Source organism: Epilithonimonas zeae, assembly GCF_023278365.1.
Taxonomy (GTDB): domain Bacteria; phylum Bacteroidota; class Bacteroidia; order Flavobacteriales; family Weeksellaceae; genus Epilithonimonas; species Epilithonimonas zeae_A.
The window spans coordinates 749,727-1,211,099 of sequence record NZ_CP075338.1; the positions used below are offsets into that span (position 1 = coordinate 749,727).

Sequence of the window (461,373 nt, forward strand, 5' to 3'; positions counted from 1 at the left end):
CCCATGCTGTTAAGCAACATAGAGAAAATTAAAAAGCTCAACATTAGTGGAAATTTTATTGGTTTTTTATTAACATTCATTTAATCGACCTTAACTTAAACTTAACAATTGGTAGTGTTTTTGGGGATTCCAAATATAACAATTATAATGATATTACTGATGATAATCATCGTTAAATTATCGATAAACAGTAGCTTTTTGAAAAAAATAAAAAATAATTTTGTTATATCGAAAAAAAAGATACTTTTATTGTCTCAGTTTGAGATTAACAAAAATTAATTAAAATATGAACTTAAAGTATTCAAAATGTCTTGGGTTAGCCGCTGTACTTTACTTCACAGCCAACTACTCAGCTCAACAACGGGTAAGTGACACTGCTTCTAAAGAAAAAACGATAGAAGAAGTTGTCGTTATCGGTTATGGGACTCAAAAGAAAAGCAATGTGACCGGTGCGATTGCTAGTATTAAAGCTTCTGATATTGAAAACATTCCAGCAGGAAAACCAGAACAAGTGTTACAAGGTAGGGCTGCAGGTGTTAATGTTGTTTCGAATTCTGGCCAACCAGGTGCATCATCATCTATTAAGGTAAGAGGTATTACCAGTTATAATTCTAACAATGATCCACTTTGGGTTGTAGATGGAATTGTGGTAGACGGAATTGGCTGGCTTTCTCAAAGTGATATCGAAAGTATAGAAGTTTTGAAAGATGGAGCTTCTTCAGCAATTTATGGTGTTTCTGCTGCCAGAGGTGTAATATTAGTGACTACAAAAAAGGGAAAAGCAGGAAGACTCAACTTATCATATAATGGATTTTTTGGAGTAAGTAATGCTGCACGAAAATTAGACTTGCTTAATGCTACACAATATGCAACGGTAATCAATGAAGGATTCGCTAATGATGGTAGTCCTATTAGATTTTCTAATCCATCATCATTTGGTTTAGGAACAGATTGGCAGGATATTATTTTCAGTTCTGCTGATAGACAAAATCATGAAATCAGTGTTCAGGGTGGAAACGAAAAATCAACTTTCTTTGGTTCATTCGGTTACTATGATCAATCGGGTATTGTTATGAGAGATATATCTTATTACAAAAGATTAACCGCAAGATTAAACTCCACGCACAAAGTAACCAGTTGGTTAACTTTAGGTCAGACCTTTGCCTACACCAATCAAAAAAATCAAGGTATTAATGCTAATGGTGAGTTTGGAGGGCCTTTAAGCTCCGCAGTAAATCTTGATCCAATTACTCAAGCTGTAGTTACAGATATGTCAACCGTAAATTCAGCACTGTATTCGAATCCTAATATTGTACGTGATCCTAATGGTAACCCTTATGGTATATCTCCGTACGTTAATCAGGAAATGTCCAATCCGTTAGCTTTCAAATATACACAACTTGGTCAGCAGAACTGGTCAGATGACTTTATTGCAAGTGTTTTTGGTGAAGTTAAATTTTTGGATAATTTGACTTTAAGGTCATCTTTAAATGGGAAAAAAGCATATTGGGGCAACCAAGGTTTCACACCATTATTCTATCTAAATCCGAATTATAGCAATCTTGTTAATAATAGTTTAAGCAGAACTACGCAGACAAAATTTGAGTGGAGTATGGAAAATACTTTAACCTATCTATTCAAATTTGGCGATCATCATTTTAATGCGTTAATAGGAACTGGATATTATGATTATAATATAGGCGGTGGCCAAACCGTTACTTATACTAATTTACCAGTCAGTAATTATCAAGATGCTTCTTTTAATTTCTTCACACCTATAGAAAACAAAAATGTTAATGCTTGGGATAATGTAGAATGGAATAAGGCATCATATTTTGGACGATTGATTTATGATTATCAAAACAAATATTTATTTACAGGGACATTCAGATATGATGGTTCATCTCTTTTTGGAGGAAACAAACATTGGGGTAAATTCCCATCATTTTCTGTTGGATGGAATGTTGACAAAGAAAATTTTTGGCCAGAAAATAATGTAGTAACATCACTTAAACTACGTGGTGGTTATGGAAATCTGGGCAATGACGGTATGGACGCATTTAAGTTTGCGCTTTATTATATCCCAGGGGCAAACTATACAGATGGTAATGGTAATATTATGCCAGGTTATTATCCGAACGCTTTAGCAAATCCTAATCTAAAATGGGAAAGTACTAGGCAGACTAATATTGCAGCGGATATGAAATTATTCAGAGATTTTTCTTTGACAGTCGATGTGTATAATAAAACATCTTATGATATTTTGCGACCAGTGCAAATACCTGGATATGTTGGAGTAACAGGCGTATCTTTCGCTAATGCTGGAGATATGGAAAACAAAGGGATTGAGGTAGAGCTTGGATACAAAAAAACAATAAATGATTTCACAATATCGTTTAACAGTAATTTTGCTTATAATGAGAACAAAATTCTTTCATTGACATCTGGTCAAAAATTTGAAGATAGAGCAGGCTTCCAATCAATGGGGCCTATCCAAAGAATAGTTCCTGGAGAATCTTATAACAGTTTTTATGGTTTCCAGACATTAGGTGTTTTCCAAAATCAAGCTCAGATTGATGCTTATGTTAACGGAAGCGGTCAAAAGTATCAATCTAATGCAAAACCAGGAGATTTTATATGGGCAGATTCTAATGGAGATGGCGTAATTAATGATGAAGATAAAGTCAACTTAGGGAATTCAATTCCAAAATTCAATTTTGGAGCAACATTGAATTTAAATTACAAAAACTGGGATTTGATGGTTTTTGGTCAAGGTGCAGCAGGACACAAAGTATTTCAAGGTTTGAGAAGACTAGATATTCTTGATGCTAACTATCAAACCAAAATTCTTGACAGATGGACTGGTGAAGGTTCTACAAATGATAATCCAAGATTAACAAGAGCCGATCTCAATAAAAATTACTCAAGACTTTCAGATTGGTACTTGCAAAAAGGAGATTACTTTAGAATTAAACTAATATCAATTGGTTATACATTACCTCAATCTGTTTCTGAAAACTTTGGTGCTAGTAAAGTAAGATTCTATGTTACCGGAGAAAATGTTTTCACTTTTACAAAATATACAGGTTATGATCCAGAGATTGCTGCCGGTGATTCTTATGGTATTGATAGAGCATTTTATCCACAGGCTAGAACTTTTATGTTTGGTGCTAATATAACTTTCTAAAAAAATAACAATGAAAAATAAAATATTAAAAATAAGTTTTGCGGCAATCTTTTTAGTAAGTATGCCAAATCTAGTAGTTTCTTGTACGGACGACGATTTAGAAGAAAAAGAATATAAAGGAGCTTTCGCAAACTTTTTCCGCAATGAGCAGGAATGTTTCTTTGCTCTTGTAGGCACCTATGATCCGCTAAGAAAATATGCTGGCGGCTTCGAAAATATGGTGACCTTTTATAATGCCGCATCTGATGACTTCTATGCAGGTGGAGGAAGTGCAACAGATGGTGCTGGAATTCAAGGAGCTTCCAACTGGCAAATTAACCAGACTACAATGCCCGTAAGTTATTGGAGAGATTATTACCAGGGAATTGCAAGAGCTAATGAAGTCATCAAAAGAGTTCCAGATGCAAATATGAGTGACGCAATAAAAAGCCGTTTTATTGCAGAAGCTAAAACTCTTCGTGCCATTTATTACTTTGATTTATTAAGAGTTTTTGGAAATATCCCATTGATATTAAATACATTTACTGTAACTGATGACTTTTATAATGTGCCACAAGTTGCACCAGCTGAAATCTATGCTCAAATAGAAAAAGATCTAACCGATGCGACTCCAAATCTGCCAATGACAGTTGGAGGTGCTGAAAGAGGAAGATTAACACAAGGTGCAGCTAAAGCATTATTAGGTAAAGTATATCTGTATGAAAAGAAAAATACACAAGCAGCAGCTCTATTGGCGGAAGTCAACGGAACACCAGGTAGCACTAGCCAATACGGATACAAACTGGTAGATAACTACAATAGTCTGTGGATTACTGACAACAAGTTTACAACAGAATCTGTATTAGAAGTAACTCATTCCAACAAAGGTAATTCCGATTGGAGCTTCTGGGGAGCAGGAAATGATGAGGGTAATTCAATCAATATTATGACTGCTCCAAGAGCCTACACAAGAAAAACTGATGATGCACCAGATGTTGTAGGTGGATGGGCATTTAATACTGTGACTACAGACCTTTATAACTTTATGCAAGGTGATCCAAGGATGTCTGCAACAATTCTCAATATGGCTATGCTTACAGCGGAAAACAAAGCAAGTTATTCTCCAGCATATATGGACACCGGTTATTTCTTGAATAAATATATGCCAACAAGAGATGAAGTCACAGATCTTCCTGGAGCTACTGAACTTAACTATAGACAAAATTATATTCTTATCAGGTTAGCAGACACATATTTAATGGAAGCCGAAGCTTTAGGAGGAACAGGAAGTAGGGCTCAAGCATTATTGGATGCTGTAAGAGCGAGAGTTGGTTTGACATCTGTTCCTGTAAGTTTACAGGCAATAAAAGACGAAAGAAGAAAAGAGTTAGCTGGAGAAGGTCATAGATTTTTTGACTTAGTAAGATGGGGAGAAGCGGCAAGCAAACTTTCCAGTAGAGGATTCGTTGCTGGTAAAAATGAAATTATGCCAATACCTCTGACTGAACTTACAGGTACAGCATTAAAACAAAACCCACATTATAATAATTAATTATGAAAAATTATATAAAACATACATTATTAGGATTAACAGCATTGGCAGTTTCTTGTGCACCTGATAGAGTAGATGGTGACGGAAACGGTTTAGTTCCAACCAACTCTGATGCTTCATTTACAGTAACAAAAACTTCTGAGAATCATTACAGATTAACAGCTTCTAATAATAATTATATCTCATCAAAATGGGACTTAGGAGATGGAGGCGGATTTGGAGTTGGTCCTAATATTTATGACGTTTTCATCCCAGATGAAGGAACTTATAATGTTCAACATCAGATTATTGGTCAAGGAGGTGTCGTAGGCGGAACAGCTAGTCAAACAATCACTGTTGACAAAGCCGACCCTGCTGCAGGCAATATGATTCAAGGCGGAAAGTTTGCAGATGCAACAGATGTTGCCAAATGGACATTAGCATTCCCTAATCCGTCCAACTCTGCTTTATGGGTTTGGGATCTTGCAAACAAGAAAGCAACATTCACAGCAAATGGATGGGATAGAAATGTAATGTATCAGGCTGTAGAAGTTGTAGAAGGCCGCAAATACAAAGCAGACGCTATTGTTAGCTCCAAAGGCGTTTCTGATTCTTGGTTTGAGATTTACGTAGGTTATACAAAACCGACCGCTAATACAGATTATACAGGAGACGGTAACGATTCAACTTGGTTGAGAGGAATCAATACTTGGGCTGGAAGTGGAACTTCTGCATTCTCAGGTAAAATTTCAATTGTTGGTTCAAAAAATTCCAATAATCCTGACGGTGTTTTTACGGCTACCAAAACGGGTATTGCATACTTTGCCATCAGATCAGGTGGTAATGATATGAAAGACGGAATTTCTATTACGAATATAGAGTTCCGCGGCGTTAACTAATTTTTTCTAATCATATTCTTAGGTGAAAGAGGTTCTCAAAAACCTCTTTCATTTTTTATATTAATCAAATATTTTTCTAAGCTTCTCTTATGAAAGAGAGCTGTATTGGGAATAATCATTTCAATACAATTCTCTTGTTATAAAATATTTAAAACAATTTAATAAAATGTATAATAATAAGATTTTTCCGAATAAATTACTGTTCTGCGGATTGACAGTTTTTTCATTACTTTTTTGTCAAAGCAATAGTGTAGAAGATTCTTCAAATCCTCCGACTGATGGTGGAGATAATGGTAATTATGCTTCAGCAAATGTCTGGCTTACAAAAGCAGACGAAACAGTAAAACTTCAAAAACAAAGTGATATTTTCTTCAATAACGCAACCAATAACTATCAAACTCTTGATGTTGATGCTTCGCAAAAATATCAGACAATTGATGGTTTTGGATATACGTTGACTGGTGGAAGTGTTGAAGTTATTAATCAATTATCAGCTTCAAAAAAAGAGGAATTATTACAGGAATTCTTCTCTAATAAAGATAATTCTATTGGCGTAAGTTATATAAGATTAAGTATTGGCGCATCGGATTTGAACAGCAGCGTTTTTTCTTATGATGATATGCCTGCAGGACAAACAGATATGTCTTTAGCTAATTTTTCTTTATCAAAAGACCAGGCTCTTATTGATATGCTAAAGAAAATATTAACCATCAATCCCAACATCAAAATTATGGCAGCGCCTTGGTCACCACCAGTTTGGATGAAGGATAACGGAAGTTCAATAGGAGGTAGTTTGAAACCAGAATATTATGGCGTTTATGCGCAGTATTTTGTGAAATATATTCAGGGAATGAAAGCGCAGGGAATCACTGTCGATGCAATTACACCACAAAATGAACCTTTGCATCCCGGGAATAATCCAAGTCTGTTGATGACTGCTCCTCAACAAGCAACTTTTATCAAAAATAATTTAGGACCGGCATTTCAGGCAGCCAATATCAAAACAAAGATTGTTCTTTATGATCACAACTGCGATAAGCCAGATTATCCATTGGAAATTTTAGCTGATGCAGATGCGGCGAAATATGTGGATGGTTCAGCTTTTCATTTGTATGCTGGAAATATCTCAGTTTTGAGTAATGTTCATTTGGCTCAACCAACTAAAAATCTTTATTTTACGGAGCAATGGACAGGTTCTACATCGTCTTTTTCAGATGATTTGATGTGGCATTCTAAGAATGTGATTATCGGTTCTATGAGAAACTGGAGCAAAATCGCATTGGAATGGAATCTTGCCAATGACCCACAGTTCAATCCACATACAGATGGCGGTTGTACACAATGTAAAGGTGCAATTACCGTGAACTCAAGCGAAAATTTGACTAAGAATGTGGCATATTATATCATTGCACACGCTTCGAAATTTGTTCCTCAGAATTCTCAAAGAATTGCTTCTACGCAACCAGGAAATCTAAGCTCTGTTGCTTTTACAAGACCTGATGGAAAAACAACTTTAATTGTTCTGAATGAAGGAAATGCAACGGAGAATTTCAACATCAAAATGAATGGCAAATCTGCAGCCACTTCTTTACCGGCAAGAGCTGTAGCCACTTATGTATTCTAAAATTAATTTTATGATGAATTCCAAAACATTTAAAATAGTATCAGCATTCATATTAATTTCTGTATTGAATATTTCCTGTTCGACTCAAAAAAGCTCGGATAAAGGAAAACTTGTTTTTCAGGATGAATTCAGTTATAAAGGATTACCGGATTCATCAAAATGGGAATTCGAAGTGGGGGGCGATGGTTTTGGGAATAATGAACTTCAGTATTATACTAAGGACAGAACAGAAAATGCAAGGGTAGAAAACGGGAATCTCATTATCGAAGCCAAAAAAGAAAAATGGGAGAAAAACGATTATACATCGGCAAAACTAATTACCAAAAATACATTTCCATTCCAATATGGAACGATTGAAGTACGAGCAAAATTACCCAAAGGTAAAGGAACTTGGCCTGCAATCTGGATGCTGAGCCAGAATATAAAAGAATGGCCGGATGATGGTGAAATCGATATTATGGAACACGTGGGGTATAACGAAGGTTTTGTTCACGGTTCTGTTCATACAAAAAAATACAATCATATCATCAATACTCAAAAAACGGATACAATTATCATCAAAGATGTGGCAGAAAATTTCCACGTTTACAGAGCTGATTGGTCACCGGATAAAATCGAAATGTTTGTAGATGATAAAAAATATTTTACATATATCAAAACTGAAAACGATTACGAAGCTTGGCCCTTTGACCAACCATTTTATTTGATTCTAAATCAGGCAGTAGGAGGGAATTGGGGTGGAAAAGAAGGTGTAGATTCTACCATTTATCCTCAGAAATTCTGGATAGATTATGTTAGAATTTATAAAAAATAACTGATGTTGATATTGACATCAAATTTCTAAAAGTAAAAATGAAAAAGACAATTATAGTATTTGTTGCATTATCTTTTGCAGCAAGTATTAATGCCCAGAATTACTGGAAAAAAGGAATGAAAGAGGGGAGAGTGATTATCACTTCTCAAAAAACAAATGAGAAATTTGCTAAAAAAGCGAATGCCAAGTTTGTAGATTTTCCTCAGCCAAAAGAAACAGATGTCTGCGTTTTTGTAGACCCAGATTTCAAATATCAAAAATTAATTGGAATTGGTGGTGCGATTACAGATGCATCAGCAGAAGTTTTTGCAAGAATCCCGAAAGAGAAACAGAAGGAATTTATCGAAGCTTATTACGGAAAATCGGGGATTGGTTATAATATCGTTCGAACCAATATGAATTCCTGTGATTTCTCCAGCGACAGTTATACTTACATTAATGATAATGATGAATCCTTAAAATCATTCGATGTAAAGCACGATGAACAATACAAAATTCCATTAATTAAAGAAGCTCAGAAAGCCATTATTCCAAAAGATTTCAGATTTTATTTCAGTCCGTGGAGTCCGCCAGCTTGGATGAAATCTAACAATAATATGCTGAAAGGTGGAAGATTATTGGACAAATATTATCAGGTTTGGGCGAATTATTATATTAAATTCATCCAGGAATACGAGAAAAGAAATATTCCGGTTTGGGGATTGACAATCCAGAATGAACCAATGGCCGTTCAGACTTGGGAGTCTTGTATTTATACCGCAGATAAAGAAGCAAAATTCCTAAAAGAAAACCTTGGTCCAACATTATGGAAGAATAATTATAAAGACAAAAAAGTCATTATTTGGGATCATAACAGAGACTTGATGTATCAGCGAACTACAACAACTTTGCAAGATCCTGAAACTTCAAAATATGCTTCCGGTATCGGTTACCATTGGTACGAAACGTGGAATAACAAATCTCAACTATTTGATAATCTTGCTGAAACGCACAGAGCTTTTCCGGATAAATTTTTGATTTTCACAGAAGGTTGCAAAGAACAATTTGATTTTTCTAAGATTTATGATGTTAGTTTAGGTGAATTGTATGGTCGAAATATGATTAATGATTTCAATAAAGGAACTTCTGCGTGGACCGATTGGAACATTCTTCTAGATGAAAAAGGCGGACCAAATCACGTGGGAAATTTCTGTTTTGCACCAATTATCTATGATACAAATAAGCAAGAACTTCATTATACTTATGAGTATTACTACATCGGTCATATTTCAAAATATGTAAAGCCAAATGCTCAGCGTGTTGGAACTTCCACCAATAAAGATTTCCTGTTATCTACAAGCTTTTTGAACGAGAGTGGGGAACTTGTAGTAGTGGTGATGAACGAAGGAGATAAGGATACAGATTTCAATCTTTGGATAGAAGGAAAATCTTCCAAACTCTCTGCACCAGCACATTCTATACAGACTATAATTTTATAGTAATATATTATTTTCTAGGAACAGCAGCTTTTTAAGGCTGCTGTTTTTATTTTAATTTGTCCGCAATCATCTTGCAATCGGCCGGGGCAAATCTTTGACCTTTTGTAAAGTTGATAGCTTTTGGAGATTCATATACTGATCTTGAAGAATTAGATTCTGCATATTTTCCGATGCCTTCTAACAAAACGCCACTGTCTTGTAAGAAATAAATTTCACGTTCGCTAGTAGTGCCTTCGGAAGCAAATTTATAATTGACTTTCAATGTATCACCAGAAACTTTTCCTGTGATATCACCAGAATTCGAGTCTTTTTCGAAGTTTTTATATTTCAATTTACCCGAGACATTACCATCAATTATTTTATAGGATAAAAACACAGAATCCTTCGCTAAGACATTCATATAACAATAATCTACATTTTCAGCTTCAGCAATTTGATTTCTAAGGTTTCTGTCAATTGCTAAAGTATCGGGCTTTCTATTTTCAACATTTTTTTGTGTGGCATCATTTTTCTCACAAGAATTTAGAATAACTAAACCAGACAACATTAAAATAATTTGTTTCATAACAGTTTGTTTAAAACTAAGTTTAGAAAATACTATACCAAAATAATAGAAGAAAAACACGTAATAAAACTGTTTATAGCATAATTATAAAATATCCTATAATTTATATTATGTTAAATTGGATATTATAACATACTGATTATCAGATCATATCATTTGAGCATAACTTAAAAAAATATCCAAAATTCTTACAACTTTGGATATTATTATTTTGTGTGAGATTATTCTCAGCAATTAGAATTTTAAAAATAAGTCCGTTGCAGAATCATTCAAAATCTGGCCTGTGTGAAATTATATTCGATTAAAAATTTTATAACAGATTCTCAGCGATTAGAATTTAAAAATTATTCAATCCTAAAATCAACTAAAGAATCTAATTTCGGAAACTTCTTTACAGATACAAATCGTTTATCCGTGCAGTCGATTTCTGTCCAGCCTTTTTTATGATTCAGATCACCAACTTCAACCACGTATGGTTGGTAAGTCAGTTTTTGATTATCATCCAAAATTTCTCTGTATTGAACAGCAATATCCAAAATACACTCAAAATCTGTATTCAATTTTACATTTCTATAAATAAGGTCAAAATGCGTTTCCTTATTTTGAGGAATATCAAAGTAAGTTTCATAACTCAACGTATCACCTTTAAGTACCGAGATTGCCTTTAACGCAAAGTATAAAGCCTGGGTATAATATTCTCGGGTTTTGCGACGATCCAAATCATTTTCATAAAAACCACCTTCGAACAAAATCGCAGGAATGCCAGATTTCATAAAATTATCACCACTGGATGTCGGATAAAATTCGTCCGTATATTTTGCAATTCTGTTAGGCAAAATCTGTTTCATCTGCATATAAATGGCCGCAATCACAGCCATACTTTTTTTCCTGTTTTCGGTAACATCTCTTTCAACATTTTCAGATGGCGATAAAAAGGATAAAGTCGCCGGATGAATTCCGTCTGTAGTGAAAATCGTTCTTTGGTCGTGAAGGTTTAACAGATAACTGTAGTTTCCATTTAGTACGATAGATTTCAAAACACGGATTTCATTACTCGAGTTGCGGATAAAATCTCTGTTGATATCAATATCGTAGGCATTTCTTCTTGTCCAAGCTTCGGAGCCATCGGGATTTAACATGAAAATGAAATCCAACTGAATTAATGTAAAAAGCTTGTCTTTCAACTCAGGATTCTTATCAAATATGGATAACAAATCCAGCATTGCCAATGTCGCTGTAGATTCGTTGCCATGCATTTGTGACCAAGCTGCAACTTTCAAATTTCCGTTTCCTAGAGATAACATATAGATTGGTTTCCCCAAACTGGATTTTCCTATCTCTTTTACATAATCGCTGTAATTGTCCTGTAAGTAAGAAAATAATTTTTCAGGGAAAATATAGCGATCTGGGAAGTTAGCATTTTGGGAGTAAGGAAAACTAAAATTCATTTTTTTCTTTGATTTGATTCGTCACAAAAATAACATTTAATCCGAAATAAACTAATTTACATTTGTAATATATTTAAACATAACCAAATGTCACTTTGTCTGTTTATTATTTTGTGGAATACATTATTGTTATATAAAATTTATATATTATTTAATATCAGTTATTTATGTGTTTTAAGTAAAGTTATTTTTTAAATTTACTTTAATACTAAATTCTTTTATATAGTTTGATTTGTTCAACAAAATGCTAAACATATTTTGGTTAATTATTTAGGTTATATTACAAATGTATAAATAATTATTAATCAATAAATTCTCCATTTCTACTCGCTTTCATCCGTAGTTATTAATTTTAATATACTTTTATCTTATTTTATCTACTAAGTGGAATATTATGTTAAATAGATTAGCATAAAAACTAGTTGCAATGAGCCTCTTCCCTGCTCTACTCTTTGGTTCCGTGATAGAAAATGAATTTTTAATTAATTCAAATTTTATCGATTCACTTTCTTTATCAACTTATATTTTGATGACAAATAGCGAGAATTTGGATTTGAAAAAAATCAGATAATATTCAGACTTAGTGTTTATTAACAATAAGACATCTACACATATCTTTATAGTTATAAGCTATTAGTTTGACTAATTATTAACACGTAATTGAGAAAGTATTTAATCTATTATAAATAACCTTTATAAATATTGAAATGGAAAGAACCATAATCAGAATATGAAAATTGCAATTGAGATAAACCAATAATATTTATAAAATAACAATTATCACTATTTCAATAATATTTGTTGTTAATAACTTCAATTTTAAGAAATATGGAATTAGTATGAATTTTTATATTGAAGTAAATATTTGAATATATTAATATTACATAGATTATCTCAACCTAAATTTATTAAATTAAATATAACATTCATTTATATCAACAAACTTTGGTGTTAGTATCTAATGATTTTCAACAAAAGGTTTTCCACAATTGCCAATACCAAATACTTTTAAACAACTTTATAAACAATTAAAACTATAAATAACTGTAATTAAATAGGTTATATCAAAAATAATTAGTTTACAAAAGTAAATTGATGTCATTTACAAACGTAACCGTTTTTAAATTAAAATAGATTACATTTGTAAAATGAATTTCAATGATAGATTTACAAAAGTTATAGAATACTCTGAACTAACTCCTGCCGAATTTGCAGAAGAAATTGGTGTGCAACGTTCGAGTATTTCACACATCATTTCTGGAAGGAACAAACCTTCTCTTGATTTCATTACCAAGATAAAATCTAAATTCCCAGATCTTGAATGGGATTGGCTGATTAACGGAAATGGCGAAATGCTTATTAACAAAGAAGAAATTCCAGTTACAATTCCTACAAGTGAACCGGAAGAAAAAAAGCCGGCAAAAAAAACTTTGCCAGATTTATTCTCATTAATTAGTGATGAACAATTTGGACAAGAAGAAATTGATAAGAAACCCGAAAATCAAATTTCACGAGAATCTAATATTTCTGTACCAATTGTAGAAAAAAATAAAATATCCGATTCTCAGCGATTAGAGAATTTTGATAAAAAACAAGAAAATTCGTCAAAAAAAATTAGACGAATTGTATTTTTCTTCGAAGATGGAACTTTTGAAACTTATGAGAATTAAGTATTATGTTAAATAGAGAATTTACAAATTCTAAATCTATAATATTCTAAATAGCATAAGCCGCTTTATTTTCAAAAACATTCATTCCGGTCATGCGATCTTGTTTATAAATAATCTCGACTGAAAAACATGAGATCTCGTACAGTACAAATTTCAATTCATTAATAGTACGTTGCTCTTTGATATGACCTTCTTTTTTAGCCATCTCAATTTGCTGATAATCCGGAAGATTTTTAAAATCGTAGAAAGATATTGTCATAACATTTTTTATTTAATAGTTCTTACGTTTGACTATACAATTTGTTTACCAAAATCTATTTATAATTTTAAATTTAGCATGAGAGTTAAAAAATCTTGATAATATCACAATTAATTTAGCATTAATTTCGTACTCCATATGAATCATGATTTTAAATGTAAAATTTGATTTGATGAATGTAAAATTTTAACTTGCAATATTATTGATAGCTTTGAAAAAAATACTATAAATAGCTACAGTAATTTCTGTCATGAAGTTTAAACTTATCTTTTTATTTTTTTTGATTTCGAATTTCTTTTGTTCTCAAAGTTCTAATGAACTTCTGAAAATACTGACCAAAGAAATCAGTCAGAAGAAAAGGTACAGTGATAAAAAAGAAGCAGCTATTGAAGATTTAAAGAGAAACAAATCGCAGAATCCAAATCAGGAATATAGTAATAATGAAAATATTTACAGATTGTACAAGCAATATCAGATTGATTCTGCCGTGCATTATGTAAAGAAAAATATGGTGATTTCGGAACAGCTTAACAATCCGAAAATGATAGCTGAATCGAGTCTTCAACTGGCACATCTCTACTCGACTTTAGGGAAATACAAAGAGTCTGAAAATCTTTTGAAAAGTATTAATAAAAACACTTTAGACAACGATACCAAAGCCAATTATTACGATACTTACAGCAAATTTTATGAACACTATACCACCAATATTAATGATGTCAACGGTATAAAAAATATTGAACTGTACCGTGACTCACTTTTGATGGTGCTTCCCAAATCTACTGTTCAATATAAAATTAATCTTTCACAAAAATATATTCACGAAGGAAACCTCGATAACGCTGAAAAACTTCTGCATAATCTGATTAATGAAGCCAAGAAAAAAAATCTCGATTATGCGATGTCGGCTTATCTTTTGGGGGATGTTTACAAACTGAAAAATAAGAAGGACGACGAGCTGAAATATTATCTTATATCAGCGATTACCGACACCCAAAATGCGATTAAAGACAATGCTTCTTACCAAAATTTAGCAATGATCTTTTATCATAATGGAGACATTGATAAAGCCTATCTTTTTACAAAGTCTGCGATTGAGGACGCTATTTTTTGTAATGTAAAATTCAGGACTCTGAATATTTCTGAAATGTATTCCATCATCAATAAAGCCTATGTTGATAAAGAAACGAAATCAAAAAGTCAGCTGGAATTATATTTAATTTTCATCAGTTTGCTTTCTGCGATTCTTGCCGGATTGATTATTTACATTTACCGTCAGATGAAAAAGGTTACCCGCATCAAAGAGCAGCTTTCAAAAACGACGGAACAACTCGAACTATCCAATTCTGAAATTACAAAAACCAACGAAAAACTACAGCTTCTCAATCAGCAATTATCAGAATCAAACCAAATTAAAGAAGAATATATCGCCTATTTTTTTGATACTTGCTCGGCTTACATTAATAAACTGGAAGATTACCGAAAAAATTTAAATAAAAAAGCCAAAGACAATCAGCTTGATGAACTGTTCAAAACCTTACGTTCAAATACTTTGATTGAAAATGAGCTGGAGGAATTGTACCGAAATTTCGACCAGATTTTCCTGAATCTTTATCCAAGCTTCGTCACCGATTTTAATTCTTTATTAATTCCTGAAGAAAAAATTGTCTTGAAAAAAGGCGAACTTCTGAACACCGAACTGAGGATTTTTGCCCTCATCAGATTAGGAATTACCGACAGCGTAAAAATTGCAGCCTTCCTTAGATATTCTTTAAGCACGATTTACAATTACAGAACCAAGACCAGAAATAAGGCCGCTGAGTCCAGAGATTTGTTCGAAAACAGGGTGGCAAACATCGGGGAAATCGCTTCAAAATAACTCGATTTTTTATATTTCCGCTACATTTTTTGTCTTATTTAAAATTATAAATAATTAATTTTCAGATACTTAATTTTAAAAACCACTACTTTTTAGCTTTCCGATCCAAATCCGCTTCTATTAAATTTTAGTTTTGCCTTAAACGGTTCAATTAACATTTAATTTAAATTATTTTAATAATGAAAAGGATGGTTATCGCAGCTTGTATGGCGGCAAGTATTTCTCAAATCGATGCGCAGACAGTTGCTCAATATGAAAAGGTAAAAATGGATAAATTCATCACGGAACTGATGAGCAAAATGACGGTTGAGGAAAAAATCGGTCAGCTCAATTTTCCGGGCGGTGGAGATGTCACGACAGGTCAGGCAAAAAACAGCAACATCGCAGATAAAGTAAGAAAGGGAAATGTTGGAGCAATCCTAAATCTTAAAGGTGTCGAAAAAATTAAAGAAATCCAGAAAGTTGCGGTTGAAGAAAGCCGCCTGAAAATTCCTCTGTTTTTTGCGTTGGATGTAATTCACGGTTACGAAACAGGATTTCCAATTCCATTGGGTTTAGCTGCAACGTGGAATCCAAAGATGATTGAACAATCAGCAAGAATTGCTGCGAAAGAAGTGAGCGCAGATGGAATCAGTCTAACTTTCAGTCCGATGGTTGATGTTTCGAGAGATCCACGTTGGGGAAGAGTTTCTGAAGGAAATGGTGAAGACCCGTATTTGGGCGGTGAGATTGCAAAAGCTTTGGTAAAAGGTTATCAGGGAGACAATACCTATAAAACCAATTCCCAGATTATGGCGAATGTGAAACATTACGCTTTATATGGAGCGAGTGAAGCCGGAAGAGATTACAACACGGTGGATATGAGCCGCCAAAGAATGTTCAACGAATATATGTATCCTTACAAAGCCGCTGTAGATGCGGGAGTTGGAAGTGTGATGACTTCATTCAATGATATCGACGGACTGCCTGCTTCTGCCAACAAATGGCTTTTGGATGATGTCCTGAGAAAACAGTGGGGATTTACAGGCTTCATTATGACCGATTACACGGGAGTGAGCGAAATGGTTGACCACGGAATTGGCGATCTGCAAACCGTTTCTGCAAGAGCTTTAAAAGCCGGAGTTGATTTGGATATGGTTAGTGAAAGTTATTTGGCTACTCTGAAAAAGTCTCTTGACGAAGGAAAAATAACGGTTGCCGATATCGATAAATCTTGCCGTTACATTTTGGAAGCTAAATATAAAATGGGCTTGTTCAAAGACCCATATAAATATATTGATGTAAAAAGACCTGCGAAGGATATTTACACCAAAGAAAACAGAGAATTCGCCAGAAAAATTGCGGCTGAAAGTTTTGTTTTGCTTAAAAACGAGAATGTTTTACCATTAAAAAAGCAAGGAACCATCGGAGTTGTTGGTCCATTAGCCAATACAAGGTCGAATATGCCCGGAACCTGGAGCGTTTCTGTTGATTTGAAAAAACCGTCGACTTTGGTAGAGGGAATTCAGTCTGTTGCAGGAAAAAATGCAAAAGTTCTTTATGCAAAAGGAAGTCATTTGACCGCTGACCCAGAACTGGAGAAAAGAGCAACAATGTTCGAGCGTGGATTAGGTAGAGAAAACGAAAAACGCAGCGATGAAGAAATGATTAAGGAAGCGCTTGAAGTGGCTTCAAAATCGGATGTGATTGTGGCTGCTTTAGGAGAATCTTCGGAATTCAGTGGAGAATCGAGCAGCAGAACAGACCTAAATATTCCGGATGTTCAGCAGAAATTATTGGCGGAATTATTAAAAACCGGAAAACCTGTTGTTTTGGTTGTTTTTAACGGAAGACCTTTAACCTTAAACTGGGAACAGAAAAACGTTCCAGCCATTCTGAATGTTTGGTTTGGAGGTTCTGAAGCTGGTCCTGCGATTGCAGATGTTTTATTTGGAGATGTAAATCCAAGTGGAAAATTACCGATGACTTTCCCGCAAAATGTTGGTCAAATTCCGATTTATTACAATCATAAAAATACAGGAAGGCCTTTGGCAGAAGGAAAATGGTTTGAAAAATTCAGGTCAAATTATATTGATGTGAGCAATGACCCACTTTACCCTTTCGGATATGGTTTGAGTTACACCAAGTTTGACTACGGAAATATTAAATTAAGCTCAAACCAGTTAAACCAAAACGGACAAATCTCAGCAAGTGTAGAGGTTACCAATAAAGGTTCTCTGGAAGGTCAGGAAGTTGTGCAATTGTACATTCGTGATATCGTAGGAAGTATTACCCGTCCCGTAAAAGAACTGAAAGGTTTTGAGAAAATTTCTTTAAAACCAGGCGAAACGAAAACTGTTACTTTCAAAATCACTCCTGAACTATTGAAATTCTACAATTATGATTTGGAGTATGTTGTCGAACCGGGAGATTTTGATCTGATGATCGGAACCAACAGTAAGGATGTGAAAACTGTTAAGTTTAGTTTGAAATAATTATTAGTAGCAATCTGTAGTGATACATTTTGGATACTTCTATTTATAATTAATTTTTGTTAAAAGTAAAGAGAGTCAGATTCTGGCTCTCTTTATTGATTTTTATAAATTGAAATAAAAAAGCCTCTTTTAAAGAGGCTTTTGTGGTCCCACCTGGACTACTTTACGATGAACGTAAAATCCTTTTATTCAGTAATTTACTTCAAAATAAAAATTAAAAGTAGACAGTATGGTATACACTTTTTACCATGTTATTACTTTATATTTTTTTCGATTAACAAATTTAGTTATTTTGTATCAAAAAATGAAATGAAAAACATTATTGAAAATTTTACGTTCGCTAAATTATTTTATGATGCATTTACGTTAAAGATGCCTTTGCACAATTTCCCTGCCAGCTTACAGAACTTAATAAGTTTAGATATATTGGATTTAGTTTCATGTGATAGAGATGTAATGATTAATAATTGTCAGATATGGAAAGATGAAGCATTTCGTAACATTGAAAGGATTGGAAAATTAGGAAGTACAAAAACTGAAAAAAAGTTATTAATTCTTGAATCTAATACAATGCAAGATTCGACCTTTGTCAAAGCTTTAAAATTGTTTAATGAAAGAAATTTTTATATTCTTTCCAGTTTCATAAAAAATATTCCATACGAAAACAATCATTTACTTATAAAAACTCAGATGTTATTGTCTGCATATATAGGAATCAATCTCACCCTTCCGCAAGAGAAATGCAATAATAATTATGTTATTAATTCCGAAGACCAATTGGAATTGAATCCAAATAGTAATACTCTAATAATCCAAGAAAAATATTTGCAATCATTTATTGATTCTCTTAGCATTTATGCTTTTGATATTGAATCAAAAAATAAGTTAAAATCACTTCTGACAAGGCAAGCGATTCATACAGATATTAAATTTTCCTGCCCCGCTAACTCCGTTATAAATTTTTTTAAGCGGATGATTGATATAGAAGTTATCGTAAGTAATAAGGAAGTTGCGGGAAAATTTATCCAAACACATTTTTTATTTGGCAAAAAGGATAATTTTAAGCACACTTCAAATAATAATATAATTAATTATCTTAAAAGATCAAGTTCTCCTGCTGTCTTATCACCAATAGTTCTCATTGAAAAATGTTAAAAGTTGCTAATTTTTATTACACTATAATTACATAAAGCTGTAGTGTATTTTCCGTGTAGTGCCAATACTGCGAAATTTGCAGTATAAAATCAAAAAATATGGAAAAAATAGAATTATTTACTTTAGATGAAGTTGCTTCTATGTTAAAGAAGAAACGCACTACAATCTACAATTATAGAAAGAGCGGTAAGTTGAAGGCATTTGGTATGTCTGGTAAAAGTCCGTTATTTAGGTTTAAAGATATTGAAAATTTTATAACTAACTCTTTAAAGTTTAATTAATATGATTGACAATATCGACTATAAACTTAATTGCAAAGATTGTGCACTGGAATATATTACGCAAACAGGTGGTTATATTCAATCAAATTGGGTTTTACCAGATGGAAGTATTAAGATTTATCCTATAAAGAAAAAAGATAAAAATGTCGAGATCAAGGTGACAGAGAATAAAGCAATGATTTCGAATAGTTTACATAAGTATTTTAATATATACAGATATGGACAATACGGTGAACACAATTACAATGACTTTAACTTTTTTGATGTTCAAGAATCTCTTGATTTATTACAAAATAGCTTTTTGAATTTAGATTTGAATGATGGTATGATTTCAAGTTTAGAATTTGGATTTAATTTGATTACAGAAAAACCACCCAAATATTACCTTGATTATAATTTCTTGCTATATAAACATAAAGCTCCTGTGATTAATAAAGGAACTAATTCTATGAACTACAAAAAGTTTGAGCATTGCAATATAGCTTTTAAAGTTTATGATAAGAAAACGCAATATAGTTTGTCACAGAATGTATTAAGGATTGAAATCGTTTTTAAATCTAGAGAATTGCAAAAATTAGGTATTAGCTATCTTTCTGACTTAAGAAAAAGAGAAAGTTTTATCATTTTGTTTGATAATTTTATGAGACACTTTGAAGGCTTCACTATTGTCGATAATAGATATGAAAATCAAGATTTTGAAAAAAAATTTATAGATGATCTTGGAAATCGATTAGAACCATCATATTGGAAAATTCATCGGGGGAAAACTAATATCAATCGTTTAAAAAATAGGTTGAGGGATATTATTGTCGAAAACAAGCTAAATAATACAGAATTATATTTTGAGAAATTGATTAAAGATAAATTTCAAGAACTATTTTATTGCGAGAATTTGCATATTAATGTATGCTAGTGATTGATTTTCACTGATTGTATATATTTGAAAACAAATCATTATTAACTGTTTTTTTTTCGTAAAGTTGTATTTTTGAAAAAAAGCTAATAATGACAGATAACTATTTGATAATAATTATTTGTACCATAATTCTCTTAATTGAAGTTTATAATGAAACTTTTTTACAGAATTATGGTACTTTTATAGAAAGACTAAAATATTTTTTTAGCCTTAAAATGTTTTTCAAAACAATAAAGATTACATTTTTTTTATTTTTTATTCTTTTGATATATAAGTATTCTTTTGGTGGAAAATTAATAAACTATGATTTCATCCGAGAAAATATATTTACGATAAAATTTGAATTATTAAAGTATTATTTTACTCCAGTATCTTTTTATGCTTTATGGTTGATCCTAACAAATTCAAGAAAAATATTAGTAGAATTTTCTAACGATGAGTTTAATTACAGCCGAGCCAATCAGTTCCTTTCATTTTCTGCTTTCATTCTATACCGACTTATAACATTTATATTAATTTATATACTTTTTGCAATAACATTTAGATATTTGATAATACTTGATGAAAGCTTTAGTGCAAATAAATTGTCACTTTTAGATTGGATAAATAATTCATCCAAAAATGATATTAATTATAATAGTGGCGTTTATTTATCATTAGTAATTACAACATTTATATTCTTTATTTTTAATAACGCTTTTATCAAAATTAATAGTCCATTCTATAATTTTAAATCCAGTGAATTATCTTTTTTTTCCTATTTTTTTGTATCAATAATTTTAAGTATTGGTATTTTCTTTGGCTTCTTCTCAATTTTTAATGCTTACCACAATATAAGAATTACATCTTTAAAAGAATGGTTTAGTAACGAAAATATTCTAGGAATTTTGCCCTTACGAATTGCATCAGTTGTAATATTAGTCAACTTGTTTGGTTATGTGTACAAAGAAATATTAGAAAGCAGAATTAAGCCTTTCTTGATTCTTGCTTTGTTTCCAGTTAGAAATATTGAAAGTTATAATTTAAACTTAAAAATAGAAAAAAGAGAAACATTATACTTTTCTCAAATAAGTTTTTATATATTAAATATCGCAATAGCTGAATATTTTGTTATAATAGAATTTAAAAATCTATATGTAAGTATCTTAAATTTTGCAATATTATTTATCCAAGATGATTTTAAAATTATTAATGATTATTCTAACGGACTGCAAAATGTACTACTTAAACATTTAAGAAAAATATATCTCTTTAATACAATTATGTTCTGTAGTGCTTTTATTGTATTGTTGCTTACAAATGAATATGAAGTTTTTTCAGGATACGTCATACTATCAGTTTTATTAGCACTACTCTATGGATATAATTACTCCCTTGTAAATCGCCATGATTATATTTATGATTAACAATACTATCAAACAAAAATTTAATTGCTGGATAAATTTATATTAACTTGTATCTCGGCAATCCAATCTCTTTTTCCTGCGGATATGGTTTTCTTTGGGTCATACTTACATCTTCTCTTATTCTATTATAAGCCTCAAATGATTTGTCTTTATCGAGTGTATATCTTGGATCAGGAATGAATGGCATTTTCTGCATTTTCAGAATCGTGATAGTTGGAAAATGAAAATCAACCTCGACAATTCCTAAAAGTAAATAACATCCACCTCCCTGAAATGGATACTTACTAAGATTATCAGGAAAATGAGCTGTATCAAAATACTCTCCTTCATTATCAATCCAAGTCCCAAAGAACATAGCTCCTCTTTTAGTAGGTACGTGTTTTCTTGAAATAAGATAAGCCAGCATTTTGACTTCTTTTTTGTGATGTTTGGTTAAGTCCTTTGCCATCACGCTTCCTCTGTATTTTGTTTGCAAAAGATCAAATGGACTTACAGAAACAGGAAATCCTAAAATTTCTATTTCATCAAATGCATCCTCATAGGGATGACGCACAACTTCTGGTAATTTGTATTCTTTTTTAGGCTCATCAAGCAAAGTCAAATGTTTATAATTTTGTTTTTCGCCTGCGAGCAAAAATCTGGCTTCTATCAAAAGTTCGTGTTTTGGTTTTCCTGTAAATCTAAAAGCTCCGATGAATATCAAAGTTTGCAGCGTTTCAAGTCCAATAGAAACTCTTTTAACGAAGTTTTCTAATGATTCATAATCTCCATTAGCATTTCTTTCTTCAGGGATTAAAGTTGCTGTTTTGCTATCTAAACTTTCGATGTGCATAAATCCCATATATACATCTCTGCCATAAACTGTGGTTTTATACTCACCCTTGTTTACACAAGGATTTAGAATGTTAGCACCTGACATTCTGGCTTCGTGAATATAGACCTCCGTCCTGTAAAAACCACCACCATTATTAATAGCAGATACCATAAACTCAATGGGATAATTAACTTTTAAATATAAGCTTTGATAACTCTCTACAGCGTAAGATGCTGAATGTGCTTTACAAAATGAATATCCTGCAAAGGATTCAATCTGGCGATACACTTCTTTTGATAACTGTTCGGAATGTCCAAGCTTTTTACAGGATTCAAAAAAATGATCCTTAACTTTCTGTAAAGCTGATAGTGAGCGACCTTTGCCACTCATAGCACGCCTCAAGACATCACCATCCGACGCCGCTAATCCTCCAAAATGAAGAGCAATCTTTATAACATCTTCCTGATACACCATAATACCATAAGTCTCACCTAGTTCTTTTTTAAAAACCTCGTGGAAATATTCGAACTTGTCAGGATTATTGTGTCTGAAAATATATTCACGCATCATACCACTTTGTGCCACACCTGGTCTTATGATAGATGATGCTGCAACCAACACCTTATAATTATCACATTTTAACCTTCTCAACAATCCACGCATCGCAGGGCTTTCTATGTAAAAACAACCTATTGTTTTACCTCTGCTCAAATACTCATTACACTTTGATTCATTTTTTGAAATTGACGTATCTCTAATGTCAATCGTAACACCTCTTTTTTCTTCTATAAGCTTAACTGCATCATTGATTGTACCTAATCCTCTTTGTGACAAAATATCAAATTTCTCAAAGCCAATTTCTTCTGCTACGTGCATATCAAATTGAATAATTGGAAATCCTTTAGGTGGCATTTCCAGAGCTGTGTAATTGGTAATTGGTTCTTCTGAAATAATGATTCCACAAGCGTGCATACTTCTTTGATTTGGAAACTTTTCTAATAGTTTTCCATACTTATGAACCATAGCCGAAACCGAATTTATATCGTGAGCTTCTATAGGCTTTGTTGCCAGTTCATCCAGTTCTTCTTTTGGCAGACCAAATACTTTACCTACCTCCCTGAATATTGACTTATATTTAAACTCAACATTAGTCCCACAAAAGGCAACGTGATCTTTCCCATATTTATCAAAAATATACTGCAAAATAGTATCTCTATCCTGCCAACTCCAATCCAAATCAAAATCAGGTGGAGTTTTGCGATTCAGATTAAGGAACCTTTCAAAATATAAGTCAAGTTCTAAAGGACAAATATCAGTAATCCCTAGACAATAAGCTATAATACTGTTTGCTCCGCTTCCTCTACCTACGTGCATAAATCCCATTCTGTTACTATACTTAACAATATCCCAAGTAATAAGGAAATAGCCTGAAAAATTAAGCATATCAATTACCTTTAACTCTTTTTCCACTCGTTGAATGGCTGATCGGTGACAATCAGGATAACGCCTCTTTAAACCTTCATAAGAAAGCTTAGCTAAAAGTTCAAAATCACTTTTTTTGCTACCTGTAAAAAACTTTTTATTTTTCGGTGTTGAGTAGTCAAATTCAAAATGGCATTGTTCCAAAATCCATTCTGTATTCTTTATGATCTTTGGATATGCCTTGAATTTATTTAATAAATCCTCTGGCTGAACAAATACTTCTGAATCTTTACAATAATCAGTTGATTTTAACTTTGAGCCTAATATATTAAGATCAATGGCTCTTAAAATCTTATGCAGATTATAATCCGTTTTGGTTTTAACTGTAACAGGCTGTAAAATGACCATTTTCGGAATATATACTTTCAATTCCGATTTTACCAAAAGATTTAGCTCTTCAGGTTTGATTCCTATATATTCATTACGGTGTAGTTTTTCAGGAAAATCGTTAAGTGGGTATATAACTGTAACATTTGAAAATGATGGATGATATTTTGGAAGTTCTTTACCATCGCAATTATGTTCTGTTAAAAGTTTGTTGATTTCGCCAATCCCTTTATTCCCTTTAGCAAGACAGATATAAAATAGTTCGTTTTCTTTTCTGATTTCTACACCAATAACCGATTTTATATTGGATGCTTTACAAAGTTTGTGAAATTCATAAATGCCTGTAATCGTATTGATGTCTGTTAAGGCCAATATCCTAACATTCAATTCAACAGCCTGCTGAACCAATTCCTGTACGGATATAGTCCCATAACGTAAACTATTGTATGAGTGACAATTTAAAAACATAATTAACTCTTATAATAAGCCAGATGCTCTGCCTACACTTGTATTTCCAAACCTCAATTTCAGTTTATCCATTGTTTGATAGAGGCTGATTAATTCTTCGGTGTCTTCAAACAAATTCATCTGATGACAGCCGTGTACCAATCCTGTGAACTTAACACCAATTAATCGAATTCTCATTCTTCGGGAATACAGTTTGTCGAATAAATCTAAAACATACTTTAACAATGTATGGTCAGCAGATGTGTAAGGTATTCTGCATTGTTTGGTTTCAGTATCAAAATTGGAATATCTTATTTTAACAACTACAACTGATGTAAGCCATTTTTCACTTCTGAGTTGAAATGCCAATTGTTCAACCATTCCTGATAATATACTTTTGATTCCCTGAATATCAATAGTGTCCTGAGAAAAGGTGTTTTCTGATGATATGGACTTTCTTTCGGAATAAGGTATAACAGGTGTCTCATCAATGCCATTGGCTTTCTTCCAAAGTTCAGTACCATTTTTTCCAATTAATTGATGCAACACATCAACAGGTGTTTCAGATAAAGTTTGAATTGTTCGCACGCCAAGCCTTGAAAGCAATTGAAATGTCACATTCCCTACCATAGGAATCTTTTTGATAGACAATGGATTTAGAAAAGGTTTAATATTCTGTGGAGGGATTTCCAATCTTCCTGTAGGTTTGGATTCACCAGTTCCAATCTTAGAAACGGTTTTGTTAGTGGATAATGCAAAACTAATGGGTAGACCTGTATCTTTTGTAACAGCACCTGCAATTTCATTTGTCCATTTATAGCAACCAAAAAATTTATCCATTCCTGAGAGATCAATATAAAATTCATCAACACTTGCTTTTTCCAATAAAGGTACTTTTTCCTGAATGATTTCTGTAACCGTATGCGACATATTGGAATAATATTCCATATCGCCTTTTATAACTTTCGCATCAGGACATAATCTTAGTGCCATTTTAATAGGCATTGCACTTCTGACACCAAAATATCTTGATTCATAGGAACAGGAAGCCACAACTCCCCTATCACCACCACCAATAATGACAGGAATACCATTCAAACTGGAATTTTTCAGTCTCTCACAAGAGACAAAAAACGTATCCAGATCCATATGAACAATTGATTTTTCCACGCTTCAAAATTATTACGTTTTGTAGCTTAATTTTGTATATTTGTTGCTATAAATTATAGCAATGTCAATTTTATCAGAAAACATCAGGTATTTAAGAGGTAAGCTGAATATGTCACAACAGAAAGTTGCGGATGATTTATCAATTACCAGAGGGAGGTATGGTAAGTACGAAGACGGGGCGACAGAGCCTCCGCTTGATATTTTGCTTAAAATCTCCAAATATTACAAAGTCAGTATCGATTTGTTATTAACTGTCAATGTCAGTAAATACTCCATCAATGAGATTATGGAACTTCCCGACAATAGGATTGTTTTACCCATAAGGGTTGATAATGACGGCAACGATCAAATTGAGATTATCCCACAAAAGACTTCAATGGGCTATTTAAATGGCTATAGTGACCCTGAATACATAGAAAGTCTTGATACAATTTCATTACCATTTCTAAAAGGCGGTAAATTCAGAGCCTTTCCTGCTGAAGGTGATTCTATGCCGCCCTATAAAGATGGAACTTACATCGTAGGAAAGTATGTCGAAAATCTTTCTGATTTGAAAACAGACAGAACTTATGTTTTCATAACAACTAATGATGGTATCAGCTATAAAAGATTTCAGTTCCACGAAGCAGATGGCATTTGGGTCAAAGCAGATAACAGTTTTTATGAGCCATATAAAATTCCATTAGCAGAAATCAAAGAAATTTGGGAATTTGCCTGTAGTATTAATACCAAAGAATTAACGAACACTTCAAAAGACAAAAATTCGGAGATTTTAGAAATGTTTTTGGAATTAAAAAACGAAATAAGACTATTAAAAAAGCTACATTAACTTTAAATATTGCGTAATTCTTAATTAAAAAATTCTAATCTAACACAATTTGAAATATGCAAAAAATTGACATTGAGATTTTCCAAGCAATTATTGAAAACACTAATTTTAAAACAATTAAGCTTACTAACAAACAAGTGCATCTTGAAGATAGCATTGATATTGAAATGTATGATAGATCATTCTATTTTGAAAATTGCATATTTACTGGAGGAAGAATTAATTTTAGAAATTACGAAGAAGGAGATAATCATTCTCAGTCTATACAATTTATAAATTGTACAATCTCAAATGATTTATTCATTAAAGATTGCAAATTATACAAAATAGAGTTTAGTAATGTTAATATAAATTCAAACCATTTTCACATATCAACTTTAGATGTAGAGTATCTAAGTATTTCAGGAAGCCCAGAGAAATACAATAATATTAATTCATTAATACTTCATAATTTAAATATTCACACACAAATTGCTGATTTGGATTTTAGATTAAATAATATTAATAGTTTTCATGTTAATAACTGTATTTTTATAACTATACAAATTAATTCTAATAATATTAAAAGATTACATTTCGATAAACTTGTAAATAAAAATTATTTTCAGTTTTGGAAAAATAATTTAATGGAATATTCAACTATAAAAAAGTCAGTTTTAAATGAATTTATAGGCAAAAGTTCAATATATGGACAAGAGTTAAAATTTGAACAAACAAGCTTTAATGAAGTTTGTAGATTGGATAAAGTTCCATCTAAGTCACAAAGTTCAATTAATTTTATAGAATGTATATTTGAAAAAAGTGTCTTTTTTGATGAAAGCACCTTTTATCAGATAGCTACCGAAGGAGTATTTTTCAAAGATATAGTTTCTTTCAACTCAACAACAGTTCACAAAATCAAATTTAAAAGTGTTCATTTTGACAAAATTGCATTTTTTAATGGTTTCAAAATAATTTCCCTAAAGTTAGTTGATATTGGAACAATCAGAATTATTAAAAATCAATTATACAAAACAGAAAATAAAGTAGATTTTCTTAAGTACAATGTTCTTGAACAAAATATTTTATTAAATGATAAAAATATAAGTTTTAATGATAGAGCTATACTCACATTAAATAAAATTTCTAATAATTTTGGAAGTAATTGGATACAAGGAATATTATTTACAATGTTAGTTAGTTTTTTGGGATTTTTTTTATTACTACTTATAAATAATTTTTCACAAAATAATAGTTATGAATTTGTTATTAGTTTGGACAACAATGTACCTTCAGCATCTTTTCAAGAAATACTTGGTGAATGGCTTAAATTTACTTTTTCGCTAGATGTACGAATCTATAAAAATTATGAATCGAATGGTTTTTTGTTGCTAACATTCTTTTTATTCAAGATCATTGTCGGATACGGAATTTATCAAACAATTGCAGCTTTTCGGAAACATAGTAAATAAACATAAAATGAAAATAATAGATTTTGACAAACAAATAAATGCAAATCCATATTTGCTAAATATTTATAATAATATTCCTAAAATTGATTTTCAGAAAAAATATGATTGGGCTCTCCATTCAGAAAATATCATTAGGGAATTTCCACATTCACAATATTGTAATTTTGATTTAAAATGGCTAGAAATTGTACAACGAATTGATAATGTTAATGATTTAATTAAAGAACTTTTTTCAGATTTCATATTACTAAATTTAGTGATTGATCCTGACCCTTTACAAGATGGAATGAGGAAAACCCCACTTCACTACAAACAGAAGTTTTTGACGGAACAAATATTTTATTGGATTAGAAAAACTGTTGATGAACTAATTTCATTAATATTTGTATTAGAATTTTTGAAGCAAAATGGAAATAATTATCCAGAAAAAATAAATACTGATTGTATAGGAAAGCTAATTCAAACTAATGATTTCATACCTGATATAAAGTCTAAACATCTTAATTTCTTGGTACTAATAAATGATATTTCAAATGCTTACAAACATTCTTTTCACAATTCAGAAACATACTCATTAATAGGAATAAATGATCCACTGGCTCATGCATATGGATTTAAATTAAATAATGTTAATAAAGAAGTATTATTTACCGCTCATAAAATTGAAGATATTATTAATTCACTTAATATACTAATATGTGATATGATTGACTACATTAAAAAAATATAGAAACGTCTATAAAGTTGGCAGCATTCAAATAGTTGTATTTTTTAATATTGACATTAACATACCTTGAAAACTAATTTTCAATAGCTTTGTAAATCGCAAATATCTATTCAATTATAAAATTTCTATTAGTATTTTTACTTTAAACTATCTAAATACAATTTCGAATTTATATACAATTGTGTTTCGTTAGCCATTCGCCTTCCTTGATTAACATCATTTTTATCACTTCTCAGTTCTTTTATATTTAACATTGTATTATCCATCAATTTAACAATAGAACTTTTTAAACTTTTCATTGTTGGATTAATTTGGGATTTTTTAAAAGCATTAAAAATTATTCTATTTTCAAAATCTTTATTGTCAATTTTTAAATTAATTACTTCATTAGAATTTAGTAGTATTTTAGTTTCAATTGTTCCTAAAATAATATAACCGAATTCATGTGCCTTTTCTCCTTTCGGCAGAAACCTATCTTCAATGATAATTAACATACCATTTTCTTTTAAAACACTTTTTATAAGAAGTAATAATTCTATCCATTCGTTTGGGTTAATCTCATGGAGCACATTGCACAGCACCACAATATCATAGTTGTCTTTAGGAATTTCTGAATCGAGGTAATATAATTTATTAAGAGTAGGAACTTGTAATAATAGAACCTCATTTTCTTTATCGGGTTCATATGCTGAATAGATTATCTTTTTTGCAGTATCTCCATCTTCAGATATAGTATATCCAATTCTACCCTTGCCAGCCCCAAAGTCCAACAATTCTACTGTAGTATTTTTTTGAACGAAATCTTTAAATAATATAAACTGGGGATCATTTGTATTATTTGAAAAAACAACATCTGGATTTTTGAAACACTGAACCATAAAATTTCCGTATGCCCACTCCGAAATTGAGTTTATAAAAGATGTTAGTTCCATTACATGGTCTTCTAAACCCATAAGTTCGTTAAAAGAATTACCAGGTGTAGTTCTCGAAGGTGGAATTATAGAATCATTTTTCACCATTAAAATTTCATCAAAATCTAAATGTGATAATATATGAACTGAATGTGTTGCAATCCATAGCTGTCCAGATTTGCTTATGATGTTTTTTAACGCACCTATTAATTTAACTTGTGCTTCAGGATGTAAATGTTTTTCAGGCTCATCAATTATAATGATACAATCTCTAATGTTAGCTTTAGAGTTTGTCTCTAAGAAAAAAAATAATATCGCATAAGCAAATAGCATTTTTTGTCCTGGGCTTAATAAATCTATATTAAAAGGTTCCTCATTCAAATGCAATATACTATTAATAACATTGCCCTGAGTAACTTGACTATATGTAAATTCTTTTCCTAAAAATTGCTTGACATATTTTTTAAAACATTGGAAAAGCTGAAATGATTTATTTATTTTAATACTTTCTTCAATAATAGAAGGGTTAGTCTTATTTTTTAAATACAAATTAAATTCCTCACCAATAATTTCAGTTGAAATTCTTTTAAAATATTCAATTGTTGAAAGATTATTAAATAAGGAAAATTCATTGATAATTACATTCCTATTTTCATCAAGAAAATCAATATTAATAATATCTTCAAATGTCAACTTACCACTTATGTTATCCTTAATAATCTTTAAATCATCATTATCAACAACCTTTATATAAGCTGTACTAAATCTTTTAAAATTCTCTCTAAATGCTGAAAAACCTAAAAAAGATGGGTGTTTTTCAATGTTTTCAGTATCAGTTGTCTGATTAAATTGAATCCTTAGAGACTCTACATTTTTTTTTTGTCTTCCAATAATTTGTGTTGGTATATTAGTTATAAAATCATTGTAGTATTTATCTGCAGTTATTTCATTTGCATACTTTTCAACTAATTTTAGGATTCGTGATTTTCCAGCACCATTTTTTCCTACCAAAGCTACAGTTGACCCTAGCGGTTTCTTTGTTAAATCTATTTCTTTTAAATTAACTTTTTTAGTTTCTGACTTTTCAATTTTTATTTTAGAAATTCTCATAGGTTATAGTAAAGATTATAATTCAAATGTAATAATTTATCTAAATTTTTCATCTTTGTTTTAGAAAATTTCTATTTTTGTACTTAAAGAAATATCGAAATAATAAAGCGTTAGCTTTTATTCTGTTATAGGGAATCTGGTAAATTCAAAATGTAACACGGAATAAACAGTTGATGCTCACGCTTATGGCGTGGGCTATTCTTGTTTGTGTTACAGGGCTTACCAGAGCCTCCTATTGGCAAATTAAGTTATAGTTCCACGCTTTCTGCATTTTATAATCCTCACTCTGGAACTAGTGAGCATTAAAATTCAAAGTCATGAAATTTTTTTTTACAATTTCAGTATTTATTTTTACTGGACTCTTTAATTCTCTAAATGCACAGTATAGAAAACCAAGACAAGGCTGGATTGAGCCAACTAATCAGGAATTTACGATGAAGATTCTTGCCGAGAAAGAGGCTAGATACAAAGAAAATGTTAGTCAAGTTGTAGCTCTAAACAAAGAAATAAACCTCCTTATTCGCATTCAATCTAAAAATGGTTTATCTGAATCTCAACTATCTTACATCAAGTCATATCAGAATGCTATAATTAAGATAAATAATTCCAATTATGATTACGGAAATTCCAATGTAACTCAATCTGTGCTAAATTATCTCCAACAATTTTATGATGAAATATATTCTTGGTAATGTAAAAAAACATAAGATGAAAAAATATATATTTTCCTTAGCGTTGGCAATATCTATAAATGGCTATTGTCAGGAATTTAATTGCACAGACATTACCAGATTTAAGCTATACAATATTTATCAACAAAATGAAGGAATTTTCAGGGTTAAAAAAGATAACATTGATTATATCTCAAATATTATTAGTAGGACAAAAATCGAAACATTGAGACAAATTTGTATTAACAATTGGAATAATTATAATAACTACGGAATCCAATATATGTTTGAAAGATATATCAGAAATTATGGTTACATAGACAAGAATTATTATATAGAAAATATTCAATATCTAGAAATTTTAAGCTATTTAAAATTTTCAATACAAAAGAGATTAAATTGAATTTTACATAAGTTACTTAAAACTACCCATACAAAAACCAAATTGTTTGATTGAATTAATCCTACCAAGACATAAATAATATCTAACACATAAATAATAACCAAAAATCATGAGAAAACAATTTACAAACAAGATATTACTAATGCTTTTTGCATTAATAACAATTTCGTGCGAAAATAATGACACTTCAAATTCAACCTCAGTAAATATTACGGGAAAATGGATTTTAGCTTCTTATAGAATCTCAAACTTTGAAAATACTGGAACTACAGTTGATGATTGGGAATCCACAATTCCCAGACCAACATTTGAATTTAAAAACAACAATAGTGTTGTAGATAACCTAATTAATGGTAAGTTACGTGAAATGACATACGAAATAAAAGGTAATAGTATTTTATTTCAAAAATCAATAGCTTACGAAACACACAATTCTTTTACATATAAAATTACTGGGTCAAGATTGGAACTGAAGAGAGAAGACAGACATACATTACAAAATGGAAATTTATTTGTAGAATCAACAGAAGTAATTTTAATAAAGCAATAAAACTATCACCTCGATAATATCGAATCGTTGCAATTATGCGACGATTTTTTTTATTTTTTTGGAAACTCATTAAAATATATGAATACACTAACTATATGATTTGTTCCCCCTACCATAAGATGGTATTTTGCTGATTCCCCCTGCCCAACTGCCACAAGGATAATTTTCACCATGCATCGCTTAACTTCCTAGCTGTATCTTCACTCGCATACTTCACATACCCTTGGAAAACACTAAAGTCTTCGTGACCTGTAATCTGCATAATTTCAAGTGGGTCTAGCCCCTTCTTCAAACATTCTATTATAAAAAATCTTCTACCATAATGAAATGTGATCCATTGATACAACGGTTTTTTGATAGCTTCTATATCACCCTTATAATTTTTCTGGTTAATTAGTGTTACCTTATTTACCTCAGCTTTTATTAGAATCTTTGTAAGGTGCTTATTGATAGTTTGATTAGTAAAACTTTTGCCAACCCCATAAAGATTATGAAATTCTTTAATGTACAATATAGCCCTATCTGACATAGGTATAATTTCAGGTGTATTTTTCTTTATATTTCTAAAATGATATTTCCCGTCAATTATTTGTTCATAATTAATCAATGAAACGTCTGAATATCGAAGACCTGTTAAACAGCTGATACAGAACAATCTTCGACTTATGTCCAAATTAATATCATTGGACAAATCAACATTTAATACTTTATCGAAATCTTCCTCCCTAAAATCTACAAATTGACCCTTCTCATGCTCCCTTGTTAACATCTCAAAAATTCTATTTTTATGATAATGTCTATCATAGGTAAATTTTAAGAAAGCTTTCATATTCTTGATCTGCTTTGATCTTGTATTAGACTTCTGCTTACAATCTATTTTTAAATAGTTAATAAAACCATCAAAGAAACTTAAATCCAAATCATCAAATGATAAATCGCTTCTTTGCGTAGTACTTGAAAAGGATTTAAGATGATTTCTAAGCGTAGTGTATGCTTTTATTGTACCTTCTTTAAAGCTGCTTCTTTTTAATTCTATGAATTTTTCAAGAGTTTTATCAACTGTAAGATCATTTTCAGAGTTTTCAAATTTGCCTGTTAGAAAAGATTTTATCTCTCTAAAAAATCTCTCACTATTGGATTTATCAAATTCTACAAAATTTTTTGTATACAATGAAAGTATTTTAGACTCAATTGTATTAAGTATCTTATTTAAATTAAATGAATTTGCCATACTTGGCTTTGCTCGCATATTGTTTCTATTCCAGTGCTTACAACCAATTTTTTGTTGTGTGGAATATTTGGCTCTCTTTCCATTGAGACTGATAGCAACCAAAATCAGTGATTCTGAAGCTTTTGGTTCTTTTAAATAGAAATTAATTTTCATAATAGTACTATTTGGTGACACTTTATTTTACTGCGTGGACACTTATAGGGACATAATGTTATGAATATAACTGAACAAACCTAAAATTAAATATACAAAAAAATCCTTGCATTACTAATGAATACAAGGATTTTATGTTCAGCTATGTTTAGTCAATTTTAACTAAGTTTAGCTTTATGTGGTCCCACCTGGGCTCGAACCAGGGACCACCTGATTATGAGTCAGGTGCTCTAACCAACTGAGCTATAGGACCTCGAAATTTGGTTAAATTTTGTGTGTGCAAAAATAACAAAATTTCTTTATCTACCAAACCTTTTAAGGTTTTTCTTGACACAATTCTACCAATACTCCATTAGTTGATTTAGGATGTAAAAAGACAACTAATTTATTATCAGCACCTTCTTTGGGTTCTTCTGAGATGAAAATAAATCCTTCTTTTTTTAGTCTCTCAATCTCATTATGGATATTTTCTACTCCAAATGCAATATGATGGATTCCTTCTCCTTTTTTCTCTAGAAATTTTGTTATTGGACTTTCTGGATTTGTAGCTTCCAAAAGTTCGATTTTACTTTCTCCAAGTTCGTAGAATGATGTTGTCACACCCTCTCTTTCTACCGATTCCTGTTTGTAATTTGGTTTTCCTAAAAGTCGGGCAAACAGATCATCAGAATCTGATAGAGATTTGACTGCGATACCGAGATGTTCTATTTTCATTTTGTGATTTTATTTTAGAAAAGGAAAGATATGGATAAAGTTCAATTGTTGACAAAATTGGTTTGGATGACAAAATCCATAGCCCCGATTGCAACGACATCCTTTTTTGTTTTTGTTCCTCAGTTCGATTGAATGACAAATCTTCTAAAAACAAAAAAGATATAGTGGAAAGCGGGATTAAGCTCCTTAAAAAAAATTGTCAAATCGAAAAAACTTTGGTTACACCAGTTCTTCGATTTGACAAAATGTTATTTTATTAAGAATTGAATCCTTCGATAATCTTGGAAAAATCTTCGATTTTAAGTGCTGCACCGCCAATCAAACCGCCATCAACATCTGGCTGAGAGAAGATTTCTTTAGCGTTGTCCGGCTTCACACTTCCTCCGTAAAGGATAGAAACTTCGTCAGCAACTTCTTTTCCGTATTTGTCAGCAATCAGACTTCTGATGTAAGCGTGAACTTCCTGTGCCTGCTCTGCAGTCGCTGTTTCGCCGGTTCCGATAGCCCAAACTGGTTCGTAAGCAATGACTACTTTTTTGATTTCCTCAGCGGAAAGTGTGAAAAGAGCAGTTTCTGTTTGGTTTTTTACAACTTCGAAATGCCTTCCTGCTTTTCTTTCTTCTAATTTTTCGCCATTGCAATAGATTGGCGTCAAACCTTTGTCCAAAAGTGCTTTTACTTTTCTGTTGGCATGGCTGTCGGTTTCTCCGTGGAAAGTTCTTCTCTCAGAATGCGAAACCAGACTTCCGTCTGCATCAACAGAAGTCAACATATCAACAGAAATTTCGCCCGTGTAAGCGCCACTTGCATACTCAGAAACGTCCTGAGCAAAAACGCCTACTTCCCCATTTTTGAAAACTTCTTTCGCAGTTGTAAGATACAAAGCTGGTGGAGCAATGTAAACCTCACAGTTGGTCGTGTTATTTTTTTTGTATTCCAAGAGCTGAGCCATCAATTCTTGCGCTTCAGCATAAGATTTGTTCATTTTCCAGTTTCCTGCAACAATGTTCTTTCTCATTATATTTTTAATTTAAGTTCCAAATGTTTTTTAATAATGTGTAGAATTGATGTTCTTCATCACTTACTTCATTATCAGCTTTAATCAGTGATTTTGCAAACTGAATAAAGTCTTTTCTTTCCGCTTCTGTAGAATCGTCTTCAAAACATTTTGCGTGAAATTCAAAATGGTCTTTCCACTGGTCGGAAGTGAGTTGTGCAATGATTTCCAATTCGTCATCCAAATTGAGACGGAACGGAAATTCTTCCGCCATATATTCCTGAACTTTAAGACCTTCTTCCGGTTTGATAATGCCATCCACAGCGGACAAAATCATTAATAAATGATAGCCTGCGATAGGTTTATTTGATTTTCTCATTATATAATTTAATCTTGATTTAAATAATCTTTTGCTCCTAATTTTTCCACTATTTTTCCTTTTTCCAAAATCAATATAAAAGGATTACTTCTCGCGATGGTTTTGATTGCGATTTCGTCCATTAGATAATTTGGGATTTGTTTATAGAAATTAGGCTGTGTGCTGATTCCGTAGACTTTTGCTTTTTCAGTCAAAGCTTTAGTTTCTGTTTTTTTAACCAACTCGGAATCTGCTTCTTTTGGTTTGTAGGTAAACACTAAAACAATTCTTGGTTCCTTCAGGATTTCGTCTGTAATTGGATTTCCATTGGCATCTTCGACTTTGAATTTCGAAATCTCAGACTCGTAACCTTTTTTAGCGATTTCAGAAGTTGTTTTTCCGTCTTCGATTTGCCAGCTGGTATCTTTCCAATATTCTTTGTTGATGTATTCGTCCTGATCTACTTTTTTAACCTCGTTGGTTTTAGAATTTTTAAGTGAATAAAAAGTCTTATATTCAGAAGGATTTTGTGCTATCTTTTGTTTCTCATCCGCTAAATCAGTTCCAATAGAATAAGCTCTGAAATCTATCATCGGCTCGTGAGCAATTCCTCTGTACATCACGAAAATCATGATCAAAACAAAAACACCTAGCAATGGTAATTTTCCAAATCTTACCTTTTCATCTTCTTCTCTTTTTCTATAAAGAAAAGCTAATACGATTAATAAAACCAAAAGTGTAATATCTTTCCAGAATGATTGCCAAGGCGTGAATTTCAGTGCATCTCCGAAACATCCACAATCTGTTACAACATTATAATAAGCTGAATAAAACGTAAGAAAACCAAAGAAAACGCAAAGTCCGATCAGTGCATAAAGCGTTTCTTTAAGCTTGATTTTCATCAATAACATAAATCCTAAAACCAACTCCAGAACAACAACAATGATTGAAAATGCCAAAGCATATTTTTCCAAAAACGGTAAATTGAAAACAATTGGAGAGAAATACTCTTCCAGCTTGAAAGAGAATCCTTTTAAGTCAACTGCTTTTACAAATCCGGAAGCGATGAATATAAGTGCAACAATGTAGCGTAAAACTGCTTTCATAATTTTTTTCGGTATTAATTTTTAAATTTAATCAGACAAAAAACTGCATAATTCAGCATATCAAAATAGTTGGCATCCAAACCTTCGGAAACCAAAGTCTTTCCTTGATTATCTTCTATCTGCTTAGTTCGCAAAACTTTTTGATAAATCAAATCTGTAATGGACGAAATTCTCATATCTCTCCAAGCTTCGCCATAATCGTGATTTTTGCGTTCCATCAATTCTTTTGCTTTTTGAGCGTAAGAATCATAAAGATTAATGATTTCTTCTGGATTAGCATTTAGTTCATCAGAAAAACCTTTCTCCAACTGAATCAATCCAATAATAGAATAATTGATAATCGCAATGAATTCGTCTTCCTCGCTTTCATCCACCATTTTCACATCCGTCATTTGCAACGTTCTGATTCTGCTTACTTTGATGTAGATTTGGTCTGTAATAGAACTTGGACGAAGGACGCGCCAAGCGGTTCCATAATCTTTCATTTTCTTTTGAAAAAGGTCTCTGCAAGCCTTGATAACGTCGTCAAACTGGGCGGATGTATTGTGCATAAATCTGTCTAATTGGTCAAAGATACAAATTTAGTTGTTTTTAATTTTTGATTGCCAACCAGAAAAATTATCTATTTTTATGATTCTAAAATTTTTTTTATGCGATTTGCCGTTTCTTTTTTTCTGATATCTTCTGTTTTTATCAATGCTCAACAGAAATTGGAACTGACAATAGAAATGGCCAATAAGCTTGCATCCATGCCTTTGAAATGCATCGATCAAGAATATCCGAATAAGACTGCACACGTCATCAATGCTGAAAAAGATGCGATTTTGACGCCAAAACAATTGCATCCTAGTTTTTATGGTTGTTTTGATTGGCACAGTTCTGTCCATGGACATTGGATGTTGATAAGATTATTGAGAACAATGCAGGATTTGGAAAATAAAGATAAAATTATTTCTATTCTTGATGACTCTTTTTCACCTGAAAAAATCAAAGAAGAAGCGTCTTATTTTACCAAATATCAGGTGGCGCAGAATTTCGAGAGAACTTATGGCTGGGCTTGGATTTTGAAATTGGACGAAGAATTAGCAAGATGGAATCATCCAAAAGCCAAAGTCTGGCATCAAAATTTAAAACCTTTGACAGATGAAATTCTAAGACTTTGGAAAGCCTATTTACCCAAACAAACCTACCCCAACAGAACTGGTGTTCATCCGAATACCGCATTTGCAATGAGTTTTGCAATCGATTGGGCAAGAGAAGTTGGAGATCAATCATTCGAGAAAGAATTATCTGAAAAAGCTAAAATTTTCTACTTAAATAACACTAAAACGCCAGCTTATCTGGAACCTGATGGAAGTGATTTCTTTTCACCAAGTCTGGAAATTGCAGAGTTGATGAGCAGAATTTTGCCTCAAAAGGAATTTGAAAAATGGCTTAATCAGTTTTATGAAAAAAGAAGTTTGGAAAATATTGAACAAATTCCTATTATAAGTGATGTTAATGACTATCAAACAGTTCATCTTGTGGGACTATCATTTTCGAAGGCTTGGGCAATGAAAAACATTATCAATGCCTTACCAGAAAAGAATTCCATCAGAAAGCAATTTGAGATGACTCGGGAAAAATTTATTGAAAACTCATTACCAATTATTTTTAAAGGCAATTATGGTGGTGACCATTGGTTAGCGAGTTTTGCGGTTTACGCAATGACGAATTAAAAATATAATTAATTTTTAAACCACATAAACACATAGAAATTTATAGATATGTAATTTAAAAAAGATAAGTAGAATTAAAACTATTTTATCTTAGATTCAAGTAATAACCATGTTTCTATGTGGTTTAAATAAAGTATCAATATTTCAAATTTTAAAATGGAATTTTCTATTACCAATTCTAATCAATCAAGATTTTTCTCAATTAATTGTAACGGCAGATTAATTGATTTGTCAAAACCAAAACTAATGGGGATTTTGAATCTGACTCCAGATTCTTTTTCTGATGGTGGAAAATTCAACAACGAAAAATCAGCATTACAACAAGTCGAAATTTTACTGAAAAATGGAGCAGCAATTATCGACATTGGCGCACAATCAACACGTCCCAATGCGGAATTTTTGAAGGCTAATGAAGAAATCAGAAGAATCGGAAATATCATTTCAATAATCAAAAAAGAGTTTCCGGAAAGTTTAATTTCTCTAGATACATTTTATTCTGATGTGGTAAAATTTGGATATGATGAAGGAATTGATATTGTAAATGATATTTCTGCAGGACAATTTGATTCTGAGCTTTTGGATACAGTTGCAAAAACTGGTTTACCTTATATATTGATGCATATTAATCCGACTTATGATTCGATGCACGATAAAATCATATTCGATGATATTATTTTATCAATCAATCGATTTTTCTCAGAAAAGGTAAATCTTTTAAGACAAAAAGGAATCAAAGATATTATTCTTGATCCCGGTTTTGGCTTCGGTAAAACTGTTGAAGACCAATATCAAATGATTAATGAATTTGAATATATTGGATTTGGAAAATTGCCAATTCTTGCTGGGATTTCAAAGAAATCATTCATCTATAAACCGCTGGGAAAACAACCGAACGAAGTTGAAAAGGAAACATTAGATTTACATCATAAGTTATTAGGAAAAGGAGCAAATATTATTCGGCTTCATAGACCTGAAAATCTGTAACTCAGAATATAAATTAAATCATTTTCTGAAAATCCTTAAATATTTGTTTAGAAATTTTTATTATATTATTATCTTTCCTGTTAAAAAATATTTAACAAATTAAAAAAAAGCTACCAATGGAAGCTGATAATTAATCTATTTATCCAAAATTAGCTTACTCTTGATCAACTAAAACTAAATATTTGGAAATTTATTAGATAGTTTTTAACTAACCTTTTTGCATAAAATCGAATGCTCATACTAAAGTCATAACATAAAAACCAATGCTTCATGTAAATAAGCATTGGTTTTCATTTACTAAAGTTCTCTAATATCTAGTACGATTAGCTACCTTATAATAGACAAGACATTTTAAACTAGAATAATCACCACACATAGTTGTATCAAAATCAAAATAAATACCAATTGGCTTCATAGCCGGGTTCATGCTTACGTACTCATCTATTGAAGAAAGAATCTTATATAATGCATAAGAACTTCCTACAGGAGAAACATTATTCCCAGGATATAATTCTTGAGCGTCATAATTTTCCGAACGATATATATTGAGATTGGACATAGAATCATACTGTAAAACACTGCTATCACCTAAAACCTGACTAGCTACATAAAACTTTTTAAAATTATCTAATCCATTATAATATTTTGTATTTAAATAATCTGTACAGCTTTTAATAATAGCTGCAAAAAACCAAGGACGGGGATTAGCAGATGGTGTCAAGCTATAATAGGTTTCAAAATTTATTGTAGGATAATTACTAGGATTACCATAATTAACTAAAGATGAAGTTGGGGTAGGAACAATACATAGAGGATCAGTAGAATTTTTTGCAAATGCATTTGTTGGTTTTTCATCAATAATCATATTTTCTCTCTCGCTACTGCAAGAAAAAGTGATAAATAAATAAAGTAAAAAAGTTAATTTCTTCATGATAAATTTGTTTTTATTATATAATGAGGCAAATATAAAAAATATTAATTAATTAATATTTTTTTTGATTAAAACTTGTCTATTTAAAATTAATTTAACTAAATTTGATAAAATTAAAAAATATTACATTATGAAAAAAACTCTATTTTCTTTATTTGCAACGGTAGCATTATTTTCTACCAATGTGGTAAAAGCCCAAACGGTAATCTTTGAAGATAGCTTTGAATCTTATACTGATTTTGCTATTGCAAATGTTGGCAGTTGGACTCTAACTGATGTTGATCTTAAAACTACTTATGGTTTTCAGGGTGTTACGTTTCCAAATTCCGGTGTAGCAAAATCTTTTCAAGTATTTAATTCTACAGCTACAACTCCCGTATTAACACCATCTGCTACTTCTAATTGGACGGCTAGAACAGGCAGTAAGGCAATGGTTAGTTTTGGAGCAGATTCTTCACCTTGGTCCAATGACTGGTTGATTTCACCACAGGTACAATTATTAACTGGACAAGGAGCGTCATTAAGTTTTTGGGGTAAAGGTTGTGATGCTACTTATGGAGCAGAAAAATTTAAAGTTTTGATTTCAACTACAGGAACCGCTGTTTCTGATTTTACTGCAATTTCGGCACTTACAACTACTCCATCAGATGCTGCTTGGCATGAATACACATATAATTTAAATGCATATGCAGGGCAACAAATCTATGTAGCAATCCAATGTACTTCTGATGACCAATTTGGATTTGCGGTTGATGATTTTAAAATCGTTAGTGCAGCACTACCAACAACAGCACCTAGTTGTTCAACATTAACATCTCCTGCTAATGGAGCAACAAATCTTACTTATCTATCACAAACATTATCGTGGTCTGCTCCAACAACAGGGACTGCTGATTCTTATGATGTATATTTGGATAAGAATTCTGACCCAACTACATTGGTTGGTAATATAGCCGGAACTAGCTATACTGCTACTAACCTTGACGGCTCTTCAACTTATTATTGGAAAGTAGTTCCTAAAAATACTATAGGATCTGCAACCGGATGTACAGTTTATTCATTTACAACTATGGCACCAACCTATTGTACTGCAGGTGCGACATCTACAAGCTGGGAAAAAATCAGCAATGTAACATTTGCCAATATCAATAACAACTCAACAGCTACTGCAGGTTATGAGGATTTTACTGCGGTTACAGGTAATGTAGAGGCAGGGTCAACTTACACCTTTACAGCATCATTCACTGGAACTTCTTATGACGCAGATCAAGTAACTGTTTGGATAGATTTGAATAATGATAAGGACTTCAATGATGTTGGAGAACAAGTTTTAGTAACTCCAATAAAAAAATCTCCTTGGACAGGTTCTATCACTATTCCCGCAAGTGCTACTATTGGCACAACTCGTATGAGAGTTAGATTGAACGATACAAGTTCTTCTACTTCTAATACTACTCCTTGTGGAACTGCAACATTTGGACAAGTAGAAGATTATACATTAAACATTGGACAATTAGCTGTTAATGACGTTTCTAAAAACGGTATCAAAGCTTATCCAAACCCAGTAAAAGATATCTTCACTATTGAAGCTCAAGGAAAAATCAAATCTGTTAAAGTATTTGATGTAACTGGTAAGCAATTATTAACTAAAGATTTAAATGAAGCGACATCTAAAATTGATTTCACTAAATTTAATTCTGGAGTTTATGTTGTAACAACTACGATGGAAGATGGCTCTACTTCTTCTACAAAAGTGATCAAGAAATAATTAATTTTTCTATAATCAATTTAATCCCGCTAATATTTAGCGGGATTTTTTATATTAATTAGTTGTAGTTTAGAAAAAAGTTGTACTTTTGCAACTCGAATTTTTAATTAAAATTAATTAACATTATGAACAATTACGAAACTGTTTTCATTTTAACTCCCGTTCTATCTGATGCTCAGGTGGAGGAAGCAGTGAAAAAATTTGAAGATCTATTGACTTCAAACAATTGCGAAATCGTTGCCAAAGAAAATTGGGGACTTAAAAAATTGGCTTATCCAATCCAATTGAAAAAGAATGGGTTTTATACTCTAATCGAATTCAAAGGGGAAGGAACTGTAGTTGCTGATCTAGAAACTGCTTACAAACGTGATGAGAGAGTTATCCGTTATTTAACGACTAAACTTGACAAACACGCTGTAGAATATGCAGTAACAAGAAGAAGCAAAGTAAAATCTGCTAAAGCTTAATTATTAATCTTTAAAATTTAAAACAATGGCAATAGACGATATGGCAAAACAAGCCTCTGCTGGAGGTGAATCAGAAGTGAAGTTTCTTACTCCACTTGATATCAATACAAAATCTGAAAAGAAATATTGTAGATTCAAAAAATTTGGAATTAAGCACGTAGATTATAAAGATGCAGATTTCCTTTTACAATTCGTAAACGAGCAAGGTAAAATTTTACCTAGAAGATACACAGGAACTTCTCTTAAATATCAAAGAAAAGTATCTGCGGCTATCAAAAGAGCAAGACATTTAGCTCTTATGCCTTACGTAGCGGATCTTTTGAAATAAGACAAAATTAATAAAAGAAGTAGGCTCGCCTGCTTCTTTTGTTGCTGAATAATAATTTAATTCTAACTGTTTTAGATATTAGATATTAGATCTCAGATATTAGATTTTCTAACTTCTTATTTCTAACCTCTAACTTCTAGAATCTAAACAAGACAACAACAATGGAAATTATCCTAAAACAAGACGTAGAGAACTTAGGACTTGAGTTCGATACAGTAAATGTAAAACCAGGTTACGCTCGTAACTTTTTATTACCTCAAGGTTTTGCTCTTTTGGCAACTCCTAAAAACAAAGCGGCTTTAGAAGCTACTTTGGAAGCTAGAAAAGAAGAAGAAGCTAAATTGATCGCTACTGCTAACGCTGTTGTAGACCAATTGAAGAAAACTTCTGTTACTATTCCTGCAAAAGTAGGTGCTGGTGATAAATTATTTGGTTCTATCAACAATGCTGATCTTGCTGCTGCATTAGAAAAAGCAGGTGTAAGCGTTGATAAAAAATACATCAAAATCCCTGGAAATACAATTAAGAGAACAGGTAAATTCTCTGCAGTTGTAAGACTTCATAGAAATGTAGAATACAGCTATGAGTTTGATATCGTTTCTGATGCTCCAGTAGAAGCTCCAAAACCAAAGGCTGCTCCTGCTAAGGTAGAAGAAACTCCTGCTGAAGAAGCTTAATTGAATTAATTTTCAAAACATAAAAAACCATTCTAAAATTTAGAATGGTTTTTCTTTTTAATTATGATTTCTTGGATTTCCAACTATTAAAGAAATCTTTTACTTTCTCAAGACTATAACCACTTCCCTCTTCTAAAATCGAACTATCTTGAGTATGAATCAGTTTACCATTTTCATCTAAGACCATAAAAACAGGATAACCATATTTTGCACCAGGATTATCATACTTAGAAAATATTTTTTCGTTTTTATTTTCAGGTGACCAGTTCAAATGATAATAAACATAATTATCATCAACAATTTGCTTTAATTCCGGTGTTTGCTGTACATAATTATTGAATCTTAAACACCAGATACACCAGTTACCTCCTGCTTGTATAATGACATTCTTATGTTCTTTTTTAGCTAATTTCACAGCATTCTGGATGTCTGCTTCAGCATTAGCTTCAGGATGATATGGTTTAGGTAGTTTTGCTTTTTCTTCAGCCGCAGCTTTCTTTTTAACATCTATTTGCTCTTGAGTTAAAGGAGACTCTTTTGTTTGCGCATTGGAAAGAGAAAATAAAAGTAAACCTCCAACAAACAACAAACTCTTAACAGATTTTCTCATTATTATTGATAATTGATTTTAATTAAACATCAAAGTTAAGCAAAAATTCAGCCATTTTTCAGTATATTTGCCAATATTCATTATCCATTGAATCAATTTTTATTCAGCATATTATTACTAATTTCCAGATTACCACTCAGAATATTATATTTCTTTTCAGATATAATGTTCTTTCTCAATTATTATATCATAGGCTATAGAAAAGCAGTTGTTTTAGAAAATTTACGAAACTCTTTTCCCGAAAAGACGGAGAAAGAGATAAAAGAAATTTCTAAAAAATTCTTTTCTAATTTTTGCGATTATCTTGCAGAAATGCTAAAGGCTTTCACAATTAGTCATACAGAGTCACGTGTTAGAATGCAACATTTGAATCAAGATCTTTTCCATGAAGCAAAAGCCGAAGGTAAAAACGTCATCCTTCTTTCTGGTCACGTTTTCAACTGGGAATGGTTTAATGCGCTGGCAACACTTGTTCCTCAAAAAAATTGCCATCCAGTTTACAGAAAAATGAGCAGCAGTTTTTGGGAAGAGAAAATTAAAATGATTAGAAATCGATTTAATAATAAATCTTTAGAAGCCAACGAAGTTATTAAGCATATTTTCCGAACACCCAATAATGGAGAATCAATCTATATGTTTGTTGCAGACCAGACGCCACACGTTTTGCATGTAAATTACGGATTGAAATTTCTGAATCAAAAAACACCGGCTTTCATCGGTTATGATAAATTATCTACAAGAATGGATATGGCTTTCATTTATTGTGAAATGAAGAAAGTAAAACGTGGGTTTTATCAGGTTAATTACCATAGAATTTACCCAGATGGCGAAAAATTTGTGGAACACGAGGTGGTGAAAAAATTCCACGGCTTGTTGGAGAATACGATTCGAAAAAGACCGGATAATTGGCTTTGGTCACACAGAAGATGGAAATATAAAGATGCTATAAAAAACTACCAAGAATAATGACTGTAGCTATCGCAATCCTCAATTGGAACGGTAAAAGCTGGCTCGAAAAATTCTTACCATCTGTAATAGAACATTCTCAGGAAGCCGAAATTTATGTTATAGACAATGCTTCTACAGACGATTCTATTCAATTTTTGACGTCTAATTTTCCATCAATAAAAATCATACAAAATCAATCTAATTCTGGTTTTGCAAAAGGTTACAACGAAGGTTTAAAATCCATTAAAGCTGACATTTACTGCTTACTGAATTCCGATGTAGAAGTTACAGAAAATTGGATTTCTCCTATCACAAAATTATTTTTTGAAGACCAAAATATCGCAGCCATTCAACCAAAGATTCTGGATTATAATCAAAAGAACAAATTCGAATTTGCAGGTGCTGGTGGTGGTTTGATAGACAATTTAGGTTATCCTTATTGCAGAGGAAGAGTTTTTGATGACATCGAAACTGATAACGGACAATACGACGATGAAACCGAAATTTTCTGGGCTTCCGGCTGTTCATTATTTATCCGTTCAGAAGATTTTTGGAATATGAATGGTTTTGACGAAAGATTCTTCGCCCATCAGGAAGAGATTGACCTTTGCTGGAGACTGAAAAATGCTGGAAGAAAAATCTATTACACTGGAAAATCTATAGTTTACCACGTTGGTGGCGGAACATTAAACAAACAAAATCATAGAAAGACCTTCCTTAATTTTAGGAATAATTTGACAATGCTCGTTAAGAACCTCCCAGTTTACCAATTAGCTCCCGTAATATTTGCAAGATTAGTTCTTGATGGTTTTGCAGGATTATATTTTGGATATAAAAATGGATGGTCTCATCTTGGAGCAATCTTGAAAGCCCATTTTGGATTTTATGCAGCGATTCCTCAATCTTTAAAACTGAGACAAACACATCAAGTGAAAAATTACTATCAATCAAAATGGTTGATATTTAAACATTTTTTAGGTTCTAAAAATAATTAATTGATGGATTTCATTGCTTTAGATTTTGAAACGGCAACGCACGAGAAAAACTCAGTCTGCGAGTTGGGAATTTGCATTGTGGAAAATGGGCAAATCAAAGAAACCAAATCTTGGCTCATAAAACCACCTTCGTTTCCCTATTTCAATCATCACAATGTTGCTGTTCACGGCATTACACCTCAAGATGTGCAGCACGCTCCCACTTTTGCAGACGTTTGGTATGAGATAGAAAATCTAATGTATGGTAATCTGATTATCGCTCACAATGCTGCTTTCGATGCTAATGTTTTGCGAGGATGCCTGGACCATTACGGTTTTTTCAAACCAAATATGAACTATTTGTGCAGTATTGGAGTTGCAAAAAAAGCTTGGAAAGATTTGAAAAGTTACGGACTCAAAAGTTTGGCAGAATATCATCAAATCAATTTTAATCATCACCGCGCAGATGCCGATGCAGAAGTATGTGCGAAGATTTCTCTATTAAGTTTTGAGAGGCTCTTCATTACAAGAAACGATGAAGTTCGTGATGTTTTTAACAAGAAAATTAAGTTTCTTTAAAATATTAATTTGGGCAGCTTAATCCGCCTTCCACTCCCAAACCTAACGAAGTGGTTCGACGAAGTCAATCTTTCACTCCACTGCGTTGCGTAAAAAGGATTTCCGTTCAAGTCGGGCTGCTGCAATTCTATGTTCAGAAAGACATTTTGATTCGAAAATCAATTACTTAAAACCTCGGAAACCAAATTAAATTTTGGAATTTCAACTGCGAAATTTTCTTTACTATCACTTTCAAATTGGTAAGAACCTTCCATATTCCCCACCCCAGATTTTAGAATCACATTGGAAAAATAGGTAAAGGTTTCGCCTGACACCAGAACTGGAGTCAAACCAATAACGCCAGCGCCTTCAACCTCAGTAAAACCAAAGCCTAGGTCATAAATCATCCATTTTCTCCTAAGAAGCTTCACTGTTTCAGTTCCAAGATTTTGAATTTCAATATGATACTTGAAAACAAAACGGTTTTCAGAAGGATAACTGTTGAAATTATCATATTCTGCAGTAACGCTGACTTTTATTTCTGACGTAATTTTTGACACCATTTTTTATGAATTTAAAGGTAAAATACAAATATCTAGCCGAATATTGGATTAAAAAATCACAATTAAGTTAAATCGAATTCAATATTAATTAGATTTTATTCAATCGGTTAATTTTCTTAATTTTGTGTAATCTAAAAAAGTAAAAAGAAAGAAATGAATTCCTACAAAAATCCATTGGAAGAGCGCTATTCCAGTGAAGAAATGTTGTTTAATTTTTCGCATAACAACAAGTTCCAGAACTGGAGAAAGCTTTGGATTGCCCTTGCTGAAATCGAAAAAGACCTTGGCCTTGAAATCACAGACGAGCAAATCGCTGAATTAAAAGCCAATGCCGAAAACATCGATTATGAAAAAGCTGCCGAATATGAAAAAAAATTCAGACACGATGTAATGGCTCACGTTCACGCTTATGGTGATGTAGCGCCTTCTGCAAAAGGTATTATTCACTTGGGAGCAACTTCGGCATTTGTAGGAGATAATACAGATTTAATTCAGATTCGTGACGGACTTTTAATTCTAAAGAAAAAGTTGGTGAATGTGATGAAAAATTTATCTGATTTTGCGATTCAGTATAAAGATTTACCGACTTTAGGTTTCACTCACTTCCAACCGGCTCAGTTAACGACTGTTGGAAAAAGAGCGACACTTTGGTTACAGAGTTTAGTTCTTGACATCGAAGAGCTTGATTTCTTCCTGGAAACATTAAGATTCAGAGGAGTAAAAGGAACAACAGGAACTGCAGCAAGTTTCTTAGAACTTTTCAATGGAGATTATTCTAAAGTAAAACACTTAGATAAGGAATTATCAAAAAGATTCGGTTTCGAAAAAGTTTTTGGAGTTTCCGGACAGACTTATGACAGAAAAATTGATGCTAAAGTGGTAGCTTTATTAGGAAATATTGCTCAGTCTGCACATAAATTCACAAACGATTTACGTCTTCTTCAAAATCTGAAAGAAGTTGAAGAACCATTCGAGAAAAACCAAATCGGTTCATCGGCAATGGCTTACAAGCGTAATCCAATGAGAAGCGAAAGAATCGGAGCGTTGGCAAAATATGTGATGTCTTTAACGACAAGTTCTGCGATGGTCGCTTCAACACAATGGTTTGAAAGAACTTTGGACGATTCTGCAAACAAGAGGTTAACAATTCCTCAGGCGTTTTTAGCGGTTGATGCAATTCTATTGATCTGGAACAACATTATGAACGGAATCGTAGTGTATCCGAACAGAATCAACAAGCATATTATGGAAGAACTGCCGTTTATGGCGACGGAATACATCATTATGGAAGAGGTAAAAGCTGGTGGAGACCGTCAGGAAATCCACGAAGTGATTAGAGTTCATTCTATGGAAGCTTCCAAAAAAGTGAAAGAAGAAGGAAAAGAAAATGACTTGATCGAAAGAATTTTAAATGACGATTCTTTAAAACTAGATAAATCAAAATTAAAAGAGGTTCTTGATCCTAAAAACTTTATCGGCTTTGCACCGATTCAGACGGAAGAATTCATTGCCAATGAAGTCCAGCCGATTATTGAGGCAAACAAAGATCTGATAGGATTAGAGGCTGATCTTAAAGTATAAATATTGTGCAGTCTTTTCGGGCTGCATATTTTTTTAAAATTATACCTAAATTATTTATGACCAGAACGATTATTTCAGTTTTATTGATTTTAACCTGTCTCTTTTCAAAGGCTCAGGACAGAATTAATTTTACTGAAAAATTCAAAAAAGAGAATCAGGGAAAGTATAAAATTGAAATCAATGAGGCAAAGGAATTGATTCATATAATGCTGGCAATTACCAAATCCGGATTGGAAAATGATGATATGATTCAGCAGGAAGGTGTTTATTATAAAGATGTCATCTCACATTTTAAACCTTTTAAAGATGAAAAGATCATCAAAACTTTCGACTCTTTGCTGGTTGCTTCACCCTACAATTATATTTTTTTAACGGGAAATGGTATTTCCTATGATTTTAAAGGTGAGAAGCTCGTTAAAAATGAAATATTTGTCTTCCCGGCAACTGGTGTTTCAGGTATTAAAATCACTGAAAACCCAATTACGACTTACAAAAAAGAAATTGAAGATTTTGCGATAAAGTCTAAGTTTAGAGAATTTTACAAAAAACAGAAGCCGTACTATTCTCAAATTATTTCCGATTATGATAGAAAAGCTAATCTGGGCAAACAGTGGAAATGGCTGGAGAAAAATTTTAAAACCAAAATCAACAGCTACATCATCTTCTGTTCACCACTCATCAACAGTCTGAACTACACCGGAGATTTTGACAACAATAATTTTAAGCTGATCTATATGGTTTTGCCACCACTCGATAACTTTGAAAAACTTTCGGAGATTCAAAATGAGCTGTTCAATACAAGAGTAATGCTTACTGAGATTGACCACAATTATGTAAAAGCACCAAGTATCGCAAACAAAGAAGCTATTGATCAGTATTTTAAAGACAGGAAGATATGGACAGACGAAAATACAGAAGGCATTTTTGCCTATCCAAATCCGGTAAAAGTATTCGATGAATATATGACATATGGCGTTTTTGTTTTGTTCTGTGAAGATAATTATGATCAGAAAAATTTCCTTGAAACTAAGCAAAGCATCATTGCGCTGATGAAAGAAAGAGGTTTTCCGAAAATGCAGGAATTTACAGACAAGCTGCTGAAAGTTCGTGCAGAAAACCGTGATAAAAAAATTGACGATTGGTATCCCGAATTTTTAAAACAATTCGCTGAATAAAAAATAAATCTAATAAAATCCTGAACTTCGGTTCCTGAATCTAATAAAAAAATGAACAAAAGAATTTTCGTAGAAAAAAGAGGAATTTTCGATGTTGAAAGCCCAAAAATTTTTGATGAAGTAAAAGCGGTGGTTCCGTCGATCCAAAGCGTAAAAGTATACAACGTTTACGATATTTTTGGATTAAACGATGGTGAATTTGAAAAAGTGGTCAACAGTACTTTCGTGGATCCGGTTACTGATATTCTAATCGAGGAAAATCCTGCACAGGGAATTCATTTCGCCTTAGAATTTTTGCCAGGTCAATACGATCAGCGTGCAGATTCTGCTCAACAGTGTATCGCTTTACTGACTGGAAATGAGAAGTCTAAGGTAAGAAGCGGTAAATTAATCGAATTTGAAGGGGCTTCTGAATCTGATTTGGTGAAAATCAAAGATCTGCTTATTAATAAAGTGGAATCTCAGGAAAAAGATTTGTCAATTTTAGACATTCCTGCGGAAGAAACGCCATCAAAAGTTATTGTTCACGAAAACTTCATCAATTTTGATGATGCTCAGCTTGAAGAATTCTTTAATAAGCACGGTTTTGCGTTAGGTTTGGATGATTTGAAATTCATTCAGGAATATTTTAAATCGGAACAAAGAAATCCTACGGAAACGGAACTAAAAGTTTTAGACACGTATTGGAGTGACCACTGTCGTCACACGACTTTTGAAACGGAATTATCAAATATTGAATTTGAAGGACAGTTCAAACATACATTGGAAACGATTTTCAATGATTATATCGAAAAAAGAAAATTCTTAGGACGCGAATTGAAACCAATCTCTTTAATGGATCTGGCGACAGTTTGCGGAAGATATTTCCATAAAACAGGCAATTTGGAGAACTTGGTGGTTTCTGACGAAATCAACGCCTGTACAATCCAAATCGAAGCTGAATACGACGGTAAAAAAGAACCTTGGTATTTGTTATTCAAAAATGAAACACATAATCACCCGACGGAAATTGAGCCTTTTGGTGGGGCTTCAACGTGTTTGGGTGGTGCAATCAGAGATCCTTTGTCCGGACGTTCTTTCGTTTTCCAGGCGATGAGATTAACGGGTGCTGCGGATGTTCTGGAGCCTGTTGACCAAACTTTACCGGGGAAATTACCCCAAAAAACAATTACAAAACAGGCTGCAAACGGATATTCTTCTTATGGTAACCAAATCGGTTTGGCGACTACAATGGTTTCTGAAATCTATGATGAAGGCTACAAAGCAAAAAGAATGGAAGTTGGTTTCGTTGCCGGAGCGGTTCCTGTGGATTGGGTAAGACGTGAAAAGCCTGCAAATGGTGATTCTATCATCATTTTAGGAGGAGCAACCGGTCGTGACGGTGTTGGAGGAGCAAGCGGAAGTTCAAAAGAGCAGGACGAAACTTCTATCCATACGATGAGTTCTGAAGTTCAGAAAGGAAATGCGGTTGAAGAACGTAAAATCCAGAGATTATTCAGAAATCCTGAAGTAACGAGACTGATTAAAAAATCGAATGACTTCGGAGCTGGTGGTGTTTCTGTAGCGATTGGTGAAATTGCTGATTCTTTGGAAGTTAATCTGGATGTTTTACCTTTAAAATATGAAGGTTTGAACGGAACGGAACTGGCTATTTCCGAATCTCAGGAAAGAATGGCAGTTGTGGTTGAACCAAAAGATAAAGAAAAATTCATCAAGTTCTGTGAAGCTGAAAATATTGTAGCTGTTGAAGTGGCAAAAGTGACAGATTCTGGAAGAATGCAGATGTTCTGGAAAGGCGATAAAATTGTTGACCTTTCAAGAGAATTCTTAGATACGAACGGTTGTTCAAAAAGTCAGGAAGTTAAAATTACGCACCTGAATGAAGTAAAAGAAGAAACTCCGTCATTCAATGAGGAAAACTTTTTGAAAATTTTAGGAGATAAAAATGTTGCTTCTCAAAAAGGATTGCTGGAAATGTTCGATTCTTCTATCGGTGCGACTACGGTTGCGATGCCTTTAGGTGGAAAATACCAGCAGACTTTGATGGAAGGAAGTGTTCAGACATTACCGATCATCGGAGCAAAAGATATCGAAACAGTTTCTTTGGCAAGTTGGGGCTTTGATGCTGAAATTTCTAAACAGAACTCTTTGTTGGGAGCTTCTTATGCTGTCGTTGAAAGTGTTGCAAAAATCGTTGCGATGGGTGGCGATTATAAAAATATCAGATTCAGTTTCCAGGAATATTTTGAGAAATTAGGTCAGAACCCTGAAAAGTGGGGTAAACCTTTAGCTTCTTTGCTAGGAGCCTATGATGCTCAAATTAATTTTGGTTTAGCAGCGATTGGAGGTAAAGATTCAATGAGTGGAACGTATCAGGATCTGAATGTTCCGCCAACGTTGATTTCTTTCGCTTGTGCGAACGGAGAAAAGAAAAACATTATCTCTCCTGAATTTAAGAAGGCAGGAAATAAAGTGTATTTCTTCAATCATATCGCTCAGGAAAATGGACTTCCGAACTATGATGTTTTAAAAACTGTTTATGAATTTATTTTTGAAAACATAAAAGCTGGAAAAATCGTTTCAGTAAAAACGGTGAAAGAAGGAGGAGTTGCTGTTGCTTTAGCAAAAATGAGCTTTGGAAACAGATTAGGTGCTGAAATTAAAGTTGCTGAAAATTCTTTATTAGCGAAAAATATCGGAAGCTTAATCATCGAATCTAAGGAAGAATTGAGCTCTGTAAATCTTCAATTAATAGGAAAAGTTGTTGCAGACGAAGTTTTAACGATCAACAATCAACCAACAACCATTAACAAACTTTTGGCTGCAAACACAAATACATTTGAGAATCTTTTCCCAACGATTGAAAAAGAAAAAATCACGGTTGTAATTGATGAAAAATTAAACTCGATCAACCCAAGAAATATTATCATCAAAAAACACGGAATCGCTCAGCCGAAAGTATTTGCACCGGTTTTCCCGGGAACAAACTGTGAATATGATACACTGAACGCTTTCGCAAAAGAAGGAGCTGTTACAAGCAGCCTGCCTTTAATCAATATCAATCACCAGTTATTGGATGAAAGTATTGATGCTTGGGTAGAAGAAATTAAAACTTCTCAGATTTTGGCTTTCTCAGGAGGTTTTTCAGCAGGTGACGAGCCGGATGGTTCTGCAAAATTCATCGTTAACGTTTTGAAAAACGAAAAAATGAGAAATGCAGTTCACGAATTACTAGATAGAGACGGAATGATCATCGGGATCTGTAACGGTTTCCAGGCATTGGTGAAATCAGGATTGTTACCTTACGGAAGAATCAAAGATCTGGATGAAAATTCTCCGACTTTGGCTCACAACGCCATCAGAAGACACATTTCTCAGATGGTAAACGTAAGAGTTGTGAATGACGAATCGCCTTGGTTAAAAGGAATGAAAGATCAGGTGTTCACGATTCCGATTTCTCACGGGGAAGGTCGTTTTATGGCTTCGGAAGCGGAAATTCAAAAGCTGTATGAAAACGGACAGATTGCAACCCAATATTTAGATTTAGAAGGAAATATCGCTCACGGAATGCCGTTCAATCCAAATAACTCATTGTTCGGAATTGAAGGAATTACGAGTCCGGATGGAAAAATATTCGGTAGAATGGGACACCCTGAACGTTTTGCAGAAGGTTTAATGAAAAATATTCCGACTGCGAATTATCATAATATCTTCAAAAATGGAGTGGAGTATTTTAAGTAAGCTTTAAGTTTAGTTACTCAAATAACAATAAAAGGAAAATGACTGTCATTATTGGCAGTCATTTTTTTTGACAAATTGCAACATTTTTTCAATTCCCGCATCTTAATGATAGCAAGACCATCACAAACTATTATATGAAACTTAAATTATTATTAAGCTTATTTGCATTCAGTTCTATTGCAATATTTTCACAATCTTATAAAATAATCTACGATTTTAAATGGAAAACCGAAGAACATTCAAAAGATTATAACTCTGAGTTAACCGTTCTTTTAAAAAATGATGAGAAATCTTATTTCGAATCATTGGCAAAATTTAAGTATGATTCAATAAAAACAAAACTGGTAAAGCAGGGAAGCAGAAGTTTTCCGGCACCCAAACAGCAATGGAAACTACAGACTTTAATTTTTAAAGATTTAAAATCTCAAACAACAATTACTGAAGAAAACTTTTTCGATAAAGTTTATTTGACAACCTATCGTTGTAAACCCACCTGGAAAATCCTTCAGGAAAAAAGCAAGGTGCTTAATTATAATGTACAAAAAGCTGAGGCTGATTTTGGGGGAAGAAAATGGTTTGCCTGGTTTACCAATGAGATACCTATCAGTGACGGACCTTATAAATTTTACGGATTGCCCGGACTGATCCTGAAAATATCTGATTCGGAAGAGAATTTTATTTTCGAAATCAAAGGACTTACCAAAGAACAATATAATATTGAAGGACGCAATGCTTACGATTCCAAAGTCAACCTCACGCCTAAAAAATGGGACGTATTTTGGAAGAAATATCGCGAAGACCCATCGATGATTTTTGCTAATCTCAATTCTCCGAATAACACTTTTACTTATGTTTATAACGGCTTAAGTGTAGACAGTAAAGAAGCTAAAGAGATTTACAACAAGACCGAAAAAGAAAAAATCGATATTTTTAAAATTCCTATTGAAACCAAATCGTGTGAACATTAATTAAAAAATCAGAAAAAATATAAAAAACTGCAACATTTGGAATTGGTTTGCGTCTATTATATAGAACCATAAAAAAACGAATAACCTTTTGAAGACAAAAACAGAAAATATCAGTGACAAAGAATTGTTGGAGCGATGCAGTTCCGGAGACAATTCGGGGTATTCTCTACTCTATCATCGTTATTCTAAGGCTGTTTTCAATTCCATTTATCGTATCGTCAATGACAGAGAAGATGCGGAAGATATTCTTCAGGAGGTTTTTTTGAAAGCATTTTCTGAAATCAAATCTCTGAAAAATGTAGAAAGTTTCGGAGGTTGGATTAAGCGAATCGCCATCAATCAATCGCTCAATTATCTTCGGAAAAACAAAATCTATTTTACTGAAATTGAAGATGATAAAATATTGGACATAGAAGATGACGAGTTGGAAGCCAAGTTGGCTATGGAATCTCGTGTAAAAGAGCTTCAAAATATTATTGCAGGATTTCCTTTGCAGACCAGAACAATTATTAACCTTTATCTGTTCGAGGAAATGCCACAGGAAGAAATAGCAAAAGTTTTAAATATTCCGCACGGAACAGTAAGAAGTTATTACCATCGTGCCAAAAAGAAAATTTTTGAGAAATTAAATCCAAAACACTACAATGAAAGATTCGCTTAAAAAATATATTAATGACCATCGAGATGAATTCGACACTCTCGAAGTTCCTGATCAAATGTTTGATAAAATAATGTCCAAATTGGATAGTCCCACTCCATCTGTTGCAAAAACAGGTAAGATATTTTCTTTGAAAAATTGGGCTATTGCAGCTTCTGTTACAATCATATTAAGCTTAGGAATCTTTAACTTCTGGCAAGAAAAAGAAATCGATAAAACTGCTCTTGCAATAAAACAAACTCCTGAAAAAGAAGATGACATTCTAGATAATATTTCAATTCCTGAAAACAAATCAGAAATATCAAAAAAACAGACGGAATTAAAACAAAACACTACAAAAGTTCTTGCAAATAACAAATCTAATTATCCAAAAAAATCGATAAAAAACCAAGACTTTGTTTCGGATCATCGTATTGAAGATAAAAATTATTTTGATAAAACAAACGCAATAGAACTGATGGATAATCAATTTTCTGCCAGTTCCAGATTGCAAGGGATTGCTTTGATAAAAAATTTACCAGATTATGATGCAAAATTAATCGATTTGCTTTCCGAAAAAGCGATCTCAGACGAAAATACGAATGTAAGATTGGCAGCAGTTTCGGCTTTGGAAGCACAACAAAAAAATCCTGTCATAAAAGATAAAATTCAACAAATTTTTGTTCAACAAAATGACCCGATGGTTCAGAAAGAATTGATTTCTTTTTTGGCTGAAAAACAGCCATCAGAGTTGGATTCTGAAGTTCATACAAAACTTTTAGCACTCGTTAAAGATCCAACAACAGTAGATTTTGTGAAAGACGAAGCCTATTCTGTAATAATGAAATTTTAAAAGCTTTTAAATAAATAAACCCAATAAATTATTAACAAATTAAACATTATGAAAAAGATATATTTAATCATATTTGCTTTGATGACAATTTCCTTCCAAGCGCAGGAAAATACAAACCAAGCAAATACAACAAAAGAAAATTCGAAGACATATAAAGTCAATAAAAATAAAGGAAAACTACTCATTAATCTGGGAAAAGTAACAGTTGAAGGTTACAAAGGCAATGAAATCATTTTCTCTTTGGAAGGTAAAATGCCCATAGAAGACAAACGTGCAGAAGGCCTGCAGGTAGTGAATGCTTTAGGACTTACAGACAACACCGGACTAGGAATCAATGTTTCTGAAAAAGACGGCATTTTGGAAGTAAATCCCTTGAAAAAGATTTCGTCGCCATCGATTAAAATATTAGTTCCGGAGAATGTGATTGTTTCGTTTAAACATCAATCTCAATATGGAGAAAATATTGTTTTTAGAAATATGCAAAATGAGATTGAAATCGCGTCTACTTACAATAATATCCAGTTAGAAAATATTACAGGGCCTGCAACGGTGAAATCTATCTATGGAAATGTGGAAGCGGTTTTCAGCCAAAATGTAAAAGGTCCTTTATCCATTATTTCGGTTCACGGGCATACAGATGTCAGCCTTCCAAAATCTGTAAAAGCCAACCTAAAAGCAACAACTTCTTATGGCGAAATCTACATTTCCCCAGATTTTAAAATTGAGCAAGAGAAGAAAACAGAGGACGACTTGATTAAGTATGGCAATGATCTTATCGGGAAAGTGAATGGCGGTGGAACCGATATAGAAGTTCGTTCAGATTACAGTAAAATTTATTTGAGAGCGAAATGAAAAGGCTAATCATTTTTGTAATGGTTTACGTTTTCGGAATCATTACTGCACAAACAACGATTAACAGAAGTTTTGCTACGACTAAAAATCAAAATATCTCCTTGAAATTCGATTATCCTCAATTGATTAAAATCAGCACTTGGGACAAAGATGAAATTCAGATTTTGGGAACTGTCAATATCAATGATAATGAAAACAATGATGCTTTTCAAATCAAAGAATCGAAGGAAGGAAATGCTCTTGTTATCGAAGGAAACGTTTCTGAAATGGATAAAATACCGCATCGGATAACAGTTCACAAGGGAAATGAGAAATTAACTTTTAAATCCAAAGAAGATTATCAACAATATTCTAAAGCCAACGGAGTAACTTTCAACACGATGTCCAAAGGAGTTGATATCAATATTGAATTGGAAATCAAAGTTCCGAAATCTCTCAAAACCCAGATAGAAGCAAAATACGGTTTGGTAGAAGTTAAAAACTTCGGTGGAGAAATCAATGTTAATGCGCCTTATGGCGGTATTGATGCTACGATTGCAGAAAGAAATACAGGAAAGCTTTCGGCAGAAACATATTTTGGGCAAATCTATTCTAATTTGGATGCTAAATTTGGCGGAAAAGATTCGGATGATTTTCATACCTTAGTGAGTACAACGTTGGGAAACGGACCACAATACAGTCTTGAATCCAAATACGGAAATATCTATCTAAGGAAATAATTAAATGAAAAACGAAATCAATAATAAAAAAATGACTGTCATCAATGGCAGTCATTTTTCGAATATGGAAGGTTTCTACGAGGAAGTTTCCCAGCTTTTTATGAAAGATGAAGATTGGAAAGTCGGGACATTGGACGGTTTTGATGATGTTTTATATGGATTTCGCGGCGAAATTATCTGGAAAAATTCCCAAAAGTCGAGAGAAGATTTAGGCTTTGATTCAACCAAAGAATTCTACGAAAATAAAATTCAAATCGGAAAACCTTTCAACGTAGAATTAATTCAGCAAAAACTGGATGAATTGATCGATGGAAAAGGGCAAACTTTATTCGAAATTTTAATTGAAATTATTAGGTCGCATCAAAACATCAATCTGACATTAGCATAAAAGACAGCAAAATAACTATCAAATTAGTAACTATTTTCATTTAGCACAATCTTTGAATTATTCCGAAAAATTCAAGTTTATGAGTGCGGTTAATGTAAAAACGATATTGCTTAAAATATTAAAATGGTTGGGAATTACCATCGCTTCTATCCTATTTTTAATGTTCATCATCCCGATTTTATTTCCGGGAACTATTTCCCAACAGGTTAAGATTTTTGCGAACAAGCATCTAGCCGGAGAATTGGATTATAAGAAAACGCATCTTACTTTTTTCCGTCACTTCCCTTCTCTCACGGTTTCCGTAGACGATTTTATCCTGAAAGGCTCGAAACCATTTGAGCAAGATACATTGCTAGCAGCAAAAGATGTTTCTGTAGGAATCAATCTGAAGAATCTGATTTTTGATAGAGAAGTTAAAATCGATGAAATCTACGTCAATGATGCAACAGCCAATGTTTTTGTCAATTCTAAAGGTGAAGCCAACTATAACGTTTACATTTCCAAACCATCTGAGAAACCAAGAGATACAACCGGAGCCGGAGCTTCTGTCAAATTAGATTTAATCAAACTGAAAAACTGGAATATCAAATATAATGACCACGCAGCCAACGTTTTGGTCAACGCTAAAGGACTTAATTATACAGGAAAAGGTGGATTGAGCGAAGATATTTTTGATTTGGAAACCGATTTGGATATTGATAAAGTTGATTTTGCTCTGAACAGAATCTGGTATGCACAGCAGAAAACATTGCACGCAGATTTGATTACGAGAATCAACACCAATGCGTTAACTTTTGTATTGAGAAAAAATGAGCTCAGAATCAATGAACTTCCTTTAAAATTCACAGGTTTTGTGAGTATTTTGAAGGATGGATATAATCTTAATATAAATGCGGCTTCTGAGAAAACGACGATTCGGGATATGATTTCGGTTTTGCCTCCTCAATATCTGGATTGGGCAAAAGACACAAAAATTGAGGGAAACAGCGATTTGTTTTTCAGTTTGAAAGGTCGATTCAGTGAGCCAAAAAATTTGAAGCCAGATTTGAAGGCAAGTTTGAAAGTCAATAATGGTTTCGTTTCCAATAGCAACGCACCGGTTCCGATGAATAATCTTAATATGGATTTGAATGTCGATTTACCTTCGTTGGATACCGAAAAACTACTACTCGATTTGAGAACTTTGAGTTTTGATTTAGGCAAAAACAACAGCTTCCGGGCAGTCGTGAAAACGCAGGGATTGAACGAAATGAAAGTTAATGCCAACATCAAAGGTGCGGTTGATTTGGCAACTCTGGATGCAGCTTTGGGATTGAAAGATATTGAACTGAAAGGTCTTATGAATACGGATATTCAGTCGAATGGAATTTTCAGTTTGGATAAAAAATTATTTCCAAAAACGAAAGGTTATTTTAACCTGAAAAATGGCTGGCTGAAAACGAAATATTATCCAAATCCAATTCAGAACATCAATATTTTAGCGAATATCCATAACACCGACGGAACTTTCAAAAGTCTGGGTGTGAAGCTCGACCCTTTTAAATTTGATTTTGAAGGCAATCCGGTTTTCGTGAATGCAAATTTGCAGGATTTCGAAGATTTATTATACAAAGTCAGAGCAAAAGGAACATTGAATGTTGGCAGAATCTACAAAGTTTTCAAAAAAGAAGGTTTGGACATCAGCGGATTGATTATGGCAGATTTATCACTCAACGGACGACAAAGTTATGCGACAACCGGACAATACAGCAAGCTTGATAACAGAGGAAATCTCATCTTAAAAAATATAAAAGCTACAACCGAATATCTTCCGAAATCATTCTATATCAAAGAAGGTAATTTCGAATTTGAGAATGAGAAAATGTGGTTCAGAAAATTCTATGGTAACTACGGAAAATCCGACTATTCGCTCAATGGATATTTATTGAATACCATCAATTATTTCATTGAAAGAAAAGGAACCTTACACGGTAGATTCCATCTTAAATCCAATTATATTTTGGTGGATGAATTTATGGCGCTGAAAGAAGGTGATAATACAGACAAATCCCTTGCAGTAACCTATGCGAAGGAAGAGCACCCAAAAAGTAGTGGTGTTGTAATTGTCCCGACCAATCTAGACGTTTCTTTGGAAGCTAATGCCAAAAAAGTTGAGTTCAAAGGACTTGGATTGAACAACCTTGCAGGCTTGGCTTCGGTAACGAAAGGCGAAATTTATCTTAAAAATACAACATTTGATATCATCGGAAGCCGAATGGGAATCGATGCAAGATACCAGAATGAATCTCCCATTACTGCCAATTATGACGTAGCCTTGAAAGTCGATAATTTTGATGTTCAAAGGGCTTACAAAGAAATTGATATGGTGCGTGAAATGGCGACTGCTGCGAAAGATGTGAAAGGAATTGTATCTCTGGATTACAAACTGAAAGGCGATTTTGATGGCAATATGAAACCTATCTATCCATCATTGGAAGGTGGTGGAAATGTCAACTTAAAAGATGTAGAAGTCAAAAACCTAAAAATGCTTTCGGTAGTCGGAGACAATATTGGCGCCAATGCTTTTGATAATCCTGATATGAAAGGTGTGGATATCAAGACGAGCATCAACAATAATCTGATTCACGTGGAGCCGTTTACCTTTAAAGTTTCTGTTCTGAGACCGACGATTAGCGGAACTACAAGTTTCAATGGTCTATTGGATTTCAGAGTTAGAGTTGGTTTACCGCCAGGCGGATGGATTGGTTTCCCGATTGTTGTAACCGGAACACACGAGAAACCGAAAATCAAAATCTTCAGCAAAACCGGACAAGGGATTGTAGAAGCTTTATATAATACCAAATCTAACAAGGTTATCCGTGAAGAAAAACGAGCCGAGAAAAAATCCCGAGCACAACAACGAAAAGAAAAACACGCTCAGGAAAAGAAAGCCGAAAACGCAGAAAAGCAGATTGACAAAGATTTGAAGAAGAAATAAAAGGAAAGCTCCAATTGATTTGGAGCTTTTGTTTTAAATAAAAATATAATTATCTATTTAATAACTATTCTTTTTCAACTTTTGTTCTAAAATAACCATTCCCATAAACAAGTATTTTTTTTGGTGCAAAATCATTGTTCTCTATTACAAAATCGATTTTTCCATAGATACTATCTCCGACATTATAAAATCTTTTATCAAAAGTTAAATCTTGTTTTAAAATTCTGTATTGCGGTTGTCTATTGTTATCAGGCACCACATCAGTAAATGAATATGGCTCTAGGTTAAATCTTCCATATAAATAATCAATTTCATATCCTCCACCACTAAATCCTGAACTATATCCTATACTGACTTTTATTTTCCCATCCCTTTTTACAGCTCTGCAATTATTAAACCCGGCAAGTTTTAATTCTTCTGCAGTTTTAGGCTTCTTACCTGCATAAAATAATACTGTGGAACTCTTCTTCCTTGATATTGAGTCATAAATCTCTGTTCCATTTATAATTTCTTTTTGCAAATCCATTACTCGAAATATTTTTTCGTTTTTAATATTGGAATCAATTTTCGCAGGTATCAATTTTGAGTAAGTGTTGAAGTGAAAATATAAACCAAAACCTATAATAAATAGGATTATAAAAAATATGAGCCATTTTAATATTTTCATTTGCATAATGTTATTGTCATTAATAAGTAGTTTAAGTTGAATCTATAAAATCACTTTACTAATAAAAATAATAATATTTTCAACATCAATCTAAAAAAATAAAACTCATTTCATTATAAAACCACCCTCAACCGCTTCCGAAGCGGCAAAAGCAGGTTACTCAAGTGGTCGCAACTGGTTCAGAACCACCTGTAGCCACTTCAATAACTGGTTGCAGGCGGTTACCCAAGTAGTCTCGGGCGGTTGAGAACCACCCAAAGGTGGTTAGGTAAGTGGGTGTGACCAGTTGTACAACCAGTCTCAGGTACTTCGAGACCGGTTGCAACCATTTCACAACCGGGCAAAGGGTGGTTCGGAACCAGGGGTACCCCCCTCCTGAACCACCCCCTACAGAATATTGACTTTATCAAAATGATGAGTATTGATGAGCATTGCAGAGATTTTCCTTGAATTTTCTAATTTGAAAATGCAAGTAATCAAAAAATGAATTATTTGTTAACAAAATTTTTTGGTAATTCAGGAAAAGCTTTATTTTTAGGCAAAACAAAAATAATGTCATATTACCCGTTAACAAGCATACCAGATTACTATTCAATAGACGCTCTTTTGACCGAAGAACACAAGCTTATCCGCGATTCTGTAAGAAGCTGGGTGGAGAGTTTTGTAATGCCACAGATAGATGAAGCGGCACAAAATCATACGGATATCCCCGGATTGATGAAAGAATTGGGAAATATCGGTGCGCTTGGTCCATACATTCCGGAAGAATATGGCGGTCCGGGACTTGACCAAATCTCTTATGGACTCATAATGCAGGAATTGGAAAGAGGTGATTCGGCGGTTCGTTCTGCGGCTTCTGTTCAGTCTTCTTTAGTAATGTTTCCTATTTTCGAATACGGTTCAGAGAAGCAAAAAAGAAAATACCTCCCGAAGTTGGCTTCCGGTGATTTGATTGGATGTTTTGGTTTGACAGAGCCTAACCACGGCTCCGACCCTTCTTCTATGGAATCCAAATTCACAGACCAAGGCGACCACTACCTTTTAAATGGTGCCAAGATGTGGATTACCAACTCTCCTGTTGCAGACATCGCTGTAGTGTGGGCAAAAGGCGAAGACGGAAAAGTAAGAGGAATGATTCTTGAAAGAGGAATGGAGGGCTTTACTACACCAACTACTCATAACAAATGGAGTCTTAGAGCATCAAAAACCGGAGAACTGGTTTTCAATAATGTGAGAGTTCCTAAGGAAAATCTACTTCCTAATATTGAAGGTTTGAAAGGACCTTTATCTTGTCTTAACTCAGCGAGATACGGCATTTCTTGGGGTGTCATTGGTGCTGCGATTGACTGTTATTGTACCGCTGTTCAATATACGAAGGAGAGAAAACAATTCGGGAAACCGATTGCTTCTTTCCAGCTTCAGCAAAAGAAATTAGCGGAATTTTTAACTGAAATTACCAAAGCGCAATTGCTTTGCCTACAGTTAGGAAATCTAAAAAATGCGCATAAAGCATCGCCAGCACAAATCTCTATGGCGAAAAGAAATAATGTAAAAATGGCGATTGATATTGCCAGAGAATCCCGTCAAATGTTGGGCGGAATGGGAATAATGGGAGAATTCCCGATTATGCGCCACGCTGCGAACCTGGAATCGGTTATTACTTACGAAGGAACGCACGACATTCATCTTTTGATTACAGGGATGGATATTACCGGCATCAATGCCTTTGGATAAGACCAAATCAATCTTATATATTTTTAACAAAACCTGCGGAATATTTTCGCAGGTTTTTTCGTTCAGATGTAAACTACAAAAGCCACAAAAGATTTATTGTTTGTATTTGTGATTTAAAAAAACTTAATATGAAAAAATACTTCGTCATTCTATTCTTCGTTTCCATCACTATTTTTGGACAAAATTTTCAAACCAAACTCTCCAATGCTGCTATTAATCTGACTAAAGACAAAGTCGTTTATGACCCTACTTATTTTAATATTAAATACCCGAATGGCGATGTTCCTGCAGGGAAAGGTGTTTGTACAGATGTTGTCATCAGAGCTTACAGAGAATTGGGAATCGATTTGCAGAAGGAAGTTCACGAAGATATGGCAAAGAATTTCTCCAAATATCCAAAGAAATGGGGATTGAAAAGACCTGATACCAATATCGATCACAGGCGTGTTCCGAATCTGATGGTTTTCTTTTCGAGATTTGGGAAAGTAAAGCCTATTACAAATGATGCAAAAGATTATGTTCCGGGCGATATTGTAACCTGGGATTTACCTAAAAATCTGACACATATCGGAATTGTTGTCAATAAAAAATCAGCCGATGGCAAACGATATTTAATTTCTCATAATATCGGAGCTGGGCAGGTTTTACAGGATTGTCTTTTTGATTGGACGATTACGGGGCATTATCAATATTCTAAGTAGAAGATATTGAACCACAAAAGTCACAAAAGACATTACTATTATGGATATTAAAAAAGAACAAAAAAGAGTTTATAACCGCTACTTATTTTATCTTTTTGTTAATCTAAAAAACTTTTGTGACTTTTGTGGTTTATAAATATTTATAATGAAAAGGATTTCCCAATTTTTATTTCTAGTTTTTTGTCTAATATTTCAAGCTCAAAACCTTAAAATCATTCAGAAACCGATTGATTATTCCAAAGAAAGAATGAAGCTGAGTCTGGATTATATGAAAGACCATCACAATTTAATCCAGAAAACCCCGAATATCATACCGAAAATCATTGTTCTGCATTACACGGCTGGTGGAACGATTGAGTCGAATTTCAGATACTTCAGCAATTTATATCTAGAGAATCAACGAGCAACGCTTAAGAAACAAAGTTCTCTCAATGTTTCTGCTCATTTTCTGGTTGACAGAGACGGAACGGTTTATCAATTGGTTGACCCGGAATTGTTTGCAAGACATACGATTGGATTGAATTATTGCGCCATCGGTATAGAAAATATCGGAAGTAAATCTCAACCTTTGACCGATAAGCAAGTTGAAGCCAATACAGAATTAGTCAAATATCTTGCAAAAAAATATCCGATTGAATATCTCATCGGGCATTCGGAATATGGTGTTTTTAGGAATTCTAAACTTTGGAAAGAAACGGATTCTAAATATTTTACAGGGAAAGAAGACCCGGGTTCTGATTTTATGAAAAAAGTAAGAGCAAAAGTAACTGATTTGAAACTGAAAAGCCAACCTTAATTAATTTTAGTCTCGCTGATTAAGCAAATTTAGCAGATTCATTTTATCCGCTAAATCAATAGAATCTGCGAGAAATTATTTAACTACCAACTCACCTTCTCTTTTTCCTCAAATGGAATTTCAGGATTCAGAATTTCAAAAATTAGGTTTCTGATAGAATCTTCCACTTCAGAATCTTCGATGTCAATAAAGTTAAGTTTTTGTGGACCATTATTGACTTCTGCAAAAGACCAGATTGCCGTTTCGATATTATCAGGATTGATGTTCAAAACATTTTTGATACAATATTTATAAATCGAAAGCTGCAAAGCCTGCTTGTAATCGTCTCGGAAAAATAATTCCGGCAGTTTTTCTTCTTTGTTTTTACCAAGATTAATTGTTAAATTTTTCGGTTTTGCCGTTTTATAATCAATCACTCTTGTAATTCCGTCCAATCTATCGATTCTGTCGATAAACCCATAAAAACTGATCTTGTCAGTTCTAATTTCATCAAGGTAAAAATCACAGTTGATTTCTTTCTCCAAATCCAGAATCTCCAAAGCAGAACCATTTTTCACCAACTCCAAATCATATTCTACAATATTGCGCACTACCCTTTTAGCAATTTCTTTGTGGATATAATTCATTCCGCGATTATAGAATTCCGGCTGGTGTTTCAGCTTCTCAATCGCAAAGTCAATCGCTGAATCTGTTTGTTGAAGTAAACTTTCTAAATCATTAACTAATAATAATTTATTCTTTATTGGTTCGTGCAAAAATTGCAAAGCATAATGAACTAGGTTTCCATAATTTCTTTGGGATAATTCCTCTTCAATTTCGTTGGTTTCTCTGGTTTTGAGAAGATTATTAAGATAGAAATCAATCGGATTATAAAGATAAGTCACAAGATGCGAAGGCGAAACTCGGTTTTTCCATTCGTTCAGAAGTCGCATTACTTCGTCGTTTTTATCGATTTTCATCAGCTCCTGAGCAATTGGTTCCGAGGAATTTTCGATAATAATATGTTCGATATTGTGCGGACTTTCCATTTCCAATTGGGTGATAAAACGACTTTTTTCGCCTGTATTAACACCAGAACTCAATGCATTATAAAGCAAATGCACATTTTCCGAATTCTGAATCAATCGGTAAAAGTGATAAGCATAAATACTGTCATTTTCAAGAAAAGTATTTAAACCAAAATTCTTGCGAACATCAAATGGAATGTAGGTATTTTGTGTATTTCCTAATGGTAATTTTCCTTCGTTGACGGATAACAATATTATATTCTTGAAGTTCAAAAGACGCGTCTCCAAAAGTCCCATAATCTGGAATCCAGCCAACGGTTCTCCCACAAAATCAATACTTTCTGAATTAACCAATTGATTAATGAGAACTTCCAAAGTTTCTATTTTAACATCAATCTGATAAGGTAATAATTGATTTTTGATGATTTTGAAAACATTCTCAAACAACGCAATATTCTCATACTGAATATCATCCAATTCTTTGAATTTGAGCTCGTAACAGAACTTAATCAACAGATCTAAAAACGTTTGATAGTTTTCCGGTTTTTGTAAAAGCTGAAAATAACTGAGATTTCCAAGTAATTCCTGTAACAAAGTTTTAGAAATATAAACGATGTTTCTTTCTTCTATTGCGAAGATAAAATTTCGGATAATTTCAGAATCTTTTTCGTCATTTGGTAATTCTTCCAAGATTGGTAAAACATCGGCGTAATAATAACTAGATGATTTTTTTTCCTGCTGTTTCTGAAGATAAAACAGTTTCTTCATAGCATTACTGAAAGATAGATTCTTCAACGGAAATCCCATCGTAATATTCACGCTTTCAATAGCATTTAAACTGTCTAAAACGGCTGGCAAAAGATTTTCATCCAATAGGACCAAAGCTGTTTCTGATAATTCGTTTTTTGGAATTTTTTTTAGGATTTCAGGAAGGAATTTGGCTTGGACAATATTTCCCGAAACTTCGTAGGTTTTGATTTTTTTTGGTTGTGAAAATTGATTTTCAATCCATTTGAAATTTCTACTGTCATTAAATTCTTTCCACTTCAAAGTTTCTCTCAAAAACTTTCCGGATTCCTGTCTTTCGTCATCAATATAATATTGATCGGCTTGAAAATAAGTTTCGGCTTTGTTCCATTGCAAAAGCCGTCTTATCAATTGCTCTTCCACTCTTGACAACGCATTGAATCCACAAAAAAGAAATTGCCGATTGGTTTGTTTGGCAAAATTTTCAATTCCGGAAAAAGCATCTTGATATAACATTCCGGAAGTAGCGAGATTTTCTTTTTTCAATTCTGATTTCAGAAGTGGCAGAAACTCGTTCATTTTTCGCCAGAAATTAAGGTTTCGTTTTCTTGGATTGTCATCTTCGCCGAGATTTTCTCCCCAGTTTTTGATGCGTTCTTCGTCCAGCATCCAAAGCAGAATTTTCTGGTCGTCGTCAGAAAACTTCATCATATCATCCCAATCTTTCTGCAAAGTCGGAAACCATTTCAGAAACCCTGAAAAATCTTCGGAAGCATCAATTTTATTATAAATACGAAATGCGAATAGCCAAAGCGCAATGCCTTTGATTTCTACATTTTCTGATAATTCTGCGATGAGTTCGTCTATAGTGACAAAGTTGGGTAATAGCCCTTGGTAATGCTTTTCTTTCAGAATTCTTTTGATGAAAACCATTGGTCTTTTTCCGGGAAGAACAATATCGAGCTCGGAAATGTCCTGATGGTTTTCTAATAATTCTGAAATAATCTTCTGAAGAAACTGCATTTTATATAATTGATGAATTATAATTGATAAAAGCTAATTGATGATGGATTGAAAATAATCATACAAATCTTATAAAAAAGCCTTTAAAAACTTAAAGGCTCAATTTAATTCTTTTTTTGTTGACTTGAAGTATATTTTAAACGCAAAGTCCGCAAAGATTTTTTTGAAATTTTAAAAATATTTTTAAGTTCGCAAAGACGCTTTGCTCATCAAAGAATGATAAATTTGTTGTTAATTTCTTTTTGATTTCAAAACTTTATTTGGGTGACAAATGCCTTAGCCCCGATTGCAACGGCATCCTTTTTTGTTATTGCGATGGTTGAATGGTTCAACAGATTGCTTCACTTCGTTCGCAATGACAAAAAAGATATAGTGGAAAGCGGGATTAAGCTCTTGAAATAATTACTCTACAACCACTTTTTTCTCAAAGAATGTGTTGGCTCCGGCTGTGTCTTTTCCAGTCCAGAATTTGAACGTGTAAGTTCCTGTTTTTACAGGTTTGAAGTTGATTCGACTGCCATCTACATAGGTTCCGTCGCCACAAACGTCATTGGTTTTGTAAGCAAAATTGGCGATTGTGCGGACAGAATCGTTGGTATAATTGTAATCATAACTGTAAATGCCTTCACATGTTTTTTTGAATGTAGAATATGCGAGAATCTCCTGCGTAACACCTAACGACATTGTGTCCATCGGGATTTTCACACTGTCTATTTTGGTTGGGAAAACCTCTTCAATCTGGCTGTAATCATCATTGTCCTTACAGGAAACTGCCAATGCTGAAAATCCTATTAAAGCTGATAAAATAAATACTTTCTTCATAATCGTTTCTTATTTTAGTTATTGAAATTGCCTTTTGAGAGATAAACTACTTTTTTTGTATCAAAAAACTCGCCATCGAAATAATTTTTCAAACTAAAAATTTCGCATTTCAATCCTGCCAATTCTTCTGCTAAGTCGCCACCTTTTAAGTAAAGAACACCGTTGTGTTTTGGATTGAATTGGTCTTTTTCAAATTTCCCTCTCAGCCAAGTCAGGAAAACCGGCATTTGAGTCACTGCTCTGCTGACTACGAAATGGAATTTTTCTTTCAATTGCTCCGCTCTCATATGATGAGCTGTTACGTTTTTCAGACCAAGACTTTCCGCCACCCCTTTTACCACGGTAATTTTTTTTCCGATACTATCTACTAAAGTGAATTGAACATTCGGGAAAAGAATTGCCAGCGGAATTCCTGGAAAACCGCCGCCGGTTCCGATATCCAAAACCTTAGTTCCATCTGCAAACTCCATCACTTTCGCAATTCCTAAAGAATGTAGAATATGCTTCTCATAGAGACTGTCTGTGTCTTTTCTGGAAATGACGTTGATTTTCTCATTCCAATCTTTGTACAAAACTTCTAGTTCTGCAAATTGATTTTTTTGTTCGTTGGTAATATTCGGGAAATATTGTAAAATTAATTCTAAAGACATAAGGCGAAATTATGAAAAGATTTGTTAATATTAATTATAAATAAAAAAACCATCAAAAATTAATCTGATGGTTCTTAAATTTCAAAGTTTTAAGTGTTTATTTTAAAACTTTTTTGGTCATCGTTGTATTTCTAGAATTCACTTTTATAATGTACATCCCTTCTGGAAGGTTTGTCTTATTAATTAAAACTTCTTTCTTTGCATTTTTTGTGTTATATAATAATCTTCCAACAGAATCATAAAGACTTACTTCGTCTATATTATCATCCGACTTCACGATAAAATTCTGAGTATCTTTTGAAATGATGATTCCTTTTTTGGCTGTATTATCTGTTCCTAATGTTTCCAAAGATTTGTAAACCACTTCAAATCTATCTTCGTATTGTCCAGCATTGGTATTGAAAACGTATCCGTTATCTGTAATGTTGATGACTTTATTCAGATATTTATCTTTCAAATAAACCGCTTGATTTGTGTTGAAAATCCCATCTCTGTCTGTTAATGAAATCGTATAATTTCCAGATACAGAGGCTTTGAAACCTAATTTTGCAACATCTTCTGTATTGAAATTAGAATCCTTTGCCTGGATTGCTAACTTGTGGCTGTCTAATACACTCCAGAAAGAATCGTTTCCGATTGCTAAAAGATCTGCATCATAATCGCTATCAAAACCATTGGTTGCATTATTGATATATCCAATCAAAATCTCGTTGTTAATATCTGTTGGCGATTTGAACTCTAACCAAAATCTGTTTTTCTGAACAGCTGTTTTATTGTAGTAATTGGCAATATCAGAATTTCTCATCGAATTTTTGAATACCAAAGGTTGGTTTTTACCAGCTGGCTTTGCTTGAATGATAAATCCTTGACCTACAGAAATATTACCATTTGGTTTTCCGTTATTCGATCCATAATATGTTGCGGATGTTCCTCCAACTACTGTAGCAATCGCATAATTGTTACCACTGTAATTACTGCTTTGTTGAGAGATGATTTGTCCATCATTGTTGGTCCAGAAATATCCGATACCATAAATCTTAGAGCTATTTTCTGCAAAGAACTCATCAAAACTAATATTAGAAGGATAAGGATTTCCAACCATATTGTAACCGTGTTGTGCATTGGTATATTTCAAATTATAAGTTGCTACATCTCCGTTTTGAGGCGTTCCTACAAACTCGAATTTAGAAGTTGGAGAAGTTACCGTTACAGTTTCCGGGAAACTGTTTTTTCCTCTAATCGCATATCCTCTTGCTGGCTGAAATACAGATGAAGAATTCAGTGTAATATCGTTAGCAATAGTTGTTACGAAATAGTCATTAGCTTCATTATAAACATAAAATCTGTTCCAAGGTGTTCCAGTTCCTGTTGTTGAAGCTTGGTTGTAACCATCTGAAAACTGGTAAAGATTCTGACCAATTACAGGTGTTGACCAATAATTATATCCCATTTTTGGAATAATCGCTGATTTTTTAACAGTTACATTTCCTACATTTGAAGCATTACCTACTTGTAAAAGATTAGCATCGTGCTCTACAGTGAATGAGTTAGTTGCAGTATTATTATTTGCAATCTGACCATTAACTGTGATAAATCCTCCTGTTTTAACCGTCAATGTTCCTCCAGCGTTGATTGTTAAATTTTGACTTTCAAAGTTTCCGTAAACTGTTGTATCATAATTGGTATCAATAATAGCATTTTTGGTTGCTGTTGGTACACCGTTACTCCAATGCGGGTTGGAGGCGTTTTGCCAGATTGTATCGTTAGATGCAAATATATAATTGTAGTATATACCTCCAATCTCAGGACCTGAACCACCAGGAAGATATTGGAAAACATACTGCATATAACTTGTATTATAGAAATATAATCTGATATACAGTTTCTCGTTAGGTCCAACTTTCAATCCATCAGCAAAATTAGAAGTATTCAAAGTATATGCATTTGTAACTGTGCCAGTTTTAAGCACTGAATAATCAGAAAAATCCGCACTCTTAGAATATCTCAATTCATAAGTAGCACCATTTGTACCTTTAGCAACATAGCTGAATGTTTTTGGTTCAATTGTTTTATTCGGACTCACATTATCCAAAATAAACTGTGCGTATCTATTTGTATTGATCGTTGTAGAATTACCATTACTTTCCAGATAATAAGCCTTAGGGTTGGTTTCTCCTCCAACGGCTACTGTCATTCCGCCAGTTGTCGTCATTGTTGTAGAATTGATGAAAGACTGAAAAGCAGTAGCTGTAAAGTTATTCTGATCCCAACGGATAAGTGGCGAAGTTGTATTCACATTGTTATTAATACTTACTGTTGCCGTGTTGGAAACACCATACTCGTTGGTAATGTAGTATGAGAAAGAATCTGCTCCAACATAATCCTTTGAAGGAATATAATTGATGCTTTTATCCGCATTAAGTGACGTTGTACCGTGTGACGGCTGTGTATATATTAACGTATTGATTTTATTACTATAATCGTCATTAATTAATACATTGATATCGATATCATTATTTACAATGTTAGTTACAGAATCGTCATAAGCAATAGGAGCAGTTGAACTGAATTCCACATTTCCGATAAATGCAGGGCCAACATTGTCTCCGTTTTTCAACAGAATCTGGAAAGCATTCCAAGTATTATAAACGTAAACTCTCAGATATAAAACCTGTCCGTCTGTTGCAATTGGTTTTGAGAAATTTTTTAAAGATATTTCTTTTAGAGTATTTGTAACAGTAGTTTCCGGCAATACATTGAAAGCTGTCGTAAAGCTGCTGTTAAGAGAATAATCAATTTTGATTTTTGCATCTCCACCTTGTGTTAAACAAAGGAAATTAAACTCAGAAAGATTCAGCTTATATCCATTTTTTGGACTGATTGTAAACTGAATATACTTTGATTTATCAATAGTTTCAACATTTTTGTCTGGCCAACCATTGGTCTGAAAAGCATTGTATCCACTCAAACTGATATTTTGAACATAGGATTGAGTCACCGTAGAAGTCATATTACCAACAACAACCTGCGAATTATAAACGCTTGGCGTATAGTTAGAATTATTCCATCTGGTTAAAGCTTTATCAACATTGTTGGCAACTGTAAGACTAACGGTAGCTTCATTGGATAAACCAGTCGTATTGCTGATTTTATATTTGAAAGTATCTGTTCCTGTATAACCTGTTGTTGGTTTATAAGTTACATTGGTAGTTCCATTCACAGTTATTGTCCCGTGTGCTGGCTGTTGCGTTATTGTAATTCCATTAATAGTTGTAGTAGAAACATCATTACTTAAAATATCCAGTACCGCTTCATTATTTTTATAAGCAGTATAGCTGTCGTTATTAGCTGTTGGAACCGTTGGAGTATCTACAGAAACAGTTCCTGTAAAATTAGGTCCGGCTCCTGTTCCTCCGTTTGGAGTGTAAGATAAATGGAAATTATTGTAAGTATCGTAAATGTAAAAACGTACATAAAGTGTCTTCCCGGAAGCCAACAAAAGATTATTAAAACTCTGTGATATAGTCTGCCAGCTACCTCCATTTACACTTCGTGACAACAGAGTTTGTGAATTAGAAAAATCTGAATTCGTAGAATATCTGATTTCAAATTTTGATGTTCCACCTTGATTTCTGAATGTGAGGTTTAAATTTCCTAAATTAATTTTATAATTATTGCTTGGATTTATAGTAAATTGAATATATTTACTAGTATCAATTGTACTGGATGAAGGTAATCCTGATATCAAGAAAAATGTCTCACTCCAAGAAGTTGGAGCTACGGATACCCCTCCAGCAGTTGTTATATTTTGTGCAATAACATTGCTTCCGGTTGTTGGCGTAAGATCATTTTTAGTCCATCTTACTAGTTCCGTTTGTGCAAAAAAGAAATTCGCAAAGAGTAGTACAAAGAATAAAGTGTAGTGTTTTTTCATCGTTCTTAAGTGGTTTTTAGAGCGTGCAAAATTAAATTACAGATTCGAAATAAATATTAACATATGGTAAAAAATTTTCAAGTCGGATTTTAGGTGATTTAATTAAATTCCATGCTAAAAATGACAATTTCTTTCATAGTTATCTACAATCCTCATTTGTGTGTTTACTAAACTGATTGCAATATTATTGATAATAATACAGAATCTAAATTTTTTAGCGCTAAACCCTTATGAATAAAGTAAAAACTATCCCTTGGGATAGTCTTTGTATGGGCAATGTAGTAGGTGTTTTTACCTAGATGTAGGGGTAATGTAGTAGGTAGAAAATTAATTATTTCTCAACTTCTGGAAGAAATCCTTGCGATCTTTGATATCCAAAATGGTGTAAATATTTTTAGTATGATACTTTACAGTATTTTCACTTATAAATAATTTTTCTGCGATTTCTTTATTTGATAAGCCATCCGCGAGATGGATTAAAAGTTCTTTTTGACGATCTGTTAATTCATCCGAACTTAAGAAAAAATACCTTTTTGAGTCCTCTAGATTTTCTGAATTTTGAGAATAAGAATCGAGTTCCTGTTTCATTTGTTCCAACTCATCTCTCATCATCAATTTATCTCTTTTGATCTTTCTATTCTTTTTATAAAAATAGATTACAGCCAGAATAGCAATTAAAATGATAATACTCAAAATAACGGTTCTTTTCCAGATATCAGATTGCTCTTTTATGAGTTGCTCTTTTTCTGTATAAGCTTTATCAATAATATGCATCTCAGAAATCTTGACTTCCTGATTCTCTAGTCTCCGGAGTGAATCAAGTTCCGAGCCAATCAGGTACGCTTTTCCAAAAAGATTATTTTCTTTATAGATCTTTTCCATTTCGGAAGCAGTGAAGATTTTGTATTTCAATATATTACAGCTATCCGAAGTTTGCATGCTGACATCATAAATTTCTTCTGCTTTGGCAATGTTTTTTTTCTTGCTGTACAGATTCATCAGTTTTGCATAAACAATAGGAAGATTGCAAGAGTTGGCAGCCTGCATAATTTTCAGCGCATCATAATATTTTTTCTCCGCTTCGTTATATTGTTTTTTGATCAGGAAAAGATAACCTTCCTGCATTAGGATATAAGAATTATCTTCAGGATAAGAATTGAGGTATTTTTTAGCTGCAATTCTCTTCATCACTTCCTCAGACTTATCATATTGATTATTATCAAAATACACAAAAGCATACTCGTAATCAAGCTTCATGCGTAAAAGATTATCTTCCGGTAGTTGTTGGGCAATTACACTCGACTTGTTAAGATAGTCTATGCACATCATATAATCGTTGACACTTCGGTAGGTTGTTGCCATAAGAAACAAGATATTAGCCTGTTCTTCGTTTGTAAGGTCTCCTGACAATAGAATATCAGAAAGCTTTTTTTGTGAAAGCTGATGTTTTCCTTCTCTATTATTCTTAATGATTTCTTCCTCAATGGAATTGAGGTTGAGGTTTTTAGCAGAGAAAAATATAGAGAATAGTATAAAAAAGCCTAAGAAATACCTTGTAAAATTAAAATTCATCAATGTCTTGTGTGTATTAATCAACCGTTTTTAGTCTCATTCGAAACTACAAACAATCTTTTAAAGATAATTGCAAAAATAATTAATTATATCTATTTTTTCTCAAAAAATATTTTATTTTTTACTCATTTATATATTTGTTTTAAATATCAAAAAATTATTCTAATCTGAAACTTATAAAATGATAAAATTCATGAATTAAAGCCTCAATTTTTTACCAAACCATTCAGCTTATAGATTTAAATCAATTATATTTGTCTCTAAATCTAATTTATAAAATAGTTTCATGAGTAAAATTTCGGATAGACTGAATAGACTGAGTTATTCTCAGACTTTCGTGATGAGCAACAAAGCACGCGATATGAAGGCGGCAGGAATTGATGTAATAAGTTTGACTTTGGGAGAGCCAGACTTTGATGTTCCTCAAAAAATTAAACAAGCAGCCTTTAATGCTATTAATGAAAATTATAGTCACTACTCACCTGTTCCGGGATTTTTAGAACTGAGACAAGCTATTTCTGCAAAGCTTAAAAGAGATAATAATCTTGACTATAAGCCTTCTCAAATTTGCGTTGCAAATGGAGCAAAGCAGTCTATCATCAATGTTTTATCGGCAATTGTGAATGATGGCGATGAAGTTATCCTTCCTGCTCCATATTGGGTAAGTTATGACGAGATGGTAAAATTGGTTGGCGGAACTTCGGTATTTATTGAAACTTCTATTGATACTGAATTCAAAATTACAGCTGAGCAATTAGAAAAAGCGATAACTCCTAAAACCAAAGCTTTGCTTTACAGCTCACCTTGTAATCCATCGGGAAGTTTCTATGCAAGAAAAGAATTGGAAGCAATTGCTAATGTTGTAGCCAAATATCCGCATGTGACAATCATTTCTGACGAGATTTATGAATTTATCAATTATGAAGGAGAGCACGTTTCTATTGCTAGTTTCCCTCAGGTTTATGAGCAAACAGCCGTAATCAATGGGATGAGTAAAGCTTTTGCTATGACGGGATGGAGAATTGGATATTCTGCTTGTCCAGAGTGGTTGGCAAGTGCTTGTGACAAAGTTCAAGGTCAAATGACAAGTGGCGCTAATACAGTTGCACAGAGAGCCTCTATCACTGCTTTACAAATGGATCCGTCGGAGTTGCAATATATGATTTCGGAATTCCATAAAAGACGTGATTTAGTTTTTGATTTGATGAAAGATATCAAAGGTTTCAAATGTAATCTTCCAAAAAGTGCATTCTACTTTTTCCCAGACATCTCTTATTTCATCGGAAAGAATCTGAACGGGACTGAGATTAAGGATTCAGATGATTTCGCAATGTTCTTATTAGAAAATGCACACGTTGGTTGCGTGGGTGGTGTAAGCTTCGGAAGTCCTGAATGTATCAGGTTCTCTTATGCAGCATCAGAAGCAGAATTGAGAGAAGCAATGAGAAGAATTAAAGATTGTGTAGAACAGTTTTAGAATACCTCAAAGACATTAATAATATTAAACATCGCTTTCTCAAGTGGTGTTTTTTTATTTAAAAATTTATATATTTTCTGATTTTACTCATTCAAAAAGTTAATTAATTGTTTGAAATTTATACTAGATTGTAAATTAAATGAATTTTCTTACTTATCATAAGTAAGTTTAAATATTAATATCCATAGATAACACTGTTAGTTTTGACTCTTTTAGTTCAATAGATTTTATAAATCGAAAATAAATTTATCATTCACACAATCTTTGTAATTTTGCACTATCAAATTTTAACAACAATTTAAACTTAAATATTATGTCATTAGTAGGTAAATTATTCCCAAATGTTGCGATTGATGCAATGAGCGAAATGGGTGACGATCTTAAGATCAATGTTTTTGAAGAAGCTTTAAACAATCAGCAAAAAGTTATTTTGTTCTGGTATCCAAAAGATTTCACTTTTGTTTGCCCTACAGAATTGCACGCGTTTCAGGAAGCTTTACCAGAATTTCAAAAAAGAAATACAATTGTAATTGGTGCTTCTTGTGACACAAACGAGGTTCACTTCGCTTGGTTGAACACGCCAAAAGACAATGGTGGAATCGAAGGTGTAACTTATCCAATCCTTGCTGATACGCACAGACAATTGGCAAACATCCTTGGGATTGTAGATCAGGATTTGGATTACGATGAAGAAGGAAACGAGGTTTACACAGGTTCTAACGTAACTTACAGAGCAACTTATTTGATTGATGAGACTGGAAAAGTTTTCCATGAGTCTGTAAACGATATGCCTCTTGGAAGAAACGTGAAAGAATATCTTCGTCTAATTGATGCTTATGCTCACGTTCAAAAGCACGGAGAAGTTTGTCCTGCAAACTGGGAAGAAGGTAAAGAAGCGATGAACGCTAACAGAACTGGCGTAGCAGAATACTTCAGTAAAAACTAATTGGTAGTCATAATCGATTATCATTTATAATTAATCATTAATAATTGTAGAAATGTACATAGAACTTACTGGAGACACATTACAGCAAATCATTCAGGAGAATGACAAAGTAATGGTTCAATACGGCGCAACTTGGTGTGGGAACTGCAGAATTATGAAACCAAAGTTCAAAAAACTGGCTGCAGAAAACGAAGATATCCCTTTTTATTATGTGGATGCAGAAAAGTTACCTGAAAGTAGAAAATTAGCAACAGTTGATAATCTACCGACTTTTGCAGCGTTTGAAGGTGGTACTTTGAAAAATCAGGTTCAGACCAATCAGGCTGAAAGTCTTAACAATCTTTTCAGCGAATTAAAAGATTAAAAATTAAGGCATCTCTTAATCTTTAAATCTTATAGTTTCTAAATTTATTAAAATGAAATTACCAATCATAAGACAGTTTTATCAGAATCAAACACCGGAAAATCTGGAAGCGACTTTGGAAGTTTTAGAAAGCTTCTGTGAGTTCCGAAATGTTTCTGAAGAAGATATGAATGTTGCCGGCGAACTCATTACGAACATTTGCGGCGCTCTAGAAGTACACGCCAATGTCAATAACGGAATGAGCGAAAAGGACGCATTGAATTCATTTGCTCAAAAAGTTATGGGTTCTATCGACAAATAAAAGTTAACTTTTATATAATCAAAAAGGCTTTAGAAATTTCTAAGGCCTTTTTCGTTATTTTTGGAAAACCTAATAATCTCTTTGATGAAAGCCTTAACTTATTTATTAATTGCTTTTTTTATCTTATTAAATTGTTCAGATGACTCAATAAAAACTATGGATTTTGGAGATTTTCAAATTCAAACACCTAGACACTGGAAAGAACTAAAATCAGATGCTTGTGATAGCAATGCTGGAATTATTGTAACGAAAAATAAAGATTCTATTCATTTTGATTATGGAATGTATTCAAATTCACTCGACGAAAATCCCATTATTATTAATCGGACAATGCTGAAAGAAATACTTTTACAAGACTCAAAAATAGATACAACAGAACTTATAATTGTCGAAAATATTGAAAAGGTAAATAGAGAAGATTACTTGAAAAGTAAAATTTCTTACAAAAATATTGATGGTTACAACGCTAAAATCTTAATTCCTAAAAAAATTGGAAATGGAATGACTGGTATTTATATTGATAAAATTAAAACTGAATTGCACGGAGAAGTAAAATTCAATTTTATGGGAGAAAATTTATCTAAACAAAGTCAAACAGAACTTTTGACAGCAATAAATACTTTAAAATTCACAAAATAAAATTTCAAAAATCAGTTCTTAAGAATCATCAAGCTCCTCTTATGATTTTGGAAACCATAATGTTCGTAAAGTTTTTTAGCTTTCTCATTATGATTCTCTATTTCCAATAAGACAATTTTGAAATTATTTTCAACAGAAAAATCCTTCACGAACTCCAGAGCCTTTTTGCCCAATGATTTCCCTTGAAATTCCGGTTTTACAAATAATTCATCCAAGAAAAGAATTTCGCCACCAAATTCAAAACTGAAATACTTAGCCAAAATAATATAACCTGCAATTTCGCCTTCAAAAACAACTTTAAAACAATTGCCGTAATTATCATTATTAATGAATTTTACGAAATTATCAGTCGTTAATTTTTCAGCAAAAGAATATAAATCAATCGCATAAAAATCCTTCATCATTTCGCATAATTCAGGGATATCAGAGATGTTTGCTTTTAAAATTTTGTGATTCATCATTTTTTCTTTTTATTTTCTCTCCATAGCCAAGGCGCAATTGGAACGTTATCTTTCCAGAGTCCTACTCTATTTTTTCGAGCTTCGTTTTCCAGTTTTGCATAAGAAGAATCTTTGGAATATTTTTTATAATGCCAAGCCATTCCTTGTTTTAGCATTTGCTTATTCACATTTTGATTTTTATCATTAATGACAACTGCAATTAATCGTTTATATCGGTCGTATTTTTCTGCCTGAACTGTTACAATTCTTCCAAAGCAAAGATTGGATAATGCTTGTTTCGCTTGATTTCCAAATGGCTGAGTTCCTCTTTTCTCCGGCGAATCTATGTGTGCGAGACGAATTTTAATGGGACTTTTATTATAAAGAACTTCCATTGTATCGCCATCAGAGATCCCAATAACTTTTGCTGAAAATGTTTTATGACTAAGGTTATCCTTTAATTGACTTTGTCCAAAGCTTAAAATCGAAAATAGAACTAATACTAAGAATTTATCCAAATCAAATCTCAAATTTCTTTTTAGCCAACTCTTTTCTCACGCGGCTCAAACTTTCCGGCGTAATTCCAAGGTAAGAAGCTACCATCCATTGTGGTGCACGGAGCATAAGATTCGGGTATTTTTTCAGGAAATCCAGATAACGTTCTTCCGCAGTTGTGCTGATCAGAGCATTCACTCTATTCTGAAGATTCTTGATATGGTTAAACATCAATCGTTGATTTTTTTCGGCAACATCAGGATAGATTTTTGAAAGATTCTCAAAGAAACCTTCTCTTGTCACAACAACCGTACTGTCCTCGATGGCTTCTATATAAAATCTAGATTTTTCATTCAGCAACTGGCTGGTTGTATCAGAAATAATCCAGTTTTCCGGTGCAAATTGTATCACGTGTTCTTTTCCTGACTTATCTATAGAATACATTCTCAATAAACCTTTTTCTACAAAAAATGTACAGTCAGAAATCTCACCTTCTCTCAGGATGATTTCGTTTTTCTTAACTTCTTTGATCTCATAAAAAGATGAACATAGTTCCAAGCTTCCAATGGGAACGCCTAGTATTTGAGAAAGATGATTGCGGAAATTCTGATACTCCATTTGTGTTGATTGTGTTTAATGGAAAAATTAATAATTAAACTGTATCCAAATCGATATTTTGATGAGATGCGTTGTGTGTTGCTCTTCCGTTTTCCAGAACGATAAGCTGTGGACTCTGGTGGACAATATCAAAGCGGGATTCAATTTCATTTGATAAGTTTCTGTGCGCTAACAAATCCAAAAAATAAAAGGCATAATTTTTATCCGAGTTTTGCATTTGCTTTTCAAAATTTTTCAACACAGTTTTACTGATAAAACAACGTGTCGAATGTTTGAAAATCAATACTTTTTGCTGAGAAGATTTCTCAACTGCCAGGTCTAAATCCTTTTCGGATTCAATTTTTTTCCAAAGACTTTTGGTCTGGTCCTGCTCTTCTTTTTTACCAAATATTTGATCTAAAAATCCCATAAAATCGATTTGAGTAAAATTATGATTTTCCTATCGAAATAGAAAATATTTTTTTATTAATGATGATGAAACAAATGTCCGCCTAAAGCCAAAACAATTCCGCAAATGACCAGAATAATCTTTTGCCAGTCCATCTTGTGATTCTTATTGCTTTCAAAAATAATAACGGACGAAATATGAAGGAAGATTCCGCCAACAACGGCCAAGAAATAAACTTTCAGATTTTCATCAAAGTACTTCCCTAAAAGCATTCCCAGAGGTGAAGCCAAAGCAAAAACGAGAACTATCAGCCAGAATTTGGTTGAGAAATTTTTGCTGTGAGCCAAGAAACTTCCCAAAACAAAAGAAATCGGGATATTATGAAAAAGAATTCCTAATAAGTAAGGAGAAAGCGTCTCTTTTTCGTGTGATAAAGGAATCCCTTCTATAAAAGCGTGAACAAACAGTCCGATAATCAAAGCAACAGGAATGATAGAATTTTCATCGGAATGATGATGAAGATGGCCGTGTTCAAAACCTTTGGTCAAACTTTCCAACAACATCTGAATCAAAACACCGAGTATGACGAAAATCCCGATATTGTGGTCTTCTGAATGATAAACTTCCGGAAAAACTTCATTCAAGCAAATTGTTATCAAGAATCCTGCACTTAGAATGAGAAGATTTTTGGCGAATTGTTGCTTGCTCCCGAAATATTTTCCGAGAAAAACACCAATCAGAACACTTAAAATTAATAGAATAATTATCATAAACTAATATATGAAATGGGGCTGGATGCAGGATGCTAGAAGTCATCCATCATCCATCATCTAACCTCTAAAGTTTTCTAAATAAGTTAATACATCTCTGCGAACTCTTTTCATCAAAATCATTAAGCTGATAATCGCCCCAGCGTTGGATTAATTCGAAACCAAATTCATCCGCAAACTTCAGAATTTTCTCTGGAGAAGTCAGTTTTACACGTTCAAAAAAATGATGCTTTTTGCCATCCGCTTCAAAATCAATTTCCTTCATAATATATTCGCCTTCAATATGTTTCTTGATATTGAAGATAATATTTTCTCTTTCGATTGAAGAGCTCGGGGTAATGACTTTCTTTACATATTCTGCATTCAGAAAATCTAAAACGAAAAAGCCCCCATCCTTCAAAACATCGGAAACAGATTGGAAAACACTTCTGTCCTCTTCTTCTGTTTCAAAATAGCCAAAACTTGTAAACAGATTGAAAACCGCATCTACAGGCTCACTTTCTATTTTATTTCGCATATCGTGAACCTGAAACTTCAAAGTCTCTGTCTCGAATTGCTTATCAAAACGGATACTTTGTTCAGATAAATCCAATCCTAAAACATCGTAACCCAATTTGTTTAGATAAACAGAATGCCTGCCTTTTCCGCAAGCCAGATCAATTATTTTTGAGTTTTTCTCAAGTTTCACATAATCCGTTAAAAGATTCAGAAAATCTTCTGCTTCTTTATAATCGTGATTTTTGTAAAGAATATGATAATATGGTGTATCAAACCATTCTTCGAACCATTGCATCTTGCAAAAATAGTGAAATTTTGGTTGGATGATGGAAGTTTTATGATGGAAGTTAACATCGTATTGAAAATCATCCAGCTTCCTTCTTCTAACATCGAGCAAAAAACTCTACTTTTGCAAAATGGATATAAATAATCTAAAGATACAGGTCAAAACTTTTTTTGGTCTGGAACAAATCTTAGCGGAAGAGATTAAAAAATTGGGAGGTAAAAATGTGGAGGTTAAAAACCGTGCGGTAACTTGTGAAGGCGACCTTGGTTTCCTTTACAAACTCAATTATTCTTGCAGAACAGCTCTTAAAATTTTAGTTCCGATAATGGAATTCAAAGCTTTTAATGAGACCAAATATTACGATAAATTATACAAGTTTGATTGGGATCAGTTCTTGGAACCAAACCAGACTTTTGCCATTGATGCAACTGTAAACTCAGAAAGATTCAGTCATTCGCAGTTTATGACTTTGAAAATGAAAGACGCCATTGTAGATTATTTTCAAGAGAAACATAAAGTAAGACCAAATATTAGTAAAGACAATCCGGATATCAAATTCCATCTTCATATTGACAGAGAATTGGTTTCGATTTCTCTAGACAGTTCAGGAGATCCGCTTTTCAAACGTGGCTATAGAAAAGAACAAACAGTTGCGCCAATCAATGAAGTTTTGGCTAGCGGAATGTTACAACTTGCAGGCTGGGACGGAAAAGGTAATTTCCTAGACCCAATGTGTGGTTCAGGAACATTGTTGATAGAAGCAGCGATGATTGCAATGGATTTGCCGGCGCAGACTTTCAGAAGAAATTTTGCTTTCCAGAATTGGAAAAATTATGATTCAGAATTATTCAAAACCATCAAAGAGGTTCGACTGAATCGGGTGAAGGAATTCACTGGAAAAATTGTTGGTTACGATATCGATTATAGCGCTTTGGATGCAGCAAGAGCTAATATAGAATCTGCCGAGATGGAAGATCTAATTACCGTTAGAAATAAAAATTTCTTCGATTCTGAGAAAGATATGTTCCCATTGTTGATGGTTTTCAATCCGCCTTATGACGAGAGAATTTCTATTAACGATGATGATTTTTATAAGAAAATCGGTGACACTTTCAAACAACATTATCCAAATACTTTGGCTTGGCTGATTTCTGCAGATTTAGACGCACCCAAGAAAATTGGTTTGAGACCTTCAAGAAAAATCAAATTATTCAACGGAAAACTGGAAACAAGATTTTTGCAATATGAAATGTATGATGGGTCTAAGAAAATAAATAAATTTAAAAATTAAATTTTTCTATCCAATCCTATTATTAATCTTACTAAAGCTACTTGTGAATAAAAATATCCTAAATTTATCATCGCTTTTTTCTCCTCATTGTAAAAAACATTGTCAGATTTATTTTTTAAAATTCCTTTTACTGCTAACTTATCTATTTTGATAATTGCTGTCAAATGCTTATCAATTAAATCTCTAAGTTCATTAACACTTTTAATTTTATAACTGGCTAACTCAATTAATAATGAAGAAATATCCTGCCTAGAATATTTATTATTTGGGAAAAACTCGTCTAATATTTTTCCTAGTATGTCAATATTAAGATTTTCGTCGTCTTTGATTTCAGATTTAATGTACAATTCTCTATCAAATAATAACCTTTCAAATTCCAAATCTACAATTTCAAGCAAAGCAGAAATCCTATTTATAGATCTTTTTAATTGTTTTGGAATGTCATTTTCTTTCTTATATTGAAAGAAGTTTGATGCTTCTGCCCAATTATGTTGTGACAGTGTTCTCAATTGTATTTCGAAATTTTTACTTAATAAATTATTGTGTAGTAAATTAATATAATCATCCTTTAATTTACATACAATATGTGTTGACGAATACCCAAACTCCATTTCTTTAAGTTTTTCACTTGTGTTATATATTTTGATAACAACATAATTTTTATTGATAAGTTCTATTATTTTATCTGTATCTCTTTTAAAAAGAGTTACTATTCTTAATCCTGAAATATCTTGAAGCTCTGTAACACTTTTTTTAATATTGAATCTACCACTTGAAACTTTTTCATAGATTGAATCAAAAGTTTTTATTCGAAAATGAATAGGAATAGCAATTTCTATTTTAGCACTTTTAATAATTTCGTTTAACTCTGTTTCTAATTCTATACATAAATCAGAATATATAGGTACTAAAAGTTTATATTCTTTTTCTAAATCTTCTATATTTGCTTTTTTACTCATATTTGCAATTGTATATATAAAAATAAAAAATAAATTGAGTCCAACAATCTCCATCATCATCGCCATTTTCAACAGAAAAGACGAATTATTCGAACTTTTGAATTCTCTTTCTCATCAGACAGATAAAAACTTCGAAGTTATAATTGTAGATGATGGTTCCAAAATAGCGCTTCTACCTACGGTTGAATTATTTCAAGAACAATTGGATATCCAGTTTTTCAGAAAAGAGAATTCTGGTCCAGGACTTTCAAGAAATTACGGCGCAAAGCGCGCCAAAAATGATTGGCTGGTTTTTGTAGATTCGGACGTGATTGTAGAAACGGATTACATCGAAAACATTAAGAAAAATCTTATAGAAAATCCTTGCGATGCTTTTGGTGGCGCAGATAAAGCGCACAGAGGTTTCAATCTGATGCAGAAAGCCATTTCTTATTCTATGACCTCGGTTTTCACAACTGGCGGAATCCGTGGCAGCAAAAAAGCAGTAACGAAATTTCAGCCAAGAAGTTTCAATATGGGCGTGAATAAAGAGAAATTCTTGAGCATCGGTGGGTTTTCTGAAATGAGAATCGGCGAAGATCCGGATCTATCGATGACGTTTTGGGAAAATGGCTACACGACTTTGTTCTATGATAATATTGGTGTTTATCACAAACGCAGAACCGACTTTGGTAAATTCTCCAAGCAAGTGTATCAATTCGGTTGTGCAAGACCAATTCTGAATCAAAGACATCCAAATTATGTGAAACCTACGTTTTGGTTTCCGAGCATTTTTCTGTTGGGTTATTTGGTTGGAGTTATTCATTATTTTGTTTGGGGAAATGGATTGATTCTCGCTTTGTACGGGCTTTACACATTTCTTGTTTTTTTTCATGCGTTGATGGTTACTAAAAATATAAGTATTGCTGGAATGGCGATAATTTCTACTTATATCCAAATGTTTTCTTATGGTTACGGTTTCTTAAAATCCTGGTTTCTTCTTAATATTATGAAACAAACTCCGAAAGAGGCTTTTCCTAAACATTTTCATTAATTTAATTAACATTTAATTATCAGTTATAAAACCTTTGCTTGGAATATTTTTTGTAAATTTTTATAGAAATTAAATTTATAAAACTATGTCAAAAAATATCGCCGATCAATTTGTAGAGATCCTAGTAAAAACGGGAGTTAAACGCATATATGCTGTCACTGGTGACAGCCTTAATTTTTTAAATGATGCCATAAAACGTGAAGGCTCCATCAAATGGATTCACGTACGACATGAGGAAGTTGGTGCATTCGCTGCAGCTGCTGAAGCTGAATTGGAAGGTCTTGCAGTTTGCGCAGGAAGTTCTGGTCCGGGTCACGTTCATCTAATCAACGGACTTTATGAAGCTAACAGAGCAAATGTTCCGGTTCTGGCAATTGCTTCAACTTGTGAGAGTTCAGAGTTTGGAACTTCTTATTTTCAGGAAACCAATACGATTAAATTGTTTGATGATTGTTCTGTTTATAACCAAATTGCGACAACACCCGAACAAGCGCCGAGAATGTTGCAAGCAGCTTTGCAACATGCGATTTCTAAAAAAGGTGTGGCTGTTTTAGGAATGCCTGGTAATCTTTTCGAAGAAGATTCTGTGAAAAATATCAGTTCAGATTTAGTCTTCAAAACCAATCCAAGAATTATTCCTTCAGAGGAAGAAATTAGCTGGATTGCGGAGCATTTGAATTCAAGGAAAAAAGTGGCAATCTATTGTGGAATCGGAGCTTCTGAAGCTCATTCCGAAGTTATTGCTTTGGCAGAAAAACTGAAAGCACCAATCGGATATTCTTTCCGAGGAAAAATGGGAATTCAGTACAATAATCTTTACGAAGTTGGAATGACCGGACTTTTGGGTTTGCCTTCAGCTTTCAAAGCAATGCACGAAGCTGATATTATTTTATTGCTCGGAACCGATTTTCCTTATGTAAAATTTATGCCTGTTGATAAAATAATTATTCAGATAGATGACAAGCCGGAACGTTTGGGAAGACGAGCACAATTGACGAGAGGTTTTGCCGGAAAGATTAAAGATTCATTAATCAGTCTTTTGCCTTTAATTAAAATTAATGATGACAGAAAATTCCTTGATAAGCAACTAGAATTTTATCAGACTGTAAAAAACAATCTTAGATCCTACGTTGAAGACAAAGGAAAAGAAAGCCACATTTCTCCGGAATTTGTTGCCGAAACTTTGAATATTAAAGCAAATAATGATACGATATTTACCGTAGATACTGGAATGTGCTGCGTTTGGGGTGCAAGATATTTGCAAGCGACAGGCGAGCGAAAACTTTTGGGATCTTTCAGTCACGGGACAATGGCGAATGCAATGCCAATGGCTATCGGAGCGCAATTATCCAATCCGGATAAACAAGTAATCGCACTGTGCGGAGACGGCGGACTTTCTATGTTGTTGGGCGATATTGCAACGATCAAACAATATAATTTACCAATCAAAATCATTGTTTTCAATAACCGCTTCTTGGGAATGGTAAAATTGGAAATGGAAGTAAACGGAATTCCGGACAACGAGACGGATATGATCAATCCAGATTTCGGACTGTTAGCTCAGTCTTTTGGAATCAAAGGTATCAATGTGACAGATCCGGAAAAAGTGGAAGAAGCGATTGATGATGCTTTGCAAACAAACGGTCCAGTTTTGGTCAATATTTTCACAGATCCAAATGCGTTGGCAATGCCACCAAAAGTTGGTTGGGATCAAATGAAAGGAATGGGAATCGCAATGACGAGAATGATGTTGGACGGTAATTTCAAAGAAGTGGCGGACACGATCTCCAGCAATTACAGACACATTAAAGAAATTTTATAAATCTTAGCCCAATTCTATAATTGGGGTTTTTATTGATTTTAAAGCAAAAAAGCTTCACATAATGTGAAGCTTTTAGAAAATAATATATATAACCTTAGTTAAAAAAAACTATTTTAGAGAAATCATTCTACTGAAACTGTCGCCGTCTTTTTCAACGTTGATTATATAAGTTTCAGGGTTTGCAGGGTTTAGATCAAAAGTCAAATCAATCAATCCGTCTTTAGCAACATTATTTTTTGCGTAATAGGTGTTGTTTGCTGTATCGTAGATAGAAACTTTTACATCACCTACCACATTTGCCATTTTCAATTTTACAACGTTTTTGTTAATGGTATATTCTGGTTTTGAAATCGCAGAAATTGGAGATTTTTCCAAAGAAACCTGGTCACCATTGACTACGATTTTGTATTTTTCAATTTTAGCATCAGATTCTGCAACCAAGAAATAAGTTCCGGAAGCCATTCCGTTCATATTGTAAGATTTCTCAACGTTTTCACTTTTCAAAGTTTCAGAGAAAATCTCATTTCTGTCGCTGTTGTAAACATATAGTGAAACGTTCTTTGCGTTAGAAACCTCAAAATGTAAAGTTTTTTGAGTAACCTCTCCTATTGATACAGAAAAATCTTTATCCTTAGCCATCGCACTTGTAGAAACAAAAATACTTGCTACAAGAAAACCAAATTTTAATATACTTTTCATATTACTATCTTTTTAATTGTTTTACTATGCAAATGTATAATGGATAAACATCAAATAATACAATACAATTTTCATTTATATGTCCTATATTAACATTAACTAAATGTTAATTAATAAAATAAGGTAATTTAAAACATATTAAATAAATTTGCATTGTGAAATCATCGTGATTTGAAAACGATAAAAATCAGTAGAAAAAACAGCGATTTGAAAAACAATAAAATCTACATATGAAACATAATAGTCCCACTTTTGAAGCGGTAAGTCCCGGTATTGGAAGTAGTTTTACTTGTCTGAAGTTTAATCGGAATGAAAATATCAAATCACACATTTGGCATTATCATCCTGAGATCGAACTGATTTTCGTTTGTGGCGGTTCTGGTAAAAGACAGATTGGAAGCAATATTTCTTACTTTTCAGACGGCGATTTGATTCTGATTGGCAGTAACCTTCCGCATTGTGGGATGACCAATGAAAATACCAATAATGATTATGAAGTTGTGATTCAGTTTCCTGTGGATTTTCTGGGCTCGGAATTTTGGCAGGCTAAGGAAATGAATAAAATTGCTGCGCTTTTGGAAGCTGCGAAAAGTGGAATTGTTTTCGGTGATGAAGTTAAAAATGCTTTGAAGACAAAAATGGAAGCTTTGACAGAAGCCACCTCTTTGACCAAATTGATGATACTAATTGAAATTCTGGACGAACTTTCTCACACGCAAGATTACAAAATCCTTAATGCTTCAAAATATTATCTGCAGACTCAAAAAGAGGATAATGACAGAATCAATGTGATTTTCAATTATGTAAAAGACCATTTTAAGGAGCAAATCACTTTGGAAACCGTAGCGGAATTATCCAATATGACAGTTCCTTCTTTTTGCCGATATTTTAAGAAAATTACAAATAAAACCTTCACACAATTCGTGAATGAATATCGCATTACGCATTCTCTAAAACTCTTGGCAGAGCAACCAATGAGTATTACCGAGGTTTGTTTTGATAGTGGATTTAATAATTTCAGTTACTTCAACAAAACTTTTAAAGAACATACGCAGAAAAGTCCGTCGCAGTATAGGAAAGAGTTTAGTAATATTTTGGCTTAAGTTTTTTAATCTTTCTATAAAGTTTAAAAACATATTTCTGCATAAATTTTTCCGTTAGTTGATTATTATAGCCCATTCCATTCTTCATATCCTCAACGGAAATAGCTAAACAACCTCTTATATTCATGTAATAATTTGTAGAAGAGATTTTATTATTTATAATATAATATTCGGAATGCTTTTTCAAGTCATTTAAATATGGATGTTGCTCTTCAATTTTAACAAAAAATAAATCGTTGTTTTTAAAGTAGTATTTGATTTCAAAATGTGTATTTCGATTTTTTAATATATTTTGAGTAATTATTCTCTTATCAAATTTTAAAACCTTTACACTAATACTATCGTGCATTATTATTGAAGTTGAATCAACATTTGAATTACTAATACTATCAATAACATAAACTTCTTCCTTAACTTTTCTTTGATTCTTATCAATTTTTATTTGCGAAAAACAAATGAATGAAACCAAGAAAAGAATTAATGAAAATATTCGGGAAATTTTATTTGTCATAATTCTAATAAATAACACTAAAATACTTCTTCATCTCCTCCATCGTCCCCAAACTAATTCTCGTCCACTTCCCCTTTTCCTCATACGTCTTACCACCGAGAATTTTCGCTTCTTTCAAATTTTTAAAATAATCACCTTTATAATTTTCCAAAGAAAAATAAATAAAATTCGCAGAAGACGGAATGGTTTTAATTCCTCTTTTATTAAATTCTGAAACTGTAAAATCTTTCACTTTCTGATTGTTGACTAAAACTTTGGATATAAATTCTTGGTCTTCCATTGCTGCAATTGCGCCGGTCATTGTCGTAACACTGATTTCTGCACCACTCCAGCTTTGAAGTTTTTTCAGATTTTTAATGGTTTCTGGATGTCCAATCGCATAACCCAATCTCGCACCAGCAAATCCATAAAGTTTGGAAAATGTTCGGGTAATTATCAGATTCGGAAAAGTATCAACCAAATCTGCTAAGGATTTCTGATTTGTAAACTCAATATAAGCTTCATCCACCAATATTGTCATATGCTTGGTAAAGTTTTTATAAATCGTACAATTTCTTCTCTTAAAAGTAAATCTCCAGTGGGATTATTAGGATTGCAGATATAAACCAATCTCGTGCTTTTTCTAATCAAATCTTTCATAGCATCGAGATTAATCCTTTTCTTTTCATCCAAAGGAACAACTGTTTTTGACATTCCGAGAAACTCCGCAATAGGCTCGAAGATGGTGAATGATGGATTCGGGATAATGAAATGTCCGTTCTCTTGAGAAACAAATTTAGTAATCAATTCCAGAAGAAAAGATGAACCTGCAGAAACCAAAATATTCTCTTTTTTAAGTTGGTTTTTCTCTGCTAATTTATCACACAAAACATCCACCAATTTAAAATCATACATCGAAGAAAGACTAAGACTTTTCGGCATCGCTTCCAAAGCTTTTGGTGAAGTTCCAAATGGATTTTCGTTAAAGCAAAGCCGAATGGTTTGGTTGTTATTTTTTAATTCATTGAAATTCGGAGTTTCTTTTGCTAAAAATTCTAATGGCGAAAGTGTTAAAGCAGCACTTCCAAAAAAAGCAGTTTTCAGCCAATCTCTTCTGTTGATAGACATAGTCAAGTTTTATTTATTAAAATTAAAATATTATTTGGAATCAAATTTATTTCATCGGAAAAAAATAAAATTCTAACCGATAAAATTTCACTTTCATCGATTTTGATTTGAATTCGTTTCTGTCGATTCTACTTTTGAATCAGAAATTAAAACTATTACAATGTCTCTATTCACACCACTTATTTGGCTTTTAATAATGTTGCCAATTTTCATTCTCGCTTTCTTCAAATCTAAAAAAGGAAACTTGAAATTCCTTTTATTATTCATCACCATATTTTTAGCTGACACTTATTTGCAGATACTCAGCAAGCAATTAATTCCTGATTTTTTGGGATTAAAATTCGCCTGGATTGGGAAGTTTTTAAGTTTGGTTTTGTCTTTATCAGTTATTTATTTCGTGAGTAAAGATGACAGAAAAGCAATTGGATTTACGACATTTTCCAATTCTAAAAGTCAAGTTAAATACGGAATTTTAGTTTTTCTTGGATTTTTGACATTTGATTTTATCTTCAAATTTATTTTGTTTCCAAAAGGTGGAGAATTTGACTTAGAAACTTTCGTTTTTCAGGCAACAATGCCGGGTTTGACAGAAGAAATATTATTCCGTGGAATTTACCTTTGGATTTTTGATAAGGTCTTTTTGCCGAATTGGAATTACAAAGGAATCACTTTTGGTTGGTCATTTGTGATTGTGACTTTGCTTTTCGGAGTGGCTCACGGCGTTGTTTTGACTTCGGATTATCAATTTAAATTTGATATTATTACAATCGTTTATCTGACTTTGATTTCGTCTTTCAGTGTAGGAATTCTAAGAAAATTCTCTGGTAATCTTATTTATTCTGTTGTTGGTCACAATGTGATTAATGTCATGAATGCTATCATCAGAATACTGTAAAAATACATTAAACACAAAGGCACAATAAAATTAATCATTCAAAAAAGTTAAGGCACAATGATAAACATTAACGAAGTTAATAAACCTTGTGCCTTAAAATATAAAGCATCAAAGATTATGAATCTTAGTGTCTTTGTGAAATTTCATTATTAATAAAAAAACAATATTATGTCTCTCATTTTCAAAAAAAACATTTCTGTTAATCATCTCGTTATTTTGCACTTATTGCTTTTCTCAGGAAAAAATCAACGTTCTGCTGTTAGGAACTTACCATTTCAACAATCCAGGAAATGATGCAATTAAAGGTATAGAAAGGAATATTTTGACAGCTGACAATCAAAAAGGTCTTGACCAAATCACAAGTTCAATTATTTCTAAATTTAAACCAGACCAGATTTTTGTAGAAAGTAATTTTAATAAAAAAGAAGACTTAAATAATAAATACCAATTATATCTGAAAAATCAGTACAATCAATTTACTGATACCATCAAAAAGCCAAGATTGAAGCGGTTTTACATAGAAGGCGAAACTTTTCAATTGGCTTTCAGATTAGCTAAAAGAGCTAGTATTAGACAGATTTTTCCAATTGATAGTCTTATCGAAATGAGATTTGACATTCTTCAAAAAGAATTGAATTCTAATCCTGTAACGAAAAGTATTTTAGAAAAAAATGCAGCTAAAATGGCTCAATCGAGCGACAAATGTATGTCCAAAGATTTATTAAAAGACGTCTTTCTTGTTTGAATCAAAAAACCCAACTAGCTGAGAATAAAGGTTTTTACATTTCTATCGCTAACAAAGTCAATCCTGATGGCAAATATTTTGGTTCAAATCTCGTTGCGGATTTTTACAAAAGGAATCTAATTATGTATTCCAATATTCAAAATCAGATAGAGCTAAAAACAAAGAATATTTTTATTTTGGTTGGAACTGGTCACGCTGCCATCTTCAGAGAGTTTTTTGAAAATGATGAAAATTTTAATCTGATTGAAGTTGATGAGATTTTGTAGAATAATCTCACTCCCATTATAAATTCTAATCTCAAAAGCTTATTTTTGAAATGCCTTTTTACATTAGCAGAATGCAGACAGAACCGACGATAGCAGAACTTCAACCCAATCAAAACATCTTGATAGAATTCGAAAAATTCTATAACAAAAGTCCGAAAATAATTTTCCATTTTTTGATGTGGTTTGTATTTTCAGCATTGTTATTTCTTAATTATTATATCGAACTCAAACTGTCTGTCTTTGAAGGTTTAATTTTAACATTAAGAAATGCGGTCAACAATATGGTTGTTTTCTATATTTTCTTCTATTTATTAGTTCCGAAAATATTCCTATTAAAGAGAAAAACATCCATTATTTTATTAATTCTGAGCATTCCTATTTTGGTTTATATCTGGATGATTGTCAATCATTTTATGTATGTGTTTTATTATCATTTAGGCTACGAAATCAACGTTCCGGTTTATAAAGACATCATTAAAAAAAATGGCTCTATAAGTTTGATAGAAGCAATTCCTTTCAAGGCTGTTATTGGAAATGCAGTTCTTGTGATTTTTACGATGTTGCCTTTTTTCTTCGTTAAGATTTTGTTGGAAATCATAAAAATATATAACAGAACCACAGAATTGCAACAGCAAAAACTGGAAGTCGAAATCCAGAATATCAACATCGAAAAAGACTTTCTGAAATCACAGTTGAATCCGCATTTTCTTTTCAATACTTTGAATAATCTTTATGGTCTAAGTGTCAAAAAAGATGATCTTGCACCGGAGGTGATCTTGAATCTTTCCGATATAATGAGCTATACACTTTACGAATCTAATGCTGAAAAAGTAGCTTTGGAAAAGGAAATTGATTTCATCAAAAATTATTTTGAATTGGAAAAAATGCGTTATCCAAAAGATAAAAACATTCTGTTGGAAATCTCGGGAGAGGATGAAATTTCCGGACTTTATATTGCGCCTTTGATGACTTTTACATTTATAGAAAATGCTTTCAAATACGGCTTAAAAAGTTCTCAAAATCAATTCATCAAACAAGAAATTGAAATCAAAAACAATACATTTTATTTTATTTTGGAAAATGATATTGATAAGACCGAAATCAAAAAAGAGTTTGGAGGAATTGGATTGGAGAATATCAAAAAGAGACTACAACTACTCTATCCCAATCAACATATTCTGAATATCAAAACTTTGGAAAACAGCTTCAGAGTCGAACTAAAAATTAACTTGTAACGATGGAAAAATTACGTTGTGTCGTACTCGATGACGAACCGATTGGAAGAGAAATCATTGAGAATTTTGTCAAGGAAATTCCGTTTTTGGAATTGACAGATTCTTTTGGAGATTCTGTGGAAGCGCTAATGTTTTTGGAAAACAATTCGGTGGATATTGTTTTCAGCGATATTCAGATGCCAAAGATCAACGGTTTGGATCTAGTAAAAACATTGGAAAATCCGCCGGTTATTATATTTATCACGGCTCACAGAGATTTTGCTTTGGATGGATTCGAAACCGGAGCGACAGATTATCTTGTAAAACCTGTGAGATTTGACCGATTTTTAAAAGCGGTGAATAAAGCAAAAGATTATATCAATCTGAAACGAAATTCAACAGTTCATCAGGTGAATGATGACCGAATTTTCATCAAAGCGGATGGAAAACTCACAAAAATTCTTCTGGACGAAATCCTGTATGTAGAAGCGCAAGGCGATTATTTGAAAATCGTTATTAATAATGAATCATACACGACTTTAGCAACGTTAAAATCTATGGATGAAGTTCTGACTTTGCCCAAATTTTTCCGAGTTCAAAGGTCTTTCATCGTCAATCTGGAAGCTATCAGAAGTTTAAACGGAAATATGGTTGAATTAACGAATGGAAAGAGCATTTCAATTGCTTTGAACAAGAAAGAGGAATTGTATCAGGTTTTGGGGATTAGATGATTTTCGCTAGTCAAATATGGTTTTCCGTAAGTTAATCATAATCAAGGATATTATTTTTAAAAATAATTTAAAATCTATGAAAAAAATAATATTTGTCATTATTCTCTTTTTGATTTCTTGTGATGGAAATGACCAAAAGGAAATCGAATGGACAAAAAATGGAACTCTGCATCAAGCTAAAATTTCAGACTGGAAGAATTCAACAGAAGAAAATAAGTTAGCAACCTGCGCTGATTTTGTTGCGAGTTTGAAAAAAGTTGAACATCAAAAATATAAAACAGTGTCTGAAATGAAAAATGACGCTATCAATATGCAAGCTTGTATCGAAGAGGCTATTAATGGTGGTGATTATGCTGATGATTTTAAAGTAAGTGAAGTTGCAGTATTATGTCATATAATGATGAAATCAACTAATTAACTTTTTCATAATGTCACAAAAAAAATTACTCCTAAGTGTTATAATTGCAATATTTATAAGTTTTTTAATGTTTACATTTTGGTTACGACCAGCTTTAACAGAGAATTCGGTTGGAATAAGTGAAGCATATATTATTTCAAAAGATTTTGTAAAAGAAAATCTTAAATCTCCTACAACTTCATATTTTTCTTCAGAATATTCTTATAATCAAATTAATGAGAAAGAATTCGAAATAAGATCAGAAGTTGATTCTGAAAATTCATTTGGAGCAAAATTACGCTCTATTTGGATTGTCAAATTAAGATATACCGATGGCGAATGGACAGATAGAAATAATTGGATATTAGAAAATATTGAGATTTATTATATGAAAATACTTTTTTCAATTTAACTTTACTCAAAAATAATCGTCTTGTTCCCATCAATAAAAACCTTATCGTCAAAGACCAATTTCAGGGCATTTGCTAAAACAATTCGTTCAACGTCTTTTCCCATTTTCGCAAGGTCTCTTGCTGTTTTGGAATGACTGACTTTAATAATATCCTGATAAATAATTGGACCTTCATCCAAATCATTGGTCACGAAATGAGCCGTTGCGCCAATAATTTTCACACCTCTTTTGAAAGCCTGTTTGTAAGGATTGGCGCCAATGAACGCTGGCAAAAATGAATGATGAATATTGATGATTTTCCCTTCCAGATTCTGAATAAAATTAGGCGAAAGAATCCGCATAAACTTAACCAAAACCAAATAATCGAATTGATAATTTTTCAGTGTTTCTTTAATTTTATTTTCGTGTTCTTCTCTCGTGATATTTTCTGCAGGAATATAGATAAATGGAATATCGAATTTTTCTGTCAGTTCTTGTAAAGTTTCATAATTCCCAATGACCGCTAAGATATTAAAATTCAAATCTTTGAACTGATTTCTAATCAGCAAATCTGCAAGACAATGATGTTCTTTGGTAACGAGAATCACAACATCTTTTTTCCGTCCATCCACGCAATCCACTTTAGAATCGGGAGGCAACATCGCCAAAACTTCTTTGGCAATCTGTTCCCTGTCACAATCACCTTCGAAAGTCGTGCGCATAAAAAAACGTCCGTTATCTTCATCCACAAATTCATCATTTTTCGTGATATTGAACTCATTTTTAAAGAGCAATTCAGATATTTTATAGACTAAGCCTTTTTCGTCTGTGCAATTGATTCTAAGAATAGTTTCCATCGGTGTTTTTGAGTTTTTTTAATTAGCAGAAATTGCTTTGTATGGACTTAATTTTCCTAATTTCCCAACAGATCTTACTACAACTGTCGTCAGTTTTTTTCCATTTGAAAATGATAAAACTGTTTTATTAATGAGTTCCGGAGACAAGATTTCAGTTTGCCAATTGTCGCCATATTTCAGATAAATCACATAAGACAAAGCTTCGGGCTGTTTGTTCCAGCTAATCACAAAATTATTGGATTCTTTTTTGAGATTCACATGAAGTTCTGATAAAGGTTCTGAAGCCAACCAATTTGTTTCGGGAATGAGAACTTTATCTTTATAAGAGTTGTTTTTCAACTCCTGTTGCATCTCGTAACTTTTACTAATTCCTGCAATGCTGTAGTGGACTTCTCCTGTATTATTTTTAATAATCTGTCTTGTCACCTCTATTTCGCGGGCGATTTCTGTTGCTTTATTTGGAGATTTTACAGCAACGGTGTTAAGACCTGGCCAAAGATGACGACCTTTTGTATTCTCATCACTCCACCATTGTAAAAGAAGCGGAAAACTTTGTCCCGGCGAATCGACAGGCCAATACAACTGAGGCGTAAAATAATCTACCCAACCTTGGTTCAGCCATAATTTGGCATCTGCATACAATTCATCATACTGAGAAGAACCTTTGATTCCAGTGGGATAACCGGGTTTCCAAATTCCAAATGGACTGATTCCGAACTTCACATCATTTTTTTGAGCTTTAATTTCGTCATATACTCTTTTCACAAATTTGTTGACATTTCCTCTTCGCCAATCTGCTCTGGAAAGCGTTCCGCCAGATTGCTGATAGACGGACCAAGTTTTGTAATCAGGGAAATCTTTTCCGCCATTATATTCGGCATACGGATAGAAATAATCATCCAAATGAATTCCATCAACATCATATCTCGAAATAATATCTTTAATCACTTTTGAAGCCTGATCTTGCGTTCTGTCATCAGCCGGATCAAACCAATACATTCCGTTTTTTAGCTTCACAACATTATCAGGCGATTTTCTGACCATCGATTCTGAGGAGATTGCGCCACCATTGGAATGATGTGCACGGAATGGATTCAGCCAAGCGTGAAATTCTAAACCACGTTTATGACATTCTTCAATCCAAAATTCCAAAGGATCATACTCAGGATAAGGTGCTAAACCAATTTGTCCAGTCAAAAAATGCGACCAAGGTTCGTGAGTACTTTTATACAAAGCATCCGCCGAAGGACGAACTTGTAAAATTACCGCATTGAAATTGAGATCAACCAACATATCCAACATTTGTATCGCTTCTTGTTTTTGCTGATCTACGGACAGATCATTTCTAGATGGCCAATTGATATTCGCAACCGATGCAATCCAAACAGCTCTGAACTCTCTTTTGATTTCAGGTAATTTGATATTATTCAATTGAACAACTGGTTTGGGCGGAAGCTTAATTTCAGTTTTTGTAATTGGTTTTTTAACACCAGATTTAGTTGGTGATTTTTTAGTCTTTGTTGCACAAGAAACTACAAAGATTGCCAATAAAAGTATTTGGAAAAATGATAATCTGAAACGCATAGTTTGCAAAACTAAAGGATAAATTTAGAATAACAAAAAAAGCATCCAATAATGGATGCAGTTCTGTATACTTTTATAATAAAATCATATTCTTCTGATTAAATCTCGAGCACCGTGATGAATCATCAAAATATGAATTTCATCCTGCGAAACAATCTTATAGATAATTCTGTAATTTCCTTCAATAATCTCTCTTACACTTTTATCATTGCTTTCACTTACAAGTTTTCCAATAAAAATATTTGATTTTATAACTTCAGTTTTTGTTTGAATTTTTACAATTTGTAATTGAGCATATCTTTTAGAATCGTGAGAAATATAATCATAAATTTCCTTTAAATCTAATTTCGCAGATATTAACCATTTAATGCGAACCATTGCTGAATCTCGTTTTTGAGTTGGTCCTCATCAATCGTTTCATTTTTGTCAGACTCTTGTAACCTCTCTTCCAATTTCTCAATAAAAATTAATCGCTCAATAACTTCCTCAATGCTGATTTCATCTGGAAAATCGTCAATATGTTTTTTTAGTTTTTCTTTGGTGATCGTCATCTTTGTATGAATTTATTAAGCTAAGTTAATCAATTTAAAAAGAACAAAAAAGCCTTCAAAATATGAAGGCTTTTAAATTTATGAAGATTAAGCTTTTGCTTGTCTTTCCAATCTTTTTCTATCTTCTTCAGAAAGGATTTTCTTTCTCATACGGATGAAGTTAGGCGTAACCTCGATTGCTTCATCAGCTTGGATATATTCCATACATTCTTCTAGAGAGAACAAGATTTTTGGTGCAACACCAGTATCTTTATCTTTTCCGGCTGCACGCATATTATTCAACTGTTTAGCTTCTACAATATTTACAACCAAATCACCAGGTTTGTTTTGCTCACCGATAATCATTCCAGTGTAGATTTCTTCACCTGGATCAACGAAGAACTTACCTCTATCTTGAAGTTTGTTGATAGAATATTCTGTAGCTGGACCAGTTCCTTTACTTACTAATACACCATTGTTTCTTCCAGGAATAGCACCTTTGAAAGGCTTATATTCTGTGAAACGGTGCGCCATAATAGCTTCACCAGCAGTTGCAGTCAACATTTGAGAACGCAATCCGATTAGACCTCTTGAAGGAATCTCGAATTCCATATGTTGCATTTCACCTTTAGTTTCCATAATGTGAAGGTCACCTTTTCTCTGAGTTGCTAAGTCGATAACTCTAGAAGCAAATTCCTCAGGAACGTCAACAACCAAAGATTCATAAGGCTCCAATTTTTGACCATTTTCATCTTCTTTCAAGATAACTTGTGGCTGACCAATTGTCATCTCATAACCTTCTCTTCTCATGGTTTCAATCAAAACTGATAAGTGAAGAATACCTCTACCAAAAACCAGGAAAGTGTTCGCATCGTCAGTTTGTTGAACTCTCAATGCCAAGTTTTTCTCTAATTCCTTAGTTAATCTTTCTTTAAGGTGGTTTGAAGTTACATATTTACCATCCTTACCAAAGAAAGGTGAGTTGTTGATAGAGAACGTCATATTCAATGTCGGTTCATCAATTGCTGTTCTTTCCAATGGCTCAGGATTTTCCAAGTCAACGAAAGAATCTCCAATTTGGAACGCATCGAAACCTACTACAGCACAGATATCTCCTGCTTGTACTTCAGTTACTTTTTTCTTTCCAAGACCTTCGAAAACGTAAAGTTCTTTTACTTTTCCTTTCACAATTTTTCCATCTGCCTGAGCAAGACCAATCCATTGAGATTCTTTTACCTCACCTCTTGTTACTTTTCCAATTGCAATTCTTCCTAAGAAAGAAGAGAAATCTAATGAAGTAATCTGCATCTGAAGGTTACCTTCAGTTACTTTTGGTTCTGGAACATATTGTAAAATCCCGTCTAATAATGGGAAAATATTATCTGTTTCTTCTAATGAAGTGTTGAACCAACCTTGTTTAGATGAACCATAGAATGTTGGGAAATCCAACTGCTCTTCAGTAGCATCAAGGTTGAAGAACAAGTCAAAAACTTGGTCGTGAACTTCGTCCGGACGACAGTTTGGTTTGTCAACTTTGTTGATTACAACCAAAGGTCTAAGACCAAGTTCCAAAGCCTTTTGAAGTACAAATCTTGTCTGTGGCATTGGTCCTTCGAACGCATCCACCAACAAAATAACTCCGTCAGCCATTTTCAAAACTCTTTCTACCTCACCACCAAAATCGGCGTGACCAGGTGTATCGATTACATTGATTTTAACGTCTTTGTAATTTACAGAGATGTTTTTTGAAAGAATGGTAATCCCTCTTTCTCTTTCCAAATCGTTATTATCCATAATCAACTCACCGCTCTCCTGATTCTCTCTGAAGATGTTGGTTGCGTGAATAATCTTATCAACCAAAGTCGTTTTTCCGTGGTCAACGTGTGCGATAATCGCTATATTTCTAATGTTTTGCATATCCATTTTTTACGCGTGCAAATGTAGTGAAATTTTATGGGAAGATGAACTCTGATTCAATTATTTTTAAAAATAAGGCTAAATAATTAACATCTAATTAAAGCTTTGTTAATCAGCAGATTAATTAAAGGCTTTTCAGAATTTCTTTTCCATCAACGGATTGTGTGAAAATCAGATAATGATTTCCGCCGTCATTCAGCTTGTATTTTTTCTTGATTTCTTCCGGTTTTAGAGGATAATTTTTGGAAATAATATTGTACTTCTCTCCTTTTTTCAAATCTTTAGCCTCGGTTTTTTCTATTTCTAAAACTCTTCCAGGGAAATTTTCGATTTTGTTTTCTGAAGTATAAAAATGTGTATTTGGATGCAGTTTTTTCAATCCGAATTGTTCTGAAATAATATTAAATGCGCCAGCTTTTAAAATTGAATTGTTTGGAATATAGAGGAAATTCAAACTTCCTGAGAATTCTGACTTTGCCAATTTTTCGTCATTGAAATTGAAAGAAAATCCTGGTTCATCAGATTCGAGATTGATACATTTAATAGTTGTCGGCTGTTGGCTGTCAGTTAATGGATTATTTTCTATAGTTAAAAGGAGTTCTTTCACTTCATTTTTAACCGCAATAATTTGAATTTCAGTAATATTTTTTAATTCTGAAATGAGATAAGAAATATCAATCAAAGGTGATAATTTGACAATAATTTTGTCTCCAATCGAATGTAATTTTTCTTCTATTTCTAATAGATTTGGTGATAGATCTTCAAGTAAAAATTTCTTTTTGTTTTGCTGGTCTCTTCTCGCTGGGTCAAGATAAACGACGTCAAACTTAGTAGAATTGTCAGTATGAGGCTCTCGAAGACTTTCTAAAAACACTTCCAAATTTTCATTAATGAAATGGGCTTTTCGATTTAATACTTTCCAATTATTTTCAACGATTGAAATCAATTCTGGATTTTGTTCGATTAATGTTACTTCATCAAAATTCTTAGACAAAAAATAGGCATCAATCCCGAAACCACAAGTTAAATCAAGAAAAGATTTTCCTTTAAGATTTTGAGCTTTATATTTTGCAGTTGATTGAGATGAAGCTTGTTCCAGATTGAGATTTGGAGGGAAAATAATTCCTTCCTTTAATAAAAATGGAAACTTCTTCTCAGCTATTTTTTTGCCTTTAACTTGTTGCACAATTTCTTGAATCGTAACATCAGAAAATGGCGATTTTTTCAATAATAATTTATTTAAATCAGAATTGAGATTTTGATTGATATAATTTTGAATATCAGAAGAAATTAATTTTGAAAAATCCATTGATTATTATTTAAACCGACTTCATATTGTCGCCATCTCTAAAATTCAGTCTTCTGAAAACTAGACCTGAAAGTATCGTGAGAAACCCTACCACCAAAAATGTGTAACGAAACGCCGTGTGAACCTGATTTTTAACTAAAGTCGTGTCGCCTTCAAACAATTTTAAAACAATCAAACCAAATGCAATCCCAAATCCAACCGCAAACTGTTGATTAACAGAAACCAGAGAATTGCCACTGCTATTTTGGTAAGGTCGCAGATCAGCAATAGAAATCGTATTCATCGACGTAAATTGAATCGAATTAAAAAATCCTAAAATCAACAAAATCGGAACAAACCAATAAATTGAACTGTGGACACTCGGAATCGCCAGACAGCAAATCAAAATTCCGATTGTAAACGTATTGACCATCAAAGTTTTGCGGTAGCCAAATCTATCCAAAATCCCAATGACAAAAGATTTTCCGAACATTGCTGTAAGAGCCATCGGTGCAATAATCCAACCAGAAGTGAGCGCCGATTTTCCATAAGCAATCTGAATCATTAACGGAACTAAAAGCGGAATGGAACTAATGCCTAGTCTTGTTGCCAGATTTCCTAAAATCCCAACCCTGAATGTTCGGACTTTAAAAAGATTCAATGGAAAAATAGGGTTATTGTCTGTTTTCGCGTGTTTGTAATAGAAGTAAAGCATCAGAAAACCCAGAAAAAATATCATCAAAACAGGTGTAATATTTTGAGCATTTCCCAATAATTCCAACGCACTTGAAAGTAGTAAGGAAGCCAAAGCAAAAATCAGAAATCCCTTTAAATCAAAATCGATGACGGGCGATTTATAATTCGGCATATATTTTAAACTAAGAATAATTCCCAGAGCTCCTATTGGAATATTAATCAAAAAGATCCAGTGCCAACTGAGATAATCTACCATATACCCACCTACGACAGGCCCCATTACCGGTCCAATCAATGCTGGAATGATGGCGAAATTCATTGCTTTCAAAAGTTCATTTTTATTGAAAGCCCGAATCAATGCTAATTTCCCAACCGGCGTCATCAAGCTACCACCAACTCCTTGAATCACTCTGGAAATTACCAATTCGGTAAGATTTTGTGACAACGAGCAAAATAATGAACCTAGCGAGAAAACAAATAAAGAAAGAATGAATATTTTTTTAGTTCCGAATTTATCCGCCAAAAATCCGCTCACTGGCATAAACAAAGCTAAAGTCAGAACGTAACTAATGATAGCATTTTGCATATCCAAAGGCGATTCCTGCAAATCTCGGGCAATGGAGGGTAATGATGTATTTAGAATTGTAGAATCCAGCATCTGCATAAAAATCGCGGTTCCTAAAATCAAGGGAAGAAATTTTTTAACAGAATCGGTAGTTATATTTTCGTTCATAATTATCAAATAAAAAAATCCGCGTAATGCGGACCTAATCTATACCAAAGGTTCTTGTTGACTTAAACAGTGGAAACTTCCCAATCCCCAAATAATATCGGTAGAATCGATTCCCACGACTTCTCTATCAGGAAAACATTTTTGGATGATTTCTAAAGCCAATCCATCTTTATCGCATCTGTAAGTTGGCACAATCACTGATTTGTTAGCGATGTAAAAATTGGCGTAAGAAGCTGGTAATCTTTGTCCGTCACAATACACTGGGTCTGGCATTGGAAGCTTGATGATATTAAGTTTTTCGCCGTTTAGCAAAGTCATTTCTTCTAGTTGGCGAAGGTTTGTTTGAAGAATTTCATAATTATCATCTTCAGGATTATCTTCAATCACTGTTAGAACTGTATTTTCATTTACGAATCTGATGGTGTCATCAACGTGACCATCTGTATCGTCACCTACAATTCCGTCATCTACCCAAAGAACTTGCTTTTGTCCGTAATATTTTTTCAGAAACTCTTCTACTTCTTCCTGCGAAAGATGTGGATTTCTGTTTTCATTAAGCAGACAAGATTTTGAAGTCAAAACTGTTCCGGCACCGTTGAATTCAACAGAACCACCTTCCATAATAATTCCAGGATACAAAACAGGCAATCCTTTTTCTTCAGCAATTTTTGTCGGAATCACATCATCTAATTCGAATGGCGGATATTTTCCTCCCCACGCATTGAAGCCCCAATCAACAATGATTTTCTTTGGTTCTTCTCCGTTCTTATTTACTAAAAAAGCAGGTCCGTGATCTCTGCACCAGGCATCATTGGTTTCGTGAAAGTAGAATTCAACTTTAGAAATATCCGCTCCGGCTTTGGAAATATGCTCCATTGCAAAAGCCTGCATCTCTTGGTCTTTGACATTAATGCACACAAATTCACCTTTGGTTAATTCAGCAATGAATTGTGCATAAGCAGGGTAAATCAAATCGATTCTTTCTGGCCAGGATTCTTCTTTATGCGGCCAAGACAACCAAGTTGCTTCGTGTTCTTCCCATTCTGCGGGGAAAGTGTATCCATTTTCTAACGGATTAAAATCTTTATCTATAACCATTAATCCTCGTCAATAAAACGTTTTGTAATCGGCGAATAAGTTTCAATTCTTCTATCTCTAAGGAATGGCCAGTGCTTTCTCATATAATCGGTCTGGGCAAGATCAACTTCTGTTACCACAACTTCTTCTTTATCGTGAGAACCAAGATATAAAAGCTTTCCTTGAGCATTGGTCACAAAACTTCCGCCCCAGAATTTCATTGCACCATCTTGCTCAAATCCTACTCTATTGACAGAAACTACCGGAACGCCATTTGCAACTGCATGAGAACGCTGAATTGTCTGCCAGGCATTGTATTGATCTTGATTGGTTTCTTCATCCTGGTCGGTTGCCCAGCCAATTGCTGTTGGGTAGAACATAATATCTGCGCCCATCAACGCAGTGATTCTTGAAGCTTCCGGATACCATTGATCCCAACAAATCAGTACACCAATTCTTCCGAATTTTGTATCAAAATTTTTATAACCTAAATCGCCTGGTGTGAAATAGAATTTTTCATAAAAAGCAGGATCATCCGGAATATGCATTTTACGATATTTACCAAGATAAGTTCCGTCAGCATCAATAACAGCCGTTGTATTATGATAAAGACCTTGTGCTCTTTTTTCGAATAATGAAGCGATGATTACAACGCCCAATTCTTTAGCAACAGGAGACAATGCATCTGTTGAAGGACCAGGAATTGGTTCCGCCAATTCGAAATTATCATAGTCTTCTACATCACAAAAATACAATGATGTAAAAAGTTCCTGTAAACAAACAATTTGAGCTCCTTTAGCAGCAGCATCTTTTATCTTTTCAATGGCTTTGTTCAGGTTTGACTGCTTATCAGCAACGCAAGACATCTGAACTGTTCCGATTTTAACCTTTGACATTATTTTAAAAATTTTTACAAAAATACTAAGATTCTAGGGAATCAAAAATTCAACCAAAAGATTTAGGGTAATATTTCTAAAAATTAATTTCCTCATCTATAATTTCTATGCTTTAAAACTGTTAATTCCTTGGGAAACTTTACCTTTGTATCAAATAAAAATGGTACAGAACTATGATGAATTATCACACCAGAAAGTGGATCAAACCAGAAGACCTAAACCCAAACCATTCTCTTTTCGGAGGAAGACTGTTGCAATGGATTGATGAAGAAGCAGCACTTTATGCGATTATCCAGCTAGAAAATTCGAGGGCAGTAACAAAATATATTTCTGAGATCAATTTTGTGAGTTCGGCAAAACAAGGCGACATTATTGAGATTGGAATTGAAGCAGTGGAATTTGGTAGAACCTCTTTGACACTAAGATGTGAAGTTCGAAATAAAATGACACATCAAAAAATTATTACGATTGACAAATTGGTTTTTGTAGCTCTTGGCGAAGATGGATTGCCAAAACCGCACGGAAAAACAAAAATCGAATATGTTGAGGATCGACTTTATGTTAAAAATACGAATCCAGAATTATAATAGAATCTAAACCAGATTCTATTTTTTTAGTCCGATATTTCAGCAAGGTTAAATTATCTCTTCCAAAAATTTTAATTAAATTCGTGAAATTTTAAAAATTTAAAATGAAAAAAATTCTCTTATCAGCTTTTGCATTGTCAACAGTAATGACATTTGCTCAGCAATACGGAGGGATGTGGATTCCGACAGAAGTTAATGAAAAAGAAATGAAAGAACTTGGAATGAAAATCTCTGCCAAAGATATTTTCAATCCGGAAAAAGCAAGCATCAAAGATGCCGTAGTTCAGTTTGATGGTGGTTGTACTGCGGAAATCATTTCGGGAAAAGGATTGTTATTGACTAATCATCATTGCGGTTATGATAATATCCAGTCTCACTCAACCGTAGAAAATGACCTTTTGACCAATGGATTCTGGGCAAAAGATATGAATGGAGAATTACCAAATCCTGGAGTGACTGTAGATTTCATTACTGATATCAAAGAAGTGACAAAAGACATTCTTGCAGGAACTAACGGTCTAACTGTAAAAGATCTTGATGCGAAAATCAAACAAAATACAGACGCTTATATTGCTTCTCAAAAACCAGAGAGCTATCAGAAAATATCCGTAAGGTCTATGTATTATGGTAATAAATATTATGCTTATGTCATAGAAACTTACAAAGATATCCGTTTGGTTGGCGCACCGCCTTCAGCGATTGGAAAATACGGTTCTGATACAGACAACTGGGTTTGGCCAAGACATACGGGAGATTTCTCTATGTTTAGAATCTACGCCGATAAGAACAACAAACCTGCAGAATATTCCAAAGATAATATTCCCTATACACCGAAACATTTCTTACCAATTTCTATCAAGGATAAGAAAGAGGATGATTTCACTTTTGTTTTCGGATTCCCAGGAAGAACAACGGAATATCTTCCTGCTGTAGCAGTTGAAAAAATTATGACGGAAATTGATCCGGCGATGATTTCTGTGCGTGATGTCACTCTTAAAACGCTTGATGAAAAAATGAGAGTGGACAACGCTACAAGAATAAAATACGCATCTAAGTATGCAAGAATCTCCAACGCCTGGAAAAAATGGCAAGGTGAAATCGAAGGTCTTAAAAAGTCTAATGCTGTTGGAAAAAAACAGCAATATGAGCAATCTCTGATTTCTAAAAATCCGGCAATCAAAACAACAATTGACGGACTTAACAAACTTTATAATGAGCAAGCACCTTACGCCTTGAACAGAGCTTACTACAGTGAGTTGCCAAGAAATGCTGAAACTTTGGCTCTAGGAAGTTTATTTGGGAGTTATGTAGAAGCTGTAGAAAATGGAACTTCTTCTCAGAAATCTTTAGATAATCTGAAATCGAGATTGTCTGAAATTTATAAAGATTATGAGAGCAGTCTTGATGCAAAAGTAACTGCAAAAGTGATTGCACTTTATGCCAACAAAACACCTCAGCAGTTTTTACCAGCTGGTTTTGAAAATTATAAAGATGTGAATCAAAACATTACAACCATAGAAAATTGGGCGAAAAACTCTGTCGTGATGGGAAGCGGAAAAGTGAATGGCGCAACAGTTTATTCTGATATTAATAAAGTTTTTGCAGATCAGAATGCTTTGGTTCAAGCGCTTAAAAATGATCCAATTGTTCAGCTTTACGCATCTATCAAAGGAACTTATGTAAAAACAACGCACGATAAAGTGACGTCTTATCAAACTGAAATCGATGCTTTGCAAAAACAGTTTATGGCTCAGCAAATGGAAACAGATAAAGACAGAAAATTCTTTCCAGATGCCAATTCTACTTTGCGTGTAACTTATGGAAAAGTGAAAGGTTCTAATCCACGAGATGCTGTTACTTATGGTTATCAAACACATCTTTCTGGTGTGATGGAAAAATATATTCCTGGAGATTATGAATTTGATTTGCCTAAAAAACTAATCAATCTTTACAACACCAAAGATTACGGAATCTATAAAGATAAATCAGGCGATGTTCCGGTTAACTTTACAGCAACCAATCACACCACTGGTGGAAACTCCGGAAGTCCGGCTTTGGATGCTTACGGAAATCTAATTGGCCTTAACTTCGATAGACAATGGGAAGGCACGATGAGTGACATCAATTATGATCCTAAATTGTGTAGAAATATAATGGTGGATACAAAATATATCTTGTTTGTGATTGATAAATATGCTGATGCAAAATGGTTAATCAACGAGATGAAAGTTGTGAAGTAATTAAATATTAAATTAAATAGAGCTTTGCCAAAGATGATTATCTTTGGCAAAGTTTTTTTCCAATGAGCTTCAAAACCAAATTTTTCCGAATTGTCAACCCAATAACAAAGATATTCTCCTTTGAAAAATTTTTTGGTTCATTACCTTTTGATAATTTGATTTTGGTTTATCATTTGGTTTCTGATGAAGATGTAAAACATGTCAAACATCTTTTTCCTTACCGCTCTGTCAGACAGTTTGAAAAAGATCTCGATTTTCTGTCAAACCATTTTGAATTCGTTAATTGGGAAGATTATCTCAATCAAAAGAAAACTTCGAAGCCAAAACTTCTATTGACTTTTGACGATGGTTACAGCGAGTTTTATGACATCATCTCTCCTATTCTTCTCCGAAAAGGAATTTTCGCTATTAATTTTATCAATCCAAAGTTTATTGATAACAAAGAATTGATGTGGCGGAACAAAGCCAGTTTGATTGTTTCGGAAATTATTGAGAATGGAACTTTTCAAGAAAAGATGCACAAATTAACCGGAGATGAATTAAACGAAATTGTTTCTTCAATCTTAAGTATCAATTTTGAAAATCAAAATCAGTTGGATGAAATTGCCAATCATTTAGAAATCAATTTTGAAAACTATCTCCAAAACAATCCAGTCTATCTAACTACGAAACAATTAATCAAACTAAAAAAAGATGGTTTTGGAATTGCCTCTCACGGTTGGGATCACCCGCTTTATAATCAACTTTCTCTAGAACAACAAATCGATAATACACAGAAATCCTTAGATTATATGATAGATAATCAATTTCTGAATGATTCTTTTGCTTTTCCTTTTACAGATCATTTGGTGACAGAGCAATTTTTTGATTTGATTTTTAAACAAAATTCTGATTTAAAATACACCTTTGGAGCGGCAGGGTTAAAATTAGACTCTTATTCTAAAAATATCCAGAGAATTCCGATCGAAACCAAAAATTATTCAGCCGAAGAAATTCTAAAAAACGAAATTATCTATTATCAAATATTGAAAATGCTTGGCAAAAACACGATTAAAAGAAGCTGAAATTATGCTTTGAACAAAGTGTTTGCTATATTTGTTTAAAATTAATGATCGGTGATAAATATTGTTGGATTAAACAAAGCACAGTTAAAAGGATTTACGCAAACTATACAATTCAAAAATTTTGAATTTGCTCCCATTTCTGAACTTAGAGAATCTTCTCACATCCACAATCCCCGCGCTACAGATAAAGATATCTTATTATTTTTAGCTTTTGATGACGATCAACTTGCAGGTTATTTAGGTATTCTTCCTGATGATGTCAATGATAAAAATGGTGAAAAAATCCATTTTGGATGGCTATCCACATTATTCGTTAGCGAAAAACACAGAGGCAAACAGATCGCTCAGAAGTTACTTTACTCTGCTGAAGAAGTTTATGATAAAAATCTAATGATTACCGAGTTTACACCAAGTGCAGAAAGGCTTTACCGTAAAATCGGATTGTTTGAAGATTTGACTTCCAAAAATGCTGTGCGATATTATTACAAATCCAACCTAGCTGAACTTTTACCTACGAAGAAACCCTTTTTTGATAAGAATAAAATCTGGTTAAAACGATTTGATAACCTGATTAATATTTTCATTCCTTATCTCAGCGCTGGGAAAAACAATCTTTATAAAATCACAAAAACGATTGATAAAAGCTTAAATCAATTTCTCATCAATCAAAAGAAAAATCCAATTGCTAGAAACGCAGAAGATTTCCAATGGATTTTAGATTACCCTTGGCTTTCTCAGGAAACGGAGCAATCTAATTACCTTTTTTCTTCATATTCCAAGGATTATGAGATGTTTTGGGTCTCGGTATATCAGAATCAGGAGATTGTTGCGGCGATGCTTTGTTCAGTAAGAAACGGAAATTTGAAAGTGCTTTATTATTTTGGAAATGTAGAATTTGTAGCAGGAATTCTTCCAAAAATCATCAAGAAATATAAAATCAAAATGATGACAATTTACGATGATAAGCTTAACAGTATGATCCAGAAAAATAAAACGCCAAAATCTATTTATAAGCGACCACTAAAAAGAGATTATCTTACTCATAAAGATTTCAAAGAGAAACTCGGAAAAGATTTTAAATTCAACTTTACTGATGGTGACGGCGATTTTTCTTTTACTTAAATAGATCAATGAACATTGATTTGCAATATTTAAATGATTTAATTTTAAAAGGATTAAATCTTCAGCTTTCGGAAATCACTCCAGATCTGGAATGTGAAGAATATTCTGGTTTCAATTTTAAAATTAATCAAACTAAGTTTAAATTCCGAAAGTCAAAACTGACACCTAAGAAGATTGGTCAATTTGTAACCTTTTGGAAAAGAAATTTAGATGGAAAAACGGTTCCTTTTGACGTTTATGATGATTTTGACTTTTACATTATTTCGATTGAAGAAAGTGAAAACTCTGGCTTTTTCATGTTTCCAAAAATTATTCTAGAAAAAGAAAATTTAATTTCCAGCGGAGAAAAAGCTGGAAAAAGAGGTTTCAGAATCTATGCAGATTGGCATTTTCCGAATAATAAACAAGCTGAAAAAACAAAACTCTGGCAAACCAAATACTTCATCAATTATTCTGATTCTGATGATTCTATTTTAAATGAATTTAGAAAAATTACAAAGCTCTAATACTTTACTTTTCACAATCACAATCTTGTCTCCTATGACGCTTCAATTCATTATCCCAAAACGGATATAGCTTGATTGCGATATAAAAATTGGCTGCGTGAAGATGTTTTTGCTTTAATAATAAAGGAAAAGTATTCTCACTTCCAAGAATCAAAGGTCCAATCCTAAAGTATCCACCAAATTGAAGACTTTTATACTCCGACAAAGTTGTAGAAACTCCGTAACCGATAGCAGCTTTCTGTACAGAATAATTGGCATTAAGAATATTGTTTCGTTTGACAGAGTTCTCAAAAAGAGGAACTCTCTGAATCCAATTGAAATTAACAAAATGATTTTCTTTTATTCTTTGACTATAATTTAAGTTAATACTTGTCGGTAAACCAATTTTAAAACCATTACCAACAAAAGATTTGTTTTCGTCACCATAAGCTTCTTTGCTTAATAGTTTTAAATATTGTTCGGGACTTTCAAATTCCTGATCCTCCAGATTGGGATTATTCTGCAACCAAATGGTATTTCCATTAACAAAACTATGATTTAATCCATGTTTGAAATTGACATAACCTAAATCCAAAATATTAAAAGAAAATTTAGTTTGATACTCATCTTCTCTGGGATTTTTATCAATCATTGTAATTCCCAAATCCAAACCCAAACCAGAACCATTTTGCTTATAATCATAGCGTTTTGTTTCTGAATTATAATTGGTAATGTAATTGACAGAAACATTATAATCAGAAGCATAGATGTTCATCAAATCCGGATTATCCCATATCGCAGGCTCTGTTGCAGTTAGTTTTATATTCTGATGACTGATGATATTAGCAGCGTCTAATCCCATTTCGTATTTCAAATTAAGACCAAAAATCCATTGTTTGTCAGAAGTTGGAAAAATTGTTGTTGCCGCATTAAATCCGATTTCATTCCAATTCATAGCAATTGAAGAGAATGGTTCCATTTCGTAAAACTCAGGTTGTTTGATCATTTCGTTACCAAATCGAAGATAGTTGTCCAAATCCAGAACTGAAGCTTGTGATCTCAGTCGGCTGAATAATCCCAGCACATATTTTTTGTCTTTGATATCAGCTGTCATAGAAAATGATGGTCCCATAATATCAGTATTGAACATCAGGCTGGCATTCTCTTTATTATAAAAATCAAAGACACTTGGTTGAGTTTCTCCGGTAATTCCGCGATTTGGGTTGGCTAATTGTATTGGCGTTCCTGCTAAACCTAAAAGACTTTGTTTAGAAATGTAAGCGTAATCGTTCTGAAGAAAAAGATCTGCAGAAACCAAATTTACATCCCAAGGATTTGGATTGAGAAAAGGCTGTGTTGGCGAAAAAATAGCAGAATTAATGCCGCTGTAACTATCATTGGTAAAAGTAAAATTATTCTGGGCTGTAATTTTTACAATACAGAACACAATCAACCCCAAACAAAATAATTTCAACATTTTACAAACCAGTTAATTATAAACTATTTTTTAAAGAAAATATTGTTGAGTAAGAAAATTGTTAAACATAGGATTAATAATGAGTGTTTAATCCGAAAACCAATATGGAAATTGTACTAATTATGATAAAATATGAAATCCTTGCAATCGATTAAACCACTGATATTCAATACTAATATTTTGTAAAATCAAATGTCTCATATTTGTCACCCTCTGTTTTATTGTACAATTCATAATAAAATTTAGATTTATACAACTAATCTGATTGTATTATGAAAAAATTTAAACTTTTAATTATTGGAGCATTTATGATTACAGTAAAAATAAGTGCACAAAGTGAACCATTTGTGGGACAAATTATGTTTGTACCCTACAATTTTGCACCAATCGGCTGGCATGATTGCGATGGATCTGTGGTAAGTATTGCAGAATATTCTACATTATTTCAGTTAATTGGAACAACTTATGGTGGAAACGGGCAGACAACTTTCGCTTTACCAGATATGAGAGGCAGGGTTATTATAGATGATGGAAATGGAGCTGGTCTTAGTCCATATGTACTTGGACAAAAGGGAGGTACAGAAACTGTAACATTAACAGTTAATCAAATGCCATTTCACACTCATAATGTTGTAGGATCTAATTTAAACGGAAATTCTAGTTCGCCAACCAATGCGGTACCTGCTAATACAAGAATATTAGACCCGGAATATTCTAATGCTACCTCCGATACAACTATGAAAGTCAATACTGTATCAAACAACGGCGGATCTCAACCACATAACAATATGATGCCTACTACAGCAATGAAATGTGTCATCGCTACGGAAGGTATTTTTCCATCACAAAACTAAATACTATGAAAACAAGCAAACTATTTTTTTTGATGTTTATGATCGTAATAAACTCAAAACTCTCCGCGCAAGATGGAACACAATACGTTGGGCAAATCGCCTGGGTATCATTTACTTTTGTACCAAATGGCTGGGCAGAGTGCAATGGTGCATTGCTTCCCATACAGCAAAACACAGCTCTCTTTGCCTTATTAGGAACACAATACGGCGGTAATGGAACAACCAATTTTGCACTCCCCGATTTACGAGGACGAACGCTAATTGGCTCTGGAAACGGACCTGGTCTAACACCGCAATCTAATGGAGAAATGACTGGAGAAAGCCAAACAACTCTTAATATTCTTAATCTACCTTCACATAATCATTCTGTAAAAGCTGTGAAAGCTGTTGGTAACAAAAACACGCCAGGAGGCAATCTACCTGCAAACACGGGAGATGAGGATCAAGAATATTCTACTGCTATTTCAGATACTACTTTTAATACTCAAGCTATACAAGCTAGCGGATCTGGTCAGGCTCATAATAATATGCAGCCTTATGGTACTTTAAAATGTATTATTGCTTTAAACGGTGTATTTCCTCCACATCCTTAATTTTAATATTTATATTATGAAAAATAAAAATTTAATTATACTAGGTTTGATATTATTATCAACAAAAAGTTTTGCTCAGTCTACCCCATTTCTTGGGCAGATAGCTTATGTTACTTTTGGCTACGCACCCAAAGGTTGGGCTGAGTGTAATGGTCAAACCTTACCAATTAATCAGAATGTAGCTCTGTTTTCACTTTTGGGGACGACCTACGGTGGAAATGGCAGTACCACTTTTATGTTACCAAATATCCAGGGTAGGGTTATTTTAGGGAATGGTCAGGGACTTGGTCTACCCAATTATTCACAAGGCGATATTGGAGGAGAAGAAAACCACACGGTTACCTTGAACGAGATGCCGGCACATAATCACAGCTTATTGGCTGTTAAAGCCAATGGTAACACCAGTGATTCAAGTTTAGGTGTACCAGCAGATACAAAAACTCTGGACAAAGAGTACAGCACAGACCTCAGCAGTCCAGCTCTTATGAAAAATGATATGCTTACTAGTACAGGAGGTAGCCAACCACATCCGAACATCCAGCCTTACATCACTTTCAAATGTATCATTGCTTTACAGGGCATATTTCCATCAAGACCTTAAAATTTAAACTTATGAAAAAAATATATTTATTATCAACAATATTACTGTCTGTTGTGGTTCTCGCACAGGATATAACATTCAGTGGATGTACCAATTTGTTTGGTGCTGCCAATTATCTTTTTACCAAGGAAACCAATCCCGATACTTATGGCAAAAGAATCTACGTGACGTCGCCAGTAACGGGAGATCAACCTTGCGGAGGTTTGGGAACTTGCGAATTCAAAATACAATGGAATAATACAATGTCAAGATGGGAATTCTTAGCTGACGAAGGTGACGGCACTTTTACCAGCCCATATCTCATATATTATAATTCTACAGGAAGCAGCACAGCACCGAATCCACCAAGTAATAATGTTGGAACGTGGGTAGAAAATACATCTGTTACAGAAGGCGCTTGCGGTGGAAATTTGACGACTTCCAATTCCAATTTTTCGGGTGATGTTCATACAACAACTTTAGCCGTTAATGAAACTGATAGTGGGAAAGCACTTCTATTTCCTAATCCTGTTGTGGATAATATAGGCATCCAAGGTCTTGGAAGTGCAAAAGAATATCAAATAATAGGTATGAGTGGACAAATAATAAGATCTTCAAAATTTGAAAATAAAATTAATGTCAAGGATTTGGAATCCGGAGTTTATCAATTGATAATTATTACGACCGATTCCAGAACCCATCAGTTTAGATTTATAAAAAAATAAATACTATATTTCTTTAGTTTTATAAGTCGGAAGAGTTTTCTTCCGGCTTTTTGTTTTACAAAATGTAAACACTTAAATTTGATTTAAATCTAAAAACAGAAACAATCCATGAGAATACCAACAATCCTCGGAATTATTGAAAGAAGAATGCTTGTCAATTATATTGTTGAACCAAAGTTTGTGGAGAAGATTTTGCCAAAACCATTTAAACCAAAACTCTATAAAGATAAAGCAATTATAGGAATTTGCTTGATACGATTGAAAAATATAAAACCAAAAGGCTTTCCTAATTTCATTGGAATTAATTCAGAAAATGGTGCTCATAGAATTGCTGTAGAATGGGATGAAAATGGAGAAATGAAAGAAGGTGTTTATATCGCAAGAAGAGATACTAATTTAAAACTAAATTCTCTAATTGGTGGCAGAATTTTTCCAGGTAGGCATTATTATGCAAAATTCAATGTGAAAGAAGAAAATCACAATTATCATCTAGATTTTAAATGTTCGGATAATACAACGATAGAAATTGATGCCAAATTAGTCTCTGAATTTAGTTCAAATTCTATCTTTAAATCTATAGATAATGTTTCAGATTTTTTTGAGAAAGGATCGGTTGGATATTCACCTAATGGTAATTGTTTTGAAGGTTTGAAACTCGAAACATACCATTGGGAAATAAAACCTTTGGAAGTTTCAAATGTAAAATCAAGTTTTTTTGATAATCAGGATGTTTTTCCAGAAGGTTCTATTCAATTTGACAACGCTGTTTTGATGGAAAATATAGAACACGAATGGAAATCTCTAAGAAGTATTAAACAAATTTTATGATTTATTAAATTTACCCAGTTTAAAGTATATAATATTTTGAACAATGCCAAAGCAGACCAGCAAATCAAAATTATTGGATTGATGAATGAATTTATAAATAGGGAAATCAAGAATCTGAAAAAACTACGGTTAACAGCTATCGGTTTTTTGGCTTTGATCAATTGTGTCATTCTAGGCTGTTTTGTTTACTTATTCTATCAGGCTTATACCAGTAGGGATATTCAGGAAAACTTTATCAGCTATGTCTTTCCTACGGTTTTATATCTACAGTTGGTTTTAGCATTATGCTTTGTACCACTCATCGTAATCATCCACAGGAGATTCAGAAGTGTTATGAATGAGCTTGCTGATCTTAATGATGAATTTGTCATCCACTATCAGAATTATATCCGATTTATCCAACGGTTAATGACGGTCATTCCTTTGTATCTGTTTTCACAAAAAGGATTATTGGTATTTATGAATTTCAAAACACAATTAATTCCTCCTAACACAATTAATTTTATAAAAATCAAACGTGTAAATTTTGGACGCTTCAGAAAATGCTCGATTTATCTGTATCAGGACAAAACTTTGATCTCTAAAATAACTTATCACAAAAGCCATCCTGCAGAAGCAGAATTTTTGAAACAAAATACTCATCTGATTAACAAAAATGGCGTCAGGATTGAAGATTAAAATAAAATGAAAACACAACTTTTTCCATTCTTTCTATTATTAATTTTGATGAGCTGTGACACCAAAGGAACAGAACATAAGAATATCATCATCTCAAAGGTTCATTACAAACCGAATTCAAAGATTATTGATACACTTTGGGTTTCTCAAAATGATTCTATTATTTTTAGTCAGAAAGAAATCATGATTGGCAATCCAGGTCAAACACCTGAACCAGTCACTATCTACGAATTGATAGAGCCAAAAGATGGTGTGTATTATTATATCTATGATAATGAAGGGAAACTTTTTATGGAGGGCCGTTATGATGCGAAATACACCTACGAAGGCCACACTACTGACCACGGCGATTTCTACAATTCCAAAACCTACAGATACAGAGACAATGGCAAATTGAGAAGCGTTCACTATATGGAGGATGGCAGAAATGTCAAAACGGAATCTTACAACAGAAAAGAACAACTGGATGAAGTCCGATATATTGATAAAAAATCCGAAACTACTACTAAAGTCGAGATGTACGAAAATGGTGAAGTGAAGAAGACCAGAGTCTATACCAGTTTTGATAATTATTATATCGTTCCGGGAGCGACTAAACCATAACATCAAAAACAAAAAAGTGAAGCACTTCTGCTCCACTTTTCTTATTTAAAAATCAATTAAGATTAATATCCGAAAATCTCTTCAAGACTTACTTCTGTGAAAGTTCCCATCTTGTTGATAGACTCCATATTCAGGTTTTCTTTTTTACCGATGATTGCGGTGTTGTATTGCAACGGTTTGATTTCGGTATTGTAGAAACTGGTTAATTCCGGCAAAGTCAGTTTTTGGATCTCTGCATAGATATCTTTTCTCACATCATAATCTATTCCTAATTTCTTAAGCGATAACTGATTGTAGTAAGTTACCGTTCGGTTGATTCTGTTAGATGCGATTTGTTTCAAAGCAGATCCTTTTGCATTCTCGAACTGAGCCGGGATTTGAGGTAATTCTGCCATTAGATCACCCATTGCAGCAACTGCTAATGGTAATTTGTTAGCTTGAGTTCCGATGTAGTTAGTCACATAGTTCGCGTGATTTTTCTCCGTCGCATTGGCATAAGATACATAAGCTGAATATGCCAGAGACTTACTTTCTCTGATCTCCTGGAACACGATAGAAGACAATCCACGCCCAAAATATTCATTGAAAACACTCGCTTTTCCGAAGTTTGCGACATTCACATTACCAGCCTTTGCAACCTTAGACATTTCCATCTGCACCATATCATACGGGGTAAAATATACTTTTCCGGCAGTTGCAGGTTCAGCGTATTCTTTAGCAGCTGCAGGCTGTAGTTTTGTATTAACAATGTAAGGCTTCACCGCTTTTTCCAATCCTTTTTGGTCTTCTCCGTAAAGGAAAACTTCGTAAGGATATTCGTTAAGTGTTTTGATTTTAGAAATCAATTCAGTCACGTTAATGCTTTTCAAACGGTCTTTAGAAATCACATCCGTCATTCTGGAGTCTTTACCAAATTTAGCATAGTTAGCCAACGCAGCCATTATCCTGTTCTTGTCTTTCTTCGCCACTTCTCTGGATTCCAAAATGGTATTAACCGTTTGGTCGTAGATAGCTTGATCTGCTTTCACGTTATTGATCCAGTGATTCATCAGCTCTACTCCTTTCTTCATATTGCTTTCCAATCCACTTAGCGCAATAATCATCTGGTCGTTTGACGTTCTGAATTGATTCGTAATTCCCAGTTTGTAAAACTCTTCTTTCAGTTGTTCCGGCGTGTATTTATCCGTTCCAAGATATTGAAGAACCGTTACACCAAGCGCCAGTTCTTTGTCATTATCAGTCCCGAAAGGGAAAACATAATTCACCTGAGCCACTTCATTGTATTTATTCTTGATGAAGCTAACTTTTTTGTCTTTGATTGTAGAGGTTGCAATGGCGGTTTTGAAATCAATGAACTCTGGTTTGATGTCAGAAGATTTGGTATTGATAATGTCTTTCAGGAAAGGCGATTGCGCCTCTCTGTTCAGTTTAATTGGTGTGATTCCCGGGTTTTCTACACGCACCAGTTTATCATTCACACCTTTTTCTTTGTAAACAACAACATAGTTATCCTTGAAGAATTCGTTAGCAAACTTTACTACATCCGCCTTGGTAATCGCTTCGTATTGGTTGATTTCGTCCAGCTCCTGCTCCCACGTTCTGTTACCTATGTAAGTTGAATATAATGTTGTAGCCAATCCATCTGCCGTTTCCCAACGTTTCATTCTCTGAACTTTTAAATCATTTACTATTGCGTTCAGCATCCAGTCTGGGAATTGTCCTTTCTTAACTAAATCGATTTGTTCCAATAGCAATTTCTTAGCATCATCAAAACTTTGTCCATCTTTTGGAACCACGCTTAAAACAAATGCACCATACGTTTTGAAAGGCGATTCGTAAGCACCAGCACCTAATGTTTTTTGTTTTTGGTTGATGTTAAGGTCGATTAAACCTGCGTCACCGCTGTTACTTAATATCTCTGCAACTACATCAGCTAATCTGGCTTCCTGGGTTCCGTTAGAATCTGTTCTCCAGGCCAAGGTCATTCTTGGTGCAGAAGGGCTTTTCACGGTTCTTGAGACAATGCTCGTCATTGGCTCTTCAGAAACCATTTTCTTCATCGGCAACTCTTTATATTTGAATGTGCCAAAATACTGATCCACCAGTTTAATTGTTTTATCAAAATCTAAATCACCAACTAAAACTACTGCCATATTATTAGGCACATAATAAGTATCAAAATATTTATGAATCGCCACCATAGAAGGACTTTTCAAATGCTCAGATGTTCCAATTGTCGTTTGCTGACCATTTGGATGTTTTGGGAAAAGCGCTTCCATCATGGCATAATTCACCAATCTTCCATCATTATCCTGAGCACGGTTGTACTCTTCGTAAACCGCTTCCAACTCTGTGTGGAATAATCTCAAAACCAATTCAGAGAAACGCTCGTGTTCAACTTTTAGCCATTTTTCCAGTTCATTGGATGGAATATTGTTTTTGTAAACCGTTTCGTCCAGCCAGGTGTGCGCATTGGTTCCGGTTGCTCCAAGAGAAGAGATCGCTTTATCATATTCGTTAGCAATCGCATATTTTGACGCTTCCTGAGAAACCTCATCGATTTTCTTGTATAATGCTTTTTTCTTTGCAGGATCTTTTTCTGCTTTGTGCTGTTCATACAAGTCGGAAATCTGTGCCAACAATGCTTTTTCTTTTGCCCAGTCGCTGGTTCCCAATTTAGAAGTTCCCTTGAAAACCATATGTTCCAGGTAATGTGCTAATCCTGTATTGTCGCTTGGGTCGTTATTAGAACCTGTTCTTACAGGAATGTAAGTCTGGATTCTTGGTGCATCATCATTTTTAGCAAGATAAACTTTCAGTCCGTTTTTTAAGGTGTAAACCCTAACGCCCGATTGGTCGTTTTTTACCGTCTCGTAGGTATAGCCTTGTTTATCTGTAGCAGTTTGTGTTTCAAATTTCTGTGCCATTGCATTCATCATAAATAATAGTGAAATCGAAATAAATAGTTTCTTCATAGTAATACTTTTATTTTTTCGGAGCGTAATTTACGCAACATTTTATTAGTCACAAAGAATTGAAAATTGTTACTTAGATGAATAAAGAATGGTCTTTTGAAAAATAATATTTGATTTTGTCATTGCCAACGAATTAAACCAATCTTTTATTAATTTTAGGATATGAAACCTGGCTTTATTTATATAATGACCAATAAAAACAACACTACATTATACGTTGGTGCTACATCCAATTTGCCCCAAAGAGTCATAGAACACAGACAGAACAAATATCAAAACAGCTTTACCAGCAGATATAATTTGTACAAATTGGTTTATTAGGAATCTTTTCAGGAGATTGGAGATGCTATTGCCAGAGAAAAACAAATAAAAGCTGGTTCCAGACAAAAGAAAATAGATTTGATTCAGTCAATTAATCCTGATTGGAAAGATTTGTATGATGATATTAAAGATATCTTTGATCCATTTTATTAGATGCAACCGTCATTGCGAGCGACAGCGAAGCAATCTCAAAAATGTCATTACGAACATGAGTGAAGCAATCTTTAATAATTTTAATTTGTAATTACCACTGTCATTGCGAGCGATAGCGAAGCAATCTCTATCAATATCATTACGAATCACCTCTACTATTTTGAATGGTATTTTTTATCTCAACTTAAAATACGTTTAGATGAATGTTTTTTGAGATTGCTTCACTTTGTTCGCAATGACAATAACCTTGCAAACTCCCCGTCTGATAACGTTATTAATTCCTCAAAATGTTTTCTTAGTTCCAAACTCATTAGCGTTGTTTTTGCCTGTTAATCAAAGATAGGGATTGTTTTGGGTTAAATTATCTTTCCTTCAGCATTCCAATTGTATCGTTTGTTTTTCCAAAACCAATTATCTTATTACCTTCTATTCTCATCTTTATTGAATCTTTATAAGTCAGCAAGAAAATTTTTTATGGATTTTCACAATTATTGTTTAAAGTTCCTCAAATCATTTAGCATTGATTGTCCTGCATCACTATCCCAGAATTCTTTTTCATTTTTTTCTATTTCCTTCCACATTTTATCAGTTTGCTGTTGATTAGGTTGCTTCGCTTGGTCAATTTGTTTAATTCTATTCAAAAAAAAACTACTGATAAATTTGTCATTTAATTCTTGAGGAATATTTAAAATGCCATTATTTAATTTTATAGTAGTTGTTTGATTTTCGTATCTATAACCTTTTACTGGTGCCCAAAATATGAACCGTAAAAACTTGGCATAAATTGCTACTTTAGAAAAATCATTATTATGTACAATCGTCGCATCAATAAATCGTGTAAAATACAAATCGGAGTTTAGCAAATTTGAATTGCCATTGTAAATTAGTCTATCTGTGAAAAATATGTTTAGGTTGTTAAAGTTTATTGGATACTTAAAATTTATTAAAAATTCTCGCCATTCAGACTCTACATCTTTTAAAAAACTAAGAAGAATTTCATTCTTCACAGAAGGATGACTTAGTTGATTTATTAAAACTCTCCAAAGCATAGAAATTACAAAATAGCCAAGATTTTCATCGTATTGGAATTCTGTTTTATTCTCTTTTAAATAAGGGAAAAATATATTATTAGCAAACCATCTTTCACGTTTGCTAAAAAGCTGTTCACAATCATTACATAATAAATATTCTTTAGTTCCATCTTGATGCCTGATATCTGGATTTTCAATATTTCGAAGATATTTACTTCCTGTAGATTTCAGATAGTCAAAAGTAAATTTTGGAATTATATGACTATGTTTCAATTCTTTTTTTTGTAAATCCAACTTACAAATATCAATCATAATTTTTTTGTAAATATCTAAAATTAAACTTTATCATTAAAACTAACAAAAAAACACCTTCATCCACTTCACAAGTGGCTAAAGGTGGTTGGTCAAGTGGTTGCAACGGGTTTAGAACCGGCTGTAACCATTTCCATAACCGGTTGCAGGTGGTTACCTAAGTGGTCTAGGGCGGTTGTAGACCACCCAAAGGTGGTTAGGTAAGTGGGTATGACCACTTGTACAACCAGTCGCAGGTAGTTCGAGACCGGTTGCAACCATTTCGGAACCGGGTAAAGGGTGGTTCGGGAGGGGGGTACCCCCCCCTCCCGAACCACCCCCTCCAGACTAATCTTGTTTTTCAGATTCTCCAGGAATGGTGGACGTTGGCGCAATAAAAAACTGCTTCATATCGTCGTAGATAACATTGGTACCCGGAACGTTTTCGCTGGACAGATATTTCACATTTCGGTAAAACGTCAGCGAGTTGTGATAGTTGTCAAAATCCAGCAAAATCTTGGTGTCAGAGAACTGCTCGGTCAAAGAATTCAGTCTTTGCATACGGCTTTCCATCTGTTGCCTTGCATCATAATCTTTGTCATACTCGGCTTTGTCCAAAAACGGCGGAACATACTGCGGACACTGCTCCATATAGCCTTTGGCTTTGTTCACAAAGAGTTTGTTCTGCTCGGCGATACTGCCGTACTGCTGGCGCTGTTCGGGCGTCAGGTTGATGGTTTTGCCTATCAACACAGATTCGATGATGCTGATAGCGTCGTCTAGTTTTGTAAGTTCTGCATTGGAGAACTCTACACTGATTAAATTTTCTAGTGCCATTTGTCTTTTTGTTTTTAAAAATTAATATTAAAGTGAATTATAAAGAATATACAGCAAGTGGCAATGCTTGTCGGTATATCAATTATCTAGAGTGTGATTGGGAAATTAATCACATCATTAATCCCTGAAAATATTCCAAAGACTGTCTGAGATGTAATGTTGAGGTTGGATTGTTCTGCTGTTGCAGATTTTGCCAGCGGTAAATCTTGGCAAAATGGAGATTTTGTAATCATTTTTAATATCATTTGTGTGTAAGACAAATATATCTAAAATATTGATACAGCAATGGTTCGACTAAAAATAGTCTTAATACAGAAAAATTTAAAGGAACGGAGAATAAAAGCCTTACGACAATGTTGTATCTGCATTGGTTTAAAAGGTCTGAAATTTGCTACCAGACTGGGCTGGGCAATTAATGGTTTTTCTCAATAGACATCGGCATTCGGTTCTTGTTGAAAACTAAATTGTTATTCGGAATCAGTCAAAAAAATTAAATTTTATATCATTATGCAAAACATTACACAAACTATTACCAAGTATTCTGCCGCGGCAATGGTTGCTATCTTTTCGCTTTCACTTCAATCCTGTTCAGAATCTCCAGACCAATTTTTTGGAATTGCAGTTCTGAATACCAATACCATCAATGATTTTGCAACCCCGATTTTGGCAAAACATATTAATGATGAAACGGTAGAATTTGCTGACATCCCTTCCAGCAAGAAGAAAGGCAACGAAGCCATAACAATGGTCAATAACAAAATCGCTTATCTGGAAAAATCTTTGAACGATATCAAAGCGCTGAATGCTAATTCTGACGACAGAAAGGCCATCAAGGAAAAATCTGTAGCGTTGTATGAATATGTCATCCCTGTCTATAAAAATGAATACACCAATTATGCAAAACTCTGCGACAGCAAAGCAGACCAAGCCAAGAAAGACGAAATCATCAGTGCTATTGAACAAAAATATGCGACGAAATTCGAACAGATGTATATCGATCTGATGGATGACGGAAAAGCTTTTGCCAAAGAAAATAACCTGAATGTTAATTGGGGAAACTAATAGAATTTGAAAATGCTTATGAATATTGATGAAAATTTTAACTTCGGAACAGGATTCGCCTTTAGATTCTAGGATGTAATTCGTTTCTTTGTCTTTTTAATATCAATATTATTTCAAATCAACATATAATGTCAGAAGGTAAAAAATTCAAACTAATCAATCTTTATCGTCATACGGCTGTGGTGGAAGCCATTTCTTATTTGATTCTGTTGTTTATTGCAATGCCTTTAAAATATATTTGGGATATCCCAGAAGGTGTCAAATATATGGGATGGATCCACGGTTGGTTGTTTCTTTTCTACTTTGCGGTGCTGATTGCAGCAGCTTTTAAATACCGTTGGAATATTTTGAGAGTTGTTTATTATCTGATTGCATCGGTACTTCCCTTTCTGCCTTTCCTGATTGATAAGCAATTGAAGCAGGAATCACTGTCGGCTCAATAAAAAAAGACCAGCTTTTATTTAAACTGGTCTTTTTATTTGGATTTTATTTAACCAAAACAGTTACAATCTTATCATCTTTGCCGTCACCATCCACATCATCATAGTCTGATACGAACTGCAATTCGTTATTGGTTCTACTTACTATTTCAACATCTTCTCCGTCGATAATAAGTTTTTTTGCATTATGATCATAACTGTAAGAGACCGTTACGATACCATAATTTTTACAATCCCCTGCTCCGTCTGTGTTATAAATATGCGATGTCATTTTATTATCAGACTTGAAATCAAAAGTGCTGGCCTTATAACAATCGGTGTAAGCCGTATTGGAGATGGTTACACCATTGCTGCCAACCACGATTTCTCTGGATGGACTCCAAATGCCAACAATGGAAAACTCCTGGGTACTTTCTTCATCCTTTGAACAAGAGCTTGCTAAAAGACCGATGGTACATAGTGCTAATAAGATATTCTTTTTCATTTTTCGTAACTTTTTACTAAAATAAAGATTTTTTCTTTGATAATTTATTATTTTAAATCACACGCAAAAAAGCCATCGTGTCCACATTATCTGCGTAAGTATCCAACGAAGGATTTTGTGTTTCTCCAAAACCTATCGATTCTAATCCCAATTCTGGTTTAGCTACAATTGTTTGGATTTCTTCTTTATTATCTTCAACAAATTGCTTCACTTCTTCCAAGGTTTCATAACGTGAAAAATTAATCACAGACAACGGACTGAACAACTTCTCATCTTCCTTCAGCATTACAAAATTATTATCCCAGAACTGGTCTTGATTCAACAGATAAATAGCTCTGTTATAATCGTAATTATTCGCATATTTGTTATGATTGATGATATCTTTATAATTGATAAAATTCTCAAAAAGTCCATCCAGTTTCATTTCTTTTGGAATCAAAATTCGGGTTACATTTCTGCAGCCCAGTCCATAATATCGGAATATATCATCGGCTAATAATTGTAATTCTTCATCAGTTTCATCACCTTTCAAGACCGCAATAGAAGTTCTATTTTTTCTGATGATGCTTAGATTATCTTTGAAATAATATTCTAAATATCTTGCTGTGTTGTTGCTTCCTGTTGCAATCACAGCATCAAAGTTTTCTAATCTTTCTACGATGTGATATTCGATTCCGTTATTAGAAAATTCATTCCATAATTCTAATAAAAAAGGTAAAACCAATCGATCTTTTGAAGATAATTTGATAACCGGAATATGATTACTCAAAACCACTGAAATAATATCATGAAATCCAACCAACGGGATATTTCCAGCCAATATCAATCCTACTCTTTTAGATGTATTTGATAACTGATATTTGGACAGCCAATTTTCAATATTTTCTTTTGTGAAAAGACTTGCCCATTGTTGCAAATTATATCTTTGATTCTCTTGCGTGAACCACGGATTTTCGATTTCAGAACGCTTCATCAGATAAGCCAATCGCTCTTCTTTTTCGTTGTAATGGTCATCATCATTTTTAATGAAATTTTGGATGAATTCTCCTAATTTTTCAAGTCCTGAAATTTTGTATTCGTTCAGCATAGCTGGCTTTTTTTTTGTAATTTTGTGCAAAATTAAAAATAAAATAGCAATGGCTATCAAGATAACTGACGAATGTATCAATTGTGGCGCTTGTGAACCGGAATGTCCGAACACCGCCATCTATGAAGGAGCAGTAGATTGGAAAGCGTCCGAAGGGACATCTTTGAAAGGAATGGTGGTTTTATCTTCCGGACTTTCCGTTAACGCAGATGCTGCCCAACAGCCTGTGGAAGATGATTATTACTTCATTGTAACCGACAAATGTACCGAGTGTAAAGGTTTCCACGAGGAACCACAGTGCGCAGCTGTTTGCCCTGTTGACTGTTGTGTTCCCGATGAAGATAATGTAGAAACAGAAGAAGAATTGTTGGCGAAAAAAGCTTTCCTTCACAACGAATAATGTCAGAATTTAGAAGTTGAATGACCGAAGATTACAATTCGTTTTCGGAAGTTTGCTTAAATTCTAATTCTGAAAACATAATATTAAAAACATCCGTCTCCCAACATCGGACATCGGACAAAAAAATAAATAAATGAAAAAACATAATTTTAGCGCAGGTCCTAGCATTCTTCCTCAGGAAGTTTTTCAAAAAGCATCAGAAGCGATTCTTGATTTCAACGGAATCGGTTTGTCACTTTTGGAAATCTCGCATAGAAGCAAAGATTTTGTTGCTGTGATGGACGAGGCTCGTGCTATTGTAAAAAGATTGATGAATCTTGGAGATGATTATGAGGTTTTGTATCTGCAAGGTGGAGCAAGCCTTCAATTCCTTATGGTTCCTTACAATCTTTTGTCTGTGAACGGAAAAGCGGCTTATACCAATACTGGAACTTGGGCTTCTGGCGCAATCAAAGAAGCTAAAATGATCGGTAATGTAGATGTTGTTGCTTCTTCTAAGGAATCTAATTATAACTATATCCCGAAAGATTTTACAGTTGGTTCAGAATATGATTATTTCCACTGTACTTCTAACAATACGATTTTTGGAACTCAGATAAAATCTTTCCCGAAAGTAGATACACTTCTGGTTTGCGATATGTCTTCTGATATTTTCAGCAGAGAGTTGGATTTTTCTCAATTTGATCTGATCTATGCAGGTGCTCAGAAAAACATGGGTCCGGCTGGAGCAACTTTGGTTGTGGTAAAAAAATCAATTCTTGGAAAAACAGGAAGAACGATTCCAACTTATTTGGATTATTCGGTTCATATCGATAAAGAATCTATGTCTAACACACCTCCGGTTTTTGCAGTTTATGCTTCTTATTTAACATTAAAACATTTGGAAGAAAACGGCGGAATTGCAGCTGCTGAAGCTAAAAATAATGCAAAAGCTAAATTGCTTTATGACGAGATTGATAACAATCCAAACTTCAAAGGTGTAGCTGCTATAGAAGACCGTTCTTTTATGAATGTGACTTTCACTTTGACAGACGAGTCTAAACAAGAAGCTTTTGATACAGCTTGGAAAGCTGCAGGAATCAGCGGACTGAATGGACACAGAAGTGTTGGCGGTTACAGAGCAAGTATTTACAACGCAATGCCAATCGAAAGCGTACAGGTTTTAGTAGATGTGATGAAAAGTATTTAATCAACTTTTCTCATTATAAATCAGAAACGTCCTTGTTAATTCAGGACGTTTTTTTGTTAAAATAATGTTAATCAGAAGAAAAAGTCGTATCTTAGCCAACCTTGATTTTTAACTCAAACAAGTTAAGGAAACTCAGTAACTAAAGGATTTTTTGAATTAAACAATGATTGTATTAGCTAATGATGGACTCTCCGAAACGGGAATTCAACTTTTGAAAGAAGCAGATATTTCGGTTTTGGAAGCCAGAGTATCTCCTGAACATCTGAGCAAATTCATCAATGACAACCAAGTTGATGTTCTTTTGGTAAGAAGCGCCACGCAGGTTAGAAAAAATTTAATTGATGAATGTCCAAATTTGAAAATCATTGGACGAGGCGGAATCGGGATGGACAACATTGATGTAGAATATGCAATTGATAAAGGTATTTACATTATCAACACTCCGAAAGCTTCTTGCAAATCTGTAGCGGAGTTAGTTTTCGCACATTTTTTTTCATTAGCAAGATTTCTTCACGAGAGTAACAGACTGATGCCTTTGGAAGGAGAAACCAACTTCAATGCTTTAAAAAAATCATTCAATAATGCAACTGAACTTTCTGGAAAAACATTAGGCGTTATCGGAATGGGAAATATCGGAATTGAAGTCATCAAAATGGGGATTTCTCTCGGAATGAAAGTCTTAGCTTACAACAGAACTCCAAAAACTGAGAATATTCAGCTTAGCTTTTTCGATGGTCAATTCTTGGATTTCGAAATTAAATCTGTAAATTTAGATGAAGTTTTAAAAAAATCAGATTTCATAAGCCTTAATACAGGTCTTACAGATGAATATTTGATTGATTCTAAAGAATTGGAACTGATGAAAGAAGGTGTTTTCATTGCTAATACAGCAAGAGGTGGAGTTATCAATGAAGTAGCTCTTTTGGATGCTATTGAAAGTGGAAAAGTCTACGGCGCTGCATTGGATGTTTTTGAAAAAGAACCAACTCCGGAAGTATTAATCCTAATGAATCCTGCTCTATCTCTTTCCCCTCACGTTGGCGGTAATACGATGGATGCCCAAAACAGAATTGGAGAAGAATTAGCACAACAAATTATAAAAATAAAAGCTCAACTATAATATATGCCAGTATTTAAACCATTTAGAGGAATCAGACCAAATCCTGATTTTATTGAGATTTTCCCTACTTATTCTTTGGATAATTTTACGCAGGAAGAAATCAATAAAAAAGCACAGCAGGATGATTCTTATATCCAGATGATAAAGCCTGCGGTCGTAAGTAAATCCAAAGATGTTGATAGAAATCTGCGAAAGATAAGGTCTAATTTCGAAGAATTATTGGATGATAAAAAACTAACTCAAGACGATTCTGCTTATTATTTATATGAACAGACGCTTCCGGACAAAACCAGTTTCAGAGGATTGATGGGATTGGTAAGTGTAGATGATTTCTGGGAAGGAAAAATCAAAAAGCACGAATCCACAATTACAGAAAGAAGAATGAAAATGGCACATTACCTTGAAAAAGTAGGTGTACAGGCTGAGCCAGTTCTTTTAACTTATCATTCCAATTCCAAAGTAGAACTTTTGATGAATCATGAACAGAAAAATGTTCCAATCATCAATTATACCGACGACAAAAAAGTAAGACATAAGATTTGGAGGATCGATAATAGATTGAAACTTCAGCAATTCAAAGAAGTTCTTGACCCAATCGATTCGTTTTATATCGCCGATGGACACCACAGAATTGGTTCTGTTGCAGAATATGCTAAAAAACAAAGAGACAAATACAAAAGGTCTCACGGGACGGAACATTACAACTTTGTTTACAGTTTTATCGTTTCCAACCAATCTATAAAAATTAACGATTACAATCGTCTCCTTAAGGATATCAATGGTTTATCTGATGAAGAATTCCTTGAAAAACTAAGAGAAGATTTCCAGATTCACGAAAAAGGCGAAACACCTTATTTCCCCTCTCAAAAATTCCACATCAGTATGTATCTTGGTGGTAAATTTTACAGTTTGCACGTGAAGCACAACATCCGTGAGGAAAACAGAAACGGTAACGACCTAGACCACCATTTGGTTGACAAATATATTTTCGAAAATATAATCGGAATCGAAAATGCGAAGCATACCGATAAAATCACTTATCTAAAAGGAACCTCTGATACAGCAGGAATTTCTGAACTAAAAGATAAAGTGGACAGTGGCGATTATAAAGTAGGTTTTGGAATCTATCCTATTAGTTTCTCAGACCTTCTGAAAATTTCTGACAAGGAAATAAAAATGCCACCAAAATGTACTTTGATTGAACCAAAGTTGATTACGGCTCTAGTGATGTACGATATGAAATAGATGTACTACGTAATATTTATAAAGAGAAGCAAGGTTTGTTTCTCTTTTTTTATTACTAATAATGTTATGTTTTAACTTTTCAAATTGAAATTCAGTGATTTAAACGATAAAATATTCATAAGAATAGCAATAATCAAATAAAATTAACATTAGTTAATTTTAATGTTTATCTTTACTTCTTAAAACACAAAAGGTATATCTAATTAATAATCAAATATGTACCCAAAAGAATATATCAATTGTGATCAGGAGCCTATTCACATCTGCGGAGAAGTGCAGGAATACGGTTATCTGATAGGTACCCAAAACTCTAAAATAGTTTCCTATAGCGAGAATATTCTAGCGTTCTTTTCTCTCGACTCTTCCATACTTGGTAAAGACATCAAAGTTTTATTAAGTGAACTAAATCTTGATATCAATTGGGATAATTATTCCAACAATCAAGAACTTGCTATTCAACATTTTGATTTCAAAGATGAAGAATATACTTTAAGTATACACACCAATAATGAAATCACTTTTTTTGAGATAGAAAAGGTAATCCCAAATCATAAAATCAATAAAGAATATGCGGCAATCCAACATATTCTTAGGAACTCAAATGACGAAAACATTTGGAAAATTCTTTTAAAAGAAATTCAGGATATTATTGATTTTGACAGAGCAATGATTTATCAATTCTTGTACGATGGCAGCGGCCAGGTTATAGAAGAGTTGGTAAAACCCAATCTTGAAAGCTATCTGCATTTACATTATCCGGAATCTGATATTCCCGCTCAGGCAAGAGCTTTATATCTTAAAAATCCGGTAAGAATCACTTCTCACGTTTCCGGAAAAACCTTTCCTATAGTTGGCGTGATTCCAAGAGAACAAATGGATTTGACTTACAGCGTAACACGTTCTTCTTCTCCTGTTCATAGAGAATATCTCAAAAATGCTCACGTAGAATCGAGCTTTAGCACATCGATTATTGTAAATGGAGAATTGTGGGGAATGGTGGCCTGTCAAAATGCAGCACCAAAACATCTTGATCTGCAATCCAGGTTATTGGCAGAAACATTGACCAGAACTTCGTCCAATGCTTTTGCATCTTACAAATCTCTGCAGACTTTGAAAGAATATCAGAGAATCAATCTTAATAATATTTCACTTCGCCAAAACCTTTTGAGTGAGGAAGATTTTGGAAAAGCACTGGAGACTAATATCAAAGATATTATGGACAGTTGTGCTGCGGATGGAATGATAATTAAAATTAATAATGAAATCTTAACTGCCGGTAACGTTCCCAATCATTCTGATATTGAGAAAATTATCATTTGGAGTAGAGAGAATAATCATAATTTTGAAGAGAATATTTTTATCACCAACACACTTTGCCAGGACATCAATGTAGAATTGGACAATCCGGAAATCAGTTGTGGAATTATCACTAGTGTTTTAGGAAGCAACACGTCTGATATGTTGATCTGGCTGAGAAAAGAACAAGGTCAGAAAATCAAATGGGCTGGAAAACCTGAAAAAGGAACAGTTTCCGAAATCAAAGATGGTGTGGAAATCATCAAATTCTCGCCAAGAAAATCTTTTGAAGTTTGGAAAGAATATGTGAAAGGCACCTCCCTACCCTGGAAAATCAAAGAAATAGAATCTGCAAGATGGATTACTTCAGTAATTCTAAAAGCCTCACATACCAAATCATCCCAAATTGTTGATCTTAACAACCAATTAAAAGAACTGAACCAGGAATTAGATTCTTTTTCTCATACGATTTCGCACGATCTCAATACGCCGCTTACTGTCATCAAACTGAATGCGCAGGTTGCAAAAAAGATTCCCGATCCGGAGAATGTCCAGAAATCTTTGGATAATATTATTATTCAGGTTGATACGATGAGTGAGATGATCCGAAATGTTTTGGAACTAAGCAGAATCAAAAAATCTGAAATTGAACTGAAAAGAATTGAAGTTGATGCCTTAATCAATACGCTAGCTGAAGATTCTAAACTAAGCTTCAACTCACCTCACACGGAAATCATTATCGAAAATACGCCGGAAGTTTTGGGTGACAAAACAATGATTTATCAAGTCTTCGGCAATGTCATTGGCAATGCAGTGAAATATTCTTCCAGATCAGAAAAGCCATTAGTGAAAATAGTTGGTGAAGTCTATGAAGATACAGTAACTTACAAAATCACAGATAACGGAATTGGTATTGACAAAAAAGAGTCCGGCAAAATGTTTAAGATTTTCAGCAGAATGAATAATGCGAAGGAATTCAAAGGAAATGGTGTTGGGTTGAGTATTGTTCATCATCTTATGGAAAAAATGGGCGGAAAAATAAGTTATGAAAGTGAAAGCGGAAAAGGAACAACATTTATATTAAATTTTCAAAAACCCAATTATGATTTCAGTATTTCTTAAGGAACAGACTAAACAACAACACGACGACACAGAAGCAAAATTACAATCCCAAAAGATTTTTGATAAGTCTTACACTTTAGATGATTATAAAACGCTTTTGATTCATAATTATAAATTAATCAGCAGATACGAACCTCAAATTCAGGAACAATTGAAAGCTTATCCTGAACTGAAATTGGAATTAAGAAGTAAAATAGATGCACTGAAAGTTGATTTAAACAATTTGAACATCGAAACTGAAACTGAAAATCCGGCTCAAAATCTGGAAAACGAAGCTGAAGCTTTCGGCGCTTTGTATGTGATGGAAGGTTCTACACTTGGAGGAAATGTCATAGCAAAACAACTTAAAAAGAACCCGGAATTTGAGAATGTAGAATTCAATTATTTTGGAGTTTATGGTGAGAATACGGGACCTTACTGGCAGGAATTCAAATCCATTATTGATGATAGAATTACTGAAGAACAATACAATGATTGTGTTACCGGAGCGAAGAAAGCTTATCAGTTATTAGCATAAAAAAACGGAGCGAAATTAATTCGCTCCGTTTTCTTTTTATTTGTTTCGAAATTATTTCTCGATTTTCACCAATTCTACATCGAAAACCAACCAAGAGTTAGGTGGAATAACGCCTCCCGCTCCTCTTTCTCCGTATCCTAAAGCTGGCGGAATCAATAATGTTGCAGTTTCTCCTTCTTTCAGTAAAAGAATACCTTCATCCCAGCCTTTGATTACCTGACCAACCCCGATCGGAATATCGATAGGCTGCCCTCTTTTGAAAGAATTATCAAACTCTTCTCCGTTGATCAATTTCCCGGCATAATGTACCGCAACTGTTTGTCCTGCAGTTGGGTTTGCTCCAGTAGAAGTTTTAGTAATCTTGTAAAAAAGACCAGAAGGCGTAGATTGCATTCCAGCTTTCATTTCATTGACTAACTTCTCTTGATTCGCTGCGAACTCTGCCAATTTCTTAGCTTTCTCTTCTTCAGCTTTTGCCAAATAAGCTTTGTTTTTTTCTTCGATTTTTTCTTTTCCCTCAGAGAAGATTTTTGCAGCATCATAATGCTTGTAAGCATCGCCTTTGCTGAAAACCGCCACTTTGGTCAAAACAACATCAGTTTTTGGTTTGTCCTGAGCACCTTTTTCTACGTTAGCAATAGAATCGATAACTGCTTCACCACCCACAACTTTTCCAAAAATTGTATGTCTTCCGTCTAACCAAGGCGTTGCAACTTCTGTAATGAAGAACTGAGAACCGTTGGTGTTAGGCCCGGAATTCGCCATAGATAAAATTCCTTTTCCAGTGTGCTGAAGGTCGTTTTTCTCATCAGCAAATTTATATCCAGGATCTCCCATTCCTGTTCCTTGCGGATCTCCACCTTGGATCATAAAATCTTTGATCACTCTGTGGAAAATAGTTCCGTCATAGAAAGGCTCTCCTTTTTTCTTAGATTTGTTCTCGATCTTACCTTCTGCAAGACCAACAAAATTAGCAACAGTTACCGGAGATTTTTCATCTTCGAATTTTACAAGGATATCACCTTTGCTTGTTACAAAATTACCGTAAAGCCCGTCTGGCAAGCTTTTATAAACTTCTTTGTCTATTTCCAATGTTTTACAATTTAATAGTGTTAATAATGTTATAGAAAGTGCTATAATTTTCTTCATAGTTTATAATATCGTTGGTTATAATACTTTTACTTTAATGATTAAAGGCATATCATTGGTAATTTTTTTGTTGTCGCCATAGGTTCCATAAGCTAAAACCGAAGGTACCAGGATCTCTGCTTCCTCACCTTTTTTTAAATACCTGATCACATCTTCCACAGCATCCATTTCTACAAAATGTCCGAATTCCACATTCGTATTTTGAATTGGAGTATCGTACAATTTGGTTCTGTCAAAATCATAGATGTCGTATTGATAAGAAATCTTTTCACCGTTATTCTTGCGAGGTTGTTTTTCCAAATCTCCAATATTCACCCAATAATTCATTCCCATTGGATAATATTTTACATCCTGAGCTTTCATCCAGTCTTCTATCTGAGCTCTTTCCAAACTGTTGAGTTCTTTCGTTCTGTTCTTAGAAACTTCCATTTCGCTTTCAGACATATATTGCTCCTCCGAATGATGTGCAGGTGCGTGTTTTGCGCAAGATGAAGCTAATGCGAAAATTGAGATGTAAAATAGTTGTTTCATTTCCAATATTGTTCTTTGAAATGCCTCAAAAAACTTTTGCAAAATTAAGAATTTTCAAAGACTTAATTGATATTAAAATAAAAACCGGAAAATTATTTCCGGTTTTCACTTTTCAATTTACTTTTTATTTAATTCTATACACTGTATACATTTTCTTCGACTAAATATCTCCATCCAAAAGGATCTTCAGAATTATTAGTCTGGATATTGACAAGATCTGCCTTCAATTGCGCAGCAAAACTTTCTTCATCAGACAGTTTAGGTAAAGTAAGGTGTTCACCTTGGTAACCTAAGGCTTCAAAGATACTTGTAACAACAGCTGTCCCTACGCCCCAAACTTCTTTCAAAGTTCCGTTTTTCTGAGCTTCGATGACATCTGAAACTTTTACATCTCCAATTACTACTTCAATTCCTCTTTTCTTAGCCAACTGGATAAAACTATCTCTGGTAACACCATCCAAAATCTTATCAGATGTTTTAGGTGTATAAATAGTATCGTTGATTCTAACAAAAACGTTCATTGTTCCACTTTCTTCAAAGTATTCGTGTGAACAATCGTCTGTCCAGATAATTTGCTCATAACCTTCTTCTATAGCCAACTGAGTTGGATAGAAAGAAGCGGCATAATTACCCGCAGCTTTTGCAGCACCTACACCTCCACTTGCCGCTCTGGAATAATGATCAGAAATTTTAACTGATACCGGAGCAGTGTAATAACTTTTTGCCGGTGTTGCTACAATTGCAAACATATATTTTTCAGAGATTCTAGCTTTAAGAGCCTCTTCTGTTGCGAATAATAATGGTCTTATATAAAGTGATGTTCCTTCTCCCTGTGGGATCCAGTCTCTGTCAATATCAACTAAAGCTTTCAACCCTTCCATAAAGATTTCTTCGGAAATCTCAGGAATTGCCAATCTTTTTGCGGATTTGTTAATCCTTTGAAAGTTCTTTTCAGGACGGAAAAGGAATACCTGGCCGTTATTATCTTTATAAGCTTTCATACCCTCAAAACAAGCCTGTCCATAATTCACCCCCATCATTGCTGGGGTAAAACCGATTGGACCATAAGGAACAAGTTGTACATCCCCCCATTTTCCATTCTCATACTCACAAATAATCATATGATCTATGAAAGTATTGCCGAATGAGAAATTATTAGGATCGAAGGTTGAGATTCTTGGGTTGGTAGATTTTTGAATTATCATTTTTTAATTTTTTGTTGAGGTATTACAAATATATAATAATTTTTTAATAATCAAAATTTATGTTAAATTTGAAAAAAAATACTTTGAAAAGAGAATTAATCCGGACAAGTGACGGGAGTAAAACTTTATTAATCAACGGATTAGAAGAGACCTACCACTCCAAACACGGCGCTTTGCAAGAAGCTAATCACGTATTTATCAAAAATGGACTAGATTTAATAAATAGTTACGAAATTAATATTTTAGAGTTAGGTTTTGGAACAGGTCTTAACGTTTTGGTAACATTTGATGCATATTTGCGAAATGATAAAAATCATAAAATCAATTATTTTGGGGTCGAAAAATATCCGATATTTTTTCATGAAGCTTCAGAATTGTCTTATTCTGAATTATTTCCGAACCAAATTGTTAAAGATTTGTCTCTAAAAATTCATGAAAAGCAATGGGAAAAATTAGTTGAATTGGATTCTCATTTTCATCTTAAAAAAATTAAAGATGACTTTTTCAACATAAAAAATATGGACTTGCCTGCCATCGATTTGGTTTATTTCGATTGTTTCGGAGCCAGAGTTCAGCCAGATCTTTGGGAAAAAGAGATATTTGAAATAGTAGCTTCCAAAATGAAAACCGGAGGATTATTAACAACTTATTCATCAAAAGGCAGTGTGAGAAGAGCTTTGATAGAATTAGGTTTTGAAGTCGAAAAAAAACAAGGTCCTCCTGGCAAAAGAGAAATGATCAATGCCTGGAAAAAATAATTTCCCTAAATTAGGGACAGCAAATCACAATATATGATAGACAAAATCAACATTCGGGTGTATGCACTTTGTATAAAAGACAACAAAGTTCTTGCGCTTCACGAAGAATATGCCGGAGATCATCTTCTAAAATTACCTGGCGGCGGATTAGAGTTTGGGGAAAGTACTTTGGAATGCCTTAAAAGAGAGTTTCAGGAAGAACTGAATCTTGAAATTGAAATTAAAGACCATTTTTATACACAAGACGACTTTCTGGTTTCCAGATTCCGGGATAATGAGCAATTGATTACAATTTATTATCTGGCTGAAATCTTAAATGAAGAAGATCTTTTAATTCTGGATCCTTGTATAGAAAAGACAGAATGGATTCCGTTAGAAGGTGAAAATCCTTTTCCATTAACAATTGACAAGCGCGTTTTCGATATAGCAAAACAAAAATTCCTGAAGTAAGATTCAGGAATTTTTTATTTAATTTCTTTTATAATTATTTTACTTCAACAAAATTAACATCGCCATCGTACTTTCTGTCAATAATCAAAATCATTGCAGTTTGAGTTGTATATGACTGGCTTTCACCAACAACTTTTTTGTATTTAATTTCGAGAATATTGCTGTTTTTTCGAATAGAAACTGGTTTTAATTCTATACTTTGATTTGAAGGATCTTCGATCTGTGCGACAACAAATTCTTTAGAAAAATCAATTGGTGTGGGTTTTCCATTTTCTCCCATTGTAGTTGCCATTCCAAAAACCTGATCAAATTCTTCCTGAGTTTCAAACTTAGGATCATCAATTGCAGCATCCATATTATTTTTAACGAAATAATTTTTTGCTTCCTTGTAAGGAATTTCTTGATTAAGAATCGAATCTCCTGATTTGACTGATGAATTGCAATTAATTAAAATTAATAATAACGCAATGTATGAAATCAATTTTCTCATAATTATGATGCTTGTTTTTTTATTCTTCTTTCCAATTCTTCTCGCTGGTAATCCCTAACTGTTTTTCCTTTTCCATCATGTCGCCAGCCTGGAGAATAGAAAAGATATTTCAACTTATCGCTAAATTTTAAGTCAGGCTGTTTTAGATCACGTGCGATTTTTTTCCATTCGTAGAAAACAAGATCAACAGGACCTTTGTCTTCCATTTTAGGATAAATTCCGTATTTGATAGGAACTTCGGGAACTTCTTTTTCAAATGTTCCAAAAATTCTGTCCCAAATAATCAGAGCCATTCCCATATTTCTGTCAAGATATCGGATGTTACAAGCGTGGTGAACTCTATGATGAGAAGGTGTGACCATAAACCACTCCAGAAAACCAAGATTCTTAACGGTTTGCGTATGAACCCAAGTTCCATAAACCTGTAATACCGAATATGCCACCATAATATGCCAAGGATTAAATCCTAAAAATGCTAAAGGCGAAAAGTACAAATACCTGTACAACGGTTGTAAAACAGGACTTCTGAAGCCTGTTGTTATATTGAAATGATCCGAACTATGATGTGTAATATGAACTGCCCAAAATGCTCTGGAATGATGATCTACATAGTGCAAAACATAATAAGCAAAATCCTGCAAAACAAAAACAGCTACAAAATACCAAACATTGAATTCCCAAGTAAAAAGGCGATGATGGTAAAAGAAAAACATAACAGCCATAGAAACACCTTTCATTAGCAAATCCAAACCGTAATTAAGAATTGCCAAATAGACATTGGACAAAACGTCTTTGGTCTCATATAATTTTTCTCTGTTGAAATGACTGTAAATCATCTCTCCTAAAATCACAATCGCATGGATCGGGATTGACCACATATAGATAATTCCCTGCCCGTTTTCGCTGAAAATTTCGTCTAACATGTTTATTTAGTTTTTATAAATTCCAAAGCAGATCTTCATATTTTCTCAGGATAATTTCGGAAGAAAAACGAGATTTTATAGAAGCTTTGATATTATCTTTATCATCGCTCCTATGAACAGAATGCTTTATTTTTTCAGCAAAATCATCATAGTTTTCAATGTTGGAGATTTCACCGTTGACTTGATCGATAATAATCTCATCAATTCCGCCGGGACAATTGTTAGCTAAAGAATAAACGCCACAAATTCCGGCCTCCAACAGTACATTTGGAAAACCTTCATATCTGGAAGACAAAATGAACAGATCAGCAAATTTTAAATATTGATAAGGATTGCTTTTTTTTCCGTGAAAAATAACGTGATCCAACCCCAACATTTCTTTCATCTGCAAAAGCATTTCTTTATCTTTTCCATCACCAAGGATATGAAGTAAAATATTCTGATTTTTGAGTCTGGAAAATACTTTCAGAAGATTATCAAATCCTTTTCTAGCTGACAAATTTCCAATAGCAACAACATTTTTATGCTGATGAGAAAACTCTATTGGCCGTTCCGATTGTTTTAGTCTTTCTTCTATGAAATTGACATCAACAGGATTATTAATTTTAAATAGTTTCTTTTTCTTAATCCCAAAATTCTTGATCAGATCCACTTCCATATCATTACTTTGAGCTATGATCTTATCGTAATTATTGTAGAACTTATAGAAAAATCTGATCTCTTTTCTTGTAATGTGTTGAGAAACAACATTGGTTTCTCTTGCGATGAATTTAGTTTTTGGAAAAAGTTTTATGAATAATGATAGATAAGCATTTACTTCTCCAAAGCCTGAAAACACAATATCTGGTTTTCTACGCTTGATTTCCAGAAGAATGGGCTTTAAAGAATGTCTGATCCTTGGCGTCTGGATATCAATAATTTCCACATCTGGCTTTAACAGATCAAGATAGGCACCTTCTTTCCTTAACAAAAGAATCGCTGGTGAAAATTTGTCTCTGGGGAGATGATTGGCAATTGTAGTTACAATACGCTCGGCTCCTCCTGTTTCCAAATCGGGTAATATGAAAATGATTGATTTTTTCATAACTCAAAATTAGTAAAAAGTCTTGTTGATTTTTAAATCTAATTTTTCAAAAATTGGAATAATTTCATCAATTCCTTCAACGCTTAGAAAAGCATATTTATCTTCGTCGAAATTCATTCTCCTTCTATTAAATAAAGAAAATGGTTCATCATTTCTTCCAAAAATATTTTCTGGTTCTCCAAAAATGATATTTCCAAAAAACTTATTGTTCATTTCAGCATTTACTTGATCTATTTCATTTAGATATAATTGTTTCTTTACTTTTTTATTTTTACTATTTGCAATAATAATTCTTTGGTTAGTAATGATGTAATAATTATTCATCAAATTAAAATATCTTATTATCCATCTAAAAAAAGTAATATATAATGCTGTCGAAAATATACTAAAAGCAATAATCAAGAAGAATGATTTCATATTAAATAGAAACACAATAGAAATTGCTAGATCAAAAAAAAAGAAAAAACTATTCTGATTTTCTCAGTTAAATTAAAAAAGAAACTCTTCCTTGGAAAAATTTCTTTTAATATAATTTCATTATTGTTCAGAATCATGCTTACTTTTTAATTAGCTACATCACTAATAAATTTGATTCTTAGAATCCTCACTTCTTCATCAGTCAAATCGTCGCCATATTCTGCAAGCAAAGTTTTCATACTGTCACTTTCTGAGTTTTTCATAAAATCCATAAACTCTTCAACAATATCTTCATCAAAATTCTCATCAATATAATAATCGATATTCAGTTTTGTACCTTGATAAATGATACTTTCCATTTCAGAAAGAAGCTCTGTCATCGAAAGATTTTTTGCTTTAGCAATATCCTCCAGATCAATCTTTTTATCGGTGTTTTGAATGATAAATACTTTGTGACTGGATTTGTTGGCCACCTGTTTCATCACCATATCCTGAGTTCTTTCTATCTCATTATCCTCAACATATTTCTTAATAAAGTCAGCAAATTCTTTTCCGTACTTTCTGGCTTTTCCTTCACCAACACCATAGATTTTTGCAACTTCTTCTACAGTTATCGGATATTGTACCGTCATATCTTCCAGACTTGGATCCATAAAAACCGTATATGGCGGAATCCCGTGTTTTTTAGCAACAGTCTTACGAAGTTCTTTCAATTGACCAAATAATAATTGATCCAATCCACCTCCTGCTTGAGTTTGAACTTGCTCGCTATCCGCTTTTGATTTGGATTGCACAAGATCATATTCTCTGTCTTCTGCTATGAAGAATGATTGTTTGTTTTTACCGTTGATGAATTCATTTCCTTTTTCAGAAATTTTTAAAACACCATAAGTTTCAATATCTTTTTTCAGGAAATCCTGAACAGTTGCTTGTCTGATAATAGATTTCCAATAGTTATCACTTTCAGCCTTTCCGAATCCGAAAAATTCTGTCTGCTCCAATTTATAAGATTTGGTAACCGCAGATTCTTTGCCGGCGATAATGGAAATCAAATCCTTTGTACGGAATTTTTCACCCAAAGATTTGATCATTTCTAAAACTTTTTTCAAGTCCTGTCCAGCATCTTTTAGTTTTGGTGGATTTTGCGAATTATCACACATCAGAGCACCTTCTCCTTTTACCGGGTCAAATTTTTCTCCAAAATAATAAAGCAAATATTGTCTTCTGCTCATTGAAGTTTCTGCATAACCTACAACTTCATTAAGCAATTGAAGCCCAATTTCTCTTTCCGAAACCGGTTTTTGAGCTAAGAATTTTTCTAATTTCTCAATATCTTTCGGATCGTAGAAAGCCAAACAATGTCCTTCTCCTCCATCTCTGCCTGCACGACCAGTTTCCTGATAATAACTTTCCAAAGATTTCGGGATATCATAATGAATTACAAATCGAACATCCGGCTTATCAATTCCCATCCCGAATGCAATAGTTGCAACAATCACATCTGCTTCTTCCATCAAGAACTTATCCTGATTAGCGACTCTTAATTTTTGATCTAATCCAGCGTGATAAGGCAAAGCATTTACGCCGTTAACTTGCAAAAGCTGAGCAAATTCTTCCACTTTTCTTCTGCTAAGACAATAGACAATTCCTGATTTTCCTTTATGTTGATTGATGAATCTTAAGATTTCTTTATCTACATTGACTTTCGGACGGATTTCGTAAAACAAATTAGCTCTGTTAAAACTTTCCTTGAAAACCAAAGCATTGTTCATTCCCAAAGTTTTCTGAATATCATCCTGAACTTTTGGGGTTGCAGTAGCCGTTAATGCAATTACAGGCACATCCGCAATTTTATCAATTATACCTTTTAGGTTTCTATATTCAGGACGGAAATCGTGTCCCCATTCTGAGATACAGTGTGCCTCGTCTATCGCAACAAAAGAGATTTTCACAGCTTTTAGGAACTCAAGATATTCTTCCTTGATAAGAGATTCCGGAGCGACATAAAGCAGTTTGGTTTTACCAGCTGTGATGTCATCCATCACTTGCTTGGTCTGGGTTTTATTAAGAGAAGAATTCAGAACATGGGCAACACCTTCGTCTGAAGATAAACCGTTGACAGCATCTACCTGATTTTTCATCAATGCAATCAATGGTGAAACAACAATCGCTGTTCCTTCAGAAATCAATGCCGGAAGCTGATAACAAAGTGATTTTCCACCACCAGTCGGCATCAAAACAAATATATCTTTGCCACCGAGAAGTTCTTGTATAATCTGCTCTTGCTGACCTTTGAATTTTGAAAATCCGAAATATTTTTTGAGTTCAGCAGATAAGTTGATGTCTTTTGTGTCCATCCTTTAATATAGTTTGCTAAATTTGCATTTTATTGAAGGTTATACATTAATGGTAAATATCCTAAGTTTTAGGGATAAAAAAATGAAGCTAAAAAACTTCATTTTGTTCTGTTAAAATATTAGCGTGAAGATACAAAATATATATTATTAAAAAAAATAATTAAATACTTTAAAAGTTTTGGATCCAAAAGAGATAATAGCAAATGCCCATCTGGCGCTGGATATAGAAATCAGTGAGTTGAACAATCTCAGAAACCGATTGGATAACAGTTTCATAAAAAGCGTTTTGACTATTAATGAAGCCAAAGGAAAATTGATTATTGTTGGAATTGGGAAATCTGCGCACGTTGCTAATAAAATTGTCGCTACGCTAAATTCTACGGGAACACCTTCACAATTCCTTCACGCTGCCGAAGCTATACACGGTGATCTTGGTGTGATTCAGAAACAGGATGTGGTTTTATGCATTTCTTATTCTGGAAATTCTCCAGAGATTGTGAATCTTCTACCCTTCCTTAAAGAATATTCATCCGCTTTAATCGGAATGACCGGAAACCCTGAAAGTAAACTGGGAAAAGCTTCTGACATCATTCTGAATACACACGTAGAAAAAGAAGCTTGTCCTAATAAATTAGCGCCTACAAGTTCTACAACAGTTCAAATGGCTTTAGGAGACGCTTTAGCAATTTGTTTAATGGAGATTAACGGGTTTAAAGATATCGATTTTGCTAAATTCCATCCGGGTGGAAGTCTGGGTAAGAATCTGACGGCAAAAGTGGAACAATTTGTTTCCCAGAACAAACCGGAGGTTTCTCCAGAATCAGGAATCAGAGATGTGATTATTTCTGTCAGCGGTTCAAAACACGGGATTACAGTCGTTATTGAAAACGAAAAGATAATGGGCGTTATCACAGACGGTGACATCCGAAGAATGCTCCTGAATCAAGACGACATTTCTAAAGTGAAAGCTTCTGATATCATTAGTAAAAATCCAAAATCCATCGATAAAAATCAATTAGCAAAAGAAGCTATGCAGATTTTGAAACAATTCAACATAGGTCAGTTAATTGTAACTGATAATGGAAAATATTTCGGTATCATAGACATTCACACGTTATTAGACGAAGGTATTAATTAAAGAAACAAGAAAAAAAGGTAAAAGATTCAAATCAAAATCATTTATCAATCATAATTTATCATTTATAAAAAAGATGAGCGAAGAAAAGGAAATGTCCTTCCTTGGACATATTGGAGAACTGAGGTCACACCTTGTAAGATCTATTTTAGCGATTGTCATTTTAGCCATTATTGTTGGGTTCAATATCAACTGGGTGATGGATCATATCTTTTTTGGTCCTACAAGAAATGATTTTTTGACTTTCCGGATTGTGAATCATTTCTCCAGAGAGTTGACGGGCAATGACAGTTTTATTCTGCCAGCACAATTCAGTGTTCAACAGAAACAATTGTTTCAACAGTTCAATGTAATGATGGCAGTTTCTATCTTTTCGGGTGTTGTTTTAGCTTTTCCTTATATCGTTTGGGAAATCTGGAAATTCATCAGTCCTGCTCTAATGCCTAATGAGAAAAAGAATTCGATTTTTTACATCAATGCGATTTGGATGTTATTTATGACCGGAGTTCTTACAGGTTATTTTCTGATTTTACCTTTTGCAATCAATTTTGGTTTGTTGTTCAAAGTTTCTGATAATATCGTTCAGTTGTTTGATTTGTCAGATTATACGACTCTATTTTTACAAGTCACAATGGGAATGGGTGTAGTTTTTCTTTTTCCCATTGCTGTTTATATCTTAACATCCATTGGAATCTTGACTCCAAAATTCCTTAGAACATACAGAAGACACGCTATTGTTTTGATTATGGTTGTTGCGGCAATTATCACTCCTGCTGATGTTTTGAGTATGATGGCGGCAGCACTTCCTCTGGTTTTACTTTACGAAATCAGTGTGATAATGTCCAATGTCATTTATAAGAAAATGCAGAAAAAGAATCTTAAAAACGAAAATTAAAACTCAGATATAAAGTAAAAATCAGCAATTATTATTGCTGATTTTTTTTAACCTTTTACAATCTCTTTTCTAATTCTACTGAGTGATGTATCTGTAATACCTAGATAAGAAGCTACATTTTTAAGTGGCGCGAATTTCAGAACATCAGGTTTTTCTTGAATTAAGTCCAGATAACGTTCTGTTGCAGATTTGGTTATCATTTCTACGGAGCGGTTTTTAAGATAAAATAACTGATAAGACATCCACGCTCTTCCCCATTCCGTCAATGCTGGGATTGTCAAAAATAACTCCTGAAAATCTTCGTAATTGATTTTCCAAACCAAACAATCTGTCTCTGCCTGAATGTTCTCTATCGAAGGAATTCTTTGGAAAATAGACGAAGCTTCTATGATGATGTCAAATTCTGTAAAGAAATTAATTGTAATATCATTATTATCTGTATCATAAACAAAGGAACGTGCAACACCGCTTTCCAAAACAAAGTAAGCATTGGAAATTTCATTTTCTTTCAGAAAAAAATCCCCTTTCTTGAATTGTAATTTATCGTGTTTATCGAAGATTAGGTTAAGGTCTTCTTCTGAAAATGCGGGATGCTGATAGATACTTTTTAATACGTCCATAAATTAAAAAACGGAAAATCTAAAGTAATAGATTTCCCGTTAATATGATTGATTTAATTTTAAAATTATTTCAAAGCGTTTACAGCTTCTGCGTAATTTGGCTCCTGTCCTATCTCTGGAACTTGTTCTGTGTAAATAACAGTTCCTTTTTCATCCAAAGCAACAACTGCTCTGCTCAACAAACCTCTCAATGGAGAATCATCCAAAGTCACGCCATAATCTTCTCCAAAATTCCCTCTGAAATCTGACAAAACCTCTACATTATCAAGACCTTCGGCAGCGCAAAATCTGTTAAGCGCAAAAGGCAAATCCCTTGAAACGTTGATAACAACAGTATTTTCCAAAGAACTAGCTTCTTTATTGAATTGTCTTGCAGACGCAGCGCAAACACCTGTATCGATGCTTGGGAAGATATTCAGTAATACTTTTTTTCCTGTATAATCTGCCAAATGCTTTTCCGATAAATCTGCTCCAACTAAGGTAAACTCCTGAGCAACAGTTCCAACTTCTGGCAAACTTCCTACAGTATTGATAGGACTTCCTTTGAATGTAATTTGTGACATTGTTTTATTTTTTATTAAGACTCAAAATTAGATATTTTTAATTTAAATAACATTAACAAATTTTCATATTTTCGCACTCAAATTATTATAAACACAATGAGAAAATTAAATTTTTGTGTATTACTGATTTTTCCTTTGCTAGGAAGTGCTCAGTCAGTCATTGGAAATATTAACTCCGGTGCTGTTTCTGAGAATTCTTTCAACCATTCTGTAGGAGAAATCTATGTAATACCATCTAATCCGGAAGATGCAAATTCCGGAACACTGGGAATCCTATACCAAACTACTCTAAAGGTTTTAGGTATTAATGAAATTTTGAAGGATGAAATTAAAATCTATCCTAATCCAACAACCGATTTTATCAATCTAAAATTAAGCTCAAAAACTAAAATTGACGAAGCTGTTATTTACGACAATTCAGGCAGAATTATTTTAAAAACAAAAGTAGAATCGGATAAGATAGATTTACGTTCCCTAAATACAGGAATTTATCTACTTTATTTCACCAACACAGACATCAAACCTATAAAAATTATAAAAAAATAAAAACCAAATGAAAAAACTCTACATCGCTTTAAGCTTATTTTTAGCTTCATTAGCTTATTCCCAGGTTCCACAGGCTTTCAGTTATCAAACAATTGCCTTCAATTCTGCAGGTGCGCCAATTGCTAATGGAAATGTAAATTTAAGAATCAGCATTCTAGACAATTCTGCATCAGGAACTGTTTTATATACTGAGACCCATACAAAAACAACCAATTCTAAAGGTTTGGTTAATCTTAATATCGGACAAGGAACTGCGACTATAGGAAACTTCGGTGGAATCAATTGGGGAACGAATACAAAATTTGTAAAAGTTGAAATGGACCCAGCTGGAGGAAGTAATTATACGAATGTTGGAGTGAATCAGTTGATGAGTGTACCTTATGCTCAGGTTAGCAAAACTGTTGTGACTGGTCCGGGACAAGGAATTACTTTGGTTTCTCCAAATGGAACAAATTATACTTTAAATGTAAGTGATTCTGGAACACTAAGTTTACCCACAAGTTCTAGTTCAACTAACTCAACAATTCCTACAAATCTGTATATGCTTGGGTCATATAACTCATATAATACTGCAAGTGCGGAATTGCTTAGATTAAGCTCTGGTGATAAAATTGGCTATAAATATTTGGCTGCAAATAGTAAAATCAAATTTGCAGCTGGTCAAAATTCTGGAGCGCAAATTTATGGAACAAGTACAGGCAGTGATATTATACCAAATGGAAATGACTACCTTATAAATTCAAATGGTTTTTATCAGGTGAAGTTAAATGTAACTGGTGTAAGTGGTGGAAATGTATTCTATAGTGTAAATTTTAATAATTTCACACCGTCTTTGTATTTTAATACTGGTAGTCCTAATGTGTTATTCAATTATTACGATGAAGCAACAAATCAGTTTAGTTTTTTTGTATTTGGGGTCACAAATACATATGGTAATAAATTTAAAATATCTCTTCCTAATGAGAGTTTGGGAGATAATCTAAGTGATGGTAATTTAGATATTAACGGAGATTTTATAAGTTTCCCTGGCACTAATTCTTCTTCTCAAAACTTTTCGGTTATATTTAAGTTGAATTTTGATGGGACTGGAACATATACTGTAACTAAGCTATAACTAAAAGAGGCAAATGCCTCTTTTTTTATTTTAATTAACAAGAAAAACACTCAAAAATCATATTTCTGATATTAGAAAATTATTATAAAAATCACTAAATTTGTATGTTTTGAAAAAACAGTAAATAAAATCAACTACTATAATGTCAGAAAAATCAAAAATTATCTACACGCTTACGGATGAAGCGCCAATGCTTGCAACGCATTCTTTTTTGCCTATCGTTAAGGCTTTTACTTCGGTTGCAGACGTTAACATTGTTCCAAAAGACATTTCACTTTCGGGGAGAATCTTAGCTAACTTTCCAGAGTTCTTGACTGATGACCAAAAAATCGGAGATGCTTTAACGGAACTTGGTGAATTGGCAACAACTCCGGAAGCGAACATTATTAAATTACCAAACATTTCTGCTTCTGTTCCCCAATTAGACGAGGCTATTGCAGAATTACAATCCAAAGGTTTCGCAGTTCCAAACTATCCTGCTGAACCAAAAACTGAAGAAGAAAAAGCAATCAAAGCCAAATATGCTAAAGTTCTGGGCTCTGCCGTAAATCCTGTTCTTAGAGAAGGAAACTCAGACAGACGCGCGCCAAAAGCTGTTAAAAACTATGCCAAAGCTAATCCTCACAAAATGGGAGCTTGGGCAGCTGATAGCAAAACCGATGTTGCGCATATGACCAGCGGAGATTTCTACGGAACAGAAACTTCTACCACTGTTGAAAATGATTCTAAATTCAAGATTGTTTTCTTTGGGAATGACGGTTCTGAGAAAGTTCTTAAAGATTTCGCAAACCTTAAGGCCGGTGAAGTAATTGATTCTTCTGTAATGAATCTTAACTCATTGAAAGATTTTGTTCAGACAGCAATTGATGAAGCAAAACAAAGAGGTGTCATTCTTTCTGCGCACCTGAAAGCGACAATGATGAAAATCTCTGACCCGATTATTTTCGGAGCTATTGTTGAGACGTTCTTCAAAGATGTTTTCTCTAAATATGCCGAGACATTCAAATCTCTGGACATCAATCCAAACAACGGATTACAAAACCTTTACGATAAAATTGCCGGAATTCCTCAGGAAGCGGAAATCAAAGCTGACATCGAAAAAGCTCTTGAAAACGGACCTAGAGTCGCAATGGTTAACTCTGACAAAGGAATCACGAATTTCCACGTTCCTTCTGACATCATCGTTGATGCATCTATGGCTGCATTAATCAGAAACGGCGGAAAAATGTGGGATAAAGTTGGTGCTGAAGATGATACAGTAGCAATTATTCCAGACCGTTCTTACGCAGGTTTCTATCAGGCTGCTATTGATGATATGAAGGCTAATGGAAAACTGGATCCAACAACAATGGGTTCTGTTCCAAACGTTGGTCTAATGGCTCAAAAAGCTGAAGAATATGGTTCTCACGATAAAACTTTCCAAGCTGAAGCTGACGGGACTGTAAAAGTTATTGACGAAAACGGAAACGTACTTTTGGAACAAAAAGTTGAAAAATCTGATATCTTCAGAATGTGTCAGACTAAAGATGCGCCAATCCAAGACTGGGTAAAATTAGCTGTGAACAGAGCAAGATTGTCTGATACTCCTGCCATTTTCTGGTTGGACAAAGCAAGAGCACACGACAGAGAAATCATCAAAAAAGTTGAGAAATATCTTCAAGATTACGATACAACCGGACTTGATATCAGAATTCTTGATGTGAAAGATGCAATGACAGAAACGCTTAAAAGAGCAAGAGAAGGTAAAGACACCATCTCTGTTTCCGGAAACGTTTTGAGAGACTATTTGACTGACTTATTCCCTATTTTGGAATTAGGAACTTCTGCAAAAATGCTGTCTATCGTTCCTTTGATGAACGGTGGCGGTTTGTTCGAAACTGGTGCTGGTGGTTCTGCACCAAAACACGTTGAACAATTTATTGAAGAAGGTTATTTAAGATGGGATTCTTTAGGTGAATTCTTAGCTTTACAAGCTTCTTTAGAGCATTTGGCACAAACTCAAAACAATACAAAATCTCAGGTTTTAGCGGATGCATTGGATGAAGCGAATGCTAAATTCTTAGCGACTGATAAGTCTCCTGCAAGAAAAGTTGGAGAAATCGATAACAGAGGTTCTCACTTCTACTTAGCAATGTATTGGGCAGAAGCATTGGCAAATCAGACTGCCGATGCTGAATTGGCTCAACAATTCGCTCCAATTGCGGAAGCAATGAAAGAAAACGAAGAAGTTATCAATGCTGAACTCATTGGTGCTCAAGGTAAACCACAGGATATTGAAGGTTACTACAAAACGGATACATACAAAACGTATGCAGCGATGAGACCAAGCACAGTTTTAAATGAAATCATCGACGGAATCTAATTCTCGATCTTGATATAGATGAAAAGCTCCTTTTTTAAGGGGCTTTTTTGTTTGTCTAAACTTTTTTTAAACACTAATGGAACAATTTGATTGCTGAATTTTTCAACCATTAAGAACATTTAAGTTAGTAAGTAATTAAGAAAAATCAAATTGATTTTTTATAAGCACAATGCTAAAAGCAAAGCTCATCTTAATATTCTAAATTCCTTAATAAAAATCTTAATGGTTTAAAATAAAAATTTCCGTAATAATCTAATTTCGGAGAGATGAATTTCATAGTACATTATAAATTTTAAGTTTTGGCTAAAGCCAAATAGATTGTATTTAAAAATGGAAACGGGCTAAAGCCCGTTCCTACTGATATTTAACAATATCATTTGTGAAAATTTGTATTTAAGAAAACTAAATTTTATCCTCCACAATCACCTTTCGATGCTCCCTTCCCCAAATAATCATTTCCTGAATAATATTTCCAAACGTTCTGCAATATTCCGTTGGTTCATATTCAATTAAAACAGGAGTTTCCGGATAAACATTTCGCTTAACCAGCTTATTCATTTCCATTTCTTTCAATTCTTTTGAAAGCATTCTTGTAGTAATTCCCGGAATACTTCTTTCAATCTCACGGAAACGTCTGTTACCGTTACAAAGCGAGTTGATAACAGGAATTCTCCACTTTCCGCCAATGAAATAAAGGGTGTCCTGTAAAGCTCTAAGCTCTTCTGTCTGATCTCTTTCCATAATTGCAAAGTTAAATGATATCATTGATGATACTGATATACTCTGTGATACTGGTTACAAAAGTATATCAATTTGCAATAATTTTGTCAAAAATTTTAAAACAATGAGTACATTTAATAACAAATTAGCCATCGTAACGGGCGGAAACAGCGGAATTGGATATGCAACCGCAAAAGAATTAATTGCAAATGGAGCAAAAGTAATCATCACAGGAAGACGAAGAGAAGCTGTTGAAAAAGCTGCGGAAGAATTGGGAGCCATTCCGTTTGTAGCCGATCAGGGAAAACTGGAAGATATTGAAACGTTAAAAGCTGATGTTGAAAAACAATTTGGAAAAGTAGATATTTTGTTCATCAATGCAGGAATCACAGGAACTTTAGGCTCTATCGAAAATATGAGTGCTGAAAATTTTGACAATGTGATGGGTATTAATTTCAGAGGAGCTTATTTTACTTTGAGTAAATTTATTCCTCTACTGAGCGATGGCGCTTCGGTGGTATTCCTTTCATCGAATGTTGCCACAACTTCCAAACCCAACAGCTCGATTTATCAGGCAAGTAAAGCAGCTCTAAATTCTATTGCAAAAACAGCCGCTGCCGAATTGGCACCAAGGAAAATCAGAGTAAATTTGGTAAGTCCAGGCCCGACAAAAACAGAAATTATGACAAAAGCCGGATTGGACGAAAAAACCCTGGAAGGTCTTGATGAATGGCTGATCAGCGGAATTCCTTTACAAAAAATGGGAACTGCGGAAGATGTTGCCAAAGCTGTTGTTTACTTATCAGACAATTCTGTGGCAAGCTTTATGACGGGGACTGAAATCCTTATCGATGGCGGAATGATTTTATAATCCAATTTTTTTTATTACTTGGAATGCAGCGGCTGGAAGTTTTTCAAACTTCCAGCCGCTGCATTTTCCATCAAATATTCAACTTCAAAAAATACGGATTCACCTATTCATTTGTCCGGTTCGCCTAATCTTCGATTTCAAAACTGCACATAAGCATCTACTTTTGAATCATAAAAATTAAAAAAACGAATTATTATGGATACGGTAAAAAAGAAAAAAAGTCCCATTGCCATTGCTTTTCTGGTGATTTTGGGAATCTTTGGAGGATTACAGATTTTCAATCAGCCATTGGAAGGGAAAGCAACAACAAAACAAATTGAAGCACCTCGTGAAGTGATCTCTATTTTGGAAAATTCCTGTTTCAACTGTCATTCAAATCAGCAAAATCTGAGCTGGTATGATAAAATCGCTCCCATTTCCTGGGCAGTAAACAAAGATGTGAAAAGAGCCAGAGAAGTTCTTAACTTCTCAGAATATGATGTGTCTCCGGCGGAACATAAGGGAAATATGTATGCTATTCTTAATATGATGCAAAGCGGAAAAATGCCGCTACATAACTACACGCTCCTTCATCCGTCTGCAAAAATTACACAACAGGATATTGATGTCATTAAAAAATACACCCTTTCATTAGCCAGTGCAAATCCTGCAAAAAAAGAAGAAAAAATTATTCATCAAAATATTAAAATCTCTGAAAATAATACGCCTTCAAAATTTCCGGTTTCACCCAACGGCGTAAAATATACCGACGATTATAAAAACTGGAAAGTCATCAGTATGAGTACCCTTTTTGACAATTCGGTGAGAGTGATTTACGGAAATGATATTGCTGTAAAAGCCATTGAAACAGAAAATTTTCACCCGTGGCCGGATGGAAGTATGGTTGTAAAATCAGTTTGGAAGCAGGAAAAATTAGCCGATGGAGAAATCAGAGCCGGAGAATTTGTAAACGCACAATTTATGGTTAAAGATTCGAAAAAATATACCGATACCGAAGGTTGGGGATTTGCGAAATTTTCAGGACCGGATCTTCATCCCACAGGAAAAACAGCAGATTTTGCCAGAGAATCCTGCATCGCCTGTCACCGCCAGTTAGCAGAAAAAACAGGATATCTTTTTGATGTTCCTATGAAAGTAAATACCGAAAGATTAATTAAAAACCTTCAGAAATAATGAAAAAAATACTATTGATCGCGATGTCTGTTTGTGCATTATTCACAGCCTGCAAAATCGACGAACCGGATAAAGATTTACACCGTGTGATTTTCAACCCAGGAAATTTGAAATTTCTCTCAACATCTTTAAATACGGTGAAAGAAACATCATCTGCCTTATACGGAAATCAGGAAGCTCTGAAATCTTTACAGGAAAACCATCAGCCAAAACCTGATTCAGAATTTAAATTAGTGACCTGGAAATATCACGAAAATCCGCAATATATCGGTGGAACCATTAACGGAGAGTTAATAAGCGTAGAAACTTTGAAAACCGATAAAAACGGAAATATTTCTTATCAGTTAAAAACAGGTTCCCAAACCGAGAATAACCCTACAAATAAAGAAGAAAGAATAAAATATATAATGAGTTACAACCCCGTCGTAAGACCATAATAACAGTAAAAGTGAAATGCGAAGATCTAGAGTTGAGCAATCGGCTCTGGATTTTTGTAAAGTGAAATCTGAATTGTCAATTCGCTTCGCTTGTGAATTTTTCCATTTTGAAGATTAACAGTTGACTTGCCCAGCAAAATTCACAATTCACTATTAAATTCAACGCATTTTACCTACCTTAACATTTTTAAAATTCGCAGTTTGATGCAACAGCAAAAAATAAAAATTTCACCAGCCGTCATCTGGATAAGTTCCATCTTTTTGGGAGCTTTATCTTCGGTTCCGCAGCTCGCTTCCCACGCTTTCAACTGGAAGGAAGCAGTCGTGAATTCCGCTATCACAGCGGCTTTTTCCATCATTATGTGGTATCTCAACATTTATATGCTCAATCAAAGTTCAGGAAAGAGAAGGCAGCAGATTTCGTATTCGAGGCTGATGGTGATCCTGGCTTTCGGAATGGTCGTGATGTTTGGTCTGGCCTGGGTACAGCAGCTTATTTTGTCACACATAAATTTTGGCCCAACGATGCTGATGGTCGAGGTTCGCGGGATTTTAATCAACCTTGTTTGCTATATGTTTTTAACCTTGCTTCAAAACAATTACACTGGGCAGCAGGTTCAATTGGAACTGGAAAAAGTAAAAAGTGATAATCTCGGAGCTCAGTTTGAATTATTAAAACAACAGATCAATCCTCATTTTCTTTTTAATAGCCTAAATACATTAAAATCAATGGCGGAAACCAATGATTCTGAAACGGTTGATTTCATTATGAAACTCTCCGATTTCTATAGATTTACCTTAGAAAGCAGAAAATTAGACTTGATTACCGTTCAGGAAGAAATGAAAATTATCGATTCATATATTTTCCTGCAAAAAGCCCGTTTTGGGGATGGAATTACCTTGACGAACGAACTCAATAATGATGTTTTAAAAACATTAATTCCACCTTTTACCTTACAATTATTAGTTGAAAATTGCATTAAACACAATGTAGTTTCACAAAGCAAGCCTTTACACATCAGGATTTATAATGCTGAAAATAAATTAATTATTGAAAATCCAATTCAGAAGAAAATGACCGTTGAAGATTCATTGGGAATTGGGCTTGATAATGTAAAACTACGCTACAAACATCTTGTAGAACAGGAAATAGAAATTAATTCAGACGAAAAAACTTTTCAAATAAAACTCCCATTTATTAATGAATATCATCATCATTGAAGACGAATTCCGGGCGGCAAAATCGCTTCAGAATTTAATATTAGACTTAAAACCGGACGCTAAAATCCTTGGCGTTTACGACAGCATCGAAATGAGTGTCGAAGCGTTGTCAAAGGATATGAAACCCGATCTGATTTTTATGGATATCCATCTGTCAGACGGACTTTCCTTTGAAATTTTCAAGCAGATCGAAATTACTTGTCCGGTGGTTTTTTGCACCGCTTTCGACCAATATATGTTAGACGCTTTTAAAAGTAAAGGCGTCGATTATGTGTTAAAACCTTTCTCCAGAGAAGACATTGCGGAGGCGTTGAGAAAAGTGGATGAATTAAAAAAATTCTTTCAGAAAAATGAACTTCCCGATTTAGAAGCTCTGTTAAAAAACATAAATCAGCCACAACCGGTAAGCAAAAGCAGTTTCTTGGTTTTTAAAAATCAAAAATATACGACGATTCTTACGGAAAACATTGCTTATTTCTATATTCACAACGAGATTACCCATCTCGTAACTTTTGATAAAGAACAGTTTCAGCTGACTCAATCTTTGGGACAGGTTGCCGAACAGGTTTCTGATAAACAATTTTTCAGGGTAAACCGACAGTATTTGGTCAATTTTAAGGCCATCAAAGAAATGGAGCATTATTTTCAGCGAAAAATATTGGTTAAATTAATTATTGAAACCCCTGAAAAGCTTTTAATTAATAAAGAAAAGACGCATAGTTTTTTCACCTGGCTGGAAGACCGTTAACTTCCATTTTCCCGTTTTCATCATTTATCAAAAAAATTCAGGTTTATATTTTCAAGGTTCACCTTTCATTTTGTCCGGTTGAACCTTTTTTGTATTCTTTTGCGCCCGAAAGGTATCTACTTTTGAATCAAATTAAAAGAAATGATACTTAAAAACCTAATAGGAACAGCCGCTTTCGTAGCCTTGATGTTCACCGTTTCAGCATTTTCCTGCACCGATAAAGCAGAAGAAACCCTTCAGAATTCTACGTCAAACAACAATGGTTTTGCCGTTTTGGAACTCTTCACTTCAGAAGGCTGTTCGAGCTGTCCTCCGGCAGATCAGCTGATGGGAGAAATTGAAAAGCAGTACAAAGATCAGCCTGTCTACATCCTCGCCTATCACGTCGATTACTGGAATAATCTGGGTTGGAAAGATAAGTTCAGCAGTGTGGAAAATTCTAAGCGTCAACAGCAATATGCACAGACTTTACGCTCACAGGTTTACACGCCGCAGCTGATCGTGAACGGTAAAAAAGAATTCATCGGATCTGACCGTGATGCCGTAGAAAATGCCATTCAAACCGCTTTATTGAATGATAACAATGCCAAGATTGATTTATCCGCTAAAGTTTCTGAGAAAGAAATTAATGTAAATTTTAAAGTTCAAGAAAACAATCCTCAAAACAAGCTGTTAATCACGTTGGTTGAAAAAAAATCGTCTACCAATGTACAGAAAGGTGAAAATGAAGGCCGTCATTTAATCCATTGGCAGATTGTTCATCAGCAAAATCAGATTTCTTTGAAAAATTATCCTGAAGGAACTACAACTTTCAAACTTCCAGCAAATTTCAATACCAACGACTGGGAAATTATCGGAATGATTCAAAATGTGAAAAGTGGAGCGATTGTAGGATCTGCAGAAGCTTCTTTCTAAACATAAATCAACAGTTTTTCTGTCATTCTGAATGGAACAAAACGGAGTGAAGAATCTATTATTCAAGGTTGAGATTCTTCCTTCGTCAGAATGACAACTCGCAGAAAACTTTGGAAAAATTCAATTAAAAAATTCAAAATATCAACAATTTAAAACAATAAAAAAATGAAAACAAAAACAACAAAAATCATCTTCTGGTCAGGCGCAATTTTTATGTCATTATGGTTCGGAGCGAGCGGCTTTTTTGAACTGACAAAAAATCCTGTAGTATGGGACATTACCCGACAATTAGGCTATCCGCCACACTTTATCTACATTTTAGGCGTATTCAAATTATCAGGAATTCTGGTTTTATTACTTCCCAACCGATTATTGCGATTGAAAGAATGGGTTTTCGCAGGGATGTTCTTTGATATTATTTTCGCATTCTTTTCAAAAATCGTCGTACTTGGCTTTCCTGCAACGATTGATGCGATTGTCGCTTTTACAGTGCTTTCGGTGACGTATCTGATGTTCAGAAAATTGTACACCCCTAGACTAAGCTTTAATTAAAATTTTTGAACTAAAATCAGCTCTCATCATTGGGAGTTGGTTTTTACTATCATAAAGTATCTTAAAAAATAGTCGAAAGGAGCAATGGCACAAAGAAATATTGTAATTTTGGTAGGTTTAATAAATTAATATTTACAAGCTTTTAGTATGAGAAAATCATTTATATTTTTTCTTTATGTTGTTGGGATGATGCAATTTAAAGCGCAGGACAAAATAGACAAAGCCGTCCAGAATCTGGAACAAAATTATACGCAGGAAAAAGTCTATGTTTTGTTGGATAAAGACAATTATGTCGTAGGTGACAATATCTATTTCAAATCTTTTGTATTCAACGGTTACGGTCGTTCAACCATTTCTACCACGTTATTTGTGGAGTTATATGACCATAGCAAAAATCTGGTTGATAAGAGAACAATTGCTCTAAAAAACGGTGAAGGTGATGGTTCTTTTGCTTTGACCGAAGCTTTGAAAGAAGATGTCTACTACTTCAGAGCTTATACAACCTGGATGGCAAATTTCCCTGAGGAATTTAATTTTATGAAACAAGTTCCGATTTACAATCCGAATTCTGAGCAGAAATTGATCCTTAATAAAAATACAAAATGGACTGCTAATGCTTTTCCAGAAAGCGGAACTTTCATCGATAATATTTCGACCAAATTTGCTGTGAGACTTTACTCAGAAGGTATTCCGCCGGAAAGTTGGAGTGGTTATGTTATCGATTCTGAGAAACCAAATGAGAAATTGACAATTTTTAAAGGCTTGGATAAGAATGTTGGAATTTTTACGATTACTCCAAAATTTGGTAAAACTTATAAAGTCATTGTTGAAGATAATAAAGGTACAAAACAAACGATCGCTTTGCCAGCAGTTGCAAATTCAGGAATCAATCTTCAATTAGTCAATGATCCAAAGGGAATCAGTTATCAAATCAAAGGAACGGCTTTGCCACAAGGTCTACAAGGTTATTCCATCGTTGGAACCATCAATAATGTAATGGTTTACAGAGCGAATATTAAAACGCCAAATAATGAAGCTTCCAGCATTATTCCAACAAAGGTTAGCAATGATGAAACTGCGGTTCTGAATATTACGATTTTTGATGAGAAACAAAATCCTGTCGCGCAACGATTATTTTTCGTCAATCCAAAAAAACTGAATCTAGACGAACCGACTTTGAATTTTTCATTAAATAATGAACCTAGGGCTTTCAACAGCTTTGATATCGAACCCAATGAAGATTATACAAACTATACGGTATTGGTAAGAGAAAATCAGCCTTCTGAAAGTAAAAATGAAAACACTTTATTGAGTGCGAAATGGTTAACCGGAGATTTCACTTCTTCTATTTTCAATCCGTCTCAATATTTTGGGAAAACTGCCAATCCTGAAGCCTTTGATGCATTGTTAATTTCAGAAAAATGGAAACGTTTTGATTGGGAAGCTCTTCTATCTGGGAAGACTCCAGAATTCGCTTACAAGCCTCAAAATAATCTTTCTTTCAAAGGAAAAGTGACTAATAATGGACGTTTCTTGCCTAATAAAAGCATCAATCTATTATTAAAAACTGAAAATTCTGACAAAAGTTTTGTTCCAGCTATGACGGATGATAATGGTTATATTTATCTGGATAATATCTATTTTGATGAACCTTTGACCATTTCTTATTACCTTAATAAAGATAAAAAGCAAGTCTCAGAAAGTGATAATCTAAATATCAGCTTCCAATCTTTGGTTTCTAATATTCCTTATAAAAGTAACCTTCCTCCCACCAATTATCAGTTGGTGAATTCTGGTTCAACTTCTAATCCCGCTATTGCAAAAGCGCTTCAGAATAAGAAAAATCAGCAAACGCTAAAAACAGCGAACGAAGAAACTTTAATCGAAGAAGTAAAGGTAACCGCTAAAAAAGTTGATAAAAAAGCAGAATTGGACAAGGAATTATCCAGCGGAAGATTCAGCAGTATGGACGCTACAATTTTTGACTTTGTGAATGATAACAAAGATGCTCAATCTTCTTTCAATATTTTACAATGGCTGCAAGGTAGAGTTGCAGGTGTAACTTTTACAATGGATAGTTCGGGAAATTATATTCCATCTATTCGTGGTTCACAAGCCAGTTTATTTTTGGACGAAATGCCTACAGATGCAAGTATGATTAGTTCTTTGCCTGTTAGTAATATTGCGATGGTGAAAGTGATTAAAACTGGCGGCTTGGTTTCAAATGCTATTGCAATCTACACCAAAAGAGGAAATATGTTGTCAGAAGAAGATAAAACCACTGAAAAAGTCAATAAAACAGTGTTGCGAGGCTATGATAAATCAATTGAATTCGAATTACCCGATATCACAAGTGATGCTTACAAGAAAATAAAAACTGATACGAGAGAAACATTATACTGGAATCCTAAGCTGTCACAAGAAGGCAGCTTAGCACCAAGAGCGAAATTCTTCAATAATGATGATGCAAAAAACAGGGAAATCATTATCATTAGCTTTGATAAAGATGATAAGATGCTTTATTACAATGAAGTGAAATAATTTATAGAAAAGACTTTCAGAATTGGGAAGTCTTTTTATTTTTTGATTAAGTTCCAAATGATCTTTTCAATCTCTTCAGCTTTATTTACTGTCATAAAATGTCCACCATTTTCAATGACAAATTCAGCTTTTACGTTTTTAATAGGAATAATTCTGTCTTGACTTCCGTGAATATGAATACAATTTTCAGGATAGATTTCATTTTTCCAATTTACAATTTCGTTAATGGCCCACTTTAAAAATTTTGAATCTGTATCTTGAAGAATGCTTTTTAGTAATTGTTTTTCTTCATTCGATTCAATTCCGAATAGCCAATTAAGAATGAAATTTTGATGTTTTAAGATTGAATTCGGGAGCAATTGATTCAGCTTTAATTTTCCTGAGAGTTTAAAAGCAAAAGGAAGTTCAAATTTATTTTTTGCAGAAGCTATTAGAATTATTTTTTTGACTTTAATGATTTTTGAAATCTCGACAGATAACATTCCGCCAAAAGACAGACCGATGAGAATTGGATTTTCGTGAGTTACTTTCTCAGAAATCCGAAGAGCATAATTTTCTAAATTTTCATTTCCAAGAGGTTGAATCCAGTCAATAAATTCTACATCCAAAGTTCCAAAATCTATCTTATCATAAACTCTCTTATCAACGCCTAAACCACTGAAAGCATAAATTTTATTCATATATAAATATAAAAAAAGACTGAAAAATTTCAGTCTTTTAATTTATAACATTTTAAGGTTGTTCACTTCCTGTTCCGTTAGGATTCTCCAGTGTCCTCTTTTAATATTTTTCTTGGTCAATCCTGCAAACATTACTCTGTCAAGCGCTTCCACTTCGTAACCCAGTTTTTGGAAAATTCTGCGAACTACCCTATTCCATCCGATATGAAGTTCTATTCCAATTTCATTTTTTGGTTTTCCTTCGATGAAAGAAATACTGTCGATTTCTGCAACACCCTCTTCCAGACGGATACCTTCACCAATCAATTTCATATCATCGTTTGTCAATTTTCTGTCCAACGTCACGTGATAGATTTTTCTCATATTGAATGATGGATGCGTCAGCTTTTTCGTCATATGACCATCATTGGTCAAAAGAATAACACCAGTCGTTTGTCTGTCCAATCTTCCAACAGGGAAAATTCTGTAAGGCGAAGCATTCGCTGTCAAATCCATAACAGTTTTTCTTGCTTTATCGTCTTTGGTTGTAGAGATATAACCTTTTGGTTTATTCAAAAGAACGTAAACCGGTTTTTCAGGTGTAATATTTTGTCCGTCAAAAACTACTCGGTCAGTTTTCTGAACCTGGTAACCCATTTCAGTTACCACTTTTCCATTCACTTCTACAAGACCTTGCGTAATCAATTCATCAGCTTCTCTCCTGCTACAAATCCCTGAATTAGCTATATATTTATTAAGTCGGATAGTATCTTTGAAAACCTCCTTACTTATTTTCTCGAATCTTCTTTTTTGGATGAACGATTTCGTTTTGTCTTCATCCCTTTCAGCTCTGTTGAAAGGTTTTTTGGGTCCAAATTTTCTATCGCCATTTTCGTATTTGTCTCTACTGTCGAAACGATCTCCGCCTCTTGTAGTTTTAGGTCCACGGGAATTTCCGAAAGATTTTCCACTTCCAGAATTTCCTCTGCTATCGCTGGAGCTACGGGAGTTTCCGGAAGGTCTGCTGCCCCCAGATGGTCTTGGTTTTTTGTTTCTACCTGATTGATTTCCGTCTCCGCTCATTTTCTAAAATTTTTGCAAAGATAGTGATTTAGTTAAGAGTTCCGAATTATGGATTGATTTTAACGAAAATTGAGAATTAGGTACTTAATGATTTCTCTTAAAAAATATATAATCCGTAGCGATAGGTTCCAAACCAGCTTCCTTCATCTGCGTTGCAACCTGACCACGATGATAAGTGGAGTGATTGATTAAATGAAATAAAATCCCTTGAATCGAATTATTGAATTCCTGTCCTTTAGATGTTTTGTAAGTAATGATTTCATCCAGGTTTCTTTCGTTAAGAATTTTAATACTGTTTTCGAAATTTGATTGATTGATTTCCAAAAGTTTTTCATCAGCATTAATTTGCCAAACTCCGAATGTATCCTGATTAAGGATTCTTGCATTCCAAATCTGATGGGCATTCAGAATATGATTGAGGAGATTCTTGCCTTTCTCCGACCACACAGAATTATTCTCCAGAAAATTCTGAATCAGCAATTGATTGAAATGCAGATTATATTCTAAAAGGTCTTTAAAATGGTCTTTCATCACTCAAACATCTCAGCCAAACGAACAGCTTTTATTTCATTAGAATTATAAAGTTCATCAACAGTTTTTTTCTTTTCTAATTTTGGATAAAGATTAATACCAATGATTTTAATTTTCCCTTCTTCTACCCAACTTTGTTCTTTCACAGCTTGCTCGAATATCATTTTCTGAATTTCGCCTGATTTCAAAAGTTCAAGATAACCACCTTTTTCCTCGATTTCAAGGAATAATTTCCAAGATTTCTCAGCCAATTGTTGTGTAATATCTTCTACGAAATAACTTCCGGAAGATGCATCTTCAAAAACATTAATGATGCTTTCGTAAGCTAAAACAATCTGTTGTTTGAAAGAGATTTCTTTAGAAAGTTCTGTGTGATTTTCTATTTTATAGTCATTAGAAAAAACCGCATCTGCGCCTCCAATCATCGCTGAAGCTAATTCCAAGGTGGAACGAATCAGATTATTATCTGAATCATTTTTAGACTTGTTTCGGAATGAAGTTTCTGCAAAAATATAGGGTATCAAGTCTTTTTCAAATTCCTTAGACAACTGATTGAACAGATATTTGAAAGCTCTGATTTTAGCAATTTCAAAAAAATAATTGGAACCTATTGCAAATCGGAAAACCAATTTTTCAAGAATCTCCGCACCTAATTTCTCAACCAAATCTTTAGATTTAGCCAGTGCAAAAGCCAATTGCTGAATGATGGAAGCTCCGGCATTTTGATGCAAACTGACATCAATGCCAATCTGTCTTTCGAAAGCTTTTGACAATAGTTCACCAGCCAGATGTTCACTGATTTCCGCAGTTTTATCATCGGAAAAAACATCAATCAAAGAAAAATATCGATTGGTTTCTTCGGTCAAAATATGTTCAGCCAAATCCGGATTGTTGACGAAAAGTGCTTTTTCTTCCAGGCCTTCAACATTTTCATTCAACAGAAAAGCAAAAGCCTGTTCTTCCAAACCATCCTGATATGCGGCGACAAGATATGTGCTTTCTTCAACTTTTGGAAGAATTTTTGTTTCAGAATTGTTTTGATAATAAGGCTTTACCGTAATATTTTCCAGATTCTCCTTTTGAAGAATTGCATAGATATCATCTGTTTTCAATTGTTTTTGAACCAGCTTTTCCCAATTGTCAAATCCACTCATCTTTGAAAAATTTTTGTTTTGAAAAGTACAAATTTCACAGCAAAGGCAGTGTAAAATTTGTCAGAAAAGTATTTATAAAAATCAAAAACCTTTTCAAGTCAGAAAAGGTTTTTATATCAATTTATTTTTTTGCGATTTTGGAACTGTCAACTACCAAAATGAAAATCTCTTCGTTCGGTTTTTTCATAAAGTAATTTTCACGGGCGTATTTTTCTTTTTCTTGCTTGTTATTCATCAGTTTACGGTAGAATTTGTCATTCTTTTCGTATTCTGTCTTGTAGAATTCGCGTTGGCTTTCATAGCGTTTTATTTCACCGTTCAGCTCGTTGATAACCAAAAAAGAAGTGCTGTCAAAAAATATCATCCAGACCAAAAATCCAACCAATGTCAAAACATATTTGTTAAACACGTAAGTCTGGAAAAACTTGAGTGTCGGCGATTTTTTCTTGATATCTTTGATTAGTTCTTTCATAATTAATGAACTTTTTTAAGTGAATTGTTAATCACAGTAGTTAAGAAATCAATCGCTACAGAATTCTGCTTCATATTCGGAACAATCAAATCGGCTTCGTTTTTAGAAGGTTCGATAAATTCCTGATGCATCGGTTTCAGGGTCGTTTGGTATCTATGCAAAACTTCTTGCAAATCTCTACCTCTCTCCTGCGTATCTCTGCGAATTCTACGGATTAATCTCTCGTCAGAATCCGCATGAACAAAAACTTTCAGGTCAAATTCTTTCAGTAATTCTTTACTTGTCAAAACCAAAATTCCTTCTACAATCAAAACATTTCTTGGTTCAACTGTTACGTGGTCGCCCGTTCTGGAATGCGTGACAAAAGAATAAATCGGCTGTTCTATGCTCTGATGATTTTTGAGCGCCTTGACGTGTTCTAACATCAGGTCAAAATCAATTGATTTTGGGTGGTCATAATTGAGAACCTCTCTTTCTGATAAAGTTAAATTAGGATTGTCGTGGTAATAATTATCTTGAGAAAGTACATTAACACCTTCCAAGTTAAGTTGTTGAAGAATTTTATTGACAACAGTTGTCTTTCCGGAACCTGTTCCTCCGGCTATACCAATCACGAGCATCTCTACATTTTTTACAAAAATACTATAATTTTTTTTTCAGAATCAAATAAAACTGAAAATTACTTACACAAAAAAAGCTGCAATATGCAGCTCTTTTTTATTTTCTTCTTCCACTATTTTCGGTAGAACGTGTTTCAATTTGAGGTCGAACCTGTTTTTGCGGTGATGTTCTTATATTATTCTGATTTCTCCTTGTTGGCTGAACCCTAATATTATTTTGATTTCCGGTGGCAGGTTGTGTTCTCACATTATTTTGATTGGTATTAATCATCCCACTGTTTCTCTGACTTCTAACAGGCTTAATTCTGATATTTTCGTTATGCATCGAGTTTCTTTTCGGCGAAATCACAATGTTATTTCGGAGTCTGGAATTAGACTTATACACAACTCCATTTCTGTAATAATTGTTGTTATAATCTAAGTAAACAACGTTTGGCGCATACCAATAACCATCAGGAGACTGATAATAACCGTCTCTATAACCATCTGAATAACCCATAGAATAAGGATCATTATTATAACTGTATGAATCTGTTGCCGCAACACAAGAAACCATACTCATTGCAAAAGCAGCTAATATTATTTTGATTGAATTTTTCATTTTCTTCGATTTTATAAGTTATACATTGTCTGTATTAACAAATAAATTACAAAGAATCTGCCAAGATTGAATTAATTATAAAATCACTTTATTCAAAATAGAAGACAATTTAGTAAACTATACAGTTTTTAGATTTATAGTAATATCCTAAATCTTTGAATTTTGATAATTTTCCATCCTTTTGTACAGATACAATAAACGCTTCTTTAGATTCTGGACAACTATTATATTATTTACTTTAAGTTTATAACCATAATTCGTTTTTAGAAAACCATTACCTTTTGAAGATTTATAATCGATATCATAATCGTTAATTCGCGCAATCAAAAAAGCTTCCTTCTCGTTATCAATTTTTCCTATAAACTCTCTCAGTTCTTCTATACTTTGAACGAAATACCAATTCTTATTTTTTAAATATAGAATTCTATAATTACAATAACTCGGTTGACATCCTGAAAAGAATCCATTTCCTGTTTTAGCTTCAGGAATAGGAATTAGCTTTGCAAGTTCTGTATTACCATTAGAAAATATTTTTTCAGGTGAAATACCATATACATAGTCAACTTGCCAATATTCAACATTTTTAATCGGAATAATAGACTTTAATAACTCTTCATCATAAGTTTCTTTTTCTGGTAATTTGGTGAAATTTTTATTACAAGAATTTAGAAAAAATAATAGAATTAATATAGAAAATATTTTATACATTTTCAATCAATAAGATTCATTTACTCTTCAGGAGAAATCCCCAAAATATAATAGAAAACAGCCAAAACTCTGGCAAAAAATTCACGGGTGTGATTTCTGTAGAAACTTTCATTTTTGCTGACATCCTGAGCGTCGAATCCAAGAGCATTCATCCCATTATTTCTAGCAAAAAATAAGGCTCTGAGGTTATGAAAACCTTGTGAAACGATAATCACATTTTTTTGACCGTAAACATTTTTACAACGCAAAATACTTTTATGAGTGTTGAAGCCTTTCGGGTCTTCAATAATAATATTTTCGGGGACGCCTTCTGTATAAACTAAAAAACGTTTCATAGCGGCTGGCTCATCATAATTTTCACTTTTCTCGCCGCTAACAATAATTTTCTTGATTTTTCCGTGATGATAAAGTGTTCCGACCGCATCCATTCTTGCCGTAAAATAGGGATTGGCAACACCTGAACGCATTTTAGGAGATGTCCCTAAAACCAAAGCGCAATCTCTTGATGGAACTTTGCTGATTTTCGTATATGTTCTTCCACTTGTAAGAGCAACAACCCAGAAGTTTGCTAAAATCAATAGCAAAATCCCCAGCTCTACAAGCCTGAAAATAATCTTCAGAAAATTAGCAACCTTCTTCAACATTAGTTATACAAATCAAAATCTAAAGATACATCTTTGCTCATTGCAATGGAAACGCAAGGCAAAATTTTTCCCTGAAGTTTTTCATTTTCTGTCAAATATTCATCTTCTGTCATATCCACTTCCCCATTTTTCAGATAACAAAGACAGCTTCCACAGATTCCGGATTTGCAGGAATAAGGCAATTTATAACCCAAATCCAATAACTGCTGAAGTATTTTCCGTTCATTATTTTTTAGAATAATTCCGTCTTTTTCAATATGATTGAATTTGATTTTTACAGTCACATTTTCAATCAAAGGAAATTCTTTTTCTGTTGGATAGATATCATCGTTAAAAGCTTCGAACAATTCAAAATGAATATTTTTTTTCGGAATGCCGTGGTTGTAACAAGCATTGGCGACAGATTTTATCATCGCGCCCGGACCACAAATCAAAACCTTATCTGTACTATCCCAAATCGTAGATTCTTCATCATCTTCGTCGAGATGAAGGATTTGATTGATGATTAAAGCAATTTTCTTTTCATCTAATCGACCCTGGAAAAGTTTGTCTTTAATGGGTTCTTGCGACAAAAAATAAAAAACTTCAAATCTTCCGACATTTTCTTTCTGCAGATCTTCTAATTCCTGCTTCAGAACAATATCTTCAAAGCTTTTGTTGCCATAGAAAAGGAAAATTCTGGTAAATTGTTCTTCGTGGAGGATATTCTTAATATGACTAAAAATTGGTGTTATTCCAATTCCGGAAGCAAACGCCAGAATTGTTCTTTTCTCATTAGGTCTGGAGGGAATGAAAAATCGTCCCAAAGGTTCACTTACTGAGATTTCATCGCCAATATGATAATTCTGAAATAGAAATTGGGTGGAGCTTTCGTCACCATTAATTTTGATTGCCAGTTCAATTTTACTTTCAAAGGGTGCTGACGTAAAAGAGTAATCATTCTGAATTTCCTTTTCATTGAAGTGGTATTTCAATGTTACATATTGTCCAGCCTGATATCGATATTGCGATTTTAATTCCTCAGGAATTTCCAATTTCAACGCAAAAGCATTTTTGGTCAATTGTCGTTTTTTAGCTATTTTTAGCCTGTGAAACTGAGGTTGATTCGCGATTGTTAATTGATTCTTCATTGTCAAGAATCAAATTTAATGAAAATTGACAAAAGAAAAATATCAAATTATCAGTTCTACTAAAAAATATGAAAACAAAATTGATTTTACTTTTATTTCTTCTATCTAATTTCTTATTTTCTCAGTCCCGAGAACAAATTTTGGATTCTGACCTGTATAAAATGAAATTTCTATTTTATAATAACCTTCCAAAATTTGTCAATTATTTGTCATACAATATCAAGGTCAATGAAGAAGACTTGCTAAAAAGAATTAAAACAAATCAGGCACAATCCAAATTAAAATCTGATAGTATAACCTATATCTATTTTAAAAATATTAGCAGTCCTGTTAAGTTCAATGGTAAATATCAATCTTCAATTACAAAAGCTGTACTCACAAAAACACCCAATGGAAAAGTTGTAAAAGAATATTCTATGGTTGGAGTTTTTGATGAATATGATAAGCATTGGAAATTTATTGACTCTTCTATTTTGACTGATGAAGAAATTAAAGTACATTTTTCAACCTTGAGTGAGAAAATGATTTCATCTATAAAGCCAATGATTCAATATCAATTTGATGAAGGTAATTTATTAAAAAAATGTAATGATTACCGTAACATTGAACTCGAGTCTATTTCTCCGTTTACTTTTGATAAACAAAGAATATTGGTCTACGAGACAGAGAAAAAAGATATTACAAACGATAATTATTATCTGATGGATATTATTCGATATAAGGAAAATCCCTGTCTAACAAAATCTGTGTTGAAGGACTTTAAAAAAGAAAAATCAAAGTCTAAAATCGGTGATGAACTTGATATGGAAATTATTGTTTTTGATAGCAATACATATTATTTTACCACCAAATTCAAAAATGACAAACGCATATTTTTTGATAAATTAACTGTTGTTGGGAAGCTTAACCCTTAGAATTATGAAAAAACTATTTATATATTCAATCTTATCAATCAGTCTTTTAGCTTGTAAAAAGAACGATGAAAAAGTTGCCGAGGTAGAGGCAAAAGAAGATTCAATAAAAGTTGAACCTACAAAAACCGAAGCGGATGTTGCGCAATTGAAAGAGTTTTCTCCAGAAACAATCTCAACAACTTTAAAATCGAATCATTCGGATACGCTTTATGTGACTAATTTCTTTGCAACGTGGTGTGGGCCGTGTATGCACGAGATTCCTTTTTTCAGAAAAAAGATGGAAGAATTGGCCAATCAACCTGTGAAATTCACTTTTGTAAGTCTGGATAACAAAACCGATTGGGCGACAGATGTCAGCGATTTTGCGGATGAATATAACATTAGAGAAAATGTTATTCTTTTAGACGGAACACTTTTGAATCAAGAATTTTTCAGGCAAAATTTCCAATCTTGGGATGGAGGCGCTATTCCATTTACCTTGATTAGAAAAGGCGATAAATCTGACGAAACGGTTGGTTCTATGAGCGAGGAAATGCTCAATGAGAAAATCGAAAAACTATTGACCCACAATTCTACTACAAAAGTTGTTGAGAATAAAGAAAAAGTTGGAATTGCCGGTCCTAAAAAATCTTTGAAATAAGTATTATTCTTGATGAAACGTTTTCCTGTTCTGGTAACATTGATAATCGTATTAGCGATTATTACATTTTTCATCAACCTTAATATTGGTTTTGCAAAACTGAATTTTTCTGATTTTTTTAATTCAGAATGTGAGAATTTTCAAATTGCCGGATTCAGGATCAATCGTGCTTTGGCAATGCTTTTAGCTGGAATCGCAATTCCTACAAGCGGATTTCTTTTGCAGGAATATTTTAAAAATCCTTTGGCAGGTCCTGATGTTTTGGGAATCACTTCGGTTTCCAGTTTGTTTGTGGCATTTTATATTTTCTTTTCACAGAATATTCTGATTCCTGATTTTCTACAAAATAGTTTTATCAGTTTATCTTCAATCACCGGAAGTGTTGTTCTGATGATGATTTTACTATTATTTTCGAATCGATTTCGGGATAAAAGTTTCATCATTATTTTCGGATTTTTGATTTCGGCTTTGGCTGGCGCTGTTGTTTCATTTCTTCAGTTTTATGTGGAGAGTCAAAGTTTAAAGAATTATATGCTCTGGACTTTTGGAGCGAATAATCAGGCGAATTTGATTCAGATTTCTATTCTTACAGTTTTAATCATTATTGGACTGATTTTCACTTTCAAATCTATAAAACCTTTAATTGGAAATGCTCTCGGAACAGCTTATGCACAGAGTTTCGGAGTCAGTCAATCCAAACTGAAAATCAGCATTATTGTAGCTTCTTCTCTACTTTCTGCTTCGGTTACGGCTTTTTTAGGACCGATTTTATTTATAGGCGTTGTGGTTCCGCATTTTTGCAGAATGATCTGGAATCCAGCCCAACTTTGGCATCAATGGATTTTGAATATGATTTTGGGTGTTTTCATTATGCAGGTTTTCTCAATTATATCAGAATTGAGTCAGTTTCCGATTAATATTATCACGACATTCTTTGGAATTCCTGTGATATTATTCATGTTAATGAAAAGTAATAAGTGATGAGAAATATTAAAACATATAAAAGACTAATTATTATAAATATCTTCTTATTTATTTTAAGTTTTTCTTTTATGGAATATTCTAATATATTTCGTATTAATCAAGAAAAACATTGGGTTTATTCTACAGCTCATAGCTGGTATTTATTTTTTGCATTTCCAGTATCAATGATTGGTTCTTTAGTACTAAGTATAATTACAATTATTAAAATTTTAAAACAAAAATATATTTGGTTATTTTTAAGTTTAGTTCCAATTATCATATTTCTTTTATTACCAAAAATTTTGATGATTTTAAATCTAAGAAATCCATAATCATAAATGAGTCTCCTTAAAATTAATAACACAACAATTGGCTATTCAAACCCTTTGGTTTCGGAGATTAATTCATCTTTGGAATTAGGAGAAGTTTGTCTGTTGATGGGAAATAACGGCATCGGGAAAACCACCTTAATCAAATCAATTCTTGGACAAAATAAACTGTTGAAAGGAGATATTTTTATCAATGGAAAATCAATTCAAGAACTGAATTCAAATGAAATAGCTTCTCAGATTGCAATCGTTTTTTCAAAAGCTGAAATCCCTGATAATTACACGGTTACAGATTTAATTTCGTTAGGAAAATACATTCATTATCCTTATTATTTTAAATTGAATGAAACAGATAAACAAGAAATTTCCGAAATTATCAACAAACTCAATCTATCAGAATATCAGAACAAAAAACTAACTGAATTATCTGACGGAAATCTTCAAAAAACCTTTATTGGAAGAGCTTTAGCTCAGAATTCTCCTTTTATCATTCTGGACGAACCAACAACACATTTGGATGAAGAAAATAAACTGATGATCCTTTCATTGCTTAGAAATCTAGCAAGATCAGAAAACAAACTCATTCTTTTCTCATCTCACGATTGGCGATTGGCAAAAGAATTTTCCGATAAGATCTGGTGGATCAAAGAAAAAAAACTCATCAGCGGAATCTCGGAAGAAGTTATTCTCAACAATCCTGAACTGATTACGCCTAAGATTTTAAACTTCAATCAGACATTTCATTCGCCAGAAATTAATGCCCCGAAATTGGAAAAAGAAATGATGTTTTCTTACCTCCAAAAAAACTTCTCCCAGGATTTAAGAAAATTTAAATTGACGTTTAAAAATGATTTTTGGGAACTAAATTTGGATAATTTTTATGATAATTGTCATAATTTGACCGAAATTAAACAGTCTCTGCAAACATTGATTAAATCAAGTATTTCTAACTAAATAGATTTTCTTCAATTTTATTTAATAAGATTCGCATAACAATTAATCTGTTATTAATCAACAACTTAAACAACTTAATATCAAAATACTATGCATGCATAGTATTTTTTTTATATTTGTAAAAAGCACTTCAATATGTTAGTTATGGAAAAGAAAAATTCAGAAAAAGTCGAAAGTGTTGACTTGATGTTAAAGTCGGCTTGGTTAGCGGTCTCGAAAATGTATTCGGACCAGGCATCTCTGTACAATTCAACTGCAGTTCAAGCACTTACATTACTTAAAATTGATCCAAAGGAAGGAACCAGGAGCACAAACCTTGGCCCTAAAATGGCAATAGAACCGACTTCTCTTACAAGAATCATCAAGCTTCTTGAAGACAATGGTTATATCTACAAAGAAAAAACCACAACCGATAAACGGGAAGTCATTATCAAATTAACTGATAAAGGTATCAATTCCAGAAACTTATCAAAGGAAGTTGTTATTAATTTCAATAAGAAAGTATTGGAAAGAATTGCGCCTGAGAAATTTGAAGTTTTCAAGGAAGTGATGACAGACATCTTAAAAATCGCAAACGAACTGAATCACAAAAAATAATTATCAAGAAAGATAAACTCTCGCTGATTAAGCAAATCGAGCAGATTAATCTGTAATATCAGTGAAATCTGCGAGAGAAAACTCTTCTGTAAAATATTAAATCATAAAAATATCTTCTAATAATGAACAGAAAAATAAAACACGTTACGGTTCTCGGTTCCGGCGTGATGGGTTCCGGGATTGCCTGTCATCTGGCAGGTAACGGCATTCAGGTTTTGATGTTGGATATGCCTCCGAAAGATTTGGAAAATGCCGACAAAAAAACAAGGAACAGCGTTGCACAAGGTCATCTTGACAACGCTTTGAAAAGTAATCCTTCACCAATCTATGACAAATCTTTTGTCTCCAGAATTACGGTTGGAAATTTCGAAGATGATTTGGAAAAAATCAAAAATTCGGATTGGGTCATTGAGGTGATTGTCGAGAGACTGGATATCAAACAATCGATGTTTGAGAAAGTGGATAAACTTCGTAAAGAAGGAACTTTGGTAACTTCTAACACATCGGGAATCCCGATTCATTTGATGTCGGAAGGAAGGTCAGAAGATTTCCAGAGACATTTCTGTGGAACGCACTTCTTCAACCCACCAAGATATCTGAAATTATTTGAAGTAATTCCTGGTCCGAAAACAGACCAATCTGTGATTGATTTCTTTATGTCTTACGGTGAAAAGTTCCTTGGCAAAACCACGGTTCTTTGTAAAGATACACCAGGTTTTATCGGCAACAGAGTCGGTGTCTACTCGATGGCGAAAATTATGGAATTGACGGAAGAAATCGGTTTAACGATTGAAGAAGCAGATTCCCTGACCGGAGATTTGCTGAATCGTCCAAAAACCGGAACTTTCAAACTGGGAGATTTGGTTGGTTTGGACACCGCTTTCAATGTAACGAAAGGACTTCAGGCGAATCTTAAAGACGATGAGATGGTTCAGGCGCTTAAAGATTCCAAAACTTTGAATTATTTAATTGAAAATAAATTCTTAGGCGATAAAGCTAAAAAAGGGTTTTATTACAAAGAAAAAGATGCCGGCGGCAATGTGAATCGTTTCGTTCTTAATTATGAAACCCTGGGTTACGAACCGACAAAACAGCCAAAACTGCCTATCGTTGCAACAGCGAAAGAAGCAGGAAGTTTGAAAAACCGTTTGCCGATTTTGTTGAAAGACCAATCCAAAGCCGGAGAATTGATTAGAAAACATTTTGCTTCATTGTTTGCTTACGTTTCTCAAAGAGTTCCTGAAATCACGGATGTTTTCTACTCTATCGATGATGCAATGAAAACCGGTTATGCCTGGAAATACGGGCCGTTTGAAAACTGGGATTTTGTTGGTGTTCAGAAAGGAATTGATTTGGTAGAAAGTGAAGGCTATAAAGTCGCTGATTGGGTAAAAGAAATGCTGGCTTCCGGAAACGAATCTTTCTATAAATTGGAAAACGGAAAGCAATTATTCTACAATCAGAATACGAAAACTTACGAACCAATTCCAGGTCAGGATTCTTTCATTATTCTTAATAATATCAGAAAAGAAAAAACGATTTGGTCTAATTCCGAATCTGCATTAATTGACCTTGGTGACGGCATTTTGAACTTCGAATTCCGTTCAAAAATGAATTCTCTTGGAGGAGGCGTTTTGGAAGGCCTTAATAAATCTATCGACATTGCTGAAAAAGATTATAGAGGTTTGGTTGTAGGAAATCAAGCTGACAATTTCTCTGTCGGAGCAAACCTTGCAATGGTAATGATGATGGCTGTTGAACAAGATTGGTACGAACTGAATATGGCCATCGCAATGTTCCAGCAGACTTCTATGAAGCTAAGATATTCATCAATTCCTGTTATCGCTGCACCTTTCGGAATGACGCTTGGCGGTGGATGTGAATTCTCTATGCACGCGGACAAAATCGTTGCTGCAGCGGAAACTTACATCGGTTTGGTGGAAGTTGGCGTTGGTCTGATTCCAGGAGGTGGCGGAACAAAAGAATTTGCATTGAGAGCATTGAAAGGAACACTTCCAGACGATGTTAAGACCAATCATCTTCGAAATTATTTTATGAATATCGCAACTGCAAAAGTGGCAACTTCTGCCTGGGAAGCTAAACAAATGGGAATTCTGACAGATAAAGATATCATCGTTGTCAACAAAGACAGACAAATTGCAGAAGCCAAACGTCAGGCGATTGTTTTGGATGAATTAGGTTACACACCGCCAGTTCCTGAGAAAGTTAAAGTTCTAGGAAACGAAGCAATGGGAATGTTCTACGTTGGAACTGACCAAATGGTTGCAGGTGGTTACGCATCAGAACACGATAGAAAAATCGCTAACAAAATTGGTTACGTAATGACCGGCGGTAATCTTTCTGAACAGACAGAAGTTTCTGAACAATACCTTTTGGATTTGGAAAGAGAAGCATTCCTTTCACTTTGTGGAGAGAGAAAAACGCTTGAGAGAATAGGTGGAATGTTGAAAACAGGAAAACCGGTGAGAAACTAATCTGTCATTATTAAAATTAAACAAATATGGAAGCATATATAGTAACAGGATACAGAACAGCAGTTGGCAAAGCGCCGAAAGGTTCTTTGCGTTTTACCCGTCCGGATGATATGGCGGCAACTGTGATAGAACGTCTGATGAAAGATGTTCCCAATCTTGACCCGGCCCGCATCGACGATTTGATTGTCGGTTGTGCAATGCCGGAAGCAGAACAAGGACTGAATGTCGCAAGACTCATTTCATTAATGGGACTGGACACCGACAAAGTGCCAGGTGTAACAGTGAACAGATATTGCGCATCGGGCTCAGAATCGATAGCAATTGCGGCAGCAAAAATCAAAGCCGGAATGGCAGAATGCATCATCGCTGGTGGTGCAGAAAGTATGTCTTATATCCCGATGGGCGGTTACAAACCAATTCCGGACACGGATTTAGCAAAATCAAATCCCGATTACTATTGGGGAATGGGATTAACGGCGGAAGCAGTTGCCAAAGAATTCAAAGTGGGTCGTGAGGAACAAGACCAATTTGCCTACAATTCACATCAGAAAGCAATTAAAGCGATACAGGAAGGAAAATTTGATAACCAGATTGTTCCGATTGATGTGAAATATAATTTCCTTGATGAAAAGGAAAAAATCCAGACCAAAGAATATGCATTCAAACAAGATGAGGGTCCGAGAGCTGATACTTCAATCGAGGCCTTGGCGAAACTTCGTCCTGTTTTTGCTGCCAATGGTTCTGTAACAGCAGGTAACTCTTCTCAGACTTCTGACGGCGCTGCTTTCACAATGGTAATGTCCGAAAGAATGGTAAAGGAATTAAATCTGACGCCAGTTGCAAGACTTCTCTCCTATTCTACAGTTGGTGTTCCGCCAAGAATTATGGGAATTGGTCCAATGTACGCCATTCCAAAAGCGTTGGAACAAGCTGGCCTTAAACAATCGGATATCGATTTATTTGAACTGAACGAAGCTTTTGCTTCGCAATCAGTCGCCATTTTAAGAGAATTGAACATCAATCCAGACATCGTTAATGTCAACGGAGGCGCAATTGCACTCGGACATCCACTTGGCTGTACAGGAACTAAATTAACTGTTCAACTTCTTGACGAAATGAAGCGCAGACAAAGCAAATACGGTGTTGTGACAATGTGCGTTGGAACAGGTCAGGGTGCAGCGAGTGTATTTGAATTGTTATAGACAAGGAGAAAAAAGAATAAAGAGAAAAGACTTTTTATAATGAAGCATAATTTTAAGAATCTGAATATTTGGAAATTATCCATAGAATTAGCTGATGAAATTTATGCAATTACAGAAAGTTTTCCTAAGAATGAAGAATTCGGGTTAAGATCCCAGATCAGAAGATGTACAGTTTCTGTGGCTTCTAATATTGCGGAAGGTTCAAGCAGAACTTCACAAAAAGATTTCAATCGATTTCTAGAAATAAGTCTAGGTTCTCTTTATGAATTACAAACTCAAATAATTATTTCCTCAACAAGAAATTATATTGAACAATCGAAATTTGAATTAATTGAAAATAAAATCACCGAATTACAGAGAATGATTTCAGGCTTTCAAAAAACATTGAAATGGTAAGTCTTTATTCTTTTCTCTTTATTCTTTAATCTAAAAAAATAAATATTATGTCAACAGATACAAAAACATTAGACGGCGGCGAATTCCTTGTAAGGGATATCACTGCTCAGGAAATTTTCAGCATCGAGGAATTGTCCGAAGAACAAAAGATGCTTCGTGATTCTGCTAAGGAATTCATCGATAAAGAAGTGGTTCCGAATAAGGAAAGATTCGAGAAAAAAGATTACGCTTACACGGAAGAAGTGATGCGTAAAATCGGGGAAATGGGATTCCTGGGAATTGCTGTTCCGGAAGCTTACGGCGGATTGGGAATGGGATTCGTGACCACAATGCTGGCCTGCGATTACCTTTCCGGTTCTACAGGTTCATTGGCAACGGCTTATGGCGCGCATACCGGAATCGGAACGCTTCCTATCCTGCTTTACGGAACCGAGGAACAAAAGCAGAAATACCTTCCGGACTTGGCTGCCGGAACTAAATTCGGAGCCTATTGTTTGACTGAGCCGGATGCAGGTTCGGACGCCAACAGCGGGAAAACAAGAGCTAAACTTTCCGAGAACGGAAAACATTATATTATTAATGGACAAAAAATGTGGATTTCCAATGCAGGATTTGCAGATACATTTACTTTGTTTGCTAAGATTGATGATGACAAAAACATCACGGGATTCGTTATCAACCGTTCTGAATTGGAAAATCCGGAAAGTCTGACTTTCGGAGAGGAGGAACACAAATTGGGAATCCGTGCGTCTTCTACGCGTCAGGTTTTCTTCAATGATATGAAAATACCTGTTGAGAATCTTTTGGGCGAAAGAAACAACGGTTTCAAAATCGCATTGAACGCCCTGAATGTTGGTCGTATCAAATTAGCTGCAGCCTGTCTGGATGCCCAAAGAAGAATCCTGAATTACTCTTTGAATTATTCGACAGAGAGAAAGCAATTTGGTGTTTCTATTAATACATTTGGAGCGATTCGTAAAAAATTGGCAGAAATGGCGACAGGCGCTTTCGTGAGCGAAGCTGGTTCTTACAGAGCGGCGAAAAATGTAGAAGACAAAATTGAAGAACTGGTTGCCGGCGGAATGAACCACGAGCAGGCAGAACTGAAAGGTGTGGAAGAATTTGCAGTTGAATGTTCTATCCTGAAGGTTTTCGTATCAGATTTGGCGCAACATACAGCTGATGAAGGGATTCAAATCTTTGGTGGAATGGGATTCTCAGAAGATACACCAATGGAAGCAGCCTGGAGAGATTCCAGGATTTCCAGAATCTACGAAGGAACCAACGAAATCAACAGACTTTTAGCTGTTGGAATGTTAATCAAACGGGCGATGCAAGGCAAAATCGATTTGTTAACACCTGCGAAAAACGTCGCTAAAGAATTGATGAGTATTCCATCTTTTGACATTCCTGATTATTCGGAATATATGTCTGAGGAAAAAGAAGTGATTAAGAATTTGAAGAAAGTATTCCTGATGGTTTCCGGCTCTGCGCTTCAAAAATATATGATGGACATCGAGAAGCAACAGCATTTGCTATTAAACGCTTCCGAAATCCTGAACCAAATCTATATGGCAGAATCCGCCATCCTGAGAGCTGAGAAACATTTCTCAACAGATTCTGTAGAAGCGGCAATGGCAAGACTGAACCTTTACAAAGCGGTTGAAATCATCACAACCAACGCCAAAGAAGGTATCGTTTCTTTCTCAGAAGGTGACGAGCAAAGAATGATGTTAGCTGGATTAAGACGTTTTACAAAATATGTGAACACGCCAAATCCAATTGCATTGACAGAAAAAATTGCCGCTCATTTTATTGAGAAAGGTTCGTATTAAGTAATCAATTTAATTATAAATAAACCCGCCTCAGAATCTGAGGCGGGTTTATTTATGTGACCGTCACCTTCGAGCGATATAGTTTGTCACACTCGCCCGAGTGTGGGTGTCAACTTCGGGCGTATGTGGCAGGCACACTCGGGCGAGTGTGTCGTACCATTATTTTTAAATAATTAAACTAGGAATTATAAATTTAACATTTTCCCCAATCTCCTGTAGTATCCTTTACTGTTAAATGAACTCCAATTTCATTAATTCTATCTCCAATTTTTGCAGATAAGCATCCCTTAAATGCGGCTTCAAATGCAGGTGTTGCTGCACCAGGACTTGCAAAAATTGTTGTTAGAGTGGCTGCTGCTAAGCCTACTTTAATACAATCATTTACATATTCCTGTAATGTGTCAATGATATCATCTGGTCCACATAATTCAGCGTATGCTGTATAAATTGTGTCCCGGCAATAAAGGGTTGGACTTGGTGTACCAAAAGGTCCGTTATTTCTCCATACAACTTTTGACTGTCTAATTCCTTTAGTCCAGCCAAGACTGTGTTCTTTGCATATTTGTGCCATAATTTTGTTTTTTTAAAATTTTTCATTATCTCTTTTACTGACATTTAGTTCTATTAGATACATTATTGCTTTCATCAATCTCTCCCTTAAACCGGCAATATTATCAACATTAAAAATATAATGACTACCATAAAAATCTTTATTACTACAAATGGCAAGAGTTTTTGTAGGTTCATCATTCAGTTCCTTTTCTCCCCAATGATTATCCATTTCGTTAGAACCACTGTATTTTACCATATCCTTACCTTTTAATTGTAGATTACCTATTCTTCTACTGGTACACAAGTAATCTTCATCCCAATAAAAAACAAAATCAGTTGCCTTTTTAAAATCGACTATAACAAGAGTTTTTCCGTCAAGACCATAATAAGTAAAAACACCGTCATTGTAACTATGGTATTTTCTTGGCTCTACAAGAGCATCTTTAAGTTTTCCTGCAATCCATTCCATTGTTTCCTCTTTAGTTGCTATATTTTCTTGTGCACTTATCTGTATTGTAAATAAAAACAACACCCCAAAAAAAAATGTCTTTTTCATAATTTATAAAACAAGATTAATCACAACTTCTAATGTCAAAACCAACGGCAGTAATTAACTTTTCATAATTTTTTGTCGCATATGCAATTTCTAATTTTAAAGATTTCTGTGCATCTGCATAAGAATCTTCATTACAATTAATAGCAACATCCACTACTCTTCGGCTTCCTTCTTTTATACCACTATTTTGCAAAACAAATTTTGTTGCAGAATCAACCAACGTAAAATCTACTTCTACAGTTGCATTTGCTGTTCCACCGTAATGCTTGTCAGCGTTATTTTTTTTTTTCGGAGAAACTGTAAGTAATAGTAAAAGAAGTTACTACCACAAAAACCAAAAGTCTCGGTTTAAAAATCTTTTTATTCATAGCAATGTATTTTATTACCACAAATCTACATTCCCCAAACATCAGCACATTTATACATCTCCCTAATCTTTCCTTAGGATTTTTCCTAGTCAATCACGAAAAATTTATTTGTAAATTTGAGTGATGATGAAAAATATACTTATTGCAATATTCTTGTTTATTGAAATTTGGATTACTTCCCAAATGAAAGCCGATACAATGTTTGTAAATGGTGGTAACTGGATTCCTGTTTTTTCTAAGTCCTCATACTATATTGACAGCAGCAACTCAAAAAATGTTTTTCAGATTAGTCAAATCAATAATAATTTTAGAAAAGTAGACCATCCTTCCAATCTTATTCTGAAAAAGCAGACCAAAACAGTTTGGGTACATACTTACATAAAAAATACTGGTAACAGAAAAGATTATTGGCTGGGAATATATTCTCAACTGGATATTCTTAATGTATATAGAAAAACACAACAAGGTATTGTACTTTTAAAAAAATATAATATTTCTTACGCTAATAAGCAGGATATTCCGGATATTCGGTTTCATTATGTTCCCTTCGTACTTAATAAGAGCGAAATTGCAGAAATTTATATGGAGATACGGAATCCACGTTACTATCAAAATATTTATTCGGATTTTACCACACCTGTTGAAAACCTCTTTTGGGAGAATGGATTTTATTGGGAAATAGGTTTTGTCATTGGTGTTACCTCTATAATTGCGGTTTTAAGTTTAGTGGTGGGCATTATTCTGAGGCGGAGATTTTACTTCTTGTATTCTTTATATCTTGCTTTGATTGCTATAATTGTAATTAGGGAAGAATTTTTTATTAATATTATTAAAGTCCCTTTCTTATACTATTCAATTCTGGAAACCAATTCTCTCTTTTTGCTTGTCATTGCAATGGGGCTGAGTATGAAGATTATGACAGGATTTTTGGACTTTAGAAAAAAAAATGGCGGGCAGTTCAGAGTACTCAATACAATTTTTGATTTTTATGTTACATTTGGGATTCTTGCCAGTCTTTGGTTTTATATAGATTACGCCAATACAACCTTTGACAATCCTATCTATAATGGTATCTGGAATATTTCAATTGGGCTCTCTGCTCTGGCGGTTCTGATACAGATAACAATATTAATCTGGCTGGGATTACAAAATAAGAGACCATCGCTAGGTATTCTGGCAGCACTATTATTCGGCTTTATCAATCCTGTAACTTATTTTTTCAATTATTCCCGAATTTTGACAATATATGAAATCAGCCATCCCAATTACTTTTATTATGTTTTGTTGCTGGAGATTTTTATAATGGGAATTGCCATAGCATACAGCTATCGCAAAATCAAATCACAATATATATCAACCCTGGAAGATAAGCTGAAACTGGAAGAAGAAAACAGCAAAATAAAACAAATGGAGGAAGAGAAAATAAAGCAAAGCATCCTGGAATCTCACGAGCATCTTCTGAAAAACCTTTCCAAAGACCTGCACGACGATATAGGACAAAAATTGAGCATCATCAATTTCTCTGTGGAGAATCTAAGATTTGCAGTGTCCTCCAAAGAATCAATTAACGAGATAAGAAGTTCTATTTTGGAAATATCGGATTCTGTAAGAGACCTTAGTCATTGGCTAAATGACTTCAGTATTGGTAAAAATACCATTGATGAAATAATAATGAATGAAGTAGAACGTATCAGAAAAACAGACATTATAAAAATTAATTTTGAAAAAATAAATAATTCCTCAGAAAACTATGGAACCAGTACAGAAGAAAACATTATACTTTACAGATGTTTCCAGGAGAGTATTAATAACATCCTAAAACATTCTGATGCTTCTCAAATAAATATAATAATAGATTACACAAATATAATATCCATCAGCATTGAAGACAATGGAAATGGTTTTGATGTCAACAACCAATTCGGAAACGGCATCAAGAATATAAAAGAAAGAGCGACCCTCATTGGATTTTCTTGTACAATACAATCTAATCCGGAAAAAGGAACCAAAATCTCAATTTACAAAAATGATAAACCTAGTAATCACTGATGACCATAAGATTCTGAGACAAGGCATTATAAAACTTCTAAAAAACCTCGGCGATTACAACATTCTTGCTGAACTTAATGATGGTGAAGAACTGCTTCGGAATTTCGGGACTCTCAAAGAAAAAACGGACCTCTTTATATTAGACCATTCTCTTCCTAAAAAAAGCGGAATAGAAATCCTCACAGAGCTACAATCTATACTGAACGAAGAAAAATTTCTTATCCTTACACAAAATGATTCTGTAAATATCAAATCTCAATTTTATAAATTGGGAGCCAGGGGCTTCTTATCTAAAACCTGCACAGGAGAAGAACTAAAAGAAGCTATTGAACAAATCATCAACACCGGATATTTCAATCTTCAGGAGAATATGAAAATGTTGAGAAAAAATGACCCTGAATTCAGTCCAATTTTCTTCCTTAGTAAAAAAGAACTGGAACTGATAAAATGGATTTGCTGTGAAGAAGAATATACTTATGAACAAATCGCATCCAAAATGAATATCAGTATAAAAACAGTAGACTATTATCGGAATAACCTGTTCGAAAAATTCAATATCAGCTCAAAAACAGGATTGGTTTTATTATCTCATAAACATAAACTTACACCTCCTTTTTTGTAGAAAATGTCAATAATTTAATACAAAACCTATTTTCTGTCCATTATCCAATTGCATTGACAGAAAAAGTTGCCGCTCATTTTATCGAGAAAGGTTCTTACTAAATAATCAATTTGATTATAACCAAACCAGCCTCATAAATTTATGAGGCTGGTTTTATTTTAATATTAAAACAACAATATTTGTATCATTATCTGTATGAGGATTTTGACCTTTCAATCTCAATATCACCTAAATTTAGAGTTTCCAAATACACCGAAATTGCAGAACTCAAAACTAAATTCTTAGGCCCGATAATAACTTTTTTAATAGGGTTAGTTTTAATCTCTTTCTCTTCACTAAATGCAGGATTTTTAAATGCTACTAAATCAAATGCAATATTCGAACAAGCATTAAAAAAATCTTCACCAAATTGTTCCTCTTCTCTAAGGTTTTGTTCCACAGAATATAAAGCCTTTATAACAGAAGTCAATTCTTTAATTTGTTTTTGTTCATTGTATTCTACTTTTAAAGCTTTAATATTTAACTTCAGTAAATCTTTAGAATTAAAACCGATACAATAGCCATTACCATCATTAGAATATGCTCTCCATTGGCTTAGAACATCTCCATCTAATGAAAAACAAGATGCTAACACTAAACATTTTGAGCCGGAAATATGTATAATCTTATCTATTGAATCAATGAATTCATAACCAAATTCTGTAATTAGATTGTTCGCTACTTTTTCCCAAATCGAATATCCCCAATGCATCTCCATAAAATCATTCATAGAAAAAACATCACACAATCTAATATTTTTATTTGTACAAATTGAATGAAAAGTTTCTGCAGAACAGTAATGATAAATTAAATCATTTTTTTTCGGTTTATAACTTCTGCTATATAACATTTTATATTATTAGTTTATTGATATGAACGCTATGTGTAACTATAAATCAAATTTAAGAAATTGAATTATCAAAACAAACTATGATGGCGCAGATTTGCAATCTGTGCCTACTAAAATAGAAAATTACTAAAAATAAAAATAATCTTCTTACTGCAATAAGAAAGTTAGCAACTGCAGAGAGAAAACTCCTTACTGCAAGTAGAAAGTTAGCTACTGCAAAAAGAAATCTAGTATCCGTCAAAAGAAAACTTGCGACCGTAAAAGGAAATCTAACATTCGTCAAAAGGGAACTCGTGACCGTAAAAGGAAACCTAGCATCCGTCAAAAGAAAACTCGTGACCGTAAAAGGAAACCTAGCACCCGTCAAAAGAAAACTCGTGACCGTCAGAAGAAATCTCCTGTCCGTAACATATTATTTACTCGAAAAGAAAAAATCAAAACAAACTCAACTGTATCCCATAACTCCCTTTCGGCGGCTTCGCATCACCAAAAACAGTTTTCCCACCAAATCGCCAGGAGTTTTGTCGCTCCTCTTCTATCACTTTTTCAAGATTAAAATCTGGAGTAAAATTCTCTTCAGTTCTCACAGCAATCTCGTGTAGTTTTTTAATCGCAAGATTTTTATCCGTGTTTCCAAGTTTAGATTTCTCAATACCGGTTCTTAGAATAGAAATTGTTTCGTCATAAGTTTGGGTAGGAACAGGAAACGGATGACCGTCTTTTCCCCCGTACGCAAAAGAAAAACGAGCCGGGTCTGTAAATCTGGAAGGCGCCCCGTGAATCACCTCACTCACCAAAGCCAGAGACTGCATCGTACGCGGGCCAACACCTTTCAGCATCAGCAAATCTTCAAAATTCTCAGGTTCATTTTCTCTCGCCAGCCAAAGAATATTCCCGAGCTTTTTCATATCCACATCACTCGCCAAAACCTCGTGATGAGCCGGCAAAATTAAACGCTGGAAATCCTGCATCCATTTCTCGGAATCGGTTTTGGTGATGTCAACGATGCCGTTTCTGTTTTGTTCTGCTTCGGAAGATGTGAGGTTGAGAATATTTCCACGATTAACGCCGGAGATTCCCGTGTGAGGTTCATTGACAAAAGAAGTTACAATTTCCGACAGCCAATGATAACGCCTCGCTGTTCCGTCAGAATCGTGCATCCCTTGCTGAACAACCGCCCAATTCCCTTGGTCGGACAAAATAAAATTATGCAGATAAAGCTGGTAACCATCCTGAATCGCAGTGTTATCAACCTTTGCAGACAACTTGCTGCAACGCACCAAGTCATTGCCATCAAGACCTGTGGAATCTGCAATTTTTAGTAATTCATTCGGTGCATCTTTGGAGAATTTTCCTTTTCCACCGGCAATGTAAATTCCGAGAGATTTAGAATTCGGATTAATGGCTCGTTTCAAAGCACCCATCACAGAAGTCGTGATTCCTGAAGAATGCCAGTCCATTCCCATCACTGCTCCAAAACTCTGGAACCAAAACGGGTCAGCCAATCGTCTCAACACTTCATCTTTCCCGTAATCTGCAAGAATCACTTCCACAATTGCCAGTCCAAGCCTGGACATACGCTCATACAGCCAGGGCGGAACCTGACCGTAATGCAATGGCAAGTCTGCAGTTCCGGAACGTTTCATTTTTTATTTTAATTGATTTAGCAGATTATTTGTCATTCCGTAGGAATCTAAACAGTTTAGATTCCTACGGAATGACAAAATGGCTTTCTTAGATTTTAACTTATGTATTTTGCGATAAAATTATTTTTCAAAAAAAGCATTCAGGGTTTCAAGATTTTTTTTATCACTTCCCGCAAAAACTTCATTATCCGTGATAAAGACCGGACGTTTCAAAAAACTGTAATGGTCAAGAATCAACTTCTTAAAATCCTTTTCTTTCAAAGAACTCACATCAATTCCTCTTTCCTTGATTTGCGTTGATTTCTTACTGAAAAGCGCTTCATAAGATTTCGTTTTCTCATACATCTCTTCCAGTTCCGCTTCGGTTACAGGTTGCGATTTGATTTCTCTCAGTTCCCAGTCAGAAAGGTTAAGAGGTGTCATTATTTTCTTGTTGGTTCCGCAGGTTTTGAGGTAGAATACTTTTTTCATTTTTATTAAAGTCAAGCGATTTAAAATAGAATTCGGGAATTACAAATTTAGTACAAATGTCAAAGGAATAAAACATAAATAATGAAGATATAATCTGAAATTTCTTCCCTATTTTTGATACAAATAAGAATAGAATGGAAAACAAACCGGTCACGTTTCAGTTTATTTCTGAACCGACAGACGTTAATTTCGGAGGCAATGTTCACGGAGGAAGTGTGATGAAATGGATAGATCAAGTCGGTTACGCCTGCGCAAGCAATTGGTCAGGAACATATTGTGTAACGGTTTATGTTGGCGGAATCCGATTTTATCAACCTATTAAAATCGGAGAAATTGTCAAATTAGAATCGCACGTCATTTTCACAGGAAGCACAAGTATGCATATCGCTATTGATGTTTTTTCAAGAAATGTAAAAGAGAAAAAATTCGAGAAGAAAACGCATTGCATTATTGTATTTGTAGCGGTTGATGAAAACGGAAAAGCAGTACAAGTTCCAAAATGGGAACCAACCACAGAAAAGCAAATTCAGTTGGAACAATATGCAAAAAAACTGATGAACCTGAGAAAAGACATCGAAGATGAGATGAAACCATTTTTATGAATTGATAATTTAAACGATTTATATTTAAGAATCAACAATTCATAATAATTATAAATTAAATAAAATTAATGATTTGATTGATTTTATAAACTTAATAACACCTAATTTTGTTCTGAAAAATTAAAAAAGTATTCAAATTGAACAAAAAAATTATCAGTTTATTAGCCTTATCATTAGTGGTTAATATCAATGCGCAGGTTTTCAATGCAGGTTTCGAAAATAACAATGGCACACCGCTGTCTCAATTCAAAACAATCAATGCAGATGGATTAACAGTTCCGGAATGGGGACAAGTACAGGAATTCAATACAGAAGCCTGGATTCAGTTTTATGACGGTTATGACAACAAAATTGCTTTCAGTACATCTTATTATTCTCCGGAAGGCCAGGCGAATGATTGGTTGATTACACCAGCAATTACAATTCCTAACACAGGAACGCCAACACTTTATTGGAAAGGAAAATCCTACGACTTTGAATATACAGACTCCTACGCTGTAAAAGTTTCTGTGACCAATGACAGCCCGGAATCTTTCACAACGTTGACTCAGATTGATGCCGAGCAACCGTTTGACTACGCATCGCATACTTTAGACTTATCCGATTACAAAGGAAAAACCATCTATTTGGCTTTCGTAAATAACACAAACAGCGGAACATATTTAGCTTTAGATGATTTGTATATCAGCCAATCTGCAGATTGCGTGATGCCTTCATTAGATGGATTTTCGGTTTCGAATCTTAAACCAAATTCAGTAACAATCAACTGGTCAGCAACCAGCGGAATTACTAATTATGATACAGGATTGACAACTTTTGACACTTCTGTTTCTTCCAAAGGAATCACTTCTACAACAACAAAGAGTTTTGATAATTTGCAAGCCGGAAAAAGATATCAGTTCTTTTTGAAAAATGCGGATTGCGGTTCGGGCTGGGCTGGTCCGAAATCCATTTGGACACCCACAGAACTTCCCTATTCCTATGATTTCGAAAAAACAGTCGAGAATTATGGCGAATATGATTCTGATGGTTGGGCGTCTACGACTTGGCTGATGGGAGAAAATCAGTCTGTTGCTCAAAACGGAAGCGGTTACGCTTATAACAATACAAGTACTTCTGCTGCCGGGAAAAATGACTGGTTATTCTCCTATCCAATCTATCTTAAAAACGGCGAAACGGTTACAGTAAAATATCACACAGCGATAGGAAGTGAAGAAGCAGAACCTGCTACTTTGAAAGTTGCCGTAGCAAGTGCACCGGACAAAAATAATATCAGTGCAAATCTAAGCACTCAAACTGTTTCTCAACAAACTTATACAGAACATACAGTTAGTTACACGGCAACAGCTGACCAGGTTTACTATATTGGATTTGGAAATACAACTGCTCAGGTTACTACAACAACTGCTCTAAGACTTGATAATATCAGTTTCACAAAAAATAATTTGGCTGTGAATGATGTTAATAAAACCAACATCAAAGTTTATCCAAATCCTGTTGTCGACCAGTTGAATATCAAGACAGACGAGACAATCAAATCGGTTCAAGTTTATTCCTTAGACGGAAAATTGCTTAAAACAATCAATGGAAATACAACCATAGTTGATTTTAAAAATTATCCAAAAGGTTCTTATTTGGTGAAGATTGAAACCAACAAATCAACGACTTCTCAAAAAGTTATAAAATAAGTTAAAAAAAATAGTTGCAGAATTAAAAATCATTTCTAAATTTGTCCCAATGAAATTAATGAACACAAAAAACTGGTGGTGGCTTTCAAACTCTTTGTCGGGTCTGAAAGGATTATCGGTGTTCTAAAATTCTGAACTAACTATAACTCAATCATAATAAGACTTCGACATTTTTGTTGAAGTCTTTTTTTATTAATGACTTCGACAAGCCTTAATAAAAATGAAAATTATTTAAAATGAACTTGGAAAACATCATCAATATAAAAACCTCTGTTAAATCCCGTCTAGCAGACCTTTACACGCCGATTGGGATTTATCTCCGTCTTCGCGACCAATTTCGTGATACGATTCTCTTGGAAAGCGCAGGAAATCAGAATTCTGAAAATTCGTTTTCTTTCATTTGTGTCAACGCAATTGCCGGAATTGAAATTCGAAATTACGATGAAGCAGAACTGAAATTTCCGCTTGAAAATCCTCAGAAAATTGATTTGAAAAATGAAAAATTATCTGATTTGATGCAGGAATTTTCCAATTGTTTCAAATGTGAAAAACCCAACCACGAGATTGGAAAACAAGCGCAGGGATTTTTCGGCTACACCAGTTATGATGCGATTCCGTTTTTTGAGAATATCAAATTCAAAGAACAATCGGAGGAAAATAAAATTCCGTTGATGCGTTATCGTCTTTATCAATATGTGATTGCAATCAATCATCACAACGACGAAATGTTCCTGATTGAAAATAAAATCAATGGAATGAAATCAGAACTATCAACGCTTGAAAATATCATTAATCAAAAAAACGCACCGGTTTTTCCCTTCGAATTGACCTCAGAAGAAACTTCAAATCTAACTGACAACGAATATCTTGAATCAGTTGAATTTGCCAAAAAACATTGTTTCCGTGGTGATGTTTTTCAGTTAGTTTTAAGCAGAAGATTTGAGCAGAATTTTCAAGGCGATGAGTTCAATGTTTATCGTGCTTTGCGAAATATCAATCCTTCTCCTTATTTATTCTTCTTCGATTATGGCGATTATAAATTAATGGGCTCAAGTCCGGAAAGTCAGCTGATTATCAAAAATAGAAAAGCTATAATCCATCCAATTGCAGGCACTTTCAAACGAACCGGAAATATCGAAAAAGATTTGGAATCAGCAGAAGAACTCAAAAAAGACCCCAAAGAAAATGCCGAGCATACGATGTTGGTAGATTTGGCAAGAAATGATTTGAGCATTCACGGTAAAAATACTACAGTTTCAAAACTGAAAGAAATCCACTTTTTCTCACACGTGATTCATATGGTTTCCGAAGTTGTGGCTGATGTCAAAGAAGACCAAAATCCTTGTGAAATGATTGCAACCACTTTCCCACAAGGCACTTTGAGCGGCGCTCCAAAATACAGAGCAATGCAATTGATTGATGAGCACGAGAAAACGTCCAGAAGTTATTACGCAGGATGTATCGGTTTTGTTGGCTTCGACGGAAGTTGTAATCAGGCGATTATGATAAGAACTTTCCTAAGCAAAAATAACACTCTATTTTATCAAGCCGGAGCCGGAATTGTTGCAAAATCTATTGCAGAAAACGAACTTCAGGAAGTTAATAACAAATTAGGCGCTCTGAAAAAAGCCATTTTAAAAGCAGAAAAATTATGAAAATATTAGTCTTTGATAATTACGATAGTTTCACTTACAATTTGGTCCAAATCATCGAGCAAATTATTGGTTCGGAAGTGGATGTTTATAGAAACGACCAAATTGCATTGGAGGATATCGAAAAATATGACAAAATCATTCTTTCTCCAGGTCCCGGAATTCCCGAAGAAGCTGGAATCTTGTTGGATTTGATTAAGAAATATGCACCAACCAAATCTATTTTCGGAGTTTGTCTTGGACAACAAGCAATTGCGGAAGCTTTTGGCGGAAGTCTCATTAATTTATCTGAAATCTATCACGGTGTTGCAACGGAAGCTGTTCAGATTAACGCTCATAAAATTTTTAACGGTTTACCGGAAACTTTGGAAGTTGGGCGGTATCATTCCTGGGCGGTAAATCCTGACGATTTCCCAACAGAATTAGAAATCACAAGCGTTGACAAAAACGGAATGATTATGAGTTTGAAACACAAAACTTATGATATTCACGCTGTACAATATCACCCGGAAAGTATTCTGACGCCTGATGGAAAACAGATTTTAGAAAACTTTTTGAAGTTGGATGCTAGAAGTCAAAAGTCAGAAGAATAAAAATAACGCACAAATACTTCCGACTTCAGACATCTGGCTTCGGACTAATATTATGAAACAAATCCTACAATACCTTTTTAATCATCAGACTTTGACGAAAGCCGAAGCCAAAGCCATTTTGATTGAAATTTCACAAAATAAATTCAATGAAAGTGAGGTCATTTCGTTCATCACCGTTTTCCTAATGAGGACAATTACTTTGGAAGAACTCGAAGGTTTCCGTGAAGCACTATTGCAACTGGCAAAACCTGTCGATTTGGGAACCAAAGATTTGGTCGATATCGTTGGAACTGGTGGAGATGGAAAAAACACGTTTAACATCTCAACTTTGGCGAGTTTCATCGTTGCAGGAACCGGACAAAAAGTCGCTAAGCAAGGTAATTACGGAGCTTCTTCTATTTCCGGCTCGTCTAATGTTTTTGAAGAATTGGGTTACAAATTCAAGGATAATTCTGAAGATTTGAAAGCCGATTTGGAAAAGGGAAACATCTGTTTTCTTCACGCACCGCTATTTCATCCCGCTTTGAAATCTGTTGCACCCTTTAGAAAACAGCTTGGATTGAAGACTTTTTTCAATCTTTTGGGGCCGTTGGTTAATCCTTCGCGTCCTGATTTCACGATGATTGGCGTGGCAAATCTGGAAATTGCGAGAGTTTATCAATATCTGTTGCAAAAGCAAAAAAGCGAGTTTATGTTGGTTCACGCTTTGGATGGTTATGACGAAATTTCCTTAACTGGTGACACCAAAATCTTTAGCAAAACTGGAGAAAAAATCTATTCTGCAGAAGATTTGAAATTCAAAAATGTTTCTCCTGAAAGTATTTTCGGAGGCGAAAGCAAAGAAGAAGCTGCAAAATTATTCATCAAGATTTTGGAAGGTAATGGAACTGAAGAACAAAACTCTGTCGTTCTTGCCAATGCTTCAATTGCTTTGGTAAACACTGGTAAATATGGGAATTATGATGATTGCTTGGCTTTAACAAAAGAAAGTCTGGAAAGCGGAAAAGCACTGAAATCGCTTCGCTCAATTATTAATGGTTAATTGTTAATGATTAGCTAAAACATATTATCAAATAAATTGAAAGTTTGTCATTCAGAACGTAGCATTGCGGAGTGAAGAATCTTTTTAAATTAAATTATGAAAACTTTAGGAACACATAATTATTATGTTTATATCTTGACGAATAAGAATAAAACAGTTCTTTATATAGGAGTAACTAATGATTTGAAAGGTAGATTATTCTGGCATATGAATCCTGAATCTCATACTAACCACTTTACATTTAAATATAGATGCTTCTTTTTAATTTATTATGAATTTTTCCAAGATATAGACCAAGCAATCGCTAGGGAAAAACAATTAAAAGGTTATTCTAGAATCAAAAAAGAAAATCTTATTAAAAATATCAATCCTAATTGGGATTTTTGGAATGATAAAATTGAATAAATTTCTAATAAAAATATTATTTCTTTTTCAAACTAAGTATAAAGTCTAAAAAGATTCTTCGCTACACTTCGTTTCGCTCCGAATGACAAAATCCAAAAAAGAAAGGAAAATGAACATCCTAAATAAAATTATTGACCGAAAAAGACAGGAAGTTGCAGATGCAAAATCCAAAATCTCTGTTTTCCAACTGAAAGACTCTGAGTTTTTTGGAAGACCAACTTTTTCGTTAAAAGAAACCATCAAGACAAAATCCGGCATCATCACCGAATTCAAAAGAAAATCGCCGAGCAAAGGCATTATCAATGACAAAGTATCACCTTTGGAAGTTGTTTCCCGATATGCAAATTTCGGAGCAAGTGCGGTTTCTATTTTGACAGACAAAGATTTTTTCGGTGGAAGTTTTGACGATATTTTGAATGTCAGAAATCATATTAATATTCCGATTCTGAGAAAAGATTTTATGATTGATGAATACCAGTTTTACGAAGCAAAATCAATTGGGGCGGACGTCATTTTGTTGATTGCTGCTTGCCTTTCCCCAAATCAGGTTTTGGAATTTACAGAATTGGCGCATTCTCTCAATCTTGAAGTTTTGTTGGAAATCCATTCCGAAGAAGAATTAAAACACATCAATAAAAATGTTGATTTTGTTGGAATTAACAATCGAAATTTGAAAGATTTCAAAGTGGATTTGCAACACTCTGTAAATCTAAAAAATCAGCTTCCAAAAGATGTTTTTTCGGTTGCAGAAAGTGGAATTTATAATGAAGAAGACTTTAAATTTCTGAAAGAAAAAGGTTTTGATGGATTTCTGATGGGCGAATATTTTATGAAAAATGAAAATCCTGGAAAGAAATTCGGAGAATTTGTTTCAAAATGAGAATTTAATTATTCAATAATTGCTATGGAAAATAATAGAAGTGAGAATATTAAAAAGTTGGTGAAGCTAATAACAGAAGGTTATGAAGTAGAAGATTTAAACGATATCGTATCTAATTTGGATCATGCAATTCATCATCCATATGACTACGCCGAAAAAAATGACCTATTATGGCTTTATGAGGTGGACGAGATCAACCCACTTTCATTGGACTATATAATTCCGTTAGAAATTAATGAAATAGCAATAATTGGTGATAAAATAGATGAAATACACGACCAAATCGGTGATATTATCGAAGAATTACCTGAGTTTCCTATTTACAAAAAAATGACTGCCAAAGAATACTTTTTCTGGTTAGATGATGTTTTGTCCGAAAGCAACGAAGAAATTCTTGAAATTGGGAAAAGTTTTGGTGATGACCTGACACTATTCTTGGTGTATAAAAAAAATACGGATGAGATTATCAAGATCTGTCAACAGTTCGATTTGAAATGTTCAAATCCGAAAAATTCTCTTTATTAATAATGAATTTATGACTCAATTAAAACTAAAAGTTTGCGGATTAACAAAACTTGATCAGATTCAGGAACTGATTAATTTGAATGTTGATTTCTTGGGATTTATATTTTATGAAAAATCGCCAAGATATGTTCTGAATCATTTAAGTTTGGAGCAAATCTCAGAAATCAATCATCCAGGAAAGGTTGGCGTTTTTGTAAATGAAGACTTGGAAAAAATTATTAAATTTTCGGAACAAACAAACTTGAATTTCATACAACTTCACGGCCATGAAACGGAAGATTTCATTTCAGAATTAAAACTAAAATTGAATCCAAAAATTGGAATTATCAAAGTCATTAGAATAGGAAATCAAACATCAGAAGAATTACAAAAAACCATCAAACAACAACCAACAACAATCAACTATCTTCTATTCGACACAGATTCCCAAGCTTTTGGCGGAACAGGAAAATCCTTCGATTGGAACATTTTAAATGACATCGAAATTCCAATTCCTTATTTTTTAAGTGGCGGAATCTCATTAGAAAACTTCAATCAACTGAAAACTATCAACCATCAACCAATTGCTCTCGATATCAATTCAAAATTTGAAATCGAAGCTGGAAATAAAAATTTAGAAAAAGTAAAAGAATTTTTATTATTAACAAAAAATGAAACATCATCAATATAAAAGTAAAATAGTCTGGACAGGAAACACCGGCGAATCCACGAAAAACTATAGTTCTTATCAAAGGAATTATACAATTTCTGTCGATGGAAAAGCTGACATTTTAGGCTCATCTGACCCAGCATTTCTTGGAAATCCAGGACTTCATAATCCTGAAGATTTGCTGTTAGCTTCGGTTTCTTCGTGCCATTTGTTGTGGTATCTTCATTTTTGTTCTGTGAACAAAATTCTGGTTTTGGAATATGAAGATTTTGCAGAAGGAACAATGGTTGAGAATGAAAACGGAAGTGGAAAATTCAGTGAAATTATTTTGAAACCAAGGATTGTTGTTGCTGAAAAAGAAATGATTGAAAAAGCGGTTGAACTTCATCAGAAGGCGAATGAATATTGTTTCATTGCAAATTCTTTGAACTTTGAAGTGAAGCATCAACCAGAGATAACAACAAAATAAATTGAGAAATGCAGTATTCTATTAAAAAATCAGAAGATTTATCTGACCAAGAAATTGATTTAATTTTGAAATCTTGGAAAATAGAAGATTGGTTGGAGCTGGATTCTTCGAGTTTCAAAATGAAATTTGAAAAATCTGAATTTCATCTTTTAGAAATTGATGAAAGAATAGTTTCGCTGGCAAGAATCAATTTTGATTTTAAATTTGAAATACAAAAGAATCTATATTGTTTTGCTGAACTTGTAGGATTGGTTTCTTTAGAAAAAGCGAAAGGATATGGTAGCTTATTGCTTAATAAAATGGTAACAAATCTAAAAGAGAGAGAAATTGAAACCATAGGATTTTGTAAATTGGAATTAAGACCATTTTATGAAAGGAATGACATCCAAATCCTTTATGGAAAGGGAATTTTCATAACAGAATTTGATAATAATAAATGGATAGATTCCGATGACGATGATATTTTAATCATCAATACTTCCGAAGAAAACATCAATATATTACGAAGTCTGAATGAACAGAATAAAGCAATTTTAATATAACGACTTAGAAAAATTTAAGAATAAATGAACTTTCAAAACCCAGATAAAAACGGTTATTACGGCGATTTTGGCGGAGCTTTCATCCCCGAAATGCTTTACCCAAACGTTGCCGAATTACAGGAAAAATATATCCAAATCATCGAATCGGAAGAGTTCCAAGATGAATTTCAGGATTTGCTGAAGAACTATGTTGGCCGCGCTACTCCACTCTATTTCGCAAAAAATCTGAGCGAAAAACACCAGACTCAAATCTATCTAAAAAGAGAAGATCTGAATCACACAGGAGCGCACAAAATCAACAATGCGTTGGGACAAGCTTTATTAGCCAAAAAACTCGGAAAACATAGAATCATTGCAGAAACCGGAGCCGGACAACACGGTGTTGCAACCGCTACAGCTTGTGCTTTACTCGGTTTGGAATGTATTGTTTATATGGGCGAAGTCGATATCCAAAGACAAGCGCCGAACGTTGCCAGAATGAAAATGTTGGGCGCAACAGTAATTCCTGCAACTTCGGGCTCCAAAACTTTGAAAGATGCTGTGAATGAAGCTTTGAGAGATTGGATTAATAATCCTTCCACTACACATTACATTATCGGAAGTGTAGTTGGCCCACATCCGTTTCCTGATTTGGTAGCGAGATTTCAAAGTATCATTTCAAAAGAAATCAAAGGGCAACTGAATGAAAAAATCGGTAGAGAAAATCCGGATTATGTGATTGCCTGCGTTGGAGGCGGGAGTAATGCAGCAGGAACTTTCTATCATTTCGTGAACGAGGAAAATGTGAAAATCATTGCAGCGGAAGCTGGTGGTTTAGGCGTTGATTCAGGGAAATCAGCTGCGACTACTTTTCTTGGAACATTAGGAATTTTGCACGGAAGTCAAAGCCTTGTGATGCAGACTGAGGACGGACAGGTTATTGAACCACACTCGATTTCTGCAGGTTTGGATTATCCGGGAATTGGGCCGATGCACGCTAACCTTTTTAATCAAAAAAGAGCAGAATTTTTCAGCATTAATGATGATGAAGCTTTGAAATCTGCTTTTGAGCTGACAAAAATCGAAGGTATTATTCCCGCTTTGGAGAGTGCGCACGCTTTGGCTGTTTTGGACAAAAAGAAATTTGAAAAAGAAGATGTGGTCGTGATTTGTTTGAGTGGGCGTGGCGATAAGGATATGGAAACGTATTTGAAACATCTTTAAATCTGTAAAATGTAAAACGTATTAATGTATTTATGAGTCTCAATCGTTAATACATTTTACGTGAATACTTTAATACATTAATCAAAATGAAAAAACTAAACATATACTTTACAGCAGGCGTTCCAAAGTTGGAAGACACCGGAAAAATCGCTAAACTGATTCAGGAATCGGGAGCAGATATGATGGAAATCGGGATTCCTTATTCTGATCCTGTTGCAGACGGACCTGTGATTCAGGAGGCGCATTCTCTGGCTTTGAAAAACGGAATGTCTATCAAAAAACTATTCGAGCAATTAGCCGAAATCAAAGATTCGGTTACAATTCCTAAAATATTAATGGGTTATCTTAATCCTGTTCTTCAGTTTGGGTTTGACAACTTTTGTCAGAAATGTGCAGAAGTTGGTGTTTCAGGATTAATCATCCCGGATTTGCCACCCATTGAATTTGAAAATAAATATGGCGAAATCCTCAAAAAACACAATTTGAATTTCACTTTCCTGGTAACGCCCGAAACTTCGGAAAAACGCATCAAATATCTGGATTCTTTGAGTTCCGGATTCCTATATGCTGTTTCCAGCTCATCGACAACCGGAAACGACAATGCTGTTCTCAAGAACGAAAATTACCTTGACAGACTGGCTTCATTAAACTTGACCAATCCAGTTTTCATCGGTTTTGGAATCAAAAATAAATCTGATTTTGAGAATGTAACAGAAAAAGCACAAGGCGGCATTATCGGAACAGCTTTTGTGAAAATTCTTCTGGAAAATCAAGATTGGGAATCTAAAGCAGAAAGCTTTATCCAAAGTGTAAAGAATTAATAAAAAAAGCAGTCTTACTAAGAAATAAGACTGCTTTTTATTTTTAGAAGAAATATTGATTCAGTTCTTCAACAAAACTTTTTTCAGAAGGATTCCATCCTAATTTTTCCCGAGTCTGTAAATTTGTTGCCGGACAATTTTCCTGCACAAAGTACGTCATCCAGGTAAAATATTCCGGTGCTTCTTCTATAGACAAAGATTTTACAGGAATATTTAGTTTTTCACCTATCAGTTCTGCAAATTCTTTCATTGATAATGGTTTATCATTACTAACGGCATTATATCTCGCTCCAGTTTCTCCTTTTTCAAGTGCCAAACGAAATAATTTTGCAGCATCAACACGATGAACAGCAGGCCAGACATTATTTCCCTCTCCGATGTAAGCCGCTAATCCCTTAGCCTTCGCGAGTTCTGCCAACATCACTCCGAAACCTCCTTTGAAACCCGATTCGGAATTACCGTAAACACTGGGAGAAAGACGAACAATAGATGCCCTAACACCGGATTGTGATAAATCTGCGAAAGCTTTTTCAGAGAATCTGATTGATTCTGCCGGTGCCTTACTGTCCTCTGTGATTTTCCCGTCGATAAGTGGAAGTCCTAAAGTTCCACCTGTCACCACAATGGATTTATCGGTTCCTTTCAATACTTCGCCCATTGCTTCAATGGCTTTCTGGTCTTTGAGCGCATTAGTCTGGTAATCAGAAAAATCGTGGATAAAAGCTGTATGAATAACGCCATCTGCCTCTCTTGCTCCTTTTTGTAAAATATCAAGACTTTCCAAATCTCCCATCAAAACTTCTGCTCCAGCTTCTCTGATGGATTTTGCAGATTCTTCCGAACGCGCCAATCCAACTACCTGATGGCCATTTACTAATAATTCTTTTACTACTGCTGAGCCTACAAATCCTGAAGCTCCCGTTACAAATACTTTCATATTTTTAAATTTGTTTTGTTAAAATTTCTAATACAAATTTAGCTTGGAATCAATAGCAAAAACGAGGTCATTTGACACAATTTTTATATTAATCCAATAAAAAGAATTAATTTTAATCATAATTTCAATTTGGAAAATGTCCGAGATTTTAAAAAATTACTTTCAGAAAGTACTTCCCGATTTCACAGAAGAAAAGTTCAATTTCATTTTATATAAAAGTCAATTGATAAAGCTCCAGCGTAAAGAAACTGTGTGCAAACAAGGCGAAGTCTGTAATCTGAAAATCTTTGTTGCCAAAGGGCTTTTGCGTAATTATTCTGTCTCCGAAGATGGCAATGAACATATTCTCCAGTTCGTGAACGAAATGTCCTGGACGACAGATCCGGAAAGCTTTTATAACAATTCGCCTTCAAAACTGACGATTGAAGCAATGGAATCTTCGGAAATCTTTGCTTTTAATCTTGAAGATTTTGCTGAACTGAGAGAACAAATCCCTGAACTTAATATTTTTGTAGAAAATATCCTGACAAGAAAATCAATGGAAATCCACAAACGGCTTTTGATGAACATTAGTAGTAGTCCGGAAGAGAAATACCTTGATTTTATCAATACTTACCCTGATATTTTCAATAGAGTTCCTTTGCATATGGTGGCTTCTTATCTGGGACTTTCCAGAGAAACTTTGTCTCGTGTCCGAAGGAATATTTTAAAAACTGTTTTGTAATATTAAAGATATACATAAAAAATTATCACAGATCTGACTATTTGAGCAAATTCTATCATCTGCTTAATTAGTTAAATCTGCGAGAGATAAAAACCCAACAAAAAAGAGTTTCAAAACCTGAAACTCTTTTTTTATTTTAATCGTTGCTTTCGAAAATTGTTGAGAAAGCTGATGTAACCAATGACAAAAGAATACTGAAGAGCAGCGCCCAAAGGAAACCATCCACCTGCATACTATCCATAAAATAATCGGTTAAAAGTATCATCAATGCATTGATAACAAAAGAAAACAACCCTAATGTTATAATCGTAATAGGCAATGACAGGATCGATAGAATCGGTTTAACGAATACATTCAGGATTCCCAAAACAATAGCGAAAATAATAGTAGAACCAAAGGTGTCGAAATGTATACCTGTAAGGATTTTGCTGAGTAAAAATGCTGAAATGGCGGTTATCAGCAAACGGATAATAAAGTTCATAGTTTAAGGTTTAATAGATTGGAAATTTTCTCTTCAAAAAGCAGACCTAAGTTAGACTTTTATCCATAAAAATAAAAAACATTACAAGAAAATCTCATAATGCTTTGCAACAACTTATTAAAGATAATAGGCCTAATTAATCAAAATCCAGATTGAACCATTTTTGGTCGTAAGCTTTTCAAGTTTTTTCTGAGAAGACAATTCGTCCAAGATTCTTTCACTTTCTTTTCTGTTTTTGCCCGATAATTCAGCAAATTCTTTTGCTGTAAGAGAATTATATTTCTTGAATAGCGATTGCCAATCTTTCTCAAACTCAGTTTTTGTTGCTTTTGGGTTGGCGGTAAGAATTGCTGTTTCGTAGAAAGGATAGGGTTTGGTTCCGTAAACAGTTTGAGTTTCGCCTTTTGGATTTACGAAGAACAAAGTTGGAAATCCACGAACACCAAGTTCTCTCGCTAGCTTCAGATCATTATCAAAAAGTGTTTTAGCTTTTCCTTCGTAATCCGACTTCATTTGATTCACATCCAGATTAGCTTTCTTTGCAGCCAAAGCGATATTTTCCCATTTGGTGATATTTTTCTTTTTCAAAAAGACCAATTCTCTCAATTCTCGCATAAACAGAATCGCTTTTTCATTACTCTGCAATTGCGCTGCCTTGAAGGCCATCGAAGGTGGATAAGAAGAATCCAATGGGTCTTCTAACCACACATCACCATTAATAGGCATATCGTAATAAACGCTTACTTCATCCCAATGATGTGCAACATCAGAAGGTTTGCTGATTCCACCGCTATTGTAGCTCCAATCCGGTAAAAGTCCACCCATATGATATTCTAAATCGATTTCTTTACCGTATTCCAACTTCATTTTTCTCAACTGCGGTTCTATTCCCCAGCAGGAAGAGCAGATTGGATCTGTAAAATAGATGACTTTAATAGATTTTTCTTTGTTATCGATAGAGATATTATCATTCTTCTCATTCTCAGGAAGTCCACAAACGCCAGTTTCTGCGTCGCAAAGTAATGGATTGCTTTTTGTTTGTTCGTTCATTGTATTACTATTTTTCTGTGTCTGTCCGTTGCCGGAAAAAGACATCATTCCTAAACTAAAAACTAATAAGTTTTTGTAGAATCTCATTCGGATAATTTCTCGGTTAGTTTTATTTGGAACAAATTTAAGTCGGTTTCGGTTTACATTAGCTATCAGTTTCCTTTTGGAAACTACTTTCCTTTAAGAAACTAAGCAGAGAAAAATTATATTTGTCATAGAAATAAATTGATAATGAAAAAACAACTTGTAGTCAACAATACCTCGATTTGCAAAAACCGAATCACAGCCATCAAAGACACAATGGAACTACTCTCCGGAAAATGGAAATTCCATATCGTAGGAACCTTGCTCCAAAGTGATAAATTAAGATTTATGGACCTTTTGCGGGAAGTTGAAGGCATCGGAACCAAAATGCTCTCCAAAGAACTGCAAGACCTGGAAATGAACCATCTCATCAGCCGAACCGTAATTAACACAAAACCCGTAACAGTAGAATATCAAATCACAGAATTCGGGAAAACACTCTCCCCAATCATAGACGAAATTGCCAATTTTGGGATGAACTACCGTGCTTCTCTGTACGGCAAAACCAAATAGAATCTATCTTGACGTAGAACCGCTTTTCTTGAAAAATTCCAGTTTTTTATAAGATTCATTCTTTTCTTTCTCCAATTTATCCGGAATCAAAATTCCCGAAAGATGGTCTATCTCGTGCTGGAAAATCACTGCGGTAAAACCTTCTACCATCTCGTCGTGCTTCTTGTTTTCTAGGTCATAATACTCCAGACGGATGATGTAACTTCGGTAAAAAGCATCACGAAAATTCTCTATAGAAAGGTCACCTTCTGGTCCTTTATTTAATAGTTCCGAACGCCAAATGATTGTTGGATTGATAAAATATTCTACTGGAAGTCCTGTTTTATCAAAACGTTGAACCAAAACCACTCTTCTGTTAATCCCAACCTGAGGCGCAGCAATCCCTACACCACCGCCAGTTCCAGCCAAAGCCAACCTCATTCTTTCAATCAAGATCGGCAATGTTTTATCTTTTGGAGAAATCTCTTCTGATTGCGCCAGCAGAACCTTATGTTGCTCTTCGTTATCCGTTTGGTAGATTGGCAGTGCCGTCTTCACATCGCCTGCCAGGATGAGCGCTTTTTCTTCATTAGAAAATTTTTGAGAAAACCCGTGAAAGCCTATCAGTAGTAATAAAAAAAAAGTAAAATTCCGCATTATATCAATTTATTATCAAAGATAGGAATTTGAGCAATGACTTTTATGGTTTGGGCACCTTTATCCGTCCTCCGTTCCCGCTTTTTTGTTTTTCCAAAGAAAAACAAAAAGAGCTCCTCTCAGGCCGGGGTGCGCTTCGCTCAACAGAAACCGACAAATCCGAATCAACTTTCAATCAAATTGAGATTAAATCCAAAGTTCAAAAATGACCTTTGCAAAGTCCGATGTACAGGACAATTACAATGGATGTTTAAAAGACACGAGAGTTTTTCAGAAGTACAATAAAATAAACAAAAACGTTCCTCCGGAAAAATCCTAGAGGAACGCAAATAATAGAGAGAAAATGTAACAACTATAACTCAATTTTCTATGTGGCTTCGAGAGCCTTGGTCTGACAAATTCTGATTGAACATCTCGCATTTAACTGTCATCCAGAGGCTCTCGAAGTGTTAGCTAATAACTTCATTCTTTCTTCTGTTAAAAATCCAGAAAATAATCGGGAAAATAAGAAGGGTCAAAACGGTTGCAGTTATTAATCCGCCAATAATCACAATCGCCAAAGGTTTCTGAGATTCCGACCCGATTCCCGTAGACAATGCGGCAGGAAGCAAACCAATCGATGCCATCAAAGCAGTCATTACAACCGGTCTGGTTCTTACTTTCACACCTTCCATTATGGATGTGTCGAGCGATAATCCATTCTTCACATTCTGATGAAATTCCGAAATCAAAATCACACCATTCTGGATACAAATCCCAATCAGGGCAATCATCCCAACTCCGGCTGAAATTCCGAAATTCATATGCGTCAAATGAAGTGCGATAATCGCACCAATCAAAGCAAAAGGAACATTAGCTAAAACCAAAAGCGAGTCTTTCATATTCCCAAACAAAATGAACAACAGGAAGAAAATCCCTAGAATACTAATCGGAACCACTTGCGCTAATCTCTTCGTAGCACGTTGCTGATTTTCAAATTGTCCTGTCCATCCAATCGAGTAACCATCCGGCAATTTAATTTTAGCCACTTTCTTCTGAGCATCAGCAATCGTTCCTCCCAAATCTCTGTCTCGTATAGAAAATTTGACACCGATGTAACGTTTGATATCATCACGATAAATAAAAGCCGCTCCATTCTCTTTCTCAATCGTACTGATTTCCTTTAACGGAATCTTGGCGCCGTCCTGCGTCGGAACCATCAGAGAAGCGATGTCTTCTTCATTCTTTCTGTAATCTTCAGCATAACGCAATCTGATTGGAAACTTTCTTTCGCCATCAAACATTTCAGATGCTGTTTTCCCACCAAAAGCCATTTCCAGAACGGCTTGGGCATCCGCTGGTAAAACGCCATAAGCTGCCATTTTGTTTCGGTCTAGCACTACACTAATTTCCGGCTGACCAATATTTTTAATAATTCCAGGTTCTTTTACGCCTTCCACATTTTTGATAGAAGCCAAAACTTCTTCCGCTAATCTGTCGAGTGTATGAAGATTATCACCATAGATTTTGATTCCGTTTTCTGCTTTGAAACCTGCAACAGCTTCTGCCACGTTATCGGAAATCGGTTGAGAATAGTTGAAGGTGATTCCCTGATAATTCTTCAGCTTTTTATCAATCTCTTCCACCAGTTCATCATAAGTGATTTTTCGTTTCCATTCGTCTCTTGGTTTCAGACTCACGGCAAACTGCACGAAGCCGAAGCCGTTCGGGTCGGTTCCGTCATTACTTCTACCGGTTTGCGCCAGAACGCCAGTGACTTCTGAGAAACTCATAATATCTTTTTTGAGAACGTCAGCCGTTTTCAAAGATTCTTTAAGCGATGAACTCATCGGCATTTCTGCGGTAATCCAAAGCGAACCTTCATTCAATTGAGGAAGGAATTCTGTTCCAAGGAATTTAGCTGAGAATAATGTAATGGCTAGAATTACAGTCGAAACCAGAAGACTTATTTTCTTATTTCTAAAAGTGAATTTGAAACCTTTCATCACACTTCTATCCCAAAAATTAACGAATGGATTATTCTTTTCTCTTACATTTTTCTTTAATAATAAATGAGACATTACAGGAACCAAAGTCAGTGTAAAAATCAATGCACCAAGTAATGCAAATCCTAATGTAAATGCTAGTGGAGAGAACATTTTACCTTCTACTTTTTGGAAAGAAAAGATTGGTAATAGTGACGTAATAATAATCAGCTTTGAGAAGAAAATCGCTTTTCCCAAACCTGTTCCGGTTTGTTTTATCCAACCTGCTTTTGCCATTTTGTTAAAACGTTCCATTCCATATTTGTGAGCCTTGTGGTCGAGCATTACAAATAACCCTTCGACCATTACGACGGCGCCGTCTATAATAATCCCAAAATCGACTGCTCCCAATGATAATAAGTTGGCGCTCATCCCTGCCATTCTCAGACAGAAAAATGCAAATAACAGCGATAATGGAATGATGATGGAAACAATCAAAGTGGTTCGCCAGTCTGCCATAAAAATCAGAACAATAACCGTTACTAGAATGATTCCTTCCAACAGGTTATGCATTACCGTTTTGGTGGTAAAATCCATTAGATTTTGGCGGTCGTAGAAAGTTTTCATCTTCACATCTTTCGGAAGAATTTTGTTGTTCAATTCATCGATTTTGGCTTTTACCGCAAGCAGAACTTCCTGTGCATTCTCACCTTTTCGCATTACCACGATTCCTTCAACCGTGTCTTTTTCATTATCCAACGAAGCCTGACCAACTCTTGGTAAAGAACCTTCGTGAACATCGGCTACATTCTTAACCAGAATCGGGTTTCCGCCATCACTGTGAACCGTAATATTTTCTATATCTGAAATCGATTTTACCAAACCTATTCCTCGAACTACATAAGCCTGGCCGCTTTTCTCTATAACGTCGCCACCGACATTCAGGTTACTGTTGGTTACGGCATCCAGAACTTCGGAAGGTGTAAGATTGTATTTGTCTAATTTTCTTGGGTCGATACTCAGCTCAAAAACTTTATCCTGACCTCCGAAAACGTTGATATCAGCAACGCCTGGAACACTCCGAAGTGCTCTGTCAACTACCCAAGTCTGTAATGTTAAAAGGTCTCGTGAATCTCTGTCTTTACTTTCGAGTGTATATCGGAAAATCTCTCCGGTTGGTCCGTAAGGCGGCTGGACTTCGGGGTCAATGCCTTCCGGTAAACTCACTGTTCTCAGCTGATTGTTAACCATATTTCGGGCGAAGATGTCATCCACACCGTCCTCGAATAAAATTTTGACAATGGAAAGTCCAAACATTGTGGTACTTCGGACGCTGGTCTTTTTCTGAACCGGACTCATTGCCAACTCTATTGGTGTGGTAACGAAACGTTCTACTTCTTCGGCGCTTCGTCCGTTCCATTGGGTGATGATGACGATTTGGGTATTGGTAACATCAGGAAATGCTTCAATCGGCATATTCTTGAAACTGATGAATCCCGAGACCGCCAAAATCGCCACCCAAATGAAGGTGAAAGCTTTGTTCTTGAGTGAGAATGCTATGATATTTTTGATGAATTTGTTCATACGTTTTGATTTGATTGGGTGTTTGTGAATTTGAACACAAAGCACACAAAGATTTTTATTAAACTAAATGTTTTTAAGGCTCACAAAGTCCGCCAAAGGCGGATTATAAAAGTTCTGTTGTAAGACTTTGTTTCTTACAGAGAATTGTAAATGCGTGAGGGCGGAGGGCATTGTTGGAGCTCCTCGCCGAAGGCGAGAGCGACTGCCCGTAGACCGACCCGCTTGTTTTTGCCTTGTTGAAAAGTTCTTTTGATTGACTAAATGTGATTGGCAAAAACAAAGGGGCACGCCCAAAATTTAGTTATTCAAAGAGCGATAAATCAATAATTGATTGTTGGTTACGATACTTTCGCCTTCGGAAAGTCCCTCCGAAACGTAAGTTGTCTCCGAGTTCTGTTTCAAAATCTTAAGTTCTTTAACCTTGATATCGGTCTGCGATTTGTAAACTACAGCAAAATATCTGTTGTCATCAAAAATCACGGCTTTGGAAGGGATTGCCAAGGCTGTTGCATTTTCGGATTTGGAAACTTTTATCGTCGCTTTGCTGTCGGGAATCAGCAATCCCTGCGAATTGTCCAACACTACTCTAGCCTGCATCGCGTTGGTGTCCGGGTCTATGATTTTGAAAATCTTATCGATTTGTCCATAAAAAACCTTGTCCGGATAAGACAATGTGGAAACCTGAGCTTTCATTCCAAGGGTTATTTTATCAATGTCCGCCTCGTTGACGTTCATAATGGCCCAAACATTTTTGGTATTCGCAACATCAAAAATATTCTCACTTCTGTCGCTTCTCAGTTCCATATCTTTGTTGATGTCCTTGTGAACGATATAACCGTTAATAGGCGAAATAACGCTGTAGATATTCCCTTTTTTCACATTATAAACCGTGCTGACGTCATTGGAACGTCGTAATGCATCTTTTGCTTTTTTGACTTCGCTTTCGGCTTCCAGAACGTCTTTTTCTGTGTTTAGTTTTCCTGCGTACAATTCTTTTGCAACACGAAGATTGTTTTCTGCAACTATCAAATCGGTTTTGGAATCGCTGACATCTTTCTGAACTTCCGCCAACTCCGTACTTCTAATCGTTGCCAAGACCTGACCTTTGGTCACATAATCTCCCAATTCCACATTTACGCTGAGAACGTTACCGCCAACCAACGGAAAAATGTCGATATATTTATTTTTATCAGCGGAGATTTTACCATAAAAGCTGAATTCGTCCTCGATAAATTTCTTTTCAACCTTTGCAAAAGTTGTGCTTTTCAGCATAGTATTGCTCAATTCAAAACCTTTTGTTTCTTCCTGTTTTACTTCTTCTTGCTTGGAACAAGACAGCAAAAGTGCTGAAAGTATAATTGATGTAATAATTTTTCGCATTAATAAAAGATTTTGGTTTGTACTAATTGGTTCAGGTTTTCTGCAGAAATCATAATCTGCTTTTTCATCTCATAAATCTGTAAAACAGTCTGTCTGTAACTCTCCATAAAATCGGTGAATTCTATCAAACTTATATTGCCGTTCCGGAAGTTTTTGAGGATTCCGTTATAAACTGTTTCCAAATTTTCCAAATCGGTTTGTTTCAATTCAAAATATTGGTCGTACTGATTTTTCCAAGTCTGATAAGCGGATTCTACTTGTGTCTGGAGATTCAGTTTTTGATATTCTGAGTTTTTCTCGTTTTGCTGAATGGCATATTTGGCTTTTTCAACATTTCCTTTATTCACTTTCCAAAGTGGAATTGGAATTCCGATTTTCAAATTAACTTCATTATTGAAAGTACCGGAAGCCTGGTCATATTCGGCTCCCAGATTAAGGTCCGGTGTATTCAGTGATTTTTGCCATTGTGCGTAAAGCTTGCTGTTGTCAATCAGTTTTAATTGATAGAGATAATCTGCATTGTTTTGCAACGCTTTTTCCTGAAGGATTCCCAAATCTCCGAAAGGCTGAGATACTAGAATTTCATTTTCTTCCGGCTTTGATAAATTAGCAATGGTTTTTTCCGAAGTTCCAGTCAAAACTTTCATCGTTTGCTGGAATCCAAGAATATTGTTATTGATTTCAATCTTATCATTATTCAACTGAATTACAATACTTTGAAGTCTTACAAAATCTTTAAGCGAAATATTTCCTTTGTCTGTCTGAACCTTGTACGCTGCCAAAAGTTCATTCATATATTTCAGCTGAGCATCAATGCTAATTTGTTTTTTTTGCTCATAAATGAGATTGTAATAAGTCTCGCGAAGCTGTGAACGAAGGTCAACCAATAATTGGTTAAACTGCAATTGCGAAAGTTCTTTGTTGGACTTTGCAAATTGGATTTCGTTTTTTTTCTTTCCGCCCAGATAAATCAATTGCGTGATTTCCACACCTTTTGCTCGCCCTACATCGAAAACTCTTTTGTCCTGTGGATTAATTGCATTGACATAACCTTCTACTTGCGGAAGTTCCCAAATCTTTGCCTGAATAATACCGGCATCAGCCATATTGATATTGTATTGTGCGGCGAGAAGCTGGAGGTTGTTTTTTTGAAATGCCAGTTCGCAATCCTGAAGAGACATCTGCTGCTGCCCGGAAAGACAAACAAATGCCGAAACGGATAACACCAGCGTTGTAATTTTGTTCATTCTTATCTCGTTTTGGTTTTGCAAAAATGGCTTACCGAGATTAAAACGGACTTAAATAGGACTTAAAAAAAACTTAATTGTTGTTTGAGATAAGAGATAATAGACGGATAAATGAAAGATTTTGATAGTATAATCTCTCGCAGATTGAGCAAATTTTACAGATTTTTTATTGGAACCTGAATAATCAGTAAAATCTGCGAGAAAAAATGTTTTACTTGTTGAAAATCACTGTAAAAAGATTCTCTCTATCTGAAAGTGAAGTGTAGGAAATTTCTGCTTTATGATATTCCAAAATGCGTTTTACAATACGCAAACCTAATCCGGAACCAGTTTTATTGTGTGAATTGCTTCCTCTCATAAAAGCATCGAAAAGTTTTTCTCTTTCCTCGACAGGAATTGTGGAACCGATAGAAAAGACCTTGACTATAATTCTAAAATCGGTTTCTTTGATAGAAATATCAACTTCTTGATTATCTGAATATAAAGCTGCATTTTTGAACAAATTAATGAACGTTATTTCCAATAAAGATTTGACACCTTTTACTGTCAAAATTGAATCATCGATGCTTTCTTCATCAATCTGGAAATCCATTTTGAATTCAGGGAAATTACGATGAACAGTCTCAAATGCATCAAAAACCACTTCATCAATTCTGACTTCTTCATAAACACTGGCAATCCCTTCTTTATCGAATTTTGAAAGAAGCAATAGAGATTTTGTAAGGTCGGATAATTGATGGACATCCTGCAACATTTGTTGTAATGTGGTTTTGGTTTTTGGAGAATGATTTTCGAGTTGAATCAAATTTTCCAACTGGAACGCCATTCTTGTCAAAGGTGTCCGCATCTCGTGCGCCGCACTGGAATTGAAATCTTTCTGTGACTGGAAAACATCATCCAATCGGCTTGTCATTAGATTAAATGATTTTGCAAGTACACCAATTTCGTCATTGCTATTTTTCAGAATGATATCGGTAGTGAGCCGATGAACGCTGGTGTCGGAAATTTGATTTTTGAGAACCTCCAAAGGCTGAAGAAATTTGGAAACCAGATAATAGCTGAAAAACCAAATTAATAAAACACTGATTATATAAGAAAAAATCAAGGTGTAACCGAGGAATGCCAACTTGGACTCTCCGGTGACGTCCTGAGCACTTGTTAAAATGTAGTAATTTTCCCCTTTGATATTTCGCAATGCAGCGTAAATTTCAGGTTCGGAATGTTCGTTGTAGATTGTTTTTTCTTTGTCAAGACTCTCGAGCAGATTGTTATCCCAAGTCACTTTTTTGTCTTTTAAAGTACTGTAAACGAGCTCTTTTTCGGCATTGAGAATAATAATATTTTCATTAAGAAGCACATTATCAGAGTTTTCGTCAAAAAACAAAGGTGCTTCTCTTTCAAAATCATTGGCTTTCTCAATAAAATTAACGGTAAAAACCAAACGTTTCTGAAATCTAAGCTTAAACTCATCCCGTCTAAAATCATTGAATGACACGTAAATCACGAACATCATAATCCCGAAAATCAAGGAAAATGCGATGCTTAAACTGAGTGCGATTTTACGTTTTAATGACATAAATGAAAAATAATGAGTGATAAATTATAATTGATTTCGATGCAATTCTCAACTCTAAAACTCTCTAGCTCTTACAGTGGACTTAGGTAATACCCGAAACCTGGTCTCGTGTGGATAAGCTTTGTTTTGAAATTTTTATCGATTTTTTTTCTAAGAAAGTTGATATAAACCTCAATAGCATTGTTGGTGGATTGAAATTGATTTTTCCAGACTTCGTCAGAAATATATTGTTTGGAAAGTGTCCTTCCATTGGCTCTTGCTAATAAAACTAACAACTGAAATTCTTTTACAGTCAAACTAATTTCTTCTCCTGAACGAAAAACTTTGCTGTCTTCCGGATAAATAATCAAATCTTCTACAACAATTTTTTCTTTCTCTTCTGTTTTTGGTGTCAGTCTTCTCATTTGAGAATTGATTCTCAATAATAATTCTTCCAGCAAAAATGGTTTTACCAAATAATCATCCGCCGCTCTCAAAAACGCTTCTTTCTTCTCCTCGATTCCGTCATAAGCCGAAATAATGATAATCGGTGTTTCTGAATTGCTTTCTCTGATGGTTTTACAAATATCCAACCCATTGATTTTGGGAACATTGATATCTAAAAGAAAAACATCATAAGGTTTCTTAGAAAAAATATTAAGAAACTTTTCGCCATCTTCCGCTTTATCGGTTTTGATGGATTTGGATTCCAGGAAAAGTGCAATTTCTGAAGACAAAACCGCATCGTCCTCTAAAAGTAATGCCTGCATTTGGTGATAATTTATTTTTACAAATATGGGAAAAAGTAATTGGACTGAAATAAACTATTCTAATAAGTCTTCGTCATATCACTCGGAATCACCAAATTAAACTCTGTTGGAATAAAATCTTTTTCAGGTAAAGACAAATCTGGTTTATCGGATTCAAAAACTGAAATAACTGCAATTTTTAAGTTTGGGTTTTTCTTTTTCAAATACCAGTAGATTCCGCCATATTGTTTGCTGTGATAATCGCCGTTGTAATGGATAAAAGTCTTTCCAGATTGCAGATTTTGGAAAATAGATTCTGCCATTGTTGCATCTTTTATAGCTTGGGCTGAGATGAAATTCATCAGTTTCATTTCTTCAACGTGATCTCCCATTAGCGATTTCATTTCTTTGTAGCCCGGCGTTTCCAGAGTCACTTCTATTGGTAATTTGGCAATGAACTTCTTTTCAGCTTCTGGTAATTCATTCAAACTGTTGATTCCGTTTTTGGAAGTTTGAGAAGCGTATTTTCTTGGAACATTCGTCGCTATGAAATTAAGCTTTTTGTCTTTCGCAAAATCAACCAAAGGTCTGTAATCGGTTTCGTAATTTTTCCAAAGTCTTACCGAATCTTTCAGATTTTTAGCATCGATTTTTCCTGCGAGATAAGAATTCAAAGCTTGTTGATTATCTCGTTCGAACATTTCTGCTCCTAAAGTAATCTGTCCGTTTTTCTTTTCAAAAAGAGCTTCCGTAATTCTTTTTTCCAGCCAATGATTGATAGAATTATCGTGATGTTCTCCGATAAAAACAACATCATAATCCGCTAGTTCTTTGATTAAATTTTTGGAAGAAACCTCTTTTGATTTCTTATTGTAGAATTTAAATGGATCAAAATTTTGTGCATTTATATTACCTAAACTCATTACAGCAATAAACAATAATAACTTCCTCATTAACAACAAAATAAAAAAGTCGTTCTAAAGTAAATTAAAACTATAAAACGACTTCAGATTAATAATAATTATTTCCCACTTATAAATCGGCAACCAAGTCTTTCCACTCCTGAAGTTCAGGATTTCCCGGTTTTCTTTTTCCAAAGAATTGAACGATAAATTCACCTTCTTTGTTGAACACTTCCACCGAAGTTACTTCGCCATCTTCTGTTGGTTTCTTCGTAATCCAGGTTTCACCAATTTTAGTCGTATCAAGATGCAAATTAAAATCAGGGTCCATTACATTAAACCACTGCTGATGCCAAAGCGTCTTTTTAACTTCTCCTGTATGAATCTGAATAATTCCTCTGTTTCCAACGAAAACCATAATTGGAATCTGTTTTTCGGAAGCATCTTCCAATACATTTACTACTTTAGAATTATCAATTTTTTGAGCAAATCCTTCCGGAGCTAATCTCAAAGCCTGTGTTCTACTAACCCCGAATTTTTTAGTCATCATAAAGAAGTCGTGTGTGTCTTTCAAATCTTTCCAAGCTTGTTGAAAACCAGCAACATCGATTTCAGAATCTGCTTTTTCTGTGGATTTTGGAGCAATTGGTTCTGTTACGATGTCGGAAGACTGTTCGTCAGCTTTATATTTCTCTGTTAAAGCATCAAATTCTGCTTCGTTGCTTTTGTTGGTTAAGTAGATTTTGTGAAGTGCCAACCCATCTTTTCCAAAGAATTGGAAACTTTTTCTATCGCCTTCAATCACAGAAAAACCAAATTTCCAAGAGTTGATAAAGATTCTCAAATCGATGTCCTCTCCTACGAAAACCTGTCCGTGAGGATTACTGAAATCAGGATTCAAATAAACACCTTTTCTTTCGTGTACACATTCGTCGTTTCTGGTTAAAGCCATTACTTTGTCAAGCTTTACAACTTCCTGTAAAAGCGATGCGAATTCAGGTTTAAGAACCGTCACGCCATTTCCGATGTTTGTAGTCAAAAGTTCTGCTTCACTAACGCCTAATTGTTCTGCAGCGTTTCTTATTCTAAGATGTGGATTTTCTGCTTTCAGAGCTTCCCATTTTGACTTTAAATCGTTTGTTAATGTACTCATATTGATTTGTTTTTTGATTGTTTATATTTTTTTTGAACACAAAGTGCATAAAGATTTTTTATTACTAACTGTTTTTAAGGTTCACAAAGGCGCTATCGCTTAGAAAAAGTTGAAAATCTAGCCTACTTTTTGATTGTCAAAACCTTGTATTCTCTTCTTACAGGTTCACCAATTTTGCTAAAGATAAACTCTTCTTTGTCTGAGCAAATCATCCTTTTGAAATTGGTCTGCGATACTAGTTCTTCCACATCTTCGTAATTGTAAAGCTTGAAATCCGCTGTAAAAGGAAGATTTTTCATAAAGTCTTTCTTCGCAAATGTGAGGACAAAACTTCCGTCTTTCGTTAGAACTCTGTAAATTTCATTAAAGAATTCTACAGGATTTTCCCAGAAATAAATCGTGTTGACGGTCATTACTTTATCAAAAGTTTCATTTTCAAAAGGAATTTTGTTTCCGTCGTACAAATGAAATTCTGCTTGAGAGAGATATTTTGAATTGATGTTTTCAGCTTCGGATTTCATTGTTTGAGAAATTTCTAAGCCTGTGTATTGGATATTGTCTGCAAAATCCAAAAGATAAGACAAATGTCCTGCGTTGCCGTGACCGAGTTCCAAAATCTTTTCGTTGTCCTTTAAATGTAAAGCTTTGATGCTTTCTTTGGTCATCGAAATATTGGTTTCATTCATCATTTTCGCAACTTCTCTTCCGGTTTCTCCTTCCGGATTAGATAATTGCTGTGCTAATATTTTGAGTTCTTGTTCTGTCATTTTTTAGTTTTTTTTTTGAGGCAAATTTTCTAATTGATAACATTTCGGCGCTTGGCACCTTGATAATAGTTTTGTTTATTCTCTACCAACATTTTGCTACTTCGTAGCTTCTTAAACAGCGAATTTCTCGCAGCCCGACTTGAGCGGAAATCCTTTTTTGCCAACCTTAAAGTTCTATTTAATTTGAAATGGTCTGCAAAAAAGATTGGGAGCGGAAGGCGGAAATAGCTGCCCAAATCATTCTCATTATTCTAAAGTTTCTATCCAAATAAAATCATTGTGCTGTCGTTGATCGGATGTTTGCAAATGGTACACGGAAAATTGTAAGCACGGCTTATTTTTTCCTCTGTAAAAACCTCTTCCGGAGCGCCGTAAGCTAAAACTTCTCCTTTTTCCATCAACAAGATTTTGTCCGCGAAACTTGCAGCCAAATTCAAATCGTGCAAAACAACGACTGCGGTGTTATTGTTTTGAGTAAATTTTTTAATTAATTCTAATGTATTGTGCTGGTGTTTGATGTCCAGATTATTGAGTGGTTCGTCCAAAAACAAAAGCCTGTGCGCAATCTCGTTATCCAGCTGAGCCAGAACTCTCGCCAAATGAACCCTTTGCTTCTCACCTCCGGAAAGCGAGTTATAATCTCTGTCCCGAAAATGAATAATCCCTGTTTCCACCATAGCAATCTCCGTGGATTTTATATCTTCCAAGGTCGGTTGAGAACCGAAGTATGGATAACGCCCCATCATCACAACATCCTTTACCAAAAGCGGAATATCCTGAGAATTATGCTGAGAAAATTTAGCTTTATGTTTTGATAATTCTTCCAGTTTCCAGTTATAAATGATTTTGTCTTTGAAATAGATTTCTTGCTTTTTTTCGGTTTTAATTTCGTTGGCAAGAACATTTAACAGGCTGGATTTTCCTGCTCCATTTGGACCGACAATCGCCAGAAATTCTCCGTAACCAACATTGATATCAACACTTTTCAAGATGCTGGTATTCTGACTTTGATAATTGATTTGGTGTCCTTTTATCATCTCAAAGTGTTTTTGTATTTGATAAGAATCGCAATGAAAATTGGACCTCCAATCAACGATGTTAAGATTCCTATTGGTAATTCAGAAGGTGCAACGATTGTTCGGCTGATTGTATCCGCAAGCAACAGCAAAATACTTCCACAAATCGCTGACAACGGCAAAATGAAATGATAATCTGAGCGGAATAACAATCTCAAAATGTATGGAACAATTAATCCGACAAAACCAATTGTACCGGAAAATGCGACACAAGTTCCTATCATTAATGAAGTTATCAATACGATTTCTTTTTTCAAAGTTTCGACATTGACTCCCAAGTGTTGTGCATCTTTTTCACCTAATAACATTGCATTAAGTGATTTTCCTTTTGGCAATATGATTATGTATGAAAACAATAAGACAATTGACAAAATGATATTTCTTGTCCAGGTTGCTCCTGCTAAGCTTCCGAGATTCCAGAATGTCAAGTCTCTAAGCTGCTCGTCTTTTGAAATGTAAATCAAAAATCCGGTAATAGAAAAGCCAATGGATGTGATTGCAACTCCGGAAAGCAGCATCATTACAACATTTGTTTTTCCCGCACTTGTGGAAATCCTGTAAACGATGACCATTGCTAAAAATGCTCCCACAAATGCAGAAACGCCCACCAAGGAATTTCTGATGATTTCCGGAAGATATTGTTCAAAAGTATGTCCGAGGACGATTGCAATCGCTGCCAACAAAGTAGCTCCAGAAGTTAAACCAATCGATTCTCCCGTTGCTAGAGGGTTTTTGAACATCCCTTGCAGCGTAGTTCCGGAAACCGCTAACATACTTCCTATAAGAACTGCCATTACGATTCGAGAGGTTCTGACTTCCCAAATCACGTATTTTTCACTTAATGACAAAGAAGAGTCACCGGTTAAAAACTTCCACAATACTTCATACGATGAGGAACCACTGAAGTCATAAACCCCGATATTTAAAGCTAAAACCATCATCAGTATTAATAAAATAATACCGATGATGGTGTAAAATGTAAGACTTTTTGATTTCAAATTCATAAGACTTAGAGAATCAAGATGGATGAATCAAGACTTAATTCTGTTATTTATTAAACTTCTCTGAGGTTTCCAAAAATGGAAGAAAAGTTATTTCGAAGATTCAATTAGTAATTTATTCAGGCTTAATGCAGCTTCTCCAACTCTCGGTCCAAAAGAAGATAATAATCCTCCGTCAAGAGCAATCACCTTTTTGTTTTTACCTGCATTAGTTTGAGGAACGCCAGGCATTTTAAGAGCGCCTTCTATTCCACCAGAACCTTGTAGTCCGCTTGTGAAGAACAGTAGTACATCAGGATTAGATTGCACAACCGCTTCCGGTGTCAATGGTTTGAAATCTTCGAAATCATTTGCTGCGTTTTGCCCTCCTGCAATTTCTATAATGCTCGCCATTGGTGTATTTTTTCCGCCAACCATCATCATATTTCCTCTTGCGTAGATGAAAAGGACTTTTGGTTTTTTAGCTATTGGCTGGATTTGTTTTACATCCGTATCAATTTTATCTAATAATGCCTGCTGGTTTGTATTACCTAAAGCTTTCGCTACTTGATCAATCAATTTCTTGGTTCCATCGATGGAAAATTCTTGATTGAATAATTCAGTTTGGATTTTTGACGCTTTAATTTTTTCTAGCAAATCAGGATTGATATCTTTGTCTGAAGCTAAAATCAAAGTCGGATTGAGTTTCATAATTGGTTCAATCGTCATCGAACGAACGTGTCCCAATTCTTCAGCCGTAGATTTCAAACTTTCCGGATAAGTGCTCGTCACATCAATTCCAACAATTTCTTTCTCGTGTCCAAGCGCAGCAACAATCTCTGTAACACCGCCGCTGATGCTTACTATTCTTTGATTTGAAACGGGTGCTTCAGTTTTGGATTCTTCTGATTTTGCAACTTTAGAATCTTCTTTTTTGCAAGAAAAACCTGATAAAAGAAGTACTGATAAAACAGCTATTTTGATATTTTTCATAGGTTTATTTTTGTGTGATTAAAGTGGTTTGTATTCGAATTGTGGAAAGCCTCTTTCACCAGCTTCGCCATATTGGTCTTTTTTTGCTTTTGTCATTCTGGTGAATCTTAACTTAAAGTAAAAACCTTCAGGATCTTTTACAACGTAAAATCTATCACCATAAACTTCTAATCCATTTGTACCAACAGGATTTCTCCAATTTGCTCCAATTGCTCTTTGATCGGTATGATCGAATTTCGACATATCAATATCAGCTGCTTTAAAATTGTTGTAAAAATCTGACGCGTTTGTACCCGTAGGAATTGTCACTTGATATGAAGCCGATCCGCCTACAATATTATCTGTCACAAAATCTGCATAGATGTAAGTACCGGCACCTTCTATGACATTTGTAAAGACAGTGAAACACAGATCCCATTTTTGTTTTTGAGGTTGAATAACAACTTCTTTATTATCCGTCATACTAAAATAATTGAAATTGTAATCTGTATTTTTATTTATAATATACTCTTTGTACGTCGCCTCTCCAATATTTGCATACCTGATTTTGTAAGCCGAACTTCCATTCCTAACAATCTGTAACTTCATCCATCCTCTATCTGTTCCGCCAGTAGTAACTGATCCAATTGGAATAGAACCTGTGTAAATATTTTTACCCATATTGACCAGATACACGGCATTGTCTGAATCTACAACCTTAATCTCTTCAATTGCGGTATAACTAGTTGGAAAATTACCTTTAACATCATCTATATAAGTAACATTATTCGGATCAAAATTAGCTACCTGGACTTTAGTTTTAAGTGTAGCAACATCAGATTCTTTTACCTGATTAATATCTGTGACATTTGGTATTTTGCCTGCAGCCATCATAATTGAAGAATTGATAATTACCTTAAACTCATCTCCAGAATAGAAAGCCAAATCCCAATCTGTTCTTTTATTCAGAGTTTTATCTCCCGAACTTAGATCATACCAGACTTGGTTTGGCTCACTTGCCCCTCCAACATCAGCACTATCAATCTTACCCATAATAGGAGAAACGGCAACTGGATCTTCATTATCTCTGAGACATGATTGAAAAATGAAAGATATTGATATTAGTAAGAATAATAATTTTTTCATTTCTTTAAACTTTAAAAATTATAATTAATTCTGGCAAAATAACTTCTGCCATAAAATAAGTTCTGCAAGTCTGTTGCAGCATTATGACCATCACCAGATTGCGCAGTATTTCTAATACTGGTGACATCAAAAATATTTTTCACTCCAAGGCTCAATTCAAAATGATTATTGAAAAAGGGTTGACTCACAGTAAAATTCAGCATATTAAAATCGCCGATATCACCTAATACGTAATGTCCAGTATCAGAAGCACCATCAGATTCTAGTGTATAAAGTTTTCTTTTACCTGTATATTTGTAGTACAATGCAAATATGGTATTGGCTTTTGGCAATGTATAATTAGCACTTACGTTAGCTTCCACATAGTAATTAAAATCATCATCGGATGTAGCATTACCAGTGTTCAAAAGTTGAGAAACGCCTAATGTTGATACACCAGCATTGAATGAGAAATTATCTTTTCTTGCATTTAAACTTGCTCCCAGGATAATTGATTTATAATTATCGACATTCAGATAAGTGTATTTTAAAGGAATATTACTAACAATCACACTTTCTATACGATCTTTCACATCCATATATATTCCACTTAGACCTACGTTCATTCTCCAAGAATTAGAATTAGTAGTTGCAAAGTCCCAAGAAACACCACCAGAATAACCTGTTTCAGGTTTTAAATTTTCGTTACCTCTAATGTCATGATTATTATCAACAACGTAAGTGTAAAGCTCATCATAAACCGGAAAACGATTTGCAGAACCTAATATTAATCTAATATTTGATTTATCTGTGGTAGAGAACCTTGTTGTTAATGAATAATTATATTGCCTGTCAAATTTATCACTTACCGTTAACCTTACTCCAGGACGGAAAGAAAGCCATTTTAAAGGATTCCATTCTGCGGAAAGGAAATTGGCATAATTGAAAATAGACCGGTTAACACTTTTACCATTATTATTGAATTCAAAAGTTTCAGAATCTGCAAAACCTTTTGTATTATCTAACTCATATCCAATTTGAAAATTGACTTTATCACTATTTAAAAAATTACTGAACATCCCTCTTGAATATAAAACCTCCGACTTGTAGAAGGTTCTTTTTGGACTTTCGGATCTAACATACCTATTTGGTACATCATATATTTTTTTAGTGTAATCTCTTTCCTGTATTTGATATGAGAAATCTCCGTTATAATTGATTCTGGATCCCAGTTTTGTCAAAATATTTAATTGATGGATCCATCTTGTAGAGTTATACTCTCTATCTTCCGCTGTAAAAGTTCTCTGCCCACCGGAAAAAGCCAATACATCTGTTTTAGGATTATAATAATCAATATTTTCATTTAAGAAATTGACTTTATAAAAAATGGAAGTATTTTTTTTAGAATACCGGAGTGCAGCATTAGCAATTAACAGATCTTTTGGTTGCCATTCATAACCTCGCTGTCCATTAGTTGTTTCATCAAAGAATTTATAGCCCTTTTGAGTTCCTTCAAAACCTTGAAAATCATTATGGTTAATATCGGCTGTTAATGTGAATGAATCGGAAATTCGGTAACCTAAATTAAGGCTTTGAATATGCCTTCCATAGCCCTTCTTCTTCCAATCATAATCCTTACCAACAGTTTCTTCTTGAAGAGAAGCATTGATAGTAAGCTTTTTTTGATAATTTTTTTTAGTAATAATATTGATAACACCTGCCATTGCATTATTACCATATTCTACGCCCATAGCACCTTTTACAATTTCTATTCGCTCTATATTATTGACATTAATTTTTGTAAGATCTACCAAATTCCCCATTCCTTTATCGCTAACTACAGGAATATTATCAATCAATATCTTTGTATATTCCCCGCTGAGTCCCATAATATTCGCATTAGAATCTCCAGAACTAGAATTGGGGGTAATCAAAATGTTTAGATTTTGGTTTAGGACATCTGCCACATTTGTAGCAGCCATATTTTTGATTTGGATTGCATCTATTATTTCTACTTTATAAATAGATTTATTGATAGACTGGGGAGTATATTGTCCAGTAATGACGACTTCTTCAATATTTTTTTGATTAAGAGTATCCTTTTGTGCATATGCAAAATTCAAAATCGCTAATGATAAAAGGCTCATCGTTCGCTTCTTCATTGAAAAAAATTTTTGCGAAGATAAGATTTTATTTAGAATCATTAAAAACAATTTTGTACTTTTGTAGAATAATTCTAAATAATAATAAAATCTGAACAAGACTTATGAAAGCAAAACTACTTCTAGCTGCATCACTTTTCGCAGTAGTTGCACAAGCACAATTATCGACTATTAATGAAAACTTTGACGGATTTACAGCTGGAAATGCAACCTTTCCTCAAAACGGCTGGTCAGCGATTTTACCAACAGCTCCTTTCCCGCCACAACCTATGATGCTAGTTGTAGCTGCAGATGGAACAAACAAGGTAATCCAAGCTTATCCTGGAAGCAGCTCGAACCAACCATTATACTTAATAACACCTCAGATTGTAGCTCCTGCTGGAGATAAAGCCATTTCTTTTGATACAGGATTGGTGGCTTCTTCTCCTGGTACTACAACAATTCAGATTGGTGTAGCAACCAATCCAGCGGACATGACAACGTTTACAGCTGTTGGAGATCCAATACAAATCACTTCTACAACAATTCAAAATGTAAAGGTTAATGTACCTGCATCTGCTGGGACTTATCTTGTTATAAGACATACACCAACCGCAGCTCACACAGCTTTACAAATCGACAATGTAAAGTACGATACTAACTTAGCTGTTAATGAAAGTTCATTCAATTCAGACAATGTAAAATTGGCTGTTTCTGCAGATAATAACTCTTTGAAGTTTGTTTCTCCAACCACTCTATCTAGCGCAAAAATCTATTCTGCTGCCGGACAGATTGCAACTGAAGGTAAAATTTCAAACAACACTTTAAATATTTCTACATTGAAATCTGGTGTTTATTTTATTGTTATTCAAGATAATGCTGGCCAAACAGTTAGATCTAAGTTTATTAAAAAATAAATAAAATCTTATATAAAAACTTGAAAGCCTTTCAGAATTCTGAGAGGCTTTTTTGTTGATTATAAAGACGCTTTATACCAATATGATATTTATCATTTAATCAAATATTTTAATTTTTAATAATTCTAAATAAAAACAAATTAATAGTTTTGTAGAATCATTCTAAATAAGAAAATCTATTTATAAATTATGAAAACAAAACTATTTTTTGCAAGTATGCTGACACTGGCTGTTAGCCAAACAGTTTTATCGCAAACAGATGAATTCGGGTATACTTCGATTAATCTAAGTATGGGCGCTCAATATCAGAATCAAGTTTATTTTGATTTCTCTTCTAACAATATTATTTCACAGCCTGCTACAGGATGGGATATTGCTTTTTACAGAAATTCTAGCATGGCATTCGGAGAGAGAGTAAATGATGCTAATAATGTGAAAGTATATCAGGTTTCTGCTGATCCTGCTGCGTTTGACACTGTAGTTCCGGGAGATAAAGCTAACTGGGGCGAGCCATTATATAATCCTGATAAAACTGAAGCTTTGGAAGATGGTGTCTTCGACAATGCAACATTATTACCATCAGGAGGACTTAATTTCAGTTGGGGAACTTATGACATTACCACACACAAAATTACCGGGAAAGTAGTTTTCGTACTAGAATATGGTAATGGAGATTACTATAAATTCTTTATCAATGAGTACGCTGCCGGTTATACATTCAAATATGCCAAATGGAACGGAAGCTCTTGGGATGCAACCCAAACCAGAACTATTGCCAACGGAACAGATGATGCATTCTTCAACTATTTCTCGTTCGCAACAGGAGCAAAAGTTAATAATATCGAACCTCCAAAAGCAAATTGGGATCTGATGTTCACGAGATACTGGACCTTCTATAACAATATTATGATGTATCTGATGTCGGGAACAATCCAGTCACCAAATGTGAGTGTTGCATACGTAAGACCCGAAACTCAGGCTACTTCTACTTACACAGCTCCTGCAAGCGGTTCTTACTCCAAAGAGATTACTACTATTGGTCACTCTTGGAAAGGAACAACAGGATCATATACAGATGCAGTTTACTACGTAAAAGAAGGAAGCAACTATTACAGAATGTATTTCACTTCCAATGGCGGTGCTTCCACAGGTAATATGTATTTCAAATACAAAAATATCACAGGAGAACTTGCTGTAGCAGATTTTGGTAAAAAAGGTACATTCGGAATTTATCCAAACCCAACTAAAGAAGACAAAAAAGTTAACATCTTGTTTGATGTGAAAGAAGCAGCTTCTAAGAACGGAAGTATCGAAGTATTTGACTTTTCTGGTAAAAAAGTATATGAAACCGCTATCGTAAACCAGTCTGGATTCTCTACACAACAAGTTGATCTTAATAAACTTTCGTCAGGAGTTTATGTCGTAAAAATCGCTTACGGAGGACAGACAGAAACAAAAAAGCTTGTTGTAAAATAAGCCATATTTCATAGGTAAATATTGATTGATTTTTATAAATCCTATGCAATCGCCATTTCGCCGTTGGTAATTGTCATCAAATATTTATCGTGGCGATTTCAGATTTTATTCTTTATAAGACCACCTTCGGGTGGTTTTTTGTTTGTTGTGATTTGCTTAAATAATGAGTAAATTTGTAGAAATAATTCAATTACAGTGAATTCCATTATCAATAAAAAAGTAGAATTTCAGGATTTGGGAACCAAAGATTACCAGCCATCCTGGGATTATCAGGAAGAATTACTGAAAAAAAATCTCGAAACTAAAATCTTTAATCGGGAAAATCCAGACCATCAAAAAGCGACCAATAATTATCTTCTTTTCGTAGAACATCCGCACGTTTATACACTTGGAAAAAGTGGTCACGAAGAAAATCTTTTGGCGAATGAAAACAAGCTGAGAGAAATCAACGCTACTTATATCAAAGTGAATCGTGGTGGTGATATTACCTATCACGGATTTGGACAGATTGTTGGCTACCCTATTTTGGATTTGGAGAATTTTTATACAGACATCCACCGTTATATGCGAGATCTGGAGGAAGTCATTATCCGAACTATTGCAGAATATGGACTGAAAGGAGAACGTTCCAATGGCGAAACGGGCGTTTGGCTGGATGTGGGAAAACCTTATGCCAGAAAAATCTGCGCAATGGGCGTAAAAGCTTCGCGTTGGGTTACCATCCACGGATTTGCTCTGAATGTGAACACCGATATGCGCTATTTCGAATACATCATCCCTTGTGGAATTACAGATAAACAAGTCACCTCTTTAAAAAGAGAATTAGAGCGAGAAGTTGATTACGAAGAAGTAAAACAGAAAATCAAAAAACATTTTGCAGATGTTTTTGGTTGTGAACTTATTTTATAAATGAGTAATGATAATTGATAGATGAAATTTAAACTTCGATAAATTATTTATCAATTATCGATTACCCTACATCGTCATTCCAATATCAATTCCTTTGATTTTTCTGTAAAGATCGGTGGCGAAATTATCCGTCATTCCGGAAACGAAATCAATTACGCCAAGCACTTTCTGATAATCAGTCCCATCTTCATAAAAGAATTGTTTTGGAAGAAGCTTCAGGGCTTTTTTATCATAAGATTTTCTTTCATCAGCAGATTTCAAAATGGATGGAATAAAATGATCTAGCAACTCGTACATTACGTTGTAACCAGCATTTTCTATTTCCACAACGGCTTTGTGATTATAAATTTTTTCAATAGAGAAAGTTTCAATATCCTGCAGCGTTTTATTTTCCGATTTATAAATATCCAAAAGACCTTTATCCAGATTCCCTTCCAGAATTGTATTGAAATTACCTTTATAAAGCTCCACGGATTTATTGATCAAAGCGTTAATAACCTTAGCTCTCAGATAAGAAATTTGCTCATTCTCATTACTGATAGAATTCAATTTTTGCTCTACTCTATTGATATCATCGGTTTCAGATTTTACCAATTCGAAAAAGAGATTTTTACAATCTGCTGTCGAAACAATTCCCAACCTGTGCGCATCTTCCATATCGATGATATTGTAACAAATATCATCTGCCGCTTCTACCAACCAAACAAACGGATGTCTCTTGAAAATATAAGGATCTTCATTTTCCTGGATCATCGCAGTTCCTTTTGCAATCTCCAAGAAAATGTCTTTCTCATTCTGGAAAAACCCAAATTTTTTACGATGGATAAAGCCTTTCTTTTTGGCAATCGCTTCACAAGGATATTTTGCAATACTTGCCAAAGTCGCAAAAGTCAGTTGGATTCCGCCTGCATCTTTTCCTTGTTGCTGCTGTGCTAAAACCCGAATTGCATTCGCGTTTCCTTCAAAATTAACCAGATCCGCCCACTCCTTTTCATTGAATTTCGATTTCAAATCGCTTTCATTCCTGTCAAAATAACTGGCAATCGCATCTTCTCCGGAATGTCCAAAAGCAGGATTCCCAACATCGTGACAAAGACAAGCTGCAGCAATAACATTTCCAAGATTATGAAGATAAAAACTCTTGGATTCTTCGTTAAGATCATTAGTATAATTATCTTGAATAAATTCTCCCACAACGCTTCCCAAACTACGACCAACAGACGAAACTTCCAAAGAATGCGTCAAGCGATTATGTACAAAAACACTTCCTGGGAGTGGAAAAACCTGAGTTTTATTCTGCAATCTTCTGAATGCCGATGAGAAAATGATTCTGTCAAAATCCCTCTGAAAATCGGTTCTGGAAGCTTTGGTATGCGGATTATTTCCTGTGCGTTGATTGGTAAAAATTGAATTCAAATCCATAATGGATTCAAAAATAAGGGATATTTTATTTTTAAAGGAATAATATTTGATTTTTTCCTAAAAAAAAGTTGTTATGCCAGAGGGTCCATCCATAGTTTTGATGAAAGAAGATCTCGACAAATTTGTTGGAGAAAAAGTGACTGCTGCTGTCGGAAATGCAAAGATTGACAAAGACATTCTTGTTGGTAAAACTTTGAAAGAAATCAGACTTTATGGTAAACAAACCTATTTGATTTTTGACGAGATTAATATCAGAATTCATCTTTTGATGTTTGGATCATATGAAATTGACGAACAAACAAAACCGGACAAAAATCTTCGTCTGGGATTGAGTTTCAAAAACGGAAAAATGCTTTTCTTTACTTGCTCTGTCAAACTTTTACCCAATGATTTTCTGGAAACAATTGATTGGGAAGCTGATGTAATGAGTGACCAATGGAATCCTGAAAAAGTCAAATCCAAATTAAAATCTAATCCGGAAATGATGGTTTGTGATGCGCTGATGAATCAGGATATTTTCTCAGGTGTTGGTAATATCATTAAGAATGAAGTTCTTTTCAGGATAGCTGTTCAGCCGGAAAGTCTGCTTGGACATCTTCGTGCAAAAAAAATAAATGAGCTAATCAAAGAATCCAGGAATTACAGCTTCGATTTTCTGAAATGGAAACGTGAATTCACTTTGAAAAAACATTGGAAAGCGCATCACCAAAAGAATTGTCCGAAATGCGGAAATCCTTTGACAAGTAAAATCACAGGCAAGTCCAAACGGAGAAGTTTCTATTGCGAAACCGACCAAAAATTATTCTAAATAAAATTCATTTTAGCGAAAACTTAGAATTAAAAGGCTTTTATGGATTTGATTTGAATTTAATTTTGCTTATCATTGGCAAAATTTAGTTTATGAAAAATAAATACTTATTAATTCTATCATTAGTTTCATCATTTGCTTTTGCGCAACAAACCATTTCTTTTGAAGCTTCAGAGGGTTATACTGCTGGAGATATCAATGGACAAAATGGTTGGGAAGTTACACTTAACAATGATGATGAGCCAATAAAAAATCAAGTCATAACTACAGAAAAAGCTTCAGAAGGAAGTCAGTCCATAAAAATAGATGTTGACTTGGACGAAAACTTTCTTTTCTTCCCCATCTTTGGTGCTGCAAAATTGTTTGACAATACGTACGATTACAAGAATACTACTGTAGAAATGGATGTTTTTATTACAGAAAAAGAAGCTTCTAATTTTGATTTTGGAACTTTTGGAATTGTTGACACAGACGAATACATGCCTGTTGCTATTTTCGCTTTTAATTCTTTAGGTGTTTTGGAAGTTGTGAAAAATGAAGATTATCAATACGAAAGTACCAACTTCAACTGGGAAGCCAACAGATGGTACAAACTGAAATCTGTCACTTCTGAAAATGAAATCAAATTCTATGTTGATGGTGCTTTGGTTCATACAATACCGAACTTCTCCAAAACCAATATTACAGGAATTAATCTATTGCATGACAATTTTTCTGGTGGTGCTTACATAGACAATATCAAAATCAATGATGAAGTAATGGCGGTTAATGATGTGAAGAAAGGCAACATAAAATTATACCCAAATCCAGTCAAAGATATTTTAAAAATTAATCTTTCAAATAACGAAAGCATCAGCGAAATCAACATCTATAATGTTGCCGGACAAAAACTGAAAACAGTTTCTAAGCAAACTGAAATCAATGTGGAAAGTCTATCAAAAGGTGTTTATTTGATTGATATCAAAACAGATAAAAACAAAACTTACAATTCCAAATTCATCAAACAATAAATTGAAAATCCTGCCACAGCGCAGGATTTTTTATTTAATTTTATACAAAATCTTATACTGATGAAAAACCTTATCAATCCGGAAACACTTAACTTCCTTTCCACACTAGAAATCAATAACAACAGAGAGTGGTTTAATGAGAACAAACAGCTTTATCTGAAGGCCAAAGAGAATGTTGAAAATGTGGTGAATGAAATTATTTCAGGTGTTTCAGAATTCGATAAAAGCGTGGAAAGACTGGAAGCTAAGAATTGTATTTTCAGAATTTACAAAGACACCAGATTTTCTAAAGATAAAACGCCCTACAAAACCAATATCGGAGCTTCTTTGGTAGAAAAAGGTCCAAAAACTTTGAATCACGCAGGCTACTATGTTCATTTAGAGCCTGGAAAATCTTTCCTAGCCGGGGGCGTTTATATGACTGAACCAAAAAATCTGAAAACCATCCGTGAAAAAATAAGTTCTGAAGGCGAAAATTTTCTGAAAATTCTCAACAAAAAATCGTTCAAAGATAATCTGGAGTTACGAGGCGATAGATTGGTAAAAGTGCCACAAGGTTTTGATAAGGAAAATCCTATGGGCGATTATCTCAAATTCAAACAATTTACGGTATTTCATCCGCTTTCTGACGAAGCTATTTTGGATGGAAACTTTGTAAAGAATACTGTCAAAGTTTTTAAAGAAATCTATCCTTTCAATCAGTTTTTGAATGACGCAATTCAATAATCGGATGGGAAAAATTGTATTTAAATTTTGGATAATTAATGTTCTGATAAGTCTCGTTTTATTTGTGGCTTACCGAATCATTATTTCTGAAACAGAAACAGACGATAAAACTTGGTTGGGCTGGCTGTTGGAAATTTTAAAAGTATTGACGAGCTTAGGTTTTTCTTTGATTTATCTGGGCGCAATGGTTATTTGTTCATTATCAATTTTTTTGAATCTGAATAAAAACATCAGAAACAATTTCTATTATTCACTATTAACATTTGTGGGACTGGCTTCTCTTTTTACTGCTTATTGGCTGGTCATCGTAATTGCAGAAAATTTCATTCAAAATGAAAATCCATTGATACTATTCTTAATATTTTGCATCGCATACGTCATCCTTTCAGCAATCGAATTTAAAATATTCAGAAAGAAAATAAATCAATCCAATGAATTGGGAAAATGAATTAACTCAAAAATTAGGAGTCGGCTACCCTATTATACAAGCACCAATGTTTGGTGTTACAACTCAGGAAATGGTTGCTGCAGCTTCAAAGGCAGATTGTTTAGGGTCTTTGGCTTTAGCAGATTTGAACACAGAACAATGTTTAGAATTAATTAAAAAGACAAAGCAATTAACGGACAAAGCTTTTGCTGTTAATATTTTTGTCACGAGATTCCGGAAGTTACAGATGAACTGAGAGAGAAATATTCTAAAACCAAAACTTTTTTAGAAGAATTAGCCAAACAAAATCAAATCAAGGTTAATCTTCCAGAAATTGATGAAATCCAGGTTAATTCTTATCACGAACAACTTGATGTGATCATTTCTGAAAACTGTAAAATCCTAAGTTTCACATTTGGAAATCTGGATCAGCAAAGCATTGAGAGATTAAAAAACAACGGAACAATTCTTATAGGAACCTGTACTTCTGTGAATGAAGCTTTGATTTTGGAACAATCAGGAATTGATATTATTTGTGTTCAAGGGATTGAAGCTGGCGGACATAGAGGAAGTTTTACTAATGAAAATATTCCGCAGATTGGTGGCTTATCTCTTTTATCACAAGTCCGCGATTCTGTAAAAGTCCCAATCATTTTTGCGGGCGGAATTTATAATGCGAGAACACTTTTAGCTGTAAAAACTTTGGGCGCAGAAGGATTTCAAATCGGAAGTCTGTTATTAAATTCTGAAGAAAGCGCTTTGAAAGATTTTGAAAAACTACGATTAAAAAAGCTGAAAGAAGGTGAAATTACTTTGACCAAAAGCTTCTCCGGAAGATATGCCAGAGGAATCAGAAACACATTTGTAGAAGAAGTAGAAAATACAGATTTTATACTTCCCTATCCTTATCAGAATAAATTGACAGGTGAACTTCGAAAAGCGGCGAGAATTCAAAATAATTCAGAATTTGTAAATCTTTGGACAGGACAATCGATTAGTGAACTGAATGAAGGATCTACAACTGAGATTCTGGGGAATCTGATTGAAGAAGTCGAGAAAAATTAAAAACAGAAATGGTCAAGCTGGAATTCAAAGCCTTAACCCGAAGAGAATACAGAATTGCAATTATAATGATTGTATTGGCTATTATAATTCCCGCTTTCCTATTATGTGGTTTGTTGTTATCAATAACCTCAACATAATTCTTATAAGTATTTTGGGAGTTTTAGGAATCAGCTCGTTTTTCATTTTGGCTTTAATTGTCAGTAAAACGCTTGCTAAGAAATATGAATTGACTTTTAAAGAAATAGAATTAATCATTAAGTCCGACAAAACCGAAGTAATCAATTATTCTGAAATCAATTTCATAAGAATCCATAATAATACAGATTATTCCAAAATTATCATCTATAAAAAAAGATGAATCGAACTTTAAGTTATTCGTTGGGATAGCGAACATTTTAACAATAAAAACATTCTCGAACCTGCAAATATTTTAGACATTACTTTGGAGAAGAAATTCAGTAAAGAAATAACTAAACGAAAAGATATTGATGTAATTATCTATAAAACTGATGTATAATCTGATTCTTACAACATGAAAGAAAAATTTAACAATCTTATAAATGGAGTCGTAAAACCACTTTTGAGATCCAATGGTTTTTCAAAAAAAGGCTTGGATTTTCTTAAAAAGAAAGATGATTTGATTTTCATAATTAATTTTCAAAAAAGCCATGGCAATTCTTTTGACGAGATCAAATTCTATATCAATTGCGGAATCCATTCAACTACAATAGATCAAATTATTGGACGAAAAGAAACTTCAGATCCCAAAGAATATGAATGTCATTTCAGATCCAGAATTTCGTCAATAATCCAATCAGGAGCAGACAGATATTCTATTTTGAAAGAAACTGATTTGGAAATTTTAGCTGAAAACATCAGTTCAGACTTAAAAGCAGTTATCAATCTATTTGACTCGATAAAAAATACCGACGATTTGACAAATCTGATGATTGCTAAAAATGGCTTGAATAATTATGAAGAATTGTTTGAATTCTTACTTTTAACGGATAATTGGAAAGAATTAAAACGTTATATACAAAAGCTGTTCTCAACTTTTGGCCAGGAACAGCGTTGGACAATCTTTCAAAATAATTTATCTAATATTTTGCTGAAACATAACAGAAGAGAAACGATTTCGGATCTGTTAAAATAAATTCAAAAAGAATTTCAGTCTTTTACCCGAAAATCTTCTTGATAACATTACCAATTTCCATAAAATCGTCGTGATTTCCAACAGAACGTTTCTCCAAATTGCTGTTATCAAATTCTGAAAACGGAAAGACAAGCAAGTAGTTTTTGTCATTCACATATTTATTCAGAAGTTCCGGAATCAACCTCATTTGCGGGATGTAAGATTTCATTCCTCTTTTCGCCATCATTATAATGATTGCTTCATCCTGTTTCAGTTGCGAAGCTATTGTTTCACCATCTTTCCAGGATTTTGTTGCAATAAACTCCGCTTCGATGGTTGCTTTTTTACTGATACGTTTTAGGATTTCCAGAATTCTCTCTGGTGCATAAAAAGTCATTGTCGCTCCGGAATTACGAGCAATGTTCCAAACTCTGAGCAAAGCGTGGAAAAACCCAGCTTCTTTTTGCGCATTTTCAGGAATCATCACTGCATATTTTTTAATTGTTGATAAAGGCTGAGCAGTGTGATAAATGAGTGTATTGACATTATCGTTTTGCAAATAACCGTTATACAGATTGTAAGCAAAAGAAGGCGTGAATCCTTTATCCTCGTCCAGACTGATAATCAGGTCGGTGATATTTTGTTCCTTTATAACATTCTTGATTCCGTTGATCACATCATTATCATAACGTTTTAGAGACTGAAGTTTAACATCAGCCGCCGCTGCCGCAGTTGTAGCGTGATGCAAAAGTTTCTCTGCATTTTTGATAGAAGATTCATTTTTATCTTCATTAATAATATTGAGTCCAAATAAATGTTCTGTGTTAGAATGCGCTTTGATCAGAATCCCAAGATTGACCATTCTGTCAACTGTAGCTTCGTAATTAAGAGCCAGTAATATATTTTCCTGCTCGTGGCTGTTTCCGGAAACAGTTTCTTCGTTGTCTTTATCCGCAATCTGCTGTGCATTGGACATCGAAATAAAAGACGAAATAGTACACGAAATCAGAATCAAAAGAATACTTCCGTTCAAGACGTGTTCGTTTAAAAGTCTTATGGGTTCTCCGGTTTCGGTTTCGGAAAGGATGATGTTATAACCTACCATTACAGAAGCTAATGTTGCCGCCGCCGAAGCAGAACTCAATCCGAAAATCAATTTGCCCTCTTCTTTTGAAAGCCTGAAAGTTTTTTGTGTCGCAATGGCAGAAAGATATTTTCCACCAATAGATGCTACCAGCATAATTCCCGCAACTTCGAGTGTTTCCCAGCTTTTGAAAAAGACTTTAAAATCGATAAGCATCCCAACACTGATCAGGAAAAACGGAATAAAAATCGCATTTCCTACAAACTCAACTCTATTCATCAAAGAAGAGGTATGCGGAATCAATCTGTTCAAAGCCAAACCTGCAAAGAAAGCTCCGATAATAGCTTCTACTCCGGCTAGCTCAGCCAACAAGGCCGCAAGATAAATCATCACTAAGACAAAAATATACTGTGATATCTTATCCTCAACTTTTTTGAAAAACCATCTTCCAATAATCGGAAACACCACCAAAACAATCAATCCAAAAATAATGAATGATAAAGACAGCCTAACCCAGAACTCGGTTCCGACATCTCCTTGTGACATCCCGACAATAATCGCTAAAACCAATAATGCGAGAACATCCGTAATCATCGTACCACCAACCGTAATGTTCACAGCTAGATTTTTGGCAATTCCCATTTTACTTACCAGCGGATACGCAATAAGGGTATGAGAAGAGAAAAGGCTGGCAAAAAGTACCGATGTTAATATCGAAAAATCCAGAATATAATAGGCGCCCAGATAGCCCAAAACAAAAGGAACAACAAATGTGTAGATACCAAATGTCAAACTCTTCCATTTGTTTCTCTTGAAATCACCCATATCAATTTCCAGTCCTGCCAGAAACATAATATAAAGCAATCCTGTTGTTCCGGTGACTACAATACTGCTGTCCCTCGCCAGAACATTGAAACCATTCGGACCAATGACCGCACCAGCGATAATAAGACCTAAGAGATGTGGTACTTTGATTTTGTTTAACAAAAGCGGTGCAGCAAGAATAATAATCAGCACCAACAGGAACTTGAGAACCGGATCTTCGATAGGAAGTTCCAGATTATGAATACTCAGTAAAATCATATGTGTTTATTTTTTTGAGCGAACAAGCTCTACAGAGAACTTGGCAATACAATTATCAACGGATATTGTTCTGACACCTCTCATTTTATTGGAGGAGAAATCATTCAGCAAAACATTCATCTCCACTTTCTTTTTGGCGGTTGAGTCTGTTTTGAAATTAAGCTTGACCTCATTGTTTTCAAACTTACCATTATAGAGCCTGACCAAGTTATTATTGTTGATAATTTTGGTAAATAATTGAGTAGAATCGCTGTCAAATTCCCAGACATCAGTTCTTTGATCGCCAACCACATAATCACTACAATTGGATTCTGTACAAACCACTTTTCCGGTCCACGAGCCAATGATCTCATCTGGCCATTGGGCAATAATCTGTATAGAATCTGTAACGGGTTTTGCGAAGATACTGTCTCTCATTTTCAGAAGAGATTGATATTCGGATTCCTTTAGTGCAAAAGATTTTTCTTTATCCAAAAGCTGCTGCTCTCTTTCTGAGAGTTCCTTTGCCTTATCTTTATCATCGCAGCTAAAGCATAGCATAAAACTTAATAATAGTATAAAATATCTCATAAGCGTTTATTAATCTAAAATATAAGGAGAATTGCTTTAAAATGGTATTTTAAGAAAGAGCACTTTCAGTTTCCTTGAAAAAATAAGGTCGCAGGATATCTTCAAAATTATAAAGACCATTTGATTTATCCCTTATATTCTTCGCTACAAACAATGCGCCAGTCCCGAAAGCTTCCCGAGAAATAGACTCGTGAACCAAACGCACCGTCTGGAAAGGAAATCCAAAAATAACTTCGTGTTTACCTACAATACCTCCTGCTCGCACAGAATTAATATTTTCAGCTTCGATATCAAGCGTCTCAGCAATTTTCATCGCAGTTCCAGAGACACCTTCTTTAGCTTTAAAATGTTCCTCAATCACTTCTATATCTACATCCGGTGCGAGATCTTTTAAAAGAGATGATGCAAACAGCAGATAATTGACACCCAAAGTAATATTGGGAGACCAGAAAACCACTGTTTTTTTTGATAATTTTTTCAACAGCGCTTTTTCTTCATCGCTGTAATGTGAAATAGCTGAGATAATTTTAATCCCTCTGCCAGAAACTGTTTTACCATAATCGTGGATATTTTCTGTTGTCGAAAAATCGATGATGACATCTACAGGATACTGATCCAGCAAATCATCAATACTTGTATTTTGTTTAGATATAATCAATGCTTTATCGGGAGAAGAAACACCTAAAAAATCTTTGGCAGTCATATGATCCATTGTTTTACTGTTTTTAAAAACCCATTCCAGTGAAAAATCAGGATGTTGCAAAATAACTTTAGCGACTGATTTTCCGGCTTTACCGAAGCCCATTAAACCTACTTTCATAATATCTTTTTTTAAGTTAATTAATTTTCAAATAGTGTATGGATGTACTAATTTAGCTTCCAGTTAAAGTTAAGCATAAAACCTTAATTTTAACCTATGAAAGGAGAGCGAAAAATCTACGATCCTGCTTTTAAAACCAAAGCTGTTGAGCTAAGCAAAGAACGAACTAATGTGTCAGAACTCGCAAGGGAGCTGGGAATCGCAGTCACGCTGCTTTACAAATGGCGTAAGGAGTACGAAGAATTTGGAGAAAGAAGTTTTCCAGGGAATGGAAAACTGAAACTGACACCCGAACAGGAAAAGATTCATGAGCTGGAAAAAAAGTTGAAGGATGCAGAATTAGTGGATATGCAAACAAAATTTCCAGTATAAGTTAAGCTACATTTTGATAAATTTTGTTTTGATTGTTAAACTCTTCAATAGTTTGATAATTCAAGGCACTGTGGCGTCTTTTTTTGTTGTACCATATTTCAATATATTCAAATATTTCCAGCTCCATTTTTTCTTTTGTAATAAGCTTGTTTCCATAAATCAGTTCTGTTTTCAAAGATTTGAAAAAGCTCTCTGCCACAGCGTTATCCCAACAATTTCCTCTCCGGCTCATGCTTCTTGTAACTCCATAAAATTCCAGAGTATTTGCAAATTTTCTGCTTGCATATTGAACGCCTCTGTCGCTATGAAAAATTAGACTTTCCCCTATTTTTCTGTTTTTGACAGCCATTTTCCAGGCAGAAAGACTTGTCTCTTCGGTGCTCATTCCGTTGCTTAAACTCCATCCAATGATTTTCCGATCATACAAATCAATCACTGTTGTCAAGTACAAAAATCCTTCTTTGGTTTGAATGTAGGTAATATCAGAAACCCAAACTTGCGCAGGTTTTTCGGCTATAAAATTCCTGTCCAGCACATTTTCTACCACCAAATAATTGTGTTTAGAGTTTGTAGTCACTTTAAATTTCTTGCTCAGTTTACTTCGCAGTCCAAGCTCTTTCATATATTTAGCCACTGTGACTCGGGATATTTTGTAACCCAAGGAATTTAGCTCAGACGTAATCCTAGGGCTGCCATAGCGCTGTTTTGATGAAAAATATATTGAAGTGATTTGCTGTTTTATTTTTTCCTTCAAAAGCAATTTCTTGCTGCAAGGCCTGTTTTTCCATTTGTAATAACCACTGGAACATAGTTTTAAAACATTGCACATCTTTTCAATCGGGAAAATAGATTCATTATTTTTTATGAATTTATATTTCAGCGACCGCTCTTGGAGAAGATGCCGATTGCTTTTTTTAATATATCTCGTTCTAATTCTGCATCCTTCAACTTTTTTTCCAGCTCATGAATCTTTTCCTGTTCGGGTGTCAGTTTCAGTTTTCCATTCCCTGGAAAACTTCTTTCTCCAAATTCTTCGTACTCCTTACGCCATTTGTAAAGCAGCGTGACTGCGACTCCCAGCTCCCTTGCGAGTTCTGACACATTAGTTCGTTCTTTGCTTAGCTCAACAGCTTTGGTTTTAAAAGCAGGATCGTAGATTTTTCGCTCTCCTTTCATAGGTTAAAATTAAGGTTTTATGCTTAACTTTAACTGGAAGCTAAATTAGTACATCCACCTGCGCAAGTTTGGGTTTCTGATATTACCTACATTCAAACCAAAGAAGGATTTTTGTACTTGACAACAGTGATTGATTTGTATGATCGGAAAATCATTGGATGGAGTTTAAGCAACGGAATGAGCACCGAAGAGACAAGTCTTTCTGCCTGGAAAATGGCTGTCAAAAACAGAAAAATAGGGGAAAGTCTAATTTTTCATAGCGACAGAGGCGTTCAATATGCAAGCAGAAAATTTGCAAATACTCTGGAATTTTATGGAGTTACAAGAAGCATGAGCCGGAGAGGAAATTGTTGGGATAACGCTGTGGCAGAGAGCTTTTTCAAATCTTTGAAAACAGAACTGATTTATGGAAACAAGCTTATTACAAAAGAAAAAATGGAGCTGGAAATATTTGAATATATTGAAATATGGTACAACAAAAAAAGACGCCACAGTGCCTTGAATTATCAAACTATTGAAGAGTTTAACAATCAAAACAAAATTTATCAAAATGTAGCTTAACTTATACTGGAAATTTTGTTTGCATATCCACATTTAATGAGATAGCTAAAGGCACGTACTCCATTAATCAAATAAGACTGAGGATGAATGCTATGGAAGGCGCGAACATTAGCAGTACATCATTCTACAGGGCAATAAAAAATCCTATGTACTGTGGTAAAATATTTATTAAAGCTTATAAAGATGAATAAGCCTGTCTCGTAGAAGCTACGCATGAAAGTTTGATTTCGGAGGCATTATTTAATAAAGTACAGAAGGTACTAAGTGGAAAAACTTGGGAAGAAAGGCCAAAAGGAAAAATAATTGCACATGACCAATTTCCTTTAAGAGGTTTTTAAAATGTCCAAGATGCGGAGGTCACATTACCGGTAGCGGATCGAAAGGTAAAAAGAATATCTATTTATTATTATCACTGCAATTCCAGATGTGGGTACAGATATAGCTCAGATATAGTCAATAATGCATTTACAAGAGAGTTAAAAAAATATGAGTGTCATACTGGGTTTGGTCAACTTCTTACAGAAATACTTTTGATCAATTTTAAAAATATTCATCAAGATCTCGACATGAAGAGAAAAGAAATTTCTTCAAAAATTATTACCTTAAATAATCGTCTAAACAGCGCCAGAGAAAAATATTTAGAGGATAAATTGGATTTTGAAGATTATCAGTGGATTAAAAATGAAAGTAAAAAGAAAATTGATGCATTGGAAATGGATTTGCAGGGTCAAAAGCTGACTGGTAAAAGTATCCATATCAAAACAAAACTCGATCAGGTTTTAAAAGTATTACCAACTCTCTCTCAACTCTATGCTATAGGAGATTCTGATACTAAAAGAACAATAGTGTGTTCGATTTTTACCGAAAAACTCGAATTTGACGAAACAACTTTTCGAACACCCAAGATCAATTCCGCTCTTTCTTCTATTTTTATTAATTAGCAATCAATTAGAGAATAAAAAAAAGGAAAAATCACTGCTAAAAGTGATTTTTCCCGTCAAGTGACCCCGGAGGGATTCGAACCCCCAACCGTTGGAGCCGAAATCCAATATTCTATCCAGTTGAACTACGGAGCCATTTTTTTATAAGTAATGAGTAATCAATAATAAGTAATGCAAATATTGTCCATTACCAATTACTCATTATCAATATTTTAGAATGTAATCTTCACACCTCCTACAACCTGTGCACCCAGAACTTTGTATCCTTTGTACGTCTGATATTTTGAGCTCAGAAGATTGTTTCCGAGTGCAAAAATACTGAAATTTTTATGAATTTTATACTCTGCAGATAAGTTTAAATCTGCATAACCTCCAACTTTTTCGTTTTTGTTCTCAATTGTTGTATAATTTGGAATTGCAGCAATATTGCTTATCTCATAAGTATTTGAAGTTCTGTCCGTTACAAAATACGCTTTGAAACCAAGATTCAGTTTCTTTTCCAGCATTGTATATTTTGCACCAAGATTAAATTGGAACAATGGCTTGTAATAGACTTCTTCCAGATTATCCAATTTGTATTTCATAAAATGCAAACCTGCGTCAACAGTCAGATTTTCTATCGGGAAAGCCTGCAAATCTCCTTTTACTTCCATCAGAGTTCCGTTATCATAGATTGAACTGAAAGTATTTGCATAATCATAACCTTGTCTGTCTGCGCCGATATTAGTATCAAACAGATTATTATTGTAGAAAAACTGAGCGTTGTTCACTTTGCTGAATCCTGCATTAACATCATATTTGAAAGTCTGGTCAACATCACCTTTCAAACCGAAATAAAAATGGTATTTGGTTTCAGTTGGCGTTAAAACCAAATCAGAAATCAAAAAAGGATTTTCGTCCAGAAGATTCCCGTAAGTATTGAGTTTCAAACCGCCATCAATTCCTCCATAAAATTTGAATTCATCCGCAGCTGCAACCAAAACTTCTGCTTTAGGAAACCAGTAGAATTTATTATTTTTTGATTCTTCGGTTACATTGCTGGAGTTTTTAGAATTAAGGAAACTAAAATCAGAACCAATTAACAAATAAGAATCACCTTTATAGAAAGTCACTTTTGGCGACAATGTAAAATTGAATTGATTACTAGTATTTTTATTCAGGATATCAAATTTGGAATTAACCGTTTCCAGATTGATTCCCAAATCTCCATTCGCTGTAATATCCTCGTAAACAGAAAAATCGTGCTTGGACAAATTAACATCCAAATTCGCATAGTTTTCACTGGCTCCGAAATGGTCGCTTAAGAAATACGATTTCACACGAACGTTATTCAGAATTTCATTGGAATAATGGTCGTAATAACCATTCACACTGAATTTATTCACTTTTTGCTGTAAATCGACATCATTATTTGAAGGCGTCAATGCATAAATCCCGTAATAATTGTAATTGTTGAAAGCATAATTTGCATCAATATTAAACTTTCCGCTTTCCGTGTAAATATTGGCAAAACCACCGATTTTTGCTTCATTCTGCTTAGAATCCCAATCGTAAATCTTTTTCAGACCGCTTGTAGAAAGATAATGTAAATCCGCTCCTACTTCCACATTGTCCTGCACTTTTCCCGAAACATTAGCATCAGCCAAAAATTTCCCATAATTCCCATAACCCAATCTGAAATAATTGGATTGATAATCATTGGAAAATTTCGGAGAAATATCTTCACCCTGGATTTCGGTGGTTTTGAAATCGGAAACCGGCGGGACATTCACGATGTCATATTTCAGATTAAGCGAATCTTCCTTTTTCTTGTTATCCGGCGGATAGTTTTTTTCCTGAACAACAGATGTCTTCTTTTTCTCAATTTTCTTGACTTCCGGTTCTCTTTTTCTATTAAGAATCAATTGCTCTTCTTTGATTTGAGCGCCCAATTCCGAGATCCCGACTATTCCCAAAAATGCCAAAACGGCGATATATTTTAGTTTGTTCATTTAAATTTATTTAAAGATTAAAGGATTTAAAAATGAATTCAATCCTTCATCAAAATATTTATTTATTCCGTTCTTGATATGAAGCTAACAGCGCTTTTCCTGCTTGTTTTGAAAACCCTTTTGGATAAAACATATTAAATAGCCATAAACTTTGTATTACTTGTAAATTAAATTCGAACTTTTTATTTTCATCACCAATTTCCTGAAATCCATAATAATATTCATCCGGTAAAGATGATGGTAACAATCCAAAAGTTAGCATACTACCGGCCATTCCATTCCCGCAAACTAATGTTGTTTTCATGGAATCAAGTTTTATTTTTACTTGATAGCTATCATCCTTTACTAGTTCATAAATCTGTGATTTTTCTAAAATTTTATATTCTTTTTTTAATTCTTTATTAATTACAAAAGCTTTTACCTTATTTGTACTTGGTTTTGCTTCTTTATAAATTTTATGAGATATTCTATAAGAAGGTACACAACTCACAAATAAAAGCGTAATCAAAATCAGAAAAAATGCTTTGTTCATTTTAAAATCAAATTACTTCTTGATCTGCGCTTTCACTTCCTTCGCTTCAGCCACAATTTCCGGGAAATCGCCATAGTTGTTAATGATTTCATCCACCGTATAACTTGCCTGGTAATTATCTTTCAGCGCCAGATAATTTTTCGCCATCAGGACTAAAGCCTTTGCGCCCCAATATTCTTCCGAAGCATAATTGTTAGCTAACTTGAAAATGGTTTCATTCGACGATTTGAAAGCTTTTGCTTTGTTCTGGTAAAATGCTTTGGCGTATAAAGCTTCCGCCGCAACTTCTGTATTGGAAGATTTCTCCAAAGCGGTATAAGCCGTTTGTGCATCCCTGTCTTTGCCTTGCTGCATCAGGCTCCTTGCTTTGATGACTTTCGCCTGTTCCAGAGTTGCTGCCGAATTTTTCGAATTAGCAATTACAGCGTTTGCATATTTTTCAGCTTCAGCAAAGTTCTTTTCGTCTGCATAGATTTTCATCAACTCAATTGAAGCAAAGTTTTTAATCGTAACGTTGGTAGAATTAGCATTCTGTTCCAGATATTTTTTTGCATCAGCCACTTTATCCTGAGACAAATAAATCTGAGCCAGTCTCACCTGCGCTTCCTGTTGATAATCGTTCTGGAAATCGGCCACATTTTGTAATGGAAGTAATGCTTTATCCGTTTGTTTTAATTGATAATAGCTTTCGCCCAGCTCGTATTGCGCTTTGAAAAGATTGTCGCCGCTAGGACTCTGGTCAAGGTATTTTTCGTAGTAAGAAACCGCTTTTCCATAATCTTTTTTCGAGAAACTGTCTTGCGCCAGATTCAGATTAATTTCACTGATTTCTGTTCCGGAAACATTCACATTCAGACTTTTTGCAAATTGTTCGTAACCTGCAACATCACCGGTTTTCACAAAAGCCGGTTTTGCAGCGGCTACAATTTTGTCCGCATAAGCAGTGTTCTTATATTGATTTGCCAATCGTCTGAATTCCGAAATCGCATTTTCATTCTGATTCAGGTCAATCAGATTCTGAGCTCTGTAAATCTGGGAATTCGCTACCAAATCCTTATCAGGACTGGATTTGATGACTTTATCAAAGTAAGCATTAGATTGAGTGAAATCATCATTCTGAGCATAAGCCGACGCAATTTCATAGTTCGCATCATCTACATATTCCGAATTAGGATATTTTGAAATCAAAGTTTTCAGTTCAGAAATCTTCGCCACCGTATCGCCTTTGAAACCTAAAGCTAAAGCTTTCTGATACAACGTATAATCGCTGGCATTTTCGGTTTTATTATAAATCTCCAAAGCTTCATTCAACTGATTGTTTGCGTAATATGTATCAGCCAAACGCAATTCTGCATCCGCTTTGAATTCCTGTTTCGGGAATCTCAGATATTCCTTAAAATATTCCTGAGCAGAAGCAAAATCCTTAGACTTGAAATAAGCATAACCTAAGTCATAGTCCAATTGTTCACGTTCCGGAAACCCTTCTGCAGTTTCGTTTTCAAGTTTAGTATAAGTTGCAATCGCAGATTTATAATCACCTTTCTGGTAGTAAGTCTGTCCTAACCAATATTGTGCTTTTTTATAAAAATCTTTATTGAGATTGAATTGAAGACTTCTTTTAAAGTACGTTTCGGCGGCATCAAAATTCCCTTTATTGAATTCCTCAGAACCTAAAAGATAAGAAACCTCCTGCTCTATTTTTTTTGTCTCATTCGTTTTCTGGTCAAGTTTCGAAAGGGCATCCAGAGTTGCTTTATAATCTCCGGAATACAAATACGATTTAACCAGCAGTGACCTCATTTCCTGAGTTTTAGAATTCGGATATTTATCCAGATATCTCTGAATTACTTTTGAGGAGTTCTCAAATGGATTTCCTAATTCATAACTCAATTTTGCATATTGTTCCAAAGCCAGTTGCTGAACTTTCGCATCATAATTCATCTGGGACGCATTACGATAAGCAGAAAGCGCTTCTTGTTTTTGATTATTTTGCAGATAAGCATTCCCGAGTTGGTAATAAGCGTTTTGAGCCAGCGGAGAATTGCTGTTAATTAATTGATTGTAATATCCTACTGCTTCGGCGTTTTTCCCTACTTGAGAAGAAACAAACCCCATTTCGTAAAGGTCGGTTTCTGACGGCGTTTGTTCTTTATCCAAAAACAATTTCAAGTGTGGATAAGCCGATTGGTAATCGCCTTTCATAAAGTAGCTCTCTCCTACTATTTTGTGGATTTCTGTATCGTAAGCAGTTGTTTTTCCGTTGTTCAGGATTTCATTCCCTTCAGATATTGCCAGATCATAGTTCTTCTGATTGTAGTACATCTGCACATAATAAGGCTTAACTAAATGTGCATAGTCTTCATTATTCTTGATTTGGTCGAAGTAAACAAATGCATTGTCTTTTTGTTTGTCAGCATAATAAAGATGTCCCAACATATAAGAAATCGCAGGTTTACTATTTTCATCTGCATTTTTAAATGATTCTTCCAAAGCTTCGATTGCTCCAGCAGAATCTCCTGTCATAAACTTGGCGTAACCCAGCTTCATAATATGCTGTGTATTTTCCTCTTTACTCAGTTGGTATTGATTGACTTTCTGCAAAGTTTCCAGGGCTTTTTCAAAATCCTTTTTTGCCAGGTAATAATCTGCCAAAGGTCCGTTGGCTTGAGCAAAATACGCCGACTTTGGATATTCTTTCATAAAAGCATTCAGACCTTCTTCCGCATATTGCTGTTGCAAAATCACACCAATCACATTGCTGAAAAACAGTGATGCTTCTTTCCTGGATTGACTTAGACTTTTGTTGTAAAAATATTGGTTGGAATATTCGTATTGGGAAGCATTGTAAACTTTGGTATTGTAGAGATTCTCTGCCAAACCAAAATGATAGTCTTCTTTTTGAGTAAAATATTGAGATTGTTGCGCCTCAGAAATCCCGTAAAGCGATAACATCGAAGCCAGTATTACTTTTTTTGAATTCATATAGATTTTCAAAATTATTGTCAAAGCCTCAGCTTCAACAAAGTTTGTTCCTTTTTCAACGAAAATAGGCAAAAGATATTATTTGACGGAATTTTAAAAGCACTTTTTGTTTTCAGAAATAGTTTTATTTATTAATAAAATGTTAAAAACATCAAAATTTTATTACATTTGTTTCTTTCATAAATTTTTAACCTAATATGAGTTCACTTTTCAGAAGAAAACACTACGCAGAAAATACAGATAACGGGCAACTGAATCGCGTTTTAGGCACTTGGGATATTGTATTTTTTGGTATTGCTGCCATTATTGGTGCAGGAAGTTTTAGCAGTTTAGGAGAAGCTATCTTCCGTGGCGGTCCGGGCGTAATTGTTTTATATCTGATTTGTGGTTTTGCCTGTGCTTTTACAGCACTTTGTTACGCTGAATTTGCCAGTCGAATTCCAACTGCAGGAAGTGCTTACACCTATGCTTATGCCAGTTTCGGAGAATTGATTGCCTGGGTTATTGGCTGGGCTTTGATTATGGAATATTCTTTCGGGAATATTTATGTTGCTTTTTCCTGGTCAGATTATTTCACCAGTTTTATGGGAAGAATCGGTGTTCATATTCCTGATTATTTTACTTGTAGTTATACAGAAGCTAAAAAGGCTGTTCTCAATAATTCGAATAATGCTGAATTGATTAATGCCTGGAAATCGGCTCCTATTATAGGAAATTTAAGAATCATTGTTGATATTCCTGCTTTGGTAATTAATGGATTGATTACCTGGCTTTGCTATCAGGGCATCAAAGAAAGTAAAAACTTCAATAACTTTTTTGTGATTCTGAAGTTGTTTGTGATTCTTCTCGTAATCGCAGTCGGTGTTGCTTATGTTAATACAGGCAATTGGTTTCCTACGAGTTCTGTAACTTCAGAACCGTCTTTTATGCCGAATGGATTTGCAGGTGTCATGTCTGCTGTTTCAGGTGTTTTCTTTGCCTATATTGGTTTTGATGCGATTTCTGTATTGTCAGAAGAAACCAAAAATCCTCAGAAAGACCTTCCAAAAGGAATGTTGATTTCTTTAGGACTTTGTACTGTTATTTATATCATTCTGACTTTAACTTTAACAGGATTAGTAGATTACAGAAAATTTGACGGAATCGGCGACCCATTATCTTTTGTATTTGATAAATCAAATCTCAATCTTCCCTGGATGGAGTTCATTGTATCATTAATTGCAATTGTTGCAATTACTACGGTACTTTTGGTTTTCCAAATGGGACAACCTAGAATATGGATGGCAATGTCGAGAGATGGACTTTTACCAAAAAAGTTTCAGCAAGTGCACAGCAAAAACAAAATTCCTTCTTTTGCAACCATTATTACGGGAATTGTTGTAGGTGTTCCAATTTTGTTCACCGATAAAACTTTTATTCTCGATTTTACAAGTATCGGGACTATTTTCGCTTTCGTATTGGTTTGTGGTGGCGTTTTGATGTTGCCTCCAAAAGATAAAATCAAGGGCAGATTCCACCTGCCATATATTAATGGAAGATTGATTTTTCCATTAATTTTCATTGGCGGATTGGTATTCTTTTATTTCTACCAACCAGAATTTTTTCACAATTTAATTAATATCAGTGATGCGAATGAAGGAGAATTCCGTTTAGCAATTATCGTTTTCATTATTGTCAATCTGATTTTGTGTGGATTGGCTTTCATTAAGAATCTTTCATTAATTCCTTTAATTGGTCTTAGTTCTTGTCTTTATTTACTAACCGGGATGAGCCACGAAAACTGGTTTTGGTTTGGACTATGGTTTGCTATAGGTTTGATAATTTATTTCCTTTATGGATATAAAAACAGCAAACTAAATCAAACAAAAAATGCAGCCTCAGAATAGAATTAAAGCCTATTATCAATTTTATCTTACAAAATATAACCGCAAGCTAATGCGTTTCATTTCATTGGAATTTTTTTAGTTTTTGCGGTTATTTTTTATTTCGTGCAATCTGGAAAAAAACATTTTCTTTGATATTGCTCAATTTTTGGATATGGATTTGCACAGTGCAGTCAAGCTGTGTTTAAGAAAAATATATCAGAGAGATTCAAATATCTAATTTGGCCTTTAGCTTCAGATTTCAGACTATTTTTGAAATCTTGGCAGGAAACAAAAATTTTAAAAATAAAGAAATAATATTGTAAATTTATTTTCTATTTCATAATGAAGAATTTCATCAAATCTAATATTTCTGCAGATTCATTAGCGCTTTTGCTGGTTCAGGCACCAGTCGCTCTTTCTATGCTGATGGGCGACGACTTTGTCATTCAGGTGGCTAATCCTCAAATGCTTCAGCTATGGGGAAAACGGCCGGAAATAATTGGTTCAAAACTAATAGATGCGCTGCCTGAATTGGAAGGACAGCCTTTTATTAACATTTTAAATACTGTAAAAGCAACCGGTGATATTTATAAAGGCTACAAAGAGAAATGTTATCTGTTCCGAAACGGAATCACAGAAGAATGTTATTTCGATTTTATTTATGCACCAATTTATAATGATGACGAAACCGAAATTATCGGAATCAGTGTAGTGGCTACAGAAGTTACAGACCAAGTCCAGGCTGAAAAGAAACTTACAGAAACGGAGTATAAATTTGAAAACCTGATTAGAAATTCTGACTATGCAGTTGCAATCTACAAAGGAGAAGATTTTATCATAGATTTAGCTAATGACAAAATGCTGAAGACTTGGGGAAAAGATGCTTCTATAATAGGTAAAAGAATAGAAGAAGGAATTCCGGAACTGGTAGGTCAAGCTTTTCTTGGATTATTGAAACAAGTTTATGAGTCTGGAGAAACTTACTCAGCCAAAGAAGATCGTGCTGATCTAGTCGTGGATGGCAAACTGCAAACTTATTATTACAATTTTTCGTACCAGCCTTTGAAAAATCACAATGGTGAAGTCTATGCTATTGCCAATGTCGCTGTAGATGTAACCGAAGCTGTACTTACAAAACAAAGATTGCAGGAAAACCAAGCCAAATACAAAAATCTTGCGGACAGTCTGCCAATTATTATCTGGACAGCCGACAAAGAAGGAAATATCGACTATTACAACAAAAAATGGTACGATTATACGGGATTCGAAGGTGTTGACAGCAGAGAAGCAGCAACACACAAAATCTTACATCCAGATGATATAGAAAGAGCAACTCAGGTGTGGCAAAGAAGCAAGGAAAACAAAAGTGCTTACGAGATAGAATATCAATTCAAGGATAGACAAACCGAAGGTACTTACAAGTGGTTTCTCGGTCGTGCCGTGCCTATAAAAGATACGAATAACAATATCATCCAATGGATTGGAACCTGTACAGATATCAATGAGTTCAAACAATTCCAGCAACAGAAAGATAATTTCTTGGGAATCGCCAGCCACGAACTGAAAACGCCATTGACGAGCCTCAAATTGTATTCTCAATACCTAGAAAAAAATCTGAGAAAGCAGGACGACCAGAAAAATGCGGACGTGGCAAAGAAAATGGACGATCAAATTAACAAACTAACTGGTCTTGTAAATGATTTGCTGGACGTGACGAAAATCCAGAATGGGAAAATACTTCTTAACAAATCAGAATTTAATTTTGATGAATTGGTTGCAGAAATCATCACAGAACAACAGATGAGCACCAGCCACAGAATTTATCTGGAAGCAGAAAATATTGGTGAGATCTACGGCGACAGACATCGCATCTCGCAGGTAATGAGCAATCTAATCAGCAATGCCATAAAATATTCTCCGGATTCTGATAAAATTCAAATCACTACAAAACTAACTGAAGAAGGTTGCGTCCTATTCTCTGTCAGAGACTATGGAATCGGGATTCCTGAGGATAAGAAAGACAAAGTTTTCGAACAATATTACAGAGTCAGTGGCAGTATGGAACACACCTTTCCGGGACTTGGATTGGGACTTTATATCTCTTCTGAAATTATAAAACGAAGCGGTGGCAGGATTTTTGTAAACTCAATTGAAGGGAAGGGCTCGGATTTTTGTTTCGAGATTCCCAAAAAACACAAATCAAATTAATACTTAAAATTACAATGTCAAATTCTAAAAAAGTTATAGTCGTGGACGATAGTCCTGCAATTTTGGATTCAGTGAAACTGATGCTGAATATGGAAGGATTCGAAGTCTCAAATTATGAAAGAGGAACCGATATGTTCAATTCCCTTTTGGAAACATCCACCAAACCAGACGTTATCCTGATGGATATGTGGCTCTCCGGAGAAGACGGGAGAGACATCTGCAAAATGATAAAAGCACATCAGGACTTCAAAAACATTCCGGTTGTGATAATGTCTGCCAGCCGGGGATTGGGAGATTCTGCGATAGAAAGCGGAGCCATAGATTTCATCCCAAAACCTTTTGATTTGGGCGAAATTGTAGAAAAAATCAGATATTATTCCAATAGTTCAGCTGAGTAATTTAATTGGGGCAGCTTAATCCGCCCTCCGTTCTCGCTTTTTTCTTTTTAAATAAAAAGAAAAAGAGCTCCACTCAGGTCGGGCTGCGTGCCATTCAACTTTATAAGATTTATGAAAAAATAATACTCAATAAAAAAGCAGTTTAAAAATTTAAAATGCTTTTTCTTTTCTTTAACTATTCCTAATTTAGAAATCGACCGTTTCTGGATTCAGGCCGGAAAAGCCTGTTTCTTCCAGAGTTTTTAAAGCCTTCATATCACTCTCTTCAATTTTGAATCGTTCAAAATGCAAGTTGTTTTTGATGTTTTCCGGATTTTCAGATTTAGGCAAAACAATCACGCCAGACTGCAGACAAAACTGAATACAAAGAATTGCCGGCGAAACATTGTACTTGTCCGCAATATCTTTCAAATTTCCATCTTTCAATAATCTTCCGGAGCCAATCGGACTCCACGCTTCTATCGCAATTCCCTTTTCTTTACAAAAATCAACAACACTTTGCTGAGTGTAACCCGGATGAAACTCTATCTGGTTAACAGCCGGAATCACATCTGCAGTTTCCAGCAACGCTTCCAGTTGACTTAGCATAAAATTGCTGACACCAATGGTTTTAACAACACCAGATTTGTACAACTCCTCCATTGCTTTCCACGTTTCCGCATTGATTTCTTTCCAATTCTTAAATTGTTTTTCATTCGCAGGCCAGTGAATCAATAACAAATCCAGATAATTGGTCTTCAGTTTTTTAAGAGATTGCTCTACAGAAGTTTTCACACCTTGCGCGCTTCTGTTGCTATTCCATATTTTAGTGGTGAGATACAGATCCTTTCTTGCAATTCCGGATTCTTCAATCGCCTCTCCTATTTCTGCCTCGTTTCCGTAGATATCCGCTGTATCGATATGCCTGTAACCAGCTTCTAAAGCAGTCTTTACAGTCTTCTGAACACCTTCCGTTGTTTGCCAGGTTCCAAAACCGATTTCCGGAATTTCAGTTCCGTTATTTAGAATTATATTTTTCATTTTAAAAAATTTGATTTTTCGAAAGCCAAAATTACGCCATCTAAAAGAGATTTTAAAATAATAAAACTGATAGAAGAATCTAAAAATTATAATTCAATTTTTGATGATATTTCATAAATTTGAACTATGGAAAAACAGGAATTCGGATTGCTTGGGAAGAATATTTCTTACTCATTTTCAAAAAAATATTTTGAGGAAAAATTCAAAAAATTATTTCTAAACAATCATTCATACAACTTCTTTGACATCTCTGAAATTGAAAACGTTTCGCCCTTTCTGGAAAACCCAAATCTCATCGGGATGAATGTCACAATCCCTTACAAACAAGCGATTATTCCCTTTCTTGATGAACTCAGTGAAGAAGCTTTGCAAATCGGAGCTGTCAATTGTGTCAGTTTCCAAAACGGTAAAAAAATCGGTTATAATACGGATGCTTTCGGATTCGAAAAAACACTTCTGATTAATAAAAAAGACCATCATAAAAAAGCTTTGATATTAGGTGATGGAGGCGCCGCAAAAGCAGTGAGATATATTTTAGATAAACACAACATAACACATCAAACCGTTTCCAGAAAGTCCGAAATCAATTTTGAAAACCTGACTGAAGATTTGGTAAAAGATTCATTATTGATTATCCAGACAACACCAGTTGGAACTTTCCCGAATGTTGATGATTCTGTTCAATTTCCTTTTGACGCAATTACCGATAAACATTATGTTATCGATTTGATCTACAATCCATCTGAAACTGCTTTTCTAAGGCATTGTGCAGAAAAAGGCGCAACAACGCTTAACGGATTTTATATGCTGGAACAGCAGGCTGAGAAGGCTTGGCAGATTTGGAATAGCTGATTTACAAATAATCTTTAATCACTTTCCAGCTCTCCAATTTCTCCTCAAACTTCACCGTATGAAGCGGACTTGTAGAAGGTAAAACTACAATCGGAATTTTGAAATTCTTACCCAAAATTTTAATGAGATTCTTGTACGACTTTTGTCCGTTGCAGAAGATGATTTTGATATTCGGATGATTCTCGATGAGTTGTAGAATATTATTATCAATTTCATTTTTGATTTCAGTATCCAGACTACCTTTTCGTTCACAACTTTCGATGACATCCCAAAGTGCGATTTTGTTTTCTTTCAATAAATCAATTCTTTGTTGATAATTCAATGAAAATGCTACATCAAAAAGATGAAACAAGATTTTCCAGAATTGATTTTGAGGGTGTGCATAATATTGTTGCATCTGCAAAGACTTAACTCCAGGAACAGAACCAAGAATCAGAATTTGTGAATGTTCATCTACGATTGGTGGAAAAGAATTGATTCGGTTCATTTTGTTTTATCGCAAAATCGAAGATTCGACGTAGTCAAAGTCGCAAAACTTAATTTAAAATTAATTCAGTAAAAGTCGCAAATTAAAACTACGGTTTTAGAATTTAACGAAGTTAAAACCTTTGTGTCTTAAAGCATCATTCTTATTCAATTTTTGTGCCTTTGCGTTTAAAATTCTACTTAAGATTATCTAGAATTTTGAACAAAGCATTGCTGATGCTTCCGCCCTGATAATTATTAAGAATGATAGAAAACACATAGTTCTTACCACTTTTGGAAGTCTGATAACCTGCAAAAGACTTGCTGTCTTTGATCGTTCCGCTTTTCATTTTGATGCCATTCTGAGTGGGGAAACCTTCATAAAAAGCATCAAACCAATTTTGTTTTTTAGCGTAAAGTAAAGCCTGAACTTGGGCTTTTGCAGAAACATAATTCTGTGGCGAAAGTCCGCTTCCATCTGCAAAATTAATCATCATTGGGTTAATGCCTTTGGATTTCCAAAAGTCTTTTAAGAAGTCAACACCGGTTTCAAAACTCGGATTATTTCGTTTTTCTTTCGCCATTGTTTTGATGAGCGTTTCTCCATAAAGATTGATACTTTTTCTCAAAAACCAATAGACAATTTTGTCCAGCGTTGGCGATTTATATTCAAAGATTTGATTTTGAGTTGGTGCTTTTGAAACGGATTTTCCGGCAATCTTCTCATTATAATAAGTAGTTGTTTTCCCCAAAATAGAAATTCCGTTTTCTTCCAGTAGTTTCTTGATTTCGACAGCTAATTGCATTGGAGGATTAGGTGTTGCTCCGGAAACCGTAGTTACCTTTCCAGCAGGTAAGATCCCATTGATCATTGCGGTTTCGGAATGTGGTGCTGTGAAGATTAAACTTTGGTCAGAACTTCCGCCGGTTTTCAGTTCATTGATCCAATTGACATTATCCAAATCATATGAAAAACTTTTGAATTGATTTCCATTAATATTAATATCAAACTGATTTTCTCTCCAGTTTACCCCAAAAGTTCCTGCACCGTAATAGTTCCCCAAATCATTCCAGGGCCAGCCTCCAGGCGTACTTTGGAAATCAAAATAAGAATCATCGATAATCAGATTGCCTGATATTTTCTTGATTCCAGATTTCTTGATAGCTTCTAATAATTGCTGTTTGAAATTCTCCGGCTTGTAATTTTCATAACGCCAGCTTCCCAAAGTAGGATCGCCATTAGAAGTAATGTAAAAATCTCCCTCCAGATTGCCATTTGATATTTTCCCAGAGTATGAAGCTGTAGTTTTGAACTGATAATTCTTTCCCAATGTTTCCAAAGCCGCAGCAGACGTAAAAATCTTTTGCGTGCTGGCTGTAGAAAGTCCTTTGTTCCCATTGTATTCATAAACCAAGTTTCCATTCTCGTCCGAAACATAGAAAGAAAGATTAGCTGACAAAGCATTGGAAGTGGACAGCATTTCTTTCACTGATTTGTCCAGATTATCAGAAACTGATTGTGAAAAGTAAGTTTGCGAAATTAGTAATGGGACAATAAGAAGATTCTTCATTTCTGAATTTTTATCAAAACTAAGAATTTTATATGATGTAAATAACTTTTAAATTCTTGTTAAAAACATTATTTAGTCAACTTCAAAAAGGTTTAATAATTAACTTTGATAAAAATTGAAAAGATGCCGAAGAAGAACCGCAAAAAAGAAGAATTATACAACGTCATCACGCACGGTCTTGGGGTTATACTTTCTGTCGTCGCTTTGATTCTGATGATTTATTATTCCGTGATTAGCGGTAGTGGGATTGCGATTGCTTCTTCTTTGGTCTTCGGCATCAGTTTGATACTACTCTATTCTGCTTCTACCGTTTATCACGCGGTTTATAAACTAAAATGGAAAAAAATCTGTCAGAGAATCGACCATCTCAGTATCTATCTTCTCATCGCAGGAACCTACACACCCATCGCACTTCTAGGACTGAAAGGCGCATGGGGCTGGAGTATGTTTGGTGTGATTTGGGGAATGGCTTTGATTGGTTTTATTTTCAAATTTTCACCATTGAGGAACAACGAGAAAATCTCACTTTCACTTTATGCTCTGATGGGTTGGGCTGCCATTATCGCTATAAAACCAATGATAGAGAATCTTTCCACAGGCGCATTAACATTGATTATTCTTGGTGGATTATGCTACACGTTCGGAATCTATTTTTATGCTAAAGACAGAAAACCATTTTACCATCCTATCTGGCACCTATTTGTTTTAGGTGGTAGTATTATGCATTTTTGTGCGGTTTTCTTTTTTATCCTTCCTTAGAATATTTCAGCGATATAAAATTTGTAAAATTTGAAGCGTTAATTTATCAATAATTAATTACAGATTTTAGAAAATTTAACAAAACCACTCCATTTGTTAAATTCATAAAACTATACAATACAGCAATTTAAATCCAATTCCAAATCTCAGTCAATAAAACAAAGTCATTAGATTGCGGTTATGAAATCCTTATCGTAAATTTGGGGAAATTAAAAATTAAATTTATGTCTAAAGCCATTTCTCAAGTGCCTTTTGCACAAAACGAACCTGTAAATTCTTATGCTCCAGGTTCTGACGAGGTAAAAAGCCTTATTTCTACTTATAAAAAAATGTGGAAAGAAAAAACCGAAATCCCAATGGTAATCGGTGGAAAAGATATTAAAACAGATAAAAAAGTACAACTTAGTTCGCCTCAGGACCACAAACATGATTTTGGTTTCTATTATGAAGGCGATATGTCTCATGTTGATCAAGCTATCGAAGCGGCTCTTGCTGCAAAGTCTAAGTGGAATGCATTGGGTTGGGAACACAGAGCAGCAATTTTCCTAAAAGCAGCTGATCTTTTGGCTGGACCTTACAGAGATGTTATCAATGCTGCAACAATGATTGGGCAATCTAAAAATGTGCATCAGGCAGAGATTGATTCAGCTTGTGAGTTCATCGATTTCTTACGTTTCAATGTAGAATTTATGACTGAACTATACGCTGAGCAGCCGGTTTCTGATGCAGGAATCTGGAATCGTGTAGAATACAGACCGCTTGAAGGTTTTTGTTTTGCGGTGACGCCTTTCAACTTTACAGCCATCTCCGGAAACTTGCCTGCTTGTATGGCAATGATGGGAAATGTTGTGGTTTGGAAACCTTCTGATAAGCAGGTTTATTCAGCAAAAGTTATTATGGATGTTCTGAAAGAAGCCGGACTTCCGGATGGTGTTATCAATATGATTTTCACTGATGGGAAAGAAACAGCTGAGAAAGTTTTAGCTCACCCAGACTTTGCAGGTCTACATTTCACAGGTTCTACCAAGGTTTTCCAAGGAATGTGGAAAATGATTGGTGATAATATCCATAACTACAGATCTTACCCAAGAATCGTTGGAGAAACTGGCGGAAAAGACTTCGTGATGGTTCATCCTTCTGCGAATGTTGAAGCTGTTGCAACAGGTTTGGTAAGAGGTGCTTTTGAATATCAAGGACAAAAATGTTCTGCTGCATCCAGAGCTTACATTCCGAAATCGCTTTGGAATGAAGTAAAAGCGGTGATGGAAGCTCAAATCAAAACGATTAAAATAGGTTCTCCTGAAGACCCTTCAAACTTCGTAAACGCAGTTATTGATAAAAATTCTTTCGAGAAATGTAAAGGTTACATCGAAAGAGCTGAAGCTTCAAACGACGCAAACGTGATCATCGGTGGAAAATATGACGATAAAAAAGGATGGTTCGTGCATCCAACTGTTATCGAAACCATCAATCCTTATTACGAAAGTATTGTTGAGGAAATCTTCGGTCCAATCCTGACGGTTTATGTTTATGAAGACGAAAACTGGGAAGACACTTTGAAACTGGTTGACACATCGACGCAATATTCTTTGACTGGATCTATTTTCGCACAAGACAGATATGCGATTGACGAGGCTTACAAAGCTTTGGAAAATGCTTCAGGAAACTTCTATATCAATGACAAACCAACCGGAGCAGTTGTAGGACAACAGCCTTTCGGAGGCTCCAGAGCGTCCGGAACCAATGATAAAGCAGGTTCTAAAATGAATTTGACTCGTTGGGTGTCTGTAAGAAGTATTAAGGAAACTTTTGTCTCTCCAAAAGATTACAAATATCCATATTTAGGTTAATTCCTAGATTTTAATGTCAATATGTCATTCCGAAAGAAGAAAATCAACATTGGTAAGATTCTTTCAGAATGACATTTTGTATTTTAATAACCCAAATCTCAGACAATGAAAAAAGCGCTTATTATAGTTGATGTTCAAAATGATTTCTGTGAAGGTGGCGCTCTTGCCGTTCCGGGAGCTAACACCATCATTCCCTATATCAATCTTCTGATGGAAGAAAACGAATATGACCAAATCGTTTTGACACAAGACTGGCATCCCGCAGACCATAAAAGTTTCGCTTCCAACAATGGAAAAAATGTTGGAGAAACCATTTCTCTAAATGGCGTTCCTCAATTTATGTGGCCGGATCATTGTGTTCAGGGAACTTTTGGAGCTGAGTTTCATAAAGATTTGAATCGTGATAAAGTCACACACATCATTCAGAAAGGAAAAAATGTCGAGATTGACAGCTACAGTGGTTTTCAGGATAACAATCATTTTATGAAAACAGGATTGGAGGATTTCCTGAAATATCACGATATTCAGTTGGTTGAGATTGTTGGATTGGCTTTGGATTATTGTGTGAAATTCACTGCGATTGATGCTTTTAATGCTGGATTTGTCACTTGCTTACATTTCAACGGAACAAAAGCTGTGAATGTAAAACCGGACAGCGCCAGAAACACGATTTATGATTTAGCTGAGAAAGGAATTACTATTTTAGCGTAAATAAAACTTTACTTTAAAGTCTTCGACTCCGCTCAGACTGACATTGTTAATTAGACTTTGTCACACTGAGCGGAGTCGAAGTGTTTATATATTCTACTTTTACTGATTCCTAAACTTCCGCTTCATCTTAGTTTTATGTCTCGAATAATGTGTTTGTTCTGTACTTTTATCAGTTGAAATCACGCTAATATTTCCATCCACTTCCAGAATTGCTAATTTCACATCAGAAACATTTTCGATGCCGTGTTCGTGAACGGCTTCTTCCAGTTCGTCCTCGGAAATTGAAACTTTCTTTAAAACTTCCGGATAAACTATTCCATCTTTTACTAAAATATAAGGATGATCTTCTATCAACTCTTTTATTTTCTGATTCTTGAAGATAAATTTCTTCACAACAAAATTCGCAACAAACAGAACCAAAGCGGCGACAATTCCGCCTTCCAAACTGCTGTTGGAACCAACCATTGCATTCTGAACGGCATTACTTATCAACAGCAAAAGAATCACATCTCCCGCATTAAGCTGTGACAACTGATTTTTCCCAAAAACGCGCACAGCAATCACCATGAAAAAGTAAACCGCCAGCGACCGAATAACGATGTCAAGAATTGGATTCAAAGTTTGAAAAAATTTATATAAATAAAGATAGATAGTTTTCGGGATATTGCTTAAGTAAATTTTGCATATTTTTTGTATTGCAAAAGCTTTGTGAAAACAAACTATTTTTAAACTATATTTGAAATAAAAACTAAACGATGAAAAAACAACTTTTACTGTTCGCTGTTTCGTTATGCCTTTTATCTTGTCAAAAAGCGGTTAAAAAAGTCGCAACGGTTGATAGACAAGAAATCACTGTTGATACAATTTCTACTGACAAGAAAAACCTTTCCGATTTCCATATCTACGATTTGTATTCTATGGAAAATGCTGGCAAATATGATATATTCATTTCTTTGTCTGATATTTATAATGATTCTTTAGCTGTTCCAAATGACATTATAGAGAATCAGAAATCTAAGACTTTTGCGGAACTTAAACATTTTGAATTGACCGGAATTTATCGGGAAAAATTACTAAAAGGAACTTCCCTATCTGAAGCTGATACGTTATTTCTTTACAATTACAAAGATGCTAAACTACAGAAATTTCCGATTAAGGATTTGAGATCGGTTGCCAATCTTGATCTATATACCAGCGAAGGCGAAGAAATCTCTCATTACAATTATATGATTGGCTTTGAACTGAATCAGCCAGAAACTTCTCAGGAAACAGTTTATGACAAAACGGAATATACTTTGGCTTATTTCGGAAAAGAAAATCCGTTCTCTGGTGAAAAACTAACATTGGTTCCGTGGAAAAAAGCTTCAATCAATCAATTTCCTTTATCTCTGAAAGACAAAAAAAATCTGGGCGATACCTATCACGCAAGATATCGAGATATGGACTACTATCTTCAGGACTTTAAAGATCAATATGGCGTTGCTGAAAGACAATTAGCAGTAGTGAAAAACAAAAAAGTCTTTTTTATAAAAAACATTACAAAAGGCGAAGGTGCCGAATTCAAATCTCTTAATTTCATAGAAAACAATGATTATGATGATTTTCAATGGACCGGAAATCTTTTCAAAAACAAACCGCCTGTGGTTTTTGGTTTTGTTTCGGAATCGTTTGGTTGCCCTTTCATTACTTTTTTAGACACTTCTTATCAAGGTATTTATCTGAATTGCGACAATAGACATTAGTGAATAAAATTGTTCTCTACAATTAGGCTGGAGTATTTGGACTTGCAAACACATAGATTATGAAAAACATCCCAATTGCTAATATTTTAGGTGTCATTATTTCGATAGGCGTATTATTGTCGGTTCCGCAGATTGTAAACTGGGTTTTTCAAAACCATTTTGAAAATAATATTTTGCCATATAGTCCAAGAGCAGAGTTTGAAATGTACTTCGATGAGTCCAGAATCTCGTTTGACAAAAATTTTATGTTTGGAATTTGGATATTAATTCTAGTGATGTTTGTTTATCTCATTTTTTTAGACTTTCGATTGAAAAGCGTTAATGAAAGTAGATTGCCAAACAGAAAACTGCAACTAAGTATTTTCATGAAGAGGATTATTGCCTATATCATTATTTTCCTTGCACTCCCTATGAATTTATTGGTTTTTGATAAAGGTTCTTCCAGCGAAATGCTTTCTTTGTCTGACAAGATGATTTTGTCATCATTTATTTTGATGATGTTTAATTCCGTTTCACTTTTACCCTATTTATCACAGCGAAATATTGCTACATTTTTTAAATTAAAGGATGTTTTGATTTTCAATGTAGGAATGATTATCTGTATGACTTTATTGTTTTATTTAGGCGTTAGTCAATATGTTGCACCTGCAATTTCTGGAATTTTATCGGGGTTTGCATTCGTCAAAAAAATGACAGAGACCTGGAATCACATTGAAAATTATTTTGATATCAAGGGAAAACGTTTTCACGAAATGATGTAATTAATTGGATTAAATTCTAATATTAAACTATGCCACTATCAAAATTCAACATAAAATTAATTCAGATTTTTTTGATACTTTCTATTCTGTTCTTTTGTGGGTTTGGCTTTGTGCTGATAACTAAAGAAGTAATTCCGGCATTTCAAAATGATGAAACAGAAAATCTTGAAGGAAAAGGACTTTCGTACACCATTTCAGAAATCAGAATCTATAAAAACGAACATTTTGTAAAAAATGATCTGGATGTATCTCACCAATATTGGTTTTCTCTTGCTGCCAATGACGACAAAATTTCTTACGCAACTTCCCAAGCTTCGGATAGTATTTTGAAAGCTCCGTTTGTCTCAAAATTTGGAAGTGATGAAACCCCAAAAATTCCTCAGGAAAAAATGGATGCTCAGTTTTATCTGGTTTATTCACAAAATGATGAACGAGAATTATCGCGATTTCCCACATTTCGTTTTACAGATTATCTTCCGAAAGAAACAAAAAACAATTCTTTTGGTAAACAAGTCGAAGTAAAGCAGACTTCTACCGATGGTAAAATGATGGTTTACTTAATATTAAATGTTGAATACAACTAATGGACAAGCTTACTCAAAAACTATTGAAAGGTTTTCTGATTTCCGGAATTGCACTTTTTGCACTTATTGGATTTACATTTATTGCCGTTCAAATATGGCCGGTAATCTGGGATGAATGGAATGAATATAAAAAGGGAGACAATCTAAAATCTGTAAAAATCAAAAATATCCAAATACTGAAAAACGATTATTACAGTCAAGTTATCGTTGATTCTCTAGTAGAAAAGTCATTAAATTTATGGAGTGAGAAAAGAGCTAAAAACGATATGATTTCGCCCAACGGAGCCGGAGATTATTATTTGGAAAATGCTGATGACGACTACAAACTACAATTCATCAACCAAAAAGACAGTCTAATTTATGCTGAATTCGAGCAGAGTTTTAATCCTTATACGAACAAACCTCTTTCATCAACTGGATATTATTATTCTACCGGAAATCCTTTTCCGAAAGACATTATCAACGATAAGTTGCAAGTGGTTCTGAAGAAAAAAGACAGTGTATTTGCAAATTTTAAACCTTTCATTTTAAAAGAAAGCTTAAATCTTGAAGAAGGCTTTGCTGGTCGAAAAAATAAAGAAATCAAAATCTACTCACAAAATAAAAAATTGGTTCTAATTGTTGAATTTGAATTAAGTAGTCAATGAAAAAAAGCATATTTACATTAATAATTGTAATCTTTTTTATGAGCTGCTCTGTCAACCGAAAAAACTATCCTATTCCTCTGCAAGGGCAAAAATGGACTTGGACAAAAAAAATTTCAGCTCAGGGAATGGGCTACGGAAATGAATTTACATTTACAACTGATACAGATTTTATCGAAAAATCTTGGTATTCGGGCGGAGTTTATTGGATACATACTTATTCCGGTATTTATTATTACGATGAAAAATCTAAAACTGTTTTTCTTAAGTACGATAAAAATCAACAATTGAAACTTAGCAAATCATCACCTAAAAAAGCCATTCAACTCATTGATATAAATGACAGATTAATGCCAAAATTTTATGATAACTGGAAATTAGAAAATAAACAGTTAAAACCTTTAAATCCCAAAGAAATACCAAGTGACAGTTTGATAATTACAGATTTGAAGAAAACTTTTAATTTTAAAATAGAAGATGAAGAAATGGGAAATTAATTTTCCGAAAGTTTTAAAAACACAAACCAATGAAAAAAATAATATTTTTCGCCTGCATGCTGTTTTCTTCGCTACAATTAATGGCACAAAAAACTCAGGAAGATCTTCTCATTGAAGCCATTTTAGAATTGAATTCCTTAGAAAACAGCGAAGATGAAATTGCTCTGAATCTCGCAGTTCAAAAATTTGACACGCAATTAATCTATATCCTTGAAAATGAAAACATTAATTCATTTAAAAAATTTGAAAACAGTTTAGACAGTTTATACACCGATTTTTCTTTTAAACGATCAGGAGATTACGAGCTTTTCTCTCTAAGGAAAGGATTAGATCGCTGGAATTATATTCTTAAAAATAAAAAAGTAATCCTGAAAGATTTTAAAACCTTCGATTATTTCTATGATATTCACTCTTTAAATAACAAGGAATTTTTATTGATAAAAAGAATGGACGAAATGTCTTTTACATGCTATAATGCTTTTGTGATGAAGGTTGAAAATAATTCTATCATCCGGCAAGATGCTTTTAAAGACAAGATGGATTTTTTGGAAGTGTGTAGCTGGACAAGTGTTGATACAACTTATTATAAAAAGGATCCAATAACAGGTACCAAAGCTTTAAAAGGTAGTTTAGCCCATTACAAACCATTAGAAATTCAGTTCGATGAGAAAAGAAAAATAATTTCGTACCGTTTTTTAAATCAAATCAATGGAAAAACAATCACCAGAAAAGCAAAATACAGAAATGGAACTTTCAAAATAAAAAGTTATAATGCAAGAACTTTTGAGGAATAATAGTTTCTAAATTAATTAAAAAACAAACAAATGAAAATAAATGAAAAAAATTATCCTCATCTTAATACCAATAAGTATTGTTTCGATGCTACTTTTCTTTGTATTAATTAGTAGCAAAGGTTACGAAATAACTAAAAAAGACCAACACCCGGAGATTCCTTATTTTCCAAAAATTTCCGATTCGGTTAATTTCAGCAATCGGGTTTTAGATTCTATGTACATTCTCAATTATTCTACGAACGGAAAAACAATATTCTTAAATTATACAAAGACCGATTGGAATGATGAGGTAAAATTTATTGCAATCTTAAATCAATCCTTTAAGAATATCTTTTTTCGCGAAATAAAAAACAAAGACCATTTTGTAATCGATTCTACATCTCAATCGCTTTACCTCATAAACCGGGATTCTACAGATATAATTTCAAATATAGAAATCATAGATTTAGAAAAAGGCAAGCTTAAAAATGTAAAAAAAATAGATGAGAAAACCTACCTTAGTGATAAGTCTGAGCTAATGCTATTTAAACATTCGACCAATGCCAGTAATGATACAGACTTGTTGTTTTTTAAAAATCTTAGAGACGATTTTTTTTTCTTGGAAGGAGAACAAGCTAATAAGATTGCTAAAACATTGATATTGACCGAAAATTACAATTTTGATTCTGGAGTTACAATCAAAATCGGTGGTGACTCGGGTATTAAACATCAAAACATTAATTTGCTTGGGCACATTGTAACTAGCAACAAATTATCATCTTTTTCAGGATTCGGAACACCATCTTCCAGCTATACAGAAGAAAATGAAAGAGAAAAAAGATACCAACAAAATGAAGGCTACTCATCCGACAAGGCTGGTTTGACAAGTCCAGAATATATTATTTTAAAATGAGATTGAAATCTGCCGAAGTCAAATTCAAAACAGATTCCTTCTTTTATTCTGATGTTTATTTTGAGCAACTCAACACACCAAAATCTGATAGAGACAGCCTGTTTTACATCTCAAAAAATAGAGTTTAAAAATTTTTAAACTCTATTGATATTATATTTTAAACTATATTATTAACCGAAAAGACTATCCAACATCTGTCAAAGCTTTAAAAAGCAAAGAAATAGCAGGTAATAATTGAATAATTACCGATTTTAAAAATTCTTTTAATTTTAAAATATGGAATGAAGCAGCAGGAAATTAATTTTCTGAATGTTTTAAAAACACAATCGATGAACAAAAGATACCTCTTAAATCCTGATTTTTTTGTGTAGATTTTTCTGCATAAGTATTAAAAACTAATTAAACAAAATGAAAAAGCTTTTTTTATTAACAGTATCGATTTTCCTCTTCTCCTGCAAACCTACGAATAAGGATATTGTGAAAGTAGAGTTTAAGAGTATTTGCGGAGCTAAAGGCTGTAAAAGCCATAGTTCTGTTTTTACAAAAGATAGCATTATAGAATCCGTTTTTGATTGGAGTCCAAAGCCTTTCGAAGAAACAAAGAGAACAAACACACCTGAAAACTGGAAAAAAATGTTGGCTAATGTAGATATTGAAGCTTTTGAAAAAATAAAATCTGATTCCGGTAGATATCAATCTGACGGAACGGACGAAATCATCATTCTTTATTTTTCTAACCAAAAAAGACTCATAGTTTCCAACGGAGATCAGGATAGTTTGTATTATCCAAGAATCGAAAAGTTGTATCAATTTTATAGAAATCAATAATAGACAACGATTTTAAATCTCTAATAATCAATTTCAAACCTAAAATTCAAATAATGAAAAAAATAAATTCCCTCCTTTTGCTGATTTTCTGTTTCACGATGGCTCTTGGACAAAAGAAAAAACAGAAACCACTTCCGCCTCCAAAAGTGGAAGCAATAAAGCCAAGTGTAGTTGAAGAAACGAATAAAGTAAGCGATATACAATATGTTTCACCTCCAGCTCTACCAAATGACCATATCAACATCCAAAAGCCAAATGTTATAGAAAATCTAAACTTAGATTCTAATGCAAAAAAATGTGCTTGCGACAATGTTCTAATTATTTTAGGAGCTGATAAATTTGGAGAAGGATTTACTGCAAAAGATTTTGGTTTGAGGGGAAATGTGAAAAACATAAAAAATGTAGAAAAAAGAGACACTTTGGTAGGTTATAGCGAAACACTTTCCAAAGGAAATACTGTAGAAATGACATTTTCTAAACAAGGTTTTTTAGAAACATATGCGAGAGAGATGATAGATAAATTGAGTCAATCTCAAGGATTTAAAAGTTTTAGCCAAGCATTTTACAACGATAAAAATCAAATTATCAGCACTGAAATATATCTAGGTGATACAAAAAATCTAATGGCTAAAAACCTGTTTCTGTATAATGAAATGGGATTTTATCAAATGCAGAGAACCGATAAAGATAACAAACCTAGTCAAACCAGAATCACGTTCGAATGTTTCAAAACCGATAAGACATTTTCTGTGATAAAAAAAGACGTTGATAAGGCAAGAAACCACGAAACTAACGAGATGTATGTTTTTAACAATCAAAATCAATTGGTTAAAAAACAAGAAATCTTCAATAACGGCGGAAATACTACAAAAAATAAAACTTCGGCTTATGTTTACAATAATTTGGGGCAACTGACTGAAGAAAATTTTCTAAACAAAGACGGAACGATTAGAAACTACCTTCATCATCAATACAATCCGCAAGGCGATGTATTAAAATCGATTTATAAAGATGGAGACTATATCCTTTATGATTACAAATATGACAATCAAAATAACTGGATTTGGAAACGAAAAACTTCTTACGAAAAAAGCCGTTACGGTAATGAAATGGAAATTGATGAACGCCTGACTTGGGACAGAACCATCTTGTATTATTGATTTTAAATTAAAACTAAAAACTATGAATAAACCAACTTTTTTTCTAATACTATTTTTATTGGTTTTCAGTTTGCAATCCTGCAAGAAGAAAGAGAATGAAACAACTAATGAAAATTCTATCCAAAAAGAATCTGAGCCAAAGAAAGATTCAACAACATTCAAAAGTGTGTTGAGACCCAACGAAAAACTTGAACTGGGGAAAATTTATACCGATACTGTTAAGTTTGTTAAGTTTGATGATAATGGCGATGATTGGTATTTTGTTGTAAAGAAAAACAAAGACACTATCAGCTTAATTTACAATACAGATGACCCGAAAATTATCCGTGGAACAGATTTAGAGATCCAATGGAAAATGGATAGTCTGCGACCTGCCGGAGATCCAGAATATTTGGATTTTACTGAGTATCTGATTTCTTGGAAAAAAATCAAAAATAAAAGTTCAGAAAGAGATTTTTCAAAACTTAAAAATCATGGTTTTGTATTAAGTTGCGGAACTGGTTGTGCAATGACTTATAATGTGAAAGAAATTAGATCAATCAACGAAGTTTCAATTAAAGTGACATTTGAGGTAGATATGTATGTTGATGGAGAGCTGACTGAAACATTTGATGAAACTTATTTGTTTAATTATGGCAATAAAAACACTATAAAAAATATGAAAACTAATGAAAATATCGAAAAAATTTTTACAGAAAGTGCACAGCGATCTTTTAAAGAATTTGGCACCAAATTGATGGAATAACAAATCATAAAGACATAACCTAAAAATGAAAAGTAAATTCTTCCAAATTTTCTTAATAACGCTTTTTGCATTTCAATCTTGTAAAAAGGAAACGAAGCAAGAAAACCTCTCCAAAACCGAAGTTCAAAAACCAAAAGATAGTGTAGAATTAGTTTCAGTTGAAAATCCTGAAAAAAAACTTCAGTATTCTATTGAGGTTGAAAAAATTGATTCATTAGAATATCATCATTTTGCAGTAAAGAAAAACATCAATAAGAAAAAGCTCACTAAAATCACAGACTTTAATCAAGCAAAGAAACTATTGAAAGGTATTGTAGAGTTTAATGACAATTCTGAAGATGGTGACCAATCTGCTGTCGAAAAAATACATTTCAGAAACGGAAAAGAATATGGCAATACCAATGAATATGATTACTACTTTTTCGTTGCCTATTATCCTGAAGAAGACATTTTACTCTGTGAAGGCGGACACACAACGGACATCAGTTTTAATTTAAAAAACGGAAAAGAAACAGAAGAAACCGGAAATCCTGATTATATTAATTTCTCACCATCTGGAAAATTTAGATTGAATGGACATTTTGGAGGACAAGAATGTTCTTCGTATTTCATTCAAAAGAAAATTGAAGATTATGTGAAGATTGTTCAGTTGGATGAAGAATTTGAAAAGTTGACCAAAGTTTGGCTTTGCATTGTTGGAGAATCGTTTTGGGTAGATGACAACACTTTGTTCCTCACAGAAGCAAGTAATTTTGGAAAAGCCAAGAAATTTTTCAAAGTAAAAATCATTGAAAAATAAACACAAAATGATAATTTTAAAAACTAAAACCCTTCTACTTTTAACAATTTTTCTGGGCATTAATTCTATATTCTCTCAAGAAAAAAAGAGCAATTACGACTTAGTCGTCTATAAAATCTATGGCGACCTAAACAAAGATAATCTTCCGGATATGGTGATTGTGAAAGAAGATACGAGCGATAAGCGACGACCTAATTTGTTAGAAATATTTTTTCAGACCAAAAACGGAGCTTATCAAAAAGTGCTTTCATCTACAAAAGCCGTGATGGAAAGGTTTCCGTATGGCGACAGCAGAACAGAAACGTTTCTGGAAGAATTGAAAATCAAAAATGGAGTTCTGATTTTCAGAAATCAATTAATCAAAGGAAGTCTTACGCATAAATTCCGTTATCAAAATGGCAAATTTGAGTTGATTGGTTTTATTTCTTATACTGCTGGCGCCGGGTATTTGAATCATATAGATTACAATCTTTCAACTGGCGAAAAAATTGAAAAACACACCGATTACGAAACGGATAAAGTCCTGAAATTAATTAAGACAAAAGACAAATTATCGGTTCTTCCTAAGCTGAAAGATTTTTCACCTTTCGAATTCACCTATTAAAATTAGACAATGAAAAAAATATTTTTTCTCCTGCTTCTTTTTCCGCTCCTGATGTTTGGCAATATGGCAAAACCTTGGATGGAAGGTTCACAGCACTCGATATTGTTTGGTGGTGATGCTTCTGTCAAAAAAGAATCTATTGTTATCCGTATCGTAAAAGATTCTCTTAACCATCATTATGCAAATTACTCTATCAGATACCAAATCTATTCTCCACAGAAACAAACACTTCCGTTGTTATTTGTAGCGATTGATTTATCTGAAAAACAAGACATAAAAGTCAATAATCGGGTAGCAACAATTCAGCCTTTGGATTTCGAAAAAAAGGCTTATCCATTTATTAAGAAAAATGCCAATGAAACGTCTATCACTTTTGACGGAAAGCAGGAATTTTACATTAACGAAAATGATTTGATTTATTTTTCTGCTGATTTGGAAAAGGGCGATAATATTATCGAAGTCCAATATGACGGAAAAATGGAATATAATACAATGGGGTTTGTTACCAATTATAAATTAGAATATTCGCTCTCGCCATCCAAGTATTGGAAGTCATTTGGACCGATTGATGTGACGTTGATATTAAATAATCAAACGGAATTTAAAGAATCAAATCTGGGCAATGAAAAAGAATCGGGTAATATTCTGAAATGGACAATCTCACCACAAAACCGCGAGAATATTGAAATAACAGTATCCGAAAAAATCTCTTTCATCTCAAAAGTTCTGGTAGCTATTGATCCTTTCGGAATTTCAGCAATCGCTCTTGTAGTAATGTTTCTCGTTCATATAAAATTAATGAAAAAAAATCCTAAAATACTCGTGCTGATTCTTGGGATTATTTTGGTTCCTATTCTATTTTATGCGATTTTTTTATTATCGTACAGCCTTATCGATTTTAGTTTAGAAAAATCAAGCACCAAGCATGGTTACGTCTTTTTATATGTTGTGACCTATCCGGTTTTGCTGTTATTCTACGGAATCATAATGTGGCTGATTCACAAACGTATAAAAACAAAGCAATTGACAGAAAATACTGAAAAATAAACACTAATGAAAAAGCTAATTACACTTTTATCTGCTTTGATAATCATCATCGGCTGTAATAAAAAAGAGGAAATCCCGGAAGAAAAAACCACTGTTCCGCAAACTAAAGAATCTGAAAACGAATATGATGAACCTGCTGAAGACCCAGCGTACGTTTTTCCGAAAACCGGAAAGAAAGCAGAAGATTTCATTACCGAACCGGATATTTTCGAAATTCAATATCAAGCAGAAGGCGATTTGAATGGCGATAAATTAGACGATATCGTTATCGTTAGAAAAGACAAGAAAAATAAAACGGCTCCTCGCTCTATGCTGGTTCTTTTCCAAAATCCAGACAAAACCTATCGTTTGGATAAAGTCTCGCATCTTGCAATGCCGGCAGAATATAACGACAGTGATTTCAAATTTTATGAGACAGAAGATGTTTCTATTGACAAAGGTGTTTTAACAATTCAGCTTTACGGGATTGGTCCGAGTGGTAATCTTTTCAATGATTTCAAATATTTCGGAAATGATTTGCTGTTAACCCATATCGAAACTTACAATATGGGCGCCGGAAGTCACCAATCTCTTGATTATGATGTGATGAAAGGAGAACTTTTTCAAGAACTTATCAATACAATGGAAGAAGAAATGCCTTCTACAGAAAAAACTTTTCAACTTAAACCACAGAAAATCAAATTTGAAAATGCTTCGCCAGATGCAGTAATTGCGGATGCTTATAAAGTAATTGATGCGGAAACATAAGAGTTGACTAACAATAAAACGCGAATGTTGATTATCTTTGATTCAAATATTAAAATAATTATGATAAAGAAATTATTATTGACATTAAGTTTAATAACAGTAACAATTGTATTTGCACAGAAAAACAATGACCAACAATCCGTTGCTGAAGCGTCAGAAAAACTAAGATTAGCAATGATTAGCGGAGACAAAGCTATTTTAGAATCCTTGATTCTTCCGGAACTGACTTACGGACATTCGGGCGGACATATTGATGATGCGAAGGAATTTGTAGAAAAATTAGTCAGCAAAAGGTCAAATTTTTTATCTATTGAAAATACCAATCAATCTATTCAAATTGTAGATAAAACAGCAATTGTTCGCAATCATTTGTATGCACAAACTCACGATTTAGGAAAAGAACAAGGAGAAGTGAGTCTGGATATTTTGTATGTCTGGCAGAAAACTAAAAATGGCTGGAAATTGTTGGCTAGACAGGCTGTGAAAGCGGAGAAGAAAAAGTAATTAGCAAATGATAAAAAGGATAACTTTATTAGTTTTAAATTCAATAATTTTATTTTGTATCACTTCATTTCTAAGTGTATTATTCTCATTGCTATCAAGAAACGAAGGTGAGAATCCAACTACTAATATAGGTTTTCCTTTTAATTTTTATCATCAATTTTGGTTGAAAAACAATGATTTACATTGGGGGTAGAGCTTTAAAAATTTAATTTTCAATTAGGTTATTTTATTAATTATAATTTTTGGGATTTACCTAATTAAAAATCGAAAGTAGAATTAAATATTCTGAATAAGTTATCAGAAAAAATCCGCCTCACAGCGGATTTTCTAATTTCTATTTTCTTCTCTTCAATTCTTTCTGTATCAATCCTAATTCTCGTCCCGTTTGTCCGGCAACAGAAGTATTTTCCTGCGCACGTCTCGTAAGATAAGGAACCACGTCTTTTACTGGTCCATAAGGGAGGTATTTAGCAACGTTGTAATGTTGGTTTGCTAAATAATAAGTAATGTTATCACTCATCCCGTAAAGCTGTCCAAAATAGATATGCGGATTATCGTGTTCTAATCCTTTGGTTTTCATTTTGTCCATTACCAATTCGGATGACTTTTCATTGTGTGTTCCGAAAAATGCAGAAACCTTGTCCAGATGTCCCATTACAAAATCGATTCCGGCATTGTAATTATCATCCGTTGCTTGTTTAGTTGGCTGGATTGGATCCGGATAATTTTGCTCTTCGGCTCTCTTTCTTTCCTTTTCCATATAAGCACCGCGAACAATCTTATAACCAATGAAATAACCTTTTTCTCTGGCTCTTTCCAGATGAGCATTCATATATTCCAGACGACCGGTTCTGTACATTTGGATGGTGTTCCAGACAATGGCTTTTTCCTTGTTGTATTTTTCCATCATTTCCTCACAAAGCTGGTCAGCCGCATCTTGCATCCAGGTTTCTTCCGCATCAACCATTACTTTTTTATCACTTTCATAACAAAGTTGACAAACTTCATCAAAACGCTGAACTACTCTATTCCATTCTTCTTTTTGGCTGGTTGTCAATTCTTTTCCTTTTCCAACTTCTTCGTAGATATCAATTCTCCCAAAAGCCGTTGGCTTGAAAACAATAAACGGAATCGCAGGATTTCCTACAGAAAATCTCACAATATCCTTAATTTCCTTACATACAGCATCAAAAACTTCTTCTTCTTCTTTTCCTTCAATCGAGTAATCGAAAATACTTCCAACGCCGCGTTTGAACATCTGTTTTACCACTTTCATACTTTCTTCTCGGGTTTCGCCCCCGCAAAACTGTTCAAACAAAGTCTGCTTCACAATCCCGTCCACAAAGGGAAAATTGTTTCTAACGGTAAAATTGAGAAGAGAAACGCCAATATTGGTCAATGCAGGTTGTTCAATCGCCTTGAACATCCAATAGGCTTTTTTGAGCTGAGCATCCGTTTTATCGGCAAATGCAAGCTTTGTATCATTGAAAATACTCATATCCAGAATTTGTCCCAAAAGTAAATATTATTTCGATTTTTGAATGACTTTTGAAGCTAAATTTTGTCATTCTTTACTATTTTTAAATCAAGACTCATATCTATAAAATCCTAAAAATTAAACATTAGCATCAACATTACTTCATAATTAATAAAAATATCACCAATCCATGATAAATAATTAGCGATTGTGACCTTATATTTGTAAATTATATCTTTACTGTAATGATATTAAGGCGTATGTTTTTGAAACGAAAGATTTTCTGCACCAACCAATTGATTGTTCTTTTGATGTTGTTTTGTGCCAATCTCACTTTTTCTCAGAAACAGTCTGATGACAACGATATCTATAAAAACGCAGCAGAAAATCTGTATGCTCACCCGGAAAAAACCATAACTGTTTCCGAATATCTCTCTATCAACGCAGCTTCCGATGAAGAACGTTCTAAAGCTTTGAATCTAAAAGCTGAAGCGCAAATCTTACAGGGGAATTACATTGTGGCCTTAAACGCCCTTCTGGAATCACTACATTTAAATTCCGAAAATGATGATTCATCAGCAGTTTTGAGGACAAATCTTATCTTGAGCGAACTTTATAGGAAATTAGGAATCATTCCAAAAGCTGAAGAAAAACTAAATCTGATTGAAGAAAAAATTCAAAATAATCCAACTGAAAATCCTGATAAAACAAGTTTTTATATTGATTTTATTACCGCAAAATCTGCACTGCTTTGTGAACAAAAAAAATATGATGAAGCGATAAAAGTCATTGACGAGAGACTTCTTGAAAGATATTCTCACCAATTTCCCTATCAGATTTCAAAAGCTTACAATCAATTGGCAAAAACCTATGGAATCACAAAACAATGGGATGAGTCTGCTAAATATGCCGGGAAATCATTACAATTTTCTTTAGAATCTGGTCTAGGGGAAAATTATCTGGCTTATGCAGAGTTGGAACGCGCAAAAGCTAATTTTGGTAAGAAACATAGACAACAATATCTCAGCGAAGTTCCTCAACTTCTCGTATTATCGGAAAAAGTTAATGATGTGGTTTTGAAAAAGAATATCCATCAATTTTTGGCTGATTTTTATTTGTCAGAAGGTGATAACTCCAAATATCAATTCCATAATTTAAAATATCTGGAACTGAATGATTCTATAACTTCGGCTCAGCAAAAAGCCAGTGATTTGATACTTTCGCTCACTGAAAATGACTTGAAAACCAAAGATAATCAGAGATATAAGACCAATTATATTTTAATTTGGATAATTGGCTTTGCTATAGTCATACTTGGCGTGGTATTTTGGTTGAGAATAAAGGCAAAACAGAATTATAACAATTATAAAGATTACATCAGCAAACTGAAAAAAACTCAGGCTGAAAAAGAAAAAACTATTCCTGACACCGAATCTGTTGAAGAGACTTCCAAAACTCCACAATTCATTCCTCAAAAAACCGAGCAAGTTATATTGGAAAAACTCATTGCCTTCGAAAATGGAAATGACTTCACCAAAAAAAGTCTAACATTACAATCTATGGCAAAAGAGCTTGATACCAACACAAGATATCTATCTGAGATCGTGAATAAACACAAACAAAAAAACTTCAACTCTTATATTAATGAACTGAGAGTCAATTACATCATAAACAAACTGAGAAACGAACCAGCTTTTCTGAATTATAAAATCAGTTATCTTGCAGAGGAAAGCGGATTTACTTCCCATACTTCGTTTTCAACTGTTTTTAAAACTGTTACAGGAATTCCGCCTAAAGAATTTATCAACTTTATCAAGAAAGAACTTTCCTCAACCCATTGATTATGAAAAGTTTTATTCAAAATATAAAAAATATAGCTATCGTTCTAAGTCTTCTTTTTGTAGTTGATTTACAGACTTTATCAGCGCAGAAGAACGCTGATCCTCATTTAGATTCGCTTTTCCTGATGATGAATTCTAATCCTGACAAGGTGATAAAGTTGGGAACCGAACTCTATAAAAAATACAAGGGAAATCCCAAAATGGAAATTTCTATTCTCACCATTATCGGTAGCAGCTATTCTATAAAAAAGGAATATGAAAAAGCTATTGAATACGCATTTAAAACAAGAGAAATTTCTCAAAAAATCAATGATTATCCTACGCAGATTCAGGTGGCGGGATTCATTGGTGAAAAATATCATAATCTTAATATCTACAGCAAAGCCAAATATTACGCAGACGAAGCTTATGAACTGATAGAAAAACATCCTCTGCCCGACGATTTGAAGTTCTATAAAGGCAACATTTTGTATTTGAAAGCATTAATCTACCGAGATGAATTGGGATGCGATTTTGCTGAAAGTTATTACAAAAAGGCTCTTGAAGTTTATATATCTGCGCTGAAAAATCGAGAAATGCTTCGGTTTTCGATAGCAGATCTGTATAACGAAATCGCTAGCTGCTTTTTGGAAGAAAATAAGCTGGCAGCCGCAAGAGAATCCTATGAGAAATCATTACATTATGCTGTGAATGGAGATTATGATTTACTGAATGCAGAAAGCATTGCCGGACTTGGCAGGATTTATTATCTTCAAAAAAATCACGGAGCAGCCAAACGGGAATTTGATAAAGCCATCAGGATTTTAAACTCAAAAAAAATAGAGAATGCGAATCCGGAAGTCTATAAATACATCTCTGAAAACTATTACGCACTTGGTGATATAGAAAATTACACATCTTATCTCAACCTTTACAAGCAAAAAACCAATACAGATATCAGTGCCAAAAAAAAATCGGTAAACGGAATTATCGTAAAAAAAACTGCCGAGGAAAATTCTAGTGACGATAACAGCAGCAAATACTGGATCATCTCCATTCTTGCTATCCTGATTGTTTTAATTATTTACCAGATCATCCAGACCAAAGTCAAAATTGCAAAACTGAAAAAGCAAATTTCAAAAGACGATAATACTTTTTCCTGATCACAATATCGCAAAGTTCTTTCAAAAACACTGAATATTTCTTCATTTTTAAAGCATAACAATAGGAATCATCAGGCTTCTGTTCTATGTTTGTTGAAAAATGGAATATATATGAACAAAGCATTAACTTTTTTCTCTTTGTTGAGTTTTCTGTTCGCTTTTGGACAATCGGATCCGGTATCTCTTCCGTACTCCAACAGCTTTGAAACGGAAACGGAACAAAATTATTGGTACAAAATGATGTCAGGTCCTGGAACTCCCTGGGAATTTTCTGATGAAACCAGCACAGTTTATGGTCCCTCACAAGGCCAGTATTATGCAAGAGCCCAGAGCGATTTCGAAAATGGAGGATCAGCCTGGCTCATATCCAAAGGGATCAAGATCGAAGCCGGTCATACTATTGCACTGGATTTCGATTACCGATCCAGTCTTAATACTCTTTTTCCGGTTAAATTAAAAGTTGTACTGAAACAACAACCAATTCCTGTTCTTGACAATTCGACAGAATTATGGGCTAACGAGAACATTCAGATTAGTACTTATCAGAATGCACACAAAACATTCGAAGTTTCTGAAACCGGCACATATTATCTGGCTTTTTATTTTTATCCTGATCCTAATTTTGGATACATTAGTTTGGATAATATTAATTTATACGAAGAGTTATGTCCAAAACCCGTAAATGTAAAAGCGACTCCAGGTCAGACCACTGCAAACATCTCTTGGGAAAGTACTTCAACGCCGGGTGAAGGATTTGAATATGTAATTAAAACACCAGGATCAGGCATTCCTACTGAGTCAGGTACTCCGGTACAAGGTCTGTCAACAACTGCTGAAGATTTGCAGCCAGCGACCCAATATGAATTGTATGTAAGATCTGTCTGCACAGCAGGTTCGCTTTATGGAAAATGGTCCAGTCCTATTACTTTTAAAACCTATCCTGCCACAACAGCAGCTCCTGTGAATTTGCCATATAATGAAAGTTTTGAAGGCGATAGTCGTTGGACACTTCTTGAGCCAACAGTTGGAAAGCCTTGGGTAAAAGGTGACTTTGATTCAGGTCCCGGAGGACTATATGGTCCATCTGACGGGAAAAACTATTTAATGCACGATGACAGCGAAAATGTTTCCGACGCCTGGGTTATCTCCAGAGGAATTAATCTTCCTGCGGGTAAGGAAATTACTTTACAGTTTGACTACAGATCCAGCCAGGACGAATATTATCCGCAAAAAATGAAAGTGGTTGTAAGCAAAGACCCGTTCCCTTCTGCAAACTCTGTCGAGATCTGGAATAATGATTTTATCCAAAGCACGACTTACAACACTGCTAATGTAACATTCACGGTTCCTGATAATGGCGTTTATTATTTAGGCTATCAGGCCTATTCCGACGCCAATTATGGATTTGTTATGTTTGACAATGTAAAAGTTTCTGATAAAGAATCTTCTCCTTGCGAATATATTCTTCGCCTGAAGGATGCGGAAGGTGACGGATGGAATAATAACACCATGAATCTTTACGTTAACGGAGATGCTGTTTTTACAGATCTTACATTACCGATCGGAGATGTATTGGATTTTCCTTTCAAAATCAATTCCGGCGATGCCATTACTACTGTCTGGAACGGTGGAAGCCACAGCGGGTTTGAAACAAGCTATGAGATCTTGGATTCCAATGGCAATATTGTTGGAAGCGAAACCGAACAAAGCATCAGTACGCCAATCATTGCTTCCTGTCCAAACTGTGCAAAACCATCCAACTTAACAGCTAACTATGGACAAACAACTGTAGATCTGACTTGGGATTTTCTTACACAATCCGCCACCAGTTACGAATATGTTGTACAACCAGCCGGTACGGGTACACCATCTTCCGGAACTACCATCAATAATGTGCAGGCTCATGTAGAAGATCTGGCACCAGAAACGAATTATGAAGCTTATGTAAGATCAAGCTGCGCAGAAAATGAATTTAGCTCTTGGGCAGGACCTGTATATTTTAAGACTTTACCGAATCCTGGGACAGCGGTTAATTTACCTTATAAGTATGGCTTCGAGACAGATGACCAATGGATCACTCAATCTATAACAAGGAATAATCAATGGGAGATTAATTCAACTTATCCTGTTGAAGGAGAATTTCACGCAATTCAAAATTTCAATTATTATTTTGATGCTAATTCTTGGTTCTTCTCAAGAGGTCTGAATTTACAAGGCGGAAAGGAGATTCTTATCAAATTCAAATACAGATCTTTAGGAAACAATGTTCCGTTGAGTTTCAGTATTGCGGATAAAGCTTATGCATTTGTTCAAAAAAACAATATCATCTGGAGCAAGAATGTAAGCAATGACAAGTATGATGAGGCGATTTTATCATTCACACCACCTAGTTCAGGGGTTTATTATTTAGGATTTAATTCCTTGGCGACCAAAGGAACATCAGCCCTGATTGATGATGTTCAGGTTTACCTTGTCGGCTTGCCGGATCCACCGCAATGTGAATATACTTGTCCTGAAAATATGACAGTCTACACAAATCCAGGGAATATCGGTGCAGTTGTTGACTACAACCTGACTTTTGCTTGTGATGGTAATTCTAACGGCGTTTTTTCAGTATTAGCACAAGGTTTACCTTCAGGCGCCATTTTCCCTGTTGGAGAAACGACTGTCAAACATAACCTGATTTTCAACGGACAGGTGATTGATACTTGCAGCTTTGTGGTAAAGGTTGAAGAGAGGCTTGGAACTGCGGATAATAGCAAAGATCAAGAACTTCAATATTATCCAAATCCTGTTGTCGATAACCTGACAGTGAAGATGAATGGTGATACGATTGAGAATATTGCGGTATATAATTTTGCGGGAAGTATGGTTAAATCAGAACAACCTAAAGCAAAAACAGCTAATATCGATATGAGAAATTTACCTTCCGGAGTTTATATCGTGAACATCAGAACAGCGTCCAATGTAAAATCATTCAAGGTGATTAAAAAATAAGAAAGAACTAATAACCATAAAAATAAACCCCAACTGAATTATAGTTGGGGTTATTTTTTATAGATGAATTGAAAATTCAATAGTTTATCAATGCAAGAAATGTCTCATTCCTGTAAATAACATTGGTATTTTGTGTTCGTTTGCCGCTTCGATAGAATCATTATCTTTCATACTTCCACCCGGCTGAATAATCGCTTTGATACCTTCCTGTGCGCAGAAATCCACCACGTCTCTGAAAGGGAAGAACGCATCCGAAGCCAAAACCAATTCACCATCGAATTTCGATTTTGCTCTTTCAATGGCTTGTTGCGTTGCCCAGATTCTGTTCACTTGTCCACCACCTATTCCGATGGCCTGAACGCCATTTGAAACCACGATTGCGTTGGATTTTACATATTTAACCACTCTTTGAGAGAACAGCAAAGCTTTTCTTTGTTCTTCCGTCGGAGCTGTTGCTGTCATCAATTTGATATCTTCTGAGAATTGGTCGTCCGCATTCTGAACCAGCATTCCTCCATCGATTTTTACCCAAACCTGTTTGTCGGTAACATTGTTTTTGATTTTAATGATTCTAAGGTTTTTCTTTTTTCTCAGAATTTCCAAAGCATCTTCATCAAAATCTGTCGCCATTACAATCTCTAGGAATGTTTTGTTTAATTCCTCTGCTGTTGCTGCATCTACTTTATAATTCATTCCAATGATTCCTCCAAAGATAGAAATCGGATCACATTCGAAAGTTTTGGTGTAAGTTTCCAAAGCGGAAGTTCCAACGGCAACACCGCAAGGCGTAGAGTGTTTTACCGCACAACAAGCTAATTCTTCCTTAAACTCATTAACCACTTTCCAGCACAAATCCATATCACGAAGATTATTGAAAGACAATTCTTTACCTCCCAAAATCTCAAAATCTTTCATCGCGCCGTTTTCGAAAGTCGAAGTGTAATAAGCTGCAGACTGATGAGGATTTTCGCCATATCTCAAGTCAGAAACCTTTTTGTAAGAAGCGTTTAAATAAGTTGGATATTCTTCGTCCAAAAGCATACTGGAAATCGCTGCATCGTAAGCAGAAGTCAGGTTGAACACTTTTCCGGCTAATTTCTTTCTTGTTTCGATGCTTGAATCTCCGTTTACTGACATTTCATTTTGAACAACTTCGTAATCATTAACATCCGTCAAAACGGTCACAGAATTGAAATTCTTAGCTGCAGAACGCAACATAGAAGGCCCACCAATATCGATGAATTCTACTTTTTCATCAAGAGAAATATCTTTGTTTACGTTTTCAAAAAACGGATAAAGATTCACAATCACCATATCAATCAGTCCGATTTCGTACTCCTGAACTGTTTTCATATGTTCTTCGTTGGAACGAACTGCCAACAATCCGCCGTGAACTTTTGGATGAAGCGTTTTCACTCTACCGTCCAGCATCTCTGGAAAATCGGTTACTTCATCAATCTGAATTGGATTAAGTCCGGCATCTTTCAGATGTTTGAAAGTGCCGCCTGTGGAAATCAATTCGTAATTGTTAGCTTCCAAAAATTTGGCAAAATTTACCAAACCGCTTTTATCAGATACGCTGATAAGTGCTCTCTTTTTACTCATTTTTTCTTTCAAATTTTACTTTTTACAGTTTTATTCAAACTGTGATTTACCGGTTCTTTCACCTCCGGATTTACTTTTTATTTACTTTAGATTTTATCTTTTATTAATTAAAGTTAACTTGAATTAAAATTCATAAAATATTATATTAAAACACTTTACAAATTAAAAAAACAACTTATACTTTAACTAAATCAATTCTGTTTATTAAGAACCAAATCAATGGCTTTTGGGAAAATATCATATTCAGTCTGATTAACTTTTTGAGCTAATGTTTCAGCTGTATCATTTTCATCAACATCAAATCTTCCTTGCAGAATAATCTCGCCTTCATCGATTCCTGAAGTCACAAAATGAACGGTTGCCCCACTTTCTTTTTCGCCGGCTTCAATCACTGCATTATGAACGTGATGTCCCCACATTCCTTTTCCTCCAAATTTTGGCAACAGTGCAGGATGAATATTGATAATTTTACCTTCCCATTTTTGGCAGAACTCAGGTTTCAAGATGGATAGAAAACCTGCCAGAACAATCAAATCTGTATTTTCTGGAATTGCTTTTTCTAAATTCTCGGAAAAGTCTTTTCCACGTTTGATTAATTGAGTCGGAATGTTATGTTTTTCTGCTCTTTCCAATCCGAAACATTCTCTGTCTGCAATGACTAGATTCACTTTTGCATTTCGGATTTCGCCGTTATCGATGCAATCAATGATTCTTTGGAGATTGGTTCCTGAAGCTGAAATTAGTATGACTAAGTTTTTCATTTTAATGCTATGCTTTTTAAACGCATACTTCGACTCCGCTCAGTACACGCAAAGCTTTTCTTTAATACTCAATGTTTTTAAGTTCGCAAAGGCGTTTTACTTAGCAAAGAGTTTTTGACCACAATATTTATCTAGCCCCGATAGTAGTGGAAATCCTTTTGCTTTTTTTTCATATGTGAAAAAGCAAAAGATTGCAACGGATAGCGGGATTAAGCTCCTAAAATTTTAAATCGATTTTCTCGCTTCCTTCTGTTATTTCGCCTACAACATAAGCATCTTCCAAAAGGTCAAGGATTTTTTCAACGTGATTCTCATCAGTTACCAAAACCATTCCTACACCCATATTGAAAGTCCCGTGCATTTCTTTTCTATCGATATTTCCTCGTTTTTCTAATTCTAACATCACCGTCGGAACTTTAATTTTGGATTCATGAATGCTTGCGCAAAGTCCTTCCGGAATGATTCTCGGAACATTCTCGTATAACCCGCCTCCTGTGATATGTGCAATTCCGTATACAGGAACTTCTTCCAGTACTTTGTGAATGTCTTTGTAATATAATCTTGTCGGCACAAGCAAAGTCTCATACAAAGGTTTTCCTTCGAATTCTTCTTCGAAATCCGGGAAAATCTTTCTTACCAACGAAAAACCGTTGGAATGAAATCCAGAACTTGGAATGGCAATGATTTTATTTCCTTTTCTGATTTTGGAGCCATCAATAATTTGGTCTTTCTCTACAATTCCTACACAGAATCCAGCTACATCGTAATCGCCCGGCTGATACATCCCAGGCATCTCGGCAGTTTCACCTCCAATCAAAGCGCAGTTGTTATCCTTGCAGGCATTCACCATTCCAAGAACAATTTCCGCTGCAATATCAGAATCCAGCATTCCGCAAGCCAAATAATCTAGGAAAAACAATGGTTTTGCACCATGACAAAGGATATCGTTAGCACACATTGCAAAACAATCGATACCGATAGAATCGTATTTTTTGGAATCTAAAGCGACTTTTAGTTTGGTTCCTACGCCGTCTGTTCCGGAAACCAGAACAGGATTTTTATATCCAGCAATCTCATAGAACGCACCGAAGCTTCCAAGATTATTAAGAACATTTTTATTGTGGGTTTCAGCAACGGCAGATTTGATTTTGTCAACGGTTTTGTAACCTTCTTCCTTATCTACACCGGCTGATTTATAGGTATTGCTCATTTTTACTTTCAGAATTGGGATTCTTTCGATTCTTCCAGGCTTTTAAAAACCTGAAAGAATCTTGGAATTCATTAGATTTATTTCAAACTTTACTTTTCAATTTTATCAAATAAAAAAGCCGACAATCTTAGAGATATGTCGGCCGTTATTTTAACTCACAAGTTCGGAGGTGTTTGTGTAATTCTCTTTGCAAGAATCAAAATACTGTTGGAAATGAACTTGTGGGATTTTCATCGGATTAAATTTCATTTTTCTTTGCTACAAAGTTAAGCATTCTTAACATTAATATCCAAAATGTTATCCAAAAAAGTTTTTAACAGCAGATAATTTCTCCTGAAACTCAGTATTCTTTTCTTCATCTACAATACCTTTCTCGATATCAAAAGTCTCTTTGAACTTAGGCAAATAGAAACTTTGAAGCACATTTGCACCACTGGATTTAGCTCTCGCTTCAAAAGCAGCGACCACGTGTCTTCCACCGCCAGGACCAGTTGCTGTAGCTAAAACAAACACAGGTTTTTCACCAAAATGTTTTCTATCCTTGATTCTGGAAACCCAGTCGAAAATATTTTTAAAAGCGGTTGTATAAGTACTGTTATGCTCAGCAAAAGAAATAATCAACAAATCTGATGCATCAATTTTCTCAGCAAATCTTAACGCCAAAGTTGGAATCCCGTCGTGTTTTTCTCTGTCAACACTGAAGATTGGCATTTCGTAATCGTTCAGGTCAAGAACTTCTACCTCAGCGCCATTAAATTGTTTCGCGGTATATTCTACTAATATTTTGTTGATGGATTCTCTGGAATTGCTTCCTGCAAAAGCTAATATTTTCATTTGTTTAAAATTTAAAGTGCCAAATGTAAAGACTTTAAACCAGAAATAGATTGATGTAGGTTAGTTTTTAGAATAAAAAAATTGAGCATTATATACTCAATTTTCAACATAACTTTTGATAAGATATTCTATTTGACAGCAACTTTGGCTTTTTCAGACTCCATCAAGTGATGTTCCAATGTTGGAAGCGTTTTATTGGCAAAGGATTTAAGTGAAGACTCAGTTCCTTTAGAGGCTTCTTCTTTGAATTCTGCAATGTCTTTTTTATGATCGCTAACCATCAAATCTGCATAAGCCCGATCAAAGTCCGCTCCTTTTTTAGCTTTCAGATCATCATATTTTTTCTGTTTGTCAGCATCCAGACTTGTTGGTAATGTATAACCTGCTGTTGACGCCCATTGCATCAGCTCATCATTCGCTTTGCTGTGATCTTTTACCATCATTGCACCGAGAGACTTTACAGTAGCATTATTAGCATTTGTAGAAGCCAGCTGCCCCATCATGACTTCCATTAGTCCACCTCTAGCAGCAGCATCAGCAAATTTTTTGTCCTGTGCACTTAAATTAGCAGTCGCACTGCTATTAGCTCCTGCAGAAGCCGAATCCGCCGCCATCATTGCACTGTCATTACCGACTGTTGCAGAATCATGAGTTATCACTTCGGTGCTATCACCAGTGGTGTTCATTGTTGTCGTGTCAGTTTTCTTGCAGGCCATAAGAGCTGCAACAGCCAGAAGACTTAAAATTGAATTTTTCATAATAATATTTATTTAGTGAGAGTAATGACATTGACTTAACAATTTGTCTGCCAAATAATTACTTAGACTAAGTATTATGAATTGTATCTAACATTCAATAAGTGATAACAAAAAGGGAGAGAAACAAATTTGAGCTGCTTCTCTCCCTATAAGTATAATTAATATATGGATTGCCAGGAAAGAGGACATTGCTGCCCTCCTTATCAAAAAATCTAATAAACTATGAACTAGATTCTTTGAAAATTTCACATCAAAGTATTTGCCAAATTATCAGATTTAGAATTGAAATTTTAAATCAAATTTAATTGATATAGTTTATAATCAATACAATAAGGATTTACTAATGCTTATCGAAGATGAATTTTAATTATTTTGATCATCTTTATCAAATTGTTATTAAAGTAACTTTTAAATAAACGAATTGTTATCCAAATCTATTTATGGTCTTAAAATTGATATTAATTTTCAAATACAATTTACTATTTGATTTAATTAATACCTCTTGCATTATGATATTTGATAAAAACTACCTAAAACCGAGTAATGAGAATCCATACTTCGTTTATCAAGAAGAGCAGGAAAATACAAGTTTCAACAATCCTTATAACGATAATCCTTATATGATAAGTTCTCTGCAGAAAATCAAAAGACATCTCAAATGTAAAAAGAAAAAGGCGGTTATAGATGAATGTCTTGATGATTACAAAGATCAAATCGTAGATAGACCTCAACTCAATCACGTGTTTGAACCTAATGATATACAAACACCCAAAGCGACTATCGCAGACTATGCAAAGGCTTCTTATCAAAAAGTGTTGAAAGATCTGGAAAATATTCAAAAACTATTAGATCAGCTGAATACCCATGAGGTTCGTTTGTAAATAAAGTTGATTAGCAAATAATAAAAAACTCCTGAAGATTGATTCTTCGGGAGTTTTCTATTTTTAGGATTAAAGATTTTGATCTTCGTGTTTTCCTTCTTTAATTTCTTCTACCATTTTCGCATTGAAAGCCGGCAAATCTTCCGGAGTTCGACTGGTTACCAAACCATTATCTACCACTACTTCACTATATTCCCAAACAGCGCCCGCATTTTTAAGATCAGCACTTATAGAGTTTACCGAGGTCATCTTTCTGCCTTCTACGGCACCTGCATTGATTAGGATCTGCGGACCGTGGCAAATAGCAGCGACCGGTTTATGTTGTTTGAAGAAATCCTGTACAAACGATATAGCCTTTTCATCGGTTCTTAATTGATCCGGATTAATAACACCGCCCGGAAGAACTAACGCATCGTAATCAGAAGCTGAAACCTCATTTAAGGTCTTATCCACTTCATAATCTCTTCCCCAATCTTTCTCAGCCCACGCTTTGATGGTTCCTGATTTTGGACTTACAATGTGGGTAATCCATCCAAACTGTTGTAAGTAATCTTTTGGAGATTTCAATTCGCTTTCTTCGAAGCCATCAGTTGCGAGTATTGCAATTTTCTTTGACATAATAAATATTTTTTGTGATTAATATGGTCACAGTAAGGAAAATATTATGCCGATGAAGACCTTTATAATTATAAAACTTTGTTAAAGGTAAAGCGATTCGTGTTACGGGTTTTGTCAGGTGCGAAAATTAAAGTTTTTTTTTGTAGAAATTAGTTTTAGAATAGAAACTAGAAATTGCAATATGGTTAAATTTGCAGCTTAATTAAAAGAGAATATGACAATAAGCGATTTGGTAGGGAATTATGCTGTGGAAGGTAGCAATCAGGATCAGAATGGGATTGCTTATCACGGGATATTGACATTAAGTCTTGACAATAATAACAGAATTGTGGCTAAGTGGACCATTGGTGATCATATCCAGAATGGTACCGGTTTTTTCAAAGATGATATTCTGGTTATCAATTTCAATTATGAGGGTGATGAAGGTAAGATCTACAAAGGTGTAGCAATCTATCGATTCATTAATCCAAATACTTTAGACGGTTTTTGGTCAGAGAAATATGGCAATCCGTTATATCTTGGCAGTGAATATTGTGTTAGAGTTCCTGCTCCTGAATTTTTGAATTGATCTGTTAATATGAGTGAAGGAAAGCAACCTCACCGGTTCGAGTAGAGAAATGTATTAAGAATCTAAATAATCATTCATCATTTAAAATTTATAATTCATAATTATATCAGCTTATTCTCCGCTGCTATCTTTACTAATTCGATCATATTTTTAGCTTTGAACTTTTGAAGCAGGTTTCTGCGGTGGGTTTCTACGGTAATGACCGAGATAAAAAGTTTCTCTCCAATCTCAATAGACGTATGACCATCCGCAATGGCTGAGAGAATCTGCTTTTCCCGCTTGGTTAATCTTGGTAATTCGAAGTTGTCTGATGAAGCACTGAGCACGATTTCCTGAACTTCTTTACTCAAAGCTAAGTCACCATTGATGGCTTTATTGATACAATCTGTAATTTCTTTGGGATTGGCATTTTTGAGGATGTAACCATTACCGCCATTTTCCAGAAAGCGAAAGATAATACTACGTTCTGCCTGATTGCTGATCCCAATAACAATGGTTTTGGGTAGTCTTTGCTTGATGCTTTTACAGAAGTCTAGACCGCTACCATCGTTTAGGACAATGTCCAGTAATACAACATCCACTTGGTTTTCCTGAATAAAATCCAAAATAGCAGACCCTTTGGTAAAGGAAAAGATTTGGAACTGATTATCCTGTTGCAAAAGTGATTTAAGACCTTCCAGAATCATTGGATGGTCATCTACAATAGCCAGATTGAGTCGGGGTTTGTTATACATAGCATTCTACATTGATGGTTGTTCCTTCGCCTTTTACCGAATGGATCTCTACTTTTCCATTAATCAGGCGGACACGGTTTTCTATATTCTTTAAACCTAATCCATATGTGATCTGGGACTTATCGAAACCTACACCATCGTCTTCTACAGTTAAGGTAAGCGTATTACCGTCCTGACTGATTTGGACAATCACATTGTTGGCCTGCGCATATTTGATGACATTGCTTATGCTTTCTTGCGCAATACGATAAAATGCTAGTTGAATCTGGAAAGGAACTTTATCTGACACATCAAACGCCTCAAACTGAATCGAGAAATGTTTGTGTGTCATTGATTCGCAGAGTTCTTTCAGGGCTGTTTCCAATCCTAAATTCTTGAGCGTTTCTGGCATCAGGTTTCTGGAGATTCTTCTCATCTCCGAGATAGACTTATCTAATTTCTCAACTATATCGGTCGATTGGTAAAGCTCATTAGAAGAGATGGACATTCTGATATTAGCCAACATTCCGCCCATACTATCGTGGAGATCCTGAGCAATACGCTGTCTCTCCTGCTCTTCTCCCTGTAATACCGCTTGGGTTGCCTCATACTTTCTTTGGTTTTCTATGTAGAGCAAATCGTGCTGATGGCTAATGCTAATCTGCTGATTCAATTTTTGTTGTTTTCTATAGGTTAAATAAATCAAAATAGCGATGATGAGACTTAGCCCTAATGCAATGGCCAAGATGGTAATACGCAGGTTTTTGTTTTTGGCAATCAACTCATTTCCCTTTTTCTCCTGTTCTAATTGATTAATCGTCTTTTGCTTTTCTATTGTCTTGTGCAGGATTTCGTATTCATTCAATTTCTGGAGAAGCTTTTGCTGATTAAGGCTATCACCCAAGTCATTGGATTTCTTCATCCATTGGTAGGCTTCTTTAGAATTACCCAACACATCATTCACAGCTGCTAATTGTGTATAAGTGATTCTTCGGTTCAATGCTTCTTTACTTAATATATTTTCTTTGAGGATTTGCTCCAACTGTTGCTTGGCTTTAACATAATTCTTTTGCATCAAATAGACATTATACATTCTGAAATACAAAAGATGCAAAAGCTTCAGCTGATTTTTAACTTTAGCCATCTTTACACCAGCATCCAGACTGCTAAGCGCTTTTGGATAATCCTGCTTGGTTGTATAGTACATCGCCTCCTGATAATAGTAATTGGTATAATGCTGAGACTGAGGATAATTCTGAAGCATCGCTTTGGCTTTATCCAAATAAACCTTTGCTGTTTTGCTGTCGGGTTTGTAGCAATAGTTACTTATAAGATTCAGATAGGTAATCAGGTGAACCGTCTTTGCTTTTGGGATCTGCTTCAGCACTTCCAAAGCCTTTTTATGATATTCTTCCGCTTTATCCAATTGTCCTACCGACATAAACGTCAATCCCAACTGGGTATAGCTGTATGCGAGCAATTCCTTGTTGTTGGTTTTCTCACTCAGCGGGATGCATTTCTCCGTTAGAGCCTTAACCAAGAAATCATAACTCTTGTCCTCTATCTGGACATAAGCCTCATTGTATAACGCTTTTATAAGAATACCTGAGTTTTTCTTATCATTCTGCAGGATTTTTATGGCCTGTTCATAATGTTTTTTAGCATCAGCCCTGCTCCCCTGATTGGTAGCGAATATCCCCTGGTAATATTCTATCAGACCTTTTGAAAGGAGATTTTTCTTAGGGGAATTCAATACCGTGTTTAGAGCTTGAGCACTTTTCAGACTATCGGTAGTTGCCCAATATTCTGATAACAGCAGGTAATTCTGCAAAACCACTCTATCATCCTTACTTGTTTTGATGGTATGATTAATCTGATCCAGATATCTGACCTCATCTATCGGAATCAGCTGTTGTGATCTGCAGAGTTCACTCAAAAGCAAAAACACCAGTAATAAAAATGTATTTCTGAACATCATTCCCTAATTATACTACAAATATCTAAATAAAAAAAACGCAATGTCCGACCAACACTTAAAATCATGGTAAACCATTAGAAATAAAATCATCGTTTCCGATGATTGCTTCCCCAAGCCATTCTGCGGAAATTTGTGACTCACAAACCTATAAAAATAATATTATGAAAAAGATAAGCACCAGAATAGCTCTATATGGATTTTTATCTGTAATGACTTTCGGAACTGTTTTAACAAGCTGCAGCAAGGATAATGATGACATCGTGGATGAGGTTATCGGACAAAGCAGCCATTATAAAGTGACCGTAACGCTTGAAAATGTAAATCCTGATGATGATTTTGTCTCTGTAAGCTTAGCTGGAGGCACAGGCGGTACAAAGTCTGATATCTGGAAAGTAAACGGTGTGGTACGTACCGGAGAATCAGCAATTGGTCTAAATGATAATGACTTTGCAGGCTCAACAAAAACCTATGTTATCGAAACTACCGAACCTATCAGAGCATTTGCCAATGGTGTACAGATTATTAATTACGGCGCACCAATGACTGTGAAATACAAAATTGAAAAAGGCGGCAAAGTTGAAATTAACGAGAATTTAACCTTAACCGGAGATGGTTCTGACTTCACCAAGCAATATTCTTTCTAAACACAAATCTCACATATAGCATTGGTTTAATACCAAAGGCTTATTTATAAAAATCCTGAGAATAGTCTCAGGATTTTTGTTGGTATTGCTCCTCTAATACACGTAAATTTCTGATGTCTTGAATGTTATATTATTTTATTTATACTAATAATTAAGAATACGCTTAATTAAAAATAACTAACCCACCAACTCCGTCTTCACTCCTTCTTTCTCCAACTGATCCTGCAATTCTTTGATATAAACTTTAACCGTCTCTTTTGATTCGGAGAGTAAAGTGACTTTGGTAGAAAAGTGGGTATTAAAACTCTTTTTACCATTTTTCATCACGATCTGCATTCTGCCACTGTAACCGCTATTGGTTCGGTAATTGGATATGACTGAAAAAATGACTTTGTCAATCTTTGTGAGTTGGTATCTTTTAAAATTCATGTTGTTGAACATCAGATAACCGTCTTGCAATATAAAAGGTGAGATCTTTTTATTCCTTAAAAGGAAAGCGACTAAACCAACGATGCCACCTCCTCCCAAAATTAGTAAATAAGGCCAATACCATCCTCTATTATAAGAGACACTGGATGTCAAAATATTATCGCTTGGAGGAAACGACAGTGCCTCTGAACGTCTTAGCTTCTGGATATCATCATACCTCAAGTCGGATTTGGTAAGGATATCTCGTACTGTAGCTTCATCCTTAATTTCATAAACTGCTGATGACATCAAATTGGAGCTGCCAAAGTTGTCCAAATAAAAGTATTGCTTACCAGCCTGCCAAATATTAATGTAGGGATTCTCACCATTGTCCAGCTTTTTAAAGTCTGATGCACCGACATCTTCCAGCGCCATCAAATGGGTAGATCGACTGCTCAAACCTGTTTTTCTGCCCCAATGTTCCGAAGCGGTCAGAAAATAAACCTTATTAGCACTGGCAAAAACATCCGGAGCCAAGTGAGTGAACTGATTATCTACAAAGGGATTGTCTCCAGCCCGCTTTATTTTTTCAGATTCGGGGTCGTAAAAATAGAAACCTTCCCGGCAACTGAACAATGGCTGATTGGCGTGATTCAGATTTGAACTCAACATCTTGTAAGGTGCTTTGGAAAAATTAAAACTATGTCCATCGGCATACACCATCCCGTGTATGCTATCAATAAGATAAGCGCTTCTGGATGGGACATCACCTTCTATCCCTACCTCAAATAAACTGTTATTATAAACAAGAGGCAACAATTGGTTTTCGTAATATACATTCTTACCATCAGTAAAATAACTCGTACTTTCCCGCTCCTGTCTATCTGCATACCGTATATTAAGTGGACGTATGGATTTAGGATCTGCTTTTGGCATCACTTGTCCTCTAAAAAAAGACTGATGGGCATTGCCACCAATATCAAAACCCTTTTTTGAAGTGTAGAACTGATTCTTTGGAAGTTCAACAAATGGATACCAATAGGTCTGTGGTTTCTCGGCAGTCCCCATACTCTGCCTTACCAATTGTAAGACTTCTTTTAAAGTGCCAAGCTCCTCATTACGCTCCGAGTTTCTGGCACAGAAGTAAGTTGTCTTGCCGTCGGTATAATAATTATTAGTGAGCGCTTTCAGATTATTGGGATTGAGTTCTTGAAGAATGATATTTCCAGCGTACACATGATTGCCATCCCAACCGATGTGCGCATCCTGATAATTATCTGTAAAAGTCTTAAAGGTCTTGGCATCGGCTCCTTTCACTTCATAATAGCCATTACTCGGTACTGCTGCATAGACTTTGCCTTTGTAAGTGCAAAACACACTATTGAGATCGGTGTTAGGTGTATTGTTAGTAATAGGTTCTGCTTTGTCTGACAAAGAGACATATAAAATACCAAAACAGGCAACAAAGATGAAAATCAATAAGCCACCAATGAAAATTCGGAATCTATAGAACATGAAGTGTTTTTATAGAGGTTGATTCTCAAATTTAATAAAAAGATTGGTTACTAATGGTTAATTATTAATGATGATTAAATTCCGAAGTTGATAAATAAGCTGAATCTGGATTTGGCTTCGATATCACCACCTGCCAATTGGGTATAAGCAGGCAACATCAGCTCGCTACCGAGACTGAGCTTCTTGTAAGACACTTCGAATCCCAATCTACCATACAAGGCACTGCCAGCCGTCTTGGGCATTACCTCGCCAAACTGCTTGTTCCAGTCATAGACTTCACCTTGCAAGCCCAATTTTCCAGAAAAGATACTAGTCTCATTACGCCATAATCTGTAAAATCCAGTTGCAGCATAATTCCATTGGTTACCAAAGCGGTAGTGTTTTTTATTTTCGGTTTTGATAGTGTAGTCGGTATTTATCATCAATGCAAAGAGGTTTTTCTGGAATTTATAACTCAATGCCAACTGGTAATCCCAGCTTCCTGTTCCCAATTGGAAACTTGGATTAACGCCTGTAATTCCTTTCTCATCAAATCTCCCCAACGGAATTTTTACACCTACACCACCATTCAGCTGATGGTAGTCGTTTTCGGATTTGAGGATTTCGTAAATTCCCATCACACTAGCATCTCCTATCCCACTGATGTTGATATCGCCCTGCAAAGTTTTCTTCTCGTGAAACTGAAACGGAATACTCCCATAAATACTTAGCTTCTGAGTTATCGGAATCTTACCCCAAACCTGAATGGTATTGAAATATTGATCCTGCGTCAAATCCTGCGTGAACAAGTTTTCTTTAGCCTTGTAATGTTGCGCAAAATATTTGACTCCGATGAATTGGGGATTCAATAACGATTCGAAGCCAGAAGAGCCATTGCCAGCAGCACAACCACAGGCGTCGCAGAATAATTTTTCGTATTTGGCTAAATACTGTAACTGGTTTTCATATTGAGGAATGTAAAGGCTGTCTCGGTTGGCTTTTATTTGCTGAGACAGGATGATTAGTATTAATATTATGATCGATTTTTTCATTGTTGATTTTTATTTAACCACAAAAGGCACAAAAGTTTTGGTTTTGAACACAAAGGGCACTAGGTTTTTGTTTCAAATGCTGTTGGTAGTCTCACAAAGGCGCTTCACTTTGATGAGATTTATATTTATTTCTCGCAGATTTTTAGGATTTTACAGATTATTAAATCTGCTTGATCTGTAAAATCTGCGAGTTAATTATTATTGGACATTGCTTCACTTCGTTCGCAATGACAATAGCAGTTTCGTATTAATAGCTACTATTCTGCAAATTGCTTGTTAGTAATAAATTGTTGGTCGGTGAGGGTTTTCAGGAAAGCGATGATGTACTGTTTTTCTAAAGTAGTCATTGGGAGACCAATATATCCGTTCTGTTTCAGAATCGGGTCCAGATTGGCTTGATTCTCTACATTATCCGAATAGAAATTGAGCACAGCATCCAAAGAATAGAAACGTCCGTCGTGCATATAAGGTGCAGTGTATTCTACATTTCGGAGGCTTGGCACACGGAATTTCATATTATCATTCCAATCCAATGTCACACGGTATCTACCACGGTCGTCGTGCTGTGCATTGTAATACATTCCAGTATTTCGATAACTTTCATCGGTAAACAACTCTCCTGAATGACAGCTTGCACATTTATTTTGAAATAATGCCATCCCTTGAGATTCTTCATTTGTGAAAGAAGCTTTTCCTTTCTTCATTCTGTCATATTTGGAATCGGCGGAAATCATTGTGACCATAAACTGGGTCAACGCTTTCAATACTCTTTCGCCGGTAATATTCTCGTCGCCATAAGCTGCTTTGAATAGCTTTTTATAATTGGCATCTTGACTTTGTTTTGAAACGACTTCGGGCAGAGAACTGTCCATTTCAAAATCTGTAGTAATAGGAACCAAAGACCGCTCATCCAGATTATGGCTCACGCCATCCCAAGTGTAGTTTTTGAGAAATGCCATATTCTGAATTGGCGGTGCATTGCGGATGCCTAATTTATCATCAATACCGTGGCTCACAGGATGTCCGTGATGAGTGAACGCATACTCCTGAATATGACAGAAACCACAAGAAATGGTATTGTTACGCGATAGTTTGCCTTCATAAAATAATTTCTTACCCAAGGCTACACCATTTACAGTTACAGGATTTTTTTCAATATCAAATGCCAACGCTGGAAAATTTGTCGGAACCTCCAGATTGTACGTTTTGTCTTCTTCAAAAGCTTCGCCTTCATATTCGTTGGAGCAAGACATTGATATTCCTGAAATTACAATGAATAAAATCCAAAGAGAACATAATCGCCCTCTTTGGAATTGTTGAATTGACTTAATCATTATGAACGTGGTCTACTTTGAACATATTGATGAGGTTGTTGCTGACATTTACTAAATGTGCGCTGCTGCCCATCGCCATATTATTGTAAGTATCCAATGACAACGTCGTTTTCCCACTCAAGTATTGGTTGAAATCTGCAAGAATATGAACAGAAGGTGTAATATCCTTATTCACTCTGGCTGTAGTCGGTAAATCCAAAACCACTTCTCTATAAAGATCTGCGGTTCCGTTTGAGGAAACATCTCCCATATTGCCGCAATGGTTCATAAACTCGGTGTCAGGTGTTGATGTTCCATACTTGCCTTCAAGTTTTGTGAATATGTAACCTGCAGACCAAGACCAAGCCATTCCTTCTTGTTTGGCTTTGTCCCAAAACAAACCTTGTCCGTCCTGACCAATAAGATAAGCCGCAGGGCTGATCCCCAAGCCTAATTTAATTTTTTTATAATTTCCTTTCGGGACTTCGCTGAGGTTAATGAAGACTATTCCAGCTTTGGCTTCTTCCTGATTGATAATGAAAGCACCTTTGTCAGGATTGTTGTAATGGTATCTAAATTCCGATCCGTTTTCATCGGTTAGTGAGATGTTGCTGATGATGTATTTAAGCGTTGAGAACTGGTGTTTTTGTCCTTTGACTGAGGTTTGTATGGTCTGATTCAAAACAATATCGCCGAGATTATAGAAGCCGTTCTCGAATTTGACTTGAAGATTTCCAGTTGTATTATCTTGGATATCGTCATCATCGTTGTTACTGCAAGATGAAAGAGTTATTATTGAGATTAATAGTAATGATAATAGTTTATAGATTTTCATTTGTTAGATGTTATGATTGATAATTTTTAAAGGTTTTTATCACAAAGGCAAAAGATTTTTTAAACAATTCTTCGTTTCTAAGGCACAAAGGCTTGACTTCGTCAATATTGATAAAGACTGTTATTTTTTGCTGAAATGTGAGTTTTTGTGCGCTGCTGCGATAGGGATAGCAGCGGTTACCCCGCAGGGCAGCGGCGGAGCGAAGCGGAGCCGTTGACCGAGGAGTATGAGCGGATAGCCCGACCCGAGTGGCTGCCTTAGCGTCGGAGAGGGAATCGCCCTAATTACCTATATTATCTAAACAATTGGAGGTCTGAAAATGTGTTTCAGATACAGATAAGAATAATCTGTGGTGTATGGGAAAGTAAGGCTGGTAAAGAATCTTTGCCCTACTGTTTTGACTGCAGCAATCTCAACCGGAATATAGCAGTCGATGATTTTCTGGGTCGGATTTTTGGATTTGGAATCTTCTGAGCTGTTTTTGGCGAGCTCTTTTCCGAGGTAACATTTACCGTTGCAATGCAGCTCCGGTTTTTTCTTGTTGATACACAAAACGTTTGAAATATAATCATAATTAACCGCATACTCTACCAATGGCAGCATTGGTTTGAGCACCAAATAAAAGACTAGTAAAAGGTTAAAGATGAGTTTCAAGACTTTTTTTTGAGGTTTTTAAAAAGCACAGGCTAGCTGTGCTTTTTTTTGATATATTGAGGCTGTTACTTAATAGCTTCCTCATATCTTCTGCTGATTTCTTTCCAGTTGGTCACGTTCCAAAGTGCAGCCAGATAATCGGCTCTTTTGTTCTGATATTTAAGATAATAAGCATGCTCCCAAACATCGATTCCGAAAATTGGCGTTCCCTTTACCTCGGCGATATCCATCAAAGGATTATCCTGATTTCCGGATGAAGTCACCGCCAATTTTTTGTCAGCCGTTACTACCAGCCAAGCCCAACCTGAGCCGAAACGATCAGCACCGGCTTTGCTCAGCTTTTCCTTCAAAGCATCCAAACTCCCAAAAGAATCGTTGATGGCTTTGGCTAATTTAGCGGAAGGCTGTGTATTTTTCTCAGGTGTCAACACTGTCCAGAACAACTCGTGGTTGTAGTGTCCGCCAGCGTTGTTTCTAACGGCAGGACTTTCTTTGGAAATGTGGGAAAGAATCTTTTCCAAACTTTCTTTTTCTAGTGGTGTTCCTGCAATGGCTTTGTTTAAATTTGCAACATAAGCTGCTGCGTGTTTTGTGTAATGGATTTCCATTGTCTGTGCATCAACAGATCCTTCCAAAGCATTGTAAGCATATGGAAGCGGCGTTTGTTTGAACTGTGCCGTCGCAAAAGTTGCTGCAGATATAGCACTTGCGAGGAATATTTTCTTGATTTTCATAATAACTTTTTTAGTGGTTAGACATTTATTATTTTAATAATTTTCTGATATCTTCTATTAATTTTTCTCTATCCGCATGGTACTTCCCTCTCAGGCTGGTTTTAGTTCCAGCTTCATCTTCGTAATTCAAACCTGAATAATAAAGAACCGGCATATTGTTCTCATCGAACCGGCAACGGAGATTTCCTTCTTTATCCACCAAAGCAATCATCCCGCTATGATTGAGACTCTCCGAATCATCTTCCTTATCTCCAACATAAATGTCAAACATATCCGCTAAGTTACCGATATAATCCCGGTCTCCCGATAGAAAATGCCAATTGGACGACTTGGCTCCAATCATTTTAGCGTGGTTTTTCAGCACTTCCGGTGTATCATTGGTTGGGTCTATGCTGATGGAAATGATTCCGAAATCCGGATTGTTGATTTGCTCATCGATGTATTTCATATTGGAATTCATCACAGGGCAAATCGTAGGGCAACGGCTGTAAAAGAACTCTACGAGATAAACTTTTCCGAGCATATCTTTATCGGTAATCTTCTTGGAATTCTGGTCTGTGAGTGCAAATTCCGGAACTTTCATTACCGTGTAAAGACTCTTTTTGAAATAGCTCATCCCAATTCCTATCACCAAAAATAGTACCGCAAAAACTATTATCGGCAGAATCAGTTTGCTTTTCTGGAAAGACTTCTGTTTCTTTCTGTTTATCATTTCAAAGCATATTTGGCTGGAGTTTTCTTGAATTCTTTTTTGCAATGATCGCTGCAAAAACCATAAGTTTTGCCTTTATAAATGACAGTATCTTTTAGGAATTCGGCTGTTTTCATATGGCAAATCGGATCATCTGAGTTCACGACCTTTACACCTTTGAGGTCGGTCTTGGGCTTCATTTTGGAAACCTGTTTTACTTTGGGTGTCTCCTGTGCACAAGACAGTGCCGACACCGAAAGTAGTATCATCAAAATATTGAATTTCATTTTTTTGAAGTTGATTTAATAATAAATTTTAAACACAAAGTTCACAAGGATTTTTTTCTTAATGTTTATTAAGGTTCACAAAGGCGCTTCGCTTAAAAAAGTTTTGTTTATTATTTTAACGCAAAGGCACAAAGTTTTTTTTAACATCTACTGTTATTGAAAAACAAAGACGATTCGCTAAGTCCGAGAGTCTAAAATAGCTTTCGACAAAATGAGCCTTACAGTATAAAGTTATTAAACCACCGGTGGATGGAATATCCTTGATTCTATGGAAAAATTATAGAATTGAGACAGAAAAGAATTCTGTTTTTGATTGTCCAGATTGAAATTAAAATCACTTAAAACTGTGAAAATATCTTTAACAGTAAATAATTCTGAGAATACGGAAAGTTTCAGTTGGTCTTGCTTTGCTGAGTTTTGAGAGGATTTGGAAAGTTCTTTGGCTAAGTAACACTTGCCTTTACAATCCATTTCTTTTTTTGCTCTGTTCTCACAAAGATTTTTGGTGATGTAGTTGTAATTCACCGTATAATCTACCAATGGCAAAACGGGACGCAATGCGATTGTGAAAATGATGAATATGGAAATGAATGCTTTCAATACAACAAAAATAACGTATTAGTCTCAGATATCAAATGATATTTTACAGTAGATTCTTAAATATAACTTATTTTAAGGTAGTACCTACGGCACTTTTGTCTATCATTAATTTTTTTACTATTAACAGGTCGCTCGTACCGAGGTTCTAATAATCAAAATTAAAAAACAAAAAAGGTCAGAAGAAAACTCCTGACCTTTTTGTTATGATTTGAATTGGATTAATCAACAATTACTTTCGTGCTGCTAGATTTTGTTTTCACAAAATAAACACCTTTAGAAAGCTTTTTCAAGTTAATCTTTTCGTTGTTGTTAACGTTATTGATTGTTTGAACCAATTGCCCGTTGGTACTGTAAATCTGAACTGTTTCGTTCTTAGAAATTCCACTGATGAACAATTCGCTGTTTTTAACTGGATTTGGATAAACTGTTAATTTTTGGTTTTTAGCACCAGATTCTGAAACAGCTAATTTTTCGTAGCAAGTCCAAGAAAGATCATCAAAAGATACTCTGTTGTTTGTTGTAGTATCCACCAATTCTATTATTACATTATCTTCCACATTAATCTCAGAAATTGTAGTCGTAGTAGGTATTTTAGAATAAGGAATTTGTCCTTTTACAACACCATTAACTTTCAAAGTATAGTTACCCGCAGAATCAGCAAAAGGCAAATAAGTTTTAACCGTTAAAGAACCAACACCTCCAGAGATCGTAGAAGATTTCAACGAACCTTTTCTCAAACAGATTGCTCTGTTATTATCTCCATCGATATGAATTTGCTTATCCGTTCTAGCATAGGTTGCAGTCCATGTAATGCCTTTATTAACCCATTGTCTATCAAGGTAAGATGAGTTAGTAGCTGGTATAGTTTCAAAATCCTCAGTTCCACAAGTTGTCTCTGGCTCACCTGGATTTCCGTGTCCTGATGTTGTGCTCTCTACTGTATCACTATTATTAGATTTATTACCCGCCGCATCTTTTGCTACAACATATAAAATATAAGTTGTAGCAGAGTTAAGTCCTGAGACTGTTCCGCTCGTTGTTGTAACCGTAGTTTTATATGTATTGTTCGCATAGATATCATATCCACTAACCGCAACATTATCGGTAGAAGCTGTCCAGGATAATGAAATGCTAGAAGAAGTAGTTCCTGTAACACTAAGATTTGTTGGGACAGTTGGAGCCTCTGTATCAATAGTACTTCCACCATTGAAGGTATCTGGCCAAGTATTCTGAGCAGCAGGACCTCCCCAAATTACAGTTGCTAAGTAAGCATTGTCAATAAATGGATTTCTGTTATGCTGAATTCCAAAAACTACATTATTTCTTTGTCTTTCAAAGTCTGAAACCGGATCTTCAGCATTCCATTTCAAAAGAATATCCGGGAAATCAGAAGAATAAGTAGAAGGATTCATTGTGATGTTCAAAGGAAGACATCTCGTGTTGTATCTTACATACATATACATCAAGATTCTAGCAACATCTCCTTTCCATTCGTCTCCAGGATACCATCCACCACGACTTGTTTTGTAAGCTGTAGCTCCCGTTCCATCATCAAACAACAAACTTCCTCTTGTACTGTTCAAAGTGTTGTCTGCCGGACGAAGGTGGTGACCATCTGAACCAGGACCGGAAGTTCCCAAGTTAGGTGTTCCTTTAGATTTTGCATAGACGTGCTCTCTATTCCAGCTTCCACTGTAAGGACGGCTTCTCTGATGTGTACCAGAACTCTGAGATCCATACATCAATAAAATGTTGTTTGGATTAGCCGGATCTGCGTCACTAGTTTTGAAAAGCGATGCCAACCCTGCAGAATATGCAATTGTCTGCGTATGGGTTGTTGTAATTAATGTTGCAAGATCAGCTTTTAATTCATTTTTAGTTTTGTTGAAGTTAACTCCAGAATAATAAGATGGAGCTGACTGTGCAAAACCAATAAATGAAATCATACTTGCTAAAAAAGAAACTTTTAACTTCATTTCGAAAATATATTTAATTAGGTTGTTTTAATAATTTTATTTTGATAAATGATATCCAATGGATGTTCCCCAATAATTACTGAGACTTTGTTTTCAAACTCCAGAAAAAAGCTGTTGTCAAACCTATAAAGCTTAGAATGAATTTTATTTTCATTAATCTGGGTCGAAACTTCAACATCAATTCCATTTTCTAATTCTTCCTTAGAAAAATTAATATCACTTAATTCTAAATTTTCTCCAAGACGAATAACACTCGTCAAAAGTCCCGGATGAGAATCTCCTGCTCCCACAAAAAGCCTGTTCTCTTTTTCATCAATCCAGATGACGTACAAAGGCTCTTTTTTTCCACCAACATTGATTCCTTTTCTTTGTCCAATCTTGAAATTTCCCACACCCTGATGTTCTCCAACCAAAAAACCATCAAATAGTGAGTACTCTTTTTTCTGGGATTTCCAGATGAGTTCATCTTTCTTTGAATGAAATCTCGGCAATTCTCTCCTATAGATTGGAGAGCTTGCAGGTATTTCAACTATTTGTCCTTTTTTGGTCATTAAAATTAAATAAGTAATGATTATTACCCCCCCCTTTTTGATTGGGGGCGCTAATATAGAAATTTATATTTAAACAAGGTGTATCTGATTATTAATTTACAATTATTAATAAAAAATTAACTTTTACAGAATATTTGATAATAATATTTTAGAATTTAATATCAAAAACTAAAATTCCGGAAACTCAACCTTGAAACCTATTCCACGAACAGAATCAAATTTAATTCTTTCATCTTTCTGAAAATACTTGCGCAATCTGGTCATAAAAACATCCAAACTTCTTCCCAGAAAATAATCATTTTCTCCCCACAGTGTCTCAAGAATTTCTTTTCTGTTGATGATTTTTTGATTGTTTTTAGAAAGCAAAAGCAACAATTCGGATTCTTTCTCCGTCAACTGAATGGTTTCATCTTGAAAAAGCAACTGAAACTGCGAAGGAATGAATGAATAATTTCCGAGTTTAATTATTGCTTTTGTAGCATTCTGTTGTCTTTTGAGTATATTTTTGATTCTTAATATCAGTTCTTCCGGTTCACAAGGTTTTGTGATATAATCGTCCGCACCAAGCTTCAAACCTAAAATTCTGTCGATACTTTGACCTTTCGCCGTTAAAAACAAAAATGGAATATTCGAAGTTTTTCTGATTTCCTTAGACAATTCGAAACCGTCGATCACAGGCAACATTACGTCGAGAATTGCTAATTGATATTGGTCAATCTGCTTTTTGTTTTTCAGAATTTCTTCAGGATTCGGGATCCAATTCACATCGAAATCAGAAAATTCCAAATACTGCTTCAGAACCATTCCCAAGTCCTGGTCGTCTTCAACTAGTAAAATTTTAGGCTTCATTTGGAATCGTTATTTTAAATGAAACACCTTTCTTTTTTGGATTCACTTCGATATCTCCTTTGTATTTGTCAACGATTGTCTTAACCAGAAAAAGACCTACTCCAAGACCATTGACGTGAAGATTTTCGTCTCTCGTAATTCGGTAATATTTATCAAAAATATTTTGTTTTTCATCTTTTGGAATTCCTATTCCGTCGTCAGAAACTTCCATTTCAATCAGCTTATTTACTTTAATGAAAACCTCGATTTCTTTCGCTCCGTATTTTGATGAATTATCGATGAGATTATCCATAATTTGCTTGAAATCGTTTTGAAGCAACAACTTATTTTCAATAAATTCAATTTTAATTTTAAAATCGATTTTATTAAAAGACTTTTTAACCTCAGAAAAATAATTCTCAATCTCTTTTTTCTCAATCAAAACATCATCAGAATCGCTGTTATGAATGGACGAAACAATATTCTCCAAACGTTTGATCTGGCGCTCCAGCAAAGCTTTGGTTTCAGAATCAGAAGATTGAGCGACTGAAAATTTCAAAGTTGTAATTGGCGTATTCAGTTCGTGAGCGATGGAATCGATTGTTGTATGGAGCTGTGAGATCTTTTTTTCCTGACGACTTAGATTTTTGATACTGTTTCTGAATAAGATGATAATCAGAATTATAATCAATAGACTAATGATAATCAGAGGAATGATTTTTTTTAAAACTAAAAATTTGACATTCAGAAGCTGAAAAGTTGATTTAGATTTTACCAAATAATAATTTTTCTCATCCAGCTTCAAATCTGTATTTTGTTTGGATTGACGACTCGACCATTTCCCTTCGTTAATAACTAAAGGTTTTGACATTTTTTTTACCGTTTGATATAAAACAAGTGAGCGACCGGCCGGCAAAAGCTCCATTTTCTGAACTTCATCCAATATCGAATAGATTTCACTTTTCATTGCAATTTCAAAACCTGTGTTACCAATATTTTCTTTAAGGATTTTCTCTAATTTCTTGTTGTACAGCTTTTCCGAGTTATAAATTCTTTCAGGATTTGTAATCTTTTCTTTTTGAATCGTAATGCCAGTTTTTAATCTTTCAAAATCACCAACTAATTTTTCCTCATTGGTATCGGTTTCATATTTTTCCATTGTCTCCAGCGTTTTGTCCGCAATGGCTCTTGCTTGTACGGTAAGATCTCTTTCTTGAAGACGATAAGAATTATAAATATAATAGCCTTGTAGAACAACCAAAATAATAAGGCTGAACGTGAACAAAGTAATTGTGATGTTTCTCTTCCGATTCATATTGATTCTTCTAAAACCATAAAGAATAATTTAAACGCAAAGTCCGCAAAGTTTTTTGAATCTTATTGAAAATATTTTTAAGATTCGCAATTCGCCTTTGGCGTAATCATCGATTCCTTTAAAAACAATAATCATATTGAGATAAAGGCGCTTCGCTCAGCAAAAATTAATCTTGAAATATTCAAATTCGTGTTCTTGGTGAAAATCTTTGTGCCTTTGTGTTTAACTTTTTGAACATCAAAAATACAATCAAATTTCTTTCAAAAAAGACATTAACCTTCCATTAACCGTTCATTAACAAAACTTTTCTGTGTTTCGTCTCAATTTTGTCAAAATTATTGAAATGAAAATATATAACGCAATTGTACTTCTGTTTCCAGTTTTTGTCTGGAGCCAGAATGTCAAAGGACATATCGAGAACGAAAATCAGGAATCTATCTCTGAATCAAGCATTGAAATTAATGAAAACAAATCGATATTCTATTCCGATAAAGATGGAAATTTCAGTCTTGAAGGTATTTCGAAATTTCCTATCTCAATTGTCATCAAAAAACAAGATTACCAGGATTATGAAATTATTTTGGAAGATAACCAATCACTGAATATTATTCTTAAAAAGGATACTGTAAAATCAATTGCTGGTGTCACGATAAAAGCTAACAAACCTTTACTGAAAAGGAAAATTGACCGATTGGAATTCAATATCGATAAAACACCACTTCAAAATCTGAATGCCTGGGATATCTTGAAAAGTACACCCAATATTTTAGTGAAAAATGAAGAATTAAGTGTCAGAGGAAACTCTCAAATTATTGTAACCATTAATGATAAAAAAACTTTGATGACGCAGGAACAACTCAAACAACTCCTTGAAAATACGGATGGAAATAATGTTTCATCTGTGGAAGTCATCACCAATCCGCCTGCAAAATACGAAGCGCAAGGAAGCGCCATTATCAATATCAAAATGAAGCAAAATGTTCTTTCCGGCTACAAAGGAAGAATCTCGACAAGATATACTCAGGCAACTTATGCCAAGGGATTGATTGGGACTTCGCAATCTTACAATACTGATAAATGGCAATTGACCGGGAATTACAATTTTGTAACCGGAGATTATGTCCGGAAAAACTTTGATGTAGTAGTTTTTGACAAAGATAAAACCCGTTGGGAAAGCGACATGGAGAGAAAAACACACGCTCACGAACAGCACGTTTACAATTTTTCCGGACAATATACTTTGGATAGTTTATCAACAGTTCAGTTTGGTTTTGACGGTTATAATGCGCCTAACAACACAGGTCATTACAATGTTCCGACGAATATTTACAACACGGAAAATAATCAGTTGCAATCGTATTACTTAACATCCAACAAGAAAAAGCAATATGATAACAGTTTTAATTCTTATTTGGTTTATGATAAAAAATTTGGAAACAACAACCTGACTTGGACAAATAACTCGAGCACAAAACGCTTTAAGGAAAATCAGGATGTAGCAACTTTATTGAATTTTGACGGTCAACCTGCAAATAATAACAGATTTGCAAATAATAGTGTTCAGGATATTTCGCTTTATGCTACGCAGTTGGATCATCGATTTTCTAATGACAAATTCACATTGGAAAGTGGTTTGAAATACAGTTTTGTAAACAATAAAAATGACCTCGATTTCTTTGATGGAACCAGCGGAACTTTGATTCAGGATTTAACAAAAAGCAACCTATTTAATTATAAAGAGAATATTTTTGCTGGTTATATTTCCTCAGAATACAAATGGAAACAATGGGAAATGAAAGCTGGTTTGCGTTCGGAAACTACTTTAATTAAAACCAATTCTGATAATCCGGTTGTAGAAAATAAGACGACAAGAACCGGACTCTTCCCTACTTTTTACCTGATGTATAACCTGACAGAAGACCAGCAATTAGGATTCTCGTACGGAAAAAGAATCGACCGGCCGAATTATGATTTCCTGAATCCTTCCAAATCTTATTATAATCTATATTCTTACTTCCAAGGTGATGCTTATCTGAAATCAACCATCATTCATAATCTGAGTTTGACTTACACGGTAAAAGACTGGAATTTCGAGGCATATTATAGCTATATCAAAGACCCTTCGATGGAAATTTCTATACAAAATCCGCAGACTTTTGAAACAGTTTATAATTACACCAATATTGACCACGGACAAAATCTAGGCATGAATTTCTCCAAAAACTTTTCTATCAAGCCATTCTGGAAACTGAATCTCTTTGCAATGGGAGAATATCAGGAGAATTATTTTATGGGAACGGACCAAGTTTTATACAAAAATGATGTCTTCTTTTACAATGCGAACATTTCTACACAAATCACTTTGGACAAAGCAAAAACCTGGGATTTGAATGTGTCTTATGTTTATAATTCTAAGACGATCCAGGGTTCGTTTGACATCAGTTCCTCTCAGAACACCAATATCATTATCAATAAGAAAATGTTTGATAAAAGATTGGAAACAGGTTTGGTTTTCAATGATATTTTCCGAACGAATAAGAATACGATCTCGACAAGATATGCAGATCAAAATCAATATTTCAAAGATTATCGCGATACGCAGTATTTTATGATCAATCTGAAATATAACTTCGGAAATCAGAAAGTGAAAGATGCGAAGACTGGGCGTAAGACGGATGAGCAGAATAGACTTTAATTTTAATTATAAATTATAAATGATGAATGATGAATGATTTTAATTAAGAACTTAGCACTTTAATTAAAAAAACGGTTGTTTCAAATATGAACAACCGTTTTTGATTTTATTTTAATTTAAGATTATTTCTTTCCTGCAGCCTGCATTGGATTTACTTTTCCATTGGAAGCACCTCTTGCAGCATCTTTTTGTTTTTGTTTGAAAACCTGGAATTTGCTTGGTGTTTCTGCTGAAGTTGAAGCAGCCCAGAAATTATTAGAAGTATCAATATCTGCTGTTTCTCTCATTGGGTCGACCTGGACAGACTTCAGTTTCTTATCAAAATAATATGTTTTGGAAGCCCTTTGCTCGTTATGTCTCCAGATTTGGACACTGATTTTATCATTCAGTTTTGAACCATCTTCAAATGTGAATTCTAAAATAATTGGCATTACCAATCCGCCTTTGTTAGAAAAATCGATTTGATAAGCGGTCACATTATTTTCTTTTTTGATGTCTTTTGCATCTAATTTCTCTAGGTTTCCAGTCGTCAGATTATATTCTTTAGATGTATCTACTTTCTCCTGTCCACGGTCGTATCTGTAATAGAAATCCTGAACATCTTTGTCAGATTCTACATAAAACTTGATATTCTTATCATCTTTATTTCTGATTTTAGAAATATCTTCAAACTCGTTCAAACCAGGTTTATCCACTTTATATGTCACGGTTTCAGTTTTCGGAACAGCTTCGAAATCTGGCGTTGCAATGGTCACTTTGTCCAAAGAAATATCTACAGGATCTGTTCCATAAAACCATCCTCTCCAAAACCAATCCAGGTCTTCCCCACTCGCATCTTCCATTGTTCTGAAAAAATCTGCAGGTTCAGGATGACGAAAAGCCCACCTTTTAGCATAAGTCTTGAACGCTTTATCAAACAATTCTCTGCCCATAATGGTTTCACGAAGAATGTTAAGTCCCGTTGCCGGTTTTGAATAAGCATTTGGTCCAAACTTTTCGATATTTTCAGAATTGGTCATAATCGGTTCCAATTCGTCTTTCGGCAATTTCATATAATCAACGATTGTCCAAGCTGGCCCACGTTTTGAAGGGAATTTGTTGTCCCATTTTTCTTCCGTCAGATATTCTGTAAACGTGTTCAGACCTTCATCCATCCAGCTCCATTGTCTTTCGTCTGAATTGATAATCATTGGGAAAAAGTTATGTCCCACTTCGTGAATAATCACGCCTAACATTCCGTTTTTGATGGCTTCAGAATAAGTTCCATCTTTTTCAGTTCTTCCATAGTTGAAACAAATCATCGGATACTCCATTCCGTTGGCCGCTTCTACAGATTGCGCTACAGGATATGGATAAGGAATCGTAAATTCTGAATAAGTTTTAATGGTATGAGCTACAGCTTTTGTAGAGAATTTTCTGTAAAGTCCGTAAGCCTCTTTTCCATAAAAACTCATCGCCATTACTTTATTGTTGTTTTCAGGAATCGTCACGCGCATGCCGTCCCAAATAAATTTTCTTGAAGAAGTCCAGGCAAAATCACGAACGTCATTCGCTTCAAAAATCCAGGTTTTTCTTTGTTTGGAGTGATTTTTTTCTGCTTTTTTGGCTTCGTCTAATGTTACAATTTCTACCGGTTCATTAGAGTTTTCAGCCTTTCTATATCTCGCTAATTGTTCTGATGACAAAACTTGATCGTAGTTTTTACATTCGCCTGTTCCACCAACAACGTGATCGGCAGGAACATTCATTTTGACTTTATAATTTCCGAAAACCAAGGCAAACTCACCACGTCCTGTGAACTGATGATTCTGCCAGCCGTGAAAATCACTGTAAACACACATTCTCGGGAACCATTGTGTGATGGTGTAAAGGTCGTTGCCATCTTCAGCAAAATATTCGTAACCACCTCTTCCACCTTTTTCGATACGATTCGGGATGTTGTAATTCCAATTAATTTTAAAAACGAATTTCTCTCCTTTTTTCAAAGCTTTTGGAAGGTCGATACGCATCATTGTTTTGTTGACAACATAATTTAATGGATTTCCGGAAACGTCGGTTACTTTTTCCAGATTTACCCCATAACCATTATCTGCAACAGGGAGTTCGGAAGCTTTTACTTTATCGATAACTACTTTTTTCGGAAGCGTAGAAGAAACTGCATAATCTGCATTTTTCACAGAAGACTGCTCATTTTCGTCCAACTGAAGCCAAAGATAATCCAGATCGTCCGGTGAATTGTTGTAATAAGTGATGGTTTCCGAACCCTTCAGATTTCTTTTATCTTCGTCCAAATAAGCTTCGATATCGTAATCTGCACGTTGTTGCCAGTAAGCGTGACCAGCCGAGCCAGAAGCGGTTCTGTAAACATTGGGAGTTGGGAGAATGGTTCCGAGCTGTTCAAATTTGTTCCCGTGATTGCTTCCCGGATTATTTTGGATATTCTGCGCCGAAACAACAGCAGAACAGAATACAAGTCCTAAAACTTTTAACTTCATTTTTTCAAAACAATTAGATAATTCTTTACAAGTAATCAAATTTAGGGAATTGTTACGAATGAAATAAAGATTCGTATTTATTTTTACCAGTAAAGATTAATTCTAAATAGCATAGTCTTAATACACTGAATCACTCGCAGCCCGAGCTGAGTGGAGCTCATTTTTTGGATGGACTTTGGGGAGGTAAAAATAGCGGGAACGGAGCGCGGAAAAGCTGCCCAAATTGAAATAATTGTGGTTTCCAATAATTGATTTTGATAAAATTAAATCGAGATTTAAAAAGGCAATCGTTCCAAAGTCATTTTGAGCGCCAATGCGAAAACTCCCGATGAAACGAATAAAATCCAGTCTTTTCTATTCACCCGGAAAAGTTTGAGCAGAATGAAAAGCAGGATTAAAATCACAATGACCAAGACAATCTGACCCAACTCCAAACCAATATTGAAGCCCAAAAGTGGAACGAAGATACTTTGTTCTTTAGCTAGCATCATTCTCGCAGTATTCGCAAATCCCATCCCGTGAATCAAACCAAAAATCAAAGCTAAATAGTAGTTGAGACTCATCAGCTTTTTCTGATTACTTTTCATCAAAATATTGCCTAAAGCGGTGATGACAATAGTCAAAGGAATCAGAAACTCGACCCAATTTCCGGGAACTCGAAGAACATTAAGTGTACTCAACGCCAAAGTGATGGAATGTCCGATGGTAAAAGCGGTTACGAGAATCAGGATTTTTTTGAAATCGTTGTAGGAATAAACTGCAATCAGTGCCAAAATAAAAAGCTGATGATCCAGCGCATCCAGAGAAATAATGTGTTCCCAACCGAGTTTCAAGTAAAAAATAAAATCCTGCATCCTGTCATTTTAAAAAAGAATTACGAAAATAATGATTAATTTCGACTTAAATTTTGGGTCTGATGAAGAACTTTTTCTTTGCAATTGCTATTTTTTCTTTGGCTTTGGCGCTTTTCTCTTTCAAATTTCATCCTTATCACGTTGGCTCTATGGAATTTAATTACAGCCAAAAATCAAAAACCTTTGAAGTTTCCGGACGATTTTTCATGGATGATTTGGAGAATGCTATTAATAAAAAATATGGAAAAAATCTTCATTTCCTGAATCCAAAATCTGAAAAGGAAATGAATGAAGCGCTAAAAAACTATGCCTCAGAATATGTGAAATTGAAAGTGAACAATCAATTTGTGAAAGTTAATTTTGTTGGTTACGAGGAAGATAAGGAAAGTGTTGACATTTTTCTGGAATCTGAAACTGTTTCTAATCCTAAAAAAATTGAAACTGCAGTCAGTTTTCTTTATAACCTTTTTGATGACCAGATGAATATCATTCACATTGTCATAAAAGGTCAACGTAAAAGTGAAAAACTGAATTATCCTGACCGTTATCTTTTTCAGGAATTTTGATTGAAAATAGTTATCGTTTTTATCAATAATCAAATCAAAGTGCGATTAAGAAAAGGTTTAAAGACTCATCAATTGCAATTTTAAATTAATTACGTTGAAATAATTTGGTACTAAAGAATAAAATGTTCTAATTTTGCTAACGCTGTTAGAAATAATACAAAATGGGAGTTCACGAACGTCGTCAAAGAGAAAAAGAATCTATACGCGCCAATATTTTGGACGCTTCTTTTAATTTGGCTAAAACAGAGGGTTGGGCTTCGCTTTCCATTAGAAAGATTGCGGATGCGATAGAATACAGTGCACCAGTTGTTTACGATTATTTTGAAAATAAAGAAGCTATTCTTTATGAAATTTCATTAAACGGGTTTCATCAATTACATATCGAATTATTGAAAGCACAGAAAAAACACGATGAGCCAGAAGATCAATTGACTGCTATTGTGGATGCTTACTGGAAATTTGCTTTCAAGAATAAAGAATATTATCAATTGATGTTTGGGCTGGGAATGCAGTGTAGCGGAAAAGGAATGATGAAGGAAGAGTTTTCTTCGTTTCAGGATATGCTTTATGAACGCACTTTGGAAATCATCAATAAAAAAGGATCGAATCCCGATAATGCTTGTCATTCTTCTCATGCTTTATTTTCAGCCGTTCACGGGTTGATATCTATTATGATGATGAGAAATGCGGATATTCCTTCTACAATGAACAAAACAACATTAGACGAAACTGTTTCAGCTTTTATTAAGTCATTGTAATTTTTTTTTGATTTACAAATTAACACCGTTAGGAAAATTAACATTAAATTAATGTAGTATTTGGTTCAAAGTTCAAAATTTGAAGAAATCAAATTTGTCTTAAAACATTAACACTGTTAGTTATACTAACGTATTATTATCAATTTTAATAGATTAAATCATTATGAAAACCACAATATAAACCCAATCCAATATTATATTTTTTTAAACAAATTATTAACACTGTTAGGAAATATAACTATAAAACTATTAAGAACATATTTAACTAAACTTAATTCATATCTCAAAATGAAAACTATTACTCAACTAAAATTTATTGTACTTCTATCAAGTATTATACTTTTACAAAATTGTACCAAAGCGGCAGAAGGTGCAGGTGCGCCACCACCAGCTCCGGAATTACCTGTCTACACCGTAATCACTTCCAATACTTCGACTTTTCAGGAATTCCCGACTGCATTGGAAGGTAAAAATAATGTGGAAATCAGATCTCAGGTGGATGGTTATCTGGACAAAATTTATGTGGAAGAAGGTGCATTCGTGAGAGCGGGACAACCTCTTTTCAAAATAGATTCCAGATCTTACGGCGAGCAGGTAAATATGGCAAGTGCCAACCTTCAGGCTGCCAACGCGAATATCCAAAAAATGAAAGTCGAAGTAGACCGGTTAACAACTTTGGTTGCTGAAAAAGTAGTTTCTGATGTTCAATTGAAAACAGCGAAAGCGAATTACGCAGTTGCAGTTGCAACAGCAGCACAGGCAAAAGCTGCTTTGGGAGGTTCTAGAATCACCAATGGATTTACTACAATCACAGCACCTGTTAGCGGTTATCTTGGTAGAATTCCTTACAAAAAAGGAAGCCTGATCTCCAAAACTGATCCTACTCCATTGACTTTCGTTTCTGACATCAGCGAGATTTATGCTTATTTCTCCATAAGTGAAATCGATTTTATTGCTTTCCAAAAGAAATATGTCGGCGCAACGCTGGAAGAAAAAATGAGAAATATGCCTTTGGTAGATTTGGTAATTGCAGACAACTCCACTTATTCTGAAAAAGGAAAAATGAAAATGATTGATGGGCAATTTGATAAAAGTACTGGTGCAATCACGGTTCGTGCAACGTTCCCCAATCCAAACGGAACTTTGAGAAGCGGAAACACAGGAAAAGTGAGAATGCCTCAATTATTGTCAGATGCAGTTGTTATTCCGCAAGAATCGACATTCGAAATTCAGGATAAAACTTACGTTTACGTTCTTGGAAAAGACAAAACGGTTACTAGCAAACCAATTACAATTTCAGGAAAAACTGAGCATTATTATTTCATTTCCGAAGGACTTAAAAAAGGCGACCAAATCGTATTTACAGGTTTAGGCAGCTTGAAAGATGGCGCACCAATCAAACCAAAAATGATTTCTTCTGACAGCCTATTAACAGCGACGCCTTTGTAAATCACTCATTAACAGAAGACTTAAAACTATACTTCTTATGCTAAAACAATTTATAGAAAGACCCGTACTTTCAACGGTTATTTCGATCATCTTATTATTATTGGGATTGCTTTCGGTCTTCCAACTGCCGATCACATTGTTCCCAGACATTGCGCCACCAAGCGTTCAGGTAACGGCATCTTATCCTGGTGCAAACGCCGAAGTTGTTGCCCGTTCTGTTGCGAATCCCATTGAGGAAGCTGTAAACGGTGTGGAAAATATGACTTACATGACATCCAATTCCAGCAACGATGGATCATTGACTTTAAATATCTATTTCAAACAAGGCTCAGATCCGGATAATGCCGCAGTTAACGTTCAAAACAGGGTTTCCAAAGCGATGAGCCAGCTTCCGCAAGAGGTTGTTCAGGCTGGGATTTCTACTCAGAAAGTTCAGAACAGTTTCATTATGTTTATGGGAATCACGAGTGATGATCCTAAACAATATGACGAGCTTTTTCTTCAGAATTATATGAAGATCAATATCATCCCACAATTGCAACGTATTCCGGGAGTTGCTCAGGCTCAGGTTTTTGGTTCAAAAGATTATTCGATGAGAATCTGGCTGAAACCCGATCGTTTGGCAGATAACAATCTCTCGCCTCAGGAAGTTCTAGCCGCTGTCAAAAACAGTAATCTTGAAGCAGCGCCCGGACGTTTCGGACAGGGCAGCAAGGAAACTTATGAATATATTCTTAAATATAAAGGAAAATTAAACAAAAACGAAGACTACGAAAACATTGTTGTAAAAGCCAATAGTGACGGTTCTTTCCTAAGACTGAAAGATGTGGCAAGAGTGGAATTTGGCTCTTACAGTTACACCGCAGCGAACAGAGTGGATGGGAAACCGGTTGCAGGTTTTGCGATTCTTCAGACAGCTGGATCTAATGCCAACGAGATTTTAACGGAAGTTGAAAGACAGGTTGAAGAGTTCAAAACAACGTTGCCAAAAGGTGTGAAACCAATCATTATGTACAATTCCAAAGACTTTTTGGATGCGTCTATCCATCAGGTGGTGGAAACTTTGGTGATTGCATTTATTTTGGTTTTCATCGTGGTATATATTTTCCTTCAGGATTTCAGATCGACTTTAATTCCGGCGATTGCTGTTCCTGTTGCGATTATCGGTACATTTTTCTTCCTGAATTTATTCGGATTCAGTATCAATATGTTGACTTTGTTTGCTTTGGTTCTCGCAATTGGAATCGTCGTCGATGATGCGATTGTAGTTGTGGAGGCTGTCCATTCCAAGATGGAACATACTGGACTTCCAGTCGATCAAGCAACAAGAGAATCGATGAGCGAAATTTCAGGTGCGATTATTTCGATTACTTTGGTGATGTCTGCGGTTTTCGTTCCGGTTGGCTTTATGCAAGGTCCTGCGGGTGTTTTCTACAGACAGTTTGCTTTCACATTAGCGATTGCGATTTTGATTTCTGCTATTAATGCATTGACATTGAGCCCCGCTTTATGTGCACTTTTACTGAATGATCCACAAGGAGAACACGGCGAACACGGTCACAAAACTGGATTTGGAGCCAGATTTTTCAACGCTTTTAATACAAGTTTTAATAATCTGACCAAAAAATATATTTACAGTCTCAAATTCTTAATCAAAAACAAATGGGTAAGTGTTGGCGGACTGGTTTTGATTACGGCTATTACTGTATTTTTGGTAAATAAAGCACCTTCTGGATTTATCCCGACAGAAGATCAGGGTTTCGTTTTATATGCTGTGAACACGCCTCCGGGAAGTTCATTGGAAAGAACCAACAAAGCAACAGAACAAATCGATAAAATTGTAAATGGCGAAAAAGCGACCAACCATCTTTGGGTTGCAGATGGACTGAATTTCATCAGTAATGCCAACGCATCGCCCTACTCTGCCGGTTTCATCAAGCTGAAAGATTATGAAGATCGTGGCGATGTAAAAGATCCTGATCAGATTGCAGCGGGATTGACAGGAAAAGTAGCACAAGTAAAAGATGCGAGCGCTTTCTTCTTCAACTTCCCTACTGTTCAGGGTTTTGGTAACGTTTCCGGTTTCGAATTTATGTTGCAGGACAAAACCAACGGTTCTTTTGAACAATTGGGAACCACAACGCAGGCTTTCATCGGTGAATTGATGAAACGTCCGGAAATTGCTTTTGCATTCACAACTTATGCAGCAGGAAATCCTCAATACACGATTGAAGTTGATGCCGACAAAGCCAATCAGTTAGGCGTTTCTGTAACCGATTTGATGCAGACAATGCAGATTTATTATGGAAGTAGTTTCGTTTCAGATTTCAACAGATTTGGAAAATACTACAGGGTGATGGCTCAGGCTGATGTTCCTTACAGAACCGATGCTAACTCGTTGGAAGGAATTTATGTTAAAAATAATCAAAGTGAAATGGTTCCTGTAAAAACGTTGGTGACTTTGAAAAGATCTTTCGGACCAGAAACCGTGACTCGTAATAACCTGTTCAATGCTGTCACCATCAACGGAACTCCGAAACCTGGCTACAGTACAGGTGACGCCATCAAAGCAGTTGAAGAAACTGCGAAAATGTCTTTGCCAAGAGGTTACGGATACGAATGGACGGGAATCACGCGTGAAGAGCGACAAACTGGTGGACAAACCGCTTTCATTTTTATGTTGAGTATTTTGTTTGTTTACTTTTTATTAGCTGCACAGTACGAGAGTTACATCCTGCCTTTCGCTATTATTTTAACTATTCCTACAGGTATTTTCGGGGTTTATGCTTTCACAGGATTGGCTGGAATTGATAATAATATTTACGTTCAGGTTGGATTGATTATGCTTGTCGGATTATTGGCAAAAAATGCGATTCTGATTGTGGAATTCGCTGTTCAAAGAAGACACGCAGGTAAAACTTTGATTGAGTCTGCACTCCAAGCTTCGAGGCTGAGATTGAGACCAATTTTGATGACATCGTTTGCGTTCATCATTGGAATGTTGCCGTTGGTTTGGTCACAAGGTGCGGCTGCGAAAGGAAATCACTCCATTGGAATCAGTACAGTTGGTGGGATGTTGACAGGTGTAGTTTTTGGGATTTTCATCATTCCTGTGATGTATGTGATTTTCCAATACTTGCACGAAAAAATGCCTAGCAGAAAGAAACGCAGACTAAAAAAAGAAAAAGCGGCTTTGAATTATATTTAAAAACGTGAATCAAAATTATGGTATTGTTTTGGGCAGCTTTTCCGCCTTCCGCTCCCAATCTTTTTTGCAAGACGTTTTCTCATTAATTAGAAATTGAGAACAAGCAAAAAAGGATTTCCGCTCAAGTCGGGCTGCGAAAGATTGAATGTCCAAAACAATTCATAAATAAAATTTATAAGAAAGAAAATCTATGAACATCATATCAAAAATAAAAGAAATTTTGGTTTCGACAGCAGTTGTGGCGAGCGCCGTTTCCTGTATGCCAAAATTAGCGTTGGACAAAGTGAGTCCAGATGTGCCGGAGAAATTCCAATATACGGCAACGGCCGATACAGCGAGCGTTGCGAATCTGGAATGGCGACAGTTTTTCAACGACCCTATTTTACAAGGTTTAATAGAAAAGGGGATCAAAAATAATTATGATTTACAAATTGCCTTGAAGCAAGTTGCCTCTTCGCAGGAACGTTTGAAACAAGCGAAATATATGCAATATCCGGATGTGGGTTTCGGAGTTTCTGCCCAGATTTCCAAACCTTCCAAGAATAGTATGAACGGACAAAGTCTGAACTTATTTTTAGGACAAAGTCACGTTGAGGATTATAATGCGGCGTTCAATCTGTCGTGGGAAGCTGATATTTGGGGAAAAATCAAAAACCAACAAGAGGTTTCTAAAATGCAATATCTGCAAACTTATGAAGCGACAAAAGCGATTCAGACCCAAGTGGTGGCAGCTATTGCACAAGGTTACTACAACCTTCTCATGCTGGATAAACAACTACAAATTGCAAAATCGAATTTGGAATTGAGTACCAATACGCTTTCTATCACAGAAAAAATCTGGAAAAGTGGCGATGCTACTTCTTTGGGGATTCAACAATCTAAAGCTCAAAAAGAATATACAGAACTTTTGATTACACAACTGGAGCAAAATATTGCCATTCAGGAAAATGCGTTGAGTATTTTGGTAGGCGAAAATCCGACAAAAATCAACAGAACGATTGAAATGTCGGACACTTCCCTACCTCAAAATTTATCTGCAGGATTACCAGCAGCAATGGTAAGCCGCCGTCCGGATGTTCGTCAGCAGGAACTGGTTTTGCTGGAATCCAATGCTTTGATTGGAATTGCCCAAGCGAATATGTATCCATCCTTGAAAATCACTGCAAATGGAGGTGTAAATTCTTTCAAAATTGATAATTGGTTTCAGATTCCGGCATCGTTGTTTGGTTCTGCTTTAGGAGGATTGACTCAACCTATTTTCCAAAAAAGACAATTAAAAACTGATTTGAATGTAGCTAAAATACAAAGAGAGAAAAATGTTTTGGCATTTCGTCAATCTGTCCTGAATGCTGTCGGCGAAGTTTCTGATGCATTGGTTTCTAATGAAAGCTTGAAAGTTCAGGAACAAAAGGCAAGCGAACAAGTTTCAACATTGAAAGATGGAATAAAAAGCGCTGAACTACTTTATAAAAGCGGAATGGCAAATTACCTAGAAGTGATTGTTGCTCAAGGTAATTCTCTACAAGCTGAACTGAATCTTGCTTCTGTAAAAAGACAAAGACTGAGCAGTATTGTTGACCTTTACCGAGCGCTTGGTGGTGGTTGGAAGTAATTTCTATATTTAAATTAAATTATTAAAAAAATGCAGTCTTTTGGGACTGCATTTTTTGTTTTTGAGTAAGATATTTTTAATTCAAATATTTAGCAACTTTCTGTTCCAAATCTTCCAGATCAAAAGGTTTAGCTACAAAATCATCTGCCTGAGCACTTGTTGCCAAAGCTTCAATATCATTATTGGCTGTGACGTAAATTACCGGAATGTGTTTAAATTCTTCCTGACTTTTCAAAAGTTTTGTCGCTTCTATCCCTCCAATGTTCGGGATCCAGTTATCCATCAGAATAATATCCGGATGAAACTCCGACACTTTTTCGAGAATATTATGCGAAGTTTGCGATATATCGACTTCGTAACCACCATCTTCAAAAATAATAGAAATCAGTTCCAGAAGTGTGGTATCATCATCAAAGATTAATATTTTTTTCTTGTTCATATAAAGTTAATTTAAAATCTATATTTTATTATTTTTATTTAGTTCATTAAGTTGGATTGGAAGATTTTCAGAAGTTATCAATTGATTAAATCTTACTCGTTCCACAGCTTGTCTTGGCATATAATCTACTTGCGCTGTATCAGGATTTTGTATCCATATTTTACCTCCATTCTTTTTGATTTGCTGTAAACCTTCGACGCCATCAGAATTGGCTCCCGACAAAAGAACAGCTAACAATTTGTCACCAAATACTTCTGCAGCAGAACTGAAAGCTATATCAATTGACGGGCGGGAAAAATGCAGCTTCTCTGATCTGTCCAGTGAAACATTTGTTTTGTCATCAAACAACATATGGTAATCGGCCGGAGCAATGTAAATTTTATTGATTTCTATTTCTGTTTTATCTTCTATTTCTATGACTTCTATCTTAGAATATTGTTGTAATAATGATGGTAAAATACTTACAGATTGTGCTTTGCGATGAACAACCAATACGATAGAAAAATTCAAATCCGTATCCAGATTTCTTATGAGTTCTATTATCACTTGCAAACTGCCGGCTGATCCTCCTATAATCACTAATTCTGTTTCCATCCTTATTGTATTAATTGTGATCTGCTTTTTTCCAAATCTTCTGATCATCCAACTGCTGATATCGCTTTTGAAGATGAGAAAATCTCAACGTTTCCTTCGTACCCAACGCCAGATAACCAAGATTCTCCAAACTATCATCAAAAAGATGGAAAACTCTTTCTTGTAGTCGCTTATCAAAATAGATCAAAACATTACGACAAATAATCAATTGAAAACTATTGAAAGAACTATCTGAAACTAAATTATGCGTTGATAGTATCATCTTTTCTTTCAGATTTTTATCAAATTTTGCACTGTCATAATTGGCTGTATAATAATCTGAAAAATCTTTTTTTCCACCGGAAAGTATATAATTTTCAGAATAAATCTTCATCTGATTAATCGGAAACACACCTGAACTTGCTGTCTCTAAAACCGACGGATTAATATCTGTAGCATAAATCAAAGACTTGTTATAAAGACCTGCTTCTTTCAATAAAATCGCGACCGAATAAGCTTCTTCTCCTGTAGAACATCCTGCTACCCAAATTCTTATCAGCGGATAAGTCCCCAGCTGTGGTAAAACTTTTTCTCTCAGAGCTTTGAAGAAATGGGGATCTCTAAACATCTCGGTGACATTGACAGTGATTTCTTCTATGAAATGTTTCAAATAACCCGGATCATTAACGATTTTATACCGCAATTCAGCAAAACTCGTGAACTTATCTATCAGACAAATTCGGTTGACTCTTCGTTTAAAAGAGGCTCTGCTGTAAAGTGAAAAATCATAACCATAAACCTCATGAACATCTTTGATAAGGTGCTCTACTTCGTGATCTAAGACAATATTGGGTTCTAACATTTATGACTTTTTTTCTATGGCAATCAATAACTGATCCACATTAATCGGTTTGATAATATAATCGTCTGCTCCGGCTTCCAAACATTTCTCACGGTCTTGCGCCATTGCTTGTGCTGTTACAGCAATAATAGTTTTATCTTTTATCGCAGGCGTTTTACGAATGATTTTCATTGCCTGATACCCATCCATATCAGGCATCATCATATCCATCAAAACAATAGTGATATTACTGTCTTTTTTTAAGATATCAATTGCTTCTTGACCCGTTGCTGCAGTTTCAGTGGTATAATGTCTGGCTTTCAAAGTCAGTTTTAAAGCAAAAATATTTCGTGGATCATCATCCACTATCAGAACTTTTTTATTCATTGAAAAATTAACTTTCGTATAACCAAACACGTAATAATGATAATAACTGATCGATATCCACAGGCTTGGAAATGTAATCCGACGCACCTGCAGCCATACATTTGTCCCTATCGCCAATCATAGATTTGGCAGTAACAGCAATGATAGGAAGTTTTGAAAATTTTGGAAGTTTTCGGATTTCCCGAATTGATTCATAACCATCCATCTCCGGCATCATCATATCCATTAGAACTACATCAATATCCGGATTTTTTTCAATTTGTTCTAAGGCTTGTTTGCCATCCATAGCCAAGACCACTTCTACTTTATACTTTTCCAATGATTTTGTTAATGAGAAAATATTTCGGGCATCGTCATCGGTAATCAGGATCTTTTTGCCACTCAAAACCTCTGTCAATGATCCCAGAGTTTTGCTTCTGGATTCTTCCGCATTATTTTTCTCCTCAACCAAGTGCAAAAACAATCCAACTTCATCTAAAATCCTCTGGTAAGAATGCGCTGTTTTCACAACAATAGAATCTGCATATTGTTTGATTTTCAGTTCTTCCGCATTAGACAAACTATGTTCTGTGAAAATGATGATTGGTAAGTTCTCCAGACCTTCATAACTTTTGATTGATTCTACAATCTCGTACTCTCTGCCTTTGAAAGCGCCAATGTCCAAAATCACACAATCGACTCTATTAGAAACCAAAGCATTAACACTGTCTTCCACATTATTTTCTACCGATAACGAAATGTTATAATTACTCAAAAAGAAAGACAAAGCTGTTGCGTGTTTCGCATTTTCTTCCACAATCAGGACTTTTTGAGGTGATTTTCTGATGACTTCCTCTATTTTTTTAAAAACATTGTTCATTTGATCCAGAGCCACAGGTTTACTGATAAAATCAATGGCACCTTTCATCAGACTTTCCTTTTTAGCGCGCATTACAGACATCATATGTACCGGAATATGTCTTGTCTCATCAATTGATTTGAGATCGTCCATCACTTGCCAGCCATTTTTTACAGGCAGTTGTATATCTAATAAAATTGCGGATGGACGATATTGTATCGCAAAAGGAACGGCTTGATCGCCGCGCACAGAAACCACAGCTTTATAATTTTGTTTTCTGGCATATTTCAGTAAAGCTTTTGCAAAATTGGTATCATCTTCTACAATCAAGATCACTTTATCATCTTCTTTGATAGAATTTCTGTCGTCTTCTATATCTTCCGGAATTTCTAAAATCGGAGTTTTCAATAATTCAATAGGATCTTCTTCGCCCAAAATAGTCTGGATTTTTTCCACATCATCTTTGATGACATCTACCAAATCCTGATTATTATCAAAATGAATGACTTCAACAGGTTTCACAGTCGGAATTCTGAAACTAAATTCACTTCCCTCATTCAGCTGACTGGTTACTGATAATTCTCCACCTAATAATCTTGCAATCTCACGGCTGATTGATAATCCCAAACCTGTTCCTCCAAACTTTCTTCTGGTAGAACCATCGGCTTGTTGGAAAGCTTCGAAAATAATATTCTGTTTCTCTTCCGGAATTCCGATTCCCGTATCTTTCACTGAGAATATAATTGAATTCTGATTTTTCGGATCGTTTTTAATATTTAGATTAATGCTTCCTTTCTCTGTGAATTTGATAGCGTTGGACATTAGATTTCTCAAGACCTGATCCAAACGCAATCTGTCGGTTTCTATATTTTTTTGAACATCTTTGTCCACATTAATATTGAACTGAAGTTCCTTTTGATGAATAATTGGATTAAAGAGATTTCGCAAATCTTTTACCACTTCTTCTAACGAAACGTCCTGATGTTCCAAAGTCATTTTCCCCGATTCGATTTTGGCTAAATCTAAGATTTCATCAATCAAAGTTAGAAGACTTGTTCCGGAGCTTTGGATGACTTTTGCGGATTCGATTTGATCTTCGTTTAGATTTTCATCCGGATTTTCAGCCATTAATCTTGAAAGCAAAAGAATCGAGTTCAAAGGAGTTCGCAGCTCGTGCGACATATTCGCAAGGAATTCTGATTTATATTTGGTGCTTAAAGCCAATTCCTCAACTTTTCGCTGAATTTCTGCATTACGTTCACCAATCAAATGATTTTTTTCTTCCAGCAAAGTAGAACGTTCTTCTAATTCTAAATTAGATTGTAGTAATTCCTCCTGCTGAACCTTCAACTCTTCTTCAGAAGCTTGTAATTTTTGAGTTTGCGCTTCCAGTTCGGTGTTCAGATTTTCTAGTTCAGAATGCTGAACCTGTAGTTCTTCTGCCTGAGTCTGTGTTTCTTCCAACAGACGTTGCTCTTCTTCACGGCTTTTTGCAACATTCAGGGCTATACCGATATTTCTGCAGGCTTCTACAAAATATTCAACTTTATCTTCATCAAAATTAGAAGTTGAACTCAGTTCCAAAACACCATAATTATAGCTTCCGGAAATAATAGGAATCAACAAAATATTATTAACATTGATCTTACTACCAGCAAAACTAATAGCAATATTATCATCGTTAAAATCATTAAAGACTTTCAATTCTTTATTTTGAAAAACCTGTCCAACCATACCTTCACCAGGTTCGAAGGTTTTTTTCATATGATCTTCCAAACCATAGGCTGAGCTGAGTTTCAATCTTCCTTCTTCATTCAAATAAATTGCACCATTGATACAGCCTCCGTAATCGATTAAATTCTTCAGAGAATCTTTGGTGACTTCCTTCACAGTTTTGTTTCCAGACAAAGAATCATTCAGTAACACCAAACCTTTTTGTCGCCATTCGCTCTTATTAATTTTGTCGAATGAAGTTTTGAGAGAATCCGTCATATGATTGAGAGATTCTACCAAATCACCCAAATCATCTTGCGAATTATCCACTGCTTTTTGACTGTAATCTCCATTGGAAACTCTATTTGCAATTTGTTTTATTGCATTCACACGTCTTGAAATTTCCAAATCTTTTGCAGTAAGTTCTTTTTCCAATTTATCTCTTCGGATCAGATCTGACTTCAGTTTTGCATAGAAAGAAGCGGTAACAATAACTGCTGCAATGGCCGATAAAATGATGAACAAAACTGTCATATTGGACGATCTTGTCAAATCAATATTCTTAATCTCCAACTGTTGCTCTTCATATTTCACAAACTCGGCAACCAGATTTCGACATCTGTCCATATAAACTTTACTGGTCAGGATTTGCTCCTGAGTCATCACCAATCCATTATGTTTGTTTTCTACAAATTGCTTAAGATTGCTGATATTAATATTACCATTTTCCTCCAGTTTATTGAGACGGTCCAGTTGAACTTTATCATCAATATCCAAAGCTTTTGCTTTTTCTATAGCTTTAGAAAACTCAACCAAACTCTTGTTATAAGGTTCCAAGAAAGTTTCTCTGCCGGTTAGCTGATAACCTCTGTTTCCTGTTTCCGCATCCAAAAGTGCTACCAAAACATCTTTCACAGCTGTGATAGAACGTCGGCTTGCAGAGAGCTTTTCTCTATTGTCCATTTGTTTTTGTATACTCCAGTAAGAGGCTACGGAACTGGCAATTAATATCAAAAGTGACAGCCCGACTCCTATCTGAAGATTTCTGATAATTTTCTTTGGCATAAAGAATTTAGTTTAATGGTAAAGTGAAATAAAATGTAGAACCTTCTCCCAGCTCGCTGGAAACACCGATTGTCCCGTGGTGCTGATTAATAATTTCTGAACAGATATAAAGTCCGATTCCCAGACCTTGAAACTGCAGAGACGATTCTTCAACACGATAAAACTTCTGGAAAACATATTCCTGTTTGAAATCCGGAATCCCAATCCCAAAGTCTGTTACGCTGATTCGAACTTCTTTTTCGTCGGTAAAAGTGGTGACAATAATCTGATGATTTTCAGGAGAATATTTGATAGCATTGGTTAAGAAATTAATCAAAACCTGCTCTATTCTTATCTTATCAAGCGGAATCATAAAATCCGGTTTCACGCCGTGACGTTCGATTTTAACATCGCTTCCACTCGTATGCAGAATCGTTTCAAGAGCATTTTCCAGAACCTGATTCAGATTTTCCGGTTTTTTATTAATCTTTAATTTTCCGTTCTCTATTTTGGAAACATCAAGCAAATCTGTAATCAAACTGTTCAGTTTATCGATTTGGTCTAATGTTTTTTGGACGTACATCAATTCAGAATTTTCATCGTTCTGCTTTAGTTTACGACTTAGTAATTGAGTGTAAGCTTTTATACTTGTCAAAGGCGTTTTCAGCTCGTGGCTGGCAATACTTAGGAACTCGTCTTTTTCTTTCTCGATTCTTTTTTGATCATCGATATCCGTGAAAGTCCCTACCCAATTTTTGATATTTTCACCTTCAAAAACAGGCGACATTCTCAGCAAATGATAGCGGTAAACTTGATTTTTGATATTCTTGATTCTGATTTCCAGCTCCAGCGCTTTGCCCCTTTTTCTACATTCTTCAAACTGCTCTCGGATATTGTGATCGTCCGGATGAGTTTCCGGAAAATCTTTTTCATTTTCAGAATATTGATACCATTTGCAATTAACAAAATCGACTTCGCCATTTTCATTAAGCGTAAAAGCGATTTGAGGTAAAGCCTGCAACATCAAATGAAAATGATCAATCTGAGATTTCATGGTTGCCTGCGCTTCCTTTCGTCCTCTGTTTTCCAGCTCCAGATTGTGCTGTGTTTTCTTCATCGCAAGATTGTTCTCCTGCAGATTGTAAAACGTTTTTGCTTTTAATAAAAGAATATCCGGATCAACGGGTTTGGTAACATAATCTTTACCTCCGGATTTATAGCCTTGGGTAATGAATTTTTTCTCGATGCTGACTGCTGAAAGAAAAATGATCGGAACATCTTTGGTTTTGCTGTAACCTGATAAATTTTCAGCAACTTCGAAACCATCCATATCCGGCATCTGAACATCCAGAATTACCAAAGAATAGTCATTTTTAAGCGCTTTCCCCAAAGCCTCTTCACCTGAAAGTGCTGTATCTACTTCAAAATCATTGGACTCTAATAATTTTTTTAAAGAAAATATATTATTGGGATTATCATCAACAATTAAGACCATAAAATTTTAAAATGAACTGATTATTATATTTCATTTATGTAGTTACCAAAAATACTTACAATATTCCAATAAAGCATTATTTTTATAAAATCAACATAAATAAACTCGAAAAATTAGCCTAGCAAAAACACAGCCAACTTTGCTTATTTCTGACAATTTTTAGTGATTCATCTATTTTCACATGCTTATCTTTGCAAAAACTTTTCTTTTGAAAGACATTCTTCTCATCACTCCGCCTTTTACCCAACTGAATACGCCCTATCCCGCGACGGCTTATATTAAAGGTTTTCTGAATACCAAAAATATATCCAGTCACCAGATAGATCTTGGGATTGAGGTGATTTTGGAGTTATTTTCCAAGAATGGACTTCAGAAAGTTTTCAATGTTTCGATTGATCTTTATAATGTTTCTGAAAATTCTCAAAGGATATTTGCCCTGCGAGAAGAATACATCAAAACCATAGATCAGGTGATTCTTTTTTTACAGAATCAAAATCCAACTTTGGCGAGACAGATTTGTTCGATGAATTTCCTTCCGGAAGCTTCCCGCTTCAATCAGTTGGATGATATGGAATTTGCTTTCGGGAATATGGGTTTGCAGGATAAAGCAAAACATTTGGCAACCTTATATTTAGAAGATCTTTCCGATTATATTGTGGAGAATATTGATTCCGATTTTGGATTCAGCAGGTATGCCGAAAGACTAGGAAAGAGTGCTAATTCTTTTGATGAATTATATTCTAAAATCAATAATGCTAATAGTTTTATTGATGAAATTACCTTAGACATTTTAAAGAAAAAATTAGAATTGGTTCAGCCAAAATTGGTTTGCTTTTCTGTCCCTTTTCCCGGAAATTTGTATTCTGCTTTCCGATGTGCCAAGTTGATTAAAGAAAATTATCCTGGCATCAAAACCGCAATGGGTGGTGGTTTTCCAAATACTGAATTAAGAGATATTAAAGATAAACGCGTTTTTGAATTCATAGACTTTATCACATTAGACGACGGCGAATTACCACTTGAATTGGTTTATCAGAATATTTGCAATACTGAGAATCTAGAAGCTGAATATAAAAGAACATTCCTTCTCGAAAATGGAGAAGTTACTTATAAAAACAATTCCAAAAAACACGATTACAAACAAGCCGAAGTTGGAACGCCGGATTATTCGGACTTACAATTAGACCATTATATTTCTGTGATAGAAGTTGCCAATCCGATGCACAGCTTGTGGAGCGACGGGCGATGGAATAAGCTAACGATGGCACACGGTTGCTATTGGGGCAAGTGTACTTTTTGTGATATTTCTTTGGATTATATCCGTATTTACGAACCTATTTCTGCCAAAATTTTGGTGGACAGAATGGAAGAACTCATCCAAACGACAGGTGAAACAGGATTCCATTTTGTGGATGAAGCAGCGCCTCCAGCTTTGATGCGAGAAGTTGCTCTGGAAATATTGAGAAGAAATCTCGTTGTGACTTGGTGGACGAACATTCGATTTGAAAAAAGCTTTACGCAAGATTTGTGTTTCCTTTTGAAAATATCAGGTTGTGTCGCAGTTTCTGGCGGTTTGGAAGTAGCGAGTGACCGATTGCTAAAACTAATAGACAAAGGCGTTTCCGTAGATCAGGTAGCTAGAGTGACAAGAAACTTCACCGAAGCTGGGATTATGGTCCACGCTTATCTGATGTATGGCTACCCGACTCAAACCATTCAGGAAACGGTGGATTCTCTCGAGATGGTTCGACAATTGTTTGAGATGGGCATTTTACAAAGTGGTTTTTGGCATCAGTTTGCGATGACCGCACATTCCCCAGTGGGACAAAATCCAGAAGAGTTTGGCGTTACACCTATCAAGCAAGAGATTTTGTTTGCCAACAACGACATCGATTTTGTTGATAAAACAGGCATTGATAATAGCAAGTTCAGTTTTGGGCTGAAAAAATCTTTGTTCAACTATATGCACGGGATTAACTTCGAAATGCCTTTGCAGGATTGGTTTGATTTCAAAATCCCGAGAACTACAATTGATCCTGATTATATCCACGACAGTCTTTTGGAGGAAGAAAATTTCGCCTTCAAACCCAATTCCAAAATTATTTTTCTGGACAGAAATGTGATTGCTGAAGATTTTGTCAAAACCAAAAAAGGCAATTCCTACAACCTAACAAGAATCACTTTTCACCTTAAAACCAACATTCTAAAAATAGAATTGGAAAAAGAAAAAGCCGATTGGCTGATCTCTGTTTTGCAGGACAATTCTATTGAAAACACTAAGAAAATCACGCTTCAACAGCTCAAAAATCAATATGAAGAACATTTGGAAGACTTTGAGTTATTCTGGTTCTCAAAACCGATACAGCAGTTGAAGGAGAATGGGATTATTCTGAGTTTGTAATTATACGTTCATTTACATAATATTTAATATGTCTAAGACATTTTCTAACCATCATCAAATCAAGACCGTTTCAACTTTCAAGGAACTTGTAGAAACAGAGTTTCAAGGTAACAACAATGCTATCTGCTGGCAAAGAAATCTGGTTGGAGATTTTGGAGAAATTGTCTCCAAACTTGAACTGAAAGACAACATTACAGAAGTTTCTATAGAAGATTTGGAAAATTTGACACTCTCAGACAATGCTCAGCTCGCAAGAGAAATTATCATCAATGATATGCAATTATTAACTGATTTTGGCGCTTCGCCGTCACTTAATTTACTTAAAAATTACGAGCGTGATGATGAGTTCAATTTCATCTCAACAGATGTCTATTCTTATCATGTAGACCGCTCACCTATTGCTACCAGTACATTTCTTTGCACTTATTTTGGTACAGCAAGTGACATTTTGCCCAATAATCAGGCCATCCAAAAAATTCTGGTTCCTGAAATCCGTGAAAAACTAAAAGAGCTACACGATGGCAAAGAAGAAGATTTTGAAGCTTTTTTGAAAGAGTATTATTTTGATTTGCATTATCAGCCGAAAGCCAATGCGCATCCCATCAATATCGGTTTGGGAAATCTCTGGCGTTTGTCTGTAGATCATCCGGAACAGACAGTGCCACCGTGTGTCCATCGTGCACCTGTAGAAAATGAGGACGAATATCGGTTGCTTTTGATTTGCTAAAACAGTCTGTATTAGCATAAAACAAAACCTGCTCAAAAGCAGGTTTCTATTTATAAAGTAAAAATCTTAATGTCCAGATTTAGCATCCGCATCTTGTTTTACGTGACTAAGATACTTAGTACAATAACCACCAAAAATCAAAATCACAAGATAACAAAACACAGGAATCACAAAGGAATGCTGAACGCCAAACTGGTCTGCCAGATAACCTTGGAAAATCGGAACAATCGCACCTCCTAAAATTGCCATTACAACTAATGATGAACCTTGGCTTGTATATTTTCCTAAACCGGAAATCGCCAATGTATAAATATTAGAGAACATAATCGAGTTGAAAATCCCGATTCCTAAAATACTGTACATTGCTAATGGTCCTTGATTCAACATTGCGGAAATTAATAACACAACATTAATTGCTGCGAAGATGGATAAAGTTCTTGCCGGAGCTGATTTCCCGATGAAAAATGCTACGAAATTCAAAGCAATAAATACCAAGAAGAAACTGATCTGTGCAAACGTCAAATCAACAATACTGAAGATTACTAAGAAAACAGCTGCAGCCGCAACTAACATATACACAGCTTTCTTACTTTGACTAATGGAATGATTCAATGAAATGGCTCCTAAGAAACGTCCGATCATAGCACCACCCCAATATAAAGAAAGATAGTTTTTACTTACAGATTCGGTAAGATTCATAATCTGCGGTTGCTCCAAGAAGCTAATGATAAAGCTACCTACAGCCACTTCCCCACCTACATAACAAAACATTGCCAGAACGCCAAACTTCAAATGATTGTGTTGCAAAGCACCGAAACCTTTTACCACTTCCTCACCTACTACTTTGAAATCCGGTAATTTAACTCTTGAGATAATCAAAGCCACTAACAAAAGAATCCCAGCAAAAATCAAATAAGGAATCTTAGTTGCTGCTGCAGAGAAAGAACCGTCTGCCTCGGAGAACAATTCGAAAATCAAATGTCCTCCTAAAACCGGAGCAATCGTAGTTCCGAAAGCGTTAAAAGCCTGAGTCATATTCAGTCGGCTGGATGCAGAATCTTCTGGCCCTAACAATGATACATAGGCATTTGCCGTGATTTGTAATACAGTGAATCCCAATCCTAAAATGAATAAAGCACCTAAGAATAATGGGTAAGATGACAAACTTGCTGCCGGATAAAACAATACACAACCTAATGCTGCTAAGAAAATCCCGAAAAGAATTCCTTTCTTGTACCCCACTTTATCAATCGGGTCGCCTTGTGTAGTAGAAATGATGAAATAGATCAATGAGCCTATAAAATAAGCACCAAAAAAACAGAATTGTACCAACATCGATTGGAAGAATGTCAGGCTGAAAAGCTGTTTCAGGTAAGGAATCAAAATGTCATTCATACAAGTGATGAATCCCCACATAAAAAATAAAAGTGTAATAGTAACCAAAGGAACAGTATAGTTCCTTTTTGTTCCAACTTCATTATTTGCCATATATTTTTAATTTAAAAAGAGGCTAAAGATAGCCTCTTTTGTTGATATTATATTATTTTGAGACATTAAATTTGTCATTAAAAGTCAAGTTTAATATTGATTATTTTATTTGACTAAAATCTCTCGCAGATTTTACAGACGGCGTAGATTAAAAAAAAGAATCTGCAAAATTTGCTCAGTCTGCGAGAATATAATTTTAAGGTTTCAAATCTTCAAACTTTTGGTCCGCAGGCAAAATATGCTGAACTTTCTCCACCACCAATTCTTTTGGAACAGAGAATTCTGCAGTCTGCTTAATGTCCAAAGAAGATGCTCCCACAGAAATTTTGTAAGTTCCGGCTTCTGCAACCCACGCAGATTTTGCGGTTTCATAGGATGCCAAATCTTTTGGGTTCAATGTCAAAGTAATGGTTTGAGATTCTCCCGGTTTCAGATCTTTCGTTTTAGCATAGGCTTTCAGCTCAGATTTTGGTTTGTCGATATTTTTTCCCGGAGCTGAAACGTACAATTCTACCACTTCTTTTCCGGCAACCTTACCTGTATTTTTTACATCAACCGTAACTTCTAATTTATTATTAAAAGTTGTTGAATTGGTTTTAATATTCGAATAAGCAAAATACGTATAAGATTTTCCATAACCGAATTCATAAGAAGGTTTCACCCCAAACGTATTGAAATAACGGTAACCGACATACACACCTTCCTGATATGTCACCTCTTTCGGATTATCTGCAGGAATTCCCGGGAAATTCTTCGCTGAAGCGTGGTCTGCGTAATTCACTGGGAAAGTCATCGTCAGTTTTCCGGAAGGATTTACTTTTCCTGAAACCACATCTGCAACGGAATGTCCACCTTCCTGTCCCGGCTGCCAAGCCAAAAGAATGGCATCCACTTTATCTTTCCAGGAAGCGGTTTCGATAACACCGCCGATATTTAAAATCACAACCACTTTTTTCCCTTTTGCGTGGAAAGCTTTCGAGATTTTATCCAGCATTTCGATTTCTTCCGTCGCCAGATTGAAATCATTATCAACAACTCTGTCGCCGCCTTCGCCTGAGTTTCTTCCCAACGTCACGAAAGCGATTTCCGAAGTTTCTGCTTTTTTAGCATAGAAGGCATCGTCTAATTTCATTTCGGAAAGTCTTTCCGGCAAAGCCAAAATTCCTTTTGCTTTTCTTCTTTCCTTTTCGGCAGCTACTTCTTTTTCAGCGTGTGGTGTATATAAATCAACCAATTCTTTGTCTAATTTGTAACCTGCCGCATTCAAACCTTCCAAAAGAGAAACCGTGTGTTTGTTGTTCACACTTCCGCTTCCTGTTCCGCCTGTAATCCACGCGTAAGAAGTCACGCCAAATAAGGAAACTTCTTTCTGCTTGTTGTCAAAAGGCAAAGCATTTTGTTCATTTTTAAGCAAAACCATTCCTTCTGTCGCAGCGTTTCTGGTTACTTCTGCGTGTTCTGCAAGATTAGGTTTGTCGCTGTATTGGTATCGGGCAAAAGTTGGTGTTTTGAAAACATATTCCAGGATTCTTTTCACATTGAGGTTGGCTACTTCCTGAGATACTTTCCCTGAATTTAAAGCTTCCAACAATACTTTTTTCTGAGCTGGAATTCCCGGCATCAAAAGGTCATTTCCTGCATTCATCTGTTTTACAACATCGGAAATTCCGCCGCTTCTGATGGATTCAAATCCTGGGAAACCTCCGAACCAATCGGTCATTACGATACCTTTGAAACCCCATTCGTTTCTCAAAACCTGAGTCAGTAAATCTTTTGAATCCGAGGTGTAGACGCCGTTCACTTTGTTGTAAGATGACATTACCGTCCAGGGTTGAGATTCTTTAACGGTGATTTCGAAATTTCTCAAATACAATTCTCTCATCGCTCTTTCAGAAACGTGGGCGTTGATAGTCAAACGGTTGGTTTCTTCATTATTTGCTGCGAAATGTTTGATAGAAGTTCCCACCCCCTGAGACTGAATTCCGTTCACAATAGCAGCAGCCGTTTTTGCTGAAATCAAAGGGTCTTCAGAATAATATTCGAAGTTTCTTCCGTTCAAGGGATTTCTCTGGATATTCAAAGCCGGCGCTAAAAGGACATCAACACCATATTCTTTCACTTCATTTCCCATTGCTTTTCCCACCTGCTCCAAAAGTGTTTTATTCCAGGTTGAAGCCAACGCTGTTCCCACAGGAAATGCTGTTGCATAATACGTTTTTGAATCATTTTTTCTGGTTGGTGCAATTCTCAAACCGGCAGGTCCGTCCGCAACTACCGTCGCAGGAATTCCGAATCGGTCGAAATTAGCTGTTCCACCCGCTGCTCCGGGAACCAATCCTTGCTTTGAATCTCCGACAGGCCCCGTCAGAACTTCGATTCCGGGCATTCCTGTTCCGATTAAAAGGTTTACTTTTTCCTCGTTGGTCATTTGCTTGATGATGGCATCAATTCTTTTGTCCACCGAAAGTCTTGTATCTTCCCAGACGTCGAGTTTACCATTTTTATTAAGGTCTTTGAATGTCTTTCCACCAACGGTAACAGTCGGATTATTTTGAGCCTTTGTAAAGGGCGAAGCTGCTAACAAAGCCAGGAACAATCCTGCAAACTTTGCTTTTTTTGAAAGCATAAGCAAGGTAGTTTCGTTCTTGTTCATAATACTATATTTTTAATTTTTTTTGTTGAATAATTTTAGTTTTGTGTAGAAATCCTCGAACATCAGTCTTGTGTCGAGTTGCGTATAAACTCTGATGCTTTTTCCTTTTGGATTGTATTGATACAAACCATTATCATCGATTTTCGGAGCGTTTTTCAGAACATAAGAACTTGATGAAGAATCTGCCTCAAACGAAGACTGTAAAGCCGTCACCAACACCAAAGGTGAATCTCCCATAATGTAAGTTTCACCGATATGGAAATTCAGTTTCTGAACTCTTTCCATTAACTCTTCGATTTTCCTGGTTAAATAAGCTCCCGTTTTTCCTTCAGGTTTTACTTTGGTAATAAGTTCGGTGTAAGACATCAAAGTCTGTCTATAAGCATTTCTCGGGATTTGCCAGATGTTTAAATTGGACTCGTTGAAAACAACTTGAGCAGCTTTAATATCGATTCCGAGATTATATTCTAAAGGGGTAAATCCGGGAGGAGGCGTTGCTAAATCGGAATATTCAGGACCGCCAATCCAAACGACAACGATTTTGTCAGCGATTTTTGGTTCCATCAGATAAGCACTTGCAACTTCCGTTAAACCAGCGCCACAAACTACGAACAAAGGATTTTTCTCATCGGCTTTCATTGCTTCTGCAACGATTGCTTTTGCACCTTCGGAAATGTTTGGAGTTTTTAAATCTTTCAATTGGTCATTTGAACCTTGAAAAACATTGAATTTGTTTTTCAGATTCATCACTTCCAAAGTTTCATTGACTTTCTTTACAGCGTTTTCTGCAGTAATTTTTGAAGAATCAAAAGGGTCGCCCGGTTTTAAATGTGAACCAATAATTCCCTTGATTTCCGCAGAAGGCGAAAGAATCTGATGAACGAGCTGGAAAAGTCCATCGGGATCGCCACCGAAATCATTGTCGACGATGACTCGATAGCGGGGTTTTACATATTTATCCATTTCCGAAATCACGGCAGTAGACTGTGCGGACACAGCCATTGCCGCAAAAAAAGAAACTATATTAAAAATTGATTTCATTGCTTTGGTTTAGAATTAACCACAAAAGAAATGTTGATTTCATTAAAATTTTCTCGCAGATTATTCAGATAGAGCAGATTTTTAATTGTATTTATCTACAAAATTTGCTTAATCTGCGTGAAATTTTAACTAATCCAATCTTTATGATTTAATTAAATATTTATAAAAACTTATGAAATTTCAACCAGTCCAAATAAACATCAGACCATTTGTCAACAGGTAAATTCTGCTTTCCCATTCCAAAACCGTGGCCGCCTTTTTCGTAGATGTGAAGTTCGGTTGGCTGTCCTGCTTCCAACCATTTGTTGTATAGTAAAACTGATTTCGGAGCTAATTTCAACTGATCATCACTTGCTGCACAAATGAATAATGGAAGTGGAGATTTCGGAATTTCTGTATCTAAAATTTCCTGACTTGGTCCGCCGTAAATTGAAGCTGCGAAATTTGGCAAAGTTGAAGCATCTTTGCTGTGAAGAACGCTTTCCAAAATTACACTTGCTCCAGCCGAGAACCCGATTACACCAAGTTTTTCAGGATTAATATTCAATTCTTTTGCGTGAGTTCTTATATAAGAAATTGCTGTTTTGATATCTTCACCTGCCATTACTTTAATTGGAGCCGTTCTTTTATCAAAAGCTGGTCTGTCTTTGATGTTTTCCATCATTTCTTTGGCTGGGTCGTTGGATTTGGTTTCCAATAGTCTGTATTTTAAAACCACAGCGGTAATTCCGTTTTCTGCGAGTTTTTTAGCCATATCAATTCCTTCTCGGTTGATGGATAAACTTTGGAAACCTCCACCCGGAGCGATAACGACAACTGTTCCGTTGGCTTTTGATTTATCGGCTTCAAAAACCAAAATTGAAGGTTGGGTAACGTTAAAAACAACTTCTGTTTTAAACAATTCGTTGAATTGCTGTGCTTCTTTTTGTGTCCAGTTTTCTGTTCCCGGCGCTTTACCTTTATATAATGGAATTGATTTTTGAGCGTTGATGCTTGTTAAACCTGCAAGAAATAGACTTGCTATGATTAATTTTTTCATTTTGATTTGATTTAATTTTAAACCACAAAAGGCACAAAAGATTTAAGTTTAATATTGAGAATTTCGAGAAGCTCACAAAATTGAAAATCTTAGATTTTCAGAAGCTTTTATGGACTTTAATCTGGTTAGATTTCAGCTTTGAAAATTTAAACATTAAACTTTTATGACTTTTGTGTTTAAGTATTTTTAGTTATGCTATTTAAACAATTGCGGAACAAATTCGTTGAGATACGTTCTCCAATTACTCCAAGTGTGACCACCTTCGGATTCTACATATTGATATTTAAAGTTCATTTTGTCGAGCTTCTGACGGTATTCTGCGACGTTTTTATAAAGAAAATCGGTCTTTCCGATGGCAATCCAATACAGTTTGTATGAATTGGTCTGCTGTGTTTTCAGTTTTTGGTCTAAATTCTGATAAACCGGGCTTTTCTTTTCGTCTGGCGGAAGAATCGCAGGCGAAAAAAGACCGACGTAATCAAACGTTTTTGGCTGATTGGCAGAGATGTACAGCGAATGAAAACCTCCCATCGAAAGTCCGGCAATGGCGCGGTTTTTGGCATCGGCTTTTACACGGTAATTGGATTCTGTGAAATTCATAATTTCCTTGAAATACGTTTCCATATCACCACTGAAAATATCTGGCGTCCTCATATCGATTTTATAAAACCCTTTGGAAGATTCGCCCGGCGCTGCGGAATTGCTGGTGTGACCATTTGGCATTACGACAATCATCGGTTTTGCTTTTCCCTGAGCAATCAGATTATCTAAAATCTGCGATGCTCTTCCCAAAGTCATCCACGCTTCTTCGTCGCCACCCATCCCGTGAAGCAAATACAAAACCGGGAATTTTTCTTTAGAGTTTTCGTAACCCGGAGGTGTGTAAACGGTTAATCTTCTGTCTTCTTTCAGTCCGTTTGATTTGTACCATCTTTTGGAAACTGTTCCGTGCGGGACATTTTGAACTTTGTAATTTTCGGATTGCTTTCCATCAATCAAAATCATACTCATCACCGAGGAAACATCACGCACCTGGTAAGAATTGTTCGGGTCGTTGGCTTTTACGCCGTCAACAACGAATGAGTAGGTATAAATATCGGGATTGAAATCATTTTTTGTGAACGACCAAACACCGTCCTTATCTTTCTGTAAATCGACGGAACCGGGCTCCATTCCTTTGGACGGAAACCAGTTTCCCTGCAGTTTTACGCTGTTCGCATTGGGAGCAAGCAAACGAAAGGTCACATTCTGACCATTGATTTCGGGAGAAATTAAGTTTTTCTTTCCGCTGAAATCAAGACTTTCCTGAGCAAACATTAATGAACCAAGCATTAATGAATAGATTGTGTATTTGATTTTCATATTTTAATTGTGTGTATTTAAATTTTAAACATTAAGAAATTAAGTTTTAAAGAGTTTTTACTTAATGTATCTTAATGAAAATCAATTTATTGATTTCTTTATTTTTAATAATTGTGGTCTTTCTTAAATCCTTAATGTTGAAATATTTTAAGAATAAACTTTGTTTATTTTCATTAAGAGAAATAAGTTTCGTTAAAACCGGACATTTTTAGTCCGGTTTTAAGACATTCATTAGTATCAATTATGAATCATTTTTAAATTATCTTACCGTGATGATGACACGTTGATATCTCGTCAATGCCGGAGTTCCGTTGTCTGTGGCTTCTAAAATCAGGTGAATGGTTTGTCCGCTTTTTGCTGTTTTTGGAACAATGATCTCGGGATTTAAGCTGTCTGATTTTGAAATTTCAACATCACCATTATAGGTTCCTGCTTGCTTGAACTGCCACCATTTTATCGTCACTTTATTTCCGTCCGGATCGGTTACAGAACCGTACAAGGGAACTTTTTCACCTGCCGAAGAACGGATATTTGTCGGGCCTAAAATTTTTACAACCGGTTCGTGATTAGCCTTGGAAAAAGTAGGTGTCGTAGACCAAGTTAATCTTGCTGCAAAATCATTCATCGCTTGTGGTAAAAAGTTTGGGAAAGCCAATTCTTTCTCCGATTTCTCTTTGGAAGCCATCGAATTGGACATTGCTTCTGCGCTGTTATTTCCGTCCGCTGCATTATCGAAAAACATATTGGAACTGGCTTTTGAAGCAGGTTCAATTCCACCCCAACCGCCATAAGAACCGGATTCGTAAGCACGCAATCCATTTCCGAGCATATTCATAAAGGTAAAATTGTCGCCTTCACTTAAAAAAGAACCTTTCGGCTGTAACGGCATCCAGACTTTATAGCCCTGTTTTTTCAGCTCTTCAGCGGTTACACCTGAGAATCCGAAGAAATCGACAATATCATTTTTTACCATTTGTTTTCCGTCGCCCCAAACTCGGTAAAGTTCGCCAAAAGCGCCTTTGTGGGAAATATTTTTCTTCATCCAATCGGCTGAGAAATATTTTGCATTTTCAGGACTTGCCTTCAAAGGAGCTGTGTAACCGTAGTTTGGTCCGTCTACAAATTCCCTGTAATCCAGTTTTGGCCAATTGGGTTTGATGTAAGAAGCGTAGGTATCATCTTGGTCTCCCGAAGGTAAAATGACTAATTTTCTTGCTACTTTAGTCTGAATTTTCTCCCAATCTGTTGTATTTTCAAACTCTTCCTGAATCGATTTTAAAGCTCTTGCAATCGTGCTCAATCCGCCCCAAGCGGTGACGTATAATTTTCCGGGTTTGTTATCGAGAATGGCAGCTTTAATTAAATTTGAACCTTCAGAATCTTTAGAAATATCGCCATCAAACTCAATATTTCCGTATTTGATTTTTGATTTTAAAACTTCCGGAGAAGGATAATTCGGGTTATGAACTTTTAAATTGGAATAAGATTTAGCATACGCATCCACCGCATCGTGAATGAATTTTTCATCTTCGCCCCATCTCCAGGATTCACAAGGACAAATTCCAGTTCCAAATCTTGAGTATTCTCTACTCGGAACGAACCATTTCGTCCCTTTTCCGTCGCCTTTCCAATGGAATGCGCTGCTGGCATACACCAATCCATCAATATCCAAATCTGAACTGTACAGTAAAAAACGAATCATCGAATTGCTGTCGTCTAATTCCGGATCTGCTGTAATAATAATTCTCGGTCTTTCCTGATTGGAAAGGGTTTGAGCCTGTCCGAAAACGGAACTCATCATCAAGAAACCAACGGCAAGATTCTGAACTTTTTTATAGGTTTTGAAATTAATTTTCATTGTTTTTCTTTTAGTTTGATAACTGTTTTCTTAAACCATAAAAGTTTTTTAACACATTAGTCACATTAGATTTAAGTTTTAAAGCTTTGAAAATATTAGAACACATTAGTTTTGAAAATCTTTGATTTTCGATTTTGTGAACTTTTTTTAAATATTAATTACAGCTTTAATCTTTTGTGACTTTTGTGGTTTAAAAATCAGACAGTTTTTAATTCAAAAAATAAAATTCTGAGCCTGTAAAATACAGACCCAGAATTATCAATTATTTTTTATATTTCTCTGTTCTCGCATCTTTAATAACACCAGACCAGTTCATTCCGTATCCGAAATCATAGTTATGACCTTCGGAATCTTTATGTGTTTCCATATCGTAAGGTACGTCTTCTTTTTGCTTTTCAACGGTTGCCATATTCGCAGGCATCTGAAGCGGAAGCAACCCTGAAGGCTCATATTTTCCTGTGATAATATCCACAACCGCCTGATTGGATACATTGAAGTTCATCAGAATTGCATCAGCGTGCTTTTCAAATTCGTTAAATACCATCGGTTTTGAAGCCGTTACAGAAACAATCACAGGTTTTCCGTTCATTGCTTTGTATGTATTTTCAATCGTCAACAAATCTGTAAAGTTGGTCACCGTTGAAGTTTTATTTTTGAAAGTTCTGTCGTGTACGTTAGGTGCAACAACAGGATCTCCCGCTGCGATACTTTTTTCACGAGCTTCTGTCGCTGTGTAAGTCTGGTATTGAAGAGAAATCGGAAGGTAACCGTTTCCGCCTTCTTTAGCATCGATGTCGCTGTAACCACCTTCTTCACTGTGCGGACTTTTCACAAAAACCAATGCGAAATCTGCTTTTGTAGGGTCTTCGGTTACGTTATAATATTTCTTGATTTTCTCAATATCAACAGGGAAATCCAAAGTAGGAGCCGTGTAAATCCCCCACCAGTTGAACGTTGCGGGAGAATATCTCTTCGGAATGTAAACCGTTTTTCTTTCTTTGATCGGAAGAATATTCGCTTTGTTTTTCAATAGTACGATAGATTTTACCTGAGCTTCATATCCGGCCTTCATAAATTCAGGATTACCAACGATTTTCTTAGTTTCTTCTACGTTGACGTAAGGGTTTTCAAACAATCCTGTTCTAAAGAAATTTCTCAACAAACGAACGGCTGACTGCTCAAATTTTGCACGATAAGCCTTTTCGCCGTGTTCTTTTACACCCATTTGATAAGCTTCCAAAACAGGTCCTTTATCATTATTTCCTCCAAATTGATCAACACCCGCTTCCAACACTTTGTAATGACGTTCCGCGATGGATAATTTTTCTGCGCCCCAAGGTTTTCCGGCAAATCCGCCCGGCGTTTTTGGTTCGTCAGCTGTAATCAACCAGTCGGTACAAACTACACCGTCATATTTGTATTTTCCACGAAGTAAATCTGTGATTAAATATTTGCTGTAACCGTTTCCAACGTTTTCGCCGTTTTTCGTATCCTGATCAAAGCTAATCGTGTAATAAGGCATCACCGCAGAAGCTTCCTTAGTTCCACCATTTAATTTGAAAGCACCGTCTGTAAAAGGCTTTACGTGATTTTGGAAATTATTCCCCGGATAAACCGCAAATTTCCCCATTGCCCAGTGACCGTCGCGACCGCCTTCTTCAGGTCCGCCTCCCGGCCAGTGTTTTACCATTGCATTCACACTTTTGTTTCCCCAACCGTTTTTGCTGCCAGAAGTGGTCTGGAAACCATCGATGTAACCTCTTCCTAAATCCGCCGTTAATTCCGGACTTTCAGAAAAGACGTAAGCGATTCTGTACCAACGAGGTTCTGTTCCTAAATCGATTTGTGGAGATAATGCTGTTGAGATTCCCAACGCTCTGTATTCCTGAGCAGCGATGTTTCCGAATTTTTTAACCAATTCTGGGTCGAAAGTGGCACCCATCGCCAATCCATCTGGCCAAAGAGAAATCTGGCCGCCGGCTCCTTCATTAAATTCGGCTGTTACTGTTGCAGAATGTCTCGGGTCTGTACTGTTGTTCGCAGGAATTCCCAATCCTAAACCTTCGATATAGGCCTGAATATTGTTGCTCCATTGTGCGGCAATTACAGGAGATTCTACCGTGGTTACCAAAACGTGACGAAGGTTGTCTTCCTTTAAAAATTTCTTTTGCTGATCTGTTAAATCAGAGGCTTTTGCACCGCTCTCCTTATAAAATTTGCCGTTATATTTTCCTGCTCTTATGCCATCTGGTGGCGCCGGAACCGATTGGTGACCGCTGTATAACATCAAACCTGCAATCTGTTCGATAGACATTTTTGAAGCTAAATCTTTCGCTCTTTCATCAACAGGAAGTCTCCAGTCTTCGTATTTATCGAGTTTTCCGTTTTTATTTAAATCTTTGAATTTATTTCCTCCGACTGTCAGAATTTTAACACCAGAATCTGTGGAATATCCCAAAACAGGACCTTTAGAATTCGTAACTGTTTGAATATTTTGTGCAAATGCTGTTACTCCTAAAAATAATGCAGCAACATTTAAAACCGTTCTTTTCATTGTTTACATTTTAGAAATTAAAGCTTACTGAGAATTGACCTGTCAATGGCATAATGTACGTACCCGTCAGCAATCTTCCGTAATATTGACTTGCGTCTGTAATCAATTCGGCACCGTTGATGGTTCCACTTGCTCCTCTTTGGTTCAGGAAGTTGATTACTGTTGCACCCAAATTGATATTTTTATTAACCGTATAATTCACACCACCAAAAGTTTCCCATCTCGGAGCGAAATACAATGCATTCGTAATACTTGCATATTGCTTAGAGAAATATCTGAAACTTGCCCAGAATCTGAATTTCCCTGTTGTATAACTCGGGTCGATTTCCATTAATGTTTTCGCAACTCCAACTACATTTTTGTCTCCATAATTGTAGTTTTGTCCAAAAGCATCAAATGCAAAATCTTTGTAAATCGGATTTTGGAATGTTATCAAATAGTGTAAATTGAATCCTTTGAAAGGCTTCAAAACAAAATCTGTCGTCCAGCCTAATGTCTGAATGCTGTAATCTACCTGAGCAACGCTTACCTGTGTGGTATTGTTAGGATTTACAAGGTTGTATCTTCCTAAATATCCGTTTTTCGTCAACCAGGTTGCCTGAGAAATCAACTGAATGAAATTGGTATTCCAGAAAACTCCGAACGCTCCCAATGGACTTTTGATTTTTCCTGTATCTGGTGTGAATGGCTGAGAATAACTCTCCAATCTTCTGTTTTCTTCGGTATATAAGAAGTTGGCTAAAAGCCCGAAGTTTTTATTGATGTTGTAAGTGGCATTCAAACTTCCTGCGATGTGAAACCAGTTTTCTTTGATATTCTGGAAATCATTAGCTCCGAAAACGAAATTCTGAGACCTTGGTGTTGTAGAATACTGTCCGTCGATGATTTGATTTCTTAAATGCAGCCCGTAGCTTATATTGAAGTTATCAGAAACTTTCCATTCGTCGTTGGCATAAACCGAAAGTTTGTTTTCTGTTCCGCTGTGGAATTCTCCGCCAACGTTGTAATTGTAGAATCCGTAGCTGTCCGTATTTGGACCAATCAATCTCTGAGGCTGAGCTCCAACAGTCTGGAAAAAGAACGAACGGTTTGAGGTGAATTTATCAATGTTATAATATTGTTCCAACAAACCGACAGTCACATTATGATTTCCGATTTGTTTGTTTAATGAAAAACGACCTGCGATATTGGTAATCGGAGTTTCAGGCGTGTGCATCGCCAACTGAGTCCCAACCGGACCTGAGTAAGCCTGACCGTTTTGCAAAGTATAACCCGCCGAAGCATCCGCATTGAAAATACTCAAAGGAATAATGGTTGACATTCTTGCAGTTGCAAAATGCGCTCTTGTGGAGAACTTGAAATTCCAGCCGTTATTCAACAAATAATTCCCGAAAATATCGATGTTGTGAGAAGAAGTTCTGTTGTCTTTTCCGCTCATTCCAGCCCAATAATCCTGCCCTGAAAGGATATCTTTCATTCTGATTTGTCCGTCGTTCACAACATAAGAATCTCTACCGATTCTGAAATTGTCAAGTTCCGTCACTTTTCCTTCCGCTCCATATTGGAAAACCGCGTAGTTTCCTACGTTGAAAGAATCTGCATATTTATATAAGATCGAGATTTTACCTTTATCATCATTGAAATATTTGGTAACTCCCGCTCTGAAAATCTTGGTTTCATCCACATTTCTGTTGAATCCTAGCTTAAAAGTACTTGGGTCATAATTGGCAAAAGCACCAACCGTATATGTCCAACCGTTTTTTGAAATTGGTCCGGAAACATTGACATCGCCTTGTAACCATCCAAAAGTACTCGTCGTGAATTTTCCTTTCAGTTTAAAATCTTTAGTCCCCGTTTGAGAATAAGAATTGACAGCGAAACCAAGGTCACCCATTGTGTTGGCTAATTGGTCCATTTTTAAAAGTCCGGTTCTTTCAAGACCTACACTTTGTCTCCACGTTTTGTTGGGAAGTTCGGGCCAGAAAAAGTAAACAGTAGGCAAATCGTTTTCAAGGATTGTAATGCCTCCCACCGTTGCCGGCAAACCGATATTCACGTCTCTCGGACTTGTATTATTGGCTGCGTTCAGCATTACGTTTCTGTTGTTGTCTTCTTTGGAAGTCACAGTTTTTACGCCTTCCTGGGTTTTTGAAGCTTCTTTTAAAGCATTTTTAACAGTTAAGCTGTCTGTTTCCTGTCCAAAAGCGCTGACAAAGGAAAGCATTAGGCCTAATGCTGAAATTTTTAGGGTTGATTTTCTCATTTCAGTTATATATATTTTTATTTTCTTTTGAACTGGTCATTGATTATTTTAAACTTTGTTATTTTCAGAAAGGCAATTTTGTTTCAATTGCTGCAAATATTGTAGTTGTCAATCTGAAAATTGAAAAGAAAATTTCAGTCAATTTTCATTGTTTCATTAAGAAGCATTACAAGTATAAGTCAAAAAAATATTGTGACAAAATAAATGTTAATAAAAATTAATATTTAAATAATTAACTCGTTTACAATCAATTAGGAATAAATTGTAAACTATTTTTCATTGATTCTTATTGAATCAATGAAAAATATGTAATAAAAAATCTCCAAAAACACTTTTGATTTTTTAAATTTTATCTTTCGTCAATTTTTTTATTAATATTTTTGTAACATTGACCTCAGAAACAGAAAAATGGATTCTAAAGAACTAATACTAAAACGATCAGAAGAAAATAAACAATTATATATCCCAAATCTCTCGGCGGATCCTGTTATTTTTGGTTTTGATCAAAATGAGTTGAAAGTTTTACTCGTGAAGATGAATTATAGAAAAATGTGGATTTTGCCTGGCGGATACATTCAAAAAGATGAAGATCTGGATGATGCAGTTGTAAGAATCTTAAAAGAAAGAGCTGGTGTTAATGCAGTTTCTTATCTAGAAGAGTTTGCTGTATTTGGAAAAAAGAACAGAAGTGAAGGCTATTTCGAAGATTTTGATGAAACTTTATTCCACAAACAGAGATTCATTACAATAGGTTATTACGCCTTGTATAATCCTTCTAAAATTGATTTGGCTGCTGACGAGTTCAGTGAGAGTTGTGAATGGATTTATCTAAGTCAATTGGCAGAGATAGAAATGGCGATGGATCATAAAGAAATCGTAGAAAAAGCTCTTTTAGCCTTACGAGAAAAAATATCAATCAAACCAATAGGATTTAATCTATTACCTGAAAAATTCACGCTTTCTGAGCTTCAGAAACTTTACGAAGCTATTCTTGGAAAGGAATTAAACAGAGGAAATTTCTACCGAAAAATCAAAAATCTTGGAATCCTAAGAAAACTAGACGAACAAAGACGAGGCGGTGCTCATAAAGCGCCAGATCTTTATTCTTTTGACGAGGAGAATTACAACAAAGCTCTAGAAAACGGTTTGACAAGTTGGTAATTGCAATATTGCTTTTAAATAAAAAAAGAATCATTAAATAATTAATGATTCTTTTTTGTCTATGTGATTTCAGGATTTTTTACTCGCAAAGAATAATTCCTTTATCATTATTAAATTCTAAAACTCCGCTTTTAATTTCGTAAGAAAATGCTGATTTAGCTTCAGTTTCTTTAGTCAAAAATTTCTGATAAGCAGAATCTACTTTCTCTGTGTAAATTTTCACTTTACCGTGTACTAAAGCTGATACAATCGCAGCGTGATTTTTAAATATTTGGAACTCCCCGCTTTTTCCGGGAAGAAGAACTGAATCTACTTCGCCATCAAAAACAACGTATTCCGGAGTTAAAATTTTTATATTCATTTTCGTTAGATTAAAGAGTAAAGAGAAAAAGAAAAAAGAGAACTATCTTGACTCTTTTTTCTTTATTCTATTTTCTAATTAAGCGTTCTCAGCTAACATTTTTTGTCCAGCTGCGATAGCTTCTTCGATGGTTCCTTTCAAGTTGAAAGCAGCTTCCGGATACTGATCCAATTCTCCATCAATAATCATATTAAACCCTTTGATGGTGTCTTTGATATCAACCAAAGATCCTTTAAGACCTGTAAACTGTTCAGCAACGTGGAAAGGTTGAGACAAGAATCTCTGTACTTTTCTCGCTCTGTAAACTACCAATTTATCTTCTTCAGACAATTCTTCCATACCAAGAATTGCAATAATATCCTGCAATGCTTTGTATCTCTGAAGAATTTCTTTTACTCTTTGAGCACAGTTATAATGTTCTTCACCAATGATTTCCGGAGCCAAGATTCTTGACGTAGAAGCCAATGGATCTACAGCCGGGTAAATACCTAATGAAGCAATTTTTCTATCTAGTACCGTAGTTGCATCCAAGTGAGCAAACGTTGTTGCCGGAGCCGGGTCAGTTAAGTCATCCGCAGGTACGTAAACCGCCTGTACAGAAGTAATAGATCCATTTTTAGTTGAAGTAATCCTTTCCTGCATCGCACCCATTTCAGATGCCAAAGTTGGTTGGTAACCTACCGCTGATGGCATACGACCTAAAAGTGCAGATACCTCAGAACCAGCTTGTGTAAAACGGAAGATATTATCTACGAAGAATAATACATCTCTACCTTGACCAGTTTCTCCACCATCTCTATAGTATTCAGCTAAAGTCAAACCAGATAATGCTACTCTTGCTCTTGCTCCTGGTGGCTCATTCATCTGACCGAAAACGAAAGCAGCTTTAGACTCTTTCATAGCTTCTAAGTCTACTTTAGAAAGATCCCAGCCTCCATTTTCCATAGAGTGCATAAACTCGTCACCATATTTGATAATTCCAGATTCTAACATCTCTCTCAAAAGGTCATTTCCTTCTCTTGTTCTTTCTCCTACTCCTGCAAATACAGAAAGACCACCGTGTCCTTTGGCAATGTTGTTGATCAATTCCTGGATCAATACTGTTTTTCCTACACCTGCTCCACCGAACAATCCAATTTTACCTCCTTTTGCATAAGGCTCTACAAGATCAATTACTTTGATCCCTGTAAAAAGAACTTCAGCAGAAGTTGATAACTGGTCAAATTTTGGTGCTTCTCTGTGGATTGGCAAACCTCCTTCTTTTGACAAAGCCTGGATTCCGTCAATAGCATCTCCAACTACGTTGAAAAGACGACCGTTAACTTCATCACCAACTGGCATTGTAATTTGTTTACCTGTACCAGTTACTTCCTGACCTCTTTGAAGACCATCTGTAGCATCCATTGCGATACATCTTACCATATCCTCACCAATGTGCTGCTCTACCTCTAATACAACTTTTTCTCCGTTGCTTTTAGTGATCTCTAAAGCGTCATATATTTTTGGTAATTCTTCAACTTCATTAAAAACCACGTCGATAACTGGTCCAATAATTTGTGAAATTTTTCCTTTAATTTGGTTTGCCATTACTAAATTTTTACTTGTGCGCAAAGATAATAAAAGTTTATAAATGAGCATTGTCAGAAAAAAAGATTTTTATCATATTTGTATGACAATTTTTAACACCCTATTTAGGTGTATTTTTACACAGGCAGATTTGATTACTTTTTGCCATAAAATTCAGAATTTGAAAATCATCAGAGATCTTACAGGTTACCATTCTACAATACCTTTAGCATTATCATTAGGTATGTTCGATGGTGTTCATTTGGGACATTTATCGATTATTAATAAATTGAATGAAATCGCAGAAAAAGAACAACTTGAATCTGCGATTCTAAGTTTTTGGCCACATCCGAGAAAGTTTTTGAATCCAAATGATGATGTGAAAATGCTAAATACGCTTGAGGAGAAATTGGAATTACTTGAAAAAAGCGGAATCAAAAATATTTTTCTAAAAACTTTTGATGAAGAATTCAGAAATCTGACGGGAACTGAGTTTTGTGAACAGGTTTTGGTTGATAAGCTCAACGTTAAACATATTATAATAGGATACGATCATACATTCGGTAAAAACAAAAGCGGAAATTTTGAATTGTTGAAATCTTTGTCTGATGGATTAGGCTTTAAAGTCAATCAATTGGAAGCTGTTCAAACGAATGATCTTAACATTAGTTCTACAAAAATCAGAATAGCTTTGTCGGAGGGCAGAATTACTGACGCTAATACAATGTTGGGTTACAATTATCCTTTGACAGGGAAAGTCATTCACGGGAAAAAATTGGGTAGAACAATTGGTTATCCAACTGCAAACATCGAAGTTCCAATCAACAAATTATTACCTAAAAGCGGCGCCTATATTGTTGAAGTTTATATTGACAATCAATTCTATAAAGGAATGCTAAGCATCGGAACTAATCCAACCATTGACGACAAAAATCAATCATTACATACCGAAGTCTATATTCTGGATTTTGACCAAGATATTTATGGTAAAGACATCACTGTCAAATTCCGGGATTTTCTACACGACGAAATCAAATTTGAAGGTTTGGAAAAACTAATTGAGAAATTGGATGAAGACAAAAGACTGACAGAGGAATTTCAGTTTTAATAAATAAAAAAGGATAGCAATTGCTATCCTTTAATTATATATTTTCAATTAAACTTATTTCAAAGTAAACTTGATTTTGGTTCTGATATCAGAAGACGAACTTCCAATCAAAGCTTCGAAATCGCCTGGCTCAGCAACCCAATCGTGTTTTGCAGGATCAAAGAAGCTCAATGCAGATTTGTCAATTGTGATAGAAACATCTTTAGATTCTCCAGCTTTCAAATAGACTTTATCAAATCCTTTCAGTTCTTTCAAAGGTCTTGGCAAAGATGATTTCAAATCACTGATGTATAATTGCACCACTTCTGCTCCATCAACTTTACCATTATTTTTAACATTTACCGTGAAAGTGATTTTATCATTAGCTGTTAATTCAGATTTGTCTGCTTTTACTTTTCCATACTCGAAAGTGGTGTAACTCAAACCGTGTCCAAAACTGAATAATGGTTTGATATTCTTCGTATCGTGCCAACGGTAACCCACAAAAATCCCTTCATTATAAGTAATATTGATAGGATCTTTCAAATCTTTTCCTTTTCCAGCAGCTAATTCAGCCTTGTTTCCAGGGTACTCTCCTAAAGCGTGTGCTGAATTATCTTCCAATTTCACAGGAAAACTGAAAGGTAATTTCCCAGATGGGTTGACATCACCAGCCAAAACTGCCGCAATCGCGTGACCAGATTCAGAACCCAAATACCAAGACTGCAAAACTGAAGGCACTTCTTTGATCCAAGGCATTGCAACGGCATTACCGGAAACCAGAACCACAGCCAAATTTTTGTTGGCTTTAGACAATTCGGAAATCAATTTATCTTGGTCATAAGGCAAACCATAGCTTTCTCGATCCATTCCTTCTGCATCCTGATGATCACTTTTATTCAAACCTCCGACAAACACTACAAAATCGGACTCTTTAGCCAATTTCACAGCTTCGGAAATCAATTCTGCGGAAGAACGCGTTTCTTTTAGATTTTGACCAGATTTTACACCATTATAATCTCCACCAACATCGCCAACATAACCTCTTGCATAAACTACTTCAGCCTGCTTCCCAAAACGTTCTTTGATTCCGTCAAGTGGTAAAGTTTCATATTTTACTTTCAAAGAAGAACTTCCACCGCCAACAGTCATCATTTTGATAGCGTTCTCTCCTATTACAGCAATTTTTTTAGTCTTAGATAAGTTGATTGGTAATGTTGCTTTTTGATTCTGAAGAAGAACAATTCCTTCTGATGCAATTTGTTTTGCTGCAGCAATGTGATCTTCTGAAGCGATAGAACCGAAAGGCTTATTTTTATTCATCGAGGTTTTGTAAGCCAAACCAAGAACTCTTCTTACTTTATCATCCAATTCTTTAGTTCCGACTTTTCCGGATTTAATCAAATCCAAATAAGGCTTTGCTAAATAATAATTCTCGTAAGCATTGCTCGTGCCTTTGGATAAACCATTTGTCCAGGTTCCAAATTCTAAATCCAAACCATTATGAATCGCTTGATCTGTGTCTAAAACGGCACCCCAATCGGAAACTACAACACCTTTGTAACCCCACTCGCCTTTCAGAATATCATTCAACAAATATTGATTATGACTAGCGTGTTGTCCTTTATATAAATCGTAAGCTCCCATAATCGTCCAAGAATCACCTTCCTGAACTGCTGCTTTGAATGGCGGTAAATAAATCTCATACAACGCTCTGTCATCCACAATCACGTTGCTCGAGTGTCTAAAAGTTTCCTGGTTGTTCAATGCGAAATGTTTCACACTTGTAGCGACACCATTAGCCTGAACACCTTTGATGTAAGGCACAACCATCTGAGAAGTCAAAAATGGATCTTCTCCCATATATTCGAAATTACGACCATTAAGAGGTGTTCTGTAAATGTTAACGCCAGGTCCTAGAATTACATCCTTGCCTCTGTATCTAGCTTCTTCCCCGAGAGATTTCCCGTAGATAGAAGACATATTTCTGTTCCAAGTTGCAGATAATGCTGTCAACGCTGGATAAGCGATAATGGAATCATTGGTCCAACCAGCTTGATCCCACTCGTCCCAAAGCACTTCGGAACGTACGCCGTGAGGACCGTCGGCTGTCCAAAGTTCTGGAATTCCTAATCTTGGAACGCCGTGAGAACTGAATTTGGATTGAGCGTGAATGATATTGATTTTTTCCTCCAAAGTCATCCTTGACAAAGCATCTTCGATACGTTGTTCTACAGGTTTGGAATCGTCTAAATAAACAGGTGTTTTTTTCTGAGCAAAACTAAACTGTGTCATACAGCCTAATACAGAAAGTAATATTAATTTTTTAATCATAAATTTTACTCTTTTCAAATAGAAATTTTCGAATGCCTAATATACAAATTATTTCATTATCTCAAAATGAGAAAATAAAAATTGATTATGATTTATAAGCATTAATAAGGTTTGGAAGTATTAATTAGAATATGTATATGAATTGAATCTTAATGAAGCTAAATATTCGAAAATTTAGCTATTGAGAATTTCCGCTTGTAACTTCTTCGTCAAAGATTTAAATACCAGATCATAAGAATGGTCAATCATTTTCAGAATCAATTCTTTTTTGAGACCTTCACAGAGGACTGAATTCCAATGGGTTTTATTCATATGATAAGCACCAGAAATCTGAGGATAATTTTCCCGAAGTTCCTCACTCCATTCTGAGTCGGCTTTTGCAGAAAATGTAGTGGGCTGTTTTTCTAAGGAAATCAAAAGAAACATTTTTCCGCCGACCTTGAAAACCAAGGTTTCATTATCAAAAGGAAAACCTTCTGTAACTGCTTTTTTGGATAGACAATATTCGCGGATTTCCTCGATTTCCATTGATGAGAAATTTAGAATTTAAAAGTATTCTTCGGCAGCTCTTTATTGATTTCGATTTTATTAATCATCATCACATAATCGCTGTCTTTTTTAGGCGAAGACGATTCGATTCGATAAGGCATTAATAAGTTTCCTACTTTTCTGTAATCGGAATAAGTCAGAGTTTCGTCTTTCTTGATTTCCCGGAATAGCATATAGTTTTTGACATCAAAAAAGTAAATGGTTTTGTTCACATTTTTCGTCAATTCTACTTTAAAATAAACTTGTTCTCCGATTTTTTCTTTACCTAACAATTCTGCTTCAAAACCTTTGTTTTCCCAGTCTATAAAGTCATTGTCAAAACTCTCAGGAATGTAATCGTTATACTTTTGTAGCTTGTTCTGAGCGTAGTTCATTGCGTAGCCATTCGTTCCATCATAGCCTTCAACAGGTGTTTCTTTTCCACCTACTACAATTGCCGTTTTTGTAAGATTAGGGCGTTGCTGATAGATTTTCATTAAGTAAGAATCATTAATTCCCAAAGTTACTCGCCCTTGTATCTGAACCGTATTCAGAAGTTTCCAGTTGGTAAGACCTCCAGAATTTTCTATGTTTTTATCAATGATATCTTTTGCCGATTGAGCAGAAATAATGATAGAAAACATAATGGAAAATATGAGAATTAATTTTTTCATTCAAAATTTTTAAGGTTGCTAAGATAAAATTTTCAATTGGCTTCTTGTCTTAAAGAACGTTAATTTTGACATTAATAACGACTAAATTAAATCAGTTTTTTGGCTTTCTCCAAATCTTCCGGCGTATCAATCCCAATCCCGACAAAATCGGTTTCTACCATTTTAATTTTCATTCCATTTTCTAAGTAACGCAATTGCTCTAATTTTTCCGAAATTTCCATAGGAGTCATTTCTAAAGAAGAGAATTTAAGTAAAGCTTCTTTTCGGAAAGCGTAAACGCCAATATGTTTGTAATATTTGACATTATAAGATAATTCTCGATGAAAAGGAATCACGGAGCGACTGAAATACAATGCAAATCCATTATTATCAGTAACGACTTTTACGTTATTTGGATTTTGGATTTCCTCAGCTTCTTTTAATTGAATTTTCAATGAAGCTAAAGAAATTTCCTTTTTATCATCTCTATAAAAAACATCAATCAACTGCTTCAAAGGTTCTTTCTTGAGGAAAGGTTCATCGCCCTGAACATTAATCACAATATCACAATCGATGTTTTGAACAGCTTCTGCAATTCTGTCACTCCCCGTTTCGTGTTCGCCCGTCATTACAGCTTTTCCGCCGTTTTTGGAAATTTCATTAAAAATAATTTCTGAATCTGTTGCTACAAAAACATCATCAAATAAACCTGTTTCGACAACATTCTGATAAGTAGTGGTAATAACGGTTCTGTCTCCTAAAATCTCCATCAATTTTGCTGGAAATCTTGTAGAGTTATAACGAGCAGGAATGACTGCAATAACTTTCATATAGTTTAATTATGAGTTATGAATTAATAGTTATGAATTGTTAGCTTTTGACGTTTTAATAATGCTTTTCAAGATTTTCAAAATTTCAGTTGCATCATTTTTTAAATCATCAAAATCTTCTTTCTGAATATAATTGGTTTCAAATAACAAGTCTATCCAATAAATAGTTTCATCACATTCTTTTTGTGCAATTGAAAGTTTATGAATAAAATCTCTTTTACTTTGGGCATTAATTCCTTCTCTGATATTAGCACCAACAGAAGTTCCTGAACGAAGTAATTGTTTTGATAAAATAAATTCTCTTTTCTCAACAGAAAACTTTTTATAAAAATTTACAATTTTGACAGCGAATTCAAAACTTTTTCTACCAACAATACTGTCACTCATAACTCATAACTCATAACTCATAATTAATAACTTATAACTATTTAAGATTTTCTAAAGCTGTTTGCAACTTCGGAAGACAGTCCTTAATATCATCCAAAGAACAGCCTCCAACAGAAGCTCTGAACCAAGGAACTGACTTATCATTTCCAAACGCTGAGAACGGCACCAAAGCCATTCCTGCATTATTAATCAGATAGAAAACCAAATCTGTAGAATCTTCCAAAATTTTTCCGTCCGGTGTAGTTTTTCCAAGATAATCCAACTTGATTGTCAAATAAAGTGCTCCCATTGGCGAAATACTTTCCACAGCAAGACCTTTCGATTTCAAATCTTGGATACCAGCGTGAAGTTCTTTCAAACTTGTATTCAGTTTTTGTTTGTAATCCTCTAAGAAAGTATCGACTGCAGAATCATCAGCTAAAAACTCAGCAACCGCTTCTTGTTCTGGTTTTGGTGCCCAAGCTCCAACGTGAGTTAAAAGGGCTTTCATCTTGTCAATCACCAAACTCGGCCCAAATCCCCAACCTACTCTAACGCCGGTCGCTGCGAAACATTTAGACGTTCCATCAACATAGATTGTGTAATCTTTCATTTCTGGGAAAAGGCTTACCGGGTTATAATGGTCTTCGCCAAAAGTCAGCATTGCGTAGATCTGATCATACATCAAGTAAAGCGGTTTCTCGTCTGCACCTCTTTTTTTATTTTCTTCTAAAACCAATTCGCAAATCTCAGACAATTGTTCTTTTGTGAACATTGTTCCAGTTGGATTGAGTGGAGAACAAAGGCAAAGCAAAACTGCGCCATCAACATAAGGACGAAGGTCATCCGCTGTTGGTAAGAAATTATTAGATTCCTGAGTTTGAACTTCAACCGCATTGGCTGTTGTTAAATACGCATAATGATTGTTGTTCCAAGAAGGAATCGGGTAAATCACTTTATCGCCTTCATCAACAATTGTTTTGAAAACGGCGTAAATCAAAGGTCTTGAACCAGCTGTAATCAAAATATCATTAGCGGAATAATCCAGATTCCAACGTTTTTTAAGGTCGTTGCTCACAGATTGTCTTAAGGATTGCAAACCGTTTGCAGGCGGATAATTGGTCAGATTATTTTTGTAGGCTTTCTCAATTCCCTGTTTCAATTCCGAAGGAATTGGATAGATATTAGAATTAAGGTCGCCAATTGTAAGATTTGAGATTTGTGCACCTTTGGCTTTCAAATCGTTGACTTCATTTCCGATTTTGATGATTTCCGAACCAATCAGGTTAGATGCGAGTTTTGATACTTTCACTTAATTATTTTTTGATGTTTTCCCAGAACTTAATCCAGGTTTTTACTTTTTATGATTTACAAAAGTCTTAAATGTAATTGAGTAAATCAAATTACAAAACAAAAAAGTTCTCAAAACTAAACTAAATCAGTAATTGAGAACTTTACTTTTAAAATATTATAGATGATATTTTATCAGATAAAAATTTCCAATTACAAGTTGAGATCCTGCTTTACCTTAGCAATCTTCTCTTCAAGCTTAGGAAGTTTTGCAACAAAATCTTCTTTGGAAGAGATGCTGTCTTTTACAGAAACGTAGAATTTGATTTTTGGCTCGGTTCCTGAAGGACGAACACAAACTTTGGTTCCGTCTTGTGTGTAGAAAATCAATACATTAGACTTTGGAATATCGTCCATTACTTTTTTCTCGTTCTTAGAAACGACGAAACAAGTCTGCTCTTTGAAATCCTTTACTTCTTCTACTGGAGAACCAGCAATTTCTTTTGGTGGATTACTTCTGAAATCGCTCATCATCTGGGTAATTTCTTCAGCACCTGTTCTACCCTTTCTTACAACATTAATCAAGCCTTCGAAATAGAAACCAACTTCTTTATAGATGTCAATCATATATTCGTAAACCGTTGTTCCATTGGCTTTACACCAAGCAGCGATTTCACAAGCTGTCAAAATAGAACCACAAGAATCCTTGTCACGAACGAAATCTCCGGTCATAAAACCGAAACTTTCTTCGCCTCCGCAAATGAACTTTTCCTGACCTTCAAAATCACGAATCATTTTCCCAATCCATTTGAATCCAGTCAATCCAACTTTGCAATCCACTCCGAATTTTTCTGCAACATCAAAGAAAACGTCAGAAGTCACAATTGTAGAACCAATGAACTCTTTTCCAGTAATTTTTCCAGCTTTTTTCCATTGGTCAAGGATATAATAAGTAAGAATTGTATTGGTTTGATTTCCATTAAGAAGCTGCATTTCTCCTTCAAGATTTCTTACTGCAATTCCTAATCTGTCACCGTCCGGATCTGTTCCGATAACGATATCAGCATTTGTAATTCTCGCCAGATCCATTGCCATAGAAAGCGCTGCAGGCTCTTCCGGGTTTGGTGAAGCTACGGTTGGGAAATTTCCGCTTGGAATCATCTGTTCCTTAACCAAGTCCAATTTCGTAAATCCGGCTTTCTTCAATGCTTTTGGAACGGTCGTATAAGTTGTTCCGTGGATGGATGTGAAAACGATGTTTAAGTTATCTCTTCCAACATTTTGATAAAGAGAATTTTCCATACAAGCACCGATGTAAACATCATCCTGGTCTTCGCCAACCCATTCGATTAGGTCATCATTTCCGTTGAATTTGATGTCCTCAAACTTAGTAGCATAAACTTCTCTGATGATATTTTCATCATCCGGCGGAACGATTTGCGCACCGTCACTCCAATATACTTTGTAACCGTTATATTCCGGTGGATTGTGAGAAGCCGTCAAAACGATTCCCGCATTACATTTTTTATCTCTAACAGTGAAAGACAATTCTGGAGTTGGGCGATGTTGCTTGAACAGCAGGACTTTGATTCCGTTCGCTGTTAAAACATCCGCAACAATTTTCCCAAATTCTTTGGAGTTATTACGAACGTCATAAGCAATCGCCACTTTGATTTCTTCATTTGGAAAAGATTGATGAAGATAGTTCGCAAGTCCCTGAGTAGCCTGACCTAATGTGTATTTATTTAAACGATTCGTCCCAACTCCCATTACACCACGCATTCCTCCTGTTCCGAATTCTAATTCTCTGTAAAAAGAATCTTCCAAATCTGGTGAATTGGAATCGATTAAAGTTTGTACTGCATTTCTAGTTTCTAAATCAAATGCTTCTGCAAGCCAAAGTTTTGCTTTATCTAATGTTGATAATTCTGACATTATTTATAGTTTTTTGTTTCTTAATTAATTTTCCTATTCTCCAAAGTCGCTTTATCAGTTACTTTCAGTTTTTTTGAAGGATTTCCGTAATAAATCAATTTTGATGTATTACCGATTTTCCCTTTGATCTCTTCATCTACATTCAGTTCTGCATAATTTCCGTTCTGAGACTCGATTTCCAAATCTTTGATATACCAATATGGCGAAATAATACTTGCAGTATCTTTGATATTAAGCTTGGCTAAAGTCGTTTTTCCCAACAGATTAGCCCGGCTTTTATTTGCCATTTCTATCTCAGACTTTTCTGAAATCACTGAACCGATAAATTTAGCATTATCTTTTAAATGAAGTGCGAAATTTTCAACTTTCATCTGACTGGAAATATTAAGCTCCACAGAATCAGAGATTTTAATCACATCAAAAGGATTTTTTCCATAAATCGTAATGTTATAAAAATCCACTTTATCTGTTTCGCTTTTCTCTGAGATTGACAGATTTTTGTCTTTAACTTCAATATTAAGATTATCAAAGAAATTAGGATAAGTTTCCACGTTCACGAAATTGTGCGGACTCTGAACATAAAAAACACGGAATTTACCTTTCAAATCCAGTCTGGAAAATTCAGCTAACTCCAAATCTTTGGACTGGATTTCGCCTTTTGGTTTTACTTTTCCACAGGAAACGATTGTTAAGATTAGAAGTAAGTATAATAGTTTTTTCATTTTTAGACAATTACAATATTAGTTTGAATATCGATTCTAAATCCATATTCACCTTTAAATGATTTTTGGAATTCATTATCGATAACAAAAAAGTTACCTTTCTTTTTGCTGTTACAACCAAAAACCTTTTTATGTGTAAATGACTTAAGCTCTTCAGTATGGAATTCTTTTAGAAATTTAATTGTGCTTTCTAGCTGGTCTAACATTTCTCCACTACTTAAGTTTTTCTTGTCTTTCAATTCCACAAGATAAAGATGTCTCTTAGTAGTTAGCATTCCTTCGCATCTTCCTCTACCCTTATATTCATTATCTTGAATGATACATTTATCTATAGCTGTGAATATTATGTCATATCCATTTTTATTAAAAACTTCTGCTTGCCAAGAATCTTTATTTGTTTCAATAATATATGCTGGAGTTCCATCTTCATCATCTCGTAAACCAAAATTATTTTTATCTACAGGAATTTGCTGACATTTTGAATCAAAAAAATCTGTCATAACTCTTCTTCTAACTCTAATAATTTATCAAAAAACTCATTACTTTTTCTCAAACCAAGATTTAAAAAATTTTTGTCCGAGGGAATTCCCTCAAAGTTAGGAAGCAATCTTAAAGTTCCATCTTCTTCATTCATTTCATAAATTGAAATATCTGAAGGTCTAATAAATAAATCTGAAGACAACATTTCCGTCAATTTCTTCTGAACAACATCATTTTTACTCTTCTTGGCTTTATCAAATAATGTATAGCTTTCTATCATAATTCCTAAAAAGCTCATTAAGTATGGACTATGAGAAGTAATAATCAGTTTGTTTCCTGCAATCTTATTATTATTTAATACTAGATTTTTGATGATTTCTAATTGAGAATCCGGAAATAAGTTCTGCTCGGGTTCCTCAACTATATTAAAGAAAACATTTTTGTTAAATTTATTTGATAATGTTGAAATAGTAATACGCTTTTGTTCATCAGTCAAATTTTTATCCGACCAAATTTTATCTACAATAAATCTAAATCTTAATTGTTCATCAATACTCATCGACTCCCTTTGATTAATTTTAGAATCAACAGAGTTTGTTAAATAGTTTGTTACTAAAAAAAGAGGAATCGAAGATTGAAAACCACTCGACGACTCGGTCAAAAAAACTTTATAATCAGAACCTTTTAAGTTTACAACATCATTTAATTTATCATATTCAATTGACAAATTATTTATTGGAAAAACAACTGAACTTTTTAAAGTATTTTTTGCATTGTTAAACTCAGTGAGGAATTCATTTAGTGCTTCTGAAGATAATTTTAATTCGTTTGGCGTTTTAACGTATGAGATAAAATTTCTTTCAGAAGGGATGTACATAATTTGTGGCAATTGATAACTACCATCAACGTTTGTAATAACTTTGAAATTATCATTCTCGTATATAAAATGAAAAGCGTCACCTTTATATTCAATAATTGTTTTTTTATCTGTAGGAAAATAATTTTCTAGTCTATGATAAGTTAAAAAATGGTTTTTAAATCGGTTTTTTCGAATTAACCATTTTTCATCAAAATCTCCTCTAGTCAATGCTTTTTCAATCCACATAAACGTAGAAATCAATTTTGCAATTGTACTTTTTCCAGAACCTTGATTTCCAATAAAAATTGTATTTTTAGAAATATCTATCCAACCATCATTTTCTAGAAGACCATTTTTAATAGGCCCAAAATTCTTAATCTTAATTTTCATAATATTTCAAATTAAATCATTTCCTCAATATGATAATTCTTATGCTCACGATTGGTTCTGATAATTAACTCTCCTAAGAATCCGGCTACGAAAAGTAAACTTCCCAGAATCATCATTGTCAAAGCAATGAAAAACCAAGGATTGTTAGCAATCAGATTTCCGTAAATTTTGAAAATATAAACATCAATCAGTTTTGAAACACCTAACCAAACCGCCGATAAAAACCCAATGATGAACATCAATGTTCCCGCCGCTCCGAAGAAGTGCATCGGTCTGCCACCAAATCTGCTCACAAACCAAAGCGTTACCAGATCCAAAAATCCGCGAACAAAACGTTCTGTCCCGAATTTTGAGGTTCCATAAGGTCTTGCCTGGTGCTGAACTGGTTTTTCGGTAATATTTCTGAAACCTGCATTAGCCGCCAGAACCGGAATGTAACGATGCATATCACCGTAAACATCAATAGATTTTACGACTTGTTTTCTATAGGCTTTCAAACCGCAATTGAAATCGTGAAGCGAAACGCCGGAAACTTTCCTAGCCGCCGCATTGAAGAGTTTTGACGGGATATTTTTGGTCATCACATTATCGAAACGTTTCTTTTTCCAACCGGAAACGATGTCGTAATTACCAGCAGTTACCATTTCGTAAAGCTCAGGAATCTCTTCCGGAAAATCCTGTAAATCTGCGTCCATTGTGATAATTACATCACCATTCACTTTTTCGAAAGCAGCGTGAAGTGCCTGCGATTTTCCATAGTTTTTGGAAAATTTAATCCCGTGGATCTGCGGATGCTGGATTTTCATATTTTCTATGATAGACCAAGACAAATCTGTGCTTCCGTCATCTATGAACCAAACTTCGTAAGATAATTTGTTGTCTCGACAAACATTGTCGATTCGGGTGAACAACTCTTCCAAAGAGTCTTGTTCATTAAGCAAAGGAATGATTATAGAAAGATTCATTTTTTATAAAAAGATGTTAGATGTTAGATATCAGATATTAGAATTTTTAATTTCAGAGTAAATAATTTGTTTAAATAATACCCTTTAATTATTTATTATCCAACATCTTACTCATAGCGTTTTTTGTTTTTCAAAAAGCCAGCGATGATAATAGACAAAAGTAAATAAAATAGTAAAAATCCACCAAAAATAGCCGACAAAAATTGGAAAGAAAAATAGTTTCTGTTTTCCTTTTTCGCAATATCGCGTGCTAATTTTTGTTCTTTATAATTGTCTTCTAATTCTTTAATCTTAGTTCTGTCTTTTTGATTGGCTGCTTCAACTTTCAATTTTGCATAAGACTCATCCAGGTTTTTCATTTCTGTTTGGATGTATTGATGATTCAGCATTTCTCTTGCTTCTGTATCTACGTAATTTAGAAAAGCAAAAATCGCCAGCATAGAAAGCCCCCCTCCAACGAACAAAGTCACGAAACATTGCTTAAAAGCTTGCGGATATGTGATTTTGTTGTTTCCTCGCAACCAAAGAACGGAAAGAAATCCAGCCAAAACATACAGAAAAGTCATCCCAAATGCATTGACTTTCATACTGGTATCAAAATAATTGGCATCAGCGAAAAAGTAATAAACAACGAAGAAAGTCAACATTGTCGCTAAAAATAAACCAAAGCCAACGGCTACCGGATTTTTTGTCATAATTTTATTTTTCTAAAAAAAATTGAAAATTTTTAATTCTGAGAATCAGTTTTTTAAAATCATAAATGGATTAATAATCTTAATATCCTGTGTTTCTCATTTTTTAATTCAATATTAAATTTTATCTTTGCACCGGCAAGTCCTAAACAACCAGCTCCTGAGAATCCTCCAGGGTGGGAACGCAGCAAAGGTAATCGGTTGTAGCGGTGTGATTTAGGTAGCTTGCCATTTTTTATTTCTATAGGTTAAGAGATTAAGCAATATTCAAGATTTTGAAATTACTTAATCTCTTAATTTTTTTGTTAGAATTCGAACTCCTCTCCTAGTTTTGGTAAAGAAAAGTCGATGTTTTTATCAGAGAAATGCTTTTTCGCATCTTCATGATTGATTTCAATTGGTGGAAAAGTATCGAAATGGCAACCAATTACCTTCGGAGTTTTCAATAATTCTGATGCCGCAAAAGCCGCTTTTCTAGGGCACATTGTATAATGTTTACCAACTGGAAGGATTGATAGGTCTAATTTCCCAAAAACTTGCGGAAACAAGCTCATTTCGGCAGTTACACCTGTATCTCCAGCCAAATAAAGGTTTCTTCCATCAGCAAATCTAAAAATATATCCGGAAGCTAATCCTCCGTAAGAACCGTCTGGAAAAGAACTTGTGTGTAATGCCGGAACCATAGAAATTTTCAAACCCTCCAACTTCGCAGAACCTCCGAAATTGATATCGATATTATTGGAATGTCCAAAATATCCGCAAATCTCTGGTTGTCCAATTACAGTTGCATCAGGATGATTTTCAAGAACCTCTTTCACATCAGCGATATGGTCGCCGTGAGCGTGCGTAATTAACACATAATCGATTTTCTGAGCCTTGATATCAAATCCGGATTGCGCTTTCTGATAGTTGTAAAAAGGGTCAGAAAGAATTGTTACGCCGTTATATGTGAACAAAAAACAGTTTTGTCCCAAGAATTTTATTTTCATTTTATATTATTTATTTTTTCTTTTAATAATGAGAACTGAAAGTATTGCTACAATAAAAATTATTGGTAATATTATCCAAAGTGAAAAAATCATTTCCTTTTCTGGAGCTATTTTGACATTCTTAAATTCGGGAGTTTTATTTTTATCTTCATTCTGGTAATACAATTCTTCATTAGTTGTCTCTTTTACTTTTTTTCCAGAATCTTTGTTATCTTTAATAAGCTGAGCAAAGTAGGAAATTCGTAAATTCAGCAACGGATTATCAAATCCATATTGTTTTGAAAGATTATAAGCTTTCTGAGCCGATTCTAAATCGTAAACTATAGACAAAGCGTTTCCTAATTCAAAATACAATTTCCCAACAATCTTATCTGTTGGCTTTACAAATTGAGTTCTTTCTGATAATTGGTAAGAAACATCATTAATAAACTCTATCAATTCTGGCTTTTTATATTTTGAAGTTGGAGTTTTATCATTTCCAAAATCAATATCCAAAAGATTTTCAAGAGTTCTATTCCCTAATTTGTTTTCTAAAATTTTCACGTGAATCCACTCAGAACCGTGATGAGAATCTTTGTTGAGTTGTAATGCTTTTTGTATGTATTTCAGAGCATTTTTATTATCTCCAATTAATTCATAAGCTGTTCCCAAGTTAGAAGCGAGTTCATATTTATCTGGTTGCTTTTCTTCTATCTCTTTGAATATACAAATCGCCTTATCATATTCTCCTAAATAAACTAATGAAGTAGCATAATTTAAATAGTTGTCAAGATTTTTGGTCTTCTTGTACTCTTCCAAATCATATTTCCCATTTTCTTCAATCATTGATTTGTCAAAATCATAGATGTGCAATCCAAAGTTATGCTCTTTCATTGCGTGAGTCGTTTTTCTTTTGCCATTAACATCTGTTCCTACAATCGAGTAATTAAGACAAGCAAAAGCAAAGCTTGAAATAACAAATGCTAATAAAAATGAAATTTTCTTCATACTCAAGAAGTTAATAATTTGAAAAAATTAATTAACAAAATTAAGCCCGAAAGCCGTCAAAACAGCCATCATAAAAGTCAATATTCCGACTTGTTTTAGAAAAGGGTCAAGCAATTTTGGTTCTTTGATTTGCATAATGGATCTCCTTAATTTCATAAAAGGAAATATCAAAATCATAACTATAAATGGATAATAAAGACCTTTTTCCTGAAATCCATTGTACATCAAAAAAGCTAACATCAAAAGAATTGGTAATTGCAATAATATGATTTCGTAAATCATTGCCTTTTTAAAACCAAGCTTCAATGCAAAAGTTTTCTTTCCAGATAATTCGTCGTTGACGATGTCTCTCATATTGTTCAGATTAAGAACCGCCATACTCAACATTCCGATTGCTGTAGCAGGAAATAAAACATCCCAACTGAATGATTTGGTAAACAGAAAATAACTTCCACCAACCGAAACCAATCCGAAAAATACAAACACGAAAATATCGCCCAATCCCATATATCCGTAAGGTTTTCTACCCACTGTATATCCAATCGCAGCCAAAATACAGGCAATTCCCAATCCAATGAAAATCCAGAACTCTCTAATATTTGCAGGATAAAAAGCAACATACAACAAAGCAACAGTTGCTGCAAAAGACAAAATTGAAAGTAAGATAACCGCATTTCGCATTTGAACTGCGGTAATTTTTCCAGAAGCTACTGCTCTGCTTTCTGCTTCACCAATTCTATTTTTGTCTGTTCCTTTTACGCCGTCGCCATAATCGTTGGCAAAATTGGAAAGGATTTGATATAATAATGTTACGAGAAGTGCCAAAGCGAAAATTCTCCAATCCCAAGTTCCTCCATTCTCAGAAAGTCTCCATTTTGCAATGAAAGCTCCCATAATAATTCCACTGAGTGAAAGTGGTAATGTTCTAAGCCTCGCAGCCTGTATCCAATGTTTCATTTATTTTATTTCTGTGGCTTTTAAAATCGTTGATTTTTTTCCAAAATCCGCGCTATTTTTTAATTCGAAAACGATAGAATCATTATCGAAAGTGATATCCATTAAATGTGAGTGTGGTGTTTCCAGATAAATCGTTTTCAGTTCCAAAGTGTTTTCATCTTTCCATCGAAAACTGTTCGTGATTTTCGCAGGATAAAGTTTGTAGCTGTCCGTTATTGATTTCCTGTCCGAAGTTGGCTGAATCCACATTGTTTCCTGCTGATTCCATTTTCCGGAAGTGAATTCGAATGGATATGATTTTCCGTCAATCATTAATTTCATTTCGAATTTTTGACCATTCGATTTTAATTCTACCGATTGATATTTGTCGTTATTTTCAGTAAATGAATAAGTTTTATTTATTTTAGGAAAAATTTCACTTTTCAAAGGTTCAATGGAAAGATTATTTTCCAAATCCTTAAGTTTCTGGTAAGCCAATTTATTTTCGGGAATCGCTTTTGGTTGAAAGGCAGGTAAAAGATGTTCCCAAACAAGGTTTAATTCTTCCTGAAGATTGTTACTTTCTGCCGTCATAATCACAACTGCATCTTGCTCCGGCAAAACCAACATATATTGTCCGTAAGCACCATCACCACGGAAGGAATTGAAACGACTTCTCCACATCTGATAGCCATAACCCTGAACCCAATCGTTTTCGCTTTTCAGCTTTTCGTCAGCATTTGGATTTTGTAAAATATGTGCAGAACTTGCTTCATTAATCCAATCTTCAGAGATAATTTGTTTGCCGTTCCATTTTCCTTTTTGGAGAAAAAGCTGGGCAAATTTGGCCATATCTTCCGTTTTCACACGCAATCCCCAACCGCCTGTATTAATGCCTTGCGGATTACTTTCCCAATCGTAACCTTTGATTCCAAGTGGTTCAAATAATCTTGGCTTCAAATAATCTGCAACAGTTTGACCGGTCACCTTCTGAATAATTGCAGAAAGCATAAATGTGGCCAACGAACTATAATTGAATTTACTTCCTGGTTTATTGTCAATAGGAACAGCCAGATAAGCTTTTACCCAATCGTTTTCGCTTCCACGGATAAAATCAGGTTCTTTCGCCATTCCCGATGACATTGTCAAGAGATTTTGGATTGATAATTCTTTAAGATTATCACTGATTTCTGAAGGTTGTTTATCCGGAAAAAACGAAATGACTTTATCGGTAACTTTCAACTTATTTTCCTGAACTGCAAAACCGATTGCAGTTGCAGTAAAACTCTTACTGCAAGAATATAATCTGTTCTTTAAATCTTTCTGATAAGGATTCCAATGCACATCCGAAATCACTTTTCCGTGCCTGAGAAGCATAAAACTCTTAAACTCGGTGGATTGCAATTTATTTGCAGCTTGTAAAAATTTGACAATTGCTTCCGAAGAAATGCCTTCTTTCTCAGGAATACTTTTTTGCAAAGGACTCTGAGCTGAAAACAAAGCACAAGCAAAAGCCATTTGTGGCAAAACTGCTTTTCTGCAAATAAAAGACGGATTGAACATTAGAAATATATTTAAACTGAATTATTTTAAGAAATCCACTGGTCATCACCAAAGTTAGGTTTACGTTTCTCTAAAAACGCATTCCTGCCTTCTTTGGCTTCTTCCGTCATATAAGCCAAACGCGTTGCTTCGCCTGCAAAAATCTGCTGACCAACCATTCCGTCGTCTGTTAAATTCATAGCAAATTTCAGCATTCTGATGGAGGTTGGAGATTTTGCAAGAATTTCCTGAGCCCATTCGTAGGCTGTGTCTTCCAATTCTGCGTGAGGAATCACAGCGTTTACCATTCCCATATCAGCAGCTTCCTGAGCAGAATAATTTCTTCCTAAAAAGAAAATTTCTCTGGCTTTTTTCTGACCCACCATTTTCGCCAAATAGGCAGATCCATAACCGCCGTCAAAACTTGTAACATCCGCATCGGTTTGTTTGAAGATAGCGTGTTCTTCACTTGCCAAAGTCAAATCACAAACCACGTGAAGTGAATGTCCGCCTCCAACAGCCCAACCATTTACAACTGCAATCACAGCTTTTGGCATAAAACGAATCAAACGCTGAACTTCCAAAATATTCAAACGATGTCTTCCGTCATCCCCTACATAACCTTGATGCCCACGTGCTTTTTGGTCACCGCCACTGCAGAAAGCATGACCGCCATCTTTTGGGCTTGGACCTTCTCCTGTCAATAATACAACGCCAATAGACGAATCTTCATAAGCATCATAAAAAGCATCGTAAAGTTCTGAGGTTGTTTTCGGTCGGAAAGCGTTTCTGACTTCTGGTCTGTTGATAGCGATTCTTGCAACGCCATTTGATTTTTTATAGGTAATATCTTCGTATTCTTTGACGATTTTCCAGTCTGCCATTGTGTGAAAATTTTTCCCAAATATACGCACATTAATTGGAATTGTGAAGCGTAATGATGGATGTCAGACGTTGATTTTTGCGCCAGCGCGTAAGGGATAGTAACGGTTATCCTTTTGTTTTTTCTGGGATTTGGGTTCTATCAGAAAGACAAATGTTTATAAAAAAACAAAAGATATGAGTGGATAGCCCGACCCGCTTGTTTTTCTATGTCAAACTTTGGTTTTTCTCATAAATGTTCTGGAAAAACAAAGGGTTACGCCCTAATAAAAAGCTCCGGAAAAATCCAGAGCTTGTAAATTATATTGAAATCAAGTTATTCTACAACTTTGATTGCGCTTGCCAAAAATCTAGTCTCAGTTTTTGGTTCTTTGATAGCATCAATTTCTGCCTGAGATTTTTTAGCGTCTTCTGCGTAATGTTGCAATTCTTTCACAGAAGTAGTTTTGCTTTCTGCGCTGCCTTCCAACACTACAGTTTTACCTTCCAAAGCAGTCGGAACGAAGAATGCGTAATCTTTCATTTTAACGAAGAAAGTTTCGCCAGAATCTGTTGCCAGACTTACCCAGCATCCTTTTTTAGGGCAAACGCCGGTCACTTTTCCTTTGACGGAAGTTTTAGCGATTTTTGGTGTTGCTTTTAATTCTTTATTAAGTTCATCCGTAGAAATGGCTTTTTTAACTGCTTTTGCAGAAACATCCTGACCATAGAACTCTCCTACTTTTGCATCGCCAGCCGGTGGACCAGATTGTGCGAATGCTGAAACTGATAAACCGATGAGAACGAATGCGAATAATATATTTTTCATAAAGAATTGTTTTATTTTTAATGATGTAAATTTAGAAAATTAATTAAAATGAAAAATTTTATTTTTTGATGTAATGAAAACAACTTTTCAATTGTCATATTAATTAACAAATCAAAACTATAAAAAATTATACTTATGAAAATAAAACTTTTATCCCTAATTCTTTTGGCTTCTGTTACCAATTTTTCCTGCATACAGAAAAACGGTTCCAATGATGTGATGTTTTCTCACCTATTATCAGACTCCGGAAAAGGTGAAGTGATTGAGAAATCTTATTCTATTGAGTTTGATGAGTTGCAAATCTCAACTTCTCTTAGTGCAGAAATTTTTAAATCCAGTGAAGAAAAAATAGTTGTGTACGCTCCTTCTGACCTAATGCAATATGTGGTAGTAAAACAAGAAGGAAGAAAAGTTCAGGTAAAAATCCAATCTGAAGGTAAACTGAACATCTCAACAGACAGAATCAAAATTAAAGTTTATGCTAAAGATTTTAACGGATTGGCAGCCAACTCCAGTGGAAGTATTACTTTGAAAGATGATTTCAAATTTTCTGACCTTGATGTGAAAGTGTCAAGCTCCGGAAACATCAAAGGAAATATCAATGGAAACAACATCAATATCCAAGCTTCCAGCAGTGGCGATTTTTATGGTGATATTGTTGCAAAAAATCTTAATTTACAATCTTCTTCTTCAGGCGGAATCAAAATCACTGGAAAGGCAGACAGCGTAAGTGCACAAGCTTCTTCAAGCGGCGATATCAAAGCTGAAAACTTGACCGCAGACAGCGCAGTTCTTACCACTTCTTCCTCGGCTGATATTACGATTGGTGTTCGTAATAGCGTGACAGCAAGTGCTTCTTCCAGCGGCGATATCAATGTTGTGAAAAGAGGCGACCTGAATAAAGTGACCAAAAACGAAAGCAGTTCCGGTTCTGTTAATATCCGGTAATTATATTATTTTCTCAAACTGAAAAGAGACCTGAATTTCAGGTCTCTTTTGTATTTATATAAAATCAAATTCTGATTAGAACTTGATGATATCTTCCATTTTAGCAGTTTCCTCGTTTACCAACTCGTCATCTACCAAGATTTTCCCAGAGTGCTCATCGATAATAATCTTTTTTCTCTGAGCAATTTCCATTTGTTTCTGTGGCGGGATTGTGAAGAAAGAACCTTTTGGCGCTCCTCTTTCCAAACCTACAACTGCAAGACCTGTAGATGAACCTTGACGGATTCTTTGGTAAGAAGCCAATAATCTGTCATCGATTTTCTCAGCAAACTCTTTAGATTTTTCCAATAGATAATCTTCTTCTTTCTGAGTTTCAGAAATCAAATTATCCAATTCGTTTTTCTTGTGAGTCAAGTGGTTTTTTAGTTCATCAATCTTAGCGTTCAAATCAGCCAAAGTTTCTTTTTTGTGATCGATTTTCCCACCGAATTCTTTGATTCTTTTTTCAGCTAACTGAATTTCCAATTCCTGATATTCTACCTCTTTTGATAAAGCTTCGAATTCTTTGTTATTTCTAACGTTATCTTGCTGCGTTTTATATTTATCAATAAGAGTCTGAGCTTGTTTCATCAAGTCTTTTTTGCTGTTGATTTCAGCATTTTGCTCAGCAATTTCAGATTCGAATTTTTGGGCTCTTTTTTCAAGACCTTCAATTTCTATCTCAAGGTCTTCTACTTCAATCGGCAATTCGCCTCTTGTATTGCGAATCTCATCCAAACGGGAATCGATAATTTGCAAATCGTAAAGAGCTCTTAATTTTTCTTCAACAGAAATTTCGTTTACTTTAGCCATATCTATATAAAATAATTAACAGGATTTGTTTTTATTGTCGTTTTAGCGATTGCAAATGTAGTGAATTTTTCGGACAAAATTTCAAATAATTGTTGAGTTACAAATTGTTCTGATTCGAAATGTCCAATATCACAAATCAGCAATTTATCTTCCCCTGAAAAGAAATCGTGATATTTCACATCGCCAGTCAAATAGGCATCACATTTTGCAGATATAGCTGACTTTATTCCACTTGCCCCACTTCCTCCTAAAACTCCTACTCTTTTGATTTTTTTTCGAGTTAAATTATTGTGTCTGATGATATTAAGATTAAATTTTTCTTTAACAAACTTTAGAAAATCCACTTCATCCATTTCTGTTTCCAAATCTCCGAATCTCCCCAAACCGGTATATTGATTTTCATTATCTAAAGAAATCAATTGATAAGCGACTTCTTCGTAAGGATGATTTTGTTTCATCGTAAAAAGAATCTGATGTTTTTTGTAATCTTCAAAAATCACAGAAAATAGAACTTCATTCGCATTTTCTCTTTCATTTTCTTTTCCCGTTACAGGATTTGAACCTTCTAAGGGTCGAAAAGTTCCATTTCCATTAATCGAAAAACTGCATTCGTCATAGAAACCAATATTTCCGGCTCCAGCTTCAAATAAAGCATTTTTCAATTTCTCAGCAGAATCAACTGGAACGTAAACTTCTAACTTCTTTAATTGATTTTGTTTTGGCATTAATATTTGCTGATTCTTCAAACCAAGAACTTCACAAATTTTATAATTAACCCCGAAATAATCATTATCAAAAGCTGTATGAATCGCATAAATGGCAATTTTATTTTCTAAAGCTTTCAGAACAGCTCTTTCAACATAATTTTTTCCGGTAATCGATTTTAATCCCGAAAAAATAATCGGATGAAAACAAAATATAAAGTTTAAATTCTTTTCAAGAGCTTCATCAACCACAGATTCCAAAGCATCGTGAGCAATTAGGATTCCGGAAATTTCTCTATCAGGGTTTCCACAAAGCAAACCAACATTATCAAAATCTTCTGCTTGTCTTGTTGGAACTATCTTTTCAAATTCATTTATAAATTCTTTGATTTTCATATTTAAGATATTATTTGATGAATAATCTATCATCGAAAGTAAATTTTTCTATTTTCTTAATTTTCACTTCCGTAAAATTAATATGTCTCGGATTAATAATATAATTGAATTCGCCCTGAACAGCGGCCGAAGGAATTTTCATCACTAAGAATTTATTCTCTTTGAGGAATTTATCTCCAATTTTCTGCGTACTATCCGGATGCGGAAAAGCATTCCAATCTTTCGGCAATCTTTTTGGTTCGAAAAAATCAAACTCAGGGAACTCTATATGAACCAAACGATAATCCTTGGGCAAAATCCCCAAAGGAATATGAACAGCAATCTCTGTAACACACAAAGCAATAGATTGCCCTGTGTATAAAGCAGAATTACCTTTGCTATTCCATCTTCCGCCTGCTATTTCAGCGCCTTTCCCCGAAAGATCATTAGCATAAATTTCTTTCGCCAATCTATAAACTATCATCCGATATTATGCTAAAATACCGTGCTCTATGCGAGTCAACTCATCCATAAGAAGAGAAACACCAAAATTACTACCCAGTAAATCCTGCGGTTTCGTTTTACCCAAAGCAAGATTCTCAGATTGCAACCATATCAGGAAATTTTCAGAAGAACCAAAAACTTCCTTACCTCTTGTGTAAAGCATTTCTATCTGAAGGATTTTTTCCGATTGCAAAGTATCAAACGTTTTCTCTTCTTTCTGATATCTGGATAAAGTTTTCCCGGAAATATGAAGAAAACCAGCCCACTCTTGAAAACTAAATGGAAATTTTTTCACAAGATTATCAAAAAAATTGAAAGAAATACCTCTTTGGGCAATATCTATAATCTTAAAAACACCAGCATCATCAAAGTTCTGATATCCATAGATTGCGGCAGATTCTTGAACAGCATCTATTTTTTCTGTGACTTTATATTTTTTCATCTTTCTTTATTTTTCTTTTACAAATATACGAACTTTGTCCAAATAAAAAAGACTTTTGTCTGTTATTTTAAACGGAGTTTATTTTAACTACTTTTATAATCTTAATTTTACTTTTTTTTAGTTATGAGAATTAAACCAGAATTTGACCTTATTCCTGAGGAAGGTTGGCGTAAGAAAATCTACGAAACCGTTTATTTATCACAGACAAAAGCAGGTAAAATATTTGATATTAGCTTATTGATTCTAATTATCGTATCTACTGTTTTGCTGATGGTAGAAACTATTCCAATAATAAGACTACAATACTATAAAGAGTTCTATTACGCAGAATTTTTCATTACTCTAATCTTCACAATAGAATATATTTTGAGAATAATCTGTATAAAAGATCGTGAGGAATACATTTTTAGTCCTTTGGGAATTATTGATTTTCTTTCCATAATTCCATTTTACATTAGCTTGTTTTTTCCTATTTGGCACTTTGTGGCGGTTATCAGGATTCTAAGAATTTTAAGGATTTTCAGGATTTTCAACTTAGCTGATTATATGCACGACGGAAGGTTCATCGTGTCTGCATTAAAACACAGTTCTAGAAAAATCTATATTTTCCTATTATTTATGATAATTTTCATTGTCATTATCGGGTCATTGATGTATGTTGTAGAAGGAGGAAAAAATGGATTTAGCAGCATTCCGCAGAGTGTGTATTGGGCGGTTGTGACTATTACGACAGTCGGCTATGGTGATATTTCTCCAGGAACGCCAGTTGGCAAAATCCTATCAATGATAGTAATGCTTTGTGGTTACAGCATAATTGCCGTTCCTACGGGAATTGTGACTTCAGAATTCAGAAAACAAAAGAAAAATAATTTTCAGTGTGATAAATGTGGCAATCAGGACAATGATGAAAACGCTCGTTATTGCAAAATCTGCGGAGAAAAAATTATTTAAAAATAAATTCATATCCATTAATAAATAATAACATATAAATACTTAAATTTGATATACTTCAACATAAAGAAAATATAATTAATAATACTTCAACAATTAAATATAATCTCAATGAAACCATTTAATTTCATAATCTGGATTATTATCATTAATTGTTTTGGCAGTTGTTCTTCCAAAAAAACAACTACTATTCAACCATCGCACGTTCTTTCTGTTAGAAATCATATTTACACAACAGTCAATTTTAAAACTTCTGATGGGCTTACTGTTTACGCAGATCATTATTCGAAGTATGGAAAGCATAATCCTTTAATTATTTTTTACCATCAAGCCGGTTTTAGCAGAGGCGAGTTTAGAAATATAGCACCAAGATTACTGGAATTAGGCTTCAATGTTTTAGCTGTTGATCTAAGGTCTGGAGACATCGTCAACCAAGTTACAAATCTCACCAACAAAGAAGCCATTACCTTAGGAAAATCCACTGAATTCCTAGATGTCATTCCGGATTTGGAAGCATCATATAATTACGCAAAGAATCACTTAAAAGCAAGAAAAATAATTTATTGGGGAAGCTCATATTCAGCCTCTTTAGGATTTTATATGGTTGCTAAAAATCCAAAAGACTACAAAGCTCTCATAGCTTATTCTCCTGGTGAATATTTTAAAATTGAAAACAAAAGCATCAACGAGTACGCAAAAGAAATTAAAATTCCGGTCTATATTTCATCTGCCAGAAATGAAGAGTTTTCTTGGAAATCAATTTATAAGTCTGTAAGTTCAAAGAAAAACTTTTATTTACCTTCAAAAACAAAAGGTCATCACGGAACAATTGCTTTATCTTCTTTTAACGATGATGCTGAAGAAAACTGGCAGGCTATTATTCCTTTTTTAGAAAGAATAAAGTAAAATCTTCTTCATTTTCGTTGAATGTACGTTTAGCCTCTTCATAACCAATATCGAATATTTCTTTTAAGCGTTGCGGATTTCTTTCGAAAATTCCATATTTGGACAATTTTTTTGAAGTAATGAACCAATCACAAAAAGCGAATTTATAAATCTCTGTTCTATGAGATAACAATTCATAAGCTCTTGTAGTAACAGAACGAATTGTTTTAAGGTCATTAACTTTTACATCTTGCGGCGGTGTAACATAGACTCCAATCAATTTATCACATTCATTATGGATGACATCGGCTGGAAAATTATTTAGAACGCCACCATCGCTGTACATTTCGTCATTGATAAAATAAGGCGTAGAAATCCCCGGAATACAGGACGATGCAATAATAGCATCAACAATTTTATAATTTTTTTCGAAAACTTTTTGCTGACCTGTAATTAGTTCTGTCGCTACAATTCTCACATCTTTCTCCAAATCTCCCAAAGTCATATCCTGAAAAATCGGATTGAGGTAAGTCGTAAAAATAGCAGACGAAACAAACCCAGGCTGATTAAATGTAAAATGCTTCCAATGAAAAAAATAAATAGACTGAAAAAAATCCAAAATTTCCTCAGGAGTTTTCCCAACAGCATACAACGAACCAACAATAGAACCAGCACTGCAACAGGAAAGAATATCTGGTTCGATATTTTTCTCCTTAAAAAACTTCAGCACACCAGCATGAGCCAATCCACGCGTTCCTCCACCTGATAAAACCAATCCTAATTTTGAATCTTCCATTAAGTAAAATTAAAAAAACCGTAGAAGAATCTACGGTTTTCATTTATTAATATTTTGTTAATCTATTAGATGTGAATCACTTCTCCATAAGCCGCAGCCGCTGCTTCCATAATGGATTCTGACAATGTTGGATGCGGATGAATAGATTTGATGATGTCGTGACTAGTTGTTTCCAGTCTTCTTGCTACAACTGCTTCAGCAATCATATCAGTAACGCCGTCACCAACCATATGACAACCTAACCACTCGCCGTATTTAGCATCAAAAATAACTTTGATGAAACCATCAACATCGCCATTTGCAGTTGCTTTTCCGGAAGCTGAGAAAGGGAATTTACCAACTTTGATTTCGTAACCTTTTTCTTTAGCTTGCTTTTCAGTCAAACCAACAGAAGCAATTTCCGGATGACAGTAGGTACAACCAGGAATATTTCCATAATCGATGGCTTCTACGTGCAATCCTTTGATTTTCTCCACACAAGTAATTCCTTCAGCAGAAGCAACGTGAGCCAAAGCCTGAGTCGGGATAATATCGCCGATTGCATAATAACCAGGAACAGAAGTCTGGTACCATTCGTTTACCAAAACTTTTCCTTTTTCAGTTTTGATACCAACAGCCTCAAGACCGATTCCTTCTACGTTAGAAGCAATTCCAACAGCAGAAAGAAGAATATCAGCTTCTAAAGTGATTTCTCCGGTTGCTGTTTTCACTTTTGCTTTTACTCCATTTCCTGAAGTATCAACAGATTCTACAGAAGAATTAGTCATTATCTCGATACCAGCTTTTTTCAAAGATTTCTCAACGTGTTTTGAAACTTCTTCATCCTCCAAAGGAACGATGTTTGGCAAAAACTCAACAACAGTCACTTTAGTTCCCATAGAATTATAGAAATCAGCAAACTCGATTCCGATAGCTCCAGAACCTACAACAATCATAGATTTTGGCTGCTCAGGAAGCGACAAAGCTTGTCTGTATCCAATTACTTTTTTACCATCCTGAGGAAGATTTGGCAATTCTCTAGAACGAGCTCCAGTTGCAATAATAATATTAGTTCCGGAATATTCTGTAGTTTTTCCTTCTGCGTCGACAACAGAAACTTTTTTACCAGCTTTCACTGTTGCAGTTCCCATAATAACATCCACTTTATTCTTTCTCATTAAGAAAGCAATTCCGCTACTCATTTTAGAAGCTACACCTCTACTTCTCTGAATCACTTTTGTGAAATCGAAGCCTGGATTTTCTACTTTATTAAGACCATAATCTTCAGCATGCTTCAAATAATTGAAAACGTGAGCAGATTTTAGAAGCGCTTTAGTCGGGATACAACCCCAGTTAAGACAAATACCTCCAAGATTTTCTTTTTCGATTATAGCGGTTTTGAAACCCAATTGAGCAGCTCTGATTGCAGTTACATATCCGCCAGGTCCACTTCCAATAACAATAATATCGTAGTTCATTGTGATTAAAAAATTTTAGCGAATTTACGGAAAATTATTGAAAGCATAGTATGACAAAAAGCAACTTTGTGAGTTGCTTTTGTATTAAATTAAGTTTAACGGTTTGATTCTAAAACAAACTCACTTATATATTATTAGAACACCGAATGACAGCAGCCCGACCTGAGCGAGAGTGACAAAAACGAGAACGGAGGGCGGAAATAGCTGACCAAATCATTTACAATCCTAATAACACTTTATATTTCAACGAATTGACTTTGAATGAGAAATCTATTTTCTTGGTTTCATTGGCATTAAGAACAATGTCCCAAGTCAAATCGCCTGTTTTCTCATCGTAAATTGCGCCACCTTTATTCACCATACTGATAATGATTTGCTTGTCCGTAGATACAGGAACCTGATCCTTTATTCTCAGTTTTATTTTTTCGTTTTTGTTGTTTCTGATGGTAAACTGATAAGCATATTGCTGTTCTTTGTTGGAGGACGAAATGCTTTTTTCCATCGTCTTGTCCTTTATCAAATCTCTTTTAATAGAAACTCTCCTATCATCGCCCAAAGTGAGCAAAAGTTTGTTGTCCGTATTTTCTGTGTTAAGGGAAGTTTTGCCAACATTAGTATCTTGGAAAATGATATTCGCTTCTGCATTGATGAGATTGTACTTGTCCAGATTATCCAACTCTGCAATCAAAAATACCGTTTTATCCATCTTCGGAATCGTGTAATAAGTGTAAGTTGCCGGAATCTCGTTGACATCCAAATTGATGCTGTTATCCTGATCATTAGACAAAATCGTGTATAAATCCTTCAAATCATAACCAACGTTTAGTTGATTTTGAAATGCACTGGCACGAACAACTACTACAGATTCTATATCTTTTTCATCGGCTCTATCAGCTTGAGGTGTATTTTTTATTCCATAAGTCACTTCATCTTTCACGATTGGAATAGGTTGTTGATAATACAAATTCCAATCATACAAATTCGGAATCTGTTTATGAACATTTGGGAAACCAGAAATCAAATGCAGTTCTACATTTTTCCAATCCAATCCAGAATTTTGTCTGATTAATGCTTTATATAATAATTTTGTTTTTGAATTGATATCCGGAATCACAACATCATAATATGGTCGCCAAGAAGCCTCTCGAACACTGTATTTGATGTCCAGATTCACCAATTCGTCGACATCGCTGGAAACCTGAACCACCAATTTTCCTTTTGGATAGTTTTCCATTTCCTTGCTGTTCAAATCAAATTTGGTTTGGAGTTTTCCTAATTTGACATTCAGTTTAGAAATGTCATTTTCCACGTTATCCAATTGCAAACTAAGGTCAATTCTCTTCTTTTGGTAATATTCAATCAACTTTTCCAATTCTTTGGAATAAGATGTTGACCCAGAATTAATGGTTTGATTTTTATCCAAAATCCCGATACTGTTCGCCAGAGAGGTTTTCTGAATTGTAAGATCTTTAATCTTTTTCTCCATCAGAGAAATGCTGTCCAAAACAACTCTGTGTTCCGGATTTTTCTTATCCAATTCTATTTTATAAAAATCTTCGTCATCCGTAAAACGATAAGTCAACACAGAAACCTTGGATTTGGAACCGATTTTTATTGAGGATTCATCAATGTCTTCAGCGATATTGGCAATCACGATTTCCGAACTTCCTTTTGGGATTTTGAAAGTTGTATTGCTGTACAATTCTGCAGATTGTTCATATAGCATCACCGATTTTAGTTTTGCTTCTGAGAAGATTGGTTTTTGAGCTGTAACAATTGTGATAAAAATGCTAAAGCTGATTGTTAAAAAATGTTTTAATTTCATAATATGTGTTTTTTAATTCAGTTTTTTATTAATTTAAATGTTTCTGAATCTGTTCCGTATTTCAGTTTAACAAGATACACACTTTGAGGGTAATTTGAAATATCAAAATGATGAAGACCTTTTACTAAGTTGTTTTTCTTAATTAAAATCTTCCCTGTATAATCATACAATACAAATTCTTCAACATCTCTTTTTGTATCAATTTTGAAACTACCTTTTGTTGGATTTGGATAAATCTTAGTGGCGAAATCTTTTTTATCCAAACTTTCTACTTCCAATTTTTTGTTGATGTATTCTTTTGTAACACCATCTTTACAATCCGGAACAGTTGAACGCTGAAGAATTAACCTCAATAACAAATCATTCAGTTTTTCAACTTCATATTCGCTTGCAGTTGGTTTGATGTGATTGTTGCCAATTCCGCTGTCATTAGTCAAAAAGGTATAAGTTCCGTTTGTCAACAATGCAAATGTCCGCATCAGATATTCCGTTTGTTTATCGGTGTCGCTTGCTGCAATTGGAATAATAATAATTCCTTTTTTGGAAGCTAGTTTTATTTTTTGGTGAAGTCTTTCAATATTTTCCTCGGACAAATGTGGTGGCGCATCCAGAAGAAGAAACATTATTTTCGTGGAATTTTCATTACTCCAAGCTAATTCATCAATTGATGAATCTAAAGCTTCTACAACTGCTTCCGGCGTATCACCTCCACCTTTTGCATCTTGTTTTTTGATGAAATTTATAAGATTTTCTGAATTGTTAGAAAAATCAAATTTTCTAGTCACGTACTCATCACCATTATCTCTGTAAAAAACAGAACCATATCTTACATTAGTTTGCGTCAAATTGGATTCTACTTTTTTCAAAACATCCAATAATTCTGATTTCAAATAATTGATTTCATCTCCCATAGAACCTGTTGCATCTACAACAAATACTAAGTCTAAAGCTCTTCTTCGAGTACAGCTCTCATTGATTTTAATCAAATTTTGTCCGTCACGAAATTCTTTTGCATTGTTAACCAATAAATTTCCATCCTCATCTACAATTGAATATTGAGAATAATTCTGATTTTGATTCAAAATTGATGAAATCCAAAGTTCAGCATTCCCACGATTGTCCGTTATACTTTCCCAAACGATTTCTTTTTTATCATTTATCAGCTTTAATTTTTTTCCTATAACTGGATTATTATCCAAATTGGTCAATTGAACAGAAACTCTTTTATCTGGAAAAAATTTCCAAGTATTTTTATATTGGTCAAGAATAGGAACCGCAATATCCTGCCAATAATTCCATTTGGAAAAATCGTTCACTTCGCCAGCTGTTAGTTTTCCAGCGTCTGGTAAATCTTTTTCAGATTCTTCAACTTGTTTTTGCAAAGCTTCTTTAGATTCTGTCTTAAGTTGTTTTTTTAATGCTCTTTTCTCTTTTCTGGAAAGATTTTTTGTTTTAATTATTACGACACCATTTAACGCTTTGCTTCCATACAAACTGGTTGCGGCTTCCTTTTTTAGAATCTGCATCGATTCTATAGAATTAGGATTGAGAACAGTCAAAATTTTTGAAGATTCTTCTTTCCCATCCACGATGTACAATGGTTCTTTAGATTTATCATAAGAAGATAGTCCTCGAATCAACGTAGTAGCCGAATTAGATTTATTAACTTTAAGTCCCAGTGCTTTTCCTTCAAGAAGCGAAGAACGTCCTAAAGGGAATCCATCTTTGATTCCTGTTATTGAATTTTTTTCAGCTATTTCTGTAGCATACATTGCAGAAACTTTCGTTTCACTTGCAGATTTATGATTAGAAGGAGGCGCTGGCGGTGGAGAATATGTAGGTTCATAAACTTCATTTTTAACTAATCCGCTTGTTGTTTCCAGAAGTTTTGGAATTGGTGGAGGCACACTTATGTTTTCAACTTCAACACGATTAATGTTGTTTTCATCTGTTACATACTCAGGTTTTCTCTCAAAAAGAATAGCATCATTATTCTTAGGCTGAGCTTCGTGATATGCAATAATATCTTGTACTTCAGCGGGTTTTATTGGACTTTTAGCTAAATTCTCTTTAAAAGTTTTATTGATTTCTTCAACTTTTTTCGGAGTTTCTATCAGATTGGGATTGATTGGTTTTCCGTAATCATTTGAAGCGATTTGAAGTTCAATTTTCGCTTTATCATCATTCATAAAATATAAAACGCCAAATGTCAAAGCCAATCCTGCAGCAATTCCGTAAGGTAACCAAATCGGGATGATTCCTTTCTTTTGTTCTTTCTTGTCCAGCTTTTCTTCAACTTTTTCCCAAACTTTTTCAAAAGAAGGAAATGTTGGATTTTCTTCTGCCGATTTCCCAGCATCGCTAAACATTTTATCAATATCTTGATTTTCCATTTTTTTAAACTTTAAGAATTAATTGTTTGAAGTTTCACAAGCTCCTGCAATTTTTTGCGGGCAAAATTCACCTGAGATTTGGATGTTCCTTCTGAGATCGAAAGCATTTGCGCAATTTCTTTGTGAGGATAACCTTCCATCGCAAACAGATTGAAAATTGTTCTACAGCCTTCAGGAAGGAAATTAAGAAGAGACAAAATCCCTCTTTCTTCTGAAACATTTTCTGTCTCTGAGTCTGGTAAATCCACAAAATTTTCTTCAATAGAAATAGAAAACGGCTGTTTCTTGCGAAGCTTCTGAAGACACTGATTCACTACAATTTTCTTTGCCCAAGCATCGAAAACCTTAAAATCTTTGAGTTGTTCCAGTTTTGTGAAAATGATGTAGAAAGAATCAGCCAAAACTTCTTCCGCATCTTCGTCGTTTTTCAGGTAACGTTTGCAGGTCGCAAAGAATCTGCCTGCATATTCTTCATAAAGTTTCCGCTGTGCGTTGCGGTCTTTATTTCTGCATCTTATGTATATGTCGTGTTCCATACATTGGCTTTTATAAGGAAAGATGCAATAGTTTAAAAAAGGTTGGAATTATTCTGAAAATTTATGAAAAAACTTTGAAAGTTGGCTTCCAAAGTTTTGAAATTAAATTATTATTGGATTGAAAGTCTTCGACTCCGCTCAGACTGACATTACATTTAGTATTAGAATTGTCACACTGAGCGGAGTCGAAGTGTTTTATTTTAATCCATTCAAATTATAATTTCTCTAAGGCTTTTTCAAAAGTATCATACTGAAATTTAAATCCATTTTCCAATAGAATCTCAGGATAGACATTTCGGCTTTTCAGCATCAGTTCGGTTTCTGTTTTGATGAAGATTGAAGCGATTTCTAATAACCAAACCGGACTTGGAATCCCAAATGGAACTTTAATCTTTTTCCGAATTTGGCTCATCATATTTTCATTAGACAAAGGTTCTGGAGCTGTAATATTAATTGCACCTTCAAGCTTTTCATTTTCAATAATGAAGTTAACGGCTTCACAAAAATCATCAATATGAATCCAGCTCATCATTTGGTCACCTCTACCCTGTTTTCCTCCTAAACCGAGTTTCGAAATCTGCATAAACTTTGGAAATGCACCATCATTTTCTCCAAGAACAATTGAAGTTCTGAGCGCCACTTTTCTGATATTTGGATTTTTTGTTTTGAAGAATTCTTTCTCCCAAGATTTACAGATATTCATAGAGAAATCATCGCCGATGATTCCGTTTTCCTCTGTATTGAGGTGTGTTTCTGAATGAACATAAATTGTTGCGGAACTTGCATTCAGCCAAATTTTTGGTGGATTTTGACATTCATCAATAACGCTTTGCAAAACTCTTGTTGAGTTGATTCTAGAATCGTAGATTTCTTTTTTGTTCTTTTCATTGTAACGACAATCAACAGATTTTCCTGCAAGATTAATTAGGACATTTGCATTTTCCAATTCATTTTTCCAAGCTCCAATTGTTTTTGCATCCCAAAAGATTTCGTTTCTGCGTTTCGGATTTCTTGTAAGGATTTTAACTTCGTAGTTTTTATCAAGAAAATAGTTTTCGAGATTTCTTCCAAGGAAACCGGTTCCTGCTGCGATGATTATTTTCATTGTGTTCATTTTTTTAGGTTAACCACATAGACACATAGAATTATGATGTTAGATTTCAAAAAAAGAGTAAATAGTAGAATTGAAAGGTTTGCAAACTATTTTATCTTTTAATACAAAGAAACTACATGTCTATGTGGTTTAAAATATTTTTAATTAATAGCAAATTCCACATTTCTCCTTGTATGGACTTCAATTTCAGAACCTTCTGCAAGCATTACTGATATTGGTTTTGCATCGTTCAGAAAATTGAAATCAGCTCCATAATTTTCTTTGAAATCCACCTTAATTTCATAATTCTGGATGTTGTAAAAATTCCATTTTGGATGTTTTACTTCATATTCAGAAGTTTGATTATTGTTTTTTGTAAACCCAAAGTAATGTTCTGTAATGAATTCAAAATCAGAACCCTTAATCATTTCTCCCTGAATATTTTCTGCTTTTAAAGTCATTGTATTGAGTTTTGAAGTCTGCCAGCTGTAAGAAGTGGAAAGTTCATTATTAGATTCTATGATAGAATGAGCCATCGGTAAAGTGCAATAATTCTCATTATAAAATGTGTTCGCAACAAGACTCAAAGCTTTTTTAGGAACGATTTCTTTGATGAAAACCACACCTCTTTTCCAGATTCCGTTTTCGTGTTTTTTCACATAAAATCTTAAATTCACCTCTTCAAAATTTCTATGAAAAGGAACAGAAATCCCAAGAAGTTTTGTATTGAGGAACATAAATCCAACGAGGCTTACCAGACATTTTCCTTTATAAAAATCAAGCTCTGTTCCTTTTGGTAAATAAGGTTTTAGAATTTCAGGATTGATTTCGTAATTTATAATGGCTAGTTTTCGCCATTCTGCTGTTAGGAATTTCATTTTCTTTAATTTTTTATAATTCTCGCAGATTGAACCGATTTTGCAGATTTACATTTTAAAAATCAGCTTGATTTGCTTAATCTGCGAGACACCTCATTAAGCTTTTCAAAATTTTAAATAATTTTAATTATTCGAAATAATATATAAAAGAACTGCTCCGAAAGTGATTCTGAAAATCATCCAAGAAATAGTTGGAACAATCCCAAATTTCAGAATTCTGCATCGTCTCAAATGTTCTAAAAACATTATGAATACTACAATTGCGAAGTAGATAAAATAGAATACTTGGCTAAAATTGAAGAATAAAGCGGGAATTAAAAGTAATGTTCCAAGCAAAGAAACGGTCATCATATTTCCAAGATAATCCCAGATTCTGTCTTTGAGATAAATCCCCATAAATGCACTCTGCCAAAGGATTTGCATACAGCAGATGAAAAATTCTAATCCAAAATTATTTTTAAAATTCGGGAACAAACGCTGATTGTAAAATCCTAAAACATAAGCGGAAAACAATAAAACAAAAGCAAGGTAAAACAGTCTATATTTCAAATTGAAATCCGGAACACAATTGTCTTTGGTCAAATCTTTTTTGGAAGGAATAATCTGTTTTCTGTTGTAAGAAACGAATTTGTAAAGTCTCTGGAAAAACCAATGAAAAGGTCTTATTCTTGCGATTTTTTCTAAAGTCGGAAAAGAGTTTCCAATGATTGTGAGCAAACTTTCCAGCCCGTAAATTACTCTATTATTTTTTGTATCAATCAATGCGATTTCGTTTTTTGACCTATGAACATCAATCTTATTTTTAGTTTCAGAAGTGATTTCTGAAAAAGCTTCTCTTCCGTTTTCATCGAGCATTCCGGATTTGATGAAGCCTTTTGAATAGACGTTGCACATTGGACAATCTTTGTCATAAATAAGAATGTGATTTTGTAAAGTTTTCATTGTGTTTGATTTTTAAAGGTTAAGAAAATCGCCTTTCGTTCTTTTGTTTGTTCTGAAAAGAATCTTCATAAAGATTTTAAATAGCAGGTTTTTCATAGATTTCTTTTTTATCTGAATAACTGATGATTAAAGATTGGATGATGAGGATTGGTGGAAAAATCACTAATGACCAAATACAAAAATTAAAAAAGGACGCGGAAAAATCTTTATCGAACACCTTAAATGAAATCAAACCTAAAAACATCAACAGACAATAAGTTGAAAGAAAAACATATATTTTTCTAGACAAAGTCTTTTTATAACTTTTTTGAAAAAACTTGATTAAATTAATTGTATATTGAAAAATTGCAATCAGAATGAAATCAACAAGTAAAAGGATCCATAACCAATCTACTCTAGCAACAGTTGCTATAATGAGAATTAATAATAATCCGATAAGATTCTCCTGAATTCTTGATTCGTATTTTAAAATAGTTTTCATAGTATTGTAATTTTTATATTTTCAGTAATTATTGAAAGTTAATTCGAAATAAAAAAGGAAAACAATCCTTCTCTATTTTAGTAAGTTGGTAATTTTCCCAACCAGCCAATGATCATCGCTTTTTATTGCCAAGTCCATTATATTATTGATTTTGTTGGTCACGTTTCCAAAATCTTCCATTAGTTTAACAAATTGTTTTGCTTCATCGGAATCATCTTCTACATTTTTCAGTTCTTCTAAAAATGAAACAACAGGTTCTATTTCACGTTTTCTGCGTTCTTTTGTAATCTGTTTGAACAGAAACCAAACGTCTTTTTCTGCCAAAAAATACTCTTTTCTATCACCTTTTACCAATTCCTTTTTTACGATTCCCCAATCCATCAGATTCCGAAGGTTCATATTAGCATTTCCTCTGGAAATTTCCAGTTTTTCCATCACTTCATCTGTGGATAAGGGTTTTCCCTCTGCCAAAAGCAAAGCGTGAACCTGCGCCATTGTTCTATTGATCCCCCAGTTGGTGGCAAAAGTTCCCCAAGTCTGGATGTATTTTTCTTTAGCTTCTGTAAGTTTCATTTTGTAAAAATTGATTTCTTGTACAAATGTAATTAAAATTTCTAAACTTTCAAAATTTATTGAAAATAAAATAATGTTTTATTTAATGCCGTCAGGTGTAGCATTCTTTAGTTATTCAATAATTAATAAAATTAATTTTAAATTAATAATAAAAATAAATCAGATTCATTACATTTGTTTAATAATTTTAACCTAATGAAGTATACTTTGTTAAAAAGAAATAAAAGTTTCAAAGCTGATTCACATTCGCATTTTGTAAGGTGGATGAGAAAGATGGATCTGCAGCAATGGAATGATAACAAAGACTTTATGGAGGGTTATGCCTACAGAAAATCTACTTTTGAGAAGATTGATATTCGCCACAATAACGAAGAAGACTTTGTAGAAGATTTACAAAAAAATAACCTTCTGAAGATAGAATCTTCAAAAAGTTTATTTGGTTTATTTTAATTTCTTTATTAGTAAATCGCTGGATACTTTGCCGGATTTAACTCAGTGAATAATTGATAGACTTTTTCCACAATATCATCTGCGGAAGGCTTACTGAAATAATCTCCATCACTCGCATAAGCTGGTCTGTGATTTTCAGCCGAAATTGTCAACGGATCTGAATCAAGATATCTAAATGCTTTTTGTTTCTCCAAAATCTGTTGTAGAATAAACGCTGAAGTTCCACCTTCTACATCTTCATCAATCACAACTAAGCGGTTGGTTTTCTTAACACTCTCCGCAATCTCGTGAGATAAATCAAATGGAATCAAAGACTGAATATCAATTACTTCTGTAGAAATTCCTAATTTTTCTAATTCATTTGCAGCCTCAGTTACAACTCTCCATGTTGAACCATAAGTTACCAAAGTCACGTCAGAACCTTCTTTCGTAATTTCGATTTTCCCAACCGGAACTGTGAATTCTCCTAAATTGTCTGGTTGTTTTTCTTTCAGTCTATAACCGTTCAAGCATTCTACAATCACAGCCGGCTCGTCACTTTGAAGCATTGTGTTATAGAATCCGGCAGCCTTTGTTAAGCTTCTCGGAACAAGAATGTTGATACCTTTAGAAAGGTTCAGAATTCCTGCCATTGGCGAACCGGAGTGCCAAACACCTTCCAGTCTGTGACCTCTCGTTCTAATAATAACCGGTGCTTTTTGACCACCTTTGGTTCTGTATTGAACTGTTGCCAAATCATCGCTCATCCCTTGAAGACAATACAAAATATAATCAAGATATTGAATTTCGGCAATTGGTCTCAAACCTCTCATTGCCATTCCAATTCCTTGTCCAAGAATTGTAGCTTCACGGATTCCAGTATCAGCGATTCTTACATCACCATATTTTTCCTGAAGACCTTCCAGACCTTGATTGACGTCTCCGATATTTCCTGCATCTTCTCCAAAAACCAAAGATTGAGGATATTTTTCAAAGATTTTATCGAAGTTATTTCTTACAACTACTCTACCATCCACTTCTTCGGAAGATTCAGAGAATATTGGTTTGATTTCTTTGATATTAGTCGCTTTCCATTGAGATTCCGAATATAAATGAGAAGAATAATTATCTTTTTCGATTTTTAAAATCTCTTCATATTTGGATTTCAATATATTTCTTTCAGATGAATTTTGACTTCTTGTCAACAATAATGTCTTTCTCACTAGTTGGAAAACATCTTTCTTGCTTACAGAAATAATTTTGTTGAAAGTTTCGATTAGATTTCCAATTTCTGAGTTTTGATTTTTAATAGATTCTACAAGAGGCAAAACTTCGGATTTAAGATCAGAAATTGTTTTTTGGTAGGCTTCCCAAGCCTTTTTCTGTCCTTCTTTAACTAATTTCTTAGCTTCAGAATCAATTGAATCTAATTCCTCTGCCGTAGCAAGAACTTCTTCCTGACCTTCAATTTCGATGCTGTAATCCAATATCCATTCTCTGAATTTAATTAATCCATCAAACTCAGCTTCCCAGCTTAATCTGTCTTCAGATTTGTAACGTTCGTGTGAACCAGAAGTTGAATGTCCTTGTGGTTGAGTCACTTCGGTCACATGGATTACAACAGGAACGCTTTCGTATCTTGCAAAATGTTCCGCTTTCGCATAAGCTTCCATCAATGCCGGATAATCCCAAGCTTTTACCTGAATAATTTCACAACCTTGATTTTCGCCTTCGTTTCTTTGGAAACCAGAAAGCATTTCAGAGATATCTGCTTTCGCTCTTTGATTTTGTGTCGGAACAGAAATCCCGTACCCATCATCCCAAATCGAAACAATCATCGGAACCTGTAATGCACAAGCGGCATTCAGTGTTTCCCAGAAATGACCTTCAGCTGTAGAAGCATCCCCAATTGTTCCAAACGCCACTTCGTTGCCGTCTTTTGAAAATTTCTCAGAACCATCAAATTTAACTGATTTATAAACTTTAGAAGCTTGTGCTAGACCTAATAATCTTGGCATTTGTCCGGCTGTTGGAGAAATATCGGACGAAATATTTTTCTGAGCCATTAAATTTTTCCAGCTTCCATCAGCATTCAAACTTCTTGTTGCATAATGGCCGTTCATTTGACGACCTGCTGAAGCTGGCTCTCTCTCAACACTTGTATCAGCGTATAACTGTGCGAAGAAACTTTCAACAGAAACTGCATCAATTGCCAGGGCGAAAGTCTGATCTCTGTAATAACCAGAGCGGAAATCTCCGTTTCTGAAAACTTTTGCCATCGCCAACTGTGGCAATTCTTTACCATCTCCAAAAATCCCAAATTTTGCTTTCCCTGTAAGAACTTCTCGTCTTCCTAAATATGACATCTCACGGGAAATTCTTCCGAGTCGATAATCATTCAGAATACTGCTTTTGAAGTCTTGAAAAGAGATTTGCTGAGTTTCTATATAAGTTGATTGCATATCAAAGAGTTTTGACAAATATAAAATTTTTTAGCTAATTTTTGTGAAAATGATATTTTTAGATTAAAGAAATTTTTAAGCTTCCATAAACTATTATAAATATGAAGAAGATTGCATAATATTTTAATAATTTTAAAACAAAATATATCCGATGAAGAAAACCGCGCCTCACATTCTGAATGCTTCAACTAATCTGTTAGGATTTTGTCTCGTTATTATTACGTCTTTAAAAATTTCCAAATTCAACCACTACTCCTATCTGGACGAGTTTGCTGTTGTAGCTATTTTCTGTTTGGCTTTAAGTTGCGCTTTATCATTTCTCGCCATCAAATCTGAGAAAGAAAAAGTTTCTGTCAAATTGGAAAATTTTGCTGATGGACTTTTCTTTGTAGCATTGCTGTGTATAATCCTCGCAATTTGTATTGTAAGTATAGATGTTGTTTAAAGTATTTCAGAATCAAAAATAGAGTTTGAAAATTATTAATAATTCAAATAAAATAAATTATTATCAATTATATTATTATCAAATTGAGTTATCCAATCTTAATTGTTTCCAAAGCTTTTGGTAAAAAAGAGTTTGGAAAGATTTGTCTAGCCTCATCAGTCATTACACTGAGATCACTGTAACGGTTTGAGAAATGACCTAAAATCAATTTTCCGACTTGCGCTTTTTTGGCAATAGTTGCTGCCTCCAAAGCGGTAGAATGACCAGTATAATCTGCCATTTCTTTCAAGACGTGAAGGAAAGTAGATTCGTGGTAAAGAACATCTACATTTTCTATGATTGGGATGATATCTTCTTTATATTTCGTATCACTACAAAACGCATAAGAAACAGACGGTTTTGGGTCAGTTGTCAACAAATCATTTTTGATTACTGCTCCGTCTTCTAAAACAAAATCTTTTCCTAAACGCAAGTTCTGAAAATCACAGATTTCAATTTCTTTGTGTTTGGAAATCTCTTTCATATTGAGATGACGCTCTTTTGGTTTTTCTTTGAAAAGATAACCGTTGCAATAGATTCTGTGATTCAGTGGAATGGTGTAAACTTCTACCCTTTTATCTTCATAGATTTTGACGGATTCTTTACCATCCAGCTCATGATAAATGACTTCAAAACCTTTGTAAGTTTCTGTAATTTCAAAAATCGTATCCATCATTTTCTTAATACCTTTTGGGCCATAGATATTCAGTGGTGTTTTCCTTCCTAATAATCTAAAAGAGGCTACCAATCCTGGCAAACCAAAACAATGGTCACCGTGAAGATGGGAAATAAAAATGTGGTTAATTTTAGAAAAACGAACTTTTGCCTTACGCATCTGCACCTGGGTTCCTTCGCCACAATCGATGAGGAAATGACGTTCTTCCATTTCCAGAAACTGAGAAGTCGGTGAAGAATTTATGGTTGGAATTGCTGAATTGAATCCTAAGATGGTAAGATATGTACTCAATTTTCTAAAGGGTATTGAAAATAACTAGGTAAATATACGAAAACATTACAAATAACTACAAAACACCCCCTCTGGAATTGAGAAATTCTAAGAATTTTTTCAAAGCTTCACTTCTGTGGCTGATTTTATTTTTTTCCTCCGGCAACATTTCTGCAAATGTCATATTGTAATCGTCCGGAACAAAAATCGGGTCGTAACCAAATCCTTCTGCTCCAAAAACTTCTTTTGTCAAATTACCATAAACCCGACCTTCGAAATAATGTTCGCCGTCTTGGTCTTTGAAACATAACATTGTGATGAAATACGCTCTCCTATTCGGTTCGTCTTTCATCTCTTCCAAAACTTTCTCAATATTTTTTTTGAAATTGTGATTCCCTGCGTAACGAGCCGAATAAATCCCCGGTCGTCCGTCTAAAGCTTCTACAACTAATCCACTGTCATCACCAACACTTGGTTTTCCGGTTTGTTCGAAGCAATATTTGGCTTTGATTAATGCATTTTCAGCAAAGGTATTTCCATCCTCGATGATTTCTTCGTTCAAATCGTAGTCTGATAAACTTGTAACGACATAATCCGTTCCTAATATCTGTTGTATCTCTTCTTTTTTATGCAAATTATGTGTTGCTACTAAAATCTCCATTTATATATAATTGATGGTTGATAAATGATAATTAATTCCATATTAAAAAGTGGAATCTTGTGCAGCCCGGCCTGAGTGGAGCTCATCCGCCATAGGCGGATAGCGGGAACGGAGGACGGATTAAGCTGCCCTAAATTTAATCTTTATAAATAATATTCTTCTGGATTGCGAAAAAATAAAATGGAATTATAAAAATCGCTAATCCTGCTGCTAATAACAGTTCGGGTTTAATTTTAAACAAATCAGAAAAAGTTTCTGAGTCTGAGTATAACATCATCATCGCCGACACCAGATTGTTGAATGCGTGAAGCAAAATTGACATCAGCAGCGATTTGGTTTTGTAATATACCAAACCTAATACCAAACCGAGCAACAATGCACCCGCAAACTGCCAAGGATTGAAATGGACAACACCAAAAATGAAAGCCGAAACAATAATTGCCGTAACTGGTTTGACTTTGTTATTCAGCATTCCTTTCATAATGATGCCTCTAAAAAGGATTTCTTCCAGAATTGGAGCGAGAATAACTGTCATTATTAATAAAGAAATTGGTTCTTTAGCGAGTTTTGCAAATTGTTCTGAGTACATTTTGTAAATCTCGCCAAGCAAATCGCCTGTTGTCGGAATGAGCTGTGTGGTGTAATCTGCGATTAGCATCATCCCAAACATCATTGGAAATATCAATAGATAAACCCGAAATGGCTTGGTGGAGAAATCGAAATTGAGTTTGTTGCCATCTTTTCTTACGATAAAAAAATCGAAAAAGAGAATAGGAACTACCATTGATGCCGTGTACATCAAAATATTGAAAATCCCAGTATCACTAATGTCTTGTCCGAAAAATGAAGACAATCCTAAACCAATTGCATACATCAATGACTGACCAATAAACAGCCCGACAACCAATAAAATCCCTACGAAAAAATCGACTTTGTAATTCTGTTCTTTCATTATTTGAGCTCTTTCATATAAACTAAAGGTTCTGATTTGAAAGTTACATCTTCCGGATGAAATATCTTGAAATAATCTCTCAAAACCAAATCACATCTTACAACACCAGACTCAAAATAGTCATTCGAACCATCTTTCTCGCGGTTGTTTATCATATATAAGTTCCCAGAATTGAAGACTTTCATCTTGCTGTAATTTGGATTGAGAGTCAATAATTCTTTTCTGTTTTGATGTGGACTGATATTAATCCAATAATTGACACTCTCTGACTTAACGAAAACTTCTTCAAAACTCAATGGAACGGAGGAGGATTCTTTGTTATCTTTTAAAATGTAATTTCCTCCTGCATCATAGATTAACCTTGCAACGAAGGAATTTCCTCCAGGCAAAAACCATTGGCTTCCGTACATTTCGTTGCAGAGAATATTTGGTTTATTTACTGTTTTAGATGCTAAGGTCTGAATCTTTTTGTAATTGTCTTCGATATTTTTGAATACCTTTTCCGCTTGTTCTTCTGCTCCAAATAATTTTCCAAATAACAAAAGATATTTTGATTTTTCTAATGGATTTTGCTCCAGGAATTCGTCCAAGAAAATCAGTTCGATTCCATTTTTCTTTAAGATGTCATAAGTGTTAGCAAAATTGGGAACATAATTGGTAAAAATAACATCTGGTTTATTAGAAAGGATTTTTTCGATATCGTACTTCTGCTCATTTCCGATATTGAGAATTTGATTTTGATTAATTAATTGATGGATCTTTTCTGAGAAAATATACTCTGGGCTGGAAACACCTATGATTTTATTTTCAAGATTTAGCTCAGAAAAGTAACCAATCAAGCTTGAATTAAGCAACATTGCTTTCCTAAATGGTAGTTTTTCTTTAGGAATGACATTTTTAAATTTTCCAGAATTAATAACCAATTTTTTTGATTCATCAGAATAATTAACTCTTTCCGAGATAGTTATATTTCCTGAATCTGATTTAGAAATTTCTTTTTTACAAGAAAATGCAAAAAGAAAGAAAATTAAAAGTAAAAAAATGCGTTTCATCTTCCAAAGAAAGCAAAAAAGTACTATATTTGCAAACCAATAAAACGGACTCGTGGCGCAACTGAATAGCGCATCTGATTACGGCTCAGAAGGTTACAGGTTTGAATCCTGTCGAGTTCACAAGACCGACATTAGAAGAATTTTCGCTTCTTTGTCGGTTTTTTTTATTTCCTAATTCTTTCTTTATCAGGAATATAAAACTAGCTAAACTATTGATTTTTGTGGTTTGAAAACTCTCTCCATCAAAGATTAACTTTTCAGGATATATCAAACCAACAATTGCCCTCTTATCTATTGTCGATGCGTTTTTGTATCTCTCAGATATATTGGTGATAGCATTTAGCGCTTGACCTATCTTTAATCCAATATTGTCATTTTCGGCAGAATTTTTTAGAGAATTTAATTTAAACTTCAGGTTTTCGATTTCTCCTTTGTACTTTATTTTTATACTTCTAAAATCTTCTTCATCTAATTTATCTTCTATAAACATATCCCTGGCTTTTTCAATTCGTTGCTCTATAGTGGTAAGTTTGTTTTGATAAACTTTTCGCTCATAATTTAAACCATTTAAGGCAACAGAAAAATTTTGCTTTAGAATTGTTTTCAATATTGTTTCTGCACCACTTTTAAAACTAAATTTTGATAGTTCTTCAACAAATAGGTCATTAACAATTTCAGAATTGTACCTAAATCCACATGACGTTGTGCAATGGTAATAATAATAATGTTTACTTCTTCCTTTGGCACTACTACCAGTAAGATTTTTATTACAATGTGGACAAAGTAGAAGCCCTCTTAAAGGATAACGTTCTTCATTAATAATTCTTCCAGAGGGCAAAAAATTATCTTGATTGCTTTTTCTATAAAGGATATTTTGTACCTTCATAAATAATTCTTCTGAAATCAATGGTTCGTGCCTTCCTTCAACAATCCTTTCTTCTTCATCGTTATAAGCCTTTAAAAAAAGTTTTCCAATATAAGCTACATTTCTTAATGCTTCCATAAAAGAATTTTTGGTAAGTTTTCTACCTTCTCTTTTATTCATTTCTTTTAAAACAACCGCTGTAGGAAGATGTCCTTTTGCAACTTGTTTAAAAGCCCAAATCATATTTGTTGCTTCAGGCTCTTTTACGGCAACATATTTTCGGCCATCTTCTTTACTTCGATTAATATATCCATATGGAGCGATACCCATCATCCTCCCCTCTTTGATTGCTCTTCTCATTCCATAAGTGACATTAAGAGCTCTTCTATCATTTTCAACTTCAGGAGTAGATAAATATATGGCCAATAATAATTTATTTTCGGGTACTCTAAGATCTAAAGGTTGCTCGATAGCTTGTGGCGTGATATTTAACTTATTTAACGTAGAAATCATCTGATAAGCTTCGCTAGTATTACGACTAAAGCGATCCCACTTTGTGAAAAATAAAAATCTACTTTCTTTAGCACCTCTTAATCTTTTATGTGCAGATAGGAATTTTTTCCATTCTGGTCTTTCAAAAGTTTTTGCAGAGTGATCTTCATAAATTACAGTACCAATCGTCATATTCAGGGAGATACAATGTTTCCTTAACCTTTCTTCCTGATCACGTTGTGAGTAACCTTTATCAGCTTGCTCATCTGTTGAAACACGAATATATAAATCAGCAATTTTCATAATTTTATTATTTAACGTAGAAAAAAAATAGGATTACTTACAATTATTAAATAACGTAAGTTTTAAATGCTTTCGAGTCACTAAAATATAAAATTATTCTTCATTTAGGAGAAACTCTTTGATAGTAATTTTAGCAAGAAAATTTAAAAAAGATAATATTTCCGAAGCCTCTTCCTCTGAAACAAAAATCCCTGACTTTTCAAGTATTTTTATTGCTAAATTTAATTTCATTTCCTGAAACTTCATAATTGACTCTGGATCAAATTTATTTGAACCATCAATTGTACAATGTTTCTTGGCTTTTCTTTTAGACACTTTAGAGATGATTATTTGAAAGCTGGAACTGAGTATTTCAATTAACTAAAAATCCTATTTAAGTAGTAAAAAAAGTTAATAGATTTCTATTTAATTATTCAATAAAAATCGACAATAATTCCTAAAAAAAAAAGCCTTGCAATATGTTGCAAGGCTATTTAGGATTAATCTGGAATAAAAATTTGGAAGGTAGATGATTTTGCTTTAATTAAGATTATTTTAGACATAAATAACATATGAATCTCCTATCCATACTTTAATTGCTTTTTCTATTTCTGACAAAGTGGTTAAATTCAAATAATTCCTTCGCTTGTTCATCCCAATTCTTTCTCGGCAATAGTTGGAGAGTTACAAAAATGTCATTCTTCTTATTATAAGAATCAATACGTTCCAACCTTCCTTGATAATCTTTTTCAGCGTGTCTGTAAAAGGAGTATGGTAAAATAGTATCTGTCGGATAAATATAAAAATGAGTATAATTCCAGGGAGAATTGATCTCAAATCGTTTGTATTTTTTTTTGAACAGGATGGTATCGGACAAATTTTTTCTATTTCTGTAATTCAGAATCCAATCTTTTGAAAATACGGCACTGGATATGCAAACAAAATTTCCAGTATAAGTTAAGCTACATTTTGATAAATTTTGTTTTGATTGTTAAACTCTTCAATAGTTTGATAATTCAAGGCACTGTGGCGTCTTTTTTTGTTGTACCATATTTCAATATATTCAAATATTTCCAGCTCCATTTTTTCTTTTGTAATAAGCTTGTTTCCATAAATCAGTTCTGTTTTCAAAGATTTGAAAAAGCTCTCTGCCACAGCGTTATCCCAACAATTTCCTCTCCGGCTCATGCTTCTTGTAACTCCATAAAATTCCAGAGTATTTGCAAATTTTCTGCTTGCATATTGAACGCCTCTGTCGCTATGAAAAATTAGACTTTCCCCTATTTTTCTGTTTTTGACAGCCATTTTCCAGGCAGAAAGACTTGTCTCTTCGGTGCTCATTCCGTTGCTTAAACTCCATCCAATGATTTTCCGATCATACAAATCAATCACTGTTGTCAAGTACAAAAATCCTTCTTTGGTTTGAATGTAGGTAATATCAGAAACCCAAACTTGCGCAGGTTTTTCGGCTATAAAATTCCTGTCCAGCACATTTTCTACCACCAAATAATTGTGTTTAGAGTTTGTAGTCACTTTAAATTTCTTGCTCAGTTTACTTCGCAGTCCAAGCTCTTTCATATATTTAGCCACTGTGACTCGGGATATTTTGTAACCCAAGGAATTTAGCTCAGACGTAATCCTAGGGCTGCCATAGCGCTGTTTTGATGAAAAATATATTGAAGTGATTTGCTGTTTTATTTTTTCCTTCAAAAGCAATTTCTTGCTGCAAGGCCTGTTTTTCCATTTGTAATAACCACTGGAACATAGTTTTAAAACATTGCACATCTTTTCAATCGGGAAAATAGATTCATTATTTTTTATGAATTTATATTTCAGCGACCGCTCTTGGAGAAGATGCCGATTGCTTTTTTTAATATATCTCGTTCTAATTCTGCATCCTTCAACTTTTTTTCCAGCTCATGAATCTTTTCCTGTTCGGGTGTCAGTTTCAGTTTTCCATTCCCTGGAAAACTTCTTTCTCCAAATTCTTCGTACTCCTTACGCCATTTGTAAAGCAGCGTGACTGCGATTCCCAGCTCCCTTGCGAGTTCTGACACATTAGTTCGTTCTTTGCTTAGCTCAACAGCTTTGGTTTTAAAAGCAGGATCGTAGATTTTTCGCTCTCCTTTCATAGGTTAAAATTAAGGTTTTATGCTTAACTTTAACTGGAAGCTAAATTAGTACATCCAGTATCAGCTGAAAGAATTAAAAATTCCAAGGCACAAATTCAGCGTGTAATAGCTGATCTTCGAAATACAGCTAAGCAAAAACTAGAGGATGAGAAAAAGGGCAGTAAGGAAGACAGTGTAAAGGATTACACTATCTATACTAATACTATCGCATATCTAGATTCTCTGACAATTAATGATAATAAAAAACTTGATTCATTAATTATTGAAGAATCTGATAAATTACCCACTTTGCATGATTATAAAGATCAAATAGCTTCTGCAGAAGTGAATAGACTTTATAAAAGAAATTCATATAATTGGTATAAAAATTATTGGATTTCGCTTTGGGGCTTCTATCCTTTTAAAGAGCGCAAAACCTTTATAGCGAGTAATAGTGCAAATAATTTTGAGTCTCAAAAATTAAATTTATGGGAAGTAAATCTTCAAGGAAATACTATTTGGGAATTCAATAATACTATATCTTTCTATCTGTCATCTACTTGGAAAGTCTTTCAAAATAATTCTGCAATAGCTGACTTGATGACTTCAGTTGATTACTATAAATATTCACAATTCCCTCAAACAAATCAAAGCAATCTGGCAGTTTTGGAAAATAACAAAGCATACATTGGCACTTATGAAGAATTTATAACCAACACTTTCAGTTTACAATTAGTAGTTTCTCTTTCAAATACAAACGACAAGGGTAAAGAAAAATTATTGACACCTGGAATTAGTGCTTCATTTGAGAAAAACATTGGCTTTTACAGTGCTACAAATTTACGTTTTGGAATTCCACTACGGTTTAAGGGAAAATCCACTCCAATTAATATTGAACCCCAAATTATTTTAAGAGATGTCGGAAACTATGCTAATAACTCTGAATATGAGGTAAAACCAACAATCGGGATAAATGTAGGCTTACCATTTATTGCTCTTTTTAAATAATACTAGCCGGAATTAAAATAAATATCGATTAGAAATTACTTAAGTCTTTACTTAATAATTTGCAACCTTTTTTCAAAACATAGAAATGCCCCACTTGGAAATGTTTTAGAAATAGGGTTGCTCAAATTTCCGCAAAAATGCGTTTCCGACCACAGGGAGGAATTGCATTTTTGCCGCCAGATTTTTTCCAGTCGTCCACATAAAATCCAATTATCAACAACCCTCAATAAAGCAAAAAAACTGCAAAGCCAAGAAAGACTTTTCAGTTGAAAATCATTTCTGAAATTACCCCAATATAAAATCAAATCAAGCAATTAACTTCTCTACAATTTTTTAGAATTCTTGAAAGAAAACTCCAACAAACCGCTGACCTTCTCTAAACGGATATACCCCTGATACCTCTTACCACCTCTACTTTCAAGCCCATCAATATAGACACACTCCCCTTTTTTCAATTTCTCAATCTGCCATTTCCGAAGTGGTTTCCCTCTGAAGCTTGTAGGAATTACTTTTTCAAAACCTTTCACACCTCCACCATTAGCACTTTTCAAATCATTCTCAAATAAAAACTCAATACACTGCTTTTCCGCATTGAACTGCAAAGTTGCACAAAAAGATTTTCCCTTGCGAGAAATCATCCCCTCAACAAACAGAGGCTTTCCCTCTTTCAGAATTCTCTGCTGTGCCCTATCAAGCTGAACACCACAAACTACCACAGGAATTCTGACAAAATCAGTCCTCAAAAAAAACAATTCATTAGTTAGCCTATCCATACTGATTAAAGAAGGTATCAATTCTCCCGTCGCTTCATTAAGAAGCTCCACAACCCTGCCCATATTACCAGAATTCAACAGATTAATTTCATCCTCCTGGCTAAACCTATGACCGAAAAACAACTGGTCAAAATTCGGTCTGTCTTGTACTCTATAAATACAAACCACCACTTCCCCATCATTATTCAATCTCAACTGCAATCTTGCATCAGCCTTAACTGCTGATTTTCCATTCTTTAATGCTAAAGGTATCAGCTCATGCGTTTTATAGCCTTTCAGCAAACAATCCAACACTCCCAAGCACTCCAACTTATCTCTATCAAGACTTATCTCTGACAATCTGTCCCACGGTACATCTTCCATCTGAAAGCGGTACTGGAATGAGCTGATTTCAGATGGTTTTTGATAAAAATTATTATCTACTTTAAAAGAACCTCTTCCAGCTTTTGTCTGATTTCTGATGGCTTCTACTCTCTCGATAGAAACTGCATAGTCATATAAATTACTTTTCTCATTATCCGATGAAGATTCTAAATACTTCTGCAGTCCAATTGCAGTTTCTCTCGCTTCATATTCCTTCACTTTAAAAAATGAATAATCAGCAGGATTTTTAAGCTGATAATAAAAATCCGTATAAAAATCTAAAAAAGATACTGCCGACGAATCTACACTTAGCATTGTATCAATTCCACTCCCGTCGGGCTGAACCTCTATGAGATTTCCCTGCTCATTCACATTCTGTACAATCCCCACAGAATTATTACTGTGGCGAAGTACCAATAAGGTACTGACTTCTGAAACTGCTGTATGATTTCCGATGCTATTCATAATGTTGATTTGTTAATTATGTTTGTGTTTAATCTTATTTTATTTAATACACTTTTGGATGCCATCAGTAATAATGATTGATCCGTTAATATGTTTTTAATCTTATTGTTTCAATGTTATTTCTGAGCTAATTAAAATGATGATCTGTTAGCTAGTTTTGAACTTATCCTCCTTGTTTTTAATCTGATTTCTATTTTGTTCATTAGATTAATTGAGTATTGCTTACTATAATTCAATGTAACCATACTGTAATTTTCAGATGTTTAACTGTGGCTATCCTCTAAGAAAATTTTAAACTTCATTACATCTCACTTCATTTCGCATCACATCACATCACATCACATCACATCACATCACATCACATCACATCACATCACATCACATCACATCACATCACCTCACTTCTCTTCTCTTCTCTTCTCTTCTCTTCTCTTCTCTTCTCTTCTCTTCTCTTCTCTTCTCTTCTCTTCTCTTCTCTTCTCTTCTCTTCTCTTCTCTTCTCTTCTCTTCTCTTCTCTTCTCTTCTCCTCTCTTCTCTTCTCTTCTCTTCTCTTCTCTTCTCTTCTCTTCTCTTCTCTTCTCTTCTCTTCTCTTCTCTTCAAATCGCATCATCTCGCAACATCCCATCCCATCTCGCAACATCCCATCTCATCTCATCTCATCTCACCACTATTCTCGATCAAAAGCAATTGTAAGAAGCCTAATAATTTTCTATACCTATATCATCCCATCATCCGCAAAAGAATAATGTGAATCAGAAGTCAAAATCACGTGATCAAGCAAAGACATACTCATCACCTTACAAGCCTCCTTAATCTGATCGGTCATTTTAACATCACTGCTTGAAGGCTTAAGATTTCCGGAGGGATGATTATGAGCAACAATGATCCCCGAAGCGTTACAAAGAAGACCGGCCTGCATCACAATCCGAACATCGACCAAAGTCGAAGAAATCCCACATTCAGATATTTTCTTAATTCCCAACACCTTGTTAGCTTGGTTCAGATACAACGCAAAGAAAGATTCTCGATAATCGATTTCATCAGAATCAAAATGTTCTTTGAAAACCTTCACCGCATCCCTTGATGATGAGATTAGCCTTTCACAATTTCCCTTTCTTGAGTAACTCAATTTAATTTCATTCACAATATTGAATTTCATCTGTTTTGCTCCGTGTGCGGCGGAGACCTGGTTTTCCCGCACCTACTAATTAAAAACCTGTAGATTCTGTAATTGCAGTTTGAAGGAAATTTTGACTTTTTCTATTATTAAAACTTTATGATTAAATCTGTTTAACTAATTTTTAAATAAATCCGATTAATTCGATTATTTGAATTCAATTAAAATCGATTTAAAACTAAATCTGATAAAAGGTATAATGGAAGAGTCTTATAATCGATTTATACTAATGGATAGTAAGATGATTTTATACTAATATCTGATCAGATGATTTATACTAAGAGAATAATAAAGAATCAAAATTTCAATGAACTGCATTTGCACCTTGTGAGGTTTCTGACTTTTCTATGCGGATTACCATTCAGGCAGGAACAATGAAAACTGCAATCAATTCCTTGAAAACAATAAGAAAGACAATTGATGAAAGCTCGAAATATTTTTGTGGAGGGTTTGGAAAGCTACACTTTCCGGATACCCAAAAAGATTTTTTTCAGCTGGGATAACGGAATAGATTTGCTATAGAAAATGAGATAGCTTCAGATGGAGAATTAACATTGAGGTTTTTGCACGGATAGATTTGGTTGGATAATGTAATAGATGATTAGAAGTGGAATTGCAAAGTTGATTTGCTATTGATTTTCAAAATCACTCTTTATTTAGTTGATAAAAATACTATCTAAGGCTTTAATTGAAATAAAGTTAACTTTATATTGGCTCTATTATTTCTAGTTCATCCATTCTATTCCAGAATAGGCTTTGAGTAGATAATCTAGTTGATACCAACCTAACCACCAGATTTACTTTTAAGTTCTGTAATATGTATCTTGCCCAAAAATTACACATAGCCCTCTCCTACAGCTCCTTCCCGTTGCATTTGTAATTTTATTGTCTTCTATAAGAATAATGCCATTCTCATCTATTCCAAAATTTAGCCTCCTGTCACCCCAAGAATTCTCAGATCTGGTAAAAAAACCTAAAACTATGTATTCGTAAAATCATTATGGAGTACGAAATTTCCATCACTAACTATACTACACCTATTATGGCTCTCAATAATTTACATCCATTTTTCTCCAAAAATAAACGAGAGCAGGCAATCCTCATACTCTCGCTTTTGATATCTTAATTAATTATTTTAATTGATGTTCAATGAGTTAATATCTGAAACCATATTCATCACTAACCTTGGAACATTACAATACTTTTCTGATAGCTTGGATTTAACTAAGTGCTAGGTGAAGACATAATCTCTCCATTTCTTGCCATTATATTATCGGGAGCTTAAGTGTAAAATGCTAATTTATAGGCATCTTTTCGTCCCATCATAGTAGCCATTAAATATACTGTCCAAAAATGACCATCAGTTTAATACATTACGTTGGGGGTCAAGATATTTTATTGGATTATTAAAAGCATAACGATATGGTGTCCTATCTTGAGCTTTTTCAGCAAGAGGGTCAACCACACCCTATCTTCCAATATACGGCATATAAAATCATGCACCATAATCATACATATCCGTCTCTAGAAGTTCTTTTCCGTTGTAGTTCTTGTACAATCTAATCAATACTAATTTTAAGCCCCCAACAACCGAAAATACATTATTGCTAAATACGACATCCCAAAAATAAAAGTTAAATGAACTAAACCATTAATTATAAACCAAAGATTTTTTTTTAAAATACTTCGTCTCTTAAAAGATAAAAAATAGATTGAAATTATATTGAAAAGTACAGAAAGTGTATATAGGACTGTATTAACAAGATTAAATTTCCATGTTAGAAAAAATATTGTAAGTGCGATAACTGAGAATAAGTACGAAAAATAAACAAATTTTATCATTTTTTTATAGGTATTACTTTTTTAACTTCATTTAAAATATTAATTCGATAATCATCATCGATTGTTGTATGTGATGAAGTTGTATTTACATTGGTAACTTTACTTGTTGTATTACCATCAGCCGGACTAATTCTAGTTCCACCCAAATCAAAAAAATTATCTTGATAATAATTCTTTGCTTCAGCTGTGTTAGATTTAATTTTAGTATTGTTTACAGTAAAACTTGATATATCAAGGGTGAGTAATTTATCAACCTTAATGTCAGGGTTATCATTTGCCACACCAACAACTGTATCGGCACCCTTGCTGTGTCCGGCTAACACAAGTTTACCGTCAGGACTTTGTGCCCTAAAATCCTGAATACTTGCTGAAATATCATTATCAGTATATGAAGTTGTAGAAGGAAAGAAAACCGCTACTTGTGTATTCTTATCCGACGCGTAGCTTTCAACTAATTTATGTGCAAAACTTGTCTTATCATAAGAAATATTTGGATCATTTTTAACTTGGGTTCTACCTTTTTCTGGTGGTCCACGATAACCTATTACAGCAATTATTAGATTTTTTGTTTCCTTATTGATTTGTACTTTTTCAAGCCCCTCAAATTCTCTAGCATCAATAACCCTATTCTCAGAAAAAGCATAAGTTGAATTATAAGGAAATTTTTCAGCAAGAGGGTCCACATTAAAAAATCTACCAACATCCGGCATATAGTTTCTCCATTTAAAGGCATAAAAACCTGTCTCTTGCAACTCTTGTTCCTGAAACTTGTAGTTCTTATATTGTCCGCAAATAACCTATATATCTATGAGGGAAAATGTATTATCTCATCGAATCATTATATTTTGTAAGAATCAATATTCCTTCATAATTACTACGCTTAGTCCCTTGCAGAATAATACTGTCTTTACTAAAAAAAAGAACTTTTCTATTACGCTTATGATAATAACCACTTACTGGATTTCTTTCTGATTCAATACTAATAACTGAATCATTAATAACGAACCATTTTTCAGGATTATTTATATCATCCCTAGGAATAGTGTCCAATTTTTTTGTCGTAAAATTATTGATATATTGAATTTGTTTACCATCTAAAAAAAATTCTTTAACTCTGTATGGGTAAAAAGAATGTAGACTATCAATGCTATAACATAACCATTTCTTGCCATTATCATCTGCTAAAACGTTCCTCAGTTTTTCTTCCTGACTTTTTTGACATGATATTAAAAATATTAATAAACTAATCATGAGGACTTTCAATATTTTGAAATTTTTGTGTAGAATATTCATTACCGTTTACATATACATTAAAAATTGCACCTTTTACGTTTGGACCACCTGTGTCAACGTTTATATAGACACCAGCTTTATTCTTATTATATTCATTAATCATATTTAAATGATTTGATCCATAATTGGATTCTTTCACTTCCGTATTTAGTACGCGCTGTGTAAAACTTTCCGCCTGACTAGCTTTAAAACCATCAGTAGCATTAATAAAATCCGGGTTTAGTGCTTCATTCAAATAGACCATTGAGTGTTGCTTAAAAGTATAATCTCCATCATATTTCTCATTCTTATGCCCCAAATTACCTCCTTCATGATTCAGCGAAGATTTAATATTAGAAACGTTATCATAAATTCCTTTTTCAATACTCTTAGTATTAAAAAATATATTTCCATTTCCATTTGTGTGCGCACTCCCTTTAGCAAAAGTCCCCACTCCTATATATCCACTTATTCCTTTTGCACTACCATAATGAGCCAAAACATTTGAAACAGCTTTGACAGTTCCTTTACTGCTATAATCTAATCCTGATAATTTTGTTCCTTTGTTTTGATCAACTTGTGACAATTTGGTTGCCCCACTCTCTGTATGAACTATAACATTATTAGTTTTTTTATTGTCTGTACCTATATACCTTCCAAATTTATTAAAATGATCATCTTCAGGAGCTCTTCCATCAGGATCCATAAATCTTATCGGATTGTTGAATACGTAATTATAAGGACTATGACGACGCATTTTTTCTGCAAGAGGATCAATCACTCCCCATCTACCAATATCCGGCATATACATTCTCGCCCCATAATCATACATTCCTGTCTCTTGCAGTTCTTTACCGTTGTACTTGTAATTAAACGGTGTTCCCCTAGCATCAAAGATATTACCTGCATCACTGTTTCCTATATTCTGGAAGTTCATACCGAAGGGATAATAGTCATTCCTGTCCAGAACTTGTGCTTCATTGGTAGCCGGGTTTCTGCTGTAGCTCAATCTCACATTCCCAAGATGATCCTTGTACTGGTAAATATACTTAGAATTAGCGTAATCATAAAATCCTTCTTCTATCGGGAGAACTCCATCACTAACTCTGATACCTGTTATGATTCTCAATCATTTGAACTATGTTTTTCCTGCAAAAATAAACGAGGATAGATTATTCTACCCTCGCTATTTATATTTTTTAATTATTATTTTAATTGATTTTCAATAAGTTAATATTAAAAATTATCACCATCACTAAATTTAATACATTACCACTTTATATTACAATTTGAAAAAAGGACCAAAAAACTCTACATAAATTCTTATAAAAACAATAATAGATATTGGTGATGAAAATATATAAAATAGATATATGAATATACAGTTCTTTTTAAAGAAAGTTTTCTTAAACCATAACAAATAAAAAGTAAAAAAGCACACAAGTAATGATATAATTAAAGCTTCAAATTCATAAAAAAAATTTTTAGTATATTCTGATATTTTAGCAAGATAAATTAAATACCAAATTAAAATACTTGATAAAATTAATAGTAGCTTAAATAAATTATTATATTTCATTTTATTTTAGGTATTGAAAGATCAATCATTTGCTTATTCGCATTTAGAGCTTTTTCATCAATATTCTGATGAGTAGTATCTTTTGAAGTAGAATTTACATTGACCACGCCTGTCTTTTTAGAGTTTTCTGCTTTAATTGGTCCCCCACTTGCGGTTGAATTAGGATCTGGTGTTGTTTGATAGGTATTCACTGCTACCAATGTATTGTCAGAAACATCAGTCTTTACTGTAGAATTCCCTAAAGGTCCATCTGAAGAATCAACAATCATAGATAGTTGAACAGGAATGTTTTTATCTTTAAGTTCTGAACCTAATTCCATAGAATTATCTCCTCCGTAGCTATATCCATAAGTAATTACTATATCTCCTTTTTCATAATTATTTTCAATAAATTTAGTCCCTTTAGAAACACTAGAACCATTCGTGAAACCTGATCCTATAATAGCTCCTTTAAATCCATAACCTTTTTCTCGAGCATTAGATGCAGCATAATTAAACAATTGTCCAGTTGTTCCCGCCTCTGAAGCTTTAGGATATACCTTAGCAGCCCCTTGAGCACCACCTGTATAAAATATAGCTAAAACTTTTTCTAGTCCTTCTAATTCCCTATATGAAATAACAGCATTTTCAGAAAATGCATAAGTACTATTGTAGGTATATTTCTCTGCCAATGGATCTACATTAAAGAACCGTCCAACATCCGGCATATAGTTTCTCCATTTGAATGCATAGAATCCCGTCTCCTGTAACTCTTGTTCCTGAAACTTGTAATTAAACGGTGTTCCCCTAGCATCAAAGATATTACCTGCATCACTGTTTCCTATATTCTGGAAGTTCATCCCGAAGGGATAATAGTCATTCCTGTCCAGAACTTGTGCTTCATTGGTAGCCGGGTTTCTGCTGTAGCTCAATCTCACATTCCCAAGATGATCCTTGTATTGGTAAATGTACTTAGAATTTTTGTAATTGTAAAACCCTTCCGCTGTTGGGAAGAAATTAAGGCTCATAGCGCCAATCTGGTTTTCCGGATCTCCAGGGGCTGCCAAAGACGCTTCGTCATCCAACTGACGGAAGGTTTCTATGTTGCTCGCCCGCATTGAGTTAAGTGTTACTGGATCATCTGACTCCAATACTTCTTTTCCTGCAATTCCTATACCCGAGGTATACTGGAAGCTGTCAAAATACTCTGTCTTTACAGTCGTGCTTCCAAGATTATTATTCACCGTGAAGGTCTTGCTCAGCTTTACACCATCCGCTCTGTAGAGGTAAGTTGTAGGATTGGGCTGGACAATCTTAGTTGGCAGATTCAGGTAATTGTATTCGATATTACTGATGCTTTTATCCGGCATAGCCTTCATATTGCCATTCAGGTCATAGGTTATTGCTCCGCCGCCACCTTCATAGCCGCTTATACTACCTGTGTCTGAGATAGAAGTGACCTTATTTCCAGTTCCGGTATAAACATAGGTCAGGTCATCGATTTTGAGTGGTATAGATAGACCTTTATACCTGGTGCCAAATCTCTTCAGCTTTACGATATTGCCGTTCAGGTCATACTCTTCTATCATCTCGCTGTTGTCGCCAAAAGAGCGGTTGGTAGGATTTTGATAAAAACCGGCTTTCAGCCTGTTGAGCTTGTCATAGACATAGCCAAAACGGTAAGGATTGGCTGTCGTGACTTCATCCTTCACATACCAGTCGATTTCGGCTATATTACAATTGTATTTCCTTTCTACCTGTAGGTTGGGGTAATTCAGGACATTCGGGGTGGCAAGCCCGGCAAGCGGCTCATTGTATCTTATTTTGTAAGCAAAAAGCTTATCCCCAGGGCTGGCAATATCATTGATGCCCGTCATCCATCCACGGATATTATAAGCATATTTTAGCTCCTGCAGGTTGTTGCCTACCTTTTTGATATCCACCCTTCCCAGCTCATCATAGATGTTCTCCGTAAGAAGCACTTCCTGCCCGTTGTCTACCTGGTGGTAATGTTGCTTCATACGGTTCTGATGGTCATACACAAAACGTTCATTAACTCTAACTTCTGCAAGGGTACCCGTTGAGCTTCTTTTATGATTGGTATAAGTCTTAAGAATTGCTCCGGAAAAATCCAGCAGACTTCCTGTCTTGGTGTAACCGCCCAGATGATTGATATTGTGAGTATAGATAGGTCTTGCTTTCTGGTCATAGTAAGTATAGTTCTTGGTCCAGAGATTTCCAACGGTAGCTTTTACCATACTGGCTGTGGGCAGACTCTTCGTACTGATCTGGGTATTGGGATTAGATTCTGATGGTGCATAGGTCTGCGTCAGGAATTTCTGTCCATACACATCATAGTCTCCTGTTACCGGAAGATCAGAATAAGGGGGATAGGTGTCATAATAATTAATGCTCAACAGCTCGGAGATAGTATCGGGATAAGTCCCGGTTTGTGTATAATAAAGCTTGATACTATTAACTGTCGTGTTGAGAGAATCGTCTCTTGTTACATTGTTGGAATCTTTCCCATTAGCTTGACCCTGTTCATAATCTCTTCCTGAGCTGCCATAGGCTTGAGTGCTTACAAACATCCCTGTGTAGGCAACTCTCCCAAACTGATCATATTTGGTAACCAACCATTTCTTATCCTTTCCCAATTCTGCATCCTGTGTTGCCACCAACCTGTCCTGCTTATCATACACCATATATTCCCAGCCTTTACCCGGCAGTTTTTTTTCTACCAGACGGTTTCTGCCATCGTAACGGTACTGATAACTTAGTTCCGCAAGAAGTTCTCCTGTTTCCCCAAGATTGGCTCCTGCTAATTGGGTTTTGACTTTGTCGGATGCCTTCGGAGAGATTACAAACGCTAACTGATCATATTCATTATAAATATAGTAGGTATCTGCAGACTCTGTAGCGGTCAGCATTTTTCTTATCAATAAGGTCTGCCCTTGTCCATTTTTAAATTCATAGGAAATGTTGTCATCTTCATCTGTTATCTTATTTTTATAAAGTGTGGCCTGAGTATAATAATTTCCTGTTGCCAATGACAGGATACTTATGTTTGCACCTGTACTCCACGATGTATTGGTTACAAACTTTAAAACTTCATTCCCATTATTAGTACCATAATCAAACAAATTTCTTTTAGAATAGGTTCTCCAGTCTTCTCCTGGTCCATATTGTTCTAAAACCCTGTCCAGTGGTGAGTTTTCCAGCTTTTTCTCCGAATATGCATAACTCCCATAAAAGGAGGATCCACTATTTTGATCGATACCCGGATGAATCTCACTACTCTTTGATGACAATGGGATTGGGAGAACATCCAAATATGGTCTCCCAAAACCGTCGTAAACGATAGGTGTAACCAAATCTTTTCCTGAAGGTGTTGATTTGATGGCTATATTCTGCTTAGGTCTGCCTAACCCATCAAAATAGGTGATACCCTGAATCTGTGGCGCATAATTATTACTCTGTGTTACAGGAGCCAAATAGGTTCTCGTGTAGATGTAATTTTCTCCCAGAGATGGATTATAAACAACCGGAGGATTGGTGATGACAGGGTTAGGATTACTCGGATCATAGGCTTTCGACCTGGCGATGAACTCCCCGCCGTTGTTGTACACCACGTTCTTAGAGTCTGCGTGGAAGCCGGGAAGCATCCTAATCTCCTGTGCAATATATGTCTGGGGGGGCTGATAGCTGTCCGTAAGGGGATCCAGCTGAGAAAAACCTGAAATACTCCAGATCATTCCCAACAGAGAAAGTATCTTTGTTTTCATAAGATGACTTTTATGGTTGTTTAGTTTTGCTGTTTTCAAGTTTTTCAACTCGATCTAGTAGAGATTTTATCTGTTCATTTTCTAACTCTAATTGCTTAATCTTATATGACTGAGTCTTAATCTGCTTATTCTGATCGATAGAATACAGCGTCAGCTCTTCTATCTTCTGAAGAAGTTTGATCTGGAACTCACCAATGTTGACGCCTTCCTTTTCCATTTCTTTGGCAGAGGCAATCTCTGGCAAGTGTTTCTTCTCCTTTATATGTTTTTCGATTTCTTCTAATGTAGGTAGAGCATAATCTTCTTCAAATACAAAATCCGCAGTCGGACTTTGAGTTACCTTAACTTCTTTAGCCTCCAGTTTTCCTCTTACAGCTATATTGCCTGCTCTGAACTCAGTGCCTTTATCCCAATCCCCAGTACCATCTGCAAACAGAGGCGCAATATATAATGATGATCTTCCATCATCAGGTGTATGAAACTTCCAAGCATTGCTTCCTCCGCTCACTATATCGCTGCCTGTTATTCCTCCTGATGTTCGTAAATCACCATCTATATCAAGCCTGGCTTTAGGATCTTCTGTATTAATGCCAACATTGCCCCATTTGTTCATATAAAGTACTCCTAATGAGGATCTCAACTTTACACCACCCCACCATTTTATATCAAGCCCCCAATCACCGCCAAAACCTGTAAGAGTGTTGGAAATATGATAATTGGGTAGCTCATTAGTATTCCCATTGATCATTCCGCCATATAAATTGGTAAAGTTTATATTTTCATAAGTCACTGTTTGCTGTGCTTTTACAGAAAAAATTGAAATTGTGAATATTGCTGTTATTAATATCTTTTTCATAGTCTTAATTTTTTATTGTTTGTAATTGTATATTTCCATTTATAATGTTCAATTGATATCAACCATCTTCTCTAATGTTAGCAAAGTCTTACAATATAAAACTTGTTGATATAAGATGATTGACTTATTTTTATGTTAGCTTTTTTTATATAAACTATCAGTACGAATGAAATATTTGCTTATCTAGTGATGATAATGCTTGAAGATAGATTAAATCTCATTTTGTCGCCTTAGTTAAATCCTATTTCTAAATTCCATGTTACTGACTTGTTATTACCTGGAGCTGGAGTATTATCAATATATATACTTCCATCATGATATACAGTCCACATAACCATACTACCATCCGCCTGTTGAGTTCCACCACTCACCAGTTCACCGATAGGTTTACAGCTTCCTCCAATAGTTGCAATTTTCACCCCTGGATCCCCAAATTCCCAAGGCAAATCGTTTGAGTCTGGCGTTGTGATAAATGACAAGGTCAGCATATACCTTCCTTCTGAATTGATACTGTAAACACTGCTAGTGCCTGACAATGCGACAGCAGAATTAAAAGTGACAGGACAAGAAAGAGGTTGACATGTACCAATTGTGTTTGCTAAGATTTGTCCATTATAATAGAGATCATCGACTGCTTTAGAGTCCGCATGATCTTGACTTATGTCCGACGAATATTTAAATGCTGGCACTGTAAAGATTACAGGGTCGCTAACACTGTTCGCTCCACAATTTGCATTTCTGAAAGACCCCTTTTTTTCAGTATTGTAATACCATTTTTTATCAGAGTAACCATAAGAAAACTCTTTTAAAATTGAGCCATCAATATTGTAGATTTTATCAAGTCTATTGCTTACATATTTGTAACTTTCTCTATTACCGTTAGGCAGGGTGATACTTCTGATGCCTAACAATGGATCGTAAGTATAAGTTGTTATTTGATAGTTGGAGAAAGCGGTGGTCTTCCGAAAATTATCCAAAGAGCTCAAAAATTCTCCTTCATCAAGACCGGAGGCTTTATCTCCGTCGAGATCTGATTTTTGACATATATCCAAAAGATGATAATTTTGCAGGTCACTGGTTTGCCCAAGGCTATTGATCACTGACAGATACTTTGCCCCTCTAATCTTGGCTATTGGTAAGCTGCGATTATACCCATAGATAATAGTGGTCGGATCACTTTTTATTGTGTATTGTAGCAAATTGCCTTTATTATCATATTGGTCATAACTTATCCTTTCTTCGAAGACCTCCTCGTTTGTATCAATCTTGTTGGGATTGATCACAAAACTTTCTTTATATGGTAGTAAATTGGAATGACCAAGCCAGTTATTTGAGTAGTCTATTTTTGATTTTGAAGTAAAAATATCATTCTTCTTTGTTGTGATAATCAAGGGTATTGAGGTGAAATTTTTATTTGTCAATTCAGACAGACCGGTAATATCTTTCGAATATTTATATAAAGTCTCCAGCTTGTCACTTCCATAAACCTGGACTTTTTTTCTTGACAAGTTCAAATGGTTCGGTGAATCATATAAATACTCAGTAAAGGTGCGTTTTTCATTGCCACTAAAAAAATCGCTTTCTGTTTTACTTTTAAGCACTGATGAATTCATGAATTTTTTATATGCTTGAACCCAGTAACCACTTATATGCTGAACAGTGACATAATTGTTGTTGTCAATTTGGCTAGCAGGATTAAAACCAGTGTTGTTTGTATATTCATACTCGGTCACTTTTATAGGATTGTAAGGATCTTGTTGTGAATATGAAGCCTCATATATTAATCTACCCCTCATAGGACTGAAATCTATTGGATAGAGATTACTGTAATTTTTAAATAAATTTAATGGCTGGAAATTGGTCCAAGAAAAGTTGAATTGCTTTATTTTGGGTTCTCCCATTGCAAAAATATCCGGAAAATTCTCGTATGATGAAAATTGATAAGCTTTGTAACCCTTTCCTTCTTCCACCTCATATACATTCGAATAGCCTACGTTGTAACTATCTAAGCTCGTCCGCTGGATATTGGAACTTGTTATCTTTATCAGATTTGACGTACCATAATCATTTGCTGAAACTACATTATAGAAGTAGCGGGGCCAATGCATCAAGGTACCAGAACTTATCCCACCACTAGAAGAATCGTTAACATCAGTCCCATATCTGTATTCCTTATTTGATTTTGACGTACCATCGTCACTTATACTAATGATCCTTTTAACTCTTGCACCGCCACTGATGCCTTGATTATCTTTAAGTATGGGTAAAAAATTACTCATAGAAGTTCTTTCGATCCGCTTTTCGTACATATGCGGTTCATAATCAAAGAAGCTGATTCCACCTGTAGGATATACTATTTTCTTCAAAAGTGCAACATTGCAATTCTGAGGATTTGGATCTCTAAATGTATCTTCCAATGTGTAGTCGCCAGTTATCGAGTTATATGTAGAAGTGGTTGGTAAAGGAGTTAGGCTTGTATTTGTATCCTTTCCGTTCCAATAACCCCAATGATCAATTCCTTTAGTATAATATGGTGGAAGTTTATCGGTCTTATAATATTCAAACATATATTTTTCGTTAGTCATCTCATCACGTAAAGTTGTCAGAAATGGTCGCTTGTGTTCTCCTCCTAAATGTGCATAGACAAGTTGTTTTTTTTTAACAAGTTGATTCTTGTGATAAAGTTCAATATTGTCAACTACCCACTCGTTAAAAAGTCTATTTGAATAGAATGGACTAAGATTGAAATGTCGGATTGGATAGCCTGTATCTTGGTAGTTGATCTTTATCTCCTCATCATAAAACCTGATCGATTTAAGAACTGATTTTTTTACCATACTGAAAGATGTTCTCTCTCTAAAATTGCCTCCAGTATTACCGTAACAATTTAACCCTACACATTGTTGCCATGAGGTTGATAGGCCGCTTTCTGTTGTGTAACTCTCCATGGAAAGGATTAATCCATTCTGCCAAAGACTGAACCAGTCGCTAAAGTGACAAAATGATGATCTGGAAGTAAAAGTATCTAGTACATAATCAAAATCAATCTCCTTACCATCAGAAAAAATAATTTTAGAAAGACTGAAGGAACTTATCATGGGATGACCTTCAAAAAAAGCATTTGGGTAATCTGGTGTAATACTGTAAGAATAAGAAAGTTCATACCTTGAAAAGTCTCCACCGAAGATATAACGTGTACCTTGTCCGTTAGTTATTATGATAGTTGACTGTGGCGGTTCGCAGAACTTAGAACCTCCGTACATTGCCATTTGTGAAATGTCGACGACAATGTTTGGATCATCCGATTGCACAAGGACGTTACCATCATTTCCAATTACAAACTTTCCCGACAAACCCATTGCTTGAAAACTAAATTCATCAGGTTCACCTTCATAGATATTAGGAAGAGATCCAAGAACCCAATCAAAACCATCAATATGACCAGGTCCTGAATTTAAATTGTATGCTGCGACATTCGTTGTTGGAGGATTCATTCTTACACCTTTTAGAAATCCATGTTTATCAATTTCCTCTCCATAAGGATTCAACATATATGCATCCTTTCCATTAGTACCTTCATATTCGTCAGGAGTACCATTAAGGCTTCTCACTATCCTACCGCCGCCAATAAGAGACCATCCTAAGCCTGCAGCATCTGATTTTTTATGAGGAATGAATCCAGAGGAATCGTATGACAGAGAGATCGGTATTGATAGATTTCCTACATCAATCGAGGTCAGAGGTATATCCAAATCAAGTGCTCCACTATATAGTTTTGGACCTATATTTCCATATTTTTGAAATGAATGGGCCTCTGGAGATTTAACATCCGGTATATAAGATGTAGATAATTGTTGTGCATTAATTAATAGAATATTAAAAATTATGAGTTGTAGTACGATGACTCTCCAATATGTTTTCATTCTTTCAAAATTTTAGTAGTTAGCTTTTTGTTTTGTTGCGTAGAGATGTTTGCTTTGATGATGTAAACACCCTGAGGCAATTTGCTGGTGTTAACCTTCGTGATTTTATTCCCCGTTTGTAGCTGCTGGATAACCTTCCCCGTCATATCATACAAATAGATATCAGCCTGATCGAAGTCTAACCCTATCTCTACATAACAGTAATCTTTAACAGGATTTGGATAGATCTGGATATCTTTGTTCTCCATTAGATTCTCTACATCCCCATCCAAGAGCTTCACAACTTTCCAGTTCTCCTTGCCCATTTCCTCTGCACTCGTCCCTGCCAAAATATAAGAGCCGTCTCTGTTCAAGAGTGCTGTGGTCAGTCTTTCCTCTTTCTTTTTGTCCTTGCCTTCAACATACTTCCTCCAAACCTCTTTACCATTCTTATCGATGTACAACATCCAGAATGTTTCGTCGTTGCTTTGCACTTTACCTTCAGCCTGTGTAAATCCACCAATCAAAAAACCTTTCGTTGCTTCCTGATTATTACTTGTGGTTTCTTTGATGGTATTTATGGACATCAATACATCTCTGTTTTTGAAGTTATAAGATTGCTGCCAGTGTTCATTTCCATCTTCATCCAATGTAAGTACCCATAGGTCTGTCCCTTCCTCGAGCTTCGCTCTCTTGTTACCGGATGTCTGTGATCTGCTTTCTCCGCCGATAATGTAACCTGCATCAGTTATTGCCATTGTCCGGATATGGTCATCTTCACTTCCACCGAAGTTCTTCTCCCACTGAACGACTCCATTCTTATCCAGCTTTACTATCCAATAATCCCCTTCTCCATAATTCCTATCTATCTTGCCATAAAAATTAACATCATAGGAGTCTGAATTTTGTTTATCTGAATTCGATTCAGCATTATTGGACTGATTGTTTGAGGAAGATCCAGAATTACTGTTTTGTATTAATGATGTACTCACATCTTTAGAATTGATTTTAGATTTTGATGGACCTTCATAAATACCGCTTCTGGAATAGATGCCCATCAACACACCACCGTCTTTTGTGGGAATCACTTTCTCCACTTCATCCAGACCATTGCCGCCCAGAATAAGCTGGCTGATAATCTTTCCTGTTTTATCCAGCTTTGTTACAAAAACATCTTTAGATCCATATCCTAATTTGGGGTGATTGGTTGACCCTGCAACAACATAACCTTCGTCTGTTGTCTGGGTTACACTTCTGGCTTCCTCGCTATATCTGGTTCCGATGGTCTTCTGCCACTCTTCTTCACCATTCTCATCAATCTTAATCAGCCAGATATCAGAAGAACCGTTGGATTTATCTTTTTTATCCAATGCCAATGAAGAATAAGAAGTTCCTGCTAGTAAAAATCCACCTTCCCTTGTGGAAACGGTGGAGCTGAGATAGTCGTGCTGGTTACCCGAGAAATATTTTTCCCAGACTTTTTGACCTTGCTGATCTAATTTGAGAATATGATAATCGTAGCCTTTATTCTGATTGTTGCCTGCTGGATCTTGATTCTTTTGGATGGAGGAACCGGAAACTAAATATTGTCCGTCTATAGTGACTGCCAGACCACATAGAAAATCCTGATTACCTGATTCAACATTCTTTTGCCAGCTTACTTTTTGGGCATGTAGTAGTCCCACTGCAAGGATTCCCACACTTATGCAGAGTTTTTTCATTGGTTAATTTTTCGTTGTTAAATTAGTAACATTTTAACAAACTTTAAAATATTTATAAATGTTTTTTATTATGTTAAATGAAGGTAAACTATCAATAATAAGATATTCTATGCGGATACCCATTCAGGCAGGCACAATGAAAACGGCAATCAATTCCTTGAAAACAATCAGAAAGCGTATTGATGTAAGCCTGAAATCTTTTTGCGGAGGGTTGGAATCGCCGATTCGGGATACCCAAAAAGATTTTTTTCCGCAGGGACAACTGAATACATTTGCTATAGAAAATCGCATACCCTCACGGGCATCAAGAGTAATTGAAATGAAATCCTGCTCTAACAGTTATTAACGTAAAATGAATATTGATGAGTCCATTCACAACACATAGCGGCAATAAGATTTCTACGATTTAGGTTTAAGTATTTTAAGGAAAATGAATTTTTACAGCTAAGAAATAATCATTTGGATCTGGACAGATGAAACCACTTCTTTTCTGTCAATCTGATCTTTGAATATGTTTAATTGGATAATAATAATAATAATAATAATAATAATAATAATAATAATAATAATAATAATAATATACTTTAAGATAACAGAAATATTGAATTTGTCATTTAGAATTTTGTTTTTTGATTTGGTACAATGAAATATATAGTTGCCAAAAACAAGGCAATTATATACTTGAGTGTACCATATAAAAAATAAGTGCTTATGCTGAATTTAGTTCATTATGTATCTAATGGTAAAATTCATAATTTAGATAATGTTGCTATCGGTAAAATTAAATTTATAATCAACATAAGTAATTGGATAAGGAAATAATTCACATGAAAATGATAATTTAGATTGAATCCTAAACGAAAGACATTAAATATTGAACCGTAGGAGCAAGCAAATTGAACCGTACACTAAAGTTGAATACTCAATAAATAATGAACTTTGTCTTATTAAATTAAATCAATCAAATGTCAGAAATTACAAAAATTCAGTTGGGTCAGAATGGACCTTTGGTTTCAAAGCTTGGTCTGGGATGTATGAGAATGTCATCCATTTGGGGCGGACCGACACCAGATGAAAAAGAAAGTATTGCAACCATTCATCAGGCTTTGGACAGTGGAATTAATTTCCTGAATACAGGAGATTTTTACGGTGCAGGTCATAACGAGATGCTCATAGGGAAAGCAATCGAAGGGAGGCGTGATGAAGCATTCATTAGTGTCAAGTTCGGCGCTATCTTCCACAATGGACAGTGGATAGGAATGGATCTCCGCCCAGTAGCGATTAAAAACTTTGTCAACTACTCTCTTACCCGTTTGGGAATTGAAACAATTGATCTTTATCAGCCGAGCAGAATGGACGGCAGTGTTCCGGTCGAAGATATTATCGGTACCGTTGCAGGTCTGGTTGAGGAAGGCAAAGTGCGCCATATCGGCGTTTCTGAAATTACAGCAGATCAGCTTCGTACTGCCAACAGCATCTACCCGATCAGTGCTTTGGAAATCGGTTATTCTCTGGCAGACCGCCAGATAGAAAATGATCTGCTGCCTGCAGCAAAAGAGTTAGGAATTGCTGTTGTAGCTTTTGCCAACACTGCTGAAGGTCTACTGACGGGAGATTTGAAAGCTCCACTCTCAAAAGATGATTACCGAAATCATTTTTCCCGCTTTCAAGGTGAAAACCTAATCAAAAATCTTGAAAAAGTTGAAGTTCTGAAACAGATGGCTCAAAACAAAGATTGCACACCAACACAGCTTGCGATTGCCTGGGTTAATAGCCAAGGCGACCAAATTATACCACTGGTAAGTATGAGCCGAAGATCAAGGTTACCCGAAAATATCGCTGCAATGGATATTGTATTCACATCTGAGGAAATAAACGTTTTAAACAGTACATTTGCAATAGGTGCCATCAAAGGCAGCACGTATTTACAAAGATAAATGGAAAGTCCAGCAGAAATTCTTCCCGGCGTTATATTTTACTCTTATCTTTCTTCAGAACGGAAGGAAAAAGCCTGTATATGGAATCACCATACTTTGGTATTGCAGGTATCCGGTCAAATGGTTTTGGAGACCTCGGAGCAGAATTTAACCATCTCTGCCGGAGAAGTATTGCTGATTCATAAAAATCAGCTGGGAACGCTTATCAAAACACCTGAACCGGGCGGACAGTACGAAACAGTGGTGATATCTTTGCAAGAGGATCTGATACGCAAGATCATTTTAGAGGAAAAAATGGAAGCATATGGTAAGTACTTTGGTCTTCCTAATTTAATCATTCCCAGTGATGATTTTCTCAAAGGCTATTTCCAATCTATTGTTCCCTACGCCAGAAACTCAGGTGCAGAAATGACAGACGAAATGGGACTCTTAAAAGTGAAGGAAGGCATCAAATTAATGTTGATGGCTGTTCCTGAGCTCCGCAATTTCCTGTTCGATTTTTCAGAACCGTATAAAATCGATCTTGAAAAATTTATGTTGAGTAACTACCACTTTAATGTTCCGGTGGAAGAGTTTTCTAAATTAACGGGTCGAAGTCTTTCCGGATTTAAGAGGGATTTCCAGAAAACATTTGGAATGCCACCAAGGAAATGGCTGCAGGAAAAAAGACTGAATGAAGCAAAGCATTTAATTGAAAGTAAAAACAAAAAACCTTCTTCTATCTATCTCGACCTTGGATTTGAAAGCCTCTCTCATTTCTCTCAGGCTTTTAAAAAGAGATTTGGTAAAGCGCCTACTTTAGACATATAAAACAGATCATTAGTACTATTAATACAAGCCCTGATTTTTTTTTAATTATTCAGGGCTTTTACTTTCTGCAACTTCAACATTTTTTAAATTGCAGAAGTGATATGGATTGAATTATGGGTATCAGATTTTTGGAAGTCAGAGTGGTGAATTTGGATTCAAGACAGCAGACGAACAAACTATAAAGGAAATAAAAAAGAAATACGGAATTGAATAGATTTCCAGCTATTATAGAAGAAATTTATAATCTTTAAGTCTGATTTTATATTGAAAAAAAGTCAACTATTAACATCATTTTTTTAACCCATTTGTCATAAAAAAAGAATATCAGTAATCGATGTAATATAAGTTAGTATAAAACTGTCATAGTAAAGACAGCAAGTCATATCAAATCTTAAAATTTACAAAATGAAAAAGATATTTTTATTTTTAACGCTTTTGACAAACGTATCATTGTGTTTTGCTCAAAACGATTATATACGGGCACCTACAGATAACCAATTGAAAAGCGCATTAGATTCTTTAGTAGAACGATCAGTTTCTGCCTTTATGAAAAACAGTTCCAGAGTAGGCATTTCAGTAGGTATTATTCAAAATGGAAAGTCGTTTCTGTACAATTACGGTTCAACCGGAAAAGACAACCAGGAACTGCCGACAGGAAATACAGTATACGAACTTGCCTCCATTACAAAAACATTTGGTGCAACTTTATTGGCGAAGGCTGTCCTTGATAAAAAAGTGAACCTCAAGGATGATATCCGTAAGTATTTAAAGGAAGATTATCCTAATTTGGAATATGATGGAAAACCAATAACGCTACTCAATCTTGCAAATCTCACATCCGGATTACCAAACTGGATGCCTGATAAAGACCTTTTTGGAAATGCAGACCCTGAAGCGATCCCTTTTATCCTGGATTCAGTTCACACAAAATACAGCCGAGAGGATCTTTACCGTGATCTGCATAATGTCAAACTAAAAGCTATCCCGGGAAGCGTATCCCGACACTGTAATACAGCGGCACAGCTGTTGGGTTTCATAATGGAAAATGTCTATAAAGACTCATTTGATAATCTTTTAAAGATATATTTCACCAAGCCTCTTAAAATGAAAAACACCTACTTGCTGGCACCGGGAAAACTGCCAAGAAAACTCGCGAAGGGCTATGACGGTAAGGGTCGTTTGATGCCCATTATCGATTGGGAAGACCTACAGGTTGCAGCCAGCATTGCTTCTACGAGTTCAGATATGCTGAAATATATGGCCTTTCAGCTGGATGAAACGAACGCCGCTGTAAAACTAAGCCATCAACCCACCTTTGGAAAGGTTGAAGACGGTGCCGTTGCCCTTAACTGGAAAATAAAAACTACAGTAGATGGCAGAAGAAGTATTTCCCATACCGGAGGAAGTTTGGGATTTAGCAGCTACATGGTATTTTATCCTGAATCAAATGCAGGTATTGTTCTGCTTTCTAATGAGGCGGACCAATATACTCAGAATGAACTCATCCTTTTAGCAGATAAAATTTTAACACCAACAAACTGAAGACCCAATGAGAACTATTACTAAAAACATGATGATCATCCTGATGACAGTAATAACATCATTTCCACAAGTGATGTCTGCCCAAACTACTTCGGACAGTATTGATCTATTTATCAAAGAGAAGATGAGACAAATGAAGATTCCGGGACTTCAGCTCGCTGTTGTTAAAAATGGAAGACTAGAAAAATCAAGCAGCTATGGTTTTGCGAATGTAGAACACCAGGTTCCGACCTTTTCAAAAACGACATTTTCGATCAACTCTATGACAAAAGCCTTTGTTGGTGTTGCGATTATGCAATTACAGGAACAAGGAAAATTAAAAACAGATGATTCTATTTCTCTATACATTTCTGATATTCCTAATGATTGGAAATCCATTACGATTAAACAATTGTTAAGTAATACGTCCGGACTCCCTAATAATATTGATGAAAAAGAACAAGTTTTAGGAAACGGTATTGAAGATAAAAACTGGGAAGTGGTAAAGACACTGCCTATGGAATCCAAACCTGGAGAGAGATTTAGTTACAACCAAACCGGATATTATATGCTAGGAAAAATCATTAACAAATTGAGTGGTAAACATTTCACACAATTCATTGAAGAAAACCAATTCAAGCCTTGTCATATGACTTCTACACAGTTTGGAGACTCCAACGATATCGTACCCAATAATGCTGGTGCTTATTCTACGATTACCAACATCGATGGGAAGTGGATTAATGATGGAAAACTACACAATGCTTTTGCAACCTTTCCCGTATTCTTCAGAACTGCGACAGGAATTATTTCCACTTCAGAAGATTTAAGCAAATGGCTTATCGCCTTAAATGACGGAAAACTCTTACAGAATAAAAATAGCGTTAAAGAGCTTTTCACTTCAGTAAAATTAAATGATGGACATATCGCTGGTTTTAATAAACTCACCAATGGATATGCGCTAGGCTGGCCAACAGTTATGAGGGAAGAACATCCTGCCGCAGCTCCTGTTGGCGGGATGCGCTCAGCATTATTTGTATATCTCCATGATGATCTTTCAATCGTTGTTTTAACTAATCTTCAAGGCTCCAATCCTGAATGGTTTATTGACGAAATTGCAGGTTTTTACTTTCCCGATATGAAAGTTAAAAATGGTTTCGGTCTTAGTAAAAATCTAAAATTACTCCGCCAAAAACTCATTGAAAACAAATTTCAAAACGCTTATAAACTTTACACGAAAATTAAAAAAATCAACAAAGATTTTAAGCTTTCTGAAGACGAAATCAATTCCTGGGGCTATCAACTTTTAGAACAAGAAAAGAAAAATGAAGCATTGCAGGTTTTCCAACTAAATACGTTGTTGTTCCCTGATAGTGCAAATGTTTATGATAGCTATGCTGAGACATTGGAATCACTGGGCAATCGTAAAGAAGCGATTATTAATTATAAAAAATCTCTCAAACTCAATCCTAAAAACAACAATGCCAGTAATTACTTAAAGGATAAAAATTAATTATATAGTTAAAGATACCCTTGCATGATCTAATTTTTTGTTACAGCACAAAATCAATTTAATCCCAGACTAATGTGTGGGATTAATTGAGTAAGCATTTGATTTTTGAGCAAGTTGATCGATATACATTTCCAGATATGCAGCATATGTACGTCAGTAGAATGAATTGAAGGGAGAATATGACAAGTCGAAGACCCGATTGACATCAGGCAAAAAAATTTTACTATCTGAAAGCTTACTGTTTTTATCATTTTGCAATCAACATCCCCTATCATGTGTGATCTGATAAAAAAAAGTACTCAACAACTGCACTTTCCAAAATTGATTCAACAAACCATTACAAAAAAATAGGGCGTTGCATGTAACAGAGAGTTGCTTACGATTGTCATAATAATGAACTATTTATACAATCATGAAGAAGACATTGCTTTCAGTTATTTTAATAACTCCTTTTCTCGTTTTATCACAAAGTATCACAGGAAAGATCACTCAATCAGGGAATGAGGTTTCATATGCAGAGATCATTGCCTCTAAAAAACAAATAAAACAAACTATTATCTCCGACGAAAAAGGGAATTTCACTCTGAAACTTCCTGAAGATGGAGTTTATCAAATAGTTTGTATTCTTGACGGTATCGAAGTTTTAAAAGATGATATCACAGTCAACGGCACTACAAAACACGATTTTGCCGTTGAAAAAAAGCCTGCAAAAGAGATCGAAGGCGTAGTCGTAATAGCGAAAAAGAAATTGATCGAAAGAAAAGCGGACCGGCTGGTCTTTAACATCGCAAATTCTGTTGCTTCCCAGGGAATGGATGGTATAGAAGCGCTCAACAACACACCGCAAATCAGAGTTGATGAAAATGCGGGGATCTCCATGGTCGGGAAAAGCGGTATCGCAGTGATGATCAATGACAGGATGCTGAATCTTACAGGAACTGAGCTCATCAATTACCTTAAAGGTCTGCGTTCGGAAAACATTGAAAAAATAGAGGTCATTACCGCACCGCCGTCCAAATATGAAGCTCAGGGTAATAGTGGATTGATTAATATCGTTCTAAAGAAAAACCAGAACTTGGGCTGGAGCGGCAACCTGACAACAAGTCTTTTTCAGACCACCTATGCCGGATTTTCCAATTCCGCAACGGTCAATTATCAAGGTGAAAAACTAAGGTCATCACTGAAGCTCAGGCAGTATGACAGCCAGAAACATTCTTATGAGAACTACAAGATCGCAGGTAATGACGGAATGGCAAGCTCGGATGACAGAAGAGATTTCTGGAACGGCGGCGGACTTAATTACAGCATAGACTATGAGCTCAATAAAAAATCAAGTCTGGGACTGGTCTACGATTACGGAATGGGAAACTCCGGAATGGATATAACGAACACTTCAGATTATTTTCAAAAAGGGAACTATACCAACACGCTCTCTACTTACGCAGAGCACCGCACTAAAAATAAAAACAACACCATAAGCGCCTACTATGATCTGAAATTCGGAAAGCGGGATAACAAATTGAGTATTACCGGAAATTATTTTTCCAATACGCCCTCAAGCAATATCGATTTTACAACGGTAGACAATTCCGGCAATGCCTTCATCGTAAAAACACCGTCTGAACTCGATTACAAAATATATTCCGGTCAGGCAGATCTCACGCTTCCGTTTGAATTAGCAAAGACAGAGACCGGTATTAAATTCACCACCTTTGATAACAACTCCGACATCAGATACCAAAATCTGATCAACGGAAATTTTATTACAGATCCGCTGAGAACCAATCTGTTTAATTATAAAGAAAAGAACTATGCTGCATATATGAACATGGAAAAGCAACTGACAGAAAAATGGACTATCAAAGCTGGTTTAAGATATGAATATTCGACTGTCAACGGTGTATCAGCCTCCACCGGGCAGGAGACAGAAAGTTCTTATGGTAAACTGTTTCCAACCTTCTATCTATCATACAAAGCTGATGATGACAATACTTTCAATATTAATTACTCCAAAAGGATCAACCGGCCGGGCTTCCGTGCCATCAATCCATTTCGCTGGTATACGAATATTAACTCCTACTATTCCGGAAACCCGGCTTTAAATCCTTCTATCAATCATAATTTTGAACTTTCTTACCTGTATAAAGGGAAATTTTCTGCATCTGCGTATTTTCAGAGAGAATTAGATGCTTTCAGCCAGCTTGTAGTTTTAGATGGAGAAAATAAGACCAGCAACTTCTATAATTTCTTTAATAAAAACAGTACCGGGATTTCCGTAAGTTTTTCAGACACTTTATTCAGTTTCTGGGAATTAAATTACTCAGGTGATTTCTCTCATATGGAAACGCAGGTTTTTGCGACCGATGCAGCTTCCAGAAAAGGAAACAGCACGACTTTCAACCTCCAGAATAGTTTTGCTTTAAAAAAAGACAAAACAATCCAATTTTTTATGAATTACTGGTTTCGACTGCCTTCAAATATGGGTAATGTTTATTCATATTTTGTCGGAAATTTCACATCCGGCGTCAAATTAAATATGATGAACAAAGATCTTCAGATGAATGTATATGTTTCTGATATTTTCCGCCAGGCTAAAAGTCACGGGGAGATCTACTATGAGAACTCAATCCACTCATTCAACAATTACTATGACGGACGAAACCTGACCGTTTCGTTGACTTACAATTTTGGAAATAGAAAAGTAAAAGCACAGGATCGGAATGTTAAATTTGAGGAGAAGAACAGAGCGAATTGAGAATGATCAATTGACTTAGATCCTTTTAAAAATCTTATAAGTTAAATTTAACAGATTGGCACTAATTATGAATCATTCACACCATTAATCTATAAATTTAATTGAAATGGGAATTAAGCCAGGTCCAAAAAAGACAGCGGAGTCAACAGGTAAATTAGACCAACGCCAGAGAGATAATAAGGAGACTCCAAAAAACAAAACCGCTTTGAAACCTCATCACCACAAAAAAGGTGATTAGATAAAGCATATTAAAATTTTAATTTCATAATAAATCCCGACCAAGGTCGGGATTTGTATTCAGCACATTTATTCTTTACTCATTTACAGGCTATCATCCATAACGAAGATTATACAATATATTTACCTTCTTCCTCTTTAAGCCAGAATCGCACCCTGCTTGCTCGCACTTTGATCATTCAGATACCGGGAGTATCGATACCTTCCGAAAAACATTTATCAAGGTCTTAAACCCATTTTTCTTTAAGCATACTTTTATCTTTTAAAATATCACCGGTGCAGGTACATTCGATAAATGACATATCATCAATCTGCTAGATAAGATTGACATGCTGATTTCTCTTAATCTGGTCGATTTTATGACTATCCTCATAGGTGAAGAACCAAGAGTCTCCGTCGTACGTAACTTAACCCTCTTTTAAAAGTATTTTAAACAGTATAATTAAATTAGTTATTTTTAAATATAAAACATCTGTCAAAATGATAAGCCCAATCGATTCAAAACCATCAGATTTTTTTCAATTTGTAGAACATCATTGCCGCTTGGATGAAAAATCCGGCAGTGCATTACATCCTATAATAAGGGAACAAGCATATAAAAAAGGGGATATTCTTCTAGAGGAAGGGAAGATCTGCAATAAAATATACTTTTTAAATGTCGGGCTTGTAAAAACCCTATTGACTACTGACAGCCGGGAATTTACGATGCGCTTCTTTTCGGAAGGCAATGTGTTTTCGGTGTTGGATAGTTTTATTCAACAAAAACCTTCCATTTACGATATTGTAGCACTCGAAGACTCTACGGTAAGCTATATTCTCTATGATGATCTTCAAACATTATGTAAGGAGTATCATCAGATCGAAACATTTTACCGCAAGCTCCTTTCTATGGCAGTTATTGAAATGATGAGCAGAGTGAGCCATTCGCTCGAGGAAACGGGAATTGTTGCATATAATAGATTTTTAAAAGATCAGGGGCATCTCCTACAGAGAATCAGTCTGGCCGACCTTGCCTCCTATCTGGGAATTACCCAAGTGTCCTTGAGCAGGATTCGAAGGGTGAAATAGAGATTTTATCATTTGATAAATGTGGGCACTAAGCGGATTTGTAATTTGCCCAAAAATTCATACCGCTATGATTCATCCATTGTTCTTTAATCAAAAACTCAGCGTTGCTTTAGTAATCCTCATTATCATTATTACCCCAATAGCAGGATATTTTTCTATCGGACTTCCACCCGTCATTATCGTTGGCGGCTCAGCACTTATCGCATTTTTTTGCTGGAATAGGACCTATCTACGAAATCCTGTCAGTCCATCATTGATGTTACCACTCTTTGTTCTTACAGTCGCCGCACTGCAGATCCATATTATTGAAGAGTACCAGATGGGCTTCGCTCCTGCAATGAGCCGTCTATTTGGAATTCCATGGAGTGAAAAAAGTTTCCTCATGGTATTTGCACTGGTAGGACCAACCATTTATACACTGACCTCATTGGGTTTGTATTACAGAATTCCTATTGCCGGATTTGTAGCCTGGTTTATTTTCATCGGTCCTGGTGTCGCTGAATTTACGCACTTTATTTTTCCATTAATTATTCCTGACCTTGTACCACATAATCCCCAACCTATCACGGATTCCATCAAAGGATCTGTGATCGAAAATATGCCTAACTTTTACTACAAGACGACGGGGAAATACTACTTTCCTGGTATGTGGACAGCCATTCTACCGATGATCCCCGGATGTTTTGCTATTATCAGACTAGTATTCCAGAAGAAGACTCACAAATCCTATTGAGGAATCGTTATACCTAAAAAAATTTTTATGATTTTCTATTAGAGTTGGTATAATTCAATGTATAATAGTAATGATATACTTTTCGGCACCGATAGCAACTTCACCTTAAATTATGAATTGTACTGTTGATCACAAAATGAACTAACTTCATCATAGGCACTAAATGTTTTATATGATCGTCTTTGGCTTGAAGCAATTCTTGGTACACCGAATTATATTATTTCCTTGATAATTTACGTCAAAAGAATGACTTCTGGATTGTTGAGGTCAAATTATTGTCAGCATAAAATCATCCAACACTTTCCTTAAACGGATTCACACTAATCTCTATCATAAGATTTTCAAAATAGAAATAGAACCCAAACGTATTTCTGATCGATTTCGGTTCTTCTTCAAATCGTAAGTTTTCTTCCTCCTGAAGCTTTAAGTACATATTCCAAACAGCTTCCTGATCTTGCTGATAAAATCCGATATGAAAATTCTCGGGATACTCAGGTATATCTTCCTTTTTATTCAATACTTGTCCCCAGATCACAAGGGCGAATTGATCATTGTTTTCCAGAACCGCCATTTTGCTGTTTCGGTTGGTGATCATGCTGAAGCCGAAATAATTTGTAAATAAATGCAAAGCCTTGTCTACATCCTTTACCACCAGATTGATATGATTCAAACTCATTTTGTATAATTTTATCTGTTATATTGATCAAACAAAATTAATTTTCCGGCATCAGGCTCAATTGGATAAATCGGTCGTTTTCGTTTTTGTTTAAGATCGTAGGTTTTACCCCAGCGAATTTCTTTACTTCCCTTATAAAATGGGATTGATCACCATAATTAAGTTCCGGGTAGAAATCGCCCTTTTTCAGTTGTTTCAATGAATTTGAAAAACGGATGATATTTATGTATGATTTCAATGAAACTCCCAACCACGCATTAAAATAGCGGTTAATCTGCCTGCTGCTCCAAGAAACTTTTTTTGATAATTCCTCAACAGTTGTTTCTCCTTTTGATAAATAAATCAGCTCAAACAAATTCTTCTTACGGTCATCGATTTTCTTTTCAAGTTTTGCCTTAACAATCTCGCAGGCTTTCTTATAAAATTGCTCAAAGTGTTCCAGATCGTTTTTAGAAAATCCCCAATAATCGCAAGGGAGAGTTTGTTTAGTATCTTTTAAATCCGCAATAGATTTTTTAAAAATATATTCAGCGGCTATCGGATGAAAGCTTATGGCAAACATCGTCGATCGGGGGAATGGTGGTTTGATGACAGGCCCGGTGCAAATCCCCGATATAAAGATCTCAAAATTCTCATCTTCTCCTGAAAAAAGGAATAGATCTATTTTCCCGTCAGGAACGATGATCCCTTCTCTTTTTTCATCATCATGATTTTTTACCATCCAGACACTTTCTACTATATCTGAAAGGGAATTGTCGGGTTTAATCGATAAATACTCTAATTGATTTATTTGTGATTTCATCTGCAATATCTCAATGTTACAAGATTATAATTTATGGTTTTCCATATTCTATTGACGATTATATTATATAAACTTACTTGCCTTTCAACCGATGCTGCGAACTCCATTTCTTGGGTTTCAGGCCAAAATGTTGCTCAAACAACCTTCCGAAATAACTCAGATTGGTAAAGCCTAGCTGATATCCTGTTTCAGAGACCGAAAGATTCTTCTCCTGCATCAGTTTAGCCGCCTCCTGCATCCTCAGGTATTGGCCATACTCATAGATGCCCTTTCCAAAGATCTGTGTAAAAAGCTTTCTGAGTTTGAGCATGTTCATTCCACTGACCCTCACCAGCTCATCCTGCGTCAACGGTCGTTCTGGTGAAGATGAAATGGCATCCCTTACACGGTAAAGACCTGCTATCTCATCAGCCCGCAGGTTCTGATGCACGACTTGCTGCCGCATGGAAAGGTTTTTAAACAGCAGGTAAAGCAGCTCCAATGCTTTCAATTTGTAGTAAGCTTCAGAGAGTATACCCATCTCAGGAGTTCCTGCAATTTCATTCACCAGGTCGGCCATGTCAGGTGACAAAAATTCTTCTATCAATAAAGTTTTTTCATCATTGAAAAGATAAGCGAATGTCTCCTGATCTTTTCCGATAAAACTTTTGAGAAAATCGAGTTCGATCAGTATCGTGATTTGACTGATCTTAGATCCTTTCGGAAACACCACTTCACTTTCCAGATGGAGAGGACTTATCCGGACATGAGGCCTTACTTGACGTGATTTTTCATTATAGTGATTCTCGTTATGATCTGAAGAATAGCCGGAAATATTCTGGAAAGATATAAGCAGACCACTTTTAACAGCATCGATAGGTTTTCTTCTGTATATGAATGTTTCTTCCGCAATAACAGATCGGGTCATTAATAACATTTCCGGAAGCATATCAACAATGTGAACCTCATTAAGCCGCAAAAGGTTCAGGTTGTCACTGAAGTCCGATGCAGGCACTCCCAATCTCTCTGCCAGATCAAGCATCTGCTTCCTGTTTTTAGATAAATTCATTTTTATGGACTATTATTATTACGAAAAGGACTATTTTATACTTAAATGTAAAACTAATTTTGCAATAAGCATTTAAAAAATTATAGAAATGAAAAAGAACATTTTAATATCCGGTGGTGGAATTGCTGGACTAACGGCCGCAAAATTGCTAACAGCGCAGGGCCATCAAGTTACGGTGATCGACAGGGCTTTATCTTTTACTAGGGCAGGTTTTCTAATTTCCCTGAAGAGTTTCGGTGTCCGGATCATGGAAGAACTCGGCTTGATGGAAGAATTGCAGGCGGCATCTTCCCCATCCGAGTTTGTAAGTTTCCTGGAAAAAGATGAGCAGGTCATCCAACGCATCAGCTATGAAAAAATGAATGAGAATATTGAACGCTCGGTATTGATCTCGCGTGGCGGACTTCACCACGTATTATATGAAAATCTAAAAGGCCAAGTAAACATTCTTTTAGACACAACAATCTCCGAGATCACTTCGACGGATAATAAAACCGAGGTGACACTTTCTGACGGATCTCGGATGGCAGCAGATCTTGTAATTATATCTGAAGGCTTACGTTCTTCAACACGGGAACGCTATTTTACCAATTCACACATGGAAGACTTCAATACATTGTATATGGGTGGAAGGCTGCAGGCTGAACATTCGTATCCTGTAGGTGCTTTTAAGGTCTATATTGATGTGAATAAAATGCTTTCCATCTACCCGATTGCAAACAACGAAATTGCTATCCAGTGCTACATCCATCATACGGGTGATATTGCAAAGATAAAGCAAAGGTCGGCGGAATTATTAGAAAGCTCTTTCAATGATTATAGCACCGAGGTAAAGGATCTGCTCACCCGTTTTGCAGAGGAAGGCCTAATGTTTGTTGATAAGATGGGAATGGTAGAGACTCCGGATCTGGTCAATGGGAACCTTGTTCTGCTGGGTGACGCAGGATACTGCCCCACCGCCCTCTCCGGTATGGGAGCCTCGCTTTCTATTTACGGAGCAAAGGCATTATCACATTTTATCAGCAAAACGCCCGATGACCTGACATCCGCCTGCAGCAATTATAATATATTGATGCAACCCATCATCCGTAAATTTCAGGGCAATGCCAGAAACAATGCCTCTTCATTCATCCCTGCTGATGCGCAGAAGCTTGACCGGTTTGTAGACTCTTTCAGGTCTGCATCCGACATCGAACTGAAAAGAATAATGACCGATCCAATCGTACTCAATGAAGAGCAGTTGAACTTTAAGATCAGTTAAAAGATGAGCCTCATAAAACTACTGTCGCCTATCATAGGATTTGGTACCATTGGGCTTTTAAGCTCCATATTTGCCAAATTGCAGGGTGCCCTATTTCCAGCCTCTTTGCAACTGTTTGATCATCTGACTTTGACCTCATATGATGTTGTGCAACTTATCATCAAATTAGCCTGCGTGTACATAAGCTGTATCGCAGGAGGTATTATGACATCTATTTGCGGAGGTGAAAGGAGACAACTAATTATTGTGGGAATAAGTATTATGTCGGTGATTATCTGGCTATGGATAATTGCCATTCACCCATTATGGTTCTGGACATTATTACTCGTGGGAATCATCCCTTTTGTTCTGATCGGAAGTAAGGTTAGACAAGCATTTTAGTGAATGCTACCTTACGTGTATTCTGTACAGATGTAGGGGATTTTGATGTAAATAATGGATGCAGTAAGATAGGAAGCTTATTCACGTTTATGGTAAATAATATACTTTAATATACCACATTATTTTTTTATATAATTTGAATTACAAAGATTGATTAAGCAATATTATTAGCTAACTGCCGTCGTAGTTTATGAAACTAGCGTGTGGTACATACAATATGAGTGCTCCAGCAATGATAGAAACCGATATGGTCAAAAACAATTCAAACATAAAACCTGATCTTATTCCTGTCGGAAGATTTGGGCAGACCGACGAAGTAGCGTTAGCGGTTTTATTGCTGGTAACTAACGGATATATTAGCGGACAGACCTGAACGTGAATGGAGGGTTGTATATGTTGTAATAAGCAGACTATTTGAATAATCGGGCGTATGGTTGTTGCTGTACACCCGATTATATTATCTAAATTTGAATAATCCAACAGCCAATTAAAGACCTACTATTTAGATTTGCATTATGCTTTCCTAAGATATCGTAGTCTTATAAAATTGCCAAATTGAAAAATTTAGCTCGAGGGAGAGATTATGTTTTTGCCCTAAGAACTAAATCATTACCACGGACATTGTTGTGATTCAGGATCATGATCTTGACTAACAAACTTTCCTGACGGTACATTTTTGTCCACTACCGTACTCACAATTGTCTTTGCAGCGTCTTCAGGTGTTCCGCTTCCTTGATTATTTGTCAGGTCGGTTTTTATAAATCCCGGATCAACGAGATGAATTCGAAACTTCGGAAGTTGATTTGCCAGCGAAATCGTGTACATGTTGAGTGCAGCTTTTGATACTGCATACACCATAAATAGATTGGCGTTTTCGAAATATTTCCATTTAACATCACTATGAAGCGTTAATGAGCCGATACTTGAACTGATGTTAATAATTTGTGGCTCTTCAGATTTTTTTAATAGCTCCGTAAACGCCTGAATGACTCTTAAAGTTCCGTATAAATTAGTGTTTAAGACGTTTTCGAATTCAGAAACTGTTGCTGTCAAAGCATCTTGCGGCATATTTCCTGTAATACCTACATTATTTATTAATACATCTAATTCATCTGTTTTTTTGGCAAGTTCAATCCGGGCATTTGTTACAGATTCGTCACTGGTAATATCAATCTGCACAATTTCGGCGTTGGTCAATCCTTCTGATCTCAATTGTTCCAAGGCTTGTGAACCCCTTTCCAAACTGCGGCATCCGAGATACACAAAGAATCCTTTTTGTAAAAGTTGTTGGGCTGTAGCGAAACCAATTCCTTTATTGGCTCCGGTAATGAATACTTTTTTCATTTTTTATCGATTTAAAATTTGATATTGCAAATTTGAATCAACAAAAAATAGAATCTTTTCACATTTGTGAAAAAGTGATCAGCGGATGTTTTTTCTTACTCTACTTAAGGATGGCTGTTTCATTCCCAGGTATGATGCAACATAGGAAAGCGGAATGCGATTGACCATATTGGGATATTGCTCGAGGAAAGACAAATATCGTTCAGTAGTGTCTTCGCAGATCAACCGGCTCCTTCTTTCCAGTTTTTTTGACTTATGATTTATAATGATCTTCTGAATGGTATCATTTAATCCATCAACAGACTGTAATAGCAAGTTCCAATCTTTTTTTAAGAATGCTACAAAAGAACATGGAGTTATAGCCTGCAAATTTGCGATCGGTATTACACTTTGATCCTGATTATCCCAATCTGAGAGCCAATGATTTTCTTCAACCAAGTAATGGGTAACTTCATCTCCTTTATCATTGTTGTAATAAACGCGAAGAATTCCGCTTTTAACGAAACCAACATATTTTGATGCTTTTCCCATCTCCCAAAAGTGATCATTCTTATTCAGCTTCAGTGTAATTGATTTACTTCCAATTAATTCAATTTGCTGTCGGTTCAAATTTCCAAATTGTGATAAAAAGTCTGTAAATTCCTTCATTCTACAAAACTATCAAATTCAAATAAACAAATACAACATCTAAGTTATCGATAATATTTATATCCATTATGCCGTCAGAATTCTGACAATTCTACGATTCGCTATTAAAATAAACTCTAGCCTTAGTGCCCACTTAGATTTTTTTAAATGGTTAAAACTAACCATTGCCTTTATGTGTCGATTATGGTAAATTTGATTGTAGATAGTGAGATATCGTGCCAGTCACAAAAAAACATTGCTAGTACCAATTTTGTTTTCTGGCGAAATTCAAACAGGATAAGTAAATTACACAATCTAATGTAGATGAATTCCTGATTGTATTAATAATAAATCAATAAACCATCATTTATGAACTCTTTCTTTTTTCGCCTTACTGTAATTTTCTCTATTGCTTATTCGGTCGAAAGTGAAGCCTGCTCCGCTTTTTTACTGACTGGAAAAGATCACAATGTCGTTGGGTTCAATGAAAACTGGAAAACAATGCCAGGAATGATCGTGATCAACAAACGCGATGTCCCGAAAAGAAACATCAGCTGGCAAAATCTGACCACTGATCAAACACAGGCCAATAAACAATGGACCTCAAAATTCGGTTCCGTTACCTTTAATCTTTTAGGCTATGATTTCCCATGCTATGGCGTCAACGAAAAAGGTCTTTTTTTGGTTGAATTATATCTGGAAGAAACGACTAAACTTTACAATCCCAAGCAGGCTGATATGTTCTGGGCACAATGGATTCAGTATCAGCTGGATAATTACAAAACGGTAAAAGAAGTCGTAGATCATCTTAATGATGGTCCAAACATTGACTGGTGGCCCAATGCGGCGGGAAGTCACTTTTTCCTGACCGACGCAAAAGGAAATTCTGCAACGATTGCTTTATTGAACGGGAAATACACCGTACTTACCAGCAAGGAAATGCCTATGCCTCTGCTGTGCAATAATCAGTACCACAAGGACCTGAATGCGGCTAAAAAGTTTGATTTTCTTGGCGGAAATGAAAAGTTTGATTTTGATCAAAACAAAAAATGGGAAGATCGTTATAACCGTGCCTATTATATGCTGAAGAATTATAAATATGATAAGAAACCTGTAGATTATGCCTGGAATATTTTAAATTCCATACATCCCGGTGAATGGCAGACAGTTATTGATACGAAGACAATGCATCTGTATTTCAGATCCGACCTTAAAAAAGAGGTAAAAACCATCGACATCAGCAACTTGGATTTTTCTAAAAATACGGTTGTAAAATATCTGGATATTCATACGGATGAAAAAGGAACCGTTAATCGTTACTTTCAAAACCTGACTGTTTCGAAAAACAATCAGTATGTTGAGCAAGGATTCCCCATCGGGTATGACAATAAGGAATTTGGAACCTCCAGTATTTTCGAGAAATTAAAAAAGAATATTATGAAATTCTTTGAAAACATTTTACCTGCATCTTAAAAAGTAATAATTTTTCAATACTTTTGCTTTACGCTTTAGGGGTATTCTGAAAAGAATTGAGACAGTCCCTTTGAACCTGATACGGCTTACACCGACGTAGGGAAAAGCAATAAATCATTATTGATCTAATAATGACTGTTGTTCGGATTTATCCTAAAGCTTTTATTTTTAAAAATATTAGAATGGAAAACAATCTCTGGCAACACATCCTGCACGTAAGAAAAACTTCGCCCCTCGTTCATAATATCACCAATTACGTCGTGATGAACAATACCGCCAATGCACTCTTAGCAATCGGCGCTTCGCCAATTATGGCCCACGCAAAATCCGAGGTGGAAGATATGGTAACTATCTCAAATGCTTTGGTCATCAATATTGGAACGGTTGATGAATACTGGGAAGAAGCAATGGTTTTAGCAGCTAATAAAGCCAACCAATCAGAAAAATCCTGGATATTAGATCCCGTTGGAGCAGGTGCTAGTCCCTATCGTGACTCAGTTTTAAACAAGCTAATATCCTTAAATCCTACAGTTATCCGGGGCAATGCTTCCGAGATTATTGCTCTCGCAAAGGCGAATACTACGCCTACCAAAGGAGTAGACAGTACGGCAAAAAGTGATCAGACCGTTGAAGCTGCAAAAAAGCTAGTCCAAAATTACAATTCGTTGGTCTGTATTTCCGGTGAAACTGATATTGTTGTTAGCCACGATCGAATTATTTATTTGAAAAACGGACATCCGATGATGACAAAAGTAACGGGACTCGGTTGTTCGGCAACAGCACTCATTGGTGCATTCACCGGAGTTATTGACGATAAGACGGAAGCTGTGGTTGCCGCAATGAGTTTGATAGGTATAGCAGGAGAACTGGCCGCTGAAAAAAGTACAGGTCCCGGAAGTTTACAGCTCCACCTCATCGACAAATTATATAATCTGACGGAAGAGGAATTTTTCGCTCATCTAAAGCTGGTCGAATGATGAGTTTACATTCTGCATTTCCTTATCAATTGTATTTGGTCATTTCCGAAAAAGATTGCCTGGGCAAGAATTTTCTTAAAGTGGCTGAACAATCAATCTTAGGTGGCGTTGACATAATTCAGCTTCGTGAAAAAGATGCTTCAACTGAAGATTTTCTTTTTAAAGCTTTAAAACTAAAAGAAATTACCGATAAATACAACATTCCCCTGATTATTAATGATCATTCTGAAGTTGCTAAAAAAGTAGATTCTGCAGGCATTCACGTTGGGAACAATGATGTATCGCCATCAGCTCTCAGAAATCAGCAATTTTTTAAGAATAAGATCATCGGATATTCCATTGAATATCTTGCTCAGTTGGAAAATGAATACACGGAGCTATCAGATTATTTGGGAGTCAGTCCCATATTCAGCACCAATACTAAAAGAGATACGGTTACAGAATGGGGACTGGAAGGTTTGTCTAAAATACGATCACTAACCAGTAAACCGCTTGTTGCCATTGGAAATATTAATATATCCAATGCAAATGCGATCATCAAAGCAGGAGCAGACACAATCGCAGTGGTATCCGCTGTCTGTGCAGCAGAAAATCCAGAAAAAGCGGCATTCACACTTAAAAATGAAATATTGAAATGAAGAAATACACTTATCCTTCTGTCCTAACCATAGCGGGTTTTGACGGCAGTGGCGGTGCGGGAATTCAGGCGGATATCAAAACGTTTTCTGCGCTCGGATGCTATGCGACTTCTGTCCTGACTGCTCTGCCTGTACAGAATACAATGGGCGTAAGGAAGATTTATCCTATCCCAATAGAAGCGGTAGCCGATCAGATAGAAGCAGTGATGGATGACATCGTTCCTCAGTCCATTAAAATTGGGATGGTTCACACCCCGGAGTTGGTAGAAACAATAGTAAACACTTTGAATAAATACCCAAAAATTCCCATCGTATTCGATCCCGTAATGGTGGCGACAAGCGGACATCGGTTGATAGAAGAGGAAACCATCCATACGATTATTGAAAAACTGTTCCCGCTTGCGGACATCATCACCCCCAATATGGACGAGGCATCCATACTTGCAGGGATGGAAGTGAAAACATTAGATGATATGCAGGTGGCAGGAAAAAAAATTCTACAGTTTGGATGTAGAAATATTCTGCTGAAAGGCGGACACCAGGAATCGTCGACAGTAACCTCTATATTTTTTAATGAGAAAGAAAATCAAACCTCTTTTGAAACAGAAAAATTTATCACTAAAAATACCCACGGTTCAGGATGTACACTTTCTTCGGCTATTGCAGCATACCTTGCAAGAGGTGAAGAATTAGACAAATCAGTAGCGTTGGCACAGCACTATGTTTTTGAAGCCATCAAACATGGAAAAGATGTACTTACCGGGCGGGGCAACGGTCCATTAAATCACTTTTTTAACCCTCATAAATTAATCAAAAATGACCTGGTCTGAATTAACCTGGAAACAATGCGAAGATCGATATCAGTCGATCCTTAAGATGCCTTTCGTAGCTGAGTTGGCAAACGGTACTTTGCCTAAAGAAAAATTTCAGTTCTATATGGCTCAGGATTCTTTGTATCTCGAACACTTTGGAAGAGCATTAGCACTGATTGCCGCAAGAGCAAACGATATCACACACACTTTAAAGTATCTGAAATATGCGGAAACTGCCATCGTCGTAGAAAATCTATTGCACGAATCATACTTTAAAGACTTCGGTTTAACTGAAAAAGGAGAAATACAGCCTGCTTGCCATCACTACATTCATTATCTAAAAAGTACAGCGGCATTGGAGTCTGTAGAGATTGCGATGGCTGCAGTACTACCCTGCTTTTGGATTTACAAAAAAGTCGGTGATCACATTTACAATTATCTGCAATCTGAAAACAATCCCTACCAAAAATGGATTGATACTTATGGCGGAGAAGAGTTTGCAGGTGCTGTAGAACAGGCGATCAGTCTCTGTGATCAGGTGGCTTCAGAAACGACCCCCATTATCAGAAAAAAAATGACGGAAGCATTCATAACCTCCTCAAGAATGGAATATCATTTCTGGGAAAGTGCCTATGAACTCAAAAAATGGGCTTAATGGATCAAATAAACGTAGTAATATTTGATAAGTATGGTGTCCTGGTCGTAGATATTGCTATAAATCCTACGGGACGCTTAAATTTACTGAAACATTTTTAGGAATAATATTATAAAAGATTTTTTCAGCAGGGACAACAGAATAGATTTGCTATAGAAAATGAGATAGGCTGAGATTCATAATGAATATTGAGGCTTTGGTCTACATAAAGGTTCGACTAAATCATTGGGGTTTCTAAGATATTTATGTAAGATTGAGACTCAAGAAACATTTAGAGATTGATAAAAAATATATTTACACTAAATTGCAGCTGAAATCAAACGAAGTCAAAACGAAATACTTCAAAATGAAAAAAAAGCCTCACTTTAAAGCCTTATTAACCTTTCTTCCTGAAGATAGTGGGGGTATTTCGACACCTGTTTCATCAGGATTCAGAACAACCGTCAGATTCCCTTTTGACAGCAAAGAATTCCTAGCCAATCACAGCTTCATTGAAACGGAGATAATTTATTCCGGAGATACAGTCAGTGCGAACATAAATCTATTAGAAACAAAGGATGCACTAGAACAAATTTATGAAGGAATCGATTTCGATTTACTTCTAAATTCGATTATTATCGGCCAGGGCGTCATTACAAAAATCTATGCTTCATAAAATTCCAAAAAGTAAAAAGCCGATTTTGCTTTGCCTAAAAAAATATAGATATATCTAAACCAGCTTTGCCAAGATAAATCCTATCATCAGTGCCAATACAAAAGCGATTATAATTTTTACATAATCAGTCTTGGTACTTTGCATTTGCTGATTTAACCTGATATTTTCTTTTTTGATCATTTCCAGATCGATGTTTAAAGAAGCAGTCTTTTCATTAACAGCAGCCAATATATTCTTGTCGTGTAGAACAGCAATTTCTTTTTTGTAAATTTCCAGTTCTTCCTGTCTTTGTTTCTGTTGCTCCGTAAAAGTTTTATTAGTATCCAACAGCTGCTTGGCAGAATTCTCCTGAAGTTTCTGGAATTCTTCTGTTCTCTTAGCCAGCTGTTCTGTTAAAGTTTTAATCTGTTCTGAATATTGCTTTGAAACATCTTTTTTAACCTCATCAATTAATAATGCTCTTGAATTGGATTTTTCATTAGATAATTTTTCAGCAATAAAATGCAGACCCGCACCATAATCGTGTGGCAGATGAAATCTTTTATCCGCTAATTTATCCAATAAGCTTTCATCCACTGTATGTCCGATTGCAGTTACAGTTACTGCATCAAGATCAATAAATAATTTAGAAAGCGTTATGTCATTGAAGGTTTCCATGCTTTGACGGTCACCTCCTCCTCTAACTAAAGCAATAATATCGTATTGGTTTTTGGAAAGCTCCTGAAGTTTGGCGACCAATGATGTCGAAGAAGTGATATTGCAGCTATGTTCTGTGATATCAAAATATTTTTGGGAAACATCCAGTCCCTCCTTAAAGTCGTGTTGAACTATAGCATTATTACCATATATATTAGCTATTCTTATTGGTTGATTTTGCAGGATCTTCGTTCGGATTAAATTCTCAAGATCCCTAGAACCTTTCTCAAGTTTCTTTTGGATTAGGGAATATCGAACGACATCTTCTTCTGAAATAGCCCGCTCCTCCTGGTGTATAATCTCATCAACAACAAAACGAAGTTCTATAGAAGAACTTTTAATACTTTTTTCTATGAATCCTTTTAGAAGATAAATCTCATTATTCTGAATCTTTGAACGTAATAAAGATGAAATTTTAACACCTAAGGAAATATTGTCAGATTCTGAAAACAGCTGATCATAATAATAGCTTCCGTAGGATTTACCATTACCAAAAACATATCTACCCTTTAAGTAAATGATATTAACTGTAGCATTTAATTTAATGGCATTAATGAATAACCCTAAAACCAGCGATGGCGAGTAAATCTGAAAAGAAGATTCAATAGCATTATTGTTCATTATATCTGATAGCTGTCAACAAAGTTATAAATATTTAATTTCTTTTATTTTTTGTGACTTGCTCAATTAGTATAATATTTGTTTAACAAAAAATACAATCTAATATTATTTTCAAATAGAAACAGCTGGTAAAAAAAAGACTTATGTTAAAAAAGGGTGACGCGGTAAAATGGAAATTCCGAAATGGAGATACAAATGGAATTATTATTAATATTCACACCAAGGACTTTGTTTTTATGAACAGGCAAAGAAGAGCTTCAGAGGATAATCCACAATACAAGTAATGAGTGAAAAGACAGGCAAAAAAGCGGTTCATAAAGCATCTGCATTAAAAAAAATATAAGTTTCTTTAATACTATCTTATCAATTGGTATAATTTTTAAAAGGAAATTATTAAACTTAAATTATGCGACTTTGAAAAAAACTTTAGCAGCATTTTTTGCAACAGCAGGCGCTGTAGCAACTGTAATTTACCTGTCAGGATATCATTATATTTTTAAAGCTATTGGCAAAAACATCGCACCTGGCCCCATTACGCCATCTAGCGATGATGAAGAGAAATTCCCTTCCCATCTCGTTTCTAATGCTGCATCAAAACCTTGGCAGACACATCGACTTTATAATTCTTTCTTATTACCAGACACTTTAACGAAAGAACTGAGAAAGACAAGGGCTTCTTCTCTGCTGATTATCAAAGATAAGCAACTGATTTTCGAGCAATACTGGAAAGACCATCAACAATCATCTCTGATGAACTCTTTTTCTATGGCTAAAGGAATCTTGTCTCTGTTGGTTGGTTGCGCCATCAAAGATGGTTACATTAAATCAGAGAAACAATTGGTATCTGATTTTATTCCCGAATATAAAAGTGACCGTTATGGAAAACATCTAGTAATTTCCAACCTGATGACTATGCAGGCTGGTTATGATTGGATGGAAGAGTATAATCATCCTTTCGCTGAAAATTCCAAGCAGTATTTTGTTGAAGATCTGACAGAGCAGGCACTTAATGTGAAATTTAAACAAATGCCGGGACAACAGTATGAGTACCAAAGTGTAGCGGCTCAGGTCTTGGGAATTGTACTAAAAAGAGCTGTTGGAAAATCTCTCGCTCAATATCTTTCGCTTAAGTTGTGGAAACCTTTAGAAATGGAATATCCAGCCAAGTGGAGTGTTGATAATAAGGGAATGGAAAAAGCTTTTTGTTGCATTCATGCAACACCACGTGATTTTGCGAAAATTGGACAACTTGTATTGCAGAAAGGTCAATGGAAAGATCAGCAACTTATCACTAAAGATTTCTATGATGAAATGCTGGCACCTACAAAACATAATGATGCGTTTGGATATACACTATGGTTAGATGATGAAAGCCAGATGAAATACAGATTTTTTTATGGTTTTCTTGGTCAATTTATAATAGTAGTTCCTGAGAAAGATCTAGTCATTGTTAAAACTGGTTTTTATAACAGACTGGACGTTGATGAAAAAAAGAGACCCTTGCAGGTTAAAATTTTGGTTGAAGAAATTACAAAGTTGGTTGCTGAACAAGAATTATAAATTGCTATAGTCTCATTACTTGATTCGTACTGTACAATATTGGATTTAAATCTGTATGGAATTGTGATTTCAAAATTATCACTTCTCATGTCAATCACGTAATTCCTTCAATGTAGCTATGACGCCCTACTTTCCTGCTGTTTGTCCAATTCAATCTTAAAACAGCCTAATATAAATTCTGAATAGTATAACTGCGCATTAACCGATTTAGTTCTGGAATGCAAATCCAATTTTTCAGACAGGATCTTCTCTCCTCTGTAACTGATCGCAAAATAACAATATAGTTTTCCGTTAGATTCTTCAACCGGTGATGCATAACCAGTTACCGCAATGGACCAATCTGAATTGTATAATCTGGAAACGTTCAATGCCATTGTCTCAGCAATACCCGCTGAAACACTATCACAATTTAAAGCTTGCTCCTGATTGACATTTAACAAATTAACTTTTTCTTCAAGTGTATAAGCGGTCATTCCACCCTTGTAAAAATGGGAAGCATCTTTCATCTGGGAAAATGAAAATTGCAGAAATCCAGAAGTGACGCTTTCTGCTATTGCAATTGTTTCTCCGGAGGATAAAAGCCTCCTGCCTATATACTTTAGCAGTTTATCAAGCTCAATGATAAAATAGATTAATGACCGGACTGAAAGTTCATCGGCATTCACTCCAAATTGAGAAGGTTTTACAATCATGTGTTGTCCTGGTTTATTTAATAATGTTAACGAAGCATTACAATATCTAAACCATACTCCCCAAGAGACTATTTTTGTAATTCATAAGACAGTACGAAAAAACCGAATATTACTTTAGAGTCTATCAAATGATAATCAAAAGCTGTAATTAGGTCTTCAGCACAGCACGGATTCTCTCAAGAAGGACGACGATATCAAAAGGCTTGGGTATAATATCATCGGGAGAACAGCGGAGAGAAATATCCTGTACGGATGCGTGGGCACTCATCATAATGACAGGAATACTTTTGCTGCCGCGGATAGATTTAACATGCTGGCATAAGTCGGTTCCTGATCCGTCAGGCAACCGTACATCAAAAAGATACAGATCCGGATGAGAAGCAGTATCTCGTTTTTTAAATTCTGAAACTGAGGCAAAGGACTGCACTTCAAAGTTTTCAAGACCAAGAAATACTTCAAGTACTTCCCTGATTCCCTGGTCATCTTCAACCACATAGATTTTTTTCATAAAGGCTGTCTATCAATAATAACACCACAAGGTGCTTTACAAAGTTTAAATTATTTAATTATTATCAATGGGTTTATAATGGAAGAATAAACCAAAACGTTGTTCCCTTTCCTACTTCGCTTTCTACACCTATTCTGCCGCCGTGATTTTTAATGATGTCAGCACAAATATATAAACCTAAACCCAGGCCGGAGAATTTCTGTCCTTGGTAATTGGTTCTGTAATACCGTTCAAAGAGATGTCCTATTTTATCTTCCGGGATACCGGGTCCCTGATCTCTTACACTAAACTTCACTTCTTTTTTATGCAATACCTCAGCTTTGATCAATATATCGGATTCTGAAGCATATTTGATGGCATTATTGATAAAATTAACCATGACCTGACCGATTTGCTGATGATCTGCAATCACCTCCTGATCCACATCGCCTTCAAAAGTGATTTTTTGATCTGTATTCTGAGCGAAGTTTGAACAACAGTCTTCAAAAAGCTCTGAAATAATAAATGACTGCTTATTAAGCTTCAGTTGGCCATGATCCATTCTGCTGGTATCCAATAAACCATCAATCAGCTTTGTAAGCTTATCAAGACTTTTAACGGACTGCTCAAGAAGTCTTGCTCTGGTATCTGCAGATAGTGAAGTCGTAGCTCTTTGAAGTAGCTGCAAAGAAGCTTTCAGAGCAGTAACCGGTGTCTTCAGCTCGTGGCTGGCAATGCTGATAAAATCGTCTTTTCCCTGTGAGGCCAATCGCCTCGCTGTAACATCCATAAAAGTTCCAATGCCACCTATCAAATTACCTGCACTGTCAAACATTGGCGCCGCATTAATAGAAAGATAGAATTTATCCCTGTCAGGCGGCTGAACAGCAATTTCATAATCAAATACCGGCTTTTTTGTAGTCATCATAATAGCCATAGGATGCTCTTCCGGAGGTAATGGCGTGCCGTCAATACGAAGATTCTGCCATAGAGCGTCATAGTAAGTTCGTTTTTTGATCTCACTTTCCTTAAGCCCCAATATCTGCTGAGCCATAGGATTAGCATAAACCATCTGTCCGGTCGCATCAGTTACGCCAACACCTTCTGCCATGGTTTCCAGTATTGCTCTTAAGCGCTGTTCGCTGTTACGGAGACTTTCCTCCAATTTAATCTTTTCCCTAATGGTATTCTCCAGCTTTTGATTAGCTACAATCTGTGTTGTGACTTCAAGCGCCATATCTATCACACCTGTAACGACACCGTTCTCAACATAAGGTGTATAACTGAAGTTAAAGTAACATTGTTCAAGCTGACCATTTCTATTAAGGGTTACGGGATTAGCTTCATCCGAATGTCTTAAGCCTTTTTCATAGGTATCAACCAGCATATTCGCAGCTCTCTGGCCTTTAAGTTCTGGAAGTTCTTCGAAAAGCGGTTTACCAACAATAGATACATCCTTGCCAATTAGCTCCAGCATCGTTACGTTAATCATTGTGACAATATAATCATCACCCTTTACCAGCATCATCGCTACAGGAGCCTGCATAATCAGATCCCGAAAACTCATCTCACTGGTCGTGAGTTTTTCATTTAGTTTTAGAATGGTCTCGTTCAGATCCTGAAGTTCATTATTTCTACTTCTTAGACTTTTGTTTTTCAGGCTAAGATCGGAAATATCATTTTCTTGTATTTTTTTATCAAGTAACAGATGAAAGTTTTCCTGCTTCAACTGATCATTAAGAAAATAAATCTGCCGGTTAGCATTGTCAAGCTGTTTGTTCGTTGCAACATATTCTTTGTTAATGGTTGCTAAATCCTCATTGCTGGATCGCAACTCTTCATTTAAGGAATTGAGACCTTCACTGGCAACCCTCAATTGATCTTCTCGATCCTGAACGAGTTCCCAGGCTTTCTGTCTCTCTGTAACATTGGTGGCCGTATGTAGTATGCAGTACACTTCACCCTCTTTATTTTTAATAGGCTTATAAGTAAAATCAAAGAAGGAGGTAATCATTTTGCCATTGATTTCTAAAGTGGCAGCTGTGTTGTGCGCTTCGTACACTTCGCCTGTACGCCATACATTTTTGAGAAGCTGTGTAAATGGCTGCCCTTCCATTTCAGGTAGAGCATCTTCAAACCTTTTTCCGCGAATAGATTCATCTTTACCCCAGATTTCCAGCATAGCATCGTTAGCAAACTGTATATTGATTTCCTCACCTGTATAAATAGCGGTAGCATCATTCGATTGCTTAAGGATCTCGAACAATGCATCGGTGCCTAAAGCAGAAAAAAAATTAATCATGTTCAAAAATTATATCGTGAGTTTCGAATTCTTAGGCAAAATATCGGGCAATTTTTTCCTCCAGATACTCAATATCAAATGGTTTCTTAATATAATCATCTGCACCAGAATCCTCCTTGTACTTTTTGATTTCATTGCTTGCGCTGACATACAAAATCGGAATATTCCTGAATCGATCGTGTTCTCTCAATAATTTTACAGCTTCCAATCCGCCTATAGTGGGAATATGATGGTCCATTAGAATAAGATCTGGGAGAAAGGTGGTAACATCCTTGATAACCTGATTGGATGTATTGGATACCACAATATCATAGCCCGCACCCGAAAGCACGAGTTGCAACACATCAAGAATCGCTTCATCATCATCAAAAATCAAAATTCTTTTTGCCATAGTACCACCGTATTTAAATTTATCGCTTTTATGTCGGCTTGTTTATTTATAACAAATATATCCTTTTTTAAGAAAAATATTTGCCAAATAATTTAATTACTATGCAGATAATATTAAAATAAAAATTTATGATTAGTAAATTCATATATCTTTTACAACTACAGAGGAATACTATTAGCACAGGATTATTTGCAGTTACAGATTGATAAGCATTATCAAGACATTATGAGTTACTAATATTTTAATTAAAAGTCCGATAAAAAGAAAGCTAGGCTAATGGTGACAGTGCTACAATCTGCCCCGCAAAAGCCTAAGGCATAAACGGTCTCCTCTATTAATGGGGTTTCCATTTATTCCGTTTCAGTTTGTCTTTTCTACCATAAACAAATCATATATTTTTTCTTTTTGTGGTTTTTCTCTGAAAAAATAAGCAGCAGCCTTCCTGACGTCCAACAATAATCAAAACTGCATTTTGGAATCTTTGATTAGGCTTCAACTAGTCTTGATTGGGATACATCCGTTGTAATTTTAATTGGCAACTTTGCTTCATCAATTTTAAAACATTAAGATTATGCAGAACAATGAAAATAAAGTAGCCCTTGTATCGGGTGCCAATACAGGTGTAGGATTTCAAATTGCTAAAGCGCTTGTGGAGAATGGCTATACAGTTTATTTAGGCTCCCGTGATCTTGCAAAGGGTGTAGCAGCTCTTGAAGAACTGGGCGGATCGGCAAAAGCAATCCAGCTGGATATTACAGATTCAGATTCTATCAACGCAACAGTGAAAAGTATTGAAAAAGAACATGGATACCTGACTTTATTGGTAAATAATGCAGCGATCTCTCACGCCGGCAATCCGGGACGTACTTTGGAGGAGATTATGGGTGCGCAGCGTGCCAGTATAGCAACGATTGATGAGCTTAAAACGGTTTGGGATACGAATGTGTTCGGAACATTAGCGTTAACACAGGCCTTTTTACCCCTGTTACATCAAACAGATAATGCAAGGATCGTGACGGTTTCAAGCGCCTTGGGGTCGCTGACGACCAATGCCAATCCGGAAAATCCTTACCGTTCTAATTTTGATGCTGTATATGGCGCTTCTAAAACGGCACTTAACGGAATTTTTCTTTCCCTTGCTATCGACTTGGAGAACACCGGCATCAAGGTGCATCTGGTAAGCCCGGGATTTACAGCTACGGCGCTCAATAATTTCCAGGGAACGGACTCTGTAGAGGAAGGTTCGAAGGAACCAATCCGGGTAGCGTTGGCGGAAGACCTTCCGACCGGGAGTTTTACAGGCCCTGCCAATTTCAGTGGGAAAGATAATATTCTTCCCTGGTAGTTTTTAATATACAACCTATGATCTTTGGTCATAGGTTTTTTATACATTTATAGTATGAAACCCAAAGAAGACAAACTGATCCGCTTCATCTCGATATCTGAAAGCCACCAGGCTTTTGGTCTGCCCGCACCGCAGCATCCACTTATCAGTCTAGTCCATTTTAATAAGGATAATCCTTTTAATACGGCAATGGCACCAATCTACGATGTCCTGAGTTTTTATAAGATTACTTTTATTACAAAAAATAAGGGAAGACTCAAATATGGCAGGAACTATTATGATTATGATGAAGGCAGTATGTTGTTTCTGGCACCTGACCAGCTGGTGGGGAGTACCGATTATAACAGCGAGACCTATTGCTATATTTTATTGATTCATCCTGATTTCCTGCTGGGTCATCCTATCGCACGAAAAATAAAGCAATACGGCTATTTTTCTTATGCTTCCAATGAGGCACTCCATTTATCAGAAAGTGAAAGGGCTATCATCCAGTCGGTTTACAGCATTATGAAGCAGGAACTGAACAGCCGTGTCGATGAGTTCAGCCAGGAAGTGGTTATTGCTCAGTTGGAATTATTGCTGAGCTACGTCAACAGGTTTTATAAAAGGCAGTTTATCACAAGGAAAGTGGTTAATAACGATATACTGCAGCGAACTGAAAGTATCCTTGAGGATTATCTTAATGATCAGCTATCACTAAAGTATGGTCTGCCATCTGTGCAATATGTGGCGGATCAGCTTAAAATCTCATCCGGATATTTGAGCGATCTGTTGCGCTCACTCATTGGTCAGAATGCCCAGCAGTATATACGAAACAAAATCATCGAAAAAGCGAAAGAACGATTAACCAATACTGTATTGACTGTGGCAGAGATTGCTTATGAATTAGGGTTTGAACACCCACAGTCTTTTAGTAAAATGTTTAGGGTAAGGACAGGGTTGTCGCCTTTAGAGTTTCGTAACTCGTTTGAGTAATCAGCATTATTAGAAGATAACCTTAACTTTTCGTTTTATTATACAAGGAAAGATGGTACTAAATTAAAACCGCATACTCCTAGTGAACGAAAAAAAAGATAATCATTTGACTAGACATTTAATTCTGACTCTGTTCAGAATTTACATTTTACCTCCTTTTCTTTGGGTGGACTTCGTGAAATAATGTTAGATTGGGCTTTTGAATTGCTGAATGAGAACTCTAATCTCTTGGTTGTTTTGTTGAATAAGTTTTTGCCTGTGCTGGTTCCTGAGCTTCAAAGGCTCTGCTTGACTTTATTTGTCTTTCAGTAGCTTTAGTATTTGGTATTGATACTTTTACTCTTGAATAGAATAAATCGAAACTGAATATTCTGACAGAAGTAATTCTTTAATTTAAAAACCTGAAAAAGTTTTGTTGTTAATAATTTAAGTAATAGTAGCAGCCTTTAAATTATATGAAAAAAAATCCTGCATAGCAGGACTTCAATTTCTTCTGTTTAGATTTATTTGATTTCTACAGGAACGGAGGTTTTATCCCAATCCATTGTGAATCCATTACCGTTTACTTTATAAACCAATGTTTCCTGTTTTGCCGGTAAAGCCTTTGTTTTCACATCAACCCGTAAAGCATCCTGCCCTTCCTGGTATTTATAAGCACCCCACTGTTTTGATTCTTTGTTAAAAACCGCAGTCCAGGTTCCGCTTTCTTTAGGAATCAGGAAAAAGCTGTATTTACCTTTAAGAAGTTTTTTACCCTGAACGGTAATGTCTTTATCCGTTTCGAAAGTAGTAGCTTCATTGGCACCTGCACGCCACACTTTATCATAAGGAACTAAATCTCCCCAGATTTTACGGTCCTTAACAGAAGGGCTGTTATAAGCTATAGTAATATTGGCATCTTTAATTTTTCCTGTCGCAGTTGCTGGAGGGCTGGCAGGTTTTTTAGCTTCCTGAGCAAAAGCATTCACTGAAATCGTCATTGCAGCCAAAACCATAGTAGCAGATTTAATCATTGTTTTCATAATATTTTGTATAAATTTTTGTTATTTTCATTTACGAATTTACAGCTTTCGGTTTATAAAACACTAACCCGATTGCAGAAAATATAATGACTCCTGCTGCCCCGATGACATTAAGCCAAAGGAATGAAACGATGTCGAACTGATAAACGGCAATCACCATTATTTCTGACAGAATGGCTGCCATAAATACATTCGGACCTGTGATTTTTTTATAGTAAAATGCAACAAGGAAGATGCCCAATATCGGACCGTAGAAAAGTGACCCCAATACATTCACTGCTTCAATAAGCGAACCCATTTGAGTGGCAAACATCGCGACACCAATTGAGAAAATCCCCCACGCTAAAGTGTGAAGGCGGCTATACTTCAATTCGGTCTTGTCATCTGGAATTTCTTTTTTAAATATCAAATGGACATCTTTCAAAGAACAAGCAGCAAGGGAGTTTAAAGCTGCTGAAATAGAACCCCAACTCGCCAGAAAAATGACGGCAAACAATAAACCGATCATCCCTGAAGGCAAGGTATTTTTTACGAAATACAGGAAAATATAATTCGTATCTGTTTTTTCTGCATTAAGATTGGATTGATTAATAGCTTCTTCTACCCTTCCGTGAAGTGCTTTTACCTCGGTTTGTGTATTTTTAAAATTCTGAATTGTTTTATTAAGTTCTGGAGAGTGAGTTTCTTTCAGCTTTAAAATTTCTTTCGACTCTGCATTAAACTTCACCTGTAAATCCTGATGCTCTTTTTCAAAAACCGCAGCCTGTTCAGGTTTTGAGTCCTTTAAATTTTGATAAGATATTTCATTAAAATAAATCGGAGCCGGTTTTAAAGAAAAGAATGAAAAAAGCAAAGCACCAATTAAAAGAATTGCGAACTGCATCGGAATTTTAACCAATCCATTCAACAGCAGACCCATTTTGGCGTTGGTGTTGTCTTTTGCCGTAATATACCTGCCAACCTGGCTCTGGTCTGTACCGAAATAAGATAATGCTAAGAAAAAACCGCCAATTATTCCGCTCCAGATATTATATTTATCTTTCCAATCAAATTCTGTGGTGATGACATTGAGCTTTCCGGATTTCCCTGCCAAATAAAGTGCATCTCTAAAACCGATTCCATTCGGCATATTTTCAATCAACAGATACCCTGCAAAAGCCATTGTTCCTAAAATAATAAGGAACTGTAATTTTTGAGTGTGAGCGATTGCTTTTGCTCCTCCAACATAGGTGTAGATCAACAGAATTCCACCTGTTAAAACATTCGTTAAATAAATATTCCAATTTAAAACGCTCGATAAAATAATACTCGGCGCATAAATACTGATTCCCGTTGATAAGCCTCTGGAAAAAAGAAAAAGCAGTGAAGTCAATACCCTCGTTTTTTTATCAAAACGGTTTTCCAAATATTCATAAGCCGTATAAACATTCAACCGTTGAAAAATCGGGATAAACGTAATACAGATCACAATCATCGCCAAAGGCAAACCAAAGTAATATTGAACGAATCGCATCCCGTCTGTATAGGCTTGTCCTGGTGCTGAAAGAAAGGTAATCGCACTCGCCTGCGTCGCCATAATCCCAACTAAAACGATGTACCATGGCATTTTGTTGTCTGCTTTCAGGTAGGATTCATTGCTTTGTTGTCCGCGACCAATGAAGACGCCGTAAACGACCACTGCAACCAATGTAACAATAAGAACTGTCCAATCTACTGTACTCATGCCCAGAATTTAGTAAACCAATAATAAAATACAATCTGAGCTACTAATGCAAATACTAAAAGAAGGTACCAGATATTCCAATTTTTAAGTTGCCTATTCATCAGTTTTTCTGTGCAGATAAAAAGTTTAAAAATAATCGTGCCGCACCAACATTTCCCGCAGGTAACTGTCTGAAAAATGCCAACGGTGTGTAAATAAAATTACCCTTCCCGTATTTCGCATATAAAGTTGATCCCTGCAGAGACTCTTCTCCTGTATCGTGCATTTCAAAAAGCGGTTCATAGGCTGCATCCCATTGAACGGGGAAATAAGCGCCACGCTCCTGTACCCAGCCTTTGAAATCATCCGCAGTAATTTTGTTTGGATAGTTCAGTAATTTATGATCGGGATTTAAAAATTTAACCTCAGCATTTTCTTCGGTAACACGCTTGTTGGCAATCGTAAAATTGTACATTCCCAATTGGTCAACCGTTGTATCCTGATTGGTGTTGTATTGCATCACCAAATTCCCTCCGCTCTTTACATAAGACCATAAAAAAGGCATCCAGCGCCCAAGCTTTTTCTCTGTGTTATTTGCACGAACTCCAAGAACGATCGCATCATATTGTGAAAGTTTATTTTGACTTCCGCCAGATTCATCTAGGTTACCATAAAAATCTTCGTCCTTCAAAACATCAACCTGAATTCCTGCAATACGTAAAAACTCAGGAATGAAATCACCAGCTCCTTGTATGTAACCGACTTTTTTAACCTTAACTTGAATATCACCTTTCATTACAGCTACAGTGGCAGGTGTAAAATATTGTAAGGAAGGCAAATGAGGATATTGAATTAGTACCTGTTTTTTATTATAAGTCACTCCATCTGCAACAAAATTGGCATCCAATTGCAACTGATTTGATTTTATTGAAGCAAGTTGGGTTTTTGGAATAACATAATCGACGGTAACATCTTTTTCATTGATTGATTTTAAATCACCACCGCCTAACCGTTCTCCGTTATACAACAAATTTACTTTTCCATTTTTAAACTGTCTATTTGAATTAACCTTAAAATTTAAACTCAAATGTAAATCTTCATTTTCTTTGACTAAATAAAGTGGCTGTGTAAATTTCAGCTCCAATGCAGGAACGATTCGCAAAGCCTCAACCACATCGCCACGCACCGGATCTAATTTCTTGAACGATAAAGGAAGTTTAACCTGAAGTTTTTCCGAGCCGATTTTTAAATCAAGCAAAACATTTAGTGGTGATTCTGCCTCGGGTAAACCGATTAAGGTATCATTGGGAACAGAAAAAGTGGCTGCGTTTACAGCTGGTTTTGCCAGCCAATATGGTTCTGTAAGCGCTGCATCTACAGGAATCTGAATATCGTGCTGAATGGTAATTAAAGAATCTTTTGATAGTTTTCTGTTCAAGTTTTCTGACTGATTTAACCATTTTACATTATCTAAAACAACAGGATTTTCAGCTCTCGAAATTAAATTTAATCTAAAATTATAATTATCACCAGCAACTGCTTCCGCTTGATTAGTTACCACCTCGCCCATAAATCCGGCACAGCTTAAAATGATATTGTCAAGTGATTTAATTTTATCCTTTTTTAAATCTGAATCTTTTAGAGCCAAAACTTTTTTTCGCAAAGCAAGTAACGCAGGCAAACTGAGATCAGGATGATTGAAATTGAAATCTGCAATGATTTTATCTAATGACACATCAATATCAGGATTTCCTTCTTTTGTCCACGTTTTATTGATTCCATCAAAAAGTGTTGATTTTGCAGGCTCTCCGGCAACGTGGGAAAAATACTCCGTTTTGATCCCAGCTACAGACTGTGTTCCTGCACCCTGGCTTTTATGTAAACTTCGGCTTAATCCTGCCAGTTCACCATAACCCATTCCAAGGTGAGCATCATATTGTCCAACAGTAACTTTCAGTTGATTTTCTGCAGTTGTATTATTGTTGCCAAATCTGAAAGTGTTCCACAATACTCGTTTTGGTTGCCATACATTCACATATTTTAATTGATCAGGGAAAGCATTTTTATCGCCTGCCAACTTAAATGCTTTTTCTGCAATGACAGCCGAAGCTGCGTGTTGACCGTGACCTGCCGCAGCAGTAGGCGGAAAACGACAAATGATAACATCCGGACGGAATTTACGGATTACCCAGACAACATCAGCCGTAATGCTGTCTAAATCCCACTGTTTAAAAGTATCGGTTGTATTTTTAGAAAATCCAAAGTCAATGGCACGTGTAAAAAACTGCCGGGCTCCGTCTAACTTTCTTGCTTCCAACAATTCGTGGGTTCTGATCAGACCTAATGCAGCGCCGTATTCGCTGCCTAATAAGTTCTGACCTCCGTCACCTCTTGTTAGAGACAAATAGCCTGTTTCTACATTTTGGTCGTGGATTAACCAGGAAAGTAATCCTGTATTTTCATCATCGGGATGAGCCGCAAGGTATAAAACTTTAGGAAGCTGTTTAAGGGTTTTGAGTTCGCGGTATATCTCAGAAGACTTTGCGGAGCGTAGCTGTTGAGCTGAACAAAAAATTGAACAAAGGCCAAGAATAAATACAGTTAATACTTTATTGAACATTTTGATATTTGCTTTGCAAGGCAAATATAAGTAAATCGTTTTCGATCAACTTCAGGCCGTAACACATTATATAATTAATTATTTATTTTAGTCTTCAAAAATGTTAAAGCCTTAGATTACTCCATTCTTACTAAAGAAAAATATTTATATACCAATAACTGATCGATGATTGTAAATTTAAATGAATTATTATTGCTAAATATTTTTACATCATTGATAGTTGAATATGGTAAGACCTCAATGAGTATATTTCGAAATGAGCCGCTTAGTTGTGCAATTTTTTCCAGCCTGTTGTTGTGTAGCCCCAAAACGAGCCGCTGGAGTAAACCAGGGTTCCATGACCGCCGGCAGGCACCGGTGTAGAAGCGCCTTCCGTAATCCCTGAGTAGCCGCCGCTTCCAATTTTTACAGCACCTTCCACCATTAGTTTTTCCGTTGGAAAAGCGTCCGAAAGAGCACCAATGGATACATTTCCTTTATTTAAATTCAGTCGTGTATGAACAATCGTGCTATTCAGACTGTTGATATTCATCACTGAAAAGTCAGTCCCCTCATTGATCGAAATATTTCCGATCTGAGCACCGGCAGCATTATTAAATTGCAGGCGGCTGTCTGAAAAACGGGCTTGAATAGCATTTTTTTGTCCAATGGTGACGCCCCCTGTAACGTGGATGTTGTTATCAGGCGCATCTGTACCGATACCCAGTCTGCCATTATCCGTAATCACGAATTCAGTCCCGGCAGCTCTTGCTGTAGTGCCGTTTGATCTCGTACCTAATTTCACGATATTGTTGGCTGCGTCATTGACAAAAGCATCGTCTGTCGCATCGAAGGCAGGTAATGTTTGCCAGGTCCCCACTCCTGATCCGTTGGAAGTAAGAACTCTTCCTGCAGCTTGTGTTCCGTCTACCAGTCGGAACCCAGGATCGGCACCGCTGTTGATATGCAGTTTTACAGATGGATCTGGTGTTCCGATGCCGACTCTGCTGGTCAATCCGTCTACGGCCAGTATCGAGGAATTACGAAGCTCTGCACTTCTCACCGAAAAAGCATTGATGTCATTGGCATTTTGGAAAGCCAGGCTGAAACCGTCCTGATTAACCAGACGTGTTCCGTTAAGCGATCCGTTATTTGTATATATATTAGTGTTGGCCGGAATTGATGATGTATCAGCTAATCTGACCCATTGCCCATTGCCTGCATTTCGGGTTCTGTCAAAATAGTAATAACCAACGGAAGTTACATTAGCTGTTTTTCCGGACGGCAGATCATCTTTTTCTGTGACATAAATAATCACGCCATCTTGAGCTGCTGCATATCTTGCATTTTTAGCCCTCAGCTGATTGCCTGTTATTCTGGGAGCTATAATCCCATCTGTTTTAGTGATATCTGTCGCTGATGCGGCTACATCAAATGTGGCCTGAGGCAATTGTGTGTTAATACCAACCTGCGCCAGTGTAAAATTTGAAAATAAAATTAATGCAATAGTTTTTTTCATGCTTATGAAGTTAGGGAGCAAAAATAGGCCGTGATGATCCTTAGAAACTAATGTTTGTCTTTCACTATTCCGAATTTAGACAGCGTTCCGATGTTTTTAAATTAATATTTTACATCTGAAAGCTTGCTGATAAACTCCGAAGGCGAAACGCCCATCTCTTTTTTAAAGATTGATGCAAATCTGCTGTGGGAAGAATAACCGGCCAGATCGGACAGGTAACTTATTTTGTAATTCCTATATTCTGGTTTGCTTTCAAGTATTTGACACAAGTATCGGATCCTGAGCGTGTTGATATAATCGCTGAACAGTTTACCGCGATGCTGCTGCAAAAGGTAATTGATATATTTTGGATTGGTTTCGAACAACATGACCATTGTAGAGATGGTGAAGTTTTTCTCAGTAAACTCAGTCCCTTCTTCAAACTCCATAAGTTTGGATAGTAACTCTTCTTCTTTTTCCTTAGACAATAGTTTTTGAGGAATTGTAAGTTGCTCACTTTTATAATGGATTGCCATCTCAGAATTAGGAGAGCCGGAATCACCGGAAATAAAACGCTGCTTATCTTGACGCTCTTCCGTTAGGTTAACATTTCCAGCCTGATCCTCCGCATCAATTTTGTTTATCATCTTCGCGTAATTGCGCTCTTTGGAAAATAGAAATATTAAAACGCCAGCCGCAACTAATATTAAAATGATACTCACGATTAGAAGCGGATTATAGCGGCTCTTTATTAAATCATTTTTAGATTTTTCTTCGGAACTGATAATTTTATTAGCTTCAATTCTCGCATTGTTTTTAAGCTGATTTAATTTTTTAATATAAACTTTCCTGGAAGCTCCGCTATCGATATTATAATTTATACGCTCTTCCAATGATATTTTAATCATATAATTTTGTTTTGACTCCTCTGCAGCTTTTAGCGCTTTGTCAAACCATAATTTTGATTGTTTTATCTGATGGTTTTCAATGTAAAAAATAGCTTTATTAAGATAATATAGATAATCTAAATCTAACTTATCCGGCAGAGTGTTGTCCACAATCTGATCGAGCTTATTTGAATAGTGTTTGGCCTCCTTATCCCTTCCGCATTTCAGATAATCGAAAATCAACATGTTGTAGGCGTATATAAGTACGTTCTTATTGATTAGTTCTATAGGTTTTTCGATATAGAGTTTCTCTGAGAACAGAACATTGTTTTCCCGCATCGGGATTGCTCCGCAGTAATCGTAAATTTCTTCAAGAAATACAGCCTGCTGCTGAACGATAAGATCCTTAACAAGTGGCTCATCTATTTTGTCGGTATGCAGCAATACCTCCTTCAAGCTTTCTTTCGCTTTGACTAATAACCCAACTTTCAGATAGATATCGGTAATGAAAAAATGATTGATAAATCGGGGCTTGTCGCCTAATTCTGCTTGTATTGAATCCGTTTTTTTGTAATAGCGCAAAGATTCGCTGTACCTCTCTTTTTTGTACAGAGCATCCGCCAGCATGAAATATCCGAATACACGTTCTTTTTTACTCCTGGCAATCCGCAAGATTTTTTGTCCTCTTTCAAAGATTTCATCAGCATCTTTAAGGTTTAGTACATATAGCTTACTAACCTGATCACTAATTGACATATCTTTATTATTTTGCGAAAATCCAGAGGCAGACACAACTAAGAATGTAAGAATAATTAAATATCGGTACATATTAAACCATATTTGGTATAAAAGAGATGTAAAAATGCAAATAACAAGTTTTCATATGAATATAAAGCAATAATTAAGCTCTAATTTTATCATTATTCGGAATATTGCAAAATTTCGACTTCTTGCAGTAGAAATGCCGTAACAGGAATTATTTTACAAAAAGTAATTGTTTATAAGACAACCAAGTATATAATTTGAAATTGTCTGTATTTAGAAGCAAATACAGGAAGGTTGACCATACAGTAGGAAATAGCAAGCTTTCAAGGCTCTTTCTTCGGGATACAGAAAAACATAAAGAATGTACAGGTTTCGTCACATCAAATACGAACACTTATGTGTAATGATTGTAAGTTAAATCAGGAAAAAGTGCTGCATTAACAGTTCATTAACCGTTCATTAACCTAAATTGCTATCTGAATTGTTGAATTTTGTACAATAAAATCAAACATCCTGATAATGAAAAAGAATGTTACGATGCTAGTCCTTTCAATGCTTGCTTTATCGCTATCGGGACAGACTTCATCTGTTTCACAGACCTCTTCGTCAAAAACATCAATCGCAGTAGACAAAAGTAATGAAAGGTACTTCTACACTTTATATTTCGACGCTGCAAAAACAAATACTGCAAAGACTATCATTATTAAAAATCTAGGTGCGCCGAACGACGACAATATTCATGTGGCTCTTTGGAAACAAAAGGGAATCAATGTGAGCATTAGTCAGGGCATTGTTAAAATTGAAATGTATTACGACAAAGCAGATCAAGCATTAATCTCTAAAGTAGAGAGAATGGCAGATGTGATTTCGAAAACCATTGAATAATTTACCCTATGAAGAAAAAACATTTTATTATAATATTTATATTTTTAAACATACTGATGTGGGGACAGAAAATTAATTTCAATATCAAATATTCCGAACCATTAGCTGTATTTATATTTATGCAAAATCTTTCTGAGAATTATCCTGAAAATATTTTCAAATCTGAATTTAAAAAATCACAATACAACAATGACAGTTACAAAAGTCTAATCACAAAATTTGATAATCTGGCCATTGATTACAGCTATCAGTTTGAAGAGTTTCCTTACGCATCAAAGACCCCTATGCAAACAAGGGACATTTTAAAAAAGAACCTTATTGCATGCAATAGTCTTGAAGACTTCAAACTTCGATCAACAGGTATCCTACCAAACAGTGTATTAATAGATCTTACCGCATACATTAAGGCCTTCACCCCAGTATACAATGAGCTTATTTATCAACCTCACAAAGAAAAATTTGAAAAACAATTAGCCGAAATTAAAGATTACGCCAAAAACAGTCAGTTGGAAGATTATTTTGAGAAAGGCTTATTATTTTATCATTCTAGTTGGGACCCATCAATCCCCTTCGAGATTGCATTTTATCCTTTCCCCGAATCTGATTATTTTACAGCACAGGCATTTTACAACAACTTCGTCAGTGCTATTCAAACCAACTTAAATGATTACAAGGATCTATTCAGTGTTATGATGCACGAGACCTACCATATCATTTACAACGAGCAAACAATGGCGTTTAAAGTTCAAATTGACGAAACCTTTAAAAAAAATCCTTCAAAGTCCAGTAATTACGCTTACCTGCTGATGAATGAAGTTCTGGCAACAGCTTTAGGAAATGGCTATGTGTACGAAAATCTAAACAGTAAACCAGATATTAATGACTGGTATAACCATAAGTATATCGATCAGATGGCAAGGAAGATTTATCCTTTGGTCAAGCAATATATTGAAGAGAAAAAGTCCATCGACAAGCATTTTGTCAATCAGTACATTGACCTGTATGAAAGTAACTTTCCCAGCTGGATCAATGAATCTCAAAACCTAATGACTTACAGATACATCATGTCTGAAAACAAAAATGATTTCAAAACAATACGCCGAAAGTTCCGTTTTCGCTCTATGGAGGAAAATGAATCAGAGATATCTTCTGCCAGTATTGATAATATGAAAAAAACACCGCTTACTAAGGTTGTTATTATATCAAAGGACAGTGAACAGAAACTCAGTTTGATAAAATCCAAGTTCACAGAGCTGGAAAAATGGAAGTATCCTTCAGACCAAGAATTTGTCCAGAAGTTCTTTTTAAACGATAAAAGCCAGCTCATCATTATAAATCAAAAAAAATCATCTCTTGACAAAATTTTGGAAATGATTGATTAACGATGACATACATCAATATCCAGATGGTCATTTCAAACTAGATAATTAAAGTCAGCATAATAGCATATCAATATGCGTTTTTAATCTTACTGACTGCATTTTTTAGTCTGTTTAATCCATCTGACAGTATTTCTCTTGGGCATCCGATATTGATCCGTAGAAAACCTTCACCTGCTTCGCCGTACATTGTACCGGGATTAACCCAAAGTTTTTCTTCCTCAAGCAAGATTTTGTACAATACTTCAGAACTTGTATTTAAGGAATGACAGTCCAGCCATACGAGATAAGTAGCTTCTAAGGGAATGACTTTAATATCAGGCACATTGTTATCGATGTAGTTTTTCAGATATTGGAGATTCTGATATAAATAGTCTTTCAGTGCTTCCATCCACCCAGCTCCGTTTTTATAGGCAGCAATTAATGCTGTTACGGCAATAGGATTGGGATAACCAGTCTCCTGAATTTCGAATGTTCTTTGGATTTTACTTAAAATGTCTTCATTCTTAGAAATGACATACGAAATAGGCAAACCTGCCAGGTTAAAAGTTTTACATGGTGAGCCGCAAGTCACTGCCTTCAGATTATATCGTTCAGCAACCGATATGAACGGTATATGCTGATGCCCTTCATATACAATATCGGCATGCATCTCATCTGAAATGACCATCACCTGATGTCTGGAGCAGATTTCAGCGATGCGTTCCAGTTCACTTCTTTTCCAGACTCTTCCTACAGGATTGTGAGGATTGCACAAAAGTAACAGCTTGCTTTTAGGATCTGATGCTATGAGTTCTAGGTCATCGAAATCAATTTGGTAATGACCTTCTTTGTAGACCAGATTATTCTCTGACATCCCGAATCCGCAGTTTTTTATAAAATGATAAAAATGGTTGTAAACAGGAGGCTGGATAATGATAGTGTCTCCGGATTTGATAAATGTTCTTAAAATAGCTGATAATGTGGGGATCATTCCAGGACCTGGCAGTATATGATTTTTTTTGATGGGATACCGGTGAACTGATTTCCACCAATTAATAACAGCATCATAAAACTCCGCGGGTATACTGCTGTAACCAAAAATACCTTGTGCTATCTTTGTTGAAAGGGCTTCTGTGATTTCAGGGGCAGTTTTAAAATCCATATCAGCAACCCACATTGGCAAAACACCTCTATCCGCAGCGTCCCATTTAATAGAGTTAGTCCCTCTTCTTTCTATAATCTCATCGAAATTGTATTTCATTTTAAAGTCTATTAGTGTGAATCAAGATAGTTCTTTAAATCGGATATGGTTTTAATCTTCAGTTGCTCGGCCTGCTTTCTCCTCATCATCAGAGCATAGGCATTATTGAAGCCAATGGGTTGGAGCCATTCCATGCCATATTGCTTTTTAAATTCCGACTGGACATAATCGTATGTCTTTTCAGGACTTTGCGTGACATGTTTTAAAATAGATTCCGATGGTTTGAGAAGAACTAAAAGTCCAGTTCCGGTGTATTCAGGGTAAAAATCAATGGCATCGTTCATCAAGGCATCGAAGCAGATTTTAGTGCCTCCCAGCCCTGTCTTTGTCTCGACTTTGTTATTGGTGTAGCCTTCGATAAGCATTTTGTACATTTCCACGAGGATGTATTGCTCACCGAAAATCTTGGAGCCAATTCTTAATGTTCCAGAGTTGCCTTTTTGTGGTATTTTATACAGATTATTTTTTATAAGGAAATCTCTGGCAATTTTTTCAGGTGTCTGATGGAGGTAATCCGACTTATAATTTAGATCTGTCATAATGGAATCATTCAATTTTCCGCTTAACATATTCAAAGTTTCTTTGAGTTCCGGAAATTTCTGTAAGGTTTTTGTTTTAATGATCGGCGCTGCAAAATATGGTGGAAAAATGGTTTTGTCATCTTTCAGGACATAGAGATTAAAGGCTTTGATTCTTCCGTCCGTTGAATAGCCGCTGATCAGATCGAGTTCTTTTTCGTAGATTGCCTTGTACATTATCGCATCACTCACAACTGCGGGATTGAAATCGAGATGGTACACAGATCGCAGTCCCAAGGTGCCGTCCTGCCTGCCCATAAACTCTGGTGTGAAACCTGCTTTTAAGTGATTGTCTGAATTTGAGCTGCTATAATAAATGACGGCAAAAATAAGTACAATAACAGGAATCCAATATTTTAATCTCTTCAGATAGCGGTAACCTGCTTTTTGCAACAGCGCAATTGTCTGGTCTAAAATAATAGCCAGTAAAGCGGCAGGTATGGCACCTGCCAAAATCATATTGGTATTGTTCAGGGAAATGCCGCCAAAAATAAATTCACCCAGACCTCCTGCCGCAACAAAGGAAGCTAAAGTTGCCACGCCGACATTGATCACCGCTGCCGTCCTGATGCCTGCTATAATCACAGGCATTGCCAACGGAAGTTCTACTTTTAAAAGCATTTGTTTCCGGTTCATTCCCATGGCTTTAGCCGCTTCTATAACTGTTGGATTGACTTCGGTAATTCCTGTATAGGTATTTCTTATAATTGGTAACAGGGCATAAATCAGTAAAGCCACAATGGCTGGCGCGGCACCAATTCCGAAGGCTGGGATCATAAAGCCTAATAAAGCAATGCTTGGAATGGTCTGAAGTATTCCGGCAAATCCTAATACCGGACTGGCCAGATTTCTTTTTTTTGCAATTAGAATTCCCACAGGCACGCCGATGGCAATGGCTAATAGCAAAGATAAAAAGGTCAGTCCCAGATGCTGTGTGATTTGGATCAGTAATTTGTCATGCTGATCCGAGATAAACTGCCAAAGACTTTGTTGTGTCATAGCATCTGGAGTTTTCTGTACTGGTTAAATGCTCTTACAAGCGTTTCGTAATCTTCATTCAGAGAATGATCTGAACTTAGCTTCTGCAGGATGGTCCATACATCTGTATCATCTGAGAACTGGAAGTTTGTGTCATTATTGAAATTGGTTAAAGATTTTAAATCGCTGTAGAGTGTTGTTTTATACTCGAGAAGCAACCGGTTTTCTGAAAAGAAATTTGTCACGAAATCGTTTTTAGCTTGGTACAGCATTTCTTTAGGTGTTCCTGTCTGAATAATTTTTCCCTGGTTCATCAGACATATCCTGTGTCCCAGTTCAAAAGCTTCCTGAACATCGTGGGTGACCAAAACAATGGTCTTATTTTTTAGTTCTTCTAACGATTTAAACTCTTCATGAATATCGGCTTTTGTGATATTATCCAATGCTCCAAACGGTTCATCCATCAGCAGAATTGGCGGATTGGCGATCAAAGCTCTGGCAATCCCCACTCTTTGTTGCTGGCCTCCACTCAGCTCATTGGGAAATTTATCGAGAATATCTAGTGTTAGATGTAGTTTGTGAAGTAGTTCTTCGGTTCTGGTTGCCGTCTTTTTTTTATCCCATTTTAATAAATCAGGAACTACAGCAATATTTTTCTGAATGGTATAATGGGGAAACAGACCGGAATGTTGCATGACAAAACCCATACCCATTCGTAAGTCTTCCACTTTCTGCTCACGGATATTTTTTCCATTGATGTGAATGATTCCGGCATCAGCATCGATAAGGCGGTTAAGCATCTTCAGCGTGGTGGTTTTCCCACAGCCGCTCGTTCCTAACATCACCAATATCTCCTTGTCATTAGCCTGAAAAGAAATATCATCGACTGCGGGTATTCCTTCAAATAATTTAGAAACCGATTCTACTGTAATCATCTAACACTACTTAGCCAAACGAATCCCTGTAAATTGCCACTGTAAATGGGTCGAAAAAAAATTACGGTAGGTATTTCTGCTGTGCCCAATCGGTGTCGCCACAGAAGCACCGCGCAAAACAGTTTGGTTCACCATAAATTTTCCATTGTATTCGCCCACTGCGCCAGCTTCTTTTTTAAATCCCGGATATGGTAAATAGGCACTATTTGTCCATTCCCAGCGTTTTCCCCAGTCAAAATGGTCACTTGCCACCTCCCATTCTGCTTCGGTTGGCAGACGCATTTCTTTCCAGGATGCGAAAGCAGACGCTTCAAAGAAATTGATATGACAAAGAGGCTCATCAAGATTAATTTCCTGCAACCCGTTTAAAGTGTAATTCATCCATTTCCCATCGATAAAATGCCAATATAATGGGGATTTTGTTTCATTCTGTTTGACCCAATCCCAACCTTCAGCATGCCAGTAACGGAAATCTTGATAGCCATTTGCTTCGATAAATTCCAAATACTCCCGGTTGGTAACCAGCTGGCTGGCCATTTCAAAATCATTAAGATAAACTTTATGCCTTCCCAGTTCGTTATCAAAACAAAAACCTTCTCCCTGGAAGCCAATTTCATAGACACCTTCTGAAAAACTAATGAATTCACTTGTATTAATTTTTATACTTGGAGAGATTAGGTCGTTCTTATAAGCAGGGAATAAGGGATTGTGGCCTAAAATATATTTAATATCTGTAAGTAATAATTCCTGGTGCTGCTGTTCGTGGTTTAGCCCTAATTCCAATAATGACTGCAAAGATTCTGTTAAATAATCGCCTTGTAGGAATTCGATCATTTTTTCATCAACATAATCACGGTACCGATAAACATCTGAAACGGATGGGCGGCTGAGATTACCTCGGTCTGTACGGATAACGCGTGCGCCTACCGTTTCATAATAGCTGTTGAAAACGAAATTATATTGCGAATCAAAAACCTCATAACCCGGAAAATTAGGTTTCAGGATAAAGGTTTCAAAAAACCAGGTTGTATGACCCAAATGCCACTTGGGCGGACTCACATCAACAATAGGCTGAACAACATAGTCTTCTATTTCAAGAGGTCTGCAGATTTCAATGGACTGGTTTCGGATTTGTGTATATTTTTCTGCCCAGTTTCTTACGGGCATTGTTTTCTTTAGTAGTTGATCTGTTCTCATAATAACCAATTTAAATTACACCATCCAAATAGAATCTACGAACCAGTTTTTAGAATCATTAATTTCTGTAAGAATGTGAAATCCTGAATCTTTTGCCAAATCTTTAACATCCTGTTCTGAAAATTTCTGTGAGATTTCCATATCGATCAATTCATTTGCTTTAAAATAAATTGAATGATTGTTAATCTTGACTTTTTGGTCACAAAGACTTACGAGAAAACTTTTGCAAGCTCCTGAAATGGGGTCATAAGTCTGATAATGCTGAAACTGTTCCACGTCAAAATCGGCATGGAGTTCACGATTGATTCTTGTGAGGAGATTAAGGTTGAATGACGCCGTAATTCCTGCAGAATCATTATATGCTGCAAGAATCGTATGGGGATTTTTTTTAAAATCAAAACCTATCAAAAACAAATCGCCGGGATTGAGCTTTCTTCTTACTTCACTACAAAAACGACGGGCTTCGTCAATATCCATATTACCGATATTTCCTCCTAAAAATAATACAACCTTTTTTCTTTTTGAAATATAAGTTGCTTCGTCCAACATATCAAAATATTGACCCTCTAAAGGAATAATTTTTAGTTCGGGAATTGTTCGATTCATATTTTCCTGCAATACACTTAGAATATTTCCTGAAATATCGATAGGCATGTACGTAAAATCTGTTGATTTTGCCACAAGATCTTTAAGAAGAAAAGATGATTTCATTGCATCCCCAGCCCCTAATTCAATCAGGTCAAAAGATTCATTAATATTGGATATGGCTTTGATAAGTTCGTCAGTTTTATTCTGAAAAATATCTAATTCGCAATTGGTGAGGTAATACTCCGGCATTGCCATAATTTGTTGAAATAGACGGTCACCAGTTTCATCGTAAAAATATTTTGAAGCTAATCTTTTGGGATTACTAGACAGACCTTCCAGAACCTCCGAACGAAAGCTATCAGAATGCTTACTTTTACACTTAAGTTCCTTTTGTAACTTTACAATCATAGTTTATATTTTGTTTGGTTTTTAGCTAAATACAACTATCTTGCCGCAACAGCGAATGCTAATGCCTGTTCATCTAACAGCATTTATCTTATCACAAAAAAATTTACAAATACCTTTTTGTAATTGTCATTAATTAACCCACTAAATAGCTCACACAAACAACAGTTGTCTGCATGTAATTGAAGTAAAGCTGAAACAGACTTAAAGGTTATTTAAGTTCGGAAGAAACGTCGATATGAAGTTTATTAAGATAATCCATAAGCTCATCATATTAATCTTTTAAACACCATCACCTCACTGGTCGGCAATACTGCAAAACATTAGAGGGTAAAATTGATAGAATTCCAGAAACCTTATTTAATAATTCAAGATTAATCTAGACTTGGAATTTTTTGTAAGATTTAAAATCGACAATAAAAACCGTTCCTTCTGAACGGACGGACTTTAATGATATTTCTCCTTGATGTACTTCAATAATTCGGGATACGATGGATAATCCAATGCCATTTCCTTTTTGATAATTTTTATTATCGCCTCTGTAAAACAAATCAAAGACTTTTGACTGATCTTCCACTGAGATTCCAATGCCCTGATCTATAAAATTAATTTTTAAATTTCCGTTTACCACTTCAATTTCTACCAGACAATATTGATTTGAAGAATATTTGCAGGCATTTTCCATTAAATTTAGAAATGCAATTTGTAACAGGTATGGATTTCCCCAAAAATCATAACTGTTTTCTTGATTATCAGCCAATCCATTGACATAATTAATCCCCACCCTGTAATCCGGATTTTTCTGTAGTAACGCAATTTTAGCCTCTGCTAAAACCTCATCCAGCCGTAGATTTACAAAACTTATTTGTGATACATCATAACTGGCTCTTGCAAAATCTAACAGAGCGGATGAAAGCTCCGAAGCCTGTTGCGCATCCTGCAAAGCATTATCAACTGAGTTTTTATAATCTTCTAAGGTTGTATTTAATTCCTTAGCTAATTCCAGTTCTGTTATAAGTATTGAAAGTGGTGTTCGGAATTCATGGGAAATAGTCGTTACAAATTGCTTGTGGTTATTGAAAGATTTTTCTAAACGGTTGAAGGTCGAATTAAATGTTTCCGTCAATTCATAGATTTCATCTTTAGCCTTTGGTACAACCAATCTTTTGTGGAGGTTATGTTCAGAAATATCTCTTATCTGAAGAATGATATCTTTCAAAGGTTTTAAAGTATAATAAGAAAACAAAAAACCAATAATGAAAATAACGGCGATAGAGATAAAATAAATGACAATAACATCTTTTTTAAATTCCTTAATATGTGCGATTCCTGTAACATCTATTGCGCTGCCGATAATGTAAAACTCATTATCACCAAACCTATATTTAAAAGCCATATATTGACGTTCCTTTCTATGCCAGGTGATTTGATTTTCTTTTGATTTTATCAGTTGATTTAGATAATAGTGGTTTTTAGAAGAAGGATTGATATCAGTAAAAATTAGTTCTTTTTTGCTGTTGTAAACACTGATATCAGCTTCATTTAGCATTTTTTTGTTGCGTTCGTGAAGCTCCTTAATTTTTAAATTATCAATTTTAGCATCGAAGATAAATTCTGATCTCCAAATAATCTTGTAACCCAATCGATCGTTAAACTCATCTTCCCTATTTTTCTCGGAAACAAAATAAAGCACATATGCAAAAACGAAAAGTATTCCAGCAGTCAGTAAAGCGTAAATGAGCGCTGTTCTTGTGGCTATTTTCATTTTAATTGATTTGTGAAAATAAATCCCATCGCCGGTTTTGTATGAATTAGTTTATCGTCAAAATCTTTATCAATTTTTTTTCTGAGATAAGCAATATAGACATCAATGTAATTAGTTCCTGTATCAAAATGATTTCCCCACACATTTTCACCGATTTCATCTCGAGTTAAAATACGTTCCGCATTACTCATCAGAAAAACCAAAAGCTTGAATTCCTTCGGTGTGAGATTGATCTCCTTCCGGTTTCTAAAAACGCGATTGGTATTTTTATCAATTAGAAGATTGTGATATTCGATATAATTAGAATCTTCATTTTTCAATTGTGAGGAAGACTTTCTTACAAGTATAGCTTTTATTCTAGCATAAAGTTCTCTGATTTCAAATGGCTTCACCATATAATCATCTGCCCCTGCATCAAAACCTTCAATCTTTTCATCAATAGCTCCCAAAGCTGTTAACATAATTATAGGGAGTTCTTGATTTTTTTTCTTGATCAATCTACTCAATTCGATTCCGTTCATTTTGGGAAGCATAATATCTGTTATTACGAGGTCAAACTCAATTCTATCTATCATCACTAATGCATCTTCTGCATCTTCCGAAATGTAAATCTGATAACCCTGACTTTCCAGACCTCTTTTCAAAAGTGCAGATACACGGACATTATCTTCTATAATTAAAACCTTCATCGGTTAATCTTTAAATCTTACACAAAGGTATCTCATATTTTCATTTTTAAAGTCTTTTAATGAAATTCTAAAGATTTTCTAATAGTTTTCTAACGGCGATCCGAGAATTCAGAAAGTAATTTTGTTCCGTTGAAATCAACAAAAAGAGGACAATTAATATTATGAACAAAAAATCTATCAAAGCCGGCCTGACATTACTTACCATATTGGGGATGTCAGTTAAAATGGAGGCTCAGAAAAAAAATGACTTTAATAATCCAGGACTCACCCATTATCTTAATGACGAACATACGCGTTACGTTTCTTTTAGTGGCTATGCTGAATTATGGGCAAGATATACACAACTAAATCCAGGAAGTCTCATCAATGATCAATCGAAATCGGATGTTTCAGATTTGTCTCTTAGAAGAGTAAGGGTGAAAATGACATATAAACCAACAGAAAAACTAATGTTCGTTTTGCAGGCTGGAACTACCAATGTCAATATGAATGCGAAAGCAAGTAATTATATCGACCTCTTGGATGCATACGCAGAATATGCATTTAATGATAAGATAGCCGTTGGAGCCGGACGTTCAACCTGGAGAGGATTATCGAGATTCACAACAGGACCTTTGAATACTTTGCTATACGATTTGCCAGCTTACGCCACTTCAAATGCCGGAGCAACAGATTACACTGTTAGAGAATTAAGTGTTTATGCTAAAGGTCAATTAGGAAGATTAGATTACCGATTAGTTGTGGCAGACCCTTACACAATGGCAACTGCAGAACCAAAAGTGAATGTAGCTACCTTCAGTAAAAATTCTCCGGGTAAGGATTTCTCAGGTTATTTCCGTTATGCCTTTTTGGATAAAGAAAATATCTCCACACCTTTCAATTCTGGGACATATGGTGGCAAAAAGAACGTTTTGAGTTTAGGTGCAGGATTCGATTACATTCATAATGCAACCTGGCATAAAGACTTTAATAATAATGTTCAGAATGATGATATGCAGAATTATGCAGTCGATCTGTTCTATGACGCACCAATTAACAAAGACAGAGGAACCTCAGTCAGCGCTTATGGGATGGCTATGTACAATGATTATGGCCCCAATTACGTACGATACGTTGGAACCAATAATCCCGCAACTTCCGTTAATGCTTCGCAAGCAAGTCTGAATGGGGCTGGAAATGCAATGCCCGTGATCGGAACCGGAAATACCTATTATGTACAAGTTGGAGGAACACTGCCTTATTTTAATAAAGATAAAAAGAATCTGCAATTACAGCCCGCAGTGGGAATGCAACTATCTAACCTTAAAGGACTTCAGGACAATGTAATTGTTTATGATGCAGGAATTTCATTACTGATGAACGGAATGTCGTCCCGATTGACATTCGATGCTCAAAACCGACCAATATTCACTGGAGATGCTTTAAACAAAGGTATTGTTTCTGACAGACAGTGGCAATTTGTCCTTAAATATAGAATTGATTTTAATTAAAAAAAATGAATAAAATGGAAAGAAGAAAATTCTTATTCAGATCGTTACAAGCTTCTGTCCTTATGTTAATTTCTGGAAGTATGCTCGCATCAGTTTTACCTAATACCAATACCATAAAACCTAAAAAAGTGTACACACATAATTTATTCTTTTGGCTTAGAAAAGACCTTTCCGCAGCGGAAGTGAAGGACTTTGAAAACTTTTTTGAAGGCCTTAAAAAATTACCTTATCAGAAAAATTTACGTTACGGGAAACCAGCAGGCTCAAGTCCGAGAGCTGTCTTAGACAGTAGTTATACTTATAATGGTTCAATGGAATTTGAAAGTCTGGAAGAGCTTGAAGCTTATGGAAAACTTCCTGATCACCTTGCCCTAGTTAAAAAATACAAACCAATGTTTGAGAAAATGCTGGTTTATGATACCGTCTATAATTAATCCTAAAATAAAATCAATTATACAATGAAAAACATCATTAAAGGTCTTAGCTTTGTCCTAGCCTTAAGCTCATTTGGAATAATGAATGCACAAAACAAAGAGAATAAAAACCTTAGCATCAAAGTCAATAAGGAGGAATCAAAAGATTATATTCCCGCAGTAAGACTTATCAATAATCCGGATGGTTCTTGTACATTCGAGAAAGGAAGGATACCGACTCTGAAGCATCTAAATACTACAACATTCTGGATGAGCAATAAGACCGAAGACTGGGAAAAAAATGCACATCCAGCCCCAAGAAGGCAATATGTTATTACTCTGAAGGGAAATATTCGATTTAAAGTGACAGATGGCTCAACCTTTATTATTAAACCCGGAACAGTGCTTTTGGCAGAAGATCTTAAAGGAAAGGGTCACAGCTGGGATATGGTAAAAAGTAAATCATGGGAAAGACTTTACATCCCAATTGATGAAAATGCAGATGACAATTTTGTCAAGAATGACTGATAACATAAAAAATTAATTCTATCTGGGAATTTTATAATGCAGATTACTGGTAGTTAAATGAAATCCACATTAGATAAATACCGTAGGAAAAAACAAAGCACCTTGAAATAAGGTGCTTTATTATATTTATTTATTATCGTATGACCGAAACTTTAAATGTGAATGATTTATTACCAAAATCACCAACATCATACACGTAAATACGGACGCTGTCAGCAGCAGTTACAGTACCGTAAAATACAGGAAGATATTGTCCTGCATTAATAGTCGTCAGAGGATTGATAACAACAGTATCTCCTACATTGGCGCCAGTTAGAGCAACAGCATACTGAATAGGTGCAGCTGAAGGCAAAGTTTGGGTTGTCGTGGTTGTAATCATAGACAAGCCGCTTCCACCTCCACTTCCCGGAGAGGCCCACGTACCGTCTCCCCTTAGGAAAGTGCTTGCACTTGGCGTACCTGATGTAGTTGTTATTTTATTAACTGTTATGGGAGTCCATGCCACTCCGGCCTGCCATGCACTGCTTGGATACTGTCCTGTTGCTGTAGCACTCATAAGCACAGAATTCGCAGGAACATTTGAATCCATAGCCATTTTCAATGTTGTAATGGCACCATCTGCCATCTTACTGGTCGTTACTGTACCATTGGCCACTTTAGAAGTGGTTATTGCGTTAGCCATTACCATAGCGTTGCTGACAACATTCGATGATATGGTGGTTGCACCGGTTGCATCTATTGTAACATTGCCTGTCATAGTTACTGGATTTCCTGCAGAATATGGTGCAGTAGCATTCGTCAGATAGATTTGTCCGCCTGCAGATCCATTAATAGCTCCTGCTCCAGCAGCTCCTGTAGGACCAACAGGACCTGTGTTTCCTACTGATCCCTGAGGACCTGGGATTCCCTGAATTCCTTGAGGACCCTGAGGACCAGTCGCGCCCGTGTCTCCTTTTGAACCTGTGGCACCGATAATTCCCGGAACTCCTTGAGGACCTGCAGCACCTTGTACACCCTGAATTCCCTGAATTCCTTGAGGACCGGTTAATCCTTGAGCACCAGTTTCTCCTTTTGATCCTGTAGCGCCGGTAACGCCTGGAATTCCCTGGATTCCCTGAGGACCTGCTATACCTTGAGCACCAGTTTCTCCTTTTGATCCTGTAGCGCCGGTAACGCCTGGAATTCCCTGGATTCCCTGAGGACCCGCTATACCTTGAGCACCAGTTTCACCTTTTGATCCTGCAGCGCCGGTAGCACCTGGAATCCCCTGAGGGCCTGTTATACCTTGAGCACCAGTTTCTCCTTTTGATCCTGTAGCACCAGTAACACCTTGAATACCCTGAATTCCTTGAGGACCGGTTACTCCTTGAGCACCAGTTTCTCCTTGTGGACCTTGTAAGCCTGTTGCTCCTGTTGCACCCGCAAGACCTTGTGCACCTGTTGCTCCGGTTACCCCCGGCAGTCCCTGAATACCCTGAGGACCAGCTGCGCCAGTAGCACCTGTATCTCCTTTGGGACCAGGGATTGAACTCCCTGAATTTTTAGCATATAAAGCATAGGGAACGCTCAAAAGCTGAGAGGTTCCGGTTATTGTGTAGTTACTAGAACCCGTAGGATCTGTCTCAATCTTAATAAAATAGGTATCAGAACCCCAGTCAATACTTGAAAACGAACCACTAAGTAAATTACCGGATCCAATTTTAACTGTAACGAGACCATTACCATTAGTGGGTTGAGACTGAATTTCTGAGTAAACGACAGGTCCTGTTGCTGAACCTTTTAAGATTGAAAACCGCATCCCGACATTCTGGCTCTTAACCAGTTCGTTGTTTGAATTTCTGATGATAGCCTGATAACTCATCGCATCCTGAACTTGAGAAAATGCCATGACAGCAGCCAGTGAAGCCGCTAAAAAGTAGAGCTTTTTCATAGGTAATTAATTTTATTTTATGTTATTTATCTGTTTTAAGAACCTTAAATATCTTAATAGCTTTGCCGCCTTTAGATACTTTTAAATAATAGATTGCAGCTGGATAAGATGACATCGCTATAGAAGTCTTCGACTGGCCGATGGACTTTGCTTTTAATAATTTTCCGCTGTTGTCAACCAGTTCATAACGGTACTTATTGTAGTCTGAAAGTCCAACCGTTAGATTGAGGTAATCTGTTGTCGGATTTGGATAGATACTTACATTTAAGGTTATTTCAGTGATATCAATACCAAGGCTCTCGGTAATTTCGTAGGCCTGTTGTACACCTGGTGCAGCACTTCCTGCTGAAGATATTGCAGTATCATTAAAAGTCTGTCCGATTGTAGAGCTGACGCTTCCTGAGATATTTGATGCTGTTATACCGGCTGTTGTCAAAGATTCTTGCGCAGAAATTTCGTATGAAAAACAGAGACTGAATATAACGCACGTTAAAATTGTAGTTTTCATATCATATATTGGATATAATTATTAGTTTTAAGCATTTTCGCAAATATACATTTATATTACAATAATCATATTAAATTATGACAAAATAAAATTAATTGTTTTAAGGTGGCACTCTAGGAATAGTTGCACCCGCTATCCTGCCCGCTCATAAGCTTTTAAAATAGATAAAAGTCCAATTTCGCGTTTGCATTGTTTTTTTTGAGATTATTGGCATTTGTATTGTTAGTAAAGAATTATTAATCAAACTTCTATGAAAAGATTTACACTCAGCATATTTTGTGCTGCTACAATACTTGCTTGCAATAAATCTGCTGACGCCCCTCAAGATTCACACAATGACAATGGACCTATCTTAGGGGGAAAAAAGGATAATCACGGGTGCTTGTCTTCTGCAGGACAAAGTTGGAGCGAACTAAAACAGGACTGCATACAGGTATTTAACCAGGGTTTTAGATTGAACCCAATTGAAATCGGCAAAGACCAAGAGGTTATCAGTGCATTCATCATTTACAATGACGATCACTCAAAAATAGAGCTCTTTCTGCCTGATGGTTCTGATCAGATGATTCTTAAGAAGGTTGACAAGAATACTTACGGCTACTCAAATTATAAGTATGATTCCAACAAATCAATACTCTATATTAACGGTGCTGAAAAATATAAAGGCAATATCGAATAATTAAAATTAATTCTACACTTACACTGGCTATTGCCAAGCGGCAGGATTTAATGTAGTTTACATAATGCTTGTTTATTAGTTTTGAACCCAAAGAATGGATTCATGAAATATGTTGGACTCATCATTAACTGCCTTGTTGCTGTTGGCCACAGGCCTTAACAAAGTTACACAATAGTTCGTTAGTAAGCAAAACGTTCCAACTGCTATCGTGACTAAGCTTAATGGTTTTTTATGTATTAAACCCAATTATTAAATTGATAAGTAGGGATAAGCTAAATATTATATAAGATTCAGTGGTTATCGTATTCTACCGTTGCGGTCTAGAATGTTCCTAATGATAATCTCACAGAATCTGTAACTCGAAACTTAAGAAAATACGCTTACAACCATAAAATTAATGGCCAAATGTTATTCAGTGCATGCAAAATAACACTCCATATTAAACCATTTTTCACAGCAACATATGAAAGTATAAAACCATTTAAGATGAATGGCAGAAGTGTAACAACAATGCTTAAAATATCAGATTGGCTAAAATCAAAATTGTAATAATGCCAAAATCCGAAAGAAAAGGCACTACACCAAATAAGAATACCTCTTAAAAAATCTGTATTCAAGTAATTTATAAAGGTTAAGATATATTTTTTGGGAATGACCATTGTTATTAATGCAAATATGAAAATAGCGGAAGTAGAAGCACTTATTTCATAAAAGTTTAAACCAGCAATTCTGCAGATTATTAAATAAAAGAATGCAACCAGACCCAACATAAACCATTTTACATTATTTTGTAAGGGTCCTCGAAAAGCACATTCTTCAAATAGAGGAGCTACAATAGCTATCTCCAACATTATTTGACATGATGACATCGATTTCATATATGAAGGTATTATACCTAAAGATCTTACAGGATCAACAATCCCCCAGCGGAAACATATCATTTGAATCATTGAAGACAACAAGACTACAAAAAACAGGACTGGAATCATCCATAATGTAAACACTATTTTAGACCGCACACCTGCAGTTGAAGGAGATGTTTTACGGCCTGTTACAAAATGAAAAAAGTTTTGTAGTCTTATCATTAGCAGCTCAAATATATCACATTAATTTTATGTTCAAGCACAGTTCAGGATACATATTTATATTAAATTTTTCTAATAAAAATATTACGATTTGTTGAAATTTATATCTATACATATAGAGTCAACTTTTTAAAAAAAAGCGCCAAAGTAATTCTTCTTTAAATTATCGATTGCGAATCAGTCTCCAACATCAGAATTCAATACATCTTAAAATTGTTATTGCTTATTTTACAGGCATCATTCTTGCAAATGTGCTAGTACACTAAAACGTATTATTATGAACAATGACAAAACAATTTCGATATTAAACGATTTGCTTAATATCACGAATGACAGAATCGCTGGATTTGCAAAAGTCGCCGGAAAGGCATGGGAAAACTACAACGATCTTCGACCTGCTTATGATGATATGGTGGCAGAAGCATGGGATATGAAAGAGGAATTAATCGACCTGATTCAAAGCAAAGGTGGAAATCCTGATGATCAAACCAGCATTTCCGGTGCATTCCACAGAGCCTGGATTGATATTAAGGATACATTCGCTTCTGATAAAGCTGAATCCACGCTTGAAAATGTAGTTTTTGGAGAGAAAGCGGCTATAGACGCCTTCCAGAATGCGCTCAATAGCGGTGAGCTTTGCCGCGAGAGCGAGGCAGTAATTGGTAAACATTTACAGCAGCTTAGTGTTTCCTATAATAAATTTAAAGTGCTTGAAAAAATAAGCTAAATTATTGAGGATTACATTTGATGATGATTAAAAGGGGATAAAAGCCATACACTAATATTATCCCTTTTTAGACCTTTTTTATTACTATATTAAGTTACAATGAAACTTAAATTGATTCAATGACGCTAATTTTCATAAAACATCCATCATCTTTTACAGTTCTTTACTAGCTTAAATGCTTGAGGGATAAAAAAGGAGACATAGCCAATTTGCAGAAATATTATCTCCTGGCGCTAAATTTAGCATCCGAATTGTACACTCAGTATCTATCTGCAATTTTGATTATCGCTGCTTGAGCTGAGGGCAATTATTTTGTAAAATCATAACTATGAATCAGAATAAACCCAGCTATTTAAATTTTAAAACGAAAGATTATCCTTGGAAGCCTGATGTTGACTACAGGAAGTATCCTGAATTGTATAAAGTGGGAAAAGGCGAACAGGGCGTTTTAATATGCGAACCCTACAAGTCTGAAATCGATCCTTACTGGCGTTTTAAAACCGAATTAATTGCAAAAGAGAGTTCACAAAAGATTTACTTATTATTTTTAGAGTACCTGAAAAATAATGATTTTATAGGTGCTGATATGGCGAGAAAATACCTACAGATGGGATTTACAAGAGCACGGCGCTATTTTAATTATAAAGGTGGGCAAAAATATGACACAGGAAATGATTACAACCAATTAAAAAAAGGAACTGGTGACCCCGAGAAAGCTAAATCTGCAGAAATATTCTACCAAAAATGGATAGCAGCAGAAAATAATAAGCAGTACGCAGCTCTGAAAACCGCATGGAAAAAAACAAGGGGATAACTATTGTTTTTATGTCTATAATTTAAACATATTTGTTATTGATGAAAATAATATATTGTGAAAAGACATTCTGACTTACTCACTATAATTTCTCCTATTATAATTATCGTTTTTAATAAATGCAGCTCTTTCGTATTTAAATATGAGGTAATAGAATGGTCATTTATTCCGATTACGATGATAGAATGGATGATGATCATCTTTTTCATCTCAATGAATGGTGGAACTGATCTTGTGACATTATGGTTAAAAAGACCTTCTAAAAATTGGCTATTGTCTATAGTTTCGTTACTGATCGTTTTGCTATACCCCAACATCTTTTCCAACATCAAAAACTTCTGTGGTAGTTGGATGTTAGTTACATCCTATATTTTAATTGCAGTACTCAATCCCTTTTTTGAGGAGTTTTACTGGCGCGGGCTTCTGACCGATATAACACCGCATTGGAATGCGACTGCCTCTACTTTATATTCAAACCTCCTGTTTACTTTTAATTATGTTGTTTTGCAGGCAAGTTTTAGACAATCTACTACGTGGGAAATGATATTATTTATCTTCATTACAAGCATAATATGGTGCATAACCTATCAAAAAACCAACAGCTTGAGATGGGTCATCCTGTCCCACTTTGTGTGGAATCTATTCACTATTGGTTCTTTTGTTATTTAGGAGCGTAATATTTAGAATAATAAATTTTAAAATACCTAATGCTTGCCAGGAATGTTAATATCTTGCAAGGAACTTGAACCGCTTATGATATCTGATTTTTTAATCACACTGATCTCACCATTAAGTTCAATAACTACAGCTAAAACTTCATCTAATTTTTCTATACCTGCCTGACGGACGACAGCATAAATTTCATCCACAGTAATTGCTTCAGTTCTCATATTTTCTTTGAGGTATGCTCCTTTATAGAAAAGTAGACGTGGTGACGAATTAATTAAATGTTCCATTTTGTCTGAAGTACTAGCAAGTTTAGCGAAGAAATACTGCATCGCTATAATTAACAGTAAAACCATCACACCTTCTGCTAAAGGAACCATGGCCAGCATCATATAAGCTAAAGTTGAACCTAATGCCACTGTTACCACGAAGTCAAAGGCATTAAATTTGGCCAGGGTTCGCTTACCCGATATTCTTATGAATAGGAAAAGAATAACAAATGAAATAACGGTCATTAGTGCCACCTGTCCGAGTTTTTCCCAATTCTCAAAAAGCAGTTCTTTCATTTTTTTAGATTTAATTTTCAATTGACAAAATAATGCCAGAAAATTAATGCTGTGAGAATTATGTACTGCTTATAAAAAAATCCCCGCCAGGCGAGGATAAAAACTAATAACCATGAAAACTCATATATGCATGAGATCCGGGTGCAAAAATACTGTATGCGTCCAATATTGGCATCAAGGTTTAATTTATAATTTAAATATTTTTAATAAACAGGGTCTATACATTATATCAAAATGACTGTTAACTATACTCATTACTATTTTGATGGTCTGATGTTTGGTTATAGGAAAACATTATTAATCAAATAGAAATATATGCCGTACATTACAAAAGATCAAGATGCACAATATAGCATCTACTACGAAGACCTTGGACAGGGAGAGCCTGTTATTTTAATTCACGGATGGCCCTTAAGCGGGAAATCCTGGGAACTTCAGATTCAGGCGCTCTTAGATGCAGGACACCGCGTGATAACTTATGACAGAAGAGGATTTGGTCAGTCATTTGTAAGCAGCAATGGTTATGATTACGACACATTAGCTGAAGATCTTCACCAGCTGATATCCCACTTGGAACTTAGAAAACCAGCACTTGTAGGTTTTTCAATGGGTGGTGGTGAAGTGATCCGATACATCACCAATTACGGAAGTGATAATATCTCAAAAATTGCGCTTGTAGCTTCCATCATCCCACTCGTTAAAAAGAAGGACGATAATCCGGACGGTGTTCCGCAGGAAAAACTTGATGAGATTATAAACAACCTCAAAGATGATCGCCTCAACTTTTTGGAGAGTTTTCACATGGATTTCTACAACTATGGTATTCTATCAAAATCTGTGAGCCAAAAACAGCTTGATTACGACTGGAACATTGCTTCACAGGCTTCACCCATTGCAACAATTAAAGCAGCGGAAAGCTGGGCTAATACGGATTTCAGATCTGAAGTAGGTGCAGTGACCGTTCCTGTCTTAATTGTTCACGGAGATGATGATAAAGTTGTTCCTATTAAAACTGCAGGAGATCAGGCAGCGCAACTGATAGGTCATAGTCAGTATCATGTTATTTCAGGTGCTCCACACGGACTAAATATTACTCATGCCGAAGAATTGAATCCAATTCTTATAGAATTCTTAAAACAGTAAAATATTCCAAAAACTTTTTATATATAAACAAGGAGCAACGTGAATTGATGTTGCTCTTTATTTTTGTTAAAGCTTAGTAAAATCTAAAGGATATTTTTAATATCTATTTAATTACGTTTGATAATATCCACCACTTATCAAGTTTTACTAATATTATCAAATACTCTATAGATTTAAACATTTCCAGCAGCTGTTCCAATTTAATTCTGGTCTGTAAAGCCAGAGCATTGGATTGGTACATATTTATAAGAGATAAGGTCCAGCATTATCCAGACAGTCTTTAATCGCCTGCTCTACTTCGTCAGATTTATGATATTTTTTTTTCGAGAATAGCCCATCCCCTGCTCCCACTATGGCTAAGTCTTGCTTAACTATATCGTCTTAATTGCCAGGTTTCCATCTACCATTAATCTAAAGTGTGTACAACAATTGTAAGCAAGAGGTTGCCATTGGAACTGATTTAGTATAATCTTCATATTGTTAATCGCAGTACAAATATCAAAATTGGTGGTTCTGGCATCATCTTTTCATACCTGTGCATTCTGCATTTAGCTTATAAGGTCTTTCTTCTGTCCATGCGGCATTAAAAATTTTTAGCCAGCTTCGAAATCTGCAGTTTTTAAGGAATGGAATTAACCCAATGTCATAACATTGTTATCAATACACCTGGCTATATACAAAACTTT

At 34.9% G+C, this 461,373-nt stretch carries 426 protein-coding genes, 3 tRNA genes, 1 other RNA gene, 5 pseudogenes and 1 riboswitch (2 of these 436 running past the window's edge); of the genes and pseudogenes, 211 read left to right on the forward strand and 224 right to left on the reverse strand.

All coding sequences use genetic code 11. From position 1 onward, the window contains the following. Nucleotides 1-44, reverse strand: the beginning of a protein-coding gene (locus KI430_RS03145; protein WP_248876826.1) for an MFS transporter. The gene continues 1,120 nt to the left of window position 1, outside the view; only the first 44 of its 1,164 coding nucleotides appear in the window; its start codon is at nt 42-44; its stop codon lies off the left edge, out of view. A 242-nt stretch (nt 45-286) separates the two neighbouring features. Here KI430_RS03145 and KI430_RS03150 point away from each other — a divergent pair, with 242 nt between their 5' ends. The 6 genes from KI430_RS03150 to KI430_RS03175 all read left to right on the forward strand — a co-directional run bounded on the left by KI430_RS03150 (nt 287) and on the right by KI430_RS03175 (nt 9,512). Beyond that, nucleotides 287-3,187, forward strand: a complete 2,901-nt coding sequence (locus KI430_RS03150) for a SusC/RagA family TonB-linked outer membrane protein (protein WP_248876827.1) — start codon at nt 287-289, stop codon at nt 3,185-3,187. A 10-nt stretch (nt 3,188-3,197) separates the two neighbouring features. Continuing rightward, a complete protein-coding gene (locus tag KI430_RS03155; protein WP_248876828.1) occupies nt 3,198-4,718 on the forward strand; it encodes a RagB/SusD family nutrient uptake outer membrane protein in 1,521 nt (506 codons plus the stop codon). Nucleotides 4,719-4,720: 2 nt separating this feature from the next. Next, nucleotides 4,721-5,596: a hypothetical protein gene (locus KI430_RS03160; RefSeq protein WP_248876829.1), complete on the forward strand. Its 876-nt coding sequence runs from the start codon at nt 4,721-4,723 to the stop codon at nt 5,594-5,596. A gap of 166 nt (nt 5,597-5,762) precedes the next feature. Further along, nucleotides 5,763-7,220: a glycoside hydrolase family 30 protein gene (locus KI430_RS03165; protein WP_248876830.1), complete on the forward strand. Its 1,458-nt coding sequence runs from the start codon at nt 5,763-5,765 to the stop codon at nt 7,218-7,220. A gap of 10 nt (nt 7,221-7,230) precedes the next feature. Continuing rightward, nucleotides 7,231-8,034, forward strand: coding sequence for a family 16 glycosylhydrolase (locus tag KI430_RS03170; RefSeq protein ID WP_248876831.1), 804 nt, complete (start codon nt 7,231-7,233; stop codon nt 8,032-8,034). A gap of 38 nt (nt 8,035-8,072) precedes the next feature. Beyond that, nucleotides 8,073-9,512, forward strand: coding sequence for a glycoside hydrolase family 30 protein (locus KI430_RS03175; protein ID WP_248876832.1), 1,440 nt, complete (start codon nt 8,073-8,075; stop codon nt 9,510-9,512). A 46-nt stretch (nt 9,513-9,558) separates the two neighbouring features. Here the strand turns inward: KI430_RS03175 and KI430_RS03180 are convergent, their stop codons facing one another. Continuing rightward, nucleotides 9,559-10,077, reverse strand: a complete 519-nt coding sequence (locus KI430_RS03180; RefSeq protein WP_248876833.1) for a hypothetical protein — start codon at nt 10,075-10,077, stop codon at nt 9,559-9,561. Nucleotides 10,078-10,421: 344 nt separating this feature from the next. After that, nucleotides 10,422-11,525: a M14 family zinc carboxypeptidase gene (locus KI430_RS03185; RefSeq protein ID WP_248876834.1), complete on the reverse strand. Its 1,104-nt coding sequence runs from the start codon at nt 11,523-11,525 to the stop codon at nt 10,422-10,424. A 1,148-nt stretch (nt 11,526-12,673) separates the two neighbouring features. Between KI430_RS03185 and KI430_RS03190 the strand changes: the two genes are divergently transcribed. Continuing rightward, nucleotides 12,674-13,195, forward strand: coding sequence for a helix-turn-helix domain-containing protein (locus KI430_RS03190; protein ID WP_248876835.1), 522 nt, complete (start codon nt 12,674-12,676; stop codon nt 13,193-13,195). A gap of 46 nt (nt 13,196-13,241) precedes the next feature. Here the strand turns inward: KI430_RS03190 and KI430_RS03195 are convergent, their stop codons facing one another. After that, a complete protein-coding gene (locus KI430_RS03195) occupies nt 13,242-13,454 on the reverse strand; it encodes a hypothetical protein (protein ID WP_248876836.1) in 213 nt (70 codons plus the stop codon). 250 nt (nt 13,455-13,704) lie between these two features. On the opposite strand from KI430_RS03195, the gene KI430_RS03200 reads away from it, so the two are divergent. The 6 genes from KI430_RS03200 to KI430_RS03225 all read left to right on the forward strand — a co-directional run bounded on the left by KI430_RS03200 (nt 13,705) and on the right by KI430_RS03225 (nt 21,565). Next, nucleotides 13,705-15,333, forward strand: coding sequence for a DUF6377 domain-containing protein (locus KI430_RS03200; RefSeq protein WP_248876837.1), 1,629 nt, complete (start codon nt 13,705-13,707; stop codon nt 15,331-15,333). A 179-nt stretch (nt 15,334-15,512) separates the two neighbouring features. Then, nucleotides 15,513-17,807 (forward strand): beta-glucosidase BglX, encoded by a 2,295-nt coding sequence (gene bglX, locus KI430_RS03205; protein ID WP_262920880.1) that lies wholly within the window; start codon nt 15,513-15,515, stop codon nt 17,805-17,807. Between the two features lie 309 nt (nt 17,808-18,116). Then, a complete protein-coding gene (locus KI430_RS03210) occupies nt 18,117-18,962 on the forward strand; it encodes a hypothetical protein (RefSeq protein ID WP_248876838.1) in 846 nt (281 codons plus the stop codon). A 98-nt stretch (nt 18,963-19,060) separates the two neighbouring features. Then, a complete protein-coding gene (locus tag KI430_RS03215; RefSeq protein WP_248876839.1) occupies nt 19,061-19,243 on the forward strand; it encodes a helix-turn-helix domain-containing protein in 183 nt (60 codons plus the stop codon). A gap of 1 nt (nt 19,244) precedes the next feature. Further along, nucleotides 19,245-20,156 (forward strand): hypothetical protein, encoded by a 912-nt coding sequence (locus KI430_RS03220; protein ID WP_248876840.1) that lies wholly within the window; start codon nt 19,245-19,247, stop codon nt 20,154-20,156. Between the two features lie 92 nt (nt 20,157-20,248). Beyond that, nucleotides 20,249-21,565: a hypothetical protein gene (locus KI430_RS03225; RefSeq protein ID WP_248876841.1), complete on the forward strand. Its 1,317-nt coding sequence runs from the start codon at nt 20,249-20,251 to the stop codon at nt 21,563-21,565. A gap of 37 nt (nt 21,566-21,602) precedes the next feature. Here KI430_RS03225 and KI430_RS03230 read toward each other — a convergent pair whose 3' ends face one another. Further along, nucleotides 21,603-24,656 carry a DNA polymerase III subunit alpha gene (locus KI430_RS03230; RefSeq protein ID WP_248876842.1) on the reverse strand — a complete coding sequence of 1,018 codons (3,054 nt, stop codon included), beginning with the start codon at nt 24,654-24,656 and terminating at the stop codon, nt 21,603-21,605. 9 nt (nt 24,657-24,665) lie between these two features. Next, complete coding sequence (gene dinB / locus KI430_RS03235; RefSeq protein WP_248876843.1) at nt 24,666-25,805, reverse strand: DNA polymerase IV; 1,140 nt, start codon at nt 25,803-25,805, stop codon at nt 24,666-24,668. A 61-nt stretch (nt 25,806-25,866) separates the two neighbouring features. Here dinB and KI430_RS03240 point away from each other — a divergent pair, with 61 nt between their 5' ends. Genes KI430_RS03240 through KI430_RS03250 form a run of 3 tightly spaced genes read left to right on the forward strand, consistent with a single transcriptional unit; the run spans nt 25,867 to nt 28,815 of the window. Further along, entirely contained in the window at nt 25,867-26,634 is a 768-nt protein-coding gene (locus KI430_RS03240) for an XRE family transcriptional regulator (RefSeq protein WP_248876844.1), read from the forward strand. Nucleotides 26,635-26,690: 56 nt separating this feature from the next. After that, nucleotides 26,691-28,085, forward strand: coding sequence for a hypothetical protein (locus KI430_RS03245; RefSeq protein WP_248876845.1), 1,395 nt, complete (start codon nt 26,691-26,693; stop codon nt 28,083-28,085). A gap of 7 nt (nt 28,086-28,092) precedes the next feature. Then, on the forward strand, nt 28,093-28,815 hold the full coding sequence (locus tag KI430_RS03250; protein ID WP_248876846.1) for a hypothetical protein: 723 nt from the start codon (nt 28,093-28,095) through the stop codon (nt 28,813-28,815). Nucleotides 28,816-28,949: 134 nt separating this feature from the next. Here KI430_RS03250 and KI430_RS03255 read toward each other — a convergent pair whose 3' ends face one another. Then, a complete protein-coding gene (locus tag KI430_RS03255; RefSeq protein ID WP_248876847.1) occupies nt 28,950-30,833 on the reverse strand; it encodes an AAA family ATPase in 1,884 nt (627 codons plus the stop codon). A 317-nt stretch (nt 30,834-31,150) separates the two neighbouring features. On the opposite strand from KI430_RS03255, the gene KI430_RS03260 reads away from it, so the two are divergent. Continuing rightward, entirely contained in the window at nt 31,151-31,525 is a 375-nt protein-coding gene (locus KI430_RS03260) for a hypothetical protein (RefSeq protein ID WP_248876848.1), read from the forward strand. A gap of 491 nt (nt 31,526-32,016) precedes the next feature. Further along, nucleotides 32,017-32,457 (forward strand): hypothetical protein, encoded by a 441-nt coding sequence (locus KI430_RS03265; protein WP_248876849.1) that lies wholly within the window; start codon nt 32,017-32,019, stop codon nt 32,455-32,457. Nucleotides 32,458-32,623: 166 nt separating this feature from the next. On the opposite strand, the gene KI430_RS03270 is transcribed toward KI430_RS03265, so the two are convergent. The 7 genes from KI430_RS03270 to KI430_RS03300 form a co-directional block, all read right to left on the reverse strand. Next, entirely contained in the window at nt 32,624-33,841 is a 1,218-nt protein-coding gene (locus KI430_RS03270) for a tyrosine-type recombinase/integrase (protein ID WP_248876850.1), read from the reverse strand. A 179-nt stretch (nt 33,842-34,020) separates the two neighbouring features. Then, nucleotides 34,021-34,094: transfer RNA gene (locus tag KI430_RS03275), tRNA-Ile, on the reverse strand. Nucleotides 34,095-34,156: 62 nt separating this feature from the next. Next, complete coding sequence (mce, locus tag KI430_RS03280; RefSeq protein ID WP_248876851.1) at nt 34,157-34,555, reverse strand: methylmalonyl-CoA epimerase; 399 nt, start codon at nt 34,553-34,555, stop codon at nt 34,157-34,159. Nucleotides 34,556-34,811: 256 nt separating this feature from the next. Beyond that, entirely contained in the window at nt 34,812-35,573 is a 762-nt protein-coding gene (gene tpiA, locus KI430_RS03285) for a triose-phosphate isomerase (RefSeq protein ID WP_248876852.1), read from the reverse strand. A gap of 7 nt (nt 35,574-35,580) precedes the next feature. Continuing rightward, nucleotides 35,581-35,931: a TerB family tellurite resistance protein gene (locus tag KI430_RS03290; protein ID WP_120214217.1), complete on the reverse strand. Its 351-nt coding sequence runs from the start codon at nt 35,929-35,931 to the stop codon at nt 35,581-35,583. Between the two features lie 8 nt (nt 35,932-35,939). After that, nucleotides 35,940-37,016: a BT_3928 family protein gene (locus KI430_RS03295; RefSeq protein ID WP_248876853.1), complete on the reverse strand. Its 1,077-nt coding sequence runs from the start codon at nt 37,014-37,016 to the stop codon at nt 35,940-35,942. 14 nt (nt 37,017-37,030) lie between these two features. Further along, the gene (locus KI430_RS03300; protein ID WP_248876854.1) at nt 37,031-37,567 is read right to left on the reverse strand and encodes a DUF1599 domain-containing protein; all 537 of its coding nucleotides are present in this window, start codon (nt 37,565-37,567) and stop codon (nt 37,031-37,033) included. 99 nt (nt 37,568-37,666) lie between these two features. Here KI430_RS03300 and KI430_RS03305 point away from each other — a divergent pair, with 99 nt between their 5' ends. Both KI430_RS03305 and folP read left to right on the forward strand, forming a co-directional pair. Continuing rightward, entirely contained in the window at nt 37,667-38,734 is a 1,068-nt protein-coding gene (locus KI430_RS03305; RefSeq protein WP_248876855.1) for a DUF2891 domain-containing protein, read from the forward strand. A gap of 156 nt (nt 38,735-38,890) precedes the next feature. Beyond that, nucleotides 38,891-39,718, forward strand: coding sequence for a dihydropteroate synthase (gene folP / locus KI430_RS03310; RefSeq protein ID WP_248876856.1), 828 nt, complete (start codon nt 38,891-38,893; stop codon nt 39,716-39,718). Between the two features lie 307 nt (nt 39,719-40,025). Here the strand turns inward: folP and KI430_RS03315 are convergent, their stop codons facing one another. Continuing rightward, a complete protein-coding gene (locus KI430_RS03315) occupies nt 40,026-40,649 on the reverse strand; it encodes a hypothetical protein (protein ID WP_248876857.1) in 624 nt (207 codons plus the stop codon). Nucleotides 40,650-40,779: 130 nt separating this feature from the next. On the opposite strand from KI430_RS03315, the gene KI430_RS03320 reads away from it, so the two are divergent. The 4 genes from KI430_RS03320 (at nt 40,780) to rplI (ending at nt 43,889) form a co-directional block, all read left to right on the forward strand. After that, a complete protein-coding gene (locus KI430_RS03320; RefSeq protein WP_248876858.1) occupies nt 40,780-42,417 on the forward strand; it encodes a GEVED domain-containing protein in 1,638 nt (545 codons plus the stop codon). Between the two features lie 125 nt (nt 42,418-42,542). Next, the gene (gene rpsF, locus KI430_RS03325) at nt 42,543-42,884 is read left to right on the forward strand and encodes a 30S ribosomal protein S6 (protein ID WP_248876859.1); all 342 of its coding nucleotides are present in this window, start codon (nt 42,543-42,545) and stop codon (nt 42,882-42,884) included. Between the two features lie 25 nt (nt 42,885-42,909). Further along, a complete protein-coding gene (gene rpsR / locus KI430_RS03330) occupies nt 42,910-43,212 on the forward strand; it encodes a 30S ribosomal protein S18 (protein WP_027382072.1) in 303 nt (100 codons plus the stop codon). 161 nt (nt 43,213-43,373) lie between these two features. Next, nucleotides 43,374-43,889 carry a 50S ribosomal protein L9 gene (gene rplI, locus KI430_RS03335; protein ID WP_248876860.1) on the forward strand — a complete coding sequence of 172 codons (516 nt, stop codon included), beginning with the start codon at nt 43,374-43,376 and terminating at the stop codon, nt 43,887-43,889. A gap of 61 nt (nt 43,890-43,950) precedes the next feature. Here the strand turns inward: rplI and KI430_RS03340 are convergent, their stop codons facing one another. Further along, complete coding sequence (locus KI430_RS03340) at nt 43,951-44,499, reverse strand: thioredoxin family protein (RefSeq protein WP_248876861.1); 549 nt, start codon at nt 44,497-44,499, stop codon at nt 43,951-43,953. 87 nt (nt 44,500-44,586) lie between these two features. Here KI430_RS03340 and KI430_RS03345 point away from each other — a divergent pair, with 87 nt between their 5' ends. The 3 genes from KI430_RS03345 to KI430_RS03355 are packed head-to-tail and all read left to right on the forward strand — an operon-like array spanning nt 44,587 to nt 47,000. Further along, nucleotides 44,587-45,465 carry a lysophospholipid acyltransferase family protein gene (locus tag KI430_RS03345; protein WP_074233998.1) on the forward strand — a complete coding sequence of 293 codons (879 nt, stop codon included), beginning with the start codon at nt 44,587-44,589 and terminating at the stop codon, nt 45,463-45,465. Beyond that, nucleotides 45,465-46,442, forward strand: a complete 978-nt coding sequence (locus tag KI430_RS03350) for a glycosyltransferase family 2 protein (RefSeq protein ID WP_248876862.1) — start codon at nt 45,465-45,467, stop codon at nt 46,440-46,442. The genes KI430_RS03345 and KI430_RS03350 overlap by 1 nt, the downstream gene beginning before the upstream one ends. A gap of 3 nt (nt 46,443-46,445) precedes the next feature. Beyond that, entirely contained in the window at nt 46,446-47,000 is a 555-nt protein-coding gene (locus KI430_RS03355) for a 3'-5' exonuclease (RefSeq protein WP_248876863.1), read from the forward strand. A 158-nt stretch (nt 47,001-47,158) separates the two neighbouring features. Here KI430_RS03355 and apaG read toward each other — a convergent pair whose 3' ends face one another. Beyond that, nucleotides 47,159-47,542, reverse strand: coding sequence for a Co2+/Mg2+ efflux protein ApaG (gene apaG / locus KI430_RS03360; RefSeq protein WP_248876864.1), 384 nt, complete (start codon nt 47,540-47,542; stop codon nt 47,159-47,161). Between the two features lie 153 nt (nt 47,543-47,695). On the opposite strand from apaG, the gene purB reads away from it, so the two are divergent. The 10 genes from purB to KI430_RS03410 all read left to right on the forward strand — a co-directional run bounded on the left by purB (nt 47,696) and on the right by KI430_RS03410 (nt 61,433). Further along, the gene (gene purB, locus KI430_RS03365) at nt 47,696-49,123 is read left to right on the forward strand and encodes an adenylosuccinate lyase (protein WP_248876865.1); all 1,428 of its coding nucleotides are present in this window, start codon (nt 47,696-47,698) and stop codon (nt 49,121-49,123) included. Between the two features lie 56 nt (nt 49,124-49,179). Continuing rightward, nucleotides 49,180-50,298 carry a DUF4932 domain-containing protein gene (locus KI430_RS03370; RefSeq protein ID WP_248876866.1) on the forward strand — a complete coding sequence of 373 codons (1,119 nt, stop codon included), beginning with the start codon at nt 49,180-49,182 and terminating at the stop codon, nt 50,296-50,298. 51 nt (nt 50,299-50,349) lie between these two features. Beyond that, complete coding sequence (locus tag KI430_RS03375; protein ID WP_248876867.1) at nt 50,350-54,039, forward strand: phosphoribosylformylglycinamidine synthase; 3,690 nt, start codon at nt 50,350-50,352, stop codon at nt 54,037-54,039. Between the two features lie 134 nt (nt 54,040-54,173). Further along, entirely contained in the window at nt 54,174-55,007 is an 834-nt protein-coding gene (locus KI430_RS03380) for a GLPGLI family protein (protein ID WP_248876868.1), read from the forward strand. 88 nt (nt 55,008-55,095) lie between these two features. Further along, entirely contained in the window at nt 55,096-55,668 is a 573-nt protein-coding gene (locus KI430_RS03385; protein WP_248876869.1) for an RNA polymerase sigma factor, read from the forward strand. Next, nucleotides 55,652-56,497 carry a HEAT repeat domain-containing protein gene (locus tag KI430_RS03390; protein ID WP_248876870.1) on the forward strand — a complete coding sequence of 282 codons (846 nt, stop codon included), beginning with the start codon at nt 55,652-55,654 and terminating at the stop codon, nt 56,495-56,497. The genes KI430_RS03385 and KI430_RS03390 overlap by 17 nt, the downstream gene beginning before the upstream one ends. Nucleotides 56,498-56,545: 48 nt before the next feature. Continuing rightward, entirely contained in the window at nt 56,546-57,349 is an 804-nt protein-coding gene (locus KI430_RS03395) for a DUF4097 family beta strand repeat-containing protein (RefSeq protein ID WP_248876871.1), read from the forward strand. Beyond that, nucleotides 57,346-58,068: a hypothetical protein gene (locus tag KI430_RS03400; protein WP_248876872.1), complete on the forward strand. Its 723-nt coding sequence runs from the start codon at nt 57,346-57,348 to the stop codon at nt 58,066-58,068. The genes KI430_RS03395 and KI430_RS03400 overlap by 4 nt, the downstream gene beginning before the upstream one ends. A 4-nt stretch (nt 58,069-58,072) precedes the next feature. Continuing rightward, nucleotides 58,073-58,456: a ribonuclease inhibitor gene (locus tag KI430_RS03405; protein WP_248876873.1), complete on the forward strand. Its 384-nt coding sequence runs from the start codon at nt 58,073-58,075 to the stop codon at nt 58,454-58,456. 79 nt (nt 58,457-58,535) lie between these two features. Further along, nucleotides 58,536-61,433, forward strand: a complete 2,898-nt coding sequence (locus tag KI430_RS03410; protein ID WP_248876874.1) for an AsmA-like C-terminal region-containing protein — start codon at nt 58,536-58,538, stop codon at nt 61,431-61,433. A gap of 64 nt (nt 61,434-61,497) precedes the next feature. On the opposite strand, the gene KI430_RS03415 is transcribed toward KI430_RS03410, so the two are convergent. Then, entirely contained in the window at nt 61,498-62,100 is a 603-nt protein-coding gene (locus KI430_RS03415; protein ID WP_248876875.1) for a hypothetical protein, read from the reverse strand. A 552-nt stretch (nt 62,101-62,652) separates the two neighbouring features. Between KI430_RS03415 and KI430_RS03420 the strand changes: the two genes are divergently transcribed. The 3 genes from KI430_RS03420 (at nt 62,653) to KI430_RS03430 (ending at nt 65,331) form a co-directional block, all read left to right on the forward strand. Beyond that, the gene (locus KI430_RS03420; RefSeq protein ID WP_248878266.1) at nt 62,653-63,834 is read left to right on the forward strand and encodes an acyl-CoA dehydrogenase family protein; all 1,182 of its coding nucleotides are present in this window, start codon (nt 62,653-62,655) and stop codon (nt 63,832-63,834) included. Nucleotides 63,835-63,962: 128 nt separating this feature from the next. Beyond that, nucleotides 63,963-64,535: a DUF1287 domain-containing protein gene (locus KI430_RS03425; protein ID WP_120213274.1), complete on the forward strand. Its 573-nt coding sequence runs from the start codon at nt 63,963-63,965 to the stop codon at nt 64,533-64,535. A gap of 145 nt (nt 64,536-64,680) precedes the next feature. After that, nucleotides 64,681-65,331, forward strand: a complete 651-nt coding sequence (locus KI430_RS03430; RefSeq protein WP_248876876.1) for a peptidoglycan recognition family protein — start codon at nt 64,681-64,683, stop codon at nt 65,329-65,331. Nucleotides 65,332-65,414: 83 nt separating this feature from the next. Here KI430_RS03430 and KI430_RS03435 read toward each other — a convergent pair whose 3' ends face one another. The 5 genes from KI430_RS03435 to KI430_RS03455 all read right to left on the reverse strand — a co-directional run bounded on the left by KI430_RS03435 (nt 65,415) and on the right by KI430_RS03455 (nt 75,086). Continuing rightward, entirely contained in the window at nt 65,415-68,108 is a 2,694-nt protein-coding gene (locus KI430_RS03435; protein WP_248876877.1) for a PD-(D/E)XK nuclease family protein, read from the reverse strand. A gap of 402 nt (nt 68,109-68,510) precedes the next feature. Continuing rightward, the gene (locus tag KI430_RS03440) at nt 68,511-68,930 is read right to left on the reverse strand and encodes a hypothetical protein (protein ID WP_248876878.1); all 420 of its coding nucleotides are present in this window, start codon (nt 68,928-68,930) and stop codon (nt 68,511-68,513) included. Between the two features lie 14 nt (nt 68,931-68,944). Continuing rightward, nucleotides 68,945-69,580, reverse strand: coding sequence for a 16S rRNA (guanine(527)-N(7))-methyltransferase RsmG (gene rsmG, locus KI430_RS03445; RefSeq protein ID WP_248876879.1), 636 nt, complete (start codon nt 69,578-69,580; stop codon nt 68,945-68,947). A 97-nt stretch (nt 69,581-69,677) separates the two neighbouring features. Further along, on the reverse strand, nt 69,678-73,514 hold the full coding sequence (locus tag KI430_RS03450; RefSeq protein ID WP_248876880.1) for an Ig-like domain-containing protein: 3,837 nt from the start codon (nt 73,512-73,514) through the stop codon (nt 69,678-69,680). 327 nt (nt 73,515-73,841) lie between these two features. Then, complete coding sequence (locus tag KI430_RS03455; RefSeq protein ID WP_248876881.1) at nt 73,842-75,086, reverse strand: LuxR C-terminal-related transcriptional regulator; 1,245 nt, start codon at nt 75,084-75,086, stop codon at nt 73,842-73,844. A 286-nt stretch (nt 75,087-75,372) separates the two neighbouring features. On the opposite strand from KI430_RS03455, the gene KI430_RS03460 reads away from it, so the two are divergent. From KI430_RS03460 to KI430_RS03480, 5 genes are all read left to right on the forward strand, one after another. Next, nucleotides 75,373-76,563: a pyridoxal phosphate-dependent aminotransferase gene (locus KI430_RS03460; RefSeq protein ID WP_248876882.1), complete on the forward strand. Its 1,191-nt coding sequence runs from the start codon at nt 75,373-75,375 to the stop codon at nt 76,561-76,563. Nucleotides 76,564-76,876: 313 nt separating this feature from the next. Then, nucleotides 76,877-77,509, forward strand: a complete 633-nt coding sequence (locus tag KI430_RS03465; RefSeq protein ID WP_074233972.1) for a peroxiredoxin — start codon at nt 76,877-76,879, stop codon at nt 77,507-77,509. A 52-nt stretch (nt 77,510-77,561) separates the two neighbouring features. Beyond that, entirely contained in the window at nt 77,562-77,873 is a 312-nt protein-coding gene (locus KI430_RS03470) for a thioredoxin family protein (RefSeq protein ID WP_074233971.1), read from the forward strand. Nucleotides 77,874-77,925: 52 nt separating this feature from the next. Then, nucleotides 77,926-78,174, forward strand: coding sequence for a DUF6952 family protein (locus tag KI430_RS03475; RefSeq protein WP_248876883.1), 249 nt, complete (start codon nt 77,926-77,928; stop codon nt 78,172-78,174). An 84-nt stretch (nt 78,175-78,258) separates the two neighbouring features. After that, entirely contained in the window at nt 78,259-78,813 is a 555-nt protein-coding gene (locus KI430_RS03480; protein WP_248876884.1) for a hypothetical protein, read from the forward strand. A gap of 11 nt (nt 78,814-78,824) precedes the next feature. On the opposite strand, the gene KI430_RS03485 is transcribed toward KI430_RS03480, so the two are convergent. The 6 genes from KI430_RS03485 to KI430_RS03510 all read right to left on the reverse strand — a co-directional run bounded on the left by KI430_RS03485 (nt 78,825) and on the right by KI430_RS03510 (nt 82,317). Then, complete coding sequence (locus tag KI430_RS03485; protein ID WP_248876885.1) at nt 78,825-79,271, reverse strand: GNAT family N-acetyltransferase; 447 nt, start codon at nt 79,269-79,271, stop codon at nt 78,825-78,827. Further along, nucleotides 79,271-79,771 carry a thermonuclease family protein gene (locus KI430_RS03490; protein ID WP_248876886.1) on the reverse strand — a complete coding sequence of 167 codons (501 nt, stop codon included), beginning with the start codon at nt 79,769-79,771 and terminating at the stop codon, nt 79,271-79,273. Before KI430_RS03490 ends, KI430_RS03485 begins: the two co-directional genes overlap by 1 nt. A gap of 1 nt (nt 79,772) precedes the next feature. Continuing rightward, nucleotides 79,773-80,366, reverse strand: coding sequence for a Crp/Fnr family transcriptional regulator (locus KI430_RS03495; protein WP_248876887.1), 594 nt, complete (start codon nt 80,364-80,366; stop codon nt 79,773-79,775). A gap of 34 nt (nt 80,367-80,400) precedes the next feature. Continuing rightward, nucleotides 80,401-80,775, reverse strand: coding sequence for a bacillithiol system redox-active protein YtxJ (gene ytxJ / locus KI430_RS03500; protein WP_248876888.1), 375 nt, complete (start codon nt 80,773-80,775; stop codon nt 80,401-80,403). 56 nt (nt 80,776-80,831) lie between these two features. Further along, nucleotides 80,832-81,524 carry a ZIP family metal transporter gene (locus tag KI430_RS03505; protein WP_248876889.1) on the reverse strand — a complete coding sequence of 231 codons (693 nt, stop codon included), beginning with the start codon at nt 81,522-81,524 and terminating at the stop codon, nt 80,832-80,834. Between the two features lie 67 nt (nt 81,525-81,591). After that, entirely contained in the window at nt 81,592-82,317 is a 726-nt protein-coding gene (locus tag KI430_RS03510; protein ID WP_248876890.1) for a class I SAM-dependent methyltransferase, read from the reverse strand. A 12-nt stretch (nt 82,318-82,329) separates the two neighbouring features. Here KI430_RS03510 and KI430_RS18020 point away from each other — a divergent pair, with 12 nt between their 5' ends. Next, entirely contained in the window at nt 82,330-82,452 is a 123-nt protein-coding gene (locus KI430_RS18020; RefSeq protein WP_262920885.1) for a hypothetical protein, read from the forward strand. Next, nucleotides 82,439-83,599 carry a class I SAM-dependent RNA methyltransferase gene (locus tag KI430_RS03515; protein WP_248876891.1) on the forward strand — a complete coding sequence of 387 codons (1,161 nt, stop codon included), beginning with the start codon at nt 82,439-82,441 and terminating at the stop codon, nt 83,597-83,599. The genes KI430_RS18020 and KI430_RS03515 overlap by 14 nt, the downstream gene beginning before the upstream one ends. Here KI430_RS03515 and KI430_RS03520 read toward each other — a convergent pair. Further along, entirely contained in the window at nt 83,596-84,558 is a 963-nt protein-coding gene (locus KI430_RS03520; RefSeq protein WP_248876892.1) for a GTP pyrophosphokinase family protein, read from the reverse strand. The genes KI430_RS03515 and KI430_RS03520 overlap by 4 nt on opposite strands. A gap of 34 nt (nt 84,559-84,592) precedes the next feature. Here KI430_RS03520 and KI430_RS03525 point away from each other — a divergent pair, with 34 nt between their 5' ends. Together KI430_RS03525 and KI430_RS03530 are read left to right on the forward strand one after the other, a co-directional pair. Then, nucleotides 84,593-85,591, forward strand: a complete 999-nt coding sequence (locus tag KI430_RS03525; protein ID WP_248876893.1) for a glycosyltransferase — start codon at nt 84,593-84,595, stop codon at nt 85,589-85,591. An 85-nt stretch (nt 85,592-85,676) separates the two neighbouring features. Next, on the forward strand, nt 85,677-87,413 hold the full coding sequence (locus KI430_RS03530) for a thiamine pyrophosphate-dependent enzyme (protein WP_248876894.1): 1,737 nt from the start codon (nt 85,677-85,679) through the stop codon (nt 87,411-87,413). 108 nt (nt 87,414-87,521) lie between these two features. Here the strand turns inward: KI430_RS03530 and KI430_RS03535 are convergent, their stop codons facing one another. Continuing rightward, on the reverse strand, nt 87,522-88,112 hold the full coding sequence (locus tag KI430_RS03535) for a T9SS type A sorting domain-containing protein (RefSeq protein WP_248876895.1): 591 nt from the start codon (nt 88,110-88,112) through the stop codon (nt 87,522-87,524). 230 nt (nt 88,113-88,342) lie between these two features. On the opposite strand from KI430_RS03535, the gene KI430_RS03540 reads away from it, so the two are divergent. Then, nucleotides 88,343-89,215 (forward strand): AraC family transcriptional regulator, encoded by an 873-nt coding sequence (locus KI430_RS03540; RefSeq protein ID WP_248876896.1) that lies wholly within the window; start codon nt 88,343-88,345, stop codon nt 89,213-89,215. Here the strand turns inward: KI430_RS03540 and KI430_RS03545 are convergent. Together KI430_RS03545 and KI430_RS18100 are read right to left on the reverse strand one after the other, a co-directional pair. After that, nucleotides 89,196-89,726, reverse strand: a complete 531-nt coding sequence (locus tag KI430_RS03545) for a hypothetical protein (protein ID WP_248876897.1) — start codon at nt 89,724-89,726, stop codon at nt 89,196-89,198. The two genes, KI430_RS03540 and KI430_RS03545, sit on opposite strands and share 20 nt — an antisense overlap. Before the next feature lie 4 nt (nt 89,727-89,730). Beyond that, nucleotides 89,731-90,833 (reverse strand): annotated as a pseudogene (locus tag KI430_RS18100) (pyridoxal phosphate-dependent aminotransferase). A gap of 160 nt (nt 90,834-90,993) precedes the next feature. On the opposite strand from KI430_RS18100, the gene KI430_RS03560 reads away from it, so the two are divergent. The 6 genes and pseudogenes from KI430_RS03560 (at nt 90,994) to KI430_RS03585 (ending at nt 95,493) form a co-directional block, all read left to right on the forward strand. Continuing rightward, entirely contained in the window at nt 90,994-91,728 is a 735-nt protein-coding gene (locus tag KI430_RS03560) for a type II CAAX prenyl endopeptidase Rce1 family protein (protein ID WP_248876900.1), read from the forward strand. A gap of 322 nt (nt 91,729-92,050) precedes the next feature. Continuing rightward, nucleotides 92,051-92,739, forward strand: a pseudogene (locus KI430_RS18065) (DUF5694 domain-containing protein). A 50-nt stretch (nt 92,740-92,789) separates the two neighbouring features. Next, entirely contained in the window at nt 92,790-93,974 is a 1,185-nt protein-coding gene (locus KI430_RS03570; protein ID WP_248876901.1) for a sensor histidine kinase, read from the forward strand. A 2-nt stretch (nt 93,975-93,976) separates the two neighbouring features. Further along, the gene (locus KI430_RS03575) at nt 93,977-94,684 is read left to right on the forward strand and encodes a LytR/AlgR family response regulator transcription factor (protein ID WP_248876902.1); all 708 of its coding nucleotides are present in this window, start codon (nt 93,977-93,979) and stop codon (nt 94,682-94,684) included. 76 nt (nt 94,685-94,760) lie between these two features. Next, nucleotides 94,761-95,102 (forward strand): hypothetical protein, encoded by a 342-nt coding sequence (locus tag KI430_RS03580; protein WP_248876903.1) that lies wholly within the window; start codon nt 94,761-94,763, stop codon nt 95,100-95,102. A 67-nt stretch (nt 95,103-95,169) separates the two neighbouring features. Further along, complete coding sequence (locus KI430_RS03585) at nt 95,170-95,493, forward strand: hypothetical protein (protein WP_248876904.1); 324 nt, start codon at nt 95,170-95,172, stop codon at nt 95,491-95,493. A 2-nt stretch (nt 95,494-95,495) separates the two neighbouring features. On the opposite strand, the gene purU is transcribed toward KI430_RS03585, so the two are convergent. From purU to KI430_RS03630, 9 genes are all read right to left on the reverse strand, one after another. Beyond that, the gene (purU, locus tag KI430_RS03590) at nt 95,496-96,329 is read right to left on the reverse strand and encodes a formyltetrahydrofolate deformylase (RefSeq protein ID WP_248876905.1); all 834 of its coding nucleotides are present in this window, start codon (nt 96,327-96,329) and stop codon (nt 95,496-95,498) included. 18 nt (nt 96,330-96,347) lie between these two features. Further along, the gene (locus KI430_RS03595; protein WP_248876906.1) at nt 96,348-97,913 is read right to left on the reverse strand and encodes a glycoside hydrolase family 10 protein; all 1,566 of its coding nucleotides are present in this window, start codon (nt 97,911-97,913) and stop codon (nt 96,348-96,350) included. Between the two features lie 84 nt (nt 97,914-97,997). Next, the gene (locus KI430_RS03600) at nt 97,998-98,291 is read right to left on the reverse strand and encodes a type II toxin-antitoxin system RelE/ParE family toxin (RefSeq protein ID WP_248876907.1); all 294 of its coding nucleotides are present in this window, start codon (nt 98,289-98,291) and stop codon (nt 97,998-98,000) included. Further along, nucleotides 98,270-98,464 (reverse strand): hypothetical protein, encoded by a 195-nt coding sequence (locus KI430_RS03605; RefSeq protein ID WP_248876908.1) that lies wholly within the window; start codon nt 98,462-98,464, stop codon nt 98,270-98,272. The genes KI430_RS03600 and KI430_RS03605 overlap by 22 nt, the downstream gene beginning before the upstream one ends. A gap of 87 nt (nt 98,465-98,551) precedes the next feature. Continuing rightward, nucleotides 98,552-100,360 (reverse strand): translational GTPase TypA, encoded by a 1,809-nt coding sequence (typA, locus tag KI430_RS03610; protein WP_248876909.1) that lies wholly within the window; start codon nt 100,358-100,360, stop codon nt 98,552-98,554. A gap of 124 nt (nt 100,361-100,484) precedes the next feature. Further along, nucleotides 100,485-101,669 (reverse strand): class I SAM-dependent methyltransferase, encoded by a 1,185-nt coding sequence (locus tag KI430_RS03615; RefSeq protein WP_248876910.1) that lies wholly within the window; start codon nt 101,667-101,669, stop codon nt 100,485-100,487. A 10-nt stretch (nt 101,670-101,679) separates the two neighbouring features. Continuing rightward, on the reverse strand, nt 101,680-103,077 hold the full coding sequence (locus tag KI430_RS03620) for an MFS transporter (RefSeq protein ID WP_248876911.1): 1,398 nt from the start codon (nt 103,075-103,077) through the stop codon (nt 101,680-101,682). Nucleotides 103,078-103,116: 39 nt separating this feature from the next. Further along, nucleotides 103,117-104,175: an agmatine/peptidylarginine deiminase gene (locus KI430_RS03625; RefSeq protein ID WP_248876912.1), complete on the reverse strand. Its 1,059-nt coding sequence runs from the start codon at nt 104,173-104,175 to the stop codon at nt 103,117-103,119. Then, nucleotides 104,175-105,050 carry a carbon-nitrogen hydrolase gene (locus KI430_RS03630; protein WP_248876913.1) on the reverse strand — a complete coding sequence of 292 codons (876 nt, stop codon included), beginning with the start codon at nt 105,048-105,050 and terminating at the stop codon, nt 104,175-104,177. Before KI430_RS03630 ends, KI430_RS03625 begins: the two co-directional genes overlap by 1 nt. 176 nt (nt 105,051-105,226) lie before the next feature. On the opposite strand from KI430_RS03630, the gene KI430_RS03635 reads away from it, so the two are divergent. From KI430_RS03635 to KI430_RS03655, 5 genes are all read left to right on the forward strand, one after another. After that, on the forward strand, nt 105,227-105,637 hold the full coding sequence (locus KI430_RS03635) for an acyl-CoA thioesterase (protein WP_074235599.1): 411 nt from the start codon (nt 105,227-105,229) through the stop codon (nt 105,635-105,637). A 104-nt stretch (nt 105,638-105,741) separates the two neighbouring features. After that, nucleotides 105,742-107,877, forward strand: a complete 2,136-nt coding sequence (locus KI430_RS03640) for a S46 family peptidase (protein WP_248876914.1) — start codon at nt 105,742-105,744, stop codon at nt 107,875-107,877. A 62-nt stretch (nt 107,878-107,939) separates the two neighbouring features. Beyond that, on the forward strand, nt 107,940-108,941 hold the full coding sequence (locus KI430_RS03645; protein WP_248876915.1) for a polysaccharide deacetylase family protein: 1,002 nt from the start codon (nt 107,940-107,942) through the stop codon (nt 108,939-108,941). A 51-nt stretch (nt 108,942-108,992) separates the two neighbouring features. After that, a complete protein-coding gene (locus KI430_RS03650; RefSeq protein WP_248876916.1) occupies nt 108,993-110,063 on the forward strand; it encodes a GNAT family N-acetyltransferase in 1,071 nt (356 codons plus the stop codon). Between the two features lie 8 nt (nt 110,064-110,071). Then, complete coding sequence (locus tag KI430_RS03655; RefSeq protein WP_248876917.1) at nt 110,072-110,569, forward strand: MepB family protein; 498 nt, start codon at nt 110,072-110,074, stop codon at nt 110,567-110,569. A 4-nt stretch (nt 110,570-110,573) separates the two neighbouring features. Here KI430_RS03655 and KI430_RS03660 read toward each other — a convergent pair whose 3' ends face one another. Continuing rightward, nucleotides 110,574-112,025 (reverse strand): DUF5723 family protein, encoded by a 1,452-nt coding sequence (locus tag KI430_RS03660; RefSeq protein WP_248876918.1) that lies wholly within the window; start codon nt 112,023-112,025, stop codon nt 110,574-110,576. A 308-nt stretch (nt 112,026-112,333) separates the two neighbouring features. Here KI430_RS03660 and KI430_RS03665 point away from each other — a divergent pair, with 308 nt between their 5' ends. The 7 genes from KI430_RS03665 to KI430_RS03695 all read left to right on the forward strand — a co-directional run bounded on the left by KI430_RS03665 (nt 112,334) and on the right by KI430_RS03695 (nt 116,886). Continuing rightward, nucleotides 112,334-112,879, forward strand: coding sequence for a phage tail protein (locus KI430_RS03665; protein WP_248876919.1), 546 nt, complete (start codon nt 112,334-112,336; stop codon nt 112,877-112,879). Between the two features lie 5 nt (nt 112,880-112,884). Further along, nucleotides 112,885-113,472 (forward strand): phage tail protein, encoded by a 588-nt coding sequence (locus KI430_RS03670; RefSeq protein ID WP_248876920.1) that lies wholly within the window; start codon nt 112,885-112,887, stop codon nt 113,470-113,472. A gap of 46 nt (nt 113,473-113,518) precedes the next feature. Next, the gene (locus KI430_RS03675; protein ID WP_248876921.1) at nt 113,519-114,073 is read left to right on the forward strand and encodes a phage tail protein; all 555 of its coding nucleotides are present in this window, start codon (nt 113,519-113,521) and stop codon (nt 114,071-114,073) included. Nucleotides 114,074-114,084: 11 nt separating this feature from the next. Beyond that, nucleotides 114,085-114,777: a T9SS type A sorting domain-containing protein gene (locus tag KI430_RS03680; RefSeq protein ID WP_248876922.1), complete on the forward strand. Its 693-nt coding sequence runs from the start codon at nt 114,085-114,087 to the stop codon at nt 114,775-114,777. Nucleotides 114,778-114,885: 108 nt separating this feature from the next. After that, on the forward strand, nt 114,886-115,605 hold the full coding sequence (locus KI430_RS03685; protein WP_248876923.1) for a DUF2071 domain-containing protein: 720 nt from the start codon (nt 114,886-114,888) through the stop codon (nt 115,603-115,605). A gap of 36 nt (nt 115,606-115,641) precedes the next feature. Beyond that, nucleotides 115,642-116,283, forward strand: a complete 642-nt coding sequence (locus tag KI430_RS03690; protein WP_248876924.1) for a hypothetical protein — start codon at nt 115,642-115,644, stop codon at nt 116,281-116,283. 6 nt (nt 116,284-116,289) lie between these two features. Then, entirely contained in the window at nt 116,290-116,886 is a 597-nt protein-coding gene (locus KI430_RS03695) for a hypothetical protein (protein ID WP_248876925.1), read from the forward strand. A gap of 62 nt (nt 116,887-116,948) precedes the next feature. On the opposite strand, the gene KI430_RS03700 is transcribed toward KI430_RS03695, so the two are convergent. Beyond that, nucleotides 116,949-119,861 carry a M16 family metallopeptidase gene (locus KI430_RS03700; protein WP_248876926.1) on the reverse strand — a complete coding sequence of 971 codons (2,913 nt, stop codon included), beginning with the start codon at nt 119,859-119,861 and terminating at the stop codon, nt 116,949-116,951. Between the two features lie 186 nt (nt 119,862-120,047). Here KI430_RS03700 and KI430_RS18070 point away from each other — a divergent pair, with 186 nt between their 5' ends. Then, entirely contained in the window at nt 120,048-120,182 is a 135-nt protein-coding gene (locus KI430_RS18070) for a GIY-YIG nuclease family protein (RefSeq protein ID WP_317231442.1), read from the forward strand. Nucleotides 120,183-120,823: 641 nt separating this feature from the next. Here the strand turns inward: KI430_RS18070 and KI430_RS03710 are convergent. The 3 genes from KI430_RS03710 to KI430_RS03720 all read right to left on the reverse strand — a co-directional run bounded on the left by KI430_RS03710 (nt 120,824) and on the right by KI430_RS03720 (nt 122,727). Continuing rightward, nucleotides 120,824-121,678 (reverse strand): hypothetical protein, encoded by an 855-nt coding sequence (locus KI430_RS03710; RefSeq protein WP_248876927.1) that lies wholly within the window; start codon nt 121,676-121,678, stop codon nt 120,824-120,826. A 327-nt stretch (nt 121,679-122,005) separates the two neighbouring features. Beyond that, nucleotides 122,006-122,494, reverse strand: a complete 489-nt coding sequence (locus KI430_RS03715; protein WP_248876928.1) for a hypothetical protein — start codon at nt 122,492-122,494, stop codon at nt 122,006-122,008. An 86-nt stretch (nt 122,495-122,580) separates the two neighbouring features. After that, the gene (locus KI430_RS03720; protein WP_248876929.1) at nt 122,581-122,727 is read right to left on the reverse strand and encodes a hypothetical protein; all 147 of its coding nucleotides are present in this window, start codon (nt 122,725-122,727) and stop codon (nt 122,581-122,583) included. 274 nt (nt 122,728-123,001) lie between these two features. On the opposite strand from KI430_RS03720, the gene KI430_RS03725 reads away from it, so the two are divergent. Together KI430_RS03725 and KI430_RS03730 are read left to right on the forward strand one after the other, a co-directional pair. Then, on the forward strand, nt 123,002-123,556 hold the full coding sequence (locus KI430_RS03725; protein WP_248876930.1) for a hypothetical protein: 555 nt from the start codon (nt 123,002-123,004) through the stop codon (nt 123,554-123,556). 128 nt (nt 123,557-123,684) lie between these two features. Beyond that, a complete protein-coding gene (locus KI430_RS03730; protein WP_248876931.1) occupies nt 123,685-123,999 on the forward strand; it encodes a DUF3817 domain-containing protein in 315 nt (104 codons plus the stop codon). A gap of 43 nt (nt 124,000-124,042) precedes the next feature. Here the strand turns inward: KI430_RS03730 and KI430_RS03735 are convergent, their stop codons facing one another. Continuing rightward, complete coding sequence (locus KI430_RS03735; protein ID WP_147366820.1) at nt 124,043-124,480, reverse strand: lipocalin family protein; 438 nt, start codon at nt 124,478-124,480, stop codon at nt 124,043-124,045. Nucleotides 124,481-124,532: 52 nt separating this feature from the next. Beyond that, nucleotides 124,533-125,567: an acyl-CoA reductase gene (locus KI430_RS03740; RefSeq protein WP_248876932.1), complete on the reverse strand. Its 1,035-nt coding sequence runs from the start codon at nt 125,565-125,567 to the stop codon at nt 124,533-124,535. A 49-nt stretch (nt 125,568-125,616) separates the two neighbouring features. On the opposite strand from KI430_RS03740, the gene KI430_RS03745 reads away from it, so the two are divergent. The 6 genes from KI430_RS03745 to KI430_RS03770 all read left to right on the forward strand — a co-directional run bounded on the left by KI430_RS03745 (nt 125,617) and on the right by KI430_RS03770 (nt 132,456). Beyond that, a complete protein-coding gene (locus KI430_RS03745; RefSeq protein WP_248876933.1) occupies nt 125,617-125,967 on the forward strand; it encodes a 4Fe-4S binding protein in 351 nt (116 codons plus the stop codon). Nucleotides 125,968-126,100: 133 nt separating this feature from the next. Further along, nucleotides 126,101-127,156: a 3-phosphoserine/phosphohydroxythreonine transaminase gene (gene serC / locus KI430_RS03750; protein WP_248876934.1), complete on the forward strand. Its 1,056-nt coding sequence runs from the start codon at nt 126,101-126,103 to the stop codon at nt 127,154-127,156. Between the two features lie 163 nt (nt 127,157-127,319). Next, nucleotides 127,320-128,276 (forward strand): D-2-hydroxyacid dehydrogenase, encoded by a 957-nt coding sequence (locus tag KI430_RS03755; protein ID WP_248876935.1) that lies wholly within the window; start codon nt 127,320-127,322, stop codon nt 128,274-128,276. 3 nt (nt 128,277-128,279) lie between these two features. After that, nucleotides 128,280-129,521 (forward strand): DUF1015 domain-containing protein, encoded by a 1,242-nt coding sequence (locus tag KI430_RS03760; RefSeq protein ID WP_248876936.1) that lies wholly within the window; start codon nt 128,280-128,282, stop codon nt 129,519-129,521. 216 nt (nt 129,522-129,737) lie between these two features. After that, entirely contained in the window at nt 129,738-131,939 is a 2,202-nt protein-coding gene (locus tag KI430_RS03765; protein ID WP_248876937.1) for an ATP-binding protein, read from the forward strand. Then, nucleotides 131,920-132,456 (forward strand): biliverdin-producing heme oxygenase, encoded by a 537-nt coding sequence (locus KI430_RS03770; RefSeq protein WP_248876938.1) that lies wholly within the window; start codon nt 131,920-131,922, stop codon nt 132,454-132,456. The genes KI430_RS03765 and KI430_RS03770 overlap by 20 nt, the downstream gene beginning before the upstream one ends. A 51-nt stretch (nt 132,457-132,507) precedes the next feature. Here the strand turns inward: KI430_RS03770 and KI430_RS03775 are convergent, their stop codons facing one another. From KI430_RS03775 to KI430_RS03785, 3 genes are all read right to left on the reverse strand, one after another. Next, nucleotides 132,508-133,605, reverse strand: a complete 1,098-nt coding sequence (locus KI430_RS03775; RefSeq protein WP_248876939.1) for a peptidylprolyl isomerase — start codon at nt 133,603-133,605, stop codon at nt 132,508-132,510. An 18-nt stretch (nt 133,606-133,623) separates the two neighbouring features. Further along, entirely contained in the window at nt 133,624-134,136 is a 513-nt protein-coding gene (locus KI430_RS03780; RefSeq protein WP_248876940.1) for an FKBP-type peptidyl-prolyl cis-trans isomerase, read from the reverse strand. A gap of 134 nt (nt 134,137-134,270) precedes the next feature. Then, nucleotides 134,271-135,341, reverse strand: coding sequence for a branched-chain amino acid aminotransferase (locus KI430_RS03785; protein ID WP_074234689.1), 1,071 nt, complete (start codon nt 135,339-135,341; stop codon nt 134,271-134,273). 83 nt (nt 135,342-135,424) lie between these two features. Here KI430_RS03785 and mnmD point away from each other — a divergent pair, with 83 nt between their 5' ends. Both mnmD and KI430_RS03795 read left to right on the forward strand, forming a co-directional pair. Continuing rightward, nucleotides 135,425-136,099: a tRNA (5-methylaminomethyl-2-thiouridine)(34)-methyltransferase MnmD gene (mnmD, locus tag KI430_RS03790; protein ID WP_248876941.1), complete on the forward strand. Its 675-nt coding sequence runs from the start codon at nt 135,425-135,427 to the stop codon at nt 136,097-136,099. 33 nt (nt 136,100-136,132) lie between these two features. Beyond that, complete coding sequence (locus KI430_RS03795; protein ID WP_248876942.1) at nt 136,133-136,549, forward strand: NUDIX domain-containing protein; 417 nt, start codon at nt 136,133-136,135, stop codon at nt 136,547-136,549. 34 nt (nt 136,550-136,583) lie between these two features. Here the strand turns inward: KI430_RS03795 and KI430_RS03800 are convergent, their stop codons facing one another. From KI430_RS03800 to recQ, 5 genes are all read right to left on the reverse strand, one after another. Beyond that, nucleotides 136,584-137,039: a hypothetical protein gene (locus tag KI430_RS03800; protein ID WP_248876943.1), complete on the reverse strand. Its 456-nt coding sequence runs from the start codon at nt 137,037-137,039 to the stop codon at nt 136,584-136,586. 2 nt (nt 137,040-137,041) lie between these two features. After that, nucleotides 137,042-137,962 (reverse strand): sterol desaturase family protein, encoded by a 921-nt coding sequence (locus tag KI430_RS03805; protein WP_248876944.1) that lies wholly within the window; start codon nt 137,960-137,962, stop codon nt 137,042-137,044. A 13-nt stretch (nt 137,963-137,975) separates the two neighbouring features. Further along, nucleotides 137,976-139,046 carry a glycosyltransferase gene (locus tag KI430_RS03810; protein ID WP_248876945.1) on the reverse strand — a complete coding sequence of 357 codons (1,071 nt, stop codon included), beginning with the start codon at nt 139,044-139,046 and terminating at the stop codon, nt 137,976-137,978. Nucleotides 139,047-139,055: 9 nt separating this feature from the next. Then, on the reverse strand, nt 139,056-139,463 hold the full coding sequence (locus KI430_RS03815; RefSeq protein WP_248876946.1) for a hypothetical protein: 408 nt from the start codon (nt 139,461-139,463) through the stop codon (nt 139,056-139,058). Between the two features lie 146 nt (nt 139,464-139,609). Continuing rightward, nucleotides 139,610-141,820 carry a DNA helicase RecQ gene (gene recQ, locus KI430_RS03820; RefSeq protein WP_248876947.1) on the reverse strand — a complete coding sequence of 737 codons (2,211 nt, stop codon included), beginning with the start codon at nt 141,818-141,820 and terminating at the stop codon, nt 139,610-139,612. Between the two features lie 178 nt (nt 141,821-141,998). Between recQ and KI430_RS03825 the strand changes: the two genes are divergently transcribed. Both KI430_RS03825 and tatC read left to right on the forward strand, forming a co-directional pair. Next, entirely contained in the window at nt 141,999-142,958 is a 960-nt protein-coding gene (locus tag KI430_RS03825; protein ID WP_248876948.1) for an SIS domain-containing protein, read from the forward strand. Nucleotides 142,959-143,031: 73 nt separating this feature from the next. Further along, complete coding sequence (gene tatC / locus KI430_RS03830) at nt 143,032-143,850, forward strand: twin-arginine translocase subunit TatC (protein WP_248876949.1); 819 nt, start codon at nt 143,032-143,034, stop codon at nt 143,848-143,850. A gap of 47 nt (nt 143,851-143,897) precedes the next feature. Here the strand turns inward: tatC and KI430_RS03835 are convergent, their stop codons facing one another. Continuing rightward, nucleotides 143,898-144,470 (reverse strand): Crp/Fnr family transcriptional regulator, encoded by a 573-nt coding sequence (locus KI430_RS03835; RefSeq protein WP_248876950.1) that lies wholly within the window; start codon nt 144,468-144,470, stop codon nt 143,898-143,900. Between the two features lie 65 nt (nt 144,471-144,535). After that, the gene (gene tpx, locus KI430_RS03840; protein WP_248876951.1) at nt 144,536-145,033 is read right to left on the reverse strand and encodes a thiol peroxidase; all 498 of its coding nucleotides are present in this window, start codon (nt 145,031-145,033) and stop codon (nt 144,536-144,538) included. Between the two features lie 96 nt (nt 145,034-145,129). On the opposite strand from tpx, the gene KI430_RS03845 reads away from it, so the two are divergent. The 3 genes from KI430_RS03845 to KI430_RS03855 all read left to right on the forward strand — a co-directional run bounded on the left by KI430_RS03845 (nt 145,130) and on the right by KI430_RS03855 (nt 149,055). Continuing rightward, nucleotides 145,130-145,579: a T9SS type A sorting domain-containing protein gene (locus KI430_RS03845; protein ID WP_248876952.1), complete on the forward strand. Its 450-nt coding sequence runs from the start codon at nt 145,130-145,132 to the stop codon at nt 145,577-145,579. A gap of 7 nt (nt 145,580-145,586) precedes the next feature. Then, complete coding sequence (locus KI430_RS03850; RefSeq protein ID WP_248876953.1) at nt 145,587-146,693, forward strand: hypothetical protein; 1,107 nt, start codon at nt 145,587-145,589, stop codon at nt 146,691-146,693. 142 nt (nt 146,694-146,835) lie between these two features. Beyond that, complete coding sequence (locus tag KI430_RS03855; RefSeq protein WP_248876954.1) at nt 146,836-149,055, forward strand: NADP-dependent isocitrate dehydrogenase; 2,220 nt, start codon at nt 146,836-146,838, stop codon at nt 149,053-149,055. 402 nt (nt 149,056-149,457) lie between these two features. On the opposite strand, the gene KI430_RS03860 is transcribed toward KI430_RS03855, so the two are convergent. After that, on the reverse strand, nt 149,458-149,796 hold the full coding sequence (locus tag KI430_RS03860) for a winged helix-turn-helix transcriptional regulator (protein WP_248876955.1): 339 nt from the start codon (nt 149,794-149,796) through the stop codon (nt 149,458-149,460). Between the two features lie 103 nt (nt 149,797-149,899). On the opposite strand from KI430_RS03860, the gene KI430_RS03865 reads away from it, so the two are divergent. From KI430_RS03865 to KI430_RS03900, 8 genes are all read left to right on the forward strand, one after another. Then, nucleotides 149,900-150,646, forward strand: coding sequence for an SDR family oxidoreductase (locus KI430_RS03865; protein WP_248876956.1), 747 nt, complete (start codon nt 149,900-149,902; stop codon nt 150,644-150,646). A 195-nt stretch (nt 150,647-150,841) separates the two neighbouring features. After that, the gene (locus KI430_RS03870; protein WP_248876957.1) at nt 150,842-151,819 is read left to right on the forward strand and encodes a heme-binding domain-containing protein; all 978 of its coding nucleotides are present in this window, start codon (nt 150,842-150,844) and stop codon (nt 151,817-151,819) included. After that, nucleotides 151,819-152,256, forward strand: a complete 438-nt coding sequence (locus KI430_RS03875) for a hypothetical protein (RefSeq protein ID WP_248876958.1) — start codon at nt 151,819-151,821, stop codon at nt 152,254-152,256. The genes KI430_RS03870 and KI430_RS03875 overlap by 1 nt, the downstream gene beginning before the upstream one ends. Before the next feature lie 204 nt (nt 152,257-152,460). Continuing rightward, nucleotides 152,461-153,477 (forward strand): sensor histidine kinase, encoded by a 1,017-nt coding sequence (locus KI430_RS03880; RefSeq protein WP_083531699.1) that lies wholly within the window; start codon nt 152,461-152,463, stop codon nt 153,475-153,477. After that, the gene (locus tag KI430_RS03885) at nt 153,458-154,225 is read left to right on the forward strand and encodes a LytR/AlgR family response regulator transcription factor (RefSeq protein WP_248876959.1); all 768 of its coding nucleotides are present in this window, start codon (nt 153,458-153,460) and stop codon (nt 154,223-154,225) included. Before KI430_RS03880 ends, KI430_RS03885 begins: the two co-directional genes overlap by 20 nt. Before the next feature lie 141 nt (nt 154,226-154,366). Further along, the gene (locus KI430_RS03890; RefSeq protein ID WP_248876960.1) at nt 154,367-155,140 is read left to right on the forward strand and encodes a DUF1223 domain-containing protein; all 774 of its coding nucleotides are present in this window, start codon (nt 154,367-154,369) and stop codon (nt 155,138-155,140) included. Between the two features lie 165 nt (nt 155,141-155,305). Next, complete coding sequence (locus tag KI430_RS03895; protein ID WP_248876961.1) at nt 155,306-155,692, forward strand: DoxX family protein; 387 nt, start codon at nt 155,306-155,308, stop codon at nt 155,690-155,692. A gap of 147 nt (nt 155,693-155,839) precedes the next feature. Beyond that, a complete protein-coding gene (locus KI430_RS03900; protein ID WP_248876962.1) occupies nt 155,840-158,233 on the forward strand; it encodes a hypothetical protein in 2,394 nt (797 codons plus the stop codon). Between the two features lie 35 nt (nt 158,234-158,268). Here KI430_RS03900 and KI430_RS03905 read toward each other — a convergent pair whose 3' ends face one another. From KI430_RS03905 to KI430_RS03950, 10 genes are all read right to left on the reverse strand, one after another. Then, a complete protein-coding gene (locus KI430_RS03905; RefSeq protein WP_248876963.1) occupies nt 158,269-158,913 on the reverse strand; it encodes an alpha/beta hydrolase in 645 nt (214 codons plus the stop codon). A gap of 42 nt (nt 158,914-158,955) precedes the next feature. After that, nucleotides 158,956-159,975, reverse strand: a complete 1,020-nt coding sequence (locus KI430_RS03910; protein ID WP_248876964.1) for a pseudouridine synthase — start codon at nt 159,973-159,975, stop codon at nt 158,956-158,958. 84 nt (nt 159,976-160,059) lie between these two features. Beyond that, nucleotides 160,060-160,506, reverse strand: coding sequence for a DinB family protein (locus tag KI430_RS03915; protein ID WP_248876965.1), 447 nt, complete (start codon nt 160,504-160,506; stop codon nt 160,060-160,062). Further along, the gene (locus tag KI430_RS03920) at nt 160,506-161,660 is read right to left on the reverse strand and encodes a methylmalonyl-CoA mutase family protein (RefSeq protein WP_248876966.1); all 1,155 of its coding nucleotides are present in this window, start codon (nt 161,658-161,660) and stop codon (nt 160,506-160,508) included. The genes KI430_RS03915 and KI430_RS03920 overlap by 1 nt, the downstream gene beginning before the upstream one ends. 121 nt (nt 161,661-161,781) lie before the next feature. Next, nucleotides 161,782-162,132, reverse strand: coding sequence for an FtsB family cell division protein (locus KI430_RS03925; RefSeq protein WP_074234744.1), 351 nt, complete (start codon nt 162,130-162,132; stop codon nt 161,782-161,784). Between the two features lie 2 nt (nt 162,133-162,134). Then, complete coding sequence (udk, locus tag KI430_RS03930) at nt 162,135-162,752, reverse strand: uridine kinase (RefSeq protein WP_248876967.1); 618 nt, start codon at nt 162,750-162,752, stop codon at nt 162,135-162,137. A gap of 97 nt (nt 162,753-162,849) precedes the next feature. Next, the gene (locus KI430_RS03935) at nt 162,850-163,353 is read right to left on the reverse strand and encodes a hypothetical protein (RefSeq protein ID WP_248876968.1); all 504 of its coding nucleotides are present in this window, start codon (nt 163,351-163,353) and stop codon (nt 162,850-162,852) included. A gap of 147 nt (nt 163,354-163,500) precedes the next feature. Then, nucleotides 163,501-164,061: a hypothetical protein gene (locus tag KI430_RS03940; protein WP_248876969.1), complete on the reverse strand. Its 561-nt coding sequence runs from the start codon at nt 164,059-164,061 to the stop codon at nt 163,501-163,503. A gap of 20 nt (nt 164,062-164,081) precedes the next feature. After that, nucleotides 164,082-164,705 (reverse strand): vancomycin high temperature exclusion protein, encoded by a 624-nt coding sequence (locus KI430_RS03945; RefSeq protein ID WP_248876970.1) that lies wholly within the window; start codon nt 164,703-164,705, stop codon nt 164,082-164,084. Beyond that, nucleotides 164,705-165,835 carry a 2Fe-2S iron-sulfur cluster-binding protein gene (locus tag KI430_RS03950; protein ID WP_248876971.1) on the reverse strand — a complete coding sequence of 377 codons (1,131 nt, stop codon included), beginning with the start codon at nt 165,833-165,835 and terminating at the stop codon, nt 164,705-164,707. Before KI430_RS03950 ends, KI430_RS03945 begins: the two co-directional genes overlap by 1 nt. Before the next feature lie 206 nt (nt 165,836-166,041). Here KI430_RS03950 and KI430_RS03955 point away from each other — a divergent pair, with 206 nt between their 5' ends. The 10 genes from KI430_RS03955 (at nt 166,042) to KI430_RS04000 (ending at nt 176,160) form a co-directional block, all read left to right on the forward strand. After that, nucleotides 166,042-166,749, forward strand: a complete 708-nt coding sequence (locus tag KI430_RS03955) for a hypothetical protein (RefSeq protein WP_248876972.1) — start codon at nt 166,042-166,044, stop codon at nt 166,747-166,749. Nucleotides 166,750-166,753: 4 nt separating this feature from the next. Then, nucleotides 166,754-167,389 (forward strand): TlpA family protein disulfide reductase, encoded by a 636-nt coding sequence (locus KI430_RS03960; RefSeq protein WP_248876973.1) that lies wholly within the window; start codon nt 166,754-166,756, stop codon nt 167,387-167,389. A 12-nt stretch (nt 167,390-167,401) separates the two neighbouring features. Further along, the gene (locus KI430_RS03965) at nt 167,402-168,370 is read left to right on the forward strand and encodes an iron ABC transporter permease (RefSeq protein ID WP_248876974.1); all 969 of its coding nucleotides are present in this window, start codon (nt 167,402-167,404) and stop codon (nt 168,368-168,370) included. Further along, nucleotides 168,370-168,684, forward strand: a complete 315-nt coding sequence (locus KI430_RS03970) for a hypothetical protein (RefSeq protein ID WP_248876975.1) — start codon at nt 168,370-168,372, stop codon at nt 168,682-168,684. The genes KI430_RS03965 and KI430_RS03970 overlap by 1 nt, the downstream gene beginning before the upstream one ends. A gap of 6 nt (nt 168,685-168,690) precedes the next feature. Beyond that, nucleotides 168,691-169,635 (forward strand): ABC transporter ATP-binding protein, encoded by a 945-nt coding sequence (locus KI430_RS03975; RefSeq protein ID WP_248876976.1) that lies wholly within the window; start codon nt 168,691-168,693, stop codon nt 169,633-169,635. A gap of 144 nt (nt 169,636-169,779) precedes the next feature. Further along, a complete protein-coding gene (locus KI430_RS03980) occupies nt 169,780-170,232 on the forward strand; it encodes a MarR family winged helix-turn-helix transcriptional regulator (protein ID WP_248876977.1) in 453 nt (150 codons plus the stop codon). A gap of 122 nt (nt 170,233-170,354) precedes the next feature. Continuing rightward, a complete protein-coding gene (locus tag KI430_RS03985; RefSeq protein WP_248876978.1) occupies nt 170,355-172,727 on the forward strand; it encodes a 3-hydroxyacyl-CoA dehydrogenase/enoyl-CoA hydratase family protein in 2,373 nt (790 codons plus the stop codon). A 26-nt stretch (nt 172,728-172,753) separates the two neighbouring features. Further along, nucleotides 172,754-173,929: an acetyl-CoA C-acyltransferase gene (locus KI430_RS03990; protein ID WP_248876979.1), complete on the forward strand. Its 1,176-nt coding sequence runs from the start codon at nt 172,754-172,756 to the stop codon at nt 173,927-173,929. Between the two features lie 39 nt (nt 173,930-173,968). Next, nucleotides 173,969-174,325: a four helix bundle protein gene (locus KI430_RS03995; RefSeq protein WP_248876980.1), complete on the forward strand. Its 357-nt coding sequence runs from the start codon at nt 173,969-173,971 to the stop codon at nt 174,323-174,325. A 47-nt stretch (nt 174,326-174,372) separates the two neighbouring features. Beyond that, nucleotides 174,373-176,160: an acyl-CoA dehydrogenase family protein gene (locus KI430_RS04000; protein WP_248876981.1), complete on the forward strand. Its 1,788-nt coding sequence runs from the start codon at nt 174,373-174,375 to the stop codon at nt 176,158-176,160. Nucleotides 176,161-176,353: 193 nt separating this feature from the next. Here the strand turns inward: KI430_RS04000 and KI430_RS04005 are convergent, their stop codons facing one another. From KI430_RS04005 to KI430_RS04015, 3 genes are read right to left on the reverse strand one after another with little or no spacing between them, the layout of a single operon-like run. Continuing rightward, a complete protein-coding gene (locus KI430_RS04005; RefSeq protein WP_248876982.1) occupies nt 176,354-176,731 on the reverse strand; it encodes a hypothetical protein in 378 nt (125 codons plus the stop codon). 12 nt (nt 176,732-176,743) lie between these two features. After that, nucleotides 176,744-177,268 carry a hypothetical protein gene (locus KI430_RS04010; protein WP_248876983.1) on the reverse strand — a complete coding sequence of 175 codons (525 nt, stop codon included), beginning with the start codon at nt 177,266-177,268 and terminating at the stop codon, nt 176,744-176,746. A 16-nt stretch (nt 177,269-177,284) separates the two neighbouring features. Beyond that, nucleotides 177,285-177,461, reverse strand: a complete 177-nt coding sequence (locus tag KI430_RS04015) for a hypothetical protein (protein ID WP_248876984.1) — start codon at nt 177,459-177,461, stop codon at nt 177,285-177,287. A 301-nt stretch (nt 177,462-177,762) separates the two neighbouring features. Here KI430_RS04015 and KI430_RS04020 point away from each other — a divergent pair, with 301 nt between their 5' ends. Together KI430_RS04020 and KI430_RS04025 are read left to right on the forward strand one after the other, a co-directional pair. Next, the gene (locus KI430_RS04020; RefSeq protein ID WP_248876985.1) at nt 177,763-179,685 is read left to right on the forward strand and encodes an ATP-binding protein; all 1,923 of its coding nucleotides are present in this window, start codon (nt 177,763-177,765) and stop codon (nt 179,683-179,685) included. Beyond that, nucleotides 179,663-180,307 (forward strand): response regulator transcription factor, encoded by a 645-nt coding sequence (locus tag KI430_RS04025; RefSeq protein ID WP_248876986.1) that lies wholly within the window; start codon nt 179,663-179,665, stop codon nt 180,305-180,307. Before KI430_RS04020 ends, KI430_RS04025 begins: the two co-directional genes overlap by 23 nt. A 187-nt stretch (nt 180,308-180,494) precedes the next feature. On the opposite strand, the gene KI430_RS04030 is transcribed toward KI430_RS04025, so the two are convergent. The 3 genes from KI430_RS04030 to KI430_RS04040 form a co-directional block, all read right to left on the reverse strand. Further along, nucleotides 180,495-181,196 carry a DUF2971 domain-containing protein gene (locus tag KI430_RS04030; RefSeq protein WP_248876987.1) on the reverse strand — a complete coding sequence of 234 codons (702 nt, stop codon included), beginning with the start codon at nt 181,194-181,196 and terminating at the stop codon, nt 180,495-180,497. 434 nt (nt 181,197-181,630) lie between these two features. Then, nucleotides 181,631-182,842 (reverse strand): DUF763 domain-containing protein, encoded by a 1,212-nt coding sequence (locus KI430_RS04035; RefSeq protein WP_248876988.1) that lies wholly within the window; start codon nt 182,840-182,842, stop codon nt 181,631-181,633. A 120-nt stretch (nt 182,843-182,962) separates the two neighbouring features. Then, nucleotides 182,963-183,313, reverse strand: a complete 351-nt coding sequence (locus KI430_RS04040) for an arsenate reductase family protein (RefSeq protein ID WP_248876989.1) — start codon at nt 183,311-183,313, stop codon at nt 182,963-182,965. 134 nt (nt 183,314-183,447) lie between these two features. On the opposite strand from KI430_RS04040, the gene KI430_RS04045 reads away from it, so the two are divergent. The 13 genes from KI430_RS04045 (at nt 183,448) to trpA (ending at nt 194,384) form a co-directional block, all read left to right on the forward strand. After that, a complete protein-coding gene (locus KI430_RS04045) occupies nt 183,448-183,915 on the forward strand; it encodes an acyl-CoA thioesterase (RefSeq protein ID WP_248876990.1) in 468 nt (155 codons plus the stop codon). A gap of 137 nt (nt 183,916-184,052) precedes the next feature. Next, nucleotides 184,053-185,603 carry a T9SS-dependent choice-of-anchor J family protein gene (locus KI430_RS04050; RefSeq protein ID WP_248876991.1) on the forward strand — a complete coding sequence of 517 codons (1,551 nt, stop codon included), beginning with the start codon at nt 184,053-184,055 and terminating at the stop codon, nt 185,601-185,603. Nucleotides 185,604-185,839: 236 nt separating this feature from the next. Next, nucleotides 185,840-187,258, forward strand: coding sequence for an anthranilate synthase component I family protein (locus tag KI430_RS04055; protein WP_248876992.1), 1,419 nt, complete (start codon nt 185,840-185,842; stop codon nt 187,256-187,258). Next, the gene (locus KI430_RS04060; RefSeq protein ID WP_248876993.1) at nt 187,255-187,848 is read left to right on the forward strand and encodes an anthranilate synthase component II; all 594 of its coding nucleotides are present in this window, start codon (nt 187,255-187,257) and stop codon (nt 187,846-187,848) included. Before KI430_RS04055 ends, KI430_RS04060 begins: the two co-directional genes overlap by 4 nt. A 52-nt stretch (nt 187,849-187,900) precedes the next feature. After that, entirely contained in the window at nt 187,901-188,890 is a 990-nt protein-coding gene (trpD, locus tag KI430_RS04065; protein WP_248876994.1) for an anthranilate phosphoribosyltransferase, read from the forward strand. 96 nt (nt 188,891-188,986) lie between these two features. Next, the gene (locus KI430_RS04070; protein ID WP_248876995.1) at nt 188,987-189,295 is read left to right on the forward strand and encodes a GIY-YIG nuclease family protein; all 309 of its coding nucleotides are present in this window, start codon (nt 188,987-188,989) and stop codon (nt 189,293-189,295) included. A 109-nt stretch (nt 189,296-189,404) separates the two neighbouring features. Then, nucleotides 189,405-190,175, forward strand: coding sequence for an indole-3-glycerol phosphate synthase TrpC (gene trpC / locus KI430_RS04075; RefSeq protein ID WP_248876996.1), 771 nt, complete (start codon nt 189,405-189,407; stop codon nt 190,173-190,175). Nucleotides 190,176-190,232: 57 nt separating this feature from the next. After that, nucleotides 190,233-190,700, forward strand: coding sequence for a hypothetical protein (locus tag KI430_RS04080; RefSeq protein ID WP_248876997.1), 468 nt, complete (start codon nt 190,233-190,235; stop codon nt 190,698-190,700). 10 nt (nt 190,701-190,710) lie between these two features. Beyond that, nucleotides 190,711-191,370, forward strand: a complete 660-nt coding sequence (locus tag KI430_RS04085) for a phosphoribosylanthranilate isomerase (protein ID WP_248876998.1) — start codon at nt 190,711-190,713, stop codon at nt 191,368-191,370. Beyond that, nucleotides 191,351-191,818 carry an OsmC family protein gene (locus tag KI430_RS04090; protein WP_248876999.1) on the forward strand — a complete coding sequence of 156 codons (468 nt, stop codon included), beginning with the start codon at nt 191,351-191,353 and terminating at the stop codon, nt 191,816-191,818. Before KI430_RS04085 ends, KI430_RS04090 begins: the two co-directional genes overlap by 20 nt. Nucleotides 191,819-191,826: 8 nt before the next feature. After that, nucleotides 191,827-192,360, forward strand: a complete 534-nt coding sequence (locus KI430_RS04095) for a GNAT family N-acetyltransferase (RefSeq protein WP_248877000.1) — start codon at nt 191,827-191,829, stop codon at nt 192,358-192,360. Nucleotides 192,361-192,384: 24 nt separating this feature from the next. Then, nucleotides 192,385-193,563 carry a tryptophan synthase subunit beta gene (gene trpB, locus KI430_RS04100; protein ID WP_248877001.1) on the forward strand — a complete coding sequence of 393 codons (1,179 nt, stop codon included), beginning with the start codon at nt 192,385-192,387 and terminating at the stop codon, nt 193,561-193,563. 86 nt (nt 193,564-193,649) lie between these two features. Beyond that, on the forward strand, nt 193,650-194,384 hold the full coding sequence (trpA, locus tag KI430_RS04105) for a tryptophan synthase subunit alpha (RefSeq protein WP_248877002.1): 735 nt from the start codon (nt 193,650-193,652) through the stop codon (nt 194,382-194,384). 43 nt (nt 194,385-194,427) lie between these two features. On the opposite strand, the gene KI430_RS04110 is transcribed toward trpA, so the two are convergent. Further along, a complete protein-coding gene (locus KI430_RS04110; protein ID WP_248877003.1) occupies nt 194,428-195,321 on the reverse strand; it encodes an SDR family oxidoreductase in 894 nt (297 codons plus the stop codon). 136 nt (nt 195,322-195,457) lie between these two features. Here KI430_RS04110 and KI430_RS04115 point away from each other — a divergent pair, with 136 nt between their 5' ends. Continuing rightward, a complete protein-coding gene (locus KI430_RS04115) occupies nt 195,458-196,045 on the forward strand; it encodes a Crp/Fnr family transcriptional regulator (RefSeq protein ID WP_248877004.1) in 588 nt (195 codons plus the stop codon). Nucleotides 196,046-196,181: 136 nt separating this feature from the next. Here KI430_RS04115 and KI430_RS04120 read toward each other — a convergent pair whose 3' ends face one another. Continuing rightward, nucleotides 196,182-196,526, reverse strand: a complete 345-nt coding sequence (locus tag KI430_RS04120) for a phage holin family protein (RefSeq protein WP_248877005.1) — start codon at nt 196,524-196,526, stop codon at nt 196,182-196,184. A gap of 132 nt (nt 196,527-196,658) precedes the next feature. Further along, on the reverse strand, nt 196,659-197,576 hold the full coding sequence (locus KI430_RS04125) for a ClpXP adapter SpxH family protein (protein ID WP_248878268.1): 918 nt from the start codon (nt 197,574-197,576) through the stop codon (nt 196,659-196,661). Nucleotides 197,577-197,807: 231 nt separating this feature from the next. On the opposite strand from KI430_RS04125, the gene KI430_RS04130 reads away from it, so the two are divergent. Beyond that, the gene (locus tag KI430_RS04130) at nt 197,808-198,173 is read left to right on the forward strand and encodes a winged helix-turn-helix transcriptional regulator (protein WP_248877006.1); all 366 of its coding nucleotides are present in this window, start codon (nt 197,808-197,810) and stop codon (nt 198,171-198,173) included. Nucleotides 198,174-198,176: 3 nt separating this feature from the next. Here the strand turns inward: KI430_RS04130 and KI430_RS04135 are convergent, their stop codons facing one another. The 14 genes from KI430_RS04135 to KI430_RS04200 all read right to left on the reverse strand — a co-directional run bounded on the left by KI430_RS04135 (nt 198,177) and on the right by KI430_RS04200 (nt 216,425). Then, nucleotides 198,177-198,809, reverse strand: coding sequence for a peptide deformylase (locus tag KI430_RS04135; RefSeq protein WP_248877007.1), 633 nt, complete (start codon nt 198,807-198,809; stop codon nt 198,177-198,179). A gap of 449 nt (nt 198,810-199,258) precedes the next feature. Then, complete coding sequence (locus KI430_RS04140) at nt 199,259-202,357, reverse strand: efflux RND transporter permease subunit (RefSeq protein WP_248877008.1); 3,099 nt, start codon at nt 202,355-202,357, stop codon at nt 199,259-199,261. A 297-nt stretch (nt 202,358-202,654) separates the two neighbouring features. After that, nucleotides 202,655-203,737, reverse strand: a complete 1,083-nt coding sequence (locus KI430_RS04145; RefSeq protein ID WP_248877009.1) for an efflux RND transporter periplasmic adaptor subunit — start codon at nt 203,735-203,737, stop codon at nt 202,655-202,657. Then, complete coding sequence (locus KI430_RS04150; protein ID WP_248877010.1) at nt 203,737-204,984, reverse strand: TolC family protein; 1,248 nt, start codon at nt 204,982-204,984, stop codon at nt 203,737-203,739. The genes KI430_RS04145 and KI430_RS04150 overlap by 1 nt, the downstream gene beginning before the upstream one ends. Nucleotides 204,985-205,195: 211 nt before the next feature. Beyond that, nucleotides 205,196-206,560: an ATP-binding protein gene (locus KI430_RS04155; RefSeq protein ID WP_248877011.1), complete on the reverse strand. Its 1,365-nt coding sequence runs from the start codon at nt 206,558-206,560 to the stop codon at nt 205,196-205,198. A 71-nt stretch (nt 206,561-206,631) separates the two neighbouring features. After that, nucleotides 206,632-207,309 (reverse strand): response regulator transcription factor, encoded by a 678-nt coding sequence (locus KI430_RS04160; RefSeq protein WP_120214331.1) that lies wholly within the window; start codon nt 207,307-207,309, stop codon nt 206,632-206,634. A 59-nt stretch (nt 207,310-207,368) separates the two neighbouring features. Next, nucleotides 207,369-208,241 carry a ChaN family lipoprotein gene (locus KI430_RS04165; protein WP_248877012.1) on the reverse strand — a complete coding sequence of 291 codons (873 nt, stop codon included), beginning with the start codon at nt 208,239-208,241 and terminating at the stop codon, nt 207,369-207,371. Between the two features lie 79 nt (nt 208,242-208,320). Further along, nucleotides 208,321-209,343 carry a hemin-degrading factor gene (locus KI430_RS04170; RefSeq protein WP_248877013.1) on the reverse strand — a complete coding sequence of 341 codons (1,023 nt, stop codon included), beginning with the start codon at nt 209,341-209,343 and terminating at the stop codon, nt 208,321-208,323. A gap of 122 nt (nt 209,344-209,465) precedes the next feature. Further along, entirely contained in the window at nt 209,466-210,110 is a 645-nt protein-coding gene (locus tag KI430_RS04175; protein ID WP_248877014.1) for a class I SAM-dependent methyltransferase, read from the reverse strand. 260 nt (nt 210,111-210,370) lie between these two features. Then, nucleotides 210,371-211,147: a heme ABC transporter ATP-binding protein gene (locus KI430_RS04180; protein ID WP_248877015.1), complete on the reverse strand. Its 777-nt coding sequence runs from the start codon at nt 211,145-211,147 to the stop codon at nt 210,371-210,373. Further along, a complete protein-coding gene (locus tag KI430_RS04185) occupies nt 211,144-212,184 on the reverse strand; it encodes a FecCD family ABC transporter permease (protein WP_410744673.1) in 1,041 nt (346 codons plus the stop codon). Before KI430_RS04185 ends, KI430_RS04180 begins: the two co-directional genes overlap by 4 nt. A gap of 93 nt (nt 212,185-212,277) precedes the next feature. Then, a complete protein-coding gene (locus KI430_RS04190) occupies nt 212,278-213,159 on the reverse strand; it encodes a hemin ABC transporter substrate-binding protein (RefSeq protein WP_248877017.1) in 882 nt (293 codons plus the stop codon). An 18-nt stretch (nt 213,160-213,177) separates the two neighbouring features. Beyond that, nucleotides 213,178-214,284, reverse strand: coding sequence for an HmuY family protein (locus tag KI430_RS04195; RefSeq protein ID WP_248877018.1), 1,107 nt, complete (start codon nt 214,282-214,284; stop codon nt 213,178-213,180). 11 nt (nt 214,285-214,295) lie between these two features. Next, the gene (locus KI430_RS04200; RefSeq protein ID WP_248877019.1) at nt 214,296-216,425 is read right to left on the reverse strand and encodes a TonB-dependent receptor plug domain-containing protein; all 2,130 of its coding nucleotides are present in this window, start codon (nt 216,423-216,425) and stop codon (nt 214,296-214,298) included. A 104-nt stretch (nt 216,426-216,529) separates the two neighbouring features. Between KI430_RS04200 and KI430_RS04205 the strand changes: the two genes are divergently transcribed. The 3 genes from KI430_RS04205 (at nt 216,530) to lipB (ending at nt 219,706) form a co-directional block, all read left to right on the forward strand. Next, nucleotides 216,530-217,321, forward strand: coding sequence for a T9SS type A sorting domain-containing protein (locus KI430_RS04205; RefSeq protein ID WP_248877020.1), 792 nt, complete (start codon nt 216,530-216,532; stop codon nt 217,319-217,321). 189 nt (nt 217,322-217,510) lie between these two features. Beyond that, nucleotides 217,511-218,797 (forward strand): T9SS type A sorting domain-containing protein, encoded by a 1,287-nt coding sequence (locus tag KI430_RS04210; protein WP_248877021.1) that lies wholly within the window; start codon nt 217,511-217,513, stop codon nt 218,795-218,797. 195 nt (nt 218,798-218,992) lie between these two features. Further along, nucleotides 218,993-219,706 carry a lipoyl(octanoyl) transferase LipB gene (lipB, locus tag KI430_RS04215; RefSeq protein ID WP_248877022.1) on the forward strand — a complete coding sequence of 238 codons (714 nt, stop codon included), beginning with the start codon at nt 218,993-218,995 and terminating at the stop codon, nt 219,704-219,706. A 66-nt stretch (nt 219,707-219,772) separates the two neighbouring features. On the opposite strand, the gene KI430_RS04220 is transcribed toward lipB, so the two are convergent. Then, nucleotides 219,773-221,128 carry a deoxyguanosinetriphosphate triphosphohydrolase gene (locus KI430_RS04220; protein WP_248877023.1) on the reverse strand — a complete coding sequence of 452 codons (1,356 nt, stop codon included), beginning with the start codon at nt 221,126-221,128 and terminating at the stop codon, nt 219,773-219,775. A 73-nt stretch (nt 221,129-221,201) separates the two neighbouring features. Here KI430_RS04220 and KI430_RS04225 point away from each other — a divergent pair, with 73 nt between their 5' ends. The 8 genes from KI430_RS04225 to KI430_RS04255 all read left to right on the forward strand — a co-directional run bounded on the left by KI430_RS04225 (nt 221,202) and on the right by KI430_RS04255 (nt 226,317). Then, complete coding sequence (locus tag KI430_RS04225) at nt 221,202-221,936, forward strand: DNA-formamidopyrimidine glycosylase family protein (protein ID WP_248877024.1); 735 nt, start codon at nt 221,202-221,204, stop codon at nt 221,934-221,936. Nucleotides 221,937-222,028: 92 nt separating this feature from the next. Next, complete coding sequence (locus tag KI430_RS04230) at nt 222,029-222,946, forward strand: T9SS type A sorting domain-containing protein (protein WP_248877025.1); 918 nt, start codon at nt 222,029-222,031, stop codon at nt 222,944-222,946. Between the two features lie 60 nt (nt 222,947-223,006). Then, entirely contained in the window at nt 223,007-223,672 is a 666-nt protein-coding gene (locus tag KI430_RS04235) for a DUF2461 domain-containing protein (RefSeq protein WP_248877026.1), read from the forward strand. Between the two features lie 4 nt (nt 223,673-223,676). After that, on the forward strand, nt 223,677-224,120 hold the full coding sequence (locus KI430_RS04240) for a hypothetical protein (protein ID WP_248877027.1): 444 nt from the start codon (nt 223,677-223,679) through the stop codon (nt 224,118-224,120). Then, nucleotides 224,104-224,355, forward strand: coding sequence for a nitronate monooxygenase (locus KI430_RS18035; protein ID WP_262920890.1), 252 nt, complete (start codon nt 224,104-224,106; stop codon nt 224,353-224,355). The genes KI430_RS04240 and KI430_RS18035 overlap by 17 nt, the downstream gene beginning before the upstream one ends. 56 nt (nt 224,356-224,411) lie before the next feature. Next, nucleotides 224,412-225,164 (forward strand): NAD(P)H-dependent flavin oxidoreductase, encoded by a 753-nt coding sequence (locus KI430_RS04245; RefSeq protein ID WP_262920900.1) that lies wholly within the window; start codon nt 224,412-224,414, stop codon nt 225,162-225,164. After that, nucleotides 225,142-225,522, forward strand: a complete 381-nt coding sequence (locus KI430_RS04250; protein WP_248877028.1) for a hypothetical protein — start codon at nt 225,142-225,144, stop codon at nt 225,520-225,522. The genes KI430_RS04245 and KI430_RS04250 overlap by 23 nt, the downstream gene beginning before the upstream one ends. Before the next feature lie 174 nt (nt 225,523-225,696). Beyond that, the gene (locus tag KI430_RS04255; protein WP_248877029.1) at nt 225,697-226,317 is read left to right on the forward strand and encodes a DUF4304 domain-containing protein; all 621 of its coding nucleotides are present in this window, start codon (nt 225,697-225,699) and stop codon (nt 226,315-226,317) included. A gap of 22 nt (nt 226,318-226,339) precedes the next feature. Here the strand turns inward: KI430_RS04255 and KI430_RS04260 are convergent, their stop codons facing one another. Genes KI430_RS04260 through KI430_RS04270 form a run of 3 tightly spaced genes read right to left on the reverse strand, consistent with a single transcriptional unit; the run spans nt 226,340 to nt 229,853 of the window. Beyond that, nucleotides 226,340-228,463 carry a cation:proton antiporter gene (locus KI430_RS04260; RefSeq protein ID WP_248877030.1) on the reverse strand — a complete coding sequence of 708 codons (2,124 nt, stop codon included), beginning with the start codon at nt 228,461-228,463 and terminating at the stop codon, nt 226,340-226,342. A 6-nt stretch (nt 228,464-228,469) separates the two neighbouring features. Continuing rightward, nucleotides 228,470-229,033, reverse strand: a complete 564-nt coding sequence (locus KI430_RS04265) for a hypothetical protein (protein WP_248877031.1) — start codon at nt 229,031-229,033, stop codon at nt 228,470-228,472. Nucleotides 229,034-229,082: 49 nt separating this feature from the next. After that, nucleotides 229,083-229,853, reverse strand: coding sequence for a 4-hydroxy-tetrahydrodipicolinate reductase (locus KI430_RS04270; RefSeq protein WP_248877032.1), 771 nt, complete (start codon nt 229,851-229,853; stop codon nt 229,083-229,085). Between the two features lie 96 nt (nt 229,854-229,949). Between KI430_RS04270 and KI430_RS04275 the strand changes: the two genes are divergently transcribed. Beyond that, nucleotides 229,950-230,225 (forward strand): transposase, encoded by a 276-nt coding sequence (locus tag KI430_RS04275; RefSeq protein ID WP_248877033.1) that lies wholly within the window; start codon nt 229,950-229,952, stop codon nt 230,223-230,225. A gap of 1 nt (nt 230,226) precedes the next feature. On the opposite strand, the gene KI430_RS04280 is transcribed toward KI430_RS04275, so the two are convergent. Beyond that, nucleotides 230,227-231,401 (reverse strand): IS3 family transposase gene (locus KI430_RS04280; protein WP_410744662.1). Its coding sequence is split into 2 segments (ribosomal slippage): nt 230,227-231,134 and nt 231,134-231,401, totalling 1,176 coding nucleotides; the frame shifts between segments, so codons are not numbered across the junction. Nucleotides 231,402-231,449: 48 nt separating this feature from the next. Here KI430_RS04280 and KI430_RS04285 point away from each other — a divergent pair. Both KI430_RS04285 and KI430_RS04290 read left to right on the forward strand, forming a co-directional pair. Beyond that, nucleotides 231,450-231,962, forward strand: a pseudogene (locus tag KI430_RS04285) (IS3 family transposase); the annotation flags it as partial. A 566-nt stretch (nt 231,963-232,528) separates the two neighbouring features. Then, nucleotides 232,529-232,903 (forward strand): hypothetical protein, encoded by a 375-nt coding sequence (locus tag KI430_RS04290; RefSeq protein ID WP_248877034.1) that lies wholly within the window; start codon nt 232,529-232,531, stop codon nt 232,901-232,903. Nucleotides 232,904-232,964: 61 nt separating this feature from the next. On the opposite strand, the gene KI430_RS04295 is transcribed toward KI430_RS04290, so the two are convergent. From KI430_RS04295 to KI430_RS04310, 4 genes are all read right to left on the reverse strand, one after another. Further along, nucleotides 232,965-233,038 (reverse strand) — tRNA-Arg (locus KI430_RS04295). 77 nt (nt 233,039-233,115) lie between these two features. Further along, nucleotides 233,116-234,894 carry a TonB-dependent receptor gene (locus KI430_RS04300; protein WP_248877035.1) on the reverse strand — a complete coding sequence of 593 codons (1,779 nt, stop codon included), beginning with the start codon at nt 234,892-234,894 and terminating at the stop codon, nt 233,116-233,118. A 58-nt stretch (nt 234,895-234,952) separates the two neighbouring features. Further along, nucleotides 234,953-235,426: a hypothetical protein gene (locus KI430_RS04305; RefSeq protein ID WP_248877036.1), complete on the reverse strand. Its 474-nt coding sequence runs from the start codon at nt 235,424-235,426 to the stop codon at nt 234,953-234,955. Nucleotides 235,427-235,438: 12 nt separating this feature from the next. Next, nucleotides 235,439-238,408 carry a tetratricopeptide repeat protein gene (locus KI430_RS04310; RefSeq protein ID WP_248877037.1) on the reverse strand — a complete coding sequence of 990 codons (2,970 nt, stop codon included), beginning with the start codon at nt 238,406-238,408 and terminating at the stop codon, nt 235,439-235,441. Nucleotides 238,409-238,605: 197 nt separating this feature from the next. Between KI430_RS04310 and KI430_RS04315 the strand changes: the two genes are divergently transcribed. The 3 genes from KI430_RS04315 (at nt 238,606) to KI430_RS04325 (ending at nt 242,879) form a co-directional block, all read left to right on the forward strand. Then, nucleotides 238,606-240,294, forward strand: coding sequence for an APC family permease (locus tag KI430_RS04315; RefSeq protein WP_248877038.1), 1,689 nt, complete (start codon nt 238,606-238,608; stop codon nt 240,292-240,294). 321 nt (nt 240,295-240,615) lie between these two features. After that, complete coding sequence (locus tag KI430_RS04320; RefSeq protein ID WP_248877039.1) at nt 240,616-242,481, forward strand: ATP-binding protein; 1,866 nt, start codon at nt 240,616-240,618, stop codon at nt 242,479-242,481. Between the two features lie 14 nt (nt 242,482-242,495). After that, a complete protein-coding gene (locus tag KI430_RS04325) occupies nt 242,496-242,879 on the forward strand; it encodes a response regulator transcription factor (protein ID WP_074235620.1) in 384 nt (127 codons plus the stop codon). A 186-nt stretch (nt 242,880-243,065) separates the two neighbouring features. Here KI430_RS04325 and KI430_RS04330 read toward each other — a convergent pair whose 3' ends face one another. Then, on the reverse strand, nt 243,066-243,899 hold the full coding sequence (locus KI430_RS04330) for an aldo/keto reductase (RefSeq protein WP_248877040.1): 834 nt from the start codon (nt 243,897-243,899) through the stop codon (nt 243,066-243,068). Between the two features lie 126 nt (nt 243,900-244,025). Here KI430_RS04330 and KI430_RS04335 point away from each other — a divergent pair, with 126 nt between their 5' ends. Continuing rightward, entirely contained in the window at nt 244,026-244,751 is a 726-nt protein-coding gene (locus KI430_RS04335) for a shikimate dehydrogenase family protein (RefSeq protein WP_248877041.1), read from the forward strand. 1 nt (nt 244,752) lies between these two features. Here the strand turns inward: KI430_RS04335 and KI430_RS04340 are convergent, their stop codons facing one another. Together KI430_RS04340 and dacB are read right to left on the reverse strand one after the other, a co-directional pair. After that, on the reverse strand, nt 244,753-245,238 hold the full coding sequence (locus KI430_RS04340; RefSeq protein WP_248877042.1) for a DNA-deoxyinosine glycosylase: 486 nt from the start codon (nt 245,236-245,238) through the stop codon (nt 244,753-244,755). A 175-nt stretch (nt 245,239-245,413) separates the two neighbouring features. Beyond that, nucleotides 245,414-246,787, reverse strand: coding sequence for a D-alanyl-D-alanine carboxypeptidase/D-alanyl-D-alanine-endopeptidase (gene dacB, locus KI430_RS04345; protein ID WP_248877043.1), 1,374 nt, complete (start codon nt 246,785-246,787; stop codon nt 245,414-245,416). A gap of 123 nt (nt 246,788-246,910) precedes the next feature. Here dacB and trhA point away from each other — a divergent pair, with 123 nt between their 5' ends. From trhA to pncA, 3 genes are all read left to right on the forward strand, one after another. Beyond that, entirely contained in the window at nt 246,911-247,546 is a 636-nt protein-coding gene (gene trhA / locus KI430_RS04350; RefSeq protein ID WP_248877044.1) for a PAQR family membrane homeostasis protein TrhA, read from the forward strand. A gap of 224 nt (nt 247,547-247,770) precedes the next feature. Further along, nucleotides 247,771-249,396 carry an L-glutamate gamma-semialdehyde dehydrogenase gene (gene pruA / locus KI430_RS04355; RefSeq protein WP_248877045.1) on the forward strand — a complete coding sequence of 542 codons (1,626 nt, stop codon included), beginning with the start codon at nt 247,771-247,773 and terminating at the stop codon, nt 249,394-249,396. 105 nt (nt 249,397-249,501) lie between these two features. Further along, nucleotides 249,502-250,107, forward strand: a complete 606-nt coding sequence (pncA, locus tag KI430_RS04360; RefSeq protein WP_248877046.1) for a bifunctional nicotinamidase/pyrazinamidase — start codon at nt 249,502-249,504, stop codon at nt 250,105-250,107. A gap of 99 nt (nt 250,108-250,206) precedes the next feature. On the opposite strand, the gene KI430_RS04365 is transcribed toward pncA, so the two are convergent. Further along, nucleotides 250,207-250,725, reverse strand: coding sequence for a DUF421 domain-containing protein (locus KI430_RS04365; protein ID WP_248877047.1), 519 nt, complete (start codon nt 250,723-250,725; stop codon nt 250,207-250,209). A gap of 137 nt (nt 250,726-250,862) precedes the next feature. Here KI430_RS04365 and KI430_RS04370 point away from each other — a divergent pair, with 137 nt between their 5' ends. The 16 genes from KI430_RS04370 to KI430_RS04440 all read left to right on the forward strand — a co-directional run bounded on the left by KI430_RS04370 (nt 250,863) and on the right by KI430_RS04440 (nt 262,455). Then, entirely contained in the window at nt 250,863-251,849 is a 987-nt protein-coding gene (locus tag KI430_RS04370) for a hypothetical protein (protein ID WP_248877048.1), read from the forward strand. Between the two features lie 59 nt (nt 251,850-251,908). Next, a complete protein-coding gene (locus tag KI430_RS04375; RefSeq protein ID WP_248877049.1) occupies nt 251,909-252,610 on the forward strand; it encodes a hypothetical protein in 702 nt (233 codons plus the stop codon). A gap of 29 nt (nt 252,611-252,639) precedes the next feature. Then, nucleotides 252,640-253,194: a hypothetical protein gene (locus KI430_RS04380; protein ID WP_248877050.1), complete on the forward strand. Its 555-nt coding sequence runs from the start codon at nt 252,640-252,642 to the stop codon at nt 253,192-253,194. After that, nucleotides 253,194-253,841: a hypothetical protein gene (locus KI430_RS04385; RefSeq protein ID WP_248877051.1), complete on the forward strand. Its 648-nt coding sequence runs from the start codon at nt 253,194-253,196 to the stop codon at nt 253,839-253,841. The genes KI430_RS04380 and KI430_RS04385 overlap by 1 nt, the downstream gene beginning before the upstream one ends. Beyond that, on the forward strand, nt 253,838-254,335 hold the full coding sequence (locus KI430_RS04390; RefSeq protein ID WP_248877052.1) for a hypothetical protein: 498 nt from the start codon (nt 253,838-253,840) through the stop codon (nt 254,333-254,335). The genes KI430_RS04385 and KI430_RS04390 overlap by 4 nt, the downstream gene beginning before the upstream one ends. Nucleotides 254,336-254,364: 29 nt before the next feature. Further along, the gene (locus tag KI430_RS04395; protein WP_248877053.1) at nt 254,365-255,129 is read left to right on the forward strand and encodes a hypothetical protein; all 765 of its coding nucleotides are present in this window, start codon (nt 254,365-254,367) and stop codon (nt 255,127-255,129) included. Nucleotides 255,130-255,169: 40 nt separating this feature from the next. After that, on the forward strand, nt 255,170-256,021 hold the full coding sequence (locus tag KI430_RS04400; protein WP_248877054.1) for a hypothetical protein: 852 nt from the start codon (nt 255,170-255,172) through the stop codon (nt 256,019-256,021). Then, entirely contained in the window at nt 256,018-256,149 is a 132-nt protein-coding gene (locus KI430_RS18040; protein ID WP_262920891.1) for a hypothetical protein, read from the forward strand. The genes KI430_RS04400 and KI430_RS18040 overlap by 4 nt, the downstream gene beginning before the upstream one ends. Nucleotides 256,150-256,429: 280 nt before the next feature. Then, a complete protein-coding gene (locus tag KI430_RS04405; RefSeq protein ID WP_248877055.1) occupies nt 256,430-256,849 on the forward strand; it encodes a hypothetical protein in 420 nt (139 codons plus the stop codon). A 53-nt stretch (nt 256,850-256,902) separates the two neighbouring features. Further along, entirely contained in the window at nt 256,903-258,009 is a 1,107-nt protein-coding gene (locus tag KI430_RS04410; protein WP_248877056.1) for a hypothetical protein, read from the forward strand. Between the two features lie 22 nt (nt 258,010-258,031). Then, nucleotides 258,032-258,754 (forward strand): hypothetical protein, encoded by a 723-nt coding sequence (locus KI430_RS04415; protein ID WP_248877057.1) that lies wholly within the window; start codon nt 258,032-258,034, stop codon nt 258,752-258,754. A gap of 25 nt (nt 258,755-258,779) precedes the next feature. After that, entirely contained in the window at nt 258,780-259,553 is a 774-nt protein-coding gene (locus KI430_RS04420) for a hypothetical protein (protein WP_248877058.1), read from the forward strand. A 7-nt stretch (nt 259,554-259,560) separates the two neighbouring features. Beyond that, a complete protein-coding gene (locus tag KI430_RS04425; protein ID WP_248877059.1) occupies nt 259,561-260,157 on the forward strand; it encodes a hypothetical protein in 597 nt (198 codons plus the stop codon). A 9-nt stretch (nt 260,158-260,166) separates the two neighbouring features. After that, entirely contained in the window at nt 260,167-261,204 is a 1,038-nt protein-coding gene (locus KI430_RS04430) for a hypothetical protein (protein ID WP_248877060.1), read from the forward strand. Nucleotides 261,205-261,210: 6 nt separating this feature from the next. Next, entirely contained in the window at nt 261,211-261,951 is a 741-nt protein-coding gene (locus KI430_RS04435) for a hypothetical protein (protein WP_248877061.1), read from the forward strand. A gap of 60 nt (nt 261,952-262,011) precedes the next feature. Further along, on the forward strand, nt 262,012-262,455 hold the full coding sequence (locus KI430_RS04440) for a nuclear transport factor 2 family protein (RefSeq protein ID WP_248877062.1): 444 nt from the start codon (nt 262,012-262,014) through the stop codon (nt 262,453-262,455). 334 nt (nt 262,456-262,789) lie between these two features. Here KI430_RS04440 and KI430_RS04445 read toward each other — a convergent pair whose 3' ends face one another. Beyond that, complete coding sequence (locus tag KI430_RS04445; protein WP_248877063.1) at nt 262,790-263,953, reverse strand: proline dehydrogenase family protein; 1,164 nt, start codon at nt 263,951-263,953, stop codon at nt 262,790-262,792. Between the two features lie 239 nt (nt 263,954-264,192). Between KI430_RS04445 and KI430_RS04450 the strand changes: the two genes are divergently transcribed. The 3 genes from KI430_RS04450 to KI430_RS04460 all read left to right on the forward strand — a co-directional run bounded on the left by KI430_RS04450 (nt 264,193) and on the right by KI430_RS04460 (nt 269,912). Continuing rightward, on the forward strand, nt 264,193-265,773 hold the full coding sequence (locus KI430_RS04450) for a helix-turn-helix domain-containing protein (RefSeq protein WP_248877064.1): 1,581 nt from the start codon (nt 264,193-264,195) through the stop codon (nt 265,771-265,773). Between the two features lie 2 nt (nt 265,774-265,775). Further along, the gene (locus tag KI430_RS04455) at nt 265,776-266,915 is read left to right on the forward strand and encodes a tetratricopeptide repeat protein (RefSeq protein WP_248877065.1); all 1,140 of its coding nucleotides are present in this window, start codon (nt 265,776-265,778) and stop codon (nt 266,913-266,915) included. Between the two features lie 111 nt (nt 266,916-267,026). Then, on the forward strand, nt 267,027-269,912 hold the full coding sequence (locus tag KI430_RS04460) for a T9SS-dependent choice-of-anchor J family protein (RefSeq protein ID WP_248877066.1): 2,886 nt from the start codon (nt 267,027-267,029) through the stop codon (nt 269,910-269,912). Nucleotides 269,913-269,999: 87 nt separating this feature from the next. Here the strand turns inward: KI430_RS04460 and purH are convergent, their stop codons facing one another. The 5 genes from purH to KI430_RS04485 all read right to left on the reverse strand — a co-directional run bounded on the left by purH (nt 270,000) and on the right by KI430_RS04485 (nt 275,080). Next, complete coding sequence (gene purH, locus KI430_RS04465; protein WP_248877067.1) at nt 270,000-271,517, reverse strand: bifunctional phosphoribosylaminoimidazolecarboxamide formyltransferase/IMP cyclohydrolase; 1,518 nt, start codon at nt 271,515-271,517, stop codon at nt 270,000-270,002. Nucleotides 271,518-271,708: 191 nt separating this feature from the next. After that, nucleotides 271,709-272,278 carry a phosphoribosylglycinamide formyltransferase gene (gene purN, locus KI430_RS04470; RefSeq protein WP_248877068.1) on the reverse strand — a complete coding sequence of 190 codons (570 nt, stop codon included), beginning with the start codon at nt 272,276-272,278 and terminating at the stop codon, nt 271,709-271,711. Between the two features lie 217 nt (nt 272,279-272,495). Continuing rightward, entirely contained in the window at nt 272,496-273,488 is a 993-nt protein-coding gene (purM, locus tag KI430_RS04475; RefSeq protein WP_248877069.1) for a phosphoribosylformylglycinamidine cyclo-ligase, read from the reverse strand. 297 nt (nt 273,489-273,785) lie between these two features. Continuing rightward, the gene (locus KI430_RS04480) at nt 273,786-274,322 is read right to left on the reverse strand and encodes an NADPH-dependent FMN reductase (protein ID WP_248877070.1); all 537 of its coding nucleotides are present in this window, start codon (nt 274,320-274,322) and stop codon (nt 273,786-273,788) included. 128 nt (nt 274,323-274,450) lie between these two features. Then, nucleotides 274,451-275,080 carry a DUF4142 domain-containing protein gene (locus tag KI430_RS04485; RefSeq protein ID WP_248877071.1) on the reverse strand — a complete coding sequence of 210 codons (630 nt, stop codon included), beginning with the start codon at nt 275,078-275,080 and terminating at the stop codon, nt 274,451-274,453. A gap of 509 nt (nt 275,081-275,589) precedes the next feature. Between KI430_RS04485 and KI430_RS04490 the strand changes: the two genes are divergently transcribed. Then, nucleotides 275,590-275,961, forward strand: a complete 372-nt coding sequence (locus KI430_RS04490) for a hypothetical protein (RefSeq protein ID WP_248877072.1) — start codon at nt 275,590-275,592, stop codon at nt 275,959-275,961. 69 nt (nt 275,962-276,030) lie between these two features. On the opposite strand, the gene KI430_RS04495 is transcribed toward KI430_RS04490, so the two are convergent. Next, nucleotides 276,031-276,579 carry a type 1 glutamine amidotransferase domain-containing protein gene (locus KI430_RS04495; RefSeq protein ID WP_248877073.1) on the reverse strand — a complete coding sequence of 183 codons (549 nt, stop codon included), beginning with the start codon at nt 276,577-276,579 and terminating at the stop codon, nt 276,031-276,033. A gap of 214 nt (nt 276,580-276,793) precedes the next feature. On the opposite strand from KI430_RS04495, the gene KI430_RS04500 reads away from it, so the two are divergent. Then, nucleotides 276,794-277,147, forward strand: coding sequence for a hypothetical protein (locus tag KI430_RS04500; RefSeq protein ID WP_248877074.1), 354 nt, complete (start codon nt 276,794-276,796; stop codon nt 277,145-277,147). A 101-nt stretch (nt 277,148-277,248) separates the two neighbouring features. Here KI430_RS04500 and KI430_RS04505 read toward each other — a convergent pair whose 3' ends face one another. Both KI430_RS04505 and KI430_RS04510 read right to left on the reverse strand, forming a co-directional pair. Beyond that, nucleotides 277,249-277,881 (reverse strand): response regulator, encoded by a 633-nt coding sequence (locus KI430_RS04505; RefSeq protein ID WP_248877075.1) that lies wholly within the window; start codon nt 277,879-277,881, stop codon nt 277,249-277,251. Then, nucleotides 277,874-279,835: an ATP-binding protein gene (locus KI430_RS04510; RefSeq protein ID WP_248877076.1), complete on the reverse strand. Its 1,962-nt coding sequence runs from the start codon at nt 279,833-279,835 to the stop codon at nt 277,874-277,876. The genes KI430_RS04505 and KI430_RS04510 overlap by 8 nt, the downstream gene beginning before the upstream one ends. Before the next feature lie 164 nt (nt 279,836-279,999). Here KI430_RS04510 and KI430_RS04515 point away from each other — a divergent pair, with 164 nt between their 5' ends. Further along, complete coding sequence (locus KI430_RS04515) at nt 280,000-280,482, forward strand: hypothetical protein (protein ID WP_248877077.1); 483 nt, start codon at nt 280,000-280,002, stop codon at nt 280,480-280,482. Between the two features lie 177 nt (nt 280,483-280,659). On the opposite strand, the gene KI430_RS04520 is transcribed toward KI430_RS04515, so the two are convergent. From KI430_RS04520 to KI430_RS04580, 13 genes are all read right to left on the reverse strand, one after another. Next, nucleotides 280,660-282,405 (reverse strand): DKNYY domain-containing protein, encoded by a 1,746-nt coding sequence (locus KI430_RS04520; protein WP_248877078.1) that lies wholly within the window; start codon nt 282,403-282,405, stop codon nt 280,660-280,662. A gap of 74 nt (nt 282,406-282,479) precedes the next feature. Continuing rightward, the gene (locus KI430_RS04525; RefSeq protein ID WP_248877079.1) at nt 282,480-283,436 is read right to left on the reverse strand and encodes a transporter; all 957 of its coding nucleotides are present in this window, start codon (nt 283,434-283,436) and stop codon (nt 282,480-282,482) included. A 257-nt stretch (nt 283,437-283,693) separates the two neighbouring features. Continuing rightward, nucleotides 283,694-284,770, reverse strand: coding sequence for a cytochrome-c peroxidase (locus KI430_RS04530; RefSeq protein ID WP_248877080.1), 1,077 nt, complete (start codon nt 284,768-284,770; stop codon nt 283,694-283,696). Continuing rightward, on the reverse strand, nt 284,763-285,584 hold the full coding sequence (locus KI430_RS04535) for an MbnP family protein (protein WP_248877081.1): 822 nt from the start codon (nt 285,582-285,584) through the stop codon (nt 284,763-284,765). The genes KI430_RS04530 and KI430_RS04535 overlap by 8 nt, the downstream gene beginning before the upstream one ends. A gap of 297 nt (nt 285,585-285,881) precedes the next feature. Next, nucleotides 285,882-286,238: a hypothetical protein gene (locus tag KI430_RS04540; protein ID WP_248877082.1), complete on the reverse strand. Its 357-nt coding sequence runs from the start codon at nt 286,236-286,238 to the stop codon at nt 285,882-285,884. 65 nt (nt 286,239-286,303) lie between these two features. Further along, the gene (locus KI430_RS04545; protein WP_248877083.1) at nt 286,304-286,972 is read right to left on the reverse strand and encodes a superoxide dismutase; all 669 of its coding nucleotides are present in this window, start codon (nt 286,970-286,972) and stop codon (nt 286,304-286,306) included. A 28-nt stretch (nt 286,973-287,000) separates the two neighbouring features. Next, nucleotides 287,001-287,684: an SCO family protein gene (locus tag KI430_RS04550; protein WP_248877084.1), complete on the reverse strand. Its 684-nt coding sequence runs from the start codon at nt 287,682-287,684 to the stop codon at nt 287,001-287,003. Beyond that, entirely contained in the window at nt 287,681-287,950 is a 270-nt protein-coding gene (locus tag KI430_RS04555; RefSeq protein WP_248877085.1) for a YHS domain-containing protein, read from the reverse strand. Before KI430_RS04555 ends, KI430_RS04550 begins: the two co-directional genes overlap by 4 nt. Before the next feature lie 234 nt (nt 287,951-288,184). Continuing rightward, nucleotides 288,185-288,550 carry a hypothetical protein gene (locus KI430_RS04560; RefSeq protein WP_248877086.1) on the reverse strand — a complete coding sequence of 122 codons (366 nt, stop codon included), beginning with the start codon at nt 288,548-288,550 and terminating at the stop codon, nt 288,185-288,187. Between the two features lie 218 nt (nt 288,551-288,768). After that, a complete protein-coding gene (locus KI430_RS04565) occupies nt 288,769-290,526 on the reverse strand; it encodes an endonuclease (RefSeq protein ID WP_248877087.1) in 1,758 nt (585 codons plus the stop codon). Nucleotides 290,527-290,543: 17 nt separating this feature from the next. Continuing rightward, the gene (locus tag KI430_RS04570; protein WP_248877088.1) at nt 290,544-291,077 is read right to left on the reverse strand and encodes a tRNA methyl transferase PRC-barrel domain-containing protein; all 534 of its coding nucleotides are present in this window, start codon (nt 291,075-291,077) and stop codon (nt 290,544-290,546) included. Between the two features lie 168 nt (nt 291,078-291,245). After that, on the reverse strand, nt 291,246-291,926 hold the full coding sequence (locus tag KI430_RS04575) for a response regulator transcription factor (RefSeq protein WP_248877089.1): 681 nt from the start codon (nt 291,924-291,926) through the stop codon (nt 291,246-291,248). Continuing rightward, nucleotides 291,916-293,220 carry a sensor histidine kinase gene (locus KI430_RS04580; protein ID WP_248877090.1) on the reverse strand — a complete coding sequence of 435 codons (1,305 nt, stop codon included), beginning with the start codon at nt 293,218-293,220 and terminating at the stop codon, nt 291,916-291,918. Before KI430_RS04580 ends, KI430_RS04575 begins: the two co-directional genes overlap by 11 nt. Before the next feature lie 343 nt (nt 293,221-293,563). Between KI430_RS04580 and KI430_RS04585 the strand changes: the two genes are divergently transcribed. Further along, entirely contained in the window at nt 293,564-295,915 is a 2,352-nt protein-coding gene (locus KI430_RS04585; RefSeq protein ID WP_248877091.1) for an outer membrane beta-barrel family protein, read from the forward strand. Between the two features lie 122 nt (nt 295,916-296,037). On the opposite strand, the gene KI430_RS04590 is transcribed toward KI430_RS04585, so the two are convergent. Both KI430_RS04590 and KI430_RS04595 read right to left on the reverse strand, forming a co-directional pair. Beyond that, nucleotides 296,038-298,410, reverse strand: a complete 2,373-nt coding sequence (locus KI430_RS04590) for a M1 family metallopeptidase (RefSeq protein WP_248877092.1) — start codon at nt 298,408-298,410, stop codon at nt 296,038-296,040. Between the two features lie 275 nt (nt 298,411-298,685). Next, nucleotides 298,686-299,264 carry a HupE/UreJ family protein gene (locus KI430_RS04595; RefSeq protein ID WP_248877093.1) on the reverse strand — a complete coding sequence of 193 codons (579 nt, stop codon included), beginning with the start codon at nt 299,262-299,264 and terminating at the stop codon, nt 298,686-298,688. Nucleotides 299,265-299,326: 62 nt separating this feature from the next. Here KI430_RS04595 and KI430_RS04600 point away from each other — a divergent pair, with 62 nt between their 5' ends. The 5 genes from KI430_RS04600 (at nt 299,327) to KI430_RS04620 (ending at nt 306,857) form a co-directional block, all read left to right on the forward strand. Then, nucleotides 299,327-299,830, forward strand: a complete 504-nt coding sequence (locus KI430_RS04600; RefSeq protein WP_248877094.1) for a DUF6702 family protein — start codon at nt 299,327-299,329, stop codon at nt 299,828-299,830. 161 nt (nt 299,831-299,991) lie between these two features. Beyond that, nucleotides 299,992-300,588, forward strand: a complete 597-nt coding sequence (locus KI430_RS04605) for a TetR/AcrR family transcriptional regulator (protein WP_248877095.1) — start codon at nt 299,992-299,994, stop codon at nt 300,586-300,588. Nucleotides 300,589-300,876: 288 nt separating this feature from the next. Continuing rightward, on the forward strand, nt 300,877-302,037 hold the full coding sequence (locus KI430_RS04610) for an efflux RND transporter periplasmic adaptor subunit (protein WP_248877096.1): 1,161 nt from the start codon (nt 300,877-300,879) through the stop codon (nt 302,035-302,037). A gap of 37 nt (nt 302,038-302,074) precedes the next feature. After that, nucleotides 302,075-305,245: an efflux RND transporter permease subunit gene (locus KI430_RS04615; RefSeq protein WP_248877097.1), complete on the forward strand. Its 3,171-nt coding sequence runs from the start codon at nt 302,075-302,077 to the stop codon at nt 305,243-305,245. Between the two features lie 190 nt (nt 305,246-305,435). Next, on the forward strand, nt 305,436-306,857 hold the full coding sequence (locus KI430_RS04620) for an efflux transporter outer membrane subunit (RefSeq protein ID WP_248877098.1): 1,422 nt from the start codon (nt 305,436-305,438) through the stop codon (nt 306,855-306,857). Nucleotides 306,858-306,933: 76 nt separating this feature from the next. Here KI430_RS04620 and KI430_RS04625 read toward each other — a convergent pair whose 3' ends face one another. The 6 genes from KI430_RS04625 to KI430_RS04650 are packed head-to-tail and all read right to left on the reverse strand — an operon-like array spanning nt 306,934 to nt 314,187. Then, nucleotides 306,934-307,296, reverse strand: coding sequence for a response regulator (locus KI430_RS04625; protein WP_248877099.1), 363 nt, complete (start codon nt 307,294-307,296; stop codon nt 306,934-306,936). An 18-nt stretch (nt 307,297-307,314) separates the two neighbouring features. Continuing rightward, nucleotides 307,315-307,890 carry a chemotaxis protein CheB gene (locus KI430_RS04630; protein WP_248877100.1) on the reverse strand — a complete coding sequence of 192 codons (576 nt, stop codon included), beginning with the start codon at nt 307,888-307,890 and terminating at the stop codon, nt 307,315-307,317. Nucleotides 307,891-307,900: 10 nt separating this feature from the next. After that, a complete protein-coding gene (locus KI430_RS04635) occupies nt 307,901-308,731 on the reverse strand; it encodes a CheR family methyltransferase (RefSeq protein ID WP_248877101.1) in 831 nt (276 codons plus the stop codon). Further along, on the reverse strand, nt 308,732-309,097 hold the full coding sequence (locus KI430_RS04640) for a response regulator (RefSeq protein ID WP_248877102.1): 366 nt from the start codon (nt 309,095-309,097) through the stop codon (nt 308,732-308,734). 7 nt (nt 309,098-309,104) lie between these two features. Next, nucleotides 309,105-312,713 carry a response regulator gene (locus KI430_RS04645; RefSeq protein WP_248877103.1) on the reverse strand — a complete coding sequence of 1,203 codons (3,609 nt, stop codon included), beginning with the start codon at nt 312,711-312,713 and terminating at the stop codon, nt 309,105-309,107. 7 nt (nt 312,714-312,720) lie between these two features. Further along, on the reverse strand, nt 312,721-314,187 hold the full coding sequence (locus tag KI430_RS04650; protein WP_248877104.1) for an ATP-binding protein: 1,467 nt from the start codon (nt 314,185-314,187) through the stop codon (nt 312,721-312,723). A 208-nt stretch (nt 314,188-314,395) separates the two neighbouring features. On the opposite strand from KI430_RS04650, the gene KI430_RS04655 reads away from it, so the two are divergent. Both KI430_RS04655 and KI430_RS04660 read left to right on the forward strand, forming a co-directional pair. Continuing rightward, nucleotides 314,396-316,588: a B12-binding domain-containing radical SAM protein gene (locus tag KI430_RS04655; RefSeq protein WP_248877105.1), complete on the forward strand. Its 2,193-nt coding sequence runs from the start codon at nt 314,396-314,398 to the stop codon at nt 316,586-316,588. A 28-nt stretch (nt 316,589-316,616) separates the two neighbouring features. Continuing rightward, entirely contained in the window at nt 316,617-317,315 is a 699-nt protein-coding gene (locus KI430_RS04660) for a DUF1826 domain-containing protein (RefSeq protein WP_248877106.1), read from the forward strand. Nucleotides 317,316-317,381: 66 nt separating this feature from the next. Here the strand turns inward: KI430_RS04660 and KI430_RS04665 are convergent, their stop codons facing one another. The 8 genes from KI430_RS04665 to KI430_RS04700 all read right to left on the reverse strand — a co-directional run bounded on the left by KI430_RS04665 (nt 317,382) and on the right by KI430_RS04700 (nt 331,573). Further along, nucleotides 317,382-318,803: a sugar MFS transporter gene (locus KI430_RS04665; RefSeq protein ID WP_248877107.1), complete on the reverse strand. Its 1,422-nt coding sequence runs from the start codon at nt 318,801-318,803 to the stop codon at nt 317,382-317,384. Nucleotides 318,804-318,999: 196 nt separating this feature from the next. Next, nucleotides 319,000-321,456 (reverse strand): glycoside hydrolase family 3 C-terminal domain-containing protein, encoded by a 2,457-nt coding sequence (locus KI430_RS04670; RefSeq protein ID WP_248877108.1) that lies wholly within the window; start codon nt 321,454-321,456, stop codon nt 319,000-319,002. 12 nt (nt 321,457-321,468) lie between these two features. Beyond that, a complete protein-coding gene (locus KI430_RS04675; protein ID WP_248877109.1) occupies nt 321,469-322,497 on the reverse strand; it encodes a nucleoside hydrolase in 1,029 nt (342 codons plus the stop codon). A 160-nt stretch (nt 322,498-322,657) separates the two neighbouring features. Next, on the reverse strand, nt 322,658-323,536 hold the full coding sequence (locus tag KI430_RS04680; protein ID WP_248877110.1) for an alpha/beta hydrolase: 879 nt from the start codon (nt 323,534-323,536) through the stop codon (nt 322,658-322,660). Between the two features lie 195 nt (nt 323,537-323,731). Then, the gene (locus KI430_RS04685) at nt 323,732-324,898 is read right to left on the reverse strand and encodes an esterase (RefSeq protein WP_248877111.1); all 1,167 of its coding nucleotides are present in this window, start codon (nt 324,896-324,898) and stop codon (nt 323,732-323,734) included. Between the two features lie 259 nt (nt 324,899-325,157). Next, entirely contained in the window at nt 325,158-326,756 is a 1,599-nt protein-coding gene (locus KI430_RS04690; protein WP_248877112.1) for a DUF1593 domain-containing protein, read from the reverse strand. Nucleotides 326,757-327,018: 262 nt separating this feature from the next. Then, nucleotides 327,019-329,310 carry a glycoside hydrolase family 3 protein gene (locus KI430_RS04695; protein ID WP_248877113.1) on the reverse strand — a complete coding sequence of 764 codons (2,292 nt, stop codon included), beginning with the start codon at nt 329,308-329,310 and terminating at the stop codon, nt 327,019-327,021. Nucleotides 329,311-329,320: 10 nt separating this feature from the next. After that, entirely contained in the window at nt 329,321-331,573 is a 2,253-nt protein-coding gene (locus KI430_RS04700) for a TonB-dependent receptor (RefSeq protein ID WP_248877114.1), read from the reverse strand. A 408-nt stretch (nt 331,574-331,981) separates the two neighbouring features. On the opposite strand from KI430_RS04700, the gene KI430_RS04705 reads away from it, so the two are divergent. Continuing rightward, nucleotides 331,982-332,734: an NUDIX hydrolase gene (locus KI430_RS04705; RefSeq protein ID WP_248877115.1), complete on the forward strand. Its 753-nt coding sequence runs from the start codon at nt 331,982-331,984 to the stop codon at nt 332,732-332,734. Nucleotides 332,735-332,813: 79 nt separating this feature from the next. Here KI430_RS04705 and KI430_RS04710 read toward each other — a convergent pair whose 3' ends face one another. Next, nucleotides 332,814-333,095 (reverse strand): FoF1 ATP synthase subunit delta/epsilon, encoded by a 282-nt coding sequence (locus KI430_RS04710; RefSeq protein WP_248877116.1) that lies wholly within the window; start codon nt 333,093-333,095, stop codon nt 332,814-332,816. Nucleotides 333,096-333,173: 78 nt separating this feature from the next. After that, entirely contained in the window at nt 333,174-334,682 is a 1,509-nt protein-coding gene (gene atpD, locus KI430_RS04715; protein ID WP_248877117.1) for a F0F1 ATP synthase subunit beta, read from the reverse strand. Between the two features lie 160 nt (nt 334,683-334,842). Between atpD and KI430_RS04720 the strand changes: the two genes are divergently transcribed. Continuing rightward, on the forward strand, nt 334,843-335,769 hold the full coding sequence (locus KI430_RS04720; RefSeq protein ID WP_248877118.1) for a bifunctional riboflavin kinase/FAD synthetase: 927 nt from the start codon (nt 334,843-334,845) through the stop codon (nt 335,767-335,769). A 54-nt stretch (nt 335,770-335,823) separates the two neighbouring features. Here KI430_RS04720 and KI430_RS04725 read toward each other — a convergent pair whose 3' ends face one another. The 12 genes from KI430_RS04725 to KI430_RS04780 form a co-directional block, all read right to left on the reverse strand. Further along, nucleotides 335,824-338,082, reverse strand: coding sequence for a glycoside hydrolase family 3 C-terminal domain-containing protein (locus KI430_RS04725; protein WP_248877119.1), 2,259 nt, complete (start codon nt 338,080-338,082; stop codon nt 335,824-335,826). 174 nt (nt 338,083-338,256) lie between these two features. Next, nucleotides 338,257-338,610, reverse strand: a complete 354-nt coding sequence (locus tag KI430_RS04730; RefSeq protein ID WP_248877120.1) for an MmcQ/YjbR family DNA-binding protein — start codon at nt 338,608-338,610, stop codon at nt 338,257-338,259. An 11-nt stretch (nt 338,611-338,621) separates the two neighbouring features. After that, nucleotides 338,622-339,284 (reverse strand): outer membrane lipoprotein-sorting protein, encoded by a 663-nt coding sequence (locus KI430_RS04735; RefSeq protein ID WP_248877121.1) that lies wholly within the window; start codon nt 339,282-339,284, stop codon nt 338,622-338,624. Between the two features lie 86 nt (nt 339,285-339,370). Continuing rightward, nucleotides 339,371-340,093, reverse strand: coding sequence for a 3-deoxy-manno-octulosonate cytidylyltransferase (gene kdsB / locus KI430_RS04740; protein WP_248877122.1), 723 nt, complete (start codon nt 340,091-340,093; stop codon nt 339,371-339,373). Nucleotides 340,094-340,123: 30 nt separating this feature from the next. Continuing rightward, on the reverse strand, nt 340,124-340,480 hold the full coding sequence (locus KI430_RS04745) for a four helix bundle protein (protein WP_248877123.1): 357 nt from the start codon (nt 340,478-340,480) through the stop codon (nt 340,124-340,126). Between the two features lie 37 nt (nt 340,481-340,517). Further along, nucleotides 340,518-341,771 carry a pyridoxal phosphate-dependent aminotransferase gene (locus KI430_RS04750; RefSeq protein WP_248877124.1) on the reverse strand — a complete coding sequence of 418 codons (1,254 nt, stop codon included), beginning with the start codon at nt 341,769-341,771 and terminating at the stop codon, nt 340,518-340,520. A 191-nt stretch (nt 341,772-341,962) separates the two neighbouring features. Beyond that, nucleotides 341,963-343,684: a phospho-sugar mutase gene (locus KI430_RS04755; protein ID WP_248877125.1), complete on the reverse strand. Its 1,722-nt coding sequence runs from the start codon at nt 343,682-343,684 to the stop codon at nt 341,963-341,965. A 20-nt stretch (nt 343,685-343,704) separates the two neighbouring features. Further along, on the reverse strand, nt 343,705-344,406 hold the full coding sequence (locus KI430_RS04760; RefSeq protein ID WP_248877126.1) for a GIN domain-containing protein: 702 nt from the start codon (nt 344,404-344,406) through the stop codon (nt 343,705-343,707). A gap of 2 nt (nt 344,407-344,408) precedes the next feature. Further along, a complete protein-coding gene (locus KI430_RS04765) occupies nt 344,409-344,906 on the reverse strand; it encodes a hypothetical protein (RefSeq protein ID WP_248877127.1) in 498 nt (165 codons plus the stop codon). Beyond that, nucleotides 344,903-346,135: an ATP-binding protein gene (locus KI430_RS04770; RefSeq protein ID WP_248877128.1), complete on the reverse strand. Its 1,233-nt coding sequence runs from the start codon at nt 346,133-346,135 to the stop codon at nt 344,903-344,905. The genes KI430_RS04765 and KI430_RS04770 overlap by 4 nt, the downstream gene beginning before the upstream one ends. An 11-nt stretch (nt 346,136-346,146) precedes the next feature. Further along, nucleotides 346,147-347,100, reverse strand: a complete 954-nt coding sequence (locus KI430_RS04775; protein ID WP_248877129.1) for a glycosyltransferase family 2 protein — start codon at nt 347,098-347,100, stop codon at nt 346,147-346,149. 107 nt (nt 347,101-347,207) lie between these two features. Then, on the reverse strand, nt 347,208-347,795 hold the full coding sequence (locus KI430_RS04780) for a DUF4199 domain-containing protein (protein ID WP_248877130.1): 588 nt from the start codon (nt 347,793-347,795) through the stop codon (nt 347,208-347,210). A gap of 133 nt (nt 347,796-347,928) precedes the next feature. Here KI430_RS04780 and ffs point away from each other — a divergent pair. Continuing rightward, nucleotides 347,929-348,026: signal recognition particle sRNA small type (ffs, locus tag KI430_RS04785), an RNA gene on the forward strand. A 71-nt stretch (nt 348,027-348,097) separates the two neighbouring features. Here ffs and KI430_RS04790 read toward each other — a convergent pair. The 6 genes from KI430_RS04790 to KI430_RS04815 all read right to left on the reverse strand — a co-directional run bounded on the left by KI430_RS04790 (nt 348,098) and on the right by KI430_RS04815 (nt 353,936). Beyond that, entirely contained in the window at nt 348,098-348,781 is a 684-nt protein-coding gene (locus KI430_RS04790) for a metal-dependent hydrolase (RefSeq protein WP_248877131.1), read from the reverse strand. Between the two features lie 6 nt (nt 348,782-348,787). Then, a complete protein-coding gene (locus KI430_RS04795) occupies nt 348,788-349,768 on the reverse strand; it encodes a tetratricopeptide repeat protein (protein WP_248877132.1) in 981 nt (326 codons plus the stop codon). A 27-nt stretch (nt 349,769-349,795) separates the two neighbouring features. Continuing rightward, complete coding sequence (gene menA, locus KI430_RS04800; RefSeq protein WP_248877133.1) at nt 349,796-350,725, reverse strand: 1,4-dihydroxy-2-naphthoate octaprenyltransferase; 930 nt, start codon at nt 350,723-350,725, stop codon at nt 349,796-349,798. Continuing rightward, the gene (locus tag KI430_RS04805; RefSeq protein ID WP_248877134.1) at nt 350,726-352,267 is read right to left on the reverse strand and encodes a serine hydrolase domain-containing protein; all 1,542 of its coding nucleotides are present in this window, start codon (nt 352,265-352,267) and stop codon (nt 350,726-350,728) included. It abuts the gene before it with no gap. Nucleotides 352,268-352,293: 26 nt separating this feature from the next. Further along, nucleotides 352,294-353,130 (reverse strand): 1,4-dihydroxy-2-naphthoyl-CoA synthase, encoded by an 837-nt coding sequence (locus tag KI430_RS04810; RefSeq protein ID WP_248877135.1) that lies wholly within the window; start codon nt 353,128-353,130, stop codon nt 352,294-352,296. A gap of 314 nt (nt 353,131-353,444) precedes the next feature. Continuing rightward, nucleotides 353,445-353,936 (reverse strand): DUF4920 domain-containing protein, encoded by a 492-nt coding sequence (locus KI430_RS04815; RefSeq protein ID WP_248877136.1) that lies wholly within the window; start codon nt 353,934-353,936, stop codon nt 353,445-353,447. A 135-nt stretch (nt 353,937-354,071) separates the two neighbouring features. Here KI430_RS04815 and KI430_RS04820 point away from each other — a divergent pair, with 135 nt between their 5' ends. Further along, nucleotides 354,072-354,884: a head GIN domain-containing protein gene (locus KI430_RS04820; RefSeq protein ID WP_248877137.1), complete on the forward strand. Its 813-nt coding sequence runs from the start codon at nt 354,072-354,074 to the stop codon at nt 354,882-354,884. A gap of 75 nt (nt 354,885-354,959) precedes the next feature. Here the strand turns inward: KI430_RS04820 and KI430_RS04825 are convergent, their stop codons facing one another. From KI430_RS04825 to KI430_RS04840, 4 genes are read right to left on the reverse strand one after another with little or no spacing between them, the layout of a single operon-like run. Continuing rightward, nucleotides 354,960-355,736, reverse strand: coding sequence for a zinc ribbon domain-containing protein (locus KI430_RS04825; protein WP_248877138.1), 777 nt, complete (start codon nt 355,734-355,736; stop codon nt 354,960-354,962). Nucleotides 355,737-355,738: 2 nt separating this feature from the next. Further along, nucleotides 355,739-356,836, reverse strand: a complete 1,098-nt coding sequence (locus tag KI430_RS04830; protein WP_248877139.1) for a Nif3-like dinuclear metal center hexameric protein — start codon at nt 356,834-356,836, stop codon at nt 355,739-355,741. 10 nt (nt 356,837-356,846) lie between these two features. Beyond that, complete coding sequence (locus KI430_RS04835; protein WP_248877140.1) at nt 356,847-357,299, reverse strand: RES family NAD+ phosphorylase; 453 nt, start codon at nt 357,297-357,299, stop codon at nt 356,847-356,849. 6 nt (nt 357,300-357,305) lie between these two features. Next, a complete protein-coding gene (locus KI430_RS04840) occupies nt 357,306-357,761 on the reverse strand; it encodes an antitoxin Xre/MbcA/ParS toxin-binding domain-containing protein (RefSeq protein ID WP_248877141.1) in 456 nt (151 codons plus the stop codon). Between the two features lie 123 nt (nt 357,762-357,884). Here KI430_RS04840 and KI430_RS04845 point away from each other — a divergent pair, with 123 nt between their 5' ends. Together KI430_RS04845 and KI430_RS04850 are read left to right on the forward strand one after the other, a co-directional pair. Continuing rightward, complete coding sequence (locus KI430_RS04845) at nt 357,885-358,712, forward strand: ion transporter (protein ID WP_248877142.1); 828 nt, start codon at nt 357,885-357,887, stop codon at nt 358,710-358,712. Nucleotides 358,713-358,823: 111 nt separating this feature from the next. Continuing rightward, nucleotides 358,824-359,618: an alpha/beta hydrolase gene (locus KI430_RS04850; protein WP_248877143.1), complete on the forward strand. Its 795-nt coding sequence runs from the start codon at nt 358,824-358,826 to the stop codon at nt 359,616-359,618. Here KI430_RS04850 and KI430_RS04855 read toward each other — a convergent pair. The 10 genes from KI430_RS04855 to KI430_RS04900 form a co-directional block, all read right to left on the reverse strand. After that, nucleotides 359,590-360,393: a patatin-like phospholipase family protein gene (locus tag KI430_RS04855; protein ID WP_248877144.1), complete on the reverse strand. Its 804-nt coding sequence runs from the start codon at nt 360,391-360,393 to the stop codon at nt 359,590-359,592. The two genes, KI430_RS04850 and KI430_RS04855, sit on opposite strands and share 29 nt — an antisense overlap. Before the next feature lie 65 nt (nt 360,394-360,458). After that, nucleotides 360,459-361,850 carry a dihydrolipoyl dehydrogenase gene (gene lpdA / locus KI430_RS04860; protein WP_248877145.1) on the reverse strand — a complete coding sequence of 464 codons (1,392 nt, stop codon included), beginning with the start codon at nt 361,848-361,850 and terminating at the stop codon, nt 360,459-360,461. Nucleotides 361,851-362,067: 217 nt separating this feature from the next. Continuing rightward, nucleotides 362,068-363,675 carry a DUF4139 domain-containing protein gene (locus KI430_RS04865; RefSeq protein WP_248877146.1) on the reverse strand — a complete coding sequence of 536 codons (1,608 nt, stop codon included), beginning with the start codon at nt 363,673-363,675 and terminating at the stop codon, nt 362,068-362,070. A gap of 17 nt (nt 363,676-363,692) precedes the next feature. Further along, a complete protein-coding gene (locus KI430_RS04870) occupies nt 363,693-366,068 on the reverse strand; it encodes a VWA domain-containing protein (RefSeq protein WP_248877147.1) in 2,376 nt (791 codons plus the stop codon). 11 nt (nt 366,069-366,079) lie between these two features. After that, on the reverse strand, nt 366,080-366,604 hold the full coding sequence (locus tag KI430_RS04875; RefSeq protein ID WP_248877148.1) for an RNA polymerase sigma factor: 525 nt from the start codon (nt 366,602-366,604) through the stop codon (nt 366,080-366,082). A 214-nt stretch (nt 366,605-366,818) separates the two neighbouring features. After that, nucleotides 366,819-367,709: a TIGR01777 family oxidoreductase gene (locus KI430_RS04880; RefSeq protein WP_248877149.1), complete on the reverse strand. Its 891-nt coding sequence runs from the start codon at nt 367,707-367,709 to the stop codon at nt 366,819-366,821. A 149-nt stretch (nt 367,710-367,858) separates the two neighbouring features. Beyond that, nucleotides 367,859-368,575 carry a YqjF family protein gene (locus KI430_RS04885; protein ID WP_248877150.1) on the reverse strand — a complete coding sequence of 239 codons (717 nt, stop codon included), beginning with the start codon at nt 368,573-368,575 and terminating at the stop codon, nt 367,859-367,861. 123 nt (nt 368,576-368,698) lie between these two features. Next, entirely contained in the window at nt 368,699-369,517 is an 819-nt protein-coding gene (locus KI430_RS04890; protein ID WP_248877151.1) for a DCC1-like thiol-disulfide oxidoreductase family protein, read from the reverse strand. 76 nt (nt 369,518-369,593) lie between these two features. Continuing rightward, nucleotides 369,594-369,998: a hypothetical protein gene (locus KI430_RS04895; RefSeq protein WP_248877152.1), complete on the reverse strand. Its 405-nt coding sequence runs from the start codon at nt 369,996-369,998 to the stop codon at nt 369,594-369,596. A gap of 72 nt (nt 369,999-370,070) precedes the next feature. Beyond that, the gene (locus KI430_RS04900; RefSeq protein ID WP_248877153.1) at nt 370,071-370,571 is read right to left on the reverse strand and encodes a GbsR/MarR family transcriptional regulator; all 501 of its coding nucleotides are present in this window, start codon (nt 370,569-370,571) and stop codon (nt 370,071-370,073) included. Between the two features lie 195 nt (nt 370,572-370,766). Here KI430_RS04900 and KI430_RS04905 point away from each other — a divergent pair, with 195 nt between their 5' ends. After that, nucleotides 370,767-371,021 (forward strand): hypothetical protein, encoded by a 255-nt coding sequence (locus tag KI430_RS04905; RefSeq protein WP_248877154.1) that lies wholly within the window; start codon nt 370,767-370,769, stop codon nt 371,019-371,021. Nucleotides 371,022-371,029: 8 nt separating this feature from the next. On the opposite strand, the gene KI430_RS04910 is transcribed toward KI430_RS04905, so the two are convergent. Continuing rightward, nucleotides 371,030-373,462, reverse strand: coding sequence for a thiamine pyrophosphate-dependent enzyme (locus tag KI430_RS04910; protein WP_248877155.1), 2,433 nt, complete (start codon nt 373,460-373,462; stop codon nt 371,030-371,032). Between the two features lie 151 nt (nt 373,463-373,613). Between KI430_RS04910 and KI430_RS04915 the strand changes: the two genes are divergently transcribed. Further along, nucleotides 373,614-373,907: a hypothetical protein gene (locus KI430_RS04915; protein WP_074234141.1), complete on the forward strand. Its 294-nt coding sequence runs from the start codon at nt 373,614-373,616 to the stop codon at nt 373,905-373,907. A gap of 88 nt (nt 373,908-373,995) precedes the next feature. Here KI430_RS04915 and KI430_RS04920 read toward each other — a convergent pair whose 3' ends face one another. The 4 genes from KI430_RS04920 to KI430_RS04935 form a co-directional block, all read right to left on the reverse strand. After that, on the reverse strand, nt 373,996-374,913 hold the full coding sequence (locus KI430_RS04920; protein ID WP_248877156.1) for a ribonuclease Z: 918 nt from the start codon (nt 374,911-374,913) through the stop codon (nt 373,996-373,998). Nucleotides 374,914-374,968: 55 nt separating this feature from the next. Next, a complete protein-coding gene (gene rdgB, locus KI430_RS04925; RefSeq protein WP_248877157.1) occupies nt 374,969-375,553 on the reverse strand; it encodes an RdgB/HAM1 family non-canonical purine NTP pyrophosphatase in 585 nt (194 codons plus the stop codon). A 136-nt stretch (nt 375,554-375,689) separates the two neighbouring features. Further along, on the reverse strand, nt 375,690-376,505 hold the full coding sequence (locus KI430_RS04930; protein WP_248877158.1) for a CPBP family intramembrane glutamic endopeptidase: 816 nt from the start codon (nt 376,503-376,505) through the stop codon (nt 375,690-375,692). Next, nucleotides 376,505-377,557: an ABC transporter substrate-binding protein gene (locus KI430_RS04935; RefSeq protein ID WP_248877159.1), complete on the reverse strand. Its 1,053-nt coding sequence runs from the start codon at nt 377,555-377,557 to the stop codon at nt 376,505-376,507. The genes KI430_RS04930 and KI430_RS04935 overlap by 1 nt, the downstream gene beginning before the upstream one ends. Before the next feature lie 46 nt (nt 377,558-377,603). Between KI430_RS04935 and KI430_RS04940 the strand changes: the two genes are divergently transcribed. Further along, nucleotides 377,604-377,677: transfer RNA gene (locus tag KI430_RS04940), tRNA-Arg, on the forward strand. Here KI430_RS04940 and KI430_RS04945 read toward each other — a convergent pair. The 4 genes and pseudogenes from KI430_RS04945 to KI430_RS04960 form a co-directional block, all read right to left on the reverse strand. After that, on the reverse strand, nt 377,643-379,217 hold the full coding sequence (locus tag KI430_RS04945) for a recombinase family protein (protein ID WP_248877160.1): 1,575 nt from the start codon (nt 379,215-379,217) through the stop codon (nt 377,643-377,645). The genes KI430_RS04940 and KI430_RS04945 overlap by 35 nt on opposite strands. Before the next feature lie 93 nt (nt 379,218-379,310). Then, entirely contained in the window at nt 379,311-379,532 is a 222-nt protein-coding gene (locus KI430_RS04950) for a hypothetical protein (RefSeq protein WP_248877161.1), read from the reverse strand. A gap of 256 nt (nt 379,533-379,788) precedes the next feature. Beyond that, nucleotides 379,789-380,121 (reverse strand): annotated as a pseudogene (locus KI430_RS04955) (hypothetical protein); the annotation flags it as partial. Between the two features lie 32 nt (nt 380,122-380,153). Then, nucleotides 380,154-381,328, reverse strand: a protein-coding gene (locus tag KI430_RS04960; protein WP_248874265.1) for an IS3 family transposase whose coding sequence is annotated in 2 segments (ribosomal slippage) — nt 380,154-381,070 and nt 381,070-381,328 — 1,176 coding nt in all. Because the reading frame shifts where the segments join, the coding sequence is not laid out codon by codon here. 288 nt (nt 381,329-381,616) lie between these two features. Here KI430_RS04960 and KI430_RS04965 point away from each other — a divergent pair. Then, nucleotides 381,617-382,315: a hypothetical protein gene (locus tag KI430_RS04965; RefSeq protein ID WP_248877162.1), complete on the forward strand. Its 699-nt coding sequence runs from the start codon at nt 381,617-381,619 to the stop codon at nt 382,313-382,315. 323 nt (nt 382,316-382,638) lie between these two features. Here KI430_RS04965 and KI430_RS04970 read toward each other — a convergent pair whose 3' ends face one another. The 10 genes from KI430_RS04970 to KI430_RS05015 form a co-directional block, all read right to left on the reverse strand. Then, complete coding sequence (locus KI430_RS04970) at nt 382,639-383,916, reverse strand: DUF3945 domain-containing protein (RefSeq protein WP_248877163.1); 1,278 nt, start codon at nt 383,914-383,916, stop codon at nt 382,639-382,641. A 398-nt stretch (nt 383,917-384,314) separates the two neighbouring features. Next, entirely contained in the window at nt 384,315-384,518 is a 204-nt protein-coding gene (locus KI430_RS04975) for a hypothetical protein (protein ID WP_248877164.1), read from the reverse strand. A 115-nt stretch (nt 384,519-384,633) separates the two neighbouring features. Further along, nucleotides 384,634-385,077, reverse strand: a complete 444-nt coding sequence (locus KI430_RS04980) for a JAB domain-containing protein (RefSeq protein ID WP_248877165.1) — start codon at nt 385,075-385,077, stop codon at nt 384,634-384,636. Nucleotides 385,078-386,933: 1,856 nt separating this feature from the next. Beyond that, on the reverse strand, nt 386,934-387,689 hold the full coding sequence (locus tag KI430_RS04985) for a hypothetical protein (RefSeq protein ID WP_248877166.1): 756 nt from the start codon (nt 387,687-387,689) through the stop codon (nt 386,934-386,936). A 70-nt stretch (nt 387,690-387,759) separates the two neighbouring features. Next, on the reverse strand, nt 387,760-388,188 hold the full coding sequence (locus KI430_RS04990) for a hypothetical protein (RefSeq protein WP_248877167.1): 429 nt from the start codon (nt 388,186-388,188) through the stop codon (nt 387,760-387,762). Continuing rightward, complete coding sequence (locus tag KI430_RS04995) at nt 388,181-389,338, reverse strand: RHS repeat-associated core domain-containing protein (RefSeq protein ID WP_317231443.1); 1,158 nt, start codon at nt 389,336-389,338, stop codon at nt 388,181-388,183. Before KI430_RS04995 ends, KI430_RS04990 begins: the two co-directional genes overlap by 8 nt. 446 nt (nt 389,339-389,784) lie before the next feature. After that, entirely contained in the window at nt 389,785-393,552 is a 3,768-nt protein-coding gene (locus tag KI430_RS05000; protein ID WP_248877168.1) for a DUF6443 domain-containing protein, read from the reverse strand. A 10-nt stretch (nt 393,553-393,562) separates the two neighbouring features. Further along, nucleotides 393,563-394,408, reverse strand: coding sequence for a hypothetical protein (locus KI430_RS05005; protein WP_248877169.1), 846 nt, complete (start codon nt 394,406-394,408; stop codon nt 393,563-393,565). Nucleotides 394,409-394,638: 230 nt separating this feature from the next. Next, complete coding sequence (locus KI430_RS05010; RefSeq protein ID WP_248877170.1) at nt 394,639-398,331, reverse strand: DUF5977 domain-containing protein; 3,693 nt, start codon at nt 398,329-398,331, stop codon at nt 394,639-394,641. Beyond that, nucleotides 398,328-400,031 (reverse strand): T9SS type A sorting domain-containing protein, encoded by a 1,704-nt coding sequence (locus KI430_RS05015; RefSeq protein WP_248877171.1) that lies wholly within the window; start codon nt 400,029-400,031, stop codon nt 398,328-398,330. Before KI430_RS05015 ends, KI430_RS05010 begins: the two co-directional genes overlap by 4 nt. 965 nt (nt 400,032-400,996) lie before the next feature. On the opposite strand from KI430_RS05015, the gene KI430_RS05020 reads away from it, so the two are divergent. From KI430_RS05020 to KI430_RS05050, 8 genes are all read left to right on the forward strand, one after another. Beyond that, the gene (locus tag KI430_RS05020; protein WP_248877172.1) at nt 400,997-401,968 is read left to right on the forward strand and encodes an aldo/keto reductase; all 972 of its coding nucleotides are present in this window, start codon (nt 400,997-400,999) and stop codon (nt 401,966-401,968) included. After that, complete coding sequence (locus KI430_RS05025; RefSeq protein ID WP_248877173.1) at nt 401,969-402,778, forward strand: helix-turn-helix domain-containing protein; 810 nt, start codon at nt 401,969-401,971, stop codon at nt 402,776-402,778. 405 nt (nt 402,779-403,183) lie between these two features. Then, nucleotides 403,184-404,320: a serine hydrolase domain-containing protein gene (locus KI430_RS05030; protein ID WP_248877174.1), complete on the forward strand. Its 1,137-nt coding sequence runs from the start codon at nt 403,184-403,186 to the stop codon at nt 404,318-404,320. 7 nt (nt 404,321-404,327) lie between these two features. Next, nucleotides 404,328-405,812, forward strand: coding sequence for a beta-lactamase family protein (locus KI430_RS05035; RefSeq protein ID WP_248877175.1), 1,485 nt, complete (start codon nt 404,328-404,330; stop codon nt 405,810-405,812). 412 nt (nt 405,813-406,224) lie between these two features. Further along, a complete protein-coding gene (locus tag KI430_RS05040) occupies nt 406,225-408,567 on the forward strand; it encodes a TonB-dependent receptor domain-containing protein (protein ID WP_248877176.1) in 2,343 nt (780 codons plus the stop codon). A gap of 106 nt (nt 408,568-408,673) precedes the next feature. Further along, nucleotides 408,674-408,805: a hypothetical protein gene (locus tag KI430_RS18045; RefSeq protein WP_262486415.1), complete on the forward strand. Its 132-nt coding sequence runs from the start codon at nt 408,674-408,676 to the stop codon at nt 408,803-408,805. 479 nt (nt 408,806-409,284) lie between these two features. Next, nucleotides 409,285-409,872 carry a Crp/Fnr family transcriptional regulator gene (locus KI430_RS05045; protein ID WP_248877177.1) on the forward strand — a complete coding sequence of 196 codons (588 nt, stop codon included), beginning with the start codon at nt 409,285-409,287 and terminating at the stop codon, nt 409,870-409,872. Nucleotides 409,873-409,939: 67 nt separating this feature from the next. Next, nucleotides 409,940-410,605, forward strand: coding sequence for a hypothetical protein (locus tag KI430_RS05050; protein ID WP_248877178.1), 666 nt, complete (start codon nt 409,940-409,942; stop codon nt 410,603-410,605). A gap of 289 nt (nt 410,606-410,894) precedes the next feature. Here KI430_RS05050 and KI430_RS05055 read toward each other — a convergent pair whose 3' ends face one another. The 3 genes from KI430_RS05055 to KI430_RS05065 form a co-directional block, all read right to left on the reverse strand. Continuing rightward, nucleotides 410,895-411,281 carry a VOC family protein gene (locus KI430_RS05055; protein ID WP_248877179.1) on the reverse strand — a complete coding sequence of 129 codons (387 nt, stop codon included), beginning with the start codon at nt 411,279-411,281 and terminating at the stop codon, nt 410,895-410,897. Between the two features lie 37 nt (nt 411,282-411,318). Beyond that, nucleotides 411,319-412,083 carry a helix-turn-helix domain-containing protein gene (locus KI430_RS05060; RefSeq protein WP_248877180.1) on the reverse strand — a complete coding sequence of 255 codons (765 nt, stop codon included), beginning with the start codon at nt 412,081-412,083 and terminating at the stop codon, nt 411,319-411,321. Nucleotides 412,084-412,156: 73 nt separating this feature from the next. Then, nucleotides 412,157-413,131 (reverse strand): helix-turn-helix transcriptional regulator, encoded by a 975-nt coding sequence (locus KI430_RS05065; RefSeq protein ID WP_248877181.1) that lies wholly within the window; start codon nt 413,129-413,131, stop codon nt 412,157-412,159. An 88-nt stretch (nt 413,132-413,219) separates the two neighbouring features. Between KI430_RS05065 and KI430_RS05070 the strand changes: the two genes are divergently transcribed. After that, entirely contained in the window at nt 413,220-414,392 is a 1,173-nt protein-coding gene (locus tag KI430_RS05070; RefSeq protein ID WP_248877182.1) for an FAD-dependent monooxygenase, read from the forward strand. Nucleotides 414,393-414,963: 571 nt separating this feature from the next. Continuing rightward, entirely contained in the window at nt 414,964-415,146 is a 183-nt protein-coding gene (locus KI430_RS05075) for a hypothetical protein (RefSeq protein WP_248877183.1), read from the forward strand. Between the two features lie 236 nt (nt 415,147-415,382). Here KI430_RS05075 and KI430_RS05080 read toward each other — a convergent pair whose 3' ends face one another. Next, nucleotides 415,383-416,117 carry an SDR family NAD(P)-dependent oxidoreductase gene (locus KI430_RS05080; RefSeq protein ID WP_248877184.1) on the reverse strand — a complete coding sequence of 245 codons (735 nt, stop codon included), beginning with the start codon at nt 416,115-416,117 and terminating at the stop codon, nt 415,383-415,385. Between the two features lie 78 nt (nt 416,118-416,195). Further along, entirely contained in the window at nt 416,196-416,765 is a 570-nt protein-coding gene (locus KI430_RS05085) for a Crp/Fnr family transcriptional regulator (RefSeq protein ID WP_248877185.1), read from the reverse strand. A gap of 348 nt (nt 416,766-417,113) precedes the next feature. On the opposite strand from KI430_RS05085, the gene KI430_RS05090 reads away from it, so the two are divergent. The 6 genes from KI430_RS05090 to KI430_RS05115 all read left to right on the forward strand — a co-directional run bounded on the left by KI430_RS05090 (nt 417,114) and on the right by KI430_RS05115 (nt 421,954). Then, the gene (locus KI430_RS05090; protein WP_248877186.1) at nt 417,114-418,217 is read left to right on the forward strand and encodes a linear amide C-N hydrolase; all 1,104 of its coding nucleotides are present in this window, start codon (nt 417,114-417,116) and stop codon (nt 418,215-418,217) included. A gap of 27 nt (nt 418,218-418,244) precedes the next feature. Then, a riboswitch (TPP riboswitch) is annotated at nt 418,245-418,337 on the forward strand. A gap of 62 nt (nt 418,338-418,399) precedes the next feature. Further along, the gene (thiM, locus tag KI430_RS05095; RefSeq protein ID WP_248877187.1) at nt 418,400-419,194 is read left to right on the forward strand and encodes a hydroxyethylthiazole kinase; all 795 of its coding nucleotides are present in this window, start codon (nt 418,400-418,402) and stop codon (nt 419,192-419,194) included. Then, nucleotides 419,194-419,832, forward strand: coding sequence for a thiamine phosphate synthase (gene thiE / locus KI430_RS05100; RefSeq protein WP_248878270.1), 639 nt, complete (start codon nt 419,194-419,196; stop codon nt 419,830-419,832). Before thiM ends, thiE begins: the two co-directional genes overlap by 1 nt. Then, nucleotides 419,829-420,662 carry a bifunctional hydroxymethylpyrimidine kinase/phosphomethylpyrimidine kinase gene (gene thiD, locus KI430_RS05105; protein ID WP_248877188.1) on the forward strand — a complete coding sequence of 278 codons (834 nt, stop codon included), beginning with the start codon at nt 419,829-419,831 and terminating at the stop codon, nt 420,660-420,662. Before thiE ends, thiD begins: the two co-directional genes overlap by 4 nt. Then, nucleotides 420,649-421,299, forward strand: a complete 651-nt coding sequence (gene tenA, locus KI430_RS05110) for a thiaminase II (RefSeq protein WP_248877189.1) — start codon at nt 420,649-420,651, stop codon at nt 421,297-421,299. The genes thiD and tenA overlap by 14 nt, the downstream gene beginning before the upstream one ends. A 346-nt stretch (nt 421,300-421,645) precedes the next feature. Continuing rightward, a complete protein-coding gene (locus KI430_RS05115) occupies nt 421,646-421,954 on the forward strand; it encodes a hypothetical protein (RefSeq protein ID WP_248877190.1) in 309 nt (102 codons plus the stop codon). A gap of 54 nt (nt 421,955-422,008) precedes the next feature. On the opposite strand, the gene KI430_RS05120 is transcribed toward KI430_RS05115, so the two are convergent. Beyond that, complete coding sequence (locus KI430_RS05120; RefSeq protein ID WP_248877191.1) at nt 422,009-423,271, reverse strand: exodeoxyribonuclease VII large subunit; 1,263 nt, start codon at nt 423,269-423,271, stop codon at nt 422,009-422,011. 143 nt (nt 423,272-423,414) lie between these two features. On the opposite strand from KI430_RS05120, the gene KI430_RS05125 reads away from it, so the two are divergent. Both KI430_RS05125 and KI430_RS05130 read left to right on the forward strand, forming a co-directional pair. Continuing rightward, nucleotides 423,415-423,555 (forward strand): DUF2945 domain-containing protein, encoded by a 141-nt coding sequence (locus KI430_RS05125; RefSeq protein ID WP_248877192.1) that lies wholly within the window; start codon nt 423,415-423,417, stop codon nt 423,553-423,555. A gap of 130 nt (nt 423,556-423,685) precedes the next feature. Beyond that, the gene (locus KI430_RS05130) at nt 423,686-424,831 is read left to right on the forward strand and encodes a serine hydrolase domain-containing protein (RefSeq protein WP_248877193.1); all 1,146 of its coding nucleotides are present in this window, start codon (nt 423,686-423,688) and stop codon (nt 424,829-424,831) included. Between the two features lie 116 nt (nt 424,832-424,947). Here KI430_RS05130 and KI430_RS05135 read toward each other — a convergent pair whose 3' ends face one another. From KI430_RS05135 to KI430_RS05150, 5 genes and pseudogenes are all read right to left on the reverse strand, one after another. Then, the gene (locus tag KI430_RS05135; RefSeq protein WP_248877194.1) at nt 424,948-425,523 is read right to left on the reverse strand and encodes a CinA family protein; all 576 of its coding nucleotides are present in this window, start codon (nt 425,521-425,523) and stop codon (nt 424,948-424,950) included. Nucleotides 425,524-425,671: 148 nt separating this feature from the next. After that, entirely contained in the window at nt 425,672-426,031 is a 360-nt protein-coding gene (locus KI430_RS05140) for a response regulator transcription factor (RefSeq protein WP_074235143.1), read from the reverse strand. Between the two features lie 73 nt (nt 426,032-426,104). Then, nucleotides 426,105-427,967 carry an ATP-binding protein gene (locus KI430_RS05145; RefSeq protein ID WP_248877195.1) on the reverse strand — a complete coding sequence of 621 codons (1,863 nt, stop codon included), beginning with the start codon at nt 427,965-427,967 and terminating at the stop codon, nt 426,105-426,107. Nucleotides 427,968-427,982: 15 nt separating this feature from the next. Then, a pseudogene (locus tag KI430_RS18105) lies at nt 427,983-428,312 on the reverse strand (PAS domain-containing protein); the annotation flags it as partial. 31 nt (nt 428,313-428,343) lie between these two features. Further along, nucleotides 428,344-428,703, reverse strand: a complete 360-nt coding sequence (locus KI430_RS05150; RefSeq protein ID WP_248877196.1) for a PleD family two-component system response regulator — start codon at nt 428,701-428,703, stop codon at nt 428,344-428,346. A gap of 571 nt (nt 428,704-429,274) precedes the next feature. Between KI430_RS05150 and KI430_RS05155 the strand changes: the two genes are divergently transcribed. Together KI430_RS05155 and KI430_RS05160 are read left to right on the forward strand one after the other, a co-directional pair. Then, the gene (locus KI430_RS05155) at nt 429,275-430,048 is read left to right on the forward strand and encodes an SDR family NAD(P)-dependent oxidoreductase (protein ID WP_248877197.1); all 774 of its coding nucleotides are present in this window, start codon (nt 429,275-429,277) and stop codon (nt 430,046-430,048) included. Between the two features lie 54 nt (nt 430,049-430,102). Further along, nucleotides 430,103-431,023: a helix-turn-helix domain-containing protein gene (locus tag KI430_RS05160; RefSeq protein WP_248877198.1), complete on the forward strand. Its 921-nt coding sequence runs from the start codon at nt 430,103-430,105 to the stop codon at nt 431,021-431,023. 503 nt (nt 431,024-431,526) lie between these two features. On the opposite strand, the gene KI430_RS05165 is transcribed toward KI430_RS05160, so the two are convergent. From KI430_RS05165 to KI430_RS05185, 5 genes are all read right to left on the reverse strand, one after another. Further along, nucleotides 431,527-432,045, reverse strand: a complete 519-nt coding sequence (locus tag KI430_RS05165; RefSeq protein ID WP_248877199.1) for a DUF2911 domain-containing protein — start codon at nt 432,043-432,045, stop codon at nt 431,527-431,529. Nucleotides 432,046-432,076: 31 nt separating this feature from the next. Beyond that, on the reverse strand, nt 432,077-433,768 hold the full coding sequence (locus tag KI430_RS05170) for a sodium:solute symporter (protein WP_248877200.1): 1,692 nt from the start codon (nt 433,766-433,768) through the stop codon (nt 432,077-432,079). Nucleotides 433,769-433,868: 100 nt separating this feature from the next. Beyond that, nucleotides 433,869-436,367 (reverse strand): PIG-L family deacetylase, encoded by a 2,499-nt coding sequence (locus tag KI430_RS05175; protein WP_248877201.1) that lies wholly within the window; start codon nt 436,365-436,367, stop codon nt 433,869-433,871. 265 nt (nt 436,368-436,632) lie between these two features. Further along, the gene (locus KI430_RS05180) at nt 436,633-437,796 is read right to left on the reverse strand and encodes a hypothetical protein (protein ID WP_248877202.1); all 1,164 of its coding nucleotides are present in this window, start codon (nt 437,794-437,796) and stop codon (nt 436,633-436,635) included. Nucleotides 437,797-437,966: 170 nt separating this feature from the next. Next, a complete protein-coding gene (locus tag KI430_RS05185) occupies nt 437,967-439,559 on the reverse strand; it encodes a helix-turn-helix domain-containing protein (RefSeq protein WP_248877203.1) in 1,593 nt (530 codons plus the stop codon). Between the two features lie 456 nt (nt 439,560-440,015). On the opposite strand from KI430_RS05185, the gene KI430_RS05190 reads away from it, so the two are divergent. Together KI430_RS05190 and KI430_RS05195 are read left to right on the forward strand one after the other, a co-directional pair. Then, nucleotides 440,016-440,381 (forward strand): hypothetical protein, encoded by a 366-nt coding sequence (locus KI430_RS05190; RefSeq protein ID WP_248877204.1) that lies wholly within the window; start codon nt 440,016-440,018, stop codon nt 440,379-440,381. Between the two features lie 8 nt (nt 440,382-440,389). Continuing rightward, complete coding sequence (locus tag KI430_RS05195) at nt 440,390-441,763, forward strand: hypothetical protein (protein ID WP_248877205.1); 1,374 nt, start codon at nt 440,390-440,392, stop codon at nt 441,761-441,763. A 67-nt stretch (nt 441,764-441,830) separates the two neighbouring features. On the opposite strand, the gene KI430_RS05200 is transcribed toward KI430_RS05195, so the two are convergent. The 7 genes from KI430_RS05200 to KI430_RS05230 all read right to left on the reverse strand — a co-directional run bounded on the left by KI430_RS05200 (nt 441,831) and on the right by KI430_RS05230 (nt 450,138). Further along, nucleotides 441,831-443,003 (reverse strand): MalY/PatB family protein, encoded by a 1,173-nt coding sequence (locus KI430_RS05200; protein ID WP_248877206.1) that lies wholly within the window; start codon nt 443,001-443,003, stop codon nt 441,831-441,833. A gap of 11 nt (nt 443,004-443,014) precedes the next feature. Then, nucleotides 443,015-444,580: an ABC transporter permease/substrate-binding protein gene (locus tag KI430_RS05205; protein ID WP_248877207.1), complete on the reverse strand. Its 1,566-nt coding sequence runs from the start codon at nt 444,578-444,580 to the stop codon at nt 443,015-443,017. Next, a complete protein-coding gene (locus tag KI430_RS05210) occupies nt 444,577-445,494 on the reverse strand; it encodes an ABC transporter ATP-binding protein (protein WP_248877208.1) in 918 nt (305 codons plus the stop codon). The genes KI430_RS05205 and KI430_RS05210 overlap by 4 nt, the downstream gene beginning before the upstream one ends. Nucleotides 445,495-445,500: 6 nt before the next feature. After that, nucleotides 445,501-446,691 carry an ergothioneine biosynthesis protein EgtB gene (gene egtB, locus KI430_RS05215; RefSeq protein WP_410744666.1) on the reverse strand — a complete coding sequence of 397 codons (1,191 nt, stop codon included), beginning with the start codon at nt 446,689-446,691 and terminating at the stop codon, nt 445,501-445,503. 15 nt (nt 446,692-446,706) lie between these two features. Next, entirely contained in the window at nt 446,707-447,687 is a 981-nt protein-coding gene (egtD, locus tag KI430_RS05220; RefSeq protein ID WP_248877209.1) for an L-histidine N(alpha)-methyltransferase, read from the reverse strand. A 376-nt stretch (nt 447,688-448,063) separates the two neighbouring features. Then, entirely contained in the window at nt 448,064-449,449 is a 1,386-nt protein-coding gene (locus KI430_RS05225) for a sensor histidine kinase (protein WP_074235152.1), read from the reverse strand. After that, a complete protein-coding gene (locus tag KI430_RS05230) occupies nt 449,446-450,138 on the reverse strand; it encodes a response regulator transcription factor (RefSeq protein ID WP_074235153.1) in 693 nt (230 codons plus the stop codon). Before KI430_RS05230 ends, KI430_RS05225 begins: the two co-directional genes overlap by 4 nt. Nucleotides 450,139-450,299: 161 nt before the next feature. Between KI430_RS05230 and KI430_RS05235 the strand changes: the two genes are divergently transcribed. Genes KI430_RS05235 through KI430_RS05245 form a run of 3 tightly spaced genes read left to right on the forward strand, consistent with a single transcriptional unit; the run spans nt 450,300 to nt 452,569 of the window. After that, nucleotides 450,300-451,628, forward strand: a complete 1,329-nt coding sequence (locus KI430_RS05235) for a hypothetical protein (protein WP_248877210.1) — start codon at nt 450,300-450,302, stop codon at nt 451,626-451,628. Between the two features lie 14 nt (nt 451,629-451,642). Beyond that, nucleotides 451,643-452,062 (forward strand): Dabb family protein, encoded by a 420-nt coding sequence (locus tag KI430_RS05240; RefSeq protein ID WP_248877211.1) that lies wholly within the window; start codon nt 451,643-451,645, stop codon nt 452,060-452,062. Nucleotides 452,063-452,086: 24 nt separating this feature from the next. Then, the gene (locus KI430_RS05245; protein WP_074235155.1) at nt 452,087-452,569 is read left to right on the forward strand and encodes a hypothetical protein; all 483 of its coding nucleotides are present in this window, start codon (nt 452,087-452,089) and stop codon (nt 452,567-452,569) included. Nucleotides 452,570-452,702: 133 nt separating this feature from the next. Here the strand turns inward: KI430_RS05245 and KI430_RS05250 are convergent, their stop codons facing one another. Together KI430_RS05250 and KI430_RS05255 are read right to left on the reverse strand one after the other, a co-directional pair. Then, entirely contained in the window at nt 452,703-454,499 is a 1,797-nt protein-coding gene (locus tag KI430_RS05250; RefSeq protein WP_248877212.1) for a collagen-like protein, read from the reverse strand. A gap of 22 nt (nt 454,500-454,521) precedes the next feature. Further along, the gene (locus tag KI430_RS05255; protein WP_248877213.1) at nt 454,522-455,007 is read right to left on the reverse strand and encodes a T9SS type A sorting domain-containing protein; all 486 of its coding nucleotides are present in this window, start codon (nt 455,005-455,007) and stop codon (nt 454,522-454,524) included. A gap of 250 nt (nt 455,008-455,257) precedes the next feature. On the opposite strand from KI430_RS05255, the gene KI430_RS05260 reads away from it, so the two are divergent. After that, nucleotides 455,258-455,686, forward strand: coding sequence for a hypothetical protein (locus KI430_RS05260; protein WP_248877214.1), 429 nt, complete (start codon nt 455,258-455,260; stop codon nt 455,684-455,686). A gap of 380 nt (nt 455,687-456,066) precedes the next feature. On the opposite strand, the gene KI430_RS05265 is transcribed toward KI430_RS05260, so the two are convergent. Further along, nucleotides 456,067-456,771 (reverse strand): type II CAAX prenyl endopeptidase Rce1 family protein, encoded by a 705-nt coding sequence (locus KI430_RS05265; RefSeq protein WP_248877215.1) that lies wholly within the window; start codon nt 456,769-456,771, stop codon nt 456,067-456,069. A gap of 277 nt (nt 456,772-457,048) precedes the next feature. Between KI430_RS05265 and KI430_RS05270 the strand changes: the two genes are divergently transcribed. The 3 genes from KI430_RS05270 (at nt 457,049) to KI430_RS18110 (ending at nt 458,981) form a co-directional block, all read left to right on the forward strand. Beyond that, nucleotides 457,049-457,498: a ferritin-like domain-containing protein gene (locus tag KI430_RS05270; protein ID WP_074235160.1), complete on the forward strand. Its 450-nt coding sequence runs from the start codon at nt 457,049-457,051 to the stop codon at nt 457,496-457,498. 328 nt (nt 457,499-457,826) lie between these two features. Then, complete coding sequence (locus tag KI430_RS05275) at nt 457,827-458,312, forward strand: DUF4385 domain-containing protein (RefSeq protein WP_248877216.1); 486 nt, start codon at nt 457,827-457,829, stop codon at nt 458,310-458,312. A 351-nt stretch (nt 458,313-458,663) separates the two neighbouring features. Beyond that, nucleotides 458,664-458,981, forward strand: a complete 318-nt coding sequence (locus tag KI430_RS18110) for a CPBP family intramembrane glutamic endopeptidase (RefSeq protein WP_379955526.1) — start codon at nt 458,664-458,666, stop codon at nt 458,979-458,981. Nucleotides 458,982-459,016: 35 nt separating this feature from the next. Here KI430_RS18110 and KI430_RS05280 read toward each other — a convergent pair whose 3' ends face one another. After that, nucleotides 459,017-459,544 (reverse strand): DUF421 domain-containing protein, encoded by a 528-nt coding sequence (locus KI430_RS05280; protein ID WP_248877217.1) that lies wholly within the window; start codon nt 459,542-459,544, stop codon nt 459,017-459,019. 315 nt (nt 459,545-459,859) lie between these two features. Between KI430_RS05280 and KI430_RS05285 the strand changes: the two genes are divergently transcribed. Both KI430_RS05285 and KI430_RS05290 read left to right on the forward strand, forming a co-directional pair. Further along, nucleotides 459,860-460,687, forward strand: coding sequence for an alpha/beta fold hydrolase (locus tag KI430_RS05285; RefSeq protein ID WP_248877218.1), 828 nt, complete (start codon nt 459,860-459,862; stop codon nt 460,685-460,687). Between the two features lie 626 nt (nt 460,688-461,313). Then, nucleotides 461,314-461,373, forward strand: the beginning of a protein-coding gene (locus tag KI430_RS05290; RefSeq protein ID WP_248877219.1) for an ATP-binding protein. 2,169 nt of this gene lie beyond the right edge of the window; 60 of the gene's 2,229 nt are visible here — the first part of the coding sequence; the start codon lies at nt 461,314-461,316; the stop codon falls past the right edge of the window.

Coding starts and splice junctions, on each gene's coding strand:
- KI430_RS03150 (WP_248876827.1), top strand. CDS start 287: ATGAACTTAAAGTATTCAAAATGTCTTGGGTTAGCCGCTGTACTTTAC.
- KI430_RS03155 (WP_248876828.1), top strand. CDS start 3,198: ATGAAAAATAAAATATTAAAAATAAGTTTTGCGGCAATCTTTTTAGTA.
- KI430_RS03160 (WP_248876829.1), top strand. CDS start 4,721: ATGAAAAATTATATAAAACATACATTATTAGGATTAACAGCATTGGCA.
- KI430_RS03165 (WP_248876830.1), top strand. CDS start 5,763: ATGTATAATAATAAGATTTTTCCGAATAAATTACTGTTCTGCGGATTG.
- KI430_RS03170 (WP_248876831.1), top strand. CDS start 7,231: ATGATGAATTCCAAAACATTTAAAATAGTATCAGCATTCATATTAATT.
- KI430_RS03175 (WP_248876832.1), top strand. CDS start 8,073: ATGAAAAAGACAATTATAGTATTTGTTGCATTATCTTTTGCAGCAAGT.
- KI430_RS03180 (WP_248876833.1), bottom strand. CDS start 10,077: ATGAAACAAATTATTTTAATGTTGTCTGGTTTAGTTATTCTAAATTCT.
- KI430_RS03185 (WP_248876834.1), bottom strand. CDS start 11,525: ATGAATTTTAGTTTTCCTTACTCCCAAAATGCTAACTTCCCAGATCGC.
- KI430_RS03190 (WP_248876835.1), top strand. CDS start 12,674: ATGAATTTCAATGATAGATTTACAAAAGTTATAGAATACTCTGAACTA.
- KI430_RS03195 (WP_248876836.1), bottom strand. CDS start 13,454: ATGACAATATCTTTCTACGATTTTAAAAATCTTCCGGATTATCAGCAA.
- KI430_RS03200 (WP_248876837.1), top strand. CDS start 13,705: ATGAAGTTTAAACTTATCTTTTTATTTTTTTTGATTTCGAATTTCTTT.
- bglX (WP_262920880.1), top strand. CDS start 15,513: ATGAAAAGGATGGTTATCGCAGCTTGTATGGCGGCAAGTATTTCTCAA.
- KI430_RS03210 (WP_248876838.1), top strand. CDS start 18,117: ATGAAAAACATTATTGAAAATTTTACGTTCGCTAAATTATTTTATGAT.
- KI430_RS03215 (WP_248876839.1), top strand. CDS start 19,061: ATGGAAAAAATAGAATTATTTACTTTAGATGAAGTTGCTTCTATGTTA.
- KI430_RS03220 (WP_248876840.1), top strand. CDS start 19,245: ATGATTGACAATATCGACTATAAACTTAATTGCAAAGATTGTGCACTG.
- KI430_RS03225 (WP_248876841.1), top strand. CDS start 20,249: ATGACAGATAACTATTTGATAATAATTATTTGTACCATAATTCTCTTA.
- KI430_RS03230 (WP_248876842.1), bottom strand. CDS start 24,656: ATGTTTTTAAATTGTCACTCATACAATAGTTTACGTTATGGGACTATA.
- KI430_RS03240 (WP_248876844.1), top strand. CDS start 25,867: ATGTCAATTTTATCAGAAAACATCAGGTATTTAAGAGGTAAGCTGAAT.
- KI430_RS03245 (WP_248876845.1), top strand. CDS start 26,691: ATGCAAAAAATTGACATTGAGATTTTCCAAGCAATTATTGAAAACACT.
- KI430_RS03250 (WP_248876846.1), top strand. CDS start 28,093: ATGAAAATAATAGATTTTGACAAACAAATAAATGCAAATCCATATTTG.
- KI430_RS03255 (WP_248876847.1), bottom strand. CDS start 30,833: ATGAGAATTTCTAAAATAAAAATTGAAAAGTCAGAAACTAAAAAAGTT.
- KI430_RS03260 (WP_248876848.1), top strand. CDS start 31,151: ATGAAATTTTTTTTTACAATTTCAGTATTTATTTTTACTGGACTCTTT.
- KI430_RS03265 (WP_248876849.1), top strand. CDS start 32,017: ATGAGAAAACAATTTACAAACAAGATATTACTAATGCTTTTTGCATTA.
- KI430_RS03270 (WP_248876850.1), bottom strand. CDS start 33,841: ATGAAAATTAATTTCTATTTAAAAGAACCAAAAGCTTCAGAATCACTG.
- mce (WP_248876851.1), bottom strand. CDS start 34,555: ATGAAAATAGAACATCTCGGTATCGCAGTCAAATCTCTATCAGATTCT.
- tpiA (WP_248876852.1), bottom strand. CDS start 35,573: ATGAGAAAGAACATTGTTGCAGGAAACTGGAAAATGAACAAATCTTAT.
- KI430_RS03290 (WP_120214217.1), bottom strand. CDS start 35,931: ATGAGAAAATCAAATAAACCTATCGCAGGCTATCATTTATTAATGATT.
- KI430_RS03295 (WP_248876853.1), bottom strand. CDS start 37,016: ATGAAAGCAGTTTTACGCTACATTGTTGCACTTATATTCATCGCTTCC.
- KI430_RS03300 (WP_248876854.1), bottom strand. CDS start 37,567: ATGCACAATACATCCGCCCAGTTTGACGACGTTATCAAGGCTTGCAGA.
- KI430_RS03305 (WP_248876855.1), top strand. CDS start 37,667: ATGCGATTTGCCGTTTCTTTTTTTCTGATATCTTCTGTTTTTATCAAT.
- folP (WP_248876856.1), top strand. CDS start 38,891: ATGGAATTTTCTATTACCAATTCTAATCAATCAAGATTTTTCTCAATT.
- KI430_RS03315 (WP_248876857.1), bottom strand. CDS start 40,649: ATGAAGAAATTAACTTTTTTACTTTATTTATTTATCACTTTTTCTTGC.
- KI430_RS03320 (WP_248876858.1), top strand. CDS start 40,780: ATGAAAAAAACTCTATTTTCTTTATTTGCAACGGTAGCATTATTTTCT.
- rpsF (WP_248876859.1), top strand. CDS start 42,543: ATGAACAATTACGAAACTGTTTTCATTTTAACTCCCGTTCTATCTGAT.
- rpsR (WP_027382072.1), top strand. CDS start 42,910: ATGGCAATAGACGATATGGCAAAACAAGCCTCTGCTGGAGGTGAATCA.
- rplI (WP_248876860.1), top strand. CDS start 43,374: ATGGAAATTATCCTAAAACAAGACGTAGAGAACTTAGGACTTGAGTTC.
- KI430_RS03340 (WP_248876861.1), bottom strand. CDS start 44,499: ATGAGAAAATCTGTTAAGAGTTTGTTGTTTGTTGGAGGTTTACTTTTA.
- KI430_RS03350 (WP_248876862.1), top strand. CDS start 45,465: ATGACTGTAGCTATCGCAATCCTCAATTGGAACGGTAAAAGCTGGCTC.
- KI430_RS03355 (WP_248876863.1), top strand. CDS start 46,446: ATGGATTTCATTGCTTTAGATTTTGAAACGGCAACGCACGAGAAAAAC.
- apaG (WP_248876864.1), bottom strand. CDS start 47,542: ATGGTGTCAAAAATTACGTCAGAAATAAAAGTCAGCGTTACTGCAGAA.
- purB (WP_248876865.1), top strand. CDS start 47,696: ATGAATTCCTACAAAAATCCATTGGAAGAGCGCTATTCCAGTGAAGAA.
- KI430_RS03370 (WP_248876866.1), top strand. CDS start 49,180: ATGACCAGAACGATTATTTCAGTTTTATTGATTTTAACCTGTCTCTTT.
- KI430_RS03375 (WP_248876867.1), top strand. CDS start 50,350: ATGAACAAAAGAATTTTCGTAGAAAAAAGAGGAATTTTCGATGTTGAA.
- KI430_RS03380 (WP_248876868.1), top strand. CDS start 54,174: ATGAAACTTAAATTATTATTAAGCTTATTTGCATTCAGTTCTATTGCA.
- KI430_RS03390 (WP_248876870.1), top strand. CDS start 55,652: ATGAAAGATTCGCTTAAAAAATATATTAATGACCATCGAGATGAATTC.
- KI430_RS03395 (WP_248876871.1), top strand. CDS start 56,546: ATGAAAAAGATATATTTAATCATATTTGCTTTGATGACAATTTCCTTC.
- KI430_RS03400 (WP_248876872.1), top strand. CDS start 57,346: ATGAAAAGGCTAATCATTTTTGTAATGGTTTACGTTTTCGGAATCATT.
- KI430_RS03405 (WP_248876873.1), top strand. CDS start 58,073: ATGAAAAACGAAATCAATAATAAAAAAATGACTGTCATCAATGGCAGT.
- KI430_RS03410 (WP_248876874.1), top strand. CDS start 58,536: ATGAGTGCGGTTAATGTAAAAACGATATTGCTTAAAATATTAAAATGG.
- KI430_RS03415 (WP_248876875.1), bottom strand. CDS start 62,100: ATGAAAATATTAAAATGGCTCATATTTTTTATAATCCTATTTATTATA.
- KI430_RS03420 (WP_248878266.1), top strand. CDS start 62,653: ATGTCATATTACCCGTTAACAAGCATACCAGATTACTATTCAATAGAC.
- KI430_RS03425 (WP_120213274.1), top strand. CDS start 63,963: ATGAAAAAATACTTCGTCATTCTATTCTTCGTTTCCATCACTATTTTT.
- KI430_RS03430 (WP_248876876.1), top strand. CDS start 64,681: ATGAAAAGGATTTCCCAATTTTTATTTCTAGTTTTTTGTCTAATATTT.
- KI430_RS03435 (WP_248876877.1), bottom strand. CDS start 68,108: ATGCAGTTTCTTCAGAAGATTATTTCAGAATTATTAGAAAACCATCAG.
- KI430_RS03440 (WP_248876878.1), bottom strand. CDS start 68,930: ATGAAGAAAGTATTTATTTTATCAGCTTTAATAGGATTTTCAGCATTG.
- rsmG (WP_248876879.1), bottom strand. CDS start 69,580: ATGTCTTTAGAATTAATTTTACAATATTTCCCGAATATTACCAACGAA.
- KI430_RS03450 (WP_248876880.1), bottom strand. CDS start 73,514: ATGAAAAAACACTACACTTTATTCTTTGTACTACTCTTTGCGAATTTC.
- KI430_RS03455 (WP_248876881.1), bottom strand. CDS start 75,086: ATGAATTTTAATTTTACAAGGTATTTCTTAGGCTTTTTTATACTATTC.
- KI430_RS03460 (WP_248876882.1), top strand. CDS start 75,373: ATGAGTAAAATTTCGGATAGACTGAATAGACTGAGTTATTCTCAGACT.
- KI430_RS03465 (WP_074233972.1), top strand. CDS start 76,877: ATGTCATTAGTAGGTAAATTATTCCCAAATGTTGCGATTGATGCAATG.
- KI430_RS03470 (WP_074233971.1), top strand. CDS start 77,562: ATGTACATAGAACTTACTGGAGACACATTACAGCAAATCATTCAGGAG.
- KI430_RS03475 (WP_248876883.1), top strand. CDS start 77,926: ATGAAATTACCAATCATAAGACAGTTTTATCAGAATCAAACACCGGAA.
- KI430_RS03480 (WP_248876884.1), top strand. CDS start 78,259: ATGAAAGCCTTAACTTATTTATTAATTGCTTTTTTTATCTTATTAAAT.
- KI430_RS03485 (WP_248876885.1), bottom strand. CDS start 79,271: ATGAATCACAAAATTTTAAAAGCAAACATCTCTGATATCCCTGAATTA.
- KI430_RS03495 (WP_248876887.1), bottom strand. CDS start 80,366: ATGGAGTATCAGAATTTCCGCAATCATCTTTCTCAAATACTAGGCGTT.
- ytxJ (WP_248876888.1), bottom strand. CDS start 80,775: ATGGGATTTTTAGATCAAATATTTGGTAAAAAAGAAGAGCAGGACCAG.
- KI430_RS03505 (WP_248876889.1), bottom strand. CDS start 81,524: ATGATAATTATTCTATTAATTTTAAGTGTTCTGATTGGTGTTTTTCTC.
- KI430_RS03510 (WP_248876890.1), bottom strand. CDS start 82,317: ATGCAATGGTTCGAAGAATGGTTTGATACACCATATTATCATATTCTT.
- KI430_RS03515 (WP_248876891.1), top strand. CDS start 82,439: ATGGATATAAATAATCTAAAGATACAGGTCAAAACTTTTTTTGGTCTG.
- KI430_RS03520 (WP_248876892.1), bottom strand. CDS start 84,558: ATGAGTAAAAAAGCAAATATAGAAGATTTAGAAAAAGAATATAAACTT.
- KI430_RS03530 (WP_248876894.1), top strand. CDS start 85,677: ATGTCAAAAAATATCGCCGATCAATTTGTAGAGATCCTAGTAAAAACG.
- KI430_RS03535 (WP_248876895.1), bottom strand. CDS start 88,112: ATGAAAAGTATATTAAAATTTGGTTTTCTTGTAGCAAGTATTTTTGTT.
- KI430_RS03540 (WP_248876896.1), top strand. CDS start 88,343: ATGAAACATAATAGTCCCACTTTTGAAGCGGTAAGTCCCGGTATTGGA.
- KI430_RS03545 (WP_248876897.1), bottom strand. CDS start 89,726: ATGACAAATAAAATTTCCCGAATATTTTCATTAATTCTTTTCTTGGTT.
- KI430_RS03560 (WP_248876900.1), top strand. CDS start 90,994: ATGTCTCTATTCACACCACTTATTTGGCTTTTAATAATGTTGCCAATT.
- KI430_RS03570 (WP_248876901.1), top strand. CDS start 92,790: ATGCCTTTTTACATTAGCAGAATGCAGACAGAACCGACGATAGCAGAA.
- KI430_RS03575 (WP_248876902.1), top strand. CDS start 93,977: ATGGAAAAATTACGTTGTGTCGTACTCGATGACGAACCGATTGGAAGA.
- KI430_RS03580 (WP_248876903.1), top strand. CDS start 94,761: ATGAAAAAAATAATATTTGTCATTATTCTCTTTTTGATTTCTTGTGAT.
- KI430_RS03585 (WP_248876904.1), top strand. CDS start 95,170: ATGTTTACATTTTGGTTACGACCAGCTTTAACAGAGAATTCGGTTGGA.
- purU (WP_248876905.1), bottom strand. CDS start 96,329: ATGGAAACTATTCTTAGAATCAATTGCACAGACGAAAAAGGCTTAGTC.
- KI430_RS03595 (WP_248876906.1), bottom strand. CDS start 97,913: ATGCGTTTCAGATTATCATTTTTCCAAATACTTTTATTGGCAATCTTT.
- KI430_RS03600 (WP_248876907.1), bottom strand. CDS start 98,291: ATGGTTCGCATTAAATGGTTAATATCTGCGAAATTAGATTTAAAGGAA.
- KI430_RS03605 (WP_248876908.1), bottom strand. CDS start 98,464: ATGACGATCACCAAAGAAAAACTAAAAAAACATATTGACGATTTTCCA.
- typA (WP_248876909.1), bottom strand. CDS start 100,360: ATGCAAAACATTAGAAATATAGCGATTATCGCACACGTTGACCACGGA.
- KI430_RS03615 (WP_248876910.1), bottom strand. CDS start 101,669: ATGGATTTTTCAAAATTAATTTCTTCTGATATTCAAAATTATATCAAT.
- KI430_RS03620 (WP_248876911.1), bottom strand. CDS start 103,077: ATGAACGAAAATATAACTACCGATTCTGTTAAAAAATTTCTTCCCTTG.
- KI430_RS03625 (WP_248876912.1), bottom strand. CDS start 104,175: ATGGTTATAGATAAAGATTTTAATCCGTTAGAAAATGGATACACTTTC.
- KI430_RS03630 (WP_248876913.1), bottom strand. CDS start 105,050: ATGTCAAAGGTTAAAATCGGAACAGTTCAGATGTCTTGCGTTGCTGAT.
- KI430_RS03635 (WP_074235599.1), top strand. CDS start 105,227: ATGAATTATCACACCAGAAAGTGGATCAAACCAGAAGACCTAAACCCA.
- KI430_RS03640 (WP_248876914.1), top strand. CDS start 105,742: ATGAAAAAAATTCTCTTATCAGCTTTTGCATTGTCAACAGTAATGACA.
- KI430_RS03645 (WP_248876915.1), top strand. CDS start 107,940: ATGAGCTTCAAAACCAAATTTTTCCGAATTGTCAACCCAATAACAAAG.
- KI430_RS03655 (WP_248876917.1), top strand. CDS start 110,072: ATGAACATTGATTTGCAATATTTAAATGATTTAATTTTAAAAGGATTA.
- KI430_RS03660 (WP_248876918.1), bottom strand. CDS start 112,025: ATGTTGAAATTATTTTGTTTGGGGTTGATTGTGTTCTGTATTGTAAAA.
- KI430_RS03665 (WP_248876919.1), top strand. CDS start 112,334: ATGATTACAGTAAAAATAAGTGCACAAAGTGAACCATTTGTGGGACAA.
- KI430_RS03670 (WP_248876920.1), top strand. CDS start 112,885: ATGAAAACAAGCAAACTATTTTTTTTGATGTTTATGATCGTAATAAAC.
- KI430_RS03680 (WP_248876922.1), top strand. CDS start 114,085: ATGAAAAAAATATATTTATTATCAACAATATTACTGTCTGTTGTGGTT.
- KI430_RS03685 (WP_248876923.1), top strand. CDS start 114,886: ATGAGAATACCAACAATCCTCGGAATTATTGAAAGAAGAATGCTTGTC.
- KI430_RS03695 (WP_248876925.1), top strand. CDS start 116,290: ATGAAAACACAACTTTTTCCATTCTTTCTATTATTAATTTTGATGAGC.
- KI430_RS03700 (WP_248876926.1), bottom strand. CDS start 119,861: ATGAAGAAACTATTTATTTCGATTTCACTATTATTTATGATGAATGCA.
- KI430_RS18070 (WP_317231442.1), top strand. CDS start 120,048: ATGACCAATAAAAACAACACTACATTATACGTTGGTGCTACATCCAAT.
- KI430_RS03710 (WP_248876927.1), bottom strand. CDS start 121,678: ATGATTGATATTTGTAAGTTGGATTTACAAAAAAAAGAATTGAAACAT.
- KI430_RS03715 (WP_248876928.1), bottom strand. CDS start 122,494: ATGGCACTAGAAAATTTAATCAGTGTAGAGTTCTCCAATGCAGAACTT.
- KI430_RS03720 (WP_248876929.1), bottom strand. CDS start 122,727: ATGATTACAAAATCTCCATTTTGCCAAGATTTACCGCTGGCAAAATCT.
- KI430_RS03725 (WP_248876930.1), top strand. CDS start 123,002: ATGCAAAACATTACACAAACTATTACCAAGTATTCTGCCGCGGCAATG.
- KI430_RS03730 (WP_248876931.1), top strand. CDS start 123,685: ATGTCAGAAGGTAAAAAATTCAAACTAATCAATCTTTATCGTCATACG.
- KI430_RS03735 (WP_147366820.1), bottom strand. CDS start 124,480: ATGAAAAAGAATATCTTATTAGCACTATGTACCATCGGTCTTTTAGCA.
- KI430_RS03740 (WP_248876932.1), bottom strand. CDS start 125,567: ATGCTGAACGAATACAAAATTTCAGGACTTGAAAAATTAGGAGAATTC.
- KI430_RS03745 (WP_248876933.1), top strand. CDS start 125,617: ATGGCTATCAAGATAACTGACGAATGTATCAATTGTGGCGCTTGTGAA.
- serC (WP_248876934.1), top strand. CDS start 126,101: ATGAAAAAACATAATTTTAGCGCAGGTCCTAGCATTCTTCCTCAGGAA.
- KI430_RS03755 (WP_248876935.1), top strand. CDS start 127,320: ATGATTGTATTAGCTAATGATGGACTCTCCGAAACGGGAATTCAACTT.
- KI430_RS03760 (WP_248876936.1), top strand. CDS start 128,280: ATGCCAGTATTTAAACCATTTAGAGGAATCAGACCAAATCCTGATTTT.
- KI430_RS03765 (WP_248876937.1), top strand. CDS start 129,738: ATGTACCCAAAAGAATATATCAATTGTGATCAGGAGCCTATTCACATC.
- KI430_RS03770 (WP_248876938.1), top strand. CDS start 131,920: ATGATTTCAGTATTTCTTAAGGAACAGACTAAACAACAACACGACGAC.
- KI430_RS03775 (WP_248876939.1), bottom strand. CDS start 133,605: ATGAAGAAAATTATAGCACTTTCTATAACATTATTAACACTATTAAAT.
- KI430_RS03780 (WP_248876940.1), bottom strand. CDS start 134,136: ATGAAACAACTATTTTACATCTCAATTTTCGCATTAGCTTCATCTTGC.
- KI430_RS03785 (WP_074234689.1), bottom strand. CDS start 135,341: ATGATAATTCAAAAATCTACCAACCCAAGAATCTCAACCTTCGATCCT.
- KI430_RS03795 (WP_248876942.1), top strand. CDS start 136,133: ATGATAGACAAAATCAACATTCGGGTGTATGCACTTTGTATAAAAGAC.
- KI430_RS03800 (WP_248876943.1), bottom strand. CDS start 137,039: ATGAGAAAATTGATTTCATACATTGCGTTATTATTAATTTTAATTAAT.
- KI430_RS03805 (WP_248876944.1), bottom strand. CDS start 137,962: ATGTTAGACGAAATTTTCAGCGAAAACGGGCAGGGAATTATCTATATG.
- KI430_RS03810 (WP_248876945.1), bottom strand. CDS start 139,046: ATGAAAAAATCAATCATTTTCATATTACCCGATTTGGAAACAGGAGGA.
- KI430_RS03815 (WP_248876946.1), bottom strand. CDS start 139,463: ATGAAATCATTCTTCTTGATTATTGCTTTTAGTATATTTTCGACAGCA.
- recQ (WP_248876947.1), bottom strand. CDS start 141,820: ATGGACACAAAAGACATCAACTTATCTGCTGAACTCAAAAAATATTTC.
- tatC (WP_248876949.1), top strand. CDS start 143,032: ATGAGCGAAGAAAAGGAAATGTCCTTCCTTGGACATATTGGAGAACTG.
- KI430_RS03835 (WP_248876950.1), bottom strand. CDS start 144,470: ATGGACGTATTAAAAAGTATCTATCAGCATCCCGCATTTTCAGAAGAA.
- tpx (WP_248876951.1), bottom strand. CDS start 145,033: ATGTCACAAATTACATTCAAAGGAAGTCCTATCAATACTGTAGGAAGT.
- KI430_RS03845 (WP_248876952.1), top strand. CDS start 145,130: ATGAGAAAATTAAATTTTTGTGTATTACTGATTTTTCCTTTGCTAGGA.
- KI430_RS03850 (WP_248876953.1), top strand. CDS start 145,587: ATGAAAAAACTCTACATCGCTTTAAGCTTATTTTTAGCTTCATTAGCT.
- KI430_RS03855 (WP_248876954.1), top strand. CDS start 146,836: ATGTCAGAAAAATCAAAAATTATCTACACGCTTACGGATGAAGCGCCA.
- KI430_RS03860 (WP_248876955.1), bottom strand. CDS start 149,796: ATGGAAAGAGATCAGACAGAAGAGCTTAGAGCTTTACAGGACACCCTT.
- KI430_RS03865 (WP_248876956.1), top strand. CDS start 149,900: ATGAGTACATTTAATAACAAATTAGCCATCGTAACGGGCGGAAACAGC.
- KI430_RS03870 (WP_248876957.1), top strand. CDS start 150,842: ATGGATACGGTAAAAAAGAAAAAAAGTCCCATTGCCATTGCTTTTCTG.
- KI430_RS03875 (WP_248876958.1), top strand. CDS start 151,819: ATGAAAAAAATACTATTGATCGCGATGTCTGTTTGTGCATTATTCACA.
- KI430_RS03880 (WP_083531699.1), top strand. CDS start 152,461: ATGCAACAGCAAAAAATAAAAATTTCACCAGCCGTCATCTGGATAAGT.
- KI430_RS03885 (WP_248876959.1), top strand. CDS start 153,458: ATGAATATCATCATCATTGAAGACGAATTCCGGGCGGCAAAATCGCTT.
- KI430_RS03890 (WP_248876960.1), top strand. CDS start 154,367: ATGATACTTAAAAACCTAATAGGAACAGCCGCTTTCGTAGCCTTGATG.
- KI430_RS03895 (WP_248876961.1), top strand. CDS start 155,306: ATGAAAACAAAAACAACAAAAATCATCTTCTGGTCAGGCGCAATTTTT.
- KI430_RS03900 (WP_248876962.1), top strand. CDS start 155,840: ATGAGAAAATCATTTATATTTTTTCTTTATGTTGTTGGGATGATGCAA.
- KI430_RS03905 (WP_248876963.1), bottom strand. CDS start 158,913: ATGAATAAAATTTATGCTTTCAGTGGTTTAGGCGTTGATAAGAGAGTT.
- KI430_RS03910 (WP_248876964.1), bottom strand. CDS start 159,975: ATGAGCGGAGACGGAAATCAATCAGGTAGAAACAAAAAACCAAGACCA.
- KI430_RS03915 (WP_248876965.1), bottom strand. CDS start 160,506: ATGAAAGACCATTTTAAAGACCTTTTAGAATATAATCTGCATTTCAAT.
- KI430_RS03920 (WP_248876966.1), bottom strand. CDS start 161,660: ATGAGTGGATTTGACAATTGGGAAAAGCTGGTTCAAAAACAATTGAAA.
- KI430_RS03925 (WP_074234744.1), bottom strand. CDS start 162,132: ATGAAAGAACTAATCAAAGATATCAAGAAAAAATCGCCGACACTCAAG.
- udk (WP_248876967.1), bottom strand. CDS start 162,752: ATGCTCGTGATTGGTATAGCCGGAGGAACAGGTTCCGGAAAGACAACT.
- KI430_RS03935 (WP_248876968.1), bottom strand. CDS start 163,353: ATGAAAAATTCAATCAAAATAATATTAGCTGCTTTTGCAATGAGTATG.
- KI430_RS03940 (WP_248876969.1), bottom strand. CDS start 164,061: ATGTATAAAATATTTTCTATATTAATTCTATTATTTTTTCTAAATTCT.
- KI430_RS03945 (WP_248876970.1), bottom strand. CDS start 164,705: ATGTTGAAGAAGGTTGCTAATTTTCTGAAGATTATTTTCAGGCTTGTA.
- KI430_RS03950 (WP_248876971.1), bottom strand. CDS start 165,835: ATGAAGAATCAATTAACAATCGCGAATCAACCTCAGTTTCACAGGCTA.
- KI430_RS03960 (WP_248876973.1), top strand. CDS start 166,754: ATGAAAAAACTATTTATATATTCAATCTTATCAATCAGTCTTTTAGCT.
- KI430_RS03965 (WP_248876974.1), top strand. CDS start 167,402: ATGAAACGTTTTCCTGTTCTGGTAACATTGATAATCGTATTAGCGATT.
- KI430_RS03970 (WP_248876975.1), top strand. CDS start 168,370: ATGAGAAATATTAAAACATATAAAAGACTAATTATTATAAATATCTTC.
- KI430_RS03975 (WP_248876976.1), top strand. CDS start 168,691: ATGAGTCTCCTTAAAATTAATAACACAACAATTGGCTATTCAAACCCT.
- KI430_RS03980 (WP_248876977.1), top strand. CDS start 169,780: ATGGAAAAGAAAAATTCAGAAAAAGTCGAAAGTGTTGACTTGATGTTA.
- KI430_RS03985 (WP_248876978.1), top strand. CDS start 170,355: ATGAACAGAAAAATAAAACACGTTACGGTTCTCGGTTCCGGCGTGATG.
- KI430_RS03990 (WP_248876979.1), top strand. CDS start 172,754: ATGGAAGCATATATAGTAACAGGATACAGAACAGCAGTTGGCAAAGCG.
- KI430_RS03995 (WP_248876980.1), top strand. CDS start 173,969: ATGAAGCATAATTTTAAGAATCTGAATATTTGGAAATTATCCATAGAA.
- KI430_RS04000 (WP_248876981.1), top strand. CDS start 174,373: ATGTCAACAGATACAAAAACATTAGACGGCGGCGAATTCCTTGTAAGG.
- KI430_RS04005 (WP_248876982.1), bottom strand. CDS start 176,731: ATGGCACAAATATGCAAAGAACACAGTCTTGGCTGGACTAAAGGAATT.
- KI430_RS04010 (WP_248876983.1), bottom strand. CDS start 177,268: ATGAAAAAGACATTTTTTTTTGGGGTGTTGTTTTTATTTACAATACAG.
- KI430_RS04020 (WP_248876985.1), top strand. CDS start 177,763: ATGAAAAATATACTTATTGCAATATTCTTGTTTATTGAAATTTGGATT.
- KI430_RS04025 (WP_248876986.1), top strand. CDS start 179,663: ATGATAAACCTAGTAATCACTGATGACCATAAGATTCTGAGACAAGGC.
- KI430_RS04030 (WP_248876987.1), bottom strand. CDS start 181,196: ATGTTATATAGCAGAAGTTATAAACCGAAAAAAAATGATTTAATTTAT.
- KI430_RS04035 (WP_248876988.1), bottom strand. CDS start 182,842: ATGAAACGTTCCGGAACTGCAGACTTGCCATTGCATTACGGTCAGGTT.
- KI430_RS04040 (WP_248876989.1), bottom strand. CDS start 183,313: ATGAAAAAAGTATTCTACCTCAAAACCTGCGGAACCAACAAGAAAATA.
- KI430_RS04045 (WP_248876990.1), top strand. CDS start 183,448: ATGGAAAACAAACCGGTCACGTTTCAGTTTATTTCTGAACCGACAGAC.
- KI430_RS04055 (WP_248876992.1), top strand. CDS start 185,840: ATGAACTTGGAAAACATCATCAATATAAAAACCTCTGTTAAATCCCGT.
- KI430_RS04060 (WP_248876993.1), top strand. CDS start 187,255: ATGAAAATATTAGTCTTTGATAATTACGATAGTTTCACTTACAATTTG.
- trpD (WP_248876994.1), top strand. CDS start 187,901: ATGAAACAAATCCTACAATACCTTTTTAATCATCAGACTTTGACGAAA.
- KI430_RS04070 (WP_248876995.1), top strand. CDS start 188,987: ATGAAAACTTTAGGAACACATAATTATTATGTTTATATCTTGACGAAT.
- trpC (WP_248876996.1), top strand. CDS start 189,405: ATGAACATCCTAAATAAAATTATTGACCGAAAAAGACAGGAAGTTGCA.
- KI430_RS04085 (WP_248876998.1), top strand. CDS start 190,711: ATGACTCAATTAAAACTAAAAGTTTGCGGATTAACAAAACTTGATCAG.
- KI430_RS04090 (WP_248876999.1), top strand. CDS start 191,351: ATGAAACATCATCAATATAAAAGTAAAATAGTCTGGACAGGAAACACC.
- KI430_RS04095 (WP_248877000.1), top strand. CDS start 191,827: ATGCAGTATTCTATTAAAAAATCAGAAGATTTATCTGACCAAGAAATT.
- trpB (WP_248877001.1), top strand. CDS start 192,385: ATGAACTTTCAAAACCCAGATAAAAACGGTTATTACGGCGATTTTGGC.
- trpA (WP_248877002.1), top strand. CDS start 193,650: ATGAAAAAACTAAACATATACTTTACAGCAGGCGTTCCAAAGTTGGAA.
- KI430_RS04110 (WP_248877003.1), bottom strand. CDS start 195,321: ATGAAAGTATTTGTAACGGGAGCTTCAGGATTTGTAGGCTCAGCAGTA.
- KI430_RS04115 (WP_248877004.1), top strand. CDS start 195,458: ATGTCCGAGATTTTAAAAAATTACTTTCAGAAAGTACTTCCCGATTTC.
- KI430_RS04120 (WP_248877005.1), bottom strand. CDS start 196,526: ATGAACTTTATTATCCGTTTGCTGATAACCGCCATTTCAGCATTTTTA.
- KI430_RS04125 (WP_248878268.1), bottom strand. CDS start 197,576: ATGAACGAACAAACAAAAAGCAATCCATTACTTTGCGACGCAGAAACT.
- KI430_RS04130 (WP_248877006.1), top strand. CDS start 197,808: ATGAAAAAACAACTTGTAGTCAACAATACCTCGATTTGCAAAAACCGA.
- KI430_RS04135 (WP_248877007.1), bottom strand. CDS start 198,809: ATGCGGAATTTTACTTTTTTTTTATTACTACTGATAGGCTTTCACGGG.
- KI430_RS04140 (WP_248877008.1), bottom strand. CDS start 202,357: ATGAACAAATTCATCAAAAATATCATAGCATTCTCACTCAAGAACAAA.
- KI430_RS04145 (WP_248877009.1), bottom strand. CDS start 203,737: ATGCGAAAAATTATTACATCAATTATACTTTCAGCACTTTTGCTGTCT.
- KI430_RS04150 (WP_248877010.1), bottom strand. CDS start 204,984: ATGAACAAAATTACAACGCTGGTGTTATCCGTTTCGGCATTTGTTTGT.
- KI430_RS04155 (WP_248877011.1), bottom strand. CDS start 206,560: ATGTCATTAAAACGTAAAATCGCACTCAGTTTAAGCATCGCATTTTCC.
- KI430_RS04160 (WP_120214331.1), bottom strand. CDS start 207,309: ATGCAGGCATTACTTTTAGAGGACGATGCGGTTTTGTCTTCAGAAATT.
- KI430_RS04165 (WP_248877012.1), bottom strand. CDS start 208,241: ATGAGGAAGTTATTATTGTTTATTGCTGTAATGAGTTTAGGTAATATA.
- KI430_RS04170 (WP_248877013.1), bottom strand. CDS start 209,343: ATGAGTACATTAACAAACGATTTAAAGTCAAAATGGGAAGCTCTGAAA.
- KI430_RS04175 (WP_248877014.1), bottom strand. CDS start 210,110: ATGACAGAACAAGAACTCAAAATATTAGCACAGCAATTATCTAATCCG.
- KI430_RS04180 (WP_248877015.1), bottom strand. CDS start 211,147: ATGATAAAAGGACACCAAATCAATTATCAAAGTCAGAATACCAGCATC.
- KI430_RS04190 (WP_248877017.1), bottom strand. CDS start 213,159: ATGAAAAATATCAAAATAGCTGTTTTATCAGTACTTCTTTTATCAGGT.
- KI430_RS04195 (WP_248877018.1), bottom strand. CDS start 214,284: ATGAAAAAATTATTATTCTTACTAATATCAATATCTTTCATTTTTCAA.
- KI430_RS04200 (WP_248877019.1), bottom strand. CDS start 216,425: ATGAAGAAGCGAACGATGAGCCTTTTATCATTAGCGATTTTGAATTTT.
- KI430_RS04205 (WP_248877020.1), top strand. CDS start 216,530: ATGAAAGCAAAACTACTTCTAGCTGCATCACTTTTCGCAGTAGTTGCA.
- KI430_RS04210 (WP_248877021.1), top strand. CDS start 217,511: ATGAAAACAAAACTATTTTTTGCAAGTATGCTGACACTGGCTGTTAGC.
- KI430_RS04220 (WP_248877023.1), bottom strand. CDS start 221,128: ATGGATTTGAATTCAATTTTTACCAATCAACGCACAGGAAATAATCCG.
- KI430_RS04225 (WP_248877024.1), top strand. CDS start 221,202: ATGCCAGAGGGTCCATCCATAGTTTTGATGAAAGAAGATCTCGACAAA.
- KI430_RS04230 (WP_248877025.1), top strand. CDS start 222,029: ATGAAAAATAAATACTTATTAATTCTATCATTAGTTTCATCATTTGCT.
- KI430_RS04235 (WP_248877026.1), top strand. CDS start 223,007: ATGAAAAACCTTATCAATCCGGAAACACTTAACTTCCTTTCCACACTA.
- KI430_RS04240 (WP_248877027.1), top strand. CDS start 223,677: ATGGGAAAAATTGTATTTAAATTTTGGATAATTAATGTTCTGATAAGT.
- KI430_RS18035 (WP_262920890.1), top strand. CDS start 224,104: ATGAATTGGGAAAATGAATTAACTCAAAAATTAGGAGTCGGCTACCCT.
- KI430_RS04255 (WP_248877029.1), top strand. CDS start 225,697: ATGAAAGAAAAATTTAACAATCTTATAAATGGAGTCGTAAAACCACTT.
- KI430_RS04260 (WP_248877030.1), bottom strand. CDS start 228,463: ATGATTTTACTGAGTATTCATAATCTGGAACTTCCTATCGAAGATCCG.
- KI430_RS04265 (WP_248877031.1), bottom strand. CDS start 229,033: ATGAGATATTTTATACTATTATTAAGTTTTATGCTATGCTTTAGCTGC.
- KI430_RS04270 (WP_248877032.1), bottom strand. CDS start 229,853: ATGAAAGTAGGTTTAATGGGCTTCGGTAAAGCCGGAAAATCAGTCGCT.
- KI430_RS04275 (WP_248877033.1), top strand. CDS start 229,950: ATGAAAGGAGAGCGAAAAATCTACGATCCTGCTTTTAAAACCAAAGCT.
- KI430_RS04290 (WP_248877034.1), top strand. CDS start 232,529: ATGAAGAGAAAAGAAATTTCTTCAAAAATTATTACCTTAAATAATCGT.
- KI430_RS04300 (WP_248877035.1), bottom strand. CDS start 234,894: ATGAACAAACTAAAATATATCGCCGTTTTGGCATTTTTGGGAATAGTC.
- KI430_RS04305 (WP_248877036.1), bottom strand. CDS start 235,426: ATGAACAAAGCATTTTTTCTGATTTTGATTACGCTTTTATTTGTGAGT.
- KI430_RS04310 (WP_248877037.1), bottom strand. CDS start 238,408: ATGAATTCAAAAAAAGTAATACTGGCTTCGATGTTATCGCTTTACGGG.
- KI430_RS04315 (WP_248877038.1), top strand. CDS start 238,606: ATGAGTTCACTTTTCAGAAGAAAACACTACGCAGAAAATACAGATAAC.
- KI430_RS04320 (WP_248877039.1), top strand. CDS start 240,616: ATGAAGAATTTCATCAAATCTAATATTTCTGCAGATTCATTAGCGCTT.
- KI430_RS04325 (WP_074235620.1), top strand. CDS start 242,496: ATGTCAAATTCTAAAAAAGTTATAGTCGTGGACGATAGTCCTGCAATT.
- KI430_RS04330 (WP_248877040.1), bottom strand. CDS start 243,899: ATGAAAAATATAATTCTAAATAACGGAACTGAAATTCCGGAAATCGGT.
- KI430_RS04335 (WP_248877041.1), top strand. CDS start 244,026: ATGGAAAAACAGGAATTCGGATTGCTTGGGAAGAATATTTCTTACTCA.
- KI430_RS04340 (WP_248877042.1), bottom strand. CDS start 245,238: ATGAACCGAATCAATTCTTTTCCACCAATCGTAGATGAACATTCACAA.
- dacB (WP_248877043.1), bottom strand. CDS start 246,787: ATGAAGAATCTTCTTATTGTCCCATTACTAATTTCGCAAACTTACTTT.
- trhA (WP_248877044.1), top strand. CDS start 246,911: ATGCCGAAGAAGAACCGCAAAAAAGAAGAATTATACAACGTCATCACG.
- pruA (WP_248877045.1), top strand. CDS start 247,771: ATGTCTAAAGCCATTTCTCAAGTGCCTTTTGCACAAAACGAACCTGTA.
- pncA (WP_248877046.1), top strand. CDS start 249,502: ATGAAAAAAGCGCTTATTATAGTTGATGTTCAAAATGATTTCTGTGAA.
- KI430_RS04370 (WP_248877048.1), top strand. CDS start 250,863: ATGAAAAAACAACTTTTACTGTTCGCTGTTTCGTTATGCCTTTTATCT.
- KI430_RS04375 (WP_248877049.1), top strand. CDS start 251,909: ATGAAAAACATCCCAATTGCTAATATTTTAGGTGTCATTATTTCGATA.
- KI430_RS04380 (WP_248877050.1), top strand. CDS start 252,640: ATGCCACTATCAAAATTCAACATAAAATTAATTCAGATTTTTTTGATA.
- KI430_RS04385 (WP_248877051.1), top strand. CDS start 253,194: ATGGACAAGCTTACTCAAAAACTATTGAAAGGTTTTCTGATTTCCGGA.
- KI430_RS04390 (WP_248877052.1), top strand. CDS start 253,838: ATGAAAAAAAGCATATTTACATTAATAATTGTAATCTTTTTTATGAGC.
- KI430_RS04395 (WP_248877053.1), top strand. CDS start 254,365: ATGAAAAAAATAATATTTTTCGCCTGCATGCTGTTTTCTTCGCTACAA.
- KI430_RS04400 (WP_248877054.1), top strand. CDS start 255,170: ATGAAAAAAATTATCCTCATCTTAATACCAATAAGTATTGTTTCGATG.
- KI430_RS18040 (WP_262920891.1), top strand. CDS start 256,018: ATGAGATTGAAATCTGCCGAAGTCAAATTCAAAACAGATTCCTTCTTT.
- KI430_RS04405 (WP_248877055.1), top strand. CDS start 256,430: ATGAAAAAGCTTTTTTTATTAACAGTATCGATTTTCCTCTTCTCCTGC.
- KI430_RS04410 (WP_248877056.1), top strand. CDS start 256,903: ATGAAAAAAATAAATTCCCTCCTTTTGCTGATTTTCTGTTTCACGATG.
- KI430_RS04415 (WP_248877057.1), top strand. CDS start 258,032: ATGAATAAACCAACTTTTTTTCTAATACTATTTTTATTGGTTTTCAGT.
- KI430_RS04420 (WP_248877058.1), top strand. CDS start 258,780: ATGAAAAGTAAATTCTTCCAAATTTTCTTAATAACGCTTTTTGCATTT.
- KI430_RS04425 (WP_248877059.1), top strand. CDS start 259,561: ATGATAATTTTAAAAACTAAAACCCTTCTACTTTTAACAATTTTTCTG.
- KI430_RS04430 (WP_248877060.1), top strand. CDS start 260,167: ATGAAAAAAATATTTTTTCTCCTGCTTCTTTTTCCGCTCCTGATGTTT.
- KI430_RS04435 (WP_248877061.1), top strand. CDS start 261,211: ATGAAAAAGCTAATTACACTTTTATCTGCTTTGATAATCATCATCGGC.
- KI430_RS04440 (WP_248877062.1), top strand. CDS start 262,012: ATGATAAAGAAATTATTATTGACATTAAGTTTAATAACAGTAACAATT.
- KI430_RS04445 (WP_248877063.1), bottom strand. CDS start 263,953: ATGAGTATTTTCAATGATACAAAGCTTGCATTTGCCGATAAAACGGAT.
- KI430_RS04450 (WP_248877064.1), top strand. CDS start 264,193: ATGTTTTTGAAACGAAAGATTTTCTGCACCAACCAATTGATTGTTCTT.
- KI430_RS04455 (WP_248877065.1), top strand. CDS start 265,776: ATGAAAAGTTTTATTCAAAATATAAAAAATATAGCTATCGTTCTAAGT.
- KI430_RS04460 (WP_248877066.1), top strand. CDS start 267,027: ATGAACAAAGCATTAACTTTTTTCTCTTTGTTGAGTTTTCTGTTCGCT.
- purH (WP_248877067.1), bottom strand. CDS start 271,517: ATGAGTAAAAAGAGAGCACTTATCAGCGTATCTGATAAAAGCGGTTTG.
- purN (WP_248877068.1), bottom strand. CDS start 272,278: ATGAAAAACTTAGTCATACTAATTTCAGCTTCAGGAACCAATCTCCAA.
- purM (WP_248877069.1), bottom strand. CDS start 273,488: ATGAGCAATACCTATAAATCAGCCGGTGTAGATAAGGAAGAAGGTTAC.
- KI430_RS04480 (WP_248877070.1), bottom strand. CDS start 274,322: ATGAAAATATTAGCTTTTGCAGGAAGCAATTCCAGAGAATCCATCAAC.
- KI430_RS04485 (WP_248877071.1), bottom strand. CDS start 275,080: ATGAAAAATTCAATTTTAAGTCTTCTGGCTGTTGCAGCTCTTATGGCC.
- KI430_RS04490 (WP_248877072.1), top strand. CDS start 275,590: ATGATATTTGATAAAAACTACCTAAAACCGAGTAATGAGAATCCATAC.
- KI430_RS04495 (WP_248877073.1), bottom strand. CDS start 276,579: ATGTCAAAGAAAATTGCAATACTCGCAACTGATGGCTTCGAAGAAAGC.
- KI430_RS04500 (WP_248877074.1), top strand. CDS start 276,794: ATGACAATAAGCGATTTGGTAGGGAATTATGCTGTGGAAGGTAGCAAT.
- KI430_RS04505 (WP_248877075.1), bottom strand. CDS start 277,881: ATGTATAACAAACCCCGACTCAATCTGGCTATTGTAGATGACCATCCA.
- KI430_RS04510 (WP_248877076.1), bottom strand. CDS start 279,835: ATGTTCAGAAATACATTTTTATTACTGGTGTTTTTGCTTTTGAGTGAA.
- KI430_RS04515 (WP_248877077.1), top strand. CDS start 280,000: ATGAAAAAGATAAGCACCAGAATAGCTCTATATGGATTTTTATCTGTA.
- KI430_RS04520 (WP_248877078.1), bottom strand. CDS start 282,405: ATGTTCTATAGATTCCGAATTTTCATTGGTGGCTTATTGATTTTCATC.
- KI430_RS04525 (WP_248877079.1), bottom strand. CDS start 283,436: ATGAAAAAATCGATCATAATATTAATACTAATCATCCTGTCTCAGCAA.
- KI430_RS04530 (WP_248877080.1), bottom strand. CDS start 284,770: ATGATTAAGTCAATTCAACAATTCCAAAGAGGGCGATTATGTTCTCTT.
- KI430_RS04535 (WP_248877081.1), bottom strand. CDS start 285,584: ATGAAAATCTATAAACTATTATCATTACTATTAATCTCAATAATAACT.
- KI430_RS04545 (WP_248877083.1), bottom strand. CDS start 286,972: ATGAAAATCAAGAAAATATTCCTCGCAAGTGCTATATCTGCAGCAACT.
- KI430_RS04550 (WP_248877084.1), bottom strand. CDS start 287,684: ATGATAAACAGAAAGAAACAGAAGTCTTTCCAGAAAAGCAAACTGATT.
- KI430_RS04555 (WP_248877085.1), bottom strand. CDS start 287,950: ATGAAATTCAATATTTTGATGATACTACTTTCGGTGTCGGCACTGTCT.
- KI430_RS04565 (WP_248877087.1), bottom strand. CDS start 290,526: ATGAAGTTAAAAGTTTCTTTTTTAGCAAGTATGATTTCATTTATTGGT.
- KI430_RS04570 (WP_248877088.1), bottom strand. CDS start 291,077: ATGACCAAAAAAGGACAAATAGTTGAAATACCTGCAAGCTCTCCAATC.
- KI430_RS04575 (WP_248877089.1), bottom strand. CDS start 291,926: ATGAAGCCTAAAATTTTACTAGTTGAAGACGACCAGGACTTGGGAATG.
- KI430_RS04580 (WP_248877090.1), bottom strand. CDS start 293,220: ATGAATCGGAAGAGAAACATCACAATTACTTTGTTCACGTTCAGCCTT.
- KI430_RS04585 (WP_248877091.1), top strand. CDS start 293,564: ATGAAAATATATAACGCAATTGTACTTCTGTTTCCAGTTTTTGTCTGG.
- KI430_RS04590 (WP_248877092.1), bottom strand. CDS start 298,410: ATGAAGTTAAAAGTTTTAGGACTTGTATTCTGTTCTGCTGTTGTTTCG.
- KI430_RS04595 (WP_248877093.1), bottom strand. CDS start 299,264: ATGCAGGATTTTATTTTTTACTTGAAACTCGGTTGGGAACACATTATT.
- KI430_RS04600 (WP_248877094.1), top strand. CDS start 299,327: ATGAAGAACTTTTTCTTTGCAATTGCTATTTTTTCTTTGGCTTTGGCG.
- KI430_RS04605 (WP_248877095.1), top strand. CDS start 299,992: ATGGGAGTTCACGAACGTCGTCAAAGAGAAAAAGAATCTATACGCGCC.
- KI430_RS04610 (WP_248877096.1), top strand. CDS start 300,877: ATGAAAACTATTACTCAACTAAAATTTATTGTACTTCTATCAAGTATT.
- KI430_RS04615 (WP_248877097.1), top strand. CDS start 302,075: ATGCTAAAACAATTTATAGAAAGACCCGTACTTTCAACGGTTATTTCG.
- KI430_RS04620 (WP_248877098.1), top strand. CDS start 305,436: ATGAACATCATATCAAAAATAAAAGAAATTTTGGTTTCGACAGCAGTT.
- KI430_RS04625 (WP_248877099.1), bottom strand. CDS start 307,296: ATGAACAAGAAAAAAATATTAATCTTTGATGATGATACCACACTTCTG.
- KI430_RS04630 (WP_248877100.1), bottom strand. CDS start 307,890: ATGGAAACAGAATTAGTGATTATAGGAGGATCAGCCGGCAGTTTGCAA.
- KI430_RS04635 (WP_248877101.1), bottom strand. CDS start 308,731: ATGTTAGAACCCAATATTGTCTTAGATCACGAAGTAGAGCACCTTATC.
- KI430_RS04640 (WP_248877102.1), bottom strand. CDS start 309,097: ATGAATAAAAAAGTTCTGATAGTGGATGATGATCCACGAAATATTTTT.
- KI430_RS04645 (WP_248877103.1), bottom strand. CDS start 312,713: ATGCCAAAGAAAATTATCAGAAATCTTCAGATAGGAGTCGGGCTGTCA.
- KI430_RS04650 (WP_248877104.1), bottom strand. CDS start 314,187: ATGGTCTTAATTGTTGATGATAATCCCAATAATATATTTTCTTTAAAA.
- KI430_RS04660 (WP_248877106.1), top strand. CDS start 316,617: ATGTCTAAGACATTTTCTAACCATCATCAAATCAAGACCGTTTCAACT.
- KI430_RS04665 (WP_248877107.1), bottom strand. CDS start 318,803: ATGGCAAATAATGAAGTTGGAACAAAAAGGAACTATACTGTTCCTTTG.
- KI430_RS04670 (WP_248877108.1), bottom strand. CDS start 321,456: ATGAACAAGAACGAAACTACCTTGCTTATGCTTTCAAAAAAAGCAAAG.
- KI430_RS04675 (WP_248877109.1), bottom strand. CDS start 322,497: ATGAAATCAATTTTTAATATAGTTTCTTTTTTTGCGGCAATGGCTGTG.
- KI430_RS04680 (WP_248877110.1), bottom strand. CDS start 323,536: ATGAAAAAATTAATCATAGCAAGTCTATTTCTTGCAGGTTTAACAAGC.
- KI430_RS04685 (WP_248877111.1), bottom strand. CDS start 324,898: ATGAAAATCAAATACACAATCTATTCATTAATGCTTGGTTCATTAATG.
- KI430_RS04690 (WP_248877112.1), bottom strand. CDS start 326,756: ATGAAAATTAATTTCAAAACCTATAAAAAAGTTCAGAATCTTGCCGTT.
- KI430_RS04695 (WP_248877113.1), bottom strand. CDS start 329,310: ATGAAAAGAACGGTTTTAAATGTTGCTGCATTATTTTTAGGAGTAACA.
- KI430_RS04700 (WP_248877114.1), bottom strand. CDS start 331,573: ATGAGAAAATCAACCCTAAAAATTTCAGCATTAGGCCTAATGCTTTCC.
- KI430_RS04705 (WP_248877115.1), top strand. CDS start 331,982: ATGGATTCTAAAGAACTAATACTAAAACGATCAGAAGAAAATAAACAA.
- KI430_RS04710 (WP_248877116.1), bottom strand. CDS start 333,095: ATGAATATAAAAATTTTAACTCCGGAATACGTTGTTTTTGATGGCGAA.
- atpD (WP_248877117.1), bottom strand. CDS start 334,682: ATGGCAAACCAAATTAAAGGAAAAATTTCACAAATTATTGGACCAGTT.
- KI430_RS04725 (WP_248877119.1), bottom strand. CDS start 338,082: ATGATTAAAAAATTAATATTACTTTCTGTATTAGGCTGTATGACACAG.
- KI430_RS04730 (WP_248877120.1), bottom strand. CDS start 338,610: ATGGAAATCGAGGAAATCCGCGAATATTGTCTATCCAAAAAAGCAGTT.
- KI430_RS04735 (WP_248877121.1), bottom strand. CDS start 339,284: ATGAAAAAATTAATTCTCATATTTTCCATTATGTTTTCTATCATTATT.
- kdsB (WP_248877122.1), bottom strand. CDS start 340,093: ATGAAAGTTATTGCAGTCATTCCTGCTCGTTATAACTCTACAAGATTT.
- KI430_RS04745 (WP_248877123.1), bottom strand. CDS start 340,480: ATGAGTGACAGTATTGTTGGTAGAAAAAGTTTTGAATTCGCTGTCAAA.
- KI430_RS04755 (WP_248877125.1), bottom strand. CDS start 343,684: ATGTCAGAATTATCAACATTAGATAAAGCAAAACTTTGGCTTGCAGAA.
- KI430_RS04760 (WP_248877126.1), bottom strand. CDS start 344,406: ATGAAAAAACTATTATACTTACTTCTAATCTTAACAATCGTTTCCTGT.
- KI430_RS04765 (WP_248877127.1), bottom strand. CDS start 344,906: ATGACAGATTTTTTTGATTCAAAATGTCAGCAAATTCCTGTAGATAAA.
- KI430_RS04770 (WP_248877128.1), bottom strand. CDS start 346,135: ATGAAAATTAAGATTAAGAATTTTGGGCCTATTAAAAATGGTCTTCTA.
- KI430_RS04775 (WP_248877129.1), bottom strand. CDS start 347,100: ATGAATCTTTCTATAATCATTCCTTTGCTTAATGAACAAGACTCTTTG.
- KI430_RS04780 (WP_248877130.1), bottom strand. CDS start 347,795: ATGACAAAAAATCCGGTAGCCGTTGGCTTTGGTTTATTTTTAGCGACA.
- KI430_RS04790 (WP_248877131.1), bottom strand. CDS start 348,781: ATGAAAATAAAATTCTTGGGACAAAACTGTTTTTTGTTCACATATAAC.
- KI430_RS04795 (WP_248877132.1), bottom strand. CDS start 349,768: ATGAAGAAAATTTCATTTTTATTAGCATTTGTTATTTCAAGCTTTGCT.
- menA (WP_248877133.1), bottom strand. CDS start 350,725: ATGAAACATTGGATACAGGCTGCGAGGCTTAGAACATTACCACTTTCA.
- KI430_RS04805 (WP_248877134.1), bottom strand. CDS start 352,267: ATGTTCAATCCGTCTTTTATTTGCAGAAAAGCAGTTTTGCCACAAATG.
- KI430_RS04810 (WP_248877135.1), bottom strand. CDS start 353,130: ATGGCAGACTGGAAAATCGTCAAAGAATACGAAGATATTACCTATAAA.
- KI430_RS04815 (WP_248877136.1), bottom strand. CDS start 353,936: ATGAAAAATATATTATTCGCATTCGTTCTCATCGGTTTATCAGTTTCA.
- KI430_RS04820 (WP_248877137.1), top strand. CDS start 354,072: ATGAAAATAAAACTTTTATCCCTAATTCTTTTGGCTTCTGTTACCAAT.
- KI430_RS04825 (WP_248877138.1), bottom strand. CDS start 355,736: ATGGCTAAAGTAAACGAAATTTCTGTTGAAGAAAAATTAAGAGCTCTT.
- KI430_RS04830 (WP_248877139.1), bottom strand. CDS start 356,836: ATGAAAATCAAAGAATTTATAAATGAATTTGAAAAGATAGTTCCAACA.
- KI430_RS04835 (WP_248877140.1), bottom strand. CDS start 357,299: ATGATAGTTTATAGATTGGCGAAAGAAATTTATGCTAATGATCTTTCG.
- KI430_RS04840 (WP_248877141.1), bottom strand. CDS start 357,761: ATGAAAAAATATAAAGTCACAGAAAAAATAGATGCTGTTCAAGAATCT.
- KI430_RS04845 (WP_248877142.1), top strand. CDS start 357,885: ATGAGAATTAAACCAGAATTTGACCTTATTCCTGAGGAAGGTTGGCGT.
- KI430_RS04850 (WP_248877143.1), top strand. CDS start 358,824: ATGAAACCATTTAATTTCATAATCTGGATTATTATCATTAATTGTTTT.
- KI430_RS04855 (WP_248877144.1), bottom strand. CDS start 360,393: ATGGAAGATTCAAAATTAGGATTGGTTTTATCAGGTGGAGGAACGCGT.
- lpdA (WP_248877145.1), bottom strand. CDS start 361,850: ATGAACTACGATATTATTGTTATTGGAAGTGGACCTGGCGGATATGTA.
- KI430_RS04865 (WP_248877146.1), bottom strand. CDS start 363,675: ATGAAATTAAAACATTTTTTAACAATCAGCTTTAGCATTTTTATCACA.
- KI430_RS04870 (WP_248877147.1), bottom strand. CDS start 366,068: ATGGAAAATCAAGATATTGATAAAATGTTTAGCGATGCTGGGAAATCG.
- KI430_RS04875 (WP_248877148.1), bottom strand. CDS start 366,604: ATGGAACACGACATATACATAAGATGCAGAAATAAAGACCGCAACGCA.
- KI430_RS04880 (WP_248877149.1), bottom strand. CDS start 367,709: ATGAAAATAATCATCGCAGCAGGAACCGGTTTCCTTGGAAGAAATCTC.
- KI430_RS04885 (WP_248877150.1), bottom strand. CDS start 368,575: ATGAAATTCCTAACAGCAGAATGGCGAAAACTAGCCATTATAAATTAC.
- KI430_RS04890 (WP_248877151.1), bottom strand. CDS start 369,517: ATGAAAACTTTACAAAATCACATTCTTATTTATGACAAAGATTGTCCA.
- KI430_RS04895 (WP_248877152.1), bottom strand. CDS start 369,998: ATGAAAACTATTTTAAAATACGAATCAAGAATTCAGGAGAATCTTATC.
- KI430_RS04900 (WP_248877153.1), bottom strand. CDS start 370,571: ATGAAACTTACAGAAGCTAAAGAAAAATACATCCAGACTTGGGGAACT.
- KI430_RS04905 (WP_248877154.1), top strand. CDS start 370,767: ATGAAGTATACTTTGTTAAAAAGAAATAAAAGTTTCAAAGCTGATTCA.
- KI430_RS04910 (WP_248877155.1), bottom strand. CDS start 373,462: ATGCAATCAACTTATATAGAAACTCAGCAAATCTCTTTTCAAGACTTC.
- KI430_RS04915 (WP_074234141.1), top strand. CDS start 373,614: ATGAAGAAAACCGCGCCTCACATTCTGAATGCTTCAACTAATCTGTTA.
- rdgB (WP_248877157.1), bottom strand. CDS start 375,553: ATGGAGATTTTAGTAGCAACACATAATTTGCATAAAAAAGAAGAGATA.
- KI430_RS04930 (WP_248877158.1), bottom strand. CDS start 376,505: ATGAAAGAACAGAATTACAAAGTCGATTTTTTCGTAGGGATTTTATTG.
- KI430_RS04935 (WP_248877159.1), bottom strand. CDS start 377,557: ATGAAACGCATTTTTTTACTTTTAATTTTCTTTCTTTTTGCATTTTCT.
- KI430_RS04945 (WP_248877160.1), bottom strand. CDS start 379,217: ATGAAAATTGCTGATTTATATATTCGTGTTTCAACAGATGAGCAAGCT.
- KI430_RS04970 (WP_248877163.1), bottom strand. CDS start 383,916: ATGAATAGCATCGGAAATCATACAGCAGTTTCAGAAGTCAGTACCTTA.
- KI430_RS04980 (WP_248877165.1), bottom strand. CDS start 385,077: ATGAAATTCAATATTGTGAATGAAATTAAATTGAGTTACTCAAGAAAG.
- KI430_RS04990 (WP_248877167.1), bottom strand. CDS start 388,188: ATGATTAGTTTATTAATATTTTTAATATCATGTCAAAAAAGTCAGGAA.
- KI430_RS05000 (WP_248877168.1), bottom strand. CDS start 393,552: ATGAAAACAAAGATACTTTCTCTGTTGGGAATGATCTGGAGTATTTCA.
- KI430_RS05005 (WP_248877169.1), bottom strand. CDS start 394,408: ATGAAAAAGATATTAATAACAGCAATATTCACAATTTCAATTTTTTCT.
- KI430_RS05010 (WP_248877170.1), bottom strand. CDS start 398,331: ATGAAAACATATTGGAGAGTCATCGTACTACAACTCATAATTTTTAAT.
- KI430_RS05015 (WP_248877171.1), bottom strand. CDS start 400,031: ATGAAAAAACTCTGCATAAGTGTGGGAATCCTTGCAGTGGGACTACTA.
- KI430_RS05020 (WP_248877172.1), top strand. CDS start 400,997: ATGTCAGAAATTACAAAAATTCAGTTGGGTCAGAATGGACCTTTGGTT.
- KI430_RS05025 (WP_248877173.1), top strand. CDS start 401,969: ATGGAAAGTCCAGCAGAAATTCTTCCCGGCGTTATATTTTACTCTTAT.
- KI430_RS05030 (WP_248877174.1), top strand. CDS start 403,184: ATGAAAAAGATATTTTTATTTTTAACGCTTTTGACAAACGTATCATTG.
- KI430_RS05035 (WP_248877175.1), top strand. CDS start 404,328: ATGAGAACTATTACTAAAAACATGATGATCATCCTGATGACAGTAATA.
- KI430_RS05040 (WP_248877176.1), top strand. CDS start 406,225: ATGAAGAAGACATTGCTTTCAGTTATTTTAATAACTCCTTTTCTCGTT.
- KI430_RS18045 (WP_262486415.1), top strand. CDS start 408,674: ATGGGAATTAAGCCAGGTCCAAAAAAGACAGCGGAGTCAACAGGTAAA.
- KI430_RS05045 (WP_248877177.1), top strand. CDS start 409,285: ATGATAAGCCCAATCGATTCAAAACCATCAGATTTTTTTCAATTTGTA.
- KI430_RS05050 (WP_248877178.1), top strand. CDS start 409,940: ATGATTCATCCATTGTTCTTTAATCAAAAACTCAGCGTTGCTTTAGTA.
- KI430_RS05055 (WP_248877179.1), bottom strand. CDS start 411,281: ATGAGTTTGAATCATATCAATCTGGTGGTAAAGGATGTAGACAAGGCT.
- KI430_RS05060 (WP_248877180.1), bottom strand. CDS start 412,083: ATGAAATCACAAATAAATCAATTAGAGTATTTATCGATTAAACCCGAC.
- KI430_RS05065 (WP_248877181.1), bottom strand. CDS start 413,131: ATGAATTTATCTAAAAACAGGAAGCAGATGCTTGATCTGGCAGAGAGA.
- KI430_RS05070 (WP_248877182.1), top strand. CDS start 413,220: ATGAAAAAGAACATTTTAATATCCGGTGGTGGAATTGCTGGACTAACG.
- KI430_RS05075 (WP_248877183.1), top strand. CDS start 414,964: ATGAAACTAGCGTGTGGTACATACAATATGAGTGCTCCAGCAATGATA.
- KI430_RS05080 (WP_248877184.1), bottom strand. CDS start 416,117: ATGAAAAAAGTATTCATTACCGGAGCCAATAAAGGAATTGGTTTCGCT.
- KI430_RS05085 (WP_248877185.1), bottom strand. CDS start 416,765: ATGAAGGAATTTACAGACTTTTTATCACAATTTGGAAATTTGAACCGA.
- KI430_RS05090 (WP_248877186.1), top strand. CDS start 417,114: ATGAACTCTTTCTTTTTTCGCCTTACTGTAATTTTCTCTATTGCTTAT.
- thiM (WP_248877187.1), top strand. CDS start 418,400: ATGGAAAACAATCTCTGGCAACACATCCTGCACGTAAGAAAAACTTCG.
- thiE (WP_248878270.1), top strand. CDS start 419,194: ATGAGTTTACATTCTGCATTTCCTTATCAATTGTATTTGGTCATTTCC.
- thiD (WP_248877188.1), top strand. CDS start 419,829: ATGAAGAAATACACTTATCCTTCTGTCCTAACCATAGCGGGTTTTGAC.
- tenA (WP_248877189.1), top strand. CDS start 420,649: ATGACCTGGTCTGAATTAACCTGGAAACAATGCGAAGATCGATATCAG.
- KI430_RS05115 (WP_248877190.1), top strand. CDS start 421,646: ATGAAAAAAAAGCCTCACTTTAAAGCCTTATTAACCTTTCTTCCTGAA.
- KI430_RS05120 (WP_248877191.1), bottom strand. CDS start 423,271: ATGAACAATAATGCTATTGAATCTTCTTTTCAGATTTACTCGCCATCG.
- KI430_RS05125 (WP_248877192.1), top strand. CDS start 423,415: ATGTTAAAAAAGGGTGACGCGGTAAAATGGAAATTCCGAAATGGAGAT.
- KI430_RS05135 (WP_248877194.1), bottom strand. CDS start 425,523: ATGATTGTAAAACCTTCTCAATTTGGAGTGAATGCCGATGAACTTTCA.
- KI430_RS05140 (WP_074235143.1), bottom strand. CDS start 426,031: ATGAAAAAAATCTATGTGGTTGAAGATGACCAGGGAATCAGGGAAGTA.
- KI430_RS05150 (WP_248877196.1), bottom strand. CDS start 428,703: ATGGCAAAAAGAATTTTGATTTTTGATGATGATGAAGCGATTCTTGAT.
- KI430_RS05155 (WP_248877197.1), top strand. CDS start 429,275: ATGCAGAACAATGAAAATAAAGTAGCCCTTGTATCGGGTGCCAATACA.
- KI430_RS05160 (WP_248877198.1), top strand. CDS start 430,103: ATGAAACCCAAAGAAGACAAACTGATCCGCTTCATCTCGATATCTGAA.
- KI430_RS05165 (WP_248877199.1), bottom strand. CDS start 432,045: ATGAAAACAATGATTAAATCTGCTACTATGGTTTTGGCTGCAATGACG.
- KI430_RS05170 (WP_248877200.1), bottom strand. CDS start 433,768: ATGAGTACAGTAGATTGGACAGTTCTTATTGTTACATTGGTTGCAGTG.
- KI430_RS05175 (WP_248877201.1), bottom strand. CDS start 436,367: ATGTTCAATAAAGTATTAACTGTATTTATTCTTGGCCTTTGTTCAATT.
- KI430_RS05185 (WP_248877203.1), bottom strand. CDS start 439,559: ATGTACCGATATTTAATTATTCTTACATTCTTAGTTGTGTCTGCCTCT.
- KI430_RS05190 (WP_248877204.1), top strand. CDS start 440,016: ATGAAAAAGAATGTTACGATGCTAGTCCTTTCAATGCTTGCTTTATCG.
- KI430_RS05195 (WP_248877205.1), top strand. CDS start 440,390: ATGAAGAAAAAACATTTTATTATAATATTTATATTTTTAAACATACTG.
- KI430_RS05200 (WP_248877206.1), bottom strand. CDS start 443,003: ATGAAATACAATTTCGATGAGATTATAGAAAGAAGAGGGACTAACTCT.
- KI430_RS05205 (WP_248877207.1), bottom strand. CDS start 444,580: ATGACACAACAAAGTCTTTGGCAGTTTATCTCGGATCAGCATGACAAA.
- KI430_RS05210 (WP_248877208.1), bottom strand. CDS start 445,494: ATGATTACAGTAGAATCGGTTTCTAAATTATTTGAAGGAATACCCGCA.
- egtB (WP_410744666.1), bottom strand. CDS start 446,691: ATGAGAACAGATCAACTACTAAAGAAAACAATGCCCGTAAGAAACTGG.
- egtD (WP_248877209.1), bottom strand. CDS start 447,687: ATGATTGTAAAGTTACAAAAGGAACTTAAGTGTAAAAGTAAGCATTCT.
- KI430_RS05225 (WP_074235152.1), bottom strand. CDS start 449,449: ATGAAAATAGCCACAAGAACAGCGCTCATTTACGCTTTACTGACTGCT.
- KI430_RS05230 (WP_074235153.1), bottom strand. CDS start 450,138: ATGAAGGTTTTAATTATAGAAGATAATGTCCGTGTATCTGCACTTTTG.
- KI430_RS05235 (WP_248877210.1), top strand. CDS start 450,300: ATGAACAAAAAATCTATCAAAGCCGGCCTGACATTACTTACCATATTG.
- KI430_RS05240 (WP_248877211.1), top strand. CDS start 451,643: ATGGAAAGAAGAAAATTCTTATTCAGATCGTTACAAGCTTCTGTCCTT.
- KI430_RS05245 (WP_074235155.1), top strand. CDS start 452,087: ATGAAAAACATCATTAAAGGTCTTAGCTTTGTCCTAGCCTTAAGCTCA.
- KI430_RS05250 (WP_248877212.1), bottom strand. CDS start 454,499: ATGAAAAAGCTCTACTTTTTAGCGGCTTCACTGGCTGCTGTCATGGCA.
- KI430_RS05255 (WP_248877213.1), bottom strand. CDS start 455,007: ATGAAAACTACAATTTTAACGTGCGTTATATTCAGTCTCTGTTTTTCA.
- KI430_RS05260 (WP_248877214.1), top strand. CDS start 455,258: ATGAAAAGATTTACACTCAGCATATTTTGTGCTGCTACAATACTTGCT.
- KI430_RS05265 (WP_248877215.1), bottom strand. CDS start 456,771: ATGATAAGACTACAAAACTTTTTTCATTTTGTAACAGGCCGTAAAACA.
- KI430_RS05270 (WP_074235160.1), top strand. CDS start 457,049: ATGAACAATGACAAAACAATTTCGATATTAAACGATTTGCTTAATATC.
- KI430_RS05275 (WP_248877216.1), top strand. CDS start 457,827: ATGAATCAGAATAAACCCAGCTATTTAAATTTTAAAACGAAAGATTAT.
- KI430_RS18110 (WP_379955526.1), top strand. CDS start 458,664: ATGTTAGTTACATCCTATATTTTAATTGCAGTACTCAATCCCTTTTTT.
- KI430_RS05280 (WP_248877217.1), bottom strand. CDS start 459,544: ATGAAAGAACTGCTTTTTGAGAATTGGGAAAAACTCGGACAGGTGGCA.
- KI430_RS05285 (WP_248877218.1), top strand. CDS start 459,860: ATGCCGTACATTACAAAAGATCAAGATGCACAATATAGCATCTACTAC.